This is a genomic window from Methanoplanus limicola DSM 2279, from assembly GCF_000243255.1.
GTDB classification, from domain to species: Archaea; Halobacteriota; Methanomicrobia; order Methanomicrobiales; family Methanomicrobiaceae; genus Methanoplanus; species Methanoplanus limicola.
The window spans coordinates 1,803,015-2,264,387 of record NZ_CM001436.1 but is presented as its reverse complement, the minus strand read 5'-3'; the positions used below and the strand labels follow the sequence as shown (position 1 = coordinate 2,264,387).

General features: G+C 41.4%; 405 protein-coding genes, 7 tRNA genes and 6 pseudogenes (2 of these 418 running past the window's edge). 225 read left to right on the top strand and 193 right to left on the bottom strand.

The window, feature by feature from the left end; all coding sequences use genetic code 11:
• Both METLIM_RS10690 and METLIM_RS15700 read left to right on the top strand, forming a co-directional pair.
• On the top strand, positions 1-1,219 hold the 3' portion of the coding sequence (locus METLIM_RS10690) for a SulP family inorganic anion transporter (RefSeq protein ID WP_004078465.1). 221 nt of this gene lie to the left of the window's left edge; 1,219 of the gene's 1,440 nt are visible here — the last part of the coding sequence; its start codon lies off the left edge, out of view; it ends in the stop codon at positions 1,217-1,219.
• Positions 1,220-1,764: 545 nt separating this feature from the next.
• A complete protein-coding gene (locus tag METLIM_RS15700) occupies positions 1,765-3,972 on the top strand; it encodes a PAS domain S-box protein (RefSeq protein WP_004078464.1) in 2,208 nt (735 codons plus the stop codon).
• A gap of 104 nt (positions 3,973-4,076) precedes the next feature.
• Here the strand turns inward: METLIM_RS15700 and METLIM_RS15695 are convergent, their stop codons facing one another.
• Positions 4,077-6,332 (bottom strand): PAS domain S-box protein, encoded by a 2,256-nt coding sequence (locus METLIM_RS15695; protein ID WP_004078463.1) that lies wholly within the window; start codon positions 6,330-6,332, stop codon positions 4,077-4,079.
• A 389-nt stretch (positions 6,333-6,721) separates the two neighbouring features.
• Here METLIM_RS15695 and METLIM_RS10675 point away from each other — a divergent pair, with 389 nt between their 5' ends.
• The 10 genes from METLIM_RS10675 to METLIM_RS10645 all read left to right on the top strand — a co-directional run bounded on the left by METLIM_RS10675 (position 6,722) and on the right by METLIM_RS10645 (position 12,897).
• Entirely contained in the window at positions 6,722-8,206 is a 1,485-nt protein-coding gene (locus tag METLIM_RS10675; RefSeq protein ID WP_217177970.1) for a transglutaminase-like domain-containing protein, read from the top strand.
• 312 nt (positions 8,207-8,518) lie between these two features.
• A complete protein-coding gene (locus tag METLIM_RS10670; protein WP_048145908.1) occupies positions 8,519-9,052 on the top strand; it encodes a hypothetical protein in 534 nt (177 codons plus the stop codon).
• Positions 9,053-9,261: 209 nt separating this feature from the next.
• Positions 9,262-9,414: a hypothetical protein gene (locus tag METLIM_RS16665; protein ID WP_157202291.1), complete on the top strand. Its 153-nt coding sequence runs from the start codon at positions 9,262-9,264 to the stop codon at positions 9,412-9,414.
• Entirely contained in the window at positions 9,386-9,688 is a 303-nt protein-coding gene (locus tag METLIM_RS17715) for an ATP-binding protein (protein ID WP_217177968.1), read from the top strand. The genes METLIM_RS16665 and METLIM_RS17715 overlap by 29 nt, the downstream gene beginning before the upstream one ends.
• Positions 9,672-9,794 (top strand): winged helix-turn-helix transcriptional regulator, encoded by a 123-nt coding sequence (locus METLIM_RS17710; protein WP_083824991.1) that lies wholly within the window; start codon positions 9,672-9,674, stop codon positions 9,792-9,794. The genes METLIM_RS17715 and METLIM_RS17710 overlap by 17 nt, the downstream gene beginning before the upstream one ends.
• A 206-nt stretch (positions 9,795-10,000) precedes the next feature.
• Positions 10,001-10,186, top strand: coding sequence for a type II toxin-antitoxin system HicB family antitoxin (locus METLIM_RS10660; RefSeq protein WP_004078460.1), 186 nt, complete (start codon positions 10,001-10,003; stop codon positions 10,184-10,186).
• A 609-nt stretch (positions 10,187-10,795) separates the two neighbouring features.
• The gene (locus METLIM_RS10655) at positions 10,796-11,596 is read left to right on the top strand and encodes a transposase (protein ID WP_048145904.1); all 801 of its coding nucleotides are present in this window, start codon (positions 10,796-10,798) and stop codon (positions 11,594-11,596) included.
• A gap of 446 nt (positions 11,597-12,042) precedes the next feature.
• The gene (locus METLIM_RS17630; RefSeq protein ID WP_342633016.1) at positions 12,043-12,141 is read left to right on the top strand and encodes a type II toxin-antitoxin system HicA family toxin; all 99 of its coding nucleotides are present in this window, start codon (positions 12,043-12,045) and stop codon (positions 12,139-12,141) included.
• A gap of 135 nt (positions 12,142-12,276) precedes the next feature.
• Entirely contained in the window at positions 12,277-12,483 is a 207-nt protein-coding gene (locus tag METLIM_RS10650; protein ID WP_004078459.1) for an antitoxin VapB family protein, read from the top strand.
• Positions 12,484-12,897 carry a type II toxin-antitoxin system VapC family toxin gene (locus tag METLIM_RS10645; RefSeq protein ID WP_004078458.1) on the top strand — a complete coding sequence of 138 codons (414 nt, stop codon included), beginning with the start codon at positions 12,484-12,486 and terminating at the stop codon, positions 12,895-12,897.
• A gap of 516 nt (positions 12,898-13,413) precedes the next feature.
• Here METLIM_RS10645 and METLIM_RS10640 read toward each other — a convergent pair.
• Both METLIM_RS10640 and METLIM_RS10635 read right to left on the bottom strand, forming a co-directional pair.
• Entirely contained in the window at positions 13,414-13,644 is a 231-nt protein-coding gene (locus tag METLIM_RS10640) for a type II toxin-antitoxin system HicA family toxin (protein ID WP_004078457.1), read from the bottom strand.
• Positions 13,641-13,853 carry a type II toxin-antitoxin system HicB family antitoxin gene (locus METLIM_RS10635; RefSeq protein WP_004078456.1) on the bottom strand — a complete coding sequence of 71 codons (213 nt, stop codon included), beginning with the start codon at positions 13,851-13,853 and terminating at the stop codon, positions 13,641-13,643. The genes METLIM_RS10640 and METLIM_RS10635 overlap by 4 nt, the downstream gene beginning before the upstream one ends.
• Before the next feature lie 335 nt (positions 13,854-14,188).
• Here METLIM_RS10635 and METLIM_RS10630 point away from each other — a divergent pair, with 335 nt between their 5' ends.
• Together METLIM_RS10630 and METLIM_RS10620 are read left to right on the top strand one after the other, a co-directional pair.
• Positions 14,189-14,458 carry a helix-turn-helix domain-containing protein gene (locus tag METLIM_RS10630; protein ID WP_004078455.1) on the top strand — a complete coding sequence of 90 codons (270 nt, stop codon included), beginning with the start codon at positions 14,189-14,191 and terminating at the stop codon, positions 14,456-14,458.
• Positions 14,459-15,222: 764 nt separating this feature from the next.
• Complete coding sequence (locus METLIM_RS10620; protein WP_004078454.1) at positions 15,223-18,183, top strand: DEAD/DEAH box helicase; 2,961 nt, start codon at positions 15,223-15,225, stop codon at positions 18,181-18,183.
• Here METLIM_RS10620 and dpdA read toward each other — a convergent pair whose 3' ends face one another.
• The 5 genes and pseudogenes from dpdA to METLIM_RS10595 form a co-directional block, all read right to left on the bottom strand.
• Positions 18,184-19,878 (bottom strand): tRNA-guanine transglycosylase DpdA, encoded by a 1,695-nt coding sequence (gene dpdA / locus METLIM_RS10615; protein WP_004078453.1) that lies wholly within the window; start codon positions 19,876-19,878, stop codon positions 18,184-18,186.
• A 42-nt stretch (positions 19,879-19,920) separates the two neighbouring features.
• Positions 19,921-20,274, bottom strand: a complete 354-nt coding sequence (locus tag METLIM_RS10610) for a hypothetical protein (protein ID WP_004078452.1) — start codon at positions 20,272-20,274, stop codon at positions 19,921-19,923.
• 425 nt (positions 20,275-20,699) lie between these two features.
• Positions 20,700-21,464 carry an IS21-like element helper ATPase IstB gene (gene istB / locus METLIM_RS10605; RefSeq protein WP_004078451.1) on the bottom strand — a complete coding sequence of 255 codons (765 nt, stop codon included), beginning with the start codon at positions 21,462-21,464 and terminating at the stop codon, positions 20,700-20,702.
• Positions 21,464-22,630 (bottom strand): annotated as a pseudogene (gene istA / locus METLIM_RS10600) (IS21 family transposase); the annotation flags it as partial. The pseudogene istA (METLIM_RS10600) and the gene istB (METLIM_RS10605), both read right to left, overlap by 1 nt.
• A 171-nt stretch (positions 22,631-22,801) precedes the next feature.
• Positions 22,802-23,737, bottom strand: a complete 936-nt coding sequence (locus METLIM_RS10595) for an IS5 family transposase (RefSeq protein WP_004075882.1) — start codon at positions 23,735-23,737, stop codon at positions 22,802-22,804.
• Positions 23,738-24,144: 407 nt separating this feature from the next.
• Here METLIM_RS10595 and istA (METLIM_RS10590) point away from each other — a divergent pair, with 407 nt between their 5' ends.
• Both istA (METLIM_RS10590) and istB (METLIM_RS10585) read left to right on the top strand, forming a co-directional pair.
• Positions 24,145-25,413 (top strand): IS21 family transposase, encoded by a 1,269-nt coding sequence (istA, locus tag METLIM_RS10590; protein ID WP_048145897.1) that lies wholly within the window; start codon positions 24,145-24,147, stop codon positions 25,411-25,413.
• Entirely contained in the window at positions 25,410-26,207 is a 798-nt protein-coding gene (istB, locus tag METLIM_RS10585; protein ID WP_004078449.1) for an IS21-like element helper ATPase IstB, read from the top strand. Before istA (METLIM_RS10590) ends, istB (METLIM_RS10585) begins: the two co-directional genes overlap by 4 nt.
• A 426-nt stretch (positions 26,208-26,633) precedes the next feature.
• Here the strand turns inward: istB (METLIM_RS10585) and METLIM_RS10580 are convergent, their stop codons facing one another.
• The 11 genes from METLIM_RS10580 to METLIM_RS10535 all read right to left on the bottom strand — a co-directional run bounded on the left by METLIM_RS10580 (position 26,634) and on the right by METLIM_RS10535 (position 43,402).
• Positions 26,634-27,215: a hypothetical protein gene (locus METLIM_RS10580; protein WP_004078448.1), complete on the bottom strand. Its 582-nt coding sequence runs from the start codon at positions 27,213-27,215 to the stop codon at positions 26,634-26,636.
• 104 nt (positions 27,216-27,319) lie between these two features.
• Positions 27,320-28,825 (bottom strand): phospholipase D-like domain-containing protein, encoded by a 1,506-nt coding sequence (locus METLIM_RS10575; protein WP_048145895.1) that lies wholly within the window; start codon positions 28,823-28,825, stop codon positions 27,320-27,322.
• The gene (locus tag METLIM_RS16660) at positions 28,818-28,967 is read right to left on the bottom strand and encodes a hypothetical protein (RefSeq protein ID WP_004078446.1); all 150 of its coding nucleotides are present in this window, start codon (positions 28,965-28,967) and stop codon (positions 28,818-28,820) included. Before METLIM_RS16660 ends, METLIM_RS10575 begins: the two co-directional genes overlap by 8 nt.
• Positions 28,964-34,687 carry a DEAD/DEAH box helicase gene (locus METLIM_RS10570; protein ID WP_004078445.1) on the bottom strand — a complete coding sequence of 1,908 codons (5,724 nt, stop codon included), beginning with the start codon at positions 34,685-34,687 and terminating at the stop codon, positions 28,964-28,966. The genes METLIM_RS16660 and METLIM_RS10570 overlap by 4 nt, the downstream gene beginning before the upstream one ends.
• Positions 34,688-34,807: 120 nt before the next feature.
• Positions 34,808-35,581, bottom strand: coding sequence for a hypothetical protein (locus tag METLIM_RS10565; protein ID WP_004078444.1), 774 nt, complete (start codon positions 35,579-35,581; stop codon positions 34,808-34,810).
• On the bottom strand, positions 35,581-38,625 hold the full coding sequence (locus tag METLIM_RS10560) for a hypothetical protein (protein WP_004078443.1): 3,045 nt from the start codon (positions 38,623-38,625) through the stop codon (positions 35,581-35,583). Before METLIM_RS10560 ends, METLIM_RS10565 begins: the two co-directional genes overlap by 1 nt.
• Before the next feature lies 1 nt (position 38,626).
• Positions 38,627-39,421 carry a hypothetical protein gene (locus tag METLIM_RS10555; protein ID WP_004078442.1) on the bottom strand — a complete coding sequence of 265 codons (795 nt, stop codon included), beginning with the start codon at positions 39,419-39,421 and terminating at the stop codon, positions 38,627-38,629.
• A 2-nt stretch (positions 39,422-39,423) separates the two neighbouring features.
• Positions 39,424-40,314, bottom strand: coding sequence for a hypothetical protein (locus tag METLIM_RS10550; RefSeq protein ID WP_004078441.1), 891 nt, complete (start codon positions 40,312-40,314; stop codon positions 39,424-39,426).
• A 55-nt stretch (positions 40,315-40,369) separates the two neighbouring features.
• Positions 40,370-41,542 (bottom strand): BREX system ATP-binding domain-containing protein, encoded by a 1,173-nt coding sequence (locus tag METLIM_RS10545; protein WP_004078440.1) that lies wholly within the window; start codon positions 41,540-41,542, stop codon positions 40,370-40,372.
• Positions 41,535-42,377 carry a hypothetical protein gene (locus METLIM_RS10540; protein ID WP_004078439.1) on the bottom strand — a complete coding sequence of 281 codons (843 nt, stop codon included), beginning with the start codon at positions 42,375-42,377 and terminating at the stop codon, positions 41,535-41,537. The genes METLIM_RS10545 and METLIM_RS10540 overlap by 8 nt, the downstream gene beginning before the upstream one ends.
• Positions 42,374-43,402 carry a tRNA-guanine transglycosylase gene (locus METLIM_RS10535; RefSeq protein WP_004078438.1) on the bottom strand — a complete coding sequence of 343 codons (1,029 nt, stop codon included), beginning with the start codon at positions 43,400-43,402 and terminating at the stop codon, positions 42,374-42,376. Before METLIM_RS10535 ends, METLIM_RS10540 begins: the two co-directional genes overlap by 4 nt.
• Positions 43,403-43,442: 40 nt before the next feature.
• Here METLIM_RS10535 and METLIM_RS10530 point away from each other — a divergent pair, with 40 nt between their 5' ends.
• Positions 43,443-43,733, top strand: a complete 291-nt coding sequence (locus METLIM_RS10530; RefSeq protein WP_004078437.1) for a winged helix-turn-helix domain-containing protein — start codon at positions 43,443-43,445, stop codon at positions 43,731-43,733.
• 274 nt (positions 43,734-44,007) lie between these two features.
• Positions 44,008-44,961 (top strand): hypothetical protein, encoded by a 954-nt coding sequence (locus METLIM_RS10525; RefSeq protein WP_048145891.1) that lies wholly within the window; start codon positions 44,008-44,010, stop codon positions 44,959-44,961.
• A gap of 141 nt (positions 44,962-45,102) precedes the next feature.
• Here METLIM_RS10525 and METLIM_RS10520 read toward each other — a convergent pair whose 3' ends face one another.
• Positions 45,103-45,645: a hypothetical protein gene (locus METLIM_RS10520; protein WP_157202289.1), complete on the bottom strand. Its 543-nt coding sequence runs from the start codon at positions 45,643-45,645 to the stop codon at positions 45,103-45,105.
• A 282-nt stretch (positions 45,646-45,927) separates the two neighbouring features.
• Between METLIM_RS10520 and METLIM_RS10515 the strand changes: the two genes are divergently transcribed.
• From METLIM_RS10515 to METLIM_RS16180, 8 genes are all read left to right on the top strand, one after another.
• Positions 45,928-48,249 (top strand): HEAT repeat domain-containing protein, encoded by a 2,322-nt coding sequence (locus tag METLIM_RS10515; RefSeq protein ID WP_004078435.1) that lies wholly within the window; start codon positions 45,928-45,930, stop codon positions 48,247-48,249.
• Positions 48,250-48,255: 6 nt separating this feature from the next.
• Entirely contained in the window at positions 48,256-48,612 is a 357-nt protein-coding gene (locus tag METLIM_RS10510; RefSeq protein ID WP_004078434.1) for a hypothetical protein, read from the top strand.
• A gap of 288 nt (positions 48,613-48,900) precedes the next feature.
• Positions 48,901-50,121: an HNH endonuclease domain-containing protein gene (locus METLIM_RS10505; protein ID WP_004078433.1), complete on the top strand. Its 1,221-nt coding sequence runs from the start codon at positions 48,901-48,903 to the stop codon at positions 50,119-50,121.
• 157 nt (positions 50,122-50,278) lie between these two features.
• The gene (locus METLIM_RS10500) at positions 50,279-50,539 is read left to right on the top strand and encodes a hypothetical protein (RefSeq protein ID WP_004078432.1); all 261 of its coding nucleotides are present in this window, start codon (positions 50,279-50,281) and stop codon (positions 50,537-50,539) included.
• Positions 50,536-51,186, top strand: a complete 651-nt coding sequence (locus METLIM_RS10495) for an AAA family ATPase (protein WP_004078431.1) — start codon at positions 50,536-50,538, stop codon at positions 51,184-51,186. Before METLIM_RS10500 ends, METLIM_RS10495 begins: the two co-directional genes overlap by 4 nt.
• 430 nt (positions 51,187-51,616) lie before the next feature.
• Positions 51,617-51,832 carry an HNH endonuclease domain-containing protein gene (locus METLIM_RS10490; protein ID WP_048145888.1) on the top strand — a complete coding sequence of 72 codons (216 nt, stop codon included), beginning with the start codon at positions 51,617-51,619 and terminating at the stop codon, positions 51,830-51,832.
• 297 nt (positions 51,833-52,129) lie between these two features.
• On the top strand, positions 52,130-52,465 hold the full coding sequence (locus METLIM_RS10485) for a nucleoside triphosphate pyrophosphohydrolase (protein WP_004078430.1): 336 nt from the start codon (positions 52,130-52,132) through the stop codon (positions 52,463-52,465).
• A gap of 83 nt (positions 52,466-52,548) precedes the next feature.
• Positions 52,549-52,761 (top strand): acylphosphatase, encoded by a 213-nt coding sequence (locus METLIM_RS16180; protein WP_004078429.1) that lies wholly within the window; start codon positions 52,549-52,551, stop codon positions 52,759-52,761.
• Positions 52,762-53,321: 560 nt separating this feature from the next.
• Here METLIM_RS16180 and METLIM_RS10480 read toward each other — a convergent pair.
• From METLIM_RS10480 to METLIM_RS10465, 4 genes are all read right to left on the bottom strand, one after another.
• Entirely contained in the window at positions 53,322-53,564 is a 243-nt protein-coding gene (locus METLIM_RS10480; RefSeq protein WP_004078428.1) for a type II toxin-antitoxin system HicA family toxin, read from the bottom strand.
• Positions 53,564-53,791, bottom strand: coding sequence for a type II toxin-antitoxin system HicB family antitoxin (locus METLIM_RS10475; RefSeq protein ID WP_004078427.1), 228 nt, complete (start codon positions 53,789-53,791; stop codon positions 53,564-53,566). Before METLIM_RS10475 ends, METLIM_RS10480 begins: the two co-directional genes overlap by 1 nt.
• A gap of 331 nt (positions 53,792-54,122) precedes the next feature.
• Positions 54,123-55,154, bottom strand: a complete 1,032-nt coding sequence (locus METLIM_RS10470; protein ID WP_004078426.1) for a PDDEXK nuclease domain-containing protein — start codon at positions 55,152-55,154, stop codon at positions 54,123-54,125.
• A gap of 137 nt (positions 55,155-55,291) precedes the next feature.
• A complete protein-coding gene (locus METLIM_RS10465; RefSeq protein WP_004078425.1) occupies positions 55,292-55,474 on the bottom strand; it encodes an antitoxin VapB family protein in 183 nt (60 codons plus the stop codon).
• A gap of 386 nt (positions 55,475-55,860) precedes the next feature.
• On the opposite strand from METLIM_RS10465, the gene METLIM_RS10460 reads away from it, so the two are divergent.
• The 7 genes and pseudogenes from METLIM_RS10460 (at position 55,861) to METLIM_RS10435 (ending at position 59,275) form a co-directional block, all read left to right on the top strand.
• Positions 55,861-56,679, top strand: a complete 819-nt coding sequence (locus METLIM_RS10460) for a DUF488 domain-containing protein (protein WP_048146341.1) — start codon at positions 55,861-55,863, stop codon at positions 56,677-56,679.
• A complete protein-coding gene (locus METLIM_RS16655) occupies positions 56,679-56,828 on the top strand; it encodes a hypothetical protein (RefSeq protein ID WP_157202288.1) in 150 nt (49 codons plus the stop codon). Before METLIM_RS10460 ends, METLIM_RS16655 begins: the two co-directional genes overlap by 1 nt.
• 288 nt (positions 56,829-57,116) lie before the next feature.
• Positions 57,117-57,524: a hypothetical protein gene (locus METLIM_RS10455; RefSeq protein ID WP_048145886.1), complete on the top strand. Its 408-nt coding sequence runs from the start codon at positions 57,117-57,119 to the stop codon at positions 57,522-57,524.
• A gap of 79 nt (positions 57,525-57,603) precedes the next feature.
• On the top strand, positions 57,604-57,933 hold the full coding sequence (locus tag METLIM_RS10450; protein WP_004078423.1) for a nucleoside triphosphate pyrophosphohydrolase: 330 nt from the start codon (positions 57,604-57,606) through the stop codon (positions 57,931-57,933).
• A gap of 43 nt (positions 57,934-57,976) precedes the next feature.
• A complete protein-coding gene (locus METLIM_RS10445; RefSeq protein WP_004078422.1) occupies positions 57,977-58,174 on the top strand; it encodes a DUF7557 family protein in 198 nt (65 codons plus the stop codon).
• A 372-nt stretch (positions 58,175-58,546) separates the two neighbouring features.
• A pseudogene (locus METLIM_RS17705) lies at positions 58,547-58,687 on the top strand (NAD-binding protein); the annotation flags it as partial.
• Positions 58,688-58,819: 132 nt separating this feature from the next.
• Positions 58,820-59,275, top strand: coding sequence for a hypothetical protein (locus METLIM_RS10435; RefSeq protein ID WP_048145881.1), 456 nt, complete (start codon positions 58,820-58,822; stop codon positions 59,273-59,275).
• A gap of 50 nt (positions 59,276-59,325) precedes the next feature.
• Here the strand turns inward: METLIM_RS10435 and METLIM_RS10430 are convergent, their stop codons facing one another.
• The 5 genes from METLIM_RS10430 to METLIM_RS15690 form a co-directional block, all read right to left on the bottom strand.
• Positions 59,326-59,652 (bottom strand): hypothetical protein, encoded by a 327-nt coding sequence (locus tag METLIM_RS10430; protein ID WP_004078419.1) that lies wholly within the window; start codon positions 59,650-59,652, stop codon positions 59,326-59,328.
• On the bottom strand, positions 59,649-59,915 hold the full coding sequence (locus METLIM_RS10425) for a hypothetical protein (protein ID WP_004078418.1): 267 nt from the start codon (positions 59,913-59,915) through the stop codon (positions 59,649-59,651). The genes METLIM_RS10430 and METLIM_RS10425 overlap by 4 nt, the downstream gene beginning before the upstream one ends.
• A 45-nt stretch (positions 59,916-59,960) precedes the next feature.
• Complete coding sequence (locus tag METLIM_RS10420; protein WP_004078417.1) at positions 59,961-62,528, bottom strand: DEAD/DEAH box helicase; 2,568 nt, start codon at positions 62,526-62,528, stop codon at positions 59,961-59,963.
• A 151-nt stretch (positions 62,529-62,679) separates the two neighbouring features.
• On the bottom strand, positions 62,680-63,579 hold the full coding sequence (locus tag METLIM_RS10415) for a proline iminopeptidase-family hydrolase (protein WP_004078416.1): 900 nt from the start codon (positions 63,577-63,579) through the stop codon (positions 62,680-62,682).
• Between the two features lie 245 nt (positions 63,580-63,824).
• Positions 63,825-67,208 (bottom strand): PAS domain S-box protein, encoded by a 3,384-nt coding sequence (locus tag METLIM_RS15690; protein WP_004078415.1) that lies wholly within the window; start codon positions 67,206-67,208, stop codon positions 63,825-63,827.
• Positions 67,209-67,567: 359 nt separating this feature from the next.
• Here METLIM_RS15690 and METLIM_RS17700 point away from each other — a divergent pair, with 359 nt between their 5' ends.
• Together METLIM_RS17700 and METLIM_RS10405 are read left to right on the top strand one after the other, a co-directional pair.
• Positions 67,568-67,762 carry a dockerin type I domain-containing protein gene (locus METLIM_RS17700; RefSeq protein WP_394295895.1) on the top strand — a complete coding sequence of 65 codons (195 nt, stop codon included), beginning with the start codon at positions 67,568-67,570 and terminating at the stop codon, positions 67,760-67,762.
• A 317-nt stretch (positions 67,763-68,079) separates the two neighbouring features.
• Positions 68,080-69,135, top strand: a complete 1,056-nt coding sequence (locus METLIM_RS10405; protein ID WP_048145878.1) for a hypothetical protein — start codon at positions 68,080-68,082, stop codon at positions 69,133-69,135.
• 99 nt (positions 69,136-69,234) lie between these two features.
• Here the strand turns inward: METLIM_RS10405 and METLIM_RS10400 are convergent, their stop codons facing one another.
• The 10 genes from METLIM_RS10400 to tsaA all read right to left on the bottom strand — a co-directional run bounded on the left by METLIM_RS10400 (position 69,235) and on the right by tsaA (position 80,059).
• On the bottom strand, positions 69,235-70,680 hold the full coding sequence (locus METLIM_RS10400; RefSeq protein WP_004078413.1) for an NEW3 domain-containing protein: 1,446 nt from the start codon (positions 70,678-70,680) through the stop codon (positions 69,235-69,237).
• Positions 70,677-71,783, bottom strand: coding sequence for an ABC transporter permease (locus METLIM_RS10395; RefSeq protein ID WP_004078412.1), 1,107 nt, complete (start codon positions 71,781-71,783; stop codon positions 70,677-70,679). The genes METLIM_RS10400 and METLIM_RS10395 overlap by 4 nt, the downstream gene beginning before the upstream one ends.
• A complete protein-coding gene (locus METLIM_RS10390; RefSeq protein WP_004078411.1) occupies positions 71,780-72,703 on the bottom strand; it encodes an ABC transporter ATP-binding protein in 924 nt (307 codons plus the stop codon). The genes METLIM_RS10395 and METLIM_RS10390 overlap by 4 nt, the downstream gene beginning before the upstream one ends.
• 502 nt (positions 72,704-73,205) lie before the next feature.
• Positions 73,206-73,862 carry a hypothetical protein gene (locus tag METLIM_RS10385; RefSeq protein WP_004078410.1) on the bottom strand — a complete coding sequence of 219 codons (657 nt, stop codon included), beginning with the start codon at positions 73,860-73,862 and terminating at the stop codon, positions 73,206-73,208.
• Positions 73,862-75,007: an AAA family ATPase gene (locus METLIM_RS10380; protein ID WP_004078409.1), complete on the bottom strand. Its 1,146-nt coding sequence runs from the start codon at positions 75,005-75,007 to the stop codon at positions 73,862-73,864. The genes METLIM_RS10385 and METLIM_RS10380 overlap by 1 nt, the downstream gene beginning before the upstream one ends.
• A gap of 136 nt (positions 75,008-75,143) precedes the next feature.
• A complete protein-coding gene (locus tag METLIM_RS10375) occupies positions 75,144-76,901 on the bottom strand; it encodes a bifunctional metallophosphatase/5'-nucleotidase (protein WP_004078408.1) in 1,758 nt (585 codons plus the stop codon).
• 158 nt (positions 76,902-77,059) lie between these two features.
• Complete coding sequence (locus METLIM_RS10370; protein WP_004078407.1) at positions 77,060-77,422, bottom strand: HEPN domain-containing protein; 363 nt, start codon at positions 77,420-77,422, stop codon at positions 77,060-77,062.
• On the bottom strand, positions 77,419-77,640 hold the full coding sequence (locus METLIM_RS10365) for a hypothetical protein (protein WP_004078406.1): 222 nt from the start codon (positions 77,638-77,640) through the stop codon (positions 77,419-77,421). The genes METLIM_RS10370 and METLIM_RS10365 overlap by 4 nt, the downstream gene beginning before the upstream one ends.
• A 495-nt stretch (positions 77,641-78,135) precedes the next feature.
• Positions 78,136-79,380, bottom strand: coding sequence for a DMT family transporter (locus METLIM_RS10360; RefSeq protein ID WP_004078405.1), 1,245 nt, complete (start codon positions 79,378-79,380; stop codon positions 78,136-78,138).
• A gap of 100 nt (positions 79,381-79,480) precedes the next feature.
• A complete protein-coding gene (tsaA, locus tag METLIM_RS10355) occupies positions 79,481-80,059 on the bottom strand; it encodes a tRNA (N6-threonylcarbamoyladenosine(37)-N6)-methyltransferase TrmO (protein ID WP_004078404.1) in 579 nt (192 codons plus the stop codon).
• A gap of 341 nt (positions 80,060-80,400) precedes the next feature.
• On the opposite strand from tsaA, the gene METLIM_RS10350 reads away from it, so the two are divergent.
• The gene (locus tag METLIM_RS10350) at positions 80,401-81,906 is read left to right on the top strand and encodes a glutamine synthetase family protein (protein WP_004078403.1); all 1,506 of its coding nucleotides are present in this window, start codon (positions 80,401-80,403) and stop codon (positions 81,904-81,906) included.
• Positions 81,907-82,152: 246 nt separating this feature from the next.
• Here METLIM_RS10350 and METLIM_RS10345 read toward each other — a convergent pair whose 3' ends face one another.
• The 8 genes from METLIM_RS10345 to METLIM_RS16645 form a co-directional block, all read right to left on the bottom strand.
• Positions 82,153-83,865 (bottom strand): carbamoyltransferase C-terminal domain-containing protein, encoded by a 1,713-nt coding sequence (locus tag METLIM_RS10345; RefSeq protein WP_004078402.1) that lies wholly within the window; start codon positions 83,863-83,865, stop codon positions 82,153-82,155.
• A gap of 2 nt (positions 83,866-83,867) precedes the next feature.
• Positions 83,868-84,542 (bottom strand): histidine phosphatase family protein, encoded by a 675-nt coding sequence (locus tag METLIM_RS10340; RefSeq protein ID WP_004078401.1) that lies wholly within the window; start codon positions 84,540-84,542, stop codon positions 83,868-83,870.
• Positions 84,542-85,279, bottom strand: a complete 738-nt coding sequence (locus METLIM_RS10335) for a hypothetical protein (protein WP_004078400.1) — start codon at positions 85,277-85,279, stop codon at positions 84,542-84,544. The genes METLIM_RS10340 and METLIM_RS10335 overlap by 1 nt, the downstream gene beginning before the upstream one ends.
• On the bottom strand, positions 85,276-86,316 hold the full coding sequence (locus METLIM_RS15685) for a radical SAM protein (protein WP_004078399.1): 1,041 nt from the start codon (positions 86,314-86,316) through the stop codon (positions 85,276-85,278). Before METLIM_RS15685 ends, METLIM_RS10335 begins: the two co-directional genes overlap by 4 nt.
• A complete protein-coding gene (locus tag METLIM_RS15680; protein WP_004078398.1) occupies positions 86,303-87,523 on the bottom strand; it encodes a glycosyltransferase family 4 protein in 1,221 nt (406 codons plus the stop codon). The genes METLIM_RS15685 and METLIM_RS15680 overlap by 14 nt, the downstream gene beginning before the upstream one ends.
• On the bottom strand, positions 87,520-88,467 hold the full coding sequence (locus METLIM_RS10325; RefSeq protein ID WP_004078397.1) for an NAD-dependent epimerase/dehydratase family protein: 948 nt from the start codon (positions 88,465-88,467) through the stop codon (positions 87,520-87,522). Before METLIM_RS10325 ends, METLIM_RS15680 begins: the two co-directional genes overlap by 4 nt.
• A gap of 177 nt (positions 88,468-88,644) precedes the next feature.
• The gene (locus METLIM_RS16650; protein WP_157202287.1) at positions 88,645-88,785 is read right to left on the bottom strand and encodes a hypothetical protein; all 141 of its coding nucleotides are present in this window, start codon (positions 88,783-88,785) and stop codon (positions 88,645-88,647) included.
• A 5-nt stretch (positions 88,786-88,790) separates the two neighbouring features.
• Complete coding sequence (locus METLIM_RS16645) at positions 88,791-88,931, bottom strand: hypothetical protein (protein ID WP_157202286.1); 141 nt, start codon at positions 88,929-88,931, stop codon at positions 88,791-88,793.
• A 227-nt stretch (positions 88,932-89,158) separates the two neighbouring features.
• Here METLIM_RS16645 and METLIM_RS10320 point away from each other — a divergent pair, with 227 nt between their 5' ends.
• Genes METLIM_RS10320 through METLIM_RS10310 form a run of 3 tightly spaced genes read left to right on the top strand, consistent with a single transcriptional unit; the run spans position 89,159 to position 91,375 of the window.
• A complete protein-coding gene (locus METLIM_RS10320) occupies positions 89,159-89,983 on the top strand; it encodes a B-box zinc finger protein (protein WP_048145874.1) in 825 nt (274 codons plus the stop codon).
• Entirely contained in the window at positions 89,983-90,504 is a 522-nt protein-coding gene (locus METLIM_RS10315) for a shikimate kinase (RefSeq protein ID WP_004078393.1), read from the top strand. The genes METLIM_RS10320 and METLIM_RS10315 overlap by 1 nt, the downstream gene beginning before the upstream one ends.
• Before the next feature lie 4 nt (positions 90,505-90,508).
• Complete coding sequence (locus METLIM_RS10310; RefSeq protein ID WP_004078392.1) at positions 90,509-91,375, top strand: nucleotidyltransferase domain-containing protein; 867 nt, start codon at positions 90,509-90,511, stop codon at positions 91,373-91,375.
• A 12-nt stretch (positions 91,376-91,387) separates the two neighbouring features.
• Here METLIM_RS10310 and METLIM_RS10305 read toward each other — a convergent pair whose 3' ends face one another.
• Complete coding sequence (locus METLIM_RS10305) at positions 91,388-94,264, bottom strand: M1 family metallopeptidase (protein ID WP_004078391.1); 2,877 nt, start codon at positions 94,262-94,264, stop codon at positions 91,388-91,390.
• A gap of 169 nt (positions 94,265-94,433) precedes the next feature.
• Between METLIM_RS10305 and METLIM_RS10300 the strand changes: the two genes are divergently transcribed.
• The 3 genes from METLIM_RS10300 to METLIM_RS15670 all read left to right on the top strand — a co-directional run bounded on the left by METLIM_RS10300 (position 94,434) and on the right by METLIM_RS15670 (position 105,484).
• On the top strand, positions 94,434-96,584 hold the full coding sequence (locus METLIM_RS10300) for a DUF4430 domain-containing protein (RefSeq protein WP_004078390.1): 2,151 nt from the start codon (positions 94,434-94,436) through the stop codon (positions 96,582-96,584).
• A 170-nt stretch (positions 96,585-96,754) separates the two neighbouring features.
• Positions 96,755-102,478 carry a PKD domain-containing protein gene (locus METLIM_RS17420; protein ID WP_004078389.1) on the top strand — a complete coding sequence of 1,908 codons (5,724 nt, stop codon included), beginning with the start codon at positions 96,755-96,757 and terminating at the stop codon, positions 102,476-102,478.
• Between the two features lie 144 nt (positions 102,479-102,622).
• On the top strand, positions 102,623-105,484 hold the full coding sequence (locus METLIM_RS15670; RefSeq protein ID WP_004078388.1) for a lectin like domain-containing protein: 2,862 nt from the start codon (positions 102,623-102,625) through the stop codon (positions 105,482-105,484).
• A gap of 34 nt (positions 105,485-105,518) precedes the next feature.
• On the opposite strand, the gene trpA is transcribed toward METLIM_RS15670, so the two are convergent.
• Genes trpA through METLIM_RS10250 form a run of 7 tightly spaced genes read right to left on the bottom strand, consistent with a single transcriptional unit; the run spans position 105,519 to position 112,174 of the window.
• A complete protein-coding gene (gene trpA, locus METLIM_RS10280; RefSeq protein WP_004078387.1) occupies positions 105,519-106,388 on the bottom strand; it encodes a tryptophan synthase subunit alpha in 870 nt (289 codons plus the stop codon).
• Positions 106,389-106,402: 14 nt separating this feature from the next.
• Positions 106,403-107,584 (bottom strand): tryptophan synthase subunit beta, encoded by a 1,182-nt coding sequence (gene trpB / locus METLIM_RS10275; protein WP_004078386.1) that lies wholly within the window; start codon positions 107,582-107,584, stop codon positions 106,403-106,405.
• A gap of 1 nt (position 107,585) precedes the next feature.
• Entirely contained in the window at positions 107,586-108,161 is a 576-nt protein-coding gene (locus METLIM_RS10270; protein WP_004078385.1) for a phosphoribosylanthranilate isomerase, read from the bottom strand.
• Entirely contained in the window at positions 108,152-108,931 is a 780-nt protein-coding gene (locus METLIM_RS10265) for an indole-3-glycerol-phosphate synthase (protein ID WP_004078384.1), read from the bottom strand. Before METLIM_RS10265 ends, METLIM_RS10270 begins: the two co-directional genes overlap by 10 nt.
• Complete coding sequence (trpD, locus tag METLIM_RS10260) at positions 108,928-109,953, bottom strand: anthranilate phosphoribosyltransferase (protein ID WP_004078382.1); 1,026 nt, start codon at positions 109,951-109,953, stop codon at positions 108,928-108,930. Before trpD ends, METLIM_RS10265 begins: the two co-directional genes overlap by 4 nt.
• A complete protein-coding gene (locus tag METLIM_RS10255; RefSeq protein WP_004078380.1) occupies positions 109,950-110,525 on the bottom strand; it encodes an anthranilate synthase component II in 576 nt (191 codons plus the stop codon). Before METLIM_RS10255 ends, trpD begins: the two co-directional genes overlap by 4 nt.
• The gene (locus tag METLIM_RS10250; protein WP_004078378.1) at positions 110,522-112,174 is read right to left on the bottom strand and encodes an anthranilate synthase component I family protein; all 1,653 of its coding nucleotides are present in this window, start codon (positions 112,172-112,174) and stop codon (positions 110,522-110,524) included. Before METLIM_RS10250 ends, METLIM_RS10255 begins: the two co-directional genes overlap by 4 nt.
• 274 nt (positions 112,175-112,448) lie before the next feature.
• On the opposite strand from METLIM_RS10250, the gene METLIM_RS10245 reads away from it, so the two are divergent.
• From METLIM_RS10245 to METLIM_RS16640, 5 genes are all read left to right on the top strand, one after another.
• Entirely contained in the window at positions 112,449-114,296 is a 1,848-nt protein-coding gene (locus METLIM_RS10245; protein WP_004078376.1) for a dipeptidase, read from the top strand.
• A 126-nt stretch (positions 114,297-114,422) separates the two neighbouring features.
• Positions 114,423-115,247, top strand: a complete 825-nt coding sequence (locus METLIM_RS10240) for a sulfite exporter TauE/SafE family protein (RefSeq protein WP_245543520.1) — start codon at positions 114,423-114,425, stop codon at positions 115,245-115,247.
• A gap of 130 nt (positions 115,248-115,377) precedes the next feature.
• Positions 115,378-116,208 carry a sulfite exporter TauE/SafE family protein gene (locus tag METLIM_RS10235; protein ID WP_004078372.1) on the top strand — a complete coding sequence of 277 codons (831 nt, stop codon included), beginning with the start codon at positions 115,378-115,380 and terminating at the stop codon, positions 116,206-116,208.
• Between the two features lie 202 nt (positions 116,209-116,410).
• Entirely contained in the window at positions 116,411-117,070 is a 660-nt protein-coding gene (locus tag METLIM_RS10230) for a class I SAM-dependent methyltransferase (RefSeq protein ID WP_004078370.1), read from the top strand.
• Positions 117,071-117,204: 134 nt separating this feature from the next.
• On the top strand, positions 117,205-121,842 hold the full coding sequence (locus METLIM_RS16640; protein WP_004078369.1) for a PAS domain S-box protein: 4,638 nt from the start codon (positions 117,205-117,207) through the stop codon (positions 121,840-121,842).
• A 93-nt stretch (positions 121,843-121,935) separates the two neighbouring features.
• Here METLIM_RS16640 and METLIM_RS17575 read toward each other — a convergent pair whose 3' ends face one another.
• From METLIM_RS17575 to METLIM_RS10210, 4 genes are all read right to left on the bottom strand, one after another.
• Positions 121,936-122,064, bottom strand: coding sequence for a hypothetical protein (locus METLIM_RS17575; protein WP_004078366.1), 129 nt, complete (start codon positions 122,062-122,064; stop codon positions 121,936-121,938).
• Positions 122,065-122,356: 292 nt separating this feature from the next.
• Positions 122,357-122,878: a nucleotidyltransferase domain-containing protein gene (locus tag METLIM_RS10220; RefSeq protein WP_169312380.1), complete on the bottom strand. Its 522-nt coding sequence runs from the start codon at positions 122,876-122,878 to the stop codon at positions 122,357-122,359.
• Between the two features lie 299 nt (positions 122,879-123,177).
• On the bottom strand, positions 123,178-123,849 hold the full coding sequence (locus METLIM_RS10215) for a cyclase family protein (protein WP_004078362.1): 672 nt from the start codon (positions 123,847-123,849) through the stop codon (positions 123,178-123,180).
• Between the two features lie 197 nt (positions 123,850-124,046).
• Positions 124,047-124,697: a YIP1 family protein gene (locus METLIM_RS10210; protein ID WP_004078360.1), complete on the bottom strand. Its 651-nt coding sequence runs from the start codon at positions 124,695-124,697 to the stop codon at positions 124,047-124,049.
• Between the two features lie 208 nt (positions 124,698-124,905).
• On the opposite strand from METLIM_RS10210, the gene METLIM_RS17415 reads away from it, so the two are divergent.
• Both METLIM_RS17415 and METLIM_RS17410 read left to right on the top strand, forming a co-directional pair.
• Positions 124,906-125,310, top strand: a complete 405-nt coding sequence (locus METLIM_RS17415) for a hypothetical protein (protein ID WP_048145863.1) — start codon at positions 124,906-124,908, stop codon at positions 125,308-125,310.
• A gap of 62 nt (positions 125,311-125,372) precedes the next feature.
• Positions 125,373-125,843: a transposase gene (locus tag METLIM_RS17410; protein ID WP_048145861.1), complete on the top strand. Its 471-nt coding sequence runs from the start codon at positions 125,373-125,375 to the stop codon at positions 125,841-125,843.
• 923 nt (positions 125,844-126,766) lie between these two features.
• Here METLIM_RS17410 and METLIM_RS10195 read toward each other — a convergent pair.
• Positions 126,767-131,440 (bottom strand): right-handed parallel beta-helix repeat-containing protein, encoded by a 4,674-nt coding sequence (locus tag METLIM_RS10195; RefSeq protein ID WP_004078358.1) that lies wholly within the window; start codon positions 131,438-131,440, stop codon positions 126,767-126,769.
• Positions 131,441-131,699: 259 nt separating this feature from the next.
• Here METLIM_RS10195 and METLIM_RS10190 point away from each other — a divergent pair, with 259 nt between their 5' ends.
• The 4 genes from METLIM_RS10190 to METLIM_RS10170 all read left to right on the top strand — a co-directional run bounded on the left by METLIM_RS10190 (position 131,700) and on the right by METLIM_RS10170 (position 137,010).
• Positions 131,700-133,136: an amino acid permease gene (locus METLIM_RS10190; protein WP_004078355.1), complete on the top strand. Its 1,437-nt coding sequence runs from the start codon at positions 131,700-131,702 to the stop codon at positions 133,134-133,136.
• Positions 133,137-133,293: 157 nt separating this feature from the next.
• Positions 133,294-133,367: transfer RNA gene (locus tag METLIM_RS10185), tRNA-Lys, on the top strand.
• A gap of 657 nt (positions 133,368-134,024) precedes the next feature.
• Positions 134,025-136,397, top strand: coding sequence for a PAS domain S-box protein (locus METLIM_RS10175; RefSeq protein WP_004078349.1), 2,373 nt, complete (start codon positions 134,025-134,027; stop codon positions 136,395-136,397).
• Complete coding sequence (locus METLIM_RS10170) at positions 136,390-137,010, top strand: response regulator (protein ID WP_004078347.1); 621 nt, start codon at positions 136,390-136,392, stop codon at positions 137,008-137,010. Before METLIM_RS10175 ends, METLIM_RS10170 begins: the two co-directional genes overlap by 8 nt.
• Before the next feature lie 81 nt (positions 137,011-137,091).
• Here the strand turns inward: METLIM_RS10170 and METLIM_RS10165 are convergent, their stop codons facing one another.
• The gene (locus METLIM_RS10165; RefSeq protein WP_048145855.1) at positions 137,092-137,304 is read right to left on the bottom strand and encodes a hypothetical protein; all 213 of its coding nucleotides are present in this window, start codon (positions 137,302-137,304) and stop codon (positions 137,092-137,094) included.
• A gap of 184 nt (positions 137,305-137,488) precedes the next feature.
• Between METLIM_RS10165 and METLIM_RS10160 the strand changes: the two genes are divergently transcribed.
• The 3 genes from METLIM_RS10160 to METLIM_RS10150 are packed head-to-tail and all read left to right on the top strand — an operon-like array spanning position 137,489 to position 139,747.
• Entirely contained in the window at positions 137,489-138,031 is a 543-nt protein-coding gene (locus METLIM_RS10160) for a PadR family transcriptional regulator (protein ID WP_004078344.1), read from the top strand.
• Positions 138,012-138,995: an ATP-binding cassette domain-containing protein gene (locus METLIM_RS10155; protein ID WP_004078342.1), complete on the top strand. Its 984-nt coding sequence runs from the start codon at positions 138,012-138,014 to the stop codon at positions 138,993-138,995. Before METLIM_RS10160 ends, METLIM_RS10155 begins: the two co-directional genes overlap by 20 nt.
• A gap of 2 nt (positions 138,996-138,997) precedes the next feature.
• Positions 138,998-139,747 carry an ABC transporter permease gene (locus tag METLIM_RS10150; RefSeq protein ID WP_004078340.1) on the top strand — a complete coding sequence of 250 codons (750 nt, stop codon included), beginning with the start codon at positions 138,998-139,000 and terminating at the stop codon, positions 139,745-139,747.
• 94 nt (positions 139,748-139,841) lie between these two features.
• On the opposite strand, the gene METLIM_RS15655 is transcribed toward METLIM_RS10150, so the two are convergent.
• Both METLIM_RS15655 and METLIM_RS10140 read right to left on the bottom strand, forming a co-directional pair.
• Entirely contained in the window at positions 139,842-145,673 is a 5,832-nt protein-coding gene (locus METLIM_RS15655) for a S8 family serine peptidase (RefSeq protein ID WP_004078337.1), read from the bottom strand.
• Between the two features lie 149 nt (positions 145,674-145,822).
• Complete coding sequence (locus tag METLIM_RS10140; protein ID WP_004078334.1) at positions 145,823-147,319, bottom strand: DHA2 family efflux MFS transporter permease subunit; 1,497 nt, start codon at positions 147,317-147,319, stop codon at positions 145,823-145,825.
• Positions 147,320-147,418: 99 nt separating this feature from the next.
• Between METLIM_RS10140 and METLIM_RS10135 the strand changes: the two genes are divergently transcribed.
• The 14 genes from METLIM_RS10135 (at position 147,419) to darG (ending at position 164,871) form a co-directional block, all read left to right on the top strand.
• Positions 147,419-147,988, top strand: a complete 570-nt coding sequence (locus METLIM_RS10135; RefSeq protein WP_004078333.1) for a hypothetical protein — start codon at positions 147,419-147,421, stop codon at positions 147,986-147,988.
• Between the two features lie 55 nt (positions 147,989-148,043).
• Positions 148,044-148,448, top strand: a complete 405-nt coding sequence (gene tnpA / locus METLIM_RS10130; protein ID WP_004076326.1) for an IS200/IS605 family transposase — start codon at positions 148,044-148,046, stop codon at positions 148,446-148,448.
• Between the two features lie 2 nt (positions 148,449-148,450).
• A complete protein-coding gene (locus METLIM_RS10125; RefSeq protein WP_004078331.1) occupies positions 148,451-149,494 on the top strand; it encodes an RNA-guided endonuclease InsQ/TnpB family protein in 1,044 nt (347 codons plus the stop codon).
• Positions 149,461-150,225: a hypothetical protein gene (locus METLIM_RS10120; RefSeq protein ID WP_004078329.1), complete on the top strand. Its 765-nt coding sequence runs from the start codon at positions 149,461-149,463 to the stop codon at positions 150,223-150,225. Before METLIM_RS10125 ends, METLIM_RS10120 begins: the two co-directional genes overlap by 34 nt.
• A 62-nt stretch (positions 150,226-150,287) precedes the next feature.
• Positions 150,288-151,583, top strand: a complete 1,296-nt coding sequence (locus METLIM_RS15650; RefSeq protein ID WP_004078327.1) for a chemotaxis protein CheW — start codon at positions 150,288-150,290, stop codon at positions 151,581-151,583.
• Between the two features lie 190 nt (positions 151,584-151,773).
• Entirely contained in the window at positions 151,774-154,155 is a 2,382-nt protein-coding gene (locus tag METLIM_RS10110) for a methyl-accepting chemotaxis protein (protein ID WP_004078324.1), read from the top strand.
• 8 nt (positions 154,156-154,163) lie between these two features.
• Positions 154,164-156,611, top strand: a complete 2,448-nt coding sequence (locus METLIM_RS10105; protein WP_004078323.1) for a hybrid sensor histidine kinase/response regulator — start codon at positions 154,164-154,166, stop codon at positions 156,609-156,611.
• Between the two features lie 97 nt (positions 156,612-156,708).
• A complete protein-coding gene (locus METLIM_RS10100) occupies positions 156,709-157,569 on the top strand; it encodes an alpha/beta fold hydrolase (protein WP_004078321.1) in 861 nt (286 codons plus the stop codon).
• Between the two features lie 233 nt (positions 157,570-157,802).
• Positions 157,803-159,122, top strand: a complete 1,320-nt coding sequence (locus METLIM_RS10095) for a hybrid sensor histidine kinase/response regulator (protein WP_157202285.1) — start codon at positions 157,803-157,805, stop codon at positions 159,120-159,122.
• A gap of 102 nt (positions 159,123-159,224) precedes the next feature.
• Complete coding sequence (locus METLIM_RS10090; RefSeq protein WP_157202284.1) at positions 159,225-160,631, top strand: ATP-binding protein; 1,407 nt, start codon at positions 159,225-159,227, stop codon at positions 160,629-160,631.
• Between the two features lie 6 nt (positions 160,632-160,637).
• Positions 160,638-161,123, top strand: a complete 486-nt coding sequence (locus tag METLIM_RS10085; protein ID WP_004078315.1) for a GNAT family N-acetyltransferase — start codon at positions 160,638-160,640, stop codon at positions 161,121-161,123.
• Between the two features lie 76 nt (positions 161,124-161,199).
• Entirely contained in the window at positions 161,200-162,654 is a 1,455-nt protein-coding gene (locus METLIM_RS10080) for a hydantoinase/oxoprolinase family protein (protein WP_004078312.1), read from the top strand.
• Positions 162,651-163,727 (top strand): histone deacetylase family protein, encoded by a 1,077-nt coding sequence (locus METLIM_RS10075; protein ID WP_004078310.1) that lies wholly within the window; start codon positions 162,651-162,653, stop codon positions 163,725-163,727. The genes METLIM_RS10080 and METLIM_RS10075 overlap by 4 nt, the downstream gene beginning before the upstream one ends.
• Positions 163,728-163,746: 19 nt before the next feature.
• Positions 163,747-164,871 carry a type II toxin-antitoxin system antitoxin DNA ADP-ribosyl glycohydrolase DarG gene (gene darG, locus METLIM_RS10070; RefSeq protein WP_004078308.1) on the top strand — a complete coding sequence of 375 codons (1,125 nt, stop codon included), beginning with the start codon at positions 163,747-163,749 and terminating at the stop codon, positions 164,869-164,871.
• A gap of 61 nt (positions 164,872-164,932) precedes the next feature.
• Here darG and dprA read toward each other — a convergent pair whose 3' ends face one another.
• On the bottom strand, positions 164,933-166,039 hold the full coding sequence (gene dprA / locus METLIM_RS10065; protein ID WP_004078306.1) for a DNA-processing protein DprA: 1,107 nt from the start codon (positions 166,037-166,039) through the stop codon (positions 164,933-164,935).
• A 271-nt stretch (positions 166,040-166,310) separates the two neighbouring features.
• On the opposite strand from dprA, the gene tnpA (METLIM_RS10060) reads away from it, so the two are divergent.
• The gene (gene tnpA, locus METLIM_RS10060) at positions 166,311-166,715 is read left to right on the top strand and encodes an IS200/IS605 family transposase (RefSeq protein ID WP_004076326.1); all 405 of its coding nucleotides are present in this window, start codon (positions 166,311-166,313) and stop codon (positions 166,713-166,715) included.
• Positions 166,716-166,717: 2 nt separating this feature from the next.
• Positions 166,718-167,761 (top strand): RNA-guided endonuclease InsQ/TnpB family protein, encoded by a 1,044-nt coding sequence (locus tag METLIM_RS10055; protein WP_004076327.1) that lies wholly within the window; start codon positions 166,718-166,720, stop codon positions 167,759-167,761.
• Here the strand turns inward: METLIM_RS10055 and METLIM_RS10050 are convergent.
• The gene (locus METLIM_RS10050; RefSeq protein ID WP_004078303.1) at positions 167,741-168,295 is read right to left on the bottom strand and encodes a hypothetical protein; all 555 of its coding nucleotides are present in this window, start codon (positions 168,293-168,295) and stop codon (positions 167,741-167,743) included. The genes METLIM_RS10055 and METLIM_RS10050 overlap by 21 nt on opposite strands.
• 282 nt (positions 168,296-168,577) lie before the next feature.
• On the opposite strand from METLIM_RS10050, the gene METLIM_RS10045 reads away from it, so the two are divergent.
• Positions 168,578-169,645: a hypothetical protein gene (locus METLIM_RS10045; RefSeq protein WP_004078301.1), complete on the top strand. Its 1,068-nt coding sequence runs from the start codon at positions 168,578-168,580 to the stop codon at positions 169,643-169,645.
• A gap of 18 nt (positions 169,646-169,663) precedes the next feature.
• On the opposite strand, the gene METLIM_RS10040 is transcribed toward METLIM_RS10045, so the two are convergent.
• Complete coding sequence (locus tag METLIM_RS10040; protein ID WP_004078293.1) at positions 169,664-169,861, bottom strand: hypothetical protein; 198 nt, start codon at positions 169,859-169,861, stop codon at positions 169,664-169,666.
• 172 nt (positions 169,862-170,033) lie between these two features.
• Here METLIM_RS10040 and METLIM_RS10035 point away from each other — a divergent pair, with 172 nt between their 5' ends.
• The 5 genes from METLIM_RS10035 (at position 170,034) to METLIM_RS10010 (ending at position 174,710) form a co-directional block, all read left to right on the top strand.
• Positions 170,034-170,600 (top strand): ATP-binding protein, encoded by a 567-nt coding sequence (locus tag METLIM_RS10035; protein ID WP_052300904.1) that lies wholly within the window; start codon positions 170,034-170,036, stop codon positions 170,598-170,600.
• A gap of 555 nt (positions 170,601-171,155) precedes the next feature.
• Positions 171,156-172,256 carry a 5-amino-6-(D-ribitylamino)uracil--L-tyrosine 4-hydroxyphenyl transferase CofH gene (gene cofH, locus METLIM_RS10025; RefSeq protein ID WP_004078292.1) on the top strand — a complete coding sequence of 367 codons (1,101 nt, stop codon included), beginning with the start codon at positions 171,156-171,158 and terminating at the stop codon, positions 172,254-172,256.
• Positions 172,257-172,335: 79 nt separating this feature from the next.
• The gene (locus tag METLIM_RS10020) at positions 172,336-172,812 is read left to right on the top strand and encodes a CGGC domain-containing protein (RefSeq protein WP_004078290.1); all 477 of its coding nucleotides are present in this window, start codon (positions 172,336-172,338) and stop codon (positions 172,810-172,812) included.
• A 249-nt stretch (positions 172,813-173,061) separates the two neighbouring features.
• Entirely contained in the window at positions 173,062-173,562 is a 501-nt protein-coding gene (locus METLIM_RS10015; protein WP_004078288.1) for a DUF4365 domain-containing protein, read from the top strand.
• The gene (locus tag METLIM_RS10010; RefSeq protein WP_004078286.1) at positions 173,559-174,710 is read left to right on the top strand and encodes a hypothetical protein; all 1,152 of its coding nucleotides are present in this window, start codon (positions 173,559-173,561) and stop codon (positions 174,708-174,710) included. Before METLIM_RS10015 ends, METLIM_RS10010 begins: the two co-directional genes overlap by 4 nt.
• Before the next feature lie 580 nt (positions 174,711-175,290).
• On the opposite strand, the gene METLIM_RS10005 is transcribed toward METLIM_RS10010, so the two are convergent.
• Together METLIM_RS10005 and acs are read right to left on the bottom strand one after the other, a co-directional pair.
• A complete protein-coding gene (locus METLIM_RS10005) occupies positions 175,291-175,872 on the bottom strand; it encodes an acetate uptake transporter (RefSeq protein WP_004078284.1) in 582 nt (193 codons plus the stop codon).
• A gap of 158 nt (positions 175,873-176,030) precedes the next feature.
• A complete protein-coding gene (gene acs, locus METLIM_RS10000; RefSeq protein WP_004078282.1) occupies positions 176,031-177,923 on the bottom strand; it encodes an acetate--CoA ligase in 1,893 nt (630 codons plus the stop codon).
• A 198-nt stretch (positions 177,924-178,121) separates the two neighbouring features.
• On the opposite strand from acs, the gene METLIM_RS09995 reads away from it, so the two are divergent.
• The 3 genes from METLIM_RS09995 (at position 178,122) to METLIM_RS09980 (ending at position 185,895) form a co-directional block, all read left to right on the top strand.
• A complete protein-coding gene (locus tag METLIM_RS09995; protein ID WP_004078281.1) occupies positions 178,122-179,507 on the top strand; it encodes a PAS domain-containing protein in 1,386 nt (461 codons plus the stop codon).
• 663 nt (positions 179,508-180,170) lie between these two features.
• On the top strand, positions 180,171-183,206 hold the full coding sequence (locus tag METLIM_RS15645; protein WP_004078279.1) for a response regulator: 3,036 nt from the start codon (positions 180,171-180,173) through the stop codon (positions 183,204-183,206).
• A gap of 94 nt (positions 183,207-183,300) precedes the next feature.
• On the top strand, positions 183,301-185,895 hold the full coding sequence (locus METLIM_RS09980) for a sensor histidine kinase (RefSeq protein WP_004078270.1): 2,595 nt from the start codon (positions 183,301-183,303) through the stop codon (positions 185,893-185,895).
• A gap of 54 nt (positions 185,896-185,949) precedes the next feature.
• Here METLIM_RS09980 and METLIM_RS09975 read toward each other — a convergent pair.
• A tRNA-Gly gene (locus tag METLIM_RS09975) sits at positions 185,950-186,020 on the bottom strand.
• 678 nt (positions 186,021-186,698) lie between these two features.
• On the opposite strand from METLIM_RS09975, the gene METLIM_RS09965 reads away from it, so the two are divergent.
• Positions 186,699-188,636 (top strand): aldehyde ferredoxin oxidoreductase family protein, encoded by a 1,938-nt coding sequence (locus METLIM_RS09965; RefSeq protein ID WP_217177967.1) that lies wholly within the window; start codon positions 186,699-186,701, stop codon positions 188,634-188,636.
• 131 nt (positions 188,637-188,767) lie between these two features.
• Here METLIM_RS09965 and METLIM_RS09960 read toward each other — a convergent pair whose 3' ends face one another.
• Positions 188,768-190,012, bottom strand: coding sequence for a glycoside hydrolase family 3 protein (locus METLIM_RS09960; protein ID WP_004078266.1), 1,245 nt, complete (start codon positions 190,010-190,012; stop codon positions 188,768-188,770).
• A gap of 157 nt (positions 190,013-190,169) precedes the next feature.
• Here METLIM_RS09960 and METLIM_RS09955 point away from each other — a divergent pair, with 157 nt between their 5' ends.
• From METLIM_RS09955 to METLIM_RS09910, 10 genes are all read left to right on the top strand, one after another.
• Positions 190,170-191,258, top strand: coding sequence for an AAA family ATPase (locus METLIM_RS09955; protein ID WP_004078264.1), 1,089 nt, complete (start codon positions 190,170-190,172; stop codon positions 191,256-191,258).
• Positions 191,255-191,929, top strand: coding sequence for a DUF4276 family protein (locus METLIM_RS09950; protein ID WP_004078262.1), 675 nt, complete (start codon positions 191,255-191,257; stop codon positions 191,927-191,929). The genes METLIM_RS09955 and METLIM_RS09950 overlap by 4 nt, the downstream gene beginning before the upstream one ends.
• Positions 191,930-192,080: 151 nt before the next feature.
• Positions 192,081-193,865 carry a transporter substrate-binding domain-containing protein gene (locus METLIM_RS09945; RefSeq protein WP_004078260.1) on the top strand — a complete coding sequence of 595 codons (1,785 nt, stop codon included), beginning with the start codon at positions 192,081-192,083 and terminating at the stop codon, positions 193,863-193,865.
• A 146-nt stretch (positions 193,866-194,011) separates the two neighbouring features.
• Positions 194,012-194,584: a VOC family protein gene (locus METLIM_RS09940; RefSeq protein WP_004078257.1), complete on the top strand. Its 573-nt coding sequence runs from the start codon at positions 194,012-194,014 to the stop codon at positions 194,582-194,584.
• Between the two features lie 295 nt (positions 194,585-194,879).
• Positions 194,880-195,935, top strand: coding sequence for a hypothetical protein (locus METLIM_RS09935; protein WP_004078255.1), 1,056 nt, complete (start codon positions 194,880-194,882; stop codon positions 195,933-195,935).
• A gap of 54 nt (positions 195,936-195,989) precedes the next feature.
• The gene (locus METLIM_RS09930) at positions 195,990-196,217 is read left to right on the top strand and encodes a hypothetical protein (RefSeq protein WP_157202283.1); all 228 of its coding nucleotides are present in this window, start codon (positions 195,990-195,992) and stop codon (positions 196,215-196,217) included.
• Between the two features lie 162 nt (positions 196,218-196,379).
• The gene (locus METLIM_RS09925; RefSeq protein ID WP_004078253.1) at positions 196,380-197,327 is read left to right on the top strand and encodes a hypothetical protein; all 948 of its coding nucleotides are present in this window, start codon (positions 196,380-196,382) and stop codon (positions 197,325-197,327) included.
• Positions 197,328-197,450: 123 nt separating this feature from the next.
• A complete protein-coding gene (locus METLIM_RS09920; RefSeq protein ID WP_004078252.1) occupies positions 197,451-198,686 on the top strand; it encodes a BREX system ATP-binding domain-containing protein in 1,236 nt (411 codons plus the stop codon).
• Entirely contained in the window at positions 198,629-200,425 is a 1,797-nt protein-coding gene (locus METLIM_RS17625; RefSeq protein WP_342633015.1) for a BREX system ATP-binding domain-containing protein, read from the top strand. Before METLIM_RS09920 ends, METLIM_RS17625 begins: the two co-directional genes overlap by 58 nt.
• Positions 200,409-201,992, top strand: a complete 1,584-nt coding sequence (locus tag METLIM_RS09910) for a DEAD/DEAH box helicase (protein WP_004078249.1) — start codon at positions 200,409-200,411, stop codon at positions 201,990-201,992. Before METLIM_RS17625 ends, METLIM_RS09910 begins: the two co-directional genes overlap by 17 nt.
• Positions 201,993-202,054: 62 nt before the next feature.
• On the opposite strand, the gene METLIM_RS09905 is transcribed toward METLIM_RS09910, so the two are convergent.
• Both METLIM_RS09905 and METLIM_RS16635 read right to left on the bottom strand, forming a co-directional pair.
• Complete coding sequence (locus METLIM_RS09905; RefSeq protein ID WP_004078247.1) at positions 202,055-203,470, bottom strand: HEAT repeat domain-containing protein; 1,416 nt, start codon at positions 203,468-203,470, stop codon at positions 202,055-202,057.
• Positions 203,471-203,475: 5 nt separating this feature from the next.
• Complete coding sequence (locus METLIM_RS16635; RefSeq protein WP_157202282.1) at positions 203,476-203,613, bottom strand: hypothetical protein; 138 nt, start codon at positions 203,611-203,613, stop codon at positions 203,476-203,478.
• Between the two features lie 14 nt (positions 203,614-203,627).
• Here METLIM_RS16635 and METLIM_RS09900 point away from each other — a divergent pair, with 14 nt between their 5' ends.
• The 17 genes from METLIM_RS09900 to METLIM_RS09820 all read left to right on the top strand — a co-directional run bounded on the left by METLIM_RS09900 (position 203,628) and on the right by METLIM_RS09820 (position 224,775).
• Entirely contained in the window at positions 203,628-204,032 is a 405-nt protein-coding gene (locus METLIM_RS09900; RefSeq protein ID WP_004078245.1) for a carboxymuconolactone decarboxylase family protein, read from the top strand.
• Between the two features lie 113 nt (positions 204,033-204,145).
• Positions 204,146-205,045 (top strand): alpha/beta fold hydrolase, encoded by a 900-nt coding sequence (locus METLIM_RS09895; protein WP_004078243.1) that lies wholly within the window; start codon positions 204,146-204,148, stop codon positions 205,043-205,045.
• Between the two features lie 133 nt (positions 205,046-205,178).
• Entirely contained in the window at positions 205,179-206,075 is an 897-nt protein-coding gene (locus METLIM_RS09890; RefSeq protein ID WP_004078241.1) for an alpha/beta fold hydrolase, read from the top strand.
• Positions 206,076-206,231: 156 nt separating this feature from the next.
• Positions 206,232-206,594 carry a V-type ATPase subunit subunit G family protein gene (locus METLIM_RS09885; RefSeq protein WP_004078239.1) on the top strand — a complete coding sequence of 121 codons (363 nt, stop codon included), beginning with the start codon at positions 206,232-206,234 and terminating at the stop codon, positions 206,592-206,594.
• On the top strand, positions 206,548-208,524 hold the full coding sequence (locus METLIM_RS09880; protein ID WP_004078237.1) for a V-type ATP synthase subunit I: 1,977 nt from the start codon (positions 206,548-206,550) through the stop codon (positions 208,522-208,524). The genes METLIM_RS09885 and METLIM_RS09880 overlap by 47 nt, the downstream gene beginning before the upstream one ends.
• On the top strand, positions 208,521-209,969 hold the full coding sequence (locus METLIM_RS09875; RefSeq protein WP_004078235.1) for an ATP synthase subunit C: 1,449 nt from the start codon (positions 208,521-208,523) through the stop codon (positions 209,967-209,969). Before METLIM_RS09880 ends, METLIM_RS09875 begins: the two co-directional genes overlap by 4 nt.
• Before the next feature lie 6 nt (positions 209,970-209,975).
• Positions 209,976-210,560 carry a V-type ATP synthase subunit E gene (locus tag METLIM_RS09870; RefSeq protein ID WP_004078233.1) on the top strand — a complete coding sequence of 195 codons (585 nt, stop codon included), beginning with the start codon at positions 209,976-209,978 and terminating at the stop codon, positions 210,558-210,560.
• On the top strand, positions 210,547-211,704 hold the full coding sequence (locus METLIM_RS09865; RefSeq protein WP_004078232.1) for a V-type ATPase subunit: 1,158 nt from the start codon (positions 210,547-210,549) through the stop codon (positions 211,702-211,704). Before METLIM_RS09870 ends, METLIM_RS09865 begins: the two co-directional genes overlap by 14 nt.
• On the top strand, positions 211,701-211,961 hold the full coding sequence (locus METLIM_RS09860) for a V-type ATP synthase subunit F (protein ID WP_004078231.1): 261 nt from the start codon (positions 211,701-211,703) through the stop codon (positions 211,959-211,961). Before METLIM_RS09865 ends, METLIM_RS09860 begins: the two co-directional genes overlap by 4 nt.
• A 6-nt stretch (positions 211,962-211,967) precedes the next feature.
• On the top strand, positions 211,968-213,734 hold the full coding sequence (locus METLIM_RS09855) for a V-type ATP synthase subunit A (RefSeq protein WP_004078228.1): 1,767 nt from the start codon (positions 211,968-211,970) through the stop codon (positions 213,732-213,734).
• A gap of 11 nt (positions 213,735-213,745) precedes the next feature.
• A complete protein-coding gene (locus METLIM_RS09850) occupies positions 213,746-215,122 on the top strand; it encodes a V-type ATP synthase subunit B (RefSeq protein WP_217178025.1) in 1,377 nt (458 codons plus the stop codon).
• A 4-nt stretch (positions 215,123-215,126) separates the two neighbouring features.
• Positions 215,127-215,780 carry a V-type ATP synthase subunit D gene (locus METLIM_RS09845; RefSeq protein ID WP_004078214.1) on the top strand — a complete coding sequence of 218 codons (654 nt, stop codon included), beginning with the start codon at positions 215,127-215,129 and terminating at the stop codon, positions 215,778-215,780.
• A gap of 262 nt (positions 215,781-216,042) precedes the next feature.
• Entirely contained in the window at positions 216,043-216,774 is a 732-nt protein-coding gene (locus METLIM_RS09840; RefSeq protein ID WP_157202281.1) for a hypothetical protein, read from the top strand.
• A gap of 3 nt (positions 216,775-216,777) precedes the next feature.
• The gene (locus tag METLIM_RS09835) at positions 216,778-220,038 is read left to right on the top strand and encodes a tubulin-like doman-containing protein (RefSeq protein ID WP_004078210.1); all 3,261 of its coding nucleotides are present in this window, start codon (positions 216,778-216,780) and stop codon (positions 220,036-220,038) included.
• The gene (locus METLIM_RS09830; RefSeq protein WP_004078208.1) at positions 220,035-221,600 is read left to right on the top strand and encodes a hypothetical protein; all 1,566 of its coding nucleotides are present in this window, start codon (positions 220,035-220,037) and stop codon (positions 221,598-221,600) included. Before METLIM_RS09835 ends, METLIM_RS09830 begins: the two co-directional genes overlap by 4 nt.
• A 27-nt stretch (positions 221,601-221,627) precedes the next feature.
• Positions 221,628-223,061 carry a flagellar basal body-associated FliL family protein gene (locus tag METLIM_RS09825; protein WP_004078206.1) on the top strand — a complete coding sequence of 478 codons (1,434 nt, stop codon included), beginning with the start codon at positions 221,628-221,630 and terminating at the stop codon, positions 223,059-223,061.
• A 34-nt stretch (positions 223,062-223,095) separates the two neighbouring features.
• The gene (locus METLIM_RS09820; protein ID WP_004078205.1) at positions 223,096-224,775 is read left to right on the top strand and encodes a PEGA domain-containing protein; all 1,680 of its coding nucleotides are present in this window, start codon (positions 223,096-223,098) and stop codon (positions 224,773-224,775) included.
• Between the two features lie 428 nt (positions 224,776-225,203).
• Here the strand turns inward: METLIM_RS09820 and METLIM_RS09815 are convergent, their stop codons facing one another.
• Entirely contained in the window at positions 225,204-227,291 is a 2,088-nt protein-coding gene (locus METLIM_RS09815) for a cation:proton antiporter (protein WP_004078201.1), read from the bottom strand.
• A 289-nt stretch (positions 227,292-227,580) separates the two neighbouring features.
• A complete protein-coding gene (locus METLIM_RS09810; RefSeq protein WP_004078200.1) occupies positions 227,581-228,612 on the bottom strand; it encodes a cache domain-containing protein in 1,032 nt (343 codons plus the stop codon).
• Between the two features lie 304 nt (positions 228,613-228,916).
• Between METLIM_RS09810 and METLIM_RS09805 the strand changes: the two genes are divergently transcribed.
• A tRNA-Val gene (locus tag METLIM_RS09805) sits at positions 228,917-228,990 on the top strand.
• A 580-nt stretch (positions 228,991-229,570) separates the two neighbouring features.
• A pseudogene (locus METLIM_RS17695) lies at positions 229,571-229,813 on the top strand (PEGA domain-containing protein); the annotation flags it as partial.
• Here METLIM_RS17695 and METLIM_RS17400 read toward each other — a convergent pair.
• A complete protein-coding gene (locus METLIM_RS17400; protein ID WP_048146323.1) occupies positions 229,804-230,247 on the bottom strand; it encodes a hypothetical protein in 444 nt (147 codons plus the stop codon). The pseudogene METLIM_RS17695 and the gene METLIM_RS17400 sit on opposite strands and share 10 nt — an antisense overlap.
• On the opposite strand from METLIM_RS17400, the gene METLIM_RS17395 reads away from it, so the two are divergent.
• Positions 230,237-231,454 carry a PEGA domain-containing protein gene (locus METLIM_RS17395; RefSeq protein WP_052300903.1) on the top strand — a complete coding sequence of 406 codons (1,218 nt, stop codon included), beginning with the start codon at positions 230,237-230,239 and terminating at the stop codon, positions 231,452-231,454. The two genes, METLIM_RS17400 and METLIM_RS17395, sit on opposite strands and share 11 nt — an antisense overlap.
• A gap of 230 nt (positions 231,455-231,684) precedes the next feature.
• On the opposite strand, the gene METLIM_RS09790 is transcribed toward METLIM_RS17395, so the two are convergent.
• Positions 231,685-232,266 (bottom strand): retron system putative HNH endonuclease, encoded by a 582-nt coding sequence (locus tag METLIM_RS09790; protein WP_004078195.1) that lies wholly within the window; start codon positions 232,264-232,266, stop codon positions 231,685-231,687.
• Positions 232,263-233,573: an AAA family ATPase gene (locus METLIM_RS09785; RefSeq protein ID WP_004078193.1), complete on the bottom strand. Its 1,311-nt coding sequence runs from the start codon at positions 233,571-233,573 to the stop codon at positions 232,263-232,265. The genes METLIM_RS09790 and METLIM_RS09785 overlap by 4 nt, the downstream gene beginning before the upstream one ends.
• A gap of 185 nt (positions 233,574-233,758) precedes the next feature.
• Between METLIM_RS09785 and METLIM_RS09780 the strand changes: the two genes are divergently transcribed.
• Complete coding sequence (locus tag METLIM_RS09780; protein WP_004078191.1) at positions 233,759-233,947, top strand: hypothetical protein; 189 nt, start codon at positions 233,759-233,761, stop codon at positions 233,945-233,947.
• 166 nt (positions 233,948-234,113) lie between these two features.
• Positions 234,114-235,538 carry an aldehyde dehydrogenase family protein gene (locus tag METLIM_RS09775; RefSeq protein ID WP_004078189.1) on the top strand — a complete coding sequence of 475 codons (1,425 nt, stop codon included), beginning with the start codon at positions 234,114-234,116 and terminating at the stop codon, positions 235,536-235,538.
• A 9-nt stretch (positions 235,539-235,547) separates the two neighbouring features.
• Here the strand turns inward: METLIM_RS09775 and METLIM_RS09770 are convergent, their stop codons facing one another.
• Positions 235,548-235,778 carry a FeoA family protein gene (locus METLIM_RS09770; RefSeq protein WP_004078187.1) on the bottom strand — a complete coding sequence of 77 codons (231 nt, stop codon included), beginning with the start codon at positions 235,776-235,778 and terminating at the stop codon, positions 235,548-235,550.
• Between the two features lie 16 nt (positions 235,779-235,794).
• Complete coding sequence (locus METLIM_RS09765) at positions 235,795-236,343, bottom strand: hypothetical protein (protein WP_004078185.1); 549 nt, start codon at positions 236,341-236,343, stop codon at positions 235,795-235,797.
• Positions 236,344-236,507: 164 nt separating this feature from the next.
• Between METLIM_RS09765 and nifB the strand changes: the two genes are divergently transcribed.
• Together nifB and METLIM_RS09755 are read left to right on the top strand one after the other, a co-directional pair.
• Positions 236,508-237,404, top strand: a complete 897-nt coding sequence (gene nifB / locus METLIM_RS09760) for a nitrogenase cofactor biosynthesis protein NifB (protein ID WP_004078183.1) — start codon at positions 236,508-236,510, stop codon at positions 237,402-237,404.
• A 101-nt stretch (positions 237,405-237,505) separates the two neighbouring features.
• Positions 237,506-238,219 carry a DNA alkylation repair protein gene (locus METLIM_RS09755; RefSeq protein ID WP_048145842.1) on the top strand — a complete coding sequence of 238 codons (714 nt, stop codon included), beginning with the start codon at positions 237,506-237,508 and terminating at the stop codon, positions 238,217-238,219.
• Positions 238,220-238,232: 13 nt separating this feature from the next.
• Here METLIM_RS09755 and METLIM_RS09750 read toward each other — a convergent pair whose 3' ends face one another.
• A complete protein-coding gene (locus METLIM_RS09750; RefSeq protein WP_004078179.1) occupies positions 238,233-240,539 on the bottom strand; it encodes a PAS domain S-box protein in 2,307 nt (768 codons plus the stop codon).
• 474 nt (positions 240,540-241,013) lie between these two features.
• Between METLIM_RS09750 and METLIM_RS15635 the strand changes: the two genes are divergently transcribed.
• Positions 241,014-244,439, top strand: coding sequence for a methyl-accepting chemotaxis protein (locus tag METLIM_RS15635; protein ID WP_004078177.1), 3,426 nt, complete (start codon positions 241,014-241,016; stop codon positions 244,437-244,439).
• Between the two features lie 18 nt (positions 244,440-244,457).
• Entirely contained in the window at positions 244,458-244,967 is a 510-nt protein-coding gene (locus METLIM_RS09735) for a chemotaxis protein CheW (protein WP_004078175.1), read from the top strand.
• A gap of 235 nt (positions 244,968-245,202) precedes the next feature.
• Here the strand turns inward: METLIM_RS09735 and METLIM_RS09730 are convergent, their stop codons facing one another.
• Complete coding sequence (locus METLIM_RS09730) at positions 245,203-247,185, bottom strand: PAS domain S-box protein (RefSeq protein WP_004078173.1); 1,983 nt, start codon at positions 247,183-247,185, stop codon at positions 245,203-245,205.
• Positions 247,186-247,381: 196 nt separating this feature from the next.
• On the opposite strand from METLIM_RS09730, the gene METLIM_RS09725 reads away from it, so the two are divergent.
• The 3 genes from METLIM_RS09725 to METLIM_RS09715 all read left to right on the top strand — a co-directional run bounded on the left by METLIM_RS09725 (position 247,382) and on the right by METLIM_RS09715 (position 251,308).
• Complete coding sequence (locus METLIM_RS09725) at positions 247,382-248,875, top strand: PAS domain-containing protein (RefSeq protein WP_004078172.1); 1,494 nt, start codon at positions 247,382-247,384, stop codon at positions 248,873-248,875.
• A 138-nt stretch (positions 248,876-249,013) separates the two neighbouring features.
• On the top strand, positions 249,014-250,777 hold the full coding sequence (locus tag METLIM_RS09720; protein ID WP_157202280.1) for a methyl-accepting chemotaxis protein: 1,764 nt from the start codon (positions 249,014-249,016) through the stop codon (positions 250,775-250,777).
• Positions 250,778-250,798: 21 nt separating this feature from the next.
• Positions 250,799-251,308, top strand: a complete 510-nt coding sequence (locus METLIM_RS09715) for a chemotaxis protein CheW (RefSeq protein WP_004078167.1) — start codon at positions 250,799-250,801, stop codon at positions 251,306-251,308.
• A gap of 191 nt (positions 251,309-251,499) precedes the next feature.
• On the opposite strand, the gene METLIM_RS09710 is transcribed toward METLIM_RS09715, so the two are convergent.
• The 7 genes from METLIM_RS09710 to dcd all read right to left on the bottom strand — a co-directional run bounded on the left by METLIM_RS09710 (position 251,500) and on the right by dcd (position 259,029).
• On the bottom strand, positions 251,500-253,239 hold the full coding sequence (locus METLIM_RS09710; protein WP_004078166.1) for a hypothetical protein: 1,740 nt from the start codon (positions 253,237-253,239) through the stop codon (positions 251,500-251,502).
• 221 nt (positions 253,240-253,460) lie between these two features.
• Positions 253,461-253,754 carry a hypothetical protein gene (locus METLIM_RS09705; protein ID WP_004078164.1) on the bottom strand — a complete coding sequence of 98 codons (294 nt, stop codon included), beginning with the start codon at positions 253,752-253,754 and terminating at the stop codon, positions 253,461-253,463.
• Between the two features lie 151 nt (positions 253,755-253,905).
• Positions 253,906-254,448: a DUF4013 domain-containing protein gene (locus METLIM_RS09700; RefSeq protein ID WP_394295894.1), complete on the bottom strand. Its 543-nt coding sequence runs from the start codon at positions 254,446-254,448 to the stop codon at positions 253,906-253,908.
• A gap of 541 nt (positions 254,449-254,989) precedes the next feature.
• Positions 254,990-255,538 carry a transposase gene (locus tag METLIM_RS17390; RefSeq protein ID WP_048145837.1) on the bottom strand — a complete coding sequence of 183 codons (549 nt, stop codon included), beginning with the start codon at positions 255,536-255,538 and terminating at the stop codon, positions 254,990-254,992.
• A 62-nt stretch (positions 255,539-255,600) separates the two neighbouring features.
• Positions 255,601-256,005: a hypothetical protein gene (locus METLIM_RS17385; RefSeq protein WP_048145835.1), complete on the bottom strand. Its 405-nt coding sequence runs from the start codon at positions 256,003-256,005 to the stop codon at positions 255,601-255,603.
• A gap of 556 nt (positions 256,006-256,561) precedes the next feature.
• Positions 256,562-258,394, bottom strand: coding sequence for a threonine--tRNA ligase (locus METLIM_RS09685; protein WP_004078161.1), 1,833 nt, complete (start codon positions 258,392-258,394; stop codon positions 256,562-256,564).
• 80 nt (positions 258,395-258,474) lie between these two features.
• Positions 258,475-259,029, bottom strand: a complete 555-nt coding sequence (gene dcd / locus METLIM_RS09680) for a dCTP deaminase (RefSeq protein WP_004078159.1) — start codon at positions 259,027-259,029, stop codon at positions 258,475-258,477.
• Between the two features lie 95 nt (positions 259,030-259,124).
• On the opposite strand from dcd, the gene METLIM_RS16630 reads away from it, so the two are divergent.
• Positions 259,125-259,271, top strand: a complete 147-nt coding sequence (locus METLIM_RS16630) for a hypothetical protein (RefSeq protein ID WP_157202279.1) — start codon at positions 259,125-259,127, stop codon at positions 259,269-259,271.
• Positions 259,272-259,309: 38 nt separating this feature from the next.
• Entirely contained in the window at positions 259,310-259,603 is a 294-nt protein-coding gene (locus METLIM_RS09675) for a hypothetical protein (protein ID WP_048145833.1), read from the top strand.
• Between the two features lie 137 nt (positions 259,604-259,740).
• Here METLIM_RS09675 and METLIM_RS09670 read toward each other — a convergent pair whose 3' ends face one another.
• Positions 259,741-261,066, bottom strand: a complete 1,326-nt coding sequence (locus METLIM_RS09670; protein WP_004078158.1) for an ATP-binding protein — start codon at positions 261,064-261,066, stop codon at positions 259,741-259,743.
• 923 nt (positions 261,067-261,989) lie between these two features.
• Here METLIM_RS09670 and METLIM_RS17570 point away from each other — a divergent pair.
• The 3 genes from METLIM_RS17570 (at position 261,990) to METLIM_RS09655 (ending at position 264,375) form a co-directional block, all read left to right on the top strand.
• Entirely contained in the window at positions 261,990-262,124 is a 135-nt protein-coding gene (locus tag METLIM_RS17570) for a hypothetical protein (protein WP_281034197.1), read from the top strand.
• Between the two features lie 60 nt (positions 262,125-262,184).
• Entirely contained in the window at positions 262,185-263,552 is a 1,368-nt protein-coding gene (locus METLIM_RS15625; RefSeq protein ID WP_004078154.1) for a dockerin type I domain-containing protein, read from the top strand.
• Between the two features lie 592 nt (positions 263,553-264,144).
• The gene (locus METLIM_RS09655; protein ID WP_004078152.1) at positions 264,145-264,375 is read left to right on the top strand and encodes a ChaB family protein; all 231 of its coding nucleotides are present in this window, start codon (positions 264,145-264,147) and stop codon (positions 264,373-264,375) included.
• A 348-nt stretch (positions 264,376-264,723) separates the two neighbouring features.
• Here METLIM_RS09655 and METLIM_RS09650 read toward each other — a convergent pair whose 3' ends face one another.
• A complete protein-coding gene (locus METLIM_RS09650; RefSeq protein WP_004078150.1) occupies positions 264,724-265,011 on the bottom strand; it encodes a sll1863 family stress response protein in 288 nt (95 codons plus the stop codon).
• A 122-nt stretch (positions 265,012-265,133) separates the two neighbouring features.
• Here METLIM_RS09650 and METLIM_RS09645 point away from each other — a divergent pair, with 122 nt between their 5' ends.
• From METLIM_RS09645 to METLIM_RS09635, 3 genes are all read left to right on the top strand, one after another.
• Positions 265,134-265,319, top strand: a complete 186-nt coding sequence (locus tag METLIM_RS09645; protein ID WP_004078132.1) for a YegP family protein — start codon at positions 265,134-265,136, stop codon at positions 265,317-265,319.
• A 1,022-nt stretch (positions 265,320-266,341) separates the two neighbouring features.
• Positions 266,342-267,646: a metallophosphoesterase family protein gene (locus METLIM_RS09640; RefSeq protein ID WP_004078130.1), complete on the top strand. Its 1,305-nt coding sequence runs from the start codon at positions 266,342-266,344 to the stop codon at positions 267,644-267,646.
• Entirely contained in the window at positions 267,643-270,792 is a 3,150-nt protein-coding gene (locus METLIM_RS09635) for an AAA family ATPase (protein ID WP_004078128.1), read from the top strand. Before METLIM_RS09640 ends, METLIM_RS09635 begins: the two co-directional genes overlap by 4 nt.
• Here METLIM_RS09635 and METLIM_RS09630 read toward each other — a convergent pair.
• The 8 genes from METLIM_RS09630 to METLIM_RS09600 all read right to left on the bottom strand — a co-directional run bounded on the left by METLIM_RS09630 (position 270,784) and on the right by METLIM_RS09600 (position 276,391).
• Positions 270,784-271,059 (bottom strand): hypothetical protein, encoded by a 276-nt coding sequence (locus METLIM_RS09630; protein WP_052300900.1) that lies wholly within the window; start codon positions 271,057-271,059, stop codon positions 270,784-270,786. The genes METLIM_RS09635 and METLIM_RS09630 overlap by 9 nt on opposite strands.
• Positions 271,060-271,079: 20 nt before the next feature.
• Positions 271,080-271,454 carry a nucleotidyltransferase domain-containing protein gene (locus METLIM_RS09625; RefSeq protein ID WP_004078126.1) on the bottom strand — a complete coding sequence of 125 codons (375 nt, stop codon included), beginning with the start codon at positions 271,452-271,454 and terminating at the stop codon, positions 271,080-271,082.
• 102 nt (positions 271,455-271,556) lie between these two features.
• Positions 271,557-272,009 (bottom strand): nucleotidyltransferase substrate binding protein, encoded by a 453-nt coding sequence (locus METLIM_RS09620; RefSeq protein ID WP_004078123.1) that lies wholly within the window; start codon positions 272,007-272,009, stop codon positions 271,557-271,559.
• Between the two features lie 666 nt (positions 272,010-272,675).
• On the bottom strand, positions 272,676-272,963 hold the full coding sequence (locus tag METLIM_RS09615) for a hypothetical protein (RefSeq protein WP_004078121.1): 288 nt from the start codon (positions 272,961-272,963) through the stop codon (positions 272,676-272,678).
• Between the two features lie 204 nt (positions 272,964-273,167).
• Positions 273,168-274,067: a hypothetical protein gene (locus tag METLIM_RS09610; RefSeq protein ID WP_004078119.1), complete on the bottom strand. Its 900-nt coding sequence runs from the start codon at positions 274,065-274,067 to the stop codon at positions 273,168-273,170.
• Entirely contained in the window at positions 274,064-275,416 is a 1,353-nt protein-coding gene (locus METLIM_RS09605; protein WP_004078117.1) for an AAA family ATPase, read from the bottom strand. The genes METLIM_RS09610 and METLIM_RS09605 overlap by 4 nt, the downstream gene beginning before the upstream one ends.
• Positions 275,417-275,658: 242 nt before the next feature.
• On the bottom strand, positions 275,659-275,829 hold the full coding sequence (locus METLIM_RS16625; protein WP_157202278.1) for a hypothetical protein: 171 nt from the start codon (positions 275,827-275,829) through the stop codon (positions 275,659-275,661).
• Positions 275,830-275,842: 13 nt separating this feature from the next.
• The gene (locus METLIM_RS09600; protein WP_004078115.1) at positions 275,843-276,391 is read right to left on the bottom strand and encodes an EVE domain-containing protein; all 549 of its coding nucleotides are present in this window, start codon (positions 276,389-276,391) and stop codon (positions 275,843-275,845) included.
• Positions 276,392-277,082: 691 nt separating this feature from the next.
• Here METLIM_RS09600 and METLIM_RS09595 point away from each other — a divergent pair.
• The 4 genes from METLIM_RS09595 to METLIM_RS09585 all read left to right on the top strand — a co-directional run bounded on the left by METLIM_RS09595 (position 277,083) and on the right by METLIM_RS09585 (position 279,623).
• Positions 277,083-278,207 (top strand): PDDEXK nuclease domain-containing protein, encoded by a 1,125-nt coding sequence (locus METLIM_RS09595; RefSeq protein WP_004078113.1) that lies wholly within the window; start codon positions 277,083-277,085, stop codon positions 278,205-278,207.
• A gap of 86 nt (positions 278,208-278,293) precedes the next feature.
• Entirely contained in the window at positions 278,294-278,422 is a 129-nt protein-coding gene (locus tag METLIM_RS17565; protein ID WP_281034196.1) for a hypothetical protein, read from the top strand.
• Between the two features lie 125 nt (positions 278,423-278,547).
• A complete protein-coding gene (locus METLIM_RS09590; protein ID WP_004078110.1) occupies positions 278,548-278,751 on the top strand; it encodes a type II toxin-antitoxin system HicB family antitoxin in 204 nt (67 codons plus the stop codon).
• 608 nt (positions 278,752-279,359) lie between these two features.
• Positions 279,360-279,623 (top strand): hypothetical protein, encoded by a 264-nt coding sequence (locus METLIM_RS09585; RefSeq protein ID WP_004078108.1) that lies wholly within the window; start codon positions 279,360-279,362, stop codon positions 279,621-279,623.
• 273 nt (positions 279,624-279,896) lie between these two features.
• On the opposite strand, the gene METLIM_RS09580 is transcribed toward METLIM_RS09585, so the two are convergent.
• Together METLIM_RS09580 and METLIM_RS09575 are read right to left on the bottom strand one after the other, a co-directional pair.
• Positions 279,897-280,190 carry a hypothetical protein gene (locus METLIM_RS09580; RefSeq protein WP_004078106.1) on the bottom strand — a complete coding sequence of 98 codons (294 nt, stop codon included), beginning with the start codon at positions 280,188-280,190 and terminating at the stop codon, positions 279,897-279,899.
• Positions 280,191-280,192: 2 nt separating this feature from the next.
• Positions 280,193-281,245, bottom strand: a complete 1,053-nt coding sequence (locus METLIM_RS09575) for a hypothetical protein (protein ID WP_004078104.1) — start codon at positions 281,243-281,245, stop codon at positions 280,193-280,195.
• A 616-nt stretch (positions 281,246-281,861) separates the two neighbouring features.
• On the opposite strand from METLIM_RS09575, the gene dinD reads away from it, so the two are divergent.
• Positions 281,862-282,728, top strand: a complete 867-nt coding sequence (dinD, locus tag METLIM_RS09570; RefSeq protein WP_004078101.1) for a DNA damage-inducible protein D — start codon at positions 281,862-281,864, stop codon at positions 282,726-282,728.
• A 67-nt stretch (positions 282,729-282,795) separates the two neighbouring features.
• Here the strand turns inward: dinD and METLIM_RS09565 are convergent, their stop codons facing one another.
• Positions 282,796-283,308 (bottom strand): EVE domain-containing protein, encoded by a 513-nt coding sequence (locus METLIM_RS09565; protein ID WP_004078100.1) that lies wholly within the window; start codon positions 283,306-283,308, stop codon positions 282,796-282,798.
• A gap of 136 nt (positions 283,309-283,444) precedes the next feature.
• Here METLIM_RS09565 and METLIM_RS09560 point away from each other — a divergent pair, with 136 nt between their 5' ends.
• The 3 genes from METLIM_RS09560 to METLIM_RS09550 are packed head-to-tail and all read left to right on the top strand — an operon-like array spanning position 283,445 to position 288,449.
• Positions 283,445-286,108 (top strand): DEAD/DEAH box helicase family protein, encoded by a 2,664-nt coding sequence (locus METLIM_RS09560; protein WP_004078099.1) that lies wholly within the window; start codon positions 283,445-283,447, stop codon positions 286,106-286,108.
• Positions 286,105-287,247, top strand: coding sequence for a hypothetical protein (locus tag METLIM_RS09555; RefSeq protein ID WP_004078098.1), 1,143 nt, complete (start codon positions 286,105-286,107; stop codon positions 287,245-287,247). The genes METLIM_RS09560 and METLIM_RS09555 overlap by 4 nt, the downstream gene beginning before the upstream one ends.
• On the top strand, positions 287,244-288,449 hold the full coding sequence (locus METLIM_RS09550; protein ID WP_004078097.1) for a phospholipase D-like domain-containing protein: 1,206 nt from the start codon (positions 287,244-287,246) through the stop codon (positions 288,447-288,449). The genes METLIM_RS09555 and METLIM_RS09550 overlap by 4 nt, the downstream gene beginning before the upstream one ends.
• Positions 288,450-288,459: 10 nt before the next feature.
• Here the strand turns inward: METLIM_RS09550 and METLIM_RS09545 are convergent, their stop codons facing one another.
• The gene (locus tag METLIM_RS09545) at positions 288,460-289,293 is read right to left on the bottom strand and encodes a viperin family antiviral radical SAM protein (protein ID WP_004078096.1); all 834 of its coding nucleotides are present in this window, start codon (positions 289,291-289,293) and stop codon (positions 288,460-288,462) included.
• 114 nt (positions 289,294-289,407) lie between these two features.
• Between METLIM_RS09545 and METLIM_RS09540 the strand changes: the two genes are divergently transcribed.
• The 9 genes and pseudogenes from METLIM_RS09540 to METLIM_RS09500 all read left to right on the top strand — a co-directional run bounded on the left by METLIM_RS09540 (position 289,408) and on the right by METLIM_RS09500 (position 302,765).
• The gene (locus tag METLIM_RS09540; RefSeq protein ID WP_157202277.1) at positions 289,408-290,196 is read left to right on the top strand and encodes a hypothetical protein; all 789 of its coding nucleotides are present in this window, start codon (positions 289,408-289,410) and stop codon (positions 290,194-290,196) included.
• An 81-nt stretch (positions 290,197-290,277) separates the two neighbouring features.
• Positions 290,278-290,403 (top strand): hypothetical protein, encoded by a 126-nt coding sequence (locus METLIM_RS17560; RefSeq protein ID WP_004078092.1) that lies wholly within the window; start codon positions 290,278-290,280, stop codon positions 290,401-290,403.
• Between the two features lie 447 nt (positions 290,404-290,850).
• Positions 290,851-291,210 (top strand): annotated as a pseudogene (locus METLIM_RS09530) (PDDEXK nuclease domain-containing protein); the annotation flags it as partial.
• Between the two features lie 66 nt (positions 291,211-291,276).
• Positions 291,277-292,274, top strand: a pseudogene (locus tag METLIM_RS09525) (IS701 family transposase).
• 179 nt (positions 292,275-292,453) lie between these two features.
• A complete protein-coding gene (locus METLIM_RS09520) occupies positions 292,454-296,032 on the top strand; it encodes a helicase-related protein (RefSeq protein WP_004078088.1) in 3,579 nt (1,192 codons plus the stop codon).
• Between the two features lie 73 nt (positions 296,033-296,105).
• The gene (locus tag METLIM_RS09515) at positions 296,106-296,630 is read left to right on the top strand and encodes a protein NO VEIN domain-containing protein (RefSeq protein WP_004078087.1); all 525 of its coding nucleotides are present in this window, start codon (positions 296,106-296,108) and stop codon (positions 296,628-296,630) included.
• A 72-nt stretch (positions 296,631-296,702) separates the two neighbouring features.
• Positions 296,703-296,912: a type II toxin-antitoxin system HicB family antitoxin gene (locus METLIM_RS09510; protein ID WP_004078079.1), complete on the top strand. Its 210-nt coding sequence runs from the start codon at positions 296,703-296,705 to the stop codon at positions 296,910-296,912.
• Entirely contained in the window at positions 296,912-299,794 is a 2,883-nt protein-coding gene (locus tag METLIM_RS09505) for a DUF1156 domain-containing protein (protein WP_004078078.1), read from the top strand. The genes METLIM_RS09510 and METLIM_RS09505 overlap by 1 nt, the downstream gene beginning before the upstream one ends.
• A gap of 124 nt (positions 299,795-299,918) precedes the next feature.
• Positions 299,919-302,765: an ATP-binding protein gene (locus METLIM_RS09500; protein ID WP_004078075.1), complete on the top strand. Its 2,847-nt coding sequence runs from the start codon at positions 299,919-299,921 to the stop codon at positions 302,763-302,765.
• Between the two features lie 236 nt (positions 302,766-303,001).
• Here the strand turns inward: METLIM_RS09500 and METLIM_RS09495 are convergent, their stop codons facing one another.
• Positions 303,002-303,319 carry a hypothetical protein gene (locus METLIM_RS09495; RefSeq protein WP_004078072.1) on the bottom strand — a complete coding sequence of 106 codons (318 nt, stop codon included), beginning with the start codon at positions 303,317-303,319 and terminating at the stop codon, positions 303,002-303,004.
• A gap of 785 nt (positions 303,320-304,104) precedes the next feature.
• On the opposite strand from METLIM_RS09495, the gene METLIM_RS09490 reads away from it, so the two are divergent.
• From METLIM_RS09490 to METLIM_RS09480, 3 genes are read left to right on the top strand one after another with little or no spacing between them, the layout of a single operon-like run.
• The gene (locus tag METLIM_RS09490; RefSeq protein ID WP_004078068.1) at positions 304,105-304,845 is read left to right on the top strand and encodes a TIGR04255 family protein; all 741 of its coding nucleotides are present in this window, start codon (positions 304,105-304,107) and stop codon (positions 304,843-304,845) included.
• On the top strand, positions 304,846-305,421 hold the full coding sequence (locus tag METLIM_RS09485) for a hypothetical protein (RefSeq protein WP_004078066.1): 576 nt from the start codon (positions 304,846-304,848) through the stop codon (positions 305,419-305,421).
• Positions 305,418-305,786 carry a HEPN domain-containing protein gene (locus METLIM_RS09480; protein ID WP_004078063.1) on the top strand — a complete coding sequence of 123 codons (369 nt, stop codon included), beginning with the start codon at positions 305,418-305,420 and terminating at the stop codon, positions 305,784-305,786. The genes METLIM_RS09485 and METLIM_RS09480 overlap by 4 nt, the downstream gene beginning before the upstream one ends.
• A gap of 51 nt (positions 305,787-305,837) precedes the next feature.
• Here the strand turns inward: METLIM_RS09480 and METLIM_RS09475 are convergent, their stop codons facing one another.
• The gene (locus tag METLIM_RS09475) at positions 305,838-306,032 is read right to left on the bottom strand and encodes a hypothetical protein (RefSeq protein WP_048145818.1); all 195 of its coding nucleotides are present in this window, start codon (positions 306,030-306,032) and stop codon (positions 305,838-305,840) included.
• A gap of 339 nt (positions 306,033-306,371) precedes the next feature.
• Here METLIM_RS09475 and METLIM_RS09470 point away from each other — a divergent pair, with 339 nt between their 5' ends.
• The 3 genes from METLIM_RS09470 (at position 306,372) to METLIM_RS09460 (ending at position 307,596) form a co-directional block, all read left to right on the top strand.
• Positions 306,372-306,680, top strand: coding sequence for a hypothetical protein (locus METLIM_RS09470; RefSeq protein ID WP_004078061.1), 309 nt, complete (start codon positions 306,372-306,374; stop codon positions 306,678-306,680).
• 92 nt (positions 306,681-306,772) lie between these two features.
• Positions 306,773-307,261 (top strand): hypothetical protein, encoded by a 489-nt coding sequence (locus tag METLIM_RS09465; RefSeq protein WP_004078059.1) that lies wholly within the window; start codon positions 306,773-306,775, stop codon positions 307,259-307,261.
• 2 nt (positions 307,262-307,263) lie between these two features.
• Complete coding sequence (locus tag METLIM_RS09460) at positions 307,264-307,596, top strand: DUF3467 domain-containing protein (RefSeq protein WP_004078049.1); 333 nt, start codon at positions 307,264-307,266, stop codon at positions 307,594-307,596.
• A 204-nt stretch (positions 307,597-307,800) separates the two neighbouring features.
• On the opposite strand, the gene METLIM_RS17555 is transcribed toward METLIM_RS09460, so the two are convergent.
• The gene (locus tag METLIM_RS17555; RefSeq protein ID WP_281034195.1) at positions 307,801-307,932 is read right to left on the bottom strand and encodes a hypothetical protein; all 132 of its coding nucleotides are present in this window, start codon (positions 307,930-307,932) and stop codon (positions 307,801-307,803) included.
• A gap of 106 nt (positions 307,933-308,038) precedes the next feature.
• On the opposite strand from METLIM_RS17555, the gene METLIM_RS09455 reads away from it, so the two are divergent.
• The 5 genes and pseudogenes from METLIM_RS09455 to METLIM_RS16620 all read left to right on the top strand — a co-directional run bounded on the left by METLIM_RS09455 (position 308,039) and on the right by METLIM_RS16620 (position 310,878).
• Positions 308,039-308,260, top strand: coding sequence for a type II toxin-antitoxin system HicB family antitoxin (locus METLIM_RS09455; protein ID WP_004078044.1), 222 nt, complete (start codon positions 308,039-308,041; stop codon positions 308,258-308,260).
• A gap of 155 nt (positions 308,261-308,415) precedes the next feature.
• A complete protein-coding gene (locus METLIM_RS09450) occupies positions 308,416-308,997 on the top strand; it encodes a DUF6932 family protein (RefSeq protein ID WP_004078043.1) in 582 nt (193 codons plus the stop codon).
• Positions 308,994-309,905 (top strand): hypothetical protein, encoded by a 912-nt coding sequence (locus METLIM_RS09445; RefSeq protein WP_004078040.1) that lies wholly within the window; start codon positions 308,994-308,996, stop codon positions 309,903-309,905. Before METLIM_RS09450 ends, METLIM_RS09445 begins: the two co-directional genes overlap by 4 nt.
• Positions 309,906-310,461: 556 nt before the next feature.
• Positions 310,462-310,563, top strand: a pseudogene (locus METLIM_RS17690) (hypothetical protein); the annotation flags it as partial.
• Positions 310,564-310,677: 114 nt separating this feature from the next.
• Positions 310,678-310,878 (top strand): hypothetical protein, encoded by a 201-nt coding sequence (locus METLIM_RS16620; protein ID WP_004078038.1) that lies wholly within the window; start codon positions 310,678-310,680, stop codon positions 310,876-310,878.
• A gap of 513 nt (positions 310,879-311,391) precedes the next feature.
• On the opposite strand, the gene METLIM_RS09440 is transcribed toward METLIM_RS16620, so the two are convergent.
• The 3 genes from METLIM_RS09440 to METLIM_RS09425 all read right to left on the bottom strand — a co-directional run bounded on the left by METLIM_RS09440 (position 311,392) and on the right by METLIM_RS09425 (position 314,141).
• Positions 311,392-311,504, bottom strand: a tRNA-Met gene (locus METLIM_RS09440).
• A gap of 202 nt (positions 311,505-311,706) precedes the next feature.
• Positions 311,707-312,696 carry a TIGR00341 family protein gene (locus METLIM_RS09430; protein ID WP_004078036.1) on the bottom strand — a complete coding sequence of 330 codons (990 nt, stop codon included), beginning with the start codon at positions 312,694-312,696 and terminating at the stop codon, positions 311,707-311,709.
• Positions 312,697-312,725: 29 nt separating this feature from the next.
• Positions 312,726-314,141, bottom strand: coding sequence for an ApeA N-terminal domain 1-containing protein (locus METLIM_RS09425; RefSeq protein WP_004078034.1), 1,416 nt, complete (start codon positions 314,139-314,141; stop codon positions 312,726-312,728).
• Positions 314,142-314,895: 754 nt separating this feature from the next.
• On the opposite strand from METLIM_RS09425, the gene METLIM_RS09420 reads away from it, so the two are divergent.
• Positions 314,896-315,786 (top strand): glycine betaine ABC transporter substrate-binding protein, encoded by an 891-nt coding sequence (locus METLIM_RS09420; protein WP_004078032.1) that lies wholly within the window; start codon positions 314,896-314,898, stop codon positions 315,784-315,786.
• 103 nt (positions 315,787-315,889) lie between these two features.
• Here METLIM_RS09420 and METLIM_RS09415 read toward each other — a convergent pair whose 3' ends face one another.
• The 13 genes from METLIM_RS09415 to METLIM_RS09355 all read right to left on the bottom strand — a co-directional run bounded on the left by METLIM_RS09415 (position 315,890) and on the right by METLIM_RS09355 (position 326,596).
• Positions 315,890-317,377: an acetyl-CoA carboxylase biotin carboxylase subunit gene (locus METLIM_RS09415; RefSeq protein ID WP_004078029.1), complete on the bottom strand. Its 1,488-nt coding sequence runs from the start codon at positions 317,375-317,377 to the stop codon at positions 315,890-315,892.
• Positions 317,374-319,113 (bottom strand): pyruvate/oxaloacetate carboxyltransferase, encoded by a 1,740-nt coding sequence (locus METLIM_RS09410; RefSeq protein ID WP_004078028.1) that lies wholly within the window; start codon positions 319,111-319,113, stop codon positions 317,374-317,376. Before METLIM_RS09410 ends, METLIM_RS09415 begins: the two co-directional genes overlap by 4 nt.
• An 80-nt stretch (positions 319,114-319,193) precedes the next feature.
• Positions 319,194-319,829, bottom strand: a complete 636-nt coding sequence (locus METLIM_RS09405) for a hypothetical protein (RefSeq protein ID WP_004078027.1) — start codon at positions 319,827-319,829, stop codon at positions 319,194-319,196.
• On the bottom strand, positions 319,811-320,509 hold the full coding sequence (locus METLIM_RS09400; RefSeq protein WP_004078026.1) for an ATP-binding cassette domain-containing protein: 699 nt from the start codon (positions 320,507-320,509) through the stop codon (positions 319,811-319,813). The genes METLIM_RS09405 and METLIM_RS09400 overlap by 19 nt, the downstream gene beginning before the upstream one ends.
• The gene (locus tag METLIM_RS09395) at positions 320,506-321,180 is read right to left on the bottom strand and encodes an energy-coupling factor ABC transporter ATP-binding protein (protein WP_004078025.1); all 675 of its coding nucleotides are present in this window, start codon (positions 321,178-321,180) and stop codon (positions 320,506-320,508) included. The genes METLIM_RS09400 and METLIM_RS09395 overlap by 4 nt, the downstream gene beginning before the upstream one ends.
• Before the next feature lie 108 nt (positions 321,181-321,288).
• The gene (locus tag METLIM_RS09390) at positions 321,289-321,801 is read right to left on the bottom strand and encodes a biotin transporter BioY (RefSeq protein ID WP_004078024.1); all 513 of its coding nucleotides are present in this window, start codon (positions 321,799-321,801) and stop codon (positions 321,289-321,291) included.
• A 254-nt stretch (positions 321,802-322,055) separates the two neighbouring features.
• Positions 322,056-323,036: a biotin--[acetyl-CoA-carboxylase] ligase gene (locus METLIM_RS09385; RefSeq protein WP_004078023.1), complete on the bottom strand. Its 981-nt coding sequence runs from the start codon at positions 323,034-323,036 to the stop codon at positions 322,056-322,058.
• Positions 323,037-323,041: 5 nt separating this feature from the next.
• Positions 323,042-323,461, bottom strand: coding sequence for a DUF2111 domain-containing protein (locus METLIM_RS09380; RefSeq protein ID WP_004078021.1), 420 nt, complete (start codon positions 323,459-323,461; stop codon positions 323,042-323,044).
• Positions 323,462-323,495: 34 nt separating this feature from the next.
• Positions 323,496-324,074 carry a hypothetical protein gene (locus METLIM_RS09375; RefSeq protein WP_004078020.1) on the bottom strand — a complete coding sequence of 193 codons (579 nt, stop codon included), beginning with the start codon at positions 324,072-324,074 and terminating at the stop codon, positions 323,496-323,498.
• The gene (locus tag METLIM_RS09370) at positions 324,071-325,504 is read right to left on the bottom strand and encodes an RtcB family protein (RefSeq protein ID WP_048146316.1); all 1,434 of its coding nucleotides are present in this window, start codon (positions 325,502-325,504) and stop codon (positions 324,071-324,073) included. The genes METLIM_RS09375 and METLIM_RS09370 overlap by 4 nt, the downstream gene beginning before the upstream one ends.
• A gap of 14 nt (positions 325,505-325,518) precedes the next feature.
• Entirely contained in the window at positions 325,519-325,938 is a 420-nt protein-coding gene (locus METLIM_RS09365) for an archease (RefSeq protein ID WP_004078017.1), read from the bottom strand.
• Positions 325,939-325,967: 29 nt separating this feature from the next.
• Positions 325,968-326,240 carry a hypothetical protein gene (locus METLIM_RS09360; protein ID WP_004078015.1) on the bottom strand — a complete coding sequence of 91 codons (273 nt, stop codon included), beginning with the start codon at positions 326,238-326,240 and terminating at the stop codon, positions 325,968-325,970.
• A 38-nt stretch (positions 326,241-326,278) separates the two neighbouring features.
• Entirely contained in the window at positions 326,279-326,596 is a 318-nt protein-coding gene (locus METLIM_RS09355; RefSeq protein ID WP_004078013.1) for a DUF2551 domain-containing protein, read from the bottom strand.
• 214 nt (positions 326,597-326,810) lie between these two features.
• On the opposite strand from METLIM_RS09355, the gene METLIM_RS09350 reads away from it, so the two are divergent.
• The 5 genes from METLIM_RS09350 to METLIM_RS09330 all read left to right on the top strand — a co-directional run bounded on the left by METLIM_RS09350 (position 326,811) and on the right by METLIM_RS09330 (position 330,669).
• Positions 326,811-327,665, top strand: coding sequence for a protein translocase subunit SecF (locus METLIM_RS09350; RefSeq protein WP_004078011.1), 855 nt, complete (start codon positions 326,811-326,813; stop codon positions 327,663-327,665).
• The gene (locus tag METLIM_RS09345; RefSeq protein ID WP_004078009.1) at positions 327,662-329,137 is read left to right on the top strand and encodes a preprotein translocase subunit SecD; all 1,476 of its coding nucleotides are present in this window, start codon (positions 327,662-327,664) and stop codon (positions 329,135-329,137) included. The genes METLIM_RS09350 and METLIM_RS09345 overlap by 4 nt, the downstream gene beginning before the upstream one ends.
• Positions 329,138-329,206: 69 nt before the next feature.
• Entirely contained in the window at positions 329,207-329,476 is a 270-nt protein-coding gene (gene trxA, locus METLIM_RS09340) for a thioredoxin (RefSeq protein ID WP_004078007.1), read from the top strand.
• Between the two features lie 120 nt (positions 329,477-329,596).
• On the top strand, positions 329,597-330,139 hold the full coding sequence (locus tag METLIM_RS09335) for an endonuclease III domain-containing protein (protein ID WP_245543519.1): 543 nt from the start codon (positions 329,597-329,599) through the stop codon (positions 330,137-330,139).
• Positions 330,106-330,669 carry a class II aldolase/adducin family protein gene (locus METLIM_RS09330; protein WP_004078003.1) on the top strand — a complete coding sequence of 188 codons (564 nt, stop codon included), beginning with the start codon at positions 330,106-330,108 and terminating at the stop codon, positions 330,667-330,669. The genes METLIM_RS09335 and METLIM_RS09330 overlap by 34 nt, the downstream gene beginning before the upstream one ends.
• On the opposite strand, the gene aglJ is transcribed toward METLIM_RS09330, so the two are convergent.
• Positions 330,636-331,559, bottom strand: coding sequence for an S-layer glycoprotein N-glycosyltransferase AglJ (aglJ, locus tag METLIM_RS09325; RefSeq protein WP_004078002.1), 924 nt, complete (start codon positions 331,557-331,559; stop codon positions 330,636-330,638). The genes METLIM_RS09330 and aglJ overlap by 34 nt on opposite strands.
• Positions 331,560-331,599: 40 nt before the next feature.
• On the opposite strand from aglJ, the gene METLIM_RS09320 reads away from it, so the two are divergent.
• The gene (locus tag METLIM_RS09320) at positions 331,600-332,178 is read left to right on the top strand and encodes an endonuclease dU (RefSeq protein ID WP_004078000.1); all 579 of its coding nucleotides are present in this window, start codon (positions 331,600-331,602) and stop codon (positions 332,176-332,178) included.
• Positions 332,179-332,230: 52 nt separating this feature from the next.
• Here the strand turns inward: METLIM_RS09320 and METLIM_RS09315 are convergent, their stop codons facing one another.
• The 7 genes from METLIM_RS09315 to METLIM_RS09285 all read right to left on the bottom strand — a co-directional run bounded on the left by METLIM_RS09315 (position 332,231) and on the right by METLIM_RS09285 (position 338,648).
• Positions 332,231-332,665 (bottom strand): hypothetical protein, encoded by a 435-nt coding sequence (locus METLIM_RS09315; RefSeq protein WP_048145810.1) that lies wholly within the window; start codon positions 332,663-332,665, stop codon positions 332,231-332,233.
• A 114-nt stretch (positions 332,666-332,779) separates the two neighbouring features.
• Complete coding sequence (locus METLIM_RS09310; RefSeq protein WP_004077996.1) at positions 332,780-333,127, bottom strand: helix-turn-helix domain-containing protein; 348 nt, start codon at positions 333,125-333,127, stop codon at positions 332,780-332,782.
• A gap of 19 nt (positions 333,128-333,146) precedes the next feature.
• Positions 333,147-333,383 (bottom strand): LSM domain-containing protein, encoded by a 237-nt coding sequence (locus METLIM_RS09305; RefSeq protein ID WP_004077995.1) that lies wholly within the window; start codon positions 333,381-333,383, stop codon positions 333,147-333,149.
• A 191-nt stretch (positions 333,384-333,574) separates the two neighbouring features.
• The gene (locus METLIM_RS09300; RefSeq protein WP_004077994.1) at positions 333,575-334,462 is read right to left on the bottom strand and encodes a class 1 fructose-bisphosphatase; all 888 of its coding nucleotides are present in this window, start codon (positions 334,460-334,462) and stop codon (positions 333,575-333,577) included.
• Positions 334,463-334,649: 187 nt separating this feature from the next.
• Positions 334,650-335,114 (bottom strand): hypothetical protein, encoded by a 465-nt coding sequence (locus METLIM_RS09295; RefSeq protein ID WP_004077992.1) that lies wholly within the window; start codon positions 335,112-335,114, stop codon positions 334,650-334,652.
• Positions 335,115-335,143: 29 nt separating this feature from the next.
• Positions 335,144-337,642: a CDC48 family AAA ATPase gene (locus tag METLIM_RS09290; protein ID WP_004077990.1), complete on the bottom strand. Its 2,499-nt coding sequence runs from the start codon at positions 337,640-337,642 to the stop codon at positions 335,144-335,146.
• A gap of 346 nt (positions 337,643-337,988) precedes the next feature.
• Positions 337,989-338,648, bottom strand: coding sequence for a type I 3-dehydroquinate dehydratase (locus METLIM_RS09285; RefSeq protein WP_004077987.1), 660 nt, complete (start codon positions 338,646-338,648; stop codon positions 337,989-337,991).
• Positions 338,649-338,834: 186 nt separating this feature from the next.
• Here METLIM_RS09285 and METLIM_RS09280 point away from each other — a divergent pair, with 186 nt between their 5' ends.
• From METLIM_RS09280 to METLIM_RS09235, 10 genes are all read left to right on the top strand, one after another.
• Positions 338,835-339,599 carry an anaerobic ribonucleoside-triphosphate reductase activating protein gene (locus METLIM_RS09280; protein WP_004077985.1) on the top strand — a complete coding sequence of 255 codons (765 nt, stop codon included), beginning with the start codon at positions 338,835-338,837 and terminating at the stop codon, positions 339,597-339,599.
• A gap of 121 nt (positions 339,600-339,720) precedes the next feature.
• Positions 339,721-340,269, top strand: coding sequence for an AAA family ATPase (locus tag METLIM_RS09275; protein ID WP_004077983.1), 549 nt, complete (start codon positions 339,721-339,723; stop codon positions 340,267-340,269).
• Positions 340,266-341,042, top strand: a complete 777-nt coding sequence (locus METLIM_RS09270; RefSeq protein WP_004077981.1) for a sugar phosphate isomerase/epimerase family protein — start codon at positions 340,266-340,268, stop codon at positions 341,040-341,042. Before METLIM_RS09275 ends, METLIM_RS09270 begins: the two co-directional genes overlap by 4 nt.
• Positions 341,039-341,980 (top strand): ribonuclease Z, encoded by a 942-nt coding sequence (gene rnz, locus METLIM_RS09265; protein WP_004077971.1) that lies wholly within the window; start codon positions 341,039-341,041, stop codon positions 341,978-341,980. The genes METLIM_RS09270 and rnz overlap by 4 nt, the downstream gene beginning before the upstream one ends.
• Positions 341,981-342,001: 21 nt before the next feature.
• A complete protein-coding gene (locus METLIM_RS09260; RefSeq protein WP_004077969.1) occupies positions 342,002-343,207 on the top strand; it encodes a magnesium transporter in 1,206 nt (401 codons plus the stop codon).
• Between the two features lie 51 nt (positions 343,208-343,258).
• Positions 343,259-344,458 carry a potassium channel family protein gene (locus tag METLIM_RS09255; protein ID WP_004077967.1) on the top strand — a complete coding sequence of 400 codons (1,200 nt, stop codon included), beginning with the start codon at positions 343,259-343,261 and terminating at the stop codon, positions 344,456-344,458.
• Positions 344,459-344,764: 306 nt separating this feature from the next.
• Entirely contained in the window at positions 344,765-346,609 is a 1,845-nt protein-coding gene (locus tag METLIM_RS09250) for a DHH family phosphoesterase (RefSeq protein ID WP_004077966.1), read from the top strand.
• A 182-nt stretch (positions 346,610-346,791) separates the two neighbouring features.
• The gene (locus tag METLIM_RS09245; protein WP_004077965.1) at positions 346,792-347,043 is read left to right on the top strand and encodes a DUF7123 family protein; all 252 of its coding nucleotides are present in this window, start codon (positions 346,792-346,794) and stop codon (positions 347,041-347,043) included.
• 59 nt (positions 347,044-347,102) lie between these two features.
• A complete protein-coding gene (locus METLIM_RS09240; protein ID WP_004077964.1) occupies positions 347,103-347,315 on the top strand; it encodes a hypothetical protein in 213 nt (70 codons plus the stop codon).
• 172 nt (positions 347,316-347,487) lie between these two features.
• Entirely contained in the window at positions 347,488-348,111 is a 624-nt protein-coding gene (locus METLIM_RS09235) for a hypothetical protein (RefSeq protein ID WP_004077963.1), read from the top strand.
• A 150-nt stretch (positions 348,112-348,261) separates the two neighbouring features.
• Here METLIM_RS09235 and METLIM_RS09230 read toward each other — a convergent pair whose 3' ends face one another.
• Positions 348,262-349,041, bottom strand: coding sequence for a hypothetical protein (locus tag METLIM_RS09230; protein WP_004077962.1), 780 nt, complete (start codon positions 349,039-349,041; stop codon positions 348,262-348,264).
• 156 nt (positions 349,042-349,197) lie between these two features.
• On the opposite strand from METLIM_RS09230, the gene METLIM_RS09225 reads away from it, so the two are divergent.
• Positions 349,198-349,455, top strand: coding sequence for a hypothetical protein (locus tag METLIM_RS09225; RefSeq protein ID WP_004077961.1), 258 nt, complete (start codon positions 349,198-349,200; stop codon positions 349,453-349,455).
• Positions 349,456-349,526: 71 nt separating this feature from the next.
• Here METLIM_RS09225 and METLIM_RS09220 read toward each other — a convergent pair whose 3' ends face one another.
• The 4 genes from METLIM_RS09220 to METLIM_RS16615 all read right to left on the bottom strand — a co-directional run bounded on the left by METLIM_RS09220 (position 349,527) and on the right by METLIM_RS16615 (position 355,688).
• On the bottom strand, positions 349,527-350,324 hold the full coding sequence (locus METLIM_RS09220; protein WP_004077960.1) for a CheR family methyltransferase: 798 nt from the start codon (positions 350,322-350,324) through the stop codon (positions 349,527-349,529).
• A gap of 244 nt (positions 350,325-350,568) precedes the next feature.
• Positions 350,569-354,486 carry a methyl-accepting chemotaxis protein gene (locus tag METLIM_RS15615; protein WP_157202275.1) on the bottom strand — a complete coding sequence of 1,306 codons (3,918 nt, stop codon included), beginning with the start codon at positions 354,484-354,486 and terminating at the stop codon, positions 350,569-350,571.
• Between the two features lie 5 nt (positions 354,487-354,491).
• Entirely contained in the window at positions 354,492-355,325 is an 834-nt protein-coding gene (locus tag METLIM_RS09210; RefSeq protein WP_281034222.1) for a ParA family protein, read from the bottom strand.
• A 225-nt stretch (positions 355,326-355,550) separates the two neighbouring features.
• Positions 355,551-355,688 carry a hypothetical protein gene (locus tag METLIM_RS16615; protein ID WP_157202274.1) on the bottom strand — a complete coding sequence of 46 codons (138 nt, stop codon included), beginning with the start codon at positions 355,686-355,688 and terminating at the stop codon, positions 355,551-355,553.
• 24 nt (positions 355,689-355,712) lie between these two features.
• Here METLIM_RS16615 and METLIM_RS09205 point away from each other — a divergent pair, with 24 nt between their 5' ends.
• Both METLIM_RS09205 and ade read left to right on the top strand, forming a co-directional pair.
• Positions 355,713-356,051 carry a hypothetical protein gene (locus tag METLIM_RS09205; protein WP_157202273.1) on the top strand — a complete coding sequence of 113 codons (339 nt, stop codon included), beginning with the start codon at positions 355,713-355,715 and terminating at the stop codon, positions 356,049-356,051.
• Positions 356,048-357,781 carry an adenine deaminase gene (ade, locus tag METLIM_RS09200; protein ID WP_004077952.1) on the top strand — a complete coding sequence of 578 codons (1,734 nt, stop codon included), beginning with the start codon at positions 356,048-356,050 and terminating at the stop codon, positions 357,779-357,781. Before METLIM_RS09205 ends, ade begins: the two co-directional genes overlap by 4 nt.
• Before the next feature lie 69 nt (positions 357,782-357,850).
• On the opposite strand, the gene METLIM_RS09195 is transcribed toward ade, so the two are convergent.
• Positions 357,851-358,696: a heparan-alpha-glucosaminide N-acetyltransferase gene (locus METLIM_RS09195; protein ID WP_169312378.1), complete on the bottom strand. Its 846-nt coding sequence runs from the start codon at positions 358,694-358,696 to the stop codon at positions 357,851-357,853.
• A gap of 78 nt (positions 358,697-358,774) precedes the next feature.
• Between METLIM_RS09195 and METLIM_RS09190 the strand changes: the two genes are divergently transcribed.
• Entirely contained in the window at positions 358,775-359,626 is an 852-nt protein-coding gene (locus METLIM_RS09190; RefSeq protein ID WP_004077943.1) for a methanogenesis marker 8 protein, read from the top strand.
• A gap of 120 nt (positions 359,627-359,746) precedes the next feature.
• Here the strand turns inward: METLIM_RS09190 and METLIM_RS09185 are convergent, their stop codons facing one another.
• Complete coding sequence (locus METLIM_RS09185) at positions 359,747-360,436, bottom strand: HAD family hydrolase (RefSeq protein WP_157202272.1); 690 nt, start codon at positions 360,434-360,436, stop codon at positions 359,747-359,749.
• Positions 360,437-361,164: 728 nt separating this feature from the next.
• Between METLIM_RS09185 and METLIM_RS09175 the strand changes: the two genes are divergently transcribed.
• Positions 361,165-362,748 (top strand): GAF domain-containing protein, encoded by a 1,584-nt coding sequence (locus METLIM_RS09175; protein WP_048145803.1) that lies wholly within the window; start codon positions 361,165-361,167, stop codon positions 362,746-362,748.
• Between the two features lie 118 nt (positions 362,749-362,866).
• Here METLIM_RS09175 and dacB read toward each other — a convergent pair whose 3' ends face one another.
• Positions 362,867-364,492, bottom strand: coding sequence for a D-alanyl-D-alanine carboxypeptidase/D-alanyl-D-alanine endopeptidase (gene dacB / locus METLIM_RS09170; protein WP_004077937.1), 1,626 nt, complete (start codon positions 364,490-364,492; stop codon positions 362,867-362,869).
• Positions 364,493-364,659: 167 nt separating this feature from the next.
• Entirely contained in the window at positions 364,660-364,860 is a 201-nt protein-coding gene (locus METLIM_RS09165; RefSeq protein ID WP_004077935.1) for a hypothetical protein, read from the bottom strand.
• Positions 364,861-364,930: 70 nt separating this feature from the next.
• Here METLIM_RS09165 and METLIM_RS09160 point away from each other — a divergent pair, with 70 nt between their 5' ends.
• From METLIM_RS09160 to METLIM_RS09125, 7 genes are all read left to right on the top strand, one after another.
• Positions 364,931-365,122 carry a hypothetical protein gene (locus tag METLIM_RS09160; RefSeq protein WP_157202271.1) on the top strand — a complete coding sequence of 64 codons (192 nt, stop codon included), beginning with the start codon at positions 364,931-364,933 and terminating at the stop codon, positions 365,120-365,122.
• Positions 365,123-365,393: 271 nt separating this feature from the next.
• A complete protein-coding gene (locus METLIM_RS17155; RefSeq protein WP_004077933.1) occupies positions 365,394-371,831 on the top strand; it encodes an MEMAR_RS02690 family S-layer glycoprotein in 6,438 nt (2,145 codons plus the stop codon).
• 74 nt (positions 371,832-371,905) lie between these two features.
• On the top strand, positions 371,906-372,490 hold the full coding sequence (locus METLIM_RS15605) for a hypothetical protein (RefSeq protein ID WP_157202270.1): 585 nt from the start codon (positions 371,906-371,908) through the stop codon (positions 372,488-372,490).
• A 234-nt stretch (positions 372,491-372,724) separates the two neighbouring features.
• Positions 372,725-373,057 carry a transcriptional regulator gene (locus METLIM_RS09140; protein WP_004077929.1) on the top strand — a complete coding sequence of 111 codons (333 nt, stop codon included), beginning with the start codon at positions 372,725-372,727 and terminating at the stop codon, positions 373,055-373,057.
• 1 nt (position 373,058) lies between these two features.
• The gene (locus METLIM_RS09135) at positions 373,059-373,592 is read left to right on the top strand and encodes a hypothetical protein (RefSeq protein ID WP_004077926.1); all 534 of its coding nucleotides are present in this window, start codon (positions 373,059-373,061) and stop codon (positions 373,590-373,592) included.
• The gene (locus tag METLIM_RS09130) at positions 373,593-373,931 is read left to right on the top strand and encodes a type II toxin-antitoxin system PemK/MazF family toxin (RefSeq protein WP_004077924.1); all 339 of its coding nucleotides are present in this window, start codon (positions 373,593-373,595) and stop codon (positions 373,929-373,931) included.
• A 196-nt stretch (positions 373,932-374,127) separates the two neighbouring features.
• Complete coding sequence (locus METLIM_RS09125) at positions 374,128-375,036, top strand: CPBP family intramembrane glutamic endopeptidase (protein ID WP_245543518.1); 909 nt, start codon at positions 374,128-374,130, stop codon at positions 375,034-375,036.
• 717 nt (positions 375,037-375,753) lie between these two features.
• Here METLIM_RS09125 and METLIM_RS09115 read toward each other — a convergent pair.
• A tRNA-Leu gene (locus tag METLIM_RS09115) sits at positions 375,754-375,838 on the bottom strand.
• Positions 375,839-375,992: 154 nt separating this feature from the next.
• Here METLIM_RS09115 and METLIM_RS09110 point away from each other — a divergent pair.
• Positions 375,993-376,496 carry a hypothetical protein gene (locus tag METLIM_RS09110; RefSeq protein WP_004077917.1) on the top strand — a complete coding sequence of 168 codons (504 nt, stop codon included), beginning with the start codon at positions 375,993-375,995 and terminating at the stop codon, positions 376,494-376,496.
• A gap of 115 nt (positions 376,497-376,611) precedes the next feature.
• Here METLIM_RS09110 and METLIM_RS09105 read toward each other — a convergent pair whose 3' ends face one another.
• Genes METLIM_RS09105 through METLIM_RS09085 form a run of 5 tightly spaced genes read right to left on the bottom strand, consistent with a single transcriptional unit; the run spans position 376,612 to position 379,519 of the window.
• A complete protein-coding gene (locus tag METLIM_RS09105) occupies positions 376,612-377,112 on the bottom strand; it encodes an HDIG domain-containing metalloprotein (protein WP_004077914.1) in 501 nt (166 codons plus the stop codon).
• Complete coding sequence (locus METLIM_RS09100) at positions 377,105-377,626, bottom strand: transcription factor (protein ID WP_004077912.1); 522 nt, start codon at positions 377,624-377,626, stop codon at positions 377,105-377,107. The genes METLIM_RS09105 and METLIM_RS09100 overlap by 8 nt, the downstream gene beginning before the upstream one ends.
• A complete protein-coding gene (locus METLIM_RS09095; protein ID WP_004077910.1) occupies positions 377,620-378,705 on the bottom strand; it encodes an ATP-grasp domain-containing protein in 1,086 nt (361 codons plus the stop codon). The genes METLIM_RS09100 and METLIM_RS09095 overlap by 7 nt, the downstream gene beginning before the upstream one ends.
• A complete protein-coding gene (locus tag METLIM_RS09090) occupies positions 378,702-379,223 on the bottom strand; it encodes a tRNA (cytidine(56)-2'-O)-methyltransferase (RefSeq protein ID WP_048146310.1) in 522 nt (173 codons plus the stop codon). Before METLIM_RS09090 ends, METLIM_RS09095 begins: the two co-directional genes overlap by 4 nt.
• A 5-nt stretch (positions 379,224-379,228) precedes the next feature.
• Entirely contained in the window at positions 379,229-379,519 is a 291-nt protein-coding gene (locus METLIM_RS09085; protein WP_004077904.1) for a hypothetical protein, read from the bottom strand.
• A gap of 73 nt (positions 379,520-379,592) precedes the next feature.
• On the opposite strand from METLIM_RS09085, the gene METLIM_RS09080 reads away from it, so the two are divergent.
• Positions 379,593-379,988, top strand: a complete 396-nt coding sequence (locus METLIM_RS09080; RefSeq protein WP_004077903.1) for a hypothetical protein — start codon at positions 379,593-379,595, stop codon at positions 379,986-379,988.
• A gap of 95 nt (positions 379,989-380,083) precedes the next feature.
• Here the strand turns inward: METLIM_RS09080 and METLIM_RS09075 are convergent, their stop codons facing one another.
• From METLIM_RS09075 to METLIM_RS17685, 4 genes are all read right to left on the bottom strand, one after another.
• Entirely contained in the window at positions 380,084-380,791 is a 708-nt protein-coding gene (locus METLIM_RS09075) for a UPF0280 family protein (protein ID WP_048146309.1), read from the bottom strand.
• Positions 380,792-380,904: 113 nt separating this feature from the next.
• Positions 380,905-381,291 carry an NIL domain-containing protein gene (locus tag METLIM_RS09070; protein ID WP_004077901.1) on the bottom strand — a complete coding sequence of 129 codons (387 nt, stop codon included), beginning with the start codon at positions 381,289-381,291 and terminating at the stop codon, positions 380,905-380,907.
• The gene (locus tag METLIM_RS09065) at positions 381,291-382,796 is read right to left on the bottom strand and encodes a homocysteine biosynthesis protein (protein ID WP_004077900.1); all 1,506 of its coding nucleotides are present in this window, start codon (positions 382,794-382,796) and stop codon (positions 381,291-381,293) included. Before METLIM_RS09065 ends, METLIM_RS09070 begins: the two co-directional genes overlap by 1 nt.
• The gene (locus METLIM_RS17685) at positions 382,780-382,971 is read right to left on the bottom strand and encodes a hypothetical protein (RefSeq protein WP_394295893.1); all 192 of its coding nucleotides are present in this window, start codon (positions 382,969-382,971) and stop codon (positions 382,780-382,782) included. The genes METLIM_RS09065 and METLIM_RS17685 overlap by 17 nt, the downstream gene beginning before the upstream one ends.
• On the opposite strand from METLIM_RS17685, the gene METLIM_RS09060 reads away from it, so the two are divergent.
• The 4 genes from METLIM_RS09060 to METLIM_RS15600 are packed head-to-tail and all read left to right on the top strand — an operon-like array spanning position 382,892 to position 387,779.
• Entirely contained in the window at positions 382,892-383,596 is a 705-nt protein-coding gene (locus tag METLIM_RS09060; protein WP_004077899.1) for a Nif3-like dinuclear metal center hexameric protein, read from the top strand. The genes METLIM_RS17685 and METLIM_RS09060 overlap by 80 nt on opposite strands.
• Positions 383,596-383,928: an SWIM zinc finger family protein gene (locus METLIM_RS09055; RefSeq protein ID WP_004077898.1), complete on the top strand. Its 333-nt coding sequence runs from the start codon at positions 383,596-383,598 to the stop codon at positions 383,926-383,928. Before METLIM_RS09060 ends, METLIM_RS09055 begins: the two co-directional genes overlap by 1 nt.
• Positions 383,929-383,982: 54 nt before the next feature.
• Positions 383,983-386,721, top strand: coding sequence for an alanine--tRNA ligase (gene alaS / locus METLIM_RS09050; RefSeq protein ID WP_004077897.1), 2,739 nt, complete (start codon positions 383,983-383,985; stop codon positions 386,719-386,721).
• An 8-nt stretch (positions 386,722-386,729) separates the two neighbouring features.
• On the top strand, positions 386,730-387,779 hold the full coding sequence (locus tag METLIM_RS15600) for an ArsR/SmtB family transcription factor (RefSeq protein ID WP_004077896.1): 1,050 nt from the start codon (positions 386,730-386,732) through the stop codon (positions 387,777-387,779).
• A 50-nt stretch (positions 387,780-387,829) separates the two neighbouring features.
• Here METLIM_RS15600 and METLIM_RS09040 read toward each other — a convergent pair whose 3' ends face one another.
• Both METLIM_RS09040 and METLIM_RS16920 read right to left on the bottom strand, forming a co-directional pair.
• Complete coding sequence (locus METLIM_RS09040; protein ID WP_004077895.1) at positions 387,830-389,047, bottom strand: U32 family peptidase; 1,218 nt, start codon at positions 389,045-389,047, stop codon at positions 387,830-387,832.
• Positions 389,048-389,146: 99 nt separating this feature from the next.
• On the bottom strand, positions 389,147-389,302 hold the full coding sequence (locus METLIM_RS16920) for a hypothetical protein (protein WP_004077893.1): 156 nt from the start codon (positions 389,300-389,302) through the stop codon (positions 389,147-389,149).
• A gap of 240 nt (positions 389,303-389,542) precedes the next feature.
• On the opposite strand from METLIM_RS16920, the gene METLIM_RS09035 reads away from it, so the two are divergent.
• Complete coding sequence (locus METLIM_RS09035) at positions 389,543-390,436, top strand: bile acid:sodium symporter family protein (RefSeq protein ID WP_004077878.1); 894 nt, start codon at positions 389,543-389,545, stop codon at positions 390,434-390,436.
• 199 nt (positions 390,437-390,635) lie between these two features.
• On the top strand, positions 390,636-391,580 hold the full coding sequence (mch, locus tag METLIM_RS09030; protein WP_004077875.1) for a methenyltetrahydromethanopterin cyclohydrolase: 945 nt from the start codon (positions 390,636-390,638) through the stop codon (positions 391,578-391,580).
• 57 nt (positions 391,581-391,637) lie between these two features.
• Here the strand turns inward: mch and METLIM_RS09025 are convergent, their stop codons facing one another.
• The 5 genes from METLIM_RS09025 to METLIM_RS09005 all read right to left on the bottom strand — a co-directional run bounded on the left by METLIM_RS09025 (position 391,638) and on the right by METLIM_RS09005 (position 394,459).
• Positions 391,638-391,988, bottom strand: coding sequence for a hypothetical protein (locus METLIM_RS09025; RefSeq protein WP_004077873.1), 351 nt, complete (start codon positions 391,986-391,988; stop codon positions 391,638-391,640).
• Positions 391,989-392,060: 72 nt separating this feature from the next.
• A complete protein-coding gene (locus METLIM_RS09020) occupies positions 392,061-392,357 on the bottom strand; it encodes a 4Fe-4S binding protein (RefSeq protein ID WP_004077872.1) in 297 nt (98 codons plus the stop codon).
• Between the two features lie 19 nt (positions 392,358-392,376).
• On the bottom strand, positions 392,377-392,841 hold the full coding sequence (locus METLIM_RS09015) for a hypothetical protein (protein WP_004077870.1): 465 nt from the start codon (positions 392,839-392,841) through the stop codon (positions 392,377-392,379).
• A gap of 11 nt (positions 392,842-392,852) precedes the next feature.
• A complete protein-coding gene (locus METLIM_RS09010; protein WP_004077868.1) occupies positions 392,853-393,338 on the bottom strand; it encodes a pyridoxamine 5'-phosphate oxidase family protein in 486 nt (161 codons plus the stop codon).
• Positions 393,339-393,376: 38 nt separating this feature from the next.
• Positions 393,377-394,459 carry a (Fe-S)-binding protein gene (locus tag METLIM_RS09005; RefSeq protein WP_004077866.1) on the bottom strand — a complete coding sequence of 361 codons (1,083 nt, stop codon included), beginning with the start codon at positions 394,457-394,459 and terminating at the stop codon, positions 393,377-393,379.
• 352 nt (positions 394,460-394,811) lie between these two features.
• Here METLIM_RS09005 and METLIM_RS09000 point away from each other — a divergent pair, with 352 nt between their 5' ends.
• Together METLIM_RS09000 and METLIM_RS08995 are read left to right on the top strand one after the other, a co-directional pair.
• On the top strand, positions 394,812-395,450 hold the full coding sequence (locus tag METLIM_RS09000; RefSeq protein ID WP_004077863.1) for a CheR family methyltransferase: 639 nt from the start codon (positions 394,812-394,814) through the stop codon (positions 395,448-395,450).
• Positions 395,451-395,467: 17 nt separating this feature from the next.
• Positions 395,468-396,079 (top strand): MBL fold metallo-hydrolase, encoded by a 612-nt coding sequence (locus METLIM_RS08995; RefSeq protein WP_004077855.1) that lies wholly within the window; start codon positions 395,468-395,470, stop codon positions 396,077-396,079.
• A gap of 92 nt (positions 396,080-396,171) precedes the next feature.
• Here METLIM_RS08995 and METLIM_RS08990 read toward each other — a convergent pair whose 3' ends face one another.
• Positions 396,172-398,460 carry a PAS domain-containing protein gene (locus METLIM_RS08990; protein WP_004077853.1) on the bottom strand — a complete coding sequence of 763 codons (2,289 nt, stop codon included), beginning with the start codon at positions 398,458-398,460 and terminating at the stop codon, positions 396,172-396,174.
• Positions 398,461-398,644: 184 nt separating this feature from the next.
• Between METLIM_RS08990 and METLIM_RS15595 the strand changes: the two genes are divergently transcribed.
• On the top strand, positions 398,645-401,854 hold the full coding sequence (locus tag METLIM_RS15595; RefSeq protein ID WP_004077851.1) for a methyl-accepting chemotaxis protein: 3,210 nt from the start codon (positions 398,645-398,647) through the stop codon (positions 401,852-401,854).
• Between the two features lie 16 nt (positions 401,855-401,870).
• A complete protein-coding gene (locus METLIM_RS08980) occupies positions 401,871-402,389 on the top strand; it encodes a chemotaxis protein CheW (RefSeq protein WP_004077849.1) in 519 nt (172 codons plus the stop codon).
• Between the two features lie 45 nt (positions 402,390-402,434).
• Here the strand turns inward: METLIM_RS08980 and METLIM_RS08975 are convergent, their stop codons facing one another.
• From METLIM_RS08975 to METLIM_RS08965, 3 genes are read right to left on the bottom strand one after another with little or no spacing between them, the layout of a single operon-like run.
• A complete protein-coding gene (locus METLIM_RS08975; RefSeq protein WP_004077847.1) occupies positions 402,435-403,634 on the bottom strand; it encodes an AAA family ATPase in 1,200 nt (399 codons plus the stop codon).
• 14 nt (positions 403,635-403,648) lie between these two features.
• Positions 403,649-405,235 (bottom strand): hypothetical protein, encoded by a 1,587-nt coding sequence (locus METLIM_RS08970; RefSeq protein WP_004077845.1) that lies wholly within the window; start codon positions 405,233-405,235, stop codon positions 403,649-403,651.
• Complete coding sequence (locus tag METLIM_RS08965; protein ID WP_048145794.1) at positions 405,236-405,754, bottom strand: hypothetical protein; 519 nt, start codon at positions 405,752-405,754, stop codon at positions 405,236-405,238.
• 121 nt (positions 405,755-405,875) lie between these two features.
• Here METLIM_RS08965 and METLIM_RS08960 point away from each other — a divergent pair, with 121 nt between their 5' ends.
• The 8 genes from METLIM_RS08960 (at position 405,876) to METLIM_RS08920 (ending at position 419,378) form a co-directional block, all read left to right on the top strand.
• Complete coding sequence (locus METLIM_RS08960) at positions 405,876-406,487, top strand: hypothetical protein (protein ID WP_004077840.1); 612 nt, start codon at positions 405,876-405,878, stop codon at positions 406,485-406,487.
• Between the two features lie 16 nt (positions 406,488-406,503).
• The gene (locus METLIM_RS08955; protein ID WP_004077839.1) at positions 406,504-407,088 is read left to right on the top strand and encodes a hypothetical protein; all 585 of its coding nucleotides are present in this window, start codon (positions 406,504-406,506) and stop codon (positions 407,086-407,088) included.
• 332 nt (positions 407,089-407,420) lie between these two features.
• Positions 407,421-407,657: a hypothetical protein gene (locus tag METLIM_RS08945; RefSeq protein ID WP_048145790.1), complete on the top strand. Its 237-nt coding sequence runs from the start codon at positions 407,421-407,423 to the stop codon at positions 407,655-407,657.
• A gap of 188 nt (positions 407,658-407,845) precedes the next feature.
• Positions 407,846-411,844 (top strand): UvrD-helicase domain-containing protein, encoded by a 3,999-nt coding sequence (locus METLIM_RS08940; protein WP_004077834.1) that lies wholly within the window; start codon positions 407,846-407,848, stop codon positions 411,842-411,844.
• A gap of 329 nt (positions 411,845-412,173) precedes the next feature.
• Entirely contained in the window at positions 412,174-413,934 is a 1,761-nt protein-coding gene (locus METLIM_RS15590; protein WP_004077832.1) for a PAS domain-containing protein, read from the top strand.
• Between the two features lie 208 nt (positions 413,935-414,142).
• Entirely contained in the window at positions 414,143-415,603 is a 1,461-nt protein-coding gene (locus METLIM_RS08930; RefSeq protein WP_004077831.1) for a class 1 isoprenoid biosynthesis enzyme, read from the top strand.
• Between the two features lie 54 nt (positions 415,604-415,657).
• The gene (locus METLIM_RS08925) at positions 415,658-417,142 is read left to right on the top strand and encodes a class 1 isoprenoid biosynthesis enzyme (protein ID WP_004077829.1); all 1,485 of its coding nucleotides are present in this window, start codon (positions 415,658-415,660) and stop codon (positions 417,140-417,142) included.
• Positions 417,143-417,428: 286 nt separating this feature from the next.
• The gene (locus METLIM_RS08920) at positions 417,429-419,378 is read left to right on the top strand and encodes a methyltransferase domain-containing protein (RefSeq protein WP_004077827.1); all 1,950 of its coding nucleotides are present in this window, start codon (positions 417,429-417,431) and stop codon (positions 419,376-419,378) included.
• Between the two features lie 81 nt (positions 419,379-419,459).
• On the opposite strand, the gene METLIM_RS08915 is transcribed toward METLIM_RS08920, so the two are convergent.
• The 19 genes from METLIM_RS08915 to METLIM_RS08825 form a co-directional block, all read right to left on the bottom strand.
• Positions 419,460-419,918, bottom strand: coding sequence for a hypothetical protein (locus METLIM_RS08915; RefSeq protein ID WP_004077825.1), 459 nt, complete (start codon positions 419,916-419,918; stop codon positions 419,460-419,462).
• 83 nt (positions 419,919-420,001) lie between these two features.
• On the bottom strand, positions 420,002-420,988 hold the full coding sequence (locus METLIM_RS08910) for an MBL fold metallo-hydrolase (protein ID WP_004077823.1): 987 nt from the start codon (positions 420,986-420,988) through the stop codon (positions 420,002-420,004).
• 88 nt (positions 420,989-421,076) lie between these two features.
• On the bottom strand, positions 421,077-422,027 hold the full coding sequence (locus METLIM_RS08905; RefSeq protein ID WP_048145787.1) for a transcriptional regulator FilR1 domain-containing protein: 951 nt from the start codon (positions 422,025-422,027) through the stop codon (positions 421,077-421,079).
• Positions 422,028-422,187: 160 nt separating this feature from the next.
• Positions 422,188-422,565, bottom strand: a complete 378-nt coding sequence (locus METLIM_RS08900; protein ID WP_004077819.1) for a 4Fe-4S binding protein — start codon at positions 422,563-422,565, stop codon at positions 422,188-422,190.
• Positions 422,566-422,571: 6 nt separating this feature from the next.
• Entirely contained in the window at positions 422,572-423,651 is a 1,080-nt protein-coding gene (locus tag METLIM_RS08895; protein ID WP_004077817.1) for a hydrogenase large subunit, read from the bottom strand.
• Positions 423,651-424,049: an NADH-quinone oxidoreductase subunit C gene (locus METLIM_RS08890; RefSeq protein WP_004077816.1), complete on the bottom strand. Its 399-nt coding sequence runs from the start codon at positions 424,047-424,049 to the stop codon at positions 423,651-423,653. Before METLIM_RS08890 ends, METLIM_RS08895 begins: the two co-directional genes overlap by 1 nt.
• Position 424,050: 1 nt before the next feature.
• On the bottom strand, positions 424,051-424,491 hold the full coding sequence (locus METLIM_RS08885; protein ID WP_004077814.1) for an NADH-quinone oxidoreductase subunit B family protein: 441 nt from the start codon (positions 424,489-424,491) through the stop codon (positions 424,051-424,053).
• Between the two features lie 11 nt (positions 424,492-424,502).
• A complete protein-coding gene (locus METLIM_RS08880; protein ID WP_004077812.1) occupies positions 424,503-425,378 on the bottom strand; it encodes an NADH-quinone oxidoreductase subunit H in 876 nt (291 codons plus the stop codon).
• Positions 425,375-427,300 (bottom strand): NADH-quinone oxidoreductase subunit 5 family protein, encoded by a 1,926-nt coding sequence (locus METLIM_RS08875; RefSeq protein ID WP_004077810.1) that lies wholly within the window; start codon positions 427,298-427,300, stop codon positions 425,375-425,377. The genes METLIM_RS08880 and METLIM_RS08875 overlap by 4 nt, the downstream gene beginning before the upstream one ends.
• Positions 427,301-427,527: 227 nt before the next feature.
• A complete protein-coding gene (locus METLIM_RS08870) occupies positions 427,528-427,974 on the bottom strand; it encodes a NusA-like transcription termination signal-binding factor (protein ID WP_004077808.1) in 447 nt (148 codons plus the stop codon).
• A 2-nt stretch (positions 427,975-427,976) separates the two neighbouring features.
• Positions 427,977-428,264, bottom strand: coding sequence for a 50S ribosomal protein L30e (locus METLIM_RS08865; RefSeq protein ID WP_004077806.1), 288 nt, complete (start codon positions 428,262-428,264; stop codon positions 427,977-427,979).
• Between the two features lie 43 nt (positions 428,265-428,307).
• Positions 428,308-429,462 (bottom strand): DNA-directed RNA polymerase subunit A'', encoded by a 1,155-nt coding sequence (gene rpoA2, locus METLIM_RS08860; RefSeq protein ID WP_394295892.1) that lies wholly within the window; start codon positions 429,460-429,462, stop codon positions 428,308-428,310.
• A 13-nt stretch (positions 429,463-429,475) separates the two neighbouring features.
• On the bottom strand, positions 429,476-432,121 hold the full coding sequence (locus METLIM_RS08855) for a DNA-directed RNA polymerase subunit A' (RefSeq protein ID WP_004077802.1): 2,646 nt from the start codon (positions 432,119-432,121) through the stop codon (positions 429,476-429,478).
• A 13-nt stretch (positions 432,122-432,134) separates the two neighbouring features.
• Positions 432,135-433,964, bottom strand: a complete 1,830-nt coding sequence (gene rpoB, locus METLIM_RS08850) for a DNA-directed RNA polymerase subunit B (RefSeq protein WP_004077800.1) — start codon at positions 433,962-433,964, stop codon at positions 432,135-432,137.
• Positions 433,961-435,520: a DNA-directed RNA polymerase subunit B'' gene (locus tag METLIM_RS08845; protein WP_174266683.1), complete on the bottom strand. Its 1,560-nt coding sequence runs from the start codon at positions 435,518-435,520 to the stop codon at positions 433,961-433,963. Before METLIM_RS08845 ends, rpoB begins: the two co-directional genes overlap by 4 nt.
• A gap of 28 nt (positions 435,521-435,548) precedes the next feature.
• Complete coding sequence (locus METLIM_RS08840) at positions 435,549-435,824, bottom strand: DNA-directed RNA polymerase subunit H (protein ID WP_004077797.1); 276 nt, start codon at positions 435,822-435,824, stop codon at positions 435,549-435,551.
• Between the two features lie 90 nt (positions 435,825-435,914).
• Positions 435,915-435,988: transfer RNA gene (locus METLIM_RS08835), tRNA-Lys, on the bottom strand.
• 385 nt (positions 435,989-436,373) lie between these two features.
• Entirely contained in the window at positions 436,374-437,000 is a 627-nt protein-coding gene (locus METLIM_RS08830) for a response regulator (protein ID WP_004077795.1), read from the bottom strand.
• A complete protein-coding gene (locus METLIM_RS08825) occupies positions 437,001-437,381 on the bottom strand; it encodes a roadblock/LC7 domain-containing protein (RefSeq protein WP_004077793.1) in 381 nt (126 codons plus the stop codon).
• A 296-nt stretch (positions 437,382-437,677) separates the two neighbouring features.
• Between METLIM_RS08825 and METLIM_RS08820 the strand changes: the two genes are divergently transcribed.
• The 7 genes from METLIM_RS08820 to METLIM_RS08790 all read left to right on the top strand — a co-directional run bounded on the left by METLIM_RS08820 (position 437,678) and on the right by METLIM_RS08790 (position 442,451).
• Positions 437,678-438,214 carry a hypothetical protein gene (locus tag METLIM_RS08820; protein WP_004077791.1) on the top strand — a complete coding sequence of 179 codons (537 nt, stop codon included), beginning with the start codon at positions 437,678-437,680 and terminating at the stop codon, positions 438,212-438,214.
• A gap of 264 nt (positions 438,215-438,478) precedes the next feature.
• Positions 438,479-439,270, top strand: coding sequence for a cell division ATPase MinD (minD, locus tag METLIM_RS08815; protein ID WP_004077789.1), 792 nt, complete (start codon positions 438,479-438,481; stop codon positions 439,268-439,270).
• Complete coding sequence (locus tag METLIM_RS08810; RefSeq protein WP_004077786.1) at positions 439,267-439,476, top strand: hypothetical protein; 210 nt, start codon at positions 439,267-439,269, stop codon at positions 439,474-439,476. The genes minD and METLIM_RS08810 overlap by 4 nt, the downstream gene beginning before the upstream one ends.
• A 68-nt stretch (positions 439,477-439,544) precedes the next feature.
• Positions 439,545-439,619, top strand: a tRNA-Pro gene (locus METLIM_RS08805).
• A 265-nt stretch (positions 439,620-439,884) separates the two neighbouring features.
• Complete coding sequence (locus METLIM_RS08800) at positions 439,885-440,751, top strand: damage-control phosphatase ARMT1 family protein (protein ID WP_004077783.1); 867 nt, start codon at positions 439,885-439,887, stop codon at positions 440,749-440,751.
• A 168-nt stretch (positions 440,752-440,919) separates the two neighbouring features.
• Positions 440,920-441,369, top strand: coding sequence for an NfeD family protein (locus METLIM_RS08795; protein WP_245543517.1), 450 nt, complete (start codon positions 440,920-440,922; stop codon positions 441,367-441,369).
• A gap of 2 nt (positions 441,370-441,371) precedes the next feature.
• Complete coding sequence (locus METLIM_RS08790; RefSeq protein WP_004077780.1) at positions 441,372-442,451, top strand: SPFH domain-containing protein; 1,080 nt, start codon at positions 441,372-441,374, stop codon at positions 442,449-442,451.
• Between the two features lie 67 nt (positions 442,452-442,518).
• Here METLIM_RS08790 and METLIM_RS08785 read toward each other — a convergent pair whose 3' ends face one another.
• Complete coding sequence (locus tag METLIM_RS08785) at positions 442,519-443,808, bottom strand: site-2 protease family protein (RefSeq protein WP_217177964.1); 1,290 nt, start codon at positions 443,806-443,808, stop codon at positions 442,519-442,521.
• Positions 443,809-443,846: 38 nt separating this feature from the next.
• On the opposite strand from METLIM_RS08785, the gene METLIM_RS16610 reads away from it, so the two are divergent.
• Positions 443,847-443,993, top strand: coding sequence for a hypothetical protein (locus tag METLIM_RS16610; RefSeq protein WP_004077777.1), 147 nt, complete (start codon positions 443,847-443,849; stop codon positions 443,991-443,993).
• A gap of 17 nt (positions 443,994-444,010) precedes the next feature.
• On the opposite strand, the gene rnhB is transcribed toward METLIM_RS16610, so the two are convergent.
• On the bottom strand, positions 444,011-444,649 hold the full coding sequence (gene rnhB, locus METLIM_RS08780; protein WP_004077776.1) for a ribonuclease HII: 639 nt from the start codon (positions 444,647-444,649) through the stop codon (positions 444,011-444,013).
• 58 nt (positions 444,650-444,707) lie between these two features.
• Between rnhB and METLIM_RS08775 the strand changes: the two genes are divergently transcribed.
• Positions 444,708-445,394: a potassium channel family protein gene (locus METLIM_RS08775; protein WP_004077775.1), complete on the top strand. Its 687-nt coding sequence runs from the start codon at positions 444,708-444,710 to the stop codon at positions 445,392-445,394.
• 222 nt (positions 445,395-445,616) lie between these two features.
• Here the strand turns inward: METLIM_RS08775 and METLIM_RS08770 are convergent, their stop codons facing one another.
• Positions 445,617-446,816: an NAD(P)/FAD-dependent oxidoreductase gene (locus METLIM_RS08770; protein WP_004077774.1), complete on the bottom strand. Its 1,200-nt coding sequence runs from the start codon at positions 446,814-446,816 to the stop codon at positions 445,617-445,619.
• A complete protein-coding gene (locus tag METLIM_RS08765; RefSeq protein ID WP_004077773.1) occupies positions 446,806-446,985 on the bottom strand; it encodes a 4Fe-4S binding protein in 180 nt (59 codons plus the stop codon). Before METLIM_RS08765 ends, METLIM_RS08770 begins: the two co-directional genes overlap by 11 nt.
• A gap of 231 nt (positions 446,986-447,216) precedes the next feature.
• Here METLIM_RS08765 and METLIM_RS08760 point away from each other — a divergent pair, with 231 nt between their 5' ends.
• The 8 genes from METLIM_RS08760 to METLIM_RS08725 are packed head-to-tail and all read left to right on the top strand — an operon-like array spanning position 447,217 to position 452,993.
• Entirely contained in the window at positions 447,217-447,744 is a 528-nt protein-coding gene (locus tag METLIM_RS08760) for a bifunctional cobalt-precorrin-7 (C(5))-methyltransferase/cobalt-precorrin-6B (C(15))-methyltransferase (RefSeq protein WP_004077772.1), read from the top strand.
• Position 447,745: 1 nt separating this feature from the next.
• A complete protein-coding gene (locus METLIM_RS08755; protein WP_004077771.1) occupies positions 447,746-448,381 on the top strand; it encodes a cobalt-factor II C(20)-methyltransferase in 636 nt (211 codons plus the stop codon).
• 21 nt (positions 448,382-448,402) lie between these two features.
• The gene (locus METLIM_RS08750) at positions 448,403-449,119 is read left to right on the top strand and encodes a cobalt-precorrin-4/precorrin-4 C(11)-methyltransferase (protein WP_004077770.1); all 717 of its coding nucleotides are present in this window, start codon (positions 448,403-448,405) and stop codon (positions 449,117-449,119) included.
• Positions 449,116-449,991, top strand: coding sequence for a cobalt-precorrin 5A hydrolase (cbiG, locus tag METLIM_RS08745; protein ID WP_004077769.1), 876 nt, complete (start codon positions 449,116-449,118; stop codon positions 449,989-449,991). Before METLIM_RS08750 ends, cbiG begins: the two co-directional genes overlap by 4 nt.
• Positions 449,975-450,751, top strand: coding sequence for a precorrin-3B C(17)-methyltransferase (cobJ, locus tag METLIM_RS08740; protein WP_004077768.1), 777 nt, complete (start codon positions 449,975-449,977; stop codon positions 450,749-450,751). The genes cbiG and cobJ overlap by 17 nt, the downstream gene beginning before the upstream one ends.
• On the top strand, positions 450,729-451,370 hold the full coding sequence (locus METLIM_RS08735) for a precorrin-8X methylmutase (protein WP_157202269.1): 642 nt from the start codon (positions 450,729-450,731) through the stop codon (positions 451,368-451,370). The genes cobJ and METLIM_RS08735 overlap by 23 nt, the downstream gene beginning before the upstream one ends.
• A complete protein-coding gene (locus METLIM_RS08730; RefSeq protein WP_004077764.1) occupies positions 451,342-452,403 on the top strand; it encodes a cobalt-precorrin-5B (C(1))-methyltransferase in 1,062 nt (353 codons plus the stop codon). The genes METLIM_RS08735 and METLIM_RS08730 overlap by 29 nt, the downstream gene beginning before the upstream one ends.
• The gene (locus METLIM_RS08725) at positions 452,400-452,993 is read left to right on the top strand and encodes a cobalt-precorrin-7 (C(5))-methyltransferase (protein ID WP_004077763.1); all 594 of its coding nucleotides are present in this window, start codon (positions 452,400-452,402) and stop codon (positions 452,991-452,993) included. Before METLIM_RS08730 ends, METLIM_RS08725 begins: the two co-directional genes overlap by 4 nt.
• Here METLIM_RS08725 and METLIM_RS08720 read toward each other — a convergent pair.
• From METLIM_RS08720 to METLIM_RS08705, 4 genes are read right to left on the bottom strand one after another with little or no spacing between them, the layout of a single operon-like run.
• Positions 452,975-454,159 carry an energy-coupling factor ABC transporter ATP-binding protein gene (locus METLIM_RS08720; protein ID WP_004077761.1) on the bottom strand — a complete coding sequence of 395 codons (1,185 nt, stop codon included), beginning with the start codon at positions 454,157-454,159 and terminating at the stop codon, positions 452,975-452,977. The genes METLIM_RS08725 and METLIM_RS08720 overlap by 19 nt on opposite strands.
• Positions 454,156-454,959, bottom strand: coding sequence for a cobalt ECF transporter T component CbiQ (cbiQ, locus tag METLIM_RS08715; protein WP_004077759.1), 804 nt, complete (start codon positions 454,957-454,959; stop codon positions 454,156-454,158). The genes METLIM_RS08720 and cbiQ overlap by 4 nt, the downstream gene beginning before the upstream one ends.
• 22 nt (positions 454,960-454,981) lie before the next feature.
• Entirely contained in the window at positions 454,982-455,293 is a 312-nt protein-coding gene (locus METLIM_RS08710; RefSeq protein WP_004077757.1) for an energy-coupling factor ABC transporter substrate-binding protein, read from the bottom strand.
• Positions 455,290-455,988: an energy-coupling factor ABC transporter permease gene (locus tag METLIM_RS08705; protein ID WP_004077754.1), complete on the bottom strand. Its 699-nt coding sequence runs from the start codon at positions 455,986-455,988 to the stop codon at positions 455,290-455,292. Before METLIM_RS08705 ends, METLIM_RS08710 begins: the two co-directional genes overlap by 4 nt.
• 183 nt (positions 455,989-456,171) lie before the next feature.
• Between METLIM_RS08705 and METLIM_RS08700 the strand changes: the two genes are divergently transcribed.
• Both METLIM_RS08700 and METLIM_RS08695 read left to right on the top strand, forming a co-directional pair.
• Positions 456,172-457,512 (top strand): cobyrinate a,c-diamide synthase, encoded by a 1,341-nt coding sequence (locus METLIM_RS08700; protein ID WP_004077752.1) that lies wholly within the window; start codon positions 456,172-456,174, stop codon positions 457,510-457,512.
• A 75-nt stretch (positions 457,513-457,587) separates the two neighbouring features.
• Positions 457,588-457,779 (top strand): hypothetical protein, encoded by a 192-nt coding sequence (locus tag METLIM_RS08695; RefSeq protein WP_004077750.1) that lies wholly within the window; start codon positions 457,588-457,590, stop codon positions 457,777-457,779.
• 43 nt (positions 457,780-457,822) lie between these two features.
• Here the strand turns inward: METLIM_RS08695 and METLIM_RS08690 are convergent, their stop codons facing one another.
• The 7 genes from METLIM_RS08690 to METLIM_RS08665 form a co-directional block, all read right to left on the bottom strand.
• Positions 457,823-458,950, bottom strand: coding sequence for a hypothetical protein (locus METLIM_RS08690; RefSeq protein ID WP_004077748.1), 1,128 nt, complete (start codon positions 458,948-458,950; stop codon positions 457,823-457,825).
• Positions 458,951-458,964: 14 nt separating this feature from the next.
• Complete coding sequence (locus METLIM_RS08685; RefSeq protein ID WP_004077746.1) at positions 458,965-459,717, bottom strand: proteasome assembly chaperone family protein; 753 nt, start codon at positions 459,715-459,717, stop codon at positions 458,965-458,967.
• Positions 459,698-459,868, bottom strand: a complete 171-nt coding sequence (locus METLIM_RS16105; RefSeq protein WP_004077745.1) for an RNA-protein complex protein Nop10 — start codon at positions 459,866-459,868, stop codon at positions 459,698-459,700. The genes METLIM_RS08685 and METLIM_RS16105 overlap by 20 nt, the downstream gene beginning before the upstream one ends.
• 13 nt (positions 459,869-459,881) lie before the next feature.
• Positions 459,882-460,667 carry a translation initiation factor IF-2 subunit alpha gene (locus METLIM_RS08680; RefSeq protein WP_004077743.1) on the bottom strand — a complete coding sequence of 262 codons (786 nt, stop codon included), beginning with the start codon at positions 460,665-460,667 and terminating at the stop codon, positions 459,882-459,884.
• An 8-nt stretch (positions 460,668-460,675) separates the two neighbouring features.
• Entirely contained in the window at positions 460,676-460,864 is a 189-nt protein-coding gene (locus METLIM_RS08675; protein ID WP_004077741.1) for a 30S ribosomal protein S27e, read from the bottom strand.
• Positions 460,865-460,869: 5 nt separating this feature from the next.
• Positions 460,870-461,148: a 50S ribosomal protein L44e gene (locus METLIM_RS08670; protein WP_004077740.1), complete on the bottom strand. Its 279-nt coding sequence runs from the start codon at positions 461,146-461,148 to the stop codon at positions 460,870-460,872.
• A gap of 110 nt (positions 461,149-461,258) precedes the next feature.
• Positions 461,259-461,373 carry the final stretch of a hypothetical protein gene (locus METLIM_RS08665; protein WP_157202268.1) on the bottom strand. It continues 623 nt past the right edge of the window, so only the last 115 of its 738 coding nucleotides appear in the window; the start codon falls outside the window, past its right edge — the gene reads right to left on this strand; its stop codon occupies positions 461,259-461,261.

The following is a 461,373-nucleotide window of genomic DNA, read 5'->3' as shown; positions in this document are numbered from 1 at the left end:
GATGGCCCTTGTGATGGTTGTCCTGGTGCGGGATTTCGGGGTTGAGTATCTCTTTTTAGCGACTGTTATAACCGGAATTATGCAGTTATGTCTTGGATTTTTAAAGGTAGGGCGGCTTATCTCGTTTATTCCTTATTCTGCTGTTCTTGGGTTTGTAAATTCGCTTGCTATTCTGATTTTTATCTCGCAGATTCCGTTTCTGATTGGTGTGCCGCCTGTTGTGTATCTGATTACGGCTGCGACTGTCGGGATTGTGGTTCTTCTGCCAAAGGTTACGAAGGCCGTTCCTGCACCGCTTGTCGCAATTGCGGTTATGGCCGGAATTACCATCACTGCCGGGATTGATGTCTTAACGGTTGGCGATCTTGGCACTATTACCCGTGCACTGCCTCTATTCCATCTGCCGGCTGTGCCTCTCTCTGTTGAATCTCTGCTCATTGTCCTGCCGTATTCGGTGACGCTTGTTATTGTCGGACTTTTGGAGTCGCTTCTCACTGCGTCTATTGTCGATGAGATGACTGATACTAAAAGTGATAAGGACCGGGAGGTTAAGGGTCAGGGTATTTCCAATGTTGTTGCGGGCGTTTTTGGCGGGATGGCCGGCTGTGCTATGATTGGGCAGTCTGTTATCAATGTCACTTCCGGAGGGAGGGGCAGGCTTTCGTCGCTTACTGCCGGTCTTTTTCTGATATTTCTCATTATTGTTCTTGGCGATCTTGTCGCTCAGATTCCTATGGCTGCTCTTGTCGGGGTGATGATTATGGTGGCTGTCGGGACTTTTGAGTGGAGTTCTTTAAAGGATCTCGGAAAGATGCCGAAGAGTGACGCCTTTGTTATGCTGGTCACTATCGCGATTGTTGTCTATACTCATGACCTTGCTAAGGGTGTCTTAACCGGAGTTGTGATTGCTGCACTTGCTATGGTCTGGAAGATGTCTGCAATTTCTGTCTCCGGCAGTGTCAGGGATGACGGTGTTAAGGTTTATACTGTAAGGGGCCAGCTCTTCTTCGCGACTATGTCGGCTTTTGTTGATCTCTTTGATTATGCCGGCGATCCTGAAAGGATTGAGATTGATTTTGTCAGTTCGCATATATGGGACCATTCTGCTGTTGAGGCGATTGTCAGGGTGATTGACAAGTATCAGCAGGAGGGTAAGTCGGTGTATGTTACGGGTTTAAATCCGGAGAGTCAGGAGACGCTTGATAAGGGCTTTTCATGAGGATTTAATGGATTTGGTGATGTGGTGGGGGTGTGAGGATGTGGTGGGGATGTGGTGATGTGGGGATGTGGTGATGTGGGGATGTGGGGATGTGGTGGTGTGGTGGTGATGTGACCTTTTTCCTTTTTTTGTCCGGTGCTGAACTTACCGTGAACTTACCATGAACTACCTGTGAACTAAAAAATCTGTTTAATTTTTGATTCTGTCGTTTTTTGTCCGGTGTTGAACTACCCGTCAACAAAATATTTTTCCGGATTGCAAATCTGAGCCTGATTTGCGGTTTGATTGATTTTGATGCAACTGTCTGTTAACATGCCGGTTAAGTATCTGTTAACTGCCGGCTCTCTGTCCATCTCTTTGTCTGTTAACTACCCGTCAACAAAATATTCTCTCAAATCATGACAATATTGGGATATATTTTGGGTTCTGACATATGGCTTTTTGGTATAGCATTTACCACAGGATCACCCCTTCAGATGATGATACTTCATTTCAGTCCGACTATGCCTTAAATAACTTTATCATTCATAAATTCTCATAGTCATATGATGAGAAAGAACGGGTATAACCGGGGAAAAATTGCAGTTCTTTTTATCAATTATGACCCTGAGTGCCTGTCGGAAACAAAAAAGCATCTTGAAAAATCAGGCAGAATATCTGTATATTGCGCTGAAAATGCAGAAGAAGCCATAGCTCTGCTAAATAAAAATCCATTCGATGTCATTGTATCCGGTTTTGTCCCAACTGACTCCACCGGAAAATCACCGGAAAATGCTCTGCTTAAATACATAAAAGAGAACAATATCAGAATTCCATACATTGTTTTTTCCGGAGACTCTGGTGAAGATGCAGTTGCCGGGTCATTTAATAATGGGGCTGATTTCTTCGTCCGCAGGACCGGAAGGCCTGATGATTACTACGCAGAACTTGCCGGAAAGATCAGATTTGCAGCTGAAAACAGGAAAAGACCCTCTGAAACAGATCTCTTTAACCAGGAGAGGCTCCGGCTTGTGCTTGAAGCAACAAATGACGGGATATGGGACTGGGATCTGAAAACGGGAGAGGCATTCTTCAGTCCACGCTGCTTTACCATGCTTGGCTATGAACCGGATGAGGTGCCTGCATCATACAGTACATGGAGAGAGAATGTCCTCCCTGATGACCTTTTAAAGGCTGAAAAGGTCGTTTATGACTGTATCCACAACGGCAGGGACGGTTTTGATCTTGAGTTCCGGATGAAAACCAAAAGCGGTGAAATCCGGTGGATGAGGGCCAGGGGTAGTGTTGTAAGCAGGGACTCAGACGGAAAAGCTCTCCGGATTCTTGGGACGCATACTGATATTACCGACTGGAAAATGGCAGACAAGGCCCTTCGTGAAAGCGAGAATAAATTCCGGAAACTCTTTGACAAGGCCTCACAGATCTTCTTTTTATTTGATCTTGACGGAAATTTTGTGGATGCAAACGAAAAAGCGACAACTACAACAGGTTACACTCTTGATGAACTCCTCTCAATGAATGTCAATGATCTCGATCCCGAATCGGTAATCCGCAATGACAGAAGAAATATCTGGCATAAATTCCCGGATGACAGGGATATTTACATTGAGACGAGGCACCGGCGTAAGGACGGGACCATTTACACAGCAGAGGTCCGGGCGACAAAGTTAAAAATAGGGGATGAGCATTATGTCCTCTCACTTGTAAACGATATTACGGAGAGGAAAAAAGCGGAAGAGGCCATATCCAGAAGTGAAAAAAAATACAGGGATATTTTTGAGAATTCCGTCACCGGACTGTTCAAAACTACTTTCAATGGAGAGATATTTGATGTAAACAACTCCTTTGCCCGTATGTATGGTTATCCGGATGCAGAGGAGTTCCTGAAATCAGGGAAAAATGCAGGGGATTTTTATTTTGATGTCCGTGACAGGGAAAAGGTTGTAAATATTATTTCAGAAGACGGCAGTGTTACCGGTTATGAGGCAATCCATAAAAAAAGGGACGGCACGCCATTCTGGGTGTCAATTAGCGGAAGACTGCTCTGTGATGATAACCGGAAATACTGTGAAGGGAGCATAATCGACATTACGGAGAGGAAAAAAGCAGAAGAGGCACTGTTTCTTTCAAACCGGAAGTTAAAACTGCTCTCCGGAATTACAAGGCACGATATCCTCAACCAGATAACAGTTATCAGGGGCATTGCCGACATAATTGATGATCTTGAGGATGAACAGGAAAAAACCGAGTATATCGGAAAGATTGACAGTGCAGCCCGTACAATTGAAGAAAATATATTGTTTACAAAAGAGTATGAACAGCTTGGAGTCAATACACCTGAATGGATCTCAGTTTCAGGTTTAACTGACAGGAGGTCATTTGGAAAACTGCCGGTGCACAACCTCTGTGAAGATATTATGATATATGCCGATCCTATGCTCAGTAAAGTCTTTGAAAACCTGATGGACAATACGGTCAGGCATGGTGAGAAGGCCACTGAGGTTTATGTCAGGTGCAGGCATGACAATAACGGGGGGCTTGTCATTACATGGGAGGACGACGGGACCGGCGTGCCTGATGAAGAGAAGGAGAGAATTTTTCAGAGAGGAGTTGGCAAAAACACGGGGTTTGGCCTTTTCCTGACAAGAGAGATCCTCTCCATTACCGGAATTTCAATAAAGGAGAGCGGGGTCTTTGGCAGCGGGGCACGGTTTGAGATCACAGTTCCGGCAGATTCCTGGAAAAAGGATTAGCTCTCTTAAAGGCAGAGATGCCGGTCTGTGTTCGGTCCGGAATATAAGCTCTCAGTTTATCACCTGGTTTAGGATTTACTGCCCTTATCAATACCTGCAAACTCTCAGGAATGAGAATCTCCCCGCATTCTCCAGACCCCTTTTGGCAGCCTCATCTCAAACCTTGCCCCTTCCTTTAAGTTCCCGTTTTCCCGGATGGTAATTCCTGTAATTGACAGAATTTCCCTGATCAGAAATAGTCCAAGTCCGGTATTTTTCCCGACATTACGCTCAAAGATCTTCTCTTTCATCTCATCTAAAATTCCGCACCCGTCATCTTCAAATATTATTATATAATCCTCGTTATCAGGTCTGCCGGTAATTCTGATCCCCGTTGCACCTTCTGCATGTCTGACTGCATTGTCATAGAGGTTATTGAATGCAAGGTCAATCATAGGGTCTGCAAATATTTCAACATCCAATATTTCGTTTTTCACCGGAATTATGCCGTTTGTGTCCTTAAAGGTAAGACTTCCGGGCGAAAACCACACAGGTGCTTTTGATCCTAAGTCGTCATACTCCTTTGTGAATTCTATCTGGTGCTGAATTGACATTACTGCCTTTTTCATCTTCCTGAGATATTCTGTAATATTTTCATCAGTGCAGTCTTCTATGGCGAATTCAAGGTTTCCAAAGAAGACCATAATCTGATTTAAGATGTCATGCCTTGTGACAGATGAGAGCAGTTTCAGCTTGCGGTTGGCAAGGTAAAGTGCCTTTTCAGCTTTCTTTCTCTCAGTAATATCCCTTACATTTGCGAGGACAAATGTCCGGTTATCAAGCTCAATTCTTGTGAGGAAGACCTCTACATTAAATAAAGAGCCGTCATGCGGTCTTCTTGCCTGCCAGAAGAATATGCGGTTATTTCCGGCCATGACATCTCTCCAGATCTTCCGGACATCATCCATATTTTTATTTGGTGCTGAATAATCCCGTATTGTATGATTAAGAGCCTCTTCGTAGGTTACACCATACATGGCAAGCATTTTTTTATTAACATCTACAATTCTGCCTTCAGTGTCATGTATGAGCACTGCATCATATGAATTGTCAATATAAGTTCTGAATGCGTCTGTTGTTTCCTTAAGTGCCTTTTCTGCCAAAATCCGGTCAGTGATGTCCTGATGAACGGAGAGGACGCAGGGCTGGTTTTTGTAATTTATCTTCATTCCGGAGAGCAGGAGGGTTTTTTCCTCACCGGAAAAAGTTGTAAAATCGGCCTGGAGGCCCGATATAACTCCGTTTTTCCTGATCCCGTCCAGCCATAGTTTACGCCCGGAGGGTTCTTTCCAGACAACCGGAGCACCTCCCCTGTAATTGCTCCCGTCCGGATTTAACCCGAAGAGTTCATGAGCTTTTGGGTTTGCATAGACTACGTCACCTTCCAGAGTTACGATGGAGAGTGATATGGGGATATTTTCAATCACATGCTTAAACTGCCCCTCGCTCTCCCGAAACATCTCCTGTGCATCTGATAACTGGTGCAGCTGCTGTATAATCTTCTCTTCTGAGGTGTCAAGCTCCTCTTTTTTCCGGTCAAGTGCCTTTTCTGCTTCTGTTCTTTCGGTAACGTCTGAGAAAAGTGCTATTGCAGTCTTCCTTCCGTTAAGTTCAATCTCTGAACCTCTTATGTCGGCGTAAAATATTGTGCCGTCTTTTCTCTGTACAGGAACTTCACGGGCAAAATCGGCCTTTCCGGAGGTCATGTCCATGAAAAGGCCTGATACTCTCTCCATATCCCATGCAGGATGGATGTCTGCAAGGGAGAGCCTCAGGATTTCATCTCTGCTGTATCCAAGAGTCCGGCATATGGCCTCATTTGCAAAGACAAACTTTTTTGTTATCGTATCTGAGGCAATAATCCCGCCCGGAACTGCATCGAGAACGGCACTTATAAGGCTTATATTGCTCTCTGTATATCTGGTTTTTCCGGCGGATTCAATGACCTTTTCGAGGATTTCCTCTGTTATCTCCTGGTGAGGGGATCTCTTAATATAATATCCGGATGCTCCGGAATTTATGGCCTCTGCCAGGATTTCAGGGTTTTTGTTCTCCGTAAAAAAGATTACCGGAATTTTGATGTTTTCTGCCCGGATTTTTTTAAGTAGTGTGAGGCCGTCATATGAAGGAGTTTTTATCTCCGAAATTATGGCATCGAATTCTTTCTCTGCCAGGATTTTAAGGGCCTCTTCTCTGTTTTTGCAGGTGGTGAATGAAAAAATCCTATCCGGTATTGACGCCTCCTCATCTTTTTTTATTATGGATCCGTCATCCAGGATGAGAATACGGATGGGTGAGTTTATACTCCGGGATCTTTTCACATACAATAATTGTTTGAAATCTGATATATAAATTATCTTTCTGCTAAAAAATATTTCCCGGAATCGTGGGTATTTGGTGGATTATTTTCGTTTTTGTCTTAATTTTAGAAATATTATTTCTGAAAGTCTGAATGATATCTGTGTGGCAGAACTGTGCCTCTCTTTTGTGGTGCTCTTTTGCCTTATAAAAGAGGAGTCGCCCGCAGCCGTCCGGATCTTTTCTTTTTTATTCCCGGGATTTTAAGAGACGGAAATTTCTGACCGGTTATGATTTTTAGGAAAGATAAACTGACCTTTAAAAGGACTTACGCATGATTTATACCTGCCAGGAATGATAGTAATATATTATGAGATCAGGTATTCTGCTATGTATTTTTGCAGCTGTATTATTGCTGGTATTTTTTTCGGGCTGCACCGGGAACAGTCAGGAGACATCCGTAACGGCTCCGGATAATCTGACGGATTATAAGAGTCTGGCAGAATCTGCTTATCAGTTGGGGAATGAAGATTATATGGCCGGAAATTATTATTCGGCAGCAGAAAATTATGATGAGGCCTGTAAGTATTATGATAAAGCAGGCCTTTTTGTGAATGCGTCAGAGGCTGAGAGGAGAAGTTTTGCCTCTGTCAGATGCTTTTATGAATATCCGCTCAATGAGACAGAGGCAGAGGATGCTTTAAGGGAGAAAGTTCCGGGGATTACTGATGAGGAGATAGATTCCTGGCTCTCCGGTCATGCACAGAAGCAGGTTTCTGACGGAAATACTCTGTACTTTGCCGATACGGCATCAAATTATCTTTTTGAGAATTATGAGCTGCTCCAAAGAATCAATGACCCTGAAGAGTTTGACTATTTTGCCCGTTATCTCACAGAAGATGATGTGCAGGGGTCCGGTTCACCGTATTTAAGCCCGGTAAATTACAGCGGCTCTGAAAAATTTGTGATCTTAGGGGATGTATTTACAGCCGGAGGGACGGTAAATATCTGGTTCCCCCTTCCTGTAGAGACAGACTCACAGAGGGATGTCCGGGTTGAGAACCTCTCATATAGTGAGTATATTAAAGCAGGGCCTGTTACAGACGGGCAGATTGGGTATGTATATTATGAAATTCCGGCAGAAGAGATAGAAGGTGATCTGGTAATTACGGCTGATATCGGGTTTAGGTCATACAAACAGGAGTTTGATGTCGATCCTGCAAAGGTACTGCCTTACGATAAGCAAAGTCCTGAATATCTCCTTTACACAAAATCCGGAAGAAATATAGAGATTACTGATGAGATTAAATCAAAGGCAGAGGAAATTGTCGGCGATGAAACAAATCCATATCTTCAGGCTATAATGATTTATGACTATATCATTCAGACTTATCCTTACAGCCATGTCCCGCATCTTTTCCTTGATACGGCTAAGCCCAAAGTTTCGGAATCATCGTATATGTTTAAAACCGGACGGGGGGACTGTGGTACACAGAGCATGCTCTTTTCAGCTATGTGCAGATCGCTTGGTATTCCTGCCCGTGCAACCGGTGGATATCAGATGCTGCTTAAAGAAACACCGGGGACTCATTTCTGGGCTGAATATTATATCGAAGGGTATGGCTGGATTCCCTGCGATCTGACAGTTGCGGATGTAGCGGACTGGTATGATATAAGTGATGAGAGGAGAGCGGAGTTTAAGGAATATTATGGTCATAATCTTGACAGTGCCAGGTATGTCATCCAGAAGGATGTCGATGCGGGAATGATTCCCGAAATTCCGGATGATGCCGTAGCTGTAAGGCTGGTGAGGCAGGCTCCGGCAGTAATCTATGACGGATATGATTTGGATGCTGATGGAGCAACTGAATTTTTAGCTGATCTGAGGGCCTGCTGAAGGATTGCATCTGATAAAGTTCAGGGTGGGCATACTGATGGCCGGCATCATTTTTCCGGGCCGTCAGAAATGCCTTTTTTCTGTATAGGAATTATTTTTCGTAAGTTTCTATCATATTCTGCTGTATTATAGCTGGTTTAGACCTGTACTGCTCCTGCCGGCGGGTAATAATCCCGGTTGTCCTGAATAATTGCTGCAGGGGAGATGCAATGCTGTGCATAGATACATTAAGGTCATGTGAAAAATTGTTTCTGTGTCATTGATAAGTCATGCTGGCTGGTGGCATGTTAATTTTTTATTGGGGTGTATATTTTGAAAAAGAGAGACCTTTTGGTTTACAGCGTTGTGATGATCTCTGCCCTGGTTGCTTTGGTCGGTGCAACAACGCCGGTTTATTGTCAGGGAAATCCGAAATGTTCTGATATTAACTGTACTTCGCAGACGTGTACAGGAAGCGGATGTCCGGGGGAGAGTTTTAAGATTGACGGCAGTCCTTTTGGAGGAATACATGATATTTCCGGGACAAACTGCTATGTCGATATTGAGATGTTTAACGGCACACATTTCACCTTCACGTCAAATGCTGAAATTTATGCGGTGATAGTTAAGGGCGGACCGAATTCAAATGTGTACTTCTACAACCCGCCGGTTTACTTTGACTTAGAACTTCTTTCTACGCCTGTGAATCCGGCTAACGGGAAGTATTACGATATAAGCCATATTGAGTTCTGTATGGATGAGTGCGGTACGCCTGTGCCGGAGTTTCCGGGGTTCTTTATCGGTATTGTGATGGTTGGCTGTCTGTATGGTGTGGTGTTTCTGGCCCGGAAAAAGTATCTGAGGTGATTTTGTCTGAAGAAAAGGTTTTTTTGGTGTGGTTTAGGGTTTTTTAAAGGAGGGATTTATTCCGGTTTTTGTATTGATATAAATCCGGAAAAATTACTCTGAATCTTTCCGGTATAATGCTTTGACATCGTTTATACCGGGCAGGGTTGTATTATTAATCTCTTTTTTTTCTCCCGGAAGTTTTGAAGGCTGATCTCTTCTGATTATGAATGTCAGATGTTCTGGCGACAATACAGAGATATCCTGTACCAAAAGAGGCACTTCGTGAGGCATTGTTTAATGCTGTTGCCCATAAGGATTATTCAGGCGGAATTCCGGTTCAGATAAGTGTCTATGATGATAAGACCCTTTTTCCGGAATAATGGTCGTCTTCCGGAAGGTTGGGCTGTAGAAAGGCTGACTTTAAATCACCAGTCTCAGCTCTATAATCCGGACATAGCAAATGCATTTTTCAGAGCAGGTATGATTGAAGCATGGGGCCGTGGTATCAGACGGATAATGAGTTCATGCCAGGAAAACAATAATCCGGCGCCTGTATTTCGATATGAATATATTGGACTTTGGGTTGAATTTTCATACCGTCAGTCAGGTGTAAGTATCAAAAAAACTACGGGAAAATATTATTTCACTTATTAACAGTAACCCTCATATCAGTATTAATGAAATTGCCGAAGAGACAGGTATTTCGTATCATGGGATTGAATGGTGGATTTGGAAATTAAAAAAAAGAAAGCCGGATTAAATGCACAGGTCTAAAAAAAGGTGGTTACCGGAAAATTATCAATGGCAAAGATGAAATCTCTGAAAATAAGTGTTAATCAGGATTATAACTGACCTTAACCAGGATGAGAAGTCCAATATCTATACGGATCATTAATAGTAATATAAATCTTAGGGGTTTGAAAGAAACATGATTCAGTTTAAAGTTCTTCCCCGGAAAAAATGAGGATGGCTGGTTTACTGCGACAGTTTTCGTCCCTGCCCGGATGTATCTCACAGGGAAAAACAGAAGAAGAGGCAAAGGAGAATATAAAAGGAGCTATAGAATTTCATCTTAAATCTCTTGCAGAAGAAGGAATTCCATTTTATCCCGCAAACGGGATGAGTGATACTTTTGTTGCAGTAAATGTATGAGTTCTAAAATTCCAGTACTTTAAACATTTCCTGAAAAACCCCATTTTTTGCTCAGAGTATTTCTGCCCAACTTGAGAAAGTTAAGTACTTCTCTATTTTAATGACAAACCGCATGGACTACTGCGCGTAATACTGCGCGTTTACCCCAATATCGCCAAATTCTTTTAGAATTTAGCCAGAATTTACCTTATTTTTTTGACGTACGCCTGATTTATGGTGGGGTTTATATACTCTAAAAACCTCTCATATGGCAAATAATTGTCAAAATATAGGCAAATCAGAGCTTAATAAAGAAAATAAGCTTGGAAACCTTGAACCGATATGCGCTCTTGTTGAGGGGAATGTAACCTTAACAGGTGGCAGAAACTATGATAGTCTAACGTTGATTCGGGGAGCTATCGCTACGGCATGTTCTAATAACTCAATATCGGTTTTGCAAAAATGACGGAAGGACTACCGTCCCATACGACTTGTCTAAAAAAACTTCATGGCCTTAATATGGAGGAATTGACACTAAATACTCCAAAAATGCTTTTAAAAGCGGGAAAAGGAATCCTTAAGAAAGGTCAGAGTATGATTTTGCAATTGATATAACGCTAATTCCATATTATGGGAAAAAGGATAAAAAATCCTAAATCTCCAATTGTAGGTGGAAAAAGAAAGGCATCGACAAATTATTTTGTTGGATACCTGACATTCTCGGTTGTAAATATGGATAAGCACCTTATACTTCAGGTTATTCCTTTGTTTAGAGATTCCACTAACCTCACCGCAATAAAGAATTGTGTTGATTTAATTTATGGATATGGATTCAAGATCAAATCTCTGATGCTTGACCGTGAGTTTTACTCTGCTGAAATCTTCAGTTACCTTAAGGAATCTGAAATTCCTCACATAGTGCCTGTTAAGAAGAACAGTGATGAACTCAAAAGGCAGCTGAAGGGAAAGAAATCAAAATCATTTGAATATGTTATAAACGCCAAATCGAAGAATAAGCTAAAATGTAAGGTGAAAATTGTTGATCGTGTCATTTACATGAAAGGTAAAAAGGGTAAAAAAGGTGCTCTTCATCGTGCTTTTGTTGTGTACAAAATTAATACTTCCCCAAAATCAATTAGTGAGCGATACAGGCATAGATTTGCCATTGAATCAACATATGTCATTAATAATAAATTCAAAGTAAGAACATCCACCAAAGATCATGTGGTGAGATTTTTTTATTATCTAATTGCATGCATAATTCAGAATTTTTGGGTTTTAACAAAATGGAAGCGATTTGCAAAGATTCAGAGAGGACCAAAAGTAATAGACAGGGACAAATTCCCCTTAAATCATTATCTTGCCATCATATTTGAAGAAAGTATGACTCATTTTCGTATATTAAGGATTGATGAAATTGCTATAAGCTGACATTCTGACATCTCAATGAACGGAATATGCAGCTGCGACCGATTTAGCGGTAGCTATCTATAATTTTGTAACTTTTTCACTGGAAACAATACAATTTCAATTCAAAGATACTCTTTTCAGATTGATCTCGATGAGAAATGGAAGAATTTAATGAGGCCTAAATGGGGATGAGTGATGTTAATCAAAATAGGTTTACAAAATGTGCCTTGTGACCTCTGTGCAAAAAAACGGAGAATTTAGGGCTAATACTGTGATTTGGACAATTTAAGAGAGTATTTTAAATTTAATATTGTAGGTTCGAACATATTAATGATCGTCTAAGTTTAAAGTACTGAATTCCTGTATTGTCAGGAGATCAGGTCATATAAGCCTTTTTTAATGCCGGATATTACATTCACGACCAGAAAGGAAGTCATATTCATCTCCGGCATTAGGAGAAAAGGCCTCTGACAATCCCAAACCATAACGAAGTTTCGCGTGGAACATTAAGAGCGATTATAAGAAAAGCCGGTTTAACTCCGGATGAATTTATAGAACTGCTCTGAGATTACAATTATTTCAGAAATTCTTCCTTTTTAAGCCCGGCCTGTCTGATGATGCTCTTAAATGTTTATTTTTTGTAAAATTTTTCATTGCGGAAATGAAAACTATTATCTGAGAATAGATGATAATATGGGAATATGTCAAAGACGCTGAGCATCTCAGATGAAGCATATGATCGCCTTATTAACTGGAAAAAGAGTGATGATGAGAGTTTATCAAGTGTGATTTTAAGGGCCATTCCAAAAATCAGAACTCCGGAAGAATTAGATGAGTTACTCTCCCGGATAGGTTCTCTTTCGGATGAAGACGCTGATATAATGACAAAAGCTGTTGAAGAGGAATGAATGTTCATTCTTGACAGTACTTTTTTGATAGACTTAATAAGAAGTCAGAATAACGTTAAGCATAAAAGAGCTGAAAATTTACTCAAAGAGATGATTGAGGAGAAAAAGAACTTTAGCACAACTTTTGTTAATGTTTATGAACTTTATAAAGGAGCTTACAGAACAAACGATATTGAGGGATCGCTTTACAGAATAAACGAAGTTCTAAATGATATTGATATTATAGAAAATTCTGAAAAATATTACACAGTTTATGGGAGAATATCGGCAGAACTTGAGAAGAAGGGAACGCCTATTGGTAAATTCGATGAACTTGTTGCTGCAATTGTATTATATAATAGTGCAAAGCTCATTACAAACAATAGTAAAGATTTTGAAAAAATTCTCCCACCTTCAGATATAATAAACCATTAAAATTTTATTCTGAATCAACAATATCCGGATATTTTTTAGTGCCGGTCTGATGGTCTATATTATAACTGCTTTTATTGAGTGTCTTTATTACATTAAGGTAAGATAATACAGTTAATTTTAGCATAAATCAGGCTGTTATTTCTACAGTTTCTTCATATATCGATGGCAGAATTGGCCCGCTCAGGTTTCTTTAAGCTCTCCGGATAACCTTTTGTGGCATCTTTTATGTTTTCGGGTGCTTTTGGTTCTGGTTTTTCCTATGAGTTATGAGAGCCTGGAAGTGACGGATATTCTGCTACAAAGTTTCCATCTTCGTCTTCTTCGTGTGATTATTCTGAATTTGATTATATCTCTAATACTCCTCTTTTACTTTTAGGCAGTTTCTGATTTAGAGTATAATTTTTCCGGCAATGTATTACTATGGTTCCTGCGATAATAAATTTCTTATGCGGGCATTATTGCCTGAAGTTTGAGCGGGTGGGTTATATTAAATCGGCATTGAGAGTTATTTCATGATTAATGCTTTTTTAGAAGATTATTAAATTCCTCAACAGTAAGGCCGGCATCTTTTATGAGTTCTCTTTCAGTACCTTTTGAGACCGGATTGTGATTTGGAATAATCAGGATTTCTTCTCCTTTAGACATAACTACGTGGCTCCCTCTCTGTCTCTCAATCTGATACCCTATTTTGGAGAATACTTTAATCATATCCTTTGCAGAAACAGGAAGAAGACGTTTGTTTGTCATACGGCAATATCAACGACAGTGGTCTTTGGCTGGTTAATCAGTTTTCTGGCTTTATCATTTGCTACTTCAAGATAAAGATCAATTGCTTCGTGGATATTTTGCAGTGCTTCTTCCTTTGTGCTTCCCTGTGAATGACATCCCTTCAGGGCAGGACAATGAACGGAATATGTGCCATCTTCTTCTTCTTCAAGAACGATTTCGAGTTTCACTTTGATTCACCTTTATTCGTATGTGATTTTAGAAGTAATATACTTACTGCCCTTACTGAATACCAATGTTAATGAGGGATTTTAGTCGTAATAATTGGAAATTTTTGACAGGCATTGACATATGACTGCCTTTTTGCCTGTGAGTTATGAGAGCCGGGGAGTAATGGACATTTTGGCTACAAAACTCCGTTTTCATCTTCTTCTATGATGACTCTGAATTGTGTCGATTAGGAAATTATACATTACCTGTTTTTGTTGTTTTAGCTTTAACTTCTATGTGTGACTATAGTCTGCGATAATCCTTAATCTGCCGTTTTTAAACTATTTCTTCACATATGGATGAAATTCTGATTTTCGGAACTCTTGTAAAGGAGCTTAGAAATCAAAGGGATCTTTCACAGGAAAAACTTGCAGCTAAAACAGGACTTGACAGGACATTCATAAGTCTTATAGAAAACGGGAAACGAAATCCGACTCTTCTTACACTTCTGAAAATTTCCGGAGCCTTTGGTCTTGCACCATCTGAGCTGATGCTTGAGTTTGAGAAGAGACTCGTAGAGGCAGAAGAGAAAACGCCGGAAAACACTCCCGGGGGGAAGGTTTGACTTTTTCTTCAGATGGTCCGGGTAATCCTAAATCCAACTCTTCTCCTGATTATCTCTCCGGCGACTGGTGCGGCTTAAAGTGGTCCCGCTGGGTTAAGCATAAAAATTTCAGAAATAAATCGGTGCAGTCTAAACTGCCTAATCCTCCAGGAGTAATCAGAACCAGAGTTGCTGATGCTGATTTATTTACTTTTCTCTGCATTATTCTCAGATATTCAGGCTGTGACAGAACTACAACTGCAAACTCATGTTATTTACCCATTTAGCTAGTTTTTAATACACTACTGCTTAATAAATTGATCAATTTCTTTTTTAAATCCTTCATTTCCAAAATTACGATATTTTTGTGGAGAATAGAAATACATACTGGCAGTGTACATATGCACTGCATTCAATAAATCCTTTTCAGCAGTATATCGAATATTTTAATGAAATAACGAAGTGACGTTAATATTTTCAAAATATGACTGGCAGTAGTGTACACTTTTTTAGCTATTTGGGTTATTTATGCATGCCTCCAATTAAAGGGCATATTGGACTTATTTCTATAACGTTTGGGCATTGTGTCACAGCCAGTATTGCCTCTTTAATCTCAAAGTTCGATAATATATGAATTATGCACCTAATCACTTTGTTAATTGGGTGTATGATATATTTTATATCAAATGATTGTTTAACATAAATATCTTTGGTTCAAGTTAGAATTTTAAATTAAAATAGTTAATTATTTAAAATCCTAAATTATATTCTCAATATGGGATATTATGGTTCTCTGTTCTAAGTGTAATAAAAACCAGGCTGTTGATATGGGGTTATGTACTGATTGTTTAATCTCACATAGGAGTGGGGGAAGCAATTGTGTACAATTTGAATGCTTTAAAAAAGATTATCTTAAAGAACCATATTCGGGAATATTCTGGGCTGATGATGCCTTGTTACAATATCAGTATTATGTAGAAGATCATAATTTTGAACCTATACTTTGTGGGGAATTTGGAGGAGATTACCGGGAAGAACATCAAAAATTAGAGTATTGGTATGAAAATAATTTTTTTAATATTCTTAAAGAAAGACTTGAATATCAGTCAGTTTATAATCCACTTGAAAATGATCCGGATTACTATGATAATATAAAAAAGAAATTTATTGACTTTCACAGAAAAGTATTATTACTAAATTCATACTCTGATTCTAATAATGATCAGCATGTTTATTCCGGATATTTGAGCCTAATTTTAAAGAAAATACTTGCTGAATTAGCTAATGGTAATCATTCCAGAAATAATAATTCTGTAAATCCGGAAATAATTGAGAGGGTAGATTCAATAATGGATCCTGGTAGTGGGTTATATTATCTTGAACTCTTCTTTATGATAAAGGATCGTAAATTTCTTGATGATTTTATAGACAATATTAACAGTTATTCTCCGGAAGACGCTTATAGTCTTGTTAAAACACCAATATTGACATTAATTCCATGGGAACACCAGAGAAATGCCATAATTAGATGGAAACATCACAATAGTTCTGGTATTGTTGAAATGGCAACAGCAACCGGAAAAACTGTTGTTGGAATGATGGCAATTGAGGATTTCTGGAAGAGAAATAGAGGTTCAGGAACAGTCAGAATTCTATGTCATTCCAGAGTTATTCTGAATCAGTGGCGAAATGAGATTGTAAAACAGATGGGTCTGATTGATAGCAGAAAGCCTGAATCGTTTCATCCGATAAAACTTGGAAAATTTGAGGTCCATTTTAATACTATTCAGCGTGTGATGAAAAATCCTCAGGCTTTTGAGGCTGATCTGATAATTATTGATGAAGTTCATCACTTAGCCGGAAGAGAATTCCGAAAAGTTATAGATGCACCTCATAAATATCGACTCGGACTGACAGCTGAACTTGGACAGGGCCCCAGAAGAAGTATCATAGAAAGCAATTTTGGTAATATTGTGTTTAATTATCCAATATCCGATGCATTAAGGGACAGAATAATTCCGGAATTCAAATGGGTTGCACATCCGGTTTATCTTGATATTGCTGAGGCTGATGAATTCAGAGAGGTTTCTGATTCCATAAGAAAACTATTTACACGCATTAAATATGACTCTGCAAAAATAAAGAGTCTTACCAATAATCAGAATGCAACAATTAATGGTATTTTTGATTTTATTCAGGCAATTGAGAGAGCAAAATACAGTGGATATGAGATTCCTGAGGATTGGAAAGTATTACAGAACTTAATCTTTAAGAGAAGACATATAATTCACCAATCCCGACCAAAATTAGAAAAAGCTCTAAATCTGGCTAAAAGTCTTGGCCAGCAGCATAAGATCATAATATTTCTGATGGATACCGACAGTTGTGATTATGTAGGCGATGAATTAAAGAAAGAAATTAAAAATGTTTTTGTTATTCACTCAAAAATAAAAGAGGAACCGATAAACGTAGTTGAAAGGTTCAAAAAAGCTCCTAATGGTGTTTTAATAGGAGCGCAGATGCTCAATGAAGGTATTAATATTCCAAGTGCGGATGTTGGAATTAATCTTTCATATACAAAGACAAGATTGCAGTTGATTCAGAGAATGGGGCGTGTATTAAGAAAAGACGGTAATAAGAAACCGATATTCTATCAGTTTGTTGCGATCCCGGAACAGTCGTTTTATGTTAATGAAATGGATACCGAACTGTTTGCTGATGATCTCTCATGGATACAGTCCACAGCCCTGAGGATGGAACTTGATGTGGATATTGAATGGGATGACAGGGAATTGCTGGAGTATAAATCAAATGTTGAAGATTATATAAAAAGTAATTGTCATTATGATTATTCAGGAGAAGCAAAAATAGGAACCTTCAACCTTAAAAGAGTTTTAGAGGAGTTTGAACCGGAATCAATAAGCAGAATTATAGATATTCTTGAATTATTCAGAGATCAGGAAATTAATGATAAACAGTGGGAGGATATTGTAAAATCAGCTCATTTCAGTAAAACACAGAATGGAAGATATAAAAAAGGAGAATTTCTGGATATTGATAAATATTGGTATATTCTGATTATTGGAAACCGCAATTCTGACAAAATATCAGAATTATTCAAAAATCTGAAATTGTCCAATGAAATTGAAAACCCGGAACCACTTCCTGAATTATGCCTGGATGAAAATGGTTTCATTGTGTTTCCGGGTGAAAAATCAGAATATAAATTATCTGAAGATGAAATATTAAACCAAAATAAAGTTAATCTCAGCAGGGGGGAGATCAATGAATTATCATCTGAAAATGAAGAAAATATAGATGATGAACTGTTCAGTACTATAGGTTTAATTATTAAGGCAAAAACATCTATTAAAGAAGGAAATAGTCAGAAGGCCAGAGAATATATTGAAAAGGCCCTGATAATTGATCCGGGGAATATTGATGCAGTTAATCTCCATAGTAAACTGACATCAACAGACTCTGATTCAGGTTTAAATGTTATAAAAATGGGTTCATTCTTAAGGAAGAAGAAATGTCTTATGCTTGATAATCTGAATTATACTCCTATTGATATTAATTTGGCAAAGGAAATATTAAGATTGGATGATTCTAAAGAACTGTATAATGAATTATCCACGGGAGGGAATGCAGTCAATATAAACGGTAAAAAATTTGAAAGAACTGAGATTGAAATTCTTTTGATAAACAAGTACAGGATTAAAAAATTTGTTGAAATTTATGGATAATTATAAGAATTTATTTAGTTCTGAGTCTTTCTTAGGCAGGGAATCTTTTAATACATGAAGCATTTCACCGATTCCACCTTTTTTTAGGATGTAAAATCTATCATCTATTACTCCATTTAACACTTCACGGTAATTTTTTCCGGCAATAACAAGGATTTTATCATAATCATTAAGTAATGGAGTTAGTTTTTCTTCTACCTGATCTCTTATGTCATCTGCATCAGATTTTTTGGATAAAACCTTATTGTATGTTTTGATTTTGTCATCCGGAGATAAAAGACCGTATTTAGCTGATATGATCATGTATTCATATCCCATTGCGGCAGAATATTTTTTTACTTTATCAAATAGTGTTCCAAGGTAGAGATCCTTTGCTGCTACAGGCTTATCATCCGGAATTTCAAGTTTATTTTTTGTGCAACTGGTGATGATCAGAACATTTTCGTCTTTTGAAAAACTACTGAAGTCTTCAATATAATTGCCCATCAATGATTTCTCCCATAATTCTTCATTTTTAAGAAGGTCATAAAATACTTTGGTATTATGAAATCCTCTCCTTCTGTTTCTGTTATTGCCTCTGAAAATAATTGTGTCTATACCAGTGCTGCTGCATATCGGGCATTCACATTTATCCCAGGGTTTATCCCTGAGGGTTTTTCTGTATGATTCCAGTATCTGTGGTCTTTCATTTATCTTTTCATTAAAATCTGATAGTATCTTTATTGAGGAGTCAAGATCAAGTTTATCTTTACCATAGTTCTGGACTGCTTTTAATGTATTCTGAGATAATATTTGATATTCATCAGCCGGAATCAGATCTTTCTTTTTTCCTGTAAGTTTTTGTGGAATCCTTATTGCAGAATATCCTTTCTGCTCCTTTGAAACATAATTGTTTTCGCAGGATGCTGAAGCCAGCCAGGCTCTTCTTAGTGGTGAGGCTGAGTCAAAAGCGACTTCTACTCCAAGATTTTCCAGTTCTTTCATCTTTATGAATATTGATGGCCTTGCGAGTCCAAAGAAATGTAAATAATTTGGTTTTCTTCCGGAATTTTTGATTTCAGAGATAATTCTGTTAATTAATTCTACAATAAACTCTGTCTGTGATCTGACAAGTCCGCCAAAGGCCATGATTTTGATGTCATTTTCCAGGAATTTATTGTACATATTTATGTAATCGTCTGTAGTTTCGCCCTGAACAGAAACAATGAGCTTAAAATCATCTTTGTACTGTTTTTTCCACAGTTTGTGAGCCTCAATTCCATTATTATATGTGATATTCATTCTCTCTTCTTTTTGTTCGGAAAATGCTGAAACTACAAGATGATCTATGCTGACACCATAATCAACTTTCATGTTTTTGTACATTAAGAGAACGTCTTCTGTTTTATATGGGGGTATTTCTTCTTTAATATATGAAAAAGCACCACAATCTGCCATTATCGGAAAATCTTTATCGAGTCCGAAGAAATTGTGGACACCTTTCTCTTTAATTTGATTAAATTTTTTAATCTTGTTTTTTATGGTTGCAATTGAGATTAACAAACCATCAAAAGGTATGTTATCTTTTCCAAAGATATCCCAGATATAATTATCGTTAATTAGTGGATTGTTATTATGTTTCTCCGAATGTGTATCAGTTGAGAAATCATAATCCGGATCTACCAGATCGTCCCACTCCGGGATGAAATATCGCATTAAAAATAGTTGGTTTTCTATTGATAAAGTTCTTGAGATTTATCACTGGGTCAGTTCACCGTTTACAAATTTCTGGACAGTGTCAATATTTTCTATGATAAATTTGGCTTTTGAATACATGAAGCTGAATTTCTGTTCCTGATAGGTGTATATACACAGGGCCGGTCCACTTTTATTATAATATACATACCATTTGGATTTATCATCTGAATCAAGTTCTTTTTCGATTTTATCTTTGGAATATTGCTCACAGATTTCTATAAAATTGTTTAGAACTCCTGTATCGTGAGCCTCAAGAATCTTCTTCCATTTAGCTTTTCCAAAATTCATTTTTATTTCCGGGAAACTTAGTAAAGGATGCCCGTTATATTCCCCAATTTCAAAATTAGATGTCATAATTACCTCTTAATTGATTTATAACATTCAAACGTTTCTCATCTCAGCATAAGTAAATTTTCATTTGCATTTTATGAAATGACCCATTTAGCTAGTTTTTAATACACTACTACTTAATAAATTGGTCAATTTCTTTTTTAAATCCTTCATTTCCAAAATTACGACATTTTTGTGGAGAATAGAAATACATACTGGCAGTGTACATATACACTGCATCCAATAAATCCTTTTCAGCAGTATATCGAATATTTTAATGAAATAACGAAGTGACGTGTATATTACGCCTGAATTGGACACCTGTTCCGTTCAACACTGAACACCCGTTCCGGCAGGACTGAACAGTAAGTCCGTCAAAACTGAACACCCATTCCGCCCAAAGTGAACACTTTGAGCATTGAGAATAACAAATTTAAAAAAAGATGATTTTAAGGATTTATTGAGAGATTCTCCTCTTCATTAAGCCCATTTACTTTACGCATTGATTCACCTTCAAGGAGAATTTTGTATGCATTGTGTTTTATCCTGTCACAGATTGCATCTGCGATCGTTTCATTGCCTATTTTCTGATACCATCCGGCTACCTCAAACTGAGAGCAATATATTGTAGATGCCCTCTTATAGCGTGCTTCTATCAGCTCAAAAAGATCTCTTCCCTCTGTTTCATTCAGCTTAAGTAAAAGCCATTCGTCCAGGATCAGTAGTTTAACCTTCTTGTACTCCTTAATGACTTTCTGATAATTTCCCTCACCACGTGCAACAGCAAGTTCTGCAAAGAGGTCAGGCAACCTTATGTATTTTACAGAGCAAAGATCGCGATTTGCAGCCGTTCCAAGTGCACAGGCCAGATAGCTTTTGCCTGTCCCTGTAGCTCCAAGTATGATAACATTATTACATTCGTGAATGTAATTACAAAACGACAGTTTTGTAATCTGTCCTTTATCGAGATGGCGGCTTGGTGAGTAATTGATATCCTCAATGCAGGCATAAGGATAAGCATATTCTGCTTTCCTGATAAGATGAGTTATTCGGTTATCTCTGCGTCTGTGCCATTCTAAATCGACAAGAATACCAAATCTCTCCTCAAATGTCATATCGGCACAGGAATTTTCTTCAATTTGCCTACGGAAATTCTTTGCCATATCGCCAAGTCTCATCTCATACAATTTGTTGATTGTCTCTTTATCCAGCATCAGTTGCCACCATCCCTGTAGTAATCGGGGCCTCGGATAAAGGCATATTGCGAAGAAACGTCTGCTTCTTCATCTGTAGGTTCATTCTCCGGTAATTTCTTCTGTCTGGAGTTTAGAATAGTCCGGATGCTTTTCAGGCTTGGTCTTTCAGTGAATGATAATGCACGCTTACACGCTTTTTCAAGGCACTTGGGAGAGTGCTTTACCTCCATATTCAGAAGCGTCATGCAGGACTTATAGCCCTGCTCTTCAACCTTATGTCCGGTAAGAAAAGAGTTCACAACGGTGTAAGTATTTGGGCCGATATTTCTTGCCCATTTACGGAACCTTTCTCCATCCCATTTGGCATATTTCCGATGATTCGGCGGCATATGCTCTTCAATTGTGCTGTAACGTGGAGAATTCCCATAAAGTCTTGGATGTGAAGCAATCCTTGTGCCCTGATAAAAGATCTCCACAATTTTCCTGGTAATACGGACATCAACTTTATGCCTGATATATTCATATGGGCATGAGTAGTTCCTGTTATCAACAGTTATGTGGTAATTGTACTGCACTGTGGCAGTTTTCCATATGGCAGGCTCATAAGGCTTCTCTGGAAGTGGTAGAAGGTAACTCTTCTCTTCCTCAAACCAGGATGCTCTGCATCCTTCTTTCCTCTGGAATTGCTTGTTATTGAACTCGACCAATTTATCATGAATCGCCTCATTGAGCTCATGAAGTGAAAGAAACTGCTGGTTTCTTAGTGCAGCAAGTATCCAGGTTGAGACAATATTTACAGATTTTTCAACTGTTGCCTTATCTTTTGGAGAATATGGCCGTGCAGGGATAATTGCCGTTCCGTAATGTTCTGCAAGTTCCAGATATGTCCTGTTTATTATCGTTTCATTGACAGTATTCTTTATTACTCCGGTTTTTAGGTTATCAGGTACAAGAATCCTTGTAACACCACCAAAGTATCTGTAAGCATTTATGTGAGCAACTGTCCAGTTCTCCTGGTTCTGTGAAAGGAATCCTTCAACATATGCATAGCCGCTGTAAGGCAGTACAGAGACAAAGACATAGACTTTAACAGGTTCTCCGGTATCTGTATCGGTGATGATAACTTTCTGGCCGGCCCAGTCTACTTCCATGATCTCACCAGGTTTATGCTCCAGATGCATTGTGGCTTTAGTTTTGCAGACGAAATCACGATAGAGATTATCTAAAAACCCTTGATTTTTTCAAAATCATGCCAAATATTCTGCAAATATCTCAATGATTTAGGAGTTTAAGCTAAAAAAGTCTTCATATTTGAGTTATTTTAGATTTTTTTCTATAGCTGTCGCTATTGTGGACTATCGCGATAAGCCATCAAGTCGAAATAAATTATATACAAAACAAGAAAACATATTTTTTGCGTGCACTCTTTCAACTGTAGTTTGTAAAACATGTCCTCCATGGAATATACGCTTTATGAAAGCATAAGGTAATTCCACCATTGATCTTGTTCGGGAAATTGCTCTATTTCTACGCTTATCTTTTTCTTTCAATGGATGATTTCTTGTTGCTCTCTTCATCGTTTTATCCATTGAAGCATTTGGTTTAACTCCAAAGTATCCTTTATCACGATATACTGTCTCCCCTTCTTTTGAGAGATCTATTTTGCTATCGTGAACATTGGCTATAGTTGTTGTAAATCGATAGATAAGCTGATTTTCTTTATCCGTTAATGTGTGCAATTTGTAACCAAAATATGACTTATTGCCTTTTTTAGACCATTCCCCATCTTTTGATCTTCGTGTTTGTGCTTCATCACCCCTTGGTTTATCCTTCTTTGCATGACCAGGGTCTGCTGTGATGAATGATGCATCCTGCATAACCCCACGAGTGATAGTAAGCCCTTTGTTATTCATTTGTCTTAGCAATTCATCCCATATTTTATCTATAATCTGGCCTTTTACCAGTCTTTCTCTAAAGAACCAAATTGTTGAGCGATCTGGAATTTTGTCTGGATAATTCAAAAAGTTTCTGAATGAAAGTCTGTCATAAGTTTGCCTTTCTAATTCAGGATCGCTGAGGCTATACCATTGTTGAAGGACAAGCATTTTGATCATCAGAACTTCATCATAATTGGGCCTTCCACCAAGCCCTATCTTGTTCATATATAATGGGGCAATAATGGGCCTAAATTTTTCCCAGTCAATTTTATTATTTACTTTGGCCAATTTGTCTTCTTTTGAAATTTTCTGTTTATACTCATTCTTCAAAGCAAAATTGGCAAAGGAACTCATAATAATTATAGGTTCTAAGAAGGTAAAGTACTTTTTAAGGGGGTTTTTCGAAATTCTCGATAGTATTTGTAAAACTGAGTGTGTTTATATGGTATAAGACCAGATTCACTACATTCTTCACAGTACTCGAGCCAGAGCAAGCCTAAAGTAACACCACTCTTCGCCATTTCGCGGTGGATATATTCATAATCCGGAATATGATATGTTACACCGCTTTTATTAGCAGGCATGATTTTATCTGCTAATTCCTCATTGCTCAGAGAATTGGCTTTTTCCTGTCAATGACGGTCTAGAAATCCCCACTTGTGACGGTGAGAATCTCCCCAATTGCGTCGGGATAAGATTCCTCACTTTAGTCGGAATTAAATTCCCCAGTCCATTACCAGATAGTATCTGGTTGAAGCAGAATGGTAGACAAGGAGGATTATTTTATGCTAAAAGACCTCGCTCGTGAACAAGAATTGACAATTGGAAAAGTAAACATCAGTGAAATATCTCGTATGACAGGTTTTGACCGAAAGACTGTCAGGCACTATCTATCTTCTGATGTGCCACCTGAGAGTAGAAGAAGACGTAACAGGCCAAGCAAGCTTGACAAATATAAGCCGTACATAAGAAACAGGCTGGAGCAGTATCCCTCTCTAACACGCACCAGAATTTATGAAGAGATAAAAGAACAGGGTTACGATGGAGGACTCACAATTCTTGGTGATTATATCTCCAAAGTTCGCCCTGAAATTCCCAAACTTCCTGAGATCAGATATGAAACACCTCCTGGAGAAATGGGTCAGTGTGATTGGTTTGAATACAATTATGCATGCACAGACGGGACCAAAAAGAAGGTCTATGGTTTCATTATGGTTCTTGGTTATTCCAGGATGAGATATGTCCGATTCTTTCATTCACAGAGCCTTCAGGCTCTTATTGAGGGTCATCTTGGGGCTTTTGAATATTTCAATGGTGTACCAAAAGTCCTCCTGTATGACAATCTGAGAAGTGTTGTTCTGAAGCGGAAAGTACCTTCAACCTCTTCAGAATTTCATCCTGAGTTCATTAATTTCAGAGACCATTTTGGTTTCACATCCCGCCTCTGCAGAATATACAGGGCAAAAACAAAGGGTAAAGTTGAACGCGGTGTGCTCTATGTAAAGCAAAATTTTCTCTATGGCAGGGAATTCAGTTCTATTGATGACCTGAATCTTCAGGTAATGGGATGGCTGAATACTGCTAATGCAAAGGTTCATGGGACAACTTATGAAATTCCATTTGAGAGGCTTCCAAAAGAAAATTTCCGACCTTATTCGTCATATCCTCAATTCGTATTCAGGAAGAAATACCAGCGAAAGGTTATGAGAGACTGTTACATCTCTATGTATAATAATCAATATTCAGTCCCCTGGAAATATGCCGGAAGAATTGTGGACGTTATTGTTCAGGATAACACAATCTCAGTCTTCGCTGATGATACTGAGATATGTACACATATCCTTCTTGAAGGAAAGAATCAGCGAAGTAAGAAGAAAGAGCATTTTGAAGGACTCCTCAAAAAAGTTCTCAATGAGCCATGCAAAAGTCCGAAAAGAAAGCAGGATGATACAGAAGAAAAAGAACAATATCTCGTAGAAAAACGCAGCACCGCAGATTATGATGCACTTTTTAAAGGTGATGCCTCATGACTACACTTCTTCTTGAACAGGTTCATCAACAGCTAATCCTATTGAAACTAATGACGATGGATGCACTTCTTGAACCAACTCTTGAACGTGCCATGAAGGAGAATCTGAGTTCCCTTGAAACCATTGGATATTTACTTGAGCAGGAGTGGAAGGAAAAGGTATCATCAACAATAAGAACACGTACCAAGAATGCAGGTTTTCCGCTCATCAAAAGAATAAATGATTTTGACTTTACATTTCAGCCCTCTATTGACAAGACAGTAATACGGGATCTTGCTACGCTAAGATTTGTTGATATTGGTGAGAATGTTGTCTTCCTTGGTCCCCCCGGTGTTGGGAAAACTCATCTTGCTATTGGCCTTGGGGTAACTGCAATAGAACAGGGAATCCCAGTGATCTTTCTGAATGCTTCAGTACTGATTGAACGTCTAAAAGAAGCTCACCATATTGGTCAGTTGGATCGCTATCTGAAAAAACTAACACGACCAGGTGTTCTGATCATTGATGAAATTGGATATCTTCCATTTGATGCGGATGCAGCTTACTGTTTCTTCCAATTGATTTCAAGAAGATATGAAAGAGGATCAACAATATTCACCTCAAACAAAACGCTTGCTGAATGGGGTGAGATATTTCAGGATCATGTAATAGCTACTGCACTTCTTGATCGTATTCTTCACCATTGCACGGTTGTGAATATTCGAGGTGAAAGTTACCGTATGAAAGACAGAAAGAGTCATAAATTATGGATTGATCAGTCAAAAATCAAAGGAGAAGGGTTTCCACATGTTTGACCCGAAATTAGAGAAAGATTTAAGAGGGGTGGGGAATAATAAACCGATGGTACTGGGGAATGTAAAACCGTCATTGACATTTCCCAGTTGAGATCGCATTCTTCTATTCTTTTCAGTACATCGATCACTGTTGTTCGTGAGCAGTTACACGAATCTGCGATCTGCGTTTTCTTTAGCCCAAGACTATTCAGTCTAAGGATTTCTTTGTAATTCACCATTGGTAAATCAATTCCTGGCATCATTTTGACACCAGACGAATATTTCACGTGGCAAAATCTCAAACTATCCTAATTATCTTCTGAAGCTGAGGAAGGCGACTCGTCAGAGGAGCCTGACGAAGAAAATAGTGGTTGTTGAAGGGAAGTGATGAGACTGTTCAGTAGTTGCGGAAAGGGTGTTCATTTTGAGCGGACCAACTGTTCAGTTTCAGCGGAATCGGTGTCCAGTTTGGCCGGACTTACTGTTCAGATCTACCCGGAATATACAATTTGGATATATTCTTCCGAAGCGATAAAGAGAATAATTCAGAACTGTCGAAAATTGCTTGTACTTTGCTGATTCTTCTGGAATTTTTAATACAACGGTTCCCCAGTCACACTCTGATCTAAAGCCTGAATCATATTCCTGAGCTATGCAAACATCTTTGAAGGAGTTGCTTTCCTTCCATTTTGAAACTTCTCTCAGAACAGTTGAATAGCTAATCTTTTCTCCTTCCCCAACAAGAATTGAAAATATCTGTTTTGCGTTTAGTCTTTGTTTTTTTGGTTTTTCCTGATTCTCAAGAAGCATTGAGAGAATCCGATCTCTGATTTCTCCTTTGCATACTGTATTTGGTCTTGCAACTTTCTCATCTTCTGGTAAGATCTCATTGGTTAATCCATTTTTACAGTTTTCAATACGATTAAGGTACTTTGAAACAGTGTTTCGGGATATTCCCATTATTTCAGCTACTTTCCTCTTTGATCGTGTTTCAAGGTACAGCTGATAAATCCTGTTAACATCGCACATTGATTTCACCACCTTGTGTTTGTCGTCTTATGCAGTTTCATTTACTGCCAGTGTTACTGGGGGTGGATCAATTACGATGATTTTTTTGACGAAAAGTGGATCAGTTACGATGATTTTTTACAAAATTTCCGAATAGTATCGATATTCTCTAAGATAAATTTGGCTTTTTTATACATGAAGCTGAATTTTTTTTCCTTCTTATAGGTATTATAGGTATTATAGGTATATATGCATAAGGCCGGTCCAGTATTATTATAATATACATACCATTTGGCTTTATCATCGGAATCAAGTTCTTTTTCGATTTTATCCTTTGAGTATTGTTCACTGATTTCTATATAGTTATTTAGTACCCCGGCATCATAGGCCTCAAGAATCTTCTCCCATTTAGCTTTTCCAAAATTCATTTTTATTTCCGGGAAACTTAGTAAAGGATGCCCGTTATATTCCCCAATCTCATAATTTGTTGATTTATTTTCTTCTTTTCCTTCTGATTGGTGGGATTCATTTGAGTTAACTGGTGAGGGTCCCTTAGATTCTTTAGAACGAACTTTTGGTACTTCATCTTTTTCTTTAATATCAGATTCAGATTTATCTTTTTTATCAGTAATTATATCCTCTTTATTTTCATCTTCAAAGGTTTGATAAGTGTTTCTGTCAAGTCCGGAAATTCCACAATCCTTGAGAATGTCCTGTATTTCAGATGGGAGTTGTTCAGAAGAAATTATTTTTTCAAGTTTAGCATGACCTATTATCTGTTCAAATTTTTCCTTTGCAGAATATTTATCAGATGCTAATTTCCAGATATTGCCATTATTTTTTTCTTCAGAACTATTATCGTTATTATTCTTTTTATTATCTTTATATTCGGAATTCGAAAGTTTGCCGGCAACCTTTAACATCCTATCCAAAATTACCGGGTTTGTCTCATAGGACAAAAGTTCATCATTCCAGTTAAAACCACTGTGTGTCAGATTAGCAGAACCAAAAAGAGCGGCATTTTTACCAAGAATTATTTTTGCATGGAGACGCTCATTATAATATATATTTATTTTTGCTTCAGGAGGTGCATTCTGTTCAATTTTTCTGATAAAGGAAATAACATAGGACTTACCCTTTGCTTTTTCCCGTGCAGATGATAATTCTTTCCTGGAATTATTAATTATCTCTTCAATCAGGTTTTGTTTATCGTCTTCAGTTTCTGTTTTGTTTTCTTTATTGGATTTACAAATTGAGTTGATTTTACATAAAGAATCATGATATTTATAAATTTGTTTTATATCTACGAGTTTGTGAGGTGGGTAACAGACAAAATTGATCTCAGTTCCGTATTCCAAAAATTTATTCAGGATTTCACTAAAATAAATGGTACCCCGTGAGTATCCCGGGAAAAGATCTGCAAAACATCCACGTGAAGAAAATGAAAATTTACTTTCTGTAATCCAGGGGCTGATTAACCAGAGACTGTTAGGATCTTTATCCTTCATCCTTGCATATATAAGTTCCGCACAAAAAAAATCGAGAAGATGTTCTGAGATAGATTCTTCTTCTGGATAATTAAGTATAAATTGAGATGATGGCTCTTTTTTACTCTCTGAACTGTTACTCATGCAATAGCCTTCCGTTTTTATCATTTCCCTTTAGGAGAAGATTTATCTGAACTGAATTTGGAAATTTTCTTCCGGTAATATCATAAACTGCCCCACAATAGCGAATAAAAAATTTATGCCAATAATGGACATTATTATTCATAGCGACATTCTCCTGCAATGAAAACCTAATTCGTAATAAACATCCTTTTCATGTACTGATATTTTATGATAGCCACCTGAATTAATCATAATTCCATAAGTTTCTTCTTCAATTTCGATTCGTTCTATCATTAGTTGGTGAATTAATTGAGAAACATCTTCTGATCTATTAAATGGATATACTACATATGCAAGGTAATTTTCTTCTAATTTTGCAATAAGCCTACTTTTAATTTTTTCAAAATATTCATCATCGATATTCCTATCTTCAATCGTTATTGTATTTTGTTTCTTTGAGTCTTTTATTACCATCCTAAGAAGTCTACGGCTCAATAAAATGTTATTCCTTCGTGGGTCTCCGTCAATATCACAAAGCGTGTGTAAGCAGGATGGGCAACCATCTTTACATGTGGTTAACAATCTCTTTTCAACCTCTTCAAGAAAGGCTTTTTTTATTAAAATATTATTGATTTCTGGGAAAAGATTTTCTCCATTGTGAATATTACAATAATGTTCAAACGTGGTTAATTCCGAATTTAAATATCCTATGATTTTTTTATTTTTAAGTATCTCGTTTTTATCTCTGTTTGCTTCAGAACTATCTGATGACTTATTTAATACCTGTTCCTTATTCTTTTTACTGAGTTTATCTTCAATTTCATATGTATTTTTACCGTGATCATATGGAAACAGGACTGATATTATTTTATCAACTATTTCATCATTCTCCTCTGAATTTTCTAATTTTAATATTTTACGTATTTTCCCGTTCCTTTCTTCTTCTGAAATTTTAAGTAGATGCTTCTTATTTTCAGGAGTTAATTTATCAAGAAATTCCTTAAGACAAACTGTATTATCAATAACTTCTTTAGTAATTTGTTTAATTTCTTCATAATCCGAGTCTAAATTTTTAGAAAGAAGTTTATAAAATTTATTCCAGTTCTGAAGTTCATTTTCATCTCCTCCAGTGACAATACGATAGCATCTGCCCTTAATTTCTTCAACTGTAGGCTCACAACCGTATTCTTTTTTCAGGTCGTTGATAAGGCTAATATTTAACTCACGGAACATTTGATGGTTTTCAATTTCTTCTTCACCAATTTCAATTGGTTTGGAAAAAAGGCGACTAAGTGCTCTGATATTCTCTTCTTTAAGTTCAAAATGGTATTTCTGCCTAAACCACGAGATTAAATCATTTATATCTTTGGTCTTAGAATCTGTAGATTTAATGATTTCCTGATATTTTTCTGATAATTCTTTAAGGTCGTCATTTTCTAATTGAAGAATATCTCTAAGAAAATGCTCCTCCTCGGCAGTTGGACACTCACCTATTTGAGATTCCAGAAAATTCCATACAAAATGAGGATTTTGACTAAAATTATCGTAAATATTTCTGAATGCCCCTGTTCCATGCATCCCATGTTCAAATATGTATGTGTGCTTTAAATCATTATTGTCACGCTCTAAATCATTATAATCATAGTTTAGGTATGTCCAGCCACAAAGGTCCCTTTCTGAATCAAAACCTCCAAGAATAACGAAAGCTGATTTTAGAGCATGTTTCATAGAGTGGACATAAATATCTTCAAGCCTTTTGTTTATCAATTCTTCGTTTTCCCCAGAAAGAACAGTTTTATGGAAATTAATTACTGTGCTCATAAACTTTTGGTCATTTAAGAGTGAAAAGAGATTATCTTCTGTAAGTGAATTGTAATTGAAATTTTCTTCAAGAACCTCTCTGAATTCTTCAGAAATTTGAGAATCATTGCATTCATGATAAATATAATTGTTGAGCTTTTCTAAATTTTCTTCATGGCCATATATAAATAGATAGACATTTAAGAAGGCATTTATTGAAAATGTATTAATTGAATTTGCCAGTTTAAACTCGTTGAATACTTCAAATTTGAAGATTTTAATTTTAAGATCATTGTAAAATGATCTGTCCCTCTTTTTTATATTATGTATATTTAGTTCATCACCCAAATTTGATAGATCAAACCAAAGATCAACCCCTTCGGTTTCCATACAATATCCAAGTGCACAATCTTTACTTCCTTTGGTATATCCAAAAATCTCTTCATTTTTACCTTTTCCTGTTGAAAATGTAACCGTTGAACCCAGAATAATCTTTTGGGCATTAATATATTCTCCGGTATCGCTATTGGCAAAGTTAACTTCAGAGAATATATCTTTAAATATTCCAAGTTCAGAGGCTCTCTTAAAGTGGGGGTAATTTGATGAAGTTTTATTATATTCTACGAGATTATTTGGATTTTTGTTTCCTTTTTTTAATGTTACATCATAAAATGTTATTGGATAACCTTTTGTTTTAGTATTTAGATTACCGTAAGTTGTGTTTTCATCAGGATGGTCTTCTTTGTACTCTTTAATATCCTTATATAATTTTGAATCATCGTGAGAGTAAATCCATTTCGAATACTTCTCATCTTTTTTATCTTCCTTACCATCCTTATCTCCCCCACCATTTCTATTTTTATCATATTCATTTCTTCTAATAAATGATACTACTCTGATGCTCTTTGGGCGAATAATCTCTAAAATTGAATTATCATCTAGATTTGGTAATAATTTTCTTAATGATTTGGGAATATTATTTGTTACTTTTATTTCTGTTATGATTGGATCATCATATAACCAATTATATCGCGTATCCATCTTTTTAAGATTAATATTGGCATTTGTATAATCCTCCCCGGGGTTGTCTCTTCCAGGGATCCAATAAGCTGAAATATCATCTTTTTTTCCAAACCATCTATATGTTACATTGCCTGGTGAGGTTTCTGAAAGTCCCAGATTTATTTCTATATTTTTATCAAGTTCACTATTATCTCCCGCATATTTAATATCAACGGAGGGGAGATTTATACTTGAAAAGAGATTATTTGGAAGATCATTAGGGAGGGCTTTTATAGGAGTAATACCATAGTCCGGGCTATCATTTTTTGCTTTTCTTTTGTAGTTTGAAATGAGATTTTTAATGCTTCCAATTATTTCATCATTTTTATCAGTATTAAGAAGTTCGCATATATATTTTGTAATATTGTCATTTATCTCTAATTTGTCAGCATCGTCTTTTTTTGTCTGAGATGGGAAAGTTTCGTTAGCGAGTTCCTGGGCTTCATTATTACATTTATAGGCTATAATATCAAGAGTTCCATAAAATCCATGAATTTTTTTAATGCTTTTATTATCTGTATTTATCGGTGGTTTTTCGAATAGAGGTTCAACAAGGTTATGGTGGTTTTGGTAATAGAATATGTCTTTAGTTCTATATGGACTTAATACGGTGACAGTGAGGGGTCTGTTTTCTGGACCACGTCCGGCCCGTCCCTTTCTCTGTGTAAAACTTGCAATATTCATAGGAGATTGATACTGGAAAACACACATAATGTTGGGATCATCATAACCCACTTCCATAGCTGATGTTGTTATTAGTAGGTCATAATTGTCGGGTACATATCCACTTTTCCCTGTTTTGGATTTAATTTTGAGATTGTCTATATATCGACTATCTTTCTTTGTTGGATTGCCATACCGCATAAACCACCAGCATTCTCCCTGTTGGTAAAAGATACAGTTGCGGTTTACCTGTTTTGCACAATCACTACATCTTTCCGGTTTAATTCCAAAATAATCCTTAATATCTTTATGACCCTCAATTGAAGGAGGATTTCTTAATAAATATAGCTTTTTGATATTATCGGCATCGCAGAGCGTAGATTTCCATCTCTGTACTAAATCAAGTGAATCTACAAATCCAAGAGCCTTATATTTATTTCCTGAAGAATAAGAGAAGTTATGAAGAACACACATGCAGGTCTGTAGAAGGTTTGACAGAACATCAGTATCTTCACCACTTTCAGGTTTGACAAATACTAAATGTTCAACTCCACTCTTCTTCATTTCATTGTCTTTGGGTTCTTCATGTACTATATTATGTTCTGGTATTCCGGTAAATTCACTGAAAAATTTAATTGGATTTCCAATAGTCGCACTTAGTCCAAGAACTAATGGTGAACCGGAGGTCTCATGTGCATGAGATATTCTTTTGAGCAGGCGCTGTATAAGATATGCCACCTGGGTACCGTTCAATGATGTATGAAGATGAACTTCATCAACCATGATCAGTTTTGGAGCACAGTAGTTTTTTGTTCCAAAAAGATTTTGGTATTTTGTATTTATCAGACGTGAGTTAAGACTTTCTGTGGTAACGATGTAAATATCTGGTGGTTCATTCGCAAAATCTTCTTTACTATATTTAACATAATCTATTTCAACTCCACATTCACAGGTTAATGGAGAATTTTGTCCAATATTCCTTATCTTAACAAAGAGGTTTTTATCACATTTAGGACATTTTGCATAGGGACATATATATTTTCCTCCTTCTGATGTATTTTCATATTTCCATAATCTGTTTATATTATTCTCATAGAGTGTTTTTTTACCAGATTCTGGAGCTTTTCCAAAATCTGTCCATCCATATGGCGTTCCGGAATAATCAATTCCAATAGTTATTTTTTTGTCATTGTTTTTGTTTATGTGATATAATATTTTTATAAATGTTTCAATCTGATTTTCTGCAAGTTTAGTTCTGGGGTATACATTGATCAATTTTGTTCCTTTTTTATCCTGATTAAGGAGGATGTAATAAAGAATTGGAACTATATATGCGAGAGTTTTTCCCATACCGGTTCCGGCTGTTAAAATCATTCCTTTATAACCGGAATCTTGTTCTATTAATTTTTGAAATATGTGGGTAAAACTTCTGTACTGAAAATCTGCAATTTGATCATATTTGTTCTTTTTTAATGCTTCAATGAAATTATCAGTAATTGTCCTGAGGTTTTGCTCTACACCTGATGGATAAGATTTAAACTCAGATAGCATATCATAAACTGGTTGTTCAAGGTCTATATTTCTCGTAGGTGTTTTTCTGTCGATCACTTCGAGTTTAACCCCTTGAGTTAGTTTTTTGGAATCTTGACTTTTTTGACCCCAAAATCTCTGCCGAAGTTTACTAAGCAACCTTATGATTTCAGCGATACGGCTTCTGAATTCCCAGTCCAATACGTTTCCTTCTCTATTTAATGGTAAAAGAAAGCCATCATTCATTAAACTTCTTAAACCATATTCTGTTTTAATAAATAACGGGTCATTTTCAATAATTGATTCACAGAACAGAGCATTTCCTCTAATTTCGGTTTCATAAATTCCATAGCGAATCTGGTGAGCATCCTCTTTTTCAATAAATGTTAAAAGATTATCTAATAATTCATCTCTCTTTCTCTTTTCTTTTTTTTCTTTACCCTTATATAACGATGAATCCAGAATTACTTTCTTATCCGATAGTTTTATGAGGCCCAAATCTTCCAATAATTCAACAACTGTTTCTGTATTACCATCGAAAATTTTGGATAGTTTCTTATTAAAATTTTCTGATTCAAAATCTTTATTGGAATTTTTGATTAATATCTCTTCAATAATCTTAGAAAAAGGAATCTCATTTGTTATTTCTTCACCGTTAACTAAGATACAACCATTTTTTTCAAGTTCGGAAATATGACTATTTAAATCCTCGTTGGATATATTCTCTATTATCCCATTTTTCGTGACGATCTCATCTTCTTTTTTAGCCCATTTATTTCTTGAAATTTTAGAAATTTGAAATAATATATTTATTTTATCATCTGTCATTTGTTTTCTCTCCGAATCCTGTTGTATAATAAGATTCCTCATAAACTTTGTTTGAATTATTTGTGCATTTGATGATAATTCATCTTTTTCTTGATAATTATGGATATGATTTTAATGATGTTACTTATTAAGCCTCACAGAAATATTCCTTGCCAAATCCGGATAATTATCATTAATTTCAGACAATATTGTAGTGGTAATATTATGTAGATTTGACCGATGTCCAGCCTTCATTCTATCAAGGAATTCTTTTGTTTCTTTAGAAACATCATTTATTTCAAGACCTTTGGTTTTCTCTTCCTCGGCCTCACATTTTGAAAAATATTCATTCCATTCCTTTAAGGAGTAATCAAAACCATTGTTTGTTAAATATTGAAATGCTGCCTCTGAATTTGAAATGTTTGACCTGATATATTCCTTTGTTTCATCGAAGACATCCGGATTGATATTATGTTCAGGATACTGAGATGCAAATTCGGAAATATTTTCTTTCCTTTTGTCCAGTTCAGAGATTATATTATTTATTAAATTACTGTTGTTGCGATTAAGTTCTCTTACCTGAGTGTTGAAAGTATCAAAATCATTTGATAGTTTTTCCAGTTCCTCTATATCCAATCCTTCTATATTGCAAACTGACCCTTCTTGATTGTTTTTTAATTTGCGGGATAAGTATTGGTGGGTATTATATAAATTTTTCAGGGTCTCTTTTAATTCATTTTCATCTGGTTTTATCTTTGTCAGGAATTTAGATTGAATAATACATGATCTCTTTAAATTTGAATCAGAAATTTCTCTTTGTAATTTTCTGATCTTCTCGTTTTTTTCAGCGAATTTATTTTTTTCTTCCAGGAAACCAGTAATTTTGATTAATTCTTCCTGATAATTTAAAGACATCAGAAATCACCATCCATAATTAAAAATTCATCAAGAGAATTTCTGATTTTATTTATATCATAATTAATCTGAGATTTGTAATCTGTTTCACTGGCTAAACCACTGACTAATCTATCAAGATATCCCATTGCCTTATACTCATCAAGATTGCAGATGTACTTGAAGTTTATAGTTACAAGGAACTCCTTTATTTTAGAGAATATATCAACCTCGCTGTTTTCAAGGTCTGATAATTCATCCTGAATTTTAATGATGTAATCCACATACAATTTATAATCCTGCTTTTTTAGTACTGGAATTATGTTTGATATGGAATTATTATACTGTGTTGTTGAAAGATTGCTTCTCAATTCATTTAAAAGTTTTATCAGATTATCCCCATAACACATCTGGCTGAATTTATCTTCAATTTCCAAAAGATCTTCTGAAGAAGAATCAAATGAAAGTCCCTGACATTTATTTGCAAATAATTTTAATTTGGCTGATAAATCCTTAAATTCAATATCAGCTTTTTCAATTTTATATCTTTTATTTGGAACATCTGAGTTTATTAGAGGGTAATATGGATTGTCCTTAATATCTTTCCAGGCCCTTTCAAGGAGAGGGTAGTCGATTACTCCAGCAGATTCACCCGAACCTCTTATAGAAAATGTACTGAGAAACAGACCATTAACAATTTTTAGTAGTTTGTCGTGCTTAACTGTACCTTCTAGAAAAATTCTCTGTATTTCAGGTGACCATACATTATAGCTGATATCCCTTTCTATTTCATGAATTCTTAAAATATCTTTGGCATCAATTATAGGTTCTAAAAATAATTTGGATTTAAAGAGCGAATTTGCTGTAATGTATGCTGACAGGATGTAGGATTCAGTAGTATTTTTTAGTTCTTCTTCAAAGGTCTTTTTTAATGAAATATTGTAATTATTCAGACAACTTTTAATCCTGACTATATTTTTACTAAGGAATTCATTAATGGTATTATCAACTGAATTTTCAGTTCCGATTTCGTAAAGATCTACAAAGTCATCAACTGTAAATGCAAGGAATAATCCCTTATATCTTGAAATTTCATCTTTAAAAGAATCTTTTTGATCTGATGGAATGATTGTGATTCTGTTCTTCCAGTTGCCATCTCCGCCAATATGAAATTCGCACTCCCGGTTTCCTTTTGGTTTATACGAAATAATTTCTAAACCCTCTTTTCTTGAAGATTTGCGATTTATCAGGTTGTTATAATTTTTACTCCCGGAAAGGTCACCATTTAATTTTTTCAGAATTAAATTAAATCCATCTTTGATTGAATTAAGGGGAAGATCATTTGATTCGCCTTTGCACCATAGTCTTACATTCTGCTGAACCTCCTGTCTTACTGGATTAATTGCTTCAACTTTTGTTCTCTCAGAACTACCACCGTCACTGATGAGGTTCAGATTTGATTCTGATAAATTAAGGCTTGCCTGAACCGTATCGGCATTAATATATTTTTGAGGAATTTCATGAACACCCAACTCAGATAAAAATGAGCTATTAAGAGTTACTTTTCCTCCTTCAATATTCCCATACCACCATAAAGTATTATAGAAATTAAACCATCTTCTTTTATCTTCTTCAAGTAGTCCGGAGAAATTGTCAGTTGTATTAAGAGTAAGAAAATTATCGACAAAACAACTTGGCGGTAAATCATTATCATATGACTGTAAAATTGTATTTCTTAATATCTGAATCATAAATCTGGGAGTCAGGGATATGCTCTGATTTTTACTAAGCAGCATATCGGTTTTAATTTTCCCATATAATTTTATGAGGAAATCTTTTGAAAAAGGATAATAGACAAATTTATTATCCTTAAAATAATCCCTGAACTGATTTCTGAAATCAAGTTCACTTAAATTGTCATATGATGGGTTATATGACGCCTTTAAATATTTCTGAGTGAAATGCAAAAAGTGATTTAATCCTTTTTCACCTACGAGCCAGTTTGCATTTTTACTGTTTTCAGAATCGCTAAGACTTAATTTAACTTCATGGAGTCTTGCTTCAGCTGTTCCAAAAAAGCTGGCTTTGATCTTGTTTTCATAAAATGCAGTAGTTGTTCCGATTATAAAATCACAGATATAACCTTCATCTGTGGAGATATCAGTAATGACTGTTATAAATTCATCAATAAGATTTCCAAGGAAAGTAACATCATCAAATATAAGTACCGGAATTTTGTTATTTTCATTTGCTTTTTTGATATATTTAAATATTAATTCCTGAACATTTGTTGTATCATAGAAGTTGTTAATTAATTTATTATATAATGTTTTGTTTACTTTATCATAATCAATTAGATTTATGCTTACTCCGTGTTTTATCAATTCAGGATCTTTTGTACAATCTACTTTATCTTTTGAAGTAAAAAATTCTAAAGATGATTCAACCGTAGAAAAATCTTCGGTATTTTTAAATTTATCAACTCTTTCTCTTATATTATAGATTACTTTTTCTGCAAGATATTCAAAAGCAAACGCACGTCCTTCTTCATTCTTTGCAGAAATAGTGATTGATGAAGAATCTTCGTCATATATTAAACCCAAAATGAATCTGTAGAATGTGGAAACTGATGTTCCTCCCCGATCCTGCAGCAATTTTTCTGAAATATCAACCTGTTTTCCGGATATTCTCTCGGCAACTCCCAGAATTCCTCCCATTGCAAGTTCACGCTTTGAAACACGTATTGTTTCGTAATCGGAGCATTTTTTTGGGATTTCAAGTTCCAGAAGTCTGCATAATTCTGTTTTTCCGGTTCCTGGGGCTCCCCATATTACATAAGGACGGATATAACTTCTGCTATCTTTTCTTTCACTTAAATTAAAGTCCCATTGTTCAAGAAAATCCTTCTCTGAAACTAATCTATCAATTTCTCCTGAACCAGGGTTTTTATGATAAAAACTCAGAGGATAATGTGTTTTAAAGAAGGTTTCTTCGGTCTTCTGGAAACACTCTATTGTAAATGTCTGATTTACTAAGTCTTTACTTATTATTTCTGAAATGTTCATGTTAGTCCACCCTCATGATTAAATTATATTCTTTGTTGTTAGTCTCTATGTTCAGTGGTCTGCCTCCATCTGAGAGATAATCAAATTCTATTGAAGATAATTCGTCTTTAAGAGAGAGAGTTTTCATAAGTACTGGAAGAATTTTTGTCTTATCGGTGTCTGTAAATACCGGAAAGAATTCTGATTCAAGAGAAGGCAAAAACCCGGAGAAGATATCTTTTGGTTCTGAATCTTTTAGTAACAGATTAACTATTGTTTCAAACAAATCCAGGGGAAAGGAAATCATTATTCTTCTATCATCAAGTTTTGTTATAAAGTTGAAGTATGTAAGTAGTTGCTTTAAAAAGTCAACCTTGCCACCTAACCTTTCACCAGACGGGTCAATAATTCCTGATTTTCCTCTGGCATGAATTAAATATTCTTCGAGACTGTTTTCATTAATGACCGGATTAGCAAATAACTCTCCTAAAAAATGAGAAAAGTAATTAATATGTTCTTCGTCTGAGTTTCTGATTGAATATAATAACTGGCTCTTGAAATGTAATGAAAAATTCTCAGAATAGGGATCACATATATCAAGATACTTACAATCCCTGAGTATTATATCATTTTCAGAGTTTATGATTATATCCAGAGCATCGAGAATTTTTAAATGAGCCTCAATTGAATTTTTATTTCCTGAAGTAAATTTGGATAACAATTCTTTTTTATTTACGCTTCCGTCAGTTGTTGAAATATACTGACACAGGGATTCAAGAATGCCCCCGTTTGGTTGATCTAAAATATCTACTGCCATAATTATTCCCCAATAATTTCTGAGATATAGCCCTGAATATCATTATCTTTACAGGATTCACAAATCTGCAGAAAATTTTCATGATTATTGCTTATGTATCCATCTCTGGTTTCAATAATTAAAGATGGATCAAAATCATTCTCGTTCAAAATATTGTATAGTTTCTCAGAAACAGATTTAACATCATTTTCATCTTCAATCCATGGTTTAAGAGAAATGGAAATATCATTGAACTTATCATTTGAAGATTTAATATTACCTAACAATTCTACCAGAATATCCCATATTGGTGTAATCGCGAGTATTTCCTCTCCAAAATTAAAAAGATCAGAGACTTGAGCTGATTTTTTACCCAACAGTCGATATTCCAGTCTATAAAGATTATTAAAGAAGACGTTTTTAGTTGTTTTAAATTGGAATTCCTGTAAACAGTTATCCTCAATAAATTTAGAGTAAACCCTGTTATAGTTTAAAGGAATCTGTATTGATTTTTCCTCTATGCTTTTCCCGGAGTATCTCCAGTTTTTAGGAGTAAAACCGATAGAATCCCCAACAAATATTTTTGGTGTATTTGATTCAATTATTGAAGAAACATATCCAGTCTTTTCTTCATATCCTGAATTAAGAATTATCAAAGAGAGAAGACTGCCCTTATCAGAACAATTGCTAAGGTCCTGAAAAGAAATATCCTGTATTAATTTTAATGGAAAATTCCTGCTGATAGCTGCTTCCGGATCAAAAATACTCAAATCCATACATCCTGAAATCTCATGTAAAAGAGGTACTGAACGAAGGGAACCAAAGGGTTGTGATGATTGAGTATCTATTATGATTAAATAGTTATTATTTCTGATAATATCCTGTATATATGAATTAACCTCCCCAAACTTCATAAATTTAGATTTAAATTAATATTTAATATATTTTTTGATTTTATCCTGAGGAAATTCATAATAAATTACTCACAAAATCTTCATCTATTTTTTTTCCTTCTTTTATTGATAAATCCAAAAGATTGCTGCAGATTGTAATGATCTGTCTGGCATTGCCCTGACCCTGAACAAATATTTTATCAATAGCTGAATCTGTAAAGGGGCCCAGTGAATCACTCCCCAATTTCCTTTTTAAATTGAGATAAGATATAATAAATTCTCCAACATTTTCTCTTGTAAGGGGTTTTAAATTTACTTCTTTACCAATTCTTTCTGAGAATGCATGATATTCAGATATTATTTTCTCCCAGACCTCGGGCGCACAGGCCATAACAATTGAAAGTCCAAATGGATTTAGATCCATTAGATGTCTTATCGAATTAAGCATATTCTGTTTGGTTTTTGTCTGAAGTGTTTCAATATATTCAAATTCATCAATTAATAATATCAGAGGGGTGTTGTCTGTTAATTCAAGAGTATTTTTCAAAGCTAAAAAGGCTCTTTGGGACAATCTTTTCCCAATATTGGTTGTGAGATTAATTTCTCTTCGTCGTGAATATTCAATAGATTCTCCACTTATCCATTCCCAGGATGTAATGGAGTTCTCTTCGTAGGCCAGATTAAGGAAAGCCCTTGAAAAATCAGGAAATTTGGTTTTTGCAGATAATTTTATCATAGCCTCCGGAATAACGTCTGATAACAGTACATCTCCGCTTTCAATAGAATTCCAACCCTCATTGTTCTTAATATCTTCTTCTATCTTACCTTCGCGGGACAGTTGGACAGCACAGTTCCCGATATACTTCTGGGCATTACTCTTTAGGTAGTCGGGTCCAATATCGTAGATAAAATCACGGTAAATATCCAACATACTTTCACCGGGTTGTCCGATATAACCTACAACCGGTTTATTTAATTCTGAATTTTCAAACTGCTTTTTTATCTGTGACTGGATATATCTGAGAGTATGGCTTTTACCATTCCCGTAGGAACCTGATATTATCAGATGGCTTGATCGGCCATATTTAATAACCGGAGACAGCACATTGCTGATTTTATTCAGTACATCTTCCTGCCCAACGTATATTTCAGGTGTCTGCTCCGGAATACCTGAATAAGGGAATGGATTTCCGGTCAGGTTTAATCTGGAATAGTCCAGATCTGATAGATTAATCTCCAGGTTACTCATTGTTTATACTCCCGTGAATTGCTACATATATGAATTCTTTCTTCCCAATTTTAATTCCACTAAGATACTTGTCAGACCTAAGTTCAACACCGGTCCATTCTGGAATGTTTGAAAAAACAGCTGATTTTATTTTTTTCTTGCTTTTTTTTGCACTTGTTGTTACTGGTGCACCTGAAAATTCAATAATTCCAATGTTTTTATTGTAAAGTTCAATAAGTGATTTATCAAAAAAAATCCTGCTAATTTTTAAATTTTCGCATGTAAACTCCCTCAATTTAGGTATTGAAATGTATCTTTTTTTCATGAAACCTGATTCATCTGTGTCAAGTGATGAATAATTTCTGGCAAAGGAATCCGGAAAATTTATACAATCAGAATTAATGCTGTAATAGTGATCATTGAATACATTTCTCTGTATCAGGCCAATCCTTAGAGTCCAGTCTGATATTATGGAGATGGATGTCTTATTAAAAAGATATTCTGAATTTTTCATTCCACTTTCAAGGTTGGATAATTCAACAGGTCCGTTTCTGTCAATATAATTATAAAATTGGCTGTAAAATGGATAATTCATCAAAACGGAGTGAATTGATTCCCAGTCTTCTTCCAAAACAGCTCTGTTAAATATTCGACATTCCTGAGTCGGAATAAATTTCTGTTCATCATTTTCAAGAAGATTCATAACATCCATTTCATTAATTATTTCTCTGGATCTACGGATGGAAATATTCAGTTTTTCACTTAGATTCTCATAATTAATTTCTTCTTCCTTCTCTGCAATCAATGCAACTTCTACAACCCGGCTAAGTGAAACCGGACGCATACTTTTTCTCATACTAGGCCCTTCTTTTTTAATTTGGCATATCTATATGAACTTTTTATTCCTATACTATTTGAAAATCTTTTATCCAGATATCTTTCAACGTCATTTTCTAAAATAGAGACTTTTAATTTTCTTATTTCATTGTTTATGATCCACAAATTATGTAAACCAATCAGTTTTCTCTCATTGCGTATTTCATCAAATTTGTGATTTGAGCAGACAGGACAGATGCAGGGAAGGTATTTCGTTACTTTCATCTTCTGAAATTCAATAGTATTACCTTCTGGCAGGAAATATAACCTGCTTGATCCTCCTTTTAAGAATGCTGATGAGTCAAAAGTGTCGGCACCCATGTAAACCATTAAAGGAATCATTGTTGGACCTCCCAATCCGAAAATATGTAATGGGAGGTCTCCAATTTTTTTCCTGATGGCAAAAATTGTGTCAATTACTGCCCTATAATTTGACTTTTTTGATACAAGACCACCTATTGCAAAACCATCAAAATTTCCTCTTTTCATCAGATAATCGAGCATATTCATCATAACTTTTATATTGCTTCCCTGTATGGTGGCATATATCAGCATATCTTCGTGTTCCCGTTTTTCAAGCGCTAATAATGCATTTTTTACACTTTTTTTTATGGAATCTGAATGGTTTCTGTAGTATATGTCATCCTCCTGAAAAACTGGTACATCCAGTGTAGCAGCAATATCGGCTCCTATGTTTTCCTGAACTCTTAGGATCTGGACTGGATCTAATGTTATGTTGTCTGTTTTTTGTTGATATCCTCCACTGTCTGCAAAAAACACGCCATCTTTAACATATTTGCCATGTAATTTCTGAGTTTTTAATCTTTCATAGAAGGCCGTTGAGTTAATGTAGTGAGCATTTACCATCATTGTTTTCATATCCGGAATTTCTTCCCAATATTTTGGGGAATTGCCATCACCTTTAATTCCGCAGTTATGAACCGGAAAAAATGCAGGTGTTTCCAACTCCCTGGTTCTTGTAATAATACTTTTTAATTCTCCCATTTATTCCTCCAAATTAGTCTACTAAATGAGTAGACTACTTATGGCTATAAATATTTTTTTAATCCACATTCATGAAGAAATGGCTGAAGCTATCCCTAAACATTTACTTGAAAAGTTATCTAAACTATATAATAAAACAAATGGTAATTCATTTACTCATGAAGAAGCACAGGAAATTTTGGGTATAACTAAGTCATATGCTGGCAGAGTTCTGCCTGAGTTGGTGAAGGCAGGTTGGATTAAATCTAAGCGTGAAAAGTCAGATGGCAGGCGGAAGATTTACTATTTCAATGATCTCTGTGAAATCATTAATGAAATTGGAAAGTGTTGATATTTTATTAGCCTTTGTTTTTTAAATAGTAAATCTTTTTTTAGAATCGATGTTAAATGTTCCTTTAAGCTAATTAACAAAAACCTTGGTTTTTATGACAGTCAGAATGATTTTATGATACACATTTTACATTTTATACATAATTTAATAGTAAAGAAAATACCATATTACAGCAAATAATTATTATCGGAATTTGCAATGTTTTTTTAGCAGATATATCATAATTTAACCTGGACCAAAGGGACTTTATAAAAAACAGTAAGGGAGAGAAAATATGGCAAAAAAAGAAAATGATGAAATAAAAATTATCGAAAACCCGGAACCGGAGAGAAAAACAAGAGGTGAAGCCGGGAGTAAAACCAAGCGTGATATCTTAAGTGAAGAAAGAAGTGAAACCAGAGATGAAACCTCAAGTGAAACCAGAGATGAAACCTCAAGTGAAACCAGAGATGAAACCAGAAGCGAAAACAGAAGTAAAACCCGGATTGGGATGAACAGGTCGGGATTAAACAGGGAAGAATTAAGAGAGCAGGATAACGAAAACAGGAGAAGGATGTCCAGAGGACCTGGCGGACTCAGCACAGGCAGAAGACCCAATTACTCAATGGTGAGGCTCAGGCAGACGGCAATAAACCGGCTAAAAACATTCAAATCCGGAAGCGACTCCATCAATGACACTATCGAGGAACTGCTCAACTACTACGAAGCAAACAACCAGTTCCTGCATACAAAACTGGAAAGGTTTGAGGAGGATCTCATCGAAGGCGGCAGGGTGAGGTACTTCTTCCCGACTGGTGACAGTGTGGAAGAATCAGAACTCACCATCACAAAACTCATCAGGTTCTTGCGTGAATCCTTTGAAAATGTAACATTTGTAAAATATGAATATACAACCGGCGAAGGCATTATAGGTGCCCCGACCTACGTCATAACCTTCTACACCGAAAAAAGAGGCATCAGGCGTCCCTTCTTCATGATGATGGCATCGGTAGATAATATATACGGTCTGGTACCTCACGATCCGGAAGAGAAAAATATGGCAAAAGGTGAGGCATTCTTCGGGTGGAAACCGCTCTTCATAGCCTCTGAGTCGGAATTCCGGCCGGAGCGATACGTTGTAAATAATTACCGGAAAAACTTTGACCAATATCCTCCATCTGATATGGAAGAATTCATAAAAGACGAGATAAAACTCTCATACGACCTCTCAAGAGGACAGGTGTTTTAGTCCCGGAAGAATACTCCTATGAAACAGTGCACAGTTTCATTCATCATCTGTGAACCGGCTGGTTCATGAGTGACTTTTTTTTAAATTCCGATTCCCAAATATTCTTCCAGACAACTCCAACGGTCACTCTCCCTTTAGCATCTATGGTTCATAATACTGAAATGCACCCTTTACAAGGGCGTTAAACTTCTCGTTCGTCTCATTGTAGGCAGTCCAGATCTGTTTGTTGCACCCGACATAAAGGTAATACAGGGTCAGGAACCAGATGGCGGCATCCATAAATTTTACCCCCCTTTGCGGAGCAATGAAGCACTTAAAACCGGTATTTCCCAGTAAATTCCGGCAAAAATCAATTTTTCCAAGATCACAGGCCGAAAAACCGACAATCTTATCATTGAAGCACCCCCTGGGGAATTCATCCGGATGGAGGACTCCATGGGGCAGCTTAAACCCAAGTCTTCCCCCTTCATTAGTTCCGTGTCCGCTCAGATGAATTCCCTTAAAACTCTTCAGATATTCCTTATCTTCCAGCAATGAGATCAGCTTATTTTTACTGCTAATCTCATGCAGTTCAAAACGGCCCCTGTAGCCTGTATCTGTCATGTTTAAAAATTCATGCAGAACAATACCTTCCCGTATATCATCTTTTTTCGGAGTGCATTCGATAAAAAGTAGATCTCGCATATTTTCCGTTATATTTTTAAAAGCTATAAATATTCCTCTTTTCCCGACCTCAAAAGTCCGGTAATTCAATACCTCCATAACTTTATCATCTCCAAAGACCTAATTCTCCGGCAGTGGAATCTGTCTATTTGAAAACTTCATTTATGGCCCGCAACCTCTTTTATCAGAAAATTCAGAGATCCAAACAATTATATCTTTGTTTGTCATATGTATTTTTGTAAATTTGTGTTTTAAACATTGTTGTATGCAATTGTTACAATTTTACAAAATGGAGATGATCATGTGATACAGCATACATACCCAAAGACCTGGACAATAGCTGAAATCAACGTTGGGGAATTTGCAGAACTTTTAATCAACAACAAAAACGGGAATTCCATCTGCTTCATGGAATGCAGACGGTCAGATCTCCCGGAAAAAAAAGGCACTGAGATGAGGACATTCACACCAGACCTCATATCAGACGACATATCAGATCCTGATACCCTCCTCATCTGGGTGCCGGATGAAAGCCTCACAGGTAGTTACATCTCAGCACCGCTAAAAGGGCTTTTAACACCATCACTTCACGGAAACTTCCTTGAGACAGAGAGAATACAGCTCAGAAACCTCCTCATTAAAACAGAAAAGACCGGAAAAATTGTAATAAAAGGCACAGACAGCCCAGAAAACAACCTCATTATATCTTACGAAAAAGACGGAACCACAGTTTCCGCCAGAAAAATAATCTGCAGGGGGTGGACCACCCTCCCCTACCTTTGCCCTCCCTCCCTCTGCCGTACAGAAGAGGCAGAGAAAAAAGTGACCGGATTTCCGGGCAGAAGGGACAAACTTCAGGTAATCCAAAACCCGAAGAGCACAGAACAGCTCTTATTTCTCCTGAATGAAGAGGACAGCTTAATACGCCTTCTTGCGGCTGAGAAGATCTCAGTGTGCCGGTCATTCTTCTCCCAAAGAGATGAAATAAGGGCCATTCTCAGGCACAGAAAAGACCCTGAACCTGGGGTGGTCAGGTACCTTGACCAAAAGCTTAGCAGCTTAATTGATGTCCTCGGAATTTCAAAAGACATTGAAACCCTTGCAATGATTGCAGAATCCGGCAGTGGAGAAATATCGCATAAAGCAGCAGTGCGTATCCTGGGAATGCCCTGTAATTCAGCGGACATGAAAGTCCTCTCAGATCTGACAGAGCATAAAGATGAGGGGATATCCTGCCTTGCTGCACAGAAACTGATACAGGAAAAAAGTCTGTCCGAACTGCTGGTCCTGTTCTCTGACCCGGACAGGTACAGCCGTCAGAACTGGTCAATTCTGATCAGGGAAGTTAAGAGGCACTGCCCAAAGGAGGTAACATATCTGCTTGGCGATGTCCTGCTTGACGGTCAGTACAATATGAAAAACGGAGAGGAAATTTCGCTGAAATATATCAGGTTCATAGGTGAGATCGGCCATCCTGACGGGTACAAATACATTGAGGGATATTTAATGGAAGTAGATTCCGGAAAGGAAGATTTTGGAGTGATATTCCAGGCTATGGTCAGGACGGGACCTGGGAATTGTGAGCATTTACACGATTACATCTTCCCTGTGCTTGAGTCAAAAAGAGAATCCGAAGAAGTAAAGCGGGAAATCCTCCTTTCACTTGCAGAATTAAATGAAATTTTTGAGATAGACAGGCTTCACCCGTTCCTCGAATCAAAGGACCCGGATACCTTAAAAGCGGTACTGAAAGTCATAGCCAGCTGCGGTTCATCACCGGATGTCGAAAAAACTGCACCTCTGATAGGGCATAAATCTCCTGAAATCCGCTTTGCTGCACTGAGTGCCCTAAAGGAGCTTTACAACCGGGGTCTTGAGAGAATAAGCGTTAGTCCTGTAGATGCAGAGGAGAACCTGAATTATATGGAAGAAGTATTCAGGGATAACTCTGCTGAGATCTGCAAAAATGCCTTTGCCCTTGCTTACACTGAATGCCGGTTTGTAAGGGAGAGGGTGATTGAGATTCTAAGAGATTTTCAGGCGCAGTTTTTAATCGACCACTGCATGGAGGTTCTTAAATCCGCAGACCCCGACAGTTCATGGCTGCCTGTAAGAATTCTGTCAGGGATGTCATATTCATCCACCAGTGACCGGGCAGGTTATTTTGGAAACAGGGACATTTGCGAACATATGGAGAAATATCCAATTTACAGCGATATTATCGGGATCAACAGGAAATATCTTTGGGAGAGGATACAGGCCGTTTTTTCGGACAAAAATCCGGATATGAAAATGGACATGGTCAAAGTTATAAATGGCAGTGATGATCCCGATAAAGAGACGACTTTAAAGCAGCTTCTTAAAGGAGAGAAGGATAAGAGAGTGCAGGCATCTCTCCGCCGAACACTGAAGGCTATGGAAGATGACCGGATTTCATGGAATCACTACCCTAAAGGAACTTACAGATGTGATGACTGGCAAAGCATCCCGCGGTTTAATCATGCCACAGATACAAAGCCTTCGGAAGATGATGGCGGCTGTGAGATTCTTCCGTCCGGAAAAACTGTCAGGGTGCAGAACAGATCCCGCCGTCTAAGGAGATTTTCGTCAGGGAATATCAGGTGATGAGATATGCCTGAAAAAAAATCAGAAAACGGACATTTGGTTTTTTCTGTGGCAGATGTTGATAGGTTGCCTGAGATTTATCTCTGTCATTCGTGCAACTGTCTGGCATGTACTGTTATGGAAAGGGTACTTGAGGATTATATCGCTTCCGGGAAAGTAAAACTGCTTGATGTCTATTCTGATGAGGATGAAAAACTGCTTGAAGGAAGCAGGATTAGTGTTGTACCGTCATTTCTTGTCGGTGGAATATTATGCAGCTATGCCATTGAGAGAAATTCGGACAGTGGTGATGGTTACCGGATCAGGCTTTATGGGGAGAGCAAAAAGGGGAGTGTTGATCTTCTGCTTGAGATAACTGAATAATATCTCTTTTTTTTAGGTATTTTGGTATTCTCTTAAAGTGGCATTCCGACATGTATGTCAGATTTGGTGTATTATTAAATGTGGTGTCATTGAGTTCTGCTATTCATAATCTGCCTGTCATGTAATTTTGGAGTAAATATAATTATATTAACCTGAACAATCCTCCTATGACACATTACACTGTTTAATTTATCATCTGTGAACAGGCTGGTTCATGAGTGAGTATTTTGGAATCTGATAAACCCACAAAAATATTATACACTCTCTAAAACAAATTACTCTTTATCAATGGCAATGGAAATAGACATCTCCGAACTTGCTAAGATTAACTCAATAATCGAGCATGACAGGACAGATGCAACATACAAATATGCACTTCTCCGGGCTGTGGTCGATACCTGCCAGAAGAACAGGAATCTTGTTATAACAAATGCAACTGGTGATTATCCGGAAAACTCCTTTGCAGAAATCAACTGTGAGGGGGGGAAATGTGAGGAGATCGACTGCGGTGGGGTAACTATTCCAATCGGAATTCTGATAGAGAAATGGATTCTTTACTATTATCCATTAATTGAAAATGAGGTATTCATCCCGCAGAAGAGAGGAGAACCGGATGGCAAACATGCCCTTCTCTTCAGGCCGCAGTTTGAAAAACTTACAGAATATTACCAAAGTAAAGGAGGCCTGTCAGCTTTTTACAGAGATTACAGTGCCGGCACAATTCCGGATGAGATATTTCCGGTATTCTTAAGCCTGGTAAAGGACATCAGAAAAACAATCGCAGATCAGCCTATGAAATACCTTGGCAGATCATACAGCAGTGAATATTACTCGGTATTCACACCTTTAAGGCCCCTTCCGGCAATAAAAAAAGAGCATGCAATGGACAGGAGCCGTCTTGTAAGATCAGGGGGGTATTTCACAATGTCAGCCGGACTTGCAGCCGTTTTTGAGTATTTCGGGGCATTCATCTCCGGAGAAGAAGGCCTTTTAAAAAAATGGGCTGAGTTCTCTTCCGGACAGGACAAAAGCGGGATTGTAAATAAAGCAATGGTCCTTGAAGTGCTGACAGTATCTCCTGAAACTGAAAGGGCAGTAAATGAAGCCAAAAATACATACAATTCACTTTTTGAAAACGGATTAAAACCGGAATGTGTGTGGTCCGGAAAAGTGATCCCCGATAATGAATCAATGGCAGTGGATCATATGATCCCGTTCTCTGTCTGGAAAAACAACGACCTCTGGAATCTCCTTCCGGCTTTAAACTCTGTAAACTCCAAAAAAAGTGACAAGATCCCGTCTCCGGCACTCATTGATAAGAGGGCAGATGCAATAACCGGCTACTGGGATATTCTCCATGAGAAATACCCGGTCAGATTTGAAAAGGAAATCTCAGTAGCCCTGATGAAAAATTCCGGACCTGACTGGGTGGACGATGGTGTAACTGCCCTTGCTGATACCTGTGAGTATCTTACTGAAATAAGAGGGTTTGAAGTTATTGAAGGATAATTAGGGGATCTCCGGACATACGTCAAAATAGCAGTGAACCCGGAGAACCGGATGAAAATTAACTGTTACCGAGGTGAGTAAACATTTAATTCCTGTAAAGAGGGTAAAACCTATATTATTTCAGATCATATTTATCTAAAAACGAGTAGCCGGTATTATGGATTCAACAAAATCAATTTCAAAAAAATCTCCGGTCAATCCTCTGAAAGAGGATAATAAAGGAAAATATGTCTGCACTCCTATTGATGAGTCAGAAAAGAAAAGGCTGATAGCCAAAATGTCATCTGCAAGTTTTCAGATATTTAACACAACGAAATGGAGTGAGAATGGTTTTGTTCCCTCTTTTAAGATTACTGACGAAATTCTGATGAGGGCTGCCAAAAAGACCTATAAAAAATCAGAATTTAGCGATCGATGAAAGAATTCTTTCTTTTCGCGGGGCCGAATGGCTCAGGGAAATCTACATTAATGGGTCCACTTCTTCAGCAGAATGATTTAACCTTTTTAAACGCAGATTACTGTGCAAGAACAGATCCGGAAATTTCAAAGATGCCCGAAGGTCTGGATAAATCATTAAGGGCACAAAAGGAAACAGAGAGAAAATTAATGGAGATGATTTTGTCAGGTTCTTCCTTTGCCTGGGAAACAGTTTTTTCTCATGAAAGCCGCCTGGAAATAATGGCTCATGCAAAACGAGCAGGATATATTATCCATCTTATTTATGTTGCAACTAAAAATCCGGATATTAACGTTGCCAGAGTTCATTCACGTTTTTTACAGGGTGGTCATGATGTTCCCGAAGAGAAAATAAGAGGACGCTATGAACGTTCTGTTTATTTTTTGCCTGAAATGATTCTTATTGCAGATGAAGTGTCAGTTTATGATAATTCTTACGACAATAGAGGTCCGGAACTTGTTTTCCAGAAATCCATGTCCAATAATTCATCAGATGAGTCCGGGATGATAATCTGGCAATCTGATGATGATGAACAGTTTGAATGGGTAATGAAACATATCACTATACCGCTCAAAAAAATGGGTTATACACTCCAATGCTATAAATGAAATTGCATATTACATCAGAAAATACCTAAGATATGACTGAAGAATCATCAGCCGGAAAATGTGGCCGAAAGACCGGCAGTATATGGTGCAGGCTGGATATGCGGAATCCCGACAGATTGTGACCGTGAATAATGTGTTGATCTCGTTCAGCACCGGGATTTCCTGGACAGGACACAGCCTGACATTGTCGGGTCACTTGGCCTTGATGAAGATGGTCCGGTCAGGAAGGTCTGTTAAAAAAATGGGCTGAATTCTCTTCCGGACAGGATAAAAGCGGACTTGTCAATGAAGCGGTGGTCCTTGAAGTGCTGACAGTATCACCTGAAACTGAAAGGGCAGTAAATGAAGCCAAAAATACATATAATTCTCTCTTTGAAAACGGATATAAGCCTGAATGTGTGTGGTCCGAAGAATTCCTGACATAGAATCAATGTCAGTGGATCATATGATCCCGTTCTCTGTCTGGAAGAATAATGACCTCTGGAATCTCCTTCCGGCTTTAAACTCTGTAAACTCCAAAAAAAGTGACAAGATCCCGTCTCCGGCCCTCATTGAGAAGAGATCAGATGCAATAACCGGCTACTGGGATATTCTCCATGAGAAATACCGGTCAGGTTTGAAAAGGAAATCTCAGTATCTCTTATGAAAAATTCCGGTCCGGAATGGAGAGAAGATGCAGTAATCTTCCTTGCTGAGACCTGCGGGTACCTTACTGAAATAAGAGGGTTTGAGTTTTTTGAAGGATAATCCGGTGATTTCCGGATATATGCCAAAATAGCAGTGAATCCGGGGAAACCGGTAAAATTAACCGGCATTGAGAGGTCTGAAAAAGTTATTTTAACTTTTGTGAGTATGTTATATATATGTCAGTAAAAAATCACTCATGAGCAATGGCTCACAGATGATCGGATGAAAAAATGGTAATTATATATATGTGGCTAATATGAATCCGAATGGTCCGGATTTACCGCCCAGAAAAGCAGTCCGGGATAAAATACCGGAAATTATCCGGAATTCCGGTGAGGAATGCCAAACTAAAGTCCTGAGCGATGAAGACTTTTATGAGGTCATGAAGGAGAAACTCACTGAAGAAGTTGAGGAGTACCTGGCAGATCCATGTCCTGAAGAGCTTGCAGATATAATTGAAGTAATCTACCGCTTAGCAGCACATGAGGGAATTTCCGTAGAAGAACTTGAAGAGGTCCGGCTCAGGAAGAGAAAGGAACGTGGTGGTTTTGAGGGGAATGTCTTTTTGTGCTCTCCGGGAGAATCAGAGTAAAATAAAGTTGTTCGGTCCGTAAATACTCATTAAAAAGCCTGCATAATAAGTTATTTAAGGTTTCAGTCCATAATGAGAGTTGAATTAAAAGGATTCATGTTATAGTTGGCGGCAAAGTTCAGAAAGTGGGCTATAGGGATCTGGTTGAAAGGGAAACCTTTGGCATTGATATTAAGGGCTATGTCGAAAATATTGCTGATGACAAAGTCAGAATTGTTGCAGAAGATCCTGAAGAATTCAGAGAGATCAGAGAGGAATTAGTTTCCATAAAAGATGCTCCTGTAAAGCCGGCATAAAAGTATAAATCCCTGTGTAAATTTCATTTAAAAGTTAAATAATTTACATGAACTACTCTTCAGGTATAACATTATAAATCCAAAAATTAATCGGAATTTCAAAAAAAATATATATATTCACAAATATTTTTTTCATTTATCTCAATACATATTTTCAGCGATTCTGTACTTTTGAAACCTCTCCATGAAAATTCACATCCCGGCGCACCTGAATATTTTCTCTATTATCCGTGTGCATGCAGACTGCCGGCACATGAGTGACTTTTTGGTTTGTCAGCTAATGTGCAGGATATCTTTTTTTCTGATTCACATATTCCTGTTTCAGGCATATATATCTCAGACATCCAAACGTAAGAATCAGTTCTCCTATACACTCATCAGTTAAAAGAGCTTGAAAACGACCTTATTGGTGCATATTATGGTCATTTCCGGAGAGTTCCAAAGTTTCAGATTAGGAAATGAAAGACATATTTATGAATGGTCATCTGAAACAGTCACCAAAGACGAAATGACGATAACCCCGATAACAAAAATTCCTGTTAAATAATCAATAAAAGTAGTCACTTTATTTTACTAAAGCGGGCAAAGTGCTCATTAAATTCTTCGTATGTCATTTCAAGGTCTTCACGAATTATTTTTCTGATAAGTCCTTTTGGAATATCCTGATTGCTATGGAAGGGAACTGTTGTAAATCTGCCATCATCTGACTTAAGTCTGATATGGGAACCTTTCTGCCTGATTATGTTAAAACCCAGATATTCAAGGAATTTAATTAACTCCCTGGATTTCAATGTCGGAAGCATCAGGCATCAATCTGAACTACTACTTCACGAAAACCAACAAATTTATTAATGTATTCTGAATCAGCGCAGGAATCTTCAAGGCAGAGTTCTATTACTTCTTTAATCCTTTCTATTGCCTCATCAACTGTACTTCCGTAGGTATGGCACCCTTTAAACTGAGGACAGCTCGCAATGAATACCCCATCCTCATCAGTTTCAATTATAATTGGAAAGTGTATATTCTTCATAATTTCTCATCTCCTTCTTTTCCTTTAAATCAGACTATAATATTGGAATTTACTTTGAATATATCTCTTTTTAGTCCTGATAATAAATAACCCTTCTGCTGATCTGTCATATAAACTGATGATACTGAGGAATATTAAACTGGCATTGATAATAATAGATATAACCCGGGTGCGAAAAAAAACGGAGCAACAAAAACCAAAGGGTAAGTTATCATCCAGAATCTCTTTGGATTTTCCGCCTCTGTTTCGTCAATATACTCCAATACCCTAAGTCCGGACATAATATTCCCCGAAATCCCCACTCATAAAACTAAAAACCTAAAAGATACAATCATTCATCATCTTCAATTATACCCTGCAGCTCTTTAACAGTAGGAAGTAATTTTTCCATCTCTTCCGGAGGTGTCTTCAGGTAATATGTTGAAATTCCCATAGGTTTTGATAAATCCCGGAGTGCATACTCAGCAACAATATCATTTCTCTCCTTGCAGAGTAGCAGCCCGATTGTCGGATTGTCAGCCGGAATATCTCTTAACAGGTCATCAACGGCAGAGAGATAGAAATTTAATTTTCCGGCATATTCCGGTTTAAAACTATCAATCTTCAGTTCTATTACCACATAGCAGTGAAGTTTCGTATGGTAAAACAGAAGGTCAATAAAAAAATCCTCGCCACCAACTGACAACCTGTATTCACTGCCGACAAATGCAAAGCCTTTTCCAAGTTCGATGAGGAAATCCTTCAGTCTAAAGATTAATGATCTCTGAAGTTCTCTCTCCTTTACATCTTCAGAGACTCCGAGGAATTCAAGGCAGAGAGGGTCTTTCATAATCGAGACTGCAAGTTCAGACTGTTTTTCCGGCAGTGTACTCCTGATATTATTCACACTCTTTTTCTGGGCATTGAGCGTTCTTGAGTATAAATCACTCTCAATCTGATGGATAAGGACATTTCTTGACCAGCCGTTCTCAATCGTCTTTATTATGTAGAATTCCCGTTCGTCTGTGGATTTAATTTTCTCAATTATCACCATGTTGTGGCCCCAGGGAATTTCTGCCACAGGCTGTGGCAGATCAGTAAACTTTATATGCACTCGTGCAAACTGCCTCATTCTCCATAGATTTCTTGCAGAAAATCCTTTCATTTCCGGAAATTCTCTCAGCAGATCTGATGAAATACAGTCAACAACCGATTTTCCCCAGCCTTCTTTCTCCTGTTTTAAGAGTATGTTCTTTCCAATCCAGAAGTACATATTGATTAACCCACGGTTAACAGAAGCTACTGCCTGTGTCCTTGATGTCCGGACAATGGACTTTATTTCATAAATAAGCTCATTGTACTCTTTTGTATCTACGATTTCCATCTCACTCTGCCTCTTTCCCTGCCTTCCTCTTCTCCTCAAGCTTAAAGTGCAGATCGTTATGCCGTTCTACCGTTCCGGAACAGTTAGGTACTGCATCCTTACCCCCACTTAATCGCAGTAATTTTTGACCTAAAAACTTAAGCTTCTTCTTCCGTCAGGCCCTCATGCTTACTATGAAATTCTTCATAGGCTTCTCTGACTGTCCGGTGTTTTGGAAGGATTCTTAGTATTAAACTTGAAAAACTTTCTTCATCATTATTTTTCCATGTTTTAAGGCGTTCATATGCTTCTTCTGAGAGGTTTACAGTTTTAGTTGGCATATTTGCCTCTATATGTGTAATGTGAAATAAATGTTATGTTAATCATTACGTGAGTCGATACCAGAGAAAATTCCGGCAATAAAAAAAGAGCATGCAAAAGACAGAAGCAAACTTGTCCGTTCTGGCGGCTGTTTCACGATGTCAGCCGGACTTGCAGCAGTCTTTGAATACTTCGGGGCATTCATCTCCGGAGAAGAGGGCCTTTTGAAGAAATGGGCTGAATTTTCTTCCGGACAGGATAATTTATAGGATGAATCGTTACGAAATCTTAAAAAAAAGTCCGAAGTATTTAGTTCTCCCGATACATAGAGAGTTGTGCAATGATAAAAACTATCATATTTTATAGATAAATATTATACTGGCAATCGGTGAATTCTTAGATGGTTATGATTAGAAAAAATGAAAGGGCATTACTGTACTTAATCAGATATTTTAAAAAGATAAATAAGATTGAGCTTGTTAAACGCACCTTTTTAATTTCGCAGGCGAGCAGAATATATGATTATATACCTTATAAATCCAGTCCTTTCTCATTTCAGTTGTATCATGATCTGAACCATCTTGAAAAAAATGGATTTATAGAGACAGATGACGATTATGTAAAGCTAATATCTGATAAATTTCCGGAACCTGAAGTAGGCCCCCGGAGGGCAATAAATTATCACATATCTGTTTTTGGAGAAGAGGATGGAGAAACTATCAGAAGATATGTCTATGACAATTATCCGTTTTACACAATTTTCAGTAAGACTGAAAAGAAAGAATCCTATGTCAGGGATGAAAATGGCATTCTCACAATAGGATATGAAGGCAGAAGTGTCGATGATTTTATTTTGAACCTCATTAAAAACAAGGTTAGTATTCTGGTTGATGTACGAAAAAACCCTTTCAGCATGAAATACGGTTTTTCAAAGAAACAGATCTCAGGTTATTCTGAGGAGATAGGTATTGAATATATACACATTCCCGGTTTGGGCATAGAGAGTTCAAAGAGGAAAAATCTAAAGCCGGAAGATTATGCTGCTCTTTTTTCAGAATATGAATCTGATCTGATTAACAGAGAAAACGAACTTGGAATTCTTCGCAAACTTGGAAAGGATAAAAAAATTGCCCTGATGTGTTTTGAAAAGGATTCAAATTTCTGCCACCGTGGAGTTATTGGGAAAAAACTTCATAGTGATGGTTTTTGTGTGGAGAATGTATAATGTGGGAGAATAAGAGGGTTTTAATCACAGTCAAGGCATATCCGGAGCATAGCAGAAGGCATGGGGATGTTGTCTGTACAGCCGGAATTACTGATGAAGGGGAATTCATAAGGCTTTATCCAATAAATACAAGAATATATTTTGGTTAGGTTAAAATAAAAAAATATGACTGGATTGAGGTAGAATGCAAAAAAGCCACAGATGAAAAGTTAAACCGAAAGGAGAGTTATAGGGTCAGGGAAGAATCAATAAGAATAATTGACCGCTCTTTATCAGTTTATAAAAGAAAAGCTCCGTGGGATGAGAGAAATAAAATTATTCTCGATAAAGTATCACCTTCAATAAGTTATCTTCAAAATGCTTTCAAAGAGGACCGGACTTCTTTAGGACTAATTAAAGCCAAAGAAATTCTTGATTTTTATACCAAAGAAGAATTAATGACCCCTCCTGAAGCAAAATATTACCAGGGAAATCTCTTTGACGACAGTAAAATCCCTGTAATTGATAATATCCCACATATATTTGCGTATAAATTTTTTTGTGAGGGTTGTTTTGGCCTGGAACCCTGCAATAAAAACGGAAAATATCATAATATTATGTGTGAGGACTGGGAAATATTTGAAGCATACAGAAATTTCTGGAAAAGGTGTAGTAATACTGAAGAACTCTGGAGGATGCTTTATGATAAAATGTTCAGTTTCATGAAAGAAAGAGATCTCTACTTCTTTATGGGGATGCATTCTTTACAGCCTACGTGGTTAATAATTGGGCTTTATTATCCGGATATGAATTCAGATATTTTGCCTAAAGATAATTCTTTCAGAACTCTTGATCAATGGATGTGATATTCACTTTGATTGAATACAATTGATGTATATACTTTTGCAGACCTTTTGACTAATTAGATGTCCTGAAAATATTTACATGAAAAACAAAAAACTTCCACCCGGAAAAGCAGTCCGGGATAAAATACCAAAGATCATCAGAAATTCCGGTAAAGAATGCCGGATAGAAACATTAAGCGAACCGCTCTTCTATGAGGCGATGAAGGAGAAGCTGACCGAAGAAGTCGGAGAATATCTGTCAGAACCATGCCCGGAAGAGCTTGCAGACATAATTGAAGTCGTTTATCGTCTTGCAGAGTCTGAAGGCATTACAAAAGAAGAGCTTGAAGAGATCCGGCTTAAAAAAAGAGAGATACGCGGCGGCTTTGAGAAAAATATTTTCCTGCTAAACAATAAACCTGATATTTAGAAGTTGACAAAGTTATATTACTCCATATGAGAATCTTATATACATGTCCAGTAATACCATCAATCTCTCCGATGAAGCATTTGAAAGGTTAAACAAATGGAAAAAAGAAGATGAAAGTTATTCATCTGTAATATTAAGAGTCCTGCCTAAGTTTCGTGATATTTCAAAAATTCTTGAGGGATCTGAATATGATCTTACTGAAGAAGAGGGGGAAAGACTGAAACAGGAAATTAGAGAATGATTATTTTTGATTCAACTTTCTTAATAGATTTAATGCCTGGGAAAAATAATCCTAAACTTAAGATATGCAAATATATTCTCAATGATGTCGTTGAAAGTGAAGAGATATCTGCAACACTTTTCACCTGCTGGTCATAGATGACAGTTCATACTGTCTGCCAGAGAAGGATGAACCGGACATATTTGTGTACTTTAGAGTTTTATACTTTTAAGTATAATCTCAGATTAAATCTTCTCTAATCAACCGTTCAGAAACATAATCTGAGACCAGACGGAAAAGGTCATAAAATTATAACCTCTGCCAGAACAGAACCATAAAGTACGATAAAAAACTGAATAATAGCAGTTATCACAGAGCAGAGGAGGCAAAAAACTGGACATAATAATCGGAGGCGGAGAATACGGAAATTCCGCCCTAAAAAAACTAATAAGAGAAAACCGGCCCGTAATCGTAATAGACGAAAATCCGGACTGCAAAGCCTGCCAGAAGTATAACCTGACAGTCATCTCCGGAAATCTGCAAAGAGAGATTATTAATGACAATCCTGCCGGAAAATATTTTATAAAAGGCGGCATTAGGGAGGCTGCTGAAATAATCCGGGAAAATCCCTGTATCGAGAGAATCTTTCCCACAGCACCTGTGCATGTGTCAGCCGGAATCATAGCAGAAATTGCCGGATTTATTCCAGGTCCTGCCGGAGCAGAAGAGATCATAAAAAAACTTCCCCAAAATCTGGTGACCGGCAGAGACGGCGCCAACATCTACTGCTCACTAAACCCAAAGAAAGCCTGCCTGAAAGACTGCCCGGAACCTCCCGTCTGCCCGGTAACGAAGGAGAGGCGTGAAACACCCTTATGGTCAGTTCTTGAAGATTACCTGAGCCGGAAAGATCAGATAAACAATACAGCGTCAATAGTCATCCCGTCCCGTCAGTATGGCCCCGGACTTGGCTACATCAGTTCAGAAGACCTCCGCTTCGCCATAGCAAAAGCCAAAACCCTGCCAAAAGTCCGGGTTGCAACCGCCTGCAAATGCCACGGGGTTATAACTTCACTGAAGAGAATTCCTCATAAACAGGGCTTAGAAAAGAGGATAAAATAATATCTTAATGGTCTTTGATTTATTATGGTTTTGGGTGAATATCTTTATTTTCAGTAATGAAACCGTCTCTCATACTGCTTATGTGAAAACCATTCGACAATGAGGCAGATTTCATCACCGTCTGAAGCAAAAGAATAAACAAGGCGCCATCCATGAGGAAGATCAAACTTCCAGAGGTTGTCAATACCGTATTTCTTTATATAATATTTTGGTATCTGTGAATACGGGATCTGAACACCTTTCAGGGGTTTTTCATAAATAATATGGAATGCCTTTTGAAGATTATTATATAATTCCTTCTCTTCATATGATCCTGATTTAAGATTATTGTAATTTTCCGAAAGATTAGATTCAATAAAATATATCCTGCGTTTCATATGATCCGAAGTTCATCAGAGTCAAGGTATTTTTTTACCAGTTCCGGATTGTATATCCAGCATATATGACCTTTTGAATCTTCTGCAATTTTTTTTGATTCAGTCAGATAAGTAAATATCTCCTCAAACTTCTGATAATCAATATTGGTGCTGCAATTTCTGCGGATCTCTTCCTTTGTGTATTCTCCCCCTTTTGTCCGGATAAAGTTTTCAATCAGCAAAAGAGCATCATAACCTGCATATTTTACAGAATCTGCCTGCATGTTTCATTATTTCTCTTTATGATCATATAATATTAATGGCCATACTTATCCCGTTCTGTACGCCTTCATAAGCCTTGTTAGAATCCTGACCGTCATCTCCTTATCCGGCTCCCTTTCGTCATTATCCCGGTGCGAATAAACACACGAAATACACCCCTTCTTACACCTGCATTTTGTCACAATCTCAAATGCCATCTTAAAAATATCATATAAAATATCCCTTGCCTTCTCAGAAAGCCCTACGCCGCCCATGAAATTGTCAAAAATAACAACCGTGGGAGCACCATCTGTATATTCAAACTCACTATAAGCAACGCACTTCATATCACCCGGATCACAGAGCACAAAATGGGGGGCAACAACAGAGAGAATATTGGAAAGACCGGCAAGACCGCCGGAAAACTTCACCTCTTCATCATCCGTCATCTTTGGGACAGTAAACCATAGCCCCCTTGTATCAATGTTAATAGGCCTTAAATCAAGCTCCTCCTCCCGGATCTTTCCCCGGCCGTCATACTCGGAATACTTGAAAAACTTCTCCTGAACGATCATGCTCCCAAACCGTATATGCAGACTTCCGGCAGGGACAACAGTTCCGTCCCCTGAAATTTTAATTGTGGTAATACTTGACGCAAAAGTGTAATTCTCAGTATTCTCCTCAGTCACAGTTACGGTCTTATCCGGAGTATTCAGCATCCTGACACGGTAACGGGTATCTCCGTGAAGAATAATCGCTCCTTTGTGCCCTTCCCTGTAAGCCTGATCCTCAGAGAGCGTCTCAATAACACAGCCTCTGCATTTAACAGTATAGACCTCATGCGAAGAATTCCTGATCCTGATATTGCCCTGCACATACTCTCTGACGGCCGGCTTCCAGATATTTCCGGATCTGACAATCAGATGGCTGTAAAATGCCGAACGGGAAGCACTGGTTAAAGCCTTGTCAATATCGCATCCAAAGGTCCTGTCATGTTCAGACGAAAGATAACCATACTCATTCATCGCAGAGACCAGATGGTCATACAGGATATACTTATTTGAGGCATCTATAGCGGCATACTCACTTGACTTAGTGAAGAACTCATCCGGATTTTCAAGTATATACCTCTCAAGCGGGCTGTTAAATCCCATAAAAATAACAAGGGCCGGACTGTCCTTTCTCCCGGCCCGCCCCGCCTGCTGCCAGGTTGACATGACAGAACCCGGATAGCCTGAGATTATCACACAGTCCAGTGAGCCGATATCAATCCCGAGTTCAAGGGCATTTGTCGAGCATACCCCTGCTGCACGGCCGGATTTTATATCCGATTCTATCCTCGCTCTCTCATCATACCGGTAGCCGGAACGGTACGATACAATCTCCGGCTTTGAACCGTAATTTCTCTTCCTAATCTCCTGCTTTGCTGCATCTGCTATAAGCTCGGTTGATTTTCTCGTCCTTGCAAAGCATAAAGTCTGGATTCCGGCAAGAGAGAGGAAAGCAAGCATCTGTGCCGTCTGATCAACCGGAGAAATCCGGTCTCCCCCCTTAAAAAAGATAAACCTCTTTTCATTCTGCTTAGATCCGCTCTTATTCACCATGACAAAATCCCCGCCTGTAAGGTTTTTTGCATGCTCAACCGGGTTGGCTATTGTTGCAGAAGACAAAATAAATGCCGGATTTGACCTGTATTTAGCTGATATAAGCCTAAGCCTTCTCGTAAGAAGGGCGATATGTGACCCGAAAACACCCCTGTATGTATGGGCCTCGTCCATAACCACATAATCAAGGCTGGAGAAGAGAAAATTCCAGCTCTGGTGATGGGGCAGAATTGCGGCATTGAGCATATCCGGATTGGTAATTACTATTGATGGTCTTCTCTGCCGGATGCGTCTCCGCTCATCACTGTTAAGGTCACCGTCATACTTCTCAACAAAAATTCCGGGCAGGATTTTTTGGGCAATCTCACGTATGGCTTTTAGCTGGTCAGAAATCAGGGCCTTTGTCGGGTAGATTAAAAGTGCCCTTGATGCCGGGTTTTTAATTATCGAATTCAGTACTGGTATCAGAAATGCCAGAGTCTTTCCGCTTGCAGTTGGTGTAGTGATGATGACATTTTTTTTACTGACGGCATATTCTATCGCTTCGGTCTGGTGTGAGTAGAGATTTATACTGTTATCTTTGAGAAATTCATAAATCCCCATCTCCACACCATGTGGACTTCTGTACGACGGAGCCTTCTCTTCAATAACCTTCTCTGCCACAATACCGCGTTTAAATCCCGGATTTTTCTTTAGGGCAGTGATAGCATCGCTGATATTTCCGGGCCGGATATTTACATTCTCCGGCTTTCTCCTCTCTTTTCTCTTCTTCTTCTCTCTTTTGGCTCTCTCCTCAGCCTCTTTATTTTTCCTGACAGCCTCTTTTATCCTTGAATCGCTCTGAACTGATCTAAACCTTTCCGCAGCTGCCCGGAGGCTCTCTTCATCTGCCCTGTATACCATCTCTTTGAGATGGATCCCGATATTGTTATTCTCACGGATTATAAAGCCCGGCTTTTTTGAACCCTTCCATATAGTAATCCTGTCCATCTCTCCGGCTATTAAATCAATGGCATCAGCCGGGACTATCATATATTCCAGACAATCTATGTGGAATATTATGACAGGATTGCCCGTCCCCCTTTTATATTCAAATGTTATCCTGTTACTGCCTGTAATATGCCCATCTCCGGATCAGTTCAGCTGAACAATTAATAATATGTTGTCCGCCGGCAGGTATAACTTATTTTATTCCGGAATTATCTCTCTTATCTGTTCTGCTTAAAAATTCACTCAATACCGCCAGATACTGGTTCTGCTTCTCAAGATGGTGCTCGTGGGATGCCCCCTTAAAGACAGCCATCTTAGAGCCGGGAGTATTTTTATGGTAGTATTTTGTCGTCTCCGGCGTGCATTCGTCAAACTCACCGCAGGTGTACAGCACCGGAAGGTCGAGTTCAGAGAGCCGGTCAGTAAGATCAACATCTTTTAAGGTCCCGGTTACTGTGAACTCGCTTGGCCCCTGCATATATTCATACACCTCATGGCCAAGTTTTTCCATTGTTTTGGTCATCTCGTCCGGCCATGGTTTCATGCGGCAGACATGCCGGCTGTAAAAAACCTCCATAGCATTTTCATAGTCAGGGTCTGAAAAATTTCCGGATTTCTCACAGTCATAGATTATCTCCTTCAGGTCATCCGGCATCTCTTCAAGCAGCCTTCTGACGTCCTTCTCAAACATCTTCATGCTCATAACAGGCCCTGAAAAGGTGAGCGAACTGACACCGGCAGGTTTTCTGTCAAGATAGTAGGAAGCTGCGAGTGTAGAACCCCAGGACTGGCCCATAATGTGGACTTGTGTGAGATTCAGGGCATCCCTGACGGTTTCAAGCTCGTCAATATAATTCTCAACCGTAAAATAGCTCAGATCATCCGGTCTGTCCGAGTTACCACAGCCGATCTGGTCATAAAAGATGACCGGCCTCTCATCCGAAAGCTTCTCAAGCGGTTTTAAGTAGTCGTGCGGAGCACCGGGCCCGCCGTGAAGGCATAATAGGGGGGTGCCTTCCTTATCATCCCCGGCGATGCCATACCAGAGTTTTAATCCGGAAATATCTATATATCCTTCTTTTATTTCGTCCATAAATACACCTTCACCGGAGATCTTTTATCTGAACACCGGAATAATCAGACATTATCCCCTGAGGATATATTTGTTTGTGTATAGGAAAAAAGGGGCGTATTATTGCTTATTTGCAATATTGCATTGCTAATATCGTTTTTTTCACATCCGGCCGGCTGAAAAAAGCAGCAGTATGTTATTCATCTCTTATTTTGACTTTATCTGACAGTTCGTTTTCATCTGCCGGAAAGTACGAAGGGAATGGCTCATATTGACTGCCTGTAGTAACCGTCCGGAACTAAAATCTCAAACCTGGCACCACTTCCCCTGGCACCGTTCTCCCGGATGGTAATTCCGGATATTGATAAGATCTCCCTGACCAGAAATAGCCCAAGGCCGGTGTTTGTACCGTACCCACGCTCAAAAATTCTCTCTTTCAAACCCTCTAAAATACCTGTGCCGTTATCCTCCCAGATTATCATGAAACCTTCCGGAGTAAACCTGTGAGTTACCGTAATCTCTGTGACTCCGTTGCCATGCCGGACGGCATTGTCAATCAGGTTATGCACAACCTTGCCAAGCATTGGATCGGCAAGGATTTCAATTCCGGAAAAATCCGCACTTACAAAAATCCCCCGTGGAATTTTTTCATTTGAGAGGTAACCTGCAAAATCCTGCCAGAGCAGGTCCAGACTTCCAATATCTTCATAGTCCCTTGCAAATTCAAGCTCTTCAGATATGGCATCGACAAGGCCTTCGATATATTCCAGATTTGAAACCATATCAGTGCCTGCAAGACTTTCTTTCAGGAGATCGACAGAGAGGAGAATCCCGGTGATCTTATTGAATGTGTCATGCCTTGTAATCGAGGATAAGAGGCTCAGTTTGTCATTTGCCTGGCGCAGGGCCTCTTCTGTCTCTTTGAGGCGGGTAATGTCCATATTTAAGCCGACCATCCGGAGGGCATGCCCGTTTTTGTCCCATTCAACAACCCGCCCTTTGGAATTGATCCATATCCATGAACCGTTCCTGTGCCTCATCCGGCAGACAATATCAAAGATCTCAGTCTTTCCTGAGAGATGATCTTTATGTGCCCGGTAGACAAGAGGGAGGTCATCCGGGTGGATGTTTTCTTTCCAGAATCTGAAGTCATCCTCAATTTCACAGGATGAATATCCAAACATATCGGCCCAGTTGTCGTTGTGAAATACCTTATTTGTGATGAGGTCTCGATCCCATAGTCCCAGATTTGTCCCGTCGATTGCGAAATTAAGAGTCTCTCTGGCCTCTCTTAGCTCCCTTTCAGACTGCTTCTCCCTGGTTATGTCGCGGATGGAGACGACTGTTTTTTCTGTTTCCGGGATTATGCCAATATTTATAACAGCATCTCTGATCTCGCCGTTTTTGTGAATGAAACTGAATTCATGGCTGTCAGGGACGCTGGCCGGATCAGTGAGCCGGAGGGAATAGTATTCTCTTATTTTCTTCAGTTCTTCTTCCGGGATATATCTCCGGAGATCACTGCATTCTCTCAGAGTGTCATCGTCATAACCGCATATTCTCTTTAACTCTTCATTGTAGTCCCGGATGGCGTGTTCGTCTATGAATACCATTGCAGTGCCGGTATTTTCAAATATGGTTTTGTATAAGTCCTCTTTTTCTTTATATCCTGTTATATCTATGGCAGTTGATACAACAAACTCATTTAATCCGTCTTTACCGGTCACAGGAGATAACTCATAGATGAAATGCCTGATTCCCTCTGCTGAGGAGTATGTCGCCTCTCCGCTGATTTTTCTCCCGGTTGCAAATACTTTTCTGAGGTTGTCGTCGTAAATTCCGGCAAAATCCACATTTCGTGAGTTTTCAGACTTTTTTTTGCCTATTATCTCTTCAGGTGTTACACCTAATACCTCTGCACCTCCTGGTGATGCGTACACAAAATTAAGGTCCCTGTCATAGACATAGTAGTATACCGGGGATGCAGAAAATACCGTATTTATCAGGCAGTCTTTATTCCTGAGTTTTTCAATTATTCTGACCGTCTCTTTCTCGGCAGATTTCCGGCTGGAAATATCCCTGATTATCCCTTCAACGCCGCAGATTTGCCCATATCTGTCATATATCTGGTGGCTGTTGACTGATAGGTCAATGAGGGTCCCGTCTTTATTCCTGAAACAGACATCATAGTCGCTTACTGTACCGTTCTTCTCCAGCAGGGATTTTAATTCTTCTCTTTTTTCCGGACTGGCGTACAGTTCTTCAACTTGAAGGCCGATTATTTCATCAGGAGAACTGTAGCCAAGTATTTTGTGTGCTGAACTGTTGATATGGGTGATTTTTCCGGAACTGTCTGTCCGGTAAAAGATGTCTTCGATATTGTCGATTATCTCTTTGAGCTGGATTTCATTCTGTCTCAGTGCTTCTTCTGCTTCTTTTATATCTGTGATATCTATGGCTGTGGAGACTACGGCGTCAACCCCGCCGTTGACATCTTTAATCGGGCTTAATTCATACTGGTAATACCGGTTGCCAAGTACAGTCGGGTAGGTCGTATAGGCTGAGAATACTTCCCCCGTTTCAAATACTTCTTTTATCTTCTCTTCAAGCGGCTCTAAGAGTTCAGCCGGCATATTCAGTTCACGCCAGGTCCTGCCGGTCATCTCCTCCGGTTTCATGCCGATTTGTTCTGCTCCTTTTGTGCAGACATACCGGAATTTCATGTCCCTTTCATAGACATAGAAGTTTACCGGTGTTACGTCGAAGACTGCATCTATGAGGCTTTTTTGCTCCCGGAGTTTTTTAATCAGTTCAGATCTTTCCTTTTCAGCCGATTTTTCATCTGATATATCCCTGACTGACTCTATTGCTCCTGTAATCTCTCCGGATGAGTTGTACAGTACCGAGGCTGTGCACCGGATATATGCCCCTTTTCCTCCGTATAGTTCCGGTGCAAAGGTCTCTGCTATCAGCTTTTCATCGTCGGGGTAGAGGATGAAATAATCAGAGTCGCGGACCAGATGTTTGTTTAAGACTATATCTGTCAGGAATGGTCTTTTTTTCCCGTAGAAGGAGAGGGAATATTCATAGCTTTCCCGGCCAAGCATATCTCCGGCTGAAATACCGGTGATCTTCTCCATTGACCTGTTCCAGGCTATTACCTTTCCTGAATTGTCAATAGCAAAGGTGGCATCCGGCAGGAAGTTCATCACGTCCGCCATTTTGCTTTTCTGTTCTCTGACGGCCTTTTCTGCCTTATTTTTTGCTACTGCATGGCGGACAAAATTTACGAGTTCTGTGATGCTGACTTTCGGGTTTACGCCTTTCTGGAGGTAATAGTCGGCACCGGCATTGAGCGCTTTTATTGCGACTTCTTCACGCCCTTTTCCGGTGTAGAGGATGAAGGGTATTTCATTGCCGGTATTTCTGATTTCTGTTAAGAATTCTATTCCGTCCGTCTCCGGCATCTGGTAGTCTGAGATTACGGCATCGTAGTGGTTTGTGTTTAATTTTATGAGGCCTTCTGCTGCACAATTGGCTGAGTCAAGGGTAAATTCACTGTACTGCTGAATGAATGCCTTCATTATATCGATCAGCACGGCTTCATCGTCTACGTATAAAAGGGATATTTTGTTGTCAGAATCTGCCATTATTTCAGCCTCTTTAATATAATTGGAGAGGGTGAATAATAATGGTGATCATTTGGGGTTTTTAATGGCAGTTTCCTGAGATGTTTTGGATTTGCCTATTATTAATTGGCTCTGGCTAATATTTTGAATTGTTTAATATATCTGCTATTGGCTTTCAGTTTCTTTCTTTCTGTAATTATTATATAGTTGTATGTGAAGTATAATACTTATGATACAACAATTTGTTAACCGGGGGAAAGAACTTGATTTTCTAAGCAGTTGGAGATAAGAATGATTATTCTGCCCTCTCAGTCTGCAATGCTTCGTGGAGTAACTCATTTAATAAATATGAATGCTGCTGCACAGATGGAAGTGTCACAATTACCGGAATAAAAGGTGATTTCAACAATAACAACGAGATCGACATCGGTGATTCATCAAAAGTTGCCTATGCAGTAGCGGATAAAGTCGAACTTACTGTCGAAGAAGCAGACTTCAATAACGATGGAAAATTAGATGTTGGTGATGCTGCAATGATTGCCTGGTATCTCATCGGAAAGATCCCAACACTATAATCCCAAACAAATTTTCAAAAAACACTTTTTTTCCACAAGACTCATTATCCCGGCTGAAATTCCGGCTAAAAACCCATCTGCCACCAAAGGGTTCATTTTAAATAAAATCCCGACTACAATTTACATTGTCCGGGGGAACTGATTCATTAATTATAACCGGAAAAGTAAAAATTGCGATAAGAAATTAAAATCCTGAAATAATATTAATAATCAGATATAATATTGATATCCATAACCAAAGACAAAATCAACAGGACATCTAAAAAAACAAATTATAAAATGCATTTTGGGGGTGCATTATATTGTTAAGATTACATTTGGGAAATAGATCACTACAGTCATGTAATAGATTAAAGCAGACATTATGCCTGCTGGTACTGATTTTTGCAGTAATACCTCTCTCATATTTTAAGGATAATGAAGAATCCGGAAGAGATGAAACCTGCAGTTGTGAAGCATACAAATATCAATCCGGCAGAGAGAAAACCTGCGGCTGTGAAGCATACAAATATCAATCCGGCAGAGAGAAAACCTGCGGCTGTGAAGCATACAGCCGTGAATACGGCTATGCCGCAGAGAGCAGGGATTACATACACAGAATAAGCAGTAGAGAATACTGTTACAGAACATCACCGGAAGGGTATTTATCGGACAGGTCAGATTCAAAAAAAATCCGGCTAAAACATCCTGAAATTCCATCCGGCACCAACCCTGAGATGAGAGTTCCGGATGCCGGCGACAAAATAAAAATTCTCGACATCACAGACGGTTATATCAGATTGATCAACGGAAATATCACCATTAACCTGATACAATATCGTGCAGACGGTGAAGAAAAATTATCCGATAAACTGATGATCTACTACTCATCAGGGACGACTCCGGAAGATCTGAACTCTCCAAAACTCACACTTGACGGTTCAGGAATTGATCTCTCAGCTAAAAACTATCATATCAGCATCTTCAGCAACTGCCGGCAGATGGATAATTATACCATCCTTAATTATGACAGTAAGAAAACATTCCACCTTGATGGATGCCTCGACTCCAGCCCTGATACAGAAAATCATCCTGACCCATATCCTGTAAAACCGGCAGAAGACCAGCTGGGTTTATGCGACCTAATCATCAGAAATGGCGAAAAAATTACATTCAGGGTGAATGCAGACCTGGATAAGAATTTCCGGATTCCAAAAAACATCTCTGTTAAAGTCAGGCTGTACTTAAATTCCGGGGAAGAATATATAGATTCAGAACCACAGTACCTGAATGACAACCTGCCGCAGGATTTTATCCTTACGTACAGGCCAAAAGATTACAAAGAGATATACTGCATAATTCCGGTAGTCTACGCAGAAAAGACTGCAAACTGACCGGAGTATATAAATTATCCAATACCCGGATTACTCATAATTCCGGTTCACACAAAAAAAAAGATATTTTTTAAGAGATAATCACCCATTCAGGGCTTTTCATCTCCTCTCATACTTCCTGAAGAAGTAATAAACCCCTCCGGCAGCACAGACTAACAGAAGAATTCCAAAGATCCCGATTAAAGAACTCTCATTTACAATAATCCTGATATCATCGCTCTCCTCCTCCTGATCTGACACAACCTTTACTGTAATCTTATACTCCGAAGCAGCAATGCTTGCCGGAGGTATAACCTTCAGATTAACCGTTTTGCGTTCGCCCGGACCAATTGACGGAATAGTTTCAGGCACAGACTTTACATTCCACCCTTCAGGAGCCGACACCTCAATATGAACATTGGTTAGTGATTCCCCGGAGCCTGTGTTTTCAATCCTGACCGGAACATCGACCGAATCTCCCTTTGTCAGCTCATATCGGTATTTATCTGAAAATACAGACATACCTATATTTCCTGATATCTTGGCCTCAAGATCTTCCCTGTACTCACCATCAGACGAGGTGACCAGTGCCTGGAATTCATAGTCACCCTTGCCGGCAGAGTATGGCGGAATTACCTCAAGGTACACCGTCTTTTCAGCACCTGATTCTATAAATATCCTGGACACGCCCGCACCGGAGTCCTTATTCTCCTTATACCTGAAGTACCACCCGTCAGGAAGGCCCTCTCCTCCAAGCTCAAAGAGATCATCACTCTTACCGACATTTGAAAGCTTAAGTTCAAACAATGGCTTATCACCGACAGAAGCTGTCACAACCGGAGACTTGACATCAATATTGAGACCGAAATTCTTCTTCTCAAGCATTATTGTTCCGGCATCGGTTGTATATCCGGAATTTATCGAGATTTCGTCCTTTGTTTTGGTGCTGTACCCGCTGCATTCAATCTTCAGGTAATATTCTCCCTGTTCCACCTCAGTTCTTACTTCACCATCAGCAGACGTATAGACAGATGTAACTTCAGCATCGGTATTTTCCCGGAAAACACCTATTTTTGCACCTTTAATCTTCTCATCCTGGTCATTTACAACAACGGCCTTTAATACACCGGACTCACCTGCATGGGTCCTGTCAATAATGACATAGAGCCACATCCGTGCATCGTCAATCCTGACCCTTACCGGATATGTGCCAACCGCAGTATCGCCATCCGTATCTATCTCAAAAGTGACAGTGATCGACTGCCCTTCAGTTAAGGCAACCCTGTCAATCTCAAAATCTCCGGAATAGAACCTGAATTTCCAGCCTTCTTCTCCCTTAAAGGTGTCATAATCCAGTTTTTTTGAGTAAGTGCCCTCATTATTCTTAATATTTAATTCAAATTTGAGAGTCTCTCCGGCCTCGACAATCTTTCCGGGGTATGTACAGGACAGTTCCACATTCTGCCCCGAATCTGCCGATACAACGGTTGGCATAAATACCGATGATATAAGCAGGAAAATTATGGATAGTTTAAATATCCTCAGGAATTTATTTTCAGTCATCATCTCACATCAAGCCTCATGAATTTTATATATGCTGCTGAGAAGAACGCCACCGGAATTACAATCAGCGATAACAGATTTACCCAGATGCCGCCTATAATGTCCATGAATCCGGGTTCTTCAGGTTCTTGCATCTCTCCCGGCATAATTGCGGAATTATACATGTCTCTTTGTGCAAAAACCTGTGGGTATGTCAGATAACTGGTTATATACTGGAAGTTGTTCGTCGGTGAGAGCAGGTTGATAAAGTCTGATATCATCTGGCGTTTGTCCCAGTAATTCCGCATCTCCTCCTGGTACTGCCGGAAAACTTCATTATCCTCATATGGGTCCTTATAACCGGATACTTCGCCGTCTGAGGACGCTGAGACGACAACCGTATCAACCGCAACCGCTCTCATCTCCATCATTGCATCTTCGGGGAATTCAGGCGGAGGGCCGGTGATGAGATCCATCGTAGGTCCCCAGACAAAGACCGGCAGAAGGCTTGAGAGGAATACAAAGATTATCAGAGTATATACGAGTGAACTGCCACTGTCCTTTGAAACTGTGGACATAAAGAGTGATATTGCAAAGTATGAAAAAATCATCAGGAATGCAGCAAACCCAAAGAGAACCAGAAGCAGAATCTCACTGCCTGAAGGAACGATTGAGAAGATGAGCATTGTCGCAAATGCAATTAAAAACGTGACCGCAAGTGCAGCAACAAGGGCGATAATTCCGCCTATCGCCTTTCCGTTTATCACCTCGTCCCGGAATATCGGGTGCGAGAGAAGAATTTTAAGCGATTTGCTCTCTTTCTCCTTAGTTATCAGGTCAAAACCCATCGCAATACCAAGGATTGCACCAAGGGATGCAAGGAGTGTCCCGACACCGGAGAAGATTGTCATCACAGACGGCTTAAACATGCCCCAGCTGATCTCATCTCCGATCTCAGCCTGATTCTCGTTATACTGTTCAATCTGTTCATTATACTGTATTGAACCTGATGCCATGCCGATGATGGTTACGGCAAGGATGATTCCGAGGAAGAGCAGGAATTTTCTGCTGTAGATATGGTCCTGAAATTCCTTCTCGGAGATTGCAAAGAGGCCGTTTGACTTCAATTTGCAGCCTCCAGGTTATAGTAGGAGAGGACTGCGTCCTCAAGTGTTGTCTGATCGATGCAGAGTTCTTTTATCAGCACATTATTCCGGTTAAGAACACGTGAAATTTCGGACCGGACATCTGATTTTGCAGTAATTACTGCTCTCCTGCCGTCTGCCGATATCTCAGTACCGGTAATATCTGATATCGCAAGTTCCGGAATCTCAGACTCTGCCTCAAGGTTGATTATAATGCTCTCAAGTCCGCAGATGTTCAGGCTGCCGGAGAGTTCCTGCCACGAACCGCGGTGTACAAGCCGTCCTTTCTGCATTATTCCGACATCAGAGCAGACCTTGCTCACTTCTGACAGTATATGTGACGAGACCAGAACTGTCTTTTCAGAGTCAGAGATCTGCCTGATAATCTTTCTGTAGTCTGAAACTCCCTGCGGGTCAAGGTTTGCAGTCGGCTCGTCAAGTATCACCACTGACGGGTCATTAATCAGGGCTTTGGCAATTCCAAGCCTCTGCCTCATTCCCTTTGAATATCCGCCGACAGTCTTTTCAACTCCTTCAAGGCCTACGAGTTCAAGAAGTTCCGGTATCTTCTTATCGCGTAGTTCCTTATTCATGTCATAGAGTTTTGCAAAGAAAGAAAGGTTCTGCTCCGCTGTCAGATTCTGGTAAAATCCGACATCTTCCGGCATATACCCGATATTTCTCTTGACTTCCACCGGGTTTTTTGAGACCTCAGTCCCGTCGATTAAGCATTCTCCTGATGTCGGCTGAATAAGGCCGCAGAGCATTAAAATAGTTGTACTCTTACCGGCACCGTTAGGGCCTAAGAGTCCGAATATCTCCCCGTTTTCAATTGTTAGTGAGAGGTTGTCAACGGCATTTATTCCGTTGTAGGTTTTGGTAAGGTTTTTAAATTCGATCAATGTATCATATCCTGCATGTCCGGATAAATTATCCGGGATTTCAGATCATTCTGAATCTCTCTTAATCCGGATTATTATTTTTTCGCCGTTCCCTGTCCCCCCTAACTCTCAGGATGGCCTTCTCTTGTATGTAAATCCGGATCTTTACCTGTTGCGTCTGATTGATTTAATTAAGGTTCAAATTTTAAACCAAATTTTTAAACCAAAAATGAAGGTTCAAATTTTAAACCAAATTTTTAAACCCAAAATAAAGGTTCAATTTTTAAACAAATTTTAAACAAATTTTTAAATTTACTTATACTTTTTCCGGATGTGGCTGTTCATATCCCATATTGGCAGGAATGAACAACATTTATTCCGCAGAAAGCACATATCACGAATATATTGATTGTTCAATATTATATATGCAATGATCACTTCAGGTTTTTTCGTAGTCATCGATGGTTATATGCCGGGAACTTTTTTTCCCAACGTATAACCATAAAGGAAGGTGTGTGGATGATTATTCTGTGCAGTATAGGAGTTGTTCTTCAAAATCCTGAAATGAGGGCAGGCATCGTAATTTATTTATGGATTCAGTTTTTTTAATATCATCAGTCTTCTTATTTATTGCAGCGTCATCAACAAATTTTCTTTTATATACATACTTTTCTCCATAGGCTTTCTCTTTAATTATGGTCAAAGAAATTTTGTTTAAATCTGTATTGATTCTGTGGCATTCTTCAAATTTCATGGTTAATGCCATCATCCAGTAGTCCATTGTTTTAACCGGCACTGCACATACAAGACATGGATTTATATATCCTGATTCTTCCGAATACCAGGGATTGTTTTTTATGAATACTTTATATAATTCCATAATCTTACTTTTGACATCATTGCCAATACCGTCTGCCTCTTTGTCATTATCATTATCCACACAGATAACAAAAACATCTGCCTTTCCGTTAAATCCGTGGTGAAGGAATTTAAAGAAGTAATCCGGTCTGTTGATTATAGCCTGTCTGCCTCTCTTTCCCTTTTGAGTAGAACTCATCTCTATAAAATCGTGAGATCTGCCGGCAAGAATTTTACTGATAATTGCAGAAAGAATTTTTCTGTCTGTTGAACCTTCGGTAATCAGATGAAATAATATTGGTTTATTATCTGATTTTGTCATTAAAGTCCCCCAATAATACCTTCCAGCCACAGTTCAACAAGTGATTCTCCCGGAATATAATCTCCCCTGAATATATTTAATTTTTCAGTTAATGGAATATATTCTGATTTGCCGTTTTTCTGTTCACAGACAAAGATCAGTTCCGGAAAATCACTCAGACTGTCAAGAATCACTGGTGAATGTGTTGTTATGAAGAACTGTGTACCATACCTTTTAGAGTTAAAAATAATTTTATTGAGAATTTTTCCAAGTGTAAAGGGATTCAGTCCGTTTTCTATCTCTTCAATGAGAACAATCCTGTTTGAATTATTCATATGAATGAGCGTCAGAATAGCAAGCGAGATTACAAATCCGTCTGATATCTGTGGTGACATAAAATCCCAGCTACTGCCGTTGATTTTCCTTGTAAATTCTATGGCATACCGGTAATCGCCAAGGTGTGTGAAGGAGAAACCGGTGACATCAGGAAATATATCTTTAAAATCATCTGTTATTATCCTGAATGCTTCCGGATCCCTGTCCCTCATTGTAAAAAGGACATTGACAAGGTTTTCCCCGTTATATTTAAGGAAAGGCACGTTTGATTCAAGAGGATCTATTTCACGTTCCTTTTTAATCTCCTTAGGAACAAACTGGAACTTTCGTATTGCCCGGCAGGCATAATACATATCAATAAATTCCGGTTTCAGCTCTCTTTTCTGTCCCAGTTCTCTCATTAGGATCTGGTCCTGATTTTCAACAATTTTATTGTAATATTGTGAGATTATCTCTTCATATTTCACAACCGGTATGAATTTTGGATAGCCTTTGGAATTGTAAACTGAATCTATCCGGTATGAATGGGTAACTTCTGACTCTTTATCTGATATTTTTGTATTTTCTGTAAATTTCCTGAATGCCAGGTCAATCTCAAGGCCTTCTGTTTTGATGTCTGAACCTTTATGGAATACATCCGGGAATGAAAAGGGCCTTGGGCCAAACAATTCACTTAGAGGTACTGTAAGTGAACGTGAATAATACTCCAGAGCTTCAAGAAGATTTGATTTTCCAGAGTTATTTGAACCAATTATTATATTTACGGCATCCGGATTTATCTCCGTTTCTTTAATACTCTTAAAGTTTTTAATCCTTATCCGGGAGATCATTAACTATTGTTATATTTCAGGGTTCATTTATCTTTGCTTCATCTCCGGCATGGCAGTTTAAAAATATTATTTATGCCAATATTCGGTGTTATAATTCTTTATTCCGGTAAAAAAAAGCGAGAGTTTTTGAAAAATATCACCGCAGGACTTTGATCCTTCTGTCAGTACCTGGTGTTATCGGTGAGTTTTTGACAATATCATCAGTCAGAAGATTTTCCAGGTTAATCTCGGTATTATACTTCCGGCTTTCAGGGATTGCCTCCAGATTGGTATATCCGTCCCCTCCGCCGGAGATATAATCATTTACGGCAACAGTGTAGGTTTTAGAAGGATCAAGGGGCACAATGCCTGATTCTGTCACCAGTGACAGGTTTTCGATCCGCATGCCTGCACACTTAATGGTTGCAGATTTTGTTTCTGAATCAGAACCAGCCTGGTTAGCAGGAGATGAATCTGCATCATAATCTAAGCAGAAAGTCTCTGCCTCTGTATTTATCTCAAAATTTATCCCCGAAACCTGCAAAAAACCTCCGGATGGCAGTCTGTACTCACCAGGGCAGTTGTCACCGTCAACAATTATTGCAGAGGCTGATCTCTCAAGGGTATCCTTAATCTCCTCACCTGTCATCTCAATTTTGACGATTATATTTTCATAAGGGAGAATTTTACTGACAGTCAGGTATGTTATCTCTCCGGCAGGTATGATGCAGTCACCCCTTATCGCTCCTGAATTTATCAGTGCGACATCGACTCCGGGAACATTTTTCCGTATTGAATCAGCAACGAGATCTCCGGCATTTGTCTCACCTGTTCTAAGAGCAGATTGCCGTAAGTCAAGAGGCACGGTTGTGTACCCTATAGGTTTGGAGAGGCTCTCTGTGTAGTTTTCATAATATGACATTACATAAGATGTGATGGCATCGTCATCAGGCATATCCTCCGTAATCTGATAACGCCCGATTGAACTGTCAATAACATCTCCGTCCCCGACTGTGAGATCCACAGTGTCCAGCTCTTCACCATATTTTCCGGAATGGACAATCAGAGTATTTCTGCCATCCGGTGAAGTTACTGTCTCATTCCAGACCAGATGGTCATGCCCTCCTATGATAAGGTCAATTCCGGACACATACTCTGCAAATGGGAGTTCTTCATCCTTCTCCTGGTGTGTGAGGGCAATAATTATATCCACACCTTCGTTCTTCAGTGATTTTACTGCCAGATTACCCATCTCTGTGGTATTCCTGTACAGAATTACATCATCGCCGAGTTTCACTATCTTATCAAGCTGAGGTGTAATTATACCGAATACGCCTACCTTCATCCCTCCGGCATTAAGGACTGTATAGTCCTTTACAGACTGGTTCAGTTCCGGATCTGTGAAATCGAGGTTTGCACAGACGACAGGATATGAGGCATTTGTTACCCACTGCTTAAAATTTCCGGTTGAGAAATCAAAGGCATGGTTTCCGGGCACAGCAGCGTCAACACCCGCCATTGAGTATGATTTAACTTCCGGAATTCCGGAATACATATGATAAAAACTGCCCTCTCCGAGATCGCCTGCAAAGAGATAGAGCGTATTGTCATCTTCTTCTCCAAGCGTATCTGCAAGTGCAGCAATGCGTCCGATTCGTGTCCCTGTATCATTATCACTCATCGGGAATATGTGGCTGTGTATATCCGGAGTTGCAAGAATTCTGAGAGTATTTAAATCAGGCTTTTCCCCGGATGCCGTCTGCATATCTTTTCCATCTCCGGGATTCGGGGTGTCACTGACTTCCGGGTTGTAAACCGGATTTTTTGGCAGAATAAATGCAAAAGTTACGGCCATAAATATTACAGCCAGAATGATAATTCCGGCGATGAGTTTTTTCTCTGATATTTTTCTCATAATTAATTTCCTTTCGTCTGTTCCCGGACAAATATCCCGGATATTACATACATCTTAATGTTTAAGGCTTTAATTTATTTTCCGGATATTTTCGGCAGATTTCCGGCTGAACCGGACTAACATCCGGATGATGTAAGAATAATTTGGAGTTTGATGGTTTATTTGAATGCTTCAATGATATCCTCTGCATATTTTATGGACATTTTGACATTATTTTCATTTACTGTATATGCGGGGTCATCATAGTCAGCATTATTTCTCCATCCGCGAAGATCCTGGAGTTTCCTTGCAAGTTTATATTCACCTTTGGACCTAAGGAATGAACGTATGAGCAGATGATCTTCCGGGTTATTATTTGGCCTGAAATCCAGATTATCTCCTGCATAATATTTTACATGCGAAAAGGCAGCATAATACGATCTGCTGATTATTGTTCTGTCAGCTGCTTCTTTTGGGAGCTTACCTTTATTCTCCTGAAGGAATTTAACGATGAGGAGAATGTCAGGCCAGAAAAATGTCATATTCGGTCAGCCGGAGGTTTAAAATCTGTTGTAATTATCATCCAGCCTCCGGTATCAGCAATGTATTTTTCATATTCATTGCATATCCTGTCAATCCTGTCCATAATATCATCATCATATGAATATTGCCTGACATAAATGGCGATGTATCTGTCGTATATCTCAGGGTCTCTGTAAAGTTCTACTGAAACCTGTGAATTTTTACCAAATTCCTTCACGGAGGCTACTGCTGCAAATACCAGAGGGAGGTATAATTCCTTATTTTCATTCAGATATTCTATGAGTCCGTCTTTTCCGGGGAATCTGACTTCTAAGCGCTTATTTAGTTCATCAAATGATTTTTCAGCTAATAACCTGAAATCTTTACAGCTTTTTGATGATTCAGCTGCTATAACAGTTTTAGTTACCTTATCTCCGGACTTAATATTTAATTCGTCTATAATTTTAAGGAGGGCGCTTCTTAACTCCGGATATAATCCGGTGTCTGTTATCTCATTGATGAATCCGGGATTGAATGTCTGGCTATTTATAGGGCCGGAATCAGATTGTTTTGATTGATAGGAATTCAGGTTTAATCCTCCTTTTTATAATCTGGCTCATTTGCCTGAAATAATCATTTGAATTATTCATTTCTCTGTTTATTTGCAACCATTATTATGCTATCGGTAATTTTGATTTGCCCGTAAGTAATTTAATAACGTCAACTGCCTGTTTCACTCATGCCTGTGCCGGTGGTGAATATCAGGTCTGTGCGGGTGTTCATGTGAGAATTCCTCATGGGTGTGGATATGTGAGTGATGGCCGTTTTTGTCCACCGGAGGACTGCCAGGACTGTGCTCATGGTCATGGTGAAGGTCGTCATGGGAATGCCGGTGCTCATGGCTCTCAGCCGGATGGGTATGTATGTGGGAATGGTTCTCGGTTGCAAGAAGATAAAGTCCGAGTGCAACAAGCGGCAGTACAAGAAAGAACATGGCTCCGGGAATATCCTGAAAGATGATAAATGAAAATATTACTCCGAATGCCGGGTTCATTCCGAATATTGATCCGGCCCTGGCAGATCCGAGACCCCGAAGTCCGTAGAAGTAAAGGGTGACCATAAGCCCGCCAAATGAGAAGAAACCAACAATCATTGCCGGAATCATCTCCGGCAGCGGAGGGAAGTCTGAGCCTGTTATCTCTGCAAGGATGAAGAGGACTATTCCTGCCCCAAGACCTTTTGCAAGGACTATTGAGACGGGGTCCTTTGATGATATTTTACGCCCCAGATTGCAGTCAATACCCCAGCATGTGCAGGTCAGGATAACCCCCAGTGCACCAAGTGATAGGCCGGTTTCTGCTCCGGGGGTGTACGTAAGCAGAAGGCATGCAAGTGTTATAAGTCCAAGGGCCGCCCATACTCTTTTTCCGACAGGTTCATGAAATATAGTCGCTGCGATTGCTGTCCCGGCTACTGCCTCAAAACTAAGAAGCATTGAAGCGGTCACTGCCGGGACATGAGGCAGACTTATCATTAAAAGGACTGTTGAGAGGATTGATCCAAAAAAGACCGAACCTGCAAGCCAGGGGAGGTCTTCCTTTGTAAGCGGTGCCTCTCTTGTATGCCTCTTATTTTTGCCTCTTTTTCCGGCTAAAAACCTTGAAAACAGATAAAAAATCAAAAGACCGGCAGCACTGCCGAGATAGAGGACGGATGCAAGGGTTAATGGCTGCATATCATTCAGGAGCAGTTTTGCAAGCGGAGTTCCGGCTGCGAAGAGTGCTCCTGCTGAAAGGACGCATAATACGGGTAAAAATTTCCGGTTTATCATCAGGATGCTTATTTGTTTTATCTGATTCAGGATATAGATTTTTAAATTGTCATTTCCACAGACTGGCTGATTGACCGGCTGATTAATTCCTCTTTTCCCCTGTGAAGAATTCTGTATTCCATCCTCTATCTGTGGGCTGTTACTCATGAATGACTTTTCAGGGCGTTATGTTTAAAAAAAAAGAATCCGGAGATGCCATATTATTCTTCCGGACAATAACATTTCCACATTCCTGACGGAATGGTTATTACTCTTCGTAGTTTTCAACGATAACTTTCATCCAGTCCGGAATTCTGACATCGTCCCTTGGGTAGAATTCAATGACATATGGTTTTATGTCAATTACAGGGCTTTTGTCAATGGCGTCCAGTCCGGATACCTTCAGGACATTCCCCTTTACTTCCAGGAGGCGGACTACCTTTGTCAGGACAGGATTTGGGCGGGCCGGGCTGCACGTGCAGAACAGTCCTGTGAGCGGGTTTGTCTCAACGCCCATCGGGTGTACCTTTTTAAGGCTGCGTCCTTCTTCAGTTATCTCATGTCCCCAGTATAAAATTACAATATGTGAATAATCCTCTATATCTTCTAAAAGTCCGGCATACTCTTCTTTGAGTATAATTTCAGATATATCCTCTCTGACAGAGTGAAACTTCTCTATTGTCTCTTCATATTCGCCGTTTAATTTAAGTCCGTCTTTACCGGCTACAAGAGGGGGTTTTAGACAATTGTTTTTTACTATTCCTATCGGGCGAATGGTGATGTCTGCAGGGTTATCAATTTCAAAGCCGGATGTAACTTCTGCTGAATCTTCTGATTTAATATCCATGTGAGTTCATTCATATTTTTTATTTTCCCGGGATTAAAATATGCTGATTTTCAGTTTTGATTTTTCATTTAATAAAACCGGAATTTCCGGGATAATTGGGGGAATTAATATATACTATATATCTGCCTGTGCGGTTTGGCCGGATTTGTATAAGTTTAAAAATATCTTATATTTTGCTCTTTTTTGACATAATCTCTCTTTTATGGGGCTGAATGCTATTCAGATCTTCTGGTGGATGCGCTCTTCTTTCTATTGTTAATATAGCTTCCTATATTGTTCTAAATATCGTTGATTCAATTACGACTATTCTTATATAGATTATAACTAACCTTTATTGGAACATGACAATCAATGAAGTTGCAATGAACCCGAACGAACTCGTTCAGTTTCTGAAGAAATCCCCTTCAGAATTTACAAAAGACGATATTGTTGCCTTCTGTGAGGCAAAAGGTATTGAGATGGTTAACTTCCGCTATGAGGGTGGAGACGGCAAACTTAAGATGCTGAACTTTGTTATCTCATCAAAGGAATACCTTGATACAATCCTCACAGACGGAGAGAGGGTTGACGGAAGCAGTCTCTTCTCATTTGTCGGAGCAGAGAGCAGTGACCTGTACGTAATTCCACGCTACAGGACAGCTTTCGTAAATCCATTCACAGAAATCCCTACACTTGAGATACTCTGTTCATACTATGACAATGAAGGAAAGCCACTTGAATCCTCAGCAGAGACAATCCTTAAGAAGGCAGACGCTGAATTTACAAAGCAGACCGGTGCAACCTTCAAGTGCCTTGCAGAACTTGAGTACTACGTAATCGGTGACAAAGAAGATGTCTTCCCACCTGTTGACCAGAAGGGATATCACTCCGTTGAGCCGTTTGTAAAATACGAAGAACTCCGTGTCGAAGCAATGAAGCTCATTGCACAGGCAGGCGGAAAGATCAAGTACGGCCACTCTGAAGTAGGATGCTTTACTCAGGGCGAAGTATACAATGAGCAGCACGAGATTGAGTTCCTTCCAATGCCGGCAGAGCAGGCAGTCGAATCACTCATCATCGCAAAGTGGATGGTCAGGATGCTCGGATACAGATACGGCGTTGAGATCAGCTTTGCACCAAAGATCACAGTCGGAAAGGCAGGTTCAGGTCTTCACATTCACATGCTCGCAGAGAAGGACGGCAAAAACCTCCTCGTTGAGAATGGTGTTCTGAGCACAACAGCAAAGAAGATGATTGCAGGTGTCCTTGACATTGGTGATGCAATTACTGCATTTGGAAACACAGTTCCAACATCATACCTCCGCCTCGTTCCACACCAGGAAGCACCAACAAATATCTGCTGGGGAGACCGCAACCGCTCAGTTGTTATCCGTGTACCACTTGGATGGAATGTAGACAAGAGCATGACACTGGACGCAAATCCGGGCGATGTTACAATTTCACTTGACAGACCATCAAAGCAGACCTTTGAATACCGTGTCGGTGACGGATCAGCAGACCCATATCTCCTTGTTGCAAGTCTTATCGTAGGTTCACTCCACGGACTTAACATGAAAGACGGTGTCGAGAGGGCAGATGATCTCTACGTTAATGTAAACATCTTTGCACCTGAAAATGCGGAACGCCTTGCACAGCTCAAGCAGCTCCCTGTTTCATGCGAAGAATCAGCAGATGTTCTTGCTGAGAAGCGTGCAGTATTCGAGGAGAACGATATCTTCCCGGCAAACATGATTGACGCAAGAATCGAGATGCTCAAGGCATACAAAGACAAGGGACTTTCTGAGAAACTCTACGGTAACGATGAAGCTATAGCAGAACTCGTTGCAAAATACATCCACGTTGCATAAATAAATACAAAACCCAAATTCTTTTTTTCTGACATCACTGTTCTTTTTAATATACTCTCATTTTGCTGTACGATGTCTGCATGAAATCGTGGCCGGATAAACTGCTAAAATTGATAATATTCATGAAGCAGTTGCCCCATGTCCTGAAGTGACGAATGGTAAAGCAGAAAAACTAATCTGACAACAGTAAAATAGTCTAATATTTGGGTTGGAATTTGTTGTAATTCTTCTGCTGTCAGCACAATCTTATTTTTGAGGTTTAAATTCAGATTTTAAGTATGTGTTGTGTAATATATATGTATTTCCATTAATTATGATTCCATCAAGCCCCATTTTTTCTGCAAGTGAGGGAGCATCTTCAGGTCTCTGAATAATAGGTCTGCCCCTGATATTAAATGACGTGTTGATCAGGGCAAATATTTCATATTTCTGTTCCAGATATTCAAGAATTCTGTATAATAATTCTGTATCAGAATCATTTTTGTATATTATCTGGGCACGAACTGTATTGTCCGCATGAATTACACCTGACAATTTATCCTGGTAACCTTCTTTTACATTATAGGCTCCAAGCATAAACCTACATAGATTATCCTCTTTGATATCTTCAACAAGTACCTTTTTAGCAATTTTTTCAGTCATTACCGGAGCAACAGGGCGGTACCATTCCCGTCCTTTTATTGATTCACTGATTTTAATTCTAAGCTCATAATTATCCGGTCTTCCAATAATACTCCTGTGACCGAGTGCTCTTGGGCCGGTTTCACTATTTCCAATGAAAAGTCCAATTACTTTATTCTGATAAATAAGATCGCCGATCTCCTGTGGATTTAAAAACGGTTTATTATCTTTTGAATTGTCAGGATAATTATTCAGGAAAGGACTATGTTTTTTAATACTTCCATGTTCTCTCCATTCCAGATAACTGGCTGCCCCAAGCGAAAGGCCGCAGTCACTCACAGCAGGTGGAATGCAGATCTTTTTGAATCTGCCTGATCGCTGAATTTTAGAGTTCAAAATTATGTTCAGAGCACTTCCACCTGAATATACAAGATTTTCAGCAGAACATTTCTCCTGCCAGACAGAGAGATAATCTATCACTTTCTCTTCAAATTCTCTTTGAATCGCAAAGGCAACATCTTTAAAAAATTGTTTATCCAAGTCATAAGTCTTAAATTTTGTTTTGAATTTATTATTTATTGTAGCTAAGAGTTCTTCTTTTTCACCAGTAAAATCCAGAAAGAAATTATTTTCAATAAGCCATTTCCTGACGTACTCATTGTCATTTCCATATGAACTATAGCCCATCAGTTTTCCAGGAATTGCCAGATGATCTGAGGGTTCATGGTTCAGAATAAATCTTACAAGTGGATTCGCATTAAAATTGTTGACATATTTTTTAAGTTTGTCCCATGAATGGTCAAGGAGCCTGATTTTGCCTTTATCATAATGCCAGACAGAACAGTTTGAGACTGAAGCTCCGCCATCCAGATGAACTAAAAGGGAGTTGTTTGGGAAATCTCTGTAAAAAGGAAGGACTGAAGCAATGTGTGCAAATTCATGGCAGATTATATATGCTTCACATTCTTTTTTCTCAAGTCCGTCCGGGAAAAAACTGCACCTTGCAGGAGCAATGATCTCTTCTATTTTTAATATTTTTTTAGGTTCAATACGCAGATTTCCGCCGGAAGATATGAACGAATCCCCTAAAAAGGAATTTGCCATAACAAATCTTAAGGGTTCATCTGCTCTTAAATGAAGGGAGAGAAGATCACTGAGTATTTCTTCAATATAGTCACAAAGCCGGTTATCATGCTTTTTTTGAGTATATCTTTCAAGCTGAATATATGACAGTACTCTGCCCTCCCTCATAAGAGTAAGGGAATGATCGTGGCTGTATGCCGGAGATCCGGAAAATCCGGATGTGTCAGGTATGCCGTAAATTCCTACAGTAAGCATAGCTAAACCTCTGAAATTTTGAATATTCTGTTATCAAAGCAGCAGGTAATTTCATTATTCTTTCTTATGAATATCATTCCTTCAAGAAAATCCGGCCAGATTATAATTCCGGAGTTATTACCCACCAGATGATGCACAAATGGTGCTATTATAGCATCATGTGATATATGGACTGTAAAATTATTCTGGTTATTCAGTGATTTGCTAATTAAGGATAATAATCTGTTGCCTGCTTCTTCAGGTTTATGAAATCCCTTCATTTCTCCTTTTTTTAGATATTCATCTATAACATCAGAAGCATTTCTGTTCAGGAAGGCTTCACCTGCAATAGTGTCATCGGATATGTAAACTCCGGGATCCCCAAGATAAGAAGATATTTTATATAATATTTCTCTATCTGTACCTTTAATAATATTTTCAGCAGTATTCAGACATCTTGGTACCGGACTGGTATATATATCCAGATCAAATCCTGATTTTCTAAGGATTTTGTTAACCTCTTCTCCGAATTTAATGGAATCATTTTCACCTTTATCAGTAAGGTTCACATGAAAACCGCTTTCATTTTCCGGGATTATGCCTCTTTCAGCATGCCTTATTATCATTGCTACTGAAGAAACATCTGAGAAATCTGTCAGATTATTTTCAATGGATTTAATAATCTTATTTTCCGACATTATTTTCCCTCATAAATTGCTGTTAATTCACCTTTATCACTTAATCTACATAATCTGCCGTCTTTTGTTCTACAAAGTGCAACTCCGTTATAATATGATTCAATCCATAAAAATCTCTCACTATATAGTTCATTTCCATATTTGTCAATATGAAAATAACCGAATTTCTCTTTTACAACAGAATGACCTTTATGGAAAGGGGAGCATTCTTCAAACATTTTTCCATGAATGAGATGGCCATTCAGATCGATATGTGTGGCAAGTCCATTATAATCATATACGCATGCAATACCATATTTGTAATCACCAACATAGGCATATTTCTCAGAGTATGGTTTATTGCCTTTGTTATCTATATGAAAATAATCTCCTGAAAAATCCCGGACTACACATCTATCTTCCTGGAAATTACCACTCCATGCATAACGGGAGTTATGGAGATCAGATCCATCAGGTCTTATATGGAAAAAACCACTTTCATCACTTACAGCAGCAATCTCATTGTAAAATCCGAATGTGCTTAAAAAAACTCTTTTATAGGCTGCATTTCCTTTTATATCTATGTGATAGCTGCCAGAACTGTCTTTTACCGCGGCCAGTCCGGGTTTGTGAAAACTCATCACATGATCAAATTTCTTGGAATATAATGGGCTTTCATTTAAAATGTGATATTTTTCATCAAATGATACTGATATATTATTGATTATTTTTTCATCTTTTCCTTTTAAAATGTTCATTTCTGTTTTTCCCCAGATATTAATGGAATTTTCATATTGCAATCATTGCAATAACCGGAATTGCCGGCATAATTTCTGAATTCCTGATACTTTTTGCTGTTCCAGATCTCAATAAAATCACTTTCAAAAACATTCCCGAAATGACCAAAGTTATCTCTGATTGATTTTGGTGCACAGCAGGGACTAAATGATCCGTCACTCTGAATCCATGCCTCATTGCCCACAAAAGGGCACATAAATCCGTTATTTTCGTCCTGTAACGGTTTTCCTTCATCATTAAGCCTGAAAACATTCTCAAGTCTGATGCGATCACCTGAAGGACGGGGTAAATTTTCTGCTATGTTGTGCAGCAGATCAACAGTTTCATTCCATCTGCTGATCAGTTTGGGATCATTTCTTAAGGACTGATCTTTCAGGTTTTCATGTGTAATCCACATATGGTGACCTTTGAAACGGTCAGCATCCATCTCAATAGCAGATTTAAGAATGTCGGGAATTTCAGTCAGATTTGCAGCCATATAGGTTGTCTGGATGGTAACTGACGGAGCGTTTATTCCGGAATTTCTGACTATATCTCTCTGGTGAATGTATTGACTGATGTTTTTTTGTTGCTGTCTGAAATTCAGCCCTTTCATTATTGACTCGGCAGTTTTTGCAGAAGCACCATTAACTGAAATTTTAGTGTCGGTGGAATATGGAAGAATGAGTTCTCCCCATCTGTCTGCACCATAAACTGGAAATGTTCCGTTTGTTGTAAGATTAATTTTTACCGGAAGACCTTTAATGCATTCAATGATCTTTAAAAAATCGGAATATAACAGCGGTTCTCCCATAGTACTGGGGATTATCTCTTTCAGTCCGTGTTTAGAAGCTTTTCTGATGATATCTGTTATGCACTCTATTGGAAGTGTCCCCTTTTTCTCTTTTATTTTGTTATATGGGCTGTGCTGTTCACACATTATGCAGTTTAGGTTGCATATTCCGGGATTTGTCTCAAAGGTAATTCTCCAGGGAGAACATTTATTATTTGTCTGCATTTGCGATCACCGTTTCATATATCCTGCTCACTTTGTCTGCATGCTCTTTTATGTCAATTACACTTTTTCCGGCATATTTTAGTGTATTTAACATCAAAGGATTATTTTTGATTTCAATAATCAGACTCTTCAGGGAATTCCAGTCATTTACAGGAAATTTAAATCCGTTTATCCGATCATCAACAAGCTCTGCCATTCCACCGTAATCTGTTGTTATTACCGGTACTCCTGCAATCTGTGCTTCCTGAATTACGAGTGGAGAAACTTCATACCACATTGAAGGTGCAATTAATACATCGATCTTTTCCAGAATATCTGAGATTTCATTGTTGTGGTAAGAACCGTTAAAACTTATATTACTTTCAGAATTACTGCTCAAAAATAGATCTGCTGATCCTGTATTGCCAAATATTTTAAGTTCTGTATCCTTTAGTTCGGGTAAAGCAAAGATATTTATCAGTTTATCTATCCCTTTCACAGGAATCACTCTGCCGGTATATCCAAAAATGATCTCTGATTCGTTGCTGAATTCTTTTTCCTGTTTTTTTATCCGGAATTTTTCAAAGCCATATCGTTCATGAATTATTTTTCCAGAAGGTACACCTGCTTCTTCAAACCAGTTTTTTACGTGGCTGGAAGGAGCAATAAAGATGTCAATGAGATCAATAATTTCATTCATGTGACTGAAATACTGCTCTAAGGATTCTTTACTCTCAGAACCTCTGAACTTTTTATCAAGGCATTTAAAGCAGTTTTTAAAATTCCTGCCCGGACATGATTTTAGATCTGGTGTCATCAGCTGACCCCCAAAGCAGAAGAGCCAGAAGTCATGTATGGTATAAATAACAGGAATATTGTATTTTTTTGATATTCTGACGATATTTGTTGAGAGATGTGACAGGTGTCCGATGTGGACAATGTCGGGTTTTTCATCTGTCAGGTATTCTTCAAACAATTTATCTGTATTTTTATCTGTGTATTTTTGATATAATGAATAATCTCTAAGTGGTATGTTTATACGTCTTATATTTACGCCGTCTTCTTCAGAATCATAATAACTATATGGTTCTTTAAATTCGTTTTCTATTCTGGTAAATACAGAGATCTCATGTTTTTCCGATAATTTTCTAACGAGGTTATAGGTATAAACCTCCGAACCTGCCATGTAGTAGGGCGGGTAGCCATGTATTACTTTTAATATCTTCAATTCAGTTCACCTCTGTATGAATCAATTGTTTTCTTTATTCCGGTTTCAAGATCAGTCTCAGGATTATAACCCAGTATATCTATGGCCTTTTGTGGATTGCCAACAAATCTGTTGACATCATAGCTTCTTTCCGGAGTTAGTTTATATTGGGTATTTTTACCGGTAATTTTTCTGATTATATTGACCACATCGTACAATGAGCATGAATTTCCGGTAGTGATATGGAAATCTTCACAATACCCTTTGGGAATATCTTCCTTTAGCAGGTGGTGAATTGTACATTCTATTCCGGCAACAGTGTCATCAATATTTGTAAAGTCAAATATCTGCCTGCCTCCGTGTATTTCCAGAATATTATTGTTTAGCGCTCCAAGGATAAATCTTGGAATGACTCTGTCATTTATGTCATATCGGTTGCCGTACACATTTGAAAACCGGAGAATTACTGATTTCAATTTCAGTTTTTCTGAAGCAGTTCTGATAATTTTCTCTGCTTCAGCTTTGCTTTCACCGTAAACATTCACCGGATTATATCCTGAGGATTCCAAAACCGGAAGACTCTGGGATTCTCCATAAACTTCACGGCTGCTTCCGTAAATTATGAAGGGTTGGTTACTGGATGATGCAATTTCATCAGTCAGATTTTTTGTGCCGTGAACAATGGTTTTCCTGCATAAATCCGGATCTTTTTCACCATCAATTACGCGGGATACTGAGGCAAGATGTATTATTCCTGTAAATTCATGCTCTGAAAAAAGTTTTTTGAGATCTGATTTATTGTTTATATCTCCTTTGATATAAGTGAAATTGTTTAGATTTTTAAGTTCCTGATTTTTTGGAGGATTTATATCGAAAGAGACAATTCTTATATTTCTGTTAATCAGTTTTTCTGAAAGGCTTGTTCCAATGAAGCCATTTCCGCCTGTAATTAAAATGTTTCTCATTATAATGCCAAAAAATAGGTTTTAATTTTGTTTAATTTTTGCTGTTCTTTGCTGCTGCTCTCTGTGCTGCTGCCTTAAAACTCTGGTTTGTATTGTTCCGGTCTGCATGTGCCTGAATTCTGCTTGCGTCAGCAGAAGTCATTCTGCTGCTCTTTTTTGTTATGATAATCACTTCCTTTATTTTTTGTTGTTCTTTTCTGCTGCTTTCTGTGCTCTTGCTTTAAAGCCTTGGTTTGTGCCATTCCGGTCTGCATGTGCCTGAATTCTGCCTGCGTCAGCAGAAGTTATTCTGCTGCTCTTTTTTGTTATGATAATCATCTCCTCTATTTTTTGCTGTTCTTTGCTGCTGCTCTCTGTGCCGCTGCCTTAAAACTCTGGTTTGTATTGTTCCGGTCTGCATGTGCCTGAATTCTGCCTGCGTCAGCAGAAGTCATTCTGCTGCTCTTTTTTGTTATATTTATCACCTCCTCTGGTTTTTGTAATTGCAGAGCTTATTGCACTGACAGATTTGCTCTGATCTTTTGCAACCTCTGTAACCACAATAATGATTCTTCCTCAGCACATATATGTGTTTTGAATATTTTTGTTTTGAATATTTTTGTTTTGAATATTTTTGTTTTGTATGCGATTTTATGCAAAAACAGATATATGCTTTGATGTTGAATACTTAATACAATTATCTGTGAGTATTATGCGTAAAAGAAAAACCCCGGGCAGAACATCTATTGCAGTAGATAATGATACAAAAGAAGTCATTGACTGGTCAATGGGAAAAAGCGATTCAAAAAGTGTCAATGGATATGTCCGGAAATTACTCGAGAAAAAACATGATCTGAAATGGGATGAACTTCTCACAATTGCAAGGAATGAACAGCTTGTATGTGAAGAGCATAACTTACCATATATCATGATCTGCGAGGACTGCAATAAGGCACTATGTCCGGACTGTGACATAAAAGCACATCTGGATCTTGGTCATGATGTCAAAAATTTTTGCAGAAAACACCAGATTGGGTACAACGGTCACTGCCTGTTATGTGAAAAAGAGAGAATAGAAGAAGTTATTAAAATTCCGGATATTTCACCCGATAAACTGATGGAGATTCTTGATTCAAATGAAGAAATAATAGTGATTGATGTAAGAACAGAAAAGGAGTGGGGAGAAGGGCATTTGCCATTAAAGTACAATAAAAATATAAATTTTGTATTTAATATTCCATATTTTTACATTGATCTAACTAAAAAAGATAAATTCAGGGAATTGAGTAAAATAACGCTGAATAATTCATTAAAAAAATTTATAATGGTGAGCCAGGGGCCACTGGTTAAAGGGGAAGAGCCTGAGGGCAGTACAAGAAGTTATATCTTTGGAGCATTGTTAAAATCAATGTTTAATATTAATAATATTGTCTGTCTGGATGGAGGCTGGGCAGGATTTCATAAAAAATATCCTGATATTGTAGAGGAACATAATAAAGGTGGAGAATGCAGAGTCTGTAAATTTTATGGGAGGTGATGTCCCTGCAAAAAATTCTGCTTATAGGAACACTAGGAGCTGGGAAAACTACTATTTCAGATGTTCTTTCTGAAAGATTATCACTTCCTTATTATTCACTTGATAATTTTAGGCTGGAAAACATAGATAATTCGTATTCGGGTGAATATTTTGCACAATACAGATTTATTGAGAAATGCAATAACAAGGAATCTTTAATTCTGGAGTTTTCCGGCTCAGGAATTCATGCTGAAAATATTTATAATGCACTTTTACAGTCTGGAGCCGAGATATCTGTATTCTGGATTGATACTCCAATATCAGTCTGTAATAAAAGAGCAAAATTACGGAAAAATGCTGTGCCGGCACCATATCAATGGGGTGATATTGAGGAGTCGATAATAAGTATATACTCAAACATTGAACTTAGGTGGGATTTTTTAAGGAGGCATTTTTATGATTTTTATTTTAGCAGAATAATGCCGGCTGAAAATGAGAACCCAGATTATGTTGCTAAAAAAATAACTGATTTATTACTGTGACCTTATGATTTTCCACAATGATATTATAGATCAAATATATAGATATGTGTCTAATGCAGAGAATATTTTTGGTTTAATTACATTTGGATCTTTTGGAAAAAAAGATTTTTCCCATAATTCTGACATTGACCTGTTTTTAATAGTGGGCAGAGAAGAAGATATTCCAGGAATAAAAAATGATATTGAAGCAATATTTTGTGACCAAATTAATCTACTTCTGAATCCTGAAAAAAATAAGATAATTCTCTATTACTCAGAAATAAATTTAAAAACTGATATAATAATTTCTTCAGATAAAAAATTATTGTTTAAATATTTTCCATATTCTGAAATAAAGAAGTATAGAGATTCTATTTTAATTGACAAACACGGGATATTGAATGATGAATTTCTGTGTTCTCAGCATTCAGAGGTGGTTGATCCTGTTACAATTATCGATAAATTGACAGATCAGTTTATTGATTCCTTTGAACATGCCTCATATGTTATAACAAAAGGTGATTATTACAGGTTTTATTTTCAGTATAATATTGCGCTTGCAAAATACGCTTCGCTGCTACAGATTAGCATGAATGAATTTTCACATCTTTATCTTCCAAGAAATCTTATTCAAAGTATTAATAGGCCTGAAAGAGATAAATTTGAACAACTGTACCCAACATTTGAACTGGGTAAAGGTTTTGAGTTGCTTAACAATCTGAAATCTGAATTTTGTTTGTGTTATATCAAAATAGGACAGAATAATTACTGTCTGAATAAAGATGTTTTGACAATTTCATCTTTTCTGGATAATATTCTCAGGCGTGATCAGATCTTATATGAGGAATCGATTCCTGGAATTTTAGGTGAATGTTGCGCAAAAAAAAGATGATTTAGTTCCTGATTATTTCCCTATAAGCCACTCAGGCATAACCCCGTCTGAATTTTCATAACTCTTAACAGCTACGGGGGATTTTATCAGAATACGCCTTATTGTGTTGTACACCGCCGGAGTGTTATCTTTATCTGCGGAATCTAATGCTTCAAGGAGGAGCCTGACGCAGGGCGGTTGATATTCCTTGTCCATCCTGTCAAGGTTGCCGAATACTGAGAGGATGTTTACACTGCTGTATTCGTTTACCGGAATGAGAGTTTTCAGAATTTCTGAGAGGAGTTCTCTGCCGGCTTCTGTCTCAAGTGAGATCTTCTTATTCTGTGCAAACCGCCCGAATAAAGCTCTCTGGTCGTTTGCCTGCTCAATGTTGAAATCAGGTGAGTTCATCAGTGTCCTTACAAGTTCAGCTGTATCGTCCCTGCTGCATCCGGCAACTGCCGCATAAAAGGCTTCCCGGCTCACCGGGTGTGCCATCGACTCTGACCTGAATTTATTCAGCATTTCGGCTCTGTCGTCCGCACTGCTGTTTAAATAAAATGAAAATGCTGTGAGCCTGTCTGAGGCATTTGTGGAATATTCAAACTGTTTCTTTGCCATATCATGAATTTTTGGCAGATCGAGGGATGAAAGGAGATTCAGCACCGTATTTTTAACCTGCCTTGGCTTTATATCGGCAATAATGCTGTCAGGGCCTGATCCCCCGGAGTTGCCGGCAGAGATTTGAGAACTGTATTTCTGATAAATCCTGACAAGTTCATCATAATTCCGGGAAGCAACAGCCCTGCAGATCTTCTGCTTAATATCATACATAAGCCTGTAATTGTGGGCATATGACTCGTCATCAACAGACTCAAAAATTGTCAGTAAAAGTCCGCCGGTCTTCCGGATAAGTTCATCATCCCTTAAAAATTCCATATAGAGATCAGATATGTGTCCTGAGATTTCATGTCCGGGATTTTCAATGATCTGCATCTTTTCAAGGTCTAAAAGCCTGTAGAATGCGATAAACCGATTTGTTACATCACGGTCATTTCCTGCCTGAAGTATCAGTTTTTCAGCCGGAGTATCGGTGAAGACCTTACCATAAACGCCATAGCCCCTGCTGTATGATATAAACTGTGGCTGATCAATATTATTAATGACTATTTCTTCTGTTCTGTTCCTGACTCTGACCGTTATGTCTGCCAGATCAGTGCCGGCCGCTCCGACAGGTACAATGGAGAGTGGAAACTCCCACATGTCCGTTTCCTTCTGGCCTGACTGCTCTATCTTAACAGCAAGCCGCCGTTCTTTAGGGCTGTAATCCGAAGAGACCTTTATCTCCGGATATCCGGTCTGCTTAAGCCACTGTCCTGCCATAACTGAGAAGTCAAGGCCGGACTCCTCTTCCATTACCTTCAGCCAGTCTCTTCCTGTCGCATTTCTGTGGCTGAACTCTGTATGGTAGCGGTTAAGTGCACGGGCAAAAGCCTCCTTTCCCATAAGTGTCTCAATCATCCTTACAAATTCCGGCGATTTGACATAGGTGACACCTGTTATCAGGTCATTTGGGTCATTGAATCCGTCAGGCTCAATTGGAATTGAACCTGTGCCCCGGTCATATGCCATAGTGCCGTTTCCGGGGGCCAAAAGATCAATTACAGTCTGAAGCCGGGCGTAATCTTCTCCGAATTTAAAGGCGTGATACTGATCCTCAATAAAAACTGTTACTGCTTCATTGAGCCAGATCTCAAAGGGACTCTGCCCTGTGACCTCAGAGCCGTTTAAGTTGTGGTAAAATTCATGCACCTTAACACGGGTCAGGTATTCATATGCCGGGTCTGTAATCTGTGAGAAGGGCATTATCCTGTTTGTTGTAATGGTCGTATTTCCGACATTCTCCATGCCGCCAAAGTCAGAGTTCTGCATGCCTATCTCACGGTACACTGTGCCGGTGTAACTGTATCCCGGATGAATCGTTTTGGACAGTTCTGCAAGCACTTCTCTTACATGGGCGGTCTTATCCGGATTTCCGGCTGAAAATTTCAGCCTGTCTCTCTCTTTTGCAAGTTCGTACATTTTTTGACGGATATCGGTATCACGATACTGCTCCGGCCCGGTGAAAAGATACATCCACATAATCCCGTCTGCAAGGATCTCAAGGGCACTTTCTGCCTCTTCTCTGCTGCTTCCGGGCGGAACAAGCAGTTCAAGACTGAACTTTTTGCCGTTTGGATATTCAAATTCACGGGTGAATGTGTCATATGTGCCGGCACCCAGGAAGAAGAGATATGGCGCCATAGGCGTAATTTCGTTGGAATAGGTGATTGATACACGCCCGTTGCCGATGTCATGCCGGGGCACGGATATATCTCCGTTGCTGATGAGATTTGTGTATCTCCCGTCGGCTTTTATTGTGGTGGTGTATGTGCATTTCGCGGTCATCTCGTCAATGCAGGGGACTATTCTCTGAAATCCCCACTGCTGGCACTGGGTTATCTGCTGTGGCGGTGCACCATCTGGTGTTACATCGTAATACAGGCCTTCAAGGATGTTTGCGGTTGGCCGGCAGACGCTTCTGGTATGGACTGTAAATTCTGTTCCTGCCGGAATTTTATCTTTAAATGAGATATTAAGGAGGCTTTTTTCAGTGTCATATTCGTATGTCAGTTCATGTCCGGATGATTCGACAAGCTTAATTTCAAGATTTTTTGCGTTTAAGGTTAAGTTCTCCACCGGATTTTTGGGTGATTTCAGGTGAATTTGTGAATCTGTTATGGTATGGTCATCATAGATGTCAAATTCAAGGTCCATATGAATTACATCTACGGCAGGCTCGCTGAAATCTTCCGGATAATATTTGAAAAGTTTATCGCCCGGACAATTTTCCGGCTTACTATTGGTCATATTTTCTATAATGTGTCCTTATATCAGATATAGTTTACAAAGGGAATTTTTCAGGAATAAATACCGGTGCATTAAAGGATCAGGCTTTATTAAGTATAATTTGTATTAAGTAAATATTTATGTGATTAAAACAAAAATAATGTAGTTAATTATTAAAAAGTGAGGTAGTATGAATCTTAAATTTTTAAAGCTTTTATCCGGACTGGTAGTGGCGTTATGCCTTGTTACAATCGTTTCTGCCGGAACCGGTATTGCGGACGGAACAGACAGTATCGTTGGATCGACTCCGGAAGTGATGCCGGTTACAGATATGTATGGGGCCCCTGAAGAGGCAACTGAGAATATAACTGAGAAAAGTCCGGCAGTTACGGACGAAGTAAATCTCATTCCAATAGAAGATGATTCAGCGAAATATGATGTAACGGAAGAAGAAATGCGGGAAGAATTGTCTCTGCTGTCAGAAACTGAACCTGAAACAACAGAAATTGTTATTGAGGAAAGTGACTTTAACTGGGATGGCAGGGCTGTCCTTGTAAAAGGTCATAACTTCAAATATTCCCCGACAAATGATCCAACTGCCGAATATGACGTCAATGCAACATCTGACCTTGCAGCACTTGAAATTGTTGCAGAAGAGAACAGCTTTGAGTTTTACACAAGTGACTCCGGCTACGAGAAATACAGGACATTCTCGCTTACCGGGATTTCGGATGTAAATAACACTGCGGACTGGTCATACTACTGGGCAATCTATGTCAATGGAGTATCAGCACCAATGGGCTTTTCAGGCAACATCTTAGAAGATGGTGACCTCTTACAGTTCTGTTATGGTTATTCAAATTATACGGCAGGGATCTTCCCGTCACCGACAAGCTTCACAAACATCGTAAATATCACAGTTGATGTCCACGAAAATTTCAACTACGAAGGTGAAGTTTCTCTGACCAGATCTCCGGATTTCAAATACTCCCCGACAGATGATCCAACTGCTGAGTATGACGTCAATGCAACATCTGATCTTGCAGCACTCAAAGCAGCAGGTGAAAATGGTGGATTTAACTTTTATACGAGTGATTCCGGTTATGAAACCTACAAAACGTTCTCCCTGAACGGAATAGGAGATCTAAATAATGAGGCTGACTGGTCATATTACTGGAGCATTTACATCAATGGTGAATCTGCACCCATGGGACTATCTGGCAATATACTTGAGGACGGTGATCTCTTACAGTTCTGTTACGGCTATTCAGATTATACCGAAGGAATATTCCCGACCCCGACAACCTTTGACAGCATTGTAAATCTTACAGTGTCTGTTCACGATGACTTTAACTGGGAGGGTGAAATTATTCTGAAGAAAGGTCCGGATTTCAACTTCTCAGCTACAACCAACCCTTCAGAGGTCTATATCGTTAATGCAACATCCGACCTTGCAGCATTAAAAGCAGCGGCTGAGAAAGGCGCTTTTGAATTTTATACAGATGATTCCTGGTATGAAACATATGGTTCATTTACACTTACAGGGATTGATGATGTCAATAATACTGCTAAATGGGGATACTACTGGGCAATTTTCATAAACGGAGAGGCGGCTGATATGGGACTTTCCGGCAATATCCTTAATGACGGAGATCTTTTACAGTTCTGCTATGGCTATTCCAGCTGGACAGAGGGTATTTTCCCGTCACCTTCAAGCTTTACAAACATCGTAAACATCACCGTTGATGTTGAAGATTACAGCAGCATGGCAATGCTTATTCCTTCAAAAACCCTGATGGAGGATACACCATACACAACGCAGATTTCGGTTGCAAATATCACAGATGCTTCCGGACTGAGCACATTCCTTACATGGAATCCTGATGTGATTGATATCCTGAATGTCACTGCAAATTCATCAGTATTCTCAGGTTCTGCAATATATCTGAACCTTACAGATGGCTATGCAGAGGTTGCACTAACAAACACGGACGGTCTAACAACAGGCACACCTGCACCGGTGTTTGATGTTTATTTCCGGTCAAAGAAAGGCCTTCACCAGGAGACCATCCTCCTTGGCACCGGCACACAGTATAGTGACAAGTCATTTATTAATCATACTCTCCCGTGCGAGGACGGAATTTTCCGGATTGAGAGAGTTAAAGGCGATTTCAACGGAAACGGCTTTGTTGATATAGGTGACGTATCAAGGGTTGCCTATATGGTTGCAGATAAAACTCTGGTTGACATGGAGGCTGACTTCAATGAGAACGGAAGGATTGATGTCGGAGATGCTGCTGCAATAGCGTGGTATTTGATAGGAAAAACCGGTGTTATCTGATCCACCATAAATATATCTAATCTTTTTTTTATATCCGGAATTATTTTGAGGCGATTAATGGCCCGCTATCGGTAAATGCCTCAATAAATATCTATTTATATGAATCATGTCTAAATTCTATAATTCTATTGATTTGCACAATGGATTAAAATTTCTGGATGGTTGAATCGATGTTCAAAACAATAACGGCATGTTTTGCCACTTTAGTCCTTTTATTAATCTTAATATCTCCTGCCGGGGCATTAGAGGCAGGCGGCACAGATTATGATCAGGACATATTTACAGCAGAAACTTCTGAATACGCAGGTGCTGCACCTTTAAACCCGGAATTCACCGAATGGCTGAATAATCAGGAAGATTCAGTATCATACTGTTCAGCAGATTCATGTTACTTCCCTGATGAATTCGGGACGGAGTACGGGTATTCTCTCGGTGAAATTCCCTCTCCGGCAGTAGTGAGCGGGAAAAAACCGGACAATCCGGTTATCTCCGCTGAAGACAAAGCAATAACTCCGGATGAGACACTCCCGTCATCATATGATCTGAGAGAATATGGTGAAGTGACAGGTGTTAAAAACCAGGGTGAATGCGGAAGCTGCTGGGCTTTTGCCACATATGGTTCTCTTGAGTCATATTTTCTGGTGAGTGAATCGGAAACCTATGACTTTTCAGAGAACAATATGAAGAATAAGAATGGTTTTGCAGCTTTATGCTGTGCAGGCGGGAACGCTTACAAGTCAACTGCATACCTGACCAGGTGGGAGGTCCCTGACAGTGTCTCATGGTATACAGGGCCTGTAAGCGAAACTGATGACTCATATGCTTACGCATGTGACAGCAGTCCTGAATCGCCCGCAGTTCAGAAGCATGTGCAGGATGTCTTTTATCTGTATGATCAGCCTGCAGATGACAATTCGCTTGCAAAAACCATGATTAAAAATTATGGGGCATTACATGGGCATATTTACTGGAATTATACAACAGCCATTAATATGCTGACTCCTGCACCATCATTTTACTACAACTCATCAGAGGGAATGAAAAGTGATGGCGGCCATGCGATCACCCTTCTCGGCTGGGATGATACATACAGCAGGACAAACTTCAATGTACAGCCGCCGGGTGATGGTGCATTCATTGCCAAGAACTCCTGGGGCACAGAATGGGGCAATGACGGTGGATACTTTATGATCTCCTATTATGATCAGAGAATAAGGGATGGAATGGTGTTGTTCACCGCTGAAGAGACTGATAATTACGAAAATCTCTACGATCACTCTCCGTTTGGATATATCGGAAGCTATGGTGCCGGAAGCACCACATTTAAATTTTCAAATGTTTACACTGCGGGCGGAGATGAAACAATAGAAGCTGTTGGCTTTTATACAAACGAAGCCGGTGCAGAATACACCATAAATATCTATAAGTACCCGGATTTTGGCCCTGTAAATACAAAGGCAGGATCATTATCCACAAAAACCGGCACCGCCGCTCTTGCAGGTTATTATACAGTTAATCTTACAGCACCGGTTGACATACAGACCGGCGATAAGTTTTCGGTTGTAATTGAGATTACAAATCCGGAATATAATTATCCGGCAGCTATAGAGTATAATGTCGCAAATTATCTCACACAGGCAACATCAGCCAAAGGCCAGAGCTATTATTATAATGGTGTCTCCTGGCTGGATTTATATGACTGGAATCCGTCCGTCAGCCCTGATTTCTGCATAAAAGCATATACAGAAGACAACACAGTCATAAAACCGGCAGCGAACTTCACAGCAGTCCCGCTCTCAGGAAAGGCACCTCTGACAGTCCGGTTCAATGACACATCAGCAAATGCGCCAACTGCATGGAGCTGGAACTTCGGTGACGGAAATTCCTCAATGGAACAGAATCCGGTTTACACATACCCGGATACCGGAGTATATAATGTCAGCCTGACTGTCACAAACGCAGGCGGCAGCGACATTAATGAAAAAACGGGTTACATTACTGTAACTGATGTAGAAACCGGGACAAAATATGAATACAGCAGTGTCATAGGCGAGAGAGGGACAGGAGAGGGTCAGTTTATGCTTCCAACAGGAGTTGCGGCTGACTCCGGGGATAATATTTATGTTGTGGATCTGTTTAATAACCGTGTCCAGAAATTCAACCCTGACAGAACATTTGCTGCAATGTGGGGAAGTTTGGGGACTGGTGACGGACAGTTTAATATAACAACCGGAATTGCGGCAGACCCGGATGACAACATATACGTGGCCGATATGGCTAATTCCCGTGTTCAGAAATTTGACTCCAATGGCAGTTTCATAAGAAAATGGGGTTCTGAAGGGACCGGAGACGGTCAGTTTAAGAGCCTGTACGGAATTGCGTCAGATAAGGACGGTAACATATATGTTACAGATATTGGCAATGTAAGAGTCCAGAAATTTGATTCAGATGGTAATTTCATCAGAAAATGGGGTTCTTTGGGCATAAATGATACAGAGTTTCTGAACCCTACAGCAATAACTGTTGATGATAACGGTGATGTATATGTCACAGATTCACAGGCTGATCAGACCAATTACGTGAAAAAATTCACATCTGATGGTGTATTTATCACTAAATGGGGAGGTACAGGAACTTCAAACGGCAAATTCAACGCTCCTGCAGGCATAGCATCTGACAGTGCCGGAAATATTTTCGTATCTGACAAAGACAACAGAAGGGTTCAGATATTCACTCCGGATGGCGGATTCCTTGCAAAGTTCGGGCACAATGGCAGTGGGCCGGGAGAATTCCAGGGATCATCAGGTCTTGCATTTAATTCAGAAAATGACCTCTATGTTGCAGATGTTTTAAATCACAGAGTTGAGATATTCTCTCCAAACGGAACAGCACCACTGCTTCCGGCTGCGGACTTTAATGCTGATCAGACGTCAGGCTCTGCACCTCTGACCGTAAACTTCACAGATTCATCCCAGAACACACCAACGTCATGGAACTGGGATTTCGGTGACGGAAATTCGTCAACTGTGCAGAGTCCGGTTTACACATATCCGGATACAGGACTGTACAATGTCACACTTTCGGTATCAAACGCATACGGATCTGATTCCCTGACAAGGTACTACTATATTAATGTCACAGACAGGATTCCGGATGCAGAACTTGACTTTAACAGAAATAATGTGGCACAGTTATACAACGACAGTTTCACACCCGGAACATATCCTGCACCTGTAACATACCGCCCTCATATCATGAACTACGATGAGATATTATTACTCGGAAATATCTCTGAGACCGCGTATCTTGACAATATCACGGGTGTTAGTTATGATGCCTTTGCATCATGGAACTCAACCCATGTGGAGTGGAATTTCCCTCCGGAATTTGCTATCGGCCCGGTAAGCGGTCTTGATACCAGAATCTACACCTCAACATCGGAGGATATATTCTATAATCATACGCTTACCCGCACGTGCAATGAGACAGTATTTACATCCCCCGGAGTGCAGCATGTCAACCTGACTGTTAACTTCGGTGACACTGACTTTGAATCGGTATGCATCGGACTCTGGCCTGCAAAGGACCTCAATGCCACGGGAGTTATTGTCAACAATTCCTTTGCTACAAATGCACCGGTTGCACCAATAATTTCGTATAACCATCTGGGACTTGACAAAAATGGCATTGTTACAGGTTATGATTACTACTTCTCATATGACATTGCAATAACCCCGAATGCTTCAGCGGTTATTCATAAACCTATGGCCTATGTATGGGAAGGCATTGTGCATGAGAAGAGGTATTTGCCTGGTGTAAATGTGACAATTGATCTTCCGGCTGACATGCTGAAATACGATGCACATGCTTTTTCGCTCACCACCAATACATCATGTGACTGGGTCGTGGAAACACAGGACAATTATCTGTCTGTGTTAACCGGTCTGTCATCTCCTGTCTCAGTTCCTGCACCGGTGGCAGACTTCTCTGCAAATGTCACATCCGGAACAGCACCCCTGAGTGTTCAGTTTAATGATACGTCTGCAAATACACCTACAGCATGGACATGGGAGTTTGGTGACGGCAATACTTCAGCAGCTGCAAATCCGGCTTATACCTATCCTGACGCAGGTGTTTATAACGTCACACTTACGGTATCAAATGCAGGAGGAACTGACTCTGAGATTAAGTACGGTTATATCAATGTCACAGATGTCGTATCTGACTGTGCATCTGCCGAACTTGACTTAAACAGGAATAATGTCGTACTTGAGTACAATGACAGTTTCTCCACAGGCACCTATGCAGCACCTGTTACGTACAGGCCGCATATCCAGAATTATGATGAGAACTACACCCTCGGAAATGTCTCAGTCGCCGGAGCGGTGGACAACATCACCGGCGTTGATTACGAAGCCTTTGCATCATGGAATTCAAGCTATGCAGAGTGGAACTTCCCTGAATATATGGCAATAAATCCGGGTGAAGGGTTTGATACAAGGATATATACGTCAACGACTGAGTATGTCTTTTACAACAGCACAATAACCCGTACATGCAATGATACGGTATTTACATCTCCGGGCGTGCAGCACGTTAATCTGACTGTTAACTTCGGGGACAAAGACTTTGAGTCAGTATTTATAGGTCTCTGGCCTGCAAAGGACCTCAATGTAACAGGTATGATTGTCAACGGTTCTGTTGTCACAGATGCACCGCTTGATCCTGAACCTGATTTTTCCGGTAATGAACACCTGAGACTTGATAAAAATGCACTTGTCACAGGTTATGACTATTACTTCTCATATGATGTGACGGTTATTCCAAACGCATCACTCCCTGCGGTAGTTCATAAACCTCTGGCTTATGTCTGGGAAGGTATTGAACATGAGACTGATATTGTCTATGGAACGAAGACCCTGAATGTTCCGGCTGACATGCTTGCATATGATGCCCATGCATTTTCAGTTACAACCAATACAACCTGCAACTGGACAGCGAAGACACAGGACAATTATCTCTCTGTGCTCACCGGAACATCACAGGCGGTTGCACTCCCTGCACCGGTTGCTGATTTCACTGCCAATGTCACATCCGGAAAAATGCCTCTTGTGGTGCAGTTTACAGATGCCTCCACCGGAAGTCCGTCTGAATGGTCATGGAGCTTTGGTGACGGAGATACGTCAGCTGACAAAAACCCGGTGCATATATATGACTCTGCGGGGACATACAATATCAGCCTGACTGTCACAAATGCCGCCGGAAATGACACTGAGACAAAGAACGGCTATATTGCTGTTTATGCACCTAAAGAGATGCCTGAACTGATAATTCCGGAGATCACCCTCGGCTGGGGCAATTCGACTGTAATTCCGGTTATGGTTACAAATATGACCAACGGTACAGGTATTTCAGGGACATTTACATGGGACTCATCTGTGATAAGGGTGACATCGGTTACGGCAAATTCCACGGTGTTCTCCGGTTCGGTAGTCAGTGCAAATATTTCGGGTAATTCAGCGATAATCGGCCTTACAAATACAGATGAGATGTCTGCAATTGATCCTGCGGCTCTCTTTGACATATCTGTAACTGCTGCCGGCAGCAATGGCGATAAATCGTATATCTCCGGCAATGACACATACTGGAGCGATACGACCTTTGACCGTCTTGACCTTGCATGCAGAGATGGTTCTGTTGAGATCTCCGGAGTTAAAGGAGATTTCAATGCAAACGGCTTTGTTGATATAGGCGATGTATCAAAGGTTGCCTATATGGTTGCCGGAAAGACCGACATTGATATGAGAGCTGACTTCAACGGCAATGGTGAGGTTGACGTTGGTGACGCTGCAAAGATTGCATGGTTCTTTATAGGAACAACCGGTGATCTTTAGAATCCGGAAATTATATCCGGATTTCCGGAAATAACCATCACTACTTTTTTTTGAAATTCTGCCGGTTATAAGGCGCCCCTGAAAGATACTATTAAATGTAAATAATGGAATTACTGTGTATCTCAGTTTTTGGTGGTCTGGTTTATGAATGCTATAAATGGCAAAACGATAATTCTGTCATTTCTTTTAATTCTGGTTCTGGTTGTGCCGGCAGTTGCAGGCACAGAGGATTTGGGAAATGATACAGGTACAGATTTGGAAATTCAGGGTGATTATTCAGCCCTGGCAGTTTTGAATGATGAGGATTTAGTCTGTGATTCCTGCGACTCGTGCAGTTGTGCCCCGGATTTATCATCCGGTGAAACTTCCGGAGATGCTGCTAATACCGCAGGCAGTCATCCACTTGGATATATTCAGCCTCCAAATCCGATAGCTGACAGAAGTCCTCTGGATGTTTCTGTTCTGACGCTTGGTGACGGAGTATCCATCATGGCAGATGAACCACTCCCTGAAAGCTATGATTTAAGGGTTCACGGCCGGATGACACCTGTCAAAAATCAGCTTGACTGTGGTTCATGCTGGGCATTTGCTGCATATGGAAGTCTGGAATCTGTTCTTATTGGAGTGGAAGGTGATGAGTCTGACTTCTCTGAGAACAATATGAAGAATAAGCATGGCTTTGATCCGGGATGCTGTGACGGCGGTTCCAGTGAAATGGCAGCTGCTTATCTTGCCCGTTGGGCCGTGCCTGACGGTGTTACGTGGTATTCGGGGCCTGTGAGTGAATCTGATGATCCGTATGATGACTCATCATGTGTAAGCCCGGATTCGCTGACAATACAGAGGCATGTGCAGGATGTGTATTTCCTTCCGGTCCAGTCTCCGGCTGACAACTCCCTTGTAAAGTCCATAATTATGGACTATGGTGCAGTATTTGCCGGCTTTCAGGTGAACCGGTCACAAGGGTTTAATATGGCCGGTGATTCTCCTGCTTACTACTACAATTCAAGCGAGGGTATGAAAATTGATGGCGGGCATGGTATTACCATAGCCGGATGGGATGATTCATTTTCTAAGGACAATTTCAGAGTAACTCCGCCCGGAGATGGTGCATATCTCATTAAGAACAGCTGGGGAAGTGACTGGGGCAATGACTCCGGTTATTTCTACATCTCGTATTATGATGAGGATATTAACAAATTTATGGCTCTGTTCACCGCCGAAAGTACTGACAATTACGATTCTGTCTATTATTATGATGCCTTTGGTGCGACAAATTTCATAAATATGGTTGGGACTACAACGAGCTCTTTTGGAAATGTCTTCCCTTCATTTGGCAATGAGACAATAAGAGCGGCAGGTGTCTATACATATCAGGCAGGTGCTGAGTTTGAGGCTGAGGTTCACTTAAATCCTGATGACGGCCCTGAGAACAGTACAGCAGGGGCAGTATCCTATGTAAACGGAACTTTTGACCTTCCGGGTTATCACACTGTTGACTTTGAAACGCCGGTAGAGATTTCGTCTGATGATACTTTTTCTGTAATATTTACTGTGACAAATCCTTCAAGTGTTTTAACAATCCCAATTGAGCAGAAAATTGCAAATTATACCTCGGCTGCAACTTCGGCACCGGGAGACAGCTATTACCTTACCAGCAACGGGCACTGGGCAGATGCCTATGATCTGACAGGATTTAACAGGCCGAGTATCTGTATAAAAGCCTACACAACATTTGGCCATGTGGGGCCTGCTCCGTCAGCAGAGTTTGACTATAACAGGAATTTCATTGTATCGCAGGATAATAACACTTTCACAGCCGGAAACTACACCTCAGATCTGGTTTACCGTCTTCATGCCGCCAATATGGATACGAATACGACACTTGGCGGCCTGAACTATACGGCACATGCAGAAAATCTCTCGTGGATTGATTATTCTGCATATGCTACAAGGATTAATCTGACCTTTGTCGAGTGGAATTTCCCATGCGAATATGTGATTCCGGGCGGTTCAGGATTTGATACAAGGGCAGGCACGAATTTTTCCGTGGATAATTTCTATAACCATGAGTTCAGCAGAGTCTGCAATACTACGATCTTCAGGACACCTGGTGTGCAGAGTACAAATATTACTGTTACATTCAATGACCTCAGCTTTGAATCAATATTTGTCGGATTTGCGGCTGCAAAGGACCTGAATATGACAGCTGAAATTATCAGCACGTCAGTTGTTACAGATGCACCGCTTGCAGAACCGCTCCCGTCCGGCGGAAGTTATCACCTTAAACTGAATAAAGGATCTCTTACAGCCGGAACTGAATATTTCTTCAGGTTTGACACACTGATCACGCCAAACGGCTCTGCGGTAATCCACAAACCGCTTGCATATGTCTGGGAGGGCATGAATCATGAATCGGCTGATCTCGGTGCGGCCTATAAGGCTGAAGTTCCGGCAGATATGCTTCAGGCTGACGAATATGAGTTCTCGGTTGAGACAAACACTTCATGTGACTGGTCTGTTGTCAGGCAGAACAATCTCCTTTCAGTGCTTGAAGGAAAATCCGTAAGGACAACCGGCACACTTTCTGCAAACTTCACAGCATCACCGCTCTCAGGTGCCGCCATCCGGCAGGTTAACTTTACAGATCTCTCCACCGGAAGCCCGGATACGTGGACATGGGACTTCGGTGACGGATTAACATCATCTGAGCAGAACCCGGTGCATAACTATACATCGTCCGGAAAGTATTCCGTTACACTGACTGTATCGGAGGACGGTGTTACTGGCTCCGTTACAGAGACAGATTACATAACCGTCTATAAGAAGGGCGACTTCAACGGCAACGGATTTGTTGACATCGGAGATGTCTCAAAGGTTGCATATATGGTTGCGGACTTAACCCCGGTTGACATGGCTGCGGACTTCAACGGAAACGGTGAGGTGGATGTCGGAGATGCGGCGATTATTGCCTGGTACTTTGTCGGAAAGACCGGTTCTCTCTGATCCGGCACCAGTCTTTTTTTCCGGCAGAATAGAACTACCGGGCAGTAAACCCCGAAATATCCTCTGCAAACTCCCTTAATTTTCTGAGGCATTCTTCACGATTGTCCGCTTCACCCTGGCAGTCTTCAGTTATCTTTACGATTGCACTTCCGACTATAAATCCGTCAGCACCGGCATTGATTATATCTTCTGCCTGACTCCGGCGTGAAATTCCGAAACCAACCGCCAGCGGCATGGATATTTTAAGTTCGCCTGAGATTTCCCTCACCTTTGATATGAGGGTGAATGCCTCGTTTGATATCTCCCTTCTTGTGCCTGTCACACCCGGAGATGACACCAGGTACACAAAACCTCCGGTTATTGTTTTGCCTGAATTTCCGGTTCTGATATTTATTCCGGCAGATGCACGGAGTATCTCTGCAATCCTCTTTTCAGATGTGTTTGTTGATATGAGAAATATCTGTGCGAGGTCATATCTATTTGCAGTATCTGTAATAATATCCGACTCCTCGACAGGCATATCCACTATCAGAATTCCGTCAACGCCCGACTCTTTTGCAGTTTTGTAGAACAGGTCGGTTCCCATAGCTATAACCGGATTTAAATATGCCATTATAACGATTGGAACGGATGAATATTCCCTGATGCCTTCTGCAACCCTGAATATATCTCCGGTTTTAAACCCGGCATCAAGTGCCCTTGTATCTGCCCGCTGAATTACCGGGCCGTCACCGACAGGGTCTGAGAACGGAAAGCCAAGCTCAATAATGTCTGCACCGCCGTCAATAAGCGCTTTTGCTGCCTCTATACTCTCAGCGGGAGACGGGTCTCCTGCAACTATATAGGAGATAAAAGCCGGTTTTTCAAATGCTTTCTCAAACGGATTTTTATCTGGTTCTCTCATTTTTATTCTCCCCTTCATTCATCTCTCTTCTCTTCCATCATCCCGCTGACAGTTGCAACGTCCTTGTCGCCCCTTCCGGAGAGGCATATGACAACTATATCGTCCCTGTCAAAACGGTCTGCATTATTTATCGCATATGCTATGGCATGGGCAGATTCGAGGGCGGGAATAATTCCCTCTTTAACCGAGAGGTACCTGAAAGCGTTAATGGCCTCGTCATCGTACGCAATCCCGTATGACACCCTCCCCGAATCATTGAGCATTGAATGTTCAGGCCCTACTCCGGGATAGTCAAGGCCGGCGGATATGCTGTGGGTTGTTCCGACCTGTCCGCATTCGTCCTGAATAAGGTATGACAGTGCACCGTGCAGAACCCCGGGCCTGCCAAACCTTACAGATGCACCGTTGTCCCCCGGAGAATCGCCGCGTCCGCCGGCCTCAACACCTGTAAGCCTGACATCGTCCTTTAAAAACGGATAAAAGAGGCCTATTGCATTTGAACCGCCGCCTACGCAGGCGATCGCCTCATCGGGCAGTCTGCCCTCAGCTTTCAGGATCTGCTCCTTTGTCTCCGTCCCTATTACAGACTGAAAATCCCTGACAATCTCCGGGAACGGGTGGGGGCCGACAACCGATCCTATAAGGTAATGAGTATCAGCCGAACCTGCTGCATACTCCCTCAGTGCTTCGTTTGTTGCATCCTTAAGCGTAGCCGTGCCGCTCTCTACCGGATGGACCTTTGCACCCATAAGCTCCATCCTGAAGACATTGAGCTTCTGCCTTTCGCAGTCTGTGCTGCCCATATATACCTCGACAGGAAGGCCTGTCACAGCACCTGCAATCGCGGTTGCGACACCGTGCTGTCCGGCACCAGTCTCTGCAATGAGGCGTTTTTTGCCCATATGCTTTGCAAGAATGGCCTGGCCGAGGGTGTTGTTCAGCTTATGTGCACCGCCGTGCATCAGGTCCTCTCTTTTTAGGTAGATTCTGCATCCAAGGTCCTCTGACATATTCCGGCAGAATGTAAGCGGGGTCTCTCTTCCTGCATACTCTTTCAGGTAAAAGTCAAGCTCCCGCCTGAAGCTCTCCCCGCCGCATATTGCCCGGTATGAATCTTCAAGTTCACAGAGTGCCTCCATCAGGGTCTCCGGGACAAACCTGCCGCCATAACTGCCGTAATATCCTGTTTTTGTCATATTAAGCCTCCCTGCAGATTCTGATGAATTCACTCATCTTCTCTCTGTCCTTTATCCCCGGACTTTTCTCAACTCCGGATGAGACATCAACGCCATAGGGATTGATCATCCTGACAGCCTCACCGATATTGTCGGGAGATAACCCTCCTGCAAGAAAAACCGGTTTTTCTGTCCGGTTTATGATTCCGGATGCAAAATTCCGGTCAAAGAAAACTCCCCTGCCCATACTTCCGTCAATGACAAAGGCATCACAATCTGCGGGCAGTTCTTCCATTCCGGGTTTTAATGTCCGGATTATTCGTACCGGAGGTCTCTCGCTGAACTCAAACGGGTGTGTAATCTGAACAGCGTCGGGCTTCTGAGCCATCATCAGCTCAAGTTCCGGGTATGACTCGGAATCTGTCACAAGAATTTTTTCTGTTGTGGGTTTAAGGGCGGAGAATATCTCTCTTGCCCTCTTTAATGTGACATTTCTCTGTGATTTGGAGCAGACCACAACTCCTATTGCATCGGCACCAAGGGATTCTGCAATGACTGCGTCCCTTGGTGTTGTAATGCCGCAGATCTTTATGCGCATACAAAACCCTCCACAGCCTCTCTTCTGTTTTTGGCTTTCATAACTGAGCTTCCAATCAGGAAACCGTCACAGTATCTCTTCATTGCTTTAATGTCATCCGGGAAATTATAGCCGCTCTCTGATATTATCAGGGCGTCTTTGTACTCGTCCCTGATATATGCCGAGAGTTCGGCAGTCTTATTGAGGTTAATTTTCATGGTTGTAAGGTCGCGGTTGTTGATGCCGATTATCTCTGCGCCGCAGGATATGGCAAGATCTGCCTCTTCACTGTTTCTGACTTCAATAAGGCTCTCAAGGGAGAGGGCTGATGCAGTCTCCTTAAATTCCGGAAGCTTCCCGCCCAGAATTTTAGCTATCAGAAGCACTGCATCCGCTCCAATAACCTTTGTCTCATAGAGCTGCTTTTCATTGACAATGAAATCTTTTCTGAGCAGAGGCACTGTGGAAATACCGGAAATTTCTGTCAGGTACTCCTTCTTTCCCCCGAAAAATTTCTCATCTGTTAAGACTGATACTGCCGTGCATCCGCCCCTGATGTATTCGTCTGCAATATCCTTTGGATCTGAGAGCGGTGCAGTCACTCCTCCTGATGGTGACCGGAATTTTATCTCGGCTATCACTGCATTCCTCTTCTGCTTTCTTACGGCATCTGAGAGGCTCTTTAGCCTGTAGTCCGGCATCATGAATTCGTCAGGCATATCTATTCCGGCTGCCTCTGCCTCTTTATGGCGGACTATCTCCCTTAAAAATCTGTTTATAGCTGTATTCATAATAATTCCTCTCCGCCTGTGGCTTTTATGAGTCTGCTCAGCTTTTCAGCCGCATCTCCTGAGTCAATACTCATCTCTGCCATCCCTATTCCGTCATGGATGCTTCCGGCATTCCCGCTTATATATATCGCCGCCGCTGAATTCACCAGTACAATATCCCGGCAGGCGCCTCTTCTGCCGTTCAGGATATCTCTGATAATATCTGCATTGCGGCCTGCATCCCCGCCTGAAATCTCCGGCAGTCCTGCTCTTTTGATTCCAAACTCCTCAGGTGTTATGCAGAATGTTTCAGTCCTTCCTCTCTCCTTAAACATTGAGACCTTTGTCTCTCCCGTTGTCGTTATCTCATCAAGCCCGCAGCCATGCACAACCATTGCATTCCTGACACCCATAATCCGGAGCACATCTGCAATTGTTTCTGTAAGCTCCGGGTCATAAATGCCCAAAAGGCGTGATTCTGCTGATGCTGGGTTTGAGACCGGGCCTAATATATTGAAGAAACTCCGGATTCCAAGCTCTTCCCTGGCTCTTCCGGCGTACCTCATTGCAGGGTGGTGATTTTTTGCATATAAGAATCCTATCCCGTTCTCTTCAATGGATAATTTTACTGCACCGGGGTCAGCACCAATATTAACACCAAGTTTTTCGAGGACGTCTGCTGAACCGCATCTGCTGCCGACACTCCTGTTGCCGTGTTTTACAACCGGAATTCCTGCACCGGCAGTGACTATTGCCGAGGCTGTGCTGATATTAAAGGTATTTAAGCCGTCTCCGCCTGTTCCGCATGTGTCAACGAGCATACCGGAAACTTCCGGGCGTATCTGTACCGAAGCCCTCATCATAGCAGAGGCAAAGGCTGCAATCTCACCGGAGGTAGTCCCTTTGGTCATCATTGCGGCTATAAATGCACCAATCTGGGCATCGGTTGCCCTTCCGGATATTATTGTATCCATGGCGGATTCTGCCTCAGACTCTGTAAGTGTCTGCCTGTTTACGGCTTTAAAGAGTGATTCGGTTATCACTTTCTCACCCCGTACCTGAGAAAATTCTCTGTCAGGCGGTCGCCGTCCTCTGTAAGTATGCTCTCCGGGTGAAACTGCACACCTTCTATCGGATAATCCCGGTGGCGGACTCCCATTATAACTCTGTCGTCAGATGACAGGGCGGTGACTCTGAGGCAGTCCGGAAGTGAAGCCCTCTCCGCAGCAAGGGAGTGATATCTCGTTGCTGAAAAACCGTCTCTCATCCCCTCAAATATGCTCTCCCCGTCATGGTTTATTCCGGATACTTTGCCGTGATAAGGGGTTGTTCTCAAAACCCTGCCTCCGGATATGGTACATATTGCCTGATGTCCGAGGCATATGCCGAGTGTCGGAACGGTCTTTGAGAGGGTATTTAGTGCTGTCAGGCAGAGTCCGGACCTCTCCGGAGTGCCAGGTCCCGGTGAGAGGACAATTCTGTCATAATTATCATTTAATAATGCGTCCTCAGGATCGTCATTTTTTATAACCGTAATTTCGCACCCGTATTTTCCTATCTGCTGGCAGAGGTTGTATGTGAAGCTGTCGTAGCAGTCGATTACCAGGACTTTCATAAGGAGTCTCCTCCTGCTGCAAGGGTTATTGCCTTTGCAACCGCGAGGGCCTTCTTTTCAGCTTCCATATATTCCGCTTCCGGGTCAGAATCTGCAACAATTCCTGCTCCTGCCTGAAATGTCAGACTGCCGTCTTCAAGAAGGAGCGTCCGGATGGCAATAGCAAAGTCCGTTCTGCCGTTAAATCCGATATGGCCGACTGCACCGCCGTAAAGGCCTCTTCTCTCAGATTCAAGTTCATCTATTATCTGCATTGCCCTCACTTTTGGCGCACCGGTCAGAGTTCCGGCGGGGAAGACAGATTTAAATGCATCTGCGGCGTTGAGGCCTTCTTTCAGTTCTCCGGATACTGTCGAGACAATATGCTGAACGTGGGAGAATTTCTCAATCTTCATGAAATCATCGACACTGACTGAGCCGTAACTGCTGATTCTGCCTATATCATTTCTTGCAAGGTCAACAAGCATCAGGTGTTCTGCACGCTCTTTTTCATCTGACAGGAGTTCATTTTCAAGGATTTTATCCTCTTTTGGGTTTTTTCCCCTTATTCTGGTACCTGCAATCGGGACGGTTGTAACCCGGTTATCCTCGACCTTTACAAGCATCTCAGGACTTGAACCGATTACCTGCCGGTCACCATAATCTATGTAATACATATAAGGGCCGGGGTTTATTCTCCTCAGTGCCGAGTATATTGAGAACGGGTCACCTTCGTACCGGCAGCTGTTCTTCCTGGATATAACTCCCTGAAAGATATCACCGGCAAAGATGTACTCTTTTGTCTTTCTGACAAGCTCCTCAAATTCATCCTTTGGTATGTTTTCTGAGTATTTCGGTCCCGGAATTCTGCGGTCGCCCGGATTATTTACGCCGGCTTCACCGGATTTTATCCCGGCATCTGCACACCTGTCCGCATGGCTGTAAATCCGGTTATATATCTCTTCAACCTTTGCTCCCGCCTCTCCGGTTGCCTCTTCTGAGTCATCATTCTCTGCTGCAAGTGCCAGACTGAAGATATACACCTCTCCGTCCGGGTGGTTAAAGAGAATATACTCTGATGTCATTATGAAATCAGCAAGCGGTAAATCCGGGTCAGGTTTGCCGGTGCTGACTGTCCCGAAGAGTGAATAAACGAGATCATAAGAGAAATATCCTGTAAGGCCGCCCTGGTATCCGGGTATATCTTTGCCCCGGTAATCAAAGAGGTCCGGTATCTGATGGATTTTGGCTATGGGGTCCGGGTCTGAGACTGTTATTGTCCCGGAATTTTTTGGAATATTGAATTTATCCGGGCTTTTTCTCTCTGTTTCTGAGCCGTCAGAATTTTTGGATATTATTCCGCCTAAAAAAAGCGGCATAACAGCATCTGTATATTTTTTAAGTCCGGAAATTACTGTTCTGCCCTGTTTCTCTGCTTTTACTCTTAATACCGGATTTAAACCGATCAATGAGTATTTTGCTTTTTTCTCCTCACCACAGGCAGATTCAAGCATAAACGGGGCTGAATCCTTAAACATTCCGAATATCTCTTCAGGGGAATGGCGGCCGGCTTCTTCTCCCATTAATTTCAGGCTGACCGGAATTATCTGAGGTTTTTCAGTCACTTTTACGGATTTATTTATCTTTTCAGTTATGCTGGCAGTGACCATTCCACCGGCATCACCTCATGTTTGTTTGATGTCATTTCTGTACATTATTGTTTGTTGTTGTACATATTTATGCATTTCGTTGCTGCCGGAATAACTGGCGCAGTAACTCCCGGGCTCCAGAATGTCGGAATAGTGATTTTTCGTTAATGAGAAAGCTGCTGATATTGAGGGTTTTGTAGCTGTTGCAGGCACTCTGGATGTCATTTCCCAAAAATCCGGTCATCTCCGGTTAGTTTAAGAGGGTATTTATAAGATTGCAGGAATATTTTCTGTCATGGAGTATTTAAAATTCCGGGCAGATTTGAGCTCTTCACACGGGCTTAAGAGAAGACTGCCGGCAGTGATTCTGGCAGCACTGTTTATTATAATGTTCATTCCGGGCATAGTTTCGGCATGCACAATTTTTGTTGTAACAGCTGATGCTTCTGAGGATGGTTCGGTGTATGCCGGACATACCAATGATGGTGTCGGGAAAGACTGGAGAAATATTGACGATGTGGTTTTAACCTACATCCCTGCGGCAGATCATCAACCCGGCTCAAAAAGACCGATCTTCTTTGATCCAAACAGCGGTTCTGATGCTGCCGGAGGAAAGGGGAGTCCGGATAAGATGACCGTTCTTGGCTACATCGATCAGGTGCCCCATACCTATGGCTACTATACCAGTTCCTATGGAATGATAAATGAGAAGAACCTGATGAGCGCTGAATGCACCGACTATGCAAAGTATGAACCGGATGCAGAGGTGAACAAAAGAATGTTTTACTCATCTGAACTCTCAAATGTGGCACTTGGCCGGTGCACAAAAGCTGAGGAGGCCGTTCTTCTTGTCGGTGAGCTTATAGATAAATATGGATATTACGGAACAGGTGAGACCCTCATCTTTGCAGACATTGAGGAAGCCTGGGTCATTGAGATGTGCGGAAATCCGGCTGGTGAGACCGGTGGACTCTGGGCTGCAAAGAAGGTGCCAAATGGTGAGATATTTGTTGCCGGAAATGAGTTCCGGATAAGGGAGGTTAAACCGGGTGCTCCTGATATGTATTACTCTGAAAATCTCTTTGATGCTGCAAAAAAAGCCGGCTGGTGGTCACCCGCAGACGGCACACTTGACTGGCTCTCTACTGTAAGCTATGGTGAATATTCACATCCTTATTATTCCCTGATGAGGGTATGGAGACTTACAGATAAACTTGCACCGTCACTTAATCTCAGTCCTTATGTTGAGAATTCATATACAAAGGCGTATCCGTTCTCATTTAAACCTGATAAAAAGGTTGATTTTGAGACTGCACTCAATATGTTCAGGGATCATTATGAGGGAACTGATTTTGACCTGACCAAAGGTAAAGCAGCAGGTGCATTTGGAAATCCTTACCGATACCTTGGACCGATGGACGCACATACCAACTTTCAGAATGAGACATCAATGGATGTCCGTGCCGGTGCAAACGTAAGGCCTGTATCGGCAATATTCTGTGCATACAGTTATATCGCCCAGATACGGCCTGACCTTCCGGATGAGACCGCCGGAGTTCTCTGGTTCGGCCCTGCGGTTGCCTACGAGACGGTGTATGCACCGTTTTACGCAAACTCTGAAGCTGTCTCAGATCGATATTCAAAAGGAAGCCGCCTGAAGTATAATTATGACACGGCATACTGGACTTTTGATCTGCTCACAAACTGGGCGATGCTGAAGTATGATGCTATGATTGATGACATTCAGTCTGAACAGAAGAGGCTTGAGACAGAGTCATATGAGATGGTTATGGAGACTGATAAAATAGCCGGTGAACGCCTCTCTGCCGGAGATGCAGCCGGTGCAAAGTCCCTTATGACCAATTTTACGGTTGGAAGAGGAGAGGATATAATTAATGACTGGAAATCTCTCACCGCAACTCTGATCGTTAAGTATTCAAACGGACTTGTGACTGATCCTGTTACTGAAGAGGTGACTGAGGGTGGTTATCCTGACTGGTGGTATGATGATACAGATTACCAGTATGGGCCAAGGGTCTATCAGCTTGATGATCTAAGAAATACTCCGGGTCTCAACTACACAGGAGAGATTATTTCTGTGCCAAAGGATGCCTCATTTGAGGAGATTGCTGAAGTCATTTAATCATCCCTTTTTTTGACAGGAAAAATCTGAATTCATCTTTTTTTTCAGACAAATAAATAAGTTTAAGCTTTCTCAGATGAAACTATTTCAAAGCAGATTGAAATGAATTTGTGATTTATTATGGAAATGGAATTAATATACATACTTGCACTTCTCTTCACCGGAATTATAGTCGGGTTTGCCGGCGGACTATTGGGAGTCGGCGGATGCTTCATTATGATTCCGGTGCAGTACTGGGTTTTGACATCAATGGGTTATGACCCTCAGATCTCAATACTTGTGGCATTCGGGACAAACCTTGCAGTTGTGCTGCCGACTGCTGTTTCCGGTGCATACGGCCATAACAAAAAAGGTGCTGTTATGTGGAATGCCGCAGTCACAATGGGTATTGCCGGATTTTTTGGTGCAATTGTCGGTGGGTATATCGCAACCCTGATTCCGGGTGATTACCTGAAAGTTATCTTTGGTGTTGTAATACTTCTCAGTGCTGTAAGAATGCTCACCGCAAAACCGCCAAAGTTAGATAAAAGTCCGGTGGACAACACCCTCACATTTCTCCTGTGGGGAATACCGGTTGGGCTTTTATCCGGAATTATCGGTATAGGCGGAGGTGTTGTGCTTATTCCTGTAATGGTGCTTGCCCTTCACTTTAAGATGCACAGTGCTGTCGGTACATCAACTGCCCTTATGGCATTTACCGCACTTGGCGGAACAATTGCATACATAATAAACGGGTTTGGAGTTATTGGGCTTCCGGAATATTCCTTAGGTTATGTAAATATCCTTCAGTGGGCCCTTCTTGCGGTAACAAGTGTTATTATGGCACAGGTGGGTGTCCGGGTTGCACATAAACTGCCTGCAAAGCAGCTTAAATATGTATTTATAGCTGTGATGATCTATATGGGGCTTAAAATGGCAGGAGTTTTTACGTTCCTCGGACTGCCGATATAATTTCGGCTTCACTCTTTTTTTTGACCGGCAGAATTCCTTTTTTTTGTAAAATGTTGATTGAATGAATATGTTTAACTTTGTCTGGCTGAAATCATTTCAGAAGTGGCTGAAGTGATGTTGTGGTAATATAATGGAAATGGAATTAATTTACATACTTATACTTCTCTTCACCGGAATTATAGTCGGTTTTGCCAGCGGTCTTTTGGGTGTTGGCGGCGGGTTCATTATGGTTCCGGTGCAGTACTGGGTCTTAACATCGATGGGTTATGACCCTCAGATCTCAATTCTGGTTACATTCGGGACTAATCTTGCGGTTGTGCTGCCGACTGCTCTTTCCGGTGCATATGGACACTGCAAAAGGGGAGTTGTCGTCTGGAATGCGGCATTTACCATGGGTATTGCAGGATTATTTGGTGCAGTTATTGGTGGTTATGCAGCAACTATGATTCCGGCAGATCTGCTCAGAGGTATATTTGGCGCTGTAATAATTATCAGTGCAGTAAGAATGCTGACCGCCAGAACACCCAAAGTGGATAAACCCATTGTGGATAACACCTATATATACCTGATCTGTGGAATCCTGACAGGTATGCTGTCCGGAATTATCGGTATAGGCGGGGGTGTTGTACTTATTCCGGTGATGGTATATCTGCTTCATTTCAGGATTCACTATGCTGTCGGCACTTCTACGGCACTTATGGTATTTGCGGCATTTGGCGGAACCATTTCATATATTATAAACGGACTTTCGGTTACAGGACTGCCTCCCTATTCTGTTGGCTATGTAAACCTTCTTCAGTGGGTTCTTCTTGCAGTGCCGGCTATTATTATGGCGCAGGCAGGTGTCCGGGCTGCACACAGACTTCCGGCAAAGCAGCTTAAATATGTCTTCATTGCTGTCATGGTCTATATGGGGCTTAAGATGGCAGGAGTTTTTTCATTCCTGGGGCTGCCATTTTAAATTTATCTTAAAAATCAGATTTTCATCTTTTCAGGTTTGGTAATTTCAGTTAATATCCCTAAAAATACTCTCCTGATAAAAATAAGATGCTTCCCCCAATTCCATTCGTAAATGGAATCATTTTTTCTTTTTACAAATTGTTAATTTATATCATTGTATTGCCGGATATAATTATTAATCCGGGAGACTTCAGGTTATTGTTATGACTGACAGTAAGAAAAGATTTGATAAAAAAGGTTCAGGAAATATGAATAATATCGCCAAAACTGTATTTGCACCGATATATCCGGTAATTGTGGATAATATTATCAGAAGATTTGGAATAAATGAAGGTATATGTATTGATCTTGGAAGCGGTCCTGCATCGCTTTCCATTGCAGTTGCAGAAAAAACTGATCTGGATGTTATAGCTTTTGATTATTCTGAGGATATGCAGGAAGCAGCGTCAAAAAATATCATAGAAGCAGGGCTTGAAGGGAGAATAACACTGACCTGTGGGGATGTTCATGATATGCCGTTTGGTGATGATTATGCAGATCTTATAATAAGTCGTGGTTCAATGTTCTTCTGGGATGATATTCATACGGCATTTAAGGAGATTTACCGCATATTAAAACCTGGCGGAAAGACTTATATCGGTGGCGGGTTTGGGAATAAAGAGCTTTTTGAGAGTGTTTCAGCCGAAATGATACGCAAAAATCCCGAATGGGAGGAATTTTCACGGAAAAATATGTCTGATGAAAATATAAAGCGTTTTAAGGATATGCTTGTTGATATAGGGGTGCCGGATTATGATATTATTCACGGGGATGAGGGATTCTGGGTTGTTATATCCAAAAAAACTTCCGGAGCACTGCCATGAGATTCACCGGTCAGTAAGTTTGTGATCCGGAACCATAATCATTATTGCCTGTCAGCCATTATATTAAATAAGCATTGCATATCATAAGTATTATTATAATTGAGTAGCAACCACACCGGATACAGGGGATGCATATGACAGGGGAAAATTCTATAATATCATTACTTTACGTCGATGATGAGCCTATGCTCCTTGACGTTGGCAAAATTTACATTGAGAGGTTTGGTAATTTCAGTGTAACAACGGCCCTGGATGCGAAAGAAGGATTAAATCTTTCTAATGAGCAGAATTTTGACTGTATTATCTCAGATTACCAGATGCCGGGAATGGACGGCATTGAATTTTTAAAACATTTCAGGCAGAATGACAACATTACCCCCTTTATCATCTTCACCGGAAGAGGGCGTGAAGAAGTTGTTATCAATGCAATAAACAATGGCGCTGATTTCTATGTCCAGAAGGGCGGAGAGCCCAAATCCCAGTTTACAGAACTTCTGTATAAAGTCAGGCATGCTGTTAAAGCCAGAAGCTATGAGAAAGAACTGTATAAATCAGAGAAGAAGTACAGGTCCCTTGTAGAGCACTCTCCTAATTTTATATACAGCTATGACCCTGATAACCGGTTCAAAACCGCAAACAGAAGCCTCTGTGAATTCTTAGGCAGGAGTGAGGAGGAGATTGTCGGGAAAACGTATGAGGAGCTTGGTTTTCCAAAAGAGACCTATGAATACCTCTATGAACTTCATGAGAAAGTTTACCGGACAAAAGAGGCTGTGCGGGCAGAATCTTCAATAACTATGCCTGACGGAAAGACTCACCACTACAAGGTGGTCTTTGTTCCGATAATTGATGATAAAGGGACAGTAACCGGGATCAGGGGCAACAGTGCCGATATTACCGATAAAGTCAATGCAGAAAGAGAGCTTGCTGAGAAGAACAATGCTCTCTTAAAGATAAATGAGGATCTTGCAGCGGCAGAGGAAGAGATAAGGCAGCAGCTTGACGAGATTTCAAAATCAGAGCATGCCCTTGCCGAGTCAAACCAGTATATGGAAAATCTCTTCAACAGTTCTGCATCCCTGGTTCTTGTCTGGGACAATGACTTCCGGATAACAAAAGCAAATGAAGCTGTCTCAAAACTCACGGGAATTTTGGAGAATGAGCAGAAAGATCTTTTACTTGATAATATTATATCTCCGGATAAGAGATGCGAACTTGAAGGAAAATTAAGGAGTTTAAATCCCGGTGAGCAGATACGGGGTTTTGAAGTGCAGGTAAAGGATTCTTCCGGTGAGGTTCGGACAATACATCTTGATATTGCAGATATTTACGATCATTCCGGCAGGAAAATCTCTACCATTGCGCAGGGGTATGACATCTCTGATCTATTAAATGCTCAAAACTACCTCCTGCAGAAGAATGAGAGGCTCAATCTTGCCTATGAGGAGATAGCGGCTGCTGAAGAAGAACTCCGCCAGCAGATGGATGAGATTGTATCGTCCAGAAAGATAATTGAGAAATCCGAGAAGAGGATGTCTGATTTTATCAATCTCCTCCCTGACCCCACCTTTGCAATTGACAAATCCGGAGAAATCTTTGTATGGAATGCTGCAATGGCAGAGATGTACGGACATTCTGCGGAGGAGATGGTTGGGAAGTGCAACCGCGAGTACTCAGAACTGATGTACGGGTATGACCGTCCAACCCTTGCCGATATTATTCTGAACTATGATGAAGGGGCTATAAAACAGAATTACCGGTCATTTTCCTACAAAAACAAAAGACTTGAAGGTTCTGCCACTTTTAAAGATTTAAATGGTGAGGAGAAGACCCTCTGGGGTGTTGCAACTCTTCTGTACAATGAAGAGGGTGAGGTGGAGGGTGCTATTGAGACCTTCAGGGATATAACTGCAATTGAGAAGAACAGAGCTGAGCTTGAGTCCCGGAATGAGGACCTTGCAGCTGCTGAAGAGGAGATCAGGCAGCAGTATGATGAAATTTCAAAAGCCCAGCATATTCTCACTGAAACAAACCAGTATATGGAGAATCTCTTCAACAGTTCTGCATCCCTGGTTCTTGTCTGGGACAATGACTTCCGGATAACAAAAGCTAATAAAGCGGTCTCAAATCTCACCGGAATTCCGGAAAAACAGCTTATAGGGCTGAAGGCTGATGAAATCGTATCGCCGGAGAAGATGGCTGAATATTTCAGACTAAAGGAAGGTACGGCAAAAGGAGAGCACGTCAGAGGCTTTAAAAATCAGCTGAAGTCTGCCTCAGGTGAGATCAAAACTATTCAGTGGGATATAGCAGACATCTATGATTATTCCGGCAGGAAAATCGCCACTACGGCACAGGGGCAGGATATCACCAATATTCTTGACTATCAGGAACGGCTTTTGGAGAAGAATGAACTGCTCAGTCTTGCCAATGAGGAGATCAAAGAATCTGAAGAGAAACTGAGACAGCAGATGGCTGAGACTGCCATCGCCCGGAGGATTATTCAGAAATCTCAGCAGAGAATGTCTGATATTGTAAACCTCCTTCCTGATCCAACCTTTGCAATTGACAGAGACGGGGATATTATCATCTGGAATGCCTCCATGGCAGAAAAATACGGACATTCTGCCGAAGATATGATTGGCAAAGGTAAATATGAGTACTCAAAATTCATATACGGTTATGAAAAACTCACACTTGCAGATATTATCCTGAATAATGATGAAGAGTCAATTAAAAAGAATTACAAATCCTGCACATATAAAAACGGAAAACTTGAGAGATCAGGCACATTCAGAGATCCGGAAGGAAAAGATACAACGCTCTGGGGTATTGCCTCGCTTCTTTACAATGAGGACGGTGAGGTGGAGGGCGCTATTGAGACCTTCAGGGATATAACCGAGAGTGAAAAGAACAGATATCAGCTTGAAATCCGGAATGAGGATCTTGAGGCCGCTGAGGAGGAGATAAGGCAGCAGATGGACGAGATTGCCGCTGCACATGACCTGCTCTCAAAGTCTGAGAATCTCTACCGGGCAATTTTTGAAAATACCGGTACTGCTACTCTTATAATCGGGGAGAACAATGAAATTGCTCTTGCTAACAGTGAATTTGAGAGGCTGAGCGGATATACGGCAGATGAGCTTAAAAGTAAGGAATGGATCGATTTTATCCATCCGGATGACAGAGCAAAAGTGCTTGAGAGGCACAGGAAAAGGCAGAAATCAGGTGATGCAGGCCTTCCTAAGCATTATATATTTAAGTTTGTCAACCGGAAAGGCGATATACATGATATATGTATCACAGCCGGATATTCGGACAGAACAAAGCAGATTGTGGTCTCACTCAATGACATCTCTGCAATTAACCGGATAAACTGTGCCCTTCGTGAGAGTGAGGAGAAGTTCAGGCTGATATTTGAAGAATCTCCGCTTGGTAAATTCTACTTCGGTGAAGACGGGATAATTACCGGATATAACAGTAAATTTGCAGATTTTGCCTCACTCCCTGCGGAATCTTTGGGAGGGGTGAGTGCGTCTGTAATTGACAATAAATGCATAACTTCTGCCATTGATGAAATTATAGCCGGCGGTACTGAAAAATCAGAGAAGGAATGCATAATAAAAACCGGCGGTAAAAAGAGGTATGTACGTATTATAGTTGCTCCGGTTAAAGGCAGAAAAGGCAGTATTAAGGGCGGTATCGGGATTGTCGAGGATGTGACGGAGAAGAGAAAGGCCGAAGAGGAGCAGAGGAGATTTAAGTTAATCTTTGACAAGGCAAATTACGGTTCGGTCATTGCTGATCTGAATGGAAATATTGTATATAATAACAAGTATTTTGCAGATATTCATGGTTATTCTCCGGAAGAACTGACGGGCATTAACCTGAAGAATCTCCATTACGAGGGAGGTTCTCTTTCACTGCCGGAATTTATGGATAAGGTGATTGAAGCGGGTGAGTTTGGAGCTGAGGAACTCTGGCACAGGAATAAGGCGGAGGAGAAATTCCCGATGCTTGTAAATGGTGTCCTTCTAAGGGACAATGATGAAATTCCGGAGTACATCGCTGCAACTGCGATTGATATCTCAGAGAGGAAAAAACAGGAGGAGAGTCTCTCCGTTGCAAATAAGAAGCTAAAGATTTTATCCGGAATTACCCGTCATGATATTTTAAACCAGATATCTGCTTTAAGCAGTTATATTGAACTTACTAAGGATTTTGCAGATTCTCCTGCTTTGCCGGATTATCTGGGCCGTATGGAAAATGCTACCTCAACTGTAAGGCAGCAGATAGAATTTACACGCGAGTATGAGGAACTTGGTGTGAACGAACCTCTCTGGATGGATATTTCTGAGATGACAGGTAAGCCATACAGCTTAAACACCGGTGGGATTGAGATTCTCAATGAGTGCAGCGGACTGATGGTATATGCCGATCAGATGCTTGAGAAGGTCTTTTACAACCTTTTAGACAATACTATCCGTTATGGTGCCGGTGCAGATAAGATTCGGCTGTACTATAAGCAGAATGATGACGGGGTGGTAATATTTTTTGAGGACAATGGGCGTGGCGTTGAGGAAGGTAAAAAGGAGAGGATTTTTGACCGGAAGTTTGGTGAGAATACAGGTTACGGGCTTTTCCTGAGCAGGGAAATTCTCTCAATTACCGGCATAACTATTAAGGAGACCGGAGTTCCAGGCAAAGGGGCCAGATTTGAGATGTCGGTTCCTGCCGGCAGTTTCAGGATTGAAACTGTCACAGGGATGTAGGAATATCTGCCCTTCTTGGTGCTGTGAATAGGTATTTGGCTGTATAAAATATTTATACAATTGTGCGGATATTGTAAACATTAGGTCTTCTGCTCAGGCTGTCCTGATAATATTCTCAATTACTCTGAAATAACTTTCTGCACGGTTTAAGGCGTTTTTTACTTCTGTATCGGAGATAATTCCTGCCTGATCATAAACAAGGGAATGTCTTTTTCTTCTCATTCTCTCCAGTTGCAGAGACCATTTTTTTCAATATGAATTTCTGCATATTTTACTACAGCTACATGCTGATTTGAACCGGAGGGTCTGAATCCATTATGAAACATAAGTGCCCGTGTTGCCTGAAGCATTGAATTATATGCTATATTGTATGCCCAGTCAGGATTAATCTCCAGAAGTTAGAGAGCTGTTCTGAGATCGCGTTCTGAAAGTTTCATGGCATCTTCAACTTTTCTTGGATCATACTTCAGCTCTTTTATTATGCCCTTTTTCAGTAATTCAGAATTATCCGTAATCACACCTCCAGTTCAATTATTTTTCCGGATTTAACCTCTGAGATAAAAGGGTCCCCTGACTTCTCTCTGGACTTATATTCTTTTTCTGTCATCAGGATATAATTAATTTCACGGCCTGTTTTTTCTTCAAGCGCTGAAATGGTCTCAATTAATAAATCTTCATTCACATCACCAATTACCATTAGATCAATATCACTGTCGGGCCCAAAATTCCCCTGTGCATATGATCCAAATATAAATGTCCGGTTTATTCCTTTTAATTCTGTTAAATCTTCAGAGATCATGCTGCCTGCTCCGGCGGTTTTCATGAATACTGATTTTAACTCATTGTACAGTGGAAATGATTTATTAACGGAATAGTACTTCTGTTTCCCTCTCCACAAACTCTTTAATAATCCAATTCCTTCAAGGTTATTCAGTTCTCTTCTGACCGAATTGACATTGTCACCGGTTTCTCTTGCAATTTCCCGGAGATATTTATCTGTGTCAGGATTAAGAAGAAACATACTTAGAATGTCCACTCTTGTTCCTGAGGAAAAGAGGTTTAGAAGCATAATTAGTAATGGTTTTGTGTATAAAAAAAGTATTCTGTTGTATAAAATGTTTATACAATTGTGCGGATATTGTAAACATCCGGTGTTCTGCCCAGGTTGTCCTGATAATTGCAGTTTTTGGGCTTTCTGCTGCCCGCTGCTCTCTTTGTAAACAGTTTTTGTGATGATTTAACCGGGCCTTTTATGCTTCGGATGTCTTTTTAATCCGGAATTTTCCGGAGTTAATCTTTAATTTTATTCCTTTTATATTGCCGGTTTCTCCTGCATCACCCGTAAAGCTCTGCAAATGCAAGTACCGGCACACCGTCGGTTCTGTCAAAGACAACCGGATAAAACCGCAGCCGCCACGACTGCCCTGTCAGATCCGGTGATGAGAGGTTTACATCTTCTATAAGCATTATCTCCGGAGATTTGCAGAGGAAATTTCTGTGGGTTTCGCGGCCTTCCTGCCTAAAGGATGGCACAGCAACCGATATTGCATCAAGGCCGAAGAATCTCAGTTCAGGGCAGATTTCCCTGAGATAATCCGGGACATCCGGATGGATCCACGGGTGAACTGTGGCATAGGTGTCCGGGTCCGCATCCCTGATGTCACCCGAACCTGTCCTGATAAAAAGGGCTTCAGTATCCCGGATCTCATCTCTGAAAGGTCTGATATCCTCCGGTATAACCGGGCTGTCACCGTTTTTCCGGATGTCGATGCAGACCGCACCTTCGATTATATTTTCCGGCTTTAGCAGTTCAGAGACTGTCATCTTCTTCTCACAGAAATGGTTTGGTGCATCAAGATGCGTCCCGGAATGACCGTTGAAGGTTATGAGGGTTGTATTGGAACTGTCTCCCTTCTCAATGGACTTTGCAGGCTCAAGTTTCATTGCATCTGTTCCCGGATAAAGGGGCGTGTGCCGGTTTAAGGCATATGATAATCTGATCAGCATTCCTGAATATGCAGTGATTTAATGGAATAAAAAGTTTTCCTCCGGTTATTCAGGCCGGTTATCCGGACAGATTATCCGGATTATCTTATGACTGCGGCTATGGGTATAATGTTGAAATCCGGATTTATGCTCCGGCAGATAAGATCATGGCCTGATTTTCCGGATTTGATAAAAATTTAATTGAAAAAAAATGTTTTTCAGGCAAAGCCCAGCATTCCTGCAAAACCTGAAAGGAAAGTTGCAATTACAATTCCAAATAGAAGGAATCCAAAGAATACCAGGAATGCGGGCAGCAGAACAACAAGTACGGCATGTTCTGTCTGCATCTCCTGAAGTTCGCGAATACCTATTACCTGAAGTGCAAGCATCCAGACTGCTACAATTATGTTTACATAGGGTATCCATCCGAAAAGAAGGTACGGGGTGTAAGCATACATCATTGACTTTATCGTCTGTGAATATCCTTTCTCTCCTCCAAGCAGAAGCACAAAGCAGTGAAGCATAAGGCCGGATATGAAGATCGAGAAGAGAGATATGAAAAACATCACATAGATGAAGAATATATCAAATGATACTGCAAAGGCCCCGAATGATGCCAGGTATGCTGCCCATTCCATTCCCGGAATACTGCCCAGCGAGGCAATGGTCGTATTGAATACGCTCATATCCAGCGCAATTGCCACAATCCCGTACAGAACTGAGAAGAGAACCAGAAGAACAACATAATACCTGTAAGCGGCACCGAGATGTTCGCCACTCTGTTTTCGGAAGGTTTCCACAGGATTTATTAAAAACCCCTTTATTTTTTCGCCATCACCAGACATAACTAATGACAGTACTTTAAACATTTCCTGAAAAACCCCATTTTTTGCTCAGAGTATTTCTGCCCAACTTGAGAAAGTTAAGTACTTCTCTATTTTAATGACAAACCGCATGGACTACTGCGCGTTTACCCCAATATCGCCAAATTCTTTTAGAATTTAGCCAGAATTCACCTTATTTTTTTGACGTACGCCTGATTTATGGTGGGGTTTATATACTCTAAAAACCTCTCATATGGCAAATAATTGTCAAAATATAGGCAAATCAGAGCTTAATAAAGAAAATAAGCTTGGAAACCTTGAACCGATATGCGCTCTTGTTGAGGGGAATGTAACCTTAACAGGTGGCAGAAACTATGATAGTCTAACGTTGATTCGGGGAGCTATCGCTACGGCATGTTCTAATAACTCAATATCCGGTTTTGCAAAAATGACGGAAGGACTACCGTCCCATACGACTTGTCTAAAAAAACTTCATGGCCTTAATATGGAGGAATTGACACTAAATACTCCAAAAATGCTTTTAAAAGCGGGAAAAGGAATCCTTAAGAAAGGTCAGAAGTATGATTTTGCAATTGATATAACGCTAATTCCATATTATGGGAAAAAGGATAAAAAAATCCTAAATCTCCAATTGTAGGTGGAAAAAGAAAGGCATCGACAAATTATTTTGTTGGATACCTGACATTCTCGGTTGTAAATATGGATAAGCACCTTATACTTCAGGTTATTCCTTTGTTTAGAGATTCCACTAACCTCACCGCAATAAAGAATTGTGTTGATTTAATTTATGGATATGGATTCAAGATCAAATCTCTGATGCTTGACCGTGAGTTTTACTCTGCTGAAATCTTCAGTTACCTTAAGGAATCTGAAATTCCTCACATAGTGCCTGTTAAGAAGAACAGTGATGAACTCAAAAGGCAGCTGAAGGGAAAGAAATCAAAATCATTTGAATATGTTATAAACGCCAAATCGAAGAATAAGCTAAAATGTAAGGTGAAAATTGTTGATCGTGTCATTTACATGAAAGGTAAAAAGGGTAAAAAAGGTGCTCTTCATCGTGCTTTTGTTGTGTACAAAATTAATACTTCCCCAAATCAATTAGTGAGCGATACAGGCATAGATTTGCCATTGAATCAACATATGTCATTAATAATAAATTCAAAGTAAGAACATCCACCAAAGATCATGTGGTGAGATTTTTTTATTATCTAATTGCATGCATAATTCAGAATTTTTGGGTTTTAACAAAATGGAAGCGATTTGCAAAGATTCAGAGAGGACCAAAAGTAATAGACAGGGACAAATTCCCCTTAAATCATTATCTTGCCATCATATTTGAAGAAAGTATGACTCATTTTCGTATATTAAGGATTGATGAAATTGCTATAAGCTGACATTCTGACATCTCAATGAACGGAATATGCAGCTGCGACCGATTTAGCGGTAGCTATCTATAATTTTGTAACTTTTTCACTGGAAACAACACAATTTCAATTCAAAGATACTCTTTTCAGATTGATCTCGATGAGAAATGGAAGAATGTAATGAGGCCTAAATGGGGATGAGTGATGTTAATCAAAATAGGTTTACAAAATGTGCCTTGTGATCTCTGTGCAAAAAAACGGAGAATTTAGGGCCAATACTGCGATTTGGGCAATTTAATAGAGCATTTTAAATTTAATATTGTAGGTTCGAACATATTAATGATCGTCTAAGTTTAAAGTACTGTAATGAATAAACTATATAGTATATTTAACTTTTGCCGGAGCTGTTCCGGATACCATGCCGAAAAAAACAGTTTCATTCCAATGAGCGGAAAAATAATAGGAGATAAGAAGCAGGGAAAAAATAACCGGAAAAATAATAGGAGATAAGAAGCAGGGAAAAAATAACCGGAAAAATAATAGGAGAAAAGAAGCAGGTGAAGTTAACCGGAAAAATAACCGGAAAAATAAATCCTGAACAGCTAATCTGACTGTAAGCCTGATTTATATCCACAAAATTTGTTAATGACTGCTCTTAATTTATCTCTTTGTCATCCGGAAAAATCTTATAATTTATGGTTAAAAAAGATTCTTTGGTTAATATAACTATAATTCACTCTCCTTTCCGACAAAATACCAGGCAATCTTTGCTGCGTCTCCGGTATCGACCTCCCCGTTTCCGTTGAAATCAGCTGCCATATCAACCGGCGTTAGTCCTGCAACCATATATGCAACCTTTGAGACGTCACCGATATCAACAAAACCGTTTGCATTGAAGTCGCCCTTCTTATAGATGGTTATATAATCCGTCTTTGTCATTGTATCACTGCCGCCGTCGTTTGTTACAGTAAGGCTGGCAGTATAGGTTCCGTTTACCGTGTAGTTGTGCACCGGATTTTGCTCTGATGACGTACTTCCGTCACCAAAGTCCCATGCCCATGTATGCGGACTTTCGGTTGACAAATCAGTGAAATTAACCTGCCTGACGGCGGCCCCTTCAAGCGGTGATGCGGTGAAGTTCGCTACCGGATCAGGGATATATCCGTTCCACATCGGTGCAAATACTGAAAATTCAGAGATATTGTACGCATAGGTGTACATTGCAGCTGTGTCAACACCATTTGGTGAGGGCAGTTCTGCCCAGCTGCCTCCCTTATATTGCCACATGGAGAGAAGATTTGGATCCTTTGTGCCCAAATCTCCGGCTGAATAATTCACCTCCAGTGATAGTTCTGAACCGGAATTTCCGTTAATGTCGAGGTAATGGCCGATATTTATCAGGTCATCACCGTCAGGCGGCGGGGTCAGTACCCACCCGAATGTCATATTGCCCTTTCCTTTCATTGAAAATGTTGTGGCATTATCTCCGGCAAATGTAATCCCTGAGAGGCTGTTTGTGTAACCGAAGTTCTCAGCCGAAATTCCGGCCGAGCTATTCGGAGACGTTACACCGTTGAGGTATGAATTTTTCAGGGTATTGCCATAGTCCCCTCCCAGTATCCAGCCATATGAATTGTTTGTGGCATAAATGCCTGAAAATCCGGAATTTTTAACAGTATTTGGTCCGGATGTGAGCTTCAGTCCGTATGCACCGTCATATGCAGCACTCAGACCGGATACAGTTACATTTTCTATTGTATTGCCACTTCCTGATGTAAGTGTTATGCCTGTACATTTTGAGGATTCAAAACCGGAAATACTTGTGTTTGATATTAAATTACTGTCTGAATCACCGTAGATCTTAATACCGTCAATGGAATATCCTACGGACGCAATATCATGAATATTACAGTCTTCTATTTTGTTGCTCTCTGATGCATAGATTTCGTACCCTGTGACAAAACCGTCATAATTTCCTTTGAATTCACAGTCTGTAAAACTGTTCAGGTTTGAATCCTTAAGATATAATCCCCGGGCAAATGAATCTGAAGATATCTCTGAAAATGTATTCCTGTCCGAATCATCGGCAGCAATTACTGTGTCTGCCGTGTTTTTGAAGGTTAATCCTGTAAAGGTGTTCTGATCAGTGCCGGCGATATAGATGCCGTTCTCCTGGTCTGTGAACTCACACGACATAATTTCGTTTACAGAACCGCCATGCTGAACAACAATACCATATTCTGAATTTCCGGAGAAGGTACAGTCGGAAACCAGGCTTGATATACTGTTTTCAATAGCAACGCCGACGGGATCTTTAATCTCACAGTCTAAGAGATTGTTCTCGTCCGAATCGTTGATATATACACCACAGTTTGTATTTCCGGAGAATTCGGAGTATGATATTGTGCAGAACTCAGACTTTTCAGGGGTTCCTATTTCTGATTTGGCCAGGGAGGCTCCGACAGAGTTTCCGGTTATTTTACAGTTGGAGACCTTAACGAGTTCACAACCTTCAATCCTTAACCCGTATGATGATGATGCCCCTGAGATAACAAAACCGTCAATTTCAACATTGTCTGAATATACCTTTACTGCCGGTTCATATGGGTCTTCGGCTGTAATGGTTGCCGAGGCTGCTTTTCCGGATGAAGACTTCAGTTTTACCTCTTTGTAAATATTGATATTCTCCTTTGTGCCGGTATATGATGAATCGACGGTTATGGTGTCGCCGTCTTTAAAGTCAAAGTCATCAAGGGCTTCTTTTATTGTCATATAATCTGCCTCCAGACGTGGGTTGTGCACCGGTTTTCCGGTCAGCGGTGCAAATATACAGCAGTGGTATATGCTCACCCCGACAATATTCCTGTCAGTGTCCAGCCAGTGATTTTTGTCCCAGCTCTCCCAGTCATCGGTGGCCCCCTCATCCCAGACTGTTCCGTTGTGCTTCCAGACCCACAGTGAACTCTCGTTATAGCCTTCAATATCCTCATCTGTATAGTGAAATTCTATGTCAAGTTCAAGTTCAGTGCTCAGGTTGTACACCTGTGCCCACTTTCCGATTGAGGTCCTGGTTGTGTTGTATTCCGGAGGTTTGGGCGGTTCGGGAGGATCTTCAACGCTCATAACCGCAAACCTGTCAGAGATATTGGAGAATGTGAGGTTTGTCGGGTTTGAAACGCCTATGGTATTGGAGTCAAGTGTCAGGGTGCCCTGGAACAGACCTTCTTCAGTTTCGATGTATAAGTCCCATGGGTTGTAGGATGTATTCTTCTTCAGTATGTTACTGCTGATGTTTGTCCCCACGCCCATTGTGAGTGATATTCCTCTCTGGGTATATCCTGTTACAGTATTGGACGTGACGGTTGTATTCTTTGCAAAAATTTCAATTCCGGTATTCTTTGATTCAATCGAGTTGCCGGAGATTTCATTGAGATAACATCCTCCATAATCTTCAGAGTAGTGGTAATTAAACTGAATTCCGGATACGGTTGCTTTTGTGATATTGTTATTTCTGATTGTGGTTTTGTTTACGTTTTGCAGAGTAATTCCTTTCCCTATACTGCTGATCTGATTATCAGTGACCGTAACCCCGTCAACCAGACCAACACTCATCCCTGTTCTGTCAGCTTCCAAAGTCCCTTTAATGTCATTATCCCGGATTACAAGATCAGACAGTCCACGGTATAATGGATATTCTCCTTCTTTGGATTTGCTTACAGCAATACCGGTGGTGTTTAGGATTGTATTTCTCTCAATTATGTTTCCGTTACCGGAATATTCAACATAAATTCCTCTGTACCCTTTGTCAATTGTGTTGTCAGAGAATGTGACATTGCTGCAGTATGTATGATGCACTGATGCGTCAGGGTTCTTCCGGGAATTATTTATGAACTCATTTTTAGAGACATTGCTCATATTCAGTCTGTCGAGAGACAGACCGTATACTTCATTATTTATGAAAGTATTATCAGTGACAGTTATATTATACCCCTCACACTCTGCACCGTAATCGCACCAGGATACTGTATTATTAATGACAGTACTGTTGTCTGATACCAGATCAAGAGCGGTATATCCCTCCGGACCGTTTGTGATTATATTATCTTTGACTGTGTTATATCCGGCAGTTCCCCACCAGCCGTTATCATAGATCCCCATTGTTGAATCGTCGGCATAATTTCCGTTGAATTCCGAACTGACAGCATTAATAGTCATACCGGCATAACTACAGTTAAAAAAACGGTTTTCATTAACCAAAAGTCCAATTCCGTCTGCCTGAATGCCGACATTTCCGGTGTTCAGGAACGAGTTGTGTGATAATTCTCCGCCCATTATGGGGTCCCATCCCCAGAAACCCTGTAATCCTGTCCGGCTGACAGTGTTGTTTATCAGGGTTAGATTAATGATCTCTTCCAGGTAAGGTGAACTGATATATATTCCGCGATCCCTGCAGTCACTTATCACATTATCCACTATCAGAGGATTTTTGTCAGTGTAAAGCTCAATACCGGTTCCTTTTATTCCGGAGATGGTATTCTTTGTAATTACAGAATTGTTGCCATTTCCGGTATAAATTCCTGAATAATCGTCATAATCTGAGTTGCTGACTGTATTTCCGGTTATAACCGGAGATTCACCGCTCACCTGAATTATCTTACAGTTGTTATCCTCCAGGCGGTTGTTGTCACCTTCGACTTTTATGAACCCTCCACAGTCATGGAATGTGTTTGAATCCCCGATTACCCAGAGTGAAACCGGTTTGTTGTTATATGTCCCTTCTGATGTGATATTTGTAAATGTCTTCTCACTGCAGCGGAATTTTATATCCTGGTTTGCTGACATTCCGGAAAGGAAGCTGTCATTCAGAGTGACATCAAATGTGACGTTTGTAAATGAAGAATCCATAACTGTCAGATCGCCCTGGCCCTTGATAATCTCCGGATAATAAATGGAATTTCCGGTAGGCCCTGAAAAAACCTTTGAATTTCTTATATATAGTTCGTGGCCATACAGATCAATGTCGCCCGTCAAATTGACATCTATGCCGTCCCAGTTATCATCTCCAAGTCTTAGAGTTCCCTGCACCTGTCCTGTGTGAATATCTTTTGAATCAGTACTTTTCAGGTTATCTTTGTCATCATATGACTCAACCTCAAAAGTGTACACCCAGTCCGTTGTCAGGCCTTCTGCACGGCAGGTTGTCTCAGACTGCTCATATATGGTAGCAACAGGCGATGAGTCGGCATAAATCCTGTATTTTCCAAAGTCATCGCCAACATACTGTGACCATGAAATATCGGCCTTGTCATAGCCGACATAAATGACACCTATTGCGGATGCTGCTCCTGCAAATGCTGCTGTAAATAATAAAATTACAATTAAATATACCCCAATTCTCATAACCTTCACCAGATTTAAGCCTGTTGGGGGCTGAAAAATATGAGTTCAAAAAAAGATTACCTATTCGTACATCCCCAAAATATCAGGCGTTTTAGATCTGTAATTGAACATCATAATATAAATTAATTACTTCTGATTATTTCTGAGAGGGGGGACAGTCCGGTGATTTTTTATTGTTTATTCCGGTGATTATTATATAGCCGAATTTTTCGGTTAAAAACAAATGATTTATCTGCAATAGTGCTTATACCTCAGTTAAGTGCCGGAATCTTCCAATAAATACAGGCTTGGTTTTTTTACTTTTGCAATGATCACAGCCTCAATAATGATCAGTCTCAGAAGTCTGCCTTCACAGGCAGTAACGGGCATGAATATACTCTTTTATTTTGCGATCACCACAGCCGGATTTCTCCTGCCAATGACCCTTGTCCTGAAGATGTTTGGCTGTGCTTTTCCGGTTGAAGGAGGACTTTATGCCTGGGTGAAGGAGTCATTTGGTGAGAGATGGGGATTTACTGCGATATTTATCCAGTGGATGCACCTGATTATTGTATCTGTTCTCCTCTTAAGTTTCATATCCGGAGCAATAGCCTATCTCTTCTCACCCGAATTATCGGAGAACAAGCTCTATATTCTTGCAGTTTCCCTCATTTTCTTCTGGTCTGCGACTTTAATCAGCATGAGAGGGCTGAAGGTTTCTGCAAAGATAAGCACATTCTGTGTCATATCCGGGGTATTCATACCTGCACTGGTGATAATTTCAATGGCGGTTTTACATCTCGCAACCGGACATCTGCCCCAGACTGATCTCTCATTCACGTATGACAACATTGTTCCTGATCTCTCATCCCTTGCAGCCCTTTCAATGATTGCAGCGTTTGTAAACCCGTTCTTTGGCATAGAAGCCTCAGCAGCCCATCTGGGTGATCTAAAAAATGCAGCTAAAAATTATCTTCCAACCCTTGTAATCGGCGGTTTATTCTGTGTTCTGATTAACATTCTCTGTTCTCTCTCCATTGCAACCGTAATTCCGGCCGGGAATATAAGTTTTGTAAACGGACTGTTGCAGGCTCTGGAGATGCTCTTTAATGAGATGAATGCAGGATGGATACTCCTTGTTGTAATTCTTTTGATAATGTTTGGGACCATTGGTGAGATAAATTCGTGGATTTTAGCCCCTGCAAGAGGGCTGACACTCACTGCAAGGAGAGGGACACTTCCTCCATTTATGCAGTACATAAATGATAACGAAATTCCGGCACACACATTAATAGTTCAGGCAGTTATAGTTACAGTATTCTGCCTTATATTTGCCCTGATTCCGGGTGTGAACTCAGCATACTGGGTTATGCTCTCCCTTCTGACACACATTTACCTGGCAGCTTATCTTATACTGATGGCCTCGGCAATTATGAGCAGAAAACGATTGTTTGAGGCAAACAATTACCACACAAGGGCAAAGAAAGTCCTCTTTGGTATTGCAGTGATACTTGGAATAATTACAATACTGTTCATGGAGACTGTAACCTTCTTTAATCCGGAGAATATTTCCTCCGGATATGAATTGATCTATGCCGCTTCAATGTTCTCTGGCATGATTGTTATAATCTCAGTTCCGCTCCTGATATATTCTGTAAGAAAACCGGAATGGAAGGTGGAGGATACGGATATTACCGGGAATGATTCAGTAAATTAAGGGTGAATAATAAGTGTCAATATTCAGGCTCAAATCAAAATTATTATCTCATATAAGTGATAATGTTAATGGGAAGGTTTACTTCAGCTGTAAGGCAGTAAATTAACTCTGTTTACGCCCGGGAAAAACTTTCTCAGAAGTATTTGTTCTATAAATTGGGCCTGTAGCTCAGTTAGGCAGAGCGCCTGACTTTTAATCAGGTGGTCGGGGGTTCAAATCCCCTCGGGCCCGCTAAATTTTTCTTTTTATTTGAATAGTTTATGATTTAATTTTTTTCTCTTTTTCTGTGACCTGTTTCAATCTATTCTGATTGTATAATTGTAAATATTGTGTTGTATAATTATGGATGTTATGTTGTGTAATTATAAATGTATTGAAGTGATTAATTATTTATGTCCGCAGTTCGTCTAAAAAATATAGTGATTATTAAAATAAACTGATTATTCCAGAGCATGCAAATGTCTGTCTCTCCTGAATAATTATCATTCACGAGATTATTTATCTGCAATACTATTGTCATATCTCCTGTGAATTCCGGATTAAAACAATCTGCATGCCTGAAGATAACTGACTGAAGACAACTGACTGAAGATAACTGACTGAAGATAACTGACTGAAGATAACTGACTGAAGATAACTGACTGAAGATAACTGACTGAAGATAACTGACTGAAGATAACTGACTGAAGATAACTGCCTGAAGATAACTGACTGAAGACAACTGACTGAAGATAACTGACTGAAGATAACTGACTGAAGATAACTGACTGAAGATAACTGACTGAAGACAACTGCCTGAAGACAACTGACTGAAGATAACTGCCTGAAGATAACTGACTGAAGATAACTGCCTGAAGATAACTGACTGAAGATAACCGTCCGGATAAAATGATTACAACCGGTGCAAAAAAAATGAACGCCTCAAAGAAGAATAATTACGATTTCCCGGAAGAAGAGAAGAGCGGAAGAGATCTTAATGGTCATATTCCGGAATCAGGAGGCAGAAACGATGCATCAATATCCGGTAAACCGGCAGAAGAAGGAGGAAATATTCTTTCGGGCAGCAACTTTGAGGCACTCTGTCATTTTTTCATCGGAAAAATTCCGGATGGAGCCTTTGTTATGGACAGTAACGGGAAAATATTATTCTCAAACAATATTTTTGCAGAGTTCACTGGAATTTCCCCACAAAATTTATATGATCTCAACTTCAGGGATATTTTTGGTTCTGAATATTATGAGGTGTTTCCTGCTTCTTCCGGTGAAATCACAGGTGCGGCAGTAAAGGATAAAACCGCTATTTTAACCGCTTATGTCTCTGGAAATGATAAGCATGTAACTGTTGGCATATCTCTCTTTAAAATTCCCGGAGAGAGGGATTATCTCTGTGTTATTGTAAAAGATCCGGTTGTTCTGAAAGAAAAGGAGCATGCAGAAGTAAAGAGTAAAAAAGAGTCTGAATTTTTAGAACACCTCAGGATGGCAATAGATGGTGGTGAACTTGGGACATGGGAATGGGATGTCGCAACCGGAGATGCGGTCTTTAATGATCGCTGGTTTGAGATGCTTGACTATAATCCCCGTGATTTCAAAGGGTCATATGATTCATGGCTAAATCTTATTCATCCTGATGACACTGACAGAGTCCTGGGTGTGCTGAATGCACATCTGGCTGGTGAAACTCCGATTTATGAGGCTGAATTAAGGCTCAGGGGCAGGAACGGGAGATATGTGTGGGTTCTTACAAAGGGCAGGGTGATTGAACGTGATGCAAATAATAAACCGGTCAGGGTGGTCGGGACAAATCTTGACATAACCGGAAGGAAAATTGCAGAGCAGAAGCTTAATGAAAATATGAGGCTTTTCAGGGGTGTTTTTGACTATTCTTTTGATTACCTCGGCGTGCTCAGCCCTGACGGAATACTGGAGCAGGTCAATGAGACAGCCCTTTCTCTTATTGGAAAGAGTCATGAAGATGTTGAAGGTTTATCTTTCCCAAATACCCCGTGGTGGACTCATTCAGAAGCAGAGCAGGCCAAACTGCGTGAAGTTATAGCAAGGGCATCTTCCGGAGATACGGTTCGCTACGAGACAACCCATGTGTCGGGGGAAGGAATACTCTTTGACATTGATTTTTCCCTAAAACCTGTCTTTGATGAATCCGGAAAGGTCATATTCCTGATAGCTGAAGGGCGTGACATCACTGAACTTAAAAAGACTGAGAATGAACTGAGGGAATCAAAAGAAAATCTTCAGACAATACTTGAGCACCTGCCGCGTGGTCTGGTCAGTATAATTGACAGTGAGATGCGTTATATACTGTGTGCCGGTGAGGAACTTAACAGAATGGGGCTTTCAGAGGACTTTTTTAATGGAAAAACGGTCTATGAATGCCATGGTTATGAATCCGGCCAAAAAATTGCCGATTCAGTACGACGTGCTGTCAGTGAGGGGATTACAATCACAATTGAAGAAGAGCATGACGGTCAGGCATTTCTTGTAAGGATAACTCCGCTTCAAGATCCGGACGGGGAGATCAGGCGTGTTATTATGCTCTCTATAAATGTAACCCAGGAAAAGAAGGCTGAAAAGCAGTTGCGTGCTGAAAAAGAGCTTTTCAGGAGTACATTTGAGTCACTGACAGATGCGGCTTTTGTGCTTGGGATAGACCCTGTCACAATCATTCTTGCAAATAAAGCGGCAATGGAAATTTTTGGATATCTGGAGGATGAACTGATCGGAAAGACCACCGATTTTCTTCATGCAGATGATGAATCATTTGAGAATTTCAGGGAGTATGTATACTCTCATCTGACTAAAGATAAGAAAATCCCCGAATTTGAATTTAAGATGAGAAGGAAGAGTGGAGAAGTTTTCCCGACAGAACATTTTATGTCTCCTCTCTTTGATGAATCCGGAATTCATACCGGCTGGGTAAGTTTTGTCAGGGATATTACTGAAGAGAAAGAGGCAAAGAAACGTGAACTGGCAGCTATGGATCAGATTCAGCATAATATTATGCAGCTTGCAACGCTCAATGACTCTATCAGAAACCCGCTTGCAGTGATTCGTGCGGTTACTGATATGGAGGATAATTTAGGGAACAGAGATATTTTAAATGATCAGATTGAGAGTATTGATGATATTATCAGGAAACTTGATATGGGGTGGCTTGAATCTGAAAAGATCTGGAATTATCTCAGGAAATATCATGGCATGAATAAGCCTGAAGGTAAGAGTATGGGGGAGAAAGATGAATAATATTCTGATTGTCGATGACAATCCTGTTTTGCTTGACATTTACTCGGAAATTCTCCGGAAGGAAGGATATTCTGTGTCTGTTGCTGAATCTGGTGATGATGCTCTCGATATTCTCAGGGACCGGAATTTTGGGATAATACTGCTTGATATTATGATGGAGCCGATGAACGGCTGGGAAATTTTAAGATCAATCAGGAAATTTAAAGACTCTGATGAGGCAGAGATAATTATTCTGACTGCAAAGGCACTTCATCCCGATGAGGTTTTAATTTACGGCGATATGATTCAGGGCTTCCTTATGAAGCCGGTGCATATAGATCTCCTCAGGGATTATCTTATCATGATAATATCTGAGAGGGAGAGGAGAGACGATATGATCTCAGGCTCTGCAAAATCTAATTTCTCTGCCGGAGATATAAGTGAATATGAGACTTTAAATCAGCAGATTCGGGTATGGGAGGAGCTTCTCTTTATTCTTGAAGATACATACGGGGTGGAGAAGATTGCCGAAAACAGGGAGTTCAGAGAAAAAACTGAGCAGATCAGAGATATTATCGCTGATAAGAAATATAATGCCCGGGTTTTGGAGAGTTCCTTAGGCCTTAGAGATTAAAAGAATATTAATAAATCGGGTCTTAGAGATCAGGGTTCTGGATTTTTTTATATCCTCTTTTTTTTCTTCTGTCTCTCCAACTTATCTGATCTCTCTAATCTCTCTAATCTCTCTAATCTCTCTAATCTCTCTAATCTCTCTAATCTCTCTAATCTCTCTAATCTCTCTAATCTCTCTAATCTCTCTAATCTCTCTAATCTCTCTAATCTCTCTAATCTCTCTAATCTCTCTAATCTCTCTAATCTCTCTAATCTCTCTAATCTCTCCCTCTCCGCGGTGAACATCTGCAGACATCTCCGGATTTTCTCTGCTCAATTTCAGACCGGCATATCTCTCTGCTGATATACATCCGGACTTCAGCCTTAGTTTCGATCTCTGATTATTACTCCTGCTTTTCTGCTGAATGGTTCAGATTTAAATATTATATCTCCCAATGGTACTACTAAGAACTGTTTTAATCTGAATGGTTTTCTATAGTATGGTTCTTATCAGGAATACATTCGATGGCGATAATATGAGCGGACCGCTGAAATTTACCGGGAAAAAAAATGGCAGAGGCAGGGGTTTGATCCAGCTTTACATCCTGCATTCACTCAACAGTGAGCCAAAATCCGGCTATGAACTGTTAAAGGAGATATCTGCAAAGACAAAAGGGGCATGGGTGCCAAGCAAGGGCACATTATATCCAATGCTTAAAAAAATGGAGGATGAGGGCCTCACTGAACTTTCTGAGACCGGACAGCGTGGTAAAAATATCTACCGGCTGACTCCTGAAGGCGTGAGGATGCTTGAGGATATTGTGAACCGGAAACGTGAGGAGAGGAAGAAGATGTATGTCTTCAGGGACCTCCTCTTTGAGATATTTGGTGAAGGAAATGTCCCTTATATGGCAGATATGCATGAGCTGCATTTTCTGGCAGATAAAATTCCGGATGAGAAACAGGATGAGGCAGCCCTCCTGATAAAAAAATGCCTTGATGAATTAAGGAGGATTGTACCTGATGACAGCAGTGAATGTTGAGAATCTCACAAAAAAATTCGGCGATTTCACAGCAGTTGACGGTATCTCTTTTGATATAGAGGAAGGTGAGATCTTCGGGCTTTTAGGGCCGAACGGTGCAGGCAAGACAACTACAATCTCAATGCTTGCAACAATGCTTAACCCGACTTCCGGAAAGGCGGAGATTGCCGGCTATGACATCCAAAAGAATGAGGACGGTGTCAGAAAGTCAATAGGGATTGTTTTCCAGGACCAGAGCCTTGACGAAGAGCTTACTGCATGGGAGAACATGGACTTTCACGGGCGCCTTTACAGGATTGAGAAAAAAATCCGGCTTGAAAGAATAAAAGAGCTGCTGGAGCTTGTGGGCCTGTGGGAGAGAAAAGATGACATTGTAAAGACTTTTTCGGGCGGGATGAGGCGCCGGCTTGAGATTGCAAGGGGCCTTCTGCACCGGCCGAAAGTGCTCTTCCTCGATGAACCGACACTTGGCCTTGACCCACAGACAAGGAACTATCTCTGGGAGTATATCGAAAAAATGAGCCGGGAGATGAGGATAACTGTCATCATCACCACCCATTACATGGATGAGGCTGACAGGCTCTGCGGGAGAATCGGAATAATCGACAGAGGGAAAATTGTTGCACTTGATACACCGGAGAACCTTAAAAAGAGGATAGGCGGGGATGTTATAACTGTAAAATCGCCGGATTATAACGGGAAAATGTCCGGAATTGAGAGGCTCTGGATAGAGAAGACAGATTTTTATGACGGCTTTTTCTCTGTAGCTGTCCATGACGCAGAAGAACACCTCTCAGAGATGATCGAAATCCTGATTGAGAGAAAGATAAAGATTACCTCGGTTTCCGTGCATAAACCCACACTTGAGGATGTATTTCTTCATTATACCGGCAGGTCTATCCGCGAGGAGGAGGCAGGGTCAAAGGACCATATGCGGATGGCATTTAAGGCAGGGAGGCACTGATTATGGATGTCATCTATACTATCTGGCTCAGAAACCTCAAAAGGTACCTGAGGTCAAAGAGCAGGATTGTAGGCAGCCTTGGGATGCCGCTCTTCTTCCTGATTATCCTTGGATTCGGGCTGAATTCGGTTGTGAACATCTCGGGTGTCGGCGGGAACTATGTGGACTTCCTCGTCCCCGGAATTGTGGCCATGAGTGTTCTCTTTACATCAATATTCTCCGGAATCCAGATTATCTGGGACAAGCAGTTTGGATTTTTAAAAGAGACTCTCGTTGCTCCGATTTCAAGGACGGAGATTATGCTGGGGCAGACATTTGGCGGGGCAACAACGGCGATTATACAGGGTACAATTATTCTTGTGCTCTCGCTCTTTATCGGGCTTGAAATACCGAATATTGCCGGGCTGTTTATCGCATTCGGATTTATGGCCCTGGTCGGAATTGGCTTTACATCCCTTGGGATTGCGATTGCATCAAGGATGGAGGATATGAACGGTTTTCAGCTCATCATGAGCTTTATAATCTTTCCAATATTCGGACTTTCAGGGGCAATGTTTCCGATAGACAGCCTTCCTCCGGCGTTTAAGACACTGACGCTCTTTGATCCGCTTACATACGGTGTTGAGGGGATAAGGTTTGGCCTTAACGGTGTGTCGCAGATAAATCCGTTTGTATGCCTTGCTGTCCTGCTCGGATTCTCAGGTGCAATGATAATTCTCGGAGCATTCCTCTTCCGGAAAACAAAAATATAATTCTTTTCTTACCCGGACATTTATTCCGGCACAGAGATTTTATCCGGCTTAGACAGCTCATAAGGATATAAATATGGGTTTTTCTCCGGCTGAATCAGAGACCGGGCAACTTTCCGGTGAAGTACCATGCAATCCTTGCTGCATCGCCTACATCGACATTTCCGTCCCCGTAAAAGTCAGCCTCAGGGTCTTCAGGCTCTTTTCCTGCTACCATATATGCAACCTTTGAGACATCACCTATATCCACAAATCCATTGCCGTTGAAATCACCACGTGGCCGGACAATAAATCCGTCTTTTAATGATGCAGATTTTCCGTCATAATTTGAAGTCTTCACAGTCCACTGACCAGGTTCAGCGCCATGAAGGTCTAATGTGCAGTTTATCACTGAAGGTGTTATTACAGTTACATTTGAGGCTTTCATATCCGGAAATCCGGTCTTTGTAAGGGTTACTTCAGCACCTGCAATAAACCCGCTCCCGTTCAGTAAGGCATTTATTAATGACCCATTGCTGTAACCGTACAGCGGGGCTATTCCGGAGAGTTCAGGAGGGTGGTTCTCAACTGTAATATAATTCTCCTTAACTGCCGTGTTATTTCTGCCGTCCTTTGAGACTGTAAGACTTACAGTGTAGTCTCCTCCCATGGTGTATGTATGAACCGGACCTTCCTCACTGCTTACATCTCCGTCACCAAACGACCATGACCATTTATCAGGGTCGCCTGCTGAGAGGTCCGTAAAGCTAACCCTCACCGGCACTGTTCCTTCTCTTGGTTCTGCGGAGAAGTCGGCCTTTAGAGTTTCAGCAAGAGGAGCAAATATTACGGGTTCTGCTGAATAAGCCGGAAGAGAGATTACTGTAACGCCCACCTCATGGTCTGCTTTATTGAGCCAGCGTGAACCATTCCATGAAGGGGTTTCATTGCCTCCGTACCAATGGCTGCCATTGTATTTCCAGACAGAAATACTCTCCTCAGGAATGTCTTTTAATGATTCCGGGGCGTAATGGAAGGTAAGGTTGAAGCTGAAAGGGTTGCTCCTGTAACTGTTAAAAGTATTTATATCGGCCCGGCAGCCCACAGATACAGGGCTGTATGGATATTCCGGTGATTTGGGTGGCTCTGGTGGAGCCTTGACAGGCTTTATAACAAGACCGTTGCTGCTCTCTTCAATAGAGAAGGTTGTCAGGTTCACCATATCGCCGATTGTGCTGCTCTCAATTCTGTATGAATTTTCGGTGTAGGTCTCAGCATATATTGCAGCCGGATTTCCGCCTATCCCATGCAGAATTGTATTGTTCCTGAGGATGGTTTTGGACGGGTTGTACAGGTAAATCCCCTTTCCGGAATAATTCAGGATAGTGTTTCCGGTGGCAAGATCACCTGTCCCCCTGAGCCTTATGCCCTCTGAACCGTTGATTATTAAGTTATCCGAAATTATGCTCTCCTTTGTATATGGCCACATATCTATGCCGTAACAGCAGTCTGTGATATTGTTTCCGGCGATCGATGAGCCATAAATCCGGTCGATATAGACCCCGCTTCCACCCTGTGCACTCATACCTGCAAATGTGTTGTTGAGTATCTGCATGTCTGAATAGCCGGCAGATGTAGCCGGGTCCCCGCCTGAGACTTCTCCTGCATAGATCCCTGACGAAGTGATGTTTGTTAAAATATTCTCACTGAATACTGTCCCGTTTTTGATCTTAGTGATATAAAACCCGTTATCACCCGTATCAATCAGGTTTTTCGAGAATACGTTCCCGCTGCAGTTTGTGGAATAAACAACTCCTCTTGCCCAGGTCTTCTGGGTTGTGTTTATGATTGTATTGCCCTCAAAGAGCGAGTTTTCAGCCGAAAAGTTGACCACGTGATGATTAAGGGTGCTTCCGGATATGCCGTTTAAGGTATTTCCGGTGACATTGTGATTATTCCCGATTATATCAAGCCCGGAGAAGTAATTGCTCACAGTATTGTTTAAGAGATTCCCGTCACTGCCGTCAAGGCGTATGCCGTACTGAAGCCCCCTGTCCTCAACACCGGTATATCCGGAGATCCTGTTATCACTGATTACATTTTCATCGCCGTAAACAGCCACAGCGGCTTCAGCACCGTAAAGACCTCCTGCTCCTCTTATATCAGAGATGCTGTTGTTTTTAACCTCAAAGCTGTCACCTGAAAGACGAAGTGCACAGATGAAACCTGAGAGGTTATTCTCTTCGATATGGCCGTTATTTCCGGAGAGATACATACCGTATGTCCCTGAATTATCTTTTGAACTGTGAATCTCATTTCTGTTAATCTCAAAGAATGAGGTGTCTGCCGGATACAATGAACCCATGCCAAAGTCAATGCCGTAAAGAGTAATATTCCGGACTAAGTTCCCGCTTACAGTGAGTTGTTCACTGCCTGATAAGATGCCGATTCCGGCACCTTCAACTCCGTCAATGTGGTTGCCGGATACTGTTATGTTCTCAAGAGGAGATTTGTCTGCCTCCCCTATCCTGATACCATCACCCCAGCCTGCCCATGCGGTTACATTTATGATAGTATTATTCCTGATTATTCCGCCTGATCCTTCCCTGAGCCAGATGCCGTATCTTTCGTCATATAGAGAGTGGCCGATATTTCTAAGGATGTTATCCTCAATGACTGCATCTCTTCCTGTAACCGTTATTGCTGCGGCTCCTTCACCTGTGCACCCCTTTACATCTGTTTGGTTTCCTTTTATATCAGCCATTCCGGAAAATGAGATGACATAAGCACGGTCCCCGTTGACAAAGAGATCTCCTTCACATTCATTTATCAGGCTGTCATTTCCTCTGATAATAATCGTGCCTTTGCCTGAATGCACCTGATTGTTCTCACCTGTTAGTTCTAATGAGGAAGATGTTGTGATATTGGATATCCCCAGATTGCTGTCAGCAACCTCAATAGAACTGTCTGATACGACATTTCCGGTGGTTATCAGCGCCCGTTCATCATCAATCGGGCTTAAATCAAGAGATACATAGCTGAACTGAACATTATCCAGGGTGAGGCTGGTAGCTCCGAGGATCCTTTTTGAGTGTAATTCCGGGGAATACACACGGGTATTCTTTATCTCAAGTCTGTGCCCGTTTGGATTCAGATTGGCTGTAAGCTGCACTTCCCCGCCGGCTTTATCCCAGGTATCATCGGTCTGCATAGTTCCGTAAACCTGTTCTCCAAAACTTACCGGAGTTACATAGAGCAGGACCGGCTTTCCTGAGATGTTTCGTGCATAAGTATAGTAATTGTAATCAGAACCCGGCCCTCCGGGGACATTTTTGTCAGTGAATGACAGTCCTGTTCCGGTTGCAAGGGTTGTTGCACCACGTACTAAATTATATCCTCCATAATCCGGAGTATTCCTAAACGGGCTGCTGTTCTCCCAGTGAAGAGAGGCTGTATCTGTTCCGAGATATACAATGTTTGCAGCCGGATATTCACCCGGTTTTGGCGTGGGGGTTGGAGATGGTGTAGGCGTTGCTGTCGGTGTTACAGTCGGAGTTGCAGTCGGCGTGGGAGTTGGTTCTGTTCCTGAGCCGACTTTAATCAGGCCGGTTTCGGATGAGATATTTCCCCCGTATTTATTGGATATTGTCAGATTGACAGTGTATGTGCCGTTTGCCGTGTATGTGTAAACCGGATTTATCTCTGTGGAGATGTTTTCGTCGCCAAACGACCAGAGCGATGTATAATTTATTCCGGTTGAGTTGTCTGTGAAACCGACTGTGAGCGGCACATCTCCGGATGTAACATTAGCCTCAATTCCGGCTTTAAGGTGCAGAGCTAAAAGCGCCTTTGAGGCGTTTATTCTTCCGCCTGTCATACATTTTCCTGAAAGCGAAGTGAGGGGATCTGTGTTTGAGGTGATAATCTCCCTGACCTGTGAGGTGGAAAGGGAGGAATTATATGCTTTGATAAGCCCGGCAAGCCCGGATACATGAGGGGCTGCCATCGAGGTGCCGTTCATTGATTTGTAATCCGGAAGTATCTTTGCGACATTGGTCACTTTGATATCGTCAACAAAGGCATAATCCGGTGATGATGTATTATCCCTTATAAAAATAAAAGCAAAGCGGATCTCTCCCGGAATGACAGAATAACCATTTGCCTGGTATGAACTAAAGATCTGGTCCTTGTTTATTGTAACCGTCTTCCAGCCACCTTCAGATGTGCCCTGTATCTGATAAGCAAAATTAAATGCACTCTTGTCCGGGCAGGATGTGTAAACATTAAGGGTGTTGTTTCCGTTCACTATTGAATAATTGCAGCTGAATGTAAGTTCAGGGAGCTGATAATCCGACAGTGTAAGGTTATTTACCATAGCGAGCCATGATTTCGTGTCATTTCCCGGAGGGCCGGCATATGCTGAGGATGGTGAGGTGAGATAAACAGAAGTATTTGGTTTCCACACGCCGTAATTATACCAGTTACTGAAGTCAGTAAAATTGTCACTGAAGATCTCCTTTCTGTCATAATAAACTCCTGTACTGTAAATCCCCGTCCCGGGTGCGGCAACATCCACAGTTGCAGAGCCATAGTTTGAGAAATATGAGAGGCTGTTTCTGTTGTCGGTTGATGCAACGGCAATAATATTTGTGCTGTTGTAAGTGGCAGGATAATTCGGGGAAGTATCGGTGTCTGCTGCACTGTTTCCCGCAGAGCATATCACAGATCCGGCGAAAGAGTCTATGTCATCTTTTAATGCCTGCGAATATGACGGCGACCCCCAGGAGTTGCTTATTATACAGGCACCGTTGTTCTTCGCATAGTTTATGGCTTTTATTGCGTCTGAAGTCTTCCCTGTGCCATAAGGTCCCATAAATCTCAGCGGCATTATCTCTGCTGTCCACATAACCCCGGCAACACCGAGTTCATTGTTCCCCACCCCGGCAACTGTTCCGGCACAGTGGGTGCCGTGCCCGTCAACGTCATCGGGATCATTGTCATTCTGATAAAAATCCCAGCCATAGAGATCGTCAATATAGCCGTTTCCGTCAGTATCCTTACCGTCCGCTGTTTCATTCCGGTTTCTCCACATATTGTCCACGAGATCAAGGTGGTGCATGTAAACACCGGAATCAATGACGGCAATTATAACGTCCTTTGATCCTGTTGTTATATCCCAGGCTTCAGAAGCTGAGATGTCAGCGCCGGAAGTTCCTGCCTGTCCGTTGACAGTCTGGCCGGTATTTTTCAGGCCCCACAGACGTGAGAAATCAGGGTCATTGGGCAGTTTGTCTTCATAGCAGTAGTAGTCCGGTTCGGCATATAGGACATACGGGCTGCTTTCATATGCAACCACTGCCTCCTGAACTGTGAGATCTTCGGGGAGATTTATGAGCTGCATGCCGGAAATTCCGTCTTCTGAGAAGTCGTGACTGAGGGTTGTATGGTAAGCTGCACTCAGGCTGTTGGCAGTATCTGCCATCACTGCCATGTCAGATGCAGTTTCCGGGACATAACGGACGATTATGCTCTCAGGAGCATAGAGTGGGCGGCCTTCTGAATCATCCGGAGATGGTTTTGTATTGCTGCTGCTCACGATGAGAATTGCTTCTTCATGCAGAGGCACTTCCTCTCCCTCATTTTCATATTTTTCAGCCGGATCCGGAAGAGGCGTCCTAAAAGGAGCTGAAGTATTGGCTGATACATCCGGTTCCTCTCCTCTTTCACTGGCATTCGCAGGAAGAACGGCAGCAGGCGGAGGTATTTTTCCGGATAAATTATTCAGTGTTACATTCCCGGATATTTCCTGAGAGATATACTCTTCTTCACTCTGGGTTCCCGATGCGGCAGCACAGAAGAGGAGTATAATTAAAATAGCAAGGCAGGCAGATTTCACAGTAATCACCCCGTAATCAATAATTTCTGAGATATTTACAGGCTGCTTAGCCAAAAAAATAATCCCGCATACCTTCCGGTATAAATTATCATCAGTGATATTGATTTGTGATGATCAGGAATATATTGTCAATGTATATCTAGATTCCGGTTAATCAGAATTCTGAAGATAAAATATATGATTTAAAAAAAAGTGTTCTTTTTTTAGATCATCCCGCCGGCGATCTCATTGTTACCATCATCTTCCAGATAATCAGGATGGATCTCATCTTTTGCAATAAATGAGAATATAACAATAATTATTGCAAGAACAAAAGCCCCAAAGAAGGCGAGGTCAAATCCGGAAGACAAAACCTCCATTTTTATATTTACCGGAGCCTGTGATGTTACATTCTGCCGGGCTGCAACAAGCGATATTCCCTGGAGGAATATCAGGTTGAATATTGCTATACCTATCGTCATAGGTGCAAATCTCTCAAGGCTTGTTAAGCTTGAGACCATCCCCTGGTATTTTTTGCCGACCGAATTTAAGATCATACTTGATACAGGAGTCACCATCATTCCAAGTCCGAATCCTATCAGTATGAGGCAGATAATGACATAGCCCGTTGACGTATCTGCATGCAGTTTTGTCATCAGGTAATACCCTGCAAGTATCGCAAGTGAAGCGGCTATGCAGAGTAATCTTCCTCCCGTCTTATTGTAAAGCATTCCTGCCAGAATTCCTGCAAACATCATTGCAAACGAGAGTGATGTAATTATAAGCCCTGCTGTTGATGAGTCAAAACCCTGCACATATTCGAGATAAAACGGCAGGAGATAATTGATTCCGGCAAAACTCAGGAATACAAGGCACATAATCAGGTTTGAGAAGAGGAAGTTCTTCTTCTTAAAGAGTCTCAGTTCAAGCAGAGGATCTGATGAACTTAATTCATGACGTATAAAAAGTGCAATGGAGAATACTGCAATTGCGAGAGATACCAGTATTGGAAGTGATGTCCAGCCAAGATCCTGACCTTCAGATACTGCAAAGAGAAGGGTTGCAAGTCCGGTGAATATGAGAGCCGCCCCGGCTCTGTCAAAGTTGTCAAGTGTTGAACCGTTGCTGACATGGGCCGGTATTGCCTTTATTCCGATTATGACTGCTGCAATCCCCACCGGAACATTGATCAGAAATATCCAGTGCCATGAGAGGTACTGCGTCAGTACACCTCCGACAGTCGGGCCAAGAGCTGTTCCGAGAGCTGCAATGGTCATTATAATGCCCATCGCTTTTCCTTTCTGCTGCATCGGTATGTAGGCAGTTATCATAGCAGGTGCAATTGCGGTTATCATGGCTCCCCCTATCGCCTGAAATACCCTCGAACCAACGAGAGTCAGAAACGAGCCAAAAATATCAGGCAGAAGAGCGCAGGCAAAAGATCCTATTGTAAAGATTATGAATCCGGATAAAAAAACCCTTTTAAAGCCGATTACATCTGATATTTTCCCAAATATCAGTACACATCCTGCCATTACAAGGAGGTATGCAGTAGCAACCCAGCTCACAGAACTTGAGGATATACCAAAAGAGCTGGATATCGTTGGGAGTGCAATATTTACTATGGTCCCGTCAAGGGATGACATAAAAGCTGCAAGGGATATGGAGAAAATCAGGAGGCCATAACCTTTGCCTCCCGAAATTCCGGGAGAATTTTCCATATTTAATTATTTTCTTTCTTTTTTTAAATAAATACCTTATCTTTATCATCTGTCCTGAATTATGGAGTCTGTCCTGAATTATGGAGTCTGTCCTGAATTATGTTTCAGACCGCTATTCTGATCTCCTGTAATCTGAAGGATTCCGGAAATGTCGGGCATAACAGTATATTACAGGACGGATTATTCTCCGGCATGGGGGCCTGCACAAAGGCAGCAGTGATTGTCGTTCTGATTTCGCTTATGGTTCTTCTCTCAGGATGCATGGGGGAGGACGCTGCAAAAGAGTCCAAAGCCAGTACAGCCCTGGCTGAAGAACGGTTATTGCATCCGGAATATCTCCCGTACAGCCTTTTAGTCTCAGATCCGGGTCGTTATTCCGGTGAAATAATTCACATCACCGGAAAAATAACTGAGATCTCAGCTGATAATACCGGCTATAATATTCTTGTTTCAACGGATAAGCAGGAAAACGGGGACTATTCCGGAGATATATACTCAGTTCTCCTCAGTTTTGCTTCCGGTTCGGTTTCAGTCGGCGAAATTGTTGATATTAAGGGCGAATTTATCGGAACCGGCGGTTCTTCCGGCTCACCTGAGATTAAATCACAGGTCTTCAGTTCAGTTTACGATCATGGCAGCAGAAAGCCCACGACTTTAGTCGTGGGATGAATGCGTCTATATCACGACAATAACTATATATTCTTACCCCTAGATAATTATACTGTTGGCAAAAAAAGAACGCTGGACTCATGCGAATACCTGCGTATATAATATTGGGTATCATATTATTTGGTGTCCTAAATATAGGCGAAATGTCCTACAACCAGATGTTGCAGTAAGGTTGAAAGAGTTATTGCATGAAAAGGCATCTGATATTGATGTGATAATTGAAGTTATGGAAATCATGCCGGACCACCTACATTTATTTGTTAAAACAAAACCAACTGCAAGCCCACATTGGGTTATTCAGCAATTTAAAGGTTATACTTCAAGAATTTTAAGACAGGAGTTTAGCACATTGAGAACCCGTCTTCCAACATTATGGACCAGAAGTTATTATTGTGAGAGTTGTGGTCATATTTCAGACGAAATTGTAAAAAAATACATCGAAGATCAAAAAAAGAACTAATTATGATTCTGACCTATAAAATCCGTCACAATCAGGACTTCACTGAAGACCTAAAAAAAGCCTTTAAAGTAGCGGAGTTTGCAGTCAGGAATCCAAAGTGCAGGTCTTCTAAAGCAGTTAAAGATATTGGATTAAAATCAGCAATATCTAACCAAATATTGCGGAAATATGGTAACCAGAAAAAGATTAAACGAGTACATAATGTAAATTTAGTTATTCCAAATCAATCAATCAGAGTCGATAAAGATAATCGGATTATCACAATAGTTCCATTAAAATTAACATTGAATTATCAATTCCCTGATTTTGAGAAAATAAATCAAATTGAAATTGATAAAAAGTTTGCTTATATATCGTGCACCGTCAAAGAAGAGTCCGAGATGATACCCTCTGCATTTATAGGGGTTGATCGGAACACTACGGGCCATATTGCTGTATTGGCAAATCCAGATACTGGAAAAATTGAAAAGCTTGGTAAAAAAGCACTTCATATCCACAATAAATATTCTGCAATTCGTAAACGACTTCAAAGACAGGGAAAATTCAGACAATTGAAGAAGATAAAGGATAAAGAATCCCGAATTGTCAAAGATTTAAACCATAAAATAAGTCGCAGGATTGTTAATATTGCTAAAGAACAAAATGCAGGTCTTGTATTTGAAGATTTAAAAGGGATTCGTAACTCCCGGAAACAGAGTAAATCGTTTAAATACGCCTTGAACAGTTGGTCATTTTATCAACTACAGTTATTTGTAGAATATAAGGCTAAGCTGCTTGGCGTTCCGGTGTATTATATAGATCCTGCATATACATCTCAAAACTGTTCAATTTGTGGTAAAATAGGAATTCGTAACGGAAAAGAGTTTAAGTGTCCACATTGTGGCCACGTTGATCATGCTGATGTAAATGCTGCATTCAACATAGCAAATCGTCAAAAAAGCATGGTTGATCGTGTACAGAAAGAGATGTACACGATGGGAGCACTGATACCCCACGACGCAATGTTTGAAGAATGTCAAACAACGTCAGAACCCCACGTGCTTTAGCCGTGGGAGTATGTCAGAGCCCGTCTGAGTATATGCAGATGGTGAGCAGAACTGAGGCCGGGAGAGCTGAACTTTCCAAAGAGAGTTCTGCTGATAATATATCCGGGAATATCTCCGGAAACGGATCTTTAAATGATGAAGCTTTTTATTCCGGAAATTTTACAGGAAACAGTTCTGATAATTATTCAGATGATGGTCCTGCCGGCAATATTTTAGGTAAGACAGATACACCTGATATATCTGACATACCTGATATGAACAAAGCTCCCGGCAGTCCTCCTGAACCTGATGAATCTTCAGAAGAATTCTATTCCGGAATTTCAGCTTCGCATTACCCGTCCGGAATTTATCCATCTCCGGGATATTCGCCAAAATATCGTGCAGGCATGGTTATAGCAGACAGGGATGAAAATCTGCTGATAGTTACCGCATGCAATACCGTCACCGGAAAATACGGCACACGTCCGTTATTAAAGAGCACTGAGGGTGATGCCTATCTCTTAAAGGACAGTTCCTTCATGGAGCTTGGTTCGGATTATGACAGATTCAGTTCAATTGAAGAGAGATATGCCACTCTTTATGACGACCTGAGCGTAAAGAGCAGAGAATCCGGATATAATTATATAAAAAGAACCGGTAACCGGATTTATATCAGGGTCAAGGAAAACCATAATATGAAAGGCTATCTTGCACCTGATTCTGCTGAAACCATGAAGCATGTAATCATTTAGTGTCTGCGGCCCAAAACCCTTAATCTTTTAATATTTAAAGACAATATTCACATTACTTAGATATGCAGCCCAAAAATTCCGGAATTGTATCCGGCAGCATGCTCCTCTTCTGTGCCGGAAATTTCCGTTGTGCAGTTCCTGTTACTGATGTAGACAATGTCATCAGAATGGTTGAGATTACGGATGACAGTTCTCTTACTGAGATGGAGAGAGGAGTTGCCGGAAGTTTCAGTTTTCACGGAAATGCTGTAACAGTATATTCTCCGGACGTCTTCTTTGGCGAAAGTCTGCCGGAACCGGAACTTACAGACAAATTAATTATTGCAAATCCGGCTGCGGGTAACTGTGCATTATGGGTTGAGAGTATTGACCGGGTATGCGGGGCTGATCAACTCTTTGGCACAGGAGGCAATGAAGATAAATACGGCCTGTCTTCTGAAGTTAAATCCGGGAATGATGACAGTCCCGAAATTCCGGCTAAAAAACTGTTGTCAGGACTTCCCGGTCTGGAAATCTATACCGAAATATCCGGGACTGAGCAGGCAGAGATTTCGGAAACCAAAGGATTGATAAAATCCGGTATAAAATCCGGTTATCCGTCCGATAAGATAGTTCTGGTGATTTCAGATATAAATGAGTTCATTGCCCAGGGTTTAAAGGGCAGTTACAGGCATATCTCCGGTTATATCAGGAAGAGGGCTGAATCAAAAGATTCTGAAGTATCTGTTAGATCTGTTCTTTCTGACAGTATTTCTAATCTTTCAAAAGAGGAGAATATATCCCGGAAGACCGCAACGGTTGGGATAACTTCCGGTTCCCCGATATATCACGGCTATGAATACCCTGACTTTGAGAAGATTAAAGAGATACTTAAAGAGAGAAGAGAGCAGATAGGAATGCCGGAAGGGGAGGCAGAAGAGAGTGAAAAGATTGAAATTCTCCGCTTCCGTCTGATGTATACCGAATACGCGGTTGAGATGAAATATATACGGGAGGTTTTAATCAACGAGAAGATAACCCCGATACCCGGAATTCCGGATTTCATCATGGGAATTTTTGCACTGAGGGGGGAAATCATCTCTCTTGTTAACCTTCGGGTATTATTCCGGCTGCCAAAGGCAGGAATTACCGATCTGAACCGTGTAATTATTCTCAGCAATGAAGAACTGACATTTGGAATCCTTGCAGACTATATAACCGACATCGGTTCGATTCCGGTAAATCAGCTTAAAGTTCCGGATGAGAAGACTTCCCCTATTGATATAAAATATATCAGGGGGATTGCAAAAGATTCTCTCATTGTTCTTAATGCTGAAGTCCTGCTCTCAGATCCCGGTATGATTATTGATGAGAAATAATCATTCCGGCAGGCAAATTCTGGGTTTTTATCTCCGGAAATTTGATTTCATTAATTTTTATCTCCGGAAATTTCTGTTATAACGGACTTTTGGCCTGTAAGATTTCCGGCATAATAGAAACTCTTATTAAATGTCTGAATTTATTAGATATATTGTAAATTCTGATAATTTCAGGTAAGAGGGCGTTTTAATGGTTCAGTTTTTCTCTAATATGAAGGTAGGCACAAAAATCCTTGTGATCTGTCTCTTTCTTGCAATAATGCCGTCCCTGTCAATAGGGCTTGTTGCAAACTCGGTTTCAAGCGGAGTAATTAATGACGAGAGTGAGACTCTGCTTCAGACACAGGTTCACGATATGAAAGGGTGGACGAACGATGTCTATAAACTGACCAGAAATAAGGTTAACAGTGATTTAAATGTTCTGAGGCAGAATTTTTACAGGAAAGGGACTCCTTCAATAGCTGACGGCGAGATGATGCTTGTCAATAGTGAAGGACAGAAATACATAGTTAATGACAATTTTGAGGTTGTTGATCTCGTCCGTGAACTTGTGGGCGGAACGGCGACGATATTTCAGGTGTACAATGACAGTTACGCCATCCGTGTATCAACAAACGTAGAGGAGAAAGACGGTTCGAGGGCTGTCGGTACGCGCCTGACTGACAATGTATTTGATGTAACAGTCAGGGATGGTGAGACATATTACGGTAAGCGTGACCTCTTCGGAGTGAATTATGTCACTGCTTATGAACCGATCAAAGACGCAGACGGAAAAACGATAGGCATCCTTTATGTCGGAACTGAGGAGGAGGAGACGCTTGATGTAGTCAAAAACAGTATCAGGGATACGGTTGTTGGTGAAAATGGATATATGTATGTTGTTGACAGTGAGGGCAATGTGCTTATTCATCCTACCATGGAAGGCGATAATATAGCCGATCAGGCGTTCTTCCGGGAGATGCTTAATAACAGGGAAGGGATCATCAATGAAAATAATGATCAGAATGTGCTTGATGCCTATACATATTACGAACCCCTTGACTGGTTTATTGTATCAAGAGCAGAACTCTCTGATTTCTCAGGCCCGACTGACACCATCAGAAACACCATCTTTGTTATTGTAACTGCCTTTATCTGTATCGGAGCCGCCATTGCAATATTATTCGGCCGGTCTATTTCAGAACCGCTCCAGCAGGTGGTTGTTATGATAAAGGAGCTTAGAAACGGTCATCTCTCTGCCCGGTTAAATATCCGCCGCCAGGATGAGATCGGTATAATGGCAAGGACAATGGATGAGTTTGCCGAGGACCTTCAGGTAAATATCGTAGGAAATATCAAAAAAATTGCCAAAGGAGAGTATGTACAGGATTTCAATGTCACTGATGAACATGATGAGATCCGTCCGGCGCTGAAGATTATGCTCCAGTCGCTCGATCATCTGCATAATGAGACAATCAAGATGACAGACGCAGCACGTGCCGGTGACCTCTCAGTCAGGGGTAATGAGGATGCATTCCATGGAGGATACCGGATGATCATTGCCGGATTCAATAAAACACTTGAATCAATAACCGAACCGGTAAATGAGGCGATGCGTCTTGCCAGGTACTATGCACAGGGTGATTTTACTGCCCGTTTTGACGAAAAAATCCCTGTGGCCGGTGAATTTGTCGCTTACCGTGATGCCTTAAACACAATAGGTATTGAACTGTCACGCTTAATGAAACTCATTACGGAAGAGATCTATGAGGGTGTTTCAGTCCTCTCATCTGCATCAAGTGAGATTCTCACAGTGACTACCCAGCTCTCATCCGCAAGTCTGGATACGGCAACTACGGTCAATTCAACCTCAGATACAGTTGAACTTGTCAGGAAGAAGACCGATCTGGTCAACCGGAAGACCCAGTCGGTATCTGAGAAGGCAATGAAGGCAATTCAGGTCTCATCTGACGGCCAGAAATCAGTCCGGGAAATTCTTGACGGAATGAACCAGATCCAGAAACAGATGAACCTGATAGGGACAAATGTAATAAAACTGTCAGAGCAGAGCCAGGCAATAGGTGAGATCATAGCAACTGTCACTGACATCTCTGAGAGATCGAATCTTCTTGCCGTAAATGCCTCTATTGAGGCAGCAAAGGCGGGAGAACTTGGAAGAGGATTTGCTGTTGTTGCGCATGAGATACATGAGCTTGCCGAGCAGTCAAAGCAGGCAACGGCAAAGATCAGGATGATCCTGACCGATATCCAGCGTGGTGTCTCGTCCACTGTCGTATCGACTGAGCAGGGCAATGAGTCTATATCTGATGCAGTATCTCTTACGAGCCGGGCCAGTGAGGCGATTGAAGTTTTAGCCAATTCAATTGCAGACTCCTCAAAGGCGTCAATTGAGAGTGCATCGTCAATCGAGGAGCAGGTCGCCGGCATGGACCAGATATCACTTGCAATGGTCAATATCCGCGATGCCGCCCAGAAGAACCTTGAAATTACAAGGCAGGCTGAAAAGACAGCAGAGGACCTGCACGAACTTGGCATACGCCTGAAGAATATCACAGAGAAATACCGCGTCTGATTAGATCCATGACAGATTCCGGCGACAGATTCCGCAGACAGTTAATTGAGACATTCCGAGGGGAGGCGGATGAGCACCTGACAGATATAGCTGAGGGTCTTTTAACCCTTGAAAAAAGAGGTGCAGCCGGAAGTCCGGATATAACTGAGAGGATATACAGAAAGACACACAGTTTAAAGGGTGCAGCACGTGCTGTGAACTTCCCTGAGATTGTCTCAGTCTGCCAGAATCTGGAGAACGTATTTTCACTGATGCAGAAAGGGGCTTTTGTGCCTGAAGAGGCCGAATTTGACCTCTTCCACAGGACATTAAAGACTATCAGGGGCCTTTTAGCTGAAGAGAAATCCTCAGGTGATACTTCAATAAATATTATCCGGAGTCTGAGAAAACTTAGCCGTGAGAACCAGCCGGATACGGCAGATGCTGATACCCGGAGAACTGATATAATTCCGGGCGAAAAAAAAAATTCATTTGATAAAGGACCGGACATAAGTGAAAGTGGCGGACTTCAGGAGACAGACGGGGACCCGGGGCCGGGAACCGCTGACGGGAAGGACAATACAGAGCCCGATTCCGGCGGCATAACTCCGGTGGGGAAGGTTGTTTACGACAGTATCTCATCATTAAGTCCGGGATATGGCTATGAAGATTTTGAGGCCCGTAAATCCGCCAGGGATACCGTAAAAATTTCCGCTAAAAAGCTTGACAGGCTTATTCAGGGTTCTGACGACCTGCTCACCACAAGGCTTCTGATCACCCAGAGGATGCGGGAACTTGAGGATATGATCTCAGGTTTTAACCTCTGGAGGTGGAATGAGAGCCAGAATTTTAATGATATTTATAATATCAGAAAGACTCTTATGTCTGAGGATATCTCTGATATGCCGCCTGATTTTATCCGGAGTCTTGAACATATACTCAAATTTCTTGAATTCAACCGTGATTTTGTCACAAATCTTCGTCATGACCTTGAAAGGCATGTCAGGGCTACCGAGATTGACCGTTCATCTCTCGAAGCAAGCACATCTGAGATCTCAGATCTCATCCATGATGCTGTTCTCATCCCGTTTTCAACCATATTAAACCCTTTTTCAGAGCACGTCAGGGAACTGTCCAGAGATCTTGGCAAGGCTGCGGAACTTGTGACAGAAGGCGGCAGTATTGAGATGGACAGGCGTATCCTTGAGTCACTCTCAGACCCTATTTTGCACCTTATAAGAAACAGTCTTGACCATGGCATTGAAATGCCGGCAGAGAGGGCAGCACTTGGCAAACCACCTAAAGGGGTAGTGAGTATTAAGATATTCCCCCTCTCAGGCAGCCGGGTAGGGATTAAAATATCTGATGACGGTGCGGGTATTGACACCAGCAAAGTCCGCCGGACAGCCGTGGATAAAGGGATTATCAGCACCAGAAGAGAGGAAAAGTTAAGCGATGAAGAGGTAAAAAACCTCATATTCAGGTCAGGACTTACAACAAGTCCGATGATAACCGAGTTTTCCGGAAGGGGTCTTGGCCTTGCAATAGTTGTTGATGCCATCACACACCTAAACGGCGACATTGAGGTATTGTCTGAGAAGGGAAAGGGGACGGAGATTACAATCAGGCTCCCGCTCAGACTTGCAACCTTCAGGGGAGTTATTGTAAACTCCTGCGGGCAGACATTTATATTCCCGAAACAGCAGGTGAAGAAGGTCATTGCCGTTGATCCGGGTGATATATCCTCAAAAGGTATGCACCATTCTGTGAGGTACAGGGGTGATTCCATAGGGCTTATTAAGTTATCAGATGTCTTTGGAGTCTATGAATATGATAAATCCGTAAGGGAGGGCAGGAAAATTCCGGTTGTGATTCTCTCATACGGAGTCGGGCAGATCGGCTTTATTGTCGATGAGATCGTCAGGGTGCAGGAGATTGTTGTCCGGAATCTTGGCAGCCAGCTTAAGCACATTAAAAAAGTTTCAGGTGCGTCAGTGCTTGGTGATGGCGATATCGCCCTTGTTATTGATCCGCTTGAACTGATTGAAGAGGCACTGAATGACTCTTATCTCAGAAAGGGGGCACCGGGATTTAAAGAGATCTCAGGGAGAGTGCTTGTTGTGGAAGATTCAGTGACCTCAAGATTTTATATCAAAAAGATACTTGAAAATTCCGGCTATCTGGTTGAGACGGCAACAAACGGAATTGAAGGTCTCTTAAAGCTCAAAGAAAAGGGTGCTGATATTGTCATATCTGATGTTGATATGCCGAGGATGAGCGGATTCACACTGACTGAAAAGGTCCGTGCGGAGGAGCAGTTTGCTTCAATACCGATAATTCTTGTAACCTCACTTGATACTCCGGAGGACAGGCAGCAGGGAGCATTCTGCGGTGCCAGTGCGTATATAACAAAGAAAGGATTTAATGAGGGCAACTTTTTAAGCCTCGTTGGTGATCTGTTAAAAGGACGGGTATGACCATGCGTACGGCGGTTATGCACCGGAATTTCTGTGCATAAAATCCTTAATTATATATCCGGCTCAGTTCAGATAATATACAAATGGCAGGGATATTATGAAAAAAGCAATTATTATCGCAATAACTCTCATCTTTACAGTCTGTCTTCTCTTTGCAGCCGGATGCACAGCTGCTCCGGCTGATTCCGGGAGTCCGGACAAAATTCCGGCTGATAAGACTCTGCCGGAGATCTCATATGAAAATACGCCGGTTCATTACAGTGAGGTAAACGGCGTTACACTTGGGTACCGTGAATTCGGTGCGGATAATACTGAACCGCTTCTCATGATTATGGGTTTTGGCGGCACAATGGATGGCTGGAATGAGACATTTATTGGCATCCTATCTGAGAACTATCATGTATATGCATATGATCACCGCGGTATGGGTGAGAGCACTGATGTTGATGCACAGTTTACAGTTGCACAGCTTGCAGATGATGCGGCGGGGCTTATCACAGCACTTGGGTATGACAGCATGAACACCTATGGTGTCTCGATGGGTTCGTCTGTTTCACAGGAGCTTTTAATTAATCACCCGGATAAGGTCAGAAAGGCAGTTTTGTCATCTGCAACGTATAGTGCCGGTATTCCGGAGACAGAAAAGCTGCATGCTCTTCTTCTGGAGAATGCAGAGGGTGAGGATGTCGATTCCGGTGTCAGAAAGGAGGCTGTGGCAAACCTTGAGTGGGACGGCTGCTATGACAACCTCTCCGGTATTGCAAATGATGTGATGCTGATAACCGGCACAGAGGATGAGCTTACGCCGCAGTCGGTTGCTGTTGATATTGCAGGTCAGATAAGCGGCTCATGGCTTGTCCGTTTTAAGGGCATTCCGCATGCAGGCTCATCCTATGCTCCGGAAGAATACGGAAGAATCACAACAACATTCCTGGAGATGAATGAATCTCCGGTTTAACTTTTTTTGAATTTTTATTTTATTTTATTTTATTTTATTTTATTTTATTTTATTTTATTTTTCTCTGTTCTCTGTTCTATTTACAATTTTTCCGGAATTATCCGGTGCCGGAAAAATCCGACTGTTAAAGCATAAATATCAGTTATGATTATACAATACTTATTAATGGTGTCTGATTTGAATATATTTTTTAAAGGGGAGATCAAAATAACAAAAACCGGCAGATGAGTATCATGACTGAAGAGAGAACAAAAAAGTCCATAAAAATCCTTGTTGTGGAAGACAGCCGTACTCAGGCGGAATTCCTCCGTTATATCCTTGAGGAGGAGGGATGCAGGGTAATGCTTGCCGAAGACGGCAGAGAGGCACTCGGTGAGATTAATTCTTACAAACCGGATATTGTACTGACCGATATTGTAATGCCGGAGATTGACGGGTATGAACTCTGCCGGAGAATCAAGTCAGATGATAATACAAAGGATATACCTGTAATTCTTGTAACCCAGCTTTATGACCCTGCGGATGTAATAAAAGGTCTTGAATCGGGTGCAGATAATTTCATAATAAAGCCCTATGAGCAGAGCGATATTCAGAAATGGATAACCAATATCCTCCCGTCACTGCATAACCCTGACCCGGACGGCCAGCAGAAGGCCCTTTCAATCCGTCATTCTGATAAGGACTATTTAATCAATGCCGGCAGGACACAGATATTAAATATCCTTCTCTCTACATACGGCGTTGCTGTCAGGAAAAATTCCGAGCTTGAAGAGGCTCAGGAGAGGCTTAATTCTTTAAATGAACAGTTAAAAGAGGCAGTTTTTGACCTTAAAGATGCCAATGAGGAGCTTATCAGTGAGAATACCGAGCGGAAGCGTGTTGAGAATGCCCTTGCCGAGGCAAATAAGAAACTTCAGCTTATGGCGAGCATCACCCGTCATGATATTCTCAACCAGTTAACTGCAATGCAGGGGTATATTGAGATTGCAATGACTCTGAAGGATGAAGAACCTGATTCCGCCTGGGAGAATATTGATAAAGCCTTCAGTATGATTGACAAAACCAAGAATACCATCGAATTTACCGGCGACTACCAGGAGATTGGGATGCATACTCCGATATGGCAGGATATGCACACCCTTGTAATGAATTCCTTAAAGCATACCCAGACCGGCAATATAAGATTTGAAAATATAATTCCGGAAGGGGTTGAAATCTACGCCGATTCCATGATAGAGAAGGTATTCAGCAACCTTATTGAGAATGCCGTCCGTTACGGTGACAAGATTACATATATCCGGTTCAGAACCGAAAGTTTTGGCGATAAATTTAAGGTCATCTGTGAGGATGACGGGGTAGGAATCCGTGAGAGGGACAAGGAGAAGATCTTCTCGTATGAGTATGGCATGAACACAGGGTTTGGGCTGTTTCTTTCAAGGGAGATCCTTGGAATTACGGGCATTAAGATCCGTGAGACCGGAAAGAGCGGTGAAGGTGCAAGGTTTGAACTGATCTGCCCTGAGGATGCTGTCCGGAATTTTGGTGAGGAATAAAGGGATTTATTCACAGCTGATTTTTGTGTATGCCGGATCTCCTGGCATGCGTGGAAGTCTTTTTGGGAAATAGTATGGTTGTAGTGGGTAATGGTCGCTATTATGAAATTTGATGCAATCTTTGATGATGCCAATCCGGTCAGGCAGAGGCGGATATTAATTGTTCTGGCTGTAACTGCGGTTACGGTTGGTGTAAATCTTGCAGGGATACTGCTTGGAATAACCGCTGTGCTTGCACATCTGCTCTATTTTCCGGTAATTCTTGCTGCATACTGGTATCCCAGGCGCTGTTATCCGTTTCTGCTGTTAATTGCTGTAATATATTGTGGATTTATATTATATTTCAATTATCCTCCGGATGTTTCTCTTATAGCTGCAACAGCTTCAAGGGTTGTCATCTTTACACTGGTGGGCCTGATTGTCTCACTTCTCTCATACAGGCTGCGTGAGTCTGAGCAGGAAATGAATGATATCATCGAATTCCTTCCTGATGCCACTTTTGCAGTTAATAAGGACGGAGTTGTGATTGCCTGGAATAAGGCGACTGAGGTTCTTACGGGTGTAAAAAAATCGGCCATTTTAAACAGGGGCAATTATGAGTATTCTCTTCCCTTTTACGGAGAAAGGCGGCCTATGCTTGTTGATCTCATCCTGACAGGAGATCCTGATATTGAGGCGAGGTACCCTGATCTCATAAGAGTTGAGAATAAATTAATATCTGATGTTCTTATCAGGCACTTCAGGGGTGAAGGCGGAGCATACCTTCGCTTTACGGCTGCTGCACTGAAAGATCCATACGGGAATGTAACCGGTGCGGTTGAGTCTGTCAGGGATGTGACTGATAAGCTGATGACAGAATCTGCACTCTCAAATACCACAAAAAAACTGAATACCCTTACAGGAATAATCAGGACTGATCTCTCAAATAAACTTACAGTTCTCTATGGTTATCTGAGAATGGGCACAATTAAGTTCAGGGATCCTGAGGTTCTCTCTTTTGTAAATGATATTAAGAATGCTGCAGGCGGGATTGAGAGGCAGATTAATATATCCCGTGACTTCCGTGATCTTGGAACAAAGCCTCCGTCATGGGTTATGGTGCAGGCAGCCGTCAGTGAAGCGGCAGTAAAGCTCGATTTCAGAGATGTGTATTACCGTGCATGGACGGAGAGGCTTGAAATCTTTGCAGATCCGTATCTGCCTTCTGTATTCAGCCATCTCTTTGACAATTCACTGAATCTTGCCGGTGATGTGACGAAAATTGTTGTCACATATCAGATCCGGGAGAGCGGGTGTGCTGTAATTGTGGAGGATAACGGCCCCGGTATCGCAGTTCCGGATAAGAAGGGCCTGTTTAAGCAGAGCAGTGAGGAAGGTTACGGAAGGGGCCTTTTCCTTACACATGAGATCTTATCTATTACCGGAATTGATATTATTGAGACCGGAATTCCCGGCAAAGGTGCAAGGTTTGAGATTCTGGTGCCTCCTGAGGGTTACAGGATCAGGTGATTGGTTATGACAGGAGATACAGGCAGAAGGGCAGGTTCAGGTTATACAGGTGTAGTGCCTGTGGTCCGTGAGCTAAAGGCTTCTGAATTTTCAAAGGCAAATGATGTTTGGGTGGATTACCATAATACTACGGGTGACCCAAAGACTGACAGGATATTCGGGGCATTTCTCGGTGCTGATCTTGTTTCCCTTGCAAGGTGCAGGCGTCATTCGGACGGATATGAGGTTGACGGGGTTTATACTCCGGAGGATTACCGGGGAAGGGGTTATGCCCGTCTTGTTTTGAATGCACTTATTGAGGCATGTCATAATGATGGCCTGTATATGTATGCAGTAAGCCACCTCACTGAATTTTACGGGCAGTATGGATTTTATGAGATTTCAGAGAAGGAACTGCCGGAAGGGGTGCGTGAGAGATATATGTGGGCAGTTGGCAATCTTGGCGGTGTCGGCGTTGTGCCTATGCTCAGGACTCATACAAATTACATTTAATGGTACTGTCTGAACCGGAGATATGCAGATGTCTCTGTGCCCCTCTGAAGATATTTATTGATAATTTTGACTGATAATGTTTACCGGAATTGATATCGGCGGGACAAATACTGACATTGCAGTTATCAGGGATAATAATATTGAGACTGTTAAGGTAGCCAATGATGCCGGTATATCCTCGGCACTCTCTAAGGTCAGTATTGGCGGAAGGCTTGCGATAAGCACGTCCCAGCCTTTAAACCGGCTTATTATGAGTTCTCCGGAGGAGCTGTGCACTATTACAATTCCAGGGCCCGGAATTGTCCGTCCGGGTGCTGTCAGGGGTGCTGTAACAATCAGGGGTGATGTTGCGGAAGAGATTGATCCGGATGAGGTCAGAGAGATTTTTGAAGGGACAGATGCAGACTATCTTGCAGTTGCAGGGAAATTTTCTGTCAGGAATCCTGCTCTGGAGGAGAGGGTGCGTGAGATCGCACTCGGTTTTTTTGATGAGAAGAGGATTGCACTCAGTTATTATATCGGGGAGATTGGATTTCCGTCAAGGATTGCCACTACAAAGATTAATGCTCAGGTGAGGGAAGTTGTGCTCGGAGTGGGCGATATTGTAAATGCCCATTTTTTGGGCAGAGAATTCTATTTTATGAAGGGTGACGGCGGTCTTTCCTCTCCGGAGATTGTATATAACAATCCTTCAGTGCTTTATAATTCCAGTCAGACGGCGGTTGTGCTGGGTACTGGGTACCTGACCGGAATTAAGGATGCACTTGTTATTGATATAGGTGGGACTACCACTGATTTTGTGCCCATGAAAGGCGGTATGCCTGAGGAGGAGGAACTTGATTTCGGCGGAGGGCATACAGGTATCCGCGGTATCAGGTCGCTGTCCCTGCCTTATGGCGGTGATTCCCTGGTTGACGGAGGTCTTCTTCCTTTCAGGAAAGGTGCTCCGCGTGCGTTTGGCGGGCGGTCATTTACACTGACTGATGCCTTAAATGTCTGCGGGTACGAGATTGGCGATTATAAATCCTCGGGGTATGTGAACCGGAGCGTTGCCGATATGGTCGTTTCTGATTATTTTGAGAAGGTGGAAAATGCGATCTCGGTCTTCTCACCTGATCTTATAATTGGAGCGGGTTATCTTGCACCTCTGCTTATGCCGGAGATTGCCGGGGTTACCGGCATTGAAGTTTTAATTCCGGAGCATGCCGGTTCGGCGAATGCGGTTGGTGTTGCGGTGTCGAGGGTGAGTATCTCCCTTAATGTCCGTTATGACAGTGAGAAGGGGAGGATGATTGTCAATGGTGAGATGAGGCGTCCGGAGAGGAGGTACTCTGATGATGATCTCATTGAGGAGTGCACTCTTGAGCTGAAGAGGACTGCAATGGAGATGGGTTCACCAAAGGAGGACTGTGAGGATGTTGTTATCCGGAATTTCAGGGCGTATGATGTTGTCCGGAATAAGGAGAGGGCGGGCCGGATTGTTGATCTCTGTATTGCAATTCCGCCGGGGATTTCATCGGAGGCGTTATGAGAACCGGAATTGTTTATCATCCTGATTATCTCCTGCATGAGCAGACTCCGACACATGCCGAGAGGCGTGAGAGGATTGCATATACCATTGATATGCTGGATGAGGAGGAGGTCTGGGACGATTCCAGGATTCTGAGGGTTAATCCGCGGATGGCGACTGATGAGGAGGTTTTGGCAGTTCATACCGGAGATTATCTCCGGAGACTTAAGGAGGCTGATATTTCCGGTGCTGAATTTGATGAAAATACATATGCTCCACCCGGATTTTTAAATAATACTCTCCTCTCTGCCGGAGGTGCGGTAACTGCCGGAGAGGCTGTAATGTCTGGTGAGGTGAGAAATGCCTTTGCACTTATCCGTCCTCCGGGGCATCATGCAGGCCGGGATTTTGCCGGGGGTTTCTGCTACCTTAACAATGTGGCGGTTATGACGCGGTCTCTTCAGAATTTAGGTGTTAAACGGCTGATGATTATTGACTGGGACGCTCATCACGGGAACGGTACGCAGGATATATTTTATGACGATCCGGACGTTTTGTATATCTCGATTCACCAGGAGCACTGCTTTCCTGGTACAGGCAGAATTAAGGATATAGGGGAAGGGGATGCCAGGGGCCGGACGATCAATATGCCGGTTGCTCCCGGAAGTTCGGGCAGAGTGTACAGGTATCTGATGAAGGAGATAATTGTGCCGGCGGCTGAGGAGTTTAAACCGGGATTTATTGCTGTATCGGCAGGGCAGGACAATCATTTTACTGATCAGCAGACAAGGCTTGCCCTTGATACAAAGGGTTATGCTGATCTTATGTCTGAGGCTGTTTATCTGGCTGAAAAGCTATGCGGTGGCAGGATTGCAGCAGTTCTGGAGGGCGGCTACAGTGTTGAGGGTGCACTTCCGTATGTGAACCTTGCAATTATTGCTGCTCTTGCCGGGTTTGATCTCTCGATGATGAGGGAGCCGGCTTTGTATGATCCTTTGTATAGGGATTCTTTCAATGATATAGCTTTTAAGGTCTCGGAGAAGATGGCGAAGAAGGTTAAAAAGGTCCAGTCAAAGTGGTGGGACTGTTTCTGAAGGTTTTGGGAGATTACAGATGACAGTTGAAGTGGTGCTTGGAGATATTCTTAATGATAAATCGCAGACTCTTGTAAATACTGTGAACTGTGTTGGTGTTATGGGCAAGGGGATCGCACTTGAATTTAAGAAAAGATACCCGGCAATGTTTGAGGACTATAAACTGCGTTGCAGGAAAGGAGAGGTTGAGCACGGTGTCCCTTACCATTATGAAGATATCTTTGGAAATTCAATAATTAATTTTCCAACAAAGGATCACTGGCGTTCTGCATCACGGATAGAGGATATTGTCAGGGGTCTTGATATTTTCATTAATTGTTATAAATCATGGAATGTAACTTCGGTAGCATTCCCGCCGCTTGGATGTGGAAATGGCGGTCTTCTCTGGGAGGATGTTGGCCCTCTGATGTACAGAAAACTGTCTTCTATTGATATTCCTGTCCGGATTTATGCTCCTTATTCAACGCCTGAAGATCATATGGCCTGTGAGTATCTTTCAGAGCCGGTGAATTATAATGAAAATATTACCGGGAATATTCTGAATAATAAAATTACTGCTGAGAAGATACTGCTACTTGAGGTGTTATTCCGGCTTGAGAACATGAAATATGCCTCGCCGGTCGGCAGGACAATATTTCAGAAGATCTGTTACATGCTTACACAAACCGGTGTTGATCTCAATATTTCATTTAAACAGGGAACTTACGGGCCATTTTCTGATGGAGCCAAAGATCTAATCAAAGAATTTTCCAACTGTAATCTTATTACTGAAAAGAAAACCGGTTCTATGATTAATATCAGAACCGGGTCTGAATTTCCGGCTGTAAAAGAGCAGTTTAAAGAAGAAATCCGTGCTGGTGATGATAAGATTGAGATAGTGGTGGATTTATTTTCAAGGATCAGGAGTACTGAACAGGCAGGTGAGGTTACAACTGTATTCTACGTCTATAGCGAGCTTAAATCGAGGAAACCTTTTGGGAAAATATCCGAAGAGATGATCTTTGATCGTGTGATTGAGTGGAAAAACTACTGGGCTGATGAAGAGAAGCTTAATTCAGTTGCAGATGCAGTGCGTATTCTTACCGTATTGAGATGGATTTTTGTTGAATTCAGTGATAATCTGCCGGTAAGTGAAATTGTCTGAATATCTGATGCGGAAGTTAAAAAATAAAAAATAGGTTGTTGTGCATTGTGTATGTAAATAGTTAAAAAGAATCGGATATTATCATTTGTTTTGTTTTCTTATTCAACGAGATTTTCTCTGATTTTTCAGCTTTATTTAATGAATTATTGAATATTTCTGCATATTTATTGTTTATATCTGCTACAGCAGAGGTACTGTGGATTTGATTCTCTTTATTAATTTCTGAGTGTTCAGATTTTTTAAGTTCTTCTATAATCTGATCAGCTGATTCAACACTTACTGCACCAAGAGACAGGAGTTTTTTATAACCGGGATATGCATCTTTATTATCTTCATCCGGTTTTACAGCGAAAACCGGTATGCCCTGTTCAATTGCAATTTCTGTCTGTCTGACTGAACCTCCCTTTTCACCTGACTCAATGACCACTACGCCTCCGGAAAGGCCGCTTGTGATTCTGTTTCTTTCAATAAATCTGCCTTTATGGACTGTTACCTTTTCTGTGATTTCGCTGAGTATAAGGCCGGACTGAGTAATTTTTTCTGCGAGACCTCTGTTGCCCGGTGGTACTATTTTTGTGACAGATCCGGGTAAGACGGCAATGGTTTTTCCTCCTGCCAGAAGTGTCGCATTATGAGCGGCACTGTCTGTTCCGTTTGCAAGTCCGCTTACAATTGAATACCCGGATTTCACAAGGTAATCTACTATTTCTATTGTCTTTTTCCGTCCTTTTTCTGAGATATTTCTGGTTCCGATGATGGAAATCAGTTTTTTATTGAGTAAACTTATGTCTCCTTTGCAATACAGGTGATAAGGTGGATTTTTTATTCTCAGAAGTTTTTGTGGATAATTATCATCAGTATATTTTATAACCTGAATCTGATTATTCTGATAATCTTCAATTGCTGAAATATAGTTGTCAGTTATGGAATTTTTGTCAGGGATGCCTTCAGTTAATGAAGCATTATATTTTTTTATAACAGTTCGGAATAAATTTTCAATACCTTTTGGATAGCTCGATTCTGTTAATTCATTTCTGTTTTCAATAGATATTATGAAGTTTTGGAAATTATTCTCATCTTTTAGATATTCCAGATATTCCTTCTTTTTTACTGACTGGATATCATTTAAAAATGACAAAAAGGCCGTTTGATAGTAATTATTTTTCATAAGATTTCCTCATACGGTTGAGTCTGACTTTTGAAACAGTTATCCCAAGAACAAGGGAACATACCTGTGTGACACCATTTAGTTTTAATATCCTCGTGCATTCTTCTTTAGTTGTACCATATGTGTAGACATCGTCTATTAGTAATACAGTTTCGTCATAAAATTTTTCATTACGATCATGGCAGCAGAAAGCCCACGACTTTAGTCGTGGGATGAATGCGTCTATATCACGACAATAACTATATATTCTTACCCCTAGATAATTATACCGTTGGCAAAAAAAGAACGCTGGACTCATGCGAATACCTGCGTATATAATATTGGGTATCATATTATTTGGTGTCCTAAATATAGGCGAAATGTCCTACAACCAGATGTTGCAGTAAGGTTGAAAGAGTTATTGCATGAAAAGGCATCTGATATTGATGTGATAATTGAAGTTATGGAAATCATGCCGGACCACCTACATTTATTTGTTAAAACAAAACCAACTGCAAGCCCACATTGGGTTATTCAGCAATTTAAAGGTTATACTTCAAGAATTTTAAGACAGGAGTTTAGCACATTGAGAACCCGTCTTCCAACATTATGGACCAGAAGTTATTATTGTGAGAGTTGTGGTCATATTTCAGACGAAATTGTAAAAAAATACATCGAAGATCAAAAAAAGAACTAATTATGATTCTGACCTATAAAATCCGTCACAATCAGGACTTCACTGAAGACCTAAAAAAAGCCTTTAAAGTAGCGGAGTTTGCAGTCAGGAATCCAAAGTGCAGGTCTTCTAAAGCAGTTAAAGATATTGGATTAAAATCAGCAATATCTAACCAAATATTGCGGAAATATGGTAACCAGAAAAAGATTAAACGAGTACATAATGTAAATTTAGTTATTCCAAATCAATCAATCAGAGTCGATAAAGATAATCGGATTATCAAAATAGTTCCATTAAAATTAACATTGAATTATCAATTCCCTGATTTTGAGAAAATAAATCAAATTGAAATTGATAAAGAGTTTGCTTATATATCGTGCACCGTCAAAGAAGAGTCCGAGATGATACCCTCTGCATTTATAGGGGTTGATCGGAACACTACGGGCCATATTGCTGTATTGGCAAATCCAGATACTGGAAAAATTGAAAAGCTTGGTAAAAAAGCACTTCATATCCACAATAAATATTCTGCAATTCGTAAACGACTTCAAAGACAGGGAAAATTCAGACAATTGAAGAAGATAAAGGATAAAGAATCCCGAATTGTCAAAGATTTAAACCATAAAATAAGTCGCAGGATTGTTAATATTGCTAAAGAACAAAATGCAGGTCTTGTATTTGAAGATTTAAAAGGGATTCGTAACTCCCGGAAACAGAGTAAATCGTTTAAATACGCCTTGAACAGTTGGTCATTTTATCAACTACAGTTATTTGTAGAATATAAGGCTAAGCTGCTTGGCGTTCCGGTGTATTATATAGATCCTGCATATACATCTCAAAACTGTTCAATTTGTGGTAAAATAGGAATTCGTAACGGAAAAGAGTTTAAGTGTCCACATTGTGGCCACGTTGATCATGCTGATGTAAATGCTGCATTCAACATAGCAAATCGTCAAAAAAGCATGGTTGATCGTGTACAGAAAGAGATGTACACGATGGGAGCACTGATACCCCACGACGCAATGTTTGAAGAATGTCAAACAACGTCAGAACCCCACGTGCTTTAGCCGTGGGAGTATGTCAGAGCTGATTTTTCCCCTGATGGCTTTTCTTTTTTCAATGGGGTTTTGTATTGTATGTATTCGTGGATAATTATCTTTCTGATATAAACAGTCAACAAGTACCATTCCATACCTTTCAGATAGTATTTCTCCCAGTAATTTTAAGCGATTGAAACCATGTCCGGGGTTGTTCATAACCGGAACAATACATTCCAGATGCTTTAATGACGGGTACATATTATCCATTGCATGGATTAGGCATTCACTGAGTGGCTTACATAAGGATGGATCACTTTTAAATTTGCGTATCTCATTACTCAGTGGATCATTATTGTATTCTCCGTATTTAAGATATTTGCCGAATGCAAAATTCATTAAGGGGGGATTTTCTTTATTTTTTATATTGTAAGTACATTTATCACAATATTTGTTTTCTTTTGCCAGTGGAGTTCCACAGTTCTGACAACAGGGCTCATATAATGTTTCAAATACCTTCCCGTCAGAAGGGCGTTTAAAGTATGTTTTTTTCCTTTTTTCCATCTAAAAATCCTTAAAATTACAATATTATTTATAATCAAAATGATGGTTAATATATTGATGAATAATAAATAAAACTAACTCTCTGAATTTTAAGGAACTTAGGGATGAAATTTTGCCAAAATTGATTTCAGGGGAAATTAAAGTATTGGAAACAGAAAAAAATTTGTTGAAACTTAAATGAATAATATTTGTGGTGAGGCATATGGTTGATATTGACGAACGTATATATATAAATTTGTTATGTCTGTAATTACAATTATTTGAGTTGTGGTGTTTTGTGATATGGTAATTGAGATCAAACAAACCTGGTGGCATGTAGAAGAGATATTTCACCCCCATATCGGGAGAAAAATACGTCAGGTTATGGATATATATGTAAATGAGCAATTTATTCCTATTTCATTAGACTCACTCAAATTCTTAGGTTTTAGAGTGTATGCCAGAAATTTAAATAATAAAGAACTGGCATATTTGGAAGATAATTGTGGCTCTGAATTCAAAATTCTGGTGAATCTTGGTTCATTAGATAATTATCCAATTGTTTCTAAAACTGATGATAATTATACTTCGGAAAATAATGGAATTGATTTAAGGCACGTCAAAATTGAATTTGAATATATCCTAATGAATCCTGATATTGAAGATCAAAACGAAACTAAAATATCTTCAAGATGCTTCAATTTTTTTAGGCAAAAAAAAGAAGGAAATTTTTCAATTCGGGGAAATATACAGCCGGAATTTTATATAACGATGCCATTAGGGTGGCGTATTGGTAAAATTGATTTGTTCTCTTTAAATAGTAATCTGGAAGGTAATCAATGTGTATTAATAAGAAAATATGATAGTTTGGATAAAAAACCAGAACAATTAAAATTGGAGATGCCATTTATTTCGGTTTTAGAAGGGAAAAGAAAGTATAACTATTTAATTTCTGATTTTGTTAGTGATAAAAGTAAGTCTGGAGTAAATAATGAACATTTCACCTATATTTTCTCTTATATTGCAGAAATGTCTAATAAAATTGTGGGAATTTCAATAATTCCGCTATTCTATTTGCTTATTGTAGGCCTTTTTATAATGTCAATATCTTATAACTATATATTATATTCAAAAATTCCGAATTTAGGGATTTCTACTGGTTTAAGTTATCTCATCTCACTGTTAGCATATTGTTATTTTTATGCTTCTTTTGTGAAGGATGGATATTATATCCCCCATAAATTTTATTTTATGGCTTCTATAATTTTGTCGCTGTTTGTTATTGTTGCAATTTTTATAATTGCATTATTTAATGAAAATAGTCTGGATTCATTGAAAATTATAATTGATCTAACTATAAATTATATTTAATTTTATGAGTTTGGATGTTTAAGATCTCTTTTTTTGATCTCTTTTTGAAATTCCATTTCCAGATCTCATCTCTTTGCGGATTGAATCTGTAATCCAGCCTTTTTCTGATCCCATGACTGGAATATTATCGGTTTTCCAATTTAATGTACCAAGAGCCTTTCCAAATCGCATCATCTTAACATCAACTCTTATCCTAATTACTAACAGTATGATCATAATTATACTTCAATATTTCTACACACAAATTCAGGATTATATACATACTATATTAATTACCTTTTATCCAGGCTGAACTCATATTACATCATCAAAAGCGGATCCCACGAAGAAAAACTCGAACCACGAGGAGAAACTTGAACTGCCGGAAGAGGCTTTAAGAGAGGGTCTTTTGAATGCACTCGCACACCGGGATTACTATGTTTACGGGGCAAATATCCTTGTTGAAGTATTTCAGGACAGGGTTGAAATCACAAATCCGGGTGGTCCTGTAAATGGCCTGACTATGGAAGATCTCGGCAGAAAGAGCCTTTCAAGAAATACTCTCATTACAGGGCTTATGCAGAGGATGGATCTTATTGAAAAGGTAGGCTCCGGAATTTCAAGGATGAAGAATGCGATGGCAGATTATGGTTTTTCCGGCCCGGAATTTGATGTCAATGAGAACTGGTTCACTATAATCTTCCGGAGACCTTCTTCCAGTGAAGATTCTTATGACCAGAAATTGGATTCTCCGGAGAAAATGTCGGAGAAAATGTCGGAGAAAATGTCGGAGAAAACATACCATAAGATATTGGTGCTTCTTGGAAAAAATTCGTATATGACGATAGCTGAACTTTCTGAAGAACTTAATGTATCAACCCGCACTATTGAAAGAAACCTTAAGAAATTGCAGGAAAATAATGAATTGCTGCGTATTGGGCATGACAAAGGTGGGTACTGGAAAATTCTGAAATAAACAAATGGCGGGAGAATTCAATATCCGGTGAAGAGATCAGATTTTCTCTCCCCATAAAAAATTATAATGATTTGCGTCCGGAAAATGTTCAGGTTCCCAGAATTCTTTTAGTACTGCTTGTTCCGGATGAAATTGATATATGGATTGATCAAAGTGAGGTTCTATGGAAATCTTAGATGGTTATATTGATGGTTCAGTTTAAGTGCCAGGGCTGTTTCTGAGTGGGAGTGAACCACAAAAGTCTCTCCGATGCGCATAACTCCGCGATCTTTTTCCAAATGTGGTGTGTGTAGCGATCTGGTATGTCTGTAAAAGACGTTTTTTTATTTTGTGTGCGCACCGCAATTTCTGATCTGTTCCTGTCATCTGCACCTGCGCCTGCCTGGTTCTGCCTTTGGGGAAAATCCGCTGTCCAGTCTGCACATGGGGCATTTATCTTCATTTTCCGGAGTTATTGTTGTTCCGTAGCTTTTTCGGGCGTTTGTCTTCCGGAAAGGTTATCTTATTATGATATCAGTATAACTCTAACTAATGAATCCTTTACAGGATAAAAAAATGTATTTTTGCACCAGCAAGGACATCATTGAAGTCCTTGATGATGCACTTTGCGGGCGCCGCCTTACAGATGAACAGGCACTTACGCTCCTGAATGCAAAGGGTATGGATGTCTTTGTGGTTGCAGCTGCGGCAGACATGATAAGAAAAGAGAAGGCTGGAGATTATGTCACTTATGTCAGAAACCAGAATCTGAATTTCACGAATAACTGTATTAATTCCTGCGGGTTCTGTAGTTTTTGCAGAAAAACCGGCGATGAGGATATTTTCTGCCATAATTATGATGAGATAAGGCAGAAGGTTCTTATTGCAAAGGAGAGGGAAGTCACCGAGATATGCAGTGTAGGAGGCCTTCACCCGGATTTTGACGGTGATACATATTCCGGGATTCTCTCGGCAATTCATGAGACAGCCCCTGATATACACATTCATGCCCATAATCCAATGGAAGTCTGGTATGGTGCAGAAAAGAGTGGAATAACAACTCTTGAGATGCTTGAACAGATGAAGAGGGCAGGGCTTGGCTCTATGTGCGGAACGGCTGCGGAGATTTTGGTGGATGAGGTCAGGGAAGTTATCTGTCCGGGGAAGATTGATACGGCGACATGGGAGAGAATTATCCGGGAGGCACACGGACTTGGGATAAGGACCACCGCCACTATAATGTACGGCCATATCGAGAGCCTGAAGGACCGGGTTGAACACCTCAGGATTCTGAGGGATATTCAGGACGACACCGGCGGCTTCCTTGAATTTGTGCCTCTTTCATTTATCCACAACAATACGCCGCTTTACCTGACAGGCAGTGCTGCCGCCGGTGCAACAGGCAGGGAAGATATTCTGATGATTGCGGTTTCGAGGCTATATCTTGATAATTTTGACAATATCCAGATTTCATGGGTTAAATCCGGAAAAAAGCTGGCGCAGCTATTATTAATGGCCGGCGGAAACGATCTGGGCGGAACCATGTTTGAGGAGAGTATTTCAAAAGAGGCCGGGGCTGTGGATACCGAGTACCTTGATCCGGCTGAGATGAGACGGATGGCCGAAGATGCCGGAAGGGAACTTATGCAGAGGAATACTTTGTATGAGATTGTTTAAACAGAATAATGCATTTCTGTGAGAGCTGATTGTATTGCTGAAAGAGCGTATTATTACAATTGACTAAAATGGTGTAATTATGGAAGACAAGACAAGTACTGACGTTATGATGAAAGAAAAGATAAAAATCGGGATTATAATCTGTGACCGTTACAGTTCATGTGCCGGAGGTAAGTGCCTCAGATCCCTGCATAACCGTGAGGGAGCATTCAGCATATATGAGGGCAAAGAGGTTGAGGTTGCAGGTTATACCTCCTGCGGCGGTTGCCCGGGGGGGAATATCGAGTACGCACCGGAGGAGATGAAGAAGAACGGGGTGGATGTTATTCATCTCGCAACCGGAATGGTTGTCGGTTATCCGCCCTGTCCGAGGATAAAGTATTTCTCAGAGTTCATAAAGGATAAATACGGCCTTGAAGTAGTTGTCGGGACGCATCCGATTCCGGAGAAATACTATCAGACCCACAAAAACCTGAAGACATGGGATTCGGTGTTGTGGGAGAGGCTGACTGCACCGACACTCTCAGACGAGAAAACACGACTGGCGTATGACTGAGGTTTTTTCTTTCCGGAGATTCTCCTGAGATTTTTTACTAAATCGGCTGAGATGCAGTATTTTCCGGATTCAAAGTCAATATTTTGCTTTATTACCTTCGTTTTTTTTGAAAAACTATATTGCCGGACATCCTCCCGGTGTCGTAAGAAATGAAATAAAAGGACATACTCTGCCTTTTTTTCTAATGAAGCATTACGTTTAAGGCAGATTATAACTAAAGATTACTCTGTTCGGGATTTATGATGTTATATGATGAATATTAATCAGCAAAAAGAACAGTTTAGCAGAGCATATGTCAGAGCTGTAGCTACTGTTGCAGGATTTTCATTATTTGAACCCTCCGTGGATGATGACAGCATCGATCTCTCAATCGCAGAGAGGGGCGGGAGGGGTTCTATTCGTTCTCCCAGAATAGATTTACAGCTAAAATGTACATCGCAGAATTTAATATCCGGTGATGGGATCAGATTTTCTCTGCCTATAAAGAATTACAATGATTTACGCCCTGAAAATGTTCAGGTTCCCAGAATTCTTTTAGTACTGGTTGTTCCGGATGAAATCGAAAGATGGATTGATCAAACTGAGGAAAAACTTTCAATGTATCATTGTGGTTATTGGGAATCATTGAGAGGTTTGCCTGATACTTCAAATGAAAAAAATGTCACTGTAAATATTCCAAAATCGCAGCAGTTTACAGTAGAAGAATTAAGCAAAATTATGGAAAGGGTTGGATATGGTGACCTGCCATGAATGTTGATATCCGGGATACTGAAGTATTAAATGCTCTTGGGCCTTTGGATTTGGAATTATATCTTAAATCCAGAGGCTGGAATGAATCATTTATCATGCCTGATAAGTATTCTGTCTGGATCACCAGAGATGGTAACAATGAAGAATATGAGATTACGCTGCCACTTGACAGAACAGTTATAGATTACGCACTCCGTATAGGCGAACTTCTAAATACTCTTGAACTCGCTGAAAATCGTTCTCAGACTGAAATATATAATGATCTTAAGACAACCTCAGCAGATATTATCAGATTAAAATTCAGTCTTCCCAATTCATCCGGAGGAAGCATTCCAATAGAAAAAGGGGTTGAAATTGTCAATAATGTCTGGGGCATGATGATGGCATCTGCCTGTTCAACAATAGAACCACGACCTATTTTTCAGGCCAGAAAACCAAATCAGGCCGTTGATTACATGAAAAAAGTTCGTCTGGGGCAGACCGAGCAGGGAAGCTATGTTGTAACTGTCCTCTCACCTGTGTCTCCGGAGATAAATATTAAACAGACAAAATTACTAAATGCACAGAATTCAGAAGATCCTTTCGAGAGGAAAGTTATCCTTAACCTTTCAACTGCATTAGCTGAAATGAAATATGCTGCTGAAAGGGCGGCCGTGAAGAGTTCTTTTGAGTATTTTGAAGATGCTATTGAAAAAGGTGTAAGTGCCAATCTCTGTGAAGCAGTTGCCCGGCTCAGCTCATACAATGATCAATATCAGGATCTGTATGTCAGTTTTTCATTATCCAGAAACCGACCGGCAATTGCTGATGTGGTAAAAAATGTTTATCTTTCCGCGGACATAATGCCCGTCCTGGATGAAGTAGCCCGTGTTTTCAGAGAGTCAGCACCCCGTGATGATTTTGAAGTCAGGGGGCCGGTAATAAGACTGGAAAGAAACGAAGGTTCATCAGCCGGAAAGATCACAGTAATAGCTTTTATTGATGAAAAGCCCAGAAAAATCAGTTTTGAGCTTCCTGATGAACTATATCACCTGGCTGTACAGGCACATGATCAGGAAAAGACAATTGCCTGTTATGGCACTTTGGTTCGTGAAGGCCGTACATACTTCCTAAAAAATCCAGGAGACTTAATGATTGAAAGGGAATAATTTTTTTGGCAGAATTTGTATGTGACCGGTTATTTATGAAATTTGATATTTATAGATGATGTGGTGCTCGAATCTGATTTAAATGAAAACCGGTTCAATATATAGTATAATGCAGAACTTTCCGGAATGGTCCGGAAAGTTTGCTTATTACTATGAAGTGCGGTATAAGTGCATGATTTGGAATAATCTCCGTTACACTCCGATTATCCCAAAACATTATGCAGTGCACTATAATATCCCTAACATTTTCGTATAATGAAGAAACAAAGACCGGCAGGGAAATGGTCGATGGGCAGGATAAAATATTAAAGATATATACCTCCTATGAAACAATACACTGTTTCATTCATCATCTGTGAACCGGCTGGTTCATGAGGGACTTTTTTAATTCAGCAGATTTAAAAATCCCGGTAACGAAGATGCAACAATATAATCCGCAAAAAATCGGTTACAGACCTATTTTGCTTATGCAGGCCGAAAGAATATCTGTGGTATTGTTGCTGATTAAACCACTATGGTTTTGAGGCCGTATAAAATCATTCAGCAAAAAAAAAGGAATTAGTTTTGTCCCTGACCTGTATCAGAGGGGCACCAGATCTTTCTGATATACCTCATTGAGTACCTGGCCAAGTCCTGCATATATGGCAGAAAATCCGCAGATTATCCCTTCATATCCGGCTATGGTCGTTATGAGAGCATTTCCTGTAAAATCTCCGGCTGCAAGCAGGAAGAAGAGCAGTGCAAGTGAACCGAAGACAAACTGTATGGCCCGGTTCATCTTAAGGGTGGCTACAAACATCACAGAGGTGAATATTCCCCACATTAAGAGGTATGAACCCATTGCGACTTTCTCCGGTGCCGCTGCAAGGCCAAGTCCCGGCAGTATCAGCAGAGCTACAAGGCTTATCCAGAAGAAACCATACGAGCAGAATGCAGTCGTTCCAAAGGTATTGTTCTTCTTCCATTCCATTATTCCGGCTATAACCTGTGCAAGGCCTCCGTAAAATATTCCCATCCCCATAATCATACTGCCAAGTGCAAAATACCCTGCATTGTGAATATTTAATAGCACAGTTGTCATACCAAAAGCCAAAAGCCCAAGTGGTGCCGGGTTGGCCGTTCCGTCCATCAGAAAGAAACTGTTTCTGTTCTCTTTTTCCATTTAGATCACCTTTATTTAATTGTCTCCTGCTGTATTTTCCGCCCGGAAATTTTTGCAGGGTTTATCGGGTACTCCGGATGTCTCCGGCATATGCAGAGATAACCCGACTCCCGGAACATACCCTTAAATCTGCCTGCAAAAATTCAGGTTTGCCGGGTTTACTCCTCCAGCGTGGAGATGTCACCCGGATCGAGACCCATATCCTTAGCCTTTAATACCCGCCTCATTATCTTTCCGCTTCTGGTCTTTGGCAGCGAATCGACAAACTCAATCTCAGAAGGCATTGCAATCGGGCCAAGGCTCATCCTGACATTGTATATCAGGTCATTTTTCAGTGCCTCGCTCGGTTTATACCCTACGCAGAGCGTTACAAAGGCTTTGACCGACTGGCCCTTAACAGGATCAGGCTTTCCTATAACTGCCGCTTCGGCAACAGCCTCCTGTGATACAAGTGCACTCTCGACCTCGGCCGTACCGAGATTATGGCCGGCAACGATTATAACATCATCGGATCGCCCTATGACCATGATATAGCCATCCTCATCCTTAACGGCAAGGTCTCCGGCAGTATAGTAATTTCCGACCGTATTCCAGTACTGCCTGTACCTCTCATCGTCATTATGGATGGTCCGCATCATAGACGGCCAGGGTGCCTTTATAACCAAAAGTCCGCCTATTCCCGGTGCACAGGGATTGCCGTCTTTATCTACCACATCTGCTATAACACCCGGAATCGGTTTGCCTGTAAATCCAGGCTTCATCTTATCGCCGACAAGTGTTGCAAGCATATGCATCCCGGTTTCAGTCTGCCACCATGTATCTATTATCGGGCATCTGGCCTTGCCAATCTTTCTGTAATACCACTCAAAAGCCTCCGGATTTAAGGGTTCACCGACAGAACCAAGTATCCTCAGCGAATCGAGATTGTATTTTTTCGGCCATTCCTCCCCATACTTCATAAACATCCTGATGGACGTTGGTGCGGTGTAGAATATGGTAACTCCGATATCCTCAACCGTCTTCCACCAGATGCCGGGATCAGGATAGTCCGGAACAGTCTCTGAGATAAGGACTGTTGCTCCGGTGGAGAGCGGGCCGTACACGATATAGCTGTGCCCCGTGATCCAGCCAGGATCGGCAGTGCACCAGTGGACATCGGAATCTTTCATATCAAAGACATATTTTGTCGTATAATATGTCCCGACCATATAACCGCCGCAGGTATGCACAATCCCTTTGGGCTTGCCCGTTGTTCCGCTTGTGTAGAGGATGAAGAGCGGATCTTCAGCATCCATGACTTCCGGTTCACATACCGGGTCTGCATTAGCCATTATCTCGTAGAAATCAACCTCTTTTTCAGGCATAAGCTCGATATTAAGGTTGGTTCTCTTCAGGACAACTACCTTTTCAACACAGGATGCGTTGGTGACCGCCTCATCAACGATTGACTTTAACATTATCGTCTTTCCACGCCTATAGCTGACATCTGCCGTTATGACAACCTTTGCATTGGCATCACGTATCCGGCTGTTAAGTGCATCTGCACCAAACCCTCCGTAAACAATGCTGTGTACAGCCCCGATTCGTGCACAGGCAAGTATTGCAACCACATGCTCCGGAACAAACGGCATATATAGGCAGACTGCATCCCCCTTCCTGACTCCGAGTCCCTTAAGTGCATTTGCAAATCGCATCACCTGTGCATGAAGCTGTCTGTATGTGAGGACACGCTCGTGCAGTTCGTCCTCACCACGCCACATTAATGCAACTTTATTTCTCTTATCACCGTTTACATGCCTGTCAAGACAGTTGCAGGTGATATTGAGCTTTGCATTGGTGAACCATTTTGCATATGGGTGCTCCCACTCCATAACATTATCCCATGGCTGCATCCATTCCAGTTCATGTGCAATTTCACTCCAGAAGCGCTCAGGATCATCCAGGAATCTCTGGTAGGCCGGTTCATACTCACCAATCCAGGAATTGTCGCGATAGGAGTATTCCGGAAGGTATGACTTTTTTTCAAGTTTCACATCGAAATTATCACTCATCATTTCCACCTGCATGATTAATCATGTAGATTTGTCTGTTCGCTCACCCCTCCGCATTGTATTATTATGCAGAAGAGTCTGACGCACCTATGCAGTGCGCAATACTCATACAATGCATTGACAATAAATAAATATGTCTTAAGCACAACTTATATGCAGTGCATAGAAAAATTCCGGCAGGCAGAAGGTTTTGGTTAAATGGCAGGCGAATTTCAGGAAACAATTGATATAAAAGAACTTCTCAGGAAATATCCCAAGGGACTGAACATATCTGAGATATCAAGTGCACTGCATATGCACAGAAATACCAGTGCAAAATATCTTGATATGTTAAAACTCAAAGGTGATATTGACAGAAAACAGACAGGCCCGTCAAAGAATTATTATCTTGTACAGAGAATCCCAATCTCATCATTCATCAGATATACTCCGTTTCCGGTAATAATTCTCAGTTCAAAAAAGGAGATATCGATGGTGAACAAAGAAGCCCTTAATCTTCTGAAATGCCCGCTTGATGTCTTATATGGCGAAAAGATTCAGAACCTTCCGTATTCACTCTTCAAAGAGGTCATAATTGAAGAACTCTGCCACAATGCAGTTCAGGGCAGATCTGAAATTATTGAGAGGGAGACCCATATTCTTGGTAAAAAGCTTCACCTCCGTCTGCATTTCATACCCATAGTCTTTGATACCGGACGGGATGGCTGTGCGGTTGTAATATATGACAATACAGAAAATATCGAAAACCTTGAAAAACTTAAAATATGCCGCAGACAGTATGAGGCAGTCACAAGCGACCAGACAGAATTTATCGTGCATATCAGCGATGAGCTGACCATTCTTTTCGTAAATGAGGCATACTGCCGGCATATCGGCAGGAGTTTTGAGAGAATAACCGGTCTTCGGTTTATTCCGATGTTTCAGGCAGATGAGAGGGAGAGGGTGCAGAATCTCATCTCTTCGCTGAGTCAGGAAAATAATTCCGGCAGCCTTGATGTCAAATCAGTGAGAAAGGACGGGGGCATCGGATATGAGAACTGGACATTCAGGGTGATCTTTAAGGACAGTGGTGATATTTCCGGTTACCACGCAATCGGCAGGAATATCACCGAACTTAAACTGAGCGAAGGCAGACTGAGGCAGTACTATGATAACCTTGAAAAACTCATACAGGAGAGGACAAATGAACTTCAGGAGGCAAACCGGAGGCTTCTTGGTGTAATCTCCGAGAAGGAAGACCTTGAACAGGAGCTTTTATTCACTCAGTTTGCATTTGACCATGCCTCGGATTCAATAATTCTCTTTGATGAGGACGGAAAGGTCTACAAAGCCAATAAGACGGCCGGTGAACTTCTCGGCTATTCGGACGCTGAGATGAAATCCCGGTCTGTATTCGATATTAATCCGTCAATTTCCAAGGAAGAATGGCAGCATATGTGGAAGGAAGCACATCCGGGCAAGAAGGAGAGAACAATTTCAATACATGCAAAACAGAACGGAGAAATCTTTGACGTTGATGTCTCCCGGAATTTTGTTCAGTACTCTGAAAGGATGTACTTCTGTTCAGTTGCAAGGGAGATCTGAACTTTTTATTTTTCAACTTTAATTATTATTTGGGATTTTATCCCTTCATCTCTCTTTATCCCTTCATCTCTCTTTATCCCTTCATCTCTCTTTATCCCTTCATCTCTCTTTATCCCTTCATCTCTCTTTATCCCTTCATCTGTCTTTATCCCTTCATCTCTCTTTATCCCTTTATACCCGGATTTTGTTCAGTTTTGTCCGGATTTTAGTATCAATATGTACTGAATAAGTATTGCTGTGAGCCGGCCTTGGGTGTGAGGACATATGTCTCATATGTTAATTATGTATTTTTGAGGACGGCGGATACCTGATTACCGGTTACAAATACACACCTCTCTTTCATCTTCATCATCATAGCAGGTGCTGAAGTGAATCACTTAAAAACGTATATATATAATGGTGGTAATAGAAATTATTGTGAGTACCACGGGGTTGAATTTTTCCTGTGCACAGTTTTTCATTTCTGACTGCTCTGCACTTTCATCCTCAGGGTCATATGAAGAAGATCTTTGGCAGGTTTGTTTTCAAAGTTTCTTCTTCATAAGGGATTTTTCCGGATTAAAGGGTGCCGGGATAACAAAAACAGATATATATGGCACTTGTGCAGGATCTTAATTATAAGTTTCTGCATGTTCCGCCTGCCGGATTTTTGGGGGGAATATCTTGGAAGAAAATTTAAATAATTCATTATCCGGGGAATCATCGAAGAGATATAATATACTTCATGTTGATGAGAACCCTTTACTTCTGAGTGCCGGAAAGACATTTCTTGAAGAATCAGCCGGTATTAATGTTAGTACTGCCTGCGGTCAGAAAGAGGCTGAAAAACTGTTAGCCGGAAATGTTTATGACGTCATCATCTCAGATTACCGGACGGACAAAATTGACGGCATTAAACTTCTGAGATCGCTTAGGTGCAGGGGGGACAGAACTCCTTTTATCATCTTCACAGAGAGCAGGAGTGCGGATGACGCAATTGAGGCTTTAAATGGCGGGGCTGACTTTTATCTCCGTAAAAAGATGCCGCCAATATTACAGTTACCTGAACTTTACGGCAGGGCATTATCCCTTGCAGAGGAGAAGAAATCCTCCGGGATAGCTGTGGATTATAAGAATAACCTCCTTTCCGGGATTATAAACGGAATTCCGGATGTCCTGGCAATTCAGTATGCCGATCATACAATTGAATGCTACAATGAAGCGGGCTACAGGCTTCTTGGTATGACTCCGGATGAGGTGAGGAATAAAAAATGCTATAATCTGATAGGGCGTGATACCGAATGCGTGGAATGCGCAACAAGGGAGGCCGTAAAGACAAAAAAGATGCAGAGGATTGAGAAGTACGTCCCCGAACTGGGCCTTTATCTCGACTGCCTGAGCATTCCTGTACTGGATGAAGACGAAAATATTGTCAGAATTATCGAGCAGCTCCGTGATATTACTGAGAAGAAGAGGACAGAGGATGCACTCCATGAAAGTGAGGAGAAGTACGAACATCTTTATAATATAATGAGGATGATGTGTGACAACGTCCCGGATATGATCTGGGCAAAGGACACTGAAAAACGCTACATCTTTGCGAACAAGGCTGCCTGTGTGAATCTGCTCTGTGCAGAAGATACAGCCGAACCTGTCGGTAAGACTGACCTCTATTTTGCAGAGCGTGAAAGGGCACGCCATCCTGAAGATCCTGAGTGGCATACATTTGGTGAGATCTGCTCTGATTCAGATCAGATTACGATGGATGTGAAAGTTCCGCAGCATTTTGATGAGTATGGCAATATTAAGGGGAAATTTATCTTTCTTGATGTCCACAAGGCTCCTTTCCTGAATGAGAAAGGAGAGATGATAGGGACAGTCGGCTCTGCACGTGATATTACGGCTAATAAAAAGGCGGAGGAAGCCCTGCTTAAGAGCGAGGAGAGGCTGACTCTGACGCTTGATGCCACAAATGACGGTATCTGGGACTGGGATATCCCTACTGGCAATGCATTCTTCAGTCCCCGCTGGTACACTATGCTTGGCTATGAGCCTGATGAGATGCCGGCTTCATATGATACATGGAGAGGACTTGTCCATCCGGATGACATCGGCCCTGCGGAGAAGTTTATATATGAGACTATCCGCAGTGGTAAGGATGGGTATCAGCTTGAGTTCAGGATGAGGGCGAAAGCTGGAGATTACCGGTGGATTTACGCAAGAGGGAGTGTTGTAAGCCGGGATGAAGACGGAAATCCTGTGAGGATGGTCGGGACACATACTGATATTACTGAGCGGAAAAATGCTGAGATTGCCCTTCGCGAGAGTGAGAATAAATTCAGAACTCTTGTTGAGAAAGCTTCGCAGATGCTCTTTTTACATGACCTGGACGGAAATATCATTGATGTTAACCGGAAAGCCATAAAGACAACCGGATACTCCCGTGATGAACTTCTCTCTCTCAATGTCGCGGATATTGATCCTGATTCAGATAAGAGGGCGGATAACAGATGGCTGTGGCATGATATGCCTGAATACGGTGACGCAGTATTTGAAGTCCGGCACCGCAGAAAAGACGGTTCTGTATATCCTGCCGAAGTTCACGCAACAAAAATCAGTATAGGGGGAGAATATTGTATTCTTGCTCTTGTAACCGACATTACTGAGCGGAAGCGTAATGAAGAGGCACTTTTTGAGAGTGAGAAGAAGTACAGGGATATCTTTGAAAACTCTGTCACAGGTCTTTTCAGAACAACTCCAAAAGGGATAATTGTCGATGCAAATGATTCTCTTGCCAGGATGTATGGATATGGTTCCAGAACCAAACTCCTGAAAGAGAATGTAAATGCAGCAGATATGTATGCAAATCCGGCTGAGAGGGAGAGAGTCCTGGCAGTAATTTCAGAAAACGGAATAATTGAGAATTATGAGGTCACCCATGTTAAGAGGGACAAAGGTCTCTTTAAGGCAATAATAACAGCAAGGAAGGTGAGGGACGGGGATGGAAATTTATTATATTGTGAGGGTTCTGTCACTGATATTACAAAACTCCGCCAGACTGAGGATGCCCTTTATCTTGCAAACCGGAAGCTTCAGATCCTCTCGGCAATAACACGGCATGATATTTTAAATAATATCACTGTAATCAGGGGATTTCTTGATATTATCGGTGATTTTGACGATTATCCTTTAATTAAGGAATATCTTGAGAGTCTTGATTTTTCAGCCAAAGCTATCCAGGACCAGATTGAGTTCACCCGTGAATATGAAAAACTCGGTGTTGACAGACCTGCATGGCTCAGTATCTCAGGTATTATCAGAAAGACAGGGCGGGGAAAACTTTCGGTCAGTTATGAATGCGGGGAGTATCTCATATATGCAGACCCGATGCTTGAGAAGGTCTTTTACAACCTTATGGATAATACAGTGCGTCATGGTGAAAAGGCGACCGGAGTCAGGGTATTATGCCGGGTTTCTGATCCGGACAACAGTCTTATTATCACATGGAAGGATGATGGTGTGGGAGTTTTGGAAGAGTCAAAGGAGACGATATTTAAGAGGAGTTGTGGAAAAAATACAGGGTTTGGACTTTTTCTCTCAAGGGAGATCCTCTCACTGACAGGGATTGAAATCCGGGAGAACGGCATCCCCGGAGAAGGGGCATCTTTTGAGATCACTGTTCCTGAGAGATCATGGCAGAAGGGAAGTGCTGATTCATGATTTTTCCGGATTAGATGATTATATGCGGTCAGTTCCGGATGAATCTTATTTGTGGGTGAAACAGAGCTTAAATATGGTTTAGGGTGGAGGAGATATGAACGGTGGAGATTTTCCGGATAAGGACGGTTTTTTATTTTATGGCTCTGATCCGGGCAGTTATGGAGATTTTTTTGGTAAGGCGATAGATCTCATCCCTAACCCTGTCTTCATGAAGGATATTGATGGGAGATATACCGGAGCCAATCGTGAATTCTATAGATTTCTGGGCAAAGTTCCGGAGGAGATAATCGGGAAGACTGTATTTGAGATAGCGCCAGAAGAGCTTGCAGAAGTCTATCACAGAAAGGACAGGGAGTTATTTGACTGTCCGGGCACTCAGCGGTATGAGGGTGATGTCAGGTACAGTGACGGAACTGTTCACAGTGTGATATTCAACAAAGCTACTTTTAATGACGAAACGGGCAGTGTGGCAGGTATTGTCGGTGTGATGATCGACGTCACAGAGCTTGCAGATACTAAAAAATCGCTTGAAAAAAGTGAGAGAAATTACAGGAATCTCTTTAATTCTGCAAATGATGCTTTTTTTGTGCATTATCTCAATGAGGACGGGATGCCGGGCAGATTTGTAGATGTAAACGATGCTGCATGCCAAATGCTTGGATATAAGAGAGAAGAGCTTCTTGAATTATCTGTCACTGACCTTATGCCGGAGGACCTCTATTCAATAATTCCGGGTGTGATCGCTGATTTAAGCAGGGATTTTAATGTAAAATTTGAGAGTGCATTTCTTAGCAGGGGGGGCAGGAGAATCCCTCTGGAGGTCAGCTCAAATCTGTTTCCTGAGGGTGGCAGAAGTGTTGTACTGTCAGTTGTACGTGACATAACTGAGAGGATAATATACGAAGAGGCAGTCAGGCAGTCTGAGGAGAAGTACAGGACACTCTTTGAATCTGCAAGTGATGCAATATTTATTCTTGATATGGATAGCAGTTTTCTTGAGGCAAACCATGTTGCATGTGAGCGGCTGGGATATACGAGGGAAGAACTGCTTGGGATGAATAAAGCGGATATTGATGACCCCTCTCTTAGAGATAATGTGCCTGCAAGGATGGAGGAACTTTTCAGTAATGGAAGTGTTATCTTTGAAACCGGACATCTGACCAAATCCGGAGTGATTATTCCTGTAGAGGTGCATGGGACTATAATTGATTATATGGGTAGTCCTGCTGTCCTGTCAATTGCAAGGGATATATCGGACAGGCTTAAACTTGAAGAGGACCTGAGATATTCTGAGGAGCTCTACCGTACAATGTTTGAAAATACCGGTACTGCCATGCTCCTTATTGATGAGGACCTGACGATTTTACTTGCAAATTCCGAGATTGAGAATATTTCCGGGTATAAAAAAGAAGAGGCTGAAGGTAAGCTTAAATGGACTGAGTTTATCTCTTCTGCCGATATTGACAGGATGGTTAACTATCATATTATGAGAAGGAGAGATCCCGGTTCTGTACCTGATAATTATGAGGCTACATTTAAAAGAAGGGACGGGAAAAAGGTCTATACAACCCTTAACGTATCTATAATTCCGGGCACGAAGAGGAGCATTGCATCAATACAGGATATTACTGAACAGAAACTGACCAATCTTGCATTAAGGGAGAATGAGGAGAGGCTCAGGCTTATAATTGAAGCTGCCGGTCTTGGTACCTGGGACTGGGATGTCACATCCGGAAAGGTGATACTGAATGATATCTGGTACAGAATGCTTGGTTATAAGGAGGGCGATTTAAGGGAGGAATATGGTGAGATTCTAAGAGGCATTCATCCGGATGATACTGACAGAGTAAATCTTGCGGTAAGAGAATGTATTGAAGGGAAAATTCCGGCCCTTAATGTTGAATTCAGGATTTTATCAAAGGATAATAAGTGGATATGGATTATGTCATCCGGAGAGGTTGTGGAGTATGACAGGCAGAATAAGCCGGTAAGGGTAGCCGGAATTAATCAGGATATTACTGAGGTTAAGCGGTTTCAGAATGCCATTACAGAGACAAACAGGAAGCTGAATATCCTTTCCGGAATTACAAGGCATGATATTTTAAATCAGATCCAGGCCATGATGTATTACTCTTATAAGCTGATGGAGAAGGGAGGGGATTCTCTGGAGATTAAAGAGATTGCCGGTAAAATTACTGGTATAACAGATACTATTAAGAGGCAGATCGAGTTCACAAGGGATTATGAGGAGCTTGGCATAAAAGAGCCGGCATGGCAGCAGGTAATGGTTGTGGCAGAATCTGCCGCTTCCAGGGTTGATGGTGCAGGGGTTAATATATCTGTTAATGTCGGCAGTCTGAATGTTTATGCCGATATTATGCTTGGGAAGGTCTTTTACAATATCTTCAGCAATTCTGTGAGGCATGGGGGGCATGTTACTCTGGTGAAGATGTACTTTGAGGAGAGGGGTGGCTCTGGCAGGATAATTATTGAGGATGACGGCACGGGAATTCCGGATGAGAACAAAGAGAAGATATTTGAGAAAGGTTTTGGAGCCAATACCGGGCTTGGGCTGTTTCTCTCAAAGGAAATTCTGGCAATTACCGGCATGAGTATTGTAGAAAATGGTGAGTTCGGGAAAGGGGCAGGATTTGAGATAGTTATACCTCATAATAACTATCGTGTATGACTGGGTTTTAGAAATCAGGATAAGGATCTAATTTATTTTTCCCGGAAAAATAAGTGCGATAACCGGGGATCGAACCCGGGTTAGAGGCTTGGGAAGCCACTGTCCTGCCGCTGGACTATTATCGCATGGATATAACAGTAATATCCTGTCTGTAATTTGGATTTAATAAGATATAAATCTTTTTTTGCCTGACAGAGGCAGTTCTGGCAGATACTATTGGTCATGTCCCGGAATAACGGACAGGATGAAACACATTCAGTTCTGCCTGATATGGCAGGATATTTTCCTGCCCGGAAATATTGCAGGATTGGGGGTTAAGCAAAGTTTATCTCTGCTGTATGTTGATATTAATCAGATGATTATTGACTCTTTGCAGAATATTTCAGTACGTGCTGCATCGTGTGATGGCAACATGGCACTCCCTGAACACGGTATGAGTGCCATCTGCAAAAATCAATATGTGGATTTATCTGGAGAAACAGGGCGTTTAATGCCCTCAGAATTTCTGGGATTTTCCCGGTGGCACTCATCTCCGGGAGCACAGCGTGTCATCCGGCAATGGAAGGATAAAATTTCATGCTATGCCCGCGAAAATAGTGCCATCATATTATATAATCTCTTTATCTTGTGTCTTTATAGATATAATGGGATTATTATGGTTAATTAGATGGCACTCTAAAGGTGTATGAGAGTGCCATGTTGCAAAGTGGGTCAGAGAGGTTGTCTGCTGAAGTCTGACAGGTCATTGATATATGGATTTATCCGGCAAATAATTATATTATGTTCAGATAAAATAATTGGTTATGAGAATGTATGGATGGGCTGGCAGAATACTGAGGGTTGATCTCTCCCGGAATAAAATATCAATAATTCCGGCAGATGAGGGCGTTCTTAAAAATTTTCTTGGCGGAAGGGGGCTTAATTCATGGACTCTCTTCAATGAGATAAAACCGGGCACTGACCCTTTAGGACCGGAGAATGTCATCTGCTTCTCACCCGGAGTTTTTACCGGCACAAAACTCCGCCTTACAGGCAGAATATCGGTGAGCACACTCTCTCCTTTATCCGGGATTCTCGGTGACGGGAGCGGCGGCGGTGCATTTGCATCAGAGGTAAAAGCGGCCGGTTATGACCAGATTGTTATAACCGGAAGGGCAGAAAAACCGGTATATATCCGTATCAGTGATGATGATGTGGAGATAGCTGATGCAGGGAACCTTACAGGTCTTTCGACCTGGGAAAAGACTGATATTATACAGGAGAATGAGGGTAAAGGGGCAAGTGTTGCCTGCACTGGGCCGGCAGGCGAGAATCTCGTCCGTTTTGCAACAACCATTATTGACAGGTACAGCTCAGCCGCAAGGGGGAGCGGTGCTGTTATGGGTTCAAAAAACCTTATGGCGGTGGCGGTATCAGGTACAGGCAAAGTTGCGGTTGCGGACCCTCTACTCTTTCAGAAGCTCTCAGATGAGGATAAGGAATATTTCAGGAATAATTCGTTTTTTAATGAGCAGGTAAAGGTTTACGGCTCACATTTCGGTATTGTAAACTGGCATCCGGGAGTCAGGAACAGCAGTTATTATCTCTCACCTGAGGAAGTGCCGGAGAGTATCCGTCCTGTGGCACTGAAAAATTACGAGACCGGGCGTACTGCATGCAAAACCTGCACAGTGGGCTGCAAGAATATATTTGAAATCCCGTCCGGGAAATATGCAGGTGAGAGAGGTGAGGGGCTGGAATTTGAGGCTGTTTACTGTCTTGGGACAAACTGCGGGATATTTGATCCTGTTGCGATCCTTGAGATGGAGAACCTCTGTGACAAATACGGCATGTGTGTGGTGGGCCTTGGCAATGCAATCGCCTTTGCAAAGGACCTCTTCAGCAGGGGGATTATATCTGAAGAAGATACCGGTATTTCCCTCTCATGGGAGGATTCCGGCTCACAGACTGAACTGATACACAGGACTGCCCTCAGGGAAGGGTTTGGAAATACTGTTGCTGAAGGGATGTACGGTATGGCGAAGATTATCGGCCGGAATTCGATGGACTACTGTTATCATGTAAAAGGGCTTTGCAGAGGTGTATATCCGCCTGGGGTATTCAGCCTTGCCCATGCAACATCCACAAGGGGTGCGGATCACCTCAGGGGCAGGAGTTGGGCACTTGATGAGAATGAGCCGGAATTTTTCAGAGAACTTGTGAATAACGGCTTTATGCCAAAAGACCCTGCGGGTGCCCTGACTGTCGCAGAGAAGGCAGCCACTTTTGCGGACTGCACGGGAAGATGCAAAGGTTCGGTGAACAGCTGGGCTTTTGCAGTGCCGCTTGTCTTTAAATCCCCGCTCTTTAAAGGTTCAGCAGAACTGCTTTCTGCTGCGACCGGAATTAATTTCTCCGAGAGAGAAGTCACAGATGCCCTTGAGAGGGTTTACCTGACTGAGATGGCATTCAATGACAGGCGGGGAATTAAGAGAAAGGATGACAGGCTTGTACAACATCCGTGGGTGAGAGATTCTGATGCCGGAAAAGAGGAGAGAAGGCTGCATGACGCGATGCTTGACCGGTATTATGCTGAGCATGGGTGTGATTTGGCAACCGGAATTCCGACAGGAGAGAGGCTTTCAGAACTTGGACTTTCATCTGTGGCGGCTGAACTTGAAAGGGGTATGCCTTATACTGACTGGGACGGGCCGTTTCTGTGGGAGAGAGGCAGTTATCCTTCCGGCGGGAGACGTATGTGAAAATCCGGTTTGTACTCCAAAAAATAAAAACAGTCACCCATGAGCGATGGTTCACAGATGATGGATGAAAAACAGAAGTTTTTCATAGGAGAGATTTTACCCGGAAATTTACCCGGAAATTTTTATTTCTGTCATACTTTTGTGTAATTTCCGGGGAGGTATTTCTTCTTGAGGGTGATTATTCTCTCATATGATTCGTTGATTCTCTCCTCCGGAATTTCACCCTCCTTCACCAGTTCCTTTACAATGCTGACAGATTTTTCTGCAATATTTTCGTCATAGACTATATTGTTGGCAAAGAGGAATATGTCACATCCGGCATTTATTGAGAGCTTTAAGGCGTCTCTTAAGCCGTAACTGTCGGTAATTGCACCCATGTCCATGGCGTCTGTGATTATCACTCCTTCATAGGCAAGTTTATCCCTTAAAATACCGGTCACTGTCTTTTCCGATAATGTTGCAGGGTAGTCGGGGTCCAGATTTTTGTTGTAAATATGGGCGGTCATTATCATATCCGGAAGATCTTCTTTGATCAGGTTCTGATAGGGAATAAGCTCTTCTTCGCTCCATGTCCCGGTTACATCGGTAAAACCTTCATGTGAGTCTGCCATTGCACTGCCGTGTCCGGGGAAATGTTTTATCGCCGTAATTATGCCCAAATTTTTATGCTCTTCGATGATCCAGCCTGCGTTATCTGTGACTACATCCGGGTCTGCTGAATAACTTCTGTTCAGTTTTCCGATTGCAGGGGAATCCGGATTTACATTGAGATCGACAACCGGTGCAAAGTTCATGTTGAATCCGTTCTCCTTTAACATCCCGGCGAGGTTACTCCCGGCATTTCTAGTCAGCGTTTCGTTGTTTTCAGTACCGAGATATTCTGCTGAGACGGTTGCCGGAAATCCGTATTTTTCTTTAAGACGGCAGATTTTACCTCCCTCCTGATCCACTGCAATGAAAAGGGGTATATCTTCTGCATAACCCTGAAGCTGATTATTAAGTGTTCTCACCTGCTCAGGTGATCTGATATTTCTCTCATCTGTGCCGAGTGCAACATCGTGGTCAAAGAGAATTACACCTCCGGTTCTGCCCTTTCTTATATCATCTGCTATCTGTGAATCATTGTCTGCTGTATAACCGCGAAATCCAATCATGAGCATCTGGCCGATCTTCTCATCCAGGGTTGGATCTGAAGATTTAGTTGTATGGATATGATATTCTCCTTTATCGTCAGAAACCGGCAGATTATCTGAATTATTAATTATTGTCTCTTTTGAGTCCTGCTGTGTGTCAGATGCTGTGCATCCGGCAGAGAGAACCGCAGTGAGAACTGCAAGGGTTATTATCAGGAGAATCCGGAAATTGCGAATAGTCATGTATTTACATTTCCCCTGCCTGAAAATAATGATTCTGACCTGGCCGGGATTGTGCCGGATGGTATGATGCGGGTTATGCCGAGGGCCGCTTATGTCTGGGAAAAAGACTAATATTAATAAATTAAAGTCATATTGTGCCATTTGAGCAGAGGGAATTATGCAGCTCAGTGAAATAACAATTTCCGGATATAAATCAATTTTAAATCAGAATATCCGATTTGGAGAACTGAATATACTTATCGGTGCAAACGGTTCCGGTAAATCCAATTTCATAGGAGTATTTGGTCTGATTGGTGAGATCCTGAACGGAAACCTTCAGATGACTGTGGCGAAAGGTGGCGGTGCTGACAAATTTCTTCATTATGGTAAAAAACATACAGATTCCATAGAGATATCCTTCACATTTGGGCAGAATGGATATTTTCTGAAACTGTCCCCCGCTGCCGGAGATACCCTCATATTTGAACATGAATCATCCGTTTTTTATGGAAATGGGAAAGACAGTTTTCCGTATATTGATCTATCTGCTTCCGGGAATAAAGAGAGTGAACTCGCATCATATGCAAAGGAGCATAAAGTATCAGAAATAGTGCTTAATTCTCTGAAAAACTGGAAGATATATCATTTTCATGACACAGGTGATACCTCCCCGATAAAATCCACGAATAAGATAAGTGACAACTTATACTTCAGGAAAGACGGTGCTAATCTTGCTGCATTTCTTTATTTTCTGATGAATATTTATCCGGAACATTATTACAGAATAAGAGATACGGTCAGGCTTGTAACTCCGTTCTTTGATGATTTTGTTCTCCGCCCGGATAATTACAATACGGAGACAATTAAACTTGAATGGCATGAAAAAGGGAGCGATTTTCCTTTCGGTGCAAATGATTTCTCAGACGGAACTCTGAGGTTTATCTGCCTTACAGCTCTTCTTCAGCAGCCAAATCTGCCTGAGATGATTATAATTGACGAGCCTGAACTTGGTCTGCATCCGTATGCCATTAATGTACTCGCTTCAATGATAAAGAGTGCATCAAAGAGAACACAATTGCTTATCTCTACCCAGTCAGTGACTCTTGTCAATCAGTTTGAACCTGAAGTTCTGCTTGTAGTTGACAGGGCAGAAGGAGACACCCGGATAAGCAGGCCTGATGAAGATGAACTTACAGACTGGCTTGATGATTATACATTAGGCGAATTGTGGGAGAAGAATATTCTTGGCGGGAGACCAACCGGATGACAGATTATATCCGGCTGAAAATTATCTGTGAAGGTCAGGCTGAAGAGACTTTTGTATCAAAAGTCCTGTATGATAAGTTAGCCCTGAAAGGGATTTACTGCATACCATTCCGCCTGATAACTTCAGTAAAGTCAAAGACATACAGGGGTGGAATTGTCAGTTATGCAAAAGCAAAGAAGGATATTCTTCGCGCATTGAATGAGAAAGAGGCATATGTCACTACAATGTTTGATTATTATAAACTTTCAAAGGATTTTCCCGGAAAAGATGAGGCATCAGGTATAAATGATCCATATGGGAAAGTGGAAATTATTGAAAATTCAATGGCAGAAGATATAGGTGACCGGCGTTTTATCCCTTATATTCAGTTGCATGAGTTTGAATCACTATTATTCAGCGATATTGATTCAATAGACAGAGTTATGAAGCTCTCATCCGGAACAAAAATAAATGAACTGAGATCAGTAATATCCGCATTTCAAAATCCTGAGGGAATAAATGATGGTGAAAATACAGCTCCCTCCAAAAGGCTTATCCGCCTGTACCCGTCCTATCAGAAGATCACAGACGGAGTGCTGATTGCAGATCTGGTTGCAGCCGGAAAAATGCGTGATAAGTGCCGGCATTTTAACGGGTGGCTGGATAAAATTGAAAATCTGAGCAGAATTTGATGGATTACGGTCCCAATATTTTTCACCGGATATCTGCCCGGAACCATTCTCTGTCCCGGTCCGTATGTTTTCTGCGGGATAAAGGCGTATATTTTATTACATTCAGGGACATTGGATAGTATATGGGAACTATGTGATTCCCGGAGATATTATGTACCTTAAAACCGGAAGAGACGGGAAGGGGGATTTTGCCGGATTGAACAGTTACTTTAAATGTTTTATTCTCTCTCTGTTTTTACATAAGGGGTCTCCGGCTGAATCCGCCAAAAAGAGAAGCTGCGGGTATCTTTCCGGTTTAAAATGTTCTTCAGATTCCGTATCTGCCCAGCCCCCTCTAAACTCAGCAGCGTTTTTATCTGCCCGTCTGTTATTTACGCTGTATATTCTCCTTTTTTTCCTTCTCTTTATACTGTCGCCGGCTTCTGCACTGGCTGACGGCAGCCGGGTAATCACTGCCGGTGGTGATGATAATTTTACCCCTTATGAGTATCTCGATCATTCCGGGCAGCCTTCCGGGTTTAACGTCGAACTGTTAAGGGCGGTTTCTGATGAGATGGGCCTGAATGTGAGCATAAAACTTACCCCCTGGTATGAGGCGAGAGGTGATCTCGAAGCCGGCAGAATTGATATGATGACCGGGATGTTTTATTCAAAAGATCGTGATGTGGTCCTGAATTTTTCCAGTCCGTATATTCTGGTGTCACAGGGAATTTTTGTCAGAGTTGGTTCTGAGATTAAAGGGCCTGAGGATCTCTATGGTAAAGAGATCATAGTTGAAAACTCTGATTATCTGCATGATTATGTCATAAGTATGGGTTTTTCTGATGATATTATTACACAAGACAGTCAGTCCGAAGCCCTTTTTCTTCTTGCATCCGGAAAATATGACTGTGCCCTTCTTACAAAGATCCACGGGGAAGATTTAATCAACAGATATGATCTCCGGAATGTTGTGGCCGTTGGGCCGCCGATTGAGCCAAGGGAATACTGCTTTGCGTTCTCGGCGGATAGTAGCGATCTTATTCCGGTTTTCAATGAAGGCCTTGCTATTGTCAAGAAGAAAGGCAGGTATGATGAGATATATGATAAGTGGTTTGGAGTATATGAGGAGAGGGAATTTTATTCAACACTCGTCAATTTTGTCCTGTTTTTCCTTCTGCCTGCGTTATTTTTACTTGTTGTTGCGCTGGTCTGGTCGCTCTCGCTCAGGAGGGAGGTTGTACGGAAATCATCTGAGTTAAAGGAAGAGCTGATCAGGCAGAGAGAGATTAAAGCTGCTCTTAAAGAGAGTGAGAACAAATATTATGAGCTTTTCAATAACATCAATGAAGCTGTATTTCTGAATGAGATTCTGCCCGGCGGGAAAGGGGGCACATTTGCAGAGGTGAATGAGACTGCATGCCGGAGGCTTGGCTATTCACGTGACGAACTGTTAAGACTTAAAGTTCAGGATGTTGTCAGGCTTCCGGTACAGAAATGCGATGCCATACAGGCAGATATTGCTGATAAAGAGGGTTATGCCTCATATCACACGGAGCATATAAGAAAAGACGGCTCAGTCTTCCCTGTGCATGTGAAGGCACGTCTCCTTGAGTTTGGCAGCCGGAAATACATTCTTCAGCTTGCAAGGGATATCACTGAGGAGGTGGAGTCCCGGAAGCGTGAGACTGATGCATTAAAGCAGATTGAGCATAATCTCTCGCAGCTTGCAATACTCAATGATGAGATTAGAAATCCCCTTACTGTTATTGTTGGTGCTCTGGATATGGATATGAAAGATTCCACCGGTATTATTCTGAATCAGGCAAAGGAGATTGATAGTATTGTTAAACGGCTTGATCACGGATGGCTTGAATCAGCAAAAATTCAGGAATATCTTAAGAAGCATCTTGGTATTGATGATGCGGAAGATGTCAGAGATGAGGAGAGCGGGTGAGCTGCCTCTTTCTGTCTGTTTTGATGGTTTCTTTCTGTGGAGGGTGTTTCCCTGCCTGAAAATTAATGTTAAATTTATTCCGGAAATCTTATCTGCCTGGAAATTTATTCCGGAAATCTTATCTGCCTGGAAATTGATCCCGGATTATGGATTCCAAAAGACTCTTTTCATACAGTTCGACTGTTCTTTTTGTTAAGGACGTTGAGGTCTCAAAGAAATTTTACACCGGAATTATGGGTGAGGAGATTGAGCTTGATCTTGGTCTGAATGTCGGGTTTAAAGGCGGTCTTGCGATATGGGACGGCTATTACGCAGAGGGGGTTGTATTTGGCACTGATAATTCCGGAGTGGATGTAGCCGGGAGCGGCGGTGATGCAGCGCCGGGTGATGGAGGGGAGTCAGGGAGCGGAGAAGATGGTTCTGCAAAAAAGCCCTTTTCATCGGAGAGGACGCTTGAACTGTACTATGAAACGGATGATATGACCGGTTCTTTTGAGAAGCTTAAAGATGCCGGGGTTGAATTTGTGCATGAGGTTATCGAGCAGCCCTGGAAGCAGCTTACTGTTAGATTTCTTGACCCTGACGGGCATATAATTGAGGTTGGCGAGAGGATGGATGTCTGTGTGAAGCGGCTTTTCCGGGAGGGGAAATCCGCTGAAAAAATTGCAGAGGAAACTACCATGCCGGCTGAGATTGTTAAGTTTATGCTTGACAATTAAAGGCTGAAATCCCGGATGGGGTTTTGGGTCCAGGCACCGGGTGTTGATTATAGCCGTTGCAGTATTGACACAGCAAAAGTGCAGTATCCCGGAGTAACCGCCGGCAGAAAAGTTTTGTGGCAGACAAGAGATGAGAATAGCGGCATTTTAAATCTGGAATGATTTAACTGGGTCAAAAAACCCTGTGCATTATATACTTTTTACTTGCTCACTGATCAGAATAGATATATATATTCAGAGTTATAATCTCTTGGAATAATATATATCTCATCTTAGTTAGACCGGGTGTTTTAATATGAATTTTGACAAGTATTTCAGGGTTCTGATAAAATCTGAGAATTGCGAAGGCAAAGAAGTTCCTGCAATAATTCTTGCAGATTACATAAGATCAATTCAGAATATTACATACATTACTGGGGATTATATATATAAAAATAACTACAGATCCGGAGGGAATTTCCCAAAAAAAGTAAAAGATAGCTGTAAACTTATCTTTAAAGAATTAAAACTCGGAAGCATAGATGCAACAATTACAATTCAGCAGACGAACAGTACACTTTTTCCTGAAGAAGAACCCGTAGAAGGAAAGATATTTGATCTAACAAAAGAAGTGATAAAAACAATTAATTATGAACGGAATATTAACGAAAAACTGTTCGATATTTTGCCTGATGAGTTCAGAACAAACCGGATATTAAAAGAAATTGACAGCGTCTGGCCCGGAAAAAATTCAGGATATTCAATAGAAATGGCTTATGGGTGGGATGAAATAATTAAATTCTCTCCGGAAAGGAAGGAAGTAATTCAGAAGGCAAAAAATATCAGGCCTATGAGATATTCAGGTGATCTATATGGTCGGATCATTGATGTGAGAGTTGACAACAGACAGAAATTTGAAATTGATTCAACAATCGGAATAGTTGAGGGAAATTATCACACTATCCAGGAATCAAAATTTAAGGAACTTCTTGGTCATTTTGTACGAATATCCGGAATGATTGAAGAAAAGGGGAATAAAGTTAATATAATTATTAATCCGGAAGAAGAATCTGTTGGTGAGATAGAATCTATTCCTCTTGATAAACTGACTTCATTCCCTGATGAAAATATGAATTTATCTTATCCTCTTGATGTAACTGTTGAATGGGATAATGAAGAGTCGGAGTATATTCTGACTAATGATGAATTCAGTCTTTTGGGAGTTGCGGGAAATCTGAAAGATGCTATGGCTGAGATTGAAGTTGGAGTTCAGTTTCTTTATGATGAATATCTTCTGGAAGATGATAAAAAACTTACAAATAAAGCAATTGAGCTTAAAAAGAGAATTGCAGTCCTTTTTGGGGTGGAATAATTGTCAAACCGGAAATTTCAGAAAGTTTCTTCAGCTCTTCAGAAAAAGGGTTTTTTGAAGGAAAATAAGCACCATGTCTATTACACTTTTCAGTACAATGGTAAAAAAACCCATATTTACACATATCTTAGTCACAGTACAAAAGAAGTAAGTCCAAAACTGCGTTCTAAAATGGCGGGTCAGCTTAAAATTGGCATTGAAGAACTTGACAGGCTTATAGACTGTAAAATGAGTGAAGAAGATTTAACTGTCCGTTATCTCGATGCCGGGGAACTGGAGTGAATCTATTTATTCTCTTATTAGTCATTTTCCATCCATTCTCTATCCATTTCCATTCTTTTTTCACTTATTATTGTCTGCATTCTTCTTCTCATGTGTAACATCTCTGTCTTATGATACGTATTGTGATTTATATAGTTGCGGTTATGATATTTTTAATGTGTCATGACCGGCATAACAAATATAGCAATAGAGAGTGAGTCATTTTTTCGTTCAATTCCAAAACATATATGCCGGATAATCACACCTATTTCAATGAAGCATATGGAAGAATTAATCAAAAATTTATCCGCAGAAAACAGGGCACGAACTGATATTGTTAATTCTTTAAAAAAACTGAATAAACCGGAAGAAAACCCGGTAAAAAAACTAATCCTGATGAAAACCGAAGTTGCAAACATCAGGAGAAAATCAGAGAAGGCAAACTTAAATGAGGATTTTTCCGGCGAAATAAATAATATACTGTCTGAATTTGATGGGGAAATTCTCCGGACAGAAAACAGCTGCAGGGCAACTTTCGGAAAAGAACTCCACGATAAACTTTCTGAACTAAATATCGCCCATGAAGGACAGTATCCAAAATATAAACTCTTTAACGGGCTGTTATATATTATAGCAGATCTCTCATCCGGAAAAACAAAACTCTTTTATGGCAATGAGATAGAAAAAATCGGCGAATGCAAAACAGATCCTGAACCGATTGCAAAACTGATTATCAACGCTCAAAATACAATATTTGAACGTGAATTCGATGATGAATCTTTCCTCTCCGAACTTAAAGCAGCGTATGATATATGGCTGTTTAAAAACAATGCAGAGAAGAACTCCGAAGTAAAAATTGTTGACCTTCTCCCTGAGATCGCATTTATAAAACAGGATTTAAGATTCAGAACCAGTCCCTCAAAACTCCGCTTTAAAGATTATACCAGGGTACAGCTCAGCTATGACCTTTCAAGGTTAAACGCCAGAACAACCGGAAATTCCGAATTAAAACTTACAGCCGCAAAGAGAAGCAATACCAGAAGCCAGAAAGGAGTTATCTGGATCCCGTCAAAGACAAGAGCCATAGGCGAAACATTCTCCGGAATTAAATTTGAAAAATCAGTCTTGTAAATTCATTCGGTATTGTTATTATAATAATCAACCCATCTGATGACTGATATGATAATTAAAAATCCATCTGGTGATTGATATAATTATTAATAATGCACAAATAAATTAGTTTAACTGATTACTATGACCATTATCCCCGATTACGAAGAAAAAAAAGAACCTGATGTCCTCCTCGCAAAAAGGATCATTCATGACGTCGGAAGCACGGGACAGCCACCTTTCTATGGCTACCAGTATTTTACATCCGGAATTGACAGGTACATAAATACAATAGATGAAGAATACCTCCGTGACTATATTAATTGTGGAGGAAGTTCATTTAAGCTCGTAATCGGTACATATGGCGGCGGGAAAACCCATTTCCTGTACTCAGTGCAGGGCAGGGGATGGCTTAACAATTATGTCACATCATATGTTGAACTGAGTGCAGACTCAACCCCATTTCATAAACTTGAGACTGTTTACAGGGCAATAGCTGAAAATCTTATCTATCCTCAGAAGTATGAAAAATTACTGTCAGGATATGAGAGAGGAATTGAATCCTTAATCAGATACTGGTATCTCCGTAAGAAGGCTGAAATTGAGGAGGAGGAACCTGATGAAGATAACTCCCGTGATTATCTCATCAGCTATATCTCAGAGATTGGCCCTTATCCAAGCACAAGTTTTCAGAATGCAATAAAACATGCCTTCCTTGCCCTTACGGATGAAGACTATGATAAATTCAGCCTCATCATTCAGTACCTGAAAGGTGAAAATCTCTCAAAAACTGTTCTGAAGGAATATCGGATATTTGAGAAAATTGACCGTTCAAACGCCTTTAAAATGATAAGGTCCCTTATATCGTGGATAAAAGAGATTGAGTTTAAAGGCTTAATCGTGTTGATGGATGAAGCAGAGCAGACCCCCAGCATGACCACAAAGCAGAGAGAGACCCTTCTGAATAATTTAAGAGAGCTTATTGATGCATGCAGCAAAGGCACAATAGGCGGCTCAATGATCTTTTATGCAGTTCCGGATGAAAACTTCCTTGAAGGCAGAACTGCCGTATATGAGGCATTAAACCAGAGGCTGCAGACAGTATTCGACGGTGAGATTAATCCTTCCGGAGTTAAAATCGACCTTGAGAGATCAGAGCTTGAACCTGAAGAACTTCTAAGAGAGATCGGACTCAAACTGTCAAAAATCTATGAAACAGCTTATGGTATAACATTTGATAAGAAAACCATAGAGCAGATAATGGCGGATACTGCAAAAGCGGCATATGATCAGAGATTTGGTGAGATCGGTTATAAAAGAGAATTTGTCCAGAGGGCAATACAGGAACTGAACGCACTGAAGGTGCGGGGCAGCAATTAACCCGGGGTGGTCATATCACGGAAGAACCGGTTGAGCACTTCAGGCACGGAAAAGGCATAATTATCGGTGAAAGGTACGGTGGAGTTCAGAAACTTGTAAGGTTTACGGATGAAAATGAAATCTGGATCTATGATTCACAGCTCAAATTCCTGAATACTCTCCCGGACGAAAGTAACAGCAGAGAAAGTAACAGCAGGGAAAGTAACAGCAGAGAAAGTAACAGCAGAGAGAGTAACAGCAGAGAAAGTGACAGCAGAGATGGTAATCCCGTTTCCAAAGTCCGGGACATTCTTCCGGATAACAAAAACATAGAGAAGGAGATAGAGAAAGAGAAGGAGACAGAGAAAGAGAAGGAGATAGAGAAAGAGAAGGAGACAGAGAAAGAGAAGGAGACAGAGAAAGAGAAGGAGACAGAGAAAGAGAAGGAGATAGAGAAAGAGAAGGAGATAGAGAAAGAGAAGGAGATAGAGAAAGAGGGTGGCAGAGGTGAAGATAAGAATGAAAAGACTCTGAATTCTGCGGTTATAGTTTCCGGAAAAAATCCGCGTGAGGATTCATCCCCGGCTGACTGCCAGGAGTTCTCCGAAAGGCAGTTTTACAGAGAAGTCATTGAAGCCCTGAGGCTTGGCGGAGTGCCTCAGGAGAAGATATTCGACTTCACCTGCGGAAGGGATAAAGAGCTTAAACAGATTACAGACTGGCTGAAAGACAGCAGTGGAAGTATTGCCATTGAAGGTGAATACGGAGCCGGAAAAAGCCATCTTATCAGTTTCACGGCAGAAAAAGCTCTCTTAAATAATCTGGCAGTTGCCAAAGTGGAGATAGACCCGCGTGAAAATGCTTTTAACCGTCCAAGAAACATATATGCCGGAATTACAGAGTCATTTACATATCACTGCAATGGAGAAACAAAATATTTTGATGACCTTCTTGCCTATATCCTTATCAACGGTAAAAATCCGGATTACAGAATCCTTTATGACAATGAATTTATCAGAGGATTTCTCCGGTACTGTGAACTCTATGGGTATGACGAATCCATAAGAGACTGGATGAGAGGTAAGCAGGAATCTCTGCCCGGAACAGCTAATATTCTCCCTAAAATGATGGATACGCAGGTCTCAGCCAATATATATTCATATCTCATCAGCACCCTGGGCTGGATCTGCAAAAATCTCTTAAATCTTGATGGCCTGCTCATATTATTTGACGAAGCTGAAGGAATTGATCCTGCCTATTATTCTGTATACCAGTACCGGCAGTCAGAGAATATGATCGGCGGACTTATAAAAATGTCAAATTCTGAGCCGGTATTAAGAACCGAAAAAATACACAGCTATACCGGAACAGAGACCGGACTTAGATATTGCGGACAGAACAGGCAGCAGTATCCTTATATCTGGATGGATAAATCCCATGTGAAACTATTGTTCTCTTTTGTCCCCGGAATGATCGATTCGCTGAGTGATGAGTCCCCCCTGACAAAGGAAGTGAGAAACCTCAGGGTCATAGAAATCATCGACCTTGACAGATATGAGATGGCAAAACTCCTCAAAAAAATTGTTGATGCCTATGAGAAAGCTTATAGCTTCAAAACAAAATATAATCCCAATCAGAAACTGCCCACCGAAAAGACAAGAATTTTTGTGAAATCCACAGTTGAAGCCCTTGACCTTCTGAGGTTTCACCCGGAAAAAGATCCGGAGGAGTTCCTGAAGCGGTATGACTTCTTCACTTAGAAATTTCCAGGACGAAAAAAAGCTTCTTAAAAGGACCTGGAATGCCTTTTTTCTTCGCTATGGCCGAATGACTGAAATCCAGTCGATTACAGTCCCGGTTGTTCTGAAAGGCAGAAATGCCATTATTATATCCGGAACTGCAACCGGAAAGACCGAGGCTATAATTGCCCCTCTCTGTGAGAGAATTCTAAGGAAAAGACTGACCGGTCTGTCAGTATTATATATTACCCCGACAAGGGCACTGGCAAACGACCTGAAAGAGAGGCTCAGCGACACACTGGCACAGCTTGAGATTACAATTCAGATTAAGACCGGAGACAGCCCTTATATCAACTGGGGCAAACTTCCGGATATAATTATTACAACCCCTGAATCACTCGATTCTATGATCTGCCGCCATCCGGATGCTCTGGCTTCCCTAAAAGCTCTTATAATTGACGAAGTCCATGTCATTGACGGTACATACAGGGGTGACCAGTTAAGAATTCTTATTGCAAGATTAAAAGAGCTTTCCGGAGATTTCAGCACCTATGCGGTTTCGGCAACTGTTGATTGCCCGCTGGCAGTTGCAGGGAGGTATATGATAAATCCGGAGGTGATTACAACCGGGAAAGATCGGGAGATAATCTCTGACTACTGTTCTTCCGTTCCGGAATTATGCCTCAGAATAAAAGATGAGAAGCTTAAAAAAGTTTTAGTCTTCTGCAACAGCCGCAGAAAAACCGAATATATTGCCGGTGAGTTCAGAAAATTCCTGAATAGAGAGGTATTCGTTCATCATGGCTCACTTAAAAAATCCGTCAGGAATGAGACCGAAAACTGCCTGCGTAATCTGAAAGAGGCTGTATGTATATCCACAAGCACACTTGAGACCGGCATTGATGTCGGAGATATTGACGCTGTTATCCTTGCAGATCCCCCCAAAGATTCCTTTACGCTTGTTCAGAGAATCGGCCGCTCTGGCAGAAGATCCGGAAAAATCCGGATGTTTATGCTGGCTGACCGGATGAACAGGCAAAAGTTTGAGGAGGTTGTCTGTGATTATGAAAACGGGTCTGTAAGATTCCCGGATTACAGAAGAGATGACTCAGTAATGGTTCAGCAGATATTCTCAGTCCTGTTCTCAAACCCAAAGGGGCTTAACAGGGAGTATTTCTATGACCTGTTTCGCGATTTCTGTGACAGCAGAAAGACCGTTGATCTTATTATAGACCATCTCACAGATACCGGTTGTCTTAATACAAACGGTTTTGGACTCTTTTTATCCGAAGATATGATGAACCTTGGAGATTCCGGCAAAATTCATTCCAACATTCCGGACTCTGCCGGAATGATTGTTATTGATGTCAGGACCGAAAGGGAAGTCGGTGAGATATATATCTCAGCTGACAATCTGTCAGTATCCGGAAATTTCATCCTTGCCGGAAAAATATGGGAGATAGTAAGGACTGAGAAATTCAGAATCTTTGCAAAGGCGGTAAAAAAAGGCTATGGTGAGGCGGGCTTTCCTCTTATTGTAAATTACGGTTCATTCCGGAAGTTTCTGCCGGAATTTCTTCGTGAATGATATTTATATCCGGATGTTTTTAGCTAATCTATGCCTGATAAACAGACCCCTGCCGGCTTATTTTACTGCCGGTTTTCATTCCTGATCTTTGTGAGTGCCTCAAATGCTGCTTCAAATATTTCATAGCTCTTATTATTGAGGAATTTTTCAATCTCCGGGGCAACTGAAGCGTCCCCTTTCTCACCAAGCATGGCCAGGCTTCTCTTTAAAATCTCCTCGTCTTCGGAGTTCAGTTTTAATAACAGCTCGTCAGTATCCAAACTTCCGCCTGACAATACTATCTTCAGGTCATCTCCCTCCTGATTATCCCCGGCTGATGCCTCACCGGTTAAATCCTCAACGGCATGGTTCACCTCCAAAGCAGCAGCTTCGTCACCAGTTCCCGGTTTAAAACCGTTAATTGTATCTCTTTTTGGGCTGAAATTTCCGAAAAGAAATTTTTCTGTCTCTGTCCCTGCCTCTGTCTCCTTCTCCGGAGCCGGCTCTGCCTCTGTCTTCCTCTTCGTCTCCCTCTTTCTCTCCATCTCTGTCTTCGTCTCCGGAGCCTGTCCTGCCTCCTTTGCCGGACAGAACCGGTTAATTATATCCCGGTATGCTTCTGAATCTGAAAAATGGTTCTTACCCGGAGATTTAGACTCTTTTGTCCCTGCCGGCGCTGCCTCCGGCCTGCCCGCAGTGTAATTTTCTGTCTCTGTTCCTGTTTCCTCTTCAGATGTCCCGGAAATCTCTTCTTCTGAGTTCTCTTTTACCGGTACGGTACTCCCCGAAATCTCTGAGCCTGCCCTCTCCTCAGAATTCTTATCAGTATCTGTTCTCCCCTCTGCACAGCTTTTTACCGGAATATATCCGGATTCTTCCTCCTTATCCGTGATATTTCGTATCTCTTCAGAACTGCCGATGAGATAAACCTCACCGATGCAGTCTTCTTTTGCAGCTACTGCTTCGGGCTTATCCTCCGTGTTAAATCTGCTTATAATCTCATAATAGGTGTTCTTATTTTTAGAACCGTATATCTCCGGCCCTGAAGCAGGTTCTGCCACTTTAAACGTACTGAATCTGTTAATTATGTCAGAGTAGGGTTTTGAACCTGAAAAATTGTTCTTATCCGGAATATTCAGCGCCTCTACCGGATTATCGGCGGATGCTTCAGGAAATTCAGGTACTGGTTTTAATGCACCTGTAAGTGAAAAATTACTGTATTCTTCAATAATATCTGATTTTGTACTGTTTTTTGCATATTCATTTCCTTTCTGTGTTATGCAGAAGCTCTCCTTTTTTGTCTTATACAGTACTCCGCTGCTGATTAGCTCCCGGACTGCTCTGTCAGTCAGTTCTTTGGATATCAATGAAAGATTTTCCGGCCTCTCTCTGAAAACTCTCTGAATATGAATATTAAGCCCTTTATAATTATGAATAATCCCTTTTTTTGAGTAATTGATTATCTCATATATTATCTCCCCGGCTAAAGACCCTTCCATGATAGTTATATTCCTATATTTGGTATTGAAATTATCCCTTTGTAGATTAAATCTGAAACTGTTCCATTTCCAAAGTTCATATCTCCGTTTATCCGGACATCCGGCAGATGGAAAGTCAGGCGTATATCTTTTTTAATGTCCACCGCAAATTTCTGTTATGGAACCGGAAAAATACCAAAAAGGAATGAAAGTCCTCAGAACGATGGGAGATCCGGACGGAAAAATGGTCGCTGAAAGCTTAAAAACTATAGAAGAACTGGCCCCGGGGCTTTCAGTTTCGGTTGTCGAGTTCTGCTATGGTGATATCTATTCAAGAGATGGACTTGACCTGAAATCCCGTGAAATCGCTTCAATTTCCGCACTGGCGGTTGTCGGGAGCAAACCTCAGCTTATGGATCACATCTTTACAGGGATGGTGACCGGGCTTACAAAGAGAGAGATACAGGAAATTTTAGTGCAGATAACGGTCTTTGCCGGATTTCCGGCTGCACTTAATGCCCTTCAGACTGCCCGTGAGGCATTTGAGTTATGGGACGCCAATGCTGCCGGGAAGCAGGAATAATCTCTCCCTCATTTATAATGGGGATAATTATGGCATCAGTCTCTTTTTGGGACGTAAAATTCTGATTTAAAAAGTTCGTAAATCTTATATTGTGCCAGTCCAAAGACTCTGATATGACCAGTCCTGAATACGACATTCCGGAGAGCAAAGTTATAGAGACAGAATTCGGCCCGGTAGAATACGCAATAGTCGGAGAAGGTAAGCCGGTCCTTGCGTTTCACGGCGGAGGTGGCGGCTATGATATGGCTGTTCTCATATATTCAATGTTCTCAGATGCCGGTTTTTCCCTGATCTGTCCGTCACGTCCCGGATACCTGAGAACTCCGCTAACGTCCGGAAAAAGCATTCCTGCACAGGTTGACCTCTGTGCAGCACTTCTTGATGAACTTGGGCTTGATGAAGTTGGTGTTGTAGGTGCATCTGCCGGAGGGCCGCTTGCATATGAGTTTGCAAAACGGCATCCTGATAAGACAAAGGCAATTGTTGTCATTGACGGCATCAGCATGAAATATGAGTACCAGCCGATTGACAAGGTCTCAGAGAAGATTTTCCTGAGCGATAAGGGGCAGAAATTTCAGTTCTGGCTTGCAGGTCTTATGCCAAAGACTGTCATTAAGCAGATTGTGGCTCTTGAAGGTGACCTGACCCATGAAGAACTAAAAGAGCGGGTGAAAAATATCTATGATGACCCGGTAAAGCACGACTTCATCAATAAATTCTTCCGGACATTATACCCGTACAGCGAGCGAAAAGAGGGGACGTGGAACGATGTGGAGACTGAGGCTGAAATTGATAAGATTGAAGACCTTGACACCATCACCTGCCCGGCGCTGATTATGCATGCGAACCGGGACAATGACGTGGTAATGGCACATGCCGAATATGCAGTGTCAGAAATTCCCGGTGCTGAATTTTATCTCATAAAGGAAGGCACACATTTTGGATTCTGGGTCTCGGATTATGCTGAAGAGGCACAGAAGAAGGCCGTGGACTTCTTTAAGGATAATCTTTAATCACTTTTTTCTCCCGATTTCCGGATAAAAACATACCTGAAAATCTTAGAAAGTACACCGGAACAAAGATTTTGCATTTTGCTTACCTCCGGACAGATAGGTTATTTCTCCTCTTAGCTGAAAATCTAAAGTTATGGGGAAATTATTCAAGGTTCCTGAAAGTACAGTTATTGATACAGACAAAGGTCCGGTTGAATACACAGTTATCGGAGAGGGAAAACCTATTCTGGCATATCACGGAGGCGGCGGAGGATATGATATGTCGGTGCTGATATATGGTATATTTGCTGATGCCGGATTTTCTGTTATATGTCCGTCCCGTCCGGGTTATCTTAAAACGCCTCTTTCCTCCGGAAAAACATTTGCTGAACAGGCAGAACTCTCTGCCGCACTGCTGGATGAACTTGGAATTGATGAAGTGGGCGTTGTCGGTGCATCTGCCGGAGGGCCGCCGACCTATGAGTTTTCCAAACGCTATCCTGAGCGGACAAAGGCCTTTGTTGTTATTGATGGTGTCAGCCGGTATTATGACCAGGGTGAGGTCAGCAAATTAAATGAAATGCTCTTCTTATCCGATCCGGGACAGAGGCTTCAGATATGGTCTTTGAAAGTGCTGCCTAAAGCGGTGATAAAAAAGATACTTGAGGAAGAGAGTGATTTAACTCCGGCAGAGCTTAAGGAACGGACTGAACATATCATTGATGACCCGGTGAAACTTGATTTCATTATGAAATTTTACCAGACGATGTATCCATACAGTGACAGAAAGGCAGGACTCTGGAATGATGTTGAGAAACTGGCGGCAATTGATAAGATTGAGGGCCTTGACACCATCACCTGTCCCGCACTGGTAATGCACGGTAACCGTGACAGTGACGTGGTGATGGCACATGCCGAATATGCGGTTTCACACATTCCCGGTGCTGAATTCTATCTCATAAAGGAAGGCACACATTTTGGATTCTGGGTCTCGGATTATGCTGAAGAGGCACAGCAGAAGGCTGTCGGTTTCTTTAAGGATAATCTGTAATCATAACTGATGATTCAGTGTCAGGCTGGCGAAATTAAATATCATCCCAAATATTCTGTAATTTATACTTCATCACTTCTCCATATTTTTTTACTGGGATACTCTTTTAAACCCTATCGTAATATTATCATATAACCACACCGGAGGAATTCCCGTATGCCGTTTCATGAGATCGAACTTATAAAAAAATGTGAAAGGGAAGCCCTGAATTTAATCAGTGAGGCAAAAAAGGAAGCTGAGGCGGCCCTTAATGATGCAGAGGCAGGAGGCAGGGAGATAATCAGAGCTGAAGCTGAGCGTGCAGAGGAAGAATGCCGTCAGCTTTCAGCTATCTCACATGATGAAACTGCCCGTGAAAGGGAAGAAATCCTAAAAAAAGCAGAAAAAAAAGCAGAACTGTTCCGGAAAAACAGTGCAGAGAGGCACGAAAGTGCAGTTATGTATATTGTAAAAACAGTCACGGAGGGATATAATGCTGACTCCGGCAGAGATGAGCAGGCTTACACTGGTCATCCATAAAAAAAGCGAAGAGAAGCTCATATCCGCGCTGCATGAATCCGGATTAATTGAAATAACGGATATTGCAGATGCTCCTGACGACCTGAAAGAACTTCTTGAAGGTGAGCAGAGGCGGCCTGACAAACAGATAACTGAGCTAAAGTCATTTCTTGAACGTAGCATAGAGGCCTTAAAGGAAGAACCTTTGGGAAGTATCGGGGAGATTATGGCATTTTTCTCCCCGCCAAAACGGCAGAAGGCAGATCTCCGGCAAAGAACCCCTGATGAAACAAAGGATGACATTGAAAAACTGCGTCCTGAAATCCTCCGGGCAATAGCTCTGAGAACAGAATCCGAAGAGATCCGGGAGGAGAAGGGGCGGCTGAAGGATGAACGGGAGCTGTTAACCCTTCTGAACCCTTTTGATTTCGATCTTGGATATCTCGGGAGGTCAGAATTTCTCTCTGTCAAAGCCGGATTTTTTGAGGAAGATGAGGCGGATCTGCTGATAACCGAGCTGAAATCGAAGGAAATTGACGGATATATCCTCAGAAAGACGGAGACCGGCGGCGGCCATGTGATCGCAATAGCCTCACTTCTGCACTGCTCGGACGAGGTGGAGCGTGCACTGAAAAAATTCTCATTTCGTGAATTCAGTATGGGATTTGAGTCCGGAAAACCGGCTGAGGCAATAGCCGTAATAGACAGAAATATTAAACTGCTTGAGGAACGTTCTGCTGAGATAAAAACTGAGCAGGCTGAGCTTAAAGAGAAGTATTTACCGGAATTTCAGGTCCTTCATGAAGAACTTGCAGTAATAAAAAGTCGTGGTGAGGGACTTTTGCTTGCAGATTCCGGTAAAAACCTGACCGTCATCAGGGGTTTTGTCCCGGAAAAAGAGAAGGAAAAACTGAAGTCATTATGTGACAATGCCTCATTTGGACTGTCTCTTTGCATATTTGAAAAGGTCGATCCTGAATCTGAGGAGATCCCTGTTCTCTGCACTCACCACCCGGCCGTTCGTCCGTTTCTGATGCTGACAAAGCTCTTTTCAACGCCCAAATACGGAGAAATTGATCCGACTCTCTTTTTAGCACCGGTCCTCGTAATAACGTTTGGCATAATGCTTGGGGATGTCGGCTATGGCCTTCTTCTTGTAATTCTCAGTGCCTTAATTCTCAACGGTGCCGGCAGGGATGACGGAGATCTCCGTGATCTCTCCCTGACACTTGTCGCCTGTGGTTTTTCAGGGATGTTCTTTGGATTTTTTGAAGGTGGTTTTTTTGGAGACCTGCTGCCGAAATTTGCCGGGGTAAACTATACTTCCGGAATTATAGACCCGCTTGCAGACCCCATTCTTATGCTGGTAATCGCACTGATATTTGGTATCCTGCACCTCAATGCCGGACTGATTCTTGGAGCATGGAAAAATTTATCTGCCGGAAACAGAAGTGGTATTCTTAAAGAACAGGGCGTATGGTTTCTGCTTCAGCCTTGTGCGGCAGTTCTGCTCTTCTCGTTCTTTGGCTGGGCAGAATTTGATCAGAGTGTAAAGACAGCGGCAATTGCAGGCACCTTTGTAGCAGTAGCAGCCATAATGCTTTTTGAAGGGCCACTTGGATTTTTCAGCCTGACAGGTTTTCTGGGCGACTGGCTGTCATATTCCCGCATACTTGCGCTGGCACTTGCAACAGGAGGCATTGCTATGACAATTAATATAATTACAGGAATGATGGCCGGGATTGGCGGAATAGTCGTCATAGCAGCGGCTGTATTCTGCGTTGCCGGACATATGGTAAATTTCATACTCCAGGTTCTTGGGGGTTTTATCCACTCTCTAAGGCTACAGTACGTTGAGTTCTTCGGGAAATTCTATGTCGGCGGCGGGGAGAGTTTTAAGCCGTTTACATATAAAAGATTTTATACCGGTCAGAAGGGTGATCTCAAATGACAGTTGTAACTCCGGGACTTGCACTGGCACTCATCGGTGCCGGAACTGCCGTTGGAATGGCGGCTGTAGGCTCAGGAATAGGTGTGGGGATTGCCGGTGCCACCGGGGCGGGAGTTGCGGCAGTCAGACCGGAGAAGTTCGGCAAGGCGCTTGTCTTTCAGGCTGTTCCACAGACGCAGGGCATATACGGCCTTCTTGTTGCGATTTTGATACTTCTCTCAACCGGAATTATAGGCGGAACCGGTGAGGAGATCTCAGTTGCTTCAGGACTTGCCGCACTTGGTGCAGGAATAGCAGCAGGAGTCTCCGGCCTTTCGGCAATCGGGCAGGGAATTGCCGCATCGTCAGGTATTGCAGCAACAGCACAGCGTGATGAGGCACTTGGAAGATCACTTGTATTCTCTGTCATCCCTGAGACACAGGCCATCTATGGTCTGCTCGTTGCTATCCTGATACTCGCCTTTTCAGGCCTCCTCTCCGGAAGTCCGGTTGCGACCACTGCCACCGGGCTTGCTGCTGTCGGCTGCGGCCTTGCAGTAGGTCTTGCCGGCCTTTCTGCAATTGGGCAGGGAATTGCGGCATCCGGCGGAATTGCCGCAGCCTCTGAGAAGCAGGAGATATTTGGCAAGGCACTTGTCTTCTCAGTTATACCTGAGACACAGGCAATTTACGGGCTGCTTGTCGCAATTCTTCTGATGACATTTACCGGAATTGTCACAGACAGTCCGGTATCCGACATCTCGCTTGGAATTGCGGCGCTTGGCTGCGGTCTTGCTGTCGGTCTTGCTGCGGTATCTGCAATCGGTCAGGGTATCGCTTCTGCGGCAGGGATAGCCGCAACAGCCGAGAAGGACTCCATGTTTGGTAAAGGACTTGTTTTTTCAGTTATTCCGGAAACTCAGGCCATATACGGTCTGCTTGTTGCCATACTGATCATGGCCTTTACAGGTATTGTCACCGGAGATGTAATAACTACTGCTGCCGCCGGAATGGCTGCCATCGCTTCGGGAGTTGCCGTCGGTCTCGCCGGTTTTTCAGGAATCGGGCAGGGTATTGCTGCATCATCAGGTATAGCGGCAACCTCCGAGAAGGATTCAATGTTTGGGAAATCACTTGTGTTTACTGTCATCCCTGAGACACAGGCAATCTATGGCCTGCTCGTTGCAATACTTCTTATGGCCTTTACAGGAATTATCACCGGAGATATAACCATTACAGCAGCAGTCGGTTTTGCCTCACTTGGCTCCGGAATTGCTGTCGGACTTGCCGGCCTTTCGGCTATCGGTCAGGGAATGACGGCTGCCTCCGGAATTGCGGCAACAACGGCACATGCAGAAGCTATGGGCCGGAGCCTTATTTTTGCCGTCATGGCAGAGACCTTTGCAATATTTGGTCTCCTTATTGCAATTCTGATAATGTTTGGCATCGGTCTTTTCACCGGGTGATTGCAGATGAGTTCTGAAGCTATTATAGAAGAGATCAGGCGTGAGGCGGAGGAGAGAGTTGCAGCTGTCAGGAAAGAGACTGAAGAGAGGAAGAAAGCGATAAGAGAAGAGGCAGAAAAGGAGGCGAAAGCCGGATATAACGCCGTCATGAAAGCCGGTTTAAAAGAGATCCGCGATGAGAAGAGACGGCAGATCTCACTTGCAAATATGCAGGCACGTGAAATTGTGCGTAAGGCAAAGGAAAAAGGGATTGCAAACTGCTTCTTTGAAGCAGAACGAAGAATCTCAGAGATTTCGTCATCCGGAAATTATCCTTCTGTCCTTGCCCTGCTTATAAATGAGGCGAAATTGGAGGCAGGTGACAGCAGGATTGCAGCAGCTGTACGGAGGGAGGACAGAGAACTGATAACAGCCCTGATTCCGGATATAAACGGTTTAGACCTCAGTGATGAGGAGACCCGTGATGCCGGGGTTGTTGTATATGCCGATGAAGGGAGTATCAGGATTGACCAGACGTTTAGTGAACGGATGAAGAGAATGAAGAAAAAACTGGCACATGACACTGCAATGATGCTTTATGACAGGCTTTGACCCCGGACAGGCAGTATCTGATCTCATATCCGGTTCTTTTTCCGGAGAGGGTGGGGATTATGCATTAATCCTCCTGGTTTTTGCAATACTTATTGCAATTATCATAGGTGCGGCCATTTCATCAGGTTATATCAGGCTTATTCTCAATATTGCAGGTTTTGCACATCCTGTGGCAAGAGTAAGGTCTATTGGAAATCCCTTTGTTGAAAAAGAGAACCTCCGGATACTTGCCGGGTCATATTCCCCCGATGAGGTGATGGAGCATCTGAGGCAGTATAACTATGATATCCCCCTGCACAAAAGTTATACTGTGGACGAAAGTGAGCGTTTACTCCGGGAGGAATATTATTCTTCGCTTGAAAAGCTTTTAGAAACTGTTCCCGGCTCTGTAAAACCTTTTTTCTTAGCCTACATGAAATTTTCTGAGGCCGAAGAGGCCAAGTATATTCTCCGGGCATCAAAAACCGGAGCTGAACTTCAGGCCCTCCCGGTAGGCCGTCTGAATCCGGTGCTGATACGAAAACTGGCCCATGCAGAGAGCAGTGGGGAGATAAAGGGTATATTAAAAGATCTCGGATTTATCCCTCCGGACAAAGACATAAGTGACCTCTCACCGGCACAACTGGAGGAGATGATTGACCGTCATCTGTATCATACCCTTCTTAATGCGGCAGGAGAAGTCGATGTCAGTCTTGCTGAGCCAATCGGACTTTTTGTCGGGCATACCATTGATATTAAAAACCTGAAGAATATCTACCGGGCGGTCACTCTCGGACTTGAGAGGGATGAAAAGATTAGGCAGCTTATTGAGGAAGGAATTGAATTTCACGGCGAGAGGCTTAAGGATCTGGCATCATGCACCACACATGAAGCTGTGGCTGAGGCGTGCCGGGGCACTCTGTATCACACTGCCATTGAGAAGGCATCTGTCAGGGGTGACCCTGAGATTGAGATGGACCGCCTGCTCCTTGATACCGGGGACGGTATTGCAACAAAGTACCATCTTGGAAGCGGGCCGCTCATAAGGTATGCCTTTGCACGTGGAATTGAGCAGAATAATCTTATAATTGCATACAACGGAGTCTGTGCAAAAATGCCGGCTGAGGAGATTATGAATATGATGGTCTGGGAGAGAGCTTCATGAAGACTGCTGTTATCGGGGGGCGTGAGGTTGCAGCCGGATTTGCACTTGCAGGTGTATCCTGTACGAAGGTCTGCACAGAGATTTGGGAGGCTAAATCAGCCCTGAAAGAGTTTGCACACCGGAATGATATCGGAGTAATTCTTATTGAGAATAATTATGCAGAAGATATGCAAAAGGAGATTGAGAGTCTTATGCAGGTCAGGGATTCATATCCGCTTATTATAGCCATTCCCTCATATGCAGATAAAAAATGGTGACTGATGATGAATACTAAAGGGACAATAATAAGGATTGCAGGCCCGGTTATCGAGGCCGAGGGTATGCGGGGTGTACAGATGTATGAACTTGTCCGTGTAGGAAAGGACAGGTTAATCGGGGAGGTTATCAGGCTTGAGAGGGATGTCGCCACCATTCAGGTCTATGAGGACACGACCGGACTTTTCCCCGGCCAGGCTGTAGAAGGCGCAGGCATGCCTCTTCCGGCAGAACTTGGACCCGGACTTCTCGGTATGATATATGACGGCATCCAGAGACCGCTTGAGAGTATGTGGAATTCGGTGGGAGATTTCATAATTAAGGGAACAAACATTCCTGCTCTTGACCGTGAACGCCTCTGGGATTATTCTCCGGAAATTACGGCAGGCAGCCAGGTATCTGAGGGCGATATTCTTGGCACTGTGCCTGAGGGAAATATCACACACAGAATTTTAGTCCCTCCCGGAATAAAAGGTGAGCTTATCCGGGCAGCACCACCGGGCCGTTATACAATAGAAGAGCCTGTAGCCACTGTTAAGACAGATAAAGGCGAGACTGAGATTCTTATGGTGAGGCACTGGCCGGTCAGAAAGCCAAGGCCGACTGGTGGAAAACTTGACCCTATAGAGCCTTTAATTACAGGCCAGCGGGTAATTGATACTCTTTTTCCGATTGCAAAAGGCGGCACATCGGCAGTTCCGGGTCCTTTTGGAGCCGGAAAAACCATAGTGCAGCATCAGCTTGCAAAATGGTCAGATGCCGATATTATTGTCTATGTCGGCTGTGGTGAACGCGGCAATGAGATGGCTGATGTCCTGAGGGAATTTCCACGGCTGGAAGACCCTAAGACTCATGAACCGCTTATGAAAAGGACGGTTCTGATTGCAAACACAAGCAACATGCCTGTCGCTGCAAGGGAGGCGAGTGTGTACACCGGAATAACGATTGCGGAATATTACCGTGATATGGGATATAATGTTGCACTTATGGCAGATTCGACTTCACGCTGGGCAGAGGCTATGAGGGAAATTTCCGGAAGGCTTGAGGAGATGCCGGGAGAACAGGGCTATCCGGCATATCTTGCATCACGCCTTGCTGATTTTTATGAGCGTGCCGGCAGGGTGAAGGTCTGCGGCAATAGCGGGAATATCGGTTCGATATCAGTTATAGGAGCTGTATCGCCTCCCGGCGGGGATTTCTCAGAGCCTGTAACGCAGAACACTCTGCGCATTGTAAGGGTGTTTTGGGCACTGGATGCCGAGCTTGCACACGAGCGCCATTTTCCGGCAGTGAACTGGCTGCTCTCCTATTCTCTGTACACTGACCTGATCTCTCCCTGGTGGGAGGAGCGGTTTGAAGGCGGCTGGAAGGATATGAGGCAGGAGATAATGGCTCTGCTTCAGAAAGAGAGTGAGCTTGAAGAGATTGTACAGCTTGTCGGGCCTGATGTCCTTCCTGAGGAGGACCGCCTTGTATTGCTGACTGCCGGGATAATTAAGGAGTCATTCCTTATTCAGTATGCAACTGACAGAGAAGATCGCTACTGTGCACCTTTTAAGCAGAATGCAATGCTGAAGGTGATTTCAGGCTTTTACCGCCTGGCAAAAGATGCGGTAGGGTCAGGCGTTCTCTCATCTGATATCGCTGCACTGCCGGTTATACAGAGTTTCAGCCGTCTTGGCAGCAGGCCTGAGAGTGAGATTTCATCCATCTGCAACAAAATTATGCATGATCTGAAGTCTGAGATTGAGGAGCTTAAAGGGAGGGATGCATGATGCCGGGAAATATCCGGGAGTTTGTATCGGTTGTGAGGGTTGAAGGGCCGCTCATTGCGGTGGAAGGTGTGGATGACGCAAGCTATGGTGAACTTGTCGATGTCAGATTTCCGGACGGCACAGTCCGGAGGGGGGAAGTGCTTGAGACGAGAAGGGGCCTTGCAATTGTTCAGGTCTTTGGCGGGACAAGTGATCTCGATACTGACATAACTTCTGTGCGGTTTACAGGCTCTCCGATGAAGATTGGTGTTTCGCGTGATATGCTGGGCAGGATACTTAGTGGCGGGGGTGAGCCGGCAGACGGCGGCGGCGAGGTTATTCCCGATGTTGTGATGGATGTATCCGGTTATTCGATAAATCCCTTTGCCCGCGAGTACCCGCAGGATTTCATCGAGACCGGAATTTCGGTAATTGACGGTATGAATACTCTGGTCCGGGGCCAGAAATTACCTGTCTTTTCAGGTTCCGGAATGCCGCATTCGCACCTTGCAGCACAGATTGCAAGACAGGCACGTGTACTTGGTGAAGAGGAGGATTTCGCACTGGTCTTTGGTGCTATGGGGATTACCTATGAGGAGGCTCACTACTTTGAGAAGGAGTTTCGGGAGACAGGTGCACTTGAGCATACAGTTCTTTTCGTCAATCATGCCGATGACCCGGCAATTGAGAGAATAATAACGCCAAGGCTTGCATTAACGGCAGCCGAGTACCTTGCATTCCATGAGGATATGCATGTGCTGGTGATTCTTCAGGATATAACAAGCTATTGCGAGGCACTCCGTGAAGTCTCGGCGGCAAGGGAGGAGATCCCTGCCCGCCGTGGCTATCCGGGATATATGTACACTGATCTCGCCTCGATATACGAGCGTGCCGGAAGGATCAAAGGAAAAAAAGGATCAATTACCCAGCTTCCGATTTTAACAATGCCTGATGACGATATAACCCATCCTGTGCCTGATCTGACCGGTTATATCACTGAGGGCCAGATTGTGCTCTCCCGTGAACTGCACAGAAAAGGAATTTACCCGCCGGTGGATGTCCTGCCCTGCCTCTCACGCCTGATGAAGGGAGGTATAGGGGAGGGAAAGACCCGCGGTGATCATTCATCGGTGAACAATCAGCTTTATGCCTCCTATGCCCGTGGCCGGAGGATTCAGAACCTTGTTGCCGTTATCGGGGATGAGAGCCTCTCTCCTGCTGACAGGCTTTATCTCACATTTGCTGACCGTTTTGAGGATGAGTTTGTCAGGCAGAGGCACAATGAGGGCAGGAGCATAGAGGAGACTCTTTCTCTCGCCTGGAAACTGCTCTCGATATTCCCGAAGGAGGAGCTGAAGCGTATAGGTGAGGAGGATATAGAGAGATATTATATTTCAGGCGGGGCATGACGAAATGAAAGCAAAGATTATGCGTAGCGTCAGGCCGACAAGGATTGAGCTTCAGAAGATCAGGAAGAGAATTGTCCTTTCAGAGAGGGGTCTTGAACTTTTGCAGGATAAGCTTGATGCTATGATCCGTGAGATGACGGGGATGAAAGCTGAGTATAATGCCCTTGCAGAGGAGTGCATGAAGCATGTAAAGACTGCGTATCCTGCTTTAACCCGTGCAGGGATGAGCATGGGCTGGCGAAACCTCTCAGCCCTTGCCTCAACATCGGATGAGATGAAGGATGTAGATATGCATACCCGCAATATCATGGGGCGGAGAGTGCCTGAAATTGAGGTCCCTGACAGATTAAGGGATTCACCTCTCCCGGGATACACCCTCTCCGGGACAACCTCATATCTCGATTCCGCAAGGGCTGAGTTTGAGGAGCTTACCCTGGCATATCTCCGGGTGGCAGAGGCTGAAGGTGTCATCCGGTCATTGAACGGTGAGATCAGGAAGACACGGCGTAGGGTGAATGCACTTGAGAACGTAATGATCCCGTCACTTAATGCAACGGCGGGATATATTGAGAGCTACCTTGAAGAGCTTGAAAGAGAGGAGCTTTTCAGGCGGAAATGGGCAAAGTCTGCTCTTGGCGGTGAGAGGCGGTGGCGTTGAATACCGGAAAGCTCTATGTTCTGGTGCAGGTAGCCGGATTTCTGTCGCTTTTTGCCGGTGCTTTAATCTTTCTGCTGATTTATATATGAATCTCTTTTTTTTCAGAGTGGTATTATTAATTTGTTTTTGCAGGTATTTTTGACCGGACCCGGAAGTAATCCGGGAACATTGAGATATATTTAACTATTTTAAAATAAATCTTTTCAGTATGCATATAAGGTACCGATCGTCAATATTTATCTCACTGGCATTAATTATTTCAATGCTGCTCTTCTGTCTTCCGGCATCTGCTGTAATTGCGGATTTAAAGGAAGGCAGCCTCGTTGAATCACAGAATGAAGGCGGAATAATACAATATACAATTGAAGTGAGCGGCATCCCGAAACAGGCAGAGGTCATTGAGATGAATACTGATCTTATACCTGTCCCACAGGCCAGTCTCTGGCAGATTGAAGAATCCGGCTTTAACATCTCCGGCGGAGAAGAATCTTTAAATGATCATAAAATTGAGCTTACAGCCGACAGCGGATTTCCGGATAAGATTGCAGTAACAGTATATGGGAGAGTTCCGGTTTTAACATCTGTTGAAATTGTTGACGGGGTGGTTGTGACCAGAAGAGTTACACAGACTACCGGCTATATATATTATCACATAAAAGCGCTTGACGGAAACATGGATGCCCTCGGAACAGGCACAACAAAGACATTCTCCATAACAATACCTGATGACGAGCAGTTCATGTCAGAGCTTAATGCCATAAATGACCCTGAGATGCGGGGGATTATAGACGACCTCTACTCAAGAGGTCTGAGGGATGAGGCAAAAGAGCTTTTAAGATATGCCGGGTCACCAAAAGAGGCAACCCTGCCTTTGACAACCGCAGTTTTGATCGGGGTTGTACTGCTTGTAATCGGATTTGGCGCAGGGATGGTATTTGGCCAGATAAGGGCAAAAAATATGCAGGACTTTCAGAAAGAATACAAGGGGGAATAAATAATGGCTCATGATGAAATAATCGAGGGAAAACCCTTCCAGATGCCGGACGAACTGACCGTTGTTGCGATCGGCGGCTGTGGCAAGAAACTTATATCAAATCTTTATGATCATGAATGGTTCTTAAAACATTACCTGAAAGACGGCAAGCGCCTTTCATTATATACGATAGATACCGACTCGAACCAGAGAAAGGATGACATAAAGAGATCTGAAGCTGTCATGGCAAGGCTTGGGGATATCCAGAGGACAAACAATCAGATGGGTGGGAGTGTAAAGAGTCTCCATTATCACCTGCCGGACCTTGCAAATGTCGAGAGGGTCTCTTCCCTGACGTCAAGGGATATTGCAGAGCAGATGAAGAGACGGCGTGAAAAGCCTCTTGTCGATGTCTGGTGGATGAATGATCCCGAATACGGTTTTGACTACCAGATGCTCAAAAAAGTTGATAAAAATATTGTTGACGACTTCGGCGGCGGAGTTCACCGCAGGCGTGCCATATCAAAAGCGGTATTTTACAAAGCCATAACACAGGGCGGAGAGCAGTTCCCCTCATTTCAGGGACATGGGCCCGTTGCGATAATAGTCGGACTTGGCGGGGGAACAGGTTCAGGCATGTTTATAGACCTTGCCCGCTACATCAAGGAGAAACGCGGTCAGGAGTCAAAGATCTGGCTATTTGTCGTTCTTCCGGCAGCAAGCGAAGGCGAAAAGGAGCAGTTAAATGCTGCAATTGCACTATCTGAGATTGAATACCTCAATATGAAAGAGGACAAGCTCTTCAATTATATAATCGTCTCGTCACTCAGTCCCACGGGCTATGTTGACGGAGGTGACAGGAAACAGGAAGTAGTTGAGTTTGACTCTGCATTCCCGTACCTCTTCATAAACTCATTTTATCTCCCGACAGCAGATATATCCGCGATAGTGGACGCCAAAAAGGACTACTCCGGTTTTATATTCGCAGATTCGCATGTAATCGAATATCCGGTGGAAAACCTCCGGTCGCTGAAGAAAGGCTTTGAGGATGTTATAGAAAACCTCGCCGGAATTTCACATAACAGGGCAAAGATCCTAAAAGAGGTCTCAGATTTCATCACCGCAGGTGAAAACCTCTACCCCAATGAATTTTCAAAGACTGACACAGAGATCACCCACGATGATGTAAATCTTTATAAAAAGGAGATCGAGCGGATAAAGAAGGGATGGGAGAATGATATAACTGATCTCTTAAACTTTAAGACCCAGTCCATAATCGAATCTGCGGTTACGAACAACATGCCTGAAGAGTTAAAGGACGTCTCTTCATTAAAGGACTTTGACAAACTGACAGAATATGTCTCCAGGCTGAAAAAATCCCTTGACAATGAGAGCAAGCCGCATGAAAATGCCAAAGATCAGGAGCTTTACGAGGTCATAAAGAAGAATCTGCTGCTTTTAGAGGAGATGTCACACCTTGAGAGGAAGACATTCTCTGTAAATGAAAAATCGGCAAGAATGGCTCTTTTAAACATCATCAGGGGCGAGGAGAACTTTGGTAAAATTTCCGGTGACCTCTCGTCACGCCAGTCCGGACTTAAGGTTGAGATTAGTGAGGCAGATGCAAAGGTAAGAAAGAAGCGCTCTGAACTTGAAGAGATTAAGAGAGAAGAGAGTGATATGCTTGACCTGATCAAATCGGAGGTCAATGCACTTGCAAAACCTGTTGAGGACTATGTCTTACTCGGGCACGGGACTGCTGAAGGAACCGGACGTGATTCTGTAGAGGACCTTGAGCGGGCATTTCTTGAAAAATTCTCAGCACTGCTCTTTGTCTTAAAGGAGAAGCTCAATAAATCCGGCAGTAAGAAGGCCAAACCTATAAAACGTGATGTCTGGCTCTCATCACTGCCGCTTGGCGATATCCAGGGAGATATTGAGAACCTTGAAGGTGCGACATCAGCAGACTTCTCTTACTTAAGGGACCTTGCAGAGTCTGTATCCCTGTACTTCTACAACGACTATATGCTCAGGGTTGCCAAAAAGCAGGGTTTCGCAGACGGAATTTTGGGCAGGAAGCTCAACCCGGAGATCTTCAGGAGTGAGAAGGATACAAAAGAGGAGAGAATAAGAAAGATCTCACAGATGCATCCCGGAAAGATCTCCATACGTGATCCGTTTGAGGTATTTGTCCAGGATAAATTCCTTACAAGGGAGTTTGATACAAGGCTTGGTTCGTTAAGGGAGGCAACAATCGGGCCGCTTGTCTCACAGTTCAATCTTGAATCGGATGAGAAGGCCATGCTGATAAACTCCTTCTCCGGGAGGGACACTGCATCAATTATCACAGGTGTCAGGGAGAGGTTGACTGACATTATAAACATACGTGAAGGATACTCCTCAAAGAGAGGCAATCTCAATACCGAGATTGATCTCCTGATCCAGTCGCAGAAGGTGATGCAGCAGCAGATTGAATTCCTGCAAAAGACCGATGACCTCGTCAGCTCAACCTTTGAGCCGAGAAAGAAGTACAATGCAGAGACTGAGTCCTATGAGTCCGGACTCCGGGCAATTGATGAGAAGAGAAGCAGCGGCAATAAGACGATTGAGGGGATGTACAGGACGTGGTTTGGCGAGATCAATCCGAATATCCTCTCACTCCTCAATGATGACTCCGATCTCTCTGTCCTTGACTATGACGAGGAAGGCAAATCGGAGATAGAAAAGCTGTACAACATTGTTCAGTGGAAGTACAAAGAGCTTGTTGACGCCCATAAGCTTGGAATCAACAATATATCCATAGGATATGGAGCTGCCGGCACTGAGAGATGGAGTTTTGACAAGGCGGCTCTTGTAGTTTCATCCCCTTCGAGATGGCTGTCACAGCTCACTGAGAATAAGGGCAGTGATTTCAGGCGTTATCTTGTAAAATCTCTTGACCTCAAAGGTTTTGACAGTGCAAAGGTAAACTCCCACAATTACACAAAACCGTGGGAGATCTCACTTACATTCTTCGCAGCCGCAGGTTTCCTTGAGAATATCTCACCGCTTACAACCGGAGGGGGATACTGGGAGAAGTATGAGAAGAGCAGGAATAACATCCTCCATCATGCCCTTTATCTCCACCAGGGTAAGTATATCGCCCGTGAAAAGACTCTGCTTTTAACAGATGCGGCTGAGATAGCAGATCTTGAATCCGGCGGCAAGGCTCAGATTGAGGAGGCAAAGAAGAGGGTGATGGACCTTTATTCCGTAAGGGACATCAGAGAGGCAGCCGGTGAATGATAATAAATAATAAAAGAAGAAAAATCTACCTTCTTTTGGCTCTGCCAATAAGCATTGCCGTTGCATATATCTTCATGACCATTGCTCCGGTATTCAAGCTTCATCCGACACCTCCTGAGCTGACCTTCTTTGTTGAGTTTTTATGTGGGCTTTTTTTTGCAGTTGCGGCAGGGATGCTCTTTAATGAAGATTCAAGGATAAACGGGGTGATCTATGCCGGAATTTTTGCAGGGGTCCCGGCATTTTATGTCTACCTGACCCCGTGGGCAGATGTTTCCCTTCTGATGCTTGCTTTTTTTGCCGGAGTTTTCTGCGGGGCTGTATTTGATATAAAAGCGGTTATGACGAACCGTTATGACAATCTTGCAAAGTTTGCCCGGGTTTTATTTACGGTGTTCTTTGCAATTATTGTCGGTTTTTTAGCCTATGAGATGTATGCCACAGCACTATCTCCGGAAACAGCTGTGGATTCTGCTTATGCGGTGCAGAACATCTTCTTTTACGGGATTGGAATTGTTCTCTCCCTGATTCTTTACTGGCTTGCAATTAAGATAACTGTCGGTGTCAGGGCATCCGAGATATTCATATTCGGACCGAGGTCATCGGGCAAGACATATTTTGTCCTCGGACTCTGGAGTTATATCTCTGAGAACTTTGAGAGGGGGCACTCCAATGAGGGCGTTGTCCTGACCGGCGATCCAAATGACGAAGGTGACGAGCTCAGAATATCAAGCCTTTATGCAAATGTTTTAGACGGAAAGATACTGTCAAGGACATACCGCTACCAGATGGTTATGTACCAGCTTACAGGGAAGAAATATGGTATAATTCCTGTGAAGTGGACTGTTGTTGATTATGCCGGTGAGTATTACGATGAACTCAATGAGATCAACTTCAAAAAGGCGGTTGCTCTCTTAAGCGACAGGATGAGAATTGCCAGGGCTGACATCCGGAAGAATGCCGGCACAATTGATTTTGTCAGAAATATAAAACTGCATCATTCTGAGGAGCTTTTAGACCCGGAGTTTACAAAGAGCGTTATTATTGCCACAATGTACGGCAATTTTCTCCGGGCGGGTAAGGTTATCTTTCTGATAGACGGTGAAAAAATTACTGATGACAGGAAGGGGCATGCCCAGCTTGCAAGGGAGTTTGGCGGTTATATGAAGACTTTAATCGATCTTGAAGGGAGGAATTATCTTGGATTTTTCAGGCCGGATAAAAAGTATGCTCTTGCGGTTACAAAGACCGACCTTGTATTCTGGAAGAATAAGGAGATTCGGGACCTTATTCATTCCATGAGTGCCGGAAAACTGTCGGATATCCCTGAGAGGTCAAGGGAGGCACAGGCCATTGAGGAGAGTCTCTTTGAGCTGCTCAGTGCAAACAAAGTCTTTAAAAATCTCGTAAATATGATGAATGATCTCTCTATGTATTTTATTGCCGTTTCTGTGGATGCAACGGCTGAGCCTTTCCCTACTGAAGAAGGGGTGGAGGAGGAGATTTCACCTACCGCAATTGCACCGTGGAGATTTACCGAGGTATTTAAATTCGGCCTTTAGGCTGTGATTTCATGGGGTTTTTATAAAATGTATGATTCATACGGAATATTCACTACAGACGGGGGGACTGTTGCAGGAACCCTGCATGATGAATATGCTGTAAACCTTGCCGAGAGGCTTGACGAGAGTACGGCATCTCTGTATATCAGCACAAAGAACGGGATCCTTCTGCTTGGAACGGCCGTAAATGTACAGAAGAAAGGGAGAAGGCCGGATACTTTCATATATCTTGAAAAGACCGGATTTAATGGCGGGCTTCTGCCGAGGATTGACCTCTCCTATATTCATGAATTTTACGCCCGTGTGCAGCATAAACTGTCTCTGATTGAGTATGAGGTCCGTGACCTTGCATCTGACCATGGTTTTTTTGATGACCGGAAAAGTAAGGTCGTAACCGGACTTTCGGGTTATGATGCTGCTGATTATACTGTCGGAAGGCTCATTCTCGGCAGGGATACCGTATGTGTATCTGATGATCTCTCAAAGTCTGTCGATTTTGTGGTTGCTGTTGCAGAGAAGCTTCATTCATATCTGCCGGCAGGTTTTACGATAGCGGTCTCAAAGATGACCTTTAAGGATGCTGATCTGAATGTGGCGGAGAAGTATTCCGGCAGGGTTGATATTGACCTTAAAACCGAAAAGACTGACAGTTCTGAGACTGGCAGGCTGTACAGGAGTATGGGCACTTTTGCACAGAGTCCTGTTGTCAGGCGGAAACTGTCCGGGATAACTTCACGTGGCGACCTTGCTCTCAGGATAATTTCTGAATTTAAAGGGAGCAGCAGATTCCCGAAGGAAAAATCTGCTGTTTTTGAGAAATTCCTCTCTGATGAGAGGATTGGTGCTACTGATTCTTTGGCAGACTTCTCATCTTCTGCCTATGAGCCGCAGGTGAAGAACGATTTTAATGTCCCTGCTGAGTCTGATTATGGCAAGTGGAAGATCAATGAACTTGACAGGGAGAGCCTTAAAAATGAGTATGAAGAGCATATGGCAAGAAAGAAGAAGGGGCGGGTCCGCCTTCTCGCAGTTCTTGGAATATTTTTAATTCTTCTTGCAGGTCTGCTTATTTTTTTTGTCATGAGTCCGGGAAATTCCGGTGACGAACCGCCCGCAGTTACGACTATAACTCCTTCGGCAACCATTACTCCGGAGGAGAGTACGGTGATAATAACCCGCCTGAGTACAGCGCCGGGCAATGTTCCTGAGGGTCTCATTGGGTTTGGCAGTGCCTATGAGATTAGAGTTTTTGGCCCCCAGAATATAGTTGTGAACAATACTGCGGAGTATAAACCCGATAAGTCATACCGCCTTATGAGATACAATGAGTCCGGACAGATATGGGATTATGCAGGCATTCCTCTCTCAGTGTCAGATGAGTCTGCTGAGGTTTTTATTGCTGATTCCGGAATATACCGGCTTTTTTCTGACGGAATTTTTGGGGCGGATGAAGAGGTTTAGAACATTTGTCTATACAGTCAGGCAGGTATAAATCATGAAAATTAACCCTGCACTGCGGATGATTATTCTGCTGCTCCTGATATTTTCAGTGCTGACTATTCCCGTCTCCGGACAGGTCACCAAAGGTATAATCTCCGTCACCTCCTATCCGCAGGGTGCAGATATTTATCTGAATGATGAGAACCTCGGCCGTCAGACCAATGCGGTGATTGAGGATGTCTTCCCCGGAATTCATTATGTCCGGCTTGAGATGGCGGGATACCGGACCTGGGAGGATATATTTGAGGTGAGGGAGGGTGAGATCTCCTATGTCAGCCATAATATGGAACCGGTTGTGGGGGATGCCTTTTCTGTTCTGACAAAGCCTGAAGGTGCGGCAATCTATATTGATGGTGAATACTCCGGCCGGTCGAATACGGTTCTAAATAATCTCCCTGCCGGAGCACATACTGTCCTTTTAACACTTGACAATTACTCGGACTATTCTGAGACTGTCTGGATTAATGAGGATATGTCGCAGTCACTTATTCATAATTTTGAGCCGGTCCCGACTACCGGAAGGATTACCTTTGAGTCTGAGCCGACCAATGCCGGAATATATCTTGACGGTGAATTTAAGGGTAATACGAGGCTTGAGCTTGATGAAGTCGAACCCGGAACTTATGATGCTGTTATCCGGAAAGCCGGATACGATGACTGGACCGGCAGGGTTGATGTCGCAGCCGGAAAGATCTCTGAGGTTAGGGCAGAGCTTACACTCTCTAAGGTTAATATTTCAGTAATTACTGTCCCTGCCGGTGCTGATCTCTATATTGACGGTGTTCTGTCGGGTGTTACTCCGGCTGAGATTTCTGTAAACCAGGGGGGGCATACGATTCTCGTTGAGAAGTTTGGCTATGAGAGTGTTGAGGAGGAAGTGGATGTCGGGGCTACCGGTGCATCTTTATCATATTCTCTTCTCTCTATGGTCCCCCAGGCGATAGAGGAGGCGGAGATGGCGATCTCTTTAAATCTTGCATATGGCCCTGATAATGCCAGGAAACTTCTTGATAAGGCCAGGGAGAGTTATAATGCCGGAGACTCCGGGAGTGCTGTCAGTTATGCAGAGGCTGCAATATCCGGTGCTTATGATGTCGATGGCGACGGTCTGAAAAATACGCTTGACATCAGTCCGAATCTCAACAATAATGTGCTGTATCTTCTGCCGGTTCTTGTCATTCTGCTTATTGGGTGGTTTGTATCAGGAGATTTTGTGCGGCGGAGGGTTAAGCCGGAGATTACCCTGCATCTTCCGGGTTCATTTAAGGAAGATGATATGCTTGCCCGTGCGGAGATAACTGCGGATGTGAAAGGCGGCCCTTACCGTGGTTTTGTCTGTACTGTGTATATTGACGGCACTCCTGTGGATCATTTCACTGATCCCGGAAGTTATGCTGTCAGCCTTGCCGGAAAACGCCCCGGTGTTCATACGGTCTTTGTGCTGCTTCAGGTTGCAAAGGAGAGGTCCGGAACTGCTGAGAGGAAGGCTGAGGGAAGCTTTACTGTTGAGTCTGACGGTGATGGTGCTTATGATGAGTCATATGGGGCAGAAAAGTCAGAAGAATCCAAAGCAGAAAAAGTGCCTGAGCCTGTGCCAATTATTGATACTGATGATGATAGTTCCGGGATTGAGGAGTTGTATGAGGAGAGGGATGATGAAAAAGAACAGAAATGATGAACTGAATAAAGGCCCGGCATTTCAGAAGAACTGTTCTGCTGTGATATTTCCGGAACGGTAGCCTATGCTGAAAAATGCTCTGATTAAGATATTTGGTAGTGTAGCCAAGCTGTTTTCCTGGGTTATTCTGGTAATTATAGTCACTTTCATCCTTGGTTTAGTTTTAACATTTGTTCTGGAGTTTCTTCTGATTGTAATATTTAATTAGGGTGGATCATATTTCGTGCTGTATCTGTCGGGTCTGTGTTGTTGCATATTCTCTTCTTCTATTTAGGGCTGTTTTTGGCGGACTGGCGGCTTACTGATTAATATGGAATTTATTCTCTGTATTCTGTCCGGGTTTACGGGATGTTATTGCAGAAATACCAGACAAATCCGGATTGGCAGTCCGGATATGGCGGGAGTTCTCTCTTCACCTCAGGTTTTCAGATCATATTGAAGATATGCTCTTCAAGCTTTTTTCTCTCCTTATCGACTCTCTTTAAGAGGTCTTCATGAACATTTGGAAAGATAAGTCCCTTTATTTTCATCTCTTCATAGTAGTCCTCATCCTGAATTAGCAGGCTCAGACGGAGGTAATAATTCTCTATGTCTTCTGAAAGCTCAGGGTACCTCATTGCCATATCCTCAATTATCTTTTCGGCTCTATCTGAGATATTTCTGAATTCATCTTTTGCCTCATTTATAATCTCATCCGGAAATCCGAACCCTTCAGTTATTATATCAATTGATAATTCCATCTGCCTGGCCGATGAAATCAGCGCAATCTGCTTCTGGTACTCGGTTGTCAGTGTAAATTTCCTGAGATTTTTAGCAAATTTAAACCTTTTAAAGAGGGCGGAGATCCACCACGCAGGAGTTACAAATATTCTGTACTCCAGAGAATCTGATTTTATAACCTCATGCGGAGGCACAGTTCCGACAGATATCTCGTCAAGTTTTACATTAATATAATATTTAAGCTCATCCAGGACGACTTCGGAGATATACCCATAGCCGTAGATCTCCTGATAAATACTCCTTTCAACCATAATGAGCCTGGTCCAGAGAAGTTTTTTTAATTTGCTCTCATCAGGTCTGACCTGTGAGAAGAGAACTTTCAGCTCCGCCATTGCCTCTTTTATCTCATTTTCGTAGTCGTTCCTGATTGTATCTGCAATCTCCCGGTTAATCCTCTTTTCTTTCAGAAGTCTGTTAAGTACTGAGATTCCCTCTTTTTTTGCATGAATGATGGTTGAGAAATACTCATATACAGCAAGATGGCTTGGCCTGTCAAGTCCAAGCTTTTTTGCAAGCGGTTTTGTGGTTATCCCGTCAACAGTAACTGTAAAGAGAACAACCCCGACAGTCATCATTATAATTTCGTCTCTAAATGGCATATCTTCACTTATAGAGAGGGCAAGTGCAATTGCAACCGCACCACGAAGCCCGCCCCAGAAAAGTGCATGCTGGTATTTCAGTGGTATATAATCTCCCCCCTTAAAGAGATTCATAATTCCGGAGAAGATATAGACAACTGCTGCCCTTGATATCATAACGGCAATAATCCCTGCCGGAATAAGTAATGCAAGTTCCTGGTCAATACGGTAATTGCCCAGAAGGTTTGCCGTTGTAATTCCCATTAAGAGAAATATGAGGCTGTTTACAAGGTAGGCTGAAAAATCCTGAAATTCAGAAATCTCTTTTGAATCCTCGGACTTGAGCCAGACGGATGTGAACCGGCCGACTATAAGGCCGGCTGTCACAACTGCAATTATGCCTGAAGCATGAAGGACCGACTCTGCAATCAGGTAGGAGGCATAGGCGGTGATCAGTGAAATTACTGATGATATCACAGCATTTTTACCTGATATGGCTATCAGGCCTCCGATCAGTATTCCTGTGATAATTCCGGTTAATATTCCGCCTGAGAAACTCCACATGATGCCTTCTGCACCATAGATTATTGTTGATATATTGAATGTCCCGGCGGCTATAATGCCCAGGACAATATTGAATGTGACAATTGCTGAAGCGTCATTAAAGAGGCTTTCACCCTCAAGAATTGTTGTAAGCCCTGCCGGAGCACCCATATTCTTAAAAAGTCCTATCACAGAGACGGGGTCGGTTGCAGAGATGAGTGCACCAAAAAGCATGGCATATATGATCGGGAGGGGTGTTGCAAAGCCTATGATTAATCCGACAATTAATGTTGAAAATATCAGTCCCGGAACTGCAAGAACCAGAATCGGGGTGATCTTTCGTGCCATAAGTCTCTTGTTGATATGGTATGCAGCCTCAAATACGAGCGGGGGCAGGAAGAGGAAGAGTATTATTTCAGGTGAGAGGACAAAGTCAAAGATATAACCGATTTCAGCAATATTTGAGGATATGACCGAAATTCCAAGTCCAATGAGAAACAGTCCTATTGTGTAGGGGATTTTAATTTTCTTAAATAATATTCCGGATACAACTGCAATAAAGAGCAGCAGAAGCACCAGTGCTATTATATCTCCTATTTCAGTCCCAATCATTATGTTTCTCCGGAGATCATTCTTAGCCTAACTATTCTGTTTCCGGCAGATAATAATATCTGAATATCTGAATTAACCGTTGAAAATTCTGCTAAATGATAATAATATCTGAATATCTGAATTAACCGTTGAAAATTCTGCTAAATGATAATAATATCTGAATATCTGAATTAACCGTTGAAAATTCTGTTAAATGATAATAAATGGATCTGAACATTCTCTCTGATACCCGTTCATCATCTGAAAAAAAGAGTTTTTGTTATTCCTGTTTTGATATTGTGGAAGTTTTTCAGTAGAGGTCAGAGAGATAAACGCCTGACCCGACCCACCATTTGTCATTGACAGGTTTTACGTATCCGAGTTTCAGTTCCGGTTTATTGTCGTTTTCCGGATTTTCCCATCCAAAAACTACATATCCTCCACCGTTTTTGGCGGTTTCAGCAAGGACACTGATTACTTTCACTCCGTATGGCCCTGTATAGTCTTTAAGGTTTGTGCCTATTTTTTCCGGCATATAAGGATGCGCAAGCATTGTGCAGTTATAGTCATAGGCATAGTCGTAGAGGTTTCCTTTGGTGAACTGACCATCTGTGAGATCAATCTCCTTTAGTGTGGCTTCATCACCGTTTTTCTCTGCAAATTGAACCGTTTCCTCAACAAGTTCTCTCATATTTTTAATTGCTTCCGGCATCGCACCTGTTTTACTGTCGGTATAGTCTCTGAGATAAATGCCTGAACCTATCCAGAGATTCTCATTCACTTTCTTGACATATCCAATTTTTGGGATATATTCTGAGGATTCTGCTTCATTTATTATGCCTGATTCCGGTGCAGGATACATATACATGACATATCCTTCGCCATTCTCTGCTGTGTCCATAGCGGCTCTGACAAATTCAAGTCCGTTAGCTGTTGTCCAGTCAAGTCTGTCCGTTCCTATTTTGTCCTGCTGGTAGGGATGTGCAAGAAGTACTCCTTCAAAGTCATATGCGTAGATGTAGAGGTCACCTTTTGAGAATATTCCGTCTTTTTTGTTGTATTCCGCAAATGCAGACTCTTCTCCGTTTTCATTGGCAAACTGTGAGGCCATGTCAACGAAACTGACAAGCTCTTCTTCACCGATTATGAGTTTTTCCGGAGTCTCTTCTGTGAGAGGTTCTGCTGCCCCTGCCGGGGTAATCTCCGGTGTTATGGCGGAAGTTTCTGCGCTTTCTGCCTCTGAGGGTGCTTCTCCGGTGCATCCTGCCGAGAGGATTAGCGCTGTTACTATCAGCGCTGCAATAATAATTCCTTTGAAGTTTATAGCTGATTTTTTAGTCATCTTTTTTTGATTAATATTTTATATGCAATAATCTGTTTGATTTCAACCTGCCGGAAATGACATTTCCTGCCAAAAAACGGGTTTTAATCCTCAGATTTTAACATGAATCACCTGATTTTAACGATATTCTACGCATTATTTCTTTGCAGTTCTGTTATTTTTTTTATGCTACTTATATCTCCGGCAGTCATCTCCTCCGCAGCTTATTCTGCCTGTTTTTTGAACTGTTGCTCTCCATGACAGATACAAATCAAATGCTTTAATAAGAACAAGTGCATACTTTATAGAGCAGTCTGATGACACGGGGCTCGTGGTCTAGCTGGTTATGACGTCGCCTTTACACGGCGAAGATCTTGAGTTCGAATCTCAACGGGCCCACTCTTCTCTATTATTTTCTCATACAATAGCCATTTTCTCTTTAGTATTATTTCTGACTCTTCTCCAATTTTTGGGAAGGTATATTGATCAGATATTTCTGAGTTCATTTGGATAACTGTCTGTAAATCCTGAGTTTTTTGGGTTGTTTCTTTCAATATAATTATAATTATCCGGGCGTATAGTGATGTTTATCTTATCCCTAAACCTCCCAGATTTTATTTTTTCCCGGCGTATTATGATATCTGTTCCTCTTTTTTATCACGGATGCAGGTGAGTTAAAAACATTATTTTATCGGCTATATGTAAATAAATCATCCTGTCATAAGTCAAAAATGAACTGTTAATTTCCCCGATCTATGGTATTAAATAACATTAAATATTACTAATTATTATGGTCTGCCGGAAAGATATTCTCTGAAAAAACCTCCCTCGGAGAATATTTTGGCAAATTGACCTGTATTTATGAAATAATATTTCATAAATACGCAATAAACCTCCACCTCAATTTTTACTTTTTCAGCAGAGTTAAATAGTTTTGAAAGTCTATTTAGTGTTAAATATCTATTCTGGTCTGGTATCTATGCTAAAAAAATTATTATGTCTTATATTTGTCCTGGTACTTCTGGGACTACCGGTATGTCCGGCAGCCGCGGCAGATAATGCCACTTCTGAACAGACAGGTTCTGTCACTGTCACTACCACACCATCAGGTGCAGCTGTTTCAATTGACGGTATTAATAAAGGAAGTTCTCCTGTGACTGAATCGGGTCTCTCATCCGGAGTTTCGCATACAATCTCCGCTTCAATGTCAGGTTATAAGAGTGCATCCAAAACAGTTACGCTTGGGAACGGAGAGGATAAGGCAGTTGCGCTTACTCTGGAAGCAATTCCAACCGCGACACCGACTGCTACTGCTACACCAACGCCTACAGCAACCGCGACACCGACTGCTACACCGACACCTACAGCAACCGCAACTCCGACTGCCACTGCTACACCGACACCTACAGCAACCGCAACTCCGACTGCTACTGCTACACCAACGCCTACAGCAACCGCAACTCCGACTGCTACTGCTACACCAACACCCACAGCAACCGCGACACCGACTGCTACTGCTACACCAACGCCCACAGCAACCGCGACACCGACTGCTACTGCTACACCAACGCCCACAGCAACTGTTACAGTTTCACCGACTCCTTCACCAACATCAACACCTGCTCCCGGAGTTGGCTGGTATAAAGTGAGCTGCAATGTTGAATCTGCGGAGGTCACCTTTGATAATACATATATGGGCAGAATCCAGGGAGGCTCGCTCACTGTCCCGGTTACAGCCGGAACTGACAGCTATAAGCAGTTCACAGTCTCTAAATCCGGCTATAATACTTATAGATACAGTCTTCCGGCTTCACCAAAAGCAGGTGAAACCGTCAGTGTCTATGCAACCCTTCAACCCGCAGGTCCGACAGGAGGGCAGCTCACTGTGAGTACATCACCATCCGGTGCATCGGTTTACATAGATAAAACATACAAAGGAACAACACCCCTGACATTTTCACTCAGCCCTGGCACATATGGGCTGAAGATAACAATGTCCGGTTATGAAGATCATTCTGAGAATGTAATTATCACTGCCGGACAGACAATATCAAGGTCTGTAACGCTTCAGAAACATGACAATTACGGTACACTTGTGATAACTTCCGAACCGGACAATGCCTATGTTTATATTGACGGCAGCGGAGTCGGAAGAACGGCAGTGACTGTTAAGAATATTGCTGTGGGCAATCACCAGATAAGAGTTACAGCAAATGGTTTTACCGACTGGACAACCACAAAATATGTCCCTGCAAATGGTGTCACAACTGTTCACGCAGGCATGCAGAGAAAGGAAAACCCGAATATTGCTCATATCAGGGTAATTTCCCATCCGGGAAATGCAGAGGTATATCTTGACGGAACCCTTGCAGGATACACAAACGATGACGGAGTGCCCGGTGCACTAACTCTTGCAACAACACCCGGAAATCATAAAATCTCTATTGAGAAGGTCGGATACAGGGATTATGATACTACCCGGTATTTCAACGGCGGGACAACCTCGACAATAGAAGAGGCACTTACACATATTATCGCACCGTTAACCGGTTCAGTTGAGGTTACATCCACGCCGTCAGGCGCCAATGTATATCTTGATGACAGCTACAAGGGTATAACTCCTGTAACCCTGAATGATGTTCCGGCGGGAAACCATAAAATCACACTCATGCTTGACGGCTACAGTAAGTCTGAAGGTACAACCGAAGTCGAGGCCGGCAAAACTTCATCGGTTTCTGTCTCGCTAAGTCCATCACAGGGCGGACAGTCCGGCAAAGGACAGCAGGCATCGCCCGGATTTGGAATAATAACTGTTCTTGCCGGAATTTGCCTTGTTGGCCGGTATATCCGGAAGAATGAGTAAAATAAAAGAAGATTGGAGATTATAACTGGATGAAGATATGGTCAGATGATCATGACTTCATAAATCCGGAATAAATTTTAATTTTTTCCGATTTTATTTGGTAAATTTAAACTTCTGATACGGCATATGCTGACAGATTCATTGTTTCAGGTTTGCTGTTTATTCCCTGTAATTTTCTCTATGAAATCTGAGAAATATTTCAGTGTTGCACAAAATTCCGGATATCTGCCTTAAGAGTCAATTTCAATTAATCTGTTTATCTCTGAAACAATATCTGCATAGCTTTTAATATTAAGTTCTTCAATAAATGGCTCAAGAATCATTTTTCTTGAATCTGTTAACTTTTTTACGTTTAATCCAAGTCTTTCTATGGTCTCTCTTGCAGCATCATCATTTTCATCCGCGGGGTTGATCCTTCCGTCAAAAGTGTACCTGAATCTCTCTTCACAGTTCTTCTCAAGAGGTGAGATGATAAGATCTTTTTCATACCAGTTCCCTTTTTTATTCCCACAGTGCTTTGGCTCGCCTTTCGGTGGGTTTTTCTGGCATGAACAGAGAAGATTATTGTAATCTGCCGAATCCTCCGGAAATAACGATCTTGGTCTGAAATGTTCTATATGGCTGTTATTATCATTTATCCGGATCTCACAGTAACAACAGATAAAGCCCTGCTCTTTGAGTAATCCTTCCTTCATCCTTGATTTTATCTGACTGTCTGAATCAAGGTCATCCCAGTGCAGAGGATAATCTGAAGGCCATTTTTTTGCCCATGCATAATATTCTGAAGGTATTGTTTTTTTGATATATTTCATTTATTCAGCATTACCAGTTTACGAATAATGATTTCTGCTTTGCTTAACTCTGGATCGGCTCCGATTAAATCTTTTAGCTCCGAATGAACTTTTTTTGCTTCTTCAGTTTTATTTTTATCAATCAACATGAATAATTCAGAGATCTTATTTTCTATTTCTATCGGTCTTGAGGGTACTTCCAGAATTTCTTCCAGTATTCTGTCTGAATTCATCCCATATGAATCCAGAGGCATTTTAACTGAAATTCCTGATTTTTCATCCGGATAAAGAAGGATAATCTCTTCTGGTCTAACATGGCTTATGATCTGTGGTGAGTGTGTGGTCAGGATAAACTGGCAGGCCGGAAAAGTCTCTTTTAACTTTGGAATAATCATTCTCTGCCACTTTGGATGCAGATGAAGATCAATTTCATCAATTAAAATTATCCCTGATCCATTTAGTGGATTATCCATTTTTGGATTGGCGATTGAAAGTCTCCTTGCCAGATCACCAACCATTGCCAGAAGACATTTTTCCCCGTCTGAGAGCTGGCCGACTGTTAAAATATTATTGCCTTTATTTACAAGCATTCTTAGAGGATTGCGCCTGACTCTTAGATCTTCAAATCCGGTAAATGTCCGGATGGCACTTCGGACCGCATTAAGCTGTATGTCTCCTGAATAGTCAGAATATTCTGATATTTTATTTTGAATATTTATATTTTCATCAAATTCTGAAGCTTTTTTTTCGTTTTCAAAATCTTCTCTCTCTCTGAACCATTCAAAAAATGTTCTGAAATTTGTTTTTCCCGTTAATGAATTTTCATAAGCTGTAACTGAACCATCAAACTGGTGTTTTTTTCTGATCCTGAGAGGAATGTCAATTACACTTCTGTTAATTGGGTAATAAACAATTAAAGGAATATTATTCCCTGATTCTATATGGTTCTGAATTTTTTTGACTGCTTTATTCAGATTTGAGTAGTCACTCTCATCTTTTTTTACTCTGCCTTTCCTTGTTTTTGCCTGTTTCCAGTTAATTACTGTATTATTTGTTCCCGGTTCAAAAGCTTCTTTTAACTCTGTATATATTTCAAGTGATGACTCAGATTCATCATTATTAATGTCAGTTTCGGGAATTATCTGGCCATTCTTTTTTATTGATTCTGTCCTTGCAATAAACCATGATAATAATACTGCCGCTGCGTCCAGAACTGTAGTCTTTCCTGAGCCGTTTACGCCTGCAAAAATTGTTATATTCTCTGTGAACTGAATTTCAAGGTCTTTAATGCCTTTATAATTATGCACTTTTAATTTTTTAATTATCATGTCATTCTCACGGGGCAGATGAATTTATCCTGAATATTGTAGATTTTATTATGGTTGTTCTCTATTATATCTTTTTATTATTTTTTTGTGCCGGAGATTTTATCACCTGAATTTAATTTGCGGTGCGGTATTTCAGTGCATCAGATTCACAAAGATATTTAGAGATTATCCGGAAATATATTATAATGTTTAAAACGGACCGGACTGAACTTGCCGAGCTTTTTGCCTCAGTATGTTTTGGCTACCTTGCCGGCACATGGGCCTACCAGTATTCCGGAAATTCTGTTGTTTCGGTTATTGCATCAGCACTTGTGATTGTCATTGCCTATTATGCAATAAGATTTCTATTTGAAAGACTTAAATCCGGAAACTAAACCAAAATCCAAACTAAAATCCGGTCTGTAAACCGGATTATTTTTGGTGTACAGTATTTATGAATATTCTCCGGCATATATTTTTTTTAGTTCCGGAGAATTACCTGTTTACTATCCTAATCATGATCAGTTACTTATTTTAAGACCGCTATAGTAACATCTCAGTATGGGAGAGCTATATAAAATGATAATCGGCGGGGAATTTAAGGAAAGCGGGGAGACCATTGATGTAATATATCCATATACCGGAGAAGTATTCTCTAAAGTCTGTCTTGCCGGGTGTGCTGAGGCAGAAGAAGCGATAATTCTGGCAAAAGAGTCGTTTAAGGAGACGGTACATCTCCCGGCATACAGAAGAAAAGAAATTCTTGAGAGGCTTGCAGAACTTGTCAGAGACAATGCCGGGAGATTTGCAGAGATTCTTGTTAAAGAGAGTGGCAAGACGATAACCCTTGCAGGTGCTGAGGTTGCACGCTCGGTTGACACATTAATGATCTCGGCTGAAGAGGCCGTGAGGATAAACGGGGAACTGATTCCTCTTGACAGAACGCCTGCCGGAGAGGGGCGTGAAGGGATAATCAAGCGTTTTCCGGTAGGTACAGTTCTTGCGATAACACCTTTCAATTATCCGCTTAATCTCGCCTGCCATAAGATCGGCCCGGCGATCGCTGCCGGAAATCCTTTCATTCTGAAACCGTCCTCTAAGACTCCACTATCTGCCCTTCTTTTAGGGGAACTTATCCTCAAAGCCGGATACCCGAAGAGAGCAGTGAATGTTCTTCCGTGCTGTAACTCCGTTGCTGAATCCATGGCAAAGGACGAGAGAATTGCTTATCTCAGTTTTACCGGCAGTCCTGATGTTGGCTGGCATTTAAAGTCAGTCTCCGGAAGGAAGCGTGTCGGTCTTGAACTTGGCGGGAATGCCCCTGTCATTGTCCACAGTGATGCAGATCTTGACCGTGCCGCAGAAAGAATTGCTTTTGGTGCATGCCTCAATGCCGGCCAGGTCTGCATTTCTGTTCAGAGGGTGCTTGTTCAGAATTCTGTATATGAAAAATTCCTGGAAAAGTTAAGTAATATTTTTGAGAGTATCAAAACCGGAGATCCGATGGATGAAGAGACCTTTACAGGGCCGCTGATCTCAGATGAAGCATGTGAGAAAGCTGTTGATATGATGCTTCAGTCTATAGAGGACGGTGCTCTTCAGTATTATGGCGGAGGCTATGAAGGGCGTGTGATCACCCCTACCATACTTGCAGGCACATGCCGCTCAATGGAAGTTGAATGTGAAGAGATTTTTGCTCCGGTTGTGACAGTAAATTCTTATGAGTCTTTTAAAGAAGCTGTGGACCGGGCAAATGATACAAAATACGGCCTTCAGGCAGGAGTTTTTACTGACAGTATGAAGAATGCCTCCTACGCTGCCGGTCACCTGAAGTATGGCGGAGTAATCATCAATGACATTCCGACATTCAGAACAGATGCAATGCCTTACGGCGGGATAAAAAGCTCCGGGCTTGGTAAAGAAGGACCTTACTATGCAATACGTGAGATGACAGAGGAGAAGCTGATAGTTTTTGCCCGGAAATAGGGGTGTTTTTTAGTCCTTTATCACAAGGACATTCTCTGCAATCTCTTTTTTTATCAGGACTCTGCTCCTCCCTTTATCAACAAGGAGTTTGACCGGGCCTGATTCCGGGTCTTTTGTCAGAACCTTAAAATGTGAGCCGGGGGAAATTCCCATGCTGCCAAGCTCTTCTGTGTACTTTTTTACTTCAGTTACCCTTCCTTTATCTCCTCTTTTCAGTTCACAGATCAAATAACTGTTCATTGTTATTCGTCTTCCCTCAGTTTCTTGGATTCCCTTCATCTACAATTACACCATAGTTGTATGGTTTTGCAAGGTTCAGGGCGCCCTGAGTCGATTCTGCCGGGAGTTCGGTTCCGGTCTTCTTTACATTGTTTGGATAAAGCGTCTCGCCTACTGTTTTGTATGGAATTCCTGCTGCGATGATTTCTGCTTTAGTTGTAGGGTTAAATCCGGCAGGGACATCATCATAATTGTATGCGAATAATGTGGCAAGGAGATTTATGCCTTCCCCAGTTGCTCCAAAAGGATTTGAGTAGTCATAGTTTACTGATAATGCAAGGTTGTTATCCGTCATTTCCTCTGCATTTAGTGTAACTTTTACTGAATAAATATCCTCATCCTTAACAATAATCGGTTCGGTTACAGCCGGTACTGCCTCTGTTGGCGCCGGAGTCTGAAACTCTGTTGGCGGTGCTGTAATTACGGGCTGTGTGTCGGCTATCGGTTCACTGTCGGATGTGCATCCTGATACTGCAACTGCGCATCCGACTATTATAAGCAATAATATGGGCAAAACTCTCTTCATAACTTTTTAGATTGATATATAGGGATATAATAGTTGGCATGGCTTTCTGGATGACAATACAAATTTTCGGGCATGATAAGATTAACCCGAAAGATTCTCCATAATCCTGTGATATTTCCAGAATATTTTTTAATATTAAGGACAATTCTTTAATTGGTAATTAAATGTCTGACGATGGTTATCTCAATGCGATGGTTGATGGGGAAGAGGTCCCTTATGACCCTGAGCAGTTGAGAAAAATAAAGGAGCACCCCTGTTACAGCAAAGAGGCCTGCCATAAATTCGGGAGGATGCACCTGGCTGTGGCACCAAAGTGCAATATTCAGTGCAATTACTGTGTCAGGGATTATGACTGCGTAAATGAGAGCCGTCCGGGCGTATGCAGCAAGGTCTTAAACCCACAGGAGGCAGTTGAACTCGTACGGGAGGTTATGGACAAATTCCCTTACATTAAGGTTATTGGTATTGCAGGGCCGGGAGATCCTCTTGCAAATGAGGAGACATTTGAGACCCTGAAGCTTTTAAAGGAGGAGTTTCCGACACCAATCAAATGCCTGAGCACTAACGGGCTTATGCTTCCGGAGAGCATTGACAAACTTGTGGAGTACGATGTCGGCAATATCACTGTAACATTAAATGCAGTTGATCCTGAGATCGGCGAGAAGATCTATTCCTTTGTTGAGTGGGACGGTAAAAAGCTTCATGGCCGGGAAGCAGCAGAAAAGCTTCTGTCCCAGCAGCTGAAGGGTATTGAGATGGCGGTTGCAAACAAGATGCTTGTCAAGATAAATACGGTCTATATTCCGGGTATAAACGATCATCATATCGTTGATATTGCAAAGACTGTAGGTGAGATGGGTGTTTTTACATTCAACCTGATTCCTGTAATTCCGCAGTATAAATTTAAAGATATAACTCCTCCGACCGGCAAGGAGAAGAAAGAGATGCAGGATGCATGCCTTCCGTATGTCCGCCAGATGAGGCACTGCAAGAGATGCAGGTCTGATGCAATCGGCCTTCTCGGAGAGGATGTTCAGGACTGCATCTTCAAAAGGGAATAATTTTAGAATAATATTCTGGAATTATCAGTGTGATATTTCCGGGAAATATTTTTTGTTTTTTTTACCGGAATTTTGATGACCGTTTTATTCCATTATATTTTATGGACAATGTTGTAGAATCATTACGTCTTGAACTCACTGCTAACGCTGATCCGGCTGTTAACGAGAGTAATAAACGTTTTTTTAAAGAGGATGTAAAATTTCACGGCGTTAAGAATGCGCTTACGGGAAAAATATCAAAGGATTATTTTAAGAAGATTAAGGGTTTGGAGAAGGAAGAGATCTTTGATTTATGTGAGGATCTGTTCTCATCCGGATATAATGAGGAGGCGTTTATTGCCGCAGAATGGCTTGCGGGGATCTCTGATAAATTTTCAGAGGGAGATATTGAGATCTTTGCCGGCTGGATTGAGGACTATATTGACAACTGGGCCAAGTGTGATTCTTTCTGCAACCATGCAGTCGGGGATTATCTGGTAATGTTTCCGGGTGATATTTCTCACCTTAAAGGCTGGGCACTGTCTGAAAACCGGTGGATGAGGAGGGCTGCTGCCGTCTCACTTATTATTCCGGCAAAGCGTGGTGAATTTCCGGATGACATCTTTGAGATAGCTGATATTTTACTTGAGGACGGGGACGATATGGTCCGGAAGGGATATGGCTGGCTTTTGAAGGACCTGGCAATTACAAGGCAGAAGGATGTCTTTGATTATGTCATGAAAAATAAGAGGAGGATGCCAAGGGTATCACTAAGGTATGCCATAGAGAGGATGCCGGAGGATATGAGGACTGAGGCGATGAGGAAGGATTGGTAGGATAAACCATCATTCAGATTTTTCTTGCAACAGCAAAAATTCCGGTGATAGTTCCGTCATCATTCCGGTACACCGATACATTGTAGGACACTTTAATGAGACTGCCGTTTTTGTGTTTTATCTCAAGTCTGTAGTCAATAAGCGATCCGTTTTTATAAGCTGTTTTGTACCCGTGACTGGCCCTCTCAGGATCGCTGAAATAATCTGAGAAGTCATTTCCTATCAGTTCTTCGCGGATATAGCCGGTAATCTCTTCACAGGCTGAATTGACATCATTGATTTTCCCTGCCGGACTGATCAGTACAAGTGCATCCGGACAGATTTCTATCAGTCCCCTGTGGTATTTGTTTGATTTTTTCAGGCGTTTTTGTGCATCTATTTTCTTTATGGTATTGATCAGATTTGTAATGACTGACTCTGTGGCATTTATTGAATATTCCGGTATATCTGTTCTTTTGTATGAATATATCAGGTAGCAGCCATAATCTGCCCTGTTATTCTTTACCGGAATCATTATTGCGGATTTGATCTCATCCTTTAATTCATGCCGGAGAGTTATACATTCGACTTCTTTGTGCCCGGATATTATGGTTGTGCCTGAATCCGCTATTGAACTAAAATGCGAATGCTGATTATATTGCAGGCAGAAAGGATTTGTTGTTTCATCAACATTTCTGGATTCAGAAAGCGCGAAATCTCCTGAATCCGGATATTTTTCATAGTATATGCCAAATTCCATATCAAGAATCGACAATAGCGAATCCAGGCAATATGATATAGCTTCAGATTTTCCGGAGGACTCTGATAACCTTAGGCCGATATCCTTCTGTATTTCAATATTTTTTTCAATATTTTTTCTTCTGTCAATATCCTGCAATATCCCTGTGGCACTTACAAGTGTTGCCATATTATCCCTTATTGTTGTGGTGTTGGTGTATGAGATCCATTTCCACCAGCCTTTGCCGCATAATATTCTGAATTCTATAATGACGTGGGGGATATCTCCATCTATGAAGCATTTTCTCTTCTTCATTACAGAACTGTAATCTTCAGGATGGATCATCAGATCCCAGTCTTTTAGGTTTTTTGAAAAATCTTTCGCCGAATAGCCAATAATTACCAGTGCGTTTTTATTAAGTGAGATGGTGCCTTTTTTGTAATTGATGTCACAGGTCCCCAGGTCCGCAGCCTTCATAATGAAATTTAATTTTGTTTCATTTTCGCTCAGTTCATATTTTACTGTTCTGATCTCTTTAATTAGTTCATTGAGATGCTCTTCAGTATCCCTCTGTTTCAGAATCTCATGGAAAAGTTTTTTATTGACTGCCTGAAGTTCTTCTGTTCTTTTTTTAATAAGCTCTTCAAGATTATTTTTATATACTTCAAGCTTCTCTTCAGCGTTTTTTAGTTCAGTAATATCTCTGCCTGTTGACTGATATTCTGTTAATATGTTATTGATGTCAAAAATTCCTTTTATGTTCCACTCTATGTGCCTGACTGTGCCTTCATAGTTTAAGGATTTTAGCGTTATTTTTTTTGTTGGTTTTTCCGGTGATATTTCATCAAATATCTCTTCCAGAACTGTATTTTCATCCACAATTACCGGGTTGAATTTCAATCCTGTTGCTTCATCCTCTTTTTTATGAATGTACCCGCAGAATGCTTTGTTTGCAAAGGTTATTGTCATATCCGGAAGTAAACGGCAGACATACTCCGTCTGGTTCTCAAGTATATTTCTGTAGTGGCAGTCTCCGGTTTTGATTGGTGTTATATGCTCTTTGAATTTGGTATTATCAATGAGCACTATGGTAATACCCTTTGTCCGGTCCTCAAAAATAGTCGGGATTAATCTTACATAGAGGTAGTAGTCAGTACCTTTTATTTTTGTACTGATATGTCTGGTGAAAATTTCACCGTTTATTGTTCTTTTGTATTGATTTTTTAAATTTGGATCATTGAACAGGGGTATCTGAACTGAATCCAGGTTAAAACCGATGATCTGTTTTTGATTTGATCCGGTAATTTTATAAAATGACTCATTTGCGTAATGAATGTTTAAACCGGAGTTTACAATTATATATGGATTGAAAAAAAAATTTTTGACTGTTGTTTCTGAAATTCTTTTTGAGGGATAATATTTCTTTGAACTTCCTGATGTTATAATATCGACATTTCCTTTGAGATGGAGAATGCTGAGATATTTTGAGACTGTGTTTCTGTGAAGGTTGACCCTGTCTGAGATTTCATTGATGCAGATGCCATCTTTATGATCATTGACTATCTCTTTAATCTGTTGTAAATCCCCCAATTCAATTCCCATCTTTAAATTCTCCTTTATATCTGGATTCGCAGGACTATTATTTCTATTGTGCCGTGTATATGTTTTATGCTCCGGTGATATAAATTTGATATGCTTTAAGTTATTGCACTGGTGAGTGTCTGACTCCGTGGGATCTGTGCCAAAGGAACATTTTGTTAATTAAATTCAATTTAATATTGGCTAAAATGATTATTTGTAGTTTCCAAATATTTAAGCTCAGTTTTTTTTGCTGCTTTTATGAAATTATATCCTGCTGATATTGATCTCCTGGAGGATTGTAAATCTGTGCGTTTCCATTGGAAATTGTGCTGTGCATTGTTTGTGTGCATCGGATTTGTATATATGTTATGCAATTCTATATTGATTATCCGACTATCGTTTGGTATTGTTGCATGTCATATGGGCGATTGGAATAGTTTTGTTCCTTAAAATCTGTCACAATTTAATGCTAAACATTTGTCCGGAGGGTAAAATATGGAAGATAATTTGCAGTTAAAGTTAAAAGAGTACGAAAGTAAAATTGAAGAACTGACCAGCGGGATTTCGTTGTATAAATCAATTCTGGATGCCGTGCCATTTCCAATCTCTGTAACTGATATGGATATGAACTGGATTTATATGAATCCGGCAACCGCCAGAATGGCAAATGTTGATCCTGAAAGGGCAAAGGGAACCCATTGCAGCAGCTGGGGGACTGCTATATGCAATACAGAAAACTGTGCTTTTAAACAGCTCCGGCAGGGTAAAAATGACGCCTTCTTTGATCAGGCCGGGCAGAACTTTAAATGCAATATGGCATATGTCAGGGATGAAAGCGGGCAGGATATTGGTATGATGGAGATTGTTCAGGATGTTTCCGACATGATTCGTGTCGCAAATTATCTGAACAATGAAGTATCAAAAGCTGCGGATAATCTGGAACTCCTTGCAGGCGGAAATCTGAATCTCAGACTTGATGTTGCCGAGGCAGATGAGTACACCCGTGATGTGAGGGATCAGTTTGTGCTTATAAATCAGTCCATAGGCAAGGCACGTGATGCAGTACAGCTTCTTGTTGAAGATTCTGTCATGCTTGGAAAAGCCGGAGTCGAAGGCAGGCTTGATACAAGGGCTGATGAATCAAGGCATAATGGTGAGTTCAGAAAGATTGTTCAGGGTGTTAACAATACTCTTGATGCTGTTGTTGACCCGCTGAACCTTGCAGCTGAGAACCTTGACAGGATCAGTAAAGGAGATATTCCTGAAAGAATTACCGCAGAGCTGAACGGTGATTTCAATAAGATCAAGGATAATTTAAACCAGTGTATTGATGCTGTAAACCTCCTTGTTAAAGATGCAGGCACCCTTGCACAGGCCGGAGTAGATGGCAGACTTAATACCAGGGCAGATGCTTCAAAGCATAACGGAGACTTTGCGGTCATTGTTAAGGGTGTCAATGACACACTTGACGCGGTTGTCGGGCCGCTCGGCCTGTCAGCAGATGTTCTTGATCGTATAAGTAAGGGTGATATCCCTGAGAAGATTACTGCAGATTTTAAAGGCGATTTTAATCAGATTAAGGACAGTTTAAATCAGTGTATTGATGCTGTAAACCAGCTTGTTGAGGATGCCGGCATGCTTGCTGAGGGTGCAATTGGGGGCAGGGTTGACATCCGTGCGGATGCGACACGCCACAGAGGCGACTTCAGAAAGATCGTTGTTGGTGTGAATGACACTCTTGCAGCTATTGAGGCTCCTGTTAAGGAGATAACTGAAATTACAAAGAATTTTGCTGTCAATGACTATACCAGAAAGGTTGAAGGAAGATATAAAGGCACTTTTGCCGAGGTTGCAAATGCAGTCAATGATGTCTATGATACTGTAAATCTTGCCCAGAAGGTTGCCGAAAATATTGCAGCAGGAGATCTTGGGGACCTTGGGCGCTTAAAGTCACTTGGTAATGGTGCAGGTAAACTCTCACAGAATGATAAACTTGTTCCTGCCTTTATTGGTATGATGGAGGTAATGAAGGCATTTGAGATTGAGTTTGGCAAACTTGTAAACTTCGCAGCCGAAGGTAAGACCGGAATGCGTGCAAACGCCTCTGAATTCAATGGTATATACAATAATATCATTACCGGAGCAAATCAGGTTCTGGATAATATCTTAACTCCGCTCAATGAAGGATTTGAAGCCCTTGACCGTATATCACATGGCAATATTGCTCTGATGACCAAGACATACAAGGGTGATTATGAGGACATCAAGAAGAATATCAATGCAATAGCTTCAGTTCTGCAGGAATTTAAGGCTGAATTTGATAAGGTCGTCAAGTATGCTGACGAAGGTGCAATTAATGAGCGCCTTGATTCTTCTAAATTCGAGGGTGCATATGCTGAAGTTATTGACGGTGCAAATCAGGTTCTGGATAATATTCTGACTCCTCTCAATGAAGGATTTGCTGCACTTGACCGTATTTCACACGGCAATATTGAGCCGATGACCAGGACGTATAAGGGTGAATATGAAAATATCAAGAAAAATATCAATGCAATAGCTTTCACGCTTCAGTCCTTTGAGAAGGAACTGAATATTCTCATTAAAGCTGCCGTGGATGGAAATCTTGACAAACGTGCTGATTCTTCTCAGTTTGAAGGTGCATATGCCAAAGTTATCGATGGAGCCAATGCTATCATGGAAGCAATTGATGTACCTGTCCAGGAGACACTGCGTATGGCCAATGCCTATGAAGCATGCCGGTTTGATACCCGGGTTAATGAGAATATTACTGTAAAGGGAGATTTCCTTAAACTCAAGAATGCCCTTAACAATGTTGGTGTTGCCGTTGGTGCAATTGTAAATGAAATTCAGCGTATTGCAGATGAGTTTGAAGCCGGACATTTCGATACCCGTGTTGATGAGAGACTCAATGTTGTCGGTGATATTGTGGCAATCAAGCAGGGATTAAACAATGTCGGAGAAGTTGTTTCAGGTGCAATTTCAGATGTGAAAGTTGCTGTTGACAGAGTCAACAGAAGTTCTGATGAAGTGAGCAAAGGTACTGACGAAGTTTCAAGGGCTGCCGAAGGTGTCGCCACCACAAGCCAGAATGCGGCAAATATGACCAAAGAGCTGCTTGGCAGAATTGAGGGCATAAATCAGCAGATTGCAGACCTTTCATCGTCCAACGAAGAGATTGCGGGCACATCACAGGAAGTCCTTAACCGTGCCAATGAGGTTGTTGCAATTGGAAAGGAAGCCCAGGTCGCCGGCGATGATGCCAACGCAAAGATGGGCAATGTTGAGGCTATAGCTAAACAGAGCGTGGACGAAATTAACGGCCTTACCGAACAGATCAAGGAAGTTAATAATGTTGTAAAGCTCATAAACGACATTGCAAGTCAGATCAATCTGCTGGCTCTGAATGCTGCAATTGAAGCTGCCCGTGCCGGAGAACACGGGCGTGGATTCGCTGTTGTTGCCGGAGAAGTCAAGAATCTGGCGGCTGAGGCACGTGAGGCTACCGGAAATATTGAAAAGGTTGTCTCGGCGGTTCAGGCAAACAGTATCAGGACAGCAGATGCAATCAATCTGGCGAACAATGAAATTGTTGATGGTGTTGGCAGTGTAAACACAGCAATTAAGGCACTTAACCGGATTATTGAGAATGCAGGCCAGGTTACGCTTGATATAACTGAGATTACAAGAGCGATTGAAGATCAGGCAGGTATTGCAAACAATGTTGTTGTTGCCACTGAAAACGGCATGAGGATGACAAAGGACGTTCAGGGCCAGGCAGAAGAACTTGCGGCCCTTGCAGAAGAAGCCAGCGCCTCTATTGAAGAGATTGGCAGTGCAATTCATGAAGTGAGCGGTCTTTCCGGCGGCTTAAAAGAGAACATGGATAAGTTCAGGGTATGAAGTATTCTGAGGTAAATTATGGCGATAATTGACGTAGTAGAATATGAGATCGGCGGGACACGTTATGCACTTGACATCCATCTTGCACGTGAAATTGTGGAGATGATGCCGATCACTCCTGTGCCCCGTTCCCCGGACTATATTGCAGGCATAATAAATTTAAGAGGAGAAATAACAAACATCCTCAATTTAAACTGCCTGATGGGACTTCCTATGCAGGCAAATCCTGAGAACCAGAAGATAATTGTGCTTGTTGCAGAGGCTACCGGAGGTACAAATGTGGGAATTATAGTTGATAATGTTCACAGTGTCCTTCAGGTTCCGGAAGAGAATATTGAACAGATGGACAACTCAATCTCCACTGAGGCCTATGTGAAGGGAATAATAAAAATAGGTGAGGATAAGGCCGGTGAAGAGAAATCACTGGTTATCTGGACAGATATATCAAAGATTCTCTCTGAGATTGTCGGAGTAAGTGATGCGGTGAACAAACCTGAGGAGGATAAGGGAAGTATTACAGCTGCTTAGATTTTAGTCTGATAAATACAACGAAACCTCTGACGGGCTGATAAGCCCGCCTTAATATGCATATCTGTTGCCATGGGTGAAACGCCCCCTCACCTGTGGTCTGTTATATTTTTTTGCCGTTTTTCTGGATTTGGATATTGTCCTGCTGATGTGAGTTTATCTCTCATGCAGGATGTACAATTTCCCTGCTCTTTGGAGTAAAGTCTGTCACTTAACTTCCTGTTTATATTATTGGTTAATTCTTCATTATGATATTATTAATGCAGTTTAATAGATTTCTTATGACTAATTTAAGTGACTTTATGTTGTATTCTGTGATGCATATTTCATTTTTAGAATATATCAGATAATAGGCGTAGATATTATAATTGTCCGTTACCGGAATAATGATTGCAGACAGGATCTCATTATCATAATTACAATAGTCATTATTTAATTTATTTAATATCTGACTGGCGGTCTTTTTATCTTTAATTATAACCGGTTCTTTCAGCTCTGTAATATATTCGTGCGGGGGGCTGTATTTCAGGAGTGGAAAGAGATTTATTATTTTCTTATCAGCATTTACTGAATCTGAAACAAAGATATTTTCATTGTTTCTGTTAATTTTGAGATAGATAGCAGATTCCATTCCAAGTATTGATAATATCCCTTTTATGCACTGGCTGTGAGCTTCAGCTTCGCTGGATGATTCAGACAGTCTTTGATCCAGATTTAGCAGAGCATTTATGTTATTCTCAATATTTTTCCTCTTACTTATATCCTCTATAAGTCCTATAGCGCTGACAAGTTTTGCCTTATTATCCCTTATCGTTGTTGTACTGGTATAGGATATCCATTTCCAGTTTCCGTTTTTACACAGTACCCTGTATTCTGACTGATGAATATGCGGTGTTGTTCCTCTGATGAAGTCTTCTCTTTTTTTAAGAAGTTCTCTGTAATCGTCCGGGTGAATTAATTTATTCCAGTCTTCCAGAGTTTGTGGTATTTCTTTGGCTGAATATCCTAAAATATCGACGCATTTCTGGTTGAATTCTATTTCACCCTTAAGGTAATTTATATCACACATGCCCAGATTAGCCGTGTTCAGTATAAAATCTATTTTTTTGTCCTTTGCACTGATTTCATCCCTGATTGTATTAATCTTCTTTAATGAATTATCCAGTTGTTTTTCAGTCTCTCTCTGTTTTAATATTTCATCATATAATCTTTTATTGACATTCTGAAGTTCTATGGTTCTTTTTTCAACCAAATCCTCAAGATTATTTTTATATACTTTTAATTTTTCTTCAGCGGATTTTAATTTGGATATATTTCTTCCGATGCCCTGGTATTCAATTAATTCGCTGTTGTTTTTAAAAATTCCTTTTATATTCCATTCCAGCCAGTTAATTTTTCCTTCATAGGTTATTGATCTCATTGTAATGAATCCGGAAGGATTTTCAATAGACAGCCCTCCAAATATATTCTCCAGGCTTACAATTTTGTCATCTGAAAGAACGGGGTCGAATTTTGTACCGATAACCTCTTCCTTTTTTCTGCCGAGATATTTGCAGAAGGCCGTATTTACAAATGTTATTGTCATATCCGGAAGCAGGCGCAGGATGTATTCCGTCTGGTCCTCAACAATCTCCCTGTACCTGTGTTCACTGATCTGCTCAGATGTGATCTCCTGTTTAAATCTGGTCTGGTCATTAAGTATTAAAGAAAATCCTTTTCTCCTGTCTTCGAATATTGCGGGTATAAGCCTGACAGTCATGTAATAATTCTCTTCAGAAAAAGATGTCTGAATATTTTTTGTGACCGGTTCTCCGTCTATTGCGTATTTGTAGTTTTCTTTTAATTCTGTATTGTGAAATAAAGGTATATTTAAGGAAAAAATCTTTTTCCCGGTAATTTCTTCTGTTTTTGTATTGGACAGGCTTAGAAAGGCATTGTTTGCATATTCCACTTCCATTTTTTTATTTATTATGATGCAGGGTTCGTGGAAATAGTTTTTAATTACAGTTTCAGGTATTCTTCTGGCGGGATAATAGATCTTTAAATTTCCGGATTCCTTAATCTCCAGGTCACCTTTAAGGTGGAGTATTTCAAGATATTTGGAGATCGTATTTCTGTTTATACTGAATAATTCTGAAATTTCACTTATGGTAATTCCGTTCCTGTTTTCGTTAATGATCTCTTTGATCTCCTTTAAATCATTAAATTCAATTCCCATTTTTAATTTCCGTTCTGTTTGTAGTGCCTTGCATATCTGATTGGCACTAAAATGATTTATATGTTATTGATATTGAACATAAAATATACTTCTGTTGCATGACAATTTTGCATACTGTAAAATATTACACTTCATGATACTCATTGGTTGTAATTCTTATGATATAGTCATGTGATGGTTGCCGGGAGCGCCGTACATGGAAGGTGAAACAGGATTAAAGATTGAGGATTACAGGAAAGAGAATGCAGAATTGAGAAAAACTATGTTATTATATAAATCAATTCTTGATGCTATTCCATTTCCTGTTTCGGTTACAGATATGGATATGAAATGGATTTATATGAATCCTGCAACTGCAATGATTGCCGATATGGACCCAGGGGAATCTATTGGTCTTCATTGCAGCAACTGGAGTACTTCATTATGCAATACAGAACATTGTGCTTTTAAACAGCTGCACAGTGGCAAAAATGAGGCATATCTGGATCATACTGATAAAAAATACAAGTGTAATATGGCTTATGTTCAGGATAATGAAGGCCACAATATTGGTATGATGGAGATTATTCAGGACATTTCGGATGTTGCAGAAATTTCTGATTATCTTGATAATGAATTTGCAAAGCTCAGGGAGAATCTTGATAGATTTGCTTCAGGTAATTTTGATCTTGAATTTGATGTGGCTGATGCCGATGAATATACTGTGGACATAAGAGAGCAGGTCATTAAAATAAATGAATCATTTGACAGGGCACGCGATGCTGTAAAACTGCTTGTTGAGGATGCCGGCATGCTTGCAAAGGCCGGAGTTGAGGGCAGACTTGACACAAGGGCAGATGCTTCCAGGCATGAAGGTGAATTCGCAGGAATCGTTGCCGGAGTAAATGACACTCTTGATGCGGTCATCGGTCCACTGAATATTGCTGCTGAATATATTGAGAGAATAAGCAGGGGTGACATTCCGGCAAAGATTACCGGTGAATATTACGGCGATTTCAATGAGATCAAGAATAACCTGAATATGTGCATTGACGGTCTTGGCGGTCTTGTTGAGGCGGATAAGATTTTACAGAATATCAAGGTTAATGATTTCACTGAGAAGACGAAAGGAAGCTATGAAGGAATCTTTAAGGAATTATGTGATGCCTTAAATGACGTTATTGATCATAACATCTATGTCCAGGAGACTGTCTCACAGATCGCTGACGGAAATCTGGAAAGGCTTCCGGCTTACAGGGCTGTTGGTAAGCGCTGTGACAATGACAGACTGCTGCCTGCCTATATCTCCATGATGAGCAATATTCAGCTCCTTGTCGATGAGACAAATGATCTGACCAAAGCCGCTGTTGATGGTAAGCTTGATGTCCGTGCTGATTCATCCCGGCTTAAAGGTGAGTATAAAAATCTCATTGAAGGTGTCAACCAGACAATTGACGAATTTATGGGCCCTATGAATATTGCTGCTGAATATATTGAGAGAATAAGCAGGGGTGACATTCCGGCAAAGATTACCGGTGAATATTACGGCGATTTCAATGAGATCAAGAATAACCTGAATATGTGCATTGACGGTCTTGGCGGTCTTGTTGAGGCGGATAAGATTTTACAGAATATCAAGGTTAATGATTTCACTGAGAAGACGAAAGGAAGCTATGAAGGAATCTTTAAGGGAAATATGGGGATGCCCTAAAATGAGGTATTTGATCATAACATCTATGTCCAGGAGACTGTCTCACAGATCGCTGACGGAAATCTGGAAAGGCTTCCGGCTTACAGGGCTGTTGGTAAGCGCTGTGACAATGACAGACTGCTGCCTGCCTATATCTCCATGATGAGCAATATTCAGCTTCTTGTCGATGAGACAAATGATCTGACCAGAGCCGCTGCTGATGGTAAGCTTGATGTCCGTGCCGATTCGTCACAGCTGAAAGGTGAGTATAAAAACCTCATCGAAGGAGTCAACCAGACGATTGACGAATTTATGGGGCCTATGAATATTGCTGCTGAATATATTGAGAGAATAAGCAGGGGTGACATTCCGGCAAAGATTACCGGTGAATATTACGGCGATTTCAATGAGATCAAGAATAACCTGAATATGTGCATTGACGGTCTTGGCGGCCTTGTTGAGGCGGATAAGATTTTACAGAATATCAAGGTTAATGATTTCACTGAGAAGACGAAAGGAAGCTATGAAGGAATCTTTAAGGAATTATGTGATGCCTTAAATGACGTTATTGATCATAACATCTATGTCCAGGAGACTGTCTCACAGATCGCTGACGGAAATCTGGAAAGGCTTCCGGCTTACAGGGCTGTTGGTAAGCGCTGTGACAATGACAGACTGCTGCCTGCCTATATCTCCATGATGAGCAATATTCAGCTTCTTGTCGATGATACGCGGGATTTAACTGAGGCGGCTGTTCAGGGTAAACTTGATTTCCGTGCCGATTCGTCACAGTTAAATGGTGAGTATAAAAATCTCATTGAAGGTGTAAATGGGACTCTTGACGCTTTTGCAATTCCGGTATATGAGGCAATAAAAGTCTCGGATGAGTTGTCTGCCGGGAATTTCAGGACACGTTTTGATGAGAATATTAATGTAGCCGGAGAATTTATCGGATTTAAAGACGCTCTCAATAATATCGGAGCATCTGTGGGTGATGCCATAGGCTCTGCAAATGTAATTGCAAAGCGTGTTTCCGAAGGCAGCAATGAGGTCGGCAAAGGTGCTGATGAAGTTGCAAGAGCAGCCGAGGGAGTGGCAAATTCCAGCCAAAAGACTGCTGAACTTACAAGGGACCTGCTGGAGAAGATCGAAGATATTAACCGGGATATCAATGACCTTTCTGCCTCCAACGAAGAGATTGCAGGTACTTCTCAGGAAGTTCTGAATGCTGCAAATGAGGTTGTAAATATTGGCCGGGAAGCGCAGGGACTAGGCAATGATGCAAATCTTAAAATGGCAAATGTTGAGAATATTGCAAAGCAGAGCGTTGATGAAATTAACCAGCTCACAGTCCAGGTAAAGGAAGTTAATAATGTTGTCAAGCTCATAAATGACATTGCCAGCCAGATCAACCTTCTTGCACTTAATGCCGCTATTGAGGCTGCCCGTGCGGGTGAGCATGGTCGTGGTTTTGCAGTGGTTGCCGGAGAAGTTAAAAATCTCGCAGCAGAGGCACGGGCTGCAACTGATTCGATTGAAAATGTTGTAAATTCTGTTCAGAGCGGAAGCGAAAAGACTGCCAGCGCAATTAATAATGCCAATAATGAGATAATTGATGGTGTTTCAAGTGTCAATAAAGCACTTGAAGCTCTAAATACGATTATTAAGAATGCAACCCAGGTTACAAAAGATATTGGCGAGATTACCGAAGCTATTGAGAGCCAGGCCAATATTTCAGCAAAGGTTGTAAGTGATACTGAAATGGGTACCCGGATGACAAAGGAGGTCCAGAGAGAATCCGAAGAACTTGCGTCTCTTGCTGAAGAGGCGAGTGCTTCAATAGAGGAGATTGGAAGTGCAATTCAGGAAGTTAACAGTTTATCAAATGAACTTGGTTCTGAAATGAGTAAATTTAATATCTGATATATAGCCGGTGAGTAAATTATGGCGATAATTGACGTAGTAGAATATGAGATCGGCGGGACACGTTATGCACTTGACATCCATCTTGCACGTGAAATTGTGGAGATGATGCCGATCACTCCTGTGCCCCGTTCCCCGGACTATATTGCAGGCATAATAAATTTAAGAGGAGAAATTACAAACATCCTCAATTTAAACTGCCTGATGGGACTTCCTATGCAGGCAAATCCTGAGAACCAGAAGATAATTGTGCTTGTTGCAGAGGCTACCGGAGGTACAAATGTGGGAATTATAGTTGATAATGTTCACAGTGTCCTTCAGGTTCCGGAAGAGAATATTGAACAGATGGACAACTCAATCTCCACTGAGGCCTATGTGAAGGGAATAATAAAAATAGGTGAGGATAAGGCCGGTGAAGAGAAATCACTGGTTATCTGGACAGATATATCAAAGATTCTCTCTGAGATTGTCGGAGTTAGTGATGCGGTGAAAAAACCTGAGGAGGATAAGGGAAGTATTACAGCTGCTTAGATTTTAGTCTGATAAATACAACGAAACCTCTGACGGGCTGATAAGCCCGCCTTAATATGCATATCTGTTGCCATGGGTGAAACGCCCCCTCACCTGTGGTCTGTTATATTTTTTTGCCGGAATTTTTTATCGTAATTAATTGGATTATATCTCCAGATAACCCTATAATGGGAGCATTCATAATTTCAGGTTCAGATTAATCCGGCAATGCCAAGTGCAAGATAAATGGCAAGGACAATCATCACAATGCCGGTGATTATTCTTATGGCCCTTCTCTTCTCTGTTCTGAAGGTGTCAATCTTCTCAATTTTCCCTGCCGGAAGTCCGGATGCCATCAGGGCAATGATGATAATTAACGGGAGTATGAACATTAAATTGTAGATCAGCAGGTAAATAATTCCGGTTGAGAGTTCTCCTGTTATTAATCCTGAAATATCTGATACTTCCTGACCTGCGGCACTTTCAGAAAAAGTGGACGAGATCATCGAAAGGACGGCAATATAAATGCCTCCTGTGCATGGAAGTTCAAACATCGAGGCAAATGTTCCGAGGATAAAGGCCGTTGTAATTATACAGCCCGTTTTTCTGACCGGAGAATCCTGTGTGCCTTTGGTATTCCGGCCTGTCTCAGGGTTGCTCTTTTCTGCCGGAATTATGCTCTCTGTATTTCCGTTCTCTGATATTTGCTCATCTGCTCTGTTCTCATATGATTCTGCTGATATTTGCTCATCTGCTCTGTTCTCATATGATTCTGCTGATATTTGCTCATCTCCGGCATCTTTATCTGATGTGGGTATCTCTATTTTGAGTTCATCTGAGAACTGTCCGTATGATAATGCCGGATTGCTGTTTAAAGGTTTATCTGCTGAATGATCTTTATTTATGGTTTTATAATCAGAATCTTTGTTTCCTTCAGAATCTTTGCCGTCACCGGACAGCCTGAGATATTTCTTCAGAATTCCTTTGGCAGACTTTGGAATTCTTATAAGATTCTGCTGCCTTCCTGTAACTCCTTCATAAATACTCAATATTCCGGCAATGAGGGCAATGACAAAAGCAAAGACTGAGAAGTAAACCGATATGCCGGCAAAACCGGTTATAGCTAAAATTCCGGCTCCGGCAAGTGTATAGAAGATAAAAACAGCTGTTGTATATGAAATTCCGGCTGAGATAATGGTTTTTCTGCTCCCTGCCGCAGAAAGTGATGCAAGAAGTATCAGAAGAACCGATATTGCACAGGGGTTTATCCCGTCAAGCAGTCCTCCGATTATCACAAGGGGCAGTGTAATCTCTCCTGCAGCGCTGCCTGAACTTCCGTTTAAACTGTTACTCTGTGAATTATCCGTGCTGATACTGCCTTTCCTTTTCTCCTGCCATTCTGCTTCATATTCAGGGTCCGGAATAAGGCCTTCATTATATGCAGTGAAGAGATCCTCAATATTATTTTTAATTTCAGTAAAACCCTCAAGATATATTGAATCTCCGGCAAAGAGATTTGGGTATGCAGGGTAATCGACACCGTAGTTTTCTGCAAATGTGTACATAAACGAGCGGTTTTTTGGGGAGTTATAGGTGTCGTAGTAGTAAACCGGAATGTTGGGGTATTTTGCTGAAATCTCTTTTACTATCGGAAGCACCTTATGGCAGGCTCCGCACCGTTCGCTGTAAAAGAAATTTATGGAAGTATTTGAGTTTTTAAGTACAGATTCTTCTGATTTTTCTTCAGAACTAAGAACTGTATCTAGTGCTGACTGAAAATTATCTTCATATGAGGGAATTGCTGCTGAAGGTTCTTCATAATTTTCCGGGAATAATTCGGTGATGTTACCGGAAAGATCGGGACCGCTGCCCATAGCACCTGCAATTCCGGAAAGGCAGAAAAAAACTGCGGCAGATAATGTAATGTATTTTATAAGTCCGGCTTTATCCATCAAAAACTCCGTTAGAAAACTTCTGTTATAATATCTGCCCGTAATTATTTAGTATTTGAGATGGGTGTTTTAATATTTCTGTGATATGGGCGGATTCAGATGCTCCCTTTAATCCGAATATGTACTGACTGAGGTTAAATGTATGCACATTGCTTAAGTCATGATCCGGTAAAAATTCAGTAGTTTGATGTGAAAAAAGTTAGATCTGATTTTTGCAGGTATTATTCAAGTTCGATCTCAATTCCTCCGAACCATCCCGCTGCAATATTGTAGATGAATGCTATTATTGCACCATAGATAAACCCTACAACGGCCCCGCCTATCGTCATAACAATAATTGCAATGACTCCCCCGGCAACACCCATTGCAGCCTGCGGTGCGTAAGAACCCATAAACATTGTTGCAACCCCTCCGAGCAGCAGCACAATTATTCCGATGATAAGTCCGACAACCAGTGATACGGCTGCAAATATTTTTGCAAGCGATAAAACGCTAATGTGTTTAATTTCTGTCATGGTAATTTCCTGTTAACAGATGAGTAGTATATTATCATGTGATATAATTGTTCTGCTGAATTAATTTCTGAAAATTTTGGGCCTGATAAATTTCTTCATAAAAACCCGGAAAAAATAGTTCTGTTTATGGGATATATCCCATGATTTCTGATTATTCGCCGGCTTCGTAGATGTTTACCATGTAGCGTGCCATGAATACTGCCCACAGAGGTGTAATGACAAACATAAGTAGCCATCCGATTAACGGGATTATTGCGAGAATCATTAGAATTACAATGAATATAATCGCAATCAGCCACAGAAGGATGTAATATCCGATATATCCAAGCCATCCGACACCTTTTGAGATGGTCTCATTAATTGCATGGAAGTTGAATGCCTCACCGATCTTCCCGGTCTTTCCAAGCCTTACAACTCCCATGTATGCAAAGAGGAATAAAACGAGAATTACAACAAATGTTATTGCAAGTCCGAAAAGTACACCGGCAAAGGCCATAACATTTGGTGTCTGTCCGGTTGCGACAGGCCCGAACAGTGCAGGTATGAATGCGAAGACGCCAAAGATTAATGCAATAATTATCGCCGGAATCGCGTAAAGAATCATAACGATGTTGATCTTCCATCCGTCAACAAAGAGTTTGCCCCACTGATTGATCTCAGGTGCAGGTTTTTCTCCGGAATAAATTCTGAAGATATATCCGGTGGCGAGCGGGACAATATTTAATGTAATTCCCTGGATGAGTGTGCATATACAGTACTTTAAACTTAGACGATCATTAATATGTTCGAACCTACAATATTAAATTTAAAATACTCTCTTAAATTGTCCAAATCACAGTATTAGCCCTAAATTCTCCGTTTTTTTGCACAGAGGTCACAAGGCACATTTTGTAAACCTATTTTGATTAACATCACTCATCCCCATTTAGGCCTCATTAAATTCTTCCATTTCTCATCGAGATCAATCTGAAAAGAGTATCTTTGAATTGAAATTGTATTGTTTCCAGTGAAAAAGTTACAAAATTATAGATAGCTACCGCTAAATCGGTCGCAGCTGCATATTCCGTTCATTGAGATGTCAGAATGTCAGCTTATAGCAATTTCATCAATCCTTAATATACGAAAATGAGTCATACTTTCTTCAAATATGATGGCAAGATAATGATTTAAGGGGAATTTGTCCCTGTCTATTACTTTTGGTCCTCTCTGAATCTTTGCAAATCGCTCCCATTTTGTTAAAACCCAAAATTCTGAATTATGCATGCAATTAGATAATAAAAAAATCTCACCACATGATCTTTGGTGGATGTTCTTACTTTGAATTTATTATTAATGACATATGTTGATTCAATGGCAAATCTATGCCTGTATCGCTCACTAATTGATTTTGGGGAAGTATTAATTTTGTACACAACAAAAGCACGATGAAGAGCACCTTTTTTTACCCTTTTACCTTTCATGTAAATGACACGATCAACAATTTTCACCTTACATTTTAGCTTATTCTTCGATTTGGCGTTTATAACATATTCAAATGATTTTGATTTCTTTCCCTTCAGCTGCCTTTTGAGTTCATCACTGTTCTTCTTAACAGGCACTATGTGAGGAATTTCAGATTCCTGAAGGTAACTGAATATTTCAGCAGAGTAAAACTCACGGTCAAGCATCAGAGATTTGATCTTGAATCCATATCCATAAATTAAATCAACACAATTCTTTATTGCGGTGAGGTTAGTGGAATCTCTAAACAAAGGAATAACCTGAAGTATAAGGTGCTTATCCATATTTACAACCGAGAATGTCAGGTATCCAACAAAATAATTTGTCGATGCCTTTCTTTTTCCACCTACAATTGGAGATTTAGGATTTTTTTATCCTTTTTCCCATAATATGGAATTAGCGTTATATCAATTGCAAAATCATACTCCTGACCTTTCTTAAGGATTCCTTTTCCCGCTTTTAAAAGCATTTTTGGAGTATTTAGTGTCAATTCCTCCATATTAAGGCCATGAAGTTTTTTTAGACAAGTCGTATGGGACGGTAGTCCTTCCGTCATTTTTGCAAAACCAGATATTGAGTTATTAGAACATGCCGTAGCGATAGCTCCCCGAATCAACGTTAGACTATCATAGTTTCTGCCACCTGTTAAGGTTACATTCCCCTCAACAAGAGCGCATATCGGTTCAAGGTTTCCAAGCTTATTTTCTTTATTAAGCTCTGATTTGCCTATATTTTGACAATTATTTGCCATATGAGAGGTTTTTAGAGTATATAAACCCCACCATAAATCAGGCGTACGTCAAAAAAATAAGGTAAATTCTGGCTAAATTCTAAAAGAATTTGGCGATATTGGGGTAAACGCGCAGTATTACGCGCAGTAGTCCATGCGGTTTGTCATTAAAATAGAGAAGTACTTAACTTTCTCAAGTTGGGCAGAAATACTCTGAGCAAAAAATGGGGTTTTTCAGGAAATGTTTAAAGTACTGATATAATAAGCAGTAACCACTTCATCCATTCTCCGACAAAGCCATCTTTCGTGTAGGAAAGTGCTTCGCCAACTATGTCTTTACCCATATTAAATCACCATAAATCTGGTAAAGATGAATGCTATCTCTAAGGATTTAAGTTATTCGCTTATTATTGTAATTTTATGGATTGATCTGGTGAATTTTTCCGGTAAAAATATAATTTTCATGCTCACAGTAGAGTAAGTTAATCTGATCTCTTTTACAGATTTTGCCGGAACTGCGCCGGAAATAACCGTTGCAGTCTCTTTGGCGATAAAAAAAGTGGCTTGGATGATATTATCAGATAAATCTTGGTTTGACTGATAATTTCTTTGAAGTGTAGAGTTTTCTGAACGGACGGTCGCCGATCTCTGCCTTTACCATCTCTACAAGTTCATCGTGGGACAGTTCAACCTTGAATGGCTTGCCTGCCGCAGATTTGCTCCTGACTGTGACTGTCAGCTTACCTGATTCAGCTTCAGAATCTCCAAGCACTGCAACATATGGAACCCAGTCCATACCGGCTGCACGGATCTTCTTGCCTACGCTCTCCTCACGGTCATCAAAGTCGCACCTGACGCCTGCATTGTTCAGTTTATTGCAGATCTCTTCTGCAAGCTCATTGTGCCTCTCTGCAACGGAGACAATCCTGACCTGAACGGGCGAGAGCCAGACGGGGAGCATTGGAACTTCCATTGTTCCGGTCTTCTCAAGCAGTGCACATATTACACGCTCAATACTGCCTGTAGGTGAGCAGTGGATGATCGGTGGGTGAACTTCGCCATCGTCAGTGTAATATTTGATGTCAAACCTGTCTGAACTCTCGACATCGATCTGAACTGTCGGGTTCTCAATCGGTCTTCCCTGCCCGTCAATTGCAGCGAGGTCAACCTTTGCAATCCAGTAATGCACCCTGTCAGAGAGTGTCTCAATCAGCACCGGAACTTCGGATTTTTTAACAAGACCTTTTATCCAGTCCTCGTGGTCTTTGTAGAAGTCCTTTGTGCACCGGAAGATTGCGGCAAATTCTGTCTCAAGGTCCTTTCCTGTCTGCCAGCCCATCATCATCTGCTCTTCAAAGCATTCAAGGGTCTGGTCCATGTCAAGGCAGAGTGAGTGCATATCCGGCATTGTAAAGGCACGGAGCCTCTTAAGTCCTATACATTCTCCCTTCTGCTCATGCCTGAATGAATATGTGGAGAGCTCATACATCTTCATCGGAAGTGTATTTGGAGAGATGTGCATATCCTTCATTATTGAGAACATGCCAAAGCATGCAGCAAAACGAAGCATCATGCTCCTGTTTCCGGATTTAAACCGATACTGCCTCTCGCCGAATTTTCCGGCATGCTCATTGATCGCTTTGTCGCCAAGGTCATACATGACTGGTGTCTCAACCGGCATTCCGCCATAGTCAAGGACAAGTCCTAAAACGTAATCGCCGAGAAGATCGCGGACAAGTTTTCCCTTTGGCATCCACCTGTGCTGACCGACATCTGAGAGGGGCTCATAGTCCACAAGCTCTTTTGAGCGCATAAGGCTGACATGGAGTGGCTCTTTTCCGGACTCTTTGCCCATGCCTGTCTCTTTTTTAATGAGCATTCCAAGAGGGGAATTGTCTGCATAGTCTTTGTAGTCTTTAACCTCACCTTCGGGTGTCATTACAAAGAATTCATGGGTGACCTGCTTTTTTTCAGGCTTCTCCTCCACGTCTCCGGGTGTGATGGTCCTTGACAGTTCGGAGAGCGGGTGGCCCTTGCATGAGAGTTTAAAGGATTTGTACCATCCGAAAGGTGCCCTTTTAATGGTATAATCCTCCTCACATGAACATCCGGCTTCCATCTTCTTTAAGACCTCTACTGCTGCTTTGGGTGAGGAGAGATCTGATGAGAGATGCGCATACGGGTAGAGCATTATATTTTTTGTGCCCAGCTTTTTGCTTGTCTCAAGTATCTCAGCTACTGCTTTTTTTACTGTTCCTTCGATGTCGTCCTCGTCTGAGGATTCAACCGCACAGAATACCGTTAATGCCTCGTCAAGTGAGTCCTGCGGAATTATTTCTTCCTCTGCCACAGGGGTCTTTTTCTGGGCAGAATATTCTATATTATCAGAATGAATTAAGAGAAGTTGCATTTTTTTTAGATCTCCGTTACGCCTTAAAAATTAGTTTTTTTTATATTTATATTGATGAGAATTGTCCGACAGTCAGACGTTTACTCCTTCTTATTCTCGAAGTATTTTGATAGGGTTGCGTTCTTCTGGTGGAGGTATTTCGCATCCCCTTTTGCACCGTAAGGCTTTTCAGCCTTTTCGGTTGTGTAGAATACAAGCTGACCTATTGGCATCCCTGCATAGAGCCTGACCGGTCTGTGGTTGACATTGCAGATCTCAAGGGTTATTGTGCCCGAAAATCCGGCATCTATCCATCCTCCGGTCTGGTGCAGTGTTATTCCAAGCCTTGCAATGCTGCTTTTGCCTTCGATTGTGGCAACGATGTCATCCGGAAGTGTAACCGCCTCAAAGGTCTCTGCAAGGAGGAACATGCCCGGTTCTATATCGATATAGTCTGAATTCTTTTCATTTACGTGAGATTTTACGGTTTCACCATCGTAAGGGTCAATTATCTCATCGCTTTTATCATACCAGACAAAGTGGTTTCCAAGCCGGATGTCAATGGAGTTTGGCTGTATGAATTTTGGATCAAAGGGTTCTAATTTGATAAAACCTCTTCTGACCCTGTCCTGAAGCTGCCAGTCAACAAGTATCATTTCAACTCTATAATTTTGGTTGGGAAGAATGATAATCTTAGTGGGTAATTGTTTTTATGTTGAGGAATGTTATGCCCAACTGAATAATATCCGGATTGTTTCAGAAGCGTTGCAGACTGAATGAACTCTATGGTGAGCCTGCACTCCCCTGTGGGCATTTCCTGAATAATGAGGATGTAAGGAAACCTTCTGGTAATACGTGGGAATCATACCGGAGTCTTTACCTCATGAAGAAGATCTGAAGGTACCTGAGCGCCGGGTTAAATCACAGGTGAAATAGATGGTCTGTACATCCGGGTGGCTGGGAAAAAAAGAGAGGAAGAAGAACTGCTGTGATGCAATACCTGAACTTTCAGAGACAAACCAGATGCTCTTCTTCACATGCCATCCGGAAATTGTCCGGATTATACAGGAGAAATCTTTAGGACCGAAAGGTTATTTGCCTGTAATCAATCTGAATAACTCTTATGAAACAGTGCACTGTTTCATTCATCATATGTGGACCCGCAGGCTCATGGGTGACTTTTTGGATTTTTATAGTCTCACACGGAACTTTCTGTTTCTGAGCATTTAAGACCGGCTGAAATTCCGGGCTGAAAATTCATCACTGAGCTTAATTCATCACTGAGCTTAATTCATCACTGAGCTTAATTCATCACTGGGCTTAATTCATCACTGAGCTTAAAGAGAGTGTTTTATGATCATTGACCCTCAAAGATATGCTTTCAGTCTCCAGAGAAGATATAACGGGATCTCCAGTATTTCGCCATATTCGTCTGAATGATGTGTAATATTGTTAAGACTTGTCCGGACGGCAATACGGGGTGTATATTTTTTCCTGTATTCTGCAAGACTTCTTGAACGGGTCATTTTTGCTGATTTAACCTCAACAGGAATGACATCAACACTGTTCTGAATGATATAATCTACCTCAGCAATTCCTTTGGATTTCCAGAAAAAAGGTGTTCCGGAGCCATTTGCAATCAGTTCTGTCAGCACAAAATTTTCCGTTAAAATCCCCCGCATATCGGCAGTCAGCGGAGATTTATCAAATACAACATCTGCCGGGAATTTGCTCATTCTGCGTAACAGTCCGACATCTGAGAAATAGATCTTGAAATATGTAACATCTGCGTACGTTGTAACCGGGATATAAGGACGACTGATTTTCTCTATTTTATGGATAAGTCCTGCTGAAATCAGCCATTGCAGAGAGTCTTCCAGATCGCGGGCACGACTTCCCTGCTTCACATGGGCGAATATAAATTTCTGATTGTCCTTTGCAAGCTGTGCCGGAATCGCGTGCCAAATCAGGGAGAGTTTTGGAAATTCTGATACCGATGCATATTTCACAAAATCCTTCTCGTAATTGCTGAGAATCTCACTCTGTATCTCTTCTACGATTTCAATATCATGGTTATTTACCCATGATTTAACAACCTCCGGCATGCCTCCCGTTATCAGGTATTCATTATATGCCTCTTTTAGTCTGCCTGTAAATGCCCCGGATATTTTTTCATCCGGAGAGATATTTCTGAGATGGTCATACAAAAGGTCTTCCCCTTTTGCAAGGAGGTATTCTGCGAAACTGAGGGGGTACATCCTGAGCATCTGCACCTTGCCAACCGGAAAGGAGATGTTTTGGTCCATCTGTGCGACAGCAACTCCAAGCAGGGAACCGGCGGCGGCAACGTGGAGTTCGGGCAGGTTTTCACAGAAATATTTAAGCGAGGTTATCGCACGCGGGCAGGTCTGGATTTCGTCTAATATGAGGATGGTATTACCGGGCTGTATGTGTTTGTTTCTCAGAATGCCAAGATCTTTGATAATTCTTGAAACATTCAGGTCGTCTTCGAATATCTTTTGCAGACGGTTATCATATTCGAAGTTGAAGTAAGCAACATCTTTGAATTCTGCCTCGCCAAAATGCTTTAATATCCACGTTTTCCCACACTGGCGAATTCCTTCAATAATAACCGGTTTATGATTCCTCCTCTCTTTCCATTCAAGCAGAGTGGCGTAAATGAACCGCTTCATAATTGACTTTTGTATCTTTAAGTATATATTATGTGTATGCCGTACACATTTTTACAACTTATTTTGTGTGTGGTGTACACATTTTTACAACATATTTTGTGTGTGTTGTACACATTTTTACAACTTATTTTGTGTATGGTGTACACATTTTTACAACTTATTTTATGTATGGTGTACACATTTTTACAACTTATTTCGTGTATCATGTACATATTTTAATAACTTAAGTTCCGGAGAAATGTATAGTTATAAACCGGTTCTTTCAGCTAAAACTCTGACTGGTCACTGAGCCGTTATCCTGAGATGAATAAATGACTGCTGTTTTTTTAAGTGGTAGTAAAAAAGTTCAGTATTGTCAGAATTCCGTGAAAGCACTAAAAAATCAATCCACACAGAAGGCCTGTACTGCCTTTTATGGTCATGAACCATACAAAACATCCTCCGGGATGCCTGAGCCATTACAGCACCCTCAATAAATCTCAATTATTCAGGATAATCCAAAACAAAGCTCAAATTGCACTCTTTTAAATTCCTCTGTTTTAACCTTGCAAATAATCCGTATTTGCAGGAAAAAACCCCGGAAAAACCTTTAAAAATCACACCTTCCTGATACTCCGGGAATTTCAGGCATCTTAACTGTTGACCACGTAAAAAACAAAAAATGCCGGGCAAATCCCGAATGCAGGCAGATATTACAAATGGCATATATTTCAGGGAAATATTAATTTAACCCCTGTAATGTCACGAACTGAAGTGAACTCATTCAATTTGGGGGAATCTATTAATAAAGTTAATACAAAGAAAAACTATGACCGGGCAGTTTTGTACCAATAGAATTGTTGTTGGAATGGGGGAGAAAATCTGGAGAAAGGAGGGAATGGATGAAATTCTGTAATAAATTTTCTTTGCCTGGATTTGTTATTATGCTGCTATTCATATTATGCAGCACAATGACTGTCTCTGGGGCATCACTGACAGATAACACTGAAGAATCCGGATGGCCTGACAGAGTGTCTGCACCTTATGTTGATACAACACTCTGGAGTACCGGCGGGTAATATGACCTGAAGAATGCATATCTTTCTACCGGGCAGAAATATTATACCCTGGCATTTATTGTGAGTGATGGAAATGCCAATCCGACATGGGGCGGATATACCAGTCTTGGAATGGATTCGGATCACTTTGTAGATAAAATAAATTACATCCGCTCAGCAGGGGGTGATGTTGCGATATCCTTTGGCGGGGCAAACGGAGTAGAGATTGCAGTAAACAACACTGATATCAATACCCTGACATCGAAATACCAGCAGGTAATTGATAAATACAATCCAACATGGATTGATTTTGATATTGAAGGATTTGCAGTGGCTGACAAACCCTCTATAGGAAGGAGGAGTATAGCTATTAAAAGATTACAGGATAGCAATCCCGGACTTAGAATCGGATTCTGTCTCCCTGTAACTCCGACAGGACTTGATGCATATGGACTTAATGTAATTGACAATGCTACTGAAAATGGCGTTGAAATTGACATTGTAAATCTTATGGTTATGGATTACGGGCAGGGAGCTGCTCCGGATCCGGCAGGTAAAATGGGTGATTATGCAATTTCAGCAACAAAAGGAACTTATGACCAGCTAAAAGGACGAAATATTTCTGCAACGCTGGGCATGACCCCGATGATAGGTCAGAATGACCAGGAACTGGAAATATTTACTATTGATAATGCAAATCAGGTTAAAGAATGGGCCGAATCAAAAGACTGGGTTACAATGCTTGGCATGTGGTCAATAAACAGGGATAACAATGGCAGTGAGGGTACTGCAATATACCAGTGGTCACAACTGGACCAGGAAAATTTTGAGTTCACAGATATATTCAAAAGTTTCACTACCGGATTTTCATCAGCACAACTAATGATCCCGGATACCGGCATCCCTGCAAACTCTACATATGTGATACCGGTAAAAGTATCCGGGATTACCAATGCAAAGAAGGTATCATGTTCATTAAGATGGAATTCATCAGTCATAACGGTAAACGAAGTTAAGGCAAACAATTCAGTATTTCTTGGTTCTTCAGTTACACTGAACCTTACAGAGGGGCAGGCAGATCTGGTTCTTGCCAATACCAATTCAATGACAGATACAGAACCAGAAGCTTTATTCGATATATCCGTAATTCCAGGAGGAAACAGCGGTGATTCGTGCACAATATCCATATTTAATGCAATTTGGACTGATACAGACCTGAAAGAACACTATCTCGAATCTATTGAAGGTAATATCACTATTTTCGGGGTTAAAGGTGATTTTAATGGGAACGGAGCTGTTGATATCGGCGATGTTTCAAGGGTATCATATATGGTTGCCGGACTGACGACCGTAAATCCTGCTGCGGACTTTAATAAAAATGGAAATGTTGATACAGGTGATGCAGCCAGAATTGCATGGTATTATATTGGAAAGGAGAAATATCTTTAACATTTTTTCCCTTCTGTTTTTGCAGTCGTCATGATATACTCATAATCCGCTTCAGGAATTGTCCTCATCGCCGTCCGTAAATGTCTGTGTCCACTGCTTCTTATTAGTGATAAACTTAGGCTTTGGTATCAATGACCTGAAATAGAGGTTCATCAAATATCTCAACCGGCTTTAACTTTACCCGGTATTGGAAAGACTCCTCTCCGGGCATTGTCGGCGTTTTTTTGAATACCAGCGATTCATCTTCAGAAGGTTTGGATAAAATCTCAAAATCTCCTTAACCACACCGGCCATGCAGCAGTCTGTCGATGTCAGGATCCGGGATTGTCATGTGGTAAAGGGCGATATTCTGAAGATTATATGGTGAGGGCTGATGTTTACGCCAGAAAAATCCATCAGATGGATGTAAAAAAACCAAAAGCATCTGAAAAGATAGTTTAGAAGTTTAGCGTAAATCCCCCTGGTCTTTAGCCCTGAGGTAGTTTAAGCGAGAAAGTATCCTTAAAAACTTAAATCCGGAAGATCCGGACCTGGCAAACCGACATAAGGATAACCAAAAAAATATTTAATAACCGGAACATTAAGTGATACTATGCCATACGAAACTATTGAAGATCTCCCGGACAGCGTTAAAGATAACCTGCCGAAACATGCCCGGGAGATTTATCTGGCGGCATTCAACAATGCCTGGGATCAATACAGCGATCCCGAAGACCGCCGGGGAGATGCATCCCGCGAGGAGACTGCACACAAGGTTGCCTGGGCGGCGGTAAAAAACGAATACGTGAAGGAGAAAGAGTCAGGGAAGTGGAAGAAAAAATAAATCCGGTTCTCATCACGCTGGTGTTCTGATGCAGGAAATTCCCGTTTGCTCATAACAAAAAGATAATGTCTTCAATTAGGATTGCAGAATGGAGTCGGATTTCAGGAACCGGTTTCCCAAACTCCAGGTTCCTGAAATGGCAACATACATCTCTTTCAGGTTCATTTTACCGTGATCAAAGAAGTCACTCATGAACCAGCTGGTTCACAGATGATGAATGAAACAGTGTAATGTTTCATAGGAGAAGAAATAGTGAGCAATCTCCAAATTGTCTTCTCCTTCCCTGCCAATGATCACTTCCCACGGATCACAATGGGTTGTTTAAAAAAAGAAGATATGAATCAGGTTTCAGGAGAAGCGTGATTTAGCCTTTTCAAAAGAGGCTGTAAGTTCTCCGAACGCCTGTTCAGCTCCCTCTTTCAGATCTTTAGCAGCATTTTTTCCTGTGGATTTAAAATCTGCCATATTCTTCATCATTTCTGACTTCTTCTGTTCATATTCCTTAGCAAGTTCATTGAACTGTATCTCGGCATCAGCCCCTTTGCCCTTTGCCCTGGCTTTGATTTTATTAAATTCGGCATCCATTTCCTCAATTTTTGCTTCCATCCTGGTGATATGTGGATCGATTTCGGTCATAATCTTAATTAAGCGATTCAGATGATAAAGATTTTGTCCTCCTGCTGGCAGGGCACTAATGATTTGGTCTCTGTCCTTTCAGCGATATCATTAATTATCTTTAGACCTACATACTGCACAATATGACTGGAAAATTTGAGGTTTATATCGACAGTTCAGGCAAGTATCGTTTCAGGTTAAAAGCTCCGAACGGAGAGATCATTGCCGTTGGTCAGGGATACAGCTCCAGAGCCGCCTGCCTGAATGGTATTGAAAGCATTAAAAAGAATGCTCCAACTGCTCCTGTAGAAGAAGTTAAGGAATTGTAATTTCTTTGAGTATCAGTTTATCATTCCTTTGAAAGCTTCCGCTTCCTGGGTTTTATCCGGGGTTCTGTAAATCTATTGGATATGTTATATCTGTTGTGCCCCGGAATATATTCCGGATAACAGAGGTGAAAATCAATGACTTTTCATAGCAATTCGCCAATAAGTGAGGCTGTATGTGAATTCCGGTTTTAAAAAAGTCATCCATGAACCCCCTGGTTCGCAGATAATGAATGAAACATTATTGTTTCATAGGAGATCGGTTGGGACAAGAACCTGTCTTTGAATTTTTATGAAAAGATTAAATCTGAATTTCCAAAAAAGTCACCCATGAGCCTGCGGGTTCACATATGATGAATGAAACAGTGCACTGTTTCATAGGAGGAATTAAAATAAATCCGGTTCTAATCAGGAATGGATTGAGGTTGAGTAATTTTTTAAAATTTTTAAAGACCAGCTTTTGCCGTCTTCTAAGAGCCTGATATTTGTTTAAGCCGGGATGCAACAGTAATGTGATCCTGATCGGCAGGATTAGATCTTCTCAGAGTCTCAAATTTGTGTAAGCCGGGGCTTGATCAGTTATCCCTGAACAGAAATAACTGATAGATCATGAATGATATAACACCGGCGGTGACAATTGTCAGGTTCATGATTTGCGAAAGGTTTTGTCATTGGTTTCATTAATATAACCCCATCAATATTTTTATTATTCCGGGAAAATCAAAGGCGTAAACTAATCCGGTATATTCAATACATTTATTACAAATAATATTGTAAAAAGCAATTCATTCGTAATATTTAATCCCTCAATACAGTCCCTGATTAATTTTTATGTTTATTATTTAAATGAATTATTATTTTAATCCACAGACAATATTTCAATTCTCTATTTAGTAATTGATATTATGGGGATATTCCCGGAATGTCAGGCATTCACCGGCTTATCAGTCCGTGAAGAGTAATCATTTCGAAAAACTTATTTTATTTAGAATATATCTTTTATTATTGATGAATGGGGATTTTTTATGATGTCTAAAAATAATACTCCAATGTCCGATAGTCCGGACGTTCTGAAATTTATTCATACAGCAGATTTGCACCTTGGAAGTAAATTCTGTGGTATTTCCGGCATGAATCCGGACATGGCAAAAAAAATGTCAAAGGCAACTTTTTCTGCATTTGATAATATAGTTAGTCACTGCATAGACAATAATGTGGATTTTCTGTTAATCTCCGGAGATATATATGATAGTGCTGACAGAAGAATTTATGAACAGCTTGAATTCCGGAAAAGACTTGCAAAATTATCTGATTATGATATTTCGGTATATCTTGCCTTTGGGAACCATGACCCGTTAAGCGGATGGTCAGCAAAGATTGACTGGCCCGGAAATGTGAATATAATGCCCGGAAATGACCCGGAATGCCTCTTTTATGAATCCGGCGGGAAAAAAAGAGCTGCAATTGTTGGTATGAGTTACAAACAGTCTAATACAACTGTAAATCTCACAAAATATTATCCGGAAAAGGAAAATTCCTGGCCGTTTACAATTGGTATGCTTCACTGCAATCTGGGAACAGATACAGGTCATGAGCCTTACTCCCCATGTTCTGTAAAGGACCTCACAGATAAAAATTATGACTACTGGGCACTTGGTCATATCCACAAACCACAGATTATTCAGGAATCGGAACCTGTAATTGTGTATCCCGGAAACCCTCAGGGCAGGGATATGGGAGAATCCGGAATACGCGGATGTTACATTGTTACTGTCAGCAACAGGGGTTCAATTGAGACTGAATTCATTGAAACAGCAGAGATTAAATGGGAAAAAGTCTCTGTAAACGTAAGCAAAATATCTGATGAAAATGATCTCATTAAAAGAATAGAGAAGGAAATTCAGAAGATCAGGCGAAATTCCGGGGATAAACCCACATTTTTAAGGCTGACACTGACTGGAAGAAGTCCTGTTCATTCACTGCTGTCAAAAGAAGGGGTGGCTGATGATATTGTCCGGCACTTCAGGGACGAAGAGGAGAGCAATAATTTTGTATTCCTTGAGAAAATCATAGATAATACTGAACCTGAGATTGATTTAAATGAGGTCGCTAAAAGGGAAGATATCGTAGGTGATATTGTTCAGATCTCAGATTCATTACTGAAGGAGGAGGCAAAACTACAGACAGTCCGTCTGAAACTTGATGACCTGTTTAAAAGCAGTAAAGGTAAAAAGTTCATTGAAGATCTTTCGGATGATGAGATGGGGGAACTTGTAAAAGAGGCCCGTACATATCTGCTTGACAGGTTTGTCGGGGGTGATTCAAAATGAAAATAAACAGAATGTTTATCGACGGATTCGGACTTTTCCACAAAAAGCAGATTAGTGATATTTCTCCGGGACTTACACTGGTTAAAGGACCAAATGAGGCAGGAAAATCTACAATTCTTGCATTTATCCGGAGGATAATCTTTGGATTCCCAAAAAGATCGGGTACAACCAATCAATATCAGCCCTTAAATGGGGGTACCCTTGGCGGGAGGCTCTCTGTCAGCACCAGTGAGGGAAAGGAGTATGACTTAACCAGATTGTCCGGCAAAAGAAATTTCAGTGTGACTCTGCCTGATGGTTCCAAAACAGATGCCGGTTTAAACCGGATCATTGGGTCTGCTGATCAGAACCTCTTTGAAAATGTGTTTGCTTTTGGACTTGACGAACTTCAGAAACTTGAAACACTTTCCGGAGACAAAATCCAGAGCCAGCTTATGAGTGCCGGTGCCGGGATGACAAAAGTTCCTATTTCAGATGTGATAGATGAACTTGATGAAAAGAAGGGGGCACTTTATTTTTCCGGGGAGAGGGGCGGCCCTGAAATTTCAAAGAAGATCAAGATAATAAAAGAGAATCAGTCTGAGCTGAAGAGATATTCAGGTACACAGAATGAATATGAGAACTGCAGAAATAAAAAGGAAGAGAGTGAAAAGAATATTCTGGACCGGAAAAAGAGTATCAGAGGTTTAAAATTTCGACTGAGTGAGAAAGAAAAAATCAAAGGTGCCTGGGAGGACTGGGTCGGGCTTAAGAATGCCAGGGATGAATTGTCTGCTCTGCCTAAGTTAGCCTCATTTCCGGAGAAAGGTGTAGATAAACTTGAACGCCTGAATGAGAAGCTTAGTGATTTACAGGCTAAATTTGATGACGAGAACAGGGAATTATACAGTACAGAAGAAAATATTTCAAAAATTATTGTTGATGAAAATGTCCTCTTAAATAAGGATGAAATCCGGATCCTTGAGAAAGGACTTGAAAAATATCAGTCAGAGAGAAATTCTGTAAGTGATCTGGAGTTGGAAAATTCCGGTTTATCAAATGTGCTTAAGTCACGTATCAAAGGTATCAGCAATATCTGGACAACAGATGATCTTCTGGCATTTGATATTTCACAGTCTGCAAAGTCCAATATTGAAAATTTCAGGGATGAATTTACGGATAGAAATGAAAAAATCCTTGATATTGAAAGGGAAATACGCAGTCACAAAGATTCTATCAGTGTGACTGAAGATAAGGTCCAAAGCCTCAAAGCAGCTCTTCCGGATTCTAAGAGTCTGATGCCGGAAGATGAACTTGCGAGGAAAACTTCTGTTCTTGAAAGTCTCTCAGCTCTGATATCTGAACTGGCCCGGAAGAGATATGAATTAGATAATCTAAGGGAAAAAGAAGCAGAGGCCAAAACCGATTATGAGAATAAAAAGAGACTTATTAACAATAAAATTCCGCTATGGCCTGCTGCTCTGCTGGTTGTTGCCGGAATTATAGGTCTTATTGCCGGAATTGCCGGGAATATGACTGAAACCGGAGCTGTAATATTTTTAATCCTTGTAGGTTCAGCAGTTGTTCTTTATTTTGGAATTAAGAGGACAAATGAACAGAATGAGAGAAGTCTCTTTAATGATGCTGAAGATCCGGTTGAGAAGATCTCTGAACTTTCAAAACTGAGAATGGAAAAAGAGGATCTGCTGAATAAATCTGAGACAGAACTCAAAGAAAAATCCCGTATTTGCGGTTTTTCCATGATCCCGGACTCTTCTGCTATAGCCGGCAGAAAACAGGAATATCGCTCAATGGAAAATCGTATTGCAGAATATGAAAGGATATGCAGAGAGATTGATGAACTGAATGGTTCTTTAGATAAGCAGAATGAGGTTATGGAGGGAGCTGAGAGGAGAAAATATCTGGCTGAATCAAATCTTAACGAGCTAAAAGGCGAATGGAAGGAATGGTTAGAATCTGTTAAGCTTGACCTGAATATAACTCCGGAACTTGCCCTTGATCTCTTTTCTTCAGTAAAAGAGGCACTGAATATCCATAGTTCAATCAATAAGAATGAAGATAAGATTTCTAAGCTGAAAAAGTCGCTGTCAGAGTTTGAGAGTAAACTGGTTGTAGTCCTTAACGCCTGCGGTATACAGTCACAGCAGTCAGTTGAAAAGGATGTTTATGTTCTTGGTGATGTTCTTGAAGAAAACGAAAATAACTCAAAAGACCTGAAAAATCTAAGAGGACTTGAAGAAAGACACAGAAAAGTAATAGATGATTATTCCATCAAAATCCAGAACGCTGAAAATGATATAAGAGATCTGTTAAAAAGTGGTTTTTCAGAGAATGAAGATGAATTCAGAGTAAATCACAATATATGGGTTAGATCTCAGGAACTGAAAAAGGAGATTGAGGGTTGTGAACTCCGGCTTAAAAAAGCATCAGGAAATATCAGTAAATTCGATGAATTTTTATCCACACTTGAATCATCTGATATTTCAGAAATTAATAATGAAATTACTGAACTTAATCAGAGTATGTCGGATATTCAGGAAGAGATTGAAGCACTGAAAGTTAAATCCGGAGAAATAAACAGTAATCTTTCCGGTCTTGAAAAAGAAGATGATTATTCTCTGCTTTTAATGAATAATGAAGCACTCCATGAGGAGATCTTTGATGACTCAAGAAGATGGGCAAAGTATGTAATTGCGCAGCATATCTTAAATGAAGCTGTACAGAAATATGAAAATGAGAGGCAGCCTGAAGTCTACAGGCTTGCACAGGACTATTTCAGGAGCATTACAGACGGAAAGTATAAAAAGATTATAAAGCCGGTATCCTCAGATGATATTTTAATTGAAGCTGATGATGGTAACCGGATTGATACATCTTCCCTTAGCAGAGGTACAGCAGAGCAGCTTTATCTTGCCATACGATTCGGGCATATATCTGTGTATGGTAAAAATAATGAACCTCTGCCTGTGATTTTTGACGATATTTTAGTGAACTTTGATCCGGAGAGGAAGAGGAACTGCTGTGATGCAATACTTGAACTTTCAAAGACAAATCAGATACTGTTCTTTACGTGCCATCCGGACATTGTTCAGATTATGCAGGATAAATCTCCGGGACTGAAGGTTATTGATTTAGAATCAATCTGAATAACTTTTTTTTATCAGCACAATCTCAACCGAAACTCCGTTCTGCAAAACCTCAAGCCGCTCATTATTCCGGTCAATAACAGCCCCGTTGAGATCCATTCTTTTGAATGCAAACATAGCCGGATCATTAGTCAATGCCGTGAGGGTGGCCTTTCCTTCCGGAATTGCGTGTAGTTGTGCTTCTGTAATCCAGGATATAATATCGTCACTAAGAATTTCTCTATTCTCTCCTTTCTGATAACACCCTGCCTTATTGTATTCTTTCAATTGTCTGAAATTTTAATCCATTATTTAGTAGATATTAAATTATCCGGATTATCTGGTTTTTGATTATTTAATGCTGAACTTTCCGGGTCAGATAAATGAGAGTAGAATATTTTGCCGGCCCTGTTGATGTGATCTATAAGCTCTTCATTTTTCAGGTCATTAAATATTGAAATATCGAAAGAATAGGGTAGATTCAGTGAATCAATCCTTCTGTTCAGTTCATAGATTAAATCTCTGCTGAGATCTTTTCCAAGAATAGTGAGATCAATATCTGAACCTTCCCTGAAATTCCCCTTTGCCCTTGAACCATATATGATGACCTTCTCAATCCCAAAAAATTCTGAAAAGACAGAATTAATGCGTGAGATTGTCTCTTCATTAAGCCCGAATATCATAAACAATCAATCCTGCTCCGGTTAATACTCATAATAGTTTTTTAAACCCTTTTATCCTCTCCGACTCATTCAGTCTCTCCAACCCGTTTTAGAATCTCCGGCCTATTTGGCTTCTCCAACCGATTCAGTCTCTTCAGTTTTTTCAACCTCCTTTAGAATTCTTTCCTTCAGATATGTAAATTCCGGAGTGTAATCATCTACAATTTTCCTGTAGATTGCATTCATCTCGTCCTCGTCATATGTATGCACTGTTTTATTCCGGCTCACAATCATATCCATCCAGACATCTCCGTTATTAATAAGGCCGATCTTAAATGATTCCCTGGTTGCATCCCGTGATCCATACCCTGAAGCAACAGTACCATAATACTCCAAAAAATCCTTCATTGTCTTCCATGCAAGCTCATGGGTGAATTCAAAAGTGTGGATCAGGCCCTGCTTTTCAAGATCTGAAAGTTCCCGTGTTTTTGAGAGTTTCACAGCACCTTTCAGATTTGAGAATGCTTTTTTATAATTATTAAACCGCTGGACAGAATGAATGTCTGAGCCGGACATATGACTGTTCTCCTGTTTTCAGATTTGGTACAGAGGCATAATAAGCTTTTTAATTTTTTGCCGGAATTCAATAAGGATGATGTGGTATTTGGTAATTCTGTTTTTATCTGAATTATCGTGGGCAGTAGATTGGGTGATTTGACGGTTACCATGCAAGTAGTGAGCAAGTAGTGAGCAAGTAGTGAGCAAGTAGTGAGCAAGTAGTGAGCAAGTAGTGAGCAAGTAGTGAGCAAGTAGTGAGCAAGTAGTGAGCAAGTAGTGAGCAAGTAGTGAGCAAGTAGTGGTCAAGCTCTCATTTGATGAATGAATTCACAAAAATATTCTTGAAATCTCTCTTTTTGTCAACAGGATTTTATATACTGCCTACAAGTTGTCCCCATCAAAAATTATGAGAAGCCGATACAATTATCACCACTTGTCATGGCAGAAGTCCGTATTTTCCCCGTAATTTCATCTTCCAGGAGTTGTTATCCTCTCGGTGTCTTTGCAGCCTTCATTATATATTCATAATCTGCTTCAGGAATTGTCCTCATTGCTGTCCGTAAGTGTCCGGTCACTGCTTCTTATTTGTGATAAACTCAGGCTTTGGGATCAGGGACCTGAAATTCAGAGGCTCTTCAAACACTCCAACAGGTTTTAACCGAACCCATTTAGTGTGCTGTAAAGTCATTTTCCCCGGGGACCAAGGATTCTTTCTGCCTCTTCGTCAGAGATGCAATTCCCTTTACGTTTTTTTTCATATGTCTCAATAGCTTCATCCCGGCAATTTTGGAGAGACAATTCCGGTTGTGACTCTTTACGTTTCTTTTCATATGTCTCAATAGCTTCATCAGAGGACTTAAAACGTGGAGTAGTCCTTAATATTACGCTTGAAAAGCTTTCCTCCTCATTTAATTTCAGCTTGTTCAGTCTGTCATATGCTTCTTTTGAGAGGTTTACAGCTTTTGTTGTCATGATATACAGATATTACGTGAACAATATTAAAAATGTGTCTGAAATTAATTCTCTACGCGGTGCGTAGAGTTTTTTCATCAGCAGGGACTACAGGATAAAGACTTCTGAAAAATCATAAATCAGCATGTGAAAATCCACTGCTAAATAATTCTCCGGAAAATTACAGGATTTATCTTTGGGTATATAGCCGGAATTCAGGGGTTTTTATCTCAGTGGAATCTGAATTCTCTTTTCAATTAGTTTTTTTAGTTCAGTGAAATCGCCTGGCTTTACTATATTATCGTCCAATAAGAGGTCTCTGATTATAAAATCAAGTTTTGCTTTCTTCTCAATTTTATTTCCTGCTCTGTCCCTGACTTCAAAGAAGGATGGAGAACCGATTATCCCTGAAAGAATCTTCTTTCCTTTAACATATTTCAGCCACTTTGGGTTATCAAATGAGATATTCTCACTGCCCTGTGTAATTTTATCGTGGTAATACTCAAACAGACTTTCAATTTCTCTTTTGCTTAAAGCATTCCATACTTTTTTAGTGTAATTTCCGGAATGCAGTGTAGTAGTGAGTAAATCTACCGTGTCTTTCCGGTCAGTGAAATCATTGGGGTTTGTAAATATTTTGATCCAGTTTTTCTTAAAATCCTCCCTGATTCTGATGATGACATGGTTTGCCGTTTCCATGTACAGCCTTTTTCTTACAATTTTTAAGACCTCTTCTTCAAGCTCTTCTTCTGAGATTTTACAGAATCGTGATTTTCCAAGAAAAGAGGGGTTAAGGAAATAGTTTTCAAGTTCTCTAAGCCTCCAGATGAGGAGATTATCTCTGTCCGGATCAGGGTATTTACCCCAGCACTCTTCGACTTCTTCATCGGTAAAGTGGTCCCTGTCTATCAGAAAATAGTATGAAGGATGATATCTGTACAGTGATTTGGCAGCACTTCTGATATGAGCTGAAGGTCCGAGTGGCAAAACATTGATATTATTCCCAAGAAGAAGCCGGAGAACTTTTGGATCTATTGAATTTTTACTGTCACCTTCTACAAACAGTATGTGCTTTGCATCAGTTATTGCTTCTTTTGGGTCCGGAAAAATTATTTTGCCGGTCATTGTTTATCTTTTCCGGAGGTGAGGATAATTCTGTTCTGTTCTTCAACTGAATCCATTATATATTCTGAGTTTGTTGTGATTATATACTGATTATCCGGAGCTAATTCAATAATCCGGTTCATAAAACTCCTGTGCCATCCGGGATTTTGGTGCATTTCAGGTTCATCGATCAGAACTATTGCCGGGTTTTCTGATGTATTTCTATGGATCATGAAGAGTGTGGATATAATATCTTTTTCTCCTGAACCCAGACTGTCAATAGAATAGGGTTCTCCTCCGTTTAAAGGAGTTATGCGGATCTCAATTGAATTGTCTTCTGCCGGGCGGAGTTTTCCGGATTTTGCACCGGCATATGTCTTTAACAGACTGTTTAAAATATTTAAGGAATATTCACCATTTTCTGCTGTGCTTTTAGAATCATATTCAAAGATATCGGTCTGCTTTATAATTGTCCGGAGTATTTCCGATTTAAAAGAACTGATTTCAGATTTTTTTCCTGCGGGATAGACCGGATGTTCTTTTATTTTGGGATTTTGATCTGTTATCCGGGGCCTGCCTGTACTTTCTGTTCCATATGTCTGATAGTTTATTGCATCTTTAAGCTGAGGATTTCCGTGTGTGACCCTTCTTAAACTATGGAAGAACAGGCATTTGTCTCCAATTAATGGATTTGGTTCTGAACCGCAGATGGTATTCAGCAGGTCGTAATACTCTTTTTTTATCTCATTTTTTCCGGAAAGGTCTTTTATTAGTGTGATCTTTTTTGTGCTGTATCCGGCTGTGTTAGTCTCACAGATTTTGCTTTTGTAATCTTTATCTTCGGTATTGTATCCCGGATATTTATGATCGTTTTCTATTTCACTGTCAGTGCTCTTTTTTATGTAATCTTTATCTTTGGTATTGTATCCCGGATATTTATGTTCTGTTCTTATTTCACTGTCAGTGCTCTTTTTTTTGAGATTTATTGTGTTATTGCGCCTGATTTTGATCTCGATTTCTGTTTTTATGAGTTCTTTTGATTTTGTTTCTTCTCCACTGTATTCAATTTCTCCGGATATGACTGCTTCATCTGCTCCGCTGTGGATAATAAGTCCGGAAAGGTTCACCTGTGGTGTTATCTTATGGCTGTCGATGAAATATTCACCTTCATCTTCGTCAGATAGCAGCGTAAGTATTGCGGAGCACTCAAGGACTGAAGTTTTGCCAATTCCGTTTCTGCCGCCAATTACCATTATATCAGTATCTAAGTCCATTACCGGACGGGGAAAATCTATTCTTAGTTCATCTATTCCCCTGTAATTTCTGATCTCAAGTTTATTTATCCTGATATATGGATTTGACAGATACATGGTATTTCTCCCCTTTCTTTATCTTTAGTGGATCACTGTGTACAGCTATAAATCCCAATGGCCACCATAAGCAACACGATCCAACATCAGGTTTACAGCTATGAATCACTGTACAATTACTAATTTCGGTGTACAACTATTAATGACTGTATAGCTCTACTTCTCACAGTTATGTGTTTAATGTAATGTATAATTACATTGTTATATTATTGTTCCTCAAATTTAAATTTTGGATTTATAAATCAATCCCCAATCCTTGTTACAGCCTGATCATACCACATCAGAAGCTTAGGATCTTCCTCTAAAACCTTTGGCGGAATCCTCTTTGATATTCCTATAATCGTCTGGTCGTCCTTCTCCTGCCATGCCTTCTTAAATCCGGCCCTGACTGCCTCAATCCTGAATACTTTCACCTTTCCGGAGTCATCATCCTCTCGGAGTCTTTGCAGCCTTCATGATATATTCATAATCTGCTTCAGGAATTGTCCTCATTGCAGTCCGTAAATGTCCGGTCCACTGCTTCTTATTGGTGATAAACTCAAGCTTTGGAATCAATGACTTGAAATCCAGAGGCTCATCAAACACTTCAACAGGTTTTAGCTTTACCCGGTATGGGAAAGCCTCCTCTCCGGGCATTGTCGGCGGTTTTTTGAAGACCGGAGATTCATCTTCAAAAGGTCTGGATATTATCTCAAAGGCTCCGGTTATCGCTGAAGGAATTACTTCATCTCCGGTATCTTCATCCGCAACCACATCTGCGCCCACACCTGTATTTAGACCAGCATCCACGCCAGTATCTGCATCCAAATTTGTTTTTTCCTGCCGGACAACTTCCTGTTTTACAAAGATCAGGATTTTATCTTTGGGGTTTGATCTCTCAATGCTGTTCTTATTCCTCTTTGGCACACCCCAGAGGTTATTCTCCCTGATTACTTCCCAGTTCTCCCGGTTTGTTGATGCAATCCAGACTGTCATTGATTTAGATTTGGCATAGCAGGATATTAAATTATCAATCCGGTGGAATTTATTGGTTGTATATCATGAAACTTCAAAATCAGAAATAAAGTCTAATAAGGTCACGGATTTTTTAAAATCATTAAATTGCTTTATATCTCCTCCTCTAAGAGCTGCCCGTTCTCCATTAACCACCTCTTCGCCTTATCCATCTTTTGAGTCTGTGCCCGGATGATATTTTCAGAACTCCGGCGTATGATTGCCCACAATTAAATGTGCAAGTATCATGAATGACAACATAATCAACAGCCGGGATGTAAAATGGATGTGCGAGACGCAAAAGAAGGATTGATAAGTGAGAGTGAAGACTTTGAGGGCCGGATCAGAACTCCCTGAAGGCCGGAAAAATCCGGAAATCTGAAGCGGCCTGTGACGGGAAGAGAGGGCAGCGGTTGTCAGCCGGAATTTGGGCCGGGCCGGCGGGGTTGTTGCGGTTTTGTTGAAGATGTTTGGGGGCGGGTGAGTATCAGCCGATAATCAGCCACTACAGAGTTACAGAATTAAAATAAAAACCCCACAGGATTAATTGCATCATACTACAAAACATTACAAAACCACTTCAAAACTGATTTAGCTCTAAAAGGATTACATCCTGTAAATAAAGTCCGGGAGTAAAATCTCTCCATAAATGCAATTACAAGGTAAAACTAATATGGAATTTATAGAAAATAACTCAGAGCGGGAGATTAATTTCAGCAAACTTGTTGAAATTATCCAGTCAATAAATTATGAGACCAAAAAAGAGGCATTCCGGGCAGTAAATATAAGCCTGACTCTGCGTAACTGGTGCATTGGTGCCTATATATCTGATTATGAACTTAATGGGAGTGACCGGGCACAATATGGAGATCGACTTCTTCCGGAACTGTCTAAAAATTTAGAAGGTGTCAGCAACTGCAACAAAAGACAACTTTATCGATATATCAGATTTTACCGGCTTTATCCACAGATAGTGGGGACAGTGTCACCACAATTCAAAGGACCTTTGAAAACACCATTTTTTGACGTTTCAGAAAAAGTGGGGACGGTGTCCCCACAATTACATCCACCTGTAAATAAACTGCTTCATACTCTGTCATACAGTCATTTTGATCTCCTTGTTGATATGGATGATGAGATGAAAAGGGCCTTTTATGAGATTGAATGCATACGTGGCAACTGGTCGGTGCGGGAACTTAAGCGGCAGATAAACAGCCTTTACTATGAACGCTCCGGCTTATCATTCGATAAAGAAAAACTTGCAGCTCTGGCAAATGAAAATGCTGAAATTGATACTCCCAATCAGACAATCCGGGACCCATATGTATTTGAATTTCTTGGCCTTAAGCCAAAGGAGGTCATGAGTGAGTCAGACCTTGAAGATAGATTACTGGACAATCTTGAAGAGTTTCTGCTTGAACTTGGGCATGGATTTTGTTTTGAAGCCCGCCAGAAGAGAATTTTGATTGGTGATGAATACAATTTTGTTGACCTGGTTTTTTATCACCGGATATTGAAGTGCCATGTGCTAATTGAACTGAAAATGGCAGAGTTCAGTCATGAAAATATTGGTCAGTTAAACACCTATCTTAACTGGTACAAAAAGAATGAAATGTGCAGCGGCGATAAACCACCTGTCGGAATTCTGCTATGTACAGATAGGAATCATGCAATGGTAGAGTATGCACTTGCAGGAATGGACAATAGTCTATTCGTATCCCGGTACCAGGTAGAACTGCCAAAAAAGGAAGAGATGCAGCGGTTTATCGAAGAGAAATTAGAAGAGATGTGGAAATAATACTGATTCTGGAGAAATAATGACCCGAAAAAAATTAACCTGCAAACCTATCACTGAAATCTTAGAGAAAAAGGATTCCTGCCGGGATGTCCCCCGAAAGCATAATCATCTCTGAATGGGTTAAATGGAGTGAAAAAGGATATACTCTTGAAGATACAGATAAGGTCCTGATGAAAGCCGCACGGCGGACATATAAGGCCCTTAGCCATAAATAACCAATGAAGGACATTTTTATTTTTGCCGGACCGAATGGTTTAAGGATTTTTATCCTTAGAATCTCTGATTTGTCTTTGGGTAATCAGGTAAAATCTAATATATTGTCAAAACAATATATCCTGTAATGAAACTGAAAGTAATCATTCATGAGGCGGAGGAAGGCGGATTTTGGGCAGAAGTTCCTTCAATTCCCGGTTGTGTAACTCAGGGTGAGACTTTTGATGAGCTGCTTGCCAATATTTATGACGCAGTAGAAGGATGCCTGTCTGTGGATGTACAGAATATTTCCCTGTCCGGAAAAGACAGAGTAATGGAGATTGCGGTTTGAAAGCCGTCAGTGGCAAAAAGTTCTTTAGTCTCCTGGAATCACACGGCTGGGAACTAATGAGAATTTCCGGCAGTCACTACATATAGGGCAAATACGTAGGTCCAAACAGAATTACTGTTCCTGTCCATGGAAATACTTCACTAAAAATTGGTTTGCAGAAGCATCTGATGAAGCTTTCAGGGATTGATGAATCAGAACTCTGACCATATATTGATAGCAGATCGTTGTGCTGAAGCCGCTTGTAGGGGGGAGATTTTAAAACAGTTCTAACTCCGTGAATAACCGTTATGAGCTTTTTCGATGGTTTTTATCTTATACTGCTCAATGATATAGGGATTTTTGTCCACTGCTTAGTGAAGTTTTATCCGGAAGAATCTTCCGGCAAATATTCTCTATGCCTGATCTAAATATTATAGTCTAATACCAAACTTTCCGGAAAGTTTGCTTAAGACTATGTAGTGCGATTAGAATGCACGCTTTGGAATAACCTCCATTTCATTCCGATCATTCCAAAACGTAAGGTTCTGCACTATAATACCACTACAGCACAAATATGAGATTATCAGGAAACAGCAGATAATAGTGATAATAAAGGGGAGGTATAATTAATGCAGAATTACGGAATCAAATCAAGATATAACAGAAGATTTGTGAAAGCATCACGGGCATATCGCCAGCATTCATCAGTGAATATCGTATCCCCTGTAAAAGCATCTGTAAATCCGGATAACAAAAAAACAATAAATGCTATTCCTGAATCTGAAATAAATGTCCCAAAAGCTGAAGATAAATCCCGGAAAACACAACGCCAGGACGACTTTAAAATGCTTATGAAGAGGCATAAGGGGACACTTGTTCTCCTGGCAGAATAATTATTCTTTTTTTACGCTGGCTTTGAGCCACACAGTAACATCTTCCAGTGATTTATTCCCTTTGGCAATTTCACGGACAAAATTATTATTCTTTTCGTCCGGACTTATGATCATATAACACTCCGGTGCCCGGTATAGAACAAGGGCCGACAGAAGAAAAGCCAGTCTCTTATTTCCCTGTATGAAGGGATGTCCTGTTGTTAATGCTCTGATTTATTTCCGGCTGAATCGTTACAGGGAGAAGAGGTTTTTGAGAGTTCTGCACATAAGGTTTTACACCTCATAACCTTTATTTCTCAGATGATTCCGGTATTTTTCTTCGGTGAACGTGCACTTTATGTACTCTTCAAGATCAGTTTTTTTATCAAACTTCATCTGTTTATACATTTTTGCAAGAAGGTCATTTGACAAATCTTTTGCACTGCCATGACTCATCCTGGTATGAACCCGATCACAGATTTTTCCTTCAGAATCTGTGAACCTGTAAAAGACATGATTTCCGGCTCTGACTTCGATATATCCTTTTGATGTAGCAGCTTTGGAAAAATCACGTTTCTTCAGTGACAACCTCAGACACCACCATATTTTCCGTCAATAATCTTTTTAGCGGCTTTGAAATCGATGTAAACAGACAATCTTTCTTTAAGCCTGAGTGATTCAGAACTGTGTTTTTCATCCGGAAAATTTGTAAAACTTAATACATGGCCTTCGATTTCATCGGTCAAAGAGTTTAAGGCTTTATTGTAACTTGTTCCATATCCGGATAATGAAAGACTTTCATTTTCAATACACCATAATTTATCATCATTATCATAGTGAACATCAAATTTTATGGGTTCTTTGAATACGTAATTTTCAGCATTGTGAAGAGTTTCTGTTTTAACTTCATCAAGTTCTTTAACAGAATGTATCTTCGTCTGTTTCTGGGTTTTTGTCATATCTCCTTTGAACCCAACCCATTTTTTATAAAGTGATTTAACTGTCTCCTCTTTTGAAGGGTCAAAATAGCAGTTATATTTGTGGCCGTTTTTCGCCTCAATTGTAAAATAATAATTTTTGTCACCGTTTATTCTGACAATTACTCCGCTTACTGATACTTCGCCGTATCCTCCATAGTCTATAAGGAGATCGTTGAGATAACTGGTATAATGTTTCGGAATAAAGTGACCATTCTGTGGTTTTTTAACTGAGGTTTTGATCTCAACGGGAGTATTGGATGAAGAGAGTGAGGCCAGACTCTTTAAAAGACCTATTCTTTCAGGAGGAGATGTTATCTCAGATTCTAACTGTTCCCTGAATAAGTCCGGCTTTGTATTCAGTGTTGTAATAAGGCGTTCCATTATGCCCGTTATTTCAGTAAAAAGGTTTTTGCTGTCAGGTGATGCTGGATATGTTATCGGGTACATAGGTGCAACTACACTACCTTCCTGGATATCTTTGAAGTACAGGCGTAAGTCTTCTTTTTTGTAATCTTTTCCGTATTTTGAAGCACCAATATTGTCAATTACACGCTGAACGTCTGTGATAATTCTGGCAAATGCTAAACCTTCAATAGAATGGTTTTTTACTATGTCACCGTCACGGATGAAGATCCATGTTTTTGGTGTCTCTCTTTCTGCCATATTATTCACGTATTAGATATTATACTCTTCAAAAACATTTACATTTTACGATAGAAATGACCGGAAGATACTGTCTCTTTTGTATGCAGATATAATCACCCACCCGTATCATTATATATGCCTCAATAGCTTCATCAGAGAACTTAAAACGTGGAGAAATCCTTAATTTTATGCCTGAAAGCTACTCCCTTTCATTTAAATTTAGTTTGTCCGGCCTGTTATATCTTCTTCAGAGAGGTTTACAGCTTTTGTTGTGATGATATACAGATCCAATATTTAGACAAAAGTATAGGTATAAGGAATAACCAACATATTTATCAGACAAATAAAATTATGAATAAGGGCTAAAACCTGAATCCTGACCCAGGTATGTAGAGAATAAAACGGAGTCGGAAACCACAGACGTTGCGGCTGCAACTAAGGTGCTGCATAAACTTCGGAGAAAATGGTAAAAGTCTAAAGCAGAGAGGGATGAATATATGGAAGGACCGGGGCTTTGCAGAGAAATCAGCCCGATTAAAGAAGAATCCGCAGCTAATAAAATTTTTACCCAGGGAGAGTTATATCCTCTGGTCAATGTACCAATATTTCAGGCAATTCAGCAGGGAGGCACCTTATGAAACCGGATATTGTGAGTCGTCTTCACCGGAACTTTGAAGACTTTGTCTATGAAGCAGACGGGGTTGAGTTCTGGTATGCGAGGGATCTTCAGATGCTTCTGGGTTACAGGGAGTGGCGGAACTTTTCAAAAGTTATTGAAAAAGCCCAGGAATCCTGTAAAAATGCAAAAAATGAGGTTTCAGACCATTTTGTTAACGTCAACAAAATGGTATCACTTGGGTCAGGAGCAGAGCGTGAAATCCCCGACATCATGTTAACCAGGTATGCCTGTTATCTCATTGCCCAGAACGGAGATCCCAGAAAGGATGAGATTGCATTTGCACAGAGTTATTTCGCTGTGCAGACACGAAGGCAGGAGATTATTGAGGAGCATCTTCAGCTTGCAGAACGCTTAAAGGCACGGGACCGGCTGCGTGAGTCTGAGACTGTACTGTCCAAAAATATCTATGAAAGGGGGGTGGATGAATCAGGTTTCGGGCGGATACGCAGTAAAGGTGATCAGGCACTATTCGGTGGACTTACAACTAAGAAGATGAAGGAGAATCTTGGCGCACCAAATAACCGTCCTCTTGCAGATTTTCTGCCAACTGTTACTATAACAGCAAAGAATCTTGCAACTGAGATCACGAATTTCAATGTGGTGAAGGATGAACTTTACGGTGAGCCTGCAATTACCGGTGAGCATGTTCTGAACAATGAGGACATCAGGGAGCTTCTGGTAAAACGCGGCATCAGACCGGAATCACTGCCACCTGAGGAAGACCTGAAGAAACTTGAGCGCCGGGTAAAGTCACAGGAAAAAAAGATAGCTGATTCATCCGGATGTCTGGCAAAGCAGGGAGATGAAGAAGATGTTAACTGATGCCGTTGTTCCGGTTGCCTACGCAATGCATGCCTCTAAGATGAGTTATGTCCTCTTTCCGGAGTCATCATCCTCTCGGTGTCTTTGCAGCCTTCATGATATATTCATAATCAGCATCAGGAATAGTTCTCATTGCCGTTCTTAAATGTCCGGTCCACTGCTTCTTATTGGTGATAAACTCAAGCTTTGGAATCAATGACTTGAAATCCAGAGGCTCTTCAAATATCTCAACCGGCTTTAGCTTTACCCGGTATGGGAAAAACTCTTCTCCGGGCATTGTCGGCGGTTTTTTGAAGACCAAAGATTCGTCCTCAAAAGGTTCTGATATTATCTCAAAGGCTCCGGTTATGGCTGACTGAATTACTTCATCTCCGGTATCTTCACATTCACCTGCACCCGTTCCCGCAACCTTACCGGTTTTTTCCTGCCGGACAACTTCCTGTTTTACAAAGATCAGGATTTTATCTTTGGGGTTTGATCTCTCAATGCTGTTCTTATTCCTCTTTGGCACACCCCAGAGGTTCTTCTCCCTTATAACTTCCCAGTTCTCCCGGTTTGTTGATGCAATCCAGACTGTCATTGGATTAGGTTTGGATTTATAGTAGTTATAACTTCATTGGGTTTGTTTTTGATTCAATGTAAATAATTAATAATTAAATAATGCTATTGAAATCAAAACAAAATATTTAAAAAGCATAGAATAATATAATTTTTTAATGATTTTAGGTGACAGGGGCAAAATTGCACCTCATTTTCAGAAACCGGACAATGGTGAGAATTCTGAAAATTATGATCTGTACATAAAACACACCTCAAAATTTCTCAACATCTATGAGAAATATCTTTTAAAAGCACGTGAATACCAAAAAAAGAATCCTTCATACCTTTTCTGTGAGGCAGAACATGAAAAAACAGGAGATGGGGGAGCAGAAAAAAAAGAAAATACAAACTGTTGGGTTACTCTCAAATCAGGAAAAAATCTCAGTGCAGCCAATTTCCAAAAGATAAAGTCCGGTTTCTTTGACTCTGACAGAGTAATTGACCCCGGAAGAGAAAAGTATGCAAATACTTCTTTTTCAAAATATATTAGCATATTAGATATTGATTACAAAGAAGACCGTTTGCTTCTTTCACAAAGACCCTCTTCTGAAAAAATTATCCTTCCACCACAATTGTATGTAATAGAAAAACAGATTGAAGCAATAAGGGCACTGGCAAACAACTGCAGGGATGAATACCTTCCTATAATAAAATTATTTCAGCCGAAATCTGGCATAGAAACAGTTCTTGATGAATTCCCAATAGAATATAATCCTGTCACTGATTGGGAAATTCTTGACAGTGATGCCTTTGCCTGCAATGATAAATACGGAACACAAATTCAGAAAAAATTTGTAAACAGTGCTCTTAATTCTCCGGACTTCTGCATTCTTAATGGCCCTCCGGGTTCAGGAAAGACGGAATCAATATGTGAACTTATACTTCAGGCTGCAAAAAGAGGTAAGAAGATACTACTCTGTGCACCAACTCATACTGCAGTTGATAACGTACTTGCAAAAATTGCTGACAGGGAAGAAATAACTGCTGTAAGAATAAGTGCAAGAGAAATAAAAGTGGATGAGAGGCTTAAAGACTACCACATAGACAAAAGAAGGGATACTGAACGCAAGAGAATTATCGACTATATCGAAACTGAATATCCGGATCAGATTTCAGAATCGCAGGAATATTTCCTATCAGCAGTTAAAACAAACAATGATATCGCAACCGAAATTATCCTTAATTCTGCGAATCTCATCTGTGGAACGACAATGGGTATTCTCCACCACCCTTCAATTAAAAACATGAAGGAGAATATTGAGCCTGCATATGACCTATTAATAATTGATGAAGCAAGCCGTGCAACATTTCAGGAATGGCTTGTCCCTGCATTATTTGCAAAGAAATGGGTTATTGTGGGTGACCCTCTGCAATTACCCCCATTTGTTAATGAGAAGGAACTTGGTGCAAATATTAAAGCATCCATTATAGAAGAAATTAAAAAATCAGAACCAAGTCCTGATTATGAAACAATAGAAAAAGTCTGTACAGACATTTCCATATGCAGCAGGTATAAAGCACCTGTTCTAATCTCAGAAGAGGATCCGAAAGTCAGAGATTATTACAGACATCAGGCAGAATCAACAGGTATTCAGATAATTGACCTTGATAATAATCATAATAATATCAGGAGCAGTAAGCCGGTCGTTTACTTATCATGTAACTGCAAAACGGACGCAATCTCCAAAAGAATTCTTTCAGAGATAATCTACGCTTCCGGTAAAGACATTGATGAAACTATAACTAAAAAAGCAGAGAATAATTTCAAAAAGAAATTTAAGAACAGAGAATATTCTTTCGAGAAAAATCTGGAAGTTGCCCTTGCATGGAGAACTGAACGAAAATTTGAACTCAGGTATTTTAAAAAGGGTGACGGTAATTCATATGGTACTAAAAAAAGGTACAGTCGTGAGATCAGAAACCTTCTGCCAGAATTTGAACCGGGATTTAAAAATATACTTTTAGACGAAATAAGAAACATTGAATTTATTCCGTTACCATCCATCATTGAGTTGATTACAAGCGGTTATCATGGAGATAAATCACCGGGAAATAATTGTATAACCGGGGGACTTACAGAAAAAGACCTTGAGAAGAGATACTATGTCCTTGAATTCCAGCACAGGTCTCATGATGACATAATTAAATATTCAAGGGAAAATATTTACAACCGGCAAGGTCTTGAATGCCTCAAAAGTACTAAAACAATTTCAGATATCCGGGAAAGAGAATTAAACTTAATCAAGTATAATAACCGTGCAGTGTGGGTAACATATCCATATACTCCAATAAGTTCTGCCGGTGAGAAAAAGAATAATGTCAATGAAACTGAAGCGGAAATTCTGATTTCACACCTCACAGACATTATAACCGAATTAAAGGAATCGCCTGGTTTAATTCAGGATAAACCATGGAATATTGCAGTTCTGACTTTTTATCAGAACCAAAAGGAACTACTGGTCAGATTATTTAAAAATAAGTTTAATGTATCAGGAAATTCAGTTTTTTTCCCTGATGACGAAAGAATAACCGTCACAATCAATACCGTGGATGGTTTTCAGGGCCATGAGGCAGATATAGTCCTTCTCTCCATAGTAAACACAGACAGAATAGGTTTCCTCGATAGCTTAAACAGGCTGAACGTTGCCCTTACCCGTGCACGCCATTATATGATTTTGTTTGGTTTTAGAAAGTATTTCAAAAGTCAGGAAGACTCTTCTATCCTTAAAGATGTTGCAACAGGACCATATTATATGAAATTTCCGGAGAAGAAAAAATGAAAATACTCACTGAGAGAAAATGCAATCTTCTTGAATACTATATAGAAATGGAAATTGGATGGGAGAAGAACAGAGGTGATGTTATTGCCTATGCAAAACTTGCAAAGGAAAACAACAACAGAATATCATCAGATGTAATAAAAAGTAAATTTCTTGGTCCATGTCCTCCCGCAGTTCCTGAATCAGTTCTAAACTACTGCATCAAAAATCACATTTTTGAGTGGGAAATACCGGGCGAAACTGCAATTCTGACAGATAACGGATTACAATGTGCTGAAAATGAGAAGTACTATGAATTGAAAAGAGACATCTATCACATTGTTTTACCTGATGAACCGGATATTCCTGTAAAAATACTAGAATGCGAACCTGTATCTCACTCTGACAACAGGATAAACGGAGAACCGGAATTAACCACACTTCCTGAAAATATTAGTTCTTCAATAGAAGGTTGTAAATTTGAAGTAGCAAGGAAAAAAAGAGATATTAATGAATACCGCACCATATACGAAAACGGGAAAATCTTTGAAATAAATAATAACTGTATCATCCTGGAATCAAAAAGGGAAACCAAAATAAGTGGTTATATTGATGGAAATTCAAATTTAACCGAATATTTTTCAGATAATGATAATTGCAAATGGGAAAGGGGCAATATTAACTGCATAACCCTAAATCAAAAATTAAAGGAAATTTATCCTGATGTCTTTGGCTGGGATGACAGATTGAACGGAATTAAGACTTCATTCCCGGTAAATGATAATATTAGAGATTTAAACAAATTTAACGGGAATATATTCTTTAAAAATATGAAATTGAACGAATTTTTTGGAGATTCTCCTATAAATATTGAGTACCTGAACTGCAGATTAATTCCAAAATCTCTTGATGATGCTCAGAGATGGTACATTTTCAACATTGAACAGGACATTCATGATTATATCTCCGAAGAGGGGCTGGACTTAGTAAAATTAAAAAATAAATCCCTGTTTGAAGAATACGATGAGTTTTATTCTCAAATCAGGATTCCTGACAGGAAAGAACTTATAGAATCAGTTCATGGAAAAGATGGATTGTTCAGCAGAAAATTCTGGTATTTGCAGGCCCCAATTGATCTTTCAATGGAGAATATAATATGAAGAATACGAAAGGAAAGAAGAATTCAGAAAATAAAAAGGTAAATTCCAAAAGAGTTTTTTGGCAAAAAAGGGAAAAATCAGGTAAAATGTCTGATATTCCTGAGAAAATCTCAAATCTTGTTCTAATACCAAAACAGAAGGATGAGGAAGACTCTGAATTAAAAAAAGAGGATTTTAAACAGTCAGAACCCGGACTTCTAATTCAGGAACTCATTAATATAATTGGTTCTGCTCAGGAATTTATCTGTATTTCCTCCTTTGTTATTGGGAATAAAAAAATTCAGGATGCATTAATTGAGGCCTATCAGAGAAATGTAAGAATATACTTTCTTACAGCATCTGAAAATTACCTTGATAAAGACATACTCAGTGAAAAGGATATAAGGAGTCTTGAAAACCACATTCGATTTCTTAAGGAGATGCAGGGTAAAGTATTGATCCGCTCTTCAAAAGAGTTTCACTTAAAATGCATACTTATTGATCCAAAGAACCGGAAGAATAGGAAAGGCTATGTTATGACCTGCAATCTTACCGGTGCTGTGTACAAGAGTCCCGATATCGCAGTTAAATTAACTGGTAATCAGATAGATGTAATATTTCATCAGTTTCTAATTGGTTTTTATATTCTTGCAACCGGAGAAATAAGAAGTGACGGACTTGGTGATCTTGCAAACCCACCAAAAAATCTTCCAATAGAATTGCCTAAGCTAAAATCTTCAAAAGCGGGAATTTATACGACAATAAAAAATCAAAATCAAAAAGAAGCAGGAGAATATGAAAGTTTTAAGTTAAAAGATCAGCTCATAAAATTCATTCAGGAATCTGATGGCGAATTAAAGGTATTTGCATGGAATTTTGATGCTCGTAATGACTCTGTCAAAGAGATTCTCCTCCATCTTAAAAAAGAAAGACCAGTAAAAATCATAACAAACTCAAAAAGTAAAATCAAACCCGGACTTAGGACTTTACTAAATTCCGGTGCAGAAATTTATGGCATACCCTTTTTCCATGCAAAGGGAGTTATCTCTAAAAATAACGGGAAACTTAAAGCATTTATCATGACTTCAAATTTTGAAAATGCCGGAATAGACTATGGATTCAATACCGGAATAATGATTAATGATGAAGGTCAGGCCTTAAAACTAAATTACCTGTTTGATGAATGGTGCAGATGCTCAAAGTTTAAGCTTAAAGAGGAATAAATTGCCTGTTTTACCAGGCATAAACGCCACCCCTTCCAAAATATTGGTCCTCGAAAACGTAATTTGAAACTCCCCTATGTAAAACGGCCTCAAGCTGGAATTTGGTTATAACCCTACCGGTGTCGGTCTTGACCTTTCCTCCTGGTGTGAGCATAAAATATGAACTCTCCATCATATCAGCGAATTCAAAAACCGGTCCCGTGCTGTTTTTAAGAATCACCTTTTTGTGGTTGTTCTTAAAATAATCAAACTGTGAATCCGTTATGGAAAGCCATGGAACTGCATCATCATTTTCTCCTTTAATATGAAGCATCTGAAATACCTTCCATCTGTCCGGATTTACCCGTCTGATGAAATTCCCCATGTTTTCCATCCAACTTAGTGCAGTAACTGTTGTATTGATCTTCAGTCTGATCTCAGCTTCTCTAATTGCATCAGATATTTCAGTGCAGTGCCCGACATGTCCGCCTCTTCCCCTCCCAAGCAGAATTTCAGTATCCTCACATGCCGAATCAACAGACAGGCCAATCCAGTCGATATGCCTCCTGTTCTCATGTACCAGTTTTTCAGTCAGTTTTGAACCGTTTGTTGTAACAGAAACAACCATTCCAAGATCATGTGCTTCATGACAATAGTCAAAAATGTGAGGATGTAACAGTGGTTCACCCCCTGCAAAATTTATCTTTTCCATACCGGCTTCATGCAGTCTCTTTAAAATTTCTAGACCTTCTGAATATGGTACAGGCTTTTCCCCAAGGTTCCTTGCAAAACAGAATTTGCAGGAATAGTTGCATGCTGAGATCAGGTGCCAGTTTACAGAACGGATAGATGCTGTCTTCGACATATATACAACTTAAACGGAATTTTATATCTGTGTTCTCAGAAACAGTTTCCCAAATAAGAAACAATTTATCTGAAAAGAACTAATCACAATCTGATCAAAATGCATCTGCTGATAATGAGTGCCGGACAAAGCATCCATAATACGTTCCCTGTTGTATTTAGCAACCTCAAAGGAATTAATGAAGCCTGGGTTTTTGTTGAAGAAGGAGTTTATGAAAATGAACCTGAAAACGAAAATGATTCTGAAGAGAAGAAAGAACGCAGAAAAACCAAAATATTGATTCAACAGTCAATAAAATCAATGGAGGTAAAGTGCAGGGAAAATTTTGTCAAATTCAGAGAAATACGGGTTAAAAATACTTCTCTCACCTATATTAGGGATTCTGTTCTGTTAAACCTCAACAAAACTGATTATTCAAGGATTTCATTCAACCTCAGCGGCGGTACCAAAATGCTTTCATTATCACTTTTTGTAATGGCATTATGGCTGAATGGAGATATTTATCTGACTCCAAGAGGTGGAGGAATCGAAAAAATTGCGATCCCTAAAATGCATCTTACCGAAATCCGGCAGAATATCAATTACATAAACGCATTAAAAATCCTTGCAAGGAAAAATGAAAAGTCTCATGAGGAAGATGAAGCACTGTGGGTCCCCGGAAAAGACTTTTCAAGAATCCTGACTGTAAAATACAGACCTGCCCGTCTAAATGGTGAGGAAAAAATAAAAAAATCTCCCAATAAGGGAACCATATCCAAAATCAAATCCCAACTGGAAGAATGGGGTCTTATAGAAGAGCGATCTCGCCCCGGAAATAAGAGAGAAAAAGAATATCGTATAACCAGTGATGGAATATTTGCCCTTGCAATATTAAATTCAGAAGAAGAGAAAAGCAACAGTTGATTAATCCGGAAACAGTTTCAAAAAAGGCATATATTTTTTCATATCCTCTTTGTTATTGTAAACCTATCGGAGGTTAAAAAAATGTCTAAAAAAACATCTATGACCCCAAAAGCAGCATCCCGTATTCAGGCAGCAGCAGATCGCAGTGGAAAAAACCAGGCTTTTAAATCCCGTTCGATGTCAACTGCCGCAAAAAAAGGCAAATAAAATTAACTTCTTTTTTACTATTATTTATCATCCGGAATCATACCATAATGTTTATATTATAATAAAAAATGTTTATATATTAAGCATGACAGAACCATCATTTGATCCGGTTTCAGCACTTGGCAAGATAAAAGAAGCATGACGCACTTTCGTAAGTTCCTTTCAGAAATTCAAAAACCCCGTCATAAAAGAATGGGTTGACAGCAGAATAAACAATGGCACACTTTTATCCAAAGGGTCATACATTGAGCTTGCACGCAGGTATGCTCTTGGTGATTCATTTGATAAACTAACCCATGATAAACTACTCCATAAGGACACATCCCTTTATTTCACCAAAAATCCCGAAGATAAAGAATCAAAGCCTGTAAAACTTTACAAACACCAGAGCGATGCTATACACTCCATAACATCCGGAGATAATACAATCATAACTTCCGGAACCGGTTAAGGAGAATGAGGTTTGATGATACTGATCTCTATATCGATCTCGTCTTTTACAACTGCATCCTGAAGTGCTACCTGTTAATTGATCTCAAAATGGGAGAGTTCTCATACGGGGATGTCGGGCAGATGGACGGTTATGTCAGAATGTTTGACGATCTATACATAGAAGAAGACGACAATCCAACAATCGGACTTATCCTCTGCACTGCAAAAAACGATGCCGTAGCCAGATACTCTGTCCTGAGTGAGAGAAAACAGATCTTTGCCTCAAAATACATGCTCTATCTGCCCACAGAAGAAGAATTAGCAGCCGAAATTCTTCGTGAGCGCCGGATGATTGAGCAGAGATTAAACGAATAGGAGTTACGCAGAACGTTTTTTAAATCGAAAGATCTTTATATAATGCGTACAATATTGCTTATCAGAATGCCACCTAAGCCTAAATACACTGAGGTAGACTACATCAGCTTTCTTATGGGAGCTCAGTGTGAATTATCTTGTATCAGAGGTGCAGATTGTTTTCCAACTGACAGCTTTAACATTTCACATGATGCAGTCAACAGATTTCTTTTAAGAGAGCCTCTAAGCACAGAGGCCTTATGGAATGAAGTAAAACCTTTTGTTGATCTAAAATCAGGCTGGTTAGTGGCGGATGACACTGTAATCGATAAAATTCATTCAAAAAAATGGAAGGCACATATTTTCAATGGAGTGGCAAACATAGGACAGTAGTTAGAGGAATTGGCCTGATATCATTGATATGGACCGATGGAGAGCATACTTTCCCAATAAATTACAGAATATATGATATTGATAATGACGGAAAAACAAAAAATGATCATTTCTGGGATATGCTTCAAGAAGCATATAACAAAGGATTCAGACCATATTTTGTATTATTTGACAGTTGGTATTCGAGTGTTGCAAACCTCAAATTTATCCGAAATCTTGGATTAAACTGGTTTTCAAGACTTAAGAGAAATAGATCTGTCAGTCCTGAGAAGGATAATAAAACAGATTTACAATCAATGGACCTTCATCTGGGCGATCAGGATGGTCGTGAAGTACATCTCAAAGCTTATGGTTTTGTTAAAATCTTCGTATCACTAAATAAGGCTGGAAATAGATGCTATTGGGCCACAAATTTCCTTACGATGGATAATTATGGTCTGCAAAATCTGGAAGATATATGCTGGAACATTGAGAACTGCCACAGAGTCATAAAGGAAGTTTGCAATGTCGAAAAATGCAAATTAAGAAAGGGAATTGGCCAAAGAAATCATATTAATTGTTCTTTGAGAGCATATGTTCGTTTTGAGGTTAATTTCCTGGAAAATGGTCAGACACCTTATGATGCCAATTGGGAAATTGTAAGACTGGGCATCACAGATTTCATGAAAAATCGTGCGCGAAATTTTTTTTGAGGGGGTAGTGCGTAAGTCCTATTATAAGCTGAGAGGTCTGACAAATAAATCGAAATAGTAATTAGATCTCAAAAATAATTAAGAAATAATTAAAATTCTTCAGGGGGTGGGGGCTTTTACACTTCTGCAGTACCCTGACCAGCCTCTATAGGTTCTATAATGGGAGATGCCTGCATTTAATGTTAAAACTTGAAGATCTAAAGAAGGACGCTGTTGTATCGGGGATTGAACCGGAGCAGAATGTCAGTATTGTTGCAACCGAACCTGTGGGTGAGAATGCTGTCACTGTTTACTACAAAGGTTCTGACGGCAGTTTAAAAGAGCAGATGCTTTTCAGGTCAAATGAATCCTCACTTTCACTTGCGAAGACCGGAAGGCCCTGGGCGTTTGATGCTCCAGGAGAGGAGTTTAAGCTTGCTGCTGAGGCGTACCGTATCAATCTGGCATATCTGTTTGACCCGATGATGGCGGTGCATACCTCTAATGTTGAGCCTCTGCCCCATCAGATAACGGCAGTGTACGAATCAATGCTCCCAAAACAGCCCCTGCGTTATGTCCTTGCCGATGATCCGGGTGCCGGCAAAACGATTATGGCCGGACTTTTAATCCGTGAACTGCTGATGAGAGCAGACGCCGAGAGGATTTTGATTGTCGCACCCGGAAGTCTGGTCGAGCAGTGGCAGGATGAGATGAATGAGAAGTTCGGGCTTTCCTTTACGATATTTTCAGGGGAAATTTATGAGCAGTCGCAGAGCGGCAATGCCTTTGATGACCATAACCTGATGATCGCCAGGCTGGACCAGTTGTCAAGAAATGATGAATATAAGGAGAAGCTTGACCGTTCACAGTGGGACCTTGTGGTGGTGGATGAGGCACATAAGATGTCTGCCCATTATTACGGCCGGGAATTTAAGCCGACAGGGAGGTTTAAGCTTGGGCAGATCCTGGGTAAAAATACCCGTCATCTTCTTCTGATGACTGCAACTCCCCATAACGGCAAGGAAGAAGAATTCCAGCTCTTTTTATCTCTCCTTGATTCAGACCGGTTTTATGGTAAGTTCAGGGACGGGGCACACAAGGTTGATGTAACTGACATAATGCGCCGGATGGTAAAAGAAGACCTCCTGAAGTTTGACGGCAGGCCTTTGTTTCCGGAAAGAAGGGCTTATTCAGTCAATTATACTCTCTCAGATGCCGAAGCAGCCCTGTATGCCTCTGTCACCCGTTATGTCCGCGAGGAGATGAACAAGGCGGAGAATATTGGGGATAATCAGAGGAAGGGCAATGTAGGTTTTGCCCTGACTGGTCTTCAGCGCCGCCTTGCCTCAAGTCCGGAGGCGATCTTTCAGTCCCTTAAACGCCGCCATGAGAAGCTTAAAAGTGAGGTTGAGAAGGTTAAGATTGAGAGGAGAGGCTATCAGGTCGCAGAGACTTTTTCATATCTTGTCGCTCCGGAAGAGGACCCCTGGGAAGCCGAGGATGAGATGTCTTACGGGGAGTATGAGGATTATGAGGAGAAGATCGTAGATAAGGCGACTGCGTCAGGGACAGTCAATGAGCTTGAGGCCGAGATCAGGATTTTAAAGAGGCTTGAAGATCAGGCAAGGCAGGTGGTAATCTCCGGAAATGACCGTAAGTGGGAGGAGTTGTCAAGGCTTCTTCAGGAGACACCTGAGATGCATGAAGAGAGCGGCAGGCAGAGGAAGCTCATCATATTTACGGAGTACAAAGACACCCTCCGTTATCTTGCCGCAAGAATTCGTGACCTGCTTGGCTCTGCTGATGCTGTTGTAACTATTGACGGAAGCGACAGGCGTGAGGAGAGGAGGAAGAAGCAGGAGCGTTTCAGGAATGATCCGGACGTGCGGGTGATGGTTGCAACAGATGCTGCCGGTGAGGGTGTGAACCTTCAGAATGCCCACCTGATGGTCAATTATGACCTTCCGTGGAATCCCAACCGGCTGGAGCAGCGGTTTGGCAGAATTCACCGTATCGGCCAGACTGAGGTCTGCCATCTCTGGAATCTAATCGCGTCTGAGACGAGGGAGGGTGATGTATTCCAGAAGCTGTTAAGTAAGCTTGAGACTGAGCGGCAGGCGCTTGGCGGACGGGTCTTTGATATTCTCGGCGATGTCTTTGATGAGCGGAGTTTAAAGGACCTTCTTATTGAGGCCATCCGCTATGGTGATGATCCGGAGGTCCGGGCAAGGCTTCTTCGTAAGGTGGAGGGTGCACTTGATACTGAGCATCTACGCGAGATTATGCGGGCCAACGCCCTCTGTGAGGAGGTTATGGATGAGGAGCAGCTTTATGCGCTTAAGGAAGAGATGGAAAAGGCTGAGGCGAGGAAGCTTCAGCCTTATTTCATACGGGCTTTTTTCACGCGGGCTTTTGCTGAGTTTAAGGGAGAACTGCGGCAGCGTGAGAAGGGGAGGTGGGAGATTACCCATGTCCCGGCTGTTATTAAGGAGAGGGATCGGCAGATCTCCGGGCGTGACCGCCGGTACACTGCTCCGGTGATGAACAAATATGAGCGTGTCTGCTTTGAGAAGGATTATGTCAGGCTTTTGGACCGTGTCGGAGCACCTATGGCAAGTCTTCTTCATCCGGGCCATCCGCTTATGCAGTCTGTAACTGATCTTGTTCTTGAAGCCCACCGGACAAAACTCCGGCAGGGGACGGTCTTTGTTGACCCGAATGACTTATCTGATGAGCCGAAGGTGCTCTTTATTATTGATCATTCGGTCAGGGATGGCAATGATGGCAGCCGGACGGTTTCACGGCGGATGAATTTTGTTAAGATTGATGCTGATGGCGGGGCGGAGAATGCCGGCTGGGCGCCGCATCTGGACCTTGAGCCGATTTCCGGTGAGGAATCCAGCCTCGTGCAGGATGTTTTGTCTTCTCCGTGGATTAATAACGGTCTTGAGCAGATGGCGCTTGGTTATGCGACGGAGAACCTTGTGCCGGGCCATTTTGATGAGGTCAGGTTAAGGCGTGAGGAGATGGCTGATCGGACTCTTTCTGAGGTGCAGGAGAGACTTGTTAAGGAGATCAATTACTGGTCTGACCGTGTGATAAGGCTTCAGGAGGACAGAAAGGCCGGTAAGGATGTCAGGCTGAATATTGATAATTTTAAGAAGACGATTGATGACCTTAGTGCAAGGCTTGAGAGGAGGAGGCGTGAACTCTCGGCTATGAGGCATGTCATCTCTGCTACGCCGGTTATTGCCGGAGGTGCGGTTGTTATTCCGGCAGGGCTTTTGGCTAAGAGGAAGGGTGAGTCGCAGAGTCCGGGAGTGGACGCTCTGGCACGGGCACATATTGAGGCGGTTGCCATGAAGGCAGTGATGGACGCTGAGGAGGCTTTCGGGCATTTCGTGACCGATGTTTCGGCTGAGAAGTGCGGATGGGATGTTACGTCTGTTGTGCCGCAGGGTTGTGTTTGTGGCAGTGATAGCAGGGCCGGTCGGGACAGCGAAGGCGGACACATTGCTCCGGTAACGAGGCATATTGAGGTTAAGGGACGGGCAAAGGGGCAGACTACGATTACGGTTTCAAGAAATGAGATTATGTATGGTCTTAATCAGTCTGATAAGTTCATTCTTGCGGTTGTGATTGTTGACGGCGATTCCTTTGAAGGTCCTTTTTACATAAGAGAGCCTTTTGACAGCGAACCCGGATGGGCTGTTACAAGTGTTAACCTTGATTTGCAGTCCCTTCTTGAGAAGGCTGAAACTCCCGGGCCGAATATATGATTCCCTGAGTGATAACAAAAAGCAGATAATCAATGAAAAAATATAAAATCTAAAATAAGATAGGATTGAGAAAATGGATAATTATTTGATAGTAATTGAAGAAGCGGGCACGAACTATTCTGCATATTCTCCGGACGTTTTGGGATGTGTTTCAACCGGAAGAACACCTGCTGAAGCAGAGAGTAATATACGTGAGGCACTGGCACATATTAAGGCGGTTGCCATGAAGGCAGTGATGGACGCTGAGGAGTCTTTCGGGCATATTGTTACCGATGTTTCGGCTGAGAAGTGCGGATGGGATGTTACGTCTGTTTTACCTTCTCCGGATGGCGGGCCTTCGATGACCAGACATATTGAGGTTAAGGGACGGGCAAAGGGGCAGACTACGATTACGGTTTCAAGAAATGAGATTATGTATGGTCTTAATCAGTCTGATAAGTTCATTCTTGCGGTTGTGATTGTTAACGGCGATTCCTTTGAAGGTCCTTTCTATGTCAGAGAGCCTTTTGACGGTGAACCGGGATGGGCTGTTACAAGTGTCAATCTTGATTTGCAGTCCCTTCTTGATAAGGCTGAAACTTCCGGACCGAATATATGATTCCCTGAGTGATAACAAAAAGCAGATAGTCAATAGAAAATATAAATTATAAAATAAGATGGGATTGAGGAAATGGATAATTTTTTGATAGTTATTGAAGAAGCGGGCACGAACTATTCTGCATATTCTCCGGACGTTTTGGGATGTGTTTCAACCGGAAGAACACCTGCTGAAGCAGAGAGTAATATGCGGGAAGCACTGGTCTTTCATATTGAGGGACTAAAAGAGGACGGTCTTTCTGTTCCTGATCCAAGTTTCGGTTTTGACGGAGATGAGGCATAATGGCCAAAGTTCCGGAGATAAAAGCCCCAAAAAAACTGATTGAGGTCGCACTTCCGCTGGACGAGATCAATGCAGCTTGCAAAAAAGAGGGCAATCCATTCACTCCGAGGCACCCAAGATCATTACATATATGGTGGGCACGGAGGAGAATTGCTGCTGTAAGAGCAGTACTTTTTGCACAACTGGTAAACGATCCCGGTTATGAGCGTGAACTTGGACGTGGAGTTAACAAAGAGAAGGCTGAAGCGGAGAGAAAGAGGCTCTTTGAGATTATTAAGAAGCTTGTCCTGTGGGAGAATACCAATAATGAGCAGGTCTTAGCCGAAGCCAGGGCCGAGATCATGAAGAGCTGGAGGGAGACCTGCGAGCTGAATAAGAAGCACCCTCAGGCAAAAGAGCTTTTTAATCCGGAGAAACTTCCGGCATTTCATGACCCCTTTGCCGGTGGTGGTGCTATTCCTCTTGAGGCCCAGAGGCTTGGGCTTGAGGCATGGGCATCTGATTTAAATCCGGTTGCTGTGCTGATAAATAAGGCGATGATTGAGATCCCGCCGAAGTTTGCCGGAAATCCTCCCGTAAACCCTGAGAGCAAAGAACAGATCCGTGTGGATGATTCCGAGTGGAAAGGTGCAGCAGGTCTTGCCGAAGATGTCCGCTATTATGGCCAGTGGATGAGGGATGAAGCAGAGAAGAAGATCGGGCATCTCTACCCAAAAGTCAGGATCACAGAGGAGATGGCAGAGGACCGCCCTGATCTCAAACAATATGCAGGGGAAGAACTGACCGTCATCGCATGGCTCTGGGCACGGACTGTCAAATGTCCTAATCCTGCCTGTGGGGGTAGAGCACCACTTTTAAGGTCATTTCATCTCTCTAAGAAAAAAGGAAAAGAAGTCCATGTTATTCCGGAGATTGACAAAAATATTCCGGCAGTAAAAAGATTTAGAGTTGAATCAAAAGGAGATGTTCCGGAAAATACCACCGATGCAAAGGGAGCCAGATGCCTGTTCTGTGGTACATTTATAAAAAAGGCAGAGCTGAGGGAAATCTCAAAGAAAGATGGTCTTGAGTCAATTCCTTTAGCTATTGTTGCCAAAGGAAAAAAGGGCCGTGTTTATCTATCCTCTGATTTATTTGAAGTTCCGGATATAAAAAAGCCGGATGTTCCGGAAGCCAATAAGCCCATGACCAATGATCACCGCTGGTTTTCTCCTCCACTATATGGGCTTCCCAATTTTTCAGATATTTTCACACCCCGCCAGCTTACAGCCCTGACAACCTTCTCCGATCTGGTTAAAGAAGCAAGGGAGAAAGCACTTAATGATGCCATCGCCGCCGGAATGCCTGATGACAAAACGGGCCTTGAAGACGGAGGAACGGGTGCTGCTGCTTATGCCGACTCAATTTGTATATATTTAGCATTATCATTGTCTAGATGGACAGATCTCACAAATAGTTTAGTTAGTTGGAATAATGTAAATCAAAATTTCCGTGCTTTGTTTGCTCGACAGGCAATACCTATGGTATGGGACTATGCTGAAAGTAATCCTTTTGGACCTATAGCATCCTGGTATTCAATAATTGAATCTCAAATAAATCTTAACAAAAGTTTATCTGCCTTTAATTTGGGTTATTCTACTCAAAAAAATGCAATGATTCAAGATTTAAGTAGTAATAAAATTATTTCGACCGATCCTCCATATTATGACAATATAGGTTATGCTGATCTTTCGGATTTCTTTTATGTGTGGTTGAGGACTTTTTTAAGATTTATATTGCCAGTCACATTGATCACTGTGAATACTCCTAAATCTGAGGAGCTTGTGGCTGCCTCTTATAGTCATGGTTCAAAAGGGGATGCTGAAGAATTTTTTATGGAAGGTATGAATAAAGCAATGCATAGACTTGCAGAGCAGGCAAATCCCCTCTTTCCGGTAACTATTTATTACGCATTTAAGCAGTCCGAGACAAAAGAAGGTAATACATCATCAAGCGGCTGGGAAACATTTCTTGAGGCTGTGATTAAATCTGGTTTTGCAATTAAAGGTACGTGGCCTATGCATACTGAAAGAACAGAGCGTTCAGTTGCTATGAATACAAACGCCCTTGCCTCCTCCATCGTGCTCGTCTGCCGGAAGAGGGGGGATGATGCTGATGTCGTGTCGAGAAAGGAGTTTTTGAAAGAGCTTAAGCGTGAGCTTCCTGAGGCACTGGATGAGATGACTGCATCGTCCATTGCGCCGGTTGACCTGGCACAGGCATCAATCGGGCCGGGCATGGCTGTCTTCTCAAAATATTCTGCTGTGCTTGAGGCAGACGGGACCAAGATGACTGTGCATGATGCACTTGTCCTGATAAACCGTGAGCTGGACGAATACTTCTCAGAGGCAGGGGACGACTTTGATGCAGACACACGCTTCTGTCTTGCCTGGTTTGATGAAAATTCATGGAAGGAAGGGAGATTCGGCGAGGCGGACGGTCTTGCCCGTGCAAAAGGAACGAGTGTTGACGGCGTAAAAGAGGCAGGAGTCATTGAATCCGGCAGCGGCAAAGTCAGGCTGTACAGATGGTCTGAATATCCGGATGACTGGTCACCGGAAAAAGACAGCAGAACCCCGGTATGGGAGGCACTGCATCACCTAATCCGGGTGCACCAGTGCGGGGGCGGAGAAGCAGGAGCGGCTGATCTTCTCAGCCGGATGTCCGGTCGGGCACTGTCGATAAAACAGCTTGCATACAGACTTTACACCCTCTGTGAGAGGAAAGGATGGGCAGAGGATGCCCGGCCCTACAATGAACTGATCACATCATGGGGCGAAGTGGAAGCAAGAACACCTGAAGCGGTCAGCAAAACTCCGCAGAAAAATCTTGATTCATTTTGAGGGGATAATATGAAAGATCACAGCAATATGATAAATATCAATGTAAAACTCCGGAAAATAACAGATAAACAGGTCCAGACTGAAAAGTTCAGCGATATGATCCAGAAAGGGGATTATCAGTAAAATGGCATTAAAACCGTGGCGTGAGGTTGCAGTTCCGCATGAAGACGTCCTTAAGGGAACATTTCAGCAGGCAGAGTTTGCGGCTGACTTATCGCGTGTGCACAACGGAACTGCAAGTGAAGAGTACGGCAACCCCGTCCTCTTCTACAGACGGACATTCATCACAGAAGGCATGAGGCTCCTTCTGGACTCCGTAATCAAAAGAATATCCGGAGAAGGAGGGGACCCTGTAATTCAGTTACAGACTGCATTTGGCGGCGGAAAAACGCATACCATGCTTGCAGTCTATCACCTGGTAAAGGGGACAGTTTCAACAGCAGAACTTCAGGGAATACCACCCATCCTTGACTCAGCCGGAATAATAGACCTTCCAAAGGCAAGAGTTGCAGTAATTGACGGAACAAGACTCTCACCAAACATGCCGGAAAAACACGGCAGCACAGCCATAAACACCATGTGGGGCAGCCTTGCCTGGCAGCTTGGCGGAGAAGAAGCCTATGAAAAGATAAGAGAGGCAGACGAATCCGGGACATCACCCGGAGCAGATAATTTGTCTGAGCTTCTTAAAACATATTCTCCCTGTGTAATCCTGATGGATGAGCTTGTTGGATACATAAGGCAGTTCAGCGAAGATCAGAAGCTTACAGGGGGTACATTTGATTCTAACATATCGTTTATACAGGCCCTTACAGAGGGGATTAGAGCAGTGCCAAATGCCATCCTCTTAGCCTCACTGCCGGAATCTGAACAGGAAGCCGGGAGCAGAAGAGGAGTTGAAGCCCTTCAGACGCTTGAACACTACTTCGCCCGTATTCAGGCACTCTGGAAACCTGTTGCAGCAGAAGAGGCCTTTGAGATCGTAAGAAGGCGCCTCTTCTCAGAGATAACAGATACAAAAGCTGTTGAGGATGTCTGCCGGTCATTTGCCGACATGTACATAAATTCCGGAGCGGAATTTCCGGCAGAGACCCAGGAGAGCCGTTACTACAGCAGACTCATAAACGCCTATCCCATCCACCCGGAGATATTTGACCGCCTGTATGAAGACTGGTCCTCACTTGACAACTTCCAGAGAACACGCGGAGTCCTAAAGCTCATGGCAAAGGTCATACACCGCCTCTGGAATGACGGCAGCAATGACTTAATGATAATGCCCGCCGGACTTCCGCTCTATGACGGCGGCACAAGAAACGAAGCCATCTATTACCTCCCGCAGGGATGGGACCCCGTCCTTGAGCGTGACATTGACGGAGACGGGGCAGAAACAACGGAAATAGAGAACAGAGATACACGCTTTGGCAGTCTTCAGGCATGCCGGCGTGTGGCAAGAACAATATTCCTCGGCAGTGCACCCGGAACTCCGAATAAGATGGTCCAGGGCATAGAAGAAGGAGGCATACTCCTTGGCAGTGTTCAGCCCGGACAGCAGATAAGCATCTACCGTGATGCCCTGCACAGGCTTTCAGACCGGCTGTACTACCTCAACTCAGCAGATAACAGGTACTGGTTTGACATACGCCCCAATCTCAGGCGTGAGATGGAGGAGAGAAAGAAGAGATATGATGAGAAAGAGGATGTCATCCCCGCCATCAGGGAAGAACTCGTAAAGGTCATAAAAAGAGGGCATTTTGACGGAGTGCACATCTTCACCCCCGGAAGTGATATTCCGGATGACACATCCCTCAGGTTAATCGCCCTTCCCCCAAACGCAACATATGGCAGAAATGATATAGGAATTGCCACCTCCTGTGCAGGTGAATATCTTAAAAAACGCGGCGATCAGCCACGTTATAACCAGAACCGGCTGATCTTCCTTGCCGCAGATTCTGGCAATGTAACCGGACTATATGACCATGTCAGGTCAATGCTTGCATGGGATTCGATAATCTCGGATTACAGCAACCGGAGAATTACCCTTGACAACCTGATGGCAGAGAATGCAAGGGAGAGCCTTGAGCAGTCAAAGAGGACGGTGAAGAGAAGCATCAGGGAGACATACCGCCACATCCTTGCCCCTCTCCAGGAGATATCCGGCGGCAGGGTTGACACACAGATAACGTGGGAAAATTTCACCTTAAATCCCGGTGCGGAAAAACCCATAGAGGAGATTGAGCGTGTTCTCACTGAAAATGAGGCATTAATCCCTGTATGGGCACCGGTGCACCTGTCAAACCTCCTGAAGAGGTGGTTTTGGGATGACGACAGATCCGAATACAGTGCCGGTGAACTCTTTGAAAACACATGCCGCTATCTTTACATGCCACGTCTTCAGAATAAAGATGTCCTGAAAAAGGCAGTTGAATCCGGAGCAGACAAAAGAGATTTCTTTGGAATTTCGGCAGGAAAGGACGGAGATAAGTATCTCGACTTCTCCTTTGGGACATACAGGTCAGGTATAATCATTGACAAGTCCCTGCTGCTGATAGAGCCGGATGCCGCAGCAGCGTATGAAGAGAGCATAAAACCACCTGAAGTGCCTAAACCTCCTGAAATACCTACAGGCCCCGGTAGCACCGGAGGTATAACCGGGGGAGGGGGAGGTAAGTCCGTAACTCCCCCAGTTCACGGTGGTCAGACTGCAACCGGCCCAACCGGAACAGCAACTTCCGGGAATAAAAAACGCTTCTATGCCTGCTGTGATCTTGACCCTGTAAAAGCCAAACTTGACTTCGGGCAGATTGTGGATGAGGTAATTCAGCACTTTACAACCCGCCCTGATGCAGATGTCAGGATAAAGATAGAGATTGAGACCAGTGACGGCAAAGGCTTTGATGAAAAACTCCAGAGAGCAGTCAGGGAGAACTGTAATACCCTTGGTTTCATATCCGCAGAATTTGAAGATGAGTAAATCCAATATAAATAATGCCAAATCGTTTACAAGCACTGAAAATTTATTTAATATTTAAACAGTGAGTTATATTCTGTTAAGGTTTGGCATATTTAATTTTGTTGATAGCTCTGATATTTCGTTCCATAAGTGTTCCAGAAGTTTTGTTTTGGAGAATGGAATTTTCTTTTGTATCATTTTTACCACCTGAATAATTTTAAAAAATTTGAGATAATTTAATAGAAAAGAGTTTATATTTATTCTGATGCGGGTATTATTTTGTGATTTTCGTCAAAGGTGTATATTGTGTTGTTGTTGAGTTTATGGACTTTTGTATTTTTCCATATATTTATGTCTCTTTTTAGGATATTTCGCATGGTTAGCTCTGCTTCCTTTAGAGAACTTGTGTTATGTGACCAGAATATTGCATCATTGGGCCGTGTCTGGTAGGAACAGGAATATTCATGAATTGTTTCATCATCATTTAACCATTCGATCAATATTAATCTTGTATCATAGCATCCAATTCCGGAGAGAAAATTTGTGGCTTTTAAAATTCTAAATTTGTTATGCATTTTAATCAATTTCCGCCATACTTGTAAAAATATAATTGTAACTTTGGTTTGAACCATTTATCACAATTAGGAAAGAACCATTAATCATAGATTACCTTATGTAAAAGTATCCCACATTATATGATTTCCTCTGTTCAAATGGTGTATATATCTGACATTTCTATAATATTTGACAGGTTCAGACAATGATAATTTTCTGTTAGGTATTGACACCAAACAATTAGACATGATCATCCCTAACAACGCTGGCAAGCATATTTTTTACTTTTGCATCAGATTTACATTGTTCCTCTGCTGAGTTATTCATCTTAAACAATGCTGAGAACTGTAATAGTTCAATGTTCTTCTGCATTTGGATTTTTCTCCAGAATGGTCTACTAAAATACAAATTAAAAATCCCCTAAGCTATCTAAATTTTAGATATGTGAAGCAACTACAAATTTAAGTTTCTGTTTCGTTATTTCAAAAAATCATTTATAGTGGTCATTACTGGTGACTATTAATATCACTGTCATTTAATGTTATAACATTTTTAAACGCTCACGATTCCCGGCTTCGTTTCACTTATCCGTGAACGGATCAGTTAGTTTTCCCGCTAAGCCGGATTAGTAACGCCCAGGTGACTCCGGGTTCCGGAGTCCCTTCGGCTGATTGACGACCGCCACTGCGCCTACTGCTGCGGCAGAAGGCTTGTGGCTTGCTTTATTCACTCTCTTGTAAATTAATTAGGGAAGTTATATTAATTATCCCCGGAAATATATTCCGGATAGCAGAAGTGAAAACCAATGACTGATTATAGCAATTCACCAATAAGAGAAGCTGTATGTGAATTTAGGTTTTCAAAAAAGACCGGCCGGGACAAAGACCTGTCTTTGAAATATTACGAAAAGATAAAATCAGAATTTCCAAAAAAGGAAGTAAAAAAGGTTCATCACTTCCAGGTAAACGCAGATATAGAAGGCATTCAGAACAGTAAAACTGAATTAAATGACAGACATCTGTTCTTTGACAACGACAGAAGATTTATAGTTCAGATTGCTCCGGGATTGCTGTCAATAAGTTGTTTAGAACCGTATCCTTCATGGGATATATTTAATGAAAAGATCAGACTGGCCTATAATACATTGAGTGAACTGACAGAAATTCACGGGATTGAAAGAATAGGGCTGCTATATGTCAATAAGATCGAAATCTCAGACAAACCTGCGGAATTAAAAGATTATTTCACATTCTACCCAAACATACCAAAAATGCCCGAACTGACCGTTGGAAATATCAATATGGGATCTGATTTTCTTTACAATGCCGGCAATGACATATGCAGAGTTCAGCTGACAAGAGCAGTTCCTGAAAAAAAGGGAGATATAGCATTCCTTCTCACCACCGATTTTTTCACAGCAAAACCGGGATCTGTGGTGCCAAATGATGCTCTGCTCTGGACAGAAGTGGCCCATAATGAAATAAAAAATATCTTCAGGAATTGCATTACAGAAAAAACAGAATCATTGTTTAATGGAGATGACTAAATGTTATATTCTGATTCTTTCTCCGGTTGTGGAATTGGGAATCAAAAAAGATACCCGTTTCCGGAAGACTATTATTCAGAAGAAGGTAAGAATTCTCTAAGACAAAAGCTTCAGACACTTCTGATAGAACTCTTCGGCGAGACCAATACAGAGCATCTTAACCTCCTGTCTGTTCAGACAGGTCCGGGATATTTCACATATGATGGTTCATGTAGTTATACCTATATCGAATCGACCCTGCTTCACCTGGCAGATTATCTTGATATGAGCATTCCAAATCCCGGTGAGGTAATGGATTACATTACCAGGCATCCCGGAATCTGTGATGCTGTTCTATATGCCTGTCTTCTTGCATGTGAAGAGTTCATTAAGGACTCCGAAGTGTCCCTTGAATTATATTATGACGATGAAAGTCAGGACAAGTATCTCACATTATATATCCGTCAGGAAAATTACGCAGATGACATCATAGAGAAAATGGACATAATATGTGATGAATTTGAGGGTGAGCTGGCCGGTCAGTCAGGGTGGCTTCTTTTGACAACCGATTATAAACCCCCTCAGAATAGAGTATGATGTTTTGCTGGTCTCAGTTTCTGAATGTTGCCAGATTTTTAAAGGCACAGGCTGAAGAAGGAGCTTTACCCCCGGAAGCGGCATACAGATGCTCAATAAGCAGGGCCTATTATGCAGCATTTGGGTATTCCCTCAGGTATGCAAAAGATACTATGGGATATGCTCCCAGAAATACAGGAGCAGACCATAAATTAATCAGAGAATTTTATCAGTCACAGGGAAAACCCGACATAAAAAGGAAATTACTGCGTCTTCATCAATGGCGAAAGGATGCCGATTATAATGAACCAGTTTATAATCTGGAATCAAATCTGAAAGACTCCCTAAAAGTGGCCGATGAGATAATTAAATCGTTGGACAAATAAATTTCAAAGCTTTTTTAGAGGCATATTTTCTCTCAACCTCTCCAAAACCCCTCAATCTTCTTCCCTAACCAAAGTCCCAACCGGATAAAAGCAGACATCAAAACCAACTCTCTCCTCTAAAACTCCGGCCCAAAGCAGCTCCCGGACTAATCCGGCACAACTAGCAGAACCGGAAGCACCAGATGCACCAGCATATCCATCTCTCCGGCAGTCAACAAAAACCCCCTGCCTTTCCAAAACCCCCAAAACCTCTTCTGAAGTTACCCGTCCCTTAAACCTCCGGCCCGCTCACACCTAACCGGCAGCAGGGAAGAAATAACCGGTATTATCCGGCATCGGCAGATATGCCAGAACAAAACCCCAGGAATTCCGGCAACTTTGTGCCGCAACATTATCCGGCATAAAATAGTCCAGGGACTCAAGGCACTGAATTATGCAGCCGGCAGACAAGAACTAATATTAATAACCTTTTTCAGCATTACGGTAACTAATTCTCCCTCATTGAGCTGAATTATTGTCTTTATTGAGATGAGTTCTCATTATTGAGATAATAATAATTGCACCAAAAATAATAATTAGATTGAGGTGAGCCTGCTGAATCAGTATAATTCATGCCCAAAGGGACCTGATCCCGGATTTAATGGGGCGGCTTTTCTTGGGTGGTTAAAAAAACGGGGCGGAATAAGAAGAGAAAAAGATTGTGAAAGAAAATGTCAGGAAAACGGGTTTACTGCAAAATCATTTATTAAACAGGCAGGTATGGAATACATCCGTATCGGACAGACAGGAAACGGGAATAAAGTAATTCAGCGTGTCGATAAAGTATGGGCTGATCAGTGGATGACATATTATGACGTTGAAGTGCCACATCACCGGCACTGGACAAACCTATAAAATAATATGGGACAACAGTAATTATTTACTACATACATACAATATTACATTAGAAATTATTTCAATCATAGAAAAAAAGAGAGGTCAGGGAAATGACAGATAAATCCCTGCCGGTATTATCAGCAGAAGAGGAGATGTATCTTAATAAGCCATATGGAGGTTTATTCGGCGATACAGTAATGGCAAAAGTTGTTGAGGAACTTATCGCAGATCCTACAATGGACTACCGTCCAAAATATCTTGAAGATGTCACAAAAAAATCTGAAAAATCAATTCATGATGCCCTCAAAAAATTAGTAATTCTTGGACTTATTGAAAAATGCGGGGATGAAAAACACCCAATATACAGAGTTATAGTTAAGTCAAAAAAGTTTGCCGGACTTTCATTTCTGGCATATGCAATGCTTGATGATCGTGAAGGGACAGACTGCATGGACATGGCAGTCAGTGACTATTACAATTCAGTCTTAAGAGAAAAATACGAACCAAAAGCAATTGCTAATTATGACAAATGGAGTTTAAATCCGGAAATAAAAAGCACAGATGATGAAGAATATGAAACCATATCGGCGAGTGCATGAATATGACTGATAATAAAAAAACGGCAAATACAGACTCAGCGACAATTGATATAAGTGAAATGTACAGATACAAAAAGGACGATATGGTCACCGATATAACTTCCAGTGCCTACTCCAATCTTGCATATGTGCAGGCAACTCACAGGGATCTATATATTGATTTTCTGGAGATGCCGGGGATAAAAAAAGATGACGAAAAAGTACACATACAGGGCACGAGGATATATATGTCCCACTCCGCAGCCCAAAAACTCTCCAAAGCCCTTGACGGGATATTAAAGAAAGTACACTCAGAAGGTAAAATGGAAGTTTATACTCCCGATGATGGAAAATAATCAAAGGCATCCTGATTTTTCCGGATTTTCAGCCCGATAACGCCCAGGTAACTCTCTTCTTCCCCGGAGTTATTCGGCTGCTCTCACCCTCTCTAAAACCCTCAACTTTCTTCCCAAATCAGAGTCCCAACCGGAGAAAAGCAGACATCAAAACCAACTCTCTCCTCAAAAACCCCGGCCCTTAAACCTCCGGCCGGCCCACACCTAACCGGCAGCAGGGAAGAAATAACCGGCATCAACCGACACACCAAAACACTCTCCAAGAACTCCGGCAACCTTCCCCGGCATAAAAGAGTTTAAGGAGTCAAGGCACCGGCAGAGAAGACTGACCTTCAAAAAAGCCTCAGCCTCTTTAGTTCCTCCTCTCTCTTTTATTGAATTGTTACATAATTATTATGATATAGTAACAGATATTATTACAAAATACGGGAGATAAAATATTATGCGAAAACAGCTCACAGCCATTATTGAAAAGGAAGGCGATGGCTATGTTTCATTCTGCCCGGAATATGACATTGCAAGCCAGGGCAGTACTGTAGAAGAAGCCCGTAATAACCTTCATGAGGCTTTGGAGCTCTTTTTAAAAACCGCATCTTTGCAGGAGATTCAGTCACGGTTCCACGGGGAGATCTATATCACACGGATGGATGTGGCTTTTGGCTAAACTTCGTGTTTTATCTAGGAACTAAATACAACTCAATAACCCTTAGTCAGACTTTATATGAACCATAAGACTGGCAGACATATTCAGCAAAAAGGAAAAAAACACTTAGGGAGGATAATAATGAATAAAAGCAGAACTTTCAAAGGAGACGTTAAATGAATAAAGACGTGATACCGGACTGGAACATTGACGGGATTTTACCGCCCATAAATATGGCTGATCCAACAGATTTTGAAAGGTCCCCCTATTCAATCTCTTTAACTGACTTAATTCTCCGGTTTGCAAATACCAAACACCGTAGAGAGATCATAAAAGGTTTTATGAATTTCCGTTCTGATCTGCATGAATTAGGGCTTAATGAAGGCTTTCAGTGGATTGATGGAAGTTTCCTTGAAAATGTTGAGAAGACAGAAGGAAGAAATCCCAATGATATCGATCTTGTCACATTTTTTATTCTGCCTGAAGAAACAAGTCAGGAGACCCTTTTATCTTCTAACCAAGATATCTTCAACTCTAAAAGGACGAAAGATGAATATAATGTTGATGCATATTTTGTACAGTTAAACTCAGATGGATACGAGATGCTTATCAGGCAAATCACGTATTGGTACAGCATCTGGTCACACAGAAGAGACGGACAGTGGAAAGGATTTATACAAATAGAACTTTCCGATAAAGAAGATCAGATTGCTATGAGCAACCTTGATGCAATGATGAAAGAGGAGGATTCTTTATGATGACCAATCAGAATTATCAGCATTTAAAAGCGGAGTTATCCACATTAAACAAAATGCTTATACAACTACCCACGTCCAGTGTCATTGAGCGTCTCAGTCTGGAATCCAGAAAACATGATATAGAAGCCTCACTTGCCTCATTTGAGGGCCAATATTATAATCCTGCTCAATTCAGTATAACATTCCGGGGTGCTCCGGTCATCAACAGCCATGGAGTTCAGGCAGACTTTGGAGGAAATGCCATCAAACAGTTCACTGATGCAGTCGCAGCAGTCGGAGCAAGTCAGACAGACACTCTGGGATCGCGGGGTATGTTGCCAAACCGTGAAGAATATAAGATGTTGATAACCGGAACAACCAAGGGGTCATTTGGATTTGTAATAGAAGAAGTGTCACAAAATCCTAAGCTGAACAATGAACCCTCTCCTGTCGAACTTGCTATAAGTACAACTATGGCGATATTCAAAGCATCAACCGGAACTGATGAAGAGTTAAATGAGGCACTATCAGAAGCTGATCCACGGGCGATTAAAACCATTCGTGAATTTCTAAAAACTCTTGCAGATCAGGATGCTGTATGCACACTGAAGTCAAAAGGAAATGCCTTTGGTTTCACCGATGTAGGTCAGATTCGTCAAAGTGAAAGCAGACTCAGTGAGGACAATATACGTCAGGAAGAGATCACGCTGAAAGGTCATTTTATTGGTTATCTTCCTAAAAAAAGGATTTTTGAATTTTCTGAAGATAATTCAGAGGAAATTATCTCAGGCAGAGTAGATACTGTAATTGAAAATGCAGATTTAATTAACCAGAATCTCAATCTGCCGGCAACCATTCAGTTACTGGAAAGAAGAGTCGGTGAAAGCAAAAACCGCACATATACACTTACTGATTATGATATAAATTAAGGTGAGATGGATAACTGATTGAACTACGCCACTGCGCCTCCTGCTGCAGCAAAAGTCTATGCCTCAATATCTCACCCCCTCCAAAACCCCTCAACTTTCTTCCCCAACCAAAGTCCCAACCGGAGAAAAGCAGACATCAAAACCAACCCTCTCCTCAAAAACTCCGGCCCAAAGCAGCTCCATGACTAATCCGGCCCAACCAACAGAACCGGAAGTATCAACAAGAACCCCTGCTCTTCCAAAATCCCCAAAACCTCCGAAACTTCAAAATTTTGGACATTCGACAAATCAACAACAATATGCCGAAACCTTAGACACGTCAATGTGAATCTGTCGAAAATACTTTGTTTCTTCGACATATTGATCACACTTAAAGATCTTTAGTATTCTTGACATCTCGGTATTCTTGACATCTCGGTATTCTTGACATCTCGGTATTCTTGACATACCGGAATTGTACCTGAGCAGGTACATAATCAGGAACAAAGGTGATTATTACGCAAAGCTCAATGCAGTGGCCGCTAAGGGTGAATGGTAAAACTGGGGTGTATCATTTCTCTTATTCAGCAACGGGAAATTCATAATTACAGGTGCAAAAACCAGGGAACGGTTAGAAGAGGCTGAAAAGAACTTCACTGAACTTTTAGGGCGGATATAATTTATTAGATTCACTTCTTTGTATTCTACTCTTTCAGGTTCAAAGTTTCAACCCGGCAGATTTAAAAGAGAGGAGTGATTTTTTTAATCGAAATCTAATAATTACTGGGATAAAATGAAAATACCGGATTTAATAATATTTTACTGGCTAACCTGGATTTGTCTTTTTATTATGTTCATTGGTGATGTAATCACTACATACATTGGCAGAAATACTGCCGGAATGGTAGAAGCAAATCAGATTATTGTTGATTTTAACCCAGGAAATGATCCCTTTTTACATTTGATGTTTATAATTGGAGTATTTATCATATGATCACTATGTGATCCCGCACTGGCGAATTCCTTCAATAATCACTGGTTTACGGTTCCTACTCTTTTTCCATTTTGTAAAGTATTGTGAATGTACCGTTTCATAACATGACTTTTCATCTATAAGTGTGTATTATGTGTGACGGCCGCACATTTTTGCAACTTATTTTGTGGAACTGGTACACATTTTATTAATTTAATATCTGAAGTGGAGATAAGCAAGTGAAGGAAAACTCCGGAAAACCGGATTCTGTTATAACAACCGGCCCGTTATTATAATCTGAATATCTCCGGCCCTTCTTCATCAGCTTAAAACCCGGAAAGGAAGGCCACAGGCATTCCCAAAAAGGAAAAAGAATCCTTCTACTGACAGTATGATTGCGCTTCAGGCACCGGGGAATAACATAAAAAAATCAAAGCAGTGAAAAAGCCGAAACATTTATTGACGTTAAAGTTAACGCAGTAATTAGGAAAATGAGCTTAGAATTAAAAAACGGGGCTAAATTTTGCTTAAAAGTGCTGTCGGTGGGATCCGAACCCACGGCCTCCAGATATCTCAGATATCAGCGCCTCCGAAATGTGCTCAAAACCCTATGAGTCTGGCGCCCTAACCGACTAGGCCACGACAGCAGCTAAATTTCTTCTATGTCGGTAGTTACACACAGTGTGCATAATAAAAATGATCTCTACACAGTTAAAAGTTATGATTTAACTTTAGCACCTCATCCGGAATTAATACCTCTTCAGGCATTATGCAGGAATTATATCCATAATCAAGAGCACGTAAATCTCTCATATCCGGAATTACCGGCCATGAAAATTCCGGCTAAAATCAGATAATTAATGACGAAAATGTCAGAATTCCGATTAAAATAAGGATCAGAATAATACTCCTCCGGATGAAACTCTTTGCAGTCTTAATATCACTGCCTTTTCTTGGCGCAATCTTAAGTGCAAGTGTGGCAATGAGCGCACCGGCAATAAGCCCGATGACATTGTCCAGGACAAGAAGAACCGCACCGGGAGACCTCTCCGGTATAAGAACAACAGTAATTCCGGCAACGACCGTCGGCGGAAGCAGCGCCGCAGCAACCGCAACCCCTGCAACAAGTTCAGAGATATTCTTTGTAAGCGCAATAATAGAGGCAGTGCCAAGAAGCACAGCCATAATTATGTATATCGGATTTGAGACCGTTCTGAGCATAATCTCTTCAGTCAGTGATATATTCAGAGAAGAACCAGTGAAAATTCCGGTAAACACCGACATTAACAGCGTAGCAGTAAGGGCAAGCAGGAAGATGAGCGCCAGATTAATAGCCAGGACAAAAATGCTCCTTAATGCCTCATTTACCCTCCCTGTTGCAGAATAAATTGCAAACGAATGAATCGGGCCGAGAATCGGAGATAAAAGCATTGCCCCGATAATAATTGCGACATTATTGAGATACAGCCCCATAAGAGCAATAAGCCCTGCAATACCGACCAGTGCCAGATGCCAGTAATCAATTTTTGTATAATCCTTAGCCGTATCAATCAGTTTTTCAACAGGCGTCCTGACACTCACAGTTACCCTTTTTTCTGCCCTCTGAAGAGAAGACGAGATTACAAAATCCGGAGTGGAGACATCAATCAGGGACTCTTTATACCTCATATCAATAGGCTTTCTAAGCACCTCTATTGCATCATTGACCTCCGCATCAGGAACAAAAACCCTGACCTCGACATAATTCCTCTCTTTATTCACCAGATGATGAAAACCGGCAAGAAGTTTCTCAAGTTCAGGAAAATCTTCATAACGAACATTAATCAGTATTTTTTTCATCCCTCTGCCCTCCCGTCACACAACCACCACTAAAAACATTCTCCGGTCTTCCTGTCCATAAACCTGCTCAGAATATTCTTTATAAAATCCTTCTCAAAACCACATTCATAAAGAAAAATCGTATATATAACCATTTCAAGTTTTGCAGTAAAAATACAGAGTTCAGTACCGCCTGCATATGAAAAACCCTCTTTAGCCTCCCTGTGCGCAATATAATTCCTGTTTCCCGAAACAGAAGAAGAAAACTCTCCGTAATCAGCTATATAAGGCTCAAGAAAGTCCCCGAAAAAATCACATATATCATTTAACCGGTTCTCAAGATTTGGTTTATTCCCAAACTTAAGGGTATTGACGATCGATTCCCTGACCTTCTTTGTAAAAACCTTATTTTCCCCAAGAAGCCGTTTAACTATATCAGTCCTCTCCCGGTACTCATCCGGACTTATAAGGTAATCCTTAAAGTTATCATTTCTCCGGTGATAAATCTCAATACACTCTGTAAAGCTTAGAAAAACATTTTCTGGATACATCTCAGGGTTAAAGACCACAGAAAAATACAGCCTTACCATAGGACTGTAATCTCTCTCAAACACCCTCCACCGTCCGAGATATTCCCCAAAATCATCACTAATTTCATCAAACGAAATTAAATAACTGCCATAATGCATATATTCAGCCAGTTTCCGGTTACAAAGCCTGTTATTATTAAGATAAATACTGCATTTATTCAGTATTTTTTCACCGTAATAATCAGATAGCAGAGGATTTTTTTCATGCTCCCCTGTAATGGAGATGAAGAAAGACGGTTTACCCCAAAAGAATGTGAGAATATTCTGGATCACCTGAAGATCAGAGATAATATCTCTTAATCTCTTCTCCTCAGGATATTCAGCAAGTAAAATCAGGTCCGGATCATTTTCATCTGTACAGATTTTTAAGGTGCAGTTCCCGGAAGAATAAATTATCAGACCACCTTTTTTATTAATCTCCCCGGAAATATGCTCAAAACCAATCCAGTTAACAAAATCATCAGGAAGAGTCAGAACCCGGCAGAACCTCACCTCATCGTAGCTACTGAAATTATATCCGTCAATCACAATTTCCGGAAGAAAAAGTATCTCATTGTCATCAGTTTCAGGACCTAAAACCGGGTTCATCCTATCCCTGTGAACCATCCTGTTATTTAACAGCGTTATCTCAGTACCACTAACCCCTCTTCCTGAAATAAGCGGGATTCTGTTAATGACACAGTGATCACTTTCTTCAGGAAAAACATTCCATAAGACTGCATCATTTTCATCACTTCCCTGACGGGAAAGACTGCATTCAAGCAGAGCATGATAATACGGCTTAATGGTTAAAAGTCCGGGGAAATCCCTGTCAGTATCATAACACCCGGAATTTTTAATATTCCACTTACCCCTTATCCTGATAATATTGTCCATACAACCACTGCACAGATATTTCACTTAAAGCGCAGGAATTAATCCCGTATATTTACCTGCTACTCAGCCTGTAATTAAATATTATTATGCAGACATTAAGCATTTTTGGAAAAAATCCGGATTTAATTACCCAAAGACCGTAGGATGTGAGAAATCCAGAGCAGATTTTTACCGGACTGAAGGAGACATCAATATCCCGGAAAAAATGTCCCATTTCCTCTGCGCGTCAAAAATCCAAAAAGTCCGGATTATCGCTAATTTTAATATTGGGTAGTTAATTGAACTTTGATTTTATATGGGCTGTGGTGTGCTCTTTAAATCAAAATTAAATGTGTATATGTGGCTTTTATTGGATATAATCAGAATATTTGGTTGATTTTAGATTTTGGGTGGCAAAATGTCCTTACATTTCATTTTAGATGGTGCAGAGATTTTAAATATCAATATCGGTCTTCATAAATGATTGTAATTAGAATATATCCTTATTACATCGTTAAATTTGATAATTAATCGTTCTGGTGGGAGTAATTAATATCTGGTTGTGGGAAAAATTTATATGTGCAATTTTTGTATTACTATAACACAATGTGTAATGTTCCGGATTAACTAATTATATCCGGGAAAACTTTGATAAAACAGATATCAAAGTAAATATCCGGACTTTTTTTTCGGGACCGCATTATTCGTGGAGGATAAACTGTACAGGTTACATTCTAAATCCTCCATCTTACTGATTTAATCTGGTTGTGTTATTGTGATTAAAAAAAGAATCAAAGACTTATCAATATTATTTGTAGTCTGTTCAGCCATTGTTCTGGCTGCGGGCTGCGTAGGGGCAGATACAGACAATACAGAAGTTGCATCAGATTCCGGCAGCAAAGAAGTTGTCCTGATCTCAACCCCGTATGACACAGAACTTGCAAGCGGAAATGTCATCAAACAGGTACTTGATGCAAACGGCTACAATGTTGAACTTAAAATCGTCGATGTAGGCCTTGCATTTCAGGGACTGGCCTCAGGTTCCGGAGACTTCTTCGTTGGTGCCTGGCTGCCGACATGCCATGGTCAGTACTATGACAAGTATAAGGACGACATTGTGTTTGTAGGTGAAAACATGGTCGGCACAAGATGCGGACTTGTAGTCCCGGAATACGTTGACATTAATTCAATTGAGGAATTAAAAGATCATTCTGAGGAATTTGATTCAACAATAGTCGGAATAGAGCCTGGTGCAGGCATAATGAAAGACACAGAGACTGTAAATGAAGAATATGGTCTTGACTATGAAATCTCCACCGGCAGTGAAGTTGCAATGTGTACTGCACTCAAATCCGCTATAGACAAAAAAGAGCCGATTGTTGTTACAGGCTGGTCACCACACTGGAAATTTGTAACATGGGACCTTAAGTATCTGGATGACCCTAAAAATATCTACGGCGGCATAGAGCACATTTCAACATTTACAAGAACAGGGTTTAAAGAAGATTATCCTGAACTCTATGAGTTCCTTGAGCGTTACCACTGGGAGTCATCTGACATGGAATCTATAATGCTTGAAGTAAATGACGGAAAGGATGTAGAAGCTGCCGCTTCAGAGTGGATTAAGAACAATCCCGACCTTGTAAACGAATGGCTCGGAAAATAAACCAACCCTTTTTTTAAAACATTATAATTCCGGTTTTCAGACCATTAAAAACAAAAATTATGCCAGAAACCGGCATATCAACAGCACGCAAAAAAAAGATTATTTATCTGCCGGAATTATCCTGGACATTTTTAATATATACATTTACAGCAGCAGTTATTGCAGCAGCCTCCTTTCCAAGCCTCATTGATGCTGCAAGCGTCTGCATCCTTGCCTCTTCCTCTCTTAAGTACATTGAAAGGTTCTTCTTTACATGCTCTTCAGTGAGGAAATGAGTATGCGTCTTTCCCTCTATAAACTGACTGTTGTTCATTATTGCATGATGAAGCGGCAGGGTTGTCTTCACGCCAAGGATAACATATTCATATATCGCTCTTCTCATACGGTTGATGCTCTCTTCCCTGTCAAAACCCCATGAACAGAGCTTTGAGATCATTGAATCGTACATCGGAGGAATTGTGTATCCCATGTGAATTCCGGAATCTACACGGATACCAGGACCTCCCGGAGACCTGTATCTGACAATCTTGCCCGGATCTGCTGAAAAGTTATTCAGTGGATCTTCCGCATTAATCCGGCACTCAATAGCATGCCCGTGCAGTTTAATATCATCCTGAGATATTGCCAGGTCCTCACCCGATGCAACCCTTATCTGCTGTTTAACAAGATCAATTCCGGTAACCATCTCAGTGACCGTATGCTCGACCTGGAGGCGGGTATTCATCTCCATGAAATAATACTCGCCGTTAGAATAGAGAAATTCAACAGTGCCTGCGTTATAATACCCTGAAACCTCTGCAACCTTCAGAGCCGACTCTGCCATCTTCTCCCTCAGCTCATCAGTCATTATCGGGCACGGTGCCTCTTCCACAAGTTTCTGATGCCTCCTCTGAATTGAGCATTCACGGTCATAGAGGTGCACCCTGTTGCCCTGCTGATCACAGAGCACCTGAAGTTCAATATGCCTCGGCTTGACAAGGTACTTCTCAATGAAGACAGTTTCATCTCCGAATGCAGACTTTGCAATCCTCATACCCTTCTCTATCGCTTCCTCAAGGCCGGACTCATCCTCCACAATCTGCATACCTATGCCACCGCCGCCGGCACTTGCCTTGACAATTACAGGGTAGCCAATCTCTGAGGAGATCTTCTTCGCCTCATCAAGTGAGCGGACTCCGTCAGTAGTATACGGCAGGACAGGCACACCTGCCGATGAGACCATATGCTTTGAACCAAGTTTTGATCCCATCTTCTCAATGGTCTTATAAGACGGGCCGATAAAGACAATTCCCTCTTCATCACATAGCCTTGCAAATTCTGAATTTTCCGCTAAAAAACCATATCCAGGATGGATTGCCTCAGCCCCGCATTTTTTTGCGATGCTGATAATCTTCTCCTTATTCAGGTAGCTCTTTGAAGGGTGCGCCTCACCTGCAAGGTATGCCTCATCTGCATACTTTACATGGAGCGAATTTTTATCCGGCTCGGAATAGACCGCAACAGTCTCAATTCCAAGCTCTCTGCATCCACGCATAACACGGATTGCAATTTCGCCCCTGTTAGCAATAAGAATTTTATTAAAATATCTCATTCAACCACCAGCAGAACATCACCATTCTGCACAGTGTCACCCGAATCTACAAAAATCTGGGTTACCTTGCCATCCCTTGGCGACTTAATCGGATTTTCCATCTTCATCGCTTCAAGAACAACAAGAACATCTCCGGTTTTGACCTGTGCACCGATGCTTGTCTCAATCTTTAAAACCATACCCTGCATGTTGCTGTTGACACCGCCTTTAATCGTAGTGTGCGGGATCTTCTTCTGACCCATACTCTTCTGCGATTCAACGGCACTGCCTTCAACAGATAAAATCCTGACGGCAAAGATCTCACCATCCACTTCAACCTCCATGCAGCTTGGAATCTCCGGGACGGAAGCCCTGGCAGGTGCTGATTTCTTTGGAATCAACTCCTGTTTTCTCTCTCCTTTCAGGAATGACGGTGCAATTGCAGGATACAGGATATATGTGAGAATGTCCTCATCCTTTCTGACAAAACCGCCTTCACGCGCCTCAGCTGCCATATTTTCATATGCAGGTGAGAGGAGATCTCCGGGCCTTCCTTCATACGGCTTCTCCTCTCCGATTATCTTCAGGCGTATCTCGTCCGGAATTATTCCCGGGGGTTTGCCGTACAGACCTCTTACATAATCCTTGACTTCCTGGGTGATATTGGAGTATCTCTCACCGCCCATCAGGACATTTAGTACCGCCTGTGTGCCCACAATCTGGCTTGTCGGTGTTACTAAGGGCGGGTAGCCGAGATCCTTTCTTACCTTCGGGATCTCTTTGTGAACCTCTTCTATTCTGTCAAGTGCATTCTGCTCTTTAAGCTGTGAGACCAGATTAGAGATCATTCCGCCGGGGAGCTGATATATCAGCACATCACTGTCAACAAGTTCTGATATAGGATCAATCAGCCCGCCGTACTTATCCCTGATCTTAAGGCATATGTTCCGGACTTCCCTCAGCTTTAACAGATCAATACCGGTATCTCTCTCTCTTCCGATAAGAGTTGCAACAATGCTCTCCGTCGGCGGCTGGGATGTACCCATCGCGAAAGGTGACATCGCAGTATCAAGAATATCCACGCCAGCTTCAATTGCCGCCTGATAGCTCATAGGCGAAATTCCGCTTGTGGAGTGCGAATGAAGATTTACCGGGATATCAATTGTCCGTTTTATGCCGGTGATGATCTCTCCTGCATCATCAGGCATAATAAGTCCGGCCATATCTTTGATGCAGATCGAATCACTGCCTTTTGCGTACAGGACCTCTGCCATCTCAATGAACTTCTCATTTGAATGTACAGGGCTTGTTGTATAGCATATTGTGCCCTGAAGGTGTGCACCGATATCCTTCACAGTCTCCATTGATTTTTCCATATTCCGTATGTCATTGAGCGCGTCAAAGACCCTGAATATGTCAACTCCGTTTCTGCCCGCAGCTTCTATGAATTTTACAACTACATCATCGGGATAATGTTTGTACCCTACAAGATTCTGGCCGCGAAGAAGCATCTGTATTGGAGTATTCTCCAAAACTTCATTCAGATCGGAAAGTCTCTGCCAGGGATCGTCATTTAAGTATCTGATACAGCTGTCAAAGGTGGCCCCTCCCCAGGCTTCAACGGAAAAAAAGCCTATTTTGTCAATTGCCCGGGCGAGAGATATCATATCCTCAGTCCTGAGCCTCGTGGCTATTAAGGACTGATGTGCATCTCTGAGAGTAGTGTCGGTTATTTTTAAAGGATTTGTCACACTCATAAATTACCTCCGGTAAATAGGGGAATAAAGGATATTGTATAATCGAATTTTAGCCTTTATTTACTTGGATCTGTTAAGTATTAAAATATCCCCAGTAGTATTGAAACAACAAAAAATACGGCGGAGGAGAGCATTGCTGCAATATCCTTATCTCCTCTCTTAAAAGAAGGGTTTAGACTTCCCCCTTGATTATAACCCCTCATTGCCATAATTCCGGCCTGTTCGGATGACCTTCTGAGAGCCTGAATGGTGATATTTCCTGCAACCGGAATAATATTGCTTATTTTCTGCTTCTGATTTTTAATTCTGAGTGCAATGCGTGCTTTTGATATGTCATAACTGATTCTTCTGATATTTTCTGCTGAGAGTTCAGCTGTCATTCCAAGTTCAAATCCGTGTTTATTGCCAAAAAGCCAGACCATTATATTCAGAAATTCTCCCGGCTTAAATTCAGACCAGGCATAAAATGCAATGAGCAGTATAATGGCCATCTTTACAAAATACTCCGGCCCGTTAAGCCCCTGAATATACATGATGAGTGAAATCGCTGATATCATCGCTATAATTCCGGCGAAGAACCTGAATTCCGGAAGAGAATTTATTCTTTTTGAAAACAAGAGCCACCAGATAAATGCAAGGGCCGACCCTGCATATCCTGTGAACGCCGTTATGGAGAGCAGTATTACTGAAAAAAACCTCAGCCCTGCATCCTGCATAATGCCTCCATAACGTCATCAACTGTAATATTATCCGGAATAATTCCCCTGCGCAATGCCTCAGTTATATACTGCGGACAGTTTTTCCATCTCAGTATCGCTTCCGGAGTTTTACCATGGCATATGAGGTGGCCCTCCTCCGTCTCCCATATATAATCAGCCTTTGGCAGAACGGCCTGCTCATGTGTAAATATTATAGTTATCTTATCTTTCCGGTTACAGAGATTACTGATTAATTTCTTCTTCTCCACACAGTCAAGCGAGCTGAATGGCTCGTCAAGCAAGAGGAGATCCGGATTTCTCTCTGCAATGCAGGCAAGTTCAAGCTTCTTTAATTCGCCCCTTGAGAGAAGCACTGGATCTTTATCCATCATCTCTTCAAAACCATATCTGTCTGCGATAAATTCCGGGTTAAGACCCCATGATGTGATCTCCTTTCTCACCTTCTCTGCCGTTACATGGTGCTCAGGATTCTGCATCGAGTAGATCTCCGAACCTGTTCCTGATTTCTCTATTCTTCCGCCGGAAACCTTCAGAAAACCTGCCACCGCCATGGCAAGAGATGTCTTTCCGCTGCCGATCTTTCCGGTGATGAGGTGAACTCCTCTCTCAAATTCCCCGTCTGCCTTCAGGATGAAATCACCGTTTTTTATGGTGATATTGTCCAGGGTTATCTTCACTTTAAAATTCTCCACAATGGCGGATAAAAACAGGTGCTCTTAAGATATTTCTCAAATATTTCACCGGGAGCTCCCTGGTATTTTATCCTGCCGCTCTCTAAAAAGATCAGGTTGCCGGCTTTTGATGCAGTCTCCATATTGTGGGTGCAGACTATGATATGCCGCGAGCCTGTATTCAGAACATTTTCAGAAAATACCTCTGCTGATCCCCTGTCAAGGTGTGAATCCGGCTCATCAATTACGAGGAGGGACGGGTTGTCTGCACATGCAGAGGCCAGGGCGACCATCACCTTCTCTCCGCCTGAAAGAGTTCTCATCTCTCTTTTAAGGAGATGGCTGATATCAAAGAGGTAAGAGATCTCTTTAACTCTCCTCTCTGTTTCACTACAGTCTGCATGCTTAAACCTCAGTGACGATGCTATCTCATCATATACGACCCCGAAGATGCTGTTGTCATCCGGATATTCGGATACATAACCTGTGTCAAGTTCACGGGGATTTTTTCCTTCAATACTGATACTTCCTGAATCAGGAATTTTAATCCCCGATATGATCTTTAGCAGTGTGCTCTTTCCGCTGCCGTTTCTGCCAATAACTGCCGTTATCCCCTCAGGAACTGTGGCCCTGTCAATATTCAGGATGCCGTGGTTTAGGTTTTTTATCTCTATCATATCACTGTTGAGTCAGCCGCACCGGGCTGAATGTTTCAGACTGATCTTTTTTTTGGCCGTAGCTTCCGGAGATAATTCCGGGCATTTCTTCCGTTTAAGCCCTGACTGTTACTCATCAACCCTCTCTGCAATAAGGAAAGCAGCACCTGACTTTATCAGGTCTCCGAATATAAACGGCAGAAATCCTACTATTGCCGCCTGAAGAACTGTAATTCCGGATGACACCGAGATCCACAGGGTTCCGCAGAAGAGAATGAGCATGGATGCAGAGACGAGCGACAATATTCTTATATTCCGGTTCTTCTTCTCATATGCAAGCCCTGCAATGAGAACTGCCGGAATAAAGGCGACCATATAACCTCCTGTCGGCCCCATCAGTACACCCGGTCCGGATGCAAACTGGTGAAAGACAGGAAGCCCCGCAATGCCGAGAATGATGTATAATACGACCGGAATTATAGCATATCTCTTCATTACAGCACCTGCAAGCAGAAGGAACAGCGTCTGAAGTGTAATGGGCACAGGGACCATCGGTATGACAATATTTGCCCCCACCGCCATTAATGCAATAAAAGCCGCTGTCTGTGTAATCAGAAGGGTTCTTCTCTCATTTCCGTACATTTTTAAAACTCTTACCTATTGTCAACCTTAATTTTGGGTGTGGTTGACAAAAAAAGATTATGATCACTGCCCGGCCGGATGCGGCAGTATCCTGAAAGCCGGAGATGTCATCGGTTTATGCATTATGCAGCTGCATAACTGATTTTTGTTTATGAAAATAGATCTAATGGTAAACCGGCGGAGCTGTTTTTGATTAATGTCTGAAAAAGTATGTTTTATTTATGGTCCGGAATGATTGCTGTAATTTTTCCGGTTCAGATCGGCGTGCAGTCGCCTGAAATCACCTTCTCTACCATCCCGTTGTCCATTTTGATAATAAGTGCTCCGTATTCATCAATATCAATGGCTTCGCCTTCAAATGTCCTTCTCGGTGTGGTTATCCTGACCCTCTTTTCAATTGTAAGTGAGAGGCTCTTCCATTCCCTTACAATGGATTCATATTCCCCGTCTTCAATCATCAGGTACCTTCTCTCAAATTCCTTCAGTATCAGTGCAAGCAGTTCTGCACGGTTGATATCATGCCCCACCTCTTCTGTTATGGATGTGATAGGTGTCCGAAGACCGCTCTGGAACTGGTCGGTCTTAATATTTGCATCAATACCTATGCCGAGAAGGCAGTAATGGATCTGATCAGCCTCTGCTGCAAGTTCAAGCAGTATTCCGGATAACTTTTTATCGCCTATATAGATGTCATTTGGCCATTTTATCAGTGCCCCTATGTTATACAGGCGCCGCACAGCACGTGCCACGGCTATTGAACCTGCCATTGTGACAAAGAAGAGCCTGTCAATGGGTATTTCCGGTTTTAAAATAATTGTTACCCATATCCCGCCTTCAGGTGAGAACCAGGCCCTGCCAAGCCTGCCCGTACCTCCGGTCTGCTCCTCAGCAATTATGACAGTTCCGTTTATATCAGCCGGATCTTCCTTTATGCAGAGATCTTTTGCAATCCAGGTTGTGGACGGAGTGCTCTCAAAATAACTGATCTTCCTGCCGATAAAGTCAGTCTTTAAAAATTTTGAAACTTCGTGCGGGAGAAGTCTTTCTGAAGATTTTTTCATCAGATAACCTTCCGCCCTTGACGATTCAATCTCATATCCAAGTTCTTTTAACTCATTAATACACTTCCATACGGCAGATCTTGTAATTCCAAGTTTTTTACTGATCTCTTCACCTGATATGGAAGTCTGGCTTTTCTCAAGAATTTCCAGCACTTTAAATGCAGTTTCGTTCATTAAAATTACCTTTTCGCTGCGGTCTGTTCATCAGGAAGGGGGCAGGGGTCCATTCCGCAGACCTGCTTTAAGATCACTGACTGGTGCTCCATCAGGGTTGCAAGGTCAAAGATTCCTGTGATATCAACCACACCTATTGCCGCGACAGCTTCATTGCTTCCGTTCCTGACCGGAGCAACGATTACAGGCACACCTTTGTACTGGCCGGTTAAAGGGGTGGTCTTCAGCAGGCTGTTTGCTTTCATAGCCTCTTCGAGCACAGGGCCTGAATAGTCGTCATCAATTACATTCCCCTCTTCTATTCTGACTCCTCTCTTATTTCGGGATCTTGCGGTTGCAGGCAGCCCTGTTATCCTGTGTACAGCCATCGCAACCGGCAGAATATCAGCTGAATCAGAATCTTCACTAATTCTGTTTTTGTTCAATGTTTAATCCTCCACTAACTAAAATAAGCCTTATTTAAAATAAAATTTCCGCCTCTGCGGAGCAGAATTTTTTCAGAAATTCCCTGGATGGGAATTCGTGTATTGATGTCACGAGATAATGACCTTCACCATATTCTTCAGCAATCAGTACCGCTTTTTTATCCGTTGTCTCTGCGACCGGAAAGCCGGCATAACCTGAGAAATAGCCGTCCATCTCAAGATTGGTAATATCGAAGTCATCCATTACCGAAGAGAACTGATTGTCCTTTCTGACCTGAATTCCGGATGAGAAATACTCATAATTATATTCAAGCTCAAAAGGAAGCCAGTTATATGCTCCCGGCTTATCAGTCATAGCTCCGAAGACGAGAATATTGCCGCCTCTCTTCACAAATTTTTTTATTCTTTCTGAAGATGCCCTAAGGGCAGGCAAAAGTCCGGAATAGACCGGATTTCCAAACCCTGTAGGGACAATTACTGCGACAAAATTTCCCCTGAAAAACGGTGCCGCCATAAGCTGCGGCGTTACTGCTTCACAGTTAATCCCGCATTCTCCAAGATATCTGTGTATATATCCTTCACAGTCCCATGCTATTCCGGCTTTGGATTTCATCCCTTGATAACTCCCATAGGTGTAAGTTTTGCAACCTTCAGTGACAGCCCGGCATTGTGCACAATTCTTACCACTTCACTGCTTGATTTATAGGCTTTTGGAGATTCCTCTGCAATAACTTTGTTACTTGTGGCCCTGACATATACACCCTTTCCGGCAAGCTCCTCTTTTATTTCTGCTCCCTCACTGCTCTTTTTTGCCTGTGATCTTGACATAATGCGACCCGAACCATGGCAGGTACTTCCGAATGTGCATTCCATCGCTTTCTCTGTCCCTTTAAGGACATATGACGGAGTGCCCATGCTGCCCGGAATAAGAACCGGCTGACCTGTACTCTCAAGCTCAGGGGGGAGTCCGGGAGATCCCGGGCCAAAAGCCCTTGTAGCACCTTTCCTGTGCACACAGAGTGTCTGCTTCTCCCCGTCCACAATATGCTCCTCGAATTTTGCGACATTGTGCGTCACATCATAGACGAGCTTTATCTCATCATATTCAATATCAGGTGATTTGCAGATGATCTCCCTTACAAGGTGGGTTATTATCTGCCTGTTGGCCCAGGCATAGTTTGCAGAGGCTGCCATTGCAGAGAGATATGCCTTCCCTTCAGGACTCTTCAGAGGTGCACAGGCGAGCTGACTGTCAGGGAGCTTAATCTTATATTTTTTTGATGCTGCCTCAAGGTCTTTCAGATGGTCAGTGCAGACCTGGTGTCCAAGTCCTCTTGAACCGCAGTGGATCATTATACAGATCTGATCCATAACAAGACCGAACTTCTCTGCTGCTTCATCATCAAAGATCTCATCCACCGACTGTATCTCCAGAAAATGATTGCCTGAACCAAGCGTGCCGCACTGCGGCATTCCTCTCTGCCTTGCTTTCCGGCTCACATATTCAGTATCGGCACCGCCCAGGCATCCTCCGTCTTCGCATCGTATAATATCGTCTTTAGTACCGTAACCGTTGTTTACAGCCCATCCCGCACCCTCCAGCATGACATCTTCAAGCTCTTTTTCAGAAAGCCGAAGAGCGCTTTTATTTCCGACTCCTGTCGGTACCGTATCAAAGAGCTGATTTATAATGCCCTTAATTCCGGAAAACTCAGCCTTTTTTACCGGAAGGGCTAAAAGCCTGACACCACAGTTAATATCAAAACCGACACCGCCCGGAGATATCACTCCCTCCTCCATATTAAATGCCGCAACTCCGCCTATGGGAAATCCGTATCCCCAGTGGACATCCGGCATTGCAAGTGAATATTTAACAATTCCAGGCATTGTAGCGACATTTGCAAGCTGTCTGACTGCACCCTCTTCAAGACTCTCTGAAAGGGTATCAGAGAGATAGAATTTACCGGGAACTCTCATCTCCGGGACAAAACCTCTCTCAATTTCCCATTCAAATTCGTTTATTCTTCTTATTCCGTCAAGCATTTCTATCTCTCTCATCAGACATCAAAAATTATGTCTGTGTAATAAGTCCCTTCTTTATTAATAATATCCATCTCTGATCTTGATATCCCTTTTATCTCCGTGCCTCCGGCATGAATATCACTGTTAAAACTCTCACCTTTTATCTGTGCAGAGATTATATAGCCGCTGTCAGACTTTTCAACCGAGATTGAAGCATCAGAAAAGACAATCCCGTCAACTTCGGCTATGAAGAGAATTTCAGATAAAAAATCTGCGAGAAGTGATTCGGGAGATGCTGCTTCAAGAGATATCTCCCTTGAAATGCCGGCATATTTCCGTGAATCAAACATCAGGGTGAACATTGCTTTGGCAGCAGATGTGAATAATTCGTCATATGTTGTGCCGGAGCACCTGAACATATAATCTGCGGTGTGGTCTATCTCTTCAAAAGGCATTTTATATCAGTTAATCTTTGGAAAGGACTCTAAAAATAATCAGAGTATTTCGGGACCATATTCATATCTATCCTGTCAATATACCTTGCCTGATATACTGATATATACAGAGTATAGTCGCCCACCGGAATCTCAAGGTCGGATGATTTGGCGGGTTTTACCATTGTTGATAATATAATCGGTCCGCCGCATGATGTACATACCCTGAAATCGCACCTGCGGTCCATAATATATCTTTTAACTTCATCAGAAACGGAAATATAATTTTTAGATAAATCTGCTGTTTCAAAAACCATTTCCATATTATTTGAAACCGGGTTTAAAAAAGTTTTGTAATAGTTCAGGTGCCCGCGCCAACTACACGCGCCACCAGATCGGCATACTGATCTTTCAGAACATACTGCGTCTGATCATTGTCTCTTGCTTTAATTATATGGAGGATCCCCATCTTAGAGGCGATAATTCCAATCATTGATGCAACAGACTGATAAGATATCGCAAATCTCTCTTTAAGCTTATTATGTGTATCCTCGACAGTCACTGATTTGACCTTAACGAAGATATTCAGCAGCTCACGACGTATGCCGTCTTTATCCCTGGAAAGATAATTTTTGAGACGTTTTTCAATCTCCTTTTTTAGATCAGCCGCTGACCTCATAAATGGTTTATTTGGCTGAATTGTATTTATACTTTTCTTAAATTTATAACGATCTTTAATATTTGCTGCCCGCCTGTTGCAAAAAAAATAACACCTGAAAATTTATTATTATACCAGTAATTTATTATTTCTCTCAAATATCAGGGAATCCGGGATTATTTAATTATCTCTTATAAATACCAATGTTTATTCATTTAAAAGACAAAAAATATTCATGGGTAAGTTTACCTACGATATTAACAGGTATGAACCAAAGCAGATGGTTGCACTCCCTGCGGGTCTGTTTATTATATCTGTTCTTTTTCTGGCATTCAATTTTTTTACTACCGGAATGCCGATAGAACCGGGTATTGATTTTGCAGGAGGTATTTCAGTGACCGTCTTCTCTGATGACTCAAAGGAGGATATTGAGAGTTATTTCTCAGGTTATCCGCTCCAGAGTGTCGGGGAAAGCATAAACAATGGTTATTACATCGTCTTTCAGAATATGGGGGATGATGAGTTCAGGGATTTGACTGATCATGTCATCTCAAAATACCCTGAGGCAAAGATCGATCAGATCGGTGAAACATTCGGAAAAACATTGCAGGAGCAGGCGCTGTGGGCAGTTATCATCTCCTTTATTCTGATGGCAATTGTCATATTTGCGGCATTCAGAAATTTTGTCCCTTCAGTGGCCGTTGTGATTTCCGCGCTCTCAGATATTATAATTACTGCTGCAATTATGGATGTTGTCGGGATAACTCTCTCACTTGGGACAACCGCAGCACTTCTGATGCTCATCGGTTATTCGGTTGACAGTGACGTTCTTCTTACAACGCGCCTCCTGAAGCGCAAAGGCAAACTTGAGGAGAAGATGTCCGGTGCGTTCAGAACCGGAATTATCATGACCAGTACAACATTCACTGCCGTTTTTGCGATGTTTATCGTTTCGGCTATAGGGAATGTTGTTATAATCAGGGATATATCAGCAGTGCTTCTCATCGGACTTGCCGTTGATGTTATGAACACCTGGATGCTCAATGCAGGGCTTCTTAAATGGTACATGACCAGAGGTGGAAGGAAATGAGTGATGAAGACAGTACTTTAAAGAAAATATTTTCAGACTGGCGTGTTATTGCCATGGTTCTGCTTGTCATCTTTTCAATTGCAAGCATATACATCCTGCCGCCGAATTTCGACAACGGACTTGAGGGCAACCTTCAGCTCGGACTTGATCTCGAAGGCGGTTCGTGGATACAGCTCTCCTTTGATTCTGAGGTAGTGCGGTTCTCATCCGATATGACTGCCGGTGAGTTTGCCGGTGAATTATCAAAGAAGATCGATGCTGAGGTGATCCCGTTCAGTGCGGACCAGATTGAAATCCGGAAACAGATCTCTGAGGCTGAACTCCGCAAAATCTTTGACGAACTCGGCGCTCAGATAATATCCTACGATCAGGGCGTCTCTCCTGAGACAGCGGACGATGTCAAGAGAATTCTTGAGGATAAGGTAAACAGTCTAGGTACAAAGGACGCAAAGATCAACACCATCGCAGGAATGAACGGCATAGTCCACTACATGAGAATTGAACTGGCGGGCACCGACATTAAGACCGCACAGGACATTGTCAGTTCCCAGGGTAAATTTGAGATAAGAATTCAGACCGATGGTGAGGAGACTGACCATGTTCTCTTTGGAAACAGTGTCACAAGCGTCTCAAGGCCTCAGCAGTCACCTCCGGGGAGCGGCAGCTGGGGTGTTGCATTCACACTTGATGACGAAGGTGCGGCTGCATTCCGTGCATCGGCAATAAAATACGGTGCTGTGAGCAATCCTGAAGCTCATGAACTTCTGATGTACCTTGACGGAGAAGAGGTCTATCATGCTCCTCTGTCAACAGATCTGGCTTCCAAGCTCATGAAAGGGACAGTCCGTGATCTCAGTGCTTCTACCGGAAGCGGTGAGGAAAGTCTTGAAGAAGCTCAGAAACTTGAGATTCACCTGCGTGCCGGTGCACTTCCGGTTGATGTCAGCATTGCCGGTTCAGGATCAGTCCCTGCTGCGCTTGGTGACTACTTCAAGATGGTCTGTATTATTGCAGGAATTCTGGCACTTATAGCAGTCGGAGTCACTGTATATTTCCGCTATCATGAACCTTCAATTGTCCTTCCGATGGTAATGACAAATGTTGTGGAGATAATAATTCTGCTCGGAATTGCACGATATATCCAGCAGCTTGATCTTGCAGCTATTGCCGGTATCATTGCAGTTTTGGGTACGGGTATTGATCAGCTCATCGTCATCACTGACGAGGTGCTGCATGAGGGTCGTGTACCATCTCCCAATGTCTATCTGAAGCGCTTAAAGAGGGCACTTGGAATAATACTTGTTGCCGCGGCTACGGTAATTTTTGCAATGCTTCCGCTGATTGTGATGGATTTATCCTCACTCAAGGGTTTTGCAATCGTTACAATACTTGGCGTTGTAATTGGCGTATTAGTCACAAGACCGGCGTATGGAAAGATAATTATGGCAGTTTTGTCAAAAAAGCCGTCATAACCTGAATCTGACAAATAAAAAAATTTATATCCTTTTTTAACTCTCTTCTTAAAAAGAGGTAATTGAATAATGTCAAAACCAATTTTAATGGATTTTTTTGCTGAATGGTGTGGTCCGTGTAAGATGCAGACTCCTATTCTGAATGAATTAAAAAATCTCATGGGTGATTCTGTAGAGATTAAGAAGATTGATGTTGACCAGAATATGGAACTTGCAGTGAAGTACGGCATACAGGTGGTTCCTACTCTTGTAATAGAGAAAGACGGCAAGGTTGAGCACCGCCTTGAAGGCGTAACCCCTCTTGAAACCCTCAGGGCCTTTCTTGAGAAACTGATCTGAATTAATTATTTTTATTTTATGCCGGATGAATATTATAATTCACAGATCCTGGGAATAATATCTATTTTTGATGAGGAGTTCGGTGATATTGACTGGTGGCCTGCCCTCCCTCAGGAGATCATGGCCGGGTCAGTCCTGACGCCTCAGACAAAATGGCAGAATGTATTAAAGGCCTTAAATAATCTGAAATCATCCGGAATATACACCTTTGAGGATATAGCCAAAGCTCCGGACGGGACTATACAGGAGTGCATACGGTGCACAGGATTTTACAGGATGAAGACGGAGCGCCTGAAGGCATTTGCCGGATTTTTCTGTGAGAAGTCGTCCCTTCCGGAGTACTGGGAGAGAGAGGATACTGAAGCGATAAGAAGAGACCTTCTCTCGGTAAAAGGGGTAGGCAAAGAGACGGCAGACAGCATTCTCTGTTATGCCCTTGCAAGGAACAGTTTTGTGATTGACTCCTATACTGAGAAGATCTGCCAGTGCGCCGGAATTCCGCTCAAAAAAGATGACCTCAAAGAGGCGGTTGAAAGGGTAATCCCGCAGGATAATTCTTTTTATAAGAAATTTCACGGGTGGTTTGTAGAGTACGGAAAAAAATACTGTAACGAGAGGAAGTGTGAAAATTGCGCAATACTGAATTTAAAGAGACAGGGGTGAGGCTTTTTTCAGAAGGCCTTGTCGGCGGGAATTTTGGTAATATAAGTGTACGCGGTGTTTCAGATGACGGCCGGGATGGTTTTTTCATAACATCGTCCGGTTCATACCTCGATGAGGAGGATGACCTTAAATTTGTGGACATGAAAGGAAATCCGGATACAGGGGCATCGAGTGAATGGCGTGTTCATCACCGGATATACAGCAGATCGCCGGAAATATCTGCGATAGTGCATGCCCATCCTGCCATGTCGGTTGCAGCCTCTTTTTACTATGACGAAATTATCCCTAACGACAGTGAGGGAAAGATGCTCTGCCCGAAAATTCCGGTCAGGACCGGAGAACCGGGCACAGAAGAACTTGCAGAGAATATAGCCTCTGCAGTCAGCATATCTCCGGTGGCGATTGCCAGGGGGCACGGGACATTTGCCTGTGCCGGGACTCTTAAAGAGGCCTATCTTCTGACATCAATTGCTGAGCATGCATGCAGGGTGATCTATTACATGGGCGGATTTGGCGGCCGGAGCCTCTGAATCTCATCCCTCATCTCCCTGTTGAATGATACAAGCATATCGGCTATAACTCCGAACATGAAGATCTGAAACCCCATAACAATAAGAAGTACTGTCAGAATTGCAAGTTCTGTATGTGTGATACTTGCAAACCAGTCGATTACGACATATATGCCGATTAATACTCCAAGAACTGCAATGATAAACCCTATAAATCCGAAATAAAAGATAGGATTGCTCACTCTTGCAAGCTTAAATATTGTTGATATTATCTTTGCGCCGTCTTTGAACGGGTGAAGCTTTGTCTCGGTTCCCGGCCGCTTCAGATATGATATCTCAACTACTGAGATCTTCTGGTCATTTCTTACGGCCTCAACCGCCATCTCGGTCTCGATCTCAAAACCTGCCTCTTTCAGCTTCATTCTTCTTATTGATTCTATATCAAATGCCCTGTAGCCGGAGAGGATGTCAAAGAGATATGTGCCGTGCGCCACTTTGAAGAGATAATTTATGACCTGGTTTCCGTAGAGGTTTAAAGTACTGAGCGCCCCCTTTTCAAAATTGTTGAGCCTGTTTCCTATGACATGCTGAGAGCCTTCAAACAGCGGTTTTAACATATTCTCCGCTTCTTCCGGAAGGTAAGTCCCGTCCCCGTCCAGCATCAGTATATATGGCCTGTCAAAATATTCTATTGCTTCAATTATTGCATTGCCTTTCCCTTTTGAATCCTGTATTATTACTTTTGCTCCGGCATATTCAGCTATTTCAGCAGTGTTGTCACTGCTTCTGCCGTCAATTACAAGAATATGTTTAAACCCGTTTTCTCTGAAGGTTCCAATCAGCCCGCCTATTGTCGGCCCTTCATTAAGAGTGGGGATGAAGATGCAGACCTCATCCTTGTTTATTTCCATTAGGTAAATTATTTAATAATCTCATTTTATAAGACCTTTCATGAATACTGCGAAATCCGGCATAAGAATTCTTGGTGTTGCTGAAAGCACTGTGAGGGGCGCGGGCAGATCTGTTGCCTGTGGTATTGTTATGAGGAGGGATCTCATTGTGGACGGGATCTGTTACGGCAGCATAACGGTTGGGGGATATGACGGAACAGAGTCTGTAGCTGATCTCTTCTTCTCTCTGAACAGAAGTGATATTAACTGTATAATGCTCTCCGGAGCAGTCGTCTCGTGGTTCAATATCATAAACCCCGATGACCTTGCCGATAAGACCGGACTGCCGGTAATTGCGGTGACTTACGAGGATTCCAAAGGACTTGCTGAGGATATTGCACGTCATTTTCCGGGTGACAGCAGGAGAATGGCTGAATATGAAAGGCTTGGCAGAAGAACTCCTGTTGATCTGAAGACCGGTTACCGGGTTTTCATCCGGACGTCCGGTGTGGATATAAGAGATGCCACTATGATATGTAACAGTATGACTCTTCAGGGAAGGATACCTGAACCGCTCCGTCTTGCCCGGATAAGTGCAAAAAGCTGCTTTGATTTCCTCAGCCGGAGGTATATGGTATAATATGCTGTATATAATATTTCGATGACCCTGCCGGGATTGAGTCGGCGTCTCTTCAGTTCAGAGTATATGTATCACTCGATATAACATCGGTACTTTCTCCGAAATAAAAGTCAATTTGTACTACATCTCCGGGGCGGATGCTTTTATCCGAGAGGTCAAGTGAGACCTTCTCCCGCGTGCACCAGTAACTGTTACGGCACCCTGAACCGCCCATTGTCTGCACCCCGAAATGATGTGTAGATATGAAATCATGCCCGTTGAAGGTCTCAACCGGACATACTTTATCTCCACGGCTCAGGTATATATCGGCAGAAAGCAACCTGTTGTCGTACATATTAATTCCGGTATTTCTCAGAACAATCATGCTGTCATAATCAGGTTCAGCCGAATATATTTCCATAATTTCAAATATTACCGGCGGTTCATCTTCCGGCTGATAATAATCAAGCTCGGGAATCATCAGAAGTACAAGAGCTGCAAGAATCATTGTAATTAGTACCAGCAGTATATTGGCTGTTACTTTGGAATTTGCATCCTCAGAAATAAATACGGCTCTCAATAAAAATCTATTTAGAAGAACTATTAAAAAAAGTTATTTATATTATTCTGATTTTTCCTGGTAATCTTCAATAGCGAGCTGGTACATCCAGTCCATGAGGTAAGGGCATTCCTCAAAACTGCATTCTTCTTCGCAGCCTACACATGGTAGAAGTTCTCCGCCGGCCATTATAAGGTCAGGATTTAAAATTTTCTTCTTCTGCCTCAGGCGGTATGTTTTGATTCCGTCTGATTTATGTTCAAGTCTGTCAATCTTTTCGCTGTCCAGCAGTTTTTTAACTATCCTTGAGCATTTTCTGCTGTCTATCTTAAGCAGTTTCCATAGCTCACTCTGGAGCACGCCCTCCGGACTATCCACAATAAGCTTTAAAGCCTGATCTTCAATTTCCAATTGGCAACCCTTCCATCACTTAGATTTCAGGAGCAATTGTTAATATGTTGCTGCCCCTGATAACGACTGTACCAAGATTCCTGCCCCTCTCATCATTTATATATTCAGTGGCCTGATCCATATGTATATTGAGATGTTCATCAACGGCGGCTAATACTCCCTTTAATTTCCGTCCGTCATCTTTAATCTCAACATTAATTCTGGATTCAGTCAGGGCATAGACTTTTTTTATGGGCAATACAATGCTGTTTACCATCTTCCTTTATATTCGGTTGTATAATTATTAATAATTTCCATGAACCGGTTTTTAAGTTCATCTTAGTATTCCGGATTTTCCTGCAATTCCGGAAAATAAAATATTACGGGTAAAAAATATCCGGATTAATTGCGCGGCATAAAAAAATGGGTGTGATTATTTTTACACGACAGCAGCCAAAAAATTCCGGGTTACATCGATTCAAGTTTGCTGATTAAACCTGCACTGCCGACATATATAGGTGTTTTATGATCTGCCTTTTCCGGTTTTACCGTCAGTAAATTTGTGCCACCGTCCGATACTGCACCGCCTGCCTGTTTTGCGATGAAACCAATCGGGTTTGCCTCAAATACAAGTCTCAGTTTTCCCTCCGGTTTTTTATCTGTACCGGGATAGCAGTAAACTCCGCCGTATTTAAGCACCTGGTGGAAATCTGCAACAAATGAACCTGAATATCTGAGCTTACCGCCGTCCTCTTCTATCTCTTCTATGAATCTCTTATGTTTAAGTGTCCATTCCTTACGAAGTGCACCGCTGCCGTAAATTTTTCCTTCCGGCATTTTAACCGGGCCGTCAAGCATTATATATCTCTCTTCCCCGTCCATTGCAAAGACATAGACTCCTTTTCCAACCGTAAGGACAAGCACAGTCATAGGGCCGTACAGCATATACATGGCAGCCGCTAAATCTTCACCTCTGTTCAGTGCTCTTCCGTTGTCATATATGCCGATGATAGTTCCTACACACAAATTGACCTGTATCAGTGAAGAACCGTCAAGCGGGTCCATTACAACGGCGTAATCAGCTTTTGCATTCTCAAATTTCAATATTTCGGGCTGCTCTTCTGAGGCAAGCTCCTTTACAAGAGAGGATTTTTTTAAGACGTTTATCAGATGTTCATCAGACCAGACATCAAGTTCTGCCTGGACCTCCCCTGATTTATTTTCCGTCCCTGCGTAAGACTGGTTTTCAATAAATGCGTTTCTTATTGGAAGTGCCTGCTTTGAGATCAGAACTATTAATTCTTTTAAATCCTCTGCAACCTCTGCCGAATCAAGATAATTTTCAAGCGTTATCATATTCTACTCCTCCGGAACATTTCGAATTCAAATCTTTATTGAACCGGAGTCTATTAAATTTATGCGTAAAGAAAATGTGCCTGAACCAAAATATGGTGGGTTGGAGCACATACGCAATATTGCCGATTAGGAAATGTCCGGACGACCCTCTGGTAGCTGGCGAAAAAAAGGTATATTTTCTGAATTGTCACTGAAGTCTGGCAGATAATTCTAAAACTCCGTTTCTGGAACGGAATTTTAATGTCTCCTTTTTTAAAGGAGGAATTTTAACGATCTCCTGATACTTTGTCTCTTCCGGCAGGGAGGTGATTATCATATTTTCACCGTCAAGTGATACTGCGGTGTTTGAGTTGTCTGCTCCGGGAATTTCAGCATATACAATGATTTCATCCCCGTTTTTATGGATTTCCGTGTGAAAACCCCTTTCTGTTTCAGAGAGTGCCTTTGCCGGTGAATCACCCTCTATGTTGTTTTCGCAGTCTCTGCTGCATCCGTCCCTGCTGTTTTCGATATTAACGGGCAGACTGCCACCAGTGATAGTTATGGAAAAGCCAACCTTTGATGGCATCTTTCCGCTTTTTATCGCTGATTCTATGGTATCTCTGATGAATTCGTATAATTCATCTCTGTTGTCTTCATTTTCTCCGGGCATTTTAAACACCTCCGTTACCGGGTTTTGGTTTACCGGTTTTCAAGCAGCTCTTCAAGTTTTTCTGTGAGTTTCTGAATCTCACTGAAATTTTTCTTTGGCGCATAGACCATTCCTGAGAGTTCTTTGGAGATTTTTGTGATCTCATCTGATTTATCTCCGTACTCTGCTCTCTTCAGTAACGATGCTGCGTTCTCAAGCTCTTTTCTCTCATCATAGCCATATATTACAGGCCATGCTTTTCTTTCATACTCCTCAATCGAATCTTTGTCAAGTGTCCCCTTTACTCTCTTAAGTGCATCTTCAAAGTGCTTCTTTGTAAGTCTTACATTGGCAAGGGCATCGGCTTTCTCTTCATCTGATCTTTCTGCCATTGCTGCAATAAATTCACGCATTGCACCAAGTTTTGCTTCCCTTACTATCATCTCAATGTCTGCACCGACAAACCCTTCTGTCTTCTCCACAAGTTCTTTCACACCGATGTCGGTTGCAAGGAGATCTCTGGCATCTTTGAGATATACTTCAAATATCTTCTCTCTTCCTGTAATGTCGGGAGGTGGAACGTATATAATCCTGTCAAGCCTGCCCGGCCTCATCATTGCCTCATCAAGCATATCCGGACGGTTTGTCGCTCCAAGGACTATTACATCCTTTAATTCCTCAAGGCCGTCAAGTTCAGTGAGTATCTGGCTTACAACACTCTCTGTGACGTGGGATGATTCCTGGTATGAACCTCTCTTTGGAAGCAGGGCATCAATTTCATCAAAGAATATGATGGACGGTGATGCCTGCCGCGCTTTTCTGAATATGTTCCGTACGCCCTTCTCGGATTCACCTACCCATTTTGAGAGCAGTTCCGGCCCTTTTACGGATATGAAGTTTGACTCGCTCTTGTTTGCGATTGCCTTTGCAAGCATTGTTTTACCTGTTCCCGGCGGCCCGAAGAGCAGTATGCCGCTTGGCGGTCTGGTTGTGAACTTTTCAAAGATTTCGGGGTACTTCAGGGGCCATTCCACCGCCTCTGTCAGTTCTTTCTTGACCTCTTCAAGACCGCCGATGTCTTCCCATGATACATTTGGGATCTCAACCAAAACCTCGCGCATTGCCGAGGGTTCGACATGTTTCAGAGCTTCATCAAAGTCGGCCCTTGTGACTTTAAGTCTCTCAACAATCTCAATTGGGATGTCTTCTCCGGTTTTAAGAGATTTCAGCTCTTCCCTTAAGGCATGCATTGCAGCCTCCTTTACCAGGAGTGATATATCTGCGCCCACAAAACCGTGAGTGACACTTGAGAATGGATCAAGGAATTTTTTCCTTTTGATCTCACTTTCAAACTTTTTGCCTTCCTCCTCTCCGTATTCTGCGAAGGTTTTAGATAGCTCCTGGCCTTCTTCCTTAGAGATCTCAATATCATCAAGGTCAAGCGGTACGCCTCTTGTGTGCACCTGGAAGATCTCAAGCCTGCCTTTTCTGTCCGGAATTCCGATCTCGATCTCACGGTCGAATCTGCCCCCGCGTCTCAGTGCAGGGTCTATACTGTCGGGAAGGTTTGTTGCGGCGATGACGATAACCTCGCCTCTGCCCTTAAGGCCGTCCATTAATGCAAGGAGCTGTGCAACAACTCTCTGCTCAACTTCGCCCTTTGTCTCTTCCCTCTTTGGAGCAATTGAGTCGATCTCATCAATAAAGATGATTGTAGGGGCATTTTCCTGCGCCGATTCAAAGACTTCCCTTAATTTACCTTCACTCTCTCCGTAGTATTTGCTCATAATCTCCGGGCCGGAGAGTGTTATGAAGTTTGCATCCACTTCATTTGCAACCGCTTTTGCAATCAGGGTCTTTCCGGTACCGGGCGGGCCATAGAGCAGTACTCCTTTTGGCGGCTCTATGCCGAGTCTTTCAAAGATTTCAGGGTGCCTGAGCGGGAGTTCGATCATCTCGCGTACCTGATCCAGCTCTCTGCCAAGTCCGCCTATATCCTCATAATGGACATTTGGCACGTCCTTTTTGCCCTCACCCTCCTTTGGTTCGTATGGAGTCTCCTTTATCTCCACGACTGTATCCGGGCCGACAATTGCAACCCCGCCGGGTTTGATCTTTGATATGACAAATGTCAGGGCATTGCCCATGATATTTACGCGGAATACCTGGCCCTGGTAAACCGGTCTGCCGGCAAGAAGCCTTGTCATGTACTGCTCGCCGCCCCTGAGCGCTACAGGCTGGGTCGGGTGAATTACAATTTTTTCTGCGTACTTTGCCTCTACCTTTTTTATGGTTACCTTCTCGTCAATTCCTGTCTGGATGTTGCTTCTGAGATTTCCGTCTATCCTGATTACGCCCCGTCTTGTATCATGTGAAAATCCGGGCCATACCATCGCGGCTGCTTTTTTCTTTCCGGAAATTTCAACTACATCTCCGCTTCTCAGGTCAAGTGCCTGCATTATGTCAATGCTGACTCTTGCAATCCCCCGTCCCGCATCCTCATGTGCGGCCTCTTTTACTGTAAGTTCTGGTGAATGTGAATCTGTCATAATTATTACCTCCGTAATCTATCTTCACCATTGGTTAGTGCCAATACTATTTAAATGTTTCTCGGGTTGAATTTCCCCAAAAAGTCTCTGTGGTGGGAAATTATCTGATTTAAGCTGAAATATCCTTTTAAAGATGAACTCTTGCTGATTTTACTCTGGTCTGTTATTGGACCGATTTTTTTGATTTATCTTAGTTGTGCACCTGATCTCTGCAACTGCCGGTTTTACACCGTAAATTTCCCTTTTTTTGGATTAACTGTTAATCAGAGTATGATGATATATATTTTTTTGCCTGAAAAAAAGTATAATGTAGTTTTTCTGATTTTGGTATGAAATTAATATATTTTCACTGCCCGCATATAAGGCTGAATATCTCATTCATTGTATCAAGCTCATACTGCCCTTCTGCTGCGGCTTCACCTGAATGACAGTACACAAATTCCGATCCGAAAAGCGGCATAATTACCCTTGCCCAGTAATATTTACTCCCCATGATGCTGGTAATTACCGGTTTTTTGGAATATTTACAGTTCAGCGTAAACTGCGCAAGTCTCAGGATGTCTTCTGTACTGCCCGGTGTGACAACAATCTTTGGCAGGTCTCCATAGCTTCTGAGTTCATCATCTGTATGTTTCAGTTCATCATCACCGGGCATGTAGCTCAGATGTACTGATGATATTACCTCAGTTCTCTCTTTAATTTTCTCTGAATGCCCGGAATATTCCCTTTCTATATCGATATAGTCTGCAATTTCTGTCCAGGGTGAAACAAGGCTCAGCCATTCCTCCCGGCTTCCTGAAAATTTTCCTCCTTCCTTTACACTCCTGACAGTTGCGATAACCGGGGCATTGTGCTTATATCTCCCATCTGAAAAATAACTGATGAAATCCTCTCTTTCACTTCTGTCGCATAAATCAAGTCTTATCTCGATATAGTCTGCACATTCTGCCTGTTTTAGATTCTCCTCTGAAAAAGAGGTCAGCGATAATGCGGTCCTGGGTGTCATCTTTATAAACATTATATTTCTGTAATGATAATTAATCTGGTTCAGCTCATCCCTATCATATCTGTCAATTGCTGTATGGCCGGCGAAATGCCGTTACTTTCTTCTGTTCCATCTCAGCAGACTTATGGGATCATACTGAAACTTTCATGCTTAATCAGATAAAAAATTATTCAGACCGGTGATTTTTTGAAGGTAAATTTAGGCGGATTTGTTCCATTAAGTACAGTTGACTGGCGCGGAAAGTCAGTATGTGTGGTCTTTCTCAGAGGTTGTCAGGTCAGATGCCACTACTGTCATAACAGGGAAATACAGTCCGGGCAGGATTTCAGGGATACAAAAGAGGTCCTTGAAATGATTAAAGAGTCTTCACTGGTTATATCGGGTGTTATCTTCTCCGGGGGAGAGCCAACAATGCAGAAGGATGCATTAATTGAGATGGCGAAGGGATGCCGGAAGATAGGCCTTAAAGTTGGTATCCAGACCAATGGCGGCTATCCTGACACCTTAAAGGAGATGATCAGTGCCGGACTTCTTGACCTTGTTCATCTGGATATTAAGACAAGATGGGAGCATTATCCCCTCCTCTTAAAGGTGAACTGTGATGTTGTAGGGCAGATAAAAGAGTCTTTTAAAATCTGCAAAGATGCTTATCATTCGGAAAAACTGCCTGAACTTGAGATTGCGGTAACATTATTCCCGGGTCGGGAGGACGATGCAGTATATATTGCCAGGGAAGTTGACGACGATATTGACATAGTCCTTCAGCAGGGCGTTGATGGAAAAATTCCTCCTCTTCAGTTTGAGGACTTAAAGAAGATTGGTGATAAGATAAGGAGAAAGGTCAGGATTCAGACGAGGGAGGATGGTGAGATCGCCTATGAAAACGGCAGGATTTTAATTGCAGACTCAATTCCACTGACTGATATTCTCCAGGCAAGAAGGAATTACTGAATGTGCCACAGTCAGAAATTGCGCCTGAAATGCAGAATGTCCAATAATATCATAAATGTTTAAATGAAAAATAATATAGGATTTTTAATAAATGGATTTTTAAAATTACAGGATGTTTGATATGATAGTCATAGGAGTTGTTGGCCTTCCCGGAAGCGGTAAGGGTGAGTTTTCAAATATTGCAAAAAAAATGGGCATACCTGTTATTGTGATGGGTGACGTGGTAAGAAAGGCCCTTGATGATGCAGGGCTTAAAAGAACGGACCGGAATATGGGTGAGATGTCCAGACACCTCCGGGCGGGTCTTGGAATGGATGCCCTTGCAAAACTGACAATTCCGGACATAGAAGATAAAAACAGTGACCTTGTGGTTGTTGACGGTATAAGGGGAGATTCCGAAGTGGAACTGTACAGGGATCATTTCGATAATTTCTGCCTTGTTTCCATTGAAAGCTCATTTGAATCAAGGCTTAAGAGAATGGGCACAAGGGGCAGGTCAGATGATACTGCCGATGAAGAATCGCTCAGGAAACGTGACGTGAGGGAGACCGGATGGGGTCTTGGCCGGGCTTTCAGGATGGCGGATTTCCGGATTGAAAATGAAGGTTCTCTTGACGATTTTTCTGAAAAGGTCGTTCTAACCATTGAGAAAATCAGGGGCAGGGTATGAAAAATCCCCTTTATTTTGCCTCTTCCGGGAAGATCTGGGCGGCTATAGAATGGATATATGGGATTGAGGATAAGGGCTATGACGGCTGGGAGATCTCGGCTGAAGGTAATTACAGGCTCGATGTAAGGGAATCAAAAAACAGGATCGCTGAAACACTTGGCAGCACAAATCTTTCAGTATCTGTCCATGCACCATTTTCAGATTTAAACCTCGCCTCGTTAAATTATCCGATATACCGGGAGTCAATCCGCCAGCTTCAGGAATGCGTAATAAATGCAGCAGATTTTACTGACCGCGTGACTATCCATCCCGGATATATGTCTCCGGCTGCAAAACTTCTCCCCGGAAAGGTGTGGGACCTCCATAAAGAGGCCCTCACAGAGATTGGAAAAACTGCATCAGACTGCGGGGTGCTGGTATGCCTCGAAAACATGCCTGATATTCCCGACTTCCTCTGCAGATTTCCGGATGAGATATTCGGCATGACTGAGGGTATTGAGGGCATCGGGATAACTCTTGACTGTGGTCATGCAAATACTACCGGAACACTTGACAGATTTTTAAAAGATCTCGGCAGAATGTCACATCTGCATATTCACGACAATAACGGTAAGAGTGATGAACACAAGGCAGTCGGAGACGGAACTATAAACTGGGACAATGTATTCTCTGCGATAAAAAGATCAGATTATAAGGGAATATGTGTAGTTGAAGGGAGAAATATTGATGAAGCGGGGAAGAGCTTTGAATTTATCAGGAGGAATGCATTATAGCGGGTGAGACACTTCAGGTATATTTTCTCGGCACTGCGGGTGCACTTCCGACAACCAACAAAAATCCCGCCTGTTTTATGGTGAGGCGTGGTTCTGATACCCTGCTGTTTGACTGCGGTGAAGGTGCACAGCAGCAGATGATGAGGGCAAGGACAGGTTTTACTGTCGATGCGATCTTCATCTCACACTGGCATGCTGACCATTATCTTGGTATCTGCGGGCTTGTGCAGACGATGTCTTTCAATGGCAGGGAAGATCCGCTGACGGTTTACGGGCCCTCCTGGATATATGAATTTATTGACTATGTCGAAAAAATCTCAAAGACCAGGCTGAATTTCCGTATCATTCCCTCTGAGCTGAGACATGGTTCTGTTGTACCGTTTGACGGCTATACTGTGCGTGCATATTCGTCAGATCACGGAATGCCCGGACTTGGATATATTCTTGAAGAGGATATGCGCCCCGGAAAATTTGACCGTGAAAAGGCGATAGAACTTGGTGTTAAGCCCGGCCCTCTCTTTGGAAGGCTTCAGAGAGGGGAGAATGTTGAGGCTGAACTTCCTGACGGTGAGATTAGAGTTATCCGCCCGGAAGATGTTATGGGTCCTGCGCGTTTTGGGAGGAAAGTTGTCTATTCCGGAGATACAAGGCCGCAGACAGATGGTGAATGGGTTAAATGGGCCAGAGGTGCAGATCTGCTCATCCACGATGCAACATATGACGATTCTGAGAGGAAAAGGGCTGCGGAGGTATTCCATTCCACGGCAGGTGAGGCAGCAGAGGTTGCAGAAGCGATATCTGCCCGGATGCTGGCTCTTGTTCATATAAGCTCACGGTATACCAAAACAGCAACTCATATACAGGATGCAGAAAAATACTATAAAGGCACTATAATCTCTCCGGATGATCTGGATATGATTGAACTGCCTTTCAGGTGAATAAAATGACAGGTGAAGGTGATGAATCTCCGTACGGCAGTAGACTTTGGATACTGCAGGATGATTCTGACAGGTCTCCTGGCATTGCTTATTACGGCATTTGCAGCTACGGCCGCAGGTATTTATTTAGGCTCGGTTAGAGAGCTTCTTGCATTAATTCCGGGTCTTATTGTTCTGGTTCCGCCTTCTATCAATATGCGGGGCAGTGTTACCGGTGTCTTAACTTCACGGCTTGCCTCTTCAATGCATCTTGGTGAATTTGAGATAGATTTCTCCAAATCCAGTGTGCTTGGCTATAATGTTCGCGCATCCCTTTATGTCACAACTGTAATTGCATTTCTGCTTGGAATTGTCGCATATGTGATCACTTCCTTCTTTGGACTGGAAGGTATAACACTGCTCGATTTTGTTTTAATATCGGTCATATCCGGAATTTTATCCGGGTTTCTCGTAACCGGAATTTCGATACTGATCACAATTGTAAGTTACAGAAAAGAGATTGACCTTGACATGATCGCGTCTCCGGCAGTCACAACCTCCGGTGACATTATAACCCTGCCTGCGCTTATGATGACAGCGATGCTTGTCATCTCTCTTCCGTATGAAGTAAAGTATATCGCCGGGATCGCTGTTCTTCTGATCTCGTTATTCTGTTTATTTATGTCATTTAAGAGCAGTGTTGACATAGCTGAGATTACAAGGGAGATTCTTCCCCTTCTCGCCATTCTTTCGGTTGTCGGAACTTTTGCAGGGATTACTTATGCAGTGGATATGGAGGAACTGATTGCATTCTCAGTTTTTCTTGTATTAATCCCCCCTTTCACCGGCGGCTGCGGTTCAATAGGCGGAATTTTATGCTCCAGGCTCGCAACCGGAATGCATATGGGAGAGATACCGTACAATTCTAAACCGGGAAAAGAGATCTTTGGTTATTTTTCTGTAACTTATCTGTACGCTGTAATTCTGCTTCCTTTAATGGCTGTAATTGCCCACTATTCTGCACTGCTCTTTTCAATGGATTCACCCGGACTTTTAATTATTATTGAAATCAGTCTTATTGCGGGCCTGATTGTTGTGACTTTTGTAAATCTGATCGGCTATGCAACAGCAGTCTTCTCATTTAAGAAAGGTTTTGATCCGGACAATTTCGGCATTCCTGTCATCACCAGTTTTATTGATCTCGCCGGTGCGACCATGCTTGTAAGCGTTATTAATTTACTTCTGTAAGGCAGATAATATAAATAATCAATAAATTCATTATTTAAAGGATTATAAAAGATGACCGAACTAGAATATCAGCCTGTCAGTTTTAAGGATGTCCTCATTGAAATGAAGGATATTGCCGAACTTATGGTTGATCTTGCTTATTCTGCAATTCTTTTTGAGAGCAAGGAGATCGCACGTGAGGTTTTAAATCTTGAAGAGAGTATGAATCAGCTTGTTTATCAGGCGCGTATTCAGAGTATTCTTGGTGCAAGACGTATCGAAGAGGCTGAATCCATGAGCGGTATGCTTCAGGTTGCAGAGTCCGCTGAGATAATTTCAAATTCTGCCTCTGATATTGCAACCAAGATCCTCAAAGATGTGAAATTTCCGGCTAAATTAAAACAGGCCCTTCCTGAAGCTGAAGAAGTGACTGTGCATATGAGGGTTCAGAAGAACTGCCGGATTGACGGCAAAACTCTTGGCAAGCAGAAACTTCAGAGCACTACCGGAATGAGGATCATTGCTATAAGAAGGGATGTCTCATGGATCTATGATCCTGATCGCAAAACACGGATTCTTAGCGGCGATATTCTTATTGCAAAAGGACTTGAAGCCGGAATTGATCTTCTGAGTGATATGACCGGGAATGAAGTCAGGGCAAATGAAGAGGAGCATTCAGATGCTGTAGTATCGGATCTTGACCGTGCCGTTTCTCTCATAATTGAAATGAAGAATCTTAGTGAGCTTGCAGTAGGGCTTGCATATTCATCACTGATGTTTGACAGCCGCGAAGTTGCGGATGAGGTGGTCTCACTTGATTCAAGAATGGATGATATGAGTTATAAACTTGATTTATGGGTACTGGAAGCCTCAAAAAGGATCTCTAATGTGGAGTACCTGAGGGGCCTTTTGTATATGTCGGCTTTTGCGGAGAGTATAAGTAATGCGGCAAAATCAATAGTTGATGTAATTATTCGTGATATTGATATTCCGCCGGTATTTAAAAAGATTGTCAGGGAGTCTGATGAGATCATCACTAAAATTGATGTGAATAAAAAGTCTCCTCTTGTTGGTAAAACGCTGAAGAAAGCATCTTTAGGTACTGTTACAGGGATGGTAGTACTTGCAATAAACAGCAATGGCAACTGGAAATACAGACCCGGAAAGAATGATATACTCAAAGCCGGAGATATAATTATTGCAAAAGGCCGAAGAGACGGAGAGTGTCGTCTTTTAGCTCTGGCAAAGAACAGGAATGTTAATGATCTTTAATCATAATAGGTAATATTATAGATTTTCAGGTAAAATTATTGTCTGTAATTTATCATATTTGTATCTTTATTCCGGCCTGCTGTTCATTTTGTGCAGGTATAAGAATATGCCGGATATCGATGCCGACATTTCTGTAAGAATGTCATTATTGTCAGAAAAACCGGGCCGGTTATTGAACTGCGAGATATATGGGAGAATCATTTTTGCTCATGCAAAGGGAATTTTAAAGATATATCTGCTGTGAGTATTTGGATTTTACAGCAATTTCTGATAGCCGGCTATAAAAATAAAATTAGGAAGTAAAATATGGAAAATAATAAAGTAACTGTGTACAGGCTGGGTTCCGGCTGTGAGCTTGAGGACATCAGGGCAGGAAATATTTATGAGGTCAGAGTTCAGGGTTTTGCAAAATTCGGAACATTTGTCTATCTGAATAACAGCATAAAAGGCCTTGTTCACGTTAGTAATGTGAAGACAGAGCACAATGAGGGTGAGTTCCTCTTTGTCCGGGTGAAAAATATCAGGGACAATGGTAACATTGATCTCGAAGAGGTTGTTCCGGAAGAATATGAGATTGAAGCTGTAAACTGCTTCCATTCCCAGACAAAACTTAAAGACCTGAAGAAGAAAGTTGGCAGAAATGTAACTCTTGAGGTTGAGATAGCACAGATTAAGCAGACCTCCGGCCCGACAATATTTACTCTTGTCGATGATTCAGGTACCGAGAGTGGTGCAGGTTTTGTTGAGGCAGGAAAGCGTGCTTATCCTGATATTGAACTGGGTGATTTCGTCCGCGTCAGTGGCGAGGTCATGATGAGAAACGGACAGATCCAGCTTGAGATCAGCGATATGTCTGCACTGTCAGATGATGAAATCCTGAGTGTAAAGAAGAGGATTCAGGATGCAATTGATGAGAGAGCACGTCCGGATGACATCCCTTTCATGATTGAGAGTGAGATTCTTGAAAAGCTTAAGCCTGATATGCAGAAAGTTGCATATTACATCCGGAAAGCGATCTTCACAAACCAGACGATTATTCTCAGGCACCATGCTGATGCAGATGGTATAGCAGCGGCAGTTTCGGTTGAGAGGGCAGTAACAATGCTCATAAAGGATAATGGAGGAGATCTTGACAGTGAAGCCCATCTGTTTAAGAGAGCGCCGTCCAAAGCACCGTTTTATGAGATTGAGGATGTTACAAGGGATCTCGATTACGCCTTAAAGGACAATGTAAAGTACGGTCAGAAATTTCCGCTCATTGTTATGATGGATAACGGTTCTACTGAGGAGGATGAACCTTCATACCGGATGGCCAAAGTTTATGATATTCCAATCGTTGTTGTGGACCATCACCACCCTGATGAATCAACAGACAGGTTCCTGGAGGCGCACGTAAATCCGTATCTTGTAGGCGGAGATTTCGGTGTTACTGCCGGTATGCTTGGTGCTGAACTGGCAAGAATGATCTATCCACCTGTAGAGTCTGATATCAGGCATTTCCCTGCCGTTGCCGGGGTGGGTGACAGGAGTGAGGCGCCGGAGAGACAGAAGTATCTTGATCTGGTTGCAGATTCCTATTCTGAAGAGGAATGTAAGAATATTGCACTTGCTCTTGACTATGAGCAGTTCTGGCTCAGGTTTAATGACGGAAGGGAGATTGTAAAGGATATTCTGGATGTAAATAACAACTCCGACAGGCACAAAAAACTTGTATCGCTTCTTGTTCAGGAAGCAAATCTTGCAATTGATGAACAGTTAAAGACGTCAATGCCTCATGTTGAGGAGAAAGTCCTTGTAAATTCTGCAAATCTCTTTATGATCGATGTTGAGATATATGCACACAGGTTCACATTCCCGCCGCCCGGAAAGACTTCCGGCGAAATTCATGATGTTCTCTGTAAGAGGAATGTTGGCAAACCTGTGGTTACACTTGGAGTCGGGCCTGATTTTGTAGTTATCCGTTCACGGGGTGTTAAGATGAATATTCCGCAGATGGTTCGTGAACTTCGTGATGAGATCGTTGGCGGCGGTGTTAATGGCGGAGGGCACCTGGTAGTCGGTTCAATTAAATTTGTTGAAGGTATGAAAGAAGTTGTAATCAGTAAACTTATCGAAAAAATTGGAGAATTTGGGGTTGAAGACCTTATCTGATCCATTTAATCCGGAATTTATTTACTAAATCACAGTACAGATATTTAAGGCTGTACATAAAAAATTATAATCTGTTTTATTAGAAACCGGGGTTTATTGTCTGTCAGAATTGGAATAAACCGGAATGATTCAGAAATGTTTAAATATATATGGCGATTACTAATTATCAGGGAGGGGATATTATGAGCAAAAAGGCTGAGATAAAAGAGAGATACACTTTAACTCAGGGCAAGATAGTAGTATATCTCAAATCCGGACTTGTTAAAGGAAAACAGTATTTCAAATCGAAATATATTGCAAAGGATTTAGGTCTTTCCCCTAAAGAAGTAGGCACAAATATGGCAATTCTTGCCGATATCTGTGATGAACTGGATATATCACGCTGGAGTTATTCAAACAGCACAACATGGTGTGTCAAAGCAAGAGCTGCTTAAGTTTACTCCTGTCTGTTTTTTTCGTTAAATTAATTAATCTGTTCAATGCAGTTATTTATATGAGTGAGAAAATTATTGAGTTTATCTCTCCTGTTGAGTTTATTGCAAATATCAATGAGAAGAAGGACTGCCTTATGAATCAGAGCACAAATCAGGACGAGGCTGCGGCAGATGAAGGCAATCCGGATGGTCTGTGGTATAATATCGATGTCCCAAAAGGTCATGGATTTAAGCAGGGCGACAGGATAAAAATTACAATTGAAAAAGTATGAATCCGTTTAACCAAAAAAAAGCGGATTATTTTTTTGCATTTGCTCATGTTGAATAATTTTTGAGAATCTCTACATATTATTTTGGAGATTTCTGTAAATTTATTTATACATAATAATGCTGATTAAGTATTATCAGGGATAATTCTATGTTTCAACCGGAGTTTTAATCAGGATGGCTGGGAAAAAATTTTATTTAAAGGCGTTTGGCATATTATCTGTTATTATTGTGATGTCTGTGCTTGCCGGCGGGTGTACAGCCCAGAGTGGTGAAGATACAATTACATTTAAAGAGGCAGAGGATTTAATTGATCAGGGTTCTGAGAAGATATTTTCGATTGACTGGAATCGTGACAATCCGGAAAATATCCGTTCTCAGTTATCGTCTGCCGAGGTGGATTTTAAGATAGTGTTTGATTCTCTGTCGCTCATAAATCCTGATAATTTTGATGAGTCTAAAGAGATTTACGCAATGAGGGCTATATCCTGCGCTAACCTTGAGCTGATCTCTTCTCTGATGGATCTCGCAAATGTAATAGAGCATTACAATAATGCAGATTACTTTGCGTCTACGTATGAGAAGTATAACTGGGAGATGGAGATTAAAACTGCGGATTCAGCTCTTGCCTCTGCCAGGAATAAATTAAATTCTGCAATTACGCGCTTAAACGGCATTAATATGAATGAAGTGCCCTTCGATATGCAGGGCGAAATTACAGGTATGAAAGTGCAGTATTCCGGGCTGAACAGACTGATGACAAATCTTGCCGCAGAATTTTCTGAGGCACTGGATAACTGATACTTTTTTCAGACTTCCTGATTCATAATCTTTCATGAAATATCTGTATCGGGCACCATAATGTTTAATCTGTTATCTGTGTGCGGGCCGGAATGGAGAGAGTCTGCCGGCACATGGGTAGTTCTTCTGATTTGAGATAGTGGATGGTATTTAATCCATAGTGCTGAGCATGTCTTTGATCTTATACATCTCCGGCTGGATCTGCTGCTGGTAGTAAGAGGTTTCCGGAGTTTCAAGGTTTAATTCAAAGTCAAGTATGTTCTCTGCCTCTATTATGAAGTAGTATTTCCTGTCTCCTGATTCAACTTTCCTGACTATGCTTCCGTTGTTCTGGATGTTTCCTCCGGTTACAATATCGCCCGTTGATGCGTCAACTAAAATCCACTGAAATGAGGAGTAGAGCAGACTTTGACCTTTGGCAGGGTTCATCTTTGAATTTATCCGCCACAGGTCATATGGGACACCAAATATCTCAGAATAGCCGCTGTAGTTCCCGTTCATATATGCAAATTTTTTGACATACACATTTTTATTGCCCCATATTGATGATGAGAAGAGATCTGATGAGAGGTATCTGTCCATATCTGAGAATGAATGGTATTTGATATGTTCGGGGGTAAAGATTTCACTTTCAGGCAGATAGAGGTTTTTTGGGAGGTGCAGCCTTGGATATCCTGAGGGCCCGGGGGAATATATTGAGTCAATATCATAGTTGTAAAATATTCTGAAAGGTGGTTCCAGCGGGGTTGTGCTGTATGTATAGTGCGGGCCGGCCGTACAGCATGATGAGTCAGTGCATGTATCTCCGCCTGCGGCAGCGCCCGATATTGAGGTATCCCCATCGCCAAAGTCCGGAGGATTTATTATCATCGCAATTCCTGCAACAATTCCTATGGCAACAAGAAAGGTGATTATGTCCCTTTTATCCACAAGGATTATCTGTTGCGAATAGCTAATATAATTTTTTTATTTGCTGCTGACCGTAATTCAGATCATATTGAAATTCCGGCCGGGATTTATGCAAAATGATCTTATGAGCCTGTTTACTTCTTAAACCTTTATATGTATTAAAAGTGAAATACAGGTATGGATACAGCAGAGGTTCGCACATGGATTATATTTTATCTGATCTCCTTTGTTGTACTACTGATTACACTCTTTTTTACGACACAGGGTTTTATGATTGGCATCGGCCTTACAATGATTATTCTGGTAATGGGGATTAATTTTGTACTTATCAGAAAGGAGATTATGAAGGTGAAATCAAAGAAAGAACTGATGAAAAAGCTGTCAAAGAAGGAAGTATCTGACGATAAACAGGAAAAAAATATTTTTGATAACTGATACTTCCGGAAGATAAAAAAAGTATTTTTTCCCTTTTGCAGTCCGGTTATCAGCTGCTTTTCAGGATTATATTATTTCTTTATGAATACTTTCTGTAGTGCGTCATGAGCTTCATATAATTCCTCAACTTCACGACCGAGGAATTCTGTCTTGCCCATTACATAAAAACCGTTCTGGACAAGTGCCGGGTGAAACATTCTTGCAAGGTCATTCTTCTGTTTTTCAGTGAAATATATGGTAACATTCCGGCAGAGAATCATATCAAGGTAGTTGCTGACCGGTTTTCCGCTCATAAGGTCGTGCTGAGAAAATCTGATCATATCTTTGATATGTTTTTTCATCTCGAATTTACCGTCAGGCATTTCTGAAAAATGTCTTCTTATCTGTCCCTCACTTAGGTTTTCCAGTGACCTTTTATCATATATACCGGTTTTTGCTTTATTCAGGGCTTCTCTGTCAAGATCAGTCGCAAATATGGTTATCTGTGTGTCTGCCTTCAGTCTTGTTAAATCATACAGTATTATTGCAAGTGTGTAGGGTTCTTCCCCGGTTGCACACCCTGCGCTCCAGATTCTGATCCTTCCTTTTTTGTTTATTATACCCGGAATTATGTCACTTTTAAGGAGGTCAAAGACTTCCCTGTCCCGCCAGAATTTGGTGACGTTTATTGTCAGGGCATTTCTTAGGAGTTCCTGTTCTTTCTGATCAGAGAGCAGAATTTTGTTGTAGTCACTGTATTCTGTTTTTCCGGTAATTCTCATCCTTGAGAGAACCCTTCTTTTAATATAATCCTCTTTGTAGCTTCCGCACTGGATATTCAGGAGTTTCTGTATTGTTCTCTTTAAATTCTGAAATTCTGCATCTGACATTTTATTATCACTTAGACCCGGATTATATTTTGTTCTTTATTATTTATCAATCAGTGTATTGTTTCCCGGAATAATCCGGACTGTAATTACTGTGATGGAGATAATATATTTTTCAGGCCGGTCTCTTTGTTTTCCGGAATGTTTTTTTGCCGGGTATTAAAAAAAGGTATTATATCTGTTACAGGCAGTCTGGCTGATAAGCAGATTATATGAGAGCTGCTGAGCGTTATCCGGAAATATCTGGTCACTTTGGTGATTTCAGTTTAAACTTCTTCATCATCCCTTCAAGGTCGGCTGACATCTTATGAAGTTCATGTGAAATGCTGCTGACCTCTTCTGTACTTGCATTAATATCTTCTGCAAAATCGGATATGCTTTTTACAGATCTAAGATTTTTATCTGCCATTCTGTTGGCTTTTTCGATATTTTCAAGGAATTTGTTGGTCTCGTCTGCCTGGTTTTCTGTAGCTTTTGTTATTTCAATTATGCCGGTTGTCGCTCCACCTATATCATTTACAATATTATTGAGGGCATCAATTGCAAGATTTACACTGCCTATGCTGTCAGTTATCTCTTCATCAACCTTCTTCATAGATTCGGTTGTCTTCTCACTGTTTTTCTGAATCTCGGCTATCAAATCCTCAATATTTCTGGTTGCACCTTTTGATTCGCGGGCGAGGTTTCTGATCTCTTCAGCTACTACTGAAAATCCACGCCCGTGTTCACCTGCGCGTGCAGCTTCAATTGCAGCATTCAGGGCAAGAAGATTTGTCTGCTCGGCAATTCCGGCAATTAACCTGACAATGTCGTTTATTTTGTACATCTCCTCATTTAATGCATTTATCTCGTCTACACTTTTCTTTGATATTATGCCTACATTCTCAATCTTTCCTGATGCGTTTTTACCGATTTCAGCAGCAGATTTCCCTTCTTCAGTGACTTTCTTTGCCTGCTCCATCACTTCCTGACTTGTTCCGGATATCTCTTCTATTGAGGCAGAGAGGTCGGTTATTCCCATGCTGATCTCACCGAAGAGATCTATTATCTTACTGTTGGATTCAGCGGATTCTCCGGAATTTGCTGCAAGTTTTTCCGTTGCAGATAATATTTTTCTGCTGTTGCCGCTCAGTTCTCCGGATGTTTCGTCAATCAGATCAATATTTTTGCCTACGTTAATCAGAAGGCTGTTAATTTCATTTATGGAGTTGTTGAAATCAGTTTTAAGTTCATAAAGTGGATCGTCTTCGGTTATTTCTGCTGACACTGTCAGATCGCCTGATGCAATTAATTTCATCCGGCCCCTGAATAGTTCAGCACTTTCTGAGAGCTTTTTCGCTTCCGTCCTTGATTTCTCCATTAATTCCTGAATTTCTCTCTCTTTTGCCCGGATTTTGGTAATTTCATTATATACGATCAGGAGTGTATTTACATTGCCGTTACTGTCCGGAACAGGTATGGCATATTGTTCCAGGATGTGGCGGCCCGAGGGCAGATCAACTGTAACCTCGCCGTAACTTCTCTTTTTATTTTTGAAGGCTGTATTCAGGCCTTCTCCTTCCTGAGAGACAAGTTTGAAGTCCCTTGCATTCATCTTCAGCAGTTTCTGCCGGGATATTCCGCTCATATTTTCGTAGGCATTGTTTGTGACAATAATATTGAATTTGTTATCAACAAGAAGAATCGGCATTGGATTTTCCTGTACGATTGTTTCTGAGCGTTTTTTGAGTTCTTCGTTCTGCCGGAGCTTTCTGTTTAATATCTCTTCCTTCTCTCTGGTTGAGGTTATGTCATTGCAGATTAGAATAACTCCGGATATTGTCCCGTCTCTCTCTTTTAAGGGAATAGCATGCTGATTCAGGATGTGTTCTCCGGAAGGGAACTGGATTTTTATTTCAGAGTCTGCCGGAGTTTTTCTCTCTATAACTGAGGAGAGTTTATCCCCTTTTAATACTGTTATTTTGAATTCCCCGATGTTTCTTCCGGTTAATCTGTATTCATTAAGGCTGCTCAGTTTTTCAAATTCTCTGCTGCTCTGTATAATTCTTAAATTATTATCCAGAAGTAGAGCCGGCATCGGATTTTCCTTTATTACTGTCTCAAACCGGTTTTCTGTTCTTTTTATATTATTTTCCAGTTCTTCTCTTTTTATATCGAATAATTCTTCCTTTCTCTTCAGTTCTTCTTTTAAATCCCTGAATCCGGAGGCAATATTTTCATTTTCAATATTAAATCTTCTTATTTCGTCTGAGTTTTTATTTTCAGCTTCATTTAATCCTTTACTAAAGCCTTCATTATAAGCAGATTCTCTGAGATTTTCATATTTCTCTTTAAGTTCTGCAAGTTCTGATTCTGTTTTCCGGATTCTGGAATCTTTCTCTGTAAGTTCAGATTCCTTTATTTGATATCCGGAATTACTCTCCTGCAGCTCAGATTTTAATTTATTGATCTCAAGTTCTTTCTCAGAAATCAGAGTTCTTATCTCTTCAGTCTCTCTGCTCTTCTCTTCCAGCTGCTCTCTGATTATTTTATTTTCGTTATTTATCTCGGCTAACTGCGATACTGTCTCTTCAGTCTCTCTGCTCTTCTCCTCCAGCTGTTCTCTGATTATTTTATTTTCGTTATTTATCTCGGCTAGCTGCGATACTGTCTCTTCAGTCTCTCTGCTCTTCTCCTCCAGCTGTGTTCTTATCTCTTCAGTCTCTCTGCTCTTCTCCTCCAGCTGCTCTCTGATTATTTTATTTTCGTTATTTATCTCAGCTAACTGCGATACTGTCTCTTCAGTCTCTCTGCTCTTCTCTTCCAGCTGTGTTCTTATCTCTTCAGTCTCCCTGCTCTTCTCCTCCAGCTGTGTTCTTATCTCTTCCAGCTGCTCTCTGATTATTTTATTTTCGTTATTTATCTCAGCTAACTGCGATACTGTCTCTTCAGTCTCAGAATCTCTTTTTGTCAGCCGGGATTTTATCTCTTCAGTCTCTGAAATTTTCTCTGATAAAAGTGAATTTATCAGTTCAGTTTCATTGTTCTTCTCTTCCAGCTGTAACTTTATCTTCTCAATCTCTGCATTTTTCTCTGCAAGTTCTGATTCAATCGCCTTAACTTCTGATTCCTTACCTCTCAGCTGAGACTTTATCTCTTCAGTCTCAGAACTTTTTACTGACAATTCTGATTCTTTTGAGGTTATTTTCTCATTTAAATTATCTATTATCTTTTTATTATCTTTTAATAGTAAACTGAGCTCCTCGATTTTATCGTTCTTCAGCTTCAGTTCATCTTTACTGTTTTCAGTCCCCCTTTCATATCCTTCATTATTTCCCCTCTTATATCCGTCATTGCTCCCTCTTTCATACCCCTCTTCTGCCCCTTTGTTATATCCTTCATCAAATACGCTGCCCTTTAATTCTTCAAAGGACATTTTAAGCCTGTTTATCTCATTATTTTTCTCTTCAAGACCTTTATCCAGACCTTTTTTATAAAATTTGTCATTTTCGCTCTGAACTGACCTTTTAATATCTGATATTTCCTTATCTTTCTCTTCCCTTCCGGAATTCAGGCCTTTTTCAAAAGAGACCTTTTTTTCCTCTTCTATTTTTTTCCGGATTGAAGAGATGTCCTTCTTAAATTTATCAATCAGTGAATCCTTCTCATTGAGCAGATCTTTTAAGTTTTTATTTTCCGACTCAAGTTCTTTTATTATATCCTTTAATTCTTCTGTCTTTTCCTTAAGGCTCTGAATATCACTCTCATACCCGGAGATTTCCGGTTTATTCTGTTCGTATTCCTTTATTTCCTGCTTTAAAATTCCTATTTCCTTCTCTTTAACAGATATCTGTTCATTTATTCTGGCTTCAAGTTCACTGATCTTCTGCTTATATTCTTCCTCTTTATCTGAACTGATCAGCATTTCTGAAGATTTTTCAGATGAAATATCCAGTATTGAGTTTGTAAGTGATGCAATATCTGACAGGTCTTTTTCAGAATAGCTGTCTTTAAGCCTTGCATCGGTATTCCCTTTAATATATTCTCCGGATACCCTTCTGAACTCATCAATAAATTTTATGAGTTCTGCATTTTTTTCAGGTTTTCTCTCCGGAATTTCCGTCTGTGCTCCGGCAAACAAGGCTTTTCTTCCCGGTCTTTTCATTCTTGGCTGGTCATCACTCAATTAAATCACCAATTTCTGACAATGTCTGATATCTCTTTATAACTTTTTGCTGCTCTGGATTCTGGATTTATGTGTGATATGGGCATATTTTCTTTCTGTGAATATATTATTTTAAAATCATATGGGACTGTGCAGATCTCTTTTACATTTATCCTGAGATCTGATTCTATCTCGTCAAGAAGGGTATTTTCATCAAATTTCTCTTTTTTACCGGACAAAAGCCTCCTGAAAGATTCAATCATCTCATTTACGGGGGCTTTAACCTCCTGAAGTTCACCTGTTTTTGTGATAATTGCCATATCTGCACTTCTTTTTTTGCCTATACTCTCTTCAATATCTGAAAAAATTGTTGTGAGACTTTCAACACCGTATCCTGCAAAAAAACTGCTGTCAAGAGTAATAATGATCCTGTCGGCGGCTATCAGCCCGTTCAGGACAAACTGGCCCATACTTGGAGGTGTATCTATCAGTATATGGTCATATTCATCAGGAAGAGAGTTTAAAGCTTCTTTTAGGACAAAAGAACGGTCCTCAATATTATACAGATAAGGTTCAACCCCTACAAGGTCAAGAGATGAAGGCGCGAGGAATATTCCGGATTTTGTCTCTTTAATGACATCTTTTATTGTCACATCCGGAAATCCCTCAAAGACGTTCATGAAGACGTCATACATATTAATGTCCTGTTCATCAGGGTTAATTCCAAGTCCGATTGTTGCATTGGCCTGTGGATCACAGTCAATTATCAGAACTTTCTCTCCGGATTTCTGAAGAAAACCTCCAATATTCAGGCACGATGTGGTTTTTCCGGTCCCACCTTTATGATGAACAAAAGTAATTACTGAAATGATATTTCACCTTTATATTTCTTTTGTACTATCCTTTAAAAAAACTAGCGACAAGAGCTAATCCGGAGAATCACATCCGGCCGGTTAACTCCTGTTATGTTTTAGGATGCATGATGATTTCATCCGGCAGATTATAGATTCACTGCTCCGGTATTATCTGAATGTGATTGGCAATATCATGCCTGCGATCACAGCGGGCGGGTATTTATATTTCAGTTATGAATGTGGCATTTTTTCACCTGTTGGGGTATGGGCAGAATAATTCACGTGAATTTTTTTGCCTGAAACTATTGGATTATCTGAATATAGCAGAACTAATCCGAATATTTTAAATTCAGGGATAATTAATTTCATTCTATGACCTCTGCCAGGGGAAAGTTGATACTAATTCCTTTGATGCTGGTAATTGTAATATTCTCAGCCGGATGTCTTGAGACATCTTTTGGAGTTGTGGAGTACAGTTATCCTCTCTTAAATATTGAGATTACCAATTCCGGTGAAGAGACAGATGCATATGTACAGGTTACTGTATTTGATCTCGCTGATTTCAGGCAGATTGAGATCGGGAAATATGTTGAGGATATACATCTTAAAACAGGTTCAAATATGGTTTCAGTTCCGGTTAAACTAAAAAAGGGTGATTATAAGCTATATATATACCTGATTGAGAATAATGAACGCAAAGTGGCTGAGATTAGGGATATTGGTGTTGAATGATGACTCCGGATGTAAAACTTCTTAAATCTGCACTCGGAGAAGAGAAGGCAGATATCGGTTTTTTAAACGGAATTTTATTCAATCCTTTTACATGCGAATGGCTGAAACTTGATTTTTTTGTGAAATCCGGAATTATTGTCGGAATTGCTGATAGTGAAGGGGATGTTTCCGGTTCAGAAAGTTCTGAAAACAGTGCCGAAAACAATCCGGGGTCCGGTTACAGGGCAGAGAGATATATTGACCTGAAGGGTGCGAAAGTTATTCCCGGACTTATTGACTCGCATGTGCATATCGAGAGTTCACTCCTTACACCTTTTGAATATGCACGGCTTGTAATCCCGCACGGGACAACGGCAGTGATTGCGGACCCGCATGAGATAGCAAATGTTGCAGGCATTGAGGGTGTCAATTTTATGATACGTGATTCTGAAAAGACACCGCTTTCTTTTTATTATATGGCTCCAGCCTGTGTCCCTGCAACCCCTATGGACAGGGCAGGGGCAGATCTTGATTCTGAAGCTTTAAAGGAATTGGCAGCCAGCGAGAGTATAATCGGACTTGGTGAGATGATGAATTTCCCCGGAGTAATCTTTGGTGACTCTGAAGTACAGAAAAAGCTTGAAATTTTTGATATTATTGACGGCCATTCCCCACAGCTTTCCGGTAAAGAACTCAATGCATACATTTCGCAGGGAATTGAGAGTGACCATGAATGTGTAAGTCGGGAGGAAGCACTCGAAAAGCTCAGAAAAGGGATGTATATCTACCTGCGTGAAGGTTCAACCGAAAAGAATCTTTCTGAGATTGCCGGTATTGTAAACTGTTATAATTCGCACCGCTGCTCTTTCTGCACCGATGACCGCCATGCCGATATGCTCTATAATGACGGGCATATAGACGACTGTATCAGGAAAGCTGTTTCAGCCGGAATATCTACTGAAACTGCAATTAAAATGGCAACTCTCTCTCCGGCTGAGAGATTTGGGCTTAAGGATCGTGGCGCTCTCTCTCCGGGCAGGAGGGCAGACTTCTGTACTCTTGCAGACTCAGAAGAGTTCAGGGTTCTGGATACATATATTAGAGGCGTTAACTTTACAGATATCCAAAGAGATGAGAAAGTCAGCTTCAATTCTGTCTTTAATGCAGGAAGGCTTACAGAGGATGACCTCAAAATCTCCGGCAGTGGAAATGCGAGAATTATCGGGATAAACCAGGGGCAGATTATTACAGATCTGATTGTCGAGGATATTGATTCATCTGGTATTCCGGATCTGAACCGTGATATTATCAAAGCTGTAGTCTGCGACCGTTATCGTGCGGGAGGATGTGGTGTCGGACTTATAAACGGTCTTAAGATCAGAGAAGGTGCAATCTGCGCCAGCATCTCACATGACTCACATAACATCGTTGCAGCAGGGGCATCGGATGCGGAGATCGTCAGGGCAGTGAACCTTGTCAGGGAGAGTTCCGGCGGCATGGCGGCTGTATGCGGCGATGATAGTTTTGTTCTCCCGCTCGATATTGGCGGGATAATGTCATCCGGAAGTTATGCTGAGGTAATTGATGGACTGAAAAAACTTGAAGAGATTACTAAAAAGACAGGTTCGGTTAAAGACCCGTTTATGTACCTCTCATTCATTGCCCTGACTGTAATTCCGGCTCTAAGAATTACTGAAAGAGGGCTGTTTGATGTATCTGAGTTTTCTGATGTCCCTCTCTTTAAATTGTGACCGGTTTTTTGTGCAGGAGTATTTACTGCGGGCAGCAGTAAACAGAAACAAATTTTATCCGGGAAAAATTTAAATCAGCATTTTTCCTGAAAATAACGAGAGAATCATTATTATTACTGGCTGATGAATCAGATAGATCAGCAGTGTGTTTCTGCCCGGAACTGTTAAAAATTTCAGGTTAAATCTCTCCTTTATTTCAAATAAACGCTTGCCTTCCGGGTAGAAGACTGACCCTGCAAACATTCCCAGGAGGAAAAAGCCAAGCCAGGGAAGGAGCGGTTCGTAATCCACCGATATAAAATCTGCCGGGTGTATTCCCAGAAATAAAAGAAAGTAGGGGCCGGAGATATTCTGAACCAGGACTCCTAAAGCTATTATTGCCGTTGATACTAATACAAGGTATTTTTTCAGGCAAAAAAACAGCGGTGAGAGGATGATGGATATTCCTATCAGGTGGAGTATTCCAAATACTATAAAACCCCTTCCGATTATGAGGTATGTGGCAGCTGTAATCAGAATTCCAAGGGAGTATATGAACAGGCCTCTCTTAAAGAATTTAATGTTTATAGGTTCTCTGAAGAAGCTGATTATTTTACTATTAATGTTTAATTTTCCGGCATATTTTTCGTTATATGCTTCCTTATCAGGATTTTTGCCGGTATTTTGGACCTGCTGATTATTACCTTTATGCAGCCTGCCCTCCTGCTGAATCTCTGATCTTTTTCTGCTTATCCAGACTGATGTTCCGGCTATGAATACAAATAAAAAGGCTGTAATATATGCAAAATATCTCCAGAAACCATAGCTCACATTTATATCGGCTATGTCAAAATAACTGAGGTCATAGACAAAATGAAATATTATCATCATCAGAAGGGCAAGTCCCCTAAGTGAATCAACTTCCCAAAATCTCACATATTTACTGCCTGTTTTAGCTGTCATTTTAGCACTAACTATTTAGTTCTCCTTTATACAAATAATTCTCAGGTATTTATGAAAGATGAGCATATCATTGAGGCAGCCGGCATGGCAAGGGTCACTGTCAGTAACGGGTTGGTTGTCAGTGTTGAGGAGCCGCTGCTGAAAAGCTGCCCTCTTGCCCGGAAGTTTGGTCATCCTGTAACAAAGATGGAAATTCCGGAGATAAAGAGAAATATTGAGGAGAGAATATCGTCTTTTGGTATGTGCACGCCTGAAAGGGAGGTTATAAGTGACGATGACTTTGTTCTCTTCGGGGCATCTGAACTGCTCTCAAACGGCCTGCGTTCCGGAATTATTGACTGTGCAGTCATCGCATGTGACGGCGCGGGAAGTGTTGTCTGTGATAACCCGCTGCTCGTGCAGGGGATTGGGGGCAGAATGTCAGGACTTGTAAAGACAGTGCCGTACAGGCAGGTTATTGAAAGAATAGAGAAATCCGGCGGAATTGTAACGGACAGGGAATCTGCATCTGTCGACCCGTTGTCCGCACTGAAAACAGCAGTAAATTCCGGATATAAAAAACCGGCTGTGACAGTTGCATCTGCTGTCCTGTCTGAAAAAATCCGCAGTGAATGCCCGGAAGCTGTTATTGTGGCTGTTCACACCACCGGAATTTTGCCTGAAGATGCAGAAGTACTCTCAGATAACTGTGATTTAATATCTGCATGCGCCTCGCTGCCTCTCAGAAATATTGCAGGGAAAAGAGCACTTTTGCAGGCCGGAAATTCAGTGCCTGTGTATGCCATGACCAAAACCGGGAAAGAGATTATATTTGACAAACTTATGAATTCAGATCAGCAGGTCTTTGTTAAAGGTATGAAACTTCCTTATATGGCAGGAAAAGACCCGGAACCTCTGATCTGAATTCTAATTATATTTTTTGCCACTAATGTCCGGAAAAACGGGATAATTTTTCCGGCAGGAAAACTATATCTCTGTTTTTTTTTGCAGAATACTGAATTTTTGCTTTTCTCTCCTGATATCTTATTCAAGGAGGATAATGTCATTTAATTCTGCAAATTTTTCTATTGTATGGCGTGGTCTGATATTCAGGAACGGCATCTTCAGCCAGTCACCGTACTTTGCATAGACTGTATAAAGTCCCATCTCATTTCCAGGCATAATTTCCCTCTTTGGGCTGTCCCCAACGACCATTGACTTTTCAGGCGATGCGTCAATACTTTTCAGGCCCCTGTGGAAATTTTCATGCGAAGGTTTTCTAAAACCGGTCACATCCGGAGTAACAATGAATTCAAAATATTCTCTAATCCCTGTTTTATTAAGCCTCTTTTCAGCATTTTCTGTATCGGCATCTGTAACTATTGCCATCCTGAAGCCGTTCTCTTTAATCTTTTCCAGGGTCTCTCTGACTTCAGGGTATAATTTTATTGATGTGAGTTTCAGCTCCTCATATACAGTGACTGATTCTTCAAATATTTCCGGCGACTCAACCCCTTTTAATGTCATAAAATCACGGATATTTTCATGGTTTTCAAAACCATGAGGGCCGGTCAGGAAATGCCTGAGAAGTTCTTCCCCTGTGCCGCCACCGACAATCTCAGCAACCCTGTTGCATGCAATAATTTTGGCTTCGGCAAAGTCATAGAGCGTATTGTCCATATCAAAGAGAATCCCTTCAGGCGATATTTTTTTATTATTTTTGCCGTTATTCATCTCCATTATTATATGTTATAGTTATAATTATATTTTTACCGGATATTTGGTGATGTAAAGAATCTGGTATGAATTTATCCGGATATATCGGTCTGATCAAAAAATAACTCTTATTTGTTATAATTATTGGAATTCTGGCTGTTTTGCCGGATTTTATGCAGTAATCAATGAAGATAAAATGGGTATATTTATATGTCCCAATTATATAAGATCAATTACCTTAAGGGGGAGTATACATACCGAAAAATCATGAATCTGGCAATACTGAATCAGAGAATATTTCCGGAATTGAAAAAAATATCGGAAAGTGCTCTTTTTTTTCTGACAATGAAGGCGCCAACCTGGTTATAGATAAGTATGGAAATATTCTGATTGCAAATTCATTATTCTTTGATCTCTTTGGCATACGTGAGAATGAGATTGAGTCCGGCCTGAATTTTTATCATTTAAAACCGGAAGAAAGTTCAGGTTATTCAAGAGAATTTAATGATTCACGGCTGAAAGATCCATATAACTCCCCTAAGACTACAGAAATTAATTTTTACGTCAGCGGTGGCAGAAATCACAGGTTTGTTTACACTGCCGCAAAAATACCAGGTACAGAAAACATTCTCATATCTGCTCTTCCTTCTGATCTGGCAGCTAAAACGGGGGATAAGCAAAAGGTTTCAGGAGATAAGAGATCTGCTCTCAGAAACCCCAAAAGGACAAAAAGGAGGTCCGAGCGGGTGACTGCAATCTCTAAATTTGAGAATTCTGACTTTGACCGATATTTCCATTTCAGTTTCCTCGTTGAAAATCTCCCTGAGACGGTCTTTGTTGTTGTAGGCGGAAAGATATCATATATCAATAATTCAGGTATAGAATTTTTCAGGATTAAAAACCGTTATGATATTATAGGCAAATCCCCCGAAGATTACATTAAACTTATTTCCGGAAAGAAATTTTCAGAGGTTTTTGAGCAGTTCCGTGCAGGTATTTTTAAATTTCCGTTTGAATCCGGGATTGAACTGTATGACGGAAGAGCTGAATTAATTGAGATTTCTTCTTTTCCTGTAATATATGAGGAAATTTCGGGTACTCAGTTCATTTTTCGTGATGTAAGTGAGAGAAAAAATGCCAGATCTGAAGAGATTTCACTGATAAAAAAGAATAAAATTCTGAACCGGATACTTGGCGCAGCGAATTCATCTGTCTTTGTAGATGAGATGCTTGATACGCTTCTTGAGACGTGTCTTGATGAACTTGACCTTGATGCGGTATGGATATATGCGAAAAATGATGAAGGTTTAACGGCGGATCTTCTTGGTTTTAAGAGAATTCCTTCCTGGTTTGAGGATAAGTATTCTGAGATCAGTATAAGGGAGTGGCCCTATAATATGATCTTTTTTGCAGGTCAGCCGCGTTATGTTGAAAATCTCCCTGACAGCCTTCCCGGAATTTCAGATACTGAAATTATGGAGGATCTTGGAATAATATGTTATGCGGGAATTCCTCTGATCTCGGACAATGCGGTTGTCGGTGCTCTCTTTGTAGCACGTGATACTAAAGCTTCATTTACAGAGTTTGAAAAGCTAACGCTTGAAAAGGTTGGCCGGGAAATCGGTACGGCTCTTGTCCGGTGCATAATTCAGGAGAAGATAGACCAGGAGTATTCGGACATCTGTGACAGCCTTAAAATTGCAATAGATGATTTATCTGAGATTTATGGGGATATTTCAGGTCAGTATTCTCTGAATAATTCCTGTAATATTGCAGACGAACTTTTCATTCCGGAAGTGATTAAAAATCCGGGTAAATACAGGGACGATATCAAAAATCTATCACTTCTGTCAGGTGCGGATTCATTTACAGTAAATGACCTCAGGGTTGTTCATCTCGATTCTGCCCTGAGGCGTGTTGTGGATTTTCTGCCGGATGTAAATTTTATCCTGGATGATTCGGGAGAATGTGCTTATGCAGATGATGATCTCTATGTTTTATTCCTGAATATTGTATCATATGTTGCCGGACAGACAGAGGATCAGCTGTGTGTTTCGGTCAGTACTGACTCTTCTGATGAGCGGTTACTGGTAACACTTGAATTCTCACTGAATAATCTTCCGCCGGGACTTGAATATCTTACCCTGAGGAGCAGATTTTACAGTCCGGGACTTAACAGAGACAATCTGCCTCTGTATATTGTAAAACTGCTTCTTGAGCGTTATAACGGCAGAATTGAAATGCCTTCCCAGGTGAGGGGAGATTCTGTTATGTCAGACTCCGGTTCTGGTGTGTCATGTATCAGGTTTATTCTTGTAAAGTTCAGTTAATAGCTCTCATGAAAGATCACAGGGATATAGTGGTTTATCTGTCATCTCTGTGAGGGATGCAGCATCTGAGCGAATTTTACGGATTTTCCGGGGAAAAAGTGGGATTTCCCGGTATTGTTCACAGGTGACGGTATATTGCAACTGCAACGCCGTTTACATCTGATACAACATCATTTATGCCCTGCATGCTTTCTCCCACGGGTACATTGTTGGCATATATTACAAAGGCTATTTCATTGCCTTTTTCTGTATTCATATATCCGAGAAGCCCTCTTGCATAGACAAATATATCACCTGTCATTATCATTGCAACGGATGTTCCGGTTTTGGCTGATATTTTACCATATCCGGGATCTCCGGGTTCTGCTCCTTTTGCAAGCGTTCCATCCACTCCCAAAACCGGCATTGAATCTTTCAGTACCTGGTAATAATCCTGTTTATGGGCATATGTCAGCAGATCTATTGCAGATTTTGGGCTGATTCTGTTGTTGATGCTGCCTTCACCGTCTGCAAGTGCAAGACTTCTGACGTTTATTCCGGTCTTTTTCAGAAATTCCCCTTCTGTCATCATTCCGGCATCGAATGAATTATAACCTTCATGTGCTCCGATAATTGCTATGAGGCAGTTTGCATAGAGGTTCTGGCTGACTTTTAAGGTTACTTTTGCATATTCGGATAGCGGTGGTGATATGAGTTCTCCTGCGATGTCATATTTTTCGTAGTTATGATCTCCTGACAGGACCTCAGCCGGATATCTGTCGGCCGGTGATTTGACTGATATTCCTGCTCTCTCAAGTGCATCAATGAACAGGCCGCGGGCAAACTGTGCGGGTACATTTACATTTGATGTAACGTTCACCGGTTCTGAGCCTTCAGGTATTGTGCCGGATATTTCTATTACCTTCTGACCGTCATAATCGGGGATTATCAGGTCCCTCTGTGAACCTGAATCTCCGGTTATGATCCTGCTCTCTACTGTATATGCGGATGATTTCGGTCTCCAGTCAACTGTTGCAGGGCTTCCTGCCTTCTCCGGAATTACTGTGATGTCAATAAGGTTGTCATTGATTATTATTGGTGTAATTATGCCTTTGTCGGCCTGCATCTCTTCTTTAAAGAGGTTTGTATCTATTGCCACGTCATTAACTGTTCTGATTCCGGAATCGTATGCCTGTTTTGAGAGATCGTTTAATCCGGCCATTGGATCGGATTTGGTCAGAATACATGATCCAAATGCACCTGCATCGACGTGATCTTCATTTGTGAATTCAAGTGTCCCGTCTGGGAGGGAGCGTCCGCCCATTGCAGGGTCCCCTGAGGCAACAAGTATCAGGTTCTCACCGGTGTAATATACCGGAGTTTTAAATCTGTAGTCCGGGCCAAGTATGTCCAGTGCGGTTGTTACAGTAAATACCTTGGTTGTGGAACCGGGCGTGAACATCTGATCTATGTTGTGTGACAGAAGGACTTCGCCGGAATTCATATCTCTGGCCATAAATCCCCAGTCTGAATAGTCATATTTTTCATCCGAAATTATGGCATCAATCTCTTCTTTGAACTCTGCATGACTGTTCAGTGTTAAATCCGGTGCATTTTCTCCGCCTGAATCTTTATTGTCAGTCTGTGTACACCCGCAGCAGAATGTTGTAGTGATTAAGAGAAGAATCAGGACGATTAATCCTGATTTTATTAGATAATTATCATTCCGGTTTTTGTTATAACCGTCCGGAGGTATGCCTGCCATAAACTTTAATTGAGTGTTTAAGGGATATAATTTATTAAGTGCTTATCATGTGCAGAATCTGAATTTTTCCAAAATTTATCTGATAATATCAATGGAAATGGGGCTATTGTGGCTATTACAAATTAACTATATGCCAAAAACAGTGAATTTCCGGGCCAAAAAAAGTATTAAATGTAATTTTTTCTGCGCCATCTTTTCGGGCCTTTAAAGCCCCTTAATCCGTGGTGCTCAAAATTTATATCCGGATGTTCTTCAGCTCTCATCTCCGGATACCTGACCTCTCTCTCCCATCTGCTTCCGTACAGATTTTTTCTTCTGTAATGTGGTTTATGCGATACTCTTTCAAGCTGTTTGATCTTTAATGCCATTTTTACCTCCTTTTTCAGACATGAAGTTTTTTGGAATATATATTAATTTGCCTTGTATATTACGGCTGAATTGAACACCTGTTCCGCCTCGATAATACTTGTAAATCTGAATACGGCTTTTAATAGCAGGGTTCAACCGGATTATTCTGAAGATGATTATTCTGAAGATGATTATTCTGAAGATGATTATTCTGAAGATGATTATTCTGAAGATGATTATTCTGAGGAGGATTATTCTGGGGGGGATTATTCTGAGGAATGAAAGAGGTACTTTGGCTTTTCTCACAATCGTTAAGCAGGTGCGAAGGAAATCTTCCCGAATATCAACCTGCAACTCATAATTATTCTCTTCTCTGATTCAGGAATCCTTATATTATGTCAAATCAAATATCCAAATAGCAACAATTAAAGTCACAAATAAATTTTATCATATCAAATATTTGGGGATATTTGAAAATTCGGGACATTCAACATAACGGTGATGACGAGTCGCAAATAATTCTCCATAATATTTTGAATGGGAGGATTGACAGATGGGGACAGATATATCAGAAAATAAAAAAGAAAATCCGCACAGCACAGCAAACAACGCAACAAAATCCTATAAGCTATTATTTCTTGCAGCAATTGCAGTTGCGTTAATACTGCTTATTTCACCGGTAATGGCAGGAGAATACGGCACAGTAGTATATCCCGGAGAGACAGTTTTTATCGGCGAATCCGGTCTTGATATTACTCCGGCAATGGCAGGAAATAATGTTATTGGTTGGTACTATGCCGGAAATAATCCTACAACTGATGCACCTTCATCAGTTATGACCGTTTCAAATCCTGATGATTTTTATGTCATACCTGGTGTATTTACAGGCAAAACTGGAACCTGGTATATTAATCCAGGAACTCCGGATGCAAAAATTGTATTTTACGTGCAAAAGGCTTCACTTTCTGTATCACTGTTTAACAGTGAAACCGGAAAAGAGATCTCTAATAAAATAGCAATAGAAAACAATAACATTGCGTTCAGGCTTAATAGCAATCTTGATGCTCTCTTCTCCAGAAATTCCTCAGGCAGCACTGCCGGAGTTGACTGTTATGTGGAAACACCGGATGGGACAACTCTTACAGCACTTATAAGAGAAGGAATTTCCGGAGATGAAATCACCCAAATCACCGGAATTCAGCCTAAAATTACATTATTTTATCTTCCATCCGGAAACCGTGAAACTGTCTGGACATTAAATCCAAACCAGTACAAGGCAGGCACCTACAAAGTTTATGCAACCTGTAATGTCAACAGCATGAAAGATAACCTTGGAACTGTTACTGGTGTAACAAAGTCTGAGATTTCAACGGTCACGGTTGCCAAAGATACAGTTACAGTCACAGCAGATAAGGAGACAGTTGTCCGTAATAATGATTTCACAGTAACAGTAGAAGGCAGGCCCAAAACTGACTATGTTGTCTGGTTATCCGGTACATACAGCTATTCAGGTACTTCCAACTATCCACCAAAGTTCCTCCCCAATCAGGATTCCATCAGCTATCTCAAACAATCTGAAGCTGATGGCCTGAACTATAAATTTAGTACAAAAGTTGGTCAGGACATACCGGATGCCGCAGATGGAATCACAAATGAGTGGGCCATAAGAGCAGAAACCGGAAGTGATGGAAAAATCGTGATTGGTCTTACAACTGACAGTAACACAAGGGATGCAGTGTATACAATACGTGCACAAAAAGTGGAAACATGGCCTATTCAGCTTGATACTGACACATATGATACTGTAAAAGTAAAAGTAGAGAAGGGGGCAGTAACAGTTACAGCATCCGGCGATGGTTCATACTACCTTGGAGAGGAAGTAACATTCTCAGGTACAGACACAGACACAAATGATGTTTACTTGTTTATTACCGGTCCAAACCTTCCATCAAACGGCGGGGTTTTAACTGAGCCACAGATACCTGTCAGCACAGACCCAACCTCTTCTGATAACACTCACTCAACTGTAAAAACGGATGATACATGGGAATACAGATGGGATACATCGGGAATCTCACTTGATGCAGGTACCTATACAATTTATGCAACAAGCAAACTTGTTAACAAAAATGGACTTTCAGACGCAAAATACGACACCGTATCAATTGTCATAAAGAAACCATTTGTTACAGCTACAACATCTGCATCAACGATTTCAAAAGGTGACAGACTTTACATCAGAGGAACAGCCGAAGGAAATCCAACCAATGGAGTAGGAGTCTGGATTTTTGGTAAGGATTACTGGAACGGTGCAGCTGAACCTATGCAGTATTCGGGAATGGTTACTGCAACAGTAAACTATGACGGCTCATTTGAGTACATTCTTAGCTCAGAAGATACTGAACAACTCGCTGCAGGGCATTATTTTGTAGTTGTCCAGCATCCGATGTACAACGGACAGTTTGATGTCATCACTGAAGCAGAAGAACAATGGGTAACAGTCAAAAACAGAATAAATACTGGATATTCTAATTCATTTATTGTATGGGGCAATGGGAAGCTACAGGGTTCTGATGCTTCAGAAGCACTTATCAGTGCAATAAACTCGCCGGATGTTGATGATACCTACTATAAACTTGACTTTTGTGTAGAAGGCATTCCAACACCAATACCGACACCAACGCCCACACCAACCCCAAAACCTCCAACAAACTTTGATGAACCGGTTATAAGGATTCAGCCCGATTCATCAGGTATCCCTCCGGGGGAAACAGTTTCAGTAAGTGCTGATGTAAAACTCTCTTCAAGCGGAGAAAGCACATTTCCGTCCTCCAATTCACTTGAGGTATATACTGAACTTGAAAGTCCCCACTGGACATACAACATACTGATAAACGGGCACGGCAGTGTAGCAGAATCGTATGCTAACCGGATTGATATTTCCGGTTACCTGCTTGATTATCCACCTTACAAAAATGAGATTGCAATAAGATACCGCCTTGACGGCAGGGCACCGGAAGTGTCAGAACCGGAGGAAAAGGAAGTCTTCAGGTTAAGTCAGCTCAATGAGTATGGAAATGCAATTCCCGGAGGTGAAATCTCCTGCAAAAAAACGGTTGACAACACAATTGAACCGGAACCGCCCGGAAATCCGGCAACAACAGGTTCACCAATGATAACCGTAAGTCCGGACAACTGGGAACTGCTCCCAGAAGAGGACGTTGTTGTCAATGCTGAGATTCAGCTTGTAAGCTCAGGTGACTCAACGTTCCCTGCATCACACTCAATAGAGGCATTTACAGAACTTGACTCTCCGCAGTGGGAATACACTGTTATCGTAAACGGAAAAGGGACAGTTCAGCAAAGTTCCAACAGATTCCTGAGAATCTCCGGTTATCTGCTTGAGTACCCGTCTGCTTCAACCAATGTTTCAGTAAAATGCAGACTCACAGGCAAGGCTCCGGACATAAAAGGACCGGTAATCAGAACAGTCCTTGATATCAGCCAGATTGACTTTTCCGGAAACAAAGTAATCAAACCCGGCGGAAATTTCATTCCGAAAAATATCCTTGAAGAGAGAATAATCAATGAATCAGCAATTTATTCTCCGGTAATTCTACCAACTCCGACTCCAACACCCACGCCGTCTCCGTCCCCTACAGCAACACCAACCACGCAGCCACCACAGACTGACTATCCGGAGGTAACACTTCCGGACGGAGATATCGTTTACGGCGAGAATTTCACCGCCGTTTTGTCAGGCAAACCTGATACAGATTACATTGTCTGGTTTGCAGGAACTTCGGATATGACAAACACAGACGGTGCTAAACCTCCTTCATTCGCACCGGATCAGAGCGTTGTAACTCACGACAGTCCGGAAGGCCCCTACTCAATCGGAAGTTACAGGTTCAGATTCAGCTATGAAAATGTATCATCTGATGTTCCGAAAGTCTATGGCACTGATATTCCGGATGTAACAAAATATGGCAGAGTTCACCTGAATTCAGAAGGAAAAGCCACAGTATCCTTTACAACAGACAGATTCACAAAACCTTATGGGTACACCATCAGAATGGAATGGAAAAACCCACAGACAGATGTGCAGGAATACGGCACTGCCATAATAGCGGTCACAAAAGGCGATGTCACAATTAACCCGTCAGGATATGGTTCATATTACATTGGTGATGTAGCTGCTTTCAGCGGCACAAATGAGGATACAGACAGGGTTTATCTGTTCATTACCGGACCAAACCTTCCTTCCAATGGAGGACTGATAACAAATCCACAGACCACATATAATCCTGTTACAAGCAAATACAACGGAACACCTGTAAATGAAGATAATACCTGGGAATACAACTGGGAGACATCAAAACTACCACTTGATGCTGGAACCTACACCGTATATGCAGTATCAGAACCGGCAAACAAAGCAGGATTATCTGAAGTCCAGCATTCCAGTACAAGTGTTGTAATAAAAAAGCCGTTTATCACTTTAAACTATGAGGACAGGGAGGCATACACAGGCGAAAATCTTGAAATATCCGGTGTCGCAACCGGATCTCCGCCACATATAGCTCTGTGGGCTATTGGATATAACGGTTACAAAAACTACACAGTTCCGGTGGACAACCAGACATCCAGGTTCAGTATTACAGTCCCTGCCGGAGATATTGAGACTCTTGGCAGGGAGATATACGTCATTGTACAGCACCCGATGTATAACGGACTTTTTGAAGTCATAACCGAAAAGGACGGAGATTATACCTATGTAATTCAGAAATGTTCTTATTACAGCAACCCAGACTATGCTAAATTCATCATTGAAGGCCCAAATAGGCTGAGGGGAAAAGATGCAGCAGATGCCCTGATTAGTTTGATAAACTCACCGGATATTGATGATACCTATTACAAATCCTATTTCACTGTCCTTAAAAAAGGTATATCCTTTGATTACACAGACGATCATAAAACAAACTCCACATTCACAATTACAGGAAGAGCAAACTCGGAGTCGGATGCCCCCATATACTTTGAGCTGAGCCGGTTCGGAGACTCAGTTCCTGTAATGAAGGGACATACAAACATTACAAAAACGGGTCAGAACAGCGGAATATTTACAGTACCAGTAAACGCAACCGGATTTTTGTCTGGAAAATACACCATCAGTGCAACTCTCACTGAAAACGGAGAAGTATATTCAGACTCAGAAGTATTCTACCTTGAGCCATCAGATGAAACCGCAGTTAAACCAGTTGTAATTAGTTCTCCGGACGGCGGAAATTACGCATTCAGGGAGAAGATAACAATATTTGGTGTCAACAATAAATCAGCGACCACTTATCTCTACCTTGCCGGAAAGAGCATAATTTCTGATGGTGTAAACCCTGAATTCCCTGACACCCAGGTAATATCAGGTGATGAGTCCACTTTCATCAAAGCACCGGTAGGAAACAACGGAGTATGGGTGTACACATGGCGGCCATCTGAACAGGATCTGGCTCCGGCTGAATACAGGTTATATGCTGTTTCAGCACCGGTTACCAATGAAGGTTTTGCAGATGCAGAGTTTGACTGCACAGAGATAAACCTTGAAAATCCTTCCGTATCAGCCAAAATGAGGAGTTCAGCCGTTGCCAAAGGAGACCCGGTGAAGATTACAGGGAAGGCAACCGGAAGTCCGGTTAACAGCGTTGCAGTCTGGGTTCTGGGCAAAAACTACTGGAATGGCCGCAAAGATCAATGTCTGGATTCAGGTATGGTTACCACAGCGGTAAACGGGAACGGTGAGTTTGAACACGGACTTTCATCCGCACAGACATCTAACCTTGCAGCAGGACAGTACTTTGTAGTTATTCAGCACCCGATGTACAATAACCGCTTTGATGTTATCACTGAAGCAGACAATTCTCAGGTTTTGGTTAAGAAGGATACAGTTTCTGGAGAAAGCAATTGGAACTCACAGTTCATAATCTGGGGCACAGGGAAACTTCAGGGTTCAGACGCTGCTGAGGCACTGATAGACTGTATAGACTCTTCAGACGTTGACGATACCTATACCAAACTGACATTCCTCGTTGAGGAGCCATGGATCAGAATCAATTACATTGGAAACCACTTAACCGGAGATAACATAACAGTCGGCGGAACAACCAACCTTGCCATTGGCGATGGCCTTATTGTTGAAGTTACATCCTCATCCTTCCAGCCAACACAAAAAACTCAGACCGGCGAGTTTAGTGGCATATCTTCAACCATACAGGTTACAGAAGGCGAGACCTACAATGAATGGTCTATGGATGTTGACACAACTGAGTTCATACCGGATGAATACATAGTCAAAGTTGAGGCAATTGAAGCAGATGCAACCGCAACAACGACATTCAACCTCTACAGTGGGGTTATTCCTATTCCAACACCGGTACCAGGACCACAATACAAAAACGGAAAAATTATAATAAAACCGGGTTGGAACTTCATATCCACTCCTAAACGCCTTGACACATCAAATGGAAACAACACTGCCGGGAAACTCTTTGGAGATGTCAATTCTGGGGGTCATTCGGCACTGATGTATAATGGAACATCCGGAAGATGGAGCAATTTAAAGGCAGATACAGTTATAACTCCACTTGACGGGATATGGATCTACAACAATGAAAGTATCGGCGGAACTTCAGGTGAGAAAGAAATCAAATTAACCTTCAGCTCCGATCCACTTCAGACACCACCTTCAAAGAAGCTTAGTGCAGGATGGAATGCAGTAGGATTTTCAGCCACTCAGTCCGCAACTGCCAAAGATACACTGATAGATGTATCAGACAAATGGACAAAGGCAATCAGATGGGATGCAGACAGACAGGCGTTTGATATATCAATTGTAAACGGCGGAAGCGGTATATACAGCGATACAAGGAATATGAATCCGGCAGAGGCATACTGGGTATGGATGAGAGAAGAAGGAACAATTGCAGCACTGAACTGAATCAGGAGAATCAAGTTCAGGATATACAGAATAAATCAGGAAAAAACAGATTATCAGAAAAAAGGTGGAAAAATATGGCTGAATTAACAAAATACGGAATATCAGGAATAATTCTGGCAGTTGGGATGATATTGTCATGCGGAATTGCAGGTGCAGCATCAGTTGATGGGGCGGAATCATCATCTATTCCGACATTCCCCTGCGAATACTCCGGAAGCGTAACAATCGGAGACATACCTGCACCGTCCGGAACAATCATCAGGGCCTTTATCGGTGAGGAAGAGGCCGGACGGATTACTGTAACCGATGCAGGCATTTACGGCGGCACAGGACTTTTTGATGACCGGCTTCTTGTAGAAGGAGATGCAGATACAGTAAGTCAGGAAATAACTTTTAAAATATGGAGCAATGATGTCAGTGACACTCTGGTATATCAGCCCGGAGACAGCCGGACATTTGATCTGCATATTGCAGAACTTGAAGGCGATTTCAACACAAACGCCTTTGTTGATATTGGTGATGTCTCAAAAGTTGCCTATATGGTTGCAGATAAAACCGAGCCGGAAATTTCAGCAGACTTCAACGGCAACGGGGTTGTTGACATCGGGGATGCCTCAAAGATTGCATACTTCCTTGTCCGGAATGTTGAATTCCTGTAAATTCCCTTTTTTCCAACCCTCCTCTCATCAATACAATTCCGATATGCAAGCCACAAGCCTCCAAACAATTTAGTTCATATCCGGCATAACGTCCAAAACCTTTCAGTCATTCTTCCAGGATAACCTCATGCAGCCAAACTTTATAAAAAATGTTTCTTCAAAAATTAATTTAAACTTCAAGTTACTATTATGAATAATCATATTACAAAAACTGTAATGGGTGCGTAGAGACATATGGAAGAAAAATTTCTTGAAATAGTTGATGAATCCGGGAATTTAAACTCTAAATTATTCTCACTAATCCGGATAAAAATACTCTGGGCATTATCTGAACTCGGTGAAGACGGAGCAACAGCAAGACAGATAAAAAACGGGCTTAATATCGGAAATGACGGCTCAACCTATTCAAATTTAAACGCACTCGTAGATATGGGGTATCTCCGGATGCAAAAAGTACCATTTGAATCAAAAGAGAACCTTGAATTATACACCATTACCCCGTCCGGCCTTGAAGAATGGAATAAAATAAAAAAATGGCTTGATATGCTCATAGGAGAGGAGAAATAAAATGGGTGACTGGAAGAAAGCCGTTGCAGTCTTTAAAGAACTGAAATATCCAATTGACTGCAACAGGTTTGAGGAAAAACTGGCAGCACAAAAGATTATCTGCATGCTTCAGTTAAAAGGCATGAGCCTGAATTATTCCTTCAGACTGAATATCAGGGGTTCATACTCCAAAGAGTTTACCAGGGATTACTACAACCACAATTACGAATTTAAAAATCTCATCACTGATACCACATTATCAGAAGATGAGAAAATAACAGTCCATGCACTTGATAACCTCTTTTTAAAAAGTCCTTCTCTTCTTGAGATAGGAGCAACATATGCCTACCTGACCGAAAATCTGGGTAAATCACCCATCGAAGCTTTTGGAATAGTTAAACAGGAGAAAGGGTTTTATCCGGATACAAAAATCGCAAAGGGAATTTCAAAAGCAAAGGAGTTTTTATTTGAACCAACTTTAGAAGATCTTGACTGGCTTAAAGAGGAGACCGGGCCGATACAGCGGGCATCCCTAAAATTACTGAAAGGATTTTGAATGGTGAACAATTTCAGAGAGCCTGGAGAAGTCTGGCTGATTGAACCTGAAGGTACCCGCGGCCATGAGCAGTCCGGCATACGTCCGGCAGTCATTCTTGCAGAATCGGTTGGAATGTACACAGTGGTCCCATTTACAACTTCAGAGAATGCCGCCCGTTTTCCCCATACCCATATGGTTGGACCAGATTCAGAAAACGGACTTTCAATGTTGAGTTTTGCACTCTGTTTCCAGGTATCAGCTCTTGATAAAGAGAGATTTATTAAAAGAACCGGCATATTGTCAAAAACAGATCTTGAATGTATAAAAGAACTGATAAGAGATCTTCTTGATCTATAATTACGGATTTGTGATACTGAATCAGGTAGAGCTGCCGGCCCTATCTTAACATTTTAAAGTACTCGCCAAAGAATCGAACTCTCAAATTCAATTATGGCTCTAATGGATATTTTGGGATTTATACAACATATATTCAAACCTGGTTTCAAAACCGGAATATCGGCAAAACCGGAATTCCGGCAAAAATATTAATTTAATGAAGCTGTTTACTATAAGTATGCCAATTCTGCCTGAAAAACTGAAGGAAGATATATCTCCCGGAGAAGATAACGCACGAAAAAAGGTCTGCCTTTTTCTTTTTCTTACATTATTTTTTAGCTGCATCGGGTGGTTCCTGGTTACATCGGCGACCAGCACCGGAGATAATCAGAATCTGCTCACATTTACGATTTTTACAATGTGGTGTCCCGGAATCTCGGCATTTATAACACGCTATTATTATCAGAGGAATTTTGCCGGATTTGGCTTTTGTATCTGTAAACCGATCTGGCTTTTTATATCTGCAATAATTCCGATCTTAGCCGGTCTGTTAATGTTCAGCTCAGCGTGGATTTTTGGAATTGCTGAATTTAATAATACTGTGGCATCAGTTATTTTCAGTACAGGCTTTATATTACCCTTTCTTTTAGCAATAGGATTTGATCTTTCTGCCGCAGCAGGAGAGGAGATCGGCTGGAGAGGACTTTTGGTCCCTGAGATGGCAAAATACATGGGATTTACAAAACTTGCCCTGATTTCGGGCGCCATCTGGACAATATGGCACTTTCCTCTTATCTTCTTTTCCACATACAGCGGTGCAGGTCCGCTTTGGTATTCAGTCCTTGTTTTTGTCCCGTCTGTCATGGGTGCAGGGCTTATTCTGGCATGGCTCAGGCTTAAGTCAGGAAGCGTTTATACTGCGATTCTCTTTCATGGGTTATGGAATTATTTTATCCAGCAGTTTTATCCGGCCCTGACCGTTCCTACGGAGGCCTCCGGGATGATGCTTGGTGAATTCGGGTGGGCATGTGCCTTTTTTTATCTGGTCCTTGCAGCAGTATTCTGGCACTTCAGGGGCAAACTTCCGGATATAAACAAAGGGAGCACAAATTCCGGTTCTACATAAAAAAATATTGTTTTTTTCCTTTTACCCTCTCCTGATTCCATACTGCATAACGCTCAGCCCGGAATCAGCAGACTCTTTGTTCGTTATCTCCATGTACCCATAAGCAGCAAATTTCATAATTCCTGCCCGGCCCAACTCAGAAATATCCGGTAAATCCGCAGAAACACCACCAGACCCAAAATACCGAATCCACACAGAAAGCCTGTATTGCCATTTTCGGGACATACCCATACAAAACATCCTCCGGAAATATGCGCCTCTGTAAACGCCAGTATAAACTAAAATCCTTTAGATTTAAGGGAAATAAAGTCCAGATTGGCCGTAATCTCTGACGTGTCAGTCAGAACTGGTATAATCCGTTTTTTTCCGGAAATAACCCCGAAACGGCTATTAAATATCATAAGTCCCGGAGATATATTCACATGCTGCAATAAAATGTTCAAAGGCTATAAACCGCCTGTTTAAACCCTTCTTTGTACAGCAAAAATCACAGGGTACGCACTTACAGGAATAAAAATACCTCTTAGTATCACATTACCCGGCTGAAATGCAAAAAAAGGAGAAATACAACATTTTATCGAAGAGAAATCAGAGGAAATAATCTATTTTCCAGCCCGTATAAACAATAATTGAGTAAAAAATAACGCCTTCTCTGACGGATTTCAGTCTGAACAGATTTTATAAAAGTCTTTGCCGGGTTTTAACCTGACTGAAAAATGCGAGGAGCAGGATTCGAACCTGCGAACTCCTACGAGACCAGGCCCTCAACCTGGCGCCTTTGACCGGGCTTGGCAATCCTCGCGTTGTTACTCTATAAAGAATGATCTTTCACTTAAAATAGATTCCGATTTGGGTTTTGATGGAATTTATATTATTTTTCCGGATTTAAATCCGTTTCTTAACATTCAGTTTCCAAAAACAATGGTATTTATGAACAAAATGCCAAAATAATATTAATGTGGGCAAGGATATTAGAAGAGTTCTCAGATTCTCCGGCACAGACAATTGTCGTCAGATATCTGCTTGAAAATGGATTTGGTGTCTCTGAAAGCGGGAAAATCATCTGTAACGGTATAGAAATACCTGCAACACACATTGCAAAGAAGACAGGAACAGACCGGCGTGTTGTGGACGCAACTGCAAAGAGGATAATAAAAAGCGCGGCAATAAAAGAGATTTTCCTGAATATGAAAGTGACACCCGACCTTACAGCCGTAGCAGATGCGCTCGGACTTACCGTCATCACCGTCTATGTCAATGATGCAAGAGAGAAGGGAATTATCAGTTCGGCAGTAAATATAATCACAAAATACGGTCTTGCGATAAGGCAGATATTTGTAACAGATCCTCTGTTATCAGAAGAGCCGCGTCTTGTGATAATAGTTGATACAGCGCCCCCGGCAGATCTATATGCCGACTTAAAATCCCTGCCGCAGGTCAGAAAGATAATTCTTGAATAAATACCTGATTTTTTGCCGTATTTCCGGAATAATAAAGGATAAATTATACCGTTCAGAAATGAATTCTTTAAAAAAGTGAGATCTTCATCCGGGCAGAGTCTGTTTCTGCCCCGGATCAGTCTTCCCTGTATTTTTCAATCTCCTCAGATAACAGGAGTATTCTTCTTCCGGCCTCAGGAGATAACTTATCAGAGCGCTTCAGCCTCTCTTCAGTTGTAATCTCTCCTGTCCCCTTAATCAGATTATCAGCATGTGCGACAATCTTCTCCTCAACAGATTCCGGAATGTAATTGCCGGGTTCAAGCCTCTCTTTTATACATTCCTCATATGTAATTCCGGCGCCGATATGCCGTTCAACAATCCTGCAAACCCTTTCATCAAGCCCAAGATCCCGGCATATCCGGGCACCGATAACTGCATGATCAAGCCCGTGGCTTTTACAGCGGCCAACATCATGAAGGAGCGCCCCTGTTTCAACAAGATCTCTGTCTGCTCCGGATTTTTTTAAAAACTTAAGGGCAAGATCCTTCACTGCAATACAGTGGCTGATAACCTTCTCCTCACAGCCCGCATTTCTCAGGATCTCTATAGCCTCATCAGCTGTAATATCAGGCAACGTTGAGATTTTCCTTGAGCAGATCAACCCTTTTTCTGAGAGCATCCGAAATTAATTCATTGTCAAAGTGATCCATCTTCTCCTCACAGTTGCCGCAGATAAAATTACATCCGAGAGCCTCATCAAAAGTATATCTCACACCGCAGACCGGGCAGATGTAAAAGTCATTCATCTCCTCGTATTTTGCCCTTGCTTCAAGAGTCTCCAGAATTTCCAGCATCTCCTCTGAAATAGTACCATATATATTTCCGGGCTTTAACTTCCAGAGATAGGTGAGCCATCCCGTCTCAGAATTTTTAATTCTGCGGTATTCTGCAAGTTTTTTACCATATAATGTATAGAGAGTGTGCCTCACACTATTCAGGTTTATTTCAGTTTTTTCAGCTAAATCCTCATCGCTGAATTCTCCGCCCTCCGGAAATTTGGATAGGAGTTCTATTCCTTCCTCACCGACAAGCCTGAAAAGGTATGCACGGGTTGAGTCCCTGTCGAGTAATTCTTTAGCAGTTACCATCTGTCTATATATCCGTTAATTTCTAATATATTTTTATGCAGTGAAGAGTCAGCCTCTTCCTCTGTTTTTCCTGATCCGTACACACTGATAATTGCACTTCCCTCTTCAATTTCAGTCCCCGGCCACGGAATGTCGGCCACATTTGGGTGGAATTTTTTAAGGTCGTCCTTTACCACAAGATCGCGGTCCGCAAATATAATCCTTCTTGCATAAACATGCGGCGCGTGAGGGACTGCGGGTGGGAGTTCACCTTTAAATGCGTTGATATGTGCTTCAAATATGTTAAGCCCGGTAGATCCCTCGACAATATCCAGAGTTGCCTGAAACCTCGGATTCACCTCTATTGCATATGCGCCCCCATCCGACAGTATGAAATCAACTCCGAGAGAACCGATACAGCCGCTCTTTTCAGCTATAAACTCCGCTGTTCTTTTAAGTTCATCCGCATATCCGGTAGCAAAAGGTGTAACCGCACCTGAAAAACCAAAAGCCCTCTCACCTGCGCCGCCCCTCAGTGTCTGAAGATTGACTGATACAGCCCTTGCCCCTGACTTTGAAGCTATACATGACACACTGCACGGTATGCCGTCGATTACATCCTGCCTGATATAGGGCACATCAGGCCACAGTGAATTCCATTCATCCTCCTCAGACTTATTGCTGACAATCATGTTTCTCCATCCTCCTGCCCCCTTAACGGGCTTTAGCATTGCGGGGTATTTCCCTTCCGGAGATATGGGCGGAACAGGAACTGAATTCTCCTCAAAAAAATCCTGAATTTTTCTCTTACTGATGAACTTTTCAGCACACCTCCTGTCAGTGCCCCAGACCGGAATTTCCGCAGATATATCCTCGGCGCCGGATGTCACAACAAAATAATCGAATTTCCTCCTGCCGGCCACTTCACTGATGATCCCCGGCATCTCATCCATCTCCTCAAAAGTCCGGCATGACTTTGTGTACCAGTGCAGATCCTGATCGCAGAAACAGTCAATCGCATAAACCTCATAACCAGCTTTATAAGCCGAGCAGACAACGTGGCGGGTTGCAAAACCTGCAACCAGAACCCGCCCTTTCAACTCTCAAACCTCTTGCCGCATTCTGTAGGAATTACCTTTATTTCAGCGCCTTCAAAATCAAGGTCAAGAGTTTTGCCTTCAAAGAGATGGTCCATAAATATTGCCAGACTTGAAATCTCTGAATGTGGCTGCGTAGTAACAGATACATTGTAATCTGCAAGGCCATACATATCACCCGGAACTTTTTCAGCTCCGACAACAACAAGCACTTTCTCACATTCCTGTATCTCAGGCATCGCATCTGTGACAGATATGCCATACATAGTCAGATGGACAACCTTTCCCCCGGCCTCCTTCCAGTCCCGGATAACTTTCTTCCAGGAGACATTGTTCTCTACCTTAAAGTCCCCTCCCCAGCGGCCTGCAACATCCTCTATTGATTTCTTCACTCCCTTGTCATCTGAGGCAAGATACATACCTCCCGCACCAAGTGCACGCCCTGTAAGCCCCACATGGGTTGTAACCCTCTGGTCTCTCTCAGGCCTGTGGCCGATTCTTAATATCCAGACATCTTTCATATTTTTCATCTCTTATATTCAGGGTTGACCTTAATGACCCCGTTTTCAAAAATCACCGGACTTTTATCACTATTAAGGGTATTTTTTATCTGATTTTTGAGAATAATCTCATTTACCGACAATATTTTGATATTATCATCATTCATCGACATAAGACAGTTATTTTCAAGCCTGTTAAGAGACCGTTTTAAATTTTCATCCTCAAAACCGGAGCATTCTTTCAGTTCGGAATATGAAATAGTATTTTTCGAACATATGATCCGGTATATTAGCCAGTCCTCTTCTTCTTCACGCACGAACAGTAATATTGAATTCTAATAACAATATATTTTATTAATCTGACCTCCATTCAGAATTAAGAGAATCGACATGACTGACTATTATGAACTCGCAGAACTTGCCGATAAAATACTGGCCCTTGCAGATGAAAATTATGAATATCTCTCTGAAGTTCTGGACGACCTTGATGAAGGACTCAGGAATGAGATGCTTGATTCAGATTTCCTGAATGCTTATCAGGTCTTTTATTTTTTCTTCCGGCAAAAACCAGAAGAGATAGTTGAGGACAGGCTTCTTTTAGCATCTGCATCTGAATTAAAAAAAGGCCTGCTGATATATGAATACAGTCTTCTTGAGATATACTTCAGAGTAGAGGACAATAAGGGGATAATTATTGTCAGTGACGGGGACCGTGAACTTAAGAGATTTTATGGCAAATCTGCTTACTGGAATGCCATGGAATATGCCAGAACAAATACGGACTAAAAAATTTTTTCAGCCGTATAATCATCAGGCGCAGATATCTGCTTAATACTGGATCTAACTTTCAGGGAGGAAAAACTCCGTTTTAAAGGGCCGGTTCATCCGGATGTGATCAGACTGTCATCAAATTCGGCGCTGACAACTTCAGGAACCATGCCCCATGAGAATATCTCATCCCCTATTACCACAAATACACCGTCAATGCCCTTTTCAGCAATATTTTCCAGTTCATAGTCTGCATTTTCAGGAGTCAGGATATTACAGAGTGCTGTCGCCCAGGCATCTGCAAGAGATACATCCTCTGAAAAGACGGTGACAGAATCCGCTATCCCGAATGAGATCGAAGGGCCGACTGTGGCTGAGGATGTGCATATACCGTAGATCTCTCTTTTGGGTGGCATCAGAAATGCAATCTTTCCGCTGATCTCAGCGTTACCGCAGAAGAGACCTATTCTTACATTCCTGTCTGACAGAAGTGCAATATCCCCTCCGTTATCAATGACTGCAAATTCTGCACCTGCCTTCTTCATGGCAACGACTCCCTCACAGGCAATTGTCCCGGCGACTGCTGCCATCGGGCCGGTTTTTGCACTGAATGCGGCATCTGACATCTTCATAATAATCTCTGAATCCGAAGTTATCTCAAGTGGTTCAATTGCCGGCATAAAGAGAGGTTCTCCGGCGATTACACCCTCAATCTCCTGTCTTGCGGCAACCATTGCCTCTTTTGCCACCTCAATGTAATCCTGTCTGTCAGAAATTATCGTTGTGATGGTAGTCTTATACTGAAAATGCTCCTTAATCATCATAACCACAGATTTTTTCGGATATTATTGTAACTGCATAACTGTTAAAAAAAAGTATCCTGCCAAAAATTATTTCATATTATTATTTTGTAAGAAAACACTCTCTTAAAAAATTAGTCGTATATGGATAATGCACCATGCGGGCATGCTTCAGTGCACTTGCCGCAGAGAACACATTTTTCTTCATTCATATGAAGGTGCCAGTCTTCATCAAAATAAAAGACTTCCTGTGGGCAGATGCTTATACATGCACCACAGTCGATGCATTCATCCTCGTCCCTGAATACAGAATCCTCAAGTACTTCAACTTCGGCACCGCTGGAGATGAGCTTTTCACAGACAATCTTTGAATCAGCGTCAGGTACTTCAATTAACATCTCTCCTGACATTGATTCGATATATGCCCGGTTAACATTGATAAGAACGCCCGTATCGCGGACAATCTTTGCAATAAGGGGTTCAGAACCCTTCTTCTTTGAAAAACTTACAAGGAGTTTCATTACAGCCACCTCTTTCCAAAGAGCTTTCCAAGATCAATTGCTGATAAAAGCCCAATCAGTTTCCCTTCACCGTCTATAACCGGAAGTGCACTGATATTATGCTTCTCAAGCTTCATCGCCGCAATATCGACAGCCTCTCCCGGGGATGTCGTGATGACCTTTCTTGACATTATTGAAGATACCGTATTTTCAATTCCCATCTTTACAACCGCTTTCGAGATGTCATAAGTGGTCACAATGCCTACGAGTCTTCCTTCTTTGTTTATAACCGGAAGATGATTTGTCTCACCTTTCATCAGCTTTTTCGCGGCGGTTTTGATCTCTTCTGTCTCTGAGATACAGGTGATATTTCTCTGCATAATCTCCCTGACAGACGGCGCCCGCCTTGACTCTCTCATCGGCCCTGCCTGCTTTGTGAGATCTGTCCTTCGTGTCGGCAGTGCAAGCTCCATCCTTCCGGACTCTACCCATTTCGCAAGTTCAGATGCAATTTCTCTTGCTTTCCTGAATGACGACAATGAAGACGTCCTGATCTCTTCCCCGTCTATCTCAACCTTTCCGCTCTTAAGCTCCGCATATGTCACTTCTTTTACAGTCGGCCGGCTTCTGGCAGGAACTCCGTAGTCAACTATAGATGTTGTAATATCTTCATCCCTTATTGCAGTATTTCTGACAGTCTCAATATCAGTAACCGGAATCGGAACTCCGAGGCCGACATAGAGAGAAACCCCATAACCGCTGAATGTTGCCGCCCGGAGGAAATCCTGTGACATCTCCTTCAGATTTCCGGTTGTCATTAAATTGGCAAACCGGGATGCAGGAGATGACTGCGTGCCCTGACCTATAATCGTTCCCTCGGCACCGCAGAGGAATATTGGGACACCGCTTCCGATCTTCTCAAGTTTTGGATCATTCATAATCGGGGAGAGAATACCTGCACCTGAATAGCTGATATTTCCATGAAGGGGCAGAAGTGTGCCCATATATGTCCTGAGTGTTGCATCGCTGGTATTTGTTGCCGCGGCATATCTCTGAAAGGCATTCCTCGGATTGCACATCACTGCTTCGTTCATATCCTCAAGGGTAATTTCGGTTGTGATGGTCTTTCTTGGGTAACAGTCCGTTCCTTTTGATGAAGCCCTCAGTTCAACCGACTTTCCGGAGACGAGATCTTCCAGGACGTGAGCACCTCCGTATTTTGTCCCCTGCGTCTCTGATATCTGGGTTGCACCAAGATATGCATCTACAGCCGCAATTCCTGCATATGCCTCCACATCATTAAGCCAGGACTTTTCCATCCGGATGGGCGGGTCAGCGTGACCGAAGTTAAAAAAGGCCCCTGAAGAGCACATAGCGCCAAAAGTTCCGGTTGTGACAACATCAACCTCCCTTAGCGCTCCTTCTTCCCCCAGTGCGGCAACTATATCGGGCATCTCTTCTGCCGTAACGACCCTTGCGCTGCCGTTTCTTATTTTTTCATTGATCTCATCAATGGTCTTCTTCATAATATTTAATCTCGAATTCAGCATATTTAAGTGTGTTGATAATTATTGTGGGTAATATCATACAATTATACGTCTTCAGATTCAGATCAATACTTATGGATATATCTGAATTTATCTCTCTCATGGAAGAGATTGCGCCTCCGGAACTCGCCGAAGAATTTGACGAAAAGAGAATCGGGCTGATTATTGAGGGGAAATCAGATCTGCAAAAGATCGCCTGCGCCCTTGATGCGACCGATTATTCCGTTTCAGAAGCTGCGGATATGGGGTGTGACATGCTCGTTGTTCACCACACCCCGATCTGGGACGCCCTTACCAGGATAAACGGGAAGACTGGCTCAATTATCAAAAGAGCGCTTAATTCCGGAGTTAATATCTACGTAATGCACACAAATTTTGATCACGCAAAAGGTGGAATTAATGATGCGCTCTCTGAACTGCTCGGACTTACCAATATCGATAATATGAGCCTTGGGGTTGTCGGAGACTGCTGTCTTGATTTGAATGAAATTTCAGAGCGGCTTAACGGAAGTCTGAGGGTTTACGGCAATCCTGGTGATATTAACAGACTGGCTGTTGCAGGAGGGAGCGGATTTGATCTCTCTCTTCTCAATGAGGCATGTGAACTGGGGGCAGACGCCTTTCTCTCTTCAGAACTTAAACATAATATAATGCTGAAATCTCCGATCCCTCTGATTGAATCAACCCATTATGATCTCGAATCTCCGGGTATGAAGGCCCTTGCCGGAAGAATGGGCTGGGAATTTATTGAGGAAAAACCTGATATCTGTATATACTGATGGATATTTACAGAGCACTTGATATCTCCGGCAGGCTGACTCCGGAACTGAGGCGCGAAATTGTCCGTGAATTTGGCAACAGAGGTAAAAAAGCTCTGGATGTGGTTGATCAGGGCGGGGTGCTCAGATACCGGGATTTTATTGTGGTTAAGGGAAAAACCGGTGACTATATTGTTGAGGGCGGTTTTTGTACATGCGATGATTTTACATTCAGGGGAAATGAGTGTTACCATATCATCGCTGTGAGAATCGCCCGGTATATACGTGCTGAAACTGAAATTGAAGGCTGGTATTCGGATACACCCGGTTTTTTCAGAAAGAAGTCAGAATAGCAAATCCTAATACATTCACAGATGAATATTTCAGGAATATAAGCGTGGTAATCTATGCTCGAGGATGAGTATCAACTAGAATATTTTAAAGAAAAGGGATTTGTCAGAAAGATCTGCTCCAAATGCGGCTCAGCTTTCTGGACAAGGGATCCCGAACGTGAAACCTGCGGGGATGCGCCATGTGTCCCTTATGGTTTCATAGGTAATCCGGTCTTTGAACCTCATTCAATTTCTGAAATGCGGGAAAAATATCTCTCTTTTTTTGAAGGGCATGACCATAAGAGAATAGAGAGATATCCTGTTGCGGCAAGGTGGAGGGATGATATATACCTTACAATTGCATCTATCGCTGATTTTCAGCCATTTGTTACCAGCGGAGTAGTTCCGCCGCCTGCAAATCCGCTTACGATCTCACAGCCATGTATAAGGCTTAATGACCTGGACTCTGTGGGACGCTCAGGAAGGCATCTGACAACCTTCGAGATGATGGCGCACCACGCATTCAATACGCCAAAGGAAGAGATCTACTGGAAGGACAGAACTGTAGGGCTTTGTGATGAATTTCTGGCCTCTATTGGTGCGAATATTTATGATGTGACCTATAAGGAGCACCCGTGGATAGGTGGAGGAAATGCCGGGCCGAGTGTTGAGGTGCTGATAGGTGGGCTTGAAGTTGCAACCCTTGTTTTTATGAGTCTTGGCAAAGCAAAGAGTGACAAACCTCCTGTTGAGCTTGAAGGTGTGCCATATTATCCGATGGACCTAAGGATTGTCGATACCGGGTATGGCCTTGAGAGGCTTGTCTGGGCATCCAAGGGTTCACCTACCATATATGACGCAGTATTTCCGGAAATTGTCAATGACCTGATGGGTTACGCAGGAATTGATCATCTCCTTGATGATCCTGAATTCACCCAAATACTCGGTCTGAATGCAAAGTATGCAGGTCTGATGGATATTTCCGGTTCAAACCTTCTCTCTATGAGAAAGGAAGTTGCGAAAAATATAGGCGTTACTTTTGAGAAGCTCCAGGGTATTATGGATCCTGTTGAGCGTGTATATGCAATTGCTGATCATACCCGCTGTCTTGCCTATATGCTCGGCGACTGCATAGTCCCTTCAAATGCACATGAAGGTTATCTCGCCAGGCTTGTAATCCGCAGGACTCTCAGGATGATGAACGAGACCGGCATGGAAGTTGACCTTGCAGATCTCGTAGTAACACAGATGAAGACTGTCGGTCTGGATTCATTCTCACAGGATCTAAGTATTGTTGAAGAGATCATAGGCAATGAGGTTGTGAAATATGATCAGACAATGGCAAGGGGCAAGAGGATAGTTCAGAAGATTGCCCGTGAGCATCAGAAAAATAATGAACCTGTCCCCTTAAATGAAATTGTCCAGCTGTATGATTCTCATGGCATCCCACCGGAGATTGTAAAAGACGTTGCGGCAGAGGAAGGCGCAGAGGTCGATCTTCCGGACAACTTCTATTCAGCTATTGCTGACCTACACTCTGAAACAGAGGGCGCTGTCAAAGAAGATCCCTTCGCAGAATACAGGGAGAGGATTGATGCACTTCCGCCTACAAAGAAGCTCTTCTATGAGCAGGTTGCAGATACTGAATTTGATGCAATGGTCATAGATCAGTTTGACGATTATATTGTTCTTGACCAGACGCTCTTTTATCCGGAAGGCGGCGGGCAGCCGTCTGATATCGGCAGGATAATCTCTGACGATGTTATGGTGAAGGTAATCCACTCCATAAAGGTTGGAGACGTTATTCTTCACAAGGTTAAAGGGGACTCTGTCAGGCGCGGAGTTCAGATAAAGGGAATTGTTGATGAGAGTTTCCGCTGGACGATGATGAGGCATCACACTGCAACTCACGTTCTGCTCCGCGCCGCTAAAGAGGTGCTTGGCAACCATGTTCATCAGTCAGGAGCACAGAAAGGTTTTGACTCGTCAAGAATCGATCTCCGGCATTTCAGGCATATAACACCCTCTGAGCTTAAGAAGATTGAAATTGCGGCCAACAGGATAGTTCTTCAGAACATTCAGGTAATTATTGAATGGAAGAGCAGGACAAAGGCGGAGCAAAAATATGGTTTTGATCTCTATCAGGGTGGAGTTCCTCCAGGAAAGAAGATCAGGATTGTAAAGGTTGCTGGTGATATACAGGCATGCGCCGGAACACACTGCCGAAGCACAGGGGAGATAGGCACAATTAAGATTATCAGGGTTGAGCATGTCCAGGACGGCATTGAGAGGGTGGAGTTCGCAGCCGGACTTTCGGCTGTATCCTATATGCAGGGTATTGAGGATATTGTTGAATCATCCGCCGCTACTCTGAGTGTTCAGCGTGAAAACCTCCCGCAGTCTGTTGAGAGGTTCTTCTCCGAATGGAAGGATCAGAGGAAGGATATTGAGAAGCTTCAGAAGGATCTTGCTGATCTCAGGATGAACTCGCTCACATCCGAAGATATAAACGGAGTTCCTGTTGCTGTCCATGAGCTGAATGCCTCCCCTAAGGAACTTATGGCTGTTGCCACATCCTTTGCCAATAAGGGGGGTGTCGGGCTTATAATCGGCGGTGAGGAGAAGCTTCATGTTGTCTCCGCATCCGGTACAGATAAGGTTGATGCCTCTGAGGTTGTAAAAACGGTATGCAACATCCTCGGCGGAAGAGGCGGAGGAAAGAAGGGCCTTGCCCAGGGTGTCGGAAATGACCGGATGCAGGTAGCCAGTGCCCTCTCTTCCGGAAAGCAACTGATTAAAAAACTTCTCGAATAATTCTGTAAATGTCTGAGGATGTCATAGTTTTAGAGCCTGGTGATGAGAGAGCCAAAAAGATAGGCAAGGCGATGTCCAGTCCTACTTCCGGCGAGATTATCTCTCTTCTCCAGTCAGGAGATATGACTCTCTCGGATATTACTGATAAACTTGGCATTCCAATGACGACTGCCAAGTATCATGTTGAAAATCTTCTTGATTCAGGCATGATTGAGGTCAGAAGAATAAAATACAGTGAAAAGGGCCGTGAAGTCAAGGTTTACGGGGCATCCGGGCAGGTTGTGATCGTCTCTGCCGGAAACAGGGATCTTCGATCTCTTCTTTTAAAGTATGCCTCGGTCTTTGGCCTTCTTATTCTTGCTTCTCTGTTTGTTATTGGTATTTCAGGCGTTATTCCGGGTATGATCTCTTCAGATTTCAATCAGGGTTCCTATCCGGATGCAGCGTACTTTTATTCTCCGGGTTATGATGACTCTGAAGCACTGCCTGCCGCAGCTGTGTCTGAGAACTACAGCGGTGGCGGTGGTGGCTATAGTGATTCCGGCGTGACAAAAGAGCCTGCTGTGCCTGAACCGGTTATTGCGAAGGATGCAGTACCTCCTGAAATGCCGGAAGGCAGTCAGAAATCCGAAGTGCAGGCATATGCTGCTGCATATGAAAATGGCAATGAGGTACAGGTTGAGGTTGTCAGCGGGGATGCAGCAGGTAAGGATACAGGCGATTTAGGGGCAGCCATGCTTACTGCCAGATCTGCTGATGCGGATTCAGGTTTTGCAGGCGCTTCAGATAATTCAGGAGATAATTCCCGGCCTTCAAATCTGGTCCATATGATGGTTCTCTCATTCTTCTCTGGAGGATGCCTTGTATTGGTGGTTCTGATGCTTTATGAGGCTTTAATCTGGAGAAAAGAGAAGATTTTCTGGCAGGAATACAACAGTAACAGTAAAAAATATACTGCATATCCCGGGGATAATAAATCAGATGACCGCAGCAGTAAAGGTAGTGCAGATGAGGATTCAGAACCGGAATCTGAATCTGAACAGGTTCATGAGCCGTGATTTTTTAAAAATGGTTTAGTTTCCGGTTATAGTATGCGTCAGAGTTTTTTTTACTCTTCCGCGTCTCTGATTATGAATATTTTATCCTTTGGCCGGACTGTAAAAGGTATTTTTATCCCGCAGTTCTGGCCTTTTACGGCAGACTCTACTTTTTTATGTTCAATCTGTATTTCATCAACTATATTGTAATCTGCCGGAGTTGTCCTGCCGTAAATAAGAATTTTATCCCCCGTTTTCAGGCTTCCGGCACGAATAAGAATTTCGGCAACCTCTATTTTCCTGTAGTACTTCACAACCTCGCCGCAATACATTTTAGACTCAGTTGCAGATGGCCCGCTGCTAATCCAGTCTTTTTCAAGGCCTTTGTAAAATCCCTGTGAGAAACCGCGGTTATATGCCTTTGCAAGTTTCTCTTTAAGCTCCCCGGCAAGTTCCGGGCTGTAATTGCCGTCATAAACTGCATCAAGAGCTTTTCTGTAGCAGGAGACTGTGGTTTTAACGTATTCCGGCGGTCTTATTCTTCCTTCAATTTTAAAGGAACTGATTCCGGCATCAACAAGCTCGGGGAGAATTTCAACTGAGCATAGATCCTTTGGACTGAGAACAAAATTATGGCCTAAAATATACGAATTATCCTCCTCTTCAACATCCGTTATTCTGTACAGCCGCCTGCATGGCTGGAGGCACTGCCCGCGGTTTGCAGATTTGCCGAATGTATCGGCAGAGAGAAAACACCTCCCTGACATACTGACGCACATGGCACCATGAATAAATGTTTCAATTTCACAGTTTAGTCTGTCGGCTCTGGCAAGCCTGCTTATTTCAGATATGTCTGATAGTGAACATTCTCTCGCCAGAATTATTCTTTCGGCCCCCAAATCCGCATAAAACTTAAATGCCTGGTAATTTGAAACACTTGCCTGCGTTGAAATATGAACAGACATTCCGGCTTTTTTCGCCAGATCAAATACTGCCATATCCCAGCAGATTATAGCGTCCACACCGGCTGATTTTGCAGCCATAACAACTTTTTCAAGCTTTTTTAGTTCATGGTTGTAAAAAATAGTATTCAGTGTCAGATACCCTGATTTATTATTATCATGCAGATAATGCATAATCACCGGCAGCTCACTGATCTCAAAATTGCCGGCATTATCCCGCATATTCATATTTTTAATGCCGAAATATACAGCATCCGCACCATTTAAAACAGCCGTCTTCAGGCAGGACCAGTCACCGGCAGGTGCCAGCAGTTCAGTCTTTTTCATTTGTTATTATCGTTTAGTCCCTGCAGGATTAAAGCCGTTTTTTATTGACAGTCTTTTAGAAGATATATGGGACTTCTCACGAATTTTGATAAAATCAGTTCATTTCATATTTTTGCCTTTGTTCCGGGTATAAAACTCAGAAATCTTCTCAGGATTTTTACTGTAATAATCTTTTGTCTCCTTCTCAAAACCTAAAAGCCAGTCACATCCAAAGTCCTGATCTTTTTCCTTATTGCTCCTTAAACGCCCCCACATATGCTTATCACTTCGGTGCTCTGCCGGTTATTTTACCTTTTGGTTCCGGAAAGAGCCTTATTTTATTATGAATTTGGTAATTTCCGTATATATCAGGAGAACTGACATATCATCTCCAGAGGAGTTCTTTCTACATTCCGGTATATATTTATATTGCAGTCTTTTGGAGAGAAGAATCTCTCTTGAATCTCAATTAATTCCGGCTAATTTAAATATATACGATGTCGGTAATAATATACTGTGTTTACGGGCCAGATATTACTTGGACTGATATATCTCTTTATTATATCCTCTATGTTTTCAATCGGACTTGGATTATCCTTTAAAAGCATTGAAAAAGCACTTTTAAAAAAGGGTGTCCTCACTGCATCCCTCTTCATCAATCTGCTGCTGATTCCGCTTATTGCAGTAGTTCTGACAGTAATTCTCAATATTCGGGGTAACATAATGTATGGATTTCTGGCAATGGCGTGTGCGCCCGGTGCGTCATATGCTCCAAGAATTACAGAAGCTGCAAATGGTGATGTCGGGCATTCAACCGGACTGATGTTTCTCTTATGTACTCTTGCAGTTTTCACAACTCCTTTCACCCTGATGTTGATAATTCCTGAATCAACGGCAATAGATCCCTGGCCGGTAGTAAAAACACTTTTAATTATTCAGATAATCCCGATTCTGGCAGGTATGCTTCTGAGAGCAGAAAAACCGGCGATTGCTGACCGGCTCTCCGGTTTTGCGTTCTGGGCTTCTAATCTGTCCGGGGCGGTGGTGATTGTATTATCCCTTACAATGATATTTATTTCCGAGTCAAACCAGGGTTTATTCTCTGAAATTACAGGCACAGGCGGGGTAATTGCAATTATTATGATTACAGCAGTATCAATAATAATATCATATTACGCAGGGGGAGTTACTACAGAAGAGAAGAGATCAATGGCAATAAGTTCTGCAAACAGAAATGCAGGGGTTGCTTTTCTTATAGCACTGAGCAGTTTTGAATCTGTCCATACAGCATTAATTATCATTATAATTTTCATTATAATTCAGACTTTGTTCACCGGAATTCTGGCGATAAAATGGCTTAGAAATGATATGAAGGCCGGTAAAAAGACGATTATCTCAGGTGGTTATTAGGATGTCGCGGCAATTCTTCTTTAAATTTTTGAAATATCAGGATTAATTTTTAAAAAATCATAATATGTTTGTTTAAACTATAATATCTTATTCATATGGTGGTGTTGCAATTTTAAATTGTATGATGAGTATTTCAAAATAATCTGACAGAAACTTATTTGTAATCAGAAACGACAGGTATTTTACCGGAGATTTATTCATGATCAGCATAAATCAGCTTACAGAACCGATTGTGCAGGAGATGATACAGAGACAGTCAGAACTTGAAATATCATCTCATACTCTTGAAAACAAAGCTACAGTTATTGACTGCGGGGTAAATGTCAGGGGAAGTTATCAGGCCGGACTAATGTACGTAAAGGCATGCCTTGGCGGACTTGCAACTGCCGGGATTACAACAGGCCATATTAACGGAATCCCTTTTCCTTTTCTTGACCTGACAATACAGCATCCTCCTGTTGCATGTCTTGGATCACAGAAAGCCGGATGGATTATAAAGACTGACAGTTATTCTGCTATGGCTTCAGGCCCTGCAAGGGCACTTGCCAAAAAGCCAAAAAAGACCTACAGTAGTATTGGCTATAGTGATGTATCAGAGACTGCTGTGATAGCACTTGAATCTGACAGATTTCCTGATATAAATACCCTGGATTATATAGCTGAAATCTGTGGTATAGAACCTTCAGGACTGACAGTTCTGATTGCACCAATAAATTCCCTTGTTGGATCAATCCAGATCTCCGGAAGAGTTGTAACGATGGTTCTCCATTCACTTGAGGAGAATGGTTCAGATCTTAACCTTATAAGGTATGCCACCGGACGTTCACCCATTGCTCCGGTGAAGAAGAACAGGATGGAGGCTATGGGAACAACAAATGACTGTAATATATATTATGGCTCTGTGTGCCTGACAACTGACAGATATGATCCTGTATATGAAAAGCTGATTTCTCAGTCATCGCCGGACTATGGCAGGCCCTTTTATCGCATATTTAAGGAGGCAGGGTATGACTTCCTGAAAATTGACTCAAAACTTGCATTCTCGCCTGCTGAAATTACAGTTAACGACTGCTCAACAGGAGAGATTTTCAGCTTCGGTTCTTTAAACGGGGATGTAATTCTGGAATCATTCGGCCTGCATTAATACCCGCAGAAATAGTCAGTGTAAATATGGAGCCGAATCCCAAAAGTCCGGTTTTCATCAGCAGGTCAGGTGAATAACAGCTGAATATCTCCGTGTCTCATTTTCGATTTCAGGAATGATATCCGGAGTATTACCAATAACTGCCCTATATTCTGCAAGTATTTTTTCTGCATCCGGGGTTATTGGCAGTGCGCCATCCTGTCCGGTACCGATGTAAACAATATCGGGCTTCTCATCTTCCAGAAATTCAAGTTCTTCTGAGGTGAGCGGCGTATGGCCGTATATCCCCTTCAGTTTCTTTGATCTCTTTTTGTTTCTTTTTGTAATACTGCCATCAGTATGGATAACAATATCATATTCTAAAGCTTTTCCATCGATTCTAATCCAGCCAAACCCGGATTTGATCATATTTCTGCCCCCGTTATTTTCATAATTGAAGATCTTAAACAATCATTTCCGGAAAAAATTTACATATATAATTCATTCCGGTTTTTTCTTCTCCTTATATCTCTGTATTGCACGATCTACATATTCAGTCATCTGCACGGCTCCGACAACACATGCCTGTGAGCATTTACCGCATCCAATACAGGTGTCAGGATTTGTAATCCATGCTTTATCCACCTTCTTCCCAAGATCTATGAGTTCTATTGAACCTGTCGGGCATACCTCAACACAGTCCCCGCACCCCTCACATGAAAAAGGGATAATCCAGGGAAATTTCTTAGGGATTTTTTTATCTTCTTTTCCCTGATTTTCTGTAACATCACTGTTCATCCGACACTCCGTATTATAATCACTTTCTGGGGATGTCCTTCCAGCGTTTCTTTTCCCAGTCGCAGACATCATCAGGTGCCATGATGTCGAGACGCTGACCTGCCTCAGCTCCGGGTTTTGTGCAGTATATCTCACTGATTTTTACGTACAGCACAGCATATGTATCTACTGCTTCAGCCTCCTTTGCAATATCATCATATAATGGCCCATCCTTAACAAGATGGCCAATTCCCTTAAACTGAAAAGATGCCCTGATTCCTCCCTGATGTGACACTCCAAAGGCAACCCGGGGATTAACCGACAATGCCGGATAAATAATAGATAATTCGTCTTTTGCAAGCGCAAATGCAACTTCATCCTCCTCAGTAACTTTTGCAAAACGCCCCAGAGTAACATATGGGACACCCTGCGGCGTCGCAACACAGAGGTGGCAGCCCATCTTTTCTATCCATGCCTGCATTCTTTCTGTCAGTTTTACTGTCATTTTTATCACACCTACAAAATTTTTTCTCCGGCATGGCCAGGTTCAATTGAATATGCCTCTTCTACATGCACCACAACGACACCACGCTGGGCAGCTTTTGGAAATACGATGTCTGGCGGAACTTCTTCCGGAGGTTCAGATTTATTCCAGTCTCCCCATTCATTCAGGATGTCAGTTGCATTTGCACCATACCAGTCAAAATCACGTGGGAAACCATACTCGATGTCAACTGCTTTACCTTTAAATGCCCACCAGCGTCCCTCTGCCAGTGGGTGGCATATTGCAACTGTTACATTGGGATTTTCCTTTATGTTCATCTTTGTCTTAAGGAGGAACATATCTGCAATAAGGATCTTGTCTTCCATATGGGTTGCAACAAAACGCATTGCCGCAATATTTGGTTTTCCGTCCAGACTTGATGTACACAGGTAAACAAGACTACCTCCCTTTCCGGGCACTCTGAGTCCATCTTTCATTTCTTTCGTAAATTTAACCATTTTAATTACCTTCCCAGATTTATGATCTTAAATTCCGGTTATCTGACCGGATAGCCAAAAGCTGCCGTGCCTGCTTCTCCGAGTTCCTCGCCGAGAGCCATCCGTACCAGCTGAGTGATATACACCGGTTCAAGGTTAAGTTTTCCGCAGGTCATTCTCATAATTGCGATGCATGCCGGACAGATGAAGACATACCGCTCAGCTCCCGCATCAATGGCATCCTGAATATTCATCTTCTGAATATCAAGCGCCCGTTCATGCTGGGAATGGAATATACTTGAGCCGCAGCATAGCCTGTTCTCTCCGGTATATTTCCGGTTCGCTTCTACTGACTCAACACCGATCATCTCAAATATATCACTAATCCAGTCTGACCAGATCTCCTTATCTCCGCTTACAGGGGCATATCGTGTAGTACATCCTCCCTGAAGACCTGCTTTTATGTTAAGGGGTGTTATCCTGTCTTTATGCTCCTTTAACCAGTTGCGGAGGTATTCCAGAATATGAACCGGCCTGAACGGTACCTCCATATTTTCAGCCATTGCAAGAGTTGTAACCACATTGTAGCATGCGTCATGAGTAAATACGATCTCATCAACTCCATACTTTTCAGCTTCCAGTGATAGATTTTCAATAAATACAGATAAATTTTTCTTTGGTCTTGAAGCACGTCCAAGATGAGTTTCTGTAAATCCACATGCAAGATTTCCGCCTCCGATGATAGTAGCATCATCAAACATAATGCCGCTTAGAAATTCCTGTTGTGGTACCACTTCATAAATTCCCCCCATTGAAATCAGAGGTCCTCCGGGTTTACCTTTTCGTACGAAATATGGTTTTTTAAGCCAGTCGCTGGATGGTTTGGCATCAACCGGAATTCCGAGTATATCAGTCTCCTCCTGGCGCCAGGCTATCAGATCCCAGGGGTTTGCACCTGTAGGACAGAAATCGTTGCAGGCTGCGCAGGTAATACATTCTGTAAGAATTGGAACATTTTTTCCATTAATTAGTGATTTTATTGCATTTTTTGCCCCTGTTTCATCGTATGAAACATAAGGGCAGCGGGTTAAACACTCGCCTCTGCATATATTAAAGTCACATTTTGAACTGTCAAAACCCATTTATACCACGTTTTCGGGTTATAATTCATTGTATTTCTAAGTTGTGGTTGTTCTCCGGATATTTCAACAAATATTAAATTAAGGGCCGATCTATATCGCCGGCAGGCAGATTAATTTTAATTAATAAAACTGCATATGTGACCATAAGGGTTAAAGTTGTAATAAGGATCATTCTTAATTCCGGGAATCAACCATATTATCATTGAGTATGGTATTTAATTTCGTTTTCAGGAATAATGTGGCAAAAATTATTGTTACTGAATTCTTACAGGGTAATGACAGGTATATCCTGCATTGCAAAAACCCCTGTAAAAAAATATCGGATAATTTCAATTCCGGCGGGGTATAATCAATGGGTGCTACATACTTTTTTCGTGACCTCCATACCCTGAATATGGTTCACTCAGTAATTATTCCGGAAATTAATAACAATAGAAAATCACAGGGATGTCCCCAAAAAAAGATAAATATCTGGAGCGCCGGTTGTGCCAACGGCTCAGAACCCTATACCCTTGCAGTAATCCTCAGAGAGGCACTTGATGAATCTGTCTTTTCAGATGTCTGCATACGTGCTACAGATATTGATCCAAATAATAGATTTGAGGCAATAATAAACCGTGGCTCATATACAGCCGGTGAATTATCAAAAATTCCGGCAGATATGTTTGCAGGAAACTTTATGCCCGATATTGAGAATGCAGGCAATTATGTGATCAATGATAATATAAGAAAACAGGTGAAATATCATCATCATGATCTTCTCACCTTAAAACCGGTTATAAATGAACCTTTTGACATAATTCTCTGTAAAAATGTCCTTCTTCATTTTTCTGAAAAACAGCGTAGTGATGTAATTGAGATGTTTTATAACTCACTTACAGACGGAGGATTTTTTATCACTGAACAGACCCAGAAAATACCGGAGCATTTACCTGTTAAGTTTGAACAGATGGTGAGCAATGCCAGAATATACAGGAAAAAAAGGTTTTAAACCGGAGGTATGTATAATTGCATCTCTTAAATCTGACAGAAAACCCGACAACATATACCTGTAATGTCTATTATTTAAAGAGTGAATTCAGTTCAGTTCCTTCAAATAATACGATAATAGATATAGGGCGGGATGAGATAATCTTTGAGAATTTCAGTAATATTGAGGTAAATCCCGGGAGAAAACTGATAGATCAGATAATAATCACACATAATCACTATGACCACACAGCCCTGTTAGAGATTGTAAAAAAGGAATACTCTCCTGTAGTCTATGGTTTCTCGCCTTTCATCAAGGGGGTTGATGTCATACTGAAAGGAGGAGAATCCCTTCTGATTGCAGATAAATATTTTGAGGTGATACATACACCGGGGCACACCCAGGATTCTGTCTGCCTGTACTGCAAAGATAATGGATATCTGTTCGTAGGAGATACTCCGGTGATAGTCAATCCGGGTGAGTGGACATTTGAGGAGAATTATGTTAGGGCGATGGAATATCTGTGCAGAAAAGATGTATCAAAGATCTTCTTTGGTCATGGTCCCCCTTTAGAGAATAACTGTAATGAGCGGTTGAAAAAAACACTGAAGGTAATAATGAACAGCAACATTAAACCCGGCAGCCAATAACCTGCACAGGGATAATTGCGGGCATATGTGGCAGCAAATATATTGTTCTGCACATCAGTCAAAATAAATTTATTCTGGTTTTTTGAATAAATCTATTCCTGAATTAATCTTCTCATTTTTTCTTCAGTCAGGTCCGCAGAAACTCCGGATATTATCAGGGGTCTGTTTTTATCATCCCATTCTACAATTTTTCCGGAATTTGAGTACCAGGTTACCGAACCGTCATCTGAAATGACTCTGTGCGTTGAACGGTAATATGGGACTGAACCGTTAATATGATCTTCAATTGCCTTTGTGACTTTTTCGTAATCTTCCGGGTGAAGAGATATCTTCCATGGTATCTTTACTTTCTTCAATCTGTAATCAGAACCCTTTATCATCCTGTTGACGGGATAATAAAATGTCATCATCTCATTTTTCAGATTAATTTCAAAAATTGCCATGTTAACAATATTTAATGCAAAAGCAAGGTGCTTCTGTGTTTTTTCCATTTCATCATCAGTTTTTATTCTGAGAAGGGTTCCGTTAAGAATTTCTGAGGCAGATTCAAGAGTGTTTCTGGTCGAATCCGGGATATTATCAAATTCCTTTGAGAACAGGCAGAATATTCCTGCAAGGATATTATTATACTTTACAGGAACTATTGCTACAGATTTATAATCATTTAATCCATGACTGGCATTGTCATTTGTGAGAGGATTTTTTATGCTGATATATTGCGGTTCTGCGCCTGAATATTTTAGATTAATTTCCGGATGTGACTCAATATTAGTCAGGCATTCTGTTTCACCGTTATCCAGTCCATAGGACGAAAGAAAACTGAATTTATCGTTATCACCATCATATATGTAAAAGCATCCGGAATTCAGGCCAGTATATTTTATTGCATTTTTCAGGCATAGTTCTGCTGCCTCTTTTAATCCGGAGACCTGTGCAAGTGAGTTCAGAAGTAATTTCTGGAGTTCAAAGTCTTTTTTAATCTGAATTTTTTCAGATATGTCTGACTGTAGTCCGGACATCCGTATAGGTGTACCATCAGAACTTCTTGAACTGACCTTTCCTATTGCATACATCCAGACATAATAACCGTCTCTATGTCTCATTCTGTATTCGGCCTCATAATAATCATTTAGGCCACTGAAATGATCTTTCTGGGACTGAATTACATGGTCAAGGTCTTCGGGATGAACTCTGGCAGCCCATAAGTCAATATTATCACCCATATCTTTGTGGCTGATGCCAAGCATCTCAGTCAGTTTCCGGCCAAATACTACTTTATCTGTTATCAGGTTCCAGTCCCAGAAGACATATTTTGATCCTTCAATAGCGAGATTTAATCTCTCTTCAGTCTCTTTTCTCTCTGAAATTTCTTCAATCAGTTCTCTGTTTATGGCCTGAAGTTCATTTGTACGTTCTCTTACAAGTATCTCAAGATTTGAATGGTACATTTTAATCTGTTCTTCTGCACGTTTAAGTTCGGTAAAGTCCCTGCCCGCCATCTGAAATTCAGTTAATTTCTGATTTTCATCAAAAATTCCTCTGATTTTCCACTGTTGCCATGAAATTTCACCTTTTGGGAGAACGACCTGTATTTCTTCTGTAACAACCGGATTATCAGCGGTGAACTCTGATAAATTGTCTGATATTATTTTATTCAGATTTAACGGGAGAAATTTACGTCCGATAAGTTCGTCAGGATTTTTTCCTCTCATCTCACAATAGGCACGGTTGGCATAGGTAAAAGTTCCGTCAGGCAGTACCCGGCATATATATTCTGTCTGATCTTCAACAATTGCCCTGTAAAAATCCTCACTTTTCTCATTTATGGTCTTTGAATCTACAGATGCTGTTTTATCGATTAATATCAGGCATAATCCTGCTCTTCCGTCTTCAAGAACAACAGGCAGGAGTACAGCCTTAAAATAATAATTATTTCCGTTAAGTAGTGTATAAAGATATTTTACGATTTTACGCCCGTTAAGGGCATTTTTATAATGCAACTCAATTGTTTCGTCCAGAAGAAGTTCAATTCCCAGTTCATCGGGTTTTTTCCCGACAATTACTTCAGGTACAGGTCCTGCAAGCTGTCTGAATTCTATGTTTACCTCACAGACTCTCATTAATTTATTGAAATATACCTGCGGGTGCGGGCAGAAGTTCTTCAGAACTGAACTTGGAACTCTTTTTGATTTATAATATATTTTTGCAGGACCTATCTGTTTTATTTCAACATCTCCTTTCATCAGAAGCACACGCAGGTGTCGGGCAATGGTATCTCTGTTAAGATTCAGTTCGGATGCAATATCTTTAATGATTACTCCGTCAGGATTTGACTCAAGGATGTCAAGGATTAAGTATATTTCATCATCATCGTTTTTCATATCAGGTTCAGCTCACAATTTTTGGACAGGCATCGTAACGTTGTGCGTCGTATAATATGTAGATATACTTTGTATCAATTAAGTTTATTGCCATTCTTTCATATTAAAATATATTCTGCGTCAGGATTTACGACGCACACCGGATCTAAAAACTCCGGAAATAATTTCATATGGAGGCAGAGAAATGGGAACTAATAACACGGATACATCAGGATATGATTCTGAATTCATAGGATATAATCCGGATATGTCAAAGGAAGATTACATCAGAGAGAATGCAGATTTAAAAATGCAGCTCAGTCTTGCCAATAATTTTATTCAGTCTATCTCAAAGGGTGAGAATATTGAAAAAATAACTGAGATTTACTCCGGAAATACTGAAATATTAAAAGAAAGCATCAATGAAACCGGAGAGATCATAAATAATGTTTTATCTGAACTGAATATACTGACAAAATCAGCAGTTGAGGGAAAACTTGATGCCAGAGGCGATTCCGGGAAATTCCCCGGAGGGTGGGGAACAATAATCTCCGAAGTTAATAAGACGCTTGACGCAGTTATCGGCCCGCTTAACGTATCGGCAGAATATGTGGAGAGGATAAGTCGTGGTGATATCCCTGAGAGGATCACCGATACCTACAACGGAGACTTCAACGAGATCAAGAACAACCTTAATCTCTGTATTGACGCTGTAAACCTCCTGGTTGAAGATGCCGGTATGCTTGCAAAAGCCGGCGTTGAAGGCAGGCTTGATACAAGGGCCGATGTCTCCAGACATACCGGAGACTTTGCGGCAATTGTTAAAGGTGTAAACGACACCCTTGACGCAGTTATCGGCCCACTGAATGTATCGGCAGAATATGTGGAGAGGATAAGTCGTGGTGACATTCCGGAGAGGATCACCGATACTTACAACGGTGACTTCAACGAGATCAAGAACAACCTGAATCTCTGTATTGACGCTGTCAATCTCCTGGTTGAAGATGCCGGAATGCTTGCAAAAGCCGGCGTTGAAGGCAGGCTTGATACAAGAGCTGATGCCTCCAGACATTCCGGAGACTTTGCCGCAATTGTTAAAGGTGTAAACGATACGCTTGACGCAGTTATCGGCCCGCTTAACGTATCGGCAGAATATGTGGAGAGAATCAGCCGTGGCGACATTCCGGAGAGGATCACCGATACTTACAACGGTGACTTCAACGAGATCAAGAACAACCTGAATCTCTGTATTGACGGACTCGGAGGACTTTTAGAGGCAGATAAGATATTACAGAATATTAAACTAAATGACTTTACTGAAAAGACAGAAGGCAGTTATTCCGGTATTTTTAAGGAAGTCTGTGATGCTTTAAATGATGTCGTGGATCATAACATCTATGTTCAGGAGACTGTTTTACAGATTGCTGACGGAAATCTTGAAAGACTTCCGGCCTACCGGTCTATAGGCAGACGTTGTGAAAATGATAAACTCCTGCCTGCATATATTTCTATGATGGGCAACATTCAGCTTCTTGTTGATGACACACGCGAATTAACTGAAGCTGCTATTCAGGGCAGACTTGATGCCCGTGCTGACTCATCTAAGTTAAATGGTGAATATAAAAATCTCATTGAAGGTGTAAACGATACGCTTGACGCAGTTATCGGCCCGCTTAACGTATCGGCAGAATATGTGGAGAGAATCAGCCGTGGCGACATTCCGGAGAGGATCACCGATACTTACAACGGTGACTTCAACGAGATCAAGAACAACCTGAATCTCTGTATTGACGCTGTCAATCTCCTGGTTGAAGATGCCGGAATGCTTGCAAAAGCCGGCGTTGAAGGCAGGCTTGATACAAGAGCTGATGCCTCCAGACATTCCGGAGACTTTGCCGCAATTGTTAAAGGTGTAAACGATACGCTTGACGCAGTTATCGGCCCGCTTAACGTATCGGCAGAATATGTGGAGAGAATCAGCCGTGGCGACATTCCGGAGAGGATCACCGATACTTACAACGGCGACTTCAACGAGATCAAGAACAACCTGAATCTCTGTATTGACGCTGTCAACCTCCTGGTTGAAGATGCCGGAATGCTTGCAAAAGCCGGCGTTGAAGGCAGGCTTGATACAAGAGCTGATGCCTCCAGACATTCCGGAGACTTTGCCGCAATTGTTAAAGGTGTAAACGATACGCTTGACGCAGTTATCGGCCCGCTTAACGTATCGGCAGAATATGTGGAGAGAATCAGCCGTGGCGACATTCCGGAGAGGATCACCGATACTTACAACGGTGACTTCAACGAGATCAAGAACAACCTGAATCTCTGTATTGACGCTGTCAATCTCCTGGTTGAAGATGCCGGAATGCTTACAAAAGCTGCAAAAGAGGGAAGAATTACTGTAAGGGCTGATGTTTCACGGCATTCCGGAGACTTTGCCGCAATTGTAAAAGGAGTAAATGAAACCCTTGACGCAATAGTGGAACCGGTTAAAAAAGTAATTGATATTGCAAACAGAGTCGGTGTCAGCATCCTTGACACCAGCAAAGGCATAGGTGAAGTAACCAGAGCCATAGAGCAGGTTGCAGTCAACACCCAGCAGACAACCGATGATTCAAGAAGGCAGATAGAGTTTATTGAGGATGTTGCAAGGGAAATATCTGATCTCTCAGCCTCAATTGAAGAGATTGCAAGTACATCACAGGAGGTCAAAGTATCTGCCGAAGGAGTTACATCACTGGGACAGGAGGCAAAAAAACTTGGAAATGTTGCAAATAACAAGATGCAGGAAGTAGAGAAGATTTCGTTGATGAGTGTTGAAGAGATAGATGCACTCAACCGGAAGATGGTTGAGATCAGCAATATAATTAAACTGATTACCGACATCTCTAACCAGACAAATCTCCTTGCATTAAATGCTGCAATTGAGGCGGCAAGGGCCGGAGAGCACGGACGAGGGTTTGCAGTCGTTGCAGGAGAGGTCAGAAATCTTGCAGGAGATTCAAAGAAAGCAACTGACAGTATTGAAAAACTTATCACCGGAATTCAGAGTGACAGTTCAAAAACAGCGGAGTCTATGAAACTGGCATATAATGAGATTCAGTCCGGCATTGAAAGCGTCAATGAAACAATTATTGCCTTAAACAGCATGGTGAACGGTGCTGAAAATGCCGGCAGGGCAATAAATGAAATTGCAAAAGCCACTGAGGATCAGGCAGATGCCACAAACCGTGTAATGCAGACGATGGAGAAGACAACACAGGTAACTCATAACAACATGAAGAGAATCGAAGACATTGCTGCACTGACTGAGGAAGTCTCCGCCTCGTCTGAAGAAGTTGGAAGCGGTGCGGATGAAGTCGCAGGGATGGCAGAGGACCTTAAAAAATCGGTTGATGTCTTCAAAGTATGATCTGGAGGTGTAAATTATGTCATCACCAATAGATGTCGTTGAATTTGAACTTGGAGGGGAATTATATGCCCTTGACATCAATCTTGCCCGTGAAATAGTAGAGATGATGCCAATAACACCTATTCCGAGATCAGCAGATTACATATCAGGAATAATTAATCTCAGAGGCGAGATAACAAATATTGTAAATCTTGCAAAATTGCTTAAACTGCCTGAAAAAGCTTCTGAAAACAGAAACATCATTGTTTTAACAGATGCATACAGCAAAGGGTCAAAAATAGGAATTATCGTCGATTCAGTTCACAGTGTAATGCAGATATCAGAGGAGGATGTTGAGCAGATCAATGAAAGTATGGCATCCGATTTAAACACTTATGTTAAGGGAATTATTAAAGTGGGTGAAAAAAATGGATTTTCTGAGCAGCACGGGAACTACAGCAGTCTGATAATATGGCTTGACCTTGCCAGAATACTGGAGGAACTGATTATAATGACGAAATATAACGGAACATCTACAGCCGGAATGGCGCTATAGTCTTTTTCCCGGACAAATTATATTTTTCCTGCTGTAACTGCCTGTTCAGACTTCACCAAATTCCATATTCCATGAATCATAGGTTTCAAGATCGTCCTCAGTAACAGGAGATTTAATCTTATCAAAGGCAGCCTTAAAATCATCATTTTCAAGGGGCCTGACTTTCAGGGTTCTTCTGTTAAGTTCTTCAAACGGAAGTTCAGCAAGCCTGAAGAGTTCAGGATTTTTTTCATGCACCATATTCCATATCGCCTGCTGGCAGAGGCTCTGAATGTCTCTGCCGGAATAATGGTTTAGAGCAGACATCTCTGCAATCAGATCGAGATTTACTCTCTCTGTTCCCGGATCGGAGGCATGTATCTTAATTATTTCTTTAATTGCCGGAGGGTCCGGAAGGCTTACATAAATTCTTCTTGGAAATCTTGAAAGAACAGCCTTATCAAGGTCCCATGGTGTGTTTGTTGCAGCAAGGGTCAGAACAAAACGGTCATTCTTCTTATCTGAAAGCCCGTCCATATTTGTCAGAATTCCGGAGAGCAGCTTCGCCGATGCCTCAGATGTGCTTTCACTTCTGGACTTTGTCAGTGAGTCAAACTCATCAAAAAAAACAATAGACGGCTCTTTTTCCTTTGCTGAATTATACAGTGCGGATATCAGTTTTGAGGATTCCCCGAAATACTTTGATAATATGCTCTCTGATTTCACATCATAAAATGATGCTCCCAGACTGCCTGCTGCTGCTGATGCAAGCAGAGTCTTGCCTGTACCGGGAGGGCCGAATAAAAGCACCCCCTTCCAGGGTTTTACTGAAGAAGGCCTCTTTAATCCTGCAATGACAACAGTTTCCATCAGCAGCTGTTTCACCCTGAAAAGCCCACCTATGTCATTCCATACAACCGTGGTTCTGGTCAGGCAGGACTCCGCTCTGGCTCTGAACTCTGACAATTCAGAGATATTTTCAGATTCTGATGAGATCTCCGGTGAAGTAAGACCGGCATCTCTTTTTTTTACAGTGGTTTTGCCGGCCGGAGGAATATTTTTTGAGACTGCATCCCATTTTTTCGCAGCGCTGAGATAATGATCCCTCTGTGACGGGTTGTTCTCCGCCATTTTAATCAGAAGGTTACTGATATGTATCGCCTTTTCAGATACAGCAATGCGGTCTCCGGTGCTTAGGGCAGTTTCATAATCATCTCTCGCTTTTACAATTTCATCAGAGAAAATACCGCTCAGATCAACCTTCATTATCAGAATACCATTTACATCATTATAAGGCCGGAATTTTCAACATATTTCACAATGTGCCCGTTTTCATCAGCAAAGCTGTAAAAATGCCGCTTTATCTGGAGATAATCGTCTCTGTTTTTATCAAAGGATGACTCAAGGGAGCACCATCCAAGAGCAGCAATATCCTCTTTTATCTTCTTTTCGACTTCACCTTTCAGCCTTGATTTCTGCTCTTCCAAAAGTTCCGGATTGCAGAGTTTTGAGAAGATACGGGAGAAAGAATCGTCTGAGTTATATGACATAAGGCCTTTTTCAGGGTCGTAGAGACAGACTGATATACTTCCGCCGTAACTGTTCCGTGCACTGTTATTTCCGGTTATGATAGACCTGCATTTCTCATCAAAACCTGTCGGTGAGGCCGCAAATAAAAAGGCCCGGATTCCGTTCCCGTTGCAGTCTGACCTGATGTTATCCATTATAATATTTAGGTCTTTTAGCCCTGCCGGCAGACAGTCACAGGAATACTTTGCATATTCTGCCTGTCTTGATACATAGGCAACATAAATCCGGACTTTTTCTTTTCTGCCAAATATCTTCTTTTCGATAAGATCTATCTTTAGCGAACTGTTCCTTGGAATATTGAGATAATCATCTACAGAAAGATTGAATCTCTCCCTGAAATACTCAGGCGGATTCACCTTCTCCTCACGGATTCCACAGACTCTGTATCTCTTTTCAACCGATGAGACAAAATCAGAGAATTTATGACCAAATCTGTTCAGGAGATTGATCTCATACTGTCTGGCTTCCCCGGAAGTCACATATCTGCCGGGATTTTCAGCCAAATTTTCTTTCAGATTTTTATCCGGTACGGCCATTTTTAACCTGTCTCTTAAATCTTCTATATCCTCTTTGCAGCGGGATATCTCTTCATCCCTTCCTGTTAATTCATCTGAGAGTTCATCTTCCCGGCATTTGAGTTCGTCAGAGATCTTTTGTCTCTCGTTTTCACCGGCAACATCAGCAATTCTTCTGCCTTCATCCTCCCAGATTCTGATAAGCTTTACAAGATAATCCGAATCGATGATCAGATCCGAAACTGCTTCATTTATCCTGGTTTTTATTTCACCCCATTTTTTATGGAAGAAATATCTGAGAGATGGCCTTATTTCAGTGGAGTCAAAGATTTCATCAAACTGCGAATCGCCAAAGAGATAGTAATTTCTCAGAATTTCCATTACATCACTCTCTTTTTTGATTATCTTCTTCTTTAAGTCTTCAGAGGAGTAAATCCCGATAATTCTCATCCGCTCAAAATGTTCATATGCCCTGTACTCAGTTCCCGAAAAGATATCAGTTACAGCTTCAGCTCCTTCGTCTTTAAATGTGGCTGAGAGGCAGAGAAGTGAGGCATCAAAGATTCCTCTGAAATGTATATCAAGGTCATCCAGCACATCCCCGCATTCTCCGTCAATAAATCTCTCTCTGTTGATCTTTATCTGATTCCAGAGCAATAATCTCTTTTCTGCCGGCTCATGGCGGATGAAAAGACCCTCACTAAGCACCTGCTTAGACGGTTTTGCCAGTCTGTTTATGCATGCCGGATCTTCACTGTTCATCTAAAAACCCCCAAGAAAAGTTTTCATCTCTTCATCAATCCTGTCATGGAGAAATTTTGCAGAGCTGGCATACCCTGATATTTTGATCCTGGTTTTGGAACCTGCTTCTGAATCTGATATTGAAATCTCTATCCTTGCCTGGCCTTTCTTTGTTGAGGCAGCATACCGGATAATTCCGTTTTGCCTGAATTCATAGTGGGCATTTATCTTGGCCATTATGTAACCCAGAAATTTTTCAATTACGTCGCTGCCGGCAGAGGAATGATATATGAGCACTTCTTCACGTGCTCTTATCTCAGGTTCATGCATGTCTGCCTCAAATACCCTGACCTGCTCTCTTCCGGTATCAAGTCTGGAGTAAAGGTCATCCAGAAAGGAATCAATATTCTTATCCTTAAATCGTATTATTATTCCTTTCTCACGGGTTATGTCCGCTTTATCACGCCATCTCTCTATTGCATAATCTATTCGTTTGCGTTCGGCATCGGAGAAGTAATCCACGAACACAATGTAGTCCATATTATTTATTCGGCAACAGGACATATATAGTTATCTCCACATAGGATGTAGTCAAAATAAATTATAAATTTTATATCCATTTTGGAGAAATATTTATTATGTTGTAGAATCAATATGGTGAATGGTGATTGAACTGAGTATCTTTACAGCACTGCGTAAAAATCCGGTTGACAGACTAAAACCCGGGGATTTGAGGGAGGAGGAACTTAAACTTAAGAGCCGGATAAACAGGCTCAGAAAGGAGATTGACAGGATTGAACGAGATAAGAAGTTAAAATTTCAGGAAGGTGTAGGGTCCGATCTCATCCGGAAGAAGATGCTTATACAGGAGCTTAAACAGCTTGATATGGAAGCAAAACTGAAGGTTAAAAATTTCATGGCCCTTCACAGGCAGTTTATGTTTGTCTCCAATCTTTTGATCATAAAGAAATATGAGCGTGACCTGAGGAAGACTGAGGTCTGGAAGAAGATTCAGAATATTTCACCTGACGACTTTGAGGGGGCACTTATACGGGTTAATCTCTCCGGTAAAGGATTTGAGGGCATTATTGATGATTTAAACCAGATATTTTTCATGGATGTGGCTGAATCCGGCGCAGATCTTGATGAAACTGAAAAACAGCTTATTGAGGCGTGGAGCAGTGTTGAAACCGGTTCAGTCAACATTGAGGATGCAGAATGTCTCCTCTCTATTGAGAAGAATCTCGAAAAAAGCCTTGAGGAAGATAACTGAGAGGAGCTGAATATTTATGAGAATTTTCCAGTTTAAAGGCCGCAATAAAGAACTCTATGAGCTTCCGCTCAATGTCTTAAAAATCCGTGATGCTCATCTGTCAAAAAAATCTGATGAACTCAGGTACGAAATATTCCTGATTGAGGATCGTATCAAAGAATTATACCGGGAAGCAGGAAATTCAAAGAGTGAGAGTGAAGAGGTAAGCATTGCCAGGCGGATTGAATCGCTGATATACAGAAGGGAGGTAAAACTCAGTTCACAGATGAGTCTTGAAAATGAATCACGGGCACTTTCAAATCTTATTGTTTTAAAAGAGCATGAAATCACTCTTAAAAATGCCGGTGTCTGGAATAATCTCTCAGCAGCAAAACCTGAAAAACTTGAATTATGGCTTAATAAAATGAACCTGAGGAATAAGGATCGAAATGGTATCATAGGTGAGATTATCAGTATAACGTCTGAATCCGCAGAACTTACAGACGAAGAGAGCGGCGGGGATCTCGATTATATCCTCAAAAATATAAAATCTGTCCGTAAAGGAGAATTAGATCCTGAAGATGCCATTCCCGGAGAAATGTATGATAATTTCCGGACATAGCCGGAGATACCAGATTAATTTTCTTTCAGATATTACTGAAAATCCTGGTATAATCAGATATGGGTTGATAATCATTTATTGGCTGATCTGGATTGATGATCAGATATTGTCTGGTGTGAGTTATATCCGTGAAAATCTGAATGTCCGGGAATGAAAAATTCCGCCGGAAAAATTGAGGGATAAAACCAGGAGAAGGAACCGGGAGAATGGAACAGATATGAATAGTTTATGGGAAGGGCAAATATTGAGCAGGAGTGGAAAAATATCTGAATATTCACTTCTGATGTTTAAGCCGTATTTTTTCCGGCAGTTAAACGGGTGGATGAGGGTATTTGCAGGGGGAATCTGTTAAAAGGGATATCTTCACCGGAAAAACCCTGAAGTACGGTCTGTCTGACAGACCGTACCTTCGCAGATATAAAATAGCGACTCAGCCGTTCAGAATGAATTCTAATGCTGCTTTAAGGGGGATTAATGCTTCATCCAGAATTACATCTGAAATGCGACTGTCAAAATGGGGGATAAAGTGGATTGCTGAGAAGAACGGATTATTGTACTGTTTTTACTGATTGCCTGAGCAGGAGATCTCCGGTTCTCTCTCAGTTATTCATGTCCCGGGGAATTTCAGGTTTCCTGAGACTTTTTTTGGTCTGCCGGATATTCAGAATTCATGATTCAGGTCACGTAGAAATAAAATTCAAAAATATTATCCTGACTGGAGCATAAACGACATATATAAGTAATACGGGGATTTAAAATGCCGGTCAGATATTTCAGGGGGAGAAGAGGTGAGCACTTTCATGAACGTGAACAGATAAAAGAAGTTGCAGCTATTCTTGAAGACGAATTCAGGGATGAAAATGTATTTCTTTTAACCAATATCAAACTTGCAAAAGCTGAGATAGACAGCATAATTCTGACAGCGGACGGCCCCGTAATTCTTGATCTGAAAAACTACTGCGGAACTGTTTATGGTGATGATTACCCACAAAAACCCTGGAAAGTGGTTACAGATTCCGGGGAGGAGACTGAACTTCACAGAAACCTCTTTGATCAGCTGATAACCCAGAGGGGGGAGTTTAACCGACAGTACCAGAAGATAAGGGAGAAGCATTTTGGATATATTGACGAGAGAGAAGCAGGAAGGATAGCTGCATGGGGATACTTCAGAAAAGGCAGTACTTACCCTGAAGGTCAGATAGATATGTGGGCATATCCCTGGTTTGCAGTTGTTACAGCTGAATCTCTTGCTGAAAGACTCTGCTACAACAATACCGGGTATGAACTTCTCGATGAAGATCTTGAGATCATCGTTAAAGAACTTTATCTTGAAGAATATGACCTTGAATCAGATAAAAAAACCGAAATCTCCGGGGAAATGGCAGAAGATCCAGAGGAGAGAGAAAACGATGACAAAACAGGGTTTTGCCGGCATGAAGATGAAGGATCTGATATATTACCCGTAAAAACTGAAGAGAATATAATATATTCAGATGACGGATTCAAATCCGGGAAAGATGACATTTTTAAAGAGAACAGCCCTGAAACTACCAGAAATGATAAAATTTTCATCCCTTCATTTAAAATCCCGGAGGACAACTCAGATGAACCCCCCGTTGCTGAAGGATTTACAGTAAAAGATATCACTGAAAAGCCAAATCCACTCTCTGATGACCAGAGAGAAGCAGTATTGTCTGAAAGCAGAAAAGTAAGGGTTATTGCCGGAGCCGGCACTGGCAAGACTGAAGTAATCACGAGAAAGATACTTCACCTTTTATTAGTGCAGAAAGTTCCGCCTTCATCCATTGTGGCATTCACTTACACAAAAAAAGCTGCCCGAAGTATGAAGGGCAGGATTTATGAACAAATTAAACAACTTGCCGGAGAAGAAGCCTGTGCCAGACTGGGTGATATGTACATCGGTACAATCCACGGATACTGCCTTAAACTTCTTCAGCAGAACTGCGGCTACAGAAATTACACCGAACTTGACGAACATAAAGAAATGGCCTTTCTTCTCAGGACGGGCTGGAAATTTCTAAATACTGACAGGGGCAATTATGCAGCCGAATGTCAGAAATTTCTCGATTCACTGAATATCTATTATTCTGAACTTGTTGATCCTGTCAAACTTGAACAAAAAGCACCTCAGTTTTCAGAATGGGTAAAATCCTATGAAAAAGAGATGACAGGATTTAAGGTACTGTCCTATAACAGAATGGTTGATCTTGCTGTCAGCCATATAACAGAAAAACCCGAAATTGTACGAAATGTAAGGCACCTTATAGTCGATGAGTACCAGGACATAAACCACGCCCAGGAAAGACTCACGGAGCTTATTGGAAAGGAGGCAAATCTCTTTGTAGTGGGTGATCCAAGGCAGACAATTTACCAGTGGAGGGGTTCGGATGAGAAATGTTTTGAAAATTTCGGGAGAGATGCAGAGTCAGTATCACTCAGTAAAAACCGCCGCAGTGGATCAGAGATCATAAACTTCTCAAACACAATTGCAAAGGAATTTGTTAAAAATTATGATGACCTCGTTTCGGCACGTGAGTCGGAATCGGGAGTATTAATTATAGAGAACAATAATGATTTATCGGAGGCAAAATGGATTGCAAAACAGATAAAAATGTATGTAAAATCCGAAAAATGCAGGTACAGGGATTTTGCAGTCATTTTAAGGTCTGTAAAAATATCTGCGCCATTGCTTATAAAAACATTCAGGGAAGAAGAAATTCCGGCGATAATCGCCGGAAATGTAAACCTCTTCAACAGTCCGGAGGTAGAGGGCATTGCCAAAATTATAATCTGGCTGGATAAAGACGGCTATTATAAAAAGAAGAAGTGGGACTCTTTCATCAATGGCGATGACCTGCTGTCATCCGGAATTTCAGACTGGAGAAGAGCCACCGGAGATATTCTCTCCAAAAATTATGACATTAAAATCCATGCATTAAAAAAAGCTGTTCTGTCCGGATGTTTTCCAAACCTGATTGACTTTTATTATATCCTTCTTGAAATTCTGGGATATAAATACCTTGACCCAAAAAATCAGGATGAATACTCAATAATCGCAAACCTTGGCCGGTTCTCAGGACTTCTAAACGATTTTGAATCTGCAAACCGCCTGGGAGGCTCACGCTATCCGGTTAAGAGAATACTTTCATGGCTGACTGAATATATCAATGCCTATGCCTCTGACAATTATGGCGTTCAGTCTTCCGATGACGTAAAATCTGCCGAAGCTGTTCAGATTGTAACAATACATCAGGCAAAAGGGCTTGAATGGCCGATAGTCTTCGTTCCTTCAATGAATCAGGGGATATTCCCTTTAACAGGGAAAGGAGAGATTAAAGAGAAATTTATCCCATCAGAGCTTTATGACGCAGAAAGATATGAAGGAAGTATGGAGTCAGAGAGAAAACTCCATTATGTCGCCTCAACAAGAGCAAAGGATCTTCTTGTTCTCAGCTATTATGCCCACCATAACAGCAGGAGAAAAGAACCAGGACTGTTTATAAAAGATGCACTCAAAACAGGTGCATTGCCGTATATAAACGAGATGGATAATCTTCCGGAGATGACAATATCATCATCACAGGAGAGTGATGAAAATCTTACCTATACTGTCGGAGAACTTGTAAGTTACAGGAGATGCCCGCATATGTTCAGGCTTCATTCTGTTCTTGGATATCAGTCCGGGATTGCAGAGATGATTGGCTATGGTAATGCCCTTCATCATTGCCTTTATGAAGCTGCTGAAGAGATCAAAAATGGCAGTCATCCCGTCAACGCCGTTGCACGCTCGGTAGATTCACGATTTACAATGCCCTTTGTAAATGAAGAAAAGCTTCAGAAAATTAAATCTTCTGCAAAAAAACAGCTTGCAAGGTTTGCAAGTGAAAATGAACAGGATATGAGAGTCATTAAATATGTTGAATCAAAAGTAGAGTTTCCTGCCAACGGCACTACAGTTTCAGGAAGGGCAGATATTATCCTTAAAGACGGTGAGGGGATTGAGGTTCGGGATTACAAAACCTCAGACACTGTTGCAACTGATGAAGAAGTTGCTTTTCAGGTTCAGTTATACTCTCTTGGTTTTAATGGTGCAGGTGAAAAAGTAAATTCCGGTTCTGTGGCCTACATTAAGGACTGTGTGTTCAAAGATGTCGATGTCAGCGATGAAAGCCTAAGCAGTGCAAAAGATATTGCTGTTGACTATATACAAAAGATCGGACGTCAGGAATTCAGTCCAAATCCGGGAGACATCTGCAGGAGGTGTGATTATAAGTCCATATGCAGATGGAAGAAAGGAGATATTGATCATCCGCGATTTTATGGTATAAATAATGACGGAAAATATGGCCGGGGATATGGTTTGGCTGGTGAAAATTACACTGGGAACAATGAAACCAAAAGCAGAAACTATATGGAAGGGGGAGATCTGAAATATTCACCAAAGAATACCGGAACCGGAAATGCTGCCGATAAAAGCAATAATACGGAATCCGGAAATTATAGTAAGATTTCTTCTGCATGTGATGAACTGCTAAAAGAACTGCACAGCGCCAACCCTCACTCTTCACTAAAAGCACTCTCTGAACTGAGGAGATATACTGACGGGGAGGCAGAAATTAAAGCAAAAAGATTATACGAACAGATTGAATTGAGAATTGACAGTAATATCCCCATCCTTCCGGCTAAGATAATCTCTGCCGGAGAAGCCCTTGTTGATATGCTGCATAATAAATAATGGTTCTATGCCGTGTTGTAATTAATTTCGCACATATGTTCTGCATTCAGTAATCCATTCCCCTATGAAAACTTCTCCAATGAAACATCACACTGTTTCATTCATCATCTGTGAACCAGCCGGTTCATGAGTGACTATTTTTATCCATCATCCATGACTATTATTCACGACTGACTTTTTTTTACTTATGCCCTGCGTGCTTTGATTGTTTAAAATGCATTTCCTTTGATATGGGTTATTATATATCAAAAGTGACACGCATAAACCGGACATTTATGTTTGAGAAAAATCCACATATATGGTACATTTAAAAAAACAGATGTGTATTCATGAGTAAAAAAAGGGGAGAATATTTGATTTCAGTACTTATTATAGATGATAAACCTCCTGTCTTTGATATTGAAGAAATTGTCACGGATAAAAAATATCCATTCAGCCTGAAAATAATTACAGATATTCAGGAAGCCCTGAATGAAATAAAGAATAATAATCCTGATATAGTTATAATCAACAGCAGGAAAAACGGACTTAATGTTCATGATTTTTTAAGGGAAATAAAAAAAGAAGTCAGACCACCCCCGCATATAGTATTGATCTCCGGTTTTAAACCGGAATTTATCGGGGAATGTATCAGTCACGGGCTGAATATTCACCTGATAAATGAGGATAATACAGACGGGGAACTGAGAAAATTAAAATCATTTCTCAGTAAATATTCTGAAGTTTATGAAGAGAGGAATAGTAAATCATTGAGGAATGCAAAATACAGGTCACTTATAGAATCAATGGATGATTCAATTTATATGGTTGACTCTGACTGCCGTTACCTTTACATGAATAAAAAGCACCTGATGCGTCTTGGGAGATCGAGTGAATTATACCGTGGAAGAAGATATCAGGATTTCCATACCGAACCTGAGTATGAAAAGTTTTCCGGGATTATCAGCAGTATCTTTGAAACCGGAGAAATCTTCAGGGAAGAATATGAAGATGATAAATTCAGGTTCAGAAGAATCTTTACACCTGTCAGCAATATTGAGGATGACAGTGTAGTTGCAGTAAACGTTGTATCCGTAAAAACTGATCCGGCAGAGAAAGAAGGGATAAATATTGATGGTGAAGATAAATCGGTCTATGTGGTTGACAGGGAATGCAGTTATTTGTCTATAAACCGGGCACACCAGGAGCGGCTCGGACTGAAACCGGAGCAGATATACTCAGGAAAGAGGTATGAGGAGTTTCATCCGGAAGGGAAGAGCGAATCCTTTGCAGAAATTATAAAAAAGGTATTTTCTGAAGGTGATTATTTCCTTGACGAGTACTGCTGTGGGGAGAACCATTTTTCCAGAAGGTTCTGTCCGGTTAAAGATCCGGAAACTGACAGAGTCATTGCAGTAACTGTCATCTCTTCCAATATAACAAGCCGGAAGATCTCAGAAAAAAGCCTGATTGAATCGAATAAAAAGCTTAACCTCTTAAACAGCATAACCAGACATGACATACTCAATAATCTGACGGCATTGCAGGGTTATCTTGAAATTCTTATGGAAGATTCTCCGGACGAAAAAGACCTGAAATATTTCAGGATTATGAAAAAAGCCTCAGATTCAATACAGAACCAGATCTCTTTCTCAAAGGATTATCAGGACATAGGGGTTGAAAAACCTGTATGGCAGGATGTTGATGAGTTAATAGGAAAATCCTCTTCATTGTTATCTACCGAAAAGATCGCAGTAAAATCAGATTTAAAGGGACTCAGGATTTTTGCTGACCGGATGGTTGAAAAAGTATTTTATAACCTTATCCAGAATGCAGTATCTTATGGTGATACAATCTCTGAGATTAATTTTACTGCAACCGAGGGGTCTGATGAACTGATCATATTCTGCGGGGACAATGGCAGAGGAATTCCGGATGAAGAGAAGATGAAGATATTTCAGAGAGGGTATGGTAAAAATACCGGACTGGGACTATTTTTATCAAAGGAGATATTGTCAATTACAGGAATAACAATTAGTGAAAGTGGAATCTATGGAGAAGGGGCCTGTTTTGAGATTAAAATCCCGCGGCTGGTATATTCATTTAAATGATATAAGGAACTAAAACAGGAAATGCCGGATAAGCAGATGCTTATAGTCACCCTGAAAGACCTGTTTTGTCTCTTAAAAAAAACAAGATTCTTAATAATATCAGTAACAATATCCATATAGTGATTGAGTGGGCAGTATTTTTTGTCCACTATTATATATTATCTGCAATGTTTTAGGGGACGATTAATCATTATATTAAGGATATTTTATGATAAAAGAGCTAAATGATACTCTTTTGGGGAATATACCTGAAAATGACATATTTATAATTTCATATCAGTATGCAGAAGAAGATTATCAAAATCTTACTGCATTCATGGAGAACGAATATGATCCAGATATAATCCTGGACAGGCTTACAAAAGAACGCAAAAGGCTTCAGAAACTTAAATGCTTAAAAGAGATTGTTATTTATTCTGACCGGAAATTCAGCCTCAATAATGAAGAGAGGTTGAGGAGAAAAGAGATTTTAAGGGCAGAAGAGAGATTATTCAGATTCGCCCTGATGAGAGATCAGGGTGTATCTCCAAAAACTGATATCAGCATAAAAGAATTTAAGAGATGGGCAGATATTTTACTTCCTGAAAACAGTGATAAAAGTAAGATCCTTTTAAGCTCTTCTGAAGAATTTATAAGTTCTGCAAAAAGTATCATAGGTTCAGATGATGAATCATTAATCTGGTTATATTCTTACATTCATGAGTTCATTGAAGTCTGCCCTAAAAAATACCTTGAATCCGGAATATTCGGAAAATTTATGAGATCTGTTCTGGGTGTAATTTTCTTTTCAAAGTCGGCTGAAAATCCGGATTACAATAATATTTTAAGACTGTCAGGTTTCTTTGCGGCAACATATCTCTTTGATGATATTCTTGACGATGCAGAATACAGGAAGGAAGAGAAGGAAGAATACTTTCAGAATGTCCTGAATATTTTAAACGCCGGAAATTTTGGTGAAATTGAGTATTCGGCAGATCCCCTTATGAAATTTTCAGAATCGGCATTTACCGGAATATGCAGTATTCTTGATGAAAAAAGAAGCCGGATGGTTGCACAGTCATATATTGCCATTGCAAGAGCAACTGCGGCAGGATCAAACTGGAATTACAGTACCCCGCTAAAAGATAAGGAATTATATTCGGTGGCTGCAGTAAAGGCTGCATATACCAGAGTTATTCCGGCAATACTTGGCGGCTATACAGTTGATGAGAAATTCATGTCGCACTGCATGAGAGGCGGGCTGATATTTCAGCTTACCGATGATCTCAGAGACATCACTGACGATATGGAAGAGGGAAATATAACACCTTTCAACTACTTCTGTTATGGCGCAGTAAAACAGAATATTCACCCATTTGAGATATTCCTTGCAGCAGTAAGCAGGGTCTCTGCTGAAAATCTTAAAGATATTCCGGATGCAAAAGATCTCTGGATAATGAGGATTACACATTCAATCCGGTTATTAAAGCTTAAATCAGGTGAAGATGACCTGAGAGAGCTTTTAACTGAGATGAATTTTCCGGAAGGGAAAATCAGAGATGAAATATCAATGATCGCCGGATGCAGCGATGTTATTATTGACATTGAAGCTGAAACCGCAAAAATATATTCGGATATTGCTGTTAATCTGCGTGGCGGATGGAGTAAAAATCCTGTCTTTGGCCATTGATCACAGTATCTTCTGGGAAATCAGGAATAATTCAGAAAATGAGATGAGGCAGCAATGATTCAGGCAGTACTGGATAACCTTAATGGATATAATGAAGATGAAAGCCTTTATGATGTATCCTACAGATTTCTTCAGGATGACTTTGATGATCTCCTTAAGTATGGCAGGACATCATACAATACGGAAACTGTTATTAATATTATCAAATCTGAGAGAAGAAGGCTTAAAATCCGGTATTTTATAAACAATGCCCTAATATTTTCAGATAAAATATTCAGAACAGACGTGGTCAGTTTAAAGAAATATTCTGAAATGTACAGTGAAGCTGTAAAATATTACAGGTTTGCATCAGTCAGGGACAAAGGAATAATCAGGCAGAATAAAGAGATAAAGGCTTTTAAAAAAGATCTGAGGGCGGGATTTTCGGATTTCAGAAAACACCGGAAGACGGGAGCCGGTAACGGGATTCCTGATACGGAAAAACTCGCTGAAATCTGCTGTGAAATGACAGGGATCTCCGCTGATGAAACTAAAATTATCAGAGATGAGATAACAGAATTTATAAAAAACTGTCCTGAATTATACCTTAAAAGAGGAATTTTTGCAAAATATATCGGTTCCATGTTTGGAGTTGTAAAATATGGCTATGAAAACCGGAGCAGCAGTTTTGTAAAGAAGATCCTTCTTGGATCATGCTATGGCATAACCTATCTTTTTGATGAAATTATAGATGATCCGGGCTATTCTTCAGATGAGAAAGAGAAATATTACAGTAATGTCTCAGCGATACTTATGAGCGGGAGAGGGGAAAAAATAAATCACTCCAAAGATTCTCTGATGGCATTTTCGGAAAAGGCGGTTGTTAAAATGCGTGATGAACTTTCAGAAGAGCGATGGAATATGGTTGCAAAGGCATATTCGGCCATCGCAGATGCTTCTGTTAAAGGTGCGGGATGGCAATACAGCGATATTATATCAGATGAAGAATTATATGTAAATTCAGCACTAAAGTGTGCTTATACGAGGGTAATTCCTGCAATCCTTGCAGAATATACTATTTCAGGTGAATTTCTTACACACTGCCTGAGATCAGGGAATATATTTCAGCTTCCTGACGATCTCCGTGATTTTTTTGAGGATACAGATAACGGAAACATTACTGCCTTTAATTATTATAAGTACGGAATAAATCCCCTGAATTATCATCCGGTTGAGATTCTGATGATGGTGATATCACGCACATCATTTATTGATTATCCGGAATTAAAAGACGCCTGTGAACTCTATATGTCCTGCATATTCCAGTCATTAAGAGCACTTCATGCAAAGAGCGGAGATAAAGATCTATGCGGACTGTTCCTGGAAATGAATTTCCCGGATAATTATATTATCCGGGAATTATGTCTTACAGGCCGGAATTATTGTATGGTTACGGATTTTGAAACCAAAATTGCAGGTATGTGCACTCAGATTTCACTTGATATGAAAAAAGCTGTTCATGAGCAGATGTTCACAGATGATAAGTCTTTTTCTTCATAATAGTGCGGATTATTAAAAATTAAGCAAATGCAGGAAGGCATAGTCATATTTTTCACTTATTTGTGTGTATCTGCCAGACCCCGCAAAAACATAAAAAAGCACAGAATACTCCTGAAATAAACCGCATTTTGAAGTTATATTTTATATCGGTGCGCACTGGGAGGGAAAAACAATTATTCTGGCGTATTTTTGGTCCGAAATATCAGTTATTATTTTTAAATTAAGTCCGGTCCGGCAAAATATTTATCCTGCAAAATTAACATCAGATTTTGAGAAGATAAATTAAATGAATAAAGCAAAAGGTAAATCCAGAATCACTACATTCCTTGGTCCGGTTGAAAGCCTTGAAAGTTATGTCCGTGCCGAGTGGTGGAGAGAGATATTTAATGCCAATTATATCAGAACAGACGGTGATGTTGTTGATGACAGTGAGATCACATCAAAAGAGACTGACAGCTTTATCAGTCTGACAGATCTCTCAAAAGATGACATAATTCTTGATCTATGCTGCGGGCAGGGCCGGCATTCAGTTGAACTTGCAGCAAGGGGCTTTAAAAATATCTATGGTCTTGACAGGTCACATTACCTGATAAACAGAGCAAAAAAACAGGCTGCAAAGGACGGCTACAGCATTAATTTCAGGGAGGGCGATGCAAGGAAACTCCCTTACTCCACTGATTCATTCGACTGTATTATTATTCCGGGTAACAGCTTTGGCTATTTTGAATCATGCGACGATGACAAAAAAGTCCTCCTTGAAGTGTTCAGGACATTAAAACCCGGTGGAAAATTACTTCTTGATGTATCAGACGGAGATTACCTGAAAGAAAATTTCACGCCAAGAAGCTGGGAATGGATAGACAAAAATTATTTTGTATGCAGGGAAAGGTCACTATCTTCCGATAATGAAAGGCTTGTAACCCGTGAGGTTATCACTCATGTCAGCAAGGGGGTAATAGCTGACCAGTTCTATGCGGAACGGCTTTACAACCCTGAAATGATCTCTTCCATGCTTAAAGAATGCGGTTTTAAAAATATCCGGATACATGAACCCATCATAACAGAATCACAGAGAATGCAGGATCTTGGTATGATGGCACGCCGCCTAATCATAACTTCGTCTGTAGAGAAAGAGTGGTCACCTAAGAAGAAACAGGCCAATAAAAAAAGATCAGTAATTGTGATTATGGGTGACCCGGAACTGGAAGATAAGGTAAAACCTCTCTGCAAATTCGATGAAGATGATTTTAAGACCATTTCCCAGCTGAAAGATGCACTTTCCGGTCTTAAGAATTATAAATTCACCTATGTAAACAGCCATAAGAATCTCATGAGTTACCTTATCAAAAACAAAAACAGGTTTGAATTTGCATTAAATTTATGTGATGAAGGTTTTTCAAATGACCCGGAAAAAGAGCTTCATATCCCTGCATTACTTGAAATGCTTGATATAGAATACTCCGGCGGAAACCCGCAGTGTCTTTCTTACTGCTATGACAAATCCCTTGTGCGTGGTATTGCAAAGGAGCTTGACATACCGGTACCAAAAGCATTCATGATAAACCCCGAAGACAGTTCATTTATTGAATTCCCGATACACTTCCCTGTTATAGTTAAGCCAAATTATGGAGATTCGAGCGTTGGAATAACAAAAGACAGTATATGCAGCGATGTGAATGAGCTTCAGGATGCAATACTCAATGTCAGAAAAATTTCCGGAGCTGAAAAACCAATCCTTGTTGAGGAATTCCTGACCGGAAAGGACATAAGTGTAGGAATAATAGGCAATCTTCCGGATGAATACACAGTTCTGCCTGTAATAGAAGAGGATTATTCTGCACTCCCTGAGGATCTGCCAAAAGTCTGCGGTTATGAAGCTAAATGGGATCCTGAGAGTCCATACTGGAATCTTAAATCAATACAGGCCGAACTTCCGGAAGATGTAATGAGATTCCTTACTGCGAGCTGTATCAGACTGTATGCGAGGCTTGGCTGCCGTGATTATGCCCGTTTTGACTGGCGGCTTGATAAAAACGGCACTCCAAGGCTTCTTGAAGCCAATCCAAATCCCGGATGGTGCTGGGACGGACATCTGGCAAAGATGGCAGGATTTGCAGGAATGAACTATCAGGATATGCTGGAAAGTATAATGATAAGTACTGAAAAACGCATATTCCCGGACAATGAAGAGATAGAATCCAAAGTAATACCGGAAATGAATCCGGTTACAAATTAATTTCCGGAAGAACTTAGCCTGTAAAGTAAAAGTAATGATGTGGATCTCTCTTTCAGATCCACCACAGTATTTTAATTCCGGTCAGTTATCTATCTCTCCTGAATCTGTATTCAGAATTACTGTGCCGCTATCCTGAACAGAATAATTTTCAGGATTTTTAATAGCATCTACAGGATTGCCACCGGTCTTACCATAATTATCAATGGCGTAATCATACTCGTCCTCATCTGAATAATCAGTGCCAGCGGGACTGACCACAGTAACCTGATTGACATACGCATCACGGGCATATTCTTCATTGTAATACCCTTCAGCCTTATCAAGAATACCGGCACCACCCATAGTGTTGTAACTCTCTTCATAACCGGAATCTTCCACTTCTACCTCAACAGTCTTATTCATATAATCAAGACCATATGGATCTTCAGAATCTTCACCATTTTCCGATGGACCCGGAATATCACGTTCATAAATGCATCCGGCAGACAGAATTAATCCAATCGCAACCAGAACAATTAAAAAAATAAGTTTTTTCATCATCTTCAGCCTTAAAAATAATTGTCACTGATATTATAAATTATGTCGGCAAAGTGAATGCCTATCCTTAAATTCATCCGGATAAATCAGATTTCAATACCCCTGATCTCCTTTAGGCTCCCCAGATCATTCTCCAGTTTACACTGATGAATAAAATCCATAAAACCGACATCACCTCTGGCATAATCAGAATGCCATCTCTCAGGCACCTTAAACCGGCTGTACAGCTCATCACGATCTGCCTCAAAAGAGAGTGGTTTTCGTTTCATGAAATCTGCGGCTGAAACAGTTATACCATCAGTTTCTGCGAAGAGAGCCTTTAGCCACTTAAAACCTTCATGTGAACGAAGCAGATGGTGATCAAGAATGAAAATTTTAACTGACGGAATTTCAGCTATTGAAACAGCATTCTTCCATGCAAAATTTCTGTCCTCAACAGAGAGCCGACCGAGATATAAAGGCGGCCCGGATGCAAAAACAACATCCGGTTCAAAATTCCGGATAACATCAACAGATTCCCTGTTTAACAACTGAATATCAGAAGCATGAAGAAATGATTTCCCCCCATCAGAAACATCTCTAATCTTAGTCATAATTACTGTTCCAGGATGGCTGCCGGAAATTCCATGCGGAACCGGCAGTGAACACTGCACAACAGCATCACCACTGCCTTCAGCCGCCGGCAGATCGTCCTTTCCAATATAAGCAATGAGATCCAGCCGCCTCCTTAGTGAAACAGTTGAACAACCATCAGGTCCTTTACACCAGAACTTAGCACCCACACGAAATTTAATGTCCTGCAAAGGGATCTGATATGGATTTGCATCAGCAAGGGGCAGGTGATCACCGTGGTAGTGACTGATTACAATATCGGTAGCCTCAGAACAGGCTTCAATAATCCGCTTCCTGACCGCATCACCGACTGCTACCTGACATGGATGGGGAAGAAGGCCGTGCCGGAGATAACCCAGGGCAACACCCGGATCAATCAGAATACACCGGTCACCGGTTTTAATCCGACAGCAAAGCCCACGAACCCCAAGCGATTCAGTACCAAGAATAGTGACCTCCATATTTTTACTATGGCAGGCATATATGAAGAGAACTTCGTTATAAGAAAAAAACAGTAAATGGCATTTACATACCTGACATCTCAGAGATTTAACCTTTCAGAAATACCTTAATAGCCAGATATTCCTCAAAATCAGCAGATCTTTCTTTATAATATGAAAATAACTCCTCGCCCCATCTAAGGCAGGAACAGGACCCACAGATGAAGTCATGAATTGAATCATATGTTCTTTTGTCATTTAGGTAAAATCCCAGGGACAGTTTTTTGTCAGTTACCGTAAGACCGACAGGAATGATCTCATCAGTGACAAAAAACTTCAGGTTTTCAAAATACCGGTACTCATCAATATTATTGAAATAAGGAGGTTCTATAAGCTTTAAAGCCATTTCTCCGGATATAACCAGTTCTATTTCAGCACCGGATTTAAGGCAGTCAATCATTGTAGTTCCGATCTCCCCCGTTCCCCATGTTGAAATGCCATGTATATGATCAGCCTTTCTTAATAATTCATGGTAAAATTCCATCTTCTGCCTGTAATTTACCGTCGGATCACATATTAAAACGGCGCTGTGCAGCATGCCGAGATTTTCAACAGCAAAATCAGGAAGACTCTCATAATTATGAATCATAAAATATTCCGGATTTTTTATTATCAGGATGACAAGGTTATAGATATCATATAATAATTCATCTCTTCCGGGTTTGGAAATCGCATCTGCCGGAATAAGTCCTCTCTGTAATTGGTCAGAATCTTCACTATCATAGATGGATAGTAAATACCCGGAGAGAAGACCAATATCCACGTAAGAGACATCTCTGCATAAATTATTTCTTCTGCCATTAAGTTCAGAAAGCAGATATAAATACTTAGATCTAAGAACAGCACCAAATTTAGTCAGGGAATATTTATTATCATCTCTTTTAAGAATCAGAAAATCTGCAAGATCGTCTGCATTAGCTGACATATTATCAGAGATGAACTCTTCAATATATGGACTGCTTAAGCCGTCAGAGGGACTTTCAGGAAAATTAAGAATCATAGATACTGATTCCGGACTAAAAATCCTGCATATAATATCCTGGTACTGAAGGAAATTATCATTCACTGTCGGCAACATAATTTACTATAATAGCCGTAATCAGATTAATAAATGGCGTTAATGTAGTAATAAGAAAAAAGATTTATTAAATTATTAAATATTATTCCTTCTTCTCAGGCTTTGGCGCAGGTTCAGGCCCCTGTATCTTCTCTACAAGATAAGGATCAGTTACCGGTTCATGATAGACATTGCTGGTAAATATACAGTCCTTAGGACATGCCTCAGCACATGAATTGCAGATTATACATCTTGCCCTGTCAATCTGCCATGTCCTCTCCTGTTTGGATACTTCAATGGCATTGGCAGGGCAGTGCCGGCTGCAAAGCCCGCAATAGATGCAGTCCTCAATATTAATTTCAATATGGCCCCTTGACGCCTCATATCTCCTTGCCGGTACAGCAGGGTACCTTCGGGTTGCAGGCCCGCCGGCGAGTGATTTAAATATCCTCTTTGCCATTGTAAAGGTGATTTTAGCCATAAAATATCACCTCTCCGCGCAACCGATACATGGATCGATTGTAAGGACAATTACAGGAACATCAGCCATCTCACATCCGGCAAGCATCTTCACAAGCGGAGGAATGTTTGTAAGCGTAGGTGTTCTGACACGCTCCCTGACAAGATATTTTGTGCCGTTGCCTTTCAGATAATGGATACATTCTCCCCTTGGCTGTTCAACCCTTGAGAAGTACTCACCATCAGGATTGCCCTTAACCTTTACATCAATGTCTCCGTCAGGTATTTTGGCAATCGCCTGCTGGATCAGATCTGCTGACTGGACAACCTCCTTTGCACGCACCATACATCTGGAATAGCAGTCTCCGTCATTCTCAACAACGGGTTTAAAGTCAAGTTCCGGGTATGCCGCATATCCGGTCTGACGGATATCAATTGCAACACCACAACCTCTTGCAGTAGGACCACAGGCTCCGAGTTTATATGCATCATCCTTAGAGAGATAGCCAACTCCTCTGGTTCTGTGAATGACAGTACTGTCATCAAAGAAAATATGATTCATCTCAGTAACCTGAGCTGAAATCCTGTCAAGATTTGATGACATCTCCTTTAATTTTTCAGCAGAGATGTCTCTTCTTACACCGCCCACTTTACATGAACCCTGAATGACCCTTCCGCCGGTTGTCTCCTCCATTTCATCAAGAACCTGTTCACGTATTCTCCAGGCCTCCATAAAGAGGTTCTCAAAGCCCATTGCATCGGCAAAAAGACCCATCCAGAGAAGATGGCTGTGCATCCTTGAATACTCGGACCAGATAGTTCTCAGATAATGTGCCCTTTCCGGAACCTCAACGCCCATAATATTCTCAATACCCTGACAGAAAGCAAGACTGTGAATAAAACTGCATATCCCGCAGATCCTCTCTGCGATATATACATAATCCTTATATTCCCTCGTCTCAACAAGCTTTTCAAGACCCCTGTGAACATATCCTATCGAAGGCACAGCCTCAATAACCTTCTCATCCTCAATCACAAGATCAAGATGAATAGGTTCAGGAAGCACAGGATGCTGCGGCCCGAATGGTACAACCGTTCTTCTTCCCATTATTCTCCGCCTCCGTTATTTTTCTTCTTTGAAGGAACTTTTTTCACTGTAATATTATCATTGAAAGGATGAGGAATACTGGTCTTAAAGAGATAGCCGTTAAAGTCAACATTCATACCTTTAACTTTTATATCATAGAGATCATGCATCTCATTTTCATAGATGAAAGAACCCCAGTAAGAATCTGAAATACTTGGAACAACAGTATCTCCTGATATTGTAATTCTCAGGTTTTCAAACCTGTAATCCTTTTCAAAGGAGTAATTAATCTCAAAAATATCATCTATCTTTGTACAGCCAATCTGGACAAGGCGATAGCCGTCATCAGACTTCTTCTTCACCTCACCCGGAAGTTCCTCTACTGAAATATCTCTCAATAACTGATCTTCAATCGTCATCTTATTGCCCCCCTGCATTCTTCATATCTTCCTTCTTCTTCTCAAGAATACCCAGAGCCTTCACAACACCGTCAATAATTGCCTCAGGTCTGGCAGCACATCCGGGGACATAAACATCCACAGGAATCAGTTTGTCCACACCTCCGGCAAGATTATAGCAGTCGTGGAACACTCCTCCGGAGAGTGCACAGACACCGATTGCCACAACAACGTTTGGTTTTGGCATCTGGTCATAGATATTTTTTATAACCGGCTTATTCTGTTCGTTTACACCACCGGTAACCAGGAAAACATCAGCATGCTTTGGATTTCCTGTATTGATGATACCAAACCTCTCTATATCATAGAGAGGTGTCAGGCATGCAAGTACCTCAATGTCACAGCCATTACAGCTCGATGCATCATAGTGTATTATCCACGGGGATTTTGTAATATATGCCATATCTCTTCACCTCAGATGATATACAGAGCCATAAGGTTCAGTACTCCGGCCACAGCAGTGATAATCCAGCAGCTTTTAAACATAAAGCCCCATTTCACCCTTGCCGTTGCATTGTCAACAAATATCTCTAAGAGATATATTATTGCAATAACGATAATTCCGACTATCGGGGCAGCCATTCCAAAGAAGAGGAACAGGAAACCCAGGAGAAATACCGTTTCATACAGATGGGCAAGCTCAACCATTGCAAGTGTTGACCCGGCAAATTCAGTATTTAATCCTTTTACAAGCTCCTGATGGGCATGATGTGATGTGGAAATATCAAACGGAGATTTCCTCAGCTTTACTGTCAGGATATAGATGCATCCGATGAATATACCCGGAAGTGTCAGAATCAGCGGATCTGCGAAAGTCAGGATATCAGATGTGTTGAACGATTTTGTGACTTCATAAAATCCGACAGCCGCGATGATGATCATAGGCTCAACAGCCATAAGCTGAATCAGTTCACGCTCGGCACCTATATGTGCATATGGAGATCCGGACGAGAACGCACCAAGTATCAGGAATACATGGGCCAGGGTGAGCGCAAATATCACCAGAAGAATGTCGCTTCCGGCAAAGAAGAGCGCACCAGTAATAATGATGAATACAAGATAACCAAATATCCAGAAATTCTGTGATTCATGCACAACCATCTTCTCTTTCTCAAAAAGCTTGAGAATATCGTATATGGGCTGAAGCACAGGCGGCCCTACTCTGCCCTGCATTCTTGCAGTTATTATTCTGTCAAGTCCGAATATGATACCTCCGACAAAAGGTGAGAGTACAATGAACAGCAGAATGCCAATCCACGGATTATCAAATATAAACTGAGTGAGGCTCACATTACCACCTCCAGAGGTATAAAGAAGGATATCAGAATGAACAGAACAACAAGAAGGACAATAGTCATCAGATTGCCTATTCTATTGAGTTTTTCCTCTCCGAAAATATCCTCAAAATAATAATTTGAGAATTCAGTCTCCTTCATAACACCCATACTGCCAAGGAATCTGAGATCATCTCCGGTTGCTCTTGCACCCATATACTGTGGTTTAAGCGTCCTGCCCTTTGCAAAGTGGGAGAGACTCAGTGGCAGGAGTATTACAAGAACCACCATCATAAGCATGATCAGCATATTGTTCAGGCTGAGCAGGTGCGAAGCCGTATTATAAACTGTGTTGATATAAGGCTCAATCATAGTTGACGATATTAACGGGAACAAAAGGCATGCAAAAACTGTCAGACCGCCAAGGGAGTATATTGCTGCCATCTCCGCACCTGAAGCTTCCTTTTCAATCGGATTTCTCTCAGATTTCACTTCAATCAGTCTTCCCATCCATTTAGTCCAGAAAAAGACTGTCATTCCGCTTCCATAAGCAATAATTGCTATCAGCAGCATTCCGAATGGCGGCATAGCGTTGACAAATGCATGAATGGATGCCCATTTTGAGATAAGCATACCAAACGGTGCAAGGAACATACCGGCCATTCCAATGAGCATCATGAGCGCAATCTTTGGCATTGTTGCGATAAGTCCGCCCATATCCTCAATATCCCTTGAATGCTTCTTGTGCTCAACAGATCCTACAGCCAGGAAGAGTAGTGATTTGGCAACCGCATGGAATATTATCAGCAGTATTGCTGCCCATACAGCCTCTTCAGTACCGATTCCTGCACATGCAACGACCAGTCCAAGATTTGCAATTGTTGAATATGCAAGAACCTTCTTTGCATTACTCTGGCTGATGGCAATTCCGGATGCGACAAGAAATGTAAGCGCACCAATAACAGCAAATGCAATTCCAACCAGATTTCCCTCAAAAACAGGTGCAAACCTGACAATTACATATACACCTGCCTTAACCATCGTGCTTGAATGCAGAAGCGCTGAGACTGGAGTTGGTGCAACCATTGCGCCAACAAGCCATGATGAAAAAGGCAACTGGGCAGACTTGGTAAGCCCGGCAAATCCTATAAACCCTGCTGCAACAAGTGCCACTCCAGGGCTTGCCTTTAGAAGTTCATTAAGATAAATGTCATTTCCGGTGGAATACGCATTAACAAATAATATAGCCCCTGCAAATGCAACACCTCCAACCGTATTTAACAGCAGTGCCCAAAAACCGTTCTTCCATGACACCTCATCCCTTGCATATGCAATGAGCAGGAAAGAACAAAGCGTTGTAATCTCCCAGAAGAGGAAAAGCCACATGATATTGTTTGAAAAGACAATTCCAAACATTGCTGAAAGGAAAAGAAACATCAGGAAGAAGAACAGCGGTCTGTTGTCAGGTGTGTCCTTATGATGGCTCTGATAGTCTCTCATATATCCGGTTGCATAGACACAGATCAGACTTCCGATTATACCTATAATCAGTGCCATTATTAATGAAAATTCATCAATAAAAAGATCATAACCTGACATATGCGTCGGCTGAAAGACAATTTCAGTATATCCCATGATTAAAAGCTGCACTGCTGCAAGCACTGAAATGAGATATTTTTTATATTTCACACTGATGCCGATAATGAAAATTCCGATTGCAACCTCAGCCGCAATTATTATCGGATCAATTAGCGCACTTTCGATAGAAAAAAATACCTGACCACGGCCAAAATATTCAAAAAGAAGATATATTGACCCAAGGCAGGTTACAACTGCCGCAGCTTTGACAATTGTATCCCTGACCCCGTTGTTTGGCAGGACAAGCATTAATAATCCGGCAAACAACGGAAAGAGAATAAGAAATATTATTGATTCCACAACGTTCCCTCTGCTTTTTATATTCTAATTTCACACTATTTATCATTATCAATTTGGTATGATAATGAATAACATCCAATTTCAATTAATTTTGCAATAAGCTGACCGGATATCCGGCGTTATAGATCTATTTAATCAGAATACAGATAATACTGACTAATTAAATATCTGTTAATATACTAAAAAATGCAGACTAGTAAATAAGATTTATAAAAATAATTGAAAGTTCATTCCTCATCAGTGATGATCTGAACATTTACAATATCGTGTTGTCTTTCTGCAAGCTTGTTGGCCTTAAAAATATTTTTACCGCCTTTGCCGATTGCAATTCCACGGTCTTCCTCTGCAACATCAACAAGTGCAATAAATTCTCCTTCATCGTTTTCAGTTATATCAACAGATATTACTCTTGCCGGAAGGAAACAGTTCTTAATGAATTCTTCAGCTTCGTTTGAAAATTCCACAACTTCGATCTTTTTTCCGAGATCTTCTGCTGCTTTTTTAATGCTTGTTCCCTGTTTACCGATTGCACGGCCCATGTCACCAGGATTGATGACGAAGATTAAACGATCGTTCTTCTCATCAATGATACAGTCACGGCTTCCTGCTCCGGTTATATCTTCAAACTGTTTCATCAGCTGAAGGGACTGCTCATTCAATACAATTTCACCCATAATCAGGCCCTCTTAAGTGAGAGAATGTCAGATTCCCCTGCATCCTCAACTGCAAGGGCGCTGACCATAAACGGCTTACCGCAGGTTTTACCCAGCTGCATGCTTGATCCATTGTATGTGTGGACAAAAACATCTTTTTCTTTAAGATATGTTATAAATTCTCCGGGACAATTATTAGCAACAATCACAATCTGTGCTTTTCCTTCTTCTATACAGTTTCTGGTCTCTTTCTGTCCGTTAACTACTGCACCAGATTTGATTGCTCGTCTGAGAGACGTTTCGAAATCCATTGAAATTCTCCTAAATTTAGATTTAATTAATAAGGGGCCTTATTCAGGCAACCCTCTTTTTGGCTATAAGCTTTACATCGCCGGTTCCAAGCTGAATTGGCTGTCCTACAATGACGTTTTCAGTTACACCTTCTAAAATATCTTCTTCATTGGCAATTGCCGCATCAAGAAGATGATTTACAGTAACCTCAAACGCAGCACGTGAAAGGACACTCTCCTTTTCACCTGCAATACCATGACGTCCAATCTGCTTAACTTCACCTTCCATGCACATCATATCAGCAACAAGCATAATGTGTCGGACATCCACCTGGATACCCTGTTCACGAAGTGTGCTTAAAGCTTCATCGATAATTGCATTTCTGCCTGCCTCAATACCAAGCACTTCTGAAATTTCAGCGATGTTGTTTGTTCTGGTTCTGGATGTATCTACACCCTCGACCTCAAATACACCTTTTATATTAGAGCCTTCAGTATATAGAATATACTCTCCGTTTTCCTTTCGGACAACAACACGTTCAATGTCATCTATGCCCTGAACAATGACATTTCGTACATATTCTGCAAGGGTGAAAAGATTCTGATAACTGTCATGATTTTTAGGCTTGAATATCAGACAGGCGTCATCTATGTCCTGTTCAAACTCAAAATCCCTGTAATGGCTGCGTTCCTTAATTTTGGCCGGTGCACGATCAAGGATATCTTCAACAGATATTTTCCTCTTTTTGCATACATCCCTGTTAAGTCTTACCTCAACAACCATTTCAAGCATATCAGTTGTAATGTCCCCGAATTCATGGAGCGGCGCGGCCTCAATCTGCCAGCTGACCTCACGCGCCATATCTCTGTTTGTTGAGTAATCTCCTTCAAGATGTATGGTCATAGTAGGAGTGCTTGGATTTTTCCTTGCATCCATTATTTCGATAAGGCGCGGCAGACCAAGGGTGACGTTAATTTCAGCCACACCCGCGTAGTGGAAAGTACGCATGGTCATCTGAGTGCCCGGTTCACCAATGGACTGGGCAGCTATAACACCAACAGCTTCACAGGGTTCAACTCTGGTATTATTGTACTCGATCCTGATACGGCCCATGATATCATCAAACTGCTCTCTTGTAATCTTTCTGCTTTCAAGGTATTTCAGAAGGTCATTCTTTGTCTTGAAAGGAAGATCAGCATCTTCAATCTCTTTAAGCATTTTCTTATCCATCTCAGGACACCTCCTCTTCAAGTACACTTTCGATAATACCTTTCACATCAACCGGATCTCCATAACAGCTCTTTGCCGGATCAGTGGAATCCTCACCGTACTTAAACTGAATGATACGACCGCCTGATGTTCTTACTGTCTTGTCATAACCTACTTTCAGATCCTGAAGCGCGTTGATCATACGCCTCTGAAGATAACCGCTCTGTGATGTACGGACCGCAGTATCTACAAGACCCTCTCTTCCTCCTATTGCATGGAAGAAGAATTCTGTTGGATTGAGTCCGCTCTTGTAACTATTACTGACAAATCCATGAGCCTCAGAACCACGGTCACCTTTTTTGAAGTGAGGAAGTGTTCTGCCCTCATAACCTCTTGTGATACGCTCACCACGTACAGCCTGCTGTCCGATACATCCGGCCATCTGGGTCAGGTTGAGCATTGAACCTCTTGCACCACTGACTGCCATTACCACAGCACTGTTGGAGAGACCGAGGTGACGCCCTGCAATATCTCCCGTACGGTCACGTGCTTTTCCAAGCACCTGCATGATCTGCATTTCAAGGGTCTCTTCAAGAGTTCTTCCGGGCATCGGTTCAAGCTGACCGTCTTCATAGATCCTGATACGTCTTTCTACATCATCAGCAGCACTGTCCAGAACCTCATCAATCTGGCGGTATTCGATCTTTGTCAGGTCTTCATCATCAATTCCGAATGAGAAACCGTCATACATAATTCCGCGGATGGAAAGTTTTGTAACGTCATCAACAAACTGCCTTCCCCTTCCAAGTCCGGCAGTTCTGATAATTCTCTGAAGAATTACTCCATCAAATGCTCCGATTGATTTTTTATCAATTGTTCCGCAGATAAGTTCTCCATTTTTAATCCTGACAAAGGCATCACGATCACATCCTTCCTGTTTGCACTTATCACAGTTGGAACAGGAACTTGCACGATAGACCATGTTAAGGCCGTCCGGAAGGATCATTGAGAATACCTGTTTATTAGACCAGTAATCTATACCGTCCTCAACCTTACCTGGTTCAGGCAGATGTTCCGGTGTACTGGACTGAAGAAGATACAGAACTGCCTTTTTATCAAACCACCTTAGAGTGTGCGTCAGGATGAATATCCCTGATATGTGGTCATGTATTCCGCCGATAATCGGACCGCCGAAACGGGGCGAGAGAATATTTTCCTGGACACTCGCAAGCATATGCGCTTCTGCACGTGCCTCTTCGGTCTGCGGAACGTGAAGGTTCATCTCATCACCATCAAAATCCGCATTGTATGGTGGGCATACTGCCGGATTAAGGCGGAATGTTTTGCCATCCATCAGGACAATTCTGTGTGCCATGATACTCATTCTGTGCAGTGACGGCTGACGGTTGAAGAGTACAATGTCGGTGTTCCTGAGCTGCCGGTCAACAGTCCATCCAGGCTCAAGCATCTCTGCGACACTCTCCCTTGTCATATCTGTCAGACGTACACGCCTTCCGTCAGGTCTGATAGCATAGTTCGCACCACAGGGTGAATTCAGATTAGGTCTCACAGGCCCTGTCGTAACCATCTGCCTGACCTCATCGATATTAAAAGGAGTTACCCTGATTGGAACACTCATCTCATTTGCAATGGCAAGAGGGATACCAACCTCATTAATTGAAAGATTAGGATCAGGTGAGATCACAGTACGGGCAGAGAAGTTAACACGCTTTCCGGATAGTGAACCACGGAAACGGCCGTCTTTACCCTTAAGACGCTGCGATATCGTCTTTAGCGGCCTGCCGCTTCTGTGCCTTGCCGGAGGACATCCTGCTACTTCGTTATCCATATATGTTGTTACATGGTACTGCAGAAGTTCCCAGAGATCTTCGATAATTAACTGTGGTGCTCCGGCATCCTGATTTTCCTTGAAACGCTGATTGATACGGATAATATCTACGAGCTTATGTGTCAGATCATCCTCTGAACGCTGACCGTTTTCAAGAATAATTGAAGGCCTCATTGTTACAGGAGGCACAGGAAGAACAGTAAGAAGTGTCCATTCCGGTCTTGCAACTCTGGCATTTATACCCAGAAGATGTAAATCTTCATCAGGAATTTTTTCAAGTCTTGAACGGATGTCCGATGGTGTTAGTTTGTGGTCAATTTTTTTGCCGTTTTCATCCGTCATTACTTCAGAGAATGTTGTCGGTTTCTCGAAATTGATCTTTAACTGCTGTTCACCACAGTACGGACAGACCCTCTCCTTTTTGATATCCTTCTCAGAGATGACATCGTCATTTCTCTCTTCTTCAGGGCCTAAAACTTTCTGAACCTCATCCTGACTTAATAGCAGGCGACCACATTCGCGGCATGAAACTCTGAGAAGTTTTCTTATAAGTCTTGTATAGCCAACATGGATGACAGGCTTTGCAAGTTCAATATGACCGAAATGACCTGGGCACTCACTTGCCCTGTTGCCACAGGTTTTACAGCGAAGACCAGGGTCTATAACACCCAGATGGAGATCCATAAGACCCTGCGGATAGGGAAATCCGTCATCATCATATGTATCAGCCCAGATAATCTTTCTGACACTTGTCCGGCGTATATCCTTTGGAGATAAGAGACCGAATTCTATTTTTTCTACCCTTTTTGGACTTGTCATATATTAATCCCCCTTATACCTGATCCTCAAGATGCATCCTTGGTGCTATACACATACTCTTCATTTCATCCAGCAGAAGCTTGAATGCGTAACTCATTTCAACAGAATAAATATCTGTCTCATTTCCACAGGCAAGACATCTTGTAACATTACGGTTTTTGTCAAGGAATGCAATCATCCCACATTTCGCGCAGACATACTGTTCAACCTTGTCAGATTCATCAAGCAGGCGCTCTTTAAGAGCCATTGCAGCGCCGTGTCCTATCAGAACATCACGCTCCATCTCTCCAAATCTCAGACCTCCTTCACGTGCACGACCTTCTGTCGGCTGGCGTGTAAGAACCTGAACCGGACCTCTTGAACGTGCGTGCATCTTTGATGAAACCATATGATACAGTTTCTGATAATAGATTACGCCGATGTAAATGTCTGCCTTGAACTGCCGGCCTGTAATTCCGTCATACATGACTTCACGGCCATTATGCGAGAAGCCCAGTTCTTTTAAGGATTTACGAATTCTGTCCTCAGGTTCGCCACTGAAAGCAGTTGCGTCAATTCTTCGGCCTTCAAGTGAACCTACCTTTCCACCAATCATTTCAAGCATGTGTCCGACTGTCATACGTGAAGGAATTGCATGAGGATTGATGACGAGATCAGGTGCAATACCACTTTCTGTAAAGGGCATGTCAACCGGAGGAACAATAAGTCCGACAACACCTTTCTGACCGTGTCTTGATGCAAACTTGTCACCTACTTCAGGGACACGCAGATCTCTTGTTCGTACCTTAACGAGGTGTGATGAATTTTCACCTTCGGTTACAATGACGGTATCAACAATTCCGCATTCATTGCTCCTCATTGTAACAGATGTGTCGCGCCTCTTCTCAACAGCAATCAGTTCTCCGCTGGGTTCTTCAAGGAATCTTGGAGGGGATGTCTTTCCAATAAGGATATCCTTTTCATGGACCTCAGTTTCAGGATTTATCACTCCGTCGGAGTCAAGGTTCTGGTAATATTCCGGTCCGCGTGAACCTGATACTTCCTCATCAGGAACTTCTATTTTATCAAGCTGACCGCCGGGGTAGCGCCTCTCCTCACCATCATATGTCCTGAAGAAATGGGACCTGCCGACTCCGCGATCAATGGCGGCTCTGTTGAATATGAGTGAATCTTCAATATTGAATCCTTCATATGAGAGAACTCCGACAACAAGGTTCTGTCCGGCTGCGCGATCATCTGATCCAATTACCTGGGAGGTCTGTGTGTGTACAAGAGGTTTCTGAACGTAATGCAGCTGATGGCCACGTGTATCCGGCCGGAGCTTCATATTGGAAGCACCAAATCCAAGGGCCTGCTTAACCATTCCGGCACCCATGGTAACACGTGGTGATGCATTATGTTCCGGGAAAGGAACATGCGCCGCACCGATTCCAAGAATCAGAGCGGGATCAATTTCAAGATGTGTATGTTCGGGAGTCAGGTCATCTTCATTAATTGCAATTAACAGGTCTTCCTCTTCTTCAGCATCAATGAATTCAATTAGTCCTCTCTCAACAAAGTCAAGAAAATCGCATTTGCCTTCCCTGAGAACATCAAGGTCCTCATTTACCATCAGGGGCCTTCCGCCCTCAACAACAATAAGGGGGCGCCTTGCCCTTCCGCGATCGGTGTGGATGATGATGTCGCCATTATATTCCTTATAGGAAATATTAATTTCATTGGACAGTTCACCACGGCGCCTCATTTTCCTGACATTGCTCACAAGTTCAGCAGGTCCGTCGCAAAGGCCGATAAGAGCACCGTCTACGAAAACCCTTGATTTTTTAGTAACTCCTGTGCTCATATTAATTCCCTTTTAAGCTCTTCTACACCAAGATTGTAGAGTGTTCTTGATACAGCCTTCTCATCTTTTACGCCTTTGGAGATCTCAACCATCTGTGCAAAGTTCTTCACAAGACCACAATTAGGTCCTTCAGGAGTTTCTGATGGACATATGCGTCCCCACTGTGTCGGGTGAAGATCACGCGCTTCAAAGTGCGGCTGTGAACGTGACAGTGGTGATATTACGCGCCTCAGGTGTGAAAGCACTGCCATATGATCAACCCTGTCCAGAAGCTGGGATACTCCTGTTCTTCCACCGACCCAGTTTCCGGTAGCCAGAGGATGAAGGAGGCGCTCTGTGAGAACATCTGCTCTTACAGCAGTTGCAATTGAGAGATCTCTGTGTCTCATACTGGCCCTCTCAAGCTGGTATTTGACATCGCGCGTGAGACGGTTGAGTGAAATCCTGAAGAGATCTTCCATTAAATCACCTGCAAGTTTTAGGCGTTTATTGGAATAGTGGTCCTTGTCATCTATTCTTCTTTTATCGAGAACAAGATCAAAACATGCTTCTGCCATACGACCGAGGAAATGAGCTTTTGCAAGTCTGATACCCTCTAAAGCATCCTGGTATCCTGGATCCTCCTCTTTCATGCCAACCGGCATAAGTTCGTTCAGGTGAGGGAGAAGGTAGTTGTCAAGAACAAATTCTGCGCGTTTGCGTTGATAATCCCGCGTCTGGTTTGGAGCGAGTTTCTTCCCGACATACATTATGCCTTCTTCAGTATCTGCGCATTCTCCTTCTTCAAGATTCTGAAGCATGAATGTGAGGATATCTTCATCAGTTGATACTGCATTTACTACATCATGATCGCTTGTTAGCCCGAGTGCACGCATAAGGTCTACAAATTTAAGATGTCCTGCAACGGACGGGAAAGAAACATCCAGAAGATTCTTTTTGTTTCTTTCAACAATTACAAGTGCTCTGTAACCTCTGTACTGTGAAAAAACCTTTGCTACATATATTTTCTCACTGTAACGCTCAGTAAACTCAGTCATGATCTTGTTAGACGCAAGATCTTCAAGAGTCATAAGTACTCTTTCAGAACCATTTACAATGAAGTATGCTCCTGGATCGTGCGAATCCTCACCATGCTCTATTCTTTCATTATCTGACAGACCATAGAGGTTACATGATGCAGATCCCACCATCACAGGGAGCTGACCTATTGTTGTTGTTACAGGATCCTGTCTTACATCGCCCTGCACAAGAACCATATCAAGTTTTATTGGTGCAGCGTATGTGAGATTCCTGAGCCTTGCCTCACTTGGATAAAGGCTTGACTGTGAACCGTCAGCTTCACGCACAACTGGTTTTTCTACTCTAATATTTCCAAGCTCAACCCATACAGGCTCGTTGTCCTTACCTCTCTGCGCAACATCAGTTTCAATAATTCTCTGTTCATCAACAACTTTCTGGAGGTTGAATTCAAGAAAATGATTGTATGAATCGAGCTGGTGCCTCGCCACATGGGCGCGGGAAAAATATGACTGTGATAAAATTTTTCTATCCAACAAAAATGACCACCCTTAAAAAGAATTTAAATTATTTCTTAGGCCGTTTTACGACCAGACGATACGCTTCTGCCCTGCCCGCAGTCTGACTTTCACGAATAATACGAATTACGTTATTGATTTTTACATCAATTTTCTTGTTATTTTCATCCCTGATATCACTAATGGAAGGGTCGTCATGGTAAATTTTTGGCAGTTGATCACGGGTGATCCTGTAGAAGGACATAAGTTCATTTACTTCCTCCTCGCTCATAACCTGATGGTCCGGAACCATCACGTGTTTTAATACAGAATATTTGGTGCTCATCAATAATACCTGCTGAAATGTCGAGTTTTGTTCAGATGCATCACCATAAAAAAATACAAAGCGCCACACACTTTGACATTTGGTGGCTAACGGGCCCGAGGGGATTTGAACCCCCGACCACCTGATTAAAAGTCAGGCGCTCTGCCTAACTGAGCTACAGGCCCATTATTGAAATTAATTCAGCATTATTAAAATGCATTATGATTATTTAAATGTATCTCTCGATTTAAATGTATTTAATTTCACCCATTCCAAAATGAAAATTCATCGCGCAAATACCTGTTAAATAGCCCTGAATACTTTACATTAACCTGACAGAACTAATTACTTCCATAGGATATATAATTTTCCGGCCTTCAATAACTGTATCTGGACAAAAATATGGGGTTTAGATCCTGTATTGAAATTTATTTTTTTGAATTATCCGGATTTTTAAGAGTAATATTTCTGTTGATAGACTTTCGGAATTAGAGTTATAAAAATATTATTTGTAAAACAATGCATTATTTCAGATAATTTATAATTTATTCGGGAGGTATTTGAGATCTGTTATTTATCAACACCGAATAATTTATTGATCTGTTCAAGTCTTTCTTCTTGGAGTTTTATTGACATCTCCATACTTTTAATTGCTCTTTCAATATTCTCTCCTACTCTGACATCATCATCATCAAGACTATATGTGGATTCCAGAATGCGAAGAAGCCTTTTTGATACATCAACACTTCTGCTCAGGCGTTCAAATTCATCAATTATCTGATCTTCAATGCCGGCCTTCTTTGCCATCTCAACGCCAAAACTAATCTTCTCACGCCTTTTAAGGATATATTCAATTGCATCATACAACTGGCGATGAGTTGTCGGCTTCATAACATAATCTTCTATGTATGCACCATATTCCTGTGCCTCTTCAGGGGTGAGCTGCTTTGCAGTAAGCATCATGACGGGGATTTCACGTGTTTCAGGGTTTGTCTTGATATTTTCAAGTGTTTCCCAGCCATCCATGGGTTCCATCATAATGTCCAGAAGTATCAGATCCGGATTTATATCCTTTAATTTATCAAGACATTCGGGGCCACTGTATGAAGCAACCGGATTATAGCCACCCCTCTCAAGCATGGCTACAAAAACATCCACTATCATAGGGCTGTCATCTACAACTAAAATTGTGTTCATTTACAAATCCTCCCCTACTTTTTCTGAAATGGGTATGAGCATCTTTCTGACTTCATTAATATCGGCAGAATTGTTAATAACTGTGGCGATTAATATTTTTCTCCCGGAACTCTTAATTAATATCCTGCCATCACCATTTAATGTATCTACCTGGATACATCCGGGGCGGCTGATATGAAAAGTACTGCAGGCTGCCTCTGATGAAGCGTACATGGTAGCAGCCGTTATCCCCAGAAATGATGAAGGTGCCCTTTCTGATTCCGATTTTCCGATTATCTGTCCCTCTGTCGTCACTATGGCACATGCCATAATGCCATTAAATGACATTATTTCATCAATATAGCCTTTTATTTTAACTTTTAACGGACCAATTTCATTCATCTGTTGAGGCACCTCAGAGTAAATATCAGGTGATGCAACTGCTCATCTTTAGTAGCAATAAGATCACTATAATCAATTTATCTCAAATTATTACTTATTAGTGTTATTGATGCAGAAATATGTAAATATTATCCCTGCAAATTGGCCGGGCATAAAAAGTTCAGATAAATGTGCAGCATAAATTTATTGTGGGGGTATATCCATAGATGTCCTGTCCTTTAGAAAAGTCATCCGTTTCATATATGGTAACCGGGAAATATAATTTACTTTGCGGTAATAGTTTTATCGGGTGATTTATGAATGATGATAAGAATACTCTGAAAGCCTGTATATACAATACAGATTTAGTCAGGATTCTTGAAATTCTGAAAATGATAAATTTCACCGGAAAATGCCTGATAAAAACAGACGACCTGATACTCATACTGACTGAAGATGAGGGTCTGTGCCGCGATGCAGGGGCTGAATCCACAGATGACGAAATTCCATCTGAATTTATCGGCTTAAGAGACAGTTCTCTCATCAGGAAGATTACTGAAATTAATCCTCTGGCGAGGGAGACCAGATTGTATTCCCGGAATGGTTCAGAAAAAGAAAATTCAGCCGATGCTGAAAGTGCACTATTAGTTAAAACTAAAGATATAGGATTTATGGCTGAAGAAACAAAGGATTCTTCCGAATATAATCCGAAAAAAATAACTTATGATCCTGATTCACTTTTTGAAGAGGAACTTTCCAGACTTGACAGCGCTTCAATAGTTAAAATGAAAGAAAAATTCAGACGTGAAATGGAAGATTTAGCTGGCGAAATCCTGAATGAAAAAAATGACTGATCTGCGATGGAACACCTGCTCATATGGGGTTTTTCTGCGGATGAATATTTTACCGGATATGAGAGAATCTGTCTGTTTCATTCAGTTCCAAATCAGGATTCAATATGATATATTGCCCGTCCTGAAGAAATTTTATTTCAGATTGTGCACAAATAAGAATCAATTAACTATAATTACAGAGAAAAGGATCTTTAAATATAAACTCCGGTAAAATTAGTTATCCGGAATACCGATTCGGATTTGTAACTTAAAACAGAGAATAACATGGTCAAAACCTATACTATTGCTTCCGGAAAAGGCGGAACGGGAAAAACAACTCTAACGGTTAACCTTGGTACAATTATTGCCTCCTATGGGAAAGAGACGTACATAATGGATGCAGATATGGGGATGGCAAACCTGGCAATTCTTCTTGGACTTGAAAATGTACCTGTAACCCTTCATGAAGTTCTTGCCGGAAAAGCGCCTGTCTCAGAGGCTGTTTATGACGGGCCACTGGGTGTAAAAGTTGTTCCGAGCGGAATATCGCTTAAAGGTTTTCAGGATGCGGATCCTGAGCATCTAAGGGATGTAATGAGTGAGATAGTAAACCACTGTGAGTATCTGATTATTGATGCACCGGCAGGTATAAGCAGAGATGGTGTAATTCCTCTGGCTATTGCAGATGAAGTTATTCTTGTTGTAAACCCTGAACTGTCATCAATGGTCGATGCCTTAAAAACAAAGATTCTGACTGAATTGATTGGTGGTCATGTAATGGGGGCTATACTGAACAGGGCAACACTTGAAAATACCGAAGTAAGCGTTCACAAAATTGAAGAAGTGCTTGGCGTAAAAGTTATTGGTCTGATACCTGAAGATCCAAACGTTCGAAGAGCAGCAGCTTATAAAACACCGATTGTTATTAAGTACCCCGATTCATCTGCTTCAAAAGAGATAGGTAGAATTGCTGCAAAGATTGCCGGGAAAGAATATCCGGAAACTAAATCCGAGATTTCCGGAGATAAATTTATTGACAGACTTGCAAAAACATTAGTTAAAGGCGGTAAAAAATGAGTATGTTTTTTGGGATTGAATCCGGGCTGATAATACTGTTCGGGATTGTAATTATTTTTCTTTTGGTTCTGATTTATCTGATGCAGAGGAGGATTGGACAGTTGTTGACAGAGGTTGATGATCTCAGCAGTACAATGAATGTTACATGTACAGAACTTGAGGAACTGACAAAAAATGTTGAAGAATTTAAAAAATTAAAGATCTGAAGAACCTCCGGAGACAAAAGAGAAGTTAATTAAGTTGGCACTGACAATATGAAATAGCATTTTGCACCGGGGCCATAGGGTAGCCTGGACCATCCTAGGAGACTGGGGGTCTTCTGACCCGCGTTCGAATCGCGGTGGCCCCATATTTTTATAAAATTTATATTTTTCAATTATGATGATCAATAATTATAATGATTTATTGTTGTCAAATAATATTATTGCCTGGCGATACAAATGATATTCCGGTGAAAAAAATGACCGAATATCATTGCAACAATCCTTTTGAAAGTTATATCGAATCACTGTACAGATTCTGAATAAAAAACCCGATAACTATTTTTTAAAACCGAATATACTATTCTGCTGCGGGTTCAAGTTTTATTGGTACCGGACGGTTGTGAAATAAATATGAAGATGAATAAAACCTGTTTTAACTGCCTTCTTGGAAGAGTTGAATATGAATGCAGACTTTCAACAGATGATGACAGACTTATCGAAGAAACTGCAGATAAATGTGAGAATCTGCTGTTAGAACATATTAATGACGATAATCCGTCACCACAGATCTCCAGCATGATTCACAGGCTTGTCTGTGAGTGCATATCTGACAGTGACCCTTACAGGGAAATAAAATCTGAAGACAATAACACTGCTTTAAATGTTCTTGAAGATGTAAAGGGGAGATTATCAGGTTTCCGGGACATCTGCCTTGGAACAATCATTGCAAATACCCTTGATCACGGTTCGGTGGAGCACAAAGTTTCAGATGATTTCAGTTCTTTCTTCATGGAAGAATTCAGGAAAGGTCTTTCAATAGACGATACAAATGAAGCATCCGGTTTATGCAGCAAAATTGTTTATCTCTGTGATAACTGTGGGGAGATAGTTTTTGACCGATATCTTATAGAATATCTTAAAAATAACGGTTCATACATCACAGTTGTGGTAAGGGGTAGTCCAATAATAAACGATGCTACAATGGAAGATGCCCTAAGTATCGGACTTGATAAAATTTCAGACAGATTACTCACAAATACTAAAGATATAGCAGAACTCGGAGTTAACCTGGATATACTGCCGCAGGATGTTAAAGCTGCAATAGATGATGCAACCCTCATAATCTCTAAGGGAATGGCAAATTATGAATCCTTAAGTGAACATAAAAAGACAGAAAAACTTCCGCCAGTTCTATATCTTATGATGGTCAAATGCCAGCCGATTGCAGAAGATATCGGTGTTGATAAGGGTTCACGCATTGCGATGCTTGTTAAATAGTCCCCTATGAGCCAGCCGGTTCACAGATGATGAATGAAACAGTTATTATTTCATAGGAGTTCATGGAGCTGTTATTTTCCGGGAAAAATAAATAACCTGACATTTTTTTCAGTAATGTCTGATTAAACCTTATATATAATAGGGAACTATTCTTTCTTCATCATGGTAATGGATATAATTGCCATTGGATGGATTCTGATAGTAATCGGTGTCCTCATGCTGCTTATTGAGGCTTTTAATCCGGGATTTTTCATCGCAGTGCCCGGAACAACCCTGATAATAATCGGAATCATCTCACTTCTGTTTCCTGAACTATTTGACACATCTCTGATTATTGTGATCGGGATAATTGTTGCTCTCCTGTCTGCCGGAATTTCGGTGATGATATACAGCAGAATTGCTACTGACAGCAGGTCCCCGTTTACTGCCAGTAAAGATTCACTGATTGGAAAGACCGGAATTGCTACAAAGGAGATCAGTGCTGATTCAATATCCGGAAAAGTTACAATAGAAAATGTTGACTGGAGTGCAACAACGCAAGGTAGGAGTATTCCTGCCGGAAAGAAGGTCAAAGTCATTCATTCGGAAGGAGTGCATGTGACCGTTGAGGAGATTTAAATATGGCTCTTATTGGTTTAGACAATATATTTCTGACAATAATTCTCGTTCTTGCAATTGTTCTTATATTTGCAAAGGGCGTTGTAATCGTTCAGCCGTACGAACAGGCCCTCCAGATTCGTCTGGGGCAGTATATAGGCAGGCTAAATCCGGGATTTCGGTGGGTCATACCATTCATCACGGAAATTGTAAAGATTGACCTTAGAACGCAGGTGATGGATGTACCACAGCAGGAAGTGATTACAAAGGATAATTCACCCACCAATGTGGATGCAATTGTATATACGAGAGTGGTTGACCCTGAAAAATCTTATTTTGAGGTGTCAAATTACCGGATGGCAACCCTCGCACTGGCACAGACAAGCTTAAGAGGTATAATAGGGGATCTCGAACTTGATGAGGTCCTTTATAACAGGGATCTCATCAACAACCGCCTGCGCGACTCTCTTGACAGGGAGACTGACCAGTGGGGTGTCAAGGTTGAGAGGGTGGAGATAAGGGAAGTTGATCCTGTCGGCGCGGTAAAACAGGCGATGACGGAGCAGACAGCAGCAGAAAGGGAGAGGAGAGCTGCAATCCTGCGTGCAGACGGTGAGAAGAGGTCTGCAATTCTCTCTGCCGAAGGAAAGAGGCAGTCGATGATACTGGAGGCGGAAGGTGACAGGCAGAGTAAAATTCTGCGGGCCGAAGGTGACCGCAAATCAAGAATACTCCAGGCACAGGGTGAGGCGCAGGGACTAAGAATTCTTGCGCTTGGTTCGCGGCCGCTTGACAAAAAGGCAATAACTGTCCTTTCCCTTGATGCCTTAAAGCAGATGTCAGACGGTCAGGCCACCAAGATCATATTTCCGTTTGAGATTTCAAGTCTTATTAAACAGAGCGCGAAGTTTCTCGGCGCCGAGGATGAAGAGCTGAAAGATGAGGACTGGAAAAATGTCAGCCTTGACGAATCAATCCTTGGAAGTATGGCCGGGGATGAGGATGTTGAGGATGCCGCAAAGACTGTACAGAGAATTGAGAACAAAATCGAAGATCTAAGTGATGTCAGTGTAAAGGACATCAAAGATCTGGATGAAAAATAACACTTTTTTAACAGTAATTAATATAGAAAATTTGTGAGTTTTTGCTGAATTCAGCAATTATTCCGTCTTAAAACGAAGCAATATATGGTATCATAATCAGCGACACTATGATAAATATCATGAGCCAGCTTATCCCCGATACGATATAGTCCGCATATCTCTCCTTGTTTCTGGCTGCAAAAAAGTTTTTAACACCTTCCTGCATAATATATCCGCCATCCAGAGGAATCAGCGGCAGGGCGTTGAATGTTGCCACTGCAAAATTAAACCAGAAAAGCCAGAATAATATCTGAATTAACTGCCAGTAGCCGTAGAAAGGTTCGCTCCATGCAACTGTGTCGGGTGAATCAAATGCAAGTATGCCAAGTCCGAGACTGTCACCGTCAATTACGGCATTTATCGGCACATATACGAGTAAAAGCGGCCCTAAGGGAGATCTGATATATTTATCCGACAGTTCTTTTGCTCTGGAAGAATCGTAATAAGAGACTCCCATGAAACCTGAATTTTTATCTCCGTATTCCTCCGGCCATTCTGTAAGTTTCAGATTATTTGTACTGGTCATTCCTTCATGAACTGATGTAACTGAAACAGTATCTCCGGGTTTTGTGCCCGACATTATAGATGTAACATCCTCTCTTGAAGTGACATCAATGTCATTTACAGATATTATCAGTGAGTTGGGCAAAAGACCCGAATCATCGGCAGGATAACCGGCATAAACAGCCTTCACATACGGTGCATCAACCGGGTGTGCCATGCCCATGAAGAGTGCCAGGAGCAGAAATGCAATAAGTGCAACTACGAGATTATTGGTTATCCCTGCACCAAACATCCTTATTCTTGACCTGCCGCTGGCTTTTTCAACATCTTCTTCACATGGTTCAACAAAAGCACCAATAGGAATTACAAAAAACAATACTCCGGTACTTTCAACCCGCATACCTTCAATTCTTGCAAGTATTCCATGCCCAAACTCATGGACTACGAGAGTTACAATAAAGGCTATAATTACTGCAAAACTCAGGGGAAGAAATTCATTTATTCCAGGAATTGCAAGAATATTCTGCGGTTCATAAATCCCTGTAGGCGCAGGCGGGGAGGCGAGCGTCTTCTGGAATGAAAAGATCATCAGCACTGAAAACAGCAGGGATACGATGACTACCATTACCGCACCCGCAGTACCGTATAGTTTCAGAAATCTTGAGTATGGCAGGAATTTATCAAAAAAACCAACATTGTCGGTCTTCAGAGCAAGTATTGGTCCATAAAATCTGATATGATCTTCCCAGAGATTATTTTTCTTAATATAACCCGCTATTAAAAAGTATAGTGCAACCAAAAAAACTGCAATCAATAGCAAATTCATCTACAATGGTTTGAATTCTATAGCTGATGAAAGTTCTTAAGAGAACAGATTTTACATCAAATAATTTTATGATGAAGTTACATATTGAGGCAATATATGACAGTGACTGCACCTCCTGTGAATACTTCTATACCATCTTCGCAGTTATTAATTCTGCCGGATATATTGTCTGAGTTTATATATTCTGTGCTTAAAATTCAAAAATACTTCTTTGTTTTCCCCGTTCGATAATGTTAGAGACTGTCTTCCAGCTTTTTCTTGCAATATCCGGTGCTTCTTTGTTTTCCCGGATATAACCCTCCAGATATGAGATCGTAACAGGGTCTGACGGATAACCACTGCCTATTGTCCCGTAAACTTCAGATAATTCTTTTATCAGTCTGTCCCTTGTTACCTTGGCGACTATCGAGGCTGCGGCAACAACCGGATAAATATTGTCTGCTTTATGTTTTGAATATACTGTTACTTTATTGTCCAGAAGATCAGCTATCTTATTTCCGTACCTTGCCTCATTGACATCACAGGCGTCTACATAAGCAGTGCCGGCAGATAGCTGCTTAATTACTGAGGCATGTCCGTGCGCTACGATATCGTTCATTGACATTGTTTCTCTTTTCTGATCAATATCCGGCGCTGAGATAACAATTACTGAAGTTTTAAATTCTCTTGTCAGCTCCCCATAAAGGCTCTCCCTTCTCTTTGGAGAAAGTTTTTTTGAGTCTGCAAAACCTCTCTCTTCAAAGTCTGATAATTTTACGCCGCTTATTCCGCCAATTACCATCGGGCCGATAACTGAACCTTTTCCCGCTTCATCGATGCCGCAGATCACTACTTAGTTATGGTAATTCATAAATTATATCTATAGCCTTGTTTGATACGTTATCCTGATGTATATCATAGTGATTGGTCTTGGCGGAATAGGAAGAAGCCTTGCAGCAGTAGCTGCACAGCACGGTGACAGTGTTGTCGTTATTGATAAGGATGAGGAAAGATGCAATGAGATACTTGAACACTATGATGTCCTTGCAATAACGGGCAATTCAACAGATAAATCTATTCTTGAGGATGCAGGTATAGACAGGGCAGATGCCCTTGTTACAACGACCAGTGACGATGCAGTTAATCTGATGACATGCTGGCTTGCAAAGAGATTCAATGTTAAAAATCTTGTATCTATAGTTAACCAGATAGAGCATTCAGAACTCTTTAAGGAAGTTGGTGTAAGAATAAGCGAAAATCCTGACGAACTTGTTGCGAATCGGCTTTATTACTGGTCAGAAAATCCAAACATGGAGCAGCTGGCCGCAATTCCCGGAGGGATAATCTTTGAGATTGCAGTAGATAAAGATGCTCCGTTTGTTAACCATGAAATTAAAGAATTAAACGTTAAGGATTTTGTTTTTATTGCAATCATCAGGCAGGGTAAGGATATAATAATTCCAAACGGAAGCGTAAGAATCAGGCCAAATGATAATATCATAGTTTTTTCGAAGAAGGAAGCAGAAGAAGAATGTCTAAAAATTCTGAACAAGCAGCTTAAAGCACCAAATAAAAAGCCTGCCGGAAGGAAATGAACAATATTATCGTCTAAATCTATAAATCACATATCTGATAATATCTCTGTGGGCGGGCAGAATTAACTGTATGTCTGCTGTTTCATCAACTGACATATATTTATTTTTAATAATCACAGTGTTTTGAATTTAATTATCCTGATTTTTATCTGTGTCTGAAGTGAAAATAAAAAATGCTGGCTGATTAACTCCTATAATTAAAATGGTATATTAGAATAAAAATTATTCAAAATATTTTTTAAGGCCGGTAAGGTCCTTGATAAGTTTGGGATTTAACTTCACAATTTCTTTAACAAGTGAAAGTGTGGAAAAATCTGCCATTTTAAGATTTTTTACCGAAGTAAGAATTGCATTAAGCTGTTTATCGGTCAATTTTACAAATATCTCTTTCATCTGATAATTACGTTCAAGTGCCCTGCCCATCTTTGAATCGCGCCACACAGAATCATATTCCATGAGTGCCTCTTTTGAAAGGTCGCCTGATTCAATACACTTTGAAGCAACTTCAGCTGCCAGACGTCCGGTATACATCGCATTGTAGATCCCGCCGCCTGTCATAGGATCGCTTATCCTTGCAGCGTCCCCAATGATCATCAGACCGTCAGACACAGTACATTCCAGAGGTTCACAGACTGAAACTCCTCCTGCGATCTGTTCAATAATCTTTCCTTCGGGGAAGTTTTCACTGACATATCTGTCGAGATAATCCTTTGCGCGCTGCCCGTCTCCTGACTGCGTGCCGGAAATACCAATACCTACATTTGCAGAGCGGTGCCCTTTTGGAAAGATCCACAGATATCCTTCTGGTGCGATCTCTCTTCCGACATGAAATACAGTAATATTGGGTTCGATGTTAATATCAGTCATCAGATACTGTGCGCAGGTTTCCATTTCGCGCAGAGGCACTGTCGTATCAATTCCGCACCAGCGTGTGAATTTTGATTCTACTCCGTCAGCGGCAATTGTAATCTTTGCTCTGACTTCCCGAACCTCGCCATTGTACTCTATTTTTGCACCGCATACAACGCCATTTTCAACAATAGCACCAACGGCCCTTGCCTTTACAAATATCTCTGCGCCGGCATGTACTGCCTGCCAGATAAGATCCCGGTCAAAAAATTTCCTGTCAAGAACAAATCCCACTTCATTGCCGGCCATTTCCGGATTTAAGTAGAAATATGATCCATCTGGTGCAATGAGTTTTGCTCCTTCTATCTTTGCAGAGATCCATTTAGGATCAATTTCATCAAAAAATTCGCAGATTAAATCCTCGCCTATTCCCTCTGCGCACCTCACAGGGGCACCAATTGCAGGGCGTTTTTCGGCAAGGGCTACGGAAAGACCCTTTTCTGCGGCAGTTTTTGCAGCAAGGGCGCCACCGGGACCTCCTCCGATTATTAAAACATCATATTCACTCTTCATCGGCCACCTCCAGAGCGCCAAGGGGGCAGACTTTCACACAAATATTGCAATTTTTGCAGTTATCATAATCAACTGAAAGGTAAGCATCAACAAGTTCGAGTGCTCCTTTTGGGCAGACAGAAACACAGGCACCGCAATATCCACAGACCTCTCTTCTTACTTTGATCATTCTGTATATATTGAGCAGATACGCTCTTTAACCTTTACGACACGAATTTGAAAAAAAGAGATTTCTTTATATACTGATTAACTCAGAATTATCAAAATTTAATGAAGTCACGGCAAAAAACTGCCTGATTTTTACCTGTGCGGGTACTCATAAATGATACTGCTTAAGCAGAATATCGTGAAAATAAATTAAGCATTAATTTACATAAGAAAAATTAAAGTTATTTCTGACATGAAACTTACCGGTGGTCCGACTCAGGATGAGATAATGGCTATATCCATGCAGAAGCTCGGACTTTTGAAGGATGATATTTTTGCAGACATTGGATGCGGAACCGGCAAAATATCAATTGAAGCCTCTAAAATGTGTAAAAAAGTTATTGCAATTGATAAGAGAGAAGAAGCAATAAGGTATGCCGGACGGGAAATTGAAGAATCCTCAGCGGAAAATATCTGTCTCATAAAAGGTGAAGCAGGAAAAACTCTTCTGGAGATTGATTATCTTGACTGCGCCTTCCTTGGAGGTTCGGTTAACATTGAGGCAGTTCTTGACAGACTTAATGAAATTGTGCAGCGCAGAATTGTTGTTAATGCTGTTATGCTTGAGACGGTCAGTAAAACTGTTAATAAGATGAAAGAACTTGATATATTTGAAGAGGCAGTATATGTTCAGGTTACTAAATCCTGTGATATTGCCGCCGGAATAATGTTTAAGCCTATAAATCCGGTTTACATAATTTCAGGGAGTGTGAACAAGTAAAATGCTTGTTGCAGTCGGAATAGGTCCCGGAGATCCGGAGTTGCTGACTATAAAAGCAGTAAACCTGATTAAAAAAGCTGATGCGGTATTTGTACCCGGTAAAGTTGCAAAGGAGATCATCTCACCATACAGAAAAGACGTAACAGTGCTTTCTTTTCCTATGACCGATGATGAGGATTACATCAGCAGGTGTATCCATGAAAATACAGAAATAATTGCTCCTGTTGCTGAAGAAGGTCTTGCAGTATTCTGCATACTTGGTGATCCCAATTTTTACGGGACATTTGGCCGGCTATGTTCAGTACTGAAAAAGACCCATCCAAAAATCTCTTTTGATACCGTTCCGGGTATAAGTTCAATTACAGCTTTTGCATCAGCCACAGGCATAGCTATTAACGGCGGAGTCGAGATCTCAGACGGGTCAGAGATCAATTCTAAGTTAATGCTTAAGGTAAGAAAACCAAAAGATATGTCTGTTAAACTTAAGGCTGAAGGATATAACGAGTTTATTCTTGCAGAGAAGATATTTATGAATGAGCAGAATATTTTCAGAAATGGTGATATTCCCGATGAAAGTCCGTATTTCAGTATTCTTTTTGCCCGGAAAAATAATCCGGCCGAAAAGAGGTCCGGATAAAGAAGATAACAACTGATCATTATGCCTAAAATATACATTGTCGGTGCCGGATGTGGTGATCCTGGCCTTATAACCGTTAAAGGAAAGGATCTCCTTGATAAGGCAGATCTTTTAGTTTATGCCGGGTCGCTTGTTAATCCGGAACTGGTAAAGAACTGCCCTGCGGAGGAAAAATATGACAGCTGGGGCATGAAGCTTGAAGAGATGACTGAGATTATGGCAAAAGCTGCAATTGAGGGTAAAACAGTAGTCAGGCTGCATTCCGGAGATCCTGCTCTGTATGGTGCAATTGTTGAGCAGTGTGCACTCCTTAAGGCTAAAGGCGTTGATGCTGAGAGGGTGCCGGGTGTATCTTCAATGTTTGGCGCCGCGGCAGCACTTGAGACTCAGCTTACCTTAAGAGGAGTGTCTGAATCTGTAATTATCACCCGTCCGGCAGGAAATACCCTTGATAAAGACAAGATTGCAGAGATGTCTGCACTTGGTGAGACTATGGTCATATTCCTTGGTACAGAGCATATGGAGGATATACTGTCGAGGGTCAGGTGTCCGCCGGAAACACCCGCAGCAGTTGTTTACAGGGCAACCTGGCCGGACCAGATTGTGGTTAAGGGAACTGTCGCGGATATCGCTGAAAAGGCAAGGGCAGAGGGTATAGAGAGAACTTCACTGATTATTATCGGTGATGTCGTTAAAGCCTGCAATTCAGAATACATCAATTCACACCTTTACGGATGAAAAAATACATAGTTATCTCACTTGACAGATTCAGGGAAAGTGCAGAGATAATAAGCAGAGCCATTGACGGCGATGTTGCCGGTTATTCAAAAGATGCTTTCAAAGAGGCATTTGACTGTTATGAAGGTATCATTGCGGTGATGTCTGCCGGAATTGCGGTAAGAAATATTGCACCGCTGCTAAATGACAAATGGACCGACCCACCTGTTGTCGTTGTAAGTCCGGATATGAAATATGCCGTTCCGGTTACGGGCGGGCACCATGGCGGAAATGAGATCGCAAAGATGCTTACCGGCCTTGGTATTGAACCTGTAATCACAACGGCCACAGAGAGTATGAATCGTGATTCTGTTGAGAACTATGCACGGAGGAATAATCTTGAAATTCTCAATAAGGATTCTACGAGGAGGGTGAATGCGGAGATACTCGATGGCAATGTCCCCTGCTATCTCTTAAATGAACCGGCAATGGCAGTTGTTTCCCCTGAGGTATCAGTTCTTCTTAGTACAGGCAGGTATATTGTCGGGATTGGGTGCAGAAGGGGCGTAAGTGCAGATGAAGTAATCAGTGCTATAAGGAAGGCCCTGAATATTGCCGGGATTGATAAGAAGGATGTCCTGGCATATTCAACAACTGTTCTGAAGAGAGATGAAGCGGGGCTTACTGAAGCCGTCCGGACTCTCTCAGGCAATCTTGTCTTTGTTTCTGATGAAGAGATCAACGATGAATGTCCTGAGTCAGATTCAAGGGCATATGATAAAGTAGGGCTTAAGGGAGTTGCAGAACCTTCAGCACTCTCACTTTCAAAGAGCAAAAAAATTATTCTAAAAAAACAGATATTCGGGAGAGTTACAATTGCAGTCATTGAATAAAGGAAAACTTTTCATAATAGGTATAGGGCCTGGTGACACTGATTTCATGATAAAGCGTGCATCAGATGCTATCATGGAATCGGAGATAATCATAGGGAATGATTTTTATCTTGATCTGATAAAACCGCTCATTGGAGATAAAGAGGTCATTTACAGCTCAATGGGTAAAGAAGTTGAGAGAGCGCGGAGGTGCATCGAACTTGCAGAGACAAAGAAAGTTGCAATGATAAGCGGAGGTGATCCCGGAATATACGGTATGGCGGGAATTGTCATCGAGATTATCAAAAGAGATAATTCCGGGGTTGAATATGAGGTTATACCTGGTGTTACGGCAGCAACCGCCGCAGCATCAAAGACAGGTTCTCCACTCTCCGGAGATTATGCCACAGTATCTCTCTCAGACCTGTTAACTCCCATTGAAATCATTGAAAAAAGGCTTGACCTTGCATTTCAGATGGGTGTTCCGGTTGTCCTGTACAATCCCAAGAGCAATGGAAGACCTCACAATCTTGCAATTGCACTGGAAAAGGCTTTGAAATATAAGAATAAGGACACTCCTGTTGCGGTTGTCAAAAACTCGCACCGCAGCGGGGAAGAGATCAGATATTACAAACTCTCAGAACTTTTTGAGGATGATGAGTTTGTGGATATGCGCTCGGTTGTAATAATCGGCGGTGAGGAATCAGAATTTATAGGAGATGATGAAAATATCAGAGGAATTGTCACGCCAAGAGGTTATGACAGAAAATATGTATATTGATCCGGGTGCGGATACAAAAGAGGGTTATAATATCTCCCTGACCAGCAGAAGGCTTGCAAGGCAGGTAGTTGGCGACAGAACCCCGGAGGACAGAATTCGTCAGAGATGTGCAATTTCGGTTGGTGACTTTGTCATGGCAGATCTGACTGCGTTTAAGAACAATCCCGTAGATGCAGGACTTAGAGCACTTGAAAAAGAAGTGCCAATAATCACTGATATCAGAATGGTTCAGACCGGCATCAGGAAAAAAGAGCATGGCAGCGAAGTTTTATGTGCGCTGGATTATGGTGACGGAATATCAAAGGAGCTTGGGATAACAAGAAGTTCTGCGGGTTTCCTTGCACTCAGGCAAAAAATTGAGGGTTCAGTAATTGTAATTGGAAATGCACCCTCTGCCCTCCTTACAGTCTGTGATATGATCAGGGAGGGGGTTGTTCCGGCTCTGGTCATAGGAAGTCCTGTGGGGTTTGTAAATGCCGCTGAATCAAAAGAACTGTTAAGGACTCTCGATGTCCCTTCAGTATCAAACAGGGGGACAAGGGGTGGCACACCGCCGGCAGTTGCAGTCATGAATGAGATAATCACAATGTATGCCGAAAGAAACAGAAAAGAGGATTAGGGATCCTGTCTCGGATTTTTTCTACCCGGAAGAATGGTCCGGGAAGTGCAGCAGTACTGAAGATCTCAGGCTGGTAACAGATGGTCTTGCAGTGCTTACATCAGACGGGAATATTCTGATGAGGGGCTTTACAACCGGAAGCACTGCTGCTGCGGCATGCAAGGCCGCCGTCCTGTCCTTAAAAAAAAGCGGCATTGATTTTGTCAATATCAGAACTGCATCCGGAATCCGGGTGGATGTAAAGGCTTCCGGAAAATCCGGTACCGGAAGGTCGGCCAAATACTCCGGTGATTATAAGGATGACATAACTTCAGGTATCCTTTTCATTGCCAAAGCAACAGAAAATCGGGAAGGAACTGAATTTATTGCCGGAGAGGGGATAGGACGGTTTTCAAGAGATACACCACGATATCAAAAGGGCACTCCTGCTATCAGTAATAGTTCTATGAAAACAATTCTGGATGCTATAAACGAGGCTCTTTACGAGACAGATATTCCGAATGTGACAGTTAACCTCTCCATTCCTAAAGGTGAAGAAACTGGCAGAAAGACACTTAACCCGAAAGTAGGGGTAGAAGGAGGTATATCAGTTCTCGGTTCAACAGGATTTGTCGAACCCTGGGATGATCATCTCTCTGAATCTGTTTTTGACAGAATTATGTGTGCTGACGGGGTTGTTATCACAACAGGAAGAATTGGTCTTCGTTTTTCAAGAATGCTCTTTCCGGATTATGAAACAGTTCTTGTTGGTAAATATATGGAAAGGGCTATATCGGTAGCAAAAGGCGATATAATTCTCTGTGGCCTTCCTGCCCTTATTCTTAAATTCATTGACCCGGATATTCTCTCAGGCACTCCGTACCTTACAGTTGAAGAGATGACGTCTGATCCTGAATGGAAAATCCGTGCGGAGAAGTCAATATCCCGCTATATTAAAGGTCATAATGAAGTAAGGGTTGTTATAATTAACAGAAATGGTGATATTGAGATCGATTCTGAAAGATTTAAAACAAAAGGAGAAACAGGATTATGATTATTGTCGGGGCAGGATGCGGGCCCGGGATGCTGACAGAAGAGGCCAGAAATAAAATAATGGGTGCAACCCTGATATATGGCTCAAAGCGTGCTATTGAGTGCTGCCTTGAGTTCATAGATGAGAAAACAGAGGTAGTTGAAATTACGGATTACAAATCTTTGAGTAAACTTCCGGAAGATGCCATTGTGCTCTCAACAGGCGATCCAATGCTTGCAGGGCTTGGTTATCTTAAAGGAGTGGTTGTGCCCGGAATTTCATCCATGAGTTACGCATTTGCCAGATTAAAAATTCCGCTCTCAAAAGTTGCAGTATCAAATGCACATGGGAAAGATCATCTCTCTGCAATTCAGCAGTCTGCCGCAGATATAAAAAACGGTCATATCTCATTTATGATTGCTGATCCTGAATTTGATACAATAAAATTTGCGGAATATCTGAATGATGAGAAAATCGTATGTGCCATATCGGTATGTGAAAATCTTGGTTATCCTGATGAAAGAATTGCCACCGGAACTGTGCAAAGTCCTCCTAAAAATAAATCCGGTCTTTTTGTAGTGATTGCCGGAGATTATCCGGTTTTAGTCTGACAGTTCTCCTGAATCTCAATAATTTCAATATTATGGCCCGATTCTGAGTTAAAGTCCTGTACTCTTTCTCCAATTCTCTTTATCATTACCGGAACAGTAACAATTATACTGTTCCCGCTGTTCATAGCCTTTAAAAGACATTTGTCAATAACGCCATATGTAAAATCGGGACTTAAGTTCTTATTTTCCAGGCAGATTTTAGCCTTTGTACCCATTGCACCAAGGGATTGTGCTGAATATCTCTTCATTAACTCCTGAAGTGAATCAATTGCAGGGGATTCAGCATTTAAAATATATATCTTTCCCATATCTTCATCACGCTGAATGGGTCCCTGGTTAAAAGTTTCAATTTTTTTCACCATTTCAAGAACAGATCTTGGTGGATTGCCTGTAAATGTGAGTCCTCTTTCACAGAGACATTCATATAGATCCATAAGAACCGGCATTGAGAGTGAAGCGCTCTTTAAGTCGGCCCGGTTTGTGAATATTTCTCCGGGTTTCCCTTCAGAGATAATTTTACCTTTATTCATCAGAACTATTCTGTCAGCCCACGGGTACGCAAGTTCAACATCATGAGTTGAGATAATAATCGTCTTACCATGTCCGTTAAGCTCAGATAACAGTTCCATGATGTCCTCAGATGAAGCAGGATCCAGAGCACTTGTAGGTTCATCAAATACAAAAACATCAGGTTCCATTGCAAGAATTCCGGCCATAGCCACTTTCTTTTTCTCTCCGCCGCTGAGATGGTGTGGTGGCCTTCTCTCAAAACCCAGAAGTCCTGTATACCCAAGTGCATGGTTTACGTAGGTTTTTACTCTGTCTTTATCATATCCAAGATTTACAGGACCAAAGGCGACATCCTGATAGACCGTTGGGGCAATTATCTGGTTGTCCGGGTTCTGGAATACAAATCCAACCTTCTTTCTTAATTCACGAAGTGAAGAACGTTTGTATGAGATATTCTCACTGTTAAATAATATCTCTCCGGATTGCGGTCTTAAAATTCCGTTTAACATCAGAAGCAGTGTTGACTTGCCTGCACCGTTTGAACCGACAATTGCTATTTTTTCACCCGAATATACGGTGAGGCTGACATTTTCAAGAGCATAGGAGCTGTTTGGGTATTTATATGACACATCTTTAATTTCAATTATTGCCTTCATAACGGTAAACTCCCAAAAAGTGTGGAATCTGAAGTTATATTCATAATAATTACTGTTGCAGAGAGATAAATCAGAACCAGAATAAAAGCTTTCACAGAGAAAACATCAGGATCATTTAGTGTTGCGAATTTTCCATCATAGCATCTGCATTCCATCGCCCTGACCAGATTTTCACCTGATTCCCATGTGTTGATAAATAGAGCGCCTGCCATCATTCCAAATGAATTAATAGCTTCATTTCTCCTGCTGTAGCCAAGTCTCATCAGCTGAGCATTTTTTATCTGATATGCCTGTTCAATGAATACAAAGATAAATCTGTATATGAGCATTGATAGATCTATTAAAAAATCCGGGATTCTGCATCTTCTTCCAAGTGAAAAAAGTTCAGTTGCAGGAGTTGTGAGTGATATAAAGTACAGTGAACATGTTCCTCCAAAAACTCTTGAAAGTATCAGGAATCCCTCATTAAGACTTCCGGTTGTGACATTCAGCGTAAGCCATGAAATTGGCTGAATATTTAAAATAACTTCTCCGCTGTTTCTGATAAAAATTATCACCAGAACACTCAGAAACGCAAATCCAAGTGGAATAAGAAGAAGTTTCAGATATAATTTCAGATCAATTCCGGCAATCATTACTATTGCTGTGCTGAGTGTCAGGGCAATAAAAAGGGGCGTTACAAAACTCTGCGATGAAACAGATATAATAATACAGCCAATACCGAGGATCAGTTTTATAACCGGATTTATATGAATTAATCTGTTATTCTGTGCAATATCTTCCAAAAGTTCATGATACATTGATTCACGTTTGTTAAAAAGTTTAATTTGGATTCTTTTTAAGCTTTCTTTCTGTATACCAGGACCCAAAGATCCAGCCTATCAGTAATCCGCCAATTACTGCCTGAAGAGCAAAGAGGCATGATTCAATCTCACCTGAAGGGGGTGTAAAGGTGTAATCTGAGTTATCTATCCATGGTTCATAACCCTGTGCCTCAACCATCTCTGAACCTATACCGTCAGTGCCGCCCCAGCCCTCTTCTCCGGATGCCTGAACAAGAGTATCTGTATAAAGGAATATCCCAATAAATATAATTATTCCAATTGCAGCAATTGCTTCAAATTTATATCTCATTCTTCAAGTCCTCCCTGAATTTTCTTCATTTTATCTTCTGAAAGTACTTTCAGATTTAAAAGCAGTTCAGGTTTAAGCATGATTATGTACTTGAAGATAACTACAAATACAAGGCCTTCAACTATTGCAAGCGGAACCTGCGTCAATGCAAATACTCCAAGGAATGCTATATATGACCCGACAAATCCACCTGATGTTGAAGGGAATGCAAGAGCAAGTTGAAGTGCTGTAATACAGTATGTGACAAGATCACAGAGAAATGCTGCAATGAAGATGGCTGCAAAGAAATTGAAATTTATCTTATCAAGCGCTTTATATACAATATAGCCGGCAAATGGTCCTATTACCGCCATTGACATCGCGTTTGCACCAAGTGTTGTAAGGCCCCCATGCGCAAGAAACAGTGACTGAAAAAGCAGCACTATTACACCAATGACACATGTTATCCATGGTCCGAATGTCACAGCCGAAAGTGCGGTACCTGTTGGGTGTGAACAGCTCCCGGTAACAGAAGGAAGTTTCAGTGCTGACAGTACAAATATAAAACCGCCTGCCACACCGAGAAGGGGCAGCAGTTCCCGGTTTTCGTTAAGTATATTTTTCAGTCTGTACATTCCATAGAAAAGACATGGCAGAAGAAGAATCCACCATATCTGCCACCATGGACCGGGCAGGAAGCCTTCCATAATATGCATGTTATTTATGTCCTCCAATAAATATGATCGTTATGATAAGGCACATATGTGCATTCATAAGTTCGTCCTAATTCCATTTAAATTTAGTTTATTTAGATAAATTTTATTTAGGTTTGCTGTTGTGACATCATAATATCTTAGTATCATAATATATATGACAAAAAAATAATATGATTACCAGAGATGACACCAACAATAATAATTGCAGGAACACACAGCGGGTGCGGGAAAACGACTATTTCATCGGCAATTATGTCTGCACTGACAAAAAGAGGGCTTAAGGTTCAGCCTTTTAAAGTTGGTCCTGATTTTATAGATCCTACACATCATACTGAAATATGCGGGCGCGTATCGAGAAATCTCGACCCTTTTATGATGGGTGAGGATGGCGTTTTAAGAACGTTTGATTATGCATCAAAGGATGCTGATATCTCAGTTATTGAAGGTGTCATGGGTCTGTATGACGGCCTTGAAGGAACAGATGCCGGAAGTACCGCCCATGTTGCAAAGATACTTGGTGCGCCGATAATTCTTATTGTTGATGCCAAAGGATCTTCCAGAAGTGCAAACGCTTCAGTTCTCGGATTTACAGAATTTGACAGAAGTGTCAGAATTGAAGGTGTAATCTTCAACCGTACGGGCAGTGAAAGGCACAGGTCAATGATCAGCGCGTCACTTCAGAGGGAGGCGTTAGGGTGGATTCCATGGGAGAGAGAAAAATCACTCAACAGCCGCCATCTTGGCCTTAAGATGGCTCATGAAACATTACCTGAAGAATCTCCGGCAGCATTTACCGGGATAATTGAAGAAAATACTAATCTTGAGAGAATTATCGAAATTGCAAAGGGTGCAGACAGGAGGGAAAATGTTAATGTCTCTTCCGGCTTCTTAGGTGCAGTAAATAAGACCAGAATTGGGGTTGCATATGACAGTGCCTTTAATTTTTATTATAAGGACAATCTGGACATGCTTGAAAAATACGGAGCAGAAATTATCTTTTTCAGCCCGATGGAAGATGATGTGCCTGCAGTTGATGCGCTCTATTTCGGCGGTGGTTACCCTGAGATCAATATGGAAAGACTCGAAAAATCAAAGTGCCGAACTATGATAAAAAAACATGCTGATGACGGTATGCCGATTTATGCAGAGTGTGGCGGGCTGATATATCTCTCCCGCAGCATTGATTACGAGGGCAGAAAATCAGAAATGTGTGGAATACTCCCTTCGGATACAGTAAAAATGAACAGGTTTCAGGCACTTGGATATGTTGAGGCAGTATACAGAGCAGAAGGTTCCCCTTTGCCATCCGGAATTTCAATAAAAGGACATGAATTTCATTATACAAAAATGATCTGTGATTATGACGCAAAATTTGCCATGAAACTTTCACGCGGGAAGGGAATTGAAGACGGAAGGGATGGGTTATATTCCGGAAATACAATAGGGGGATATACCCATGCATATTTTTCAGACAGATTTGCAGAGGCCTTCGTTAATAATGCAGTAAAATATTCTGAAAGATGATATTTTTTGAAATATGAATAATTTTGTGGTTTACCCAATATATATATCCTAGAGAAAACAAAACTCATAAAAAAGATGTTTTCCAGGAAACTACTTGAGGATAAAGATACTTTTTCCCTCCTCATACAACTTACAGATATTGCTGCTTCAGCACATGAAAGAGGCGACTTTAAAAGAAGGGATGCCGCCCTGGATGAAATCAGGGAGATCAGAAAACAGATATCCGGTCAGATCGCTGAAAGCGCCGGGAATAATAATTCTGAATAAAAAATCAGATTGATTATTATCTTAAATCTCTTCAATATATCTTTTATCTGTAAGGTATCTCAAAATTTCCGTACATTCCTCCGCCCCCCGGATGAAGAATGATCTCATTACTCCTGAACTTCTCTACTGCAAGACCAACCTCTGCATTTAATTCTGACAGCTCACAGGGATCTACATTTAAAAGGACATTTATCTCGTTGTCAAATTCACGGATGAATTCAGCATAAAGTTTCAGGCAGCCCTTCGTATTGGGAGAAGAGGTTTTGAGTACATTTTTTATTATTTCACCAAGTGGGATAATGTGTACATAATCGGGCCTTTTGGTTGTAAATCCCTCTTTTGAGAGATATTTTGCCCGGTCATGAACACCTCTCTTTATTGCACCGCCATCGTCCGGACATTTCCAGTTGAAGCTTTCTGCTTTTAGGGCACTGAACTGTCTGAAACATCGTGTACATGCTGTACGGTTGTATTTACCTTCCTCAGGAAAAAAACCGGCGTTGAGAACGATTCTGTTATTGAGAACTGCTGAAATGATATCTTTTACTGAATTACTGCTGACTTTGATTCTGTTGAATTCCCTTGCAATTTTGTTTACTGCCGGACTGTGTGCATCTGAATTGGAAAGAAATGGAATCTCCTTAAGTTCTTCGATTCCGGCGGCATATGAAGTATCGGCCGAAAGTCCAAGCTCAAGAAAATCCACCACCTCACTGCCGTAGCACTCAGTAATACTCTCAAATTTGCCATACATTCCTGTCCACGGGGTAAAGGCATGTGCTGGGCCAATATATCCTCCGTTATTGTGAACTATCTCAGCAATCCTTTCACCCGTCAGGGCTACATGAGGTCTCCCTCCGGTACTGATATTTCTGCTGAACGGAGTCATCTCAGAATAAATATTTTCCGCAGTATCGAAATCCTTCATCAGGATCAGATGGTGCACCTTTCCTTTTCCCTCAACTTCTGCTGTTGGAATTATAGTTACGCCATGATAATTGATATCCGGATCATCCCACATCTGCCGCCACTTTGGGTGTATAGCATCGCCGCTTCCGATTACATCAATGCCTTTAATAACGCATGAGTCAAGAAGTTTTTGTGGCCTCATATCTTTTGAAGCCGCCATTGAAAAAAGAGAATGAATATGAAAATCGGCATTAAGAATCATTTAAATGATCCTCTTTAACCGATATAACTCAGTTCTTCATCAGATTTCTGCTGATCCATTGCTTTTAAGCGTTCAACAAAGACTTCCATCTCATCTGCCCGTTCTACAAGTTTTGTTGGATCAACTTCTATTCCGGTTAATTTTGAAAGAACTTCAAGAACGCTGGCTGAGCTTTTCGGGTCAACGAGATATCCGGAGGTCTCTCCCATAAGGCAGATTCCTTCGATCTCTCTTCTGACACCAAGTCCTAAAAGAAGACCTGATGCACCGATTATTCCTCCCCCAGGTTCTTCCTTTGCAAATACTGCGCCGGCTTTCTCAACTTCATCCTTCAGAGTATCGCTGTTAACTGCAGCCAAAACCCTAATCTCATCGATGAGGTGCCCTACACCATATCCGCCAAGGGTGTATATTCTTTTAACACCATACTTCTCAGCTATATCCAGATAAGCATCAGTCATAAGATAATGCCCTTCAGGTGAACTGCTCTGAAAATCTCCAGTCAGAAAGAGAATATTTAAATCTTTTCCGGAATATCTGAAAATTTCGTTGTTTGGCATATGCGCTACGCCGGTTTCATCAATTATAACCTGTGGAGGGAAGAAAACAGACTGGATCTCAGCTACCTTTTCTGCACCCAGCTCTTCGATCAGGTGCTCTGCTACAAGTTTTCCAACCTGCCCCACACCCGGAAGACCTTCGATCATTATATCGCATCTGTTGTCTTCTGGATTCTCCTCAAAAAAATCAATAGTTATATCCTTCATTTCTTTTAACCTCCCTCCTGTATTTTCCATATCTGTCCTGAGGTGAGAAACGCGGAGGATGTGCAATAACAGTACTGCCACCACAAACAGGACAGACAAAGGAAAGAGAATACCTGCTGTCCTTAGGACAGCATCTTATGTGTCTGGTCATTTAAACTGTCTAATCAGTTTTTAGCGGAGCGCTGCTTTCTGATGAATTTACCTTCACCTTCTGCCCGCTCCATGACACCGATCGCTGCTTTTGCAACCTTGTTGATTGCATTTTCAGCGGATTTATAATCCGGTGCAGTTACCTTTACACGGTATTTCGGGGCACCGACGTACACAAGCTCAAGCTCAACTCCTTCGATCTTTGGCTGTGCACTTCTGAGAGCCCTTCTGATTATATTAACACCGTCAGGCTTGTCAGATGTCAGAATCAGAGTGCCGGAGATAGTAACTTTAGGAAGTTTTACATTTTCATTTGCAACTTCAACAAAAGCCTTTGCAACACTTTCATCAAGTTTAAGCTTTGAAAGTGTCTTTTCCTCATCAATCAGCACATCCTCAAAAGGCGGAAAAAGTGCGCCATATTCCGGGAAGAATTTTGAGATAATCTCTTCAGCAGGGACACCGGATTTCTCGGCTATAAAACCGATCCATTTCTCTGCCTTCTGTTCATTCTTCCACTCATGGATCTTTTCCTTGCGCTGATGATCGTTAACATCTTTCAGAGAGAGATCTATGTGCCCGCGGCTTTTGTTCACATGGAGAACCTTGCACACAACCTTCTGCCCTTCACGGACATAATCACGTATGTGCTTAATCCATCCCCGTGCAACCTCAGCAATAGGTATCAGACCTTCACGGTCATCGTATTCATCAAGTGAAACAAATGAGACAAAATCCTTCACATTTGTAACAGTGCATACTACAAGTTCACCTTCGTCCGGCCATTCTCTCTCGTACATAGTTAATATTACTCGTGTTCGGCAATAATCTCTGCCTTTATATCCGCATTTCCGCCCTTAGGCTCTGCAAGAACCTTTCCGCAGACAACACAGTCCACGACTGAGCTTGCCCTCTGGAATATCTTCTGCTCATTTTCGCAGTCCGGGCATTTCACTGTATAAAATTTTGATCTGTTTTCTCTGTTTACACGAACCATCTAAATCACTCCGTAAGCTCGAATTTTCCTGCTTTGACACCAGCGCGAAGGTGCGCTTTACTGCATTTTGTGCAGCGGTATCTTACATTGATTCTCTTTGTAGGTTTGTCTCCACCGGGCACTTTTGAGAATTTACCCATATTTCCTACTTTACTTCTGCGTGCTTTCTGCCTGTCGATCCAGTGTAAATGTAGATCGCGGCCTTTCTTTACTTTCTCTACTTCATGAACCTCGTGGGTTCTGCAGTACGGACAATATGTTTTGAATTTTACTGGCATTTTCATAAAATATCAGGCCCCTGTTCTTTGGAAATAAGCCGCCACAATTATTGGAGCATTGAGGCGGCAATTACAGACGTATATCAGATATTTGATTTACCTGTTAAATCCCATTATCATTTACCAATGCCTATATTTAAGGCTATGTTGCGATTATACAGAACATCGGCATTTATTCTGGGAAGTGTAACAATATCTTCTGCTGAAAGATTATATATCCTGCCGTCAATG

Excerpts from the sequence above, each read along its gene's own strand:
- METLIM_RS15700 (WP_004078464.1), top strand. The coding sequence starts at position 1,765 with ATGATGAGAAAGAACGGGTATAACCGGGGAAAAATTGCAGTTCTTTTT.
- METLIM_RS16665 (WP_157202291.1), top strand. The coding sequence starts at position 9,262 with ATGTCAGATGTTCTGGCGACAATACAGAGATATCCTGTACCAAAAGAG.
- METLIM_RS17715 (WP_217177968.1), top strand. The coding sequence starts at position 9,386 with ATGATGATAAGACCCTTTTTCCGGAATAATGGTCGTCTTCCGGAAGGT.
- METLIM_RS10660 (WP_004078460.1), top strand. The coding sequence starts at position 10,001 with ATGGCTGGTTTACTGCGACAGTTTTCGTCCCTGCCCGGATGTATCTCA.
- METLIM_RS10655 (WP_048145904.1), top strand. The coding sequence starts at position 10,796 with ATGGGAAAAAGGATAAAAAATCCTAAATCTCCAATTGTAGGTGGAAAA.
- METLIM_RS10650 (WP_004078459.1), top strand. The coding sequence starts at position 12,277 with ATGTCAAAGACGCTGAGCATCTCAGATGAAGCATATGATCGCCTTATT.
- METLIM_RS10645 (WP_004078458.1), top strand. The coding sequence starts at position 12,484 with ATGTTCATTCTTGACAGTACTTTTTTGATAGACTTAATAAGAAGTCAG.
- METLIM_RS10640 (WP_004078457.1), bottom strand. The coding sequence starts at position 13,644 with ATGACAAACAAACGTCTTCTTCCTGTTTCTGCAAAGGATATGATTAAA.
- METLIM_RS10630 (WP_004078455.1), top strand. The coding sequence starts at position 14,189 with ATGGATGAAATTCTGATTTTCGGAACTCTTGTAAAGGAGCTTAGAAAT.
- METLIM_RS10620 (WP_004078454.1), top strand. The coding sequence starts at position 15,223 with ATGGTTCTCTGTTCTAAGTGTAATAAAAACCAGGCTGTTGATATGGGG.
- dpdA (WP_004078453.1), bottom strand. The coding sequence starts at position 19,878 with ATGCGATATTTCATCCCGGAGTGGGACGATCTGGTAGATCCGGATTAT.
- METLIM_RS10610 (WP_004078452.1), bottom strand. The coding sequence starts at position 20,274 with ATGACATCTAATTTTGAAATTGGGGAATATAACGGGCATCCTTTACTA.
- istB (WP_004078451.1), bottom strand. The coding sequence starts at position 21,464 with ATGCTGGATAAAGAGACAATCAACAAATTGTATGAGATGAGACTTGGC.
- METLIM_RS10595 (WP_004075882.1), bottom strand. The coding sequence starts at position 23,737 with ATGAGTTCCTTTGCCAATTTTGCTTTGAAGAATGAGTATAAACAGAAA.
- istA (WP_048145897.1), top strand. The coding sequence starts at position 24,145 with ATGGTAGACAAGGAGGATTATTTTATGCTAAAAGACCTCGCTCGTGAA.
- istB (WP_004078449.1), top strand. The coding sequence starts at position 25,410 with ATGACTACACTTCTTCTTGAACAGGTTCATCAACAGCTAATCCTATTG.
- METLIM_RS10580 (WP_004078448.1), bottom strand. The coding sequence starts at position 27,215 with ATGTGCGATGTTAACAGGATTTATCAGCTGTACCTTGAAACACGATCA.
- METLIM_RS10575 (WP_048145895.1), bottom strand. The coding sequence starts at position 28,825 with ATGAGTAACAGTTCAGAGAGTAAAAAAGAGCCATCATCTCAATTTATA.
- METLIM_RS16660 (WP_004078446.1), bottom strand. The coding sequence starts at position 28,967 with ATGAATAATAATGTCCATTATTGGCATAAATTTTTTATTCGCTATTGT.
- METLIM_RS10570 (WP_004078445.1), bottom strand. The coding sequence starts at position 34,687 with ATGACAGATGATAAAATAAATATATTATTTCAAATTTCTAAAATTTCA.
- METLIM_RS10565 (WP_004078444.1), bottom strand. The coding sequence starts at position 35,581 with ATGTCTTTAAATTATCAGGAAGAATTAATCAAAATTACTGGTTTCCTG.
- METLIM_RS10560 (WP_004078443.1), bottom strand. The coding sequence starts at position 38,625 with ATGAACATTTCAGAAATAATAAGTAAAGACTTAGTAAATCAGACATTT.
- METLIM_RS10555 (WP_004078442.1), bottom strand. The coding sequence starts at position 39,421 with ATGGCAGTAGATATTTTAGATCAACCAAACGGGGGCATTCTTGAATCC.
- METLIM_RS10550 (WP_004078441.1), bottom strand. The coding sequence starts at position 40,314 with ATGAAGTTTGGGGAGGTTAATTCATATATACAGGATATTATCAGAAAT.
- METLIM_RS10545 (WP_004078440.1), bottom strand. The coding sequence starts at position 41,542 with ATGAGTAACCTGGAGATTAATCTATCAGATCTGGACTATTCCAGATTA.
- METLIM_RS10540 (WP_004078439.1), bottom strand. The coding sequence starts at position 42,377 with ATGAGAAAAAGTATGCGTCCGGTTTCACTTAGCCGGGTTGTAGAAGTT.
- METLIM_RS10535 (WP_004078438.1), bottom strand. The coding sequence starts at position 43,402 with ATGGGAGAATTAAAAAGTATTATTACAAGAACCAGGGAGTTGGAAACA.
- METLIM_RS10530 (WP_004078437.1), top strand. The coding sequence starts at position 43,443 with ATGGCTATAAATATTTTTTTAATCCACATTCATGAAGAAATGGCTGAA.
- METLIM_RS10525 (WP_048145891.1), top strand. The coding sequence starts at position 44,008 with ATGGCAAAAAAAGAAAATGATGAAATAAAAATTATCGAAAACCCGGAA.
- METLIM_RS10520 (WP_157202289.1), bottom strand. The coding sequence starts at position 45,645 with ATGCGAGATCTACTTTTTATCGAATGCACTCCGAAAAAAGATGATATA.
- METLIM_RS10510 (WP_004078434.1), top strand. The coding sequence starts at position 48,256 with ATGCCTGAAAAAAAATCAGAAAACGGACATTTGGTTTTTTCTGTGGCA.
- METLIM_RS10505 (WP_004078433.1), top strand. The coding sequence starts at position 48,901 with ATGGCAATGGAAATAGACATCTCCGAACTTGCTAAGATTAACTCAATA.
- METLIM_RS10500 (WP_004078432.1), top strand. The coding sequence starts at position 50,279 with ATGGATTCAACAAAATCAATTTCAAAAAAATCTCCGGTCAATCCTCTG.
- METLIM_RS10495 (WP_004078431.1), top strand. The coding sequence starts at position 50,536 with ATGAAAGAATTCTTTCTTTTCGCGGGGCCGAATGGCTCAGGGAAATCT.
- METLIM_RS10490 (WP_048145888.1), top strand. The coding sequence starts at position 51,617 with ATGTCAGTGGATCATATGATCCCGTTCTCTGTCTGGAAGAATAATGAC.
- METLIM_RS10485 (WP_004078430.1), top strand. The coding sequence starts at position 52,130 with ATGAATCCGAATGGTCCGGATTTACCGCCCAGAAAAGCAGTCCGGGAT.
- METLIM_RS10480 (WP_004078428.1), bottom strand. The coding sequence starts at position 53,564 with ATGCTTCCGACATTGAAATCCAGGGAGTTAATTAAATTCCTTGAATAT.
- METLIM_RS10475 (WP_004078427.1), bottom strand. The coding sequence starts at position 53,791 with ATGAAGAATATACACTTTCCAATTATAATTGAAACTGATGAGGATGGG.
- METLIM_RS10470 (WP_004078426.1), bottom strand. The coding sequence starts at position 55,154 with ATGGAAATCGTAGATACAAAAGAGTACAATGAGCTTATTTATGAAATA.
- METLIM_RS10465 (WP_004078425.1), bottom strand. The coding sequence starts at position 55,474 with ATGCCAACTAAAACTGTAAACCTCTCAGAAGAAGCATATGAACGCCTT.
- METLIM_RS10460 (WP_048146341.1), top strand. The coding sequence starts at position 55,861 with ATGATTAGAAAAAATGAAAGGGCATTACTGTACTTAATCAGATATTTT.
- METLIM_RS16655 (WP_157202288.1), top strand. The coding sequence starts at position 56,679 with ATGTGGGAGAATAAGAGGGTTTTAATCACAGTCAAGGCATATCCGGAG.
- METLIM_RS10455 (WP_048145886.1), top strand. The coding sequence starts at position 57,117 with ATGACCCCTCCTGAAGCAAAATATTACCAGGGAAATCTCTTTGACGAC.
- METLIM_RS10450 (WP_004078423.1), top strand. The coding sequence starts at position 57,604 with ATGAAAAACAAAAAACTTCCACCCGGAAAAGCAGTCCGGGATAAAATA.
- METLIM_RS10445 (WP_004078422.1), top strand. The coding sequence starts at position 57,977 with ATGTCCAGTAATACCATCAATCTCTCCGATGAAGCATTTGAAAGGTTA.
- METLIM_RS10430 (WP_004078419.1), bottom strand. The coding sequence starts at position 59,652 with ATGAAACGCAGGATATATTTTATTGAATCTAATCTTTCGGAAAATTAC.
- METLIM_RS10425 (WP_004078418.1), bottom strand. The coding sequence starts at position 59,915 with ATGCAGGCAGATTCTGTAAAATATGCAGGTTATGATGCTCTTTTGCTG.
- METLIM_RS10420 (WP_004078417.1), bottom strand. The coding sequence starts at position 62,528 with ATGATAGTCCCGGCTGATGCCATTGATTTAATAGCCGGAGAGATGGAC.
- METLIM_RS10415 (WP_004078416.1), bottom strand. The coding sequence starts at position 63,579 with ATGGACGAAATAAAAGAAGGATATATAGATATTTCCGGATTAAAACTC.
- METLIM_RS15690 (WP_004078415.1), bottom strand. The coding sequence starts at position 67,208 with ATGGCAGATTCTGACAACAAAATATCCCTTTTATACGTAGACGATGAA.
- METLIM_RS10400 (WP_004078413.1), bottom strand. The coding sequence starts at position 70,680 with ATGATGACTGAAAATAAATTCCTGAGGATATTTAAACTATCCATAATT.
- METLIM_RS10385 (WP_004078410.1), bottom strand. The coding sequence starts at position 73,862 with ATGACAAAATCAGATAATAAACCAATATTATTTCATCTGATTACCGAA.
- METLIM_RS10380 (WP_004078409.1), bottom strand. The coding sequence starts at position 75,007 with ATGATCTCCCGGATAAGGATTAAAAACTTTAAGAGTATTAAAGAAACG.
- METLIM_RS10375 (WP_004078408.1), bottom strand. The coding sequence starts at position 76,901 with ATGAGAAAAATATCAGAGAAAAAACTCATCGCCGGAATTATCATTCTG.
- METLIM_RS10370 (WP_004078407.1), bottom strand. The coding sequence starts at position 77,422 with ATGACATTTTTCTGGCCTGACATTCTCCTCATCGTTAAATTCCTTCAG.
- METLIM_RS10360 (WP_004078405.1), bottom strand. The coding sequence starts at position 79,380 with ATGAGTAACAGCCCACAGATAGAGGATGGAATACAGAATTCTTCACAG.
- tsaA (WP_004078404.1), bottom strand. The coding sequence starts at position 80,059 with ATGGATATTAAATCAGAAGATTCAGCAGAAGTTACATCCGGCTTTGAA.
- METLIM_RS10350 (WP_004078403.1), top strand. The coding sequence starts at position 80,401 with ATGACAATCAATGAAGTTGCAATGAACCCGAACGAACTCGTTCAGTTT.
- METLIM_RS10345 (WP_004078402.1), bottom strand. The coding sequence starts at position 83,865 with ATGCTTACTGTAGGAATTTACGGCATACCTGACACATCCGGATTTTCC.
- METLIM_RS10340 (WP_004078401.1), bottom strand. The coding sequence starts at position 84,542 with ATGTCGGAAAATAAGATTATTAAATCCATTGAAAATAATCTGACAGAT.
- METLIM_RS10335 (WP_004078400.1), bottom strand. The coding sequence starts at position 85,279 with ATGAACATTTTAAAAGGAAAAGATGAAAAAATAATCAATAATATATCA.
- METLIM_RS15685 (WP_004078399.1), bottom strand. The coding sequence starts at position 86,316 with ATGCAGACAAATAATAAATGTTCTCCCTGGAGAATTACCTTTGAGACA.
- METLIM_RS10325 (WP_004078397.1), bottom strand. The coding sequence starts at position 88,467 with ATGAGAAACATTTTAATTACAGGCGGAAATGGCTTCATTGGAACAAGC.
- METLIM_RS16650 (WP_157202287.1), bottom strand. The coding sequence starts at position 88,785 with ATGATTATCATAACAAAAAAGAGCAGCAGAATAACTTCTGCTGACGCA.
- METLIM_RS10320 (WP_048145874.1), top strand. The coding sequence starts at position 89,159 with ATGCGTAAAAGAAAAACCCCGGGCAGAACATCTATTGCAGTAGATAAT.
- METLIM_RS10315 (WP_004078393.1), top strand. The coding sequence starts at position 89,983 with ATGTCCCTGCAAAAAATTCTGCTTATAGGAACACTAGGAGCTGGGAAA.
- METLIM_RS10310 (WP_004078392.1), top strand. The coding sequence starts at position 90,509 with ATGATTTTCCACAATGATATTATAGATCAAATATATAGATATGTGTCT.
- METLIM_RS10305 (WP_004078391.1), bottom strand. The coding sequence starts at position 94,264 with ATGACCAATAGTAAGCCGGAAAATTGTCCGGGCGATAAACTTTTCAAA.
- METLIM_RS10300 (WP_004078390.1), top strand. The coding sequence starts at position 94,434 with ATGAATCTTAAATTTTTAAAGCTTTTATCCGGACTGGTAGTGGCGTTA.
- METLIM_RS17420 (WP_004078389.1), top strand. The coding sequence starts at position 96,755 with ATGTTCAAAACAATAACGGCATGTTTTGCCACTTTAGTCCTTTTATTA.
- METLIM_RS15670 (WP_004078388.1), top strand. The coding sequence starts at position 102,623 with ATGAATGCTATAAATGGCAAAACGATAATTCTGTCATTTCTTTTAATT.
- trpA (WP_004078387.1), bottom strand. The coding sequence starts at position 106,388 with ATGAGAGAACCAGATAAAAATCCGTTTGAGAAAGCATTTGAAAAACCG.
- trpB (WP_004078386.1), bottom strand. The coding sequence starts at position 107,584 with ATGACAAAAACAGGATATTACGGCAGTTATGGCGGCAGGTTTGTCCCG.
- METLIM_RS10270 (WP_004078385.1), bottom strand. The coding sequence starts at position 108,161 with ATGCGCATAAAGATCTGCGGCATTACAACACCAAGGGACGCAGTCATT.
- METLIM_RS10265 (WP_004078384.1), bottom strand. The coding sequence starts at position 108,931 with ATGAATACAGCTATAAACAGATTTTTAAGGGAGATAGTCCGCCATAAA.
- METLIM_RS10255 (WP_004078380.1), bottom strand. The coding sequence starts at position 110,525 with ATGAAAGTCCTGGTAATCGACTGCTACGACAGCTTCACATACAACCTC.
- METLIM_RS10250 (WP_004078378.1), bottom strand. The coding sequence starts at position 112,174 with ATGGTCACTGCCAGCATAACTGAAAAGATAAATAAATCCGTAAAAGTG.
- METLIM_RS10245 (WP_004078376.1), top strand. The coding sequence starts at position 112,449 with ATGGAGTATTTAAAATTCCGGGCAGATTTGAGCTCTTCACACGGGCTT.
- METLIM_RS10240 (WP_245543520.1), top strand. The coding sequence starts at position 114,423 with ATGGAATTAATATACATACTTGCACTTCTCTTCACCGGAATTATAGTC.
- METLIM_RS10235 (WP_004078372.1), top strand. The coding sequence starts at position 115,378 with ATGGAAATGGAATTAATTTACATACTTATACTTCTCTTCACCGGAATT.
- METLIM_RS10230 (WP_004078370.1), top strand. The coding sequence starts at position 116,411 with ATGACTGACAGTAAGAAAAGATTTGATAAAAAAGGTTCAGGAAATATG.
- METLIM_RS16640 (WP_004078369.1), top strand. The coding sequence starts at position 117,205 with ATGACAGGGGAAAATTCTATAATATCATTACTTTACGTCGATGATGAG.
- METLIM_RS17575 (WP_004078366.1), bottom strand. The coding sequence starts at position 122,064 with ATGAGAAGAAAAAGACATTCCCTTGTTTATGATCAGGCAGGAATTATC.
- METLIM_RS10215 (WP_004078362.1), bottom strand. The coding sequence starts at position 123,849 with ATGCTGATCAGATTATCATATGCCTTAAACCGGCACACGCCCCTTTAT.
- METLIM_RS10210 (WP_004078360.1), bottom strand. The coding sequence starts at position 124,697 with ATGTTTAAAGTACTGTCATTAGTTATGTCTGGTGATGGCGAAAAAATA.
- METLIM_RS17415 (WP_048145863.1), top strand. The coding sequence starts at position 124,906 with ATGGCAAATAATTGTCAAAATATAGGCAAATCAGAGCTTAATAAAGAA.
- METLIM_RS17410 (WP_048145861.1), top strand. The coding sequence starts at position 125,373 with ATGGATAAGCACCTTATACTTCAGGTTATTCCTTTGTTTAGAGATTCC.
- METLIM_RS10195 (WP_004078358.1), bottom strand. The coding sequence starts at position 131,440 with ATGAGAATTGGGGTATATTTAATTGTAATTTTATTATTTACAGCAGCA.
- METLIM_RS10175 (WP_004078349.1), top strand. The coding sequence starts at position 134,025 with ATGATTACAACCGGTGCAAAAAAAATGAACGCCTCAAAGAAGAATAAT.
- METLIM_RS10170 (WP_004078347.1), top strand. The coding sequence starts at position 136,390 with ATGAATAATATTCTGATTGTCGATGACAATCCTGTTTTGCTTGACATT.
- METLIM_RS10165 (WP_048145855.1), bottom strand. The coding sequence starts at position 137,304 with ATGTCTGCAGATGTTCACCGCGGAGAGGGAGAGATTAGAGAGATTAGA.
- METLIM_RS10160 (WP_004078344.1), top strand. The coding sequence starts at position 137,489 with ATGGTTCTTATCAGGAATACATTCGATGGCGATAATATGAGCGGACCG.
- METLIM_RS10155 (WP_004078342.1), top strand. The coding sequence starts at position 138,012 with ATGACAGCAGTGAATGTTGAGAATCTCACAAAAAAATTCGGCGATTTC.
- METLIM_RS10150 (WP_004078340.1), top strand. The coding sequence starts at position 138,998 with ATGGATGTCATCTATACTATCTGGCTCAGAAACCTCAAAAGGTACCTG.
- METLIM_RS10140 (WP_004078334.1), bottom strand. The coding sequence starts at position 147,319 with ATGGAAAATTCTCCCGGAATTTCGGGAGGCAAAGGTTATGGCCTCCTG.
- METLIM_RS10135 (WP_004078333.1), top strand. The coding sequence starts at position 147,419 with ATGTTTCAGACCGCTATTCTGATCTCCTGTAATCTGAAGGATTCCGGA.
- METLIM_RS10125 (WP_004078331.1), top strand. The coding sequence starts at position 148,451 with ATGATTCTGACCTATAAAATCCGTCACAATCAGGACTTCACTGAAGAC.
- METLIM_RS10120 (WP_004078329.1), top strand. The coding sequence starts at position 149,461 with ATGTCAAACAACGTCAGAACCCCACGTGCTTTAGCCGTGGGAGTATGT.
- METLIM_RS15650 (WP_004078327.1), top strand. The coding sequence starts at position 150,288 with ATGCAGCCCAAAAATTCCGGAATTGTATCCGGCAGCATGCTCCTCTTC.
- METLIM_RS10110 (WP_004078324.1), top strand. The coding sequence starts at position 151,774 with ATGGTTCAGTTTTTCTCTAATATGAAGGTAGGCACAAAAATCCTTGTG.
- METLIM_RS10105 (WP_004078323.1), top strand. The coding sequence starts at position 154,164 with ATGACAGATTCCGGCGACAGATTCCGCAGACAGTTAATTGAGACATTC.
- METLIM_RS10100 (WP_004078321.1), top strand. The coding sequence starts at position 156,709 with ATGAAAAAAGCAATTATTATCGCAATAACTCTCATCTTTACAGTCTGT.
- METLIM_RS10095 (WP_157202285.1), top strand. The coding sequence starts at position 157,803 with ATGACTGAAGAGAGAACAAAAAAGTCCATAAAAATCCTTGTTGTGGAA.
- METLIM_RS10090 (WP_157202284.1), top strand. The coding sequence starts at position 159,225 with ATGAAATTTGATGCAATCTTTGATGATGCCAATCCGGTCAGGCAGAGG.
- METLIM_RS10085 (WP_004078315.1), top strand. The coding sequence starts at position 160,638 with ATGACAGGAGATACAGGCAGAAGGGCAGGTTCAGGTTATACAGGTGTA.
- METLIM_RS10080 (WP_004078312.1), top strand. The coding sequence starts at position 161,200 with ATGTTTACCGGAATTGATATCGGCGGGACAAATACTGACATTGCAGTT.
- METLIM_RS10075 (WP_004078310.1), top strand. The coding sequence starts at position 162,651 with ATGAGAACCGGAATTGTTTATCATCCTGATTATCTCCTGCATGAGCAG.
- darG (WP_004078308.1), top strand. The coding sequence starts at position 163,747 with ATGACAGTTGAAGTGGTGCTTGGAGATATTCTTAATGATAAATCGCAG.
- dprA (WP_004078306.1), bottom strand. The coding sequence starts at position 166,039 with ATGAAAAATAATTACTATCAAACGGCCTTTTTGTCATTTTTAAATGAT.
- METLIM_RS10055 (WP_004076327.1), top strand. The coding sequence starts at position 166,718 with ATGATTCTGACCTATAAAATCCGTCACAATCAGGACTTCACTGAAGAC.
- METLIM_RS10050 (WP_004078303.1), bottom strand. The coding sequence starts at position 168,295 with ATGGAAAAAAGGAAAAAAACATACTTTAAACGCCCTTCTGACGGGAAG.
- METLIM_RS10045 (WP_004078301.1), top strand. The coding sequence starts at position 168,578 with ATGGTAATTGAGATCAAACAAACCTGGTGGCATGTAGAAGAGATATTT.
- METLIM_RS10040 (WP_004078293.1), bottom strand. The coding sequence starts at position 169,861 with ATGATCATACTGTTAGTAATTAGGATAAGAGTTGATGTTAAGATGATG.
- cofH (WP_004078292.1), top strand. The coding sequence starts at position 171,156 with ATGTATTTTTGCACCAGCAAGGACATCATTGAAGTCCTTGATGATGCA.
- METLIM_RS10020 (WP_004078290.1), top strand. The coding sequence starts at position 172,336 with ATGGAAGACAAGACAAGTACTGACGTTATGATGAAAGAAAAGATAAAA.
- METLIM_RS10015 (WP_004078288.1), top strand. The coding sequence starts at position 173,062 with ATGATGAATATTAATCAGCAAAAAGAACAGTTTAGCAGAGCATATGTC.
- METLIM_RS10010 (WP_004078286.1), top strand. The coding sequence starts at position 173,559 with ATGAATGTTGATATCCGGGATACTGAAGTATTAAATGCTCTTGGGCCT.
- METLIM_RS10005 (WP_004078284.1), bottom strand. The coding sequence starts at position 175,872 with ATGGAAAAAGAGAACAGAAACAGTTTCTTTCTGATGGACGGAACGGCC.
- acs (WP_004078282.1), bottom strand. The coding sequence starts at position 177,923 with ATGAGTGATAATTTCGATGTGAAACTTGAAAAAAAGTCATACCTTCCG.
- METLIM_RS09995 (WP_004078281.1), top strand. The coding sequence starts at position 178,122 with ATGGCAGGCGAATTTCAGGAAACAATTGATATAAAAGAACTTCTCAGG.
- METLIM_RS09980 (WP_004078270.1), top strand. The coding sequence starts at position 183,301 with ATGAACGGTGGAGATTTTCCGGATAAGGACGGTTTTTTATTTTATGGC.
- METLIM_RS09965 (WP_217177967.1), top strand. The coding sequence starts at position 186,699 with ATGAGAATGTATGGATGGGCTGGCAGAATACTGAGGGTTGATCTCTCC.
- METLIM_RS09960 (WP_004078266.1), bottom strand. The coding sequence starts at position 190,012 with ATGACTATTCGCAATTTCCGGATTCTCCTGATAATAACCCTTGCAGTT.
- METLIM_RS09955 (WP_004078264.1), top strand. The coding sequence starts at position 190,170 with ATGCAGCTCAGTGAAATAACAATTTCCGGATATAAATCAATTTTAAAT.
- METLIM_RS09950 (WP_004078262.1), top strand. The coding sequence starts at position 191,255 with ATGACAGATTATATCCGGCTGAAAATTATCTGTGAAGGTCAGGCTGAA.
- METLIM_RS09945 (WP_004078260.1), top strand. The coding sequence starts at position 192,081 with ATGTACCTTAAAACCGGAAGAGACGGGAAGGGGGATTTTGCCGGATTG.
- METLIM_RS09940 (WP_004078257.1), top strand. The coding sequence starts at position 194,012 with ATGGATTCCAAAAGACTCTTTTCATACAGTTCGACTGTTCTTTTTGTT.
- METLIM_RS09935 (WP_004078255.1), top strand. The coding sequence starts at position 194,880 with ATGAATTTTGACAAGTATTTCAGGGTTCTGATAAAATCTGAGAATTGC.
- METLIM_RS09925 (WP_004078253.1), top strand. The coding sequence starts at position 196,380 with ATGACCGGCATAACAAATATAGCAATAGAGAGTGAGTCATTTTTTCGT.
- METLIM_RS09920 (WP_004078252.1), top strand. The coding sequence starts at position 197,451 with ATGACCATTATCCCCGATTACGAAGAAAAAAAAGAACCTGATGTCCTC.
- METLIM_RS09910 (WP_004078249.1), top strand. The coding sequence starts at position 200,409 with ATGACTTCTTCACTTAGAAATTTCCAGGACGAAAAAAAGCTTCTTAAA.
- METLIM_RS09905 (WP_004078247.1), bottom strand. The coding sequence starts at position 203,470 with ATGGAAGGGTCTTTAGCCGGGGAGATAATATATGAGATAATCAATTAC.
- METLIM_RS09900 (WP_004078245.1), top strand. The coding sequence starts at position 203,628 with ATGGAACCGGAAAAATACCAAAAAGGAATGAAAGTCCTCAGAACGATG.
- METLIM_RS09895 (WP_004078243.1), top strand. The coding sequence starts at position 204,146 with ATGACCAGTCCTGAATACGACATTCCGGAGAGCAAAGTTATAGAGACA.
- METLIM_RS09890 (WP_004078241.1), top strand. The coding sequence starts at position 205,179 with ATGGGGAAATTATTCAAGGTTCCTGAAAGTACAGTTATTGATACAGAC.
- METLIM_RS09885 (WP_004078239.1), top strand. The coding sequence starts at position 206,232 with ATGCCGTTTCATGAGATCGAACTTATAAAAAAATGTGAAAGGGAAGCC.
- METLIM_RS09880 (WP_004078237.1), top strand. The coding sequence starts at position 206,548 with ATGCTGACTCCGGCAGAGATGAGCAGGCTTACACTGGTCATCCATAAA.
- METLIM_RS09875 (WP_004078235.1), top strand. The coding sequence starts at position 208,521 with ATGACAGTTGTAACTCCGGGACTTGCACTGGCACTCATCGGTGCCGGA.
- METLIM_RS09870 (WP_004078233.1), top strand. The coding sequence starts at position 209,976 with ATGAGTTCTGAAGCTATTATAGAAGAGATCAGGCGTGAGGCGGAGGAG.
- METLIM_RS09865 (WP_004078232.1), top strand. The coding sequence starts at position 210,547 with ATGACAGGCTTTGACCCCGGACAGGCAGTATCTGATCTCATATCCGGT.
- METLIM_RS09860 (WP_004078231.1), top strand. The coding sequence starts at position 211,701 with ATGAAGACTGCTGTTATCGGGGGGCGTGAGGTTGCAGCCGGATTTGCA.
- METLIM_RS09855 (WP_004078228.1), top strand. The coding sequence starts at position 211,968 with ATGAATACTAAAGGGACAATAATAAGGATTGCAGGCCCGGTTATCGAG.
- METLIM_RS09845 (WP_004078214.1), top strand. The coding sequence starts at position 215,127 with ATGAAAGCAAAGATTATGCGTAGCGTCAGGCCGACAAGGATTGAGCTT.
- METLIM_RS09840 (WP_157202281.1), top strand. The coding sequence starts at position 216,043 with ATGCTGCTCTTCTGTCTTCCGGCATCTGCTGTAATTGCGGATTTAAAG.
- METLIM_RS09835 (WP_004078210.1), top strand. The coding sequence starts at position 216,778 with ATGGCTCATGATGAAATAATCGAGGGAAAACCCTTCCAGATGCCGGAC.
- METLIM_RS09830 (WP_004078208.1), top strand. The coding sequence starts at position 220,035 with ATGATAATAAATAATAAAAGAAGAAAAATCTACCTTCTTTTGGCTCTG.
- METLIM_RS09825 (WP_004078206.1), top strand. The coding sequence starts at position 221,628 with ATGTATGATTCATACGGAATATTCACTACAGACGGGGGGACTGTTGCA.
- METLIM_RS09820 (WP_004078205.1), top strand. The coding sequence starts at position 223,096 with ATGAAAATTAACCCTGCACTGCGGATGATTATTCTGCTGCTCCTGATA.
- METLIM_RS09815 (WP_004078201.1), bottom strand. The coding sequence starts at position 227,291 with ATGATTGGGACTGAAATAGGAGATATAATAGCACTGGTGCTTCTGCTG.
- METLIM_RS09810 (WP_004078200.1), bottom strand. The coding sequence starts at position 228,612 with ATGACTAAAAAATCAGCTATAAACTTCAAAGGAATTATTATTGCAGCG.
- METLIM_RS09790 (WP_004078195.1), bottom strand. The coding sequence starts at position 232,266 with ATGAAATATATCAAAAAAACAATACCTTCAGAATATTATGCATGGGCA.
- METLIM_RS09785 (WP_004078193.1), bottom strand. The coding sequence starts at position 233,573 with ATGATAATTAAAAAATTAAAAGTGCATAATTATAAAGGCATTAAAGAC.
- METLIM_RS09780 (WP_004078191.1), top strand. The coding sequence starts at position 233,759 with ATGTTTAAAACGGACCGGACTGAACTTGCCGAGCTTTTTGCCTCAGTA.
- METLIM_RS09775 (WP_004078189.1), top strand. The coding sequence starts at position 234,114 with ATGGGAGAGCTATATAAAATGATAATCGGCGGGGAATTTAAGGAAAGC.
- METLIM_RS09770 (WP_004078187.1), bottom strand. The coding sequence starts at position 235,778 with ATGAACAGTTATTTGATCTGTGAACTGAAAAGAGGAGATAAAGGAAGG.
- METLIM_RS09765 (WP_004078185.1), bottom strand. The coding sequence starts at position 236,343 with ATGAAGAGAGTTTTGCCCATATTATTGCTTATAATAGTCGGATGCGCA.
- nifB (WP_004078183.1), top strand. The coding sequence starts at position 236,508 with ATGTCTGACGATGGTTATCTCAATGCGATGGTTGATGGGGAAGAGGTC.
- METLIM_RS09755 (WP_048145842.1), top strand. The coding sequence starts at position 237,506 with ATGGACAATGTTGTAGAATCATTACGTCTTGAACTCACTGCTAACGCT.
- METLIM_RS09750 (WP_004078179.1), bottom strand. The coding sequence starts at position 240,539 with ATGGGAATTGAATTGGGGGATTTACAACAGATTAAAGAGATAGTCAAT.
- METLIM_RS15635 (WP_004078177.1), top strand. The coding sequence starts at position 241,014 with ATGGAAGATAATTTGCAGTTAAAGTTAAAAGAGTACGAAAGTAAAATT.
- METLIM_RS09735 (WP_004078175.1), top strand. The coding sequence starts at position 244,458 with ATGGCGATAATTGACGTAGTAGAATATGAGATCGGCGGGACACGTTAT.
- METLIM_RS09730 (WP_004078173.1), bottom strand. The coding sequence starts at position 247,185 with ATGGGAATTGAATTTAATGATTTAAAGGAGATCAAAGAGATCATTAAC.
- METLIM_RS09725 (WP_004078172.1), top strand. The coding sequence starts at position 247,382 with ATGGAAGGTGAAACAGGATTAAAGATTGAGGATTACAGGAAAGAGAAT.
- METLIM_RS09720 (WP_157202280.1), top strand. The coding sequence starts at position 249,014 with ATGATGAGCAATATTCAGCTTCTTGTCGATGAGACAAATGATCTGACC.
- METLIM_RS09715 (WP_004078167.1), top strand. The coding sequence starts at position 250,799 with ATGGCGATAATTGACGTAGTAGAATATGAGATCGGCGGGACACGTTAT.
- METLIM_RS09710 (WP_004078166.1), bottom strand. The coding sequence starts at position 253,239 with ATGGATAAAGCCGGACTTATAAAATACATTACATTATCTGCCGCAGTT.
- METLIM_RS09705 (WP_004078164.1), bottom strand. The coding sequence starts at position 253,754 with ATGACAGAAATTAAACACATTAGCGTTTTATCGCTTGCAAAAATATTT.
- METLIM_RS17390 (WP_048145837.1), bottom strand. The coding sequence starts at position 255,538 with ATGGATAAGCACCTTATACTTCAGGTTATTCCTTTGTTTAGAGATTCC.
- METLIM_RS17385 (WP_048145835.1), bottom strand. The coding sequence starts at position 256,005 with ATGGCAAATAATTGTCAAAATATAGGCAAATCAGAGCTTAATAAAGAA.
- METLIM_RS09685 (WP_004078161.1), bottom strand. The coding sequence starts at position 258,394 with ATGCAACTTCTCTTAATTCATTCTGATAATATAGAATATTCTGCCCAG.
- dcd (WP_004078159.1), bottom strand. The coding sequence starts at position 259,029 with ATGATACTTGTTGACTGGCAGCTTCAGGACAGGGTCAGAAGAGGTTTT.
- METLIM_RS09675 (WP_048145833.1), top strand. The coding sequence starts at position 259,310 with ATGGTCTGTACATCCGGGTGGCTGGGAAAAAAAGAGAGGAAGAAGAAC.
- METLIM_RS09670 (WP_004078158.1), bottom strand. The coding sequence starts at position 261,066 with ATGAAGCGGTTCATTTACGCCACTCTGCTTGAATGGAAAGAGAGGAGG.
- METLIM_RS17570 (WP_281034197.1), top strand. The coding sequence starts at position 261,990 with ATGCTGCTATTCATATTATGCAGCACAATGACTGTCTCTGGGGCATCA.
- METLIM_RS09655 (WP_004078152.1), top strand. The coding sequence starts at position 264,145 with ATGCCATACGAAACTATTGAAGATCTCCCGGACAGCGTTAAAGATAAC.
- METLIM_RS09650 (WP_004078150.1), bottom strand. The coding sequence starts at position 265,011 with ATGACCGAAATCGATCCACATATCACCAGGATGGAAGCAAAAATTGAG.
- METLIM_RS09645 (WP_004078132.1), top strand. The coding sequence starts at position 265,134 with ATGACTGGAAAATTTGAGGTTTATATCGACAGTTCAGGCAAGTATCGT.
- METLIM_RS09640 (WP_004078130.1), top strand. The coding sequence starts at position 266,342 with ATGATGTCTAAAAATAATACTCCAATGTCCGATAGTCCGGACGTTCTG.
- METLIM_RS09635 (WP_004078128.1), top strand. The coding sequence starts at position 267,643 with ATGAAAATAAACAGAATGTTTATCGACGGATTCGGACTTTTCCACAAA.
- METLIM_RS09625 (WP_004078126.1), bottom strand. The coding sequence starts at position 271,454 with ATGATATTCGGGCTTAATGAAGAGACAATCTCACGCATTAATTCTGTC.
- METLIM_RS09620 (WP_004078123.1), bottom strand. The coding sequence starts at position 272,009 with ATGTCCGGCTCAGACATTCATTCTGTCCAGCGGTTTAATAATTATAAA.
- METLIM_RS09615 (WP_004078121.1), bottom strand. The coding sequence starts at position 272,963 with ATGACAACAAAAGCTGTAAACCTCTCAAAAGAAGCATATGACAGACTG.
- METLIM_RS09610 (WP_004078119.1), bottom strand. The coding sequence starts at position 274,067 with ATGACCGGCAAAATAATTTTTCCGGACCCAAAAGAAGCAATAACTGAT.
- METLIM_RS09605 (WP_004078117.1), bottom strand. The coding sequence starts at position 275,416 with ATGTATCTGTCAAATCCATATATCAGGATAAATAAACTTGAGATCAGA.
- METLIM_RS09600 (WP_004078115.1), bottom strand. The coding sequence starts at position 276,391 with ATGACAGTCTGGATTGCATCAACAAACCGGGAGAACTGGGAAGTAATC.
- METLIM_RS09595 (WP_004078113.1), top strand. The coding sequence starts at position 277,083 with ATGGAATTTATAGAAAATAACTCAGAGCGGGAGATTAATTTCAGCAAA.
- METLIM_RS17565 (WP_281034196.1), top strand. The coding sequence starts at position 278,294 with ATGTCCCCCGAAAGCATAATCATCTCTGAATGGGTTAAATGGAGTGAA.
- METLIM_RS09590 (WP_004078110.1), top strand. The coding sequence starts at position 278,548 with ATGAAACTGAAAGTAATCATTCATGAGGCGGAGGAAGGCGGATTTTGG.
- METLIM_RS09585 (WP_004078108.1), top strand. The coding sequence starts at position 279,360 with ATGCAGAATTACGGAATCAAATCAAGATATAACAGAAGATTTGTGAAA.
- METLIM_RS09575 (WP_004078104.1), bottom strand. The coding sequence starts at position 281,245 with ATGGCAGAAAGAGAGACACCAAAAACATGGATCTTCATCCGTGACGGT.
- dinD (WP_004078101.1), top strand. The coding sequence starts at position 281,862 with ATGAAACCGGATATTGTGAGTCGTCTTCACCGGAACTTTGAAGACTTT.
- METLIM_RS09565 (WP_004078100.1), bottom strand. The coding sequence starts at position 283,308 with ATGACAGTCTGGATTGCATCAACAAACCGGGAGAACTGGGAAGTTATA.
- METLIM_RS09560 (WP_004078099.1), top strand. The coding sequence starts at position 283,445 with ATGATTTTAGGTGACAGGGGCAAAATTGCACCTCATTTTCAGAAACCG.
- METLIM_RS09555 (WP_004078098.1), top strand. The coding sequence starts at position 286,105 with ATGAAAATACTCACTGAGAGAAAATGCAATCTTCTTGAATACTATATA.
- METLIM_RS09550 (WP_004078097.1), top strand. The coding sequence starts at position 287,244 with ATGAAGAATACGAAAGGAAAGAAGAATTCAGAAAATAAAAAGGTAAAT.
- METLIM_RS09545 (WP_004078096.1), bottom strand. The coding sequence starts at position 289,293 with ATGTCGAAGACAGCATCTATCCGTTCTGTAAACTGGCACCTGATCTCA.
- METLIM_RS09540 (WP_157202277.1), top strand. The coding sequence starts at position 289,408 with ATGAGTGCCGGACAAAGCATCCATAATACGTTCCCTGTTGTATTTAGC.
- METLIM_RS17560 (WP_004078092.1), top strand. The coding sequence starts at position 290,278 with ATGTCTAAAAAAACATCTATGACCCCAAAAGCAGCATCCCGTATTCAG.
- METLIM_RS09520 (WP_004078088.1), top strand. The coding sequence starts at position 292,454 with ATGTTAAAACTTGAAGATCTAAAGAAGGACGCTGTTGTATCGGGGATT.
- METLIM_RS09515 (WP_004078087.1), top strand. The coding sequence starts at position 296,106 with ATGGATAATTATTTGATAGTAATTGAAGAAGCGGGCACGAACTATTCT.
- METLIM_RS09510 (WP_004078079.1), top strand. The coding sequence starts at position 296,703 with ATGGATAATTTTTTGATAGTTATTGAAGAAGCGGGCACGAACTATTCT.
- METLIM_RS09505 (WP_004078078.1), top strand. The coding sequence starts at position 296,912 with ATGGCCAAAGTTCCGGAGATAAAAGCCCCAAAAAAACTGATTGAGGTC.
- METLIM_RS09500 (WP_004078075.1), top strand. The coding sequence starts at position 299,919 with ATGGCATTAAAACCGTGGCGTGAGGTTGCAGTTCCGCATGAAGACGTC.
- METLIM_RS09495 (WP_004078072.1), bottom strand. The coding sequence starts at position 303,319 with ATGCATAACAAATTTAGAATTTTAAAAGCCACAAATTTTCTCTCCGGA.
- METLIM_RS09490 (WP_004078068.1), top strand. The coding sequence starts at position 304,105 with ATGACTGATTATAGCAATTCACCAATAAGAGAAGCTGTATGTGAATTT.
- METLIM_RS09485 (WP_004078066.1), top strand. The coding sequence starts at position 304,846 with ATGTTATATTCTGATTCTTTCTCCGGTTGTGGAATTGGGAATCAAAAA.
- METLIM_RS09480 (WP_004078063.1), top strand. The coding sequence starts at position 305,418 with ATGATGTTTTGCTGGTCTCAGTTTCTGAATGTTGCCAGATTTTTAAAG.
- METLIM_RS09465 (WP_004078059.1), top strand. The coding sequence starts at position 306,773 with ATGACAGATAAATCCCTGCCGGTATTATCAGCAGAAGAGGAGATGTAT.
- METLIM_RS09460 (WP_004078049.1), top strand. The coding sequence starts at position 307,264 with ATGACTGATAATAAAAAAACGGCAAATACAGACTCAGCGACAATTGAT.
- METLIM_RS09455 (WP_004078044.1), top strand. The coding sequence starts at position 308,039 with ATGCGAAAACAGCTCACAGCCATTATTGAAAAGGAAGGCGATGGCTAT.
- METLIM_RS09450 (WP_004078043.1), top strand. The coding sequence starts at position 308,416 with ATGAATAAAGACGTGATACCGGACTGGAACATTGACGGGATTTTACCG.
- METLIM_RS09445 (WP_004078040.1), top strand. The coding sequence starts at position 308,994 with ATGATGACCAATCAGAATTATCAGCATTTAAAAGCGGAGTTATCCACA.
- METLIM_RS16620 (WP_004078038.1), top strand. The coding sequence starts at position 310,678 with ATGAAAATACCGGATTTAATAATATTTTACTGGCTAACCTGGATTTGT.
- METLIM_RS09430 (WP_004078036.1), bottom strand. The coding sequence starts at position 312,696 with ATGAAAAAAATACTGATTAATGTTCGTTATGAAGATTTTCCTGAACTT.
- METLIM_RS09425 (WP_004078034.1), bottom strand. The coding sequence starts at position 314,141 with ATGGACAATATTATCAGGATAAGGGGTAAGTGGAATATTAAAAATTCC.
- METLIM_RS09415 (WP_004078029.1), bottom strand. The coding sequence starts at position 317,377 with ATGAGATATTTTAATAAAATTCTTATTGCTAACAGGGGCGAAATTGCA.
- METLIM_RS09410 (WP_004078028.1), bottom strand. The coding sequence starts at position 319,113 with ATGAGTGTGACAAATCCTTTAAAAATAACCGACACTACTCTCAGAGAT.
- METLIM_RS09405 (WP_004078027.1), bottom strand. The coding sequence starts at position 319,829 with ATGCAGGATGCAGGGCTGAGGTTTTTTTCAGTAATACTGCTCTCCATA.
- METLIM_RS09395 (WP_004078025.1), bottom strand. The coding sequence starts at position 321,180 with ATGATAGAGATAAAAAACCTAAACCACGGCATCCTGAATATTGACAGG.
- METLIM_RS09390 (WP_004078024.1), bottom strand. The coding sequence starts at position 321,801 with ATGTACGGAAATGAGAGAAGAACCCTTCTGATTACACAGACAGCGGCT.
- METLIM_RS09385 (WP_004078023.1), bottom strand. The coding sequence starts at position 323,036 with ATGAACGAAACTGCATTTAAAGTGCTGGAAATTCTTGAGAAAAGCCAG.
- METLIM_RS09375 (WP_004078020.1), bottom strand. The coding sequence starts at position 324,074 with ATGAAATCCAAAGCCGGAATAGCATGGGACTGTGAAGGATATATACAC.
- METLIM_RS09370 (WP_048146316.1), bottom strand. The coding sequence starts at position 325,504 with ATGCTTGACGGAATAAGAAGAATAAACGAATTTGAATGGGAAATTGAG.
- METLIM_RS09365 (WP_004078017.1), bottom strand. The coding sequence starts at position 325,938 with ATGCCTTTTGAAGAGATAGACCACACCGCAGATTATATGTTCAGGTGC.
- METLIM_RS09360 (WP_004078015.1), bottom strand. The coding sequence starts at position 326,240 with ATGGAAATGGTTTTTGAAACAGCAGATTTATCTAAAAATTATATTTCC.
- METLIM_RS09355 (WP_004078013.1), bottom strand. The coding sequence starts at position 326,596 with ATGAGGTCAGCGGCTGATCTAAAAAAGGAGATTGAAAAACGTCTCAAA.
- METLIM_RS09350 (WP_004078011.1), top strand. The coding sequence starts at position 326,811 with ATGGGTAAGTTTACCTACGATATTAACAGGTATGAACCAAAGCAGATG.
- METLIM_RS09345 (WP_004078009.1), top strand. The coding sequence starts at position 327,662 with ATGAGTGATGAAGACAGTACTTTAAAGAAAATATTTTCAGACTGGCGT.
- trxA (WP_004078007.1), top strand. The coding sequence starts at position 329,207 with ATGTCAAAACCAATTTTAATGGATTTTTTTGCTGAATGGTGTGGTCCG.
- METLIM_RS09335 (WP_245543519.1), top strand. The coding sequence starts at position 329,597 with ATGGCCGGGTCAGTCCTGACGCCTCAGACAAAATGGCAGAATGTATTA.
- aglJ (WP_004078002.1), bottom strand. The coding sequence starts at position 331,559 with ATGGAAATAAACAAGGATGAGGTCTGCATCTTCATCCCCACTCTTAAT.
- METLIM_RS09320 (WP_004078000.1), top strand. The coding sequence starts at position 331,600 with ATGAATACTGCGAAATCCGGCATAAGAATTCTTGGTGTTGCTGAAAGC.
- METLIM_RS09315 (WP_048145810.1), bottom strand. The coding sequence starts at position 332,665 with ATGATTCTTGCAGCTCTTGTACTTCTGATGATTCCCGAGCTTGATTAT.
- METLIM_RS09305 (WP_004077995.1), bottom strand. The coding sequence starts at position 333,383 with ATGGTAAACAGCATTGTATTGCCCATAAAAAAAGTCTATGCCCTGACT.
- METLIM_RS09300 (WP_004077994.1), bottom strand. The coding sequence starts at position 334,462 with ATGATAACGCTTGAAAATTATCTTGATTCGGCAGAGGTTGCAGAGGAT.
- METLIM_RS09295 (WP_004077992.1), bottom strand. The coding sequence starts at position 335,114 with ATGCCCGGAGAAAATGAAGACAACAGAGATGAATTATACGAATTCATC.
- METLIM_RS09290 (WP_004077990.1), bottom strand. The coding sequence starts at position 337,642 with ATGACAGATTCACATTCACCAGAACTTACAGTAAAAGAGGCCGCACAT.
- METLIM_RS09285 (WP_004077987.1), bottom strand. The coding sequence starts at position 338,648 with ATGACACCCAGGACCGCATTATCGCTGACCTCTTTTTCAGAGGAGAAT.
- METLIM_RS09275 (WP_004077983.1), top strand. The coding sequence starts at position 339,721 with ATGATAGTCATAGGAGTTGTTGGCCTTCCCGGAAGCGGTAAGGGTGAG.
- METLIM_RS09270 (WP_004077981.1), top strand. The coding sequence starts at position 340,266 with ATGAAAAATCCCCTTTATTTTGCCTCTTCCGGGAAGATCTGGGCGGCT.
- METLIM_RS09260 (WP_004077969.1), top strand. The coding sequence starts at position 342,002 with ATGAATCTCCGTACGGCAGTAGACTTTGGATACTGCAGGATGATTCTG.
- METLIM_RS09255 (WP_004077967.1), top strand. The coding sequence starts at position 343,259 with ATGACCGAACTAGAATATCAGCCTGTCAGTTTTAAGGATGTCCTCATT.
- METLIM_RS09250 (WP_004077966.1), top strand. The coding sequence starts at position 344,765 with ATGGAAAATAATAAAGTAACTGTGTACAGGCTGGGTTCCGGCTGTGAG.
- METLIM_RS09245 (WP_004077965.1), top strand. The coding sequence starts at position 346,792 with ATGAGCAAAAAGGCTGAGATAAAAGAGAGATACACTTTAACTCAGGGC.
- METLIM_RS09240 (WP_004077964.1), top strand. The coding sequence starts at position 347,103 with ATGAGTGAGAAAATTATTGAGTTTATCTCTCCTGTTGAGTTTATTGCA.
- METLIM_RS09235 (WP_004077963.1), top strand. The coding sequence starts at position 347,488 with ATGGCTGGGAAAAAATTTTATTTAAAGGCGTTTGGCATATTATCTGTT.
- METLIM_RS09225 (WP_004077961.1), top strand. The coding sequence starts at position 349,198 with ATGGATACAGCAGAGGTTCGCACATGGATTATATTTTATCTGATCTCC.
- METLIM_RS09220 (WP_004077960.1), bottom strand. The coding sequence starts at position 350,324 with ATGTCAGATGCAGAATTTCAGAATTTAAAGAGAACAATACAGAAACTC.
- METLIM_RS16615 (WP_157202274.1), bottom strand. The coding sequence starts at position 355,688 with ATGAAATTAATTATCCCTGAATTTAAAATATTCGGATTAGTTCTGCTA.
- ade (WP_004077952.1), top strand. The coding sequence starts at position 356,048 with ATGATGACTCCGGATGTAAAACTTCTTAAATCTGCACTCGGAGAAGAG.
- METLIM_RS09190 (WP_004077943.1), top strand. The coding sequence starts at position 358,775 with ATGAAAGATGAGCATATCATTGAGGCAGCCGGCATGGCAAGGGTCACT.
- METLIM_RS09185 (WP_157202272.1), bottom strand. The coding sequence starts at position 360,436 with ATGAATAACGGCAAAAATAATAAAAAAATATCGCCTGAAGGGATTCTC.
- dacB (WP_004077937.1), bottom strand. The coding sequence starts at position 364,492 with ATGGCAGGCATACCTCCGGACGGTTATAACAAAAACCGGAATGATAAT.
- METLIM_RS09165 (WP_004077935.1), bottom strand. The coding sequence starts at position 364,860 with ATGGCATTAAAGATCAAACAGCTTGAAAGAGTATCGCATAAACCACAT.
- METLIM_RS17155 (WP_004077933.1), top strand. The coding sequence starts at position 365,394 with ATGGGGACAGATATATCAGAAAATAAAAAAGAAAATCCGCACAGCACA.
- METLIM_RS15605 (WP_157202270.1), top strand. The coding sequence starts at position 371,906 with ATGGCTGAATTAACAAAATACGGAATATCAGGAATAATTCTGGCAGTT.
- METLIM_RS09140 (WP_004077929.1), top strand. The coding sequence starts at position 372,725 with ATGGAAGAAAAATTTCTTGAAATAGTTGATGAATCCGGGAATTTAAAC.
- METLIM_RS09135 (WP_004077926.1), top strand. The coding sequence starts at position 373,059 with ATGGGTGACTGGAAGAAAGCCGTTGCAGTCTTTAAAGAACTGAAATAT.
- METLIM_RS09130 (WP_004077924.1), top strand. The coding sequence starts at position 373,593 with ATGGTGAACAATTTCAGAGAGCCTGGAGAAGTCTGGCTGATTGAACCT.
- METLIM_RS09125 (WP_245543518.1), top strand. The coding sequence starts at position 374,128 with ATGAAGCTGTTTACTATAAGTATGCCAATTCTGCCTGAAAAACTGAAG.
- METLIM_RS09110 (WP_004077917.1), top strand. The coding sequence starts at position 375,993 with ATGTGGGCAAGGATATTAGAAGAGTTCTCAGATTCTCCGGCACAGACA.
- METLIM_RS09100 (WP_004077912.1), bottom strand. The coding sequence starts at position 377,626 with ATGGTAACTGCTAAAGAATTACTCGACAGGGACTCAACCCGTGCATAC.
- METLIM_RS09090 (WP_048146310.1), bottom strand. The coding sequence starts at position 379,223 with ATGAAAGATGTCTGGATATTAAGAATCGGCCACAGGCCTGAGAGAGAC.
- METLIM_RS09080 (WP_004077903.1), top strand. The coding sequence starts at position 379,593 with ATGACTGACTATTATGAACTCGCAGAACTTGCCGATAAAATACTGGCC.
- METLIM_RS09075 (WP_048146309.1), bottom strand. The coding sequence starts at position 380,791 with ATGATTAAGGAGCATTTTCAGTATAAGACTACCATCACAACGATAATT.
- METLIM_RS09070 (WP_004077901.1), bottom strand. The coding sequence starts at position 381,291 with ATGAAACTCCTTGTAAGTTTTTCAAAGAAGAAGGGTTCTGAACCCCTT.
- METLIM_RS09065 (WP_004077900.1), bottom strand. The coding sequence starts at position 382,796 with ATGAAGAAGACCATTGATGAGATCAATGAAAAAATAAGAAACGGCAGC.
- METLIM_RS09060 (WP_004077899.1), top strand. The coding sequence starts at position 382,892 with ATGGATATATCTGAATTTATCTCTCTCATGGAAGAGATTGCGCCTCCG.
- METLIM_RS09055 (WP_004077898.1), top strand. The coding sequence starts at position 383,596 with ATGGATATTTACAGAGCACTTGATATCTCCGGCAGGCTGACTCCGGAA.
- alaS (WP_004077897.1), top strand. The coding sequence starts at position 383,983 with ATGCTCGAGGATGAGTATCAACTAGAATATTTTAAAGAAAAGGGATTT.
- METLIM_RS15600 (WP_004077896.1), top strand. The coding sequence starts at position 386,730 with ATGTCTGAGGATGTCATAGTTTTAGAGCCTGGTGATGAGAGAGCCAAA.
- METLIM_RS09040 (WP_004077895.1), bottom strand. The coding sequence starts at position 389,047 with ATGAAAAAGACTGAACTGCTGGCACCTGCCGGTGACTGGTCCTGCCTG.
- METLIM_RS16920 (WP_004077893.1), bottom strand. The coding sequence starts at position 389,302 with ATGTGGGGGCGTTTAAGGAGCAATAAGGAAAAAGATCAGGACTTTGGA.
- mch (WP_004077875.1), top strand. The coding sequence starts at position 390,636 with ATGATCAGCATAAATCAGCTTACAGAACCGATTGTGCAGGAGATGATA.
- METLIM_RS09025 (WP_004077873.1), bottom strand. The coding sequence starts at position 391,988 with ATGATCAAATCCGGGTTTGGCTGGATTAGAATCGATGGAAAAGCTTTA.
- METLIM_RS09020 (WP_004077872.1), bottom strand. The coding sequence starts at position 392,357 with ATGAACAGTGATGTTACAGAAAATCAGGGAAAAGAAGATAAAAAAATC.
- METLIM_RS09015 (WP_004077870.1), bottom strand. The coding sequence starts at position 392,841 with ATGACAGTAAAACTGACAGAAAGAATGCAGGCATGGATAGAAAAGATG.
- METLIM_RS09010 (WP_004077868.1), bottom strand. The coding sequence starts at position 393,338 with ATGGTTAAATTTACGAAAGAAATGAAAGATGGACTCAGAGTGCCCGGA.
- METLIM_RS09005 (WP_004077866.1), bottom strand. The coding sequence starts at position 394,459 with ATGGGTTTTGACAGTTCAAAATGTGACTTTAATATATGCAGAGGCGAG.
- METLIM_RS09000 (WP_004077863.1), top strand. The coding sequence starts at position 394,812 with ATGGGTGCTACATACTTTTTTCGTGACCTCCATACCCTGAATATGGTT.
- METLIM_RS08990 (WP_004077853.1), bottom strand. The coding sequence starts at position 398,460 with ATGAAAAACGATGATGATGAAATATACTTAATCCTTGACATCCTTGAG.
- METLIM_RS15595 (WP_004077851.1), top strand. The coding sequence starts at position 398,645 with ATGGGAACTAATAACACGGATACATCAGGATATGATTCTGAATTCATA.
- METLIM_RS08980 (WP_004077849.1), top strand. The coding sequence starts at position 401,871 with ATGTCATCACCAATAGATGTCGTTGAATTTGAACTTGGAGGGGAATTA.
- METLIM_RS08975 (WP_004077847.1), bottom strand. The coding sequence starts at position 403,634 with ATGAAGGTTGATCTGAGCGGTATTTTCTCTGATGAAATTGTAAAAGCG.
- METLIM_RS08970 (WP_004077845.1), bottom strand. The coding sequence starts at position 405,235 with ATGAACAGTGAAGATCCGGCATGCATAAACAGACTGGCAAAACCGTCT.
- METLIM_RS08965 (WP_048145794.1), bottom strand. The coding sequence starts at position 405,754 with ATGGACTACATTGTGTTCGTGGATTACTTCTCCGATGCCGAACGCAAA.
- METLIM_RS08960 (WP_004077840.1), top strand. The coding sequence starts at position 405,876 with ATGGTGATTGAACTGAGTATCTTTACAGCACTGCGTAAAAATCCGGTT.
- METLIM_RS08955 (WP_004077839.1), top strand. The coding sequence starts at position 406,504 with ATGAGAATTTTCCAGTTTAAAGGCCGCAATAAAGAACTCTATGAGCTT.
- METLIM_RS08940 (WP_004077834.1), top strand. The coding sequence starts at position 407,846 with ATGCCGGTCAGATATTTCAGGGGGAGAAGAGGTGAGCACTTTCATGAA.
- METLIM_RS15590 (WP_004077832.1), top strand. The coding sequence starts at position 412,174 with ATGAGTAAAAAAAGGGGAGAATATTTGATTTCAGTACTTATTATAGAT.
- METLIM_RS08930 (WP_004077831.1), top strand. The coding sequence starts at position 414,143 with ATGATAAAAGAGCTAAATGATACTCTTTTGGGGAATATACCTGAAAAT.
- METLIM_RS08925 (WP_004077829.1), top strand. The coding sequence starts at position 415,658 with ATGATTCAGGCAGTACTGGATAACCTTAATGGATATAATGAAGATGAA.
- METLIM_RS08920 (WP_004077827.1), top strand. The coding sequence starts at position 417,429 with ATGAATAAAGCAAAAGGTAAATCCAGAATCACTACATTCCTTGGTCCG.
- METLIM_RS08915 (WP_004077825.1), bottom strand. The coding sequence starts at position 419,918 with ATGATGAAAAAACTTATTTTTTTAATTGTTCTGGTTGCGATTGGATTA.
- METLIM_RS08910 (WP_004077823.1), bottom strand. The coding sequence starts at position 420,988 with ATGGAGGTCACTATTCTTGGTACTGAATCGCTTGGGGTTCGTGGGCTT.
- METLIM_RS08905 (WP_048145787.1), bottom strand. The coding sequence starts at position 422,027 with ATGATTCTTAATTTTCCTGAAAGTCCCTCTGACGGCTTAAGCAGTCCA.
- METLIM_RS08900 (WP_004077819.1), bottom strand. The coding sequence starts at position 422,565 with ATGGCTAAAATCACCTTTACAATGGCAAAGAGGATATTTAAATCACTC.
- METLIM_RS08895 (WP_004077817.1), bottom strand. The coding sequence starts at position 423,651 with ATGGGAAGAAGAACGGTTGTACCATTCGGGCCGCAGCATCCTGTGCTT.
- METLIM_RS08890 (WP_004077816.1), bottom strand. The coding sequence starts at position 424,049 with ATGACGATTGAAGATCAGTTATTGAGAGATATTTCAGTAGAGGAACTT.
- METLIM_RS08885 (WP_004077814.1), bottom strand. The coding sequence starts at position 424,491 with ATGGCATATATTACAAAATCCCCGTGGATAATACACTATGATGCATCG.
- METLIM_RS08870 (WP_004077808.1), bottom strand. The coding sequence starts at position 427,974 with ATGGGTGAAATTGTATTGAATGAGCAGTCCCTTCAGCTGATGAAACAG.
- METLIM_RS08865 (WP_004077806.1), bottom strand. The coding sequence starts at position 428,264 with ATGGATTTCGAAACGTCTCTCAGACGAGCAATCAAATCTGGTGCAGTA.
- rpoA2 (WP_394295892.1), bottom strand. The coding sequence starts at position 429,462 with ATGCTTAAAGAGATTGAAGATGCTGATCTTCCTTTCAAGACAAAGAAT.
- METLIM_RS08855 (WP_004077802.1), bottom strand. The coding sequence starts at position 432,121 with ATGACAAGTCCAAAAAGGGTAGAAAAAATAGAATTCGGTCTCTTATCT.
- rpoB (WP_004077800.1), bottom strand. The coding sequence starts at position 433,964 with ATGAGCACAGGAGTTACTAAAAAATCAAGGGTTTTCGTAGACGGTGCT.
- METLIM_RS08840 (WP_004077797.1), bottom strand. The coding sequence starts at position 435,824 with ATGAGCACCAAATATTCTGTATTAAAACACGTGATGGTTCCGGACCAT.
- METLIM_RS08830 (WP_004077795.1), bottom strand. The coding sequence starts at position 437,000 with ATGAACACAATTTTAGTTGTAGATGACAGCCCTATGATAGTGGATGTT.
- METLIM_RS08825 (WP_004077793.1), bottom strand. The coding sequence starts at position 437,381 with ATGAATGAAATTGGTCCGTTAAAAGTTAAAATAAAAGGCTATATTGAT.
- METLIM_RS08820 (WP_004077791.1), top strand. The coding sequence starts at position 437,678 with ATGAATGATGATAAGAATACTCTGAAAGCCTGTATATACAATACAGAT.
- minD (WP_004077789.1), top strand. The coding sequence starts at position 438,479 with ATGGTCAAAACCTATACTATTGCTTCCGGAAAAGGCGGAACGGGAAAA.
- METLIM_RS08810 (WP_004077786.1), top strand. The coding sequence starts at position 439,267 with ATGAGTATGTTTTTTGGGATTGAATCCGGGCTGATAATACTGTTCGGG.
- METLIM_RS08800 (WP_004077783.1), top strand. The coding sequence starts at position 439,885 with ATGAAGATGAATAAAACCTGTTTTAACTGCCTTCTTGGAAGAGTTGAA.
- METLIM_RS08795 (WP_245543517.1), top strand. The coding sequence starts at position 440,920 with ATGGATATAATTGCCATTGGATGGATTCTGATAGTAATCGGTGTCCTC.
- METLIM_RS08790 (WP_004077780.1), top strand. The coding sequence starts at position 441,372 with ATGGCTCTTATTGGTTTAGACAATATATTTCTGACAATAATTCTCGTT.
- METLIM_RS16610 (WP_004077777.1), top strand. The coding sequence starts at position 443,847 with ATGAAAGTTCTTAAGAGAACAGATTTTACATCAAATAATTTTATGATG.
- METLIM_RS08775 (WP_004077775.1), top strand. The coding sequence starts at position 444,708 with ATGTATATCATAGTGATTGGTCTTGGCGGAATAGGAAGAAGCCTTGCA.
- METLIM_RS08770 (WP_004077774.1), bottom strand. The coding sequence starts at position 446,816 with ATGAAGAGTGAATATGATGTTTTAATAATCGGAGGAGGTCCCGGTGGC.
- METLIM_RS08765 (WP_004077773.1), bottom strand. The coding sequence starts at position 446,985 with ATGATCAAAGTAAGAAGAGAGGTCTGTGGATATTGCGGTGCCTGTGTT.
- METLIM_RS08760 (WP_004077772.1), top strand. The coding sequence starts at position 447,217 with ATGAAACTTACCGGTGGTCCGACTCAGGATGAGATAATGGCTATATCC.
- METLIM_RS08755 (WP_004077771.1), top strand. The coding sequence starts at position 447,746 with ATGCTTGTTGCAGTCGGAATAGGTCCCGGAGATCCGGAGTTGCTGACT.
- METLIM_RS08750 (WP_004077770.1), top strand. The coding sequence starts at position 448,403 with ATGCCTAAAATATACATTGTCGGTGCCGGATGTGGTGATCCTGGCCTT.
- cbiG (WP_004077769.1), top strand. The coding sequence starts at position 449,116 with ATGAAAAAATACATAGTTATCTCACTTGACAGATTCAGGGAAAGTGCA.
- METLIM_RS08735 (WP_157202269.1), top strand. The coding sequence starts at position 450,729 with ATGACAGAAAATATGTATATTGATCCGGGTGCGGATACAAAAGAGGGT.
- METLIM_RS08730 (WP_004077764.1), top strand. The coding sequence starts at position 451,342 with ATGCCGAAAGAAACAGAAAAGAGGATTAGGGATCCTGTCTCGGATTTT.
- METLIM_RS08725 (WP_004077763.1), top strand. The coding sequence starts at position 452,400 with ATGATTATTGTCGGGGCAGGATGCGGGCCCGGGATGCTGACAGAAGAG.
- METLIM_RS08720 (WP_004077761.1), bottom strand. The coding sequence starts at position 454,159 with ATGAAGGCAATAATTGAAATTAAAGATGTGTCATATAAATACCCAAAC.
- cbiQ (WP_004077759.1), bottom strand. The coding sequence starts at position 454,959 with ATGTATCATGAACTTTTGGAAGATATTGCACAGAATAACAGATTAATT.
- METLIM_RS08710 (WP_004077757.1), bottom strand. The coding sequence starts at position 455,293 with ATGAGATATAAATTTGAAGCAATTGCTGCAATTGGAATAATTATATTT.
- METLIM_RS08705 (WP_004077754.1), bottom strand. The coding sequence starts at position 455,988 with ATGCATATTATGGAAGGCTTCCTGCCCGGTCCATGGTGGCAGATATGG.
- METLIM_RS08700 (WP_004077752.1), top strand. The coding sequence starts at position 456,172 with ATGACACCAACAATAATAATTGCAGGAACACACAGCGGGTGCGGGAAA.
- METLIM_RS08695 (WP_004077750.1), top strand. The coding sequence starts at position 457,588 with ATGTTTTCCAGGAAACTACTTGAGGATAAAGATACTTTTTCCCTCCTC.
- METLIM_RS08690 (WP_004077748.1), bottom strand. The coding sequence starts at position 458,950 with ATGATTCTTAATGCCGATTTTCATATTCATTCTCTTTTTTCAATGGCG.
- METLIM_RS08685 (WP_004077746.1), bottom strand. The coding sequence starts at position 459,717 with ATGAAGGATATAACTATTGATTTTTTTGAGGAGAATCCAGAAGACAAC.
- METLIM_RS16105 (WP_004077745.1), bottom strand. The coding sequence starts at position 459,868 with ATGACCAGACACATAAGATGCTGTCCTAAGGACAGCAGGTATTCTCTT.
- METLIM_RS08680 (WP_004077743.1), bottom strand. The coding sequence starts at position 460,667 with ATGTACGAGAGAGAATGGCCGGACGAAGGTGAACTTGTAGTATGCACT.
- METLIM_RS08675 (WP_004077741.1), bottom strand. The coding sequence starts at position 460,864 with ATGGTTCGTGTAAACAGAGAAAACAGATCAAAATTTTATACAGTGAAA.
- METLIM_RS08670 (WP_004077740.1), bottom strand. The coding sequence starts at position 461,148 with ATGAAAATGCCAGTAAAATTCAAAACATATTGTCCGTACTGCAGAACC.